Origin of the sequence: Nocardia spongicola (assembly GCF_047200775.1) — a bacterium.
Classification (GTDB): Bacteria; Actinomycetota; Actinomycetes; order Mycobacteriales; family Mycobacteriaceae; genus Nocardia.
This window is the reverse complement of sequence record NZ_JBJZOO010000001.1, coordinates 57,672-519,044: the sequence shown is the minus strand read 5'-3', so window position 1 is coordinate 519,044 and position 461,373 is coordinate 57,672. Positions and strand designations below refer to the sequence as shown.

Below are 461,373 nucleotides of genomic sequence, written 5' to 3'. Positions count from 1 at the left end.
GTGAACAACGTTCCGCGGATCAACTGTCGGGCTGCGTGCAGCGTGTGCCGGTATGCCGGCGCGGGCATGCTCGCCGCCAGGTCGGTCAAGCCCCGTAACAAGGCATAGATAGCGTCGATAACACCGTCGGTGTCACAACCGTCAGGCAGCGCCTCTTCACAGTGCGCATCGGCGATGATGTCGGCGATCAGGTGGCGTAATGGCTCCAACTCGGCGCCGGCGGCCCACCGGGGCAGCACCACAGCGGCCGACTCAGCGCGGATCGCGCGCTCGAACGCGGCCAGATACGGATACTCACACATCAATTGACCCGATTCGTCGAACACCGCGACGAGCCGGTCGACGATGCTGCCGCCGCGCTGACCGGCGGCCCGCAGACGCGGCAGTGCCACACTTTCGACCTCGGCCACCGCCGCACTCAGCAGCTCTGCCTTGGTCGGAAAATAGTTGTACAGGGCGGCGCTGCTCACGTCGGCGGAGCGGGCGATCTCGCGGATGGACGCTTTCGAATAACCGACTTCTGCCACGCACCGCATGGTCGCAATGACTATGCGGTACCGCGTCTCCTCACCATTGGCGCCGACCGGCCGACCCAACTGGGTCGTTGCCGGTGTTATCGCGGCCCCATTGGCTGTCGGAACCATACTCGGCGCCGCCTTCCATATTTAAATGATCGATCGGTTATTTCATGAGGTTAGTGTCACAGTGTGGCGTCGTCAATGGTGGTCCGTGCCGCCAAGGTGGGTAGCGCTTCCGCAACGGGTAACCGCAGGCTTGTCGATCCAGCTTCCAGTGGTAGGCCGCCGACAAGCGGGTTCATCGAGACTTCCTCGCGCCAGGAACTGATCTGACCGATGACGTCACCAGGGGTGAATCGCCCTGAGATATGTAGAGGCTCTGATGTTCCCCGGGTTTCTCGGAGTCGGTTTGGTTGACTTTTTGGTCACGACACCGTCGAAGGAGACTCGTTCGTGCCAAGGCGCTATCCCGAAGAGTTCCGCCGCAAGGTACTGGACCTTGTCGCTGCCGGTCGCCCAGTCGCGCAGGCAGCAGCCGATCTGGGCATCAACGACCAGACGATCTACGGCTGGCATAAGCAGCATCGTTTCTGTCACGGTTCCAGTCCGGTGGGCGGTGTTCGGTCAGGTATCAGCGTCCCGTCCGAGTTCCGCGCCGAAGTCGCGTTCGAAGGCTCCTCGCTGCTGCATGCCGCGCGCCAGCAACTCCGTCAGTCTCGCCATCCCGCCAGGTGAGGCGGCGGCTGCCCGCAGCGCCTGACCGGACTCGACGATGTCCTCCCCACTGGTACGGGTTGCCCGGCGGTTGACGATTTCCTTCGCGGTGACCAGTGCGGATCGGTCGAAGCGCGCGATCCGGGACGCGATCCGGTCGACGAAGACGTCGAGTTCGGCATCAGGAACAGCCCGGTTCACCCACCCGTACCGTTCCGCCGTCACCGCGTCGAAGTCCTCGGAGCCCAGGATGATCTCCAGGGCACGGGACCGGCCGACGAGAGCGGGCAGGGTTTCCATGGCTCCGCCGCCTGGCACCACTCCCGAGCCCACCTCAGGCTGCCCGAGTACTGCCTTTTCCATGCTGGCGAAACGCAGATCGCACGCGAGCGCGAACTCGCTACCCACACCGCGAGCCCGGCCGCGTAGCGCGACGATGCTGACGAACGGCGCCCTCGCCAGCCGCACGACGATGTCAGGCCATGGCGGCAGACCGGTGGGGCCGGGGTCGACGGGCATCTCGGCCGCGCGGACGGCATCGTAGTGGGCGAGGAAGTACTCCTCGTCGGCGCTGTCGAAGACGATGACCTGGACCTTATCGTCGTCTTCCAGGTCGGTCAGGAGTTCCCGTAGCGCGGTCATGAACTCTGGGTCGAGCAGGTTCAGGGGTGGATTGTCGAAAGTCGCCCTCCAGTACGCGTCGGAGTGGCGGTGGACTTTGATCGGGGAAGTAGTCATGGTGTGCTCCGATGAGGCCGATGACTCGAGGGTTGTGGTGTTCTCGTCGTTCCAACGATCCGGGCCTGCGTTTGATTTCGGGTCGCCCGGGCACGCGGTTGCCATAACGTTCCAGGAACTGGGGTGACCGGAGGACGACATGGTGTATCCGCCCGGCGGGCAAACGCCAGATGATCGACCGCAGCATCCACAGCAACCGCCCACCGACCACCCGCTACCAGCCGGGTATCCGAGAGAGCCCGGAGCTGCCCCTACCCTGAGGTTATGCATCGGCGCGATGCTGGGCGACCTTCGCAGGCCCGACCGCGGGGCCGAGTTGCTGCTCGCGGGCGACCTCACCGCCGAAGCCTCCGAGAACGACACCGGCGCGGTAAGCGCGCAGCTCGACCGATGGGGGACGTTCGGCAAGGAGTGTCCGGTCGTACGCGGCAATCACGACCGGAACGGCGGGGTCGTTCGCGCATGTCGACGCGGTATGTTCCTCAGCTGAGCCGCATCAGTACGGCTTCATTCGAAGTAGTCCTCGTCGACCTCGACCACGGTGAAGGTCTGCCGCGTCCGGATGGCGACACCGTAGCGGATCGTCAGCTCGGCGAGGCGCTACTTCCAGCACCGGGGTAAGAAAGCCTGACCACACCGGCATCGCTGACACTGGGTTGGGGGTGGTCACGACTTGCCTCGGAAGGCGCGGGATTGGAGGGGTATGAAGAGGGCGTCGAGTTGGGCGCGGGCGGCGCGGTGTTCGTCCTCGAGCACTTCAGTAGTCTAGATATTGCGGGTCATGAGGTTGTCGACGCCCGTGTGGGGGTGAGTTGAAGGGGGGGCGGGTCTTTCGACGGTTCAACGCGGCGGTCAATGTCCTCGCAGCTGGGCGGGCCGAGAGGTTGAATGCCTGCGGAGGGGCTGTCGCTCTCCACGTCTAGTGGAGATCAGGGCCCGGTGAAACAGGAACCCACCGAAACCGCCCCGTGTGGACGCTGGTAGGAATCCTTGGTCCTTCAGGCCGAGGAGGACGTGCGCCACCATCCTCCTCCGGTGCCCCGCCTACCGCCGGAATTGGGACAGAGCTGTTGTATTCACAGTCCCCGACGCGGGTGTCGTGCGCCTCGGGCTTATCCCACTCTCGACCACGGACAACCGAGTGAAGGGTGCTGTACCGCAGCTCAATTGCGTGCGGGCAGCTCACATTCGTCCGGACCGCAGACCTCGGCGCTGCCGATTGTCGCGATAACCGGTTCGCGATCCGCCCAGGCCTTATCCAGCACTTGGGTGAACACCTCGGACGGCTGGGCACCCGAGACACCGTATGTGCGATCGAAGACGAAGAACGGAACGCCGGTCGCCCCGAGTTGTGCAGCGTCCCGTTCGTCGGCGCGTACCGCATCGGCGTAGGCATCAGGGTCGGCGAGCACGGCCCGCACTGCCGATTCGTCGAATCCGGCCGCGACGGCGATCCGTACCAGGCGCTCGTGATCGGCGAACAGCGACTGCTCTTCGGCGAAATTCGCACGGTAGAGGGCATCGAGCAGCTCGTCCTGCCTGCCCTCGGCCAGCGCGAAGTGCAGGAGCCGATGCATATCGAAGGAGTTGCCGTAGTCGCGGCCTTCGGTCAGATAGGGCAGTCCGATCGCGGCGGCCTGCGCGCCGATACTGCGCTCATTGGCTGCCGCCTGCGCCTCGCTGACGCCGTATTTGCGGGCGATCTTCGCGATGACCGGACCGGATTCGTCGGCGGGTAGGTTCGGATCCAATTCGAACGAGCGGTGCACCACCTCGACCTCGGCACGGTGCGGGAAATCTGCCAATGCCTGCTCGAACCGCTGCTTGCCCAGGTAGCAGAAGGGGCAATTGATATCGGTCCAGATCTCGACTCGCACGGTCGTCCTCGCTCTCGTTCGAACTCTCTCCGGGTTGGCAACAATGTGGCTATGGGATCTGTTCCCGGCCGGTCCTCATCGTGGTGAGCCGTCCGCACAGCGCTCGACCGTGATGTTCGATGAGGCGGGTGTCTGATCAGGTGGCGTCGAGGAGATCGCAGAGGAATGGGGCGTCCTCGCGCATATCGCTGTCGAGGACTCCGGTGCGGTAGGTGTCCCAGTCGGCCGACTCGGGTGCGCCGCGCTCGGCAGCGATAGTCAGGCCACGGTGACCGATTCGCCTGCGGTCAGGGCGTCACGGATCCGGCGGTACATCTCGGGATGTAATAGCTTTGTGCGGCATTCATCGTTGATACGAGTGTCTGTTGGTCCACGCCGGCTTCGATGGCGGTGAGCTGCGCCATGGTGTTCTTGGGCCGCAAAGGATTCCTTACATATGACCAGTGCGGCCGGGAATCCCCGACCGCACTGGTCATGGCGTACCTGGTGTGGCGATCAGCCGAAGGAGCCGGTGCCGGGCTTGGGGTTCGGGGGGTTCGGGGTGTCGGTCACAGTTACTGCTTGGGTGGTGGTGGAGCCGGCTACGCCGGTGCGGCCGGAGAAGGTGGCTGCGATGTCGTAGGTGCCTGCGGCGCCTGGGGTCCAGACGATCGAGGCGGTGCCGTTCGCGCCGACGGGGATATCACCGAGGACCTGGTCGCCCGCCTTGAACTGGATGGTGCCGCCCGCTGCCGCCGGGGAGACAGTTGCCCGCAGGGTGACGGGATTGTCGACCTGGGCGCCGCTCACCGGGGCGAGTGTGGTGGTCGATACGACATCGCTGGACACGGTGATGGCCGGGCCCTTGTTGGAGTAGTTGCCTGCGCCGAGGGAGCCGGTGTAGCTCATGGAGGTCGGCAGCGGGGTTTCGCGGGCGCAGTTGACACCTACGGTGTACTGCACTTCGAAGGTCTGGGACTTCGGTGAGATGTTCGGGTACACCGGATATTTGGTGATACCGAAGGAGGCGCTGACCGAGTCGGGGGCCGAGGTGTCGAGTGTGACCTGGTCGCCGCCCATCCTGCCCGAGCTGGCGACCGGGGTCAGGCAGGTGGGGTGTGAGTCCTTGACCGAGTAGATGTACTCGACCGGGATGCCGGTCCGCTCGAATACCGTCTTGACGGTGATGGTTTCGCCGACGATCGGGTTGGTGTTCGAGATCGTCCGGGTGAACTTGCTGTTCCCGTCGGTCCAGGTGACCATTCCCGGTGCGGCCGAGGCCGTGCCGGGAATCGCCGCCACTACGAAACCGGCCGCCACCGCGAACGCGGCCACCGAACCAGCTGAGCGCCGCATACTGCTGTCCATCATTGTTTCTCCCACAGGCATCGGGTGTCCCTCGGCGTGGTCGTCGGGGGGTTGTCGCACCCGAGTTGGGCAGCATTAGATCACGGTGGATTGGTGAATGGACCGATTTCTGAAAATCTAATACTTCAGTTTTGGTGGGTGTGGGCCCACAGCTGCCGGTAGCCCCGCACCCGCCGCCGGATATCGTCGCTTGCGTCCAGCCGTGCCCTGGCTGGCGGCGAACACAGCACCTTCGGTACCGGTTCACGCTCCGAGATCAGTGGTAGCGCGGAAATCGCTGGGGCGGATACCCCGATATCGCTTGAACGCCGCACTGAAACCGAAAGCGTCCGCATAACCGACGGCCTTCGCCACCTGCGCCACGGTGAGACTCCGATCGGCCAGTAGTTCCTCCGCCTCATCCATCCGGCATTCGGTGAGATACGCCAGGGGCGATTGCCCCATGACCTCGGAGAATCGCCGTGCGAACAGCGCACGCGATACCCCCGCCTCGGCGGCCAGCGACGCGACTGTCCAACCGGCGGAAGGCATTCCGTGCATGGCCTCCAATGCCGGCCCGACCACAGGGTCGGCGGGCCCGCGATACCACCCCGGCGCATCGGCGTCCTGTTCCTCGAACCAGTCGCGTAGCGTGCACACCAGCGCCCAGTCGAGCAGCCGGTCCATCATTGCCTGCGCTCCGGCCGGGCGCCGGGCCGCATCCACGGCGATCGACTCCATCCACGCACACACCTCCACATCATCGGTCACGACCAGGACGGGTGGTAAAGCGCGAAGCAGCCGTTCGTGGCGCCGGCCGGATGTCCGGTAGGCGCCGACGATCAGAGTGGTCTCACCAGTGGGCCCGCTCCCCCAGCGACCTCCGTCCAGCGCGGGATCGCATTTCGCGTCCGGCATGAAGCAGGTGACCTCGTATTCCTCATGTGGAAGGGCGATAGTATCCGCGTGGTCGACGAGGACGAACGTTTCCGGGCCGCGCACGATCGCGGTGTCCCCTACTGTGATCCGATATTCGAGACCGCCTGTTAGCAACAGTGTTCCCCCACCGCGCAGCACAGTGACCACGGTCAGCGGTGCCTCATCGGCGAACCGGATGCTCCACGGTGCTTCCAAGACCGCGGTGGTGAGCACAGCTCCCTCGGCACGGATACCGCCCAGCAGTTTGCTCAATGGATCCACACCATCAAGGGTAGACGAACTCCTATCAAATGTAGATCTTTACCCATAGATCGTCCATTGTCTGGGGTGTGGAATGGAATCCGGACCGCATAACCGATCGTCCGGAACTCCGGACCACACAGGAGGCCCCCGTGCAGCACAACCCGACCGTGACAACCGCGAGCACCCGCACCGCGCTGGTCGTCATCGCCCACCCACGGCCTGATTCTCTGACCGCCCATATCGCCGAGCTGTCCACCAGGCGGCTCACCGCGGCCGGATACCGGATCGACCTGCTGGACCTGCACGCTGAGAACTTCGATCCCCGGATGACCGCCGCCGACCTCCCGGCATGGGGCAACCGGGAGAAGACCTACTCCCCCGAAGTCGAGAACCATATGCGGCGTATCCTCGCTGCCGACGTGATCGTCGCGGTGTTCCCGGTGTACTGGATGCAGGTCCCGGCGATTCTGAAGGGCTGGATCGATCGGGTGTGGAACTACGGATTCGCCTACGGTCGCAGCAAACCCCGGCTCGCGGGTAAGCGGATGCTGTGGTTGGGTCTGGCGGGTGTGGCAGACGACGACGCGGGCGTCGAACTCCTACAGGGTGCGCTGAGCGCACAACTCAACGACGGTATCGCCTACTACTGCGGCCTCACAGACTCGTCGGTGGGGCTGCTGCCTGGTGCGGAAGAAAAGCGGCAGCGCGTGGATGCCGCGGGCAATCTGCTGTTCGACGAAGCCCTCACCGGCGCGATCCGCGAAGCCCACTATGCGGGCTTCGAAGGCCGGGCGCTGGGCTTCGTCGACGATTTCCTCGCTGCCGACCGGGTTCCGGCCTGACCACTGAAGGGTTACTGCCTCATACCGTCAGCCGCCAACCCTTCGCTCTTTCTCGTTCGCGCCAGAAGTCCTGGTAGCGGCCGTCGGTGTGGATCAGTTCGTCGTGGGTGCCGACTTGCACGATTCGGCCCTCGTCAAGTACCAGGATCTGATCCGCCGAGGCGACAGTGTGCAACCGGTGGGCGACGACGAGTAGGGTCCTGCGTTCGGTGAGCACGCGCAGGGCGGCCGCGACCGCTGCTTCGTTGTCCGGGTCCAGAGCTGCCGTCGCTTCGTCGAGTAGCACGATCGGCGCCTGTTTGACCAGTGCTCTGGCGATCGATACCCGTTGTCGCTCACCACCGGACAGGCTGACGCCGCCTTCGCCGACTCGCGTCTCCCACCCGTCGGGCAGTCGGTCGACGATTTCGTCGACCCTGGCCAGCCGGGCAGCCTCACGGATCTCCTCGACGGTGGCATCGGGACGACCGAGTCGAATGTTGGCCTCGATCGTGTCGTCGAACAGGTACACATCCTGGAAGACCATCGCCAGCTGCCCGGTCAGCGCCTCGGTGGTCAACTCGCGGACGTCGACACCACCGACGCGGACTGTGCCTGCGTCGATGTCCCAGAACCGCGCGGCCAACCGCAGCAGCGTCGATTTGCCCGAGCCGGAACGGCCGACGATGGCGGTCATGGTGCCAGGGCGCGCTTCGAAACTGACATCACGTAAGACCGGGTAATCATCGTATCCGAAGGCCACATGGTGGAAACCGATCGTGCCGGGCTGGGGGGTGTGCTCCGTTGCGCCCTCAGGCAGTGGTGCGACCGCGAGCACTTCACCGATCCGGTCGATGTCTTCCGAGGCCATCCGCAACGCCGCCGCGTGATCGACGATCTCGATCAGTGGTCCGACGAAGCGGGCGACGAGCACCAGCAGCGCGATCAGTTCCACCGCGTCCAGCGTGCCGCCCAGAGCGAGCGCGACACCGACGGCGATCAATGCCACGAAAGCCGCCTGCACGACGACCGAGAAGGCCAGCAGCGCGGACACCGCGTTGCGGTTCATCTCGTCGTAGGCGCGGCGCTGCCCGCGCAGTGCGTTGTCGAGCAGTGGATGGTCGGCGCCGTGCCTGCCTAATGCGCGCAACACCGGTTGACATTGCGCGAATTCGACCACGCGGCTCGCAGCTTCGACCGCGGCCTGGTCGATGGCCCCGAAACTGCGCGCGATGGCAGCCTGCGCCCAGTTGTGGGTGGCGAGCAGAACCAGTCCAGCGACGAACAGTGCGGCCGCGAGTCGCCAGTCGAACAGGAAGGTGCCGAGGGCCACCACGGCGGGCGTCACGGCGGCACTGATGACGGGCTGCATCAGATGTGCGGGCACCCCGATGATATTCGCGGTCCCCTGCGACATCGACTGGGTGAGACGGCCGGTGCGGTCGGTGCCGAACCAGCTCAGCGGTAATCGGGCCAGGTGGTCGCCGACCCGATGGTGCATTCCGAGCAGCAGATCGTCGGCAATCTGCTGGCCGTACATCGCCTGGCTGTAGAACACCACGCAAGTAGCCACCGTGACCAGGGCGAGCGCGGACAGCCACGACACAGCGGCATCGCGGTCACCGTCGAACAGGGGACGCAACACGGGAACGATCAGCAGAATGCAGATCCCCTGCAGCACCGAGTAGGCGACAATCAGCCCGATCCACCGTAGGAACCGCGGCCGATCCTGTGGATCGACAATGCGAAAAAGTTTGCGAATCATGCCGATTCTCCCCGAGTCACCGATTGTGCGTTCCACAGCTGCTGGTACTGGCCGCCCGCGGCCATCAATTCGTCGTGGTGTCCCGTTTCGACGATCCTGCCGTTCGCGAGCAGCACGATGCGGTCGGCACCGCGGATCGTGTGCAAGCGGTGTGCGATCACCAGCAGGGTCCGGCCCGCCGTCAATTGCGACAGCGCGTCCTGCACAGCCGCTTCGGATTCCGGATCGGCGAACGCTGTGGCCTCGTCGAGTACCAGGATCGGCGTATCAGCGAGGATGGCGCGCGCGATCGAGATCCGTTGCGCCTCACCACCAGATAGGTGCGCGTCCACGCCGATCTCGCTGTCATAGCCGCGGGGCAACGCGAGGACACGGTCGTGAATCTGCGCCGCAAGCGCCGCAGCCTCGATCTCGGCGAAGTCGGCATCGGGCCTGCCCAGCGCGATGTTGTCACGAATGCTGGTACGCAGCAGCAAGGTCTCCTGGAAGACGAAACCCACATGCCGATAGAGGTCTCGTTCCGAGATATCGCGGACATCCACGCTGCCGATACGCACAGCGCCTGCGCTGACATCCCAGAAACGGGGAAGCAACCGCGCCAGAGTCGATTTGCCCGATCCGGACGGTCCGACCAGCGCGGTCACCGTGCCGGGCTCCAACACCAGATCGATGTCATCGAGCACCGATGTTCGGCCGTCGTAGGAGAAGTGGACGGACTCGAACACGACCCGTGCTCCCTTCGGCGTCAACGATTCGGTGGCACGAGGCAGTTCGGTGGTCGCGAGCAACTCGGCGACCCGGCCCGCGGCATCCTTGGCAACCTGCATCGCCGCAGCCCCGAAGCCAAGGGCGAGCACCGGTGCGCCGAGACCAACCGCGAGCATGATGAACGCGATGATCTCGGCAGGATCGACATCGAGGAGAACACCGCCACCGAGTGCAACGAACAACATCACCGGCGCCGAGATGAGTAGCGAGGCGATCGCATCCAGCCGCCGCATCGGACCGGCCCATTCGGCGAGAAAGCGGGCGAGGTCCTCGCTCGCCTTGCGATAGCGGTCCTGCGCGCGGCCCGTCTGACCGAATGCCTTGACCACCGCGATACCATCGACGAACTCGACGACAGCGGCATTGACCTTGTCCAGCTCGATGCTCCAGCGGGCGGTCCGCGCGGCTTCATCGCGCATCATGTAGGCCACCAAACCAAACCAGACCAGCAAGGGCAGCAGGCACAGCAGCGCCAACCGCCAGTCCAACCAGAACAGGTAGACCAGCGCGACGACCGGTGTCACCACCGCGGCCACCAGGTCGTTGACCACGTGCGCCACCGCGTGATGTACCGAGCCGACGTCATCGACGAGTGCCCGTTTCACTCGGCCCGAACTGCGCTCGGTAAACCAGCCGAGCGGTACTCGCCCTAGCCGCTCAGCCATGCGACGACGGATCTGCAAACCGACATCGGCATCGGCGACATGACTGATGGTGTAGGCCACGGCCGTGAGTGCCATGTGGATGAGGAAGCCCGCTGCGGCGACCGCGACCCAGGTCCATACCCGACCCCCGTCCACGTGGTCGCCCGTGAGAAGAACACGTGCGATCTCGACCATCGCGATATACGGTGCCAACCCGGCCAGTGCCCCGATGAGCTGCAATACCGCCGCGACCGCCAACCGGGTACGGACCGGTGTGAGCAGCACACCGAGCCTGCCCGGTTTCTCGAGCTGCTCGTCCTCTGTTGCTACCGAATTCAGAACCGCTGTCGTACCCATGGTCCCCCTACGGACAGATTGGATCACTGTTCTAATTGGGATTCTAACCACTCGGTCATCGACCGCAACAGCAATCGTGCGCTCTCGTCTCCGCAGCCAACTGCTGCCCCAGCTGCTTCTCGGTCACTTTTCCGGCAGCCGTGCGCAGCGTCGCATCGGTGACCTCGAACGGCTCGATGCATGTTTCATGCAGGGGTTCCGAACAGTTGCCGAGCAACCGATATGGGCATAAAAGCCGCATGTGGGCAGTTGGCCACCGACTGCGGAAATCTGTATGCGCTCGTGCGACGTGTTACTGCGGAGCGATCGGTCCGCTCGTCAACTGGTCGAGTCGCAGTTGCAGTCCGTCGAGAACTCGGTCGAGCGCATACAGGCAGTACTCGCGCCGAGTGGCAGCACGCTCGGCGCCGTCCGCGGTGAACCGCTCGACCATCTGCCGCATCTGCTCGGCACCGGGCCCCACCGACGGGTCCGAATCGAGTAGGGCCAGCAAGCCGGGCAATCCCGGATCGGTACCGCTGACCTCTTGGTCGCCGAGGGCGATCAATCCGAGGCAGGTGTTGAAGGCCACTGAGTAGGCAACGGCCGATTCCGCACCCCAGCCCGCATCCGACATCAGTGAAACACCCGCGTCGAGCACGGGCAACAGTGCCTCGGTCTGTGGGCCGTTGCGCAGCAACCACGTGGCGACGCCGGGATACTCGGCCAGGTGATCGATCATCGACGACAGCACTCTGTGTAGTAGCTGTCGCCAATTCGTGGTGTCCATCCGCAGGTCCATCTCGGCGTAGACCCGGTCGACGACGGCAGCGCACACCGCTCCCCGATCACCGACGTGGTGATAGATCACCGACAGCGAGGTGTCGAGACGCGCCGCGACATCGCGCATGCTCCAGCCGTCGAGACCGCGCTCGGCCGTGAGTGCCTGCGCCGCATCGACGATCAGGTCACGTGACAGTCCGGTGCGGTAGGCGCGCCTGGAGCCAGTGGACATCGAACGACCCTAACTACCCGAGAAGAGGTGTAGAACATCACCCCAGGAATAGGCGGGTTCGCCGGACATCCGACCTTGCCGCGCTCACCGACACCCCACCATTGCAACGGCAGGCGACAGGCCAGCGACCGGCACGATCCTCGCCGATACCAGCAGCATGCGGGAGGCCGACTATCCCCTCTGTTGTGGGCAGTCCGGCTCTTTTCACCACCGACGAACTGTCCGAGTTACCGTTGCCGCGCCTGCTGGCCGAACTGGACAGTTCCACATAAGGTTCGACCGCGGATGAAGCGCTGCGACGGTTACGCCACTGCGGTGCCAACGAGATCACCGAGTGGCACCGCAATCCGGCGCTGGTGACATGTCGGTGGCGCTGACCGTGGCCCGCGGTGGAGGAACTCGGCGGCGTCGATGTGTTGTATCCGGATCAGATGGCGACATCGAAACTACTTGCCCGGCAATGCATTGTGGAGTCCACCGACATCGGTGATCTTCCAGTCGGCGTTGCGATCGATGGTCAGCGAGTACGTGACCGTGGTCTGTGCGCCGGCCGGGGACTGCGCGCTGGTGGATGTCACGTTCAGGTAGGTGTTCACCTTGTAGACACCGCCCGACTCGGACATGACCGAGGAGGACAGTGGAACCGCCTTCGAAGTCCACTGCAGCGGCAGGAGGATTTGTTCCAGTTGCGGTCCGGTGGCGTCGAACTTCGCTGCCAGTTGGGGCGTTGTGTTTGTCTGCAGTCGACTCAGCCACGCTGTGGTGTCCCTGTAGTCGATCGTCGACGCCCCCACCGCGTAGTCCGACGCCACCTGCTCGGCGTGCCGAGCGTCGGCTGCCTTCGAATCGCGTTCTTCGAGATCAGTTTTCGCGGACCAGTACAGGGCACCCAGCAGGATGCTCGTGATAGCGAGTATCCCTATGACAGCACCGGTCAGCACCGTCGACAGCCGTAACGACACTGTGCGGGTGAGAGGTTTCCGGAGCGCGGGTGGCTGTGCGGGTTCGTTGTCGATGGGTTCCTCGGCGGCCTCGTCGGTGTGCGTCGCCATATCCGTCCTTTCTCGAGATGAATTGCCGCTCCGGCGATGGCCTGCTATTTGACGCCGATCCGAAAACGTACGGTGCCGTCGGCGTCGACGGCTTGTAGCCCCTGTGCGATGAGGGCACTGATATCGATCGCCGGTGTGCGGTATACGGCGCCGGTGACTATCGGCTCGAGAACTGGTCCGAGTTGCGCGACGGTCGGACCGATCTGCTCGACAGAGGTCGTCAGATCGCGTAGGAACGGGACCAGACCGTCGCCGGTGAAATAGCTGTCGACGGGTCTGCTCTCGGCAAGCGCCGCCCCGGCCTCGACGATTTTGTTGAGGGTGGCGCCGAAGGCCCCGAACTCCGGCCCGGCGGCGGCGAGCGATGGCCCCATCCAGTCGATATCGCCGCCGAGTTCCTGCATATCGCTGAAGAGCTGACGGATTGTCTTGGTCCGGCTGAGCAGCATGGCCGCCAGCAGCGATGTCGAGCGCTGCAAGGTCTGTATGGCCGGATCGGTACCGGCAAGGGCGTGATCGAAGGTACTCACCAAGCCTGCGACCACTCCGGGTTCGATCTGTGCGAGCAGGTCGACCACTTTGCCGGACAGTTCGGTGATGGTCATCGGCTTCCTGATCCGCTGCGCAGGCACTATCTGCCCGTCCTCGAGAAACGGCCCACCGGCCTGCTGCGGTGAGAACTGTATATAGGGCTCGCCGAGCGCCGACAGTTGCTCGATGCGGACATCACTGGACAGTGGTATGCGGTAGCGCTTGTCGATCCGCAGGCGGACCAGTACGCCGGCCGGCTGTCGGGTGACCGACTCCGTTCGCCCGACCCGCACACCGGCCAGCAGCACCGGGGCGTTGGCGACCAGGCCCCCGGAATTGTCCAGACGCATCTCGGTGGTGATGTAGGACCGCCGCGGATCCAGGTGCAGCACCCCGAACGTCATATACGCGATACCGAAGACCAAAACCATAGCTATTGCCGAAAGCGAGGACGCTGCACGCGTATTCACCGGACTACTCCGATCATCCGCAGGGTGTCGAGTATGCGGGCGGTCTGCTGATCCTGAGGCATCGCCGAGGGGGGCGCCGAGCCGACCGATATATCGACCACATTCACTTCGGGGCCGTGCTCGACAAACGGAATGATCTTGTTCTGGATGAGATCCACGGCCTTGTTCAGATTCGACGGTGAGCCGATGTCCAGCGGATGACTGCCGAACAGCATCGGCACCACGGCCCGCGCGGTGTCGTCGAGTGACTGAACCACTGGTGCCAGCCACTGGAGGCTCGGTGCCAGCGGGCCCAACGCTGTGAGCACGAAAATGACTCCGATCTCAGCGTTGATCGTGTCGATGGTGTGCTGAGCGCCGTACGGTGTCAGCAGTTCATCGAGCGTGGGCAAGTTGTCACCGATACCGTGCTCCACGGTTGCCCGGATGCCGTCGAGCAAGGTATCCACGGTGTGGAGGTTGGCGCCGAGATCGGCGATATCCGCTCCGAACGTGGCGGCGATGCGCGCCGTATCGCGGGGGTCCTCGGGCAGAATTGCGTTCGCCTTGTCGATGATGCTCTGCACGTCGCTGATCGCACTGCTGCCGATGAAGGTGGACAGGCCGGCGAGGATATCCTCGATAGGTTGTGACCCACTGGTCTGAGCCAGCGGAATGGTCGCGTCTGCGCCCAGCGTCGGCCCGCTTGCGGTCTCTGGCACACGCAACGCTATATGGACGTCGCCAAGGGGCGTTTCCTGTCGCAACGCCGCGGTGGTCTCCGTCGGCAAGTGCACCGAAGCGCGAATATCGACCTCGGCGACCACGTACCCCCGTCGGGCTGGTACCCCCCTAGAGGCGGCGACAGGATCGACAAGCGTGAGATCGGTCAGTTGTCCCACCCGCACTCCGTCGGCGAAAACCTTCGCTCCAGGAGGGAGATTGAGTACGTCGGCGAACTCGATATTCAGGCGGTACGTGGGTCCGTCCACGCCTGAGCCGGGTACGGTCAGTTCAGCGGGCTGGAAGTCACACCCGAGGACTCCGAATACCACCGCCGAGGCCAGCGACATGTACCTGCCCATCCGGCGCCATCGTCCCGTGGATCGAGTCATCGGGCACTCACCGCCGACAACAGGAACGGCAATACCGGCACCGCCACCACCCCGTTCTCCGATTTCTGACATCGTTGCCCGGTGATCGCCTGCACCGCGGCGCAAATCTGGTCGTTATCCGGTTGTGCTAGTGCGAGTTTCGGTGCCGCGTAACCGATACTCAATTGCCCCGACGCCGAGTCGACGGCGGAACTGAATCCGGCCGCGATGGCAGGCACCATGCCGATGATCTCGGCGAGCGAGCCGACTCCGGCCGACAGCAGACGGGACAGGTTCGGGGCCGAGTTCAGTGATCGCAGCGCAGGTGAGCCCAGCATGATGATGACGTCGTTGAGCTGTGGCAGCAGTTCGCTCAACGCGTCCACCAGTTCGATGATCGGGGGGAAGGCGATGACGTTGATGTCGTTGAAGGCCTGCGGCAGTTCGGTGACGATGTCGTGCACCTGCCCCCAGTTGTCGCGAGCCCTATGCGCCAGTTCACCGATCGCGTCCAGAAGTTGTCCGAGGTGGCCGATGGCAGTGTCCGGTGCGGCGAGCGCGGTGCTGAGCTGATTGATGATGGTGTTGATCTGATCCCCTGAGCCGTTGGTCGCAGCGTCGAGTGCGGCGAGGCCATCGCCCAGAGCAGTGCGTTGGACTGGATCGTCCGTGGAGTTGAGCTGATCGGAGAGGTATGCCAGGGCGGCGAAGGTCTCGGTCAGACTCTTGGGTGTCACGGTTTTGGTAATGCATCGACCGGGATTCCAGGCGGCCCCCGACGGTTCCGCCCCGATCAGTGCGAGTTCGCGGTCCGCGACCACGGTGTCACTGACGGTCGTGGCACCGACATCGAGAGGCAGTGCGCGATCGGCACGCACGGTGAACCGCACCCGGGCCGCGGTGTCGTGGAGTTCGATGCCGGTCACCTCCCCCACCGGAACTCCCATGATCGTCACCGCGCTGCCGGTGAAAAGACCTACCGCATCGGGCATATCGGCACAGTAGGTCTGAGTCGCTGGGTAGGGACGACTGATTCGCAGCCCGACCGCCGCGGCCACGATGAGGATGAGGATCACGCCTGCCGACATCACGGCCCGGGAACCCGCGATTCGCGTGAGCATCAGCAGCCTCCTCCTGGCACGGGGACGCAGACAGCCGGCACGGGCAGGGATATGGCGGACTGGTCGACAGTGATTCCGCCACCTGGAGGCAGTAACGGCAGCAGCCGCTGTCCCAGCCCGTGCAGCGCGTCGAGTAGTTCACCTAGACGCGCATCGAGCTGTTGTAGCTGCGGAATCGCGTCGGCCATCGGCTCAGCCCAGTCACTGAGCCCGTTATCCCAGGCGCGGCCGAAAGGCGTGAGATCCTGTAGTACGACCGCAAGATCGTTGAGCGCCTGCCCCACTTGGGTTTTGTTGTTCTTGATGAGGTTCTCCAAGGTGCGGAGGGTGACCAGCAAGGTGGCCAGCACATCGGAGTTACGGCGCAATGCCGTGAGGTACTCTTCGCTGAACGAGAGCGTGCGCGAGATATCGGCGTTCTGCTCGTTCATAATCGTGACCAGGTCCGAGGCTGCTTGTACGACGGCGCGAATCGAGTTCGGGCTCTTGTCCACCGATGTGGACAACGCCGCCGAGTTCTGACGCAGCACGTCACCATCGATCTGCCGTACCGGCTGTGCGGCATCCTGGAATACCTGAGTGAGGTTGTAAGGCAATATGACCCGCTCCGCAGGGATGACACCGTCGCCGAGCGGGGTGGTTCCCGAAGGTTCGACGGCGACGTAGTATCCGCCGACTACGGTCAGCATCCGAATGCCGAGGACGGTCTGGTCGCCGACGAAGGCGTCGGCTCGGACGGTGAACTCCATACGCACGTGATCGGACCCCAGTGCCAGCGACTTCACCTTTCCGACCGGTATCCCGGCGATTCGAACGTCGTCGCCGGGACGAATCGCTCCGGCGTGCGTCACATCGGCGCGATAGACCTGCTCGGGTGTAGTACCGGCCAGATATACGACACCGATGGCGACGATCAGCACCACTACCGCGCCCAATCCGGCCAGTCCCCAACGCAGGTCGGTGTGCCGCGAATGTCGCAGTTCCATGTGCACCCGCGAGCCACGTCGGCGCTTCAGGGTTTGCATAGGACGATCCTTTGTCCGGCAATCAGGATGCGAAGCGGTTCCGGGACATCCGCGCTTCCGTGGGAACAGGCGGGTAATGTCTGGGCTCCGGTCTGCGGGACCATGGCGGTAACCGCCTGGATCAGACCGGGTACACGGTCGAACACCGCGACAGCGTCATACGGATCCGGAAATGCCTGTTCGAGCAGTGCGTCGAGGTCGCTGTCCGGTTCACTGGTCAGTCCGAGCACGGTCAGCATGCTGCGCAGCGGCTGCAGAACCGGGGGGATCGTATTGGCGAAGTCGATGAACCCGGGCAGCTTATCGGTGATGACCACGAACAGCTCGGTCAAACTGACCAGCAATTTCATCGCGTTCCCCGAGTCGCCACTGATGTGGTCCGAGATCCGTGACAGATTGCCCACCAGTGTCGACAAGACCGCCTGGCGGTCGGAGACGTAGCGGCTCAGTTTCTCGATGGCGGTCAGTGCGGGCCCGAGCCCGGTGCCGTCGCCGTCGATAACGGCCAGCACGCTGGTGGTGAACTGGTTGAGGTCCTCGGGTGACAGTTCCCGCAGCACCGGCTGCAGCCCATTGAACAGAGTGGTGATATCGAAGGCCGATACGGTCTGGTCGACACCGAAAACCGCTGTTGCCGCACGACGTTTTCCGGGTGAATCGGGTTGGCGTATTTCGAGGAATCGGAAGCCGGTCAGATTCTGGTAGCGCACCGCGATTGTGGTATCAGTGAACAGTGGCCGATCGCTCTGCACCGTGAACCGCACCCGCGCTTGCGCGCCCGCGAGTTCGACGGCTCGGACTTTTCCGACCTGCACTCCGTACAAACGCACGTCATCACCTGGCCGTAGGCCGTTCGCGTCGGTGAAAACGGCTGTATACGTATCGGTTCGGCCGGTTACCGGCCGATCGATGACGCGGAAGATACCGACCAAGACCAGCAGCATCAGAACCGCCGCTGTGGCGACACGCACGAGCAGTGCTCCTGTTTTCATCGGTCACCTCCCGCAACGGGATTCGTGCCGACGACCCCGGCGAGCGGGATCGTCGAGCCGGGAACGAGGTCGAGTTCTACTCGCGTATGCAGGACCGGCCCGCTGGGGCCGTCGCGGAACGCGGCATCGAGGCGGTCGAGCAGATCGCGCAACTGACCGTTGGACCCCATCAGGTCGCTGACAGATCCGGAAATCCGGTCCAGCACCACGGTCGCAATGGGCAGCAGTTCGGAGAAATACGGCTCGGCGGTGCCGAAGAGCTGAGTGAGCGCGGGCAACAACTGATTCTGCACATTGGGCCACAGCTGCGCGAACTTCTGGATATGCGCGTCTTCCCGTAGGTAGCCGTTGTCGTAGCTGGCGTAGAGCAACGTCAGCGCCCCGGTCAGCATCGGCGGAATCCCGCTCAGGGCAGTGCCGAAGCTGTCGAACAACTGCGACGGCGGCATCTGCCGGGTTTCGGTATAGGCGCGGACGGTGGTCCCGATGGCTTGCAGTAGTGGTGTGAAGGCATCGAGGTCACGGGCCGATGTGTTCAACAACTGTGCCAGTTGCGGTGTCAGTACCTGCGCGGTGAGGTCACCGGTGGAGTTCACCAGTGAAGCGAGTGTGGCATCGCGGACCCTGCTGGAATTCTGCCCGGTGAGGTCGATGGTCGCCCCGTCGACGAGAGTATCGCCGCCCGTGTCGGGATGCAGCTCGAGCGCGCTGACTCCGAACAGGTTACCGGGGACATAGTCGACCTTCAGACCTGTTGTGAGTCCGAATAACTGGGACCGGTCCAGGCTCAGGGTCAGTCTCCGCCGGTCGCGCCCGGCGAAATCGATGGTATCGACGGTGCCCACTCGGACACCGTCGAGCCGGATCTCGGTCCCGGGGCCGATTCCCTCTCCGACATAGCTGACTACGAGTGCGATACCGATGCGTTCTGCCGCAGCGGAATCGGGGACGAACCGCCAGATTACTGCGATCAGAATCGCCACGACGAGAACGCCGGTGCCGAGTATGCGTGCCCGGCGGGGGCCGACTTCGGTTCCTGGGAGTGTGTAGGCGGGCATGCGGCTACCCCGTGAACGTGATCGGAGAGTGGAAGCCCCACAGCATGATCGTGGTGACCATATCGAGTCCGATGATCGCTACCAGACTCGCGCGGATCGCACGCCCCGACCCGATGCCGACACCTTCCGGACCACCCGTCGCGAAAAACCCTTGATAACAATGGATAAGCACCACGGCAATCGCGAAAACCACGACTTTGACCGTCGCCGCGAAAACATCCCATGGCGTGATGAATTGGTCGAAATAGTGCTTGTAGGTGCCGGATGGTGTGCCGTGTACTACGGTCACGATCAGCTCGCAGGAGAAATAGCTCAATATCAGAGCGACGACGAATGCCGGTGCGACCGCGATGATTCCAGCGATGACTCGGGTGGTGACGACAAACGGCACGGAACGGATTCCCAAGGATTCGAGGGCATCTATTTCCTCCGAGATTCGCATCGACCCGATCTCCGCCGTCATTCGGCAGCCCGCCTGCGCTGCGAAACCGACTCCCGCCGCGATCGGCGCGAGTTCCCGAGTGATCCCGAAGGCGGAGATAAGTCCGCTGAGCTGCCCCAAGGACAGCAGGTTCAAGGCACTGAACGCCTCGATTCCGATCGACGCACCCATCGCCGCACCGAGCAGCAGCATCAGCGGCACCACACCGCCGCCGATGATGACCGAGCCACGACCCCATGTCATATCGGTGATCACAGTGATTGTCTGGCGCCGGTAGCGTCGCATGGTATACGGCACGGAAGACGCTACCTGCCAGCAGAATCCGAGCACGAAGCCCACCGAGTCGACCGCTTGTATCGGACGCACTCCCCGCGGCAACCGACCTACCCGACGCAGACCCGCCGGGCGATACGGCGCGGCCGCCATCACGCGATCCTTATCGGAAGAAACATGGTTACCACCTGCGTGATCGCGGTGTTGAACACGACGACGGCCGCGATCGACATCACGACCGCCGCGTTCACCCCGTCGGCGACACCACGCGGTCCCCCCTTGGCCTCCAGCCCACGCTGACACGCGATCACCACGACCAGAAACCCGAAGAGGATGGACTTGCCCAGTGATACCCAGACATCCACAGGGGTGGTGAAGGAGCCGAACGATTGCCAGTAGCTGCCAGGGGTGACATCGAGCGCGGTCACCGCGACCGCGAACCCGGAGGCGATACCGACGAAGATGATCAAGATATTGAGCAGCGGGGCCACCAGCATCATCGCCGCGATCCGCGGCACAACCAGGCGCTGTATCGGATCGACTCCCATCACACGCATAGCGTCGACTTCCTCGCGGACGGTCCTGGCACCGAGATCCGCGGCGATCGCTGCCGCGCCCGCACCCCCGAGCAACATGGCGGTCGCCATAGGCGCACCCTGTTTGATCACTCCGAGTCCGCCCGCGGCACCGATCATCGAATCGGCTCCCAGTTGGGAGACGATATTTCCGACCTGCGCGGAAACGATGACACCGAACGGCACCGCCATCAGGATGCTCGGGACCCCTGTCACTCTGATGAGAAACCATGCCTGAATCAAGGTTTCGCGCATTTGGAAACGCAGGCCGATAACGTCCGTTACTCCGATCCGGATGGCATCGGCGCCGATCCGAAGCGCTCGTCCCAGTGTCGCCACACTCGACAGAACGGTGTCGGCGAAGTTGCGGCGGAGCGCGTCGGCCGTGGTCGCCTGCTCCACCGTGGGAGGACTTACTTCCTTCTCGGACATCGAGATCCCCCGTTCGACCGAACCGTCATCTCCATGTACGCGTGTGGCGGGTTCGGGGTCGAATGACTCCGATCAGGTGACTCGGTGACTACCCCGAATCGGGAAAGAGCGTCATCGCACTTCGTCATGAGGTTCTCGCGTCGTTTCACTTCACAGGAAATCACTCATCGACCGGATCGAATGAGTAGAACCGAATCCATTCCAAGGGAACGGTTTCGGGGCCGTCGACTTCGATAGCTGGATTCGGTGAGCGCACTCTTCCCCCTCCGAATCGATCGGCTCCACCGTTATGCGGCCGACACTACCATATGAGATGGATCACATTACAGACATTGTTCCAGATGGGTGAACAGAATCTGTTCAGGAACGATGCGCGGCAGCTGTGTGCGAGCTGACCAGTGAAAAGCTAACGGTCTCGACGAAAGGGGCAGTGACGACCCACTACCGCGACCCGCGAAGTCGAATCTCGAATGGGTCACAGCACATCACCGGCACCGGATTCCATGCGGCGCATCACAACACATCGGCATATAACACGTCTGGACCTTCCAGGGGATGGATTCCCCCGCCTTGCCTACGCCTGTGGACTTCCTGCCGGTGCACGGGCTTCCCTCCGACAAGGCCTACGCAACCTTATCGTCGGCGGAGCTCGAAGACGGAGCTCTGACGACCTGCCTCTCATCCCGCAAGACGCAACCTAGGGTTGACCGCATGGACCCGTCCGCTTATGACGCCGCTTGCGTTCGACATCGCACCCGCCGAGGAAGGCGAACATGTGAAATCAAGCCGGTCGCTTTCACCGCCGGCTTTCACCAGCCCCTCTAGCGCCTCGACGAGCTGCCCGAGGGCACCCGAGCCGGCGACCCGCCCCGCGCGTTCCTGACCGACCGACCCGCGCGGGGCAGCTCAGCCGGTCTCGGCCCGAACCGCCAGACGCGCCGCACCCCGTGCGCAGGCCCTGCTTTCCTCCTCCTCGATCGGAGTATCCGCTTGTCCACTCCTCGCGTGGTCGCCCGCATGGAACACCACCAGGTCGCGATCTACCTCGCGGCACTGGCGGCCGGTGCGGTGGTCGGATCGGCCGCGCCGAGTGCGGGGTCTTGGCTGGAGCATCTGATCAACCCGGTACTGGCCGCGCTGCTGTATGTGACGTTTTTGCAGGTCCCTATCGCGCAGCTCGGTCGGTCGCTGCGCGCGGGCCGGTTCCTCGGCGCGGCTCTGGCAGTGAATTTCGTGGTTGTCCCGCTGGTGGTCGCCGCGATGTGGGTGTTTTTGCCCGCCGATACCGCGATCCGGCTCGGTGTGCTGCTGGTACTGCTGACACCGTGCGTGGACTACGTGATCGTGTTCAGTGGACTGGCCGGTGGCGCCAACACGCGACTGCTGGCGGCCACCCCGCTGCTGCTGATCGCCCAGATGGCGCTGCTGCCAGTGTTTCTGCTGCTGTTCCTCGGTGCGGATCTGGCAGAGATCGTTGAGGTCGGCCCGTTCCTGAGAGCGTTCGTGGTGTTGATCGTCATCCCGCTCGGGTTGGCCTGGCTCACCCAGGCCTGGGCCGCCCGAGCCGAGACCGGGCAGAGAGTATCGGCGGCGGTGAGCATGGCGATGGTGCCATTGATGGCCGCGGTACTGGTCACCGTGGTGGCATCGCAGGTGCCCAAGCTCGATGCCGATCTGGGCCAGGTCGTGGCGGTGGTGCCGTTCTATGTGGTGTTCCTGGTGGTGATGGCCCTCGCCGGTGCCGCGGTGGCGCGGCTGTTCGGGCTCGATATCGCCGACAGTCGCGCCATCGTGTTCTCCGGCGCGACCCGCAACTCCCTGGTTGTACTGCCGCTGGCGCTGTCGCTACCGGATGCTCTCGCGGTGGCAGCGGTCGTTGTGGTCGCCCAGACTCTGGTCGAGGTGATCGGAATGGTCGTCTACGTCCGCCTCATCCCGCGCCTGCTACCGACTCGCCCATCGGCGTGCTGACAGGTCGGACCGAGCTCGAGCATCGAAGCCGCTCTCGCCTTCCGCCTATTCGTCGGCTGAGAAGTTGCGCGGTCCGGCCTCGCGAAAACAATCACGGTGAGAATACTGCACTGGAACTGCCCCTATTTCATTGACGCGTATCGAGAAAAATCCGTCTTCCGTACAAATCCGCATATCGATATCTGGTCACGAAGACAAAATAGCCTGCTCTCCTCCACATATCGGCGGATACGGCGATAGGCTCTGCAAGTGTCGACCTCGGTTTCCCGTCCATTGTCCGCGACAGATCTTCCGGGCCCGAGCGGATGGCCACTGCTGGGGAATCTGCCGCAGCTGCTGCCATCGCGCTTGCATCGCCGCTTCGACCGATGGGCCGACGAATTCGGTCCCATGTATCGGGTGAACATGGCGGGTAAGACTCTCGTCGTTGTCAGTGATCCAGGGCTCAATCGCGATATTCTCCGCGACCGCCCCGGCAGCTACCGACGGCAGTCCTCGATCGAATCGATCATGGACGAGATGGGTTCCAACGGCTTGTTCTCGCTGGAAGGCGAGGCATGGCGACGGCGGCGCAAGCTCGCCATGCCCGCGTTCAACGCCACACATCTGCGCGGCTTCCATCCCACTCTGCAGACGATCACCGATCGGCTCCGGCAGCGCTGGGAGCGTGGCGTGCCCGACGATATCCGCGCCGACCTCACCCGCTATACCGTCGATGTCACGGCGAAACTCACCTTCGACTACGACATCAACACCATCGAACAATCCGGAGACGTGATCCAACGCCATCTGGAACTCATCTTCCCGATTCTCAACCGGCGGCTGGCTACACCATTCCCGTACTGGCGCTATGTGAAACTGCCCGACGATCGCGCATTGGATCGCGCCCTGGCAGCCCTGCGCGAAGATCTGAACAACGTTATCGCCCGCGCTCGCGTCGAGCTGCACGAGAAGCCAACCAATTTCATCGAGGCTCTGCTGTTGGCGCAGGATGGCGATGAGACATTCACCGATGAAGAACTTTTCGCCGAAGCGCTCACGATCCTTATCGCGGGTCAGGATACGACCAGTAATGCCACCGCCTGGCTGCTCTATCATCTCGCGCACAATCCCGGCGTACAGCAGCGCATTCGGGAGGAGGTCGCCGACACCCCCTCGGTGCTCGACCGGCAACCGTATCTGGAGGCGGTGGCCGCGGAATCGATGCGGCTACGCCCGACCACTCCGCTCATCGGGCTGGAGGCGGTCGAGGACACCGCGATCGACGGGGTACGTATTCCTGCGGGTACCTGGGTGGTCGTCAATGTGCAGCACGCGGGAGTGCAGCCGGAGAACTTCAGCGACCCGTTGGTCTTCGACCCCGACCGCTGGCTGCGCGAGAACACCGGCAATCACCGTCCTGAGGCATCGATCCCGTTCGGTTCCGGACCGCGGTTCTGCCCCGGCCGCGGACTCGCTCTGCTGGAGATCAAGAGCGTCGCCGCGATGGCGTGCAGCACCTTCGATCTGCGCTTGCCGGACGGGGCCGCACCTCCCGATGACCGGTTTCACTTCGCTGTCATCCCGATCGGCATGAAACTCGACCTGATACAACGAAAGACAGCCTGAAACAACGAAACCCCGTCATTCCGGTATTCGCCGGAATGACGGGGTCGACCGGAACTCGGTGCTAACCAGCCGAGCGCATCGTCTGTTCCCGCTCGGACAGCAGCAGATCCGTCAGCTCGTCCAGCGCCGCATCCATGGCATCGGTCACATAGCGTATGGGTGGAAGCTTGTCGCTCGCACCGAGAACACCGAAATGGATGGCATCCGTATAACCGAGACAGGTGACGTTGAAAGGGTTTCCGTGCATCAGCAGCGAGATCGGGTACAAGGCTTCCAAACGAGCGCCATTCCAGTACAACGGCTTCTGTGGGCCGGGCACATTGGAAATACCCATCGGGTGTGAGGAGGGTGTGTTTCCGAAACCCAGGGTGAGCCCGAGGATCCACGGCAGTGTCACCGCCAGGCCGTAGCCGATGACGGTGTTCGCAGGCATTGTCGTCATCTGCCGCTTCGCGGCATCGATGTACTCCTTGACAGCAGTGAGCCTTTCGAGCGGATCGGCGATATCTGTGCCGAGCGAGGTGAACATCATGCCCGCGCGGGTGCCGACCCGGTCGTCGTTCCCCTCGCGCAGGTCTATCGGAACGCCTGCGGTCAGCGAGCGCTCCGGTAGTTCCGCGTGCTCGGTGAGGTATGTGCGTAGCGCCGTGCTCACCAGATAGAGCACAAGATCATTGATGGTGCAATCACCGGCCTTGGCCAACCGTTTGAGCAAGGCCAGATCATAGCGGCGCAGCGACAGCTCGCGAGCCCCGGTGATCGGACCGTTCAGGATAGACGGTGGCTGCTGATATGCCTTCTGCGCCAATGTCTCGTCACCGCGCAGGCGCCGGAGAGCATCCCGTCCTGCCCGGCCGATGCCGCCGAGCAGGTGGAACAGCCCACGCAGTGCGACGACCAGTGCCTGGATCGACCCCTTCTGCACACCGGAGCTCCGCTCCGTTCCGTCGGAACGTCCCACCGTGAAAAGATCCGCAACGCCACGATCTTCGGCGTTCTCGGTAAAAGTTTCGGTGAACAGCCGCATCAGCGATACCCCGTCGAACAGGCTGTGATGCACCTTGACGATTACGGCGAACCGGTCTTCCGCCAATCCCTCGATGAGGTGGATCTCCCACGGCGGCCGCCGGAAATCGAGTTGTTCGCCATGGATTCGCGTCGCGAGATCAATCAGCTCCTTCCGGTCACCCGGTCGCGAAAGTCGCCAGCTCCGGATGTGTTCGGCCGGATCGATCTCCTCGGTCTCCCGCATCAACGACAGCCGGGTCAGTGGTCCCCGGATCGGTACCAGATTCCAGGGTCGTGGCACGGATACAGGTGCGGCGAGCCGGGCGCGCCAGCGGCGCACGAAGTGGGCCGCGCTGCCCTCCGGCATCGTGAACTCCAGCAGGAAGGCGATATGCATCGGCATATCCGGCGATTCCAGCGATAGCCAGATACCGTCGGTCGCGGACAAACGTGTGATCGGCATGGTCATCCTTATCCACGGAGGTTCAGGCGAGCAGGGCGGGCAGACCACCTATCGATTCCACCCATTCCACATATCGGTCCATTCCTTCCTGGAGTGAAACCGTTGGGGAATAACCGAAATCGCGCTGCGCGGCGGTGGTGTCGTAGGTATTGGAGACGGTGAGCGCGGCGACCGTCCAGCTCGACAGTGGTGGTGCCACCCGTTCCTGTAGCCCGGGAATCTTCCAGATGGTGTCGAAGACGGTGAGCGCGGCGTCCAGCACCGGTTTCGGTATCGTCCGCGTAGGTGGGGTGAGGTCGAAGGCGGTGGCCAGATCACGGGCGAATCCCCACAGATCGACATCCTCGGCATCTGCCAGGAAGTACGCCTTGCCGGCGACATTGTCCGAGCGGGCGGCCTGCACACACGCGGTAGCGGCGTGGTCGCAGTAGGTGATGGACACAAGCACCTGCTTGCCGCCGGACAGGTCGGGGAGCCGACCGGAACGAATCTTACGCAGCAACAACGTCATCCAGCCGCCCGATCGCGGACCCCAGATCATGCGTGGCCGCAGCGCGCAGGTAGTGAAATCGGGACCATTGGCCGCGAGAACCTCGCGCTCCGCGATCGCTTTGGTCTCCACGTAGTAGCTCTTCGGATTGCGCACATACGGTTCGGATTCGTCGATGCCGAACCGGTCCTCGTCGTATTCGGTCGCCACGCTCGGGCTGCTGACGTAGACGAAGCGGCCCGCACCTGCGGCGCGAGCGGCATCGACGAGCCGCCGAGTACCTGCGACATTCGCCTCCCAGAACTGGCTGCGACTGCCGGTCTCCTCCACCCGTCCCGCACTGTGGTGCACCACGTCGACGCCTTTGCAGGCCGCGGCCAGTGATTGCGCGTCCCCGAGGTCACCGTGCACGATCTCGACATCCTGGAGCGAGTTCAGGTAGCCGAGATCGCTGGTTGGCCTGGCCAGCACCCGCACCTCGTCACCAGCGGCGAGGCTCTGATCGACGATATGACTTCCGAGGAATCCGGTCGCACCGGTGACGAGGACCTTCATTGTTGTTTCCCTTCATGGTCGTAGCCGAGTTGTCCGGCCGCCCAGACCGCGAGCTCCTCGCGGCCGATCTTCGCGTTATGCCGAATGTCGACAGGGAAACCGCTGTGGTGCAAGAAGACCCGGATCGGCTTGGTGATCTCGTATTCGGTAGCGAGCTGCCACAGCTCACGATCGATGCGTGTGGTCTCGGCCGGATCGACGCCATCGCGTAGCTCGTAGCACAGCACCGGAACCTGCGCACCGGGCCTGCCGACACCGACCAGCGCCGTACGGCGCACCTGTGGATGAGTGTTGAACACCTGCTCACACTGCACAGTGAACAGATCGCCCGCCATAGTGCGTACGCGTTGCGAGATGCGGCCGCAGAACCACAGCCGCGCGCTGTCGTCGCGCCATGCCAGATCGCCGACGCGGTGCCAGCGGCGCACGGTACCGTCCGGCAGCCGCTCATCGATCTTGGCGCGCGCCTCCGCGGCGGGATTGCGATGATAGTTCTTGCTCACCTGGGCGCCGGTCGCGACGATCTCCCCGACTTCGCCGGGCTGAACCTCTAGATCGTCTTTCCACCAGGGAATCTCGTCATCCGTGATGCGGATTATCCGAATCCGTGTGTCACTGTCGGACTCCGGCAGTGCCCGTCCGACACAGGTGCCTGCACCGGCGAGGGTCTGTGCCCGCGTCTGCGCCAGCTCACTCCACTCCAGGGTGGTGAGCGGAAGCGCCTCGGTCGCACCGTATGTCGTGAATACTCGCGCGTCGCTGCCGAGCGCTTCCCGGATAGCGTCGAGCGTGTCCAGGTCGGCCGGGGCACCCATCGAGATGACCGTGGTGAGCGTAGGCAGTTCCGTGCCGGTGCGCCGCAGGTGTTCTCCGAGCGGTCGGAGCAGTGCCGGGGAGGCGGTGAGATCGGTGACCGCGAATGTCGCGGCGACATCGGCCAGCAGCGCCGGATCGGCATCGGACACCCGCACCGGATCCACAGGCCCGAGCACCAGATGCGCCCCTTGCAACAGATCGAACAGGCCGAACAGCGGTACCGTGACCAGCGAGGTGAATCCGTCCGCACGCCCGTGCAGATCGGTTACCACGCGCAGCGAGGCCGCGAAGCCCGCACGGGTGAACTCCACTCCCTTCGCCGGACCGGTACTTCCCGTGGTGAACGCGATCATCAGCAGATCGCCGGGCAGATGCTCGACCACGGCGGGCGCCGCGCGGCGCCCGCGCGCCGCGAGATCCGTCAGCGTGTACCCACCCCAGTAGGACCGGCCTGCGGTGACGTGCACACGGACCTGCCGGAAGGTGCGCCGTGCCGCCAACCGGACCAGATGCGCTATCGGCACCCCGATGAACGCTTCCGCGCCCACACTGCGGAAACAGTGCAGCATGCGCCGCACACCCATACCAGGATCGACCACTACCGGTACGGCACCGACCCGGAACAGCGCGAAAATCACCGCGAACAGGTCCGGATCCGGCCGTACCATCACGATGGTCTTGACACCTTCGGTGATTCCCACCTCCGCGAAGGCCGTCGCGTAGGCGTCGATCCGCTCGCCGAGTTCGCGGAAGGTCAGTGCCCGGAAAGCGAGTGCGTCCGCGGTGCCAACCCGGTTCCTTGCGCGCGCCGTCGGGTAACTCACCGCGGGTAGATCCGCCGACTTCGCCAGCTGCCGCGCCAGCAGCAGATCGAGATCCTCCGGCTCGGTGCGCACCGGTACCGCGCTCACGCGGCCTCTTCCACCCGGTAGCTCACACACGCCGCCATCGGCCCCGAGCCTGCCGCCAGCAGAACCAATTCGGTGCCCGGTGCCAGCTCACCCTGTTCCCGCAACTGGTGGAAGGCGATCGCCAGACCCGAGCTGCCCGCATCGCGGTCACCGGTCATCGCCTGATAACCGCGCGCGAAGCCGAACTGCTCCGCGAGCCCGGTGGCGAACCCCGCCACGGGGTTATTGGTCACCAGAATCGTTCGGTCCGAGACGATGTCCGGCCTGCGGTCGAGATAATACCGCAGAGTATCCGCCGCGGTCTCCGTGAGCACCGCGCTGTAGTCCTCGGCCGCCTCGACCGTGATCGTCTGCTGCCCAAGGGTTCCCATCGATGTCAGATCCAGGTACCCGTGCACGCCGGGATGCGTCTGCGGTGCGCGACCGCGCGGCGGCGGGATGTGGATCGCACCGAAACCCACCTCCGGATCCACGTTTTTGCTCAGTAGCCACGCCGCACCGGCAGTCGCGTAACGGAAATCCTCCGGCGCATGAGCGAGCCCACCCGGATGCGCGTCGCTACCGACGATCAGCACCCGTTCCACCGTGCCGTTCGTCAGCAGCGCGGTTGCCGCGTGCACGGCGTCGAGCACCCCGCAGGCACCGTTGCGGAGATCGAACGAGAATGTGGAGCGGCCGGACCCGGCCTGGTAGTCCAGATGCATACCGAGGCCCTGCTGGATGAGCGCGGAGTTGGCCGGCTCCACCACATTTCCATCCCGGTAGACACCGACATTCACCAGCACATCGATATCGTCGGCAGCGACGCCTGCGCGATCGAGGCACTGCCGCGCGGCGGCGACAGCATGGTCGATGGAGCCCGCGTCGGCGGGAGCCGCGCTGATCGCGGACTGTTCGATGATGACAGACATTTTCACCCTACCAATGAATCGATCGTCGCCGACATAACACCGAAAATCATGCCCGAAGCGGTCGGCACCAGACAGATCTTCGAGCCCTTCGGCAACTCACCACGCGATATATAGTCATACAGTGCCAGAAAATGCGTGCTGGCACCGGTATTAGCATATTTGTGCACAGTTGCCAGTCGCGGCGGCATTTCCGTCTCGTGAATTTTGCTGCCGGATTCCGCGAGTTTCTCGGTGAAAGCCACACCGAGCTGATGGAAGACGATGTAATCGAACTTCTCGTCGGCGAAGGTCGTGCCTCTTTTTTCCAGAATATCTCGGTGCAGTTTCGCCCAGGTTTCACGGCGCGGGGCGGCCTGCATGGTCATGTTGTCGGTCAGCATGATCATGTTCTGCGTGGCGTCGCTGGGTTTGGCGATACACAACGGTGAGAATTCCGCACAGGTGATCATGTCGACGTAGTGGATACGATCGTGATCATCCTCGGCCTGGTCCACGATGACCGCGATCGCGGCGTCGGCGAGCGTGAGCGCGGGGAACTGGAGATCCTTGGGATCCTTCGCCTCGGCGAGGGCGCCCTCGGTGACCGGGGAGATGATTTCCGCCGTCACCACCATGCCGGTGCGCACCAGTCCGGCACGGATCATGTTTTCCAGCAGGTAGATTCCGGTCATCGTGCCACCGCAGGCATTGACGACGTCGTAGCCCATGGCGTGGTCGGCGCCGATCTCCCTGGCGATCCGATGCGCCGCCGCGGGCTCCATGACCATATGGAATCCGTCGTGCACGGTAGTGCCTGCGCTGATGATCACATCCAGGTCGGCGGCCTCGTATTTCGATCGCCGCAGGCAGTCACGGGCGGCTCGAGCGCCGAGAGTCAGTGTGTCCTCGTCGGCGGTCCGGTCGACCATACGCCGGGTCCGGATTCCGGTAATTCTTTCGACATCGAATGTTCCACCGCTGGACATCCGCTGGAGTACTTCGTCGGTGGTGTATTCATGCTGGGGTAGAGCAGCTCCCAGCGCGCTGAGGCGTGCGGCACTCACAATGGTCTCCCGATATCGATGGGATGGGGACGGAACGGGCGAATGCGCCGCCCGAAGTAAAGGGTCTGGATGAACAACGGCTCGGTTCGATATTTCTTCGGACGCTAAAGTCGCGAACCGACCGGTGTCAAGAAAACGAAGGTGTGGCAGAGATAGATGTCACCCCGGTAGCTGTTACACATCAGCGCAGTATGCTCGTTCTACGAATTACTTTGCCCTGACTTTGGTTTCAGAGACAAGAGGATTCACGTGGACGCTGCTGCGCTACCACGTGGTAATCTGATGTGGCTCGGCTCGGTTATCGCTGAAAGAACGCGAGCCGAAAGGCTTTCCACAATTCCCCTGATTCCGTACGCCGCCGATTCTTCCCGGACGGCGGCGTACGTCCGAGACAGCGAAGTGTCTGTCTCCGTCTGTCGTGCAGTAGATATGGAGTACCTCGTGATGACATCGACTGCCGGTACCACCGTTGCGACCACAGGGCGCCCAGCTCCCACCGCACCTGGTGCCCTGCCGTTGCTCGGACATTGGCCGCGATTCGGGCGTAGGCCCTACCGGTTCCTGTCCACCCTCGCCGCGCAGGGGCCAGTTGTGCGCGTGCGGATCCCGGGTTACGACACCTATGTCGTCACCGAGCCCGATCTGGTGCGCGAGGCATTCGTCACCCTGTCCGATCAGGGCATGATGATCGAACGCGCACAAGACCTCCTCGGCGAGGGGGTAACCGTACTGCAGGGACAGCGGCACCGGCGCGAGCGCCGGATGATCGCGCCCGCCTTCGCGAAAACCCGCATCGCCGACTACGCGGCGGTGATGACCCGGCTCGGCGCCGAACGCGCCGCCTCGTGGCGCGACGGTGAGGTGCTCGCGGTCAACGAGCAGATGCACGATCTGGCCCTGCGCACGGTCGCGGGCAGTCTGTTCAGCGGCGAACTCGGCGCGGAGACGGCCGAACAGATCCACCGGTTGCTACCGCCGGTGATGACGCTGCTTTCGCGGCGGGTGACCCGCCCGGCCTGGATCGATCGCCTGCCGCTGCCGAGTAACCGGCGCTTCGACGCACTGGTCGCCGAGATGAAAGCAGTGACAGCCACCATCATCTCGGCCTACCGTGCGGAGCTGGACGCCGATCCGGACCTCGACCACGGCGATCTGCTCGGCACCCTGCTCAAAGCACGTGACGACGATTCCGGCGCAATGCTCACCGATTCCCAGGTGCACGACGAGCTGATCAACTTCCTGGTCGGCGGTACCGAGGCGATCGGAGCCACGCTGGCCTGGGTGTTCCATGAGCTGGGACAGAACCCCGAGGTCGAGGCTGCGCTACACACCGAGGTGGACGCGGTGCTCGATAACGCCCGCCCCGCCGAATTCGCCGATCTCGCACAGCTCGAAGTCACCAAACGGATCGTGCTGGAGACTCTGCGTAAGTACTCGCCATGGCTCACGGTGCGGCACGTACCGGAGCCCTACGTGCTCGGCGGCACCGAGATTCCCGGCGGAAGCATGCTTTTCGTCTGCCCGGTCGCGGTGCACCGTGATCCCGCCGTGCACGCGGATCCGATGCGGTTCGATCCGAACCGGTGGTTACCGGACCGTATGGCCACCCTGTCCAAAGGCGCCCACATTCCGTTCGGCATGGGTGCCAGGCAATGCCCGGGAAATATCTTCGCACTCACCGAGGTCGTATTGCAGACGGCCACCATCGCGGCACAGTGGCGGTTGCGGCCGGTTCCGGGAGTACCGGTACGTGAGATCGTGATCGGTGCGTTGGTGCATCCGCAGCGGCTACCGATGCGGGCCGAGGCGCGGTAACGCGAGCTACTCGACCGGCCTGGAGAGTTACGAACACACGACCCGGCGCGCCGTCAGCGGATATTCGCTGGCGGTAACCCGCCTGGACACAGGATCATTGCTCACCTGCATCGCTCGTTGATTCGAGACGAGAGGGGAAGCATGAGTTCACGCGCAACGGCGGTCAAGCTGGTGCTGCGTTTCTATGGTCGGGAAATGGCCTCGCGCAAGGCCATGACGATTCCGGCGCTGCTGATGCCCGCGCTCGGCAATATCTGCAACTTGTATATCGCGCCGCTGATCGTCGCCATGGTGGTCGGCCGGGTCGCGGAGACCGGGGATACGAGTGTCGGGGTTCTGGCTCCGTATGTCCTTGCCTTCGGTGGCACCCTGTTGCTCGCGGAGATACTGTGGCGCATCGGGATTCACTTCCTGATTCGAGTCGATGCCTACGGTATCGAGCACCTGTACGTGTTCGCCATGGATGAGCTGCTCACCAAGGACGCGACGTTCTTCCACAACAACTTCGCCGGTTCGCTGACGAAGCGGTCGCTCAGCTTCGCCTCTCGGTTCGAAGAGTTCGTGGACACCCTCGCCTTCGAGGTCTTGGCGGCACTGGTGCCGCTGGTATTCGCCTCAGTGGTGTTGTGGCGCTACAACCCCATGCTCGTCGTCGTGTTGATGGGGATGATCGTGGTGACCGCGCTGGTCATCACGCCCTTGATCCAGCGCCGCCAGAAGCTCGTCGACGCCCGGGAGGCCGCCGTGGCGTGGGTTTCCGGACATGTGGCCGACACCCTGAGCAATACGCAGGTGGTGCGCGCCTTCGCTGCCGAACCGCGGGAGGCGGCCGAGCATCGGCGGCGGGTCGCCTCGTTACGGCGAAAGTCGCTGCGCTCCTGGGATTACGCGAACCTCCGGATAGATACGCTGGTAACACCGCTGTTGGTGCTCACCAACGTGATGGGCCTGCTGATCGCGTTGAGTCTGAGTGGCGGGAATGCGGGGGTGGAGGCCATTGTGGTGGCATTCACCTACTACTTCAACGCCACCGAGATCATGTTCCGGTTCAACCAGATCTACCGGCGCTTGGAGACCGTGATCACCGAGGCGGCGCAGTTCACCGAACTGCTGCTCGACGAACCGAAGGTGCTCGATATCAAAAATCCGGAACCACTGCTGCCCAAGGATTTCGATGTGCGGTTCGAGGAAGTGAAATTCACGCACGAAGGCGCACGGCAGCTGTTCCACGGATTGGATCTGCACGTGTCCAGCGGTGCCAAGGTAGGTCTGGTCGGACGATCCGGTGGTGGTAAGACCACCATCACCCAACTGCTGCTGCGGTTGATGGATATCCAATCCGGAACCATACGTATCGGCGGACAGGATATCGCCCGGCTGCGGCAGGCGGATCTGCGCAGCCTGATCGCCTACGTGCCACAGGATCCGGCCATGTTCCATCGGACGTTGAGCGAGAACATCAGGTTCGCGCGCCCGGACGCCACGGACGAGGAGATCCTGCGGGCCGCCGAGGCCGCGCACGTCACCGAGTTCGTGGATGCGCTGCCACAGGGGATGGAAACGCTCCTCGGCGAGCGCGGCGTGAAACTGTCCGGAGGCCAGCGTCAACGGGTCGCGCTGGCCAGGGCCATCCTGCGGGACGCGCCTATCCTGCTCATGGACGAAGCCACCAGTGCCCTCGACTCGGAAAGCGAGATGCTCGTGCAGCAAACGCTCTGGGAGTTGATGGAAGGACGTACGACGCTGGTCGTCGCGCACCGGTTGAGCACTGTGGCCGGGATGGACCGGCTGGTGGTGCTCGACCACGGACGAATCGTCGAGCAGGGGACGCACGAGGAGCTGCTATGCGCGCATGGAACATACGCGCAGCTGTGGCGACACCAATCGGGTGGATTCATCGGTGAGGACGTGGTCGCTCGTTGAACTGAAGACGACGCCACTGACATCATCCTGATCCGGCAGCCCGGTCAGGCTGATCGACGTGCGGTGACCAAGAGGTACTCCCACTCCATCCGCCCGTTACCCAGATCGTGGCGAGAAGCGAGCTCCGCCAGTTCCCGGTCCAGCCGCGCGACCTTCTCGGGTTCCGCGGCAATGGCCTTGTACACCGCGATCGCCGGTCCGTAGTAGGTCTTGAAGAAATCACGGAACTCGACGCCATCGGCGAAACGATCGATGACCGCGTTTTCGCACCGTAACTCCAGGTCGGCAACACGGTCACCCAAGAGTGACCGAATATGCGCCTCGTCGCCCCACAGCGGGGGTGGCGACGCACCGGGCGGAGGCGGCGGTGCGAACGGCTTCATCGTGGCGAACATCTGCCCGATGAATCCGGTGGGAGTCCAGTTGATCAAACCGATCGCACCTCCAGGCTTGGTGACACGCACCATTTCAGCTGCGGCCGACCGGTGGAACGGCGCGAACATGACGCCCAAGCACGAGATCACGGCGTCGAACTCGGCATCGGCGTAGGGCAGTGCCTCTGCGTCGGCTTCCTGCCACCGGACCTCGACGCCACGTTCGGCAGCGATACGACGGCCCGCTTCGAACAACTCCGGCGTGAGGTCGCTCGCCACAACGTCCGCACCGGCCTCTGCTGCCGGTATCGCGGCGTTCCCGGCTCCGGCTGCGATATCCAGCACATGCTGACCTGGACCGATGCGGCAAGCGTCGACAAGACGCCTGCCGATTTCCGGGATGACTTCGATGGCGACAGTCGGGTAGTCGCCTGATGCCCACATCGCGCGATGTTGTGTCTTGAGCTCAGCGGGGCCGGGTTCGGTCATCCGGTAACTCCTCTGCAGTCGGGTCGGAGATGCTGCTGAAGATGGTTATCGGGAGCTGTCGAGCAGATGTTTACCCGACATAATGCCTGAGCCTCCTGGCTTGTCGGGGCGGTTCCGAGTCAACAGATGGAGGTGTGCTGAACCACCACCGCCATCCGGAAAATCTTCGATGAGGCACCGACCAGGTTCGTGCCGACGACATGGCGCGGCTCCAGCTGAACCCCCTCACCAGCGGGTGCGGCTCCGGTCGCATCGTGCCCGGATTTCACGCGCAAGTTCGGCCTGGTCACAGGGGACAACTGTGGTGTCAGGGAACAGCTGTGGTGTCGTGATCGATGTGGACGAGGTAGCGGCCATCGGCGTTCTCGGTGTCAGTGATGTCTAGCCGATACAACCACTGCGACGTCGACCTGTCTCGCAGGTCGGGTCGCGGATCTATCCGGATTTCACCTTGCCTTGATCGCGGTGCGCTCAACAGCAGACCGCGGATTTGCTGTTCGGCAGACGAGCCGGCCGCCGACTCGAAATAGCTGACCTGCTCACCAGTACGAATACGCTCGGTGAAGCCGACCATTTCCGGTAGCCGCCCGGCAGCGGTATCCGGCAGGGTCGCCGCGATGGTCTGAACCGTCCTGGGCCGTCCCGGCAGGAAAGCCGGGACGGTTCATGTCGACTCATCGAGAATGTCCGCGTGCTCTCCATCAGCTGGGCTGAACCCACCATCGAAGTAACAAACGTAAACGGTTGAGCGACTTAGGTCTTGCCGGTGCTGTCCGAGCACGGCAGGTTCGATGATCATCGTCAGAATCAGCTACTAAATACCAGGAGCCGTCTTGCTCAACAGAAGCAGAATCTCCACTTTGGTCATGTCACCGTTTGCCGCAGTTCTTGTGTCGGCTGCACTGAGCACAGGCGGCGCCGCGCCCGCGGCCGCCGATCCGGCGCCACCGCAGTCGACCGTCATGACCTGCGGGAGTAACAATCCCCTGCCGTGGGCACCGGCCTTTACCTGGACTATCGGTGCGGGCTCCGGCGCGAGCCGTCCCGATGGCGCCTCTACGCTGCAACCGTCGATACTCCTCCGTGGCGGCAACGAGTTGCCTGCTCCGCCACCCGGACTCATCCCGGCTTTCGGCATCAACTGGTACGGAACGAGAGTCGTAGTCGACTGGCACAACCAGACCACTGGTGCCTCAGGCACCAGCGTCAGTGACACGGAGTTTCTCCAACAGAAGCCGGGCATCCCGATCAACAGGACTTTGACTGGAGTCGGGACCGTGTCCTTCACCGTGAAAGTCGATACCGGTATGGGTTGGTGGTTCATCAACTCGCAGACCGCGGTGTGCCGAGGCACGATCTCGGTGCTTCCCGTCTGACCCCTGGCCAGGGACCGGCTGAGAGGATTCGAGCCGTCACGGGCTGGGGGACCGTCTCCTTCTGGAAGGGGATGGCCCCCAACCCGTCACAGTACAGATCTGCCTGCAAATAGGTCGTTGGTTCTGTAGGCATTTCGTCGTAACGCTGGATCGTCGGAGTGATCGTAGTGCTCATCGAAGGCTGTGGTGACCGGGATGGGGTCGGTCGGTATGCGCACGACCGATTCCCTTCTCACCGAGTGTTACCCGGTTGCGGTCTTCGGGGGACCAGTCGAATGCCGAATCGTAGTCGAGGTAGATAGCCTGGAATTGCGGATCGTCGATGGTGTCGAGCTTGTCGGTGATCCAATCCGAGGCCTGTTCCGGGGCGACCGATTGCAGCAGGATCCAGAGGTCGCGTTCCATCCGGACCACCCGCTCGCTGACCCCGAACTGTTGCAGGCGGTCGAGGTACTCAGTGACGTCGGTGGACACGAACAGGCTGTCGCCGCAGTTCAATTCCGCGATCTGCTCGCGGGCTCGGCGGATTTCCTCGGCGCGTTCGGCGAGCATGCGGTCGATCTCGGCGATCGCCGCCGCGAACTCGTCGGGGTTCGCGGCGAGCAATTCCTTGACCCGCGCCAGGGGTACACCGGCTCGTGCCGGTGTCTTGATCTTGACCAGATTGATGGCGTCTTCGGCGCGGTAGCGGCGATAGCCGGAGAAGTCGCGCACCGGCTCGGGCAACAGGCCACGCCCGTGGTAGACGCGCACGGCCTTGATCGTCACGCCCGCATACCGCGCTAACTGCCCGATCGTGAGCATACGCGTCTCCCTTCGGTGAGGTGTCATTCACCCGTGGCCGTCATCGCACCAGGGCTAACAACCGGCCAGCGAGATCGATCCCGGTCACGGCGCCGGATTCGTCCCGGGCGAAGAACCCGCGTTGTCCTTGCAGACCGCCGGCGGTGACGATGTACTCATCCGTGTCGCCCGGCAGCAGGCCGAGGGTAATGGTTGCCACACCATCCACCGTGCGCGGGAACCAGCAGATGCCGAACGCGTCACCTAGTGTGCTGCCGTGTAGTTCTACCGTCTGCTCCCGCATCCGGTGCAGCAGTTCGGTGGGCAGAATGCGTTCGCCGGTCTCGATCCGGCCGTCGCCGAGATGGAACCGTGCCCACCGCAGCAAATCGCTCGCGGATGTCACTACGCCCCCGCCGGGGTTGTCGGCGCGGTTGTCTTTCCATTGCCTGGCGACCGCGAGCACACCGTTCGTATCGGTGTTGTGGCCAACCGCGAATCGTCGGGTGATGACGTCGTTGACTGCGTAGCGGCTGTGTGCCAGCCCAAGCGGTTCGGACAACAGCGACGTGACGGCCTGTTCGAAGGTCGTTCCGGTGACGTTTTCGATAATCCGACCGGCCAGGTTGAACCCCGCCTGGCTATAGGACGCCCGCGCTCCCGGTTCCGCGATCAGCGGCGACTCGGCAAGTTTCACCGCATACCGCGCCAACGCATCATCTCCTTGCCAGTGTCGACGCTGAGGCGCCATTCCAACCCGGTCTTATCGTTGGAGCAGACGCAGCACGGTGACCTCGTCCGTGACCGCATCGGTGGAGGCGAATTCCGGGACATACCGCCGGACCGGGGCATCCAACGCTACCCGCCCCTCGCCGACCGCAGAGCAGATCGGGCTGATCAAGGACTTACCGAGCGATGAGTATCGGCCGGTATCCGAGTCAATACCTGCAAGACAGTCCGACGTGAGGAGCATCAGATGACAACCTCCGAGTTCGCCAAGCCGCCCGTGGTCGACCAGCTGACGTGGCGCACCGCGCTCGATGAACTGCGCAAGAGAGAAAAGGCCGCCACCCGTGAACTCGATGCGATCGCCGCGCAACGACGCCGGTTACCCATGGTGGAAATGCCTGATTACATCCTGATCGGCGAGGACGGACCTGTCCGACTGGCCGCCGTGTTCGACGGCCGATCCCAGTTGATCGTCTACAACCACATGTGGTCGGACGGCGCGGTGTGGCAGTGCGGCGGGTGCACCGGCTTCACGTCGCAGTTCACCCGACTGGACTTTCTCGACTCCTATGACGCGCGATTCGTCATCGTCACCAATGGACCGATCGAGGAGGCTCTGGCCTATAAAGCCAAGGTCGGCAACAGGATGGACTGGTACTCGTCATCGGAGAGCTCTTTCGCCGCTGACGTCGACGCGGCCCCGGGTGAAGGGTTCGCGGTGAACGTGTTCATGCGCCATGGCGACATCGTGTACCGCACCTGGCATACGAACGGTCGCGGCACCGAGCAGCTCAGCCACACTTTCCCGCTCATCGACTTGCTGCCGTGGGGCCGCCAGGAGAAGTGGCAGGACTCCCCCGCCGGATGGCCATCCCGGCCGACCTACTCAGGCTGGTTGGACTCGCCCGATATCGCAAAGCTCTACGGCGAAGGTACCCGCTGACCAGAAATCCATCGCCGGTCACCCCCGGCGTGGCGATGCCCGTATCCAGAGCACTGGACTTCCACTGGAAGTGAGCCGGAGCCCGTTGGTCGGCCACTCCCGAACGGACTGGTCGGGAGTGGCCGTACCGGTGCTAACGATTCACCTTGTATTCCATGCTGTAGGCGAGTTTGCCGGGTTCGGCATCGGAGTACGGCTTCGACAGCTTGGTGTACTCGGAATTGCCGAAGGCCGGCAGCTTGCCCAGCTCGGCGGCCGTGCGACCGTCACTCACGATCGCGGTGTCAGGGAAGGCGACCATGGCTTCGGACAAGATGCAGGTAGGAGTCGAGGTCATAGTTGTCGAGATTCAATGCCGGGGTGGCGTTGGTACGCGGCCAGCGACCCCAGTAGAACTCCTGGAACATGGCATCGGCGGCGTCCTGGCTGTAGCCGATATCGCGGGCGAAATACAGTGCGGCGCGGTAGCGGTCGACGCCGCACGCCTATTCCGCTAACCTCGGCGACCGTGCCGACGTCTTTTCCCCCGATCGACCCGTACGCCGACGGTCTGCTCGAGGTCGGTGAGGGAAACCAGGTGTACTGGTGCACCAGTGGTAATCCTGCGGGGCGGCCGGCGCTGGTGGTGCACGGCGGACCGGGTAGTGGGAGCAGCCCGGGGCCTCGGAAATCGTTTGATCCGAACGTATTCCGGATCGTTCAGTTCGATCAGCGCGGTTGTGGACGGAGCATTCCGAGCGCCGCGGACCCGGACACCGACATGACGGTGAACACTACCGAACACCTGATCGCGGATATGGAGCGGCTGCGCACCCACCTCGGTATCGACCGTTGGTTGCTGTACGGCGGGTCCTGGGGGTCGACACTCATCCTCGCCTACGCCGAGCGGTACCCGGAGCGGGTCACCGGGATCGTGCTGGTCGGCGTCACCAGCACCCGCCGCCGCGAGATCGACTGGTTGTACCGGGGTGTCGCCCGGCTGCTGCCCGCCGAGTGGGAGCGGTTCCGGGCTGCGCTGCCCAACGACGGCGACTTGGTCGAGGGTTACCGACGGCTGCTGGAACACCCGGATCCGGTGGTACGCCGCAGCGCCGCGATCGAGTGGTGTCGCTGGGAGGACGCGGTGATCGCGCACGAATCCCTTGGCAGACCAGGGCAGTACAGCGCCATGCCGGATACCGCCATACTCGCCTTCGTCCGGATCTGCACGCACTACTTCGCACACGCGGCGTGGCTGGACGAAGGTGTGCTGCTGCGTGAAGCCGGGCGGCTGGCCGGGATCCCCGGTGAACTGATCCACGGCCGCCTCGATCTCAGCGCACCACTCGAAACCGCTTGGGAACTCGCAAAAGCCTGGCCGGACGCCAGCCTGCACGTCATCGATGACTCCGGCCACACCGGCAGCCCCGCCATGGGCGAGGCACTCGCCCGTGCCATCGCCCGCTTCGCATAGTCCGATGCCGATCGGATCGGCTGGTCCGAGTCGTGAGAGGTGTCCTTCGAGCCGCCTGCCTGCGCGAAGGATACTTCAGCGGGGCGTGACCGCTATCCCTGAGTTGGGATGACCGTGCGTGGCATTTCCGCCCCGGCGGAGTCGTTCGGCAAACAGGCGCCCGGAATATCAATCGATCGGGGAGACGCGGATGAGGTTGCCGTCGGGATCGGCGATCACGAAGGTACGTCCGAAGACCTCGTCATGGGGCTCTTCGACGACAGTGACACCTTTCGCGGCCCATTCGGCGTAGAGGTTGTCCACGGATGCTGCCGAGCCCGGCAGCATCAGCCCGACCTCGAAAAAACGCGGCGCATCGGGCGTGATGGTCTCACTGCGTCCGTTCCACAACGCGAACAGTACGCCGGGCGCGACCTCGAACGGCACGTAGCGGGGCGTGCGGGTGACCGGCTCGATCCCGAACAGATCGGAGTAGAAGTGGGTCGCCCTCTCGATGTCGGTGACATAGACAAGAAACAGGTTCGGTGCGCTCATGTGAGAGCCTCCTTCACATCCGAATTGACCAGTGCACGACTACACTCGCACTAATAGATGACAACCCATGTCATCTATTAGGAGGTGGAATCGTGCAGCGCCCGCAACGTCTGCTCGCGCTGCTGGTCGCATTGCAGGCGAATCGGCAGATGACCGCCGAGCAGCTGGCCGAGCAATTCACGGTGTCCAAGCGCACCATCCTGCGCGACGTCGACGCGCTCATCGCCGCGGACGTGCCCATAGTGGCCGAGCGGGGCCGCTACGGTGGGATCAGTCTGCTGCCCGGCGCCGCGGTGGATGTGGGGCGGCTGACCGACAGCGAGGCCGAGGTGCTGGAAGTGATCGGTGTCGATCTGTCACGCGCTCGCAGGCTCGGGATCGAGGTCGCGGCGCGCAGCGCCGCGCAAAAACTCGCCGCTCGCCGCCCACGGCCACAACCCCGGCGGCAGGAGGAGCTGTTGCCATTGGGTGAGGTCGTCACGATCGACGACACGGCGTGGTTCGCGGCATCGGACACCCCTGGTATCGCGGCGCTGACCCACGACATCCGCCTCGGTCGCAGGTTGCGGATCGAGTACCGCTCCAGCGGCGAACGCCGTGCCACTGCACGGATAGTAGATCCTTACGGGCTGTTCTCCCGCGCCGGACGCTGGTACCTGATCGCCGACAGTGATGGTCACCCGAGGATGTTCGCTACCGTCAGGCTGGTGTCGTGGACGGTGCTGGACGACAAGCGCCACCTTCGTCCCGGTATCACTTTGGCCGATATCGTTCACGAACTCACCGCAGCCCTCGAACAACGTCGGGACGTGATCGTCACCGCCCTCCTTGACGCGGATCGCGAGGACATCGCCCGCCGCATCCTTGGCAGCAGACTGCTGTCCGTGGCACCCGTGGATCACACCGGACAGGTGCGAATCAGTGTCGGCTATGACCAACTCGACGGTGTGCGCCAACTCCTGCAATTCAGTGACCACATCGAGATCATCGACCCGCCGGAAGCGCGCGATCTCATCGCACATCTCGCGAACATCATCGCCGAGCGACATCGCAGGAATTCTGCTTGAAATCGAAAGATGTTGTGGTAATTAATTTTCGAGATTACAGAGGTCAGCTTCGGCCGCGAACGCGTTGCGCGGCCTTTCGCACGGCTTCGAGTCGATCCCGTGCCATGACCTCACGGCCCTCCGTCACCCATCGGGAAGGCGCGGTACGCGGATCGCCCGAGCCGAAAGGAGGGTGGGGCGCATACTCGATCGCCAGCTCGATCCACGCACCGTGCCGAGGGCCGAAAATCTCTCCGGCAACTCCCAGCGCCATATCGATTCCGGCACTGACGCCGGCCGAGGTGACCACAGGGCGGTCGACCACCACTCGCTCGTCGACGGGGAGGCACCCGAACTCGGCCAGCATTGCGTGTGAAGCCCAATGCGTAGTCGCTCGCCTGCCGCGTAGTAACCCCGCGGCTCCGAGGATGAACGAACCTGTGCAGACAGAGCATGTCCACGAGGCAGCAGCGGATTGCGTTTCCACGAAGGTGAGCAGTTCGGGATCGGACAGCGTATCGATCGCTCCCGGACCTCCAGGGACTACCAGTACCGAGGCTTGTGGCGCCGCCTCCAACGAGCATGTCGGCAGCACCTCGGCACCTTGGTCGGTGCTTACTTTCGGCTTTCGAGCAGCCAGGTGGATCTCGGTTCCGGGGCAGCGGCCGAAGACTTCGACGGGCCCGACGTAGTCTAGCTGGGTGACGCCGTCGAAGAGGACGACCACAACATCGAACACCGTCGGTTGCCGTTGGTTCGTCGATTCCACGTCGCTCACCTCGGTTCCCCTGCTGTGCCGCAGCCGACTCCGTATCGTCGAAGGCGTGCCCCGCCGGAGTCGCGCATCCGATTCCGCTATCGGAGTTGACGGCAACCCTATCAAGCAGGAGAAGCGCAGGTATCGACCTGCGAATACGATACCCGCATCAGATATTGGGACGCGCCGACGGCGTCCGGCGAAAGCAGTTCGGCGATGACGCTGGTTTCGATCGGTCGATCGAGCTCGGCAGCATATGTGTACCTGCGCATGATCCGGTGCTACATGGGCAGGCCCGGGTCTGCTGTTGGCTAAGGTCTGCATGTATGCAGCGGCCCGTGCTTGACTCGTATATCGGCGGGAAATGTACCGGTAGAAGGAGAGATCGTGACCAATATCCAGGATCAGCCCGCCGCTGAAGAGCCTCGAGGTGACTCCCCCGACACTGGAATCGAACGTATGCGCCGACGGATAGAGCGGCTGATCGGTATCGCCGCGACCGAGGGCAATGCGCTGGTGGCACTCCGCAACGGGGATGAGATCTTTCCGGCCATGCTAGAGGCCATCGGCTCGGCCGAGCACACGGTCGACATGATGACCTTCGTGTATTGGCGAGGTGATATCGCTCGGCAGTTCGCCGCCGCGCTCGCGGAGCGGGCCGAAGAGGGGATCCGTGTGCGGCTGTTGCTGGACGGTTTCGGCAGCAGGCCGATCGAGCAGGACCTGCTGACGATGATGGACCGGGCCGGTGTCCAGATCGCCTGGTTCCGTAAGCCGTTGTATCTGTCGCCGCTCAAACAGAACCATCGCTGTCACCGCAAGGTACTGGTCATCGACGAGTCGACAGCGTTCACCGGCGGTGTGGGGATCGCGCAGGAGTGGTGCGGAGACGCACGCAACGAACACGAGTGGCGCGATACCCATGTCCGGGTCCGAGGGCCTGCCGTGGACGGGATCGCCGCGGGGTTCGCCCAGAACTGGGCCGAATGCCACGACGAACTCTATGATCACCGCGACCGCTTCACACCACAGCACCGCCATGGTGACGCGATCGTCCAAGTGGTTCGCGGTTCGGCCAGCTTCGGCTGGCAGGATATGCAGACCCTGTTACGGGTAGTCATCGAATCGGCGGAACAGCGCCTCCGGCTGGCCACAGCCTATTTCGCACCGGACGCGTATTTCATCGAACTCCTCTGCGCGGCCGCCGGGCGGGGGGTACGAGTCGAGATCCTGCTACCAGGCCCGCATACCGATAAGCGTGTTTGTCAGCTGGCCGGTCAGCACTTCTACGGCAAGCTCCTGGACAGCGGCGTACGGATTCTGCAATATCAGCCGACCATGATGCACGCCAAAGTCATCACTGTCGACGGTAGCGTGGCGTTGATCGGCTCGACCAACTTCAATCGCCGCTCCCTCGATCACGACGAGGAACTCATGCTCGCGGTACTCGACAAACAGTTCACCGCAACCCTCGATGAACATTTCGATGACGACGTAGCGGTCAGCGAGGATATCGAACCAGAACGCTGGCACCGCCGCCCGATACTTCAGCGGATGCGGGAGATCGCGGTCCGACCCATCCGCCGATATCTCTGACCTGATCTCGATTCCTCCCTCCAGGACTTCTCATCACTGAACGCTTTGATGTAGGTCAATCGTGGGTAGCTATCGATACACGGCGGGAGCCGCAGCTTATGGGTTCTCATGAGACCGAAATTCGCTTGACGCGACCTGAAGACTTCGGATCGAGGAAGCGAGTTCATCGGGATTATCTATGTGCAGGCTGATCGCGCCGACTCGGACTACTCGGCGCTGCTTCTTCAATAGCCCAGGGGTTGTCACCGTGAGCTCTCGATCGAGTTCGATATCGATATTCGTTCCGTCTTGGGAAGGCAGATACATCCGTCCGGATACTTCACCTGGCGTTGTTCGGGAGAACCGCTTGGAAACACGTACTGCGGTGATGTTCTCGATCGGGATGGTCGCGACGAGGTGCGGACCTTCGCGCAACCGCAGTTCGTGTCGTGTGAGCAGGTGCGGGTGGACCACCCGGCTCGACGCGAAGGAGAGCAGGAGCAGGATTCCGTAGAGGGAACCGATCAGAAGAGCTATCCTCAACCATTGCCACGGGACGAGTAGATGCACTGCGATGATCTCGATGAACGTTACTATCCCGAATGCTATCGGAATTCCGAATGTCCCCTTCGCGTATCCGAAAGGTTGTACCCCTGGAGCCACACCTGATTTTTTGTTTCGCAACCACAGCAAAAGTGTTTTGTAGGTGTAGATCTCGGTCCTGATCGCTTTGGTCACGAAACTGCCTGCGACTGCTTCGAATGCGGCAACCGGAGAAGATCCGGCCTTCCTGATCGATCTGTAGCGCGCAAAGCTGATCGCGATCGCGATAGCGGCGATCGGTAGCTCGGCAGCGAGGAATAAGCTGATAGCTGTTTTGGGTTCGATGATCCCCAGAGCGACCAGGATGGAGTTCGTCGCAACGATCACTATCGTCAGGATAAGTGCGGCTCGCTGAACGATCTTTATCCTGAGGCCGGCCCTCGATGGATGGGTGGTCACGACTCTCCCCCTCGTGTATTTTCCTGCCGATTCTACCGAATCTACTGTGGCGCATAGGTTATGGCCGACCGACCACTGGATACGATCAGTTGCCGGTCGGCGCCCGCGGTCACTGAGCACCTACCCGATATCGACTACTCGGGCCCATGCCGGCGGCGGGTCCGGGATGTAGTCCGGATCGGATGCGCGCCACGAACTGGTGTACGGCCGACGGAACAGACCCACCACGGTGCGGCAGGGTGGTCGCCTGATGGGCCAAGGGGTCTGGCCGTCGGTCAGGATCACGAGGGCGTCGGGACCCGGTTGGGTTCGCAGCGCCTTGGCGATACCTGTGCGCAGGTCCGTTCCGCCACCGCCGATCAGCGGTATTCCTTCGGCACGGCACAGCGGGTGCGCGATCCTGGCTGCCGCGTCACATGACAGTACGGTGACCAGATCGCGGCGGCCGCCTACGGCACGGACGATAGCGGCTACTTCGAGCAGCGCGCTGCCCAGTTCGGTGTCACTGACCGAACCGGATGTGTCGATGAGCACCGCGACCTGGGGTGGCGTTCGCCGCAGACTCGGCAGCACCACACCGGGCACCCCGGCCGAGCGCCGGGCCGGTCGGCCATAGGTGTAATCCTCGCCGGCACCGGCGCCGCAGACCGCTGAGCGGATGGCGGCACCGAGCAGATCACGCCATGGCTGTGGTGGGTGGAACACCTCTTCCGCCCAACGCTTCCATCCTTCGGGAGCATCCCCCGGACGGCCGATGATGCCCTGTGCCACGTGGAATCGGACGGCGTCGCGTTCCTGTTCGCTGAGTCCGTTCGCGTCGTCGGGGCCAAGCTCCCATTCGCGGTGTGATCCGTCGGCGCCGCTGCCACAGTCGAGCCAGGCTATGTCTTGCGTATGCGGGCCGAGCCGGAACTGGCGCAGGTAATCCTCCATGAGCTCGCCTTCGGGTAACCCCAGCGACTCGGGTGTGACAGCCCCGGCGGGCTGGGCCAATCCGTCACCGAATATATCGTCGTTGATTTCGCAGTCGGCGGCGATGTTCATCCGCAACCGTTCCACCGGGTCGATCAGGCCGTGTCGCCGGGCGAATCGGTCACTGCGACTGTGATGGTCGCGCAGCAGATGCGATACCTCGTGCACCCATACTCCGGCCAGATCCTCCACTGGTGTCCGGTCCACGAAAGCAGGCGAAACATAGCACCGCCAGTATCGGTCGACACCCATCGTCGGTACTCGACGTGATTCGACGACGCACAGGGCGAACAGCGCGGTCGCCAGATAGGGCCGGACCCTGGCTGCGTGTAATCGCGCGGCGAAGAGCTTGTCGCGGTCCAAGGTCCCGGGTGTGTGCGTGCTCATCGGCTCACCTTCGCGGCGGCCCGGTCGGCTATCCGGTCGGCTTCCTTGGACACCGATATCACTTCGGCGAGTTCTTCGATCGATACCGGCACATCCCAGTCGTCTCGGCGCAGTGTAGCGAGAGTTGTTGCGGGAACAACGATCACATCCGGTGTTCCGGTTTCCATGGCCTTGACCAGAAGTGCCCATGCCGCATCCCAGCGGGATTTCTCCGGGTTCTTGCGGACTGCCGCCACAACGCCGTCGAGTACGGCCTGGCGCAGATCCCCGCGTTCGGGCAAGGCGGCGCCTTCCGGATCGGCGAGCAGCACCTCCGGATCAGGGAGGTCCATCCGGTCCAGACTGGCGAGCAGTTCGAAGCCGGGCCCATCACCTACAGCACCCCGGACCAACAGGGAAAGCACATCGCGGGATGAACCGGCCGCGGTGGCGAAGGCGATCAGCCGCAGCGCCATCTCCCAGCTTCGCGGCGACGGCCATGGACCACCTCGGCGTGTTTCGGTGCTCGGCAGTCGATGAACGAGAGCGGGACGGGCCGCGAGGAGCACACACACTGCCCGGCGCGCGAAAGCTACTGCCTCGCTCAGTTTCTCCGGAGCCAGCCGTGGCAGTGTCGCATGCGGCCAGGTTCCGCCGAGGCCGCGAACGACGACATCGTGATCGTGAGTCCATTGCAGATGTACGAACCGGTTGGCCAGCGGTGGGCTCAGCTCCCAGCCATCGGCGGCCGAGGACGGCGGGTTGGCCGCGGCCACGATCCGGACGCCTGGTGGCAGTTGGATAGCACCGATTCGCCGTTCCAGAACCAGACGCAGCAGGGCGGCCTGTACTGCGGGCGGCGCGGTGGACAGCTCGTCGAGGAACAGCAGTCCGCGGCCTGCCCGGACGAGTCGTACGGCCCAGTCCGGTGGCGCCATCGGCACTCCGTGTTCCGCGGGATCATCTCCGATGATGGGCAGGCCGGAGAAGTCCGACGGCTCATGCACACTCGCGATGACCGTAGTCAGTGGAAGATCGAGGTCGGCGGCGAGCTGGGTCAGGGCCGCGGTTTTCCCGATCCCCGGTTCACCCCACAGCAGCACCGGCAGATCGGCAGCCACGGCCAGAGCCAGAGCCTCCAGCTGGATGTCGGGGCGTGGTTCGGTGGTGACCTCGCGCAACAGAGTCAGCAACTCGCCCGCGGTATCGAGTTGGGACGGGTGGGCCGGGTCGGCGGACGTGCGGACAGCAGTAAGCATGAATGATCACCTCGAGGGGGTTGGTGGGGGTGAATAAATGTGCGACGACGAGCGTCGGGTCAGCGCGCGGTCGCGTGGCGTGGATGCCCGCGATGATCGCGGGAACGAGGCATCGGAGGGAAGCGGCCGACTCCTGGATCGGACAGGCCTGCTCGGAACAGTCCATAGATGATTCGCTGTCGCGTAGACGCGACGAGTTCGTCACGCAGAGCACCGTCACGCAGCGATGCGTCGGGGCCGAGCAGATCTTTTACGATGGCTAGTGCGCCCGCGGTGTCGCCATGGTTCAAACGTTCTCTGACACCGGTAAGGCAGTCCGGATGGCGGTGCGCCTCATCGATAGCTCGCAGGCACGGCAATGGCGTGCCGGTCAGGGCGGCCAGCATTTCCTCCCGCCGGATTTCGGCCTGCTCGTGGTCCAGCGCGACCAGAACCCCGTCGCCCACACCGATCCGATGCTGCTCTCCCCTGCACTGCACGAGATGCGGTTGACCCGCACGGTCCGGGATGCGGGACATATCGGTCGGCGAGTGGTCGGGTACCAGGGCCGAGGCGACCAGGGGATGCAGTCGATCGGCCGTTATCGCGCCTGCGCGGAGCAGTTCCAGATCGGGCAGCGTCCAGGTCGCCGCGTCGGGCAGAATCGGCAGTGCGGAGATGCCGCCGACCGGGTATCCCGACGCGATCCGCACCATGGGCGGCCCGACATCGTTACCGTCCAGGTCCAGAACCAACCGTCGCCCTGCCCCTGGCCGTATGACAAACGCACCGCTACGTCGTGCCTCGGCATGGCGAAGTATCTCCGCCTCGGCCGCCCATCGGTCGACAGCGCAACCTTGTGGCACCGTGGCGAGCAGTTCAGGGTCCAGTTGTGGGCGGCTCGCTGTTGGTTGCTCGGCACCGCACCGCATCCCCAGCTCATCGGCCCTGCGTGCGTCCCACAGGTGGCGGTGGAGATCGAGGCGGAAACGCCGGTTGGGGCGAGGATGCGGATGGGGGCCCGCTCCGGTGGCGGCTCCGTCCCACAGTGCGAGGCTGACCCGCTGACCGGCGTCCGCCCACGCAGGCGCGGTCCGGACGACAAGGTGCACGGGACGTGCGTCGCCACGCTCGTCCGGCGACCTGTCGTACCGCGCCAAAGCGATGGTCAGCCCTGGCCGCAACAATCCGTCGGGAGCAACCCTCGGCAGATGCCAGCGCAGCAGGTCGGGAGCCAGATAGCGGAGATCGGCCCTGATCCGGGCCGCGAGTTCGTGCCCGTGGCTGCGTGCCACCGACCGCATACTGAAATCGACGTCGAAACCTGCCGCGGCGCACGCGCCTGCCCAGTCCCCCACACGACGGCGGGCAGTAGCAGTTTCGATCATGGAAGGCGGCACGGCGAATTCACGCACACGCAGCCAGAAGGAAAGGCGGGAGTCGTCCCGATTCGCGATGTGAGTGAGCATCAGCACTCACCTTGCACGAATCGAACCCCCAATCTTTGAACAGAATGAGTTGACATCGCGATGAGCATAGCGGCCCGCGCAGACATCGGCCAACCGGGCGAGTTCGGTAGGGGTTTCGCCGAGCCACCCACTCGTCACACCTTTCGGCTGATCGGCATCGCGTCGAAGCCGGTTACCAGCGCAGAACAGGTTTGATGATACGTCCGGCGGCGGCTGCGGCCAGGGCGGTGTTGATGTCGGTATACGGGTAGGCCCGGACCAGCCGTTCCAGAGGCAAGTACCCAGCAGCGTGCAGGCGAAGCAGCTCGGGGATGAACCGCCGTGGTTCGGCATCGCCTTCGAGGCAGCCGCGAATCGTCTTTCCCGCCAAGACGATATCCCGAAGATCGATCGGCGGGACACCCGTGCCGAGCCCCACCGCGGCGACTGTGCCGCCGACAGCGAGCGCGGCCACCGCGGCAGCGAGCACCTCCGGCTTACCGGTCGTATCGAGAGCGTGGGTGGCTCCGGTTTCGGTGCGGGCCCAGATCTCCGCCACGGTGTCGCCCTCGGCGGGATCCAGCACGTGTGCCGCGCCGAGTTCGGTCGCGAAAGCTCGCCGGTGTGGGGAGGTCTCGACAACGATCACCGCTGTATCGTCCAGGGTGCGGGCGGCGAGCAGCGCGGCCATACCGACCGCACCCGCCCCGAAGATCACCAAGTGCGACCCCGGTTCCGGGCGCAGCACCTCGAGGACCGCACCCGCGCCGGTCTGGAATCCACAGCCCAGCGGGGCGGCCACTTCCAGATCCGTCCACGGTGGTACGACGACGGTGTTGTCCACCGAGGCAAGGGCGTACCCGGCGAAACTGGACTGACCGAAGAATCCGTCCCGCACCACGGTGTCGCCGATCATCACCCGCGGTGTCCCATCCTGGCGCGGCCCGAACTGATTCAGTCGCGTCGCGTGGGCACAGTACGACAGCCGGCCGAGACGACAGTTGCGGCAGTCACCGCAGTGTCGGTAGGTGAGCACAACGTGATCACCCTGGCGCACATCGTAAACGTCGGGACCGACGGCTGCCACGATGCCCGCGCCCTCGTGGCCGAGCAGGATCGGACGGTCGGCGGCGCCGATACCGCGGGAGACCAGGTCGGTGTGACAGATGCCCGCGGCGACGATGCGGACCAGAATCTCCTGGCCGCGCGGCTCGTCGATGTGTACCGGCTCGATCGTGAATTCCGCCTGGGGATCTCGTGAGATCGCGGCGAGCGTACTCGGCATAGCTCAGACCCGCTCGAGGAAGAAGTAGAAGTGTTCGCCGTTGGCCAGCACCAGTTCCGGGCGACCGTTCATGATGCCCATCAGCGTCGTATCGCCCAGTCGCTTGAAGTGGTCGAACACCGGGCGCCCGTCGTAGACCATGGTCGCGGTGACTTCGCCGCGGAACTCGATGTTCCACAACGAGGCCTCCCCGCCGCCGAGTTCGGTGTCGGAGAACAGGGTTCCGTCCTCCGCACGGCAGATCAACGGCTTGGCGTCGAACACGGACACGAATGTCTTTCCATACCAGCGACTGCGATCCAGCGCCCGGCACAGCGGATGCCCGGTACGGAAGGCCCCGCCCTTCCACTCGCCCAGGATCTCCTCGGAACGCACTGTCTCCAGGCTCTGCCACAACCGATCGAGTTCAGTGGGGTCGACCCTTGAAGGTAAAGCGGTCAGCTCGCGCCAGCGCTGGATCGTCTCGGACATCGCACACTACCTTTCCCGAACCGTATGGTTCAGGAAAGGTACACCCGAACCATACGGTTCGGGAAGATAGGATCCTGGGATGCGCGCAGCCGGACATGCCACCAGAGAGCGAATCCTCACCGCTGCCAAAGCGGAATTCGCCCAGTACGGAATCGCAGGCGCACGAATCAACCGGATCGCCGCAACGGCCAACGCCAGCAAGGACCGCCTCTACACCTACTTCACCGGCAAGGACGAGCTGTATGCCGCAGTGACCGAGCAATGGGCCACCGAGACCACCTCGGAGACCGCACTCGACGCCGCCGATGTACCCGCCTACGTCGGCAGACTGTTCGATCACTATCTCCACAACCCCGACAACGCCCGCCTGCAGGCCTGGGCGGAGATCGAACGCACCCACATCGCGTCCGCCGATGCGGCCGTTCGCGCCGCCGTAGTACCCAAACTCGCCGAGATCCGGCGCGGCCAGCAGGAGGGGCTGATCACTACCATCTTCCAGCCCTTCACCCTGCTCACTCTGCTGACCGACCTCGCGCGCACCGCGGCCGTGCACACCCTGCACAACGACTGCGCCGATACCGACGACCGGCGCGCGGCCACTGTTCTCGCCGCCCGCCGCCTGGCCGCGCCGTGACCAACTGCATGTGACCGATCACTGCGCGGCAGCGCATCGGATGCTGCATTCGAGTCGCCACTGCTCCCGACCATGATCCCGGCGAGTGGATCGAGCACATCCCGACCCCGCCCTTATCGCTGAGAATCCGACCGTGGCGCTGGTGCAGTCGTGGCGAATGCTCAAGCGCCATCATGTCCGCCACCGTGACCCGATCGACTCTTGGTAAGTGATCACACCAGGTTTGTGCGACCACCGGCAGGCTTAGAGCTGTCCATGCGGTCGGAATATCGACTATGCGGTGGATGCGCTGGACGGGTATAGATCTGGGTAAGGGAGGGTGTGTTGACTGTGGATGCGGTTTCGGAGCGCACAGCGTCGGGCCGGGTCGCGCGGCGGCGTGACCGGCGGAAGGCCGAAATTGTCAGGACCGCTACAGAGCTTCTCTCGGTCTCGGGTTATCAGGGCATGAGCCTGGAAGAGGTCGCCGAGCGCACCGATATCGCCAAGGCCACGCTCTACCACTACTTCTCCTCCAAGGACGAGCTCGTCGCCGCGGCGCTGGAGTCCCTCACCCAGGAAGTGCTGCGGCGGCTCTCCGAGCGTCAGGAGACGGCCGGACCGGATGCTTCCCCGGAGGAGCTGCTGAGGGCGCTGGTGGATGAGCAGATCCTTATCCTGACCGAGACGGCGCCTGAGGTCGCCACGGTTTTCTCCTGGCCTCGTACCTGGCCAAAGGTGTTCGAGGTGCCGATGAAAGGCATGCGTCGTCGTCACGACGCAGTGTTCCGGCGCGTCATCGAGCGTGGGATCGCCGAGGGGGCCTTCGACTGTGCCGATATCGACGTCGCACTGCAGTGCCTGCACGGCATTCTCAATCAGTCGTCGGTCTGGTTGAGACCCGATGCGGGCCGGAAGACCAGGGCCGCGATCGTCGACTGCGCGTTGCGACTGTTCGCCTAGGCTGGGTCCCGGTAGCACTATCGAATTTTCGGTCGGATATGGCTGCGATCTGCGGTGATGTCGAGGTGTGGGTGCTGGTTCGTAGGCTGGTGATCGCTGCCGCTACGTTCTGATCCGGTTTATACGGGTCGAGCGCTGGGGTGGTTGGTGTCAGAGAAGATGTTCTCCGAGGAGCAGGTGATCCGATAACGCTGCCGCGGGAACGTGGTTTGTGACGGATCTTGTGAGCCATCGCCGCATTTCAGCGGCACACCTGCGCTGTTCTGCCAGTGGTGAACACCGGCCCGACCGAGCTCGATGATCACTACAGTCCAGTCTCATGACGACGGTTACAACGTGCACGGTCGAGTACCCGGCCGACGGCCTAACGATGATCGGGCACCTTGCGCTCCCGGCCGGTGTCGACCGCCGGCCCGCGGTCCTGGTCGGGCCCGAGGGGCCAGGGCTGAACGACTTCCAGCGCCGTCGGGCCGACATCCTGGCTGAGCTGGGCTACGTGGCGCTGGCCTTCGACCTCCACGGCGGGCGCTATTTGGGCGACCCCGAGGAGATGCTGGCACGTTGCACGCCGCTACTCGCCGACCCCGACCGGATGCGGGGCATCGGCCACGCGGCGCTCGACGTGTTGCGCGCCGAACCGCGGACCGACCCCGACCGGATCGCCGCCGTCGGCTACGGCACCGGGGGCGCAATCGTGCTGGAACTCGGGCGCGACGGCGTCAACCTGCGCGCGATCGGGACAGTCAACGCACTGACCACAGGCCGACCGGGCGAGGCGGCGCGCATTCGCTGCCCAGTGTGGGCGGGGGTCGGGTCGGAAGACCCGATCATGCCGCCCGCGCAACGGGACGCGTTCACCGCCGAGATGCAGGCCGCGGGCGTCGACTGGCGCCTCGTGGTCTACGGTGGCGCCTTGCATGCCTTCCACCACCCGACGGTCGACCACACCGTGCTCCCCGGCGTCGGCTACCACCCACGGCACGCGCAGCGAGCCTGGCGCGACGTCGTCGACCTGCTCGCCGAGTGCCTGCCCGTGACGGAGTGATCTGGTCGGCAACCGCGATTCCGGGCCGCGAACCAGGCCGGTCGAGGGCCACCGGCTCCGGTTTGCGGGAGTTCGCCGAGTCGCGGGAACTGGCGTATGTGATGGCGATCGGCTGCAACCGGCACGTCACCACCGTGACCGGGCGCACCGCGCGCGCCGACACGATCATCGCCGGCCTGCCCAAACGGAAATGGCACACGCTGTCCGCGGGTGACGGCGCGAAAGGACAGCGACTCTACCGGTGGGCGTTCGTGGCGTTGGCCGACGCCGAGGGCGCCGCACCGGGTCACCGGTGGCTGCTGGCCCGCCGCGACCGGTGACCCGGTGAGCTGGCCTATTACCGGTGTTTCTCCACCATGCTGCCCCGGTTGGGCCTGCTGGCCCGGATCGCGGGCCGCCGCTGGTCGATCGAGACGAATTTCCAGCATGCGAACGGCATCGCCGTACGGCGCCACCCCACGGAGTGGATGTTCCCCAACCTCGACTTCACCGTCCACCTCCATCGTCAGCCTCGGGGCCCCTGGACAGGCCTCGACACCACCGTCACCTTCGGCCCCAACGGGCAAGGTCTCACCAGTACCACCCTGCACGACCTCAATGGCCCCCTCGGCGCAGCACAACAGACCCTCACCGTCCGCCCACTCCACTGATAATGCAAAAGGACGCGTTACCGGGGTATGGGCCGGCGCTCCGCCCTTCGGGGCGGTGAGTGAGGTTCACACGGGAGGGGCACCAGGCCTGAACGTGCTCCGGATCGGCGAAACGGACGGATCCATGTGCAGTCATGCTTCTCGGCTGTCATCGGGGTTCTCCTATCAATCATGTACTGCGGCCGAGGCTTCGGACTTCGGCTCCGAGACCGGAACCGGACCGGTACGCAATAAGGCGACGGTCAGCACGGCACCGGTCGCGGCTAGTGCGGCGGCGACCGCGAATGCGACGTTCAAGCCGGTCCGGTAGGCATCGGCTGCTGTGGATTGCCGGGCCACCATATCGGCGAGCAGTAGAACGACCGTGACTCCGATACCCGATCCGACGCGCTGTGCGGTGTTGACGATGCCTGCCGCGATCCCGGTGTCGGCCTTGTCTACCGAGGTGACCGCGGGGACCGTAACGCCGACGAACGCGGCAGGCAGACCGATGCCTAGCAGTACCGCGCCGGGTAGCACATCTATCATGTAACTGCCGTGTTCGGGCAGGCGGGCGAACCAGGCCATGGCCAGCGCCTGCAGTCCGAGGCCGACGGCCAGTACCCGCCAGGCACCCAACCGATCCAGCGCATACGGGATCAGGGAACGGGAGACGATGATGTTCACCGCGGCTACTGGCAGTACCGCAAGGCCGGATGAAGTCGGACTGTAGTGTTGGGTGTTCTGCAGGTACAGCGCCAGTAGGGCGAAGGTGGGCACATGCGCCGCACCGACCAGGGCGTTCACCGCGGCCGACCCACTCACCTGGCGAATGGTGAACAGCCGCAATGGCATCAATGGATGTGTACTACGTGCTTCGAGGAGTACGAAGCCGGCGAGCAGCGCCAGCCCGGTCACCAACAGGATCCCCGCCAGGGGGCGAGTCGACTCGTCGCCGAGGGCGCCGATGGCATAACCGATGATCAACAGGGCCGCCGTGCCGGTGATCGCACCTGGCACGTCGAGTCGACGCACGGCCAGGAAAGACTGCGTCGGATCCGGTGGAAGTACTCGGACGAAGGCCAGCGCCAGCACGCCCACGGGCAGGTTGATCAGGAATATCGACGGCCAGCCGAACAGATCGGTGAGTGGTCCACCGACCGCGGTGCCGATAGCCGCGCCCGCTGCCCCCATCGCGCTCCACACCCCGAAGGCGCGGTTTCGTGCGGCGGGTTCGGTGAACGTCGTGGCGAGTAGTGCCAGCTGGGCGGGAATCACCACGGCCGCGCCGAGGCCCTGCAACGCCCTGGCTGTGATGAGGATTGCCGGGGTCGTGGCGAATCCGGCCAGCGCGGACGCCACCGTGAACACGGTGAGGCCGGCCGCGAATACCCGACGTGGTCCGAGCATATCCGCGGTGCGTCCGCCGAGCAGCATGAATCCGCCGAAGGCGAGCAGATAGGCGTTGGTCACCCACCCCAATCCCGATTCATCGAGCCCGAGGTCTGAGCCGATGCTGGGCAACGCCACGTTGAGCACGGTCGTGTCCAGGAAAACCACTAGTTCGACCATCGTGATCAACAGCAGGACCAGCCGATCTCTCGCCCCGAGTCCACCTTTGCTCGCCATGAGCACATCCTTTCACTAGAGCATGACTACAGCCAGATTTCACTAGTGCATCGCTCTAGTCAAGTAGTATCGAGGCATGACAGGGAAAAGCACCGGGGTGCGGGCGGCCAAGACAACAGCCAACCGCGCCAAAATGTTGGCAGCGGCACGAGAACTGTTCACTACCCGCGGTTACACGTCGACAACGATGAAGGCCATCGCCGATACGGCGGGCATGGCCGTGCAGACGCTGTATTTCACCTTCGCCACCAAGCGCGCGATCCTGTCCGAACTGCTCGACATCGAGATCGCCGGTGACACCGAACCGGTCGCCACCATGGACCGCCCCTGGTTCGCGACGGCGCTGGCGGCTCCGCCCGCCGAGCAGATCCGGCGGCAAGTCGCCGCGGCGGCAACAATTTACGCCAGGGTCAGTCCGCTGCTCGAGGTGATCCGATCAGCCGCGACGACCGACTCCGAGCTCGCCGAGCTCTGGGAAACCAACATCACTCAACGTCATCTGGTCCAGTTACGTCTGGCCGAGGCCCTCGCCGCCAAGACACCGTTACGCGCGGGCATCACTGCCGCTCGCGCCGCCGACATCATGCTCGCCACGCTGGCCCCCGAGACTTACCGGCTGCTCGTCCACGAACGCGGCTGGACCGATGTCGAGTGGGAATCCTGGGCCACCGACGCGCTCATCCTGCAATTGCTTCCCTCGGCACGATCCCACGCAGATGCCATGGAAACACTTGCGGCGGAGGAGGCTCGATGAGCGTACTGGTACTGGGCGGATACGGAGCTGTCGGAGCTCACCTGGTCCAGCTGCGGTATATCGCGGTGCTGGAGAGGCTGATAGCCCGCTTGCTGCTCATTCGTGACGGAGCCGTTGGTCCATAGCGGCACGGTAGAAGTCGAGATGTGCTTGTGCTGCTCTCCCCCAGCTGAATCCGGCGGCGAGAGTCCGGCCGCGCTCGGCCCGAACAGAATCGGACCGTAGTGCGTCTGCCATCGCCGCGGCCATGGCATCGGGGGTGGACGCATAGCTGACGGTGTCGCCGAACACCTCCCGCAGTACCGGTAGATCCCTGGCGACAACGGGTATCCCGGCCGCGAGGGCTTCCATCGCGGCCAATCCGAACCCTTCTTTGGTGGAGAAGAAGGGCACCATCGTCGCACTTGCCAGCAACGCGGGTAACTCGGTGTGGTCGACGGTGCCCAGCACGGTGGGACGAATACCGAGTTCAGCGGCGCGGATATCGAACCGCTCCCGATAGTCGCGGTAGTCGAACAGTGTTTCACCACCCGCGAATACGAGATTCAGCTCGGGATTCCTACGCGATAGCACCGCGAAGGCATCGAGTAGATCGATACTGCCTTTGCGCGGTTCGATACCGCCGACCGCAAGAACGTATCGCCCGAGCTTCCGCTGCCATGCGGTTCTGCTGGCAGCGGGGACGGGATGGTCGCTCGCCGCGGTGGCGAAACGGTCGTATTCCACTCCGTTGGGGATGACGGTAGCGGTCAATCGCCATCCGGCGTAGACCTCGTCGGCGACTGCGGCCGAAACACAGATGCGCGCATAGGGTTCGACGACGGCGCGTTCGTGACAGCGTGCGAGTTCCGGGGTGGTGAACTGGTCGAGATGGTGGATGGTGCGGATGCAGTGGCCGACGGCGTTGGCGCTGATGCAGTCCTGCGCGTGCACGATGTCGTACTCGCCGGAGGGGAAGGCATCGCGTAATACCGCTATGGAGCGGATGATTCGCCTGCCGACTGTTTCGGAGCTGTCTGGCGGGAAGGGGACGACCCTGACCTGGACGGCCGGGTCGACAGGGCGGAAGAATCCGTCGTCGCCGCCGCGACCGAGTGTCCACACCGTCACGTCGGCGCCGGTATGGGCCAGTGCCTCGGCGAGATTGAGGGTGTGGACGACTCCGCCGCGGGGTTTGGTGGAGTAAGTGAGTAACGCTATTCGCATCGGTGTCCGGATCTACTGTCGAGCAAGTTGGTGTAGGTGTCGACGCGGCGTTCCGCGAGGTGGCTCAGTACTCGGCGGGCGCGTTCGACCTCGGCGTCGATATCGATATCGGCGACCGCGAGTCCGCCTTTGGTCCAGGTTTTGGCGAGAATGTCACCGCCGGGGCCGACCACTTTGGCCTGCCCGAGAAACCGTAGGTCGCCGGTGATCCCGGTCTGGTTGGACGAGGCGAGCACGATCTGGTTCTCGGCGGCACGGGCTTGGTCGTAGAGGTCGAAGAGGCGGGCTTGGCGGTCGTTGGGCATTCTGGAGGCGCGGTCGGTGACGCTGGCAGGCCATGCCGAGAGGGCGGCGATCGTGCGGGCGCCGTCGAGGGCCAGTGTGCGGGCGGATTCGGGAAAGGTCTTGTCGTAGTCGATGAGCATTCCCATGCGGCCGACCGGGCTATCGAACGCGGTGAATCGTCCGCCCGCGGCATAAGCGAGATGCTCTCCGGCGGGTTGATGCACTTTACGGTGGCGACCGAGCACACCGTCGCCGGTGAGGCAGACGGCGGCGTTGTACCGCACGCCGTCGCTGTGCTCGGCATAACCGATGCATATGGTCATATCCCCTGCTAGTTGCCGCAGCAGACGGATTTCGGGGCCATCCGGATCGATGGCCTCGGGACCGGCGGCGGGGTCGGGATCGCGCAGGGTGCCGATATAGCCACCGAGGGTGGCATCGGGGAGCACGAGCAGGTCGACACCGTCGTTGGTGAGCCGTTCGACGATACCGGCGACCTTGTCGAGGGCACGGGCGATGTCGGAGCCGAAATGCGCCGCTACCGCTGCTATTCGGGTGACTGCCACGAATTCACCTCATGCTGCCTCTGTCGTGCGGGTGCTGCGGGCGATCTGATCGGCGAGGTATTCGGCGTCGCGAGCGATCGCGGCGAAACGACCAGAGCCCCAGGTGTGCAACCACGGCAGTCCGAGGAAATACAGCCCGGGCGTGCCGGTGACCCCGCGGTTATGACAAGGGTGGCCTTCACCATCGAATACGCCGGCACGCAGCCAGCGGTAATCGGTACGGAATCCGACCGACCACACCACCGACGTGATATCGAGGGCCGCCAGATCGAGCTCGGTGGTCTCGTGTTCGGGTCGCCATACCGGGACATAGCGAGCTTCTTCTGGTGCGTCGATCGCTTCCCTGGCGATATACGCATCGATGGAGTCCTTGATGCTCTCGGCCACGGCATCGGCGGCATCGAGCGATTTCTCCAGTGACGGTTCGAAATACGCTGTTCCGTCGAGCACATCGGTCATCCGGCCGTAGAGCGCCATGCCTTCCACGGCGAATTGCCGCAGATCGATATCGCGGCCGCCGTCGCGTCCGGTGACATAGTGATTGGTGTTCTCGCGTTTGCCGAGGCCGCCGGGTTGGTCTTCGATGGGGATGTCGTAATGGCCCATGTCCTGCAGCCATGCCACACAGTCGCGGCCGCGATAGAAACGTGCCACGCGCGGCGCGCTGCCCACCGCCAGATGCACTTTCCGCCCGGACAGGTGCAGGTCTTCGGCGATCTGGGCGCCGGATTGGCCGGTGCCGACGACCAGGACCGCGCCATCGGGAAGGTCGGAAGCACTCCGATACTGTGCGGAATGCACCTGCGTGATGGAGCCGGGAAGCCTTTCGGCGAAACGCGGGATGATCGGGGTGTGGTAGCCGCCGACGGCGATCACGACATCATCGGAATGCAGCGGGCCGGATGTGGTTTCGATGTCGAAGCCACCGCCCGCTGCGAGCGTTACCGCGGTGACCTCGACATGTTCGCGTACCGGCGGAGCGAAGGTATCGGCATAGCCACGCACCCAGGCGTAGACCTCGTCGCGTGTCATGAATCCGTCCGGTTCCTGGCCGTCATAGCGATAACCGGGCAGGACACACTGCCAATTCGGGGTGACGAGGGTGAAATTGTCCCATCGGGTGTCGCGCCATTCGTGGGCGATGGTGTCGCGTTCGAGCACGATGTGGTCTATGCCGCGTTGGGTCAGGTGCCTGCTGATGGCGAGCCCGGCTTGGCCCGCCCCGATCACGGCTACCGCGAAGTGCTGCGCCTCAGGCGTCGGACTGGCATGCGATGTCATGATCTTCCTCGGGTGATGGTGGATGGCGACATCGACAGCACTCGGACGGTGCGTGATGTCGTAGGCAGGCCGGGAACCTGCGCCGCGGTGGACTCGATGGCGTCGAGAGTTTGACGGGCCGAACTGCAGGCGTACCCGAACTTGGCCGCGACCCGGTCCGATGCGATGTGCAGTGCTGTCGATACCCGGGTGAGGAAGTCATCGATGGCGTAATCGCGGCCGGTCTCGAGATAGTCGTGGATGACCAGCGACGGTGAGTAGCAGGACTGCACGTGCCCGTCCGGCCATTGGATATCGAAGGTCATCTCAGGCATGAGCCGCCTCCAGTTCTTCCGGTAGATCCGGTTGCCCGACAACGCCGTGACACTGCACGATGCTGTGATAGAGCTCTGGTCTCCGATCGCGCAGGTTGTACATCCCGCCACCACGGGCGAGCTCCAATGCGTGGCCGACATTCACGGTGGTGGTGGCCAAGCCGGGTTCGGTGCCGGTTGTGGCGAGGATGTCGCCGCCTGGTCCGACGATCTTCGCGTTGCAGACGAATCGAAGCGATCCGAAGGTGCCTGCTTGGTTGGAGGCGACCCACACCACCTGGTTCTCCACGGCGCGGGCGCGGTCGAAGATATCGAAGCGCTGGGTCCAGCGGTCGTCCTGGAGTCGTTCGGTGGTCGCGGTGCGCGCGGTCGGCCATGCCGACAGTGAGGCGATGATCTCCGCGCCGTCGAGGGCGAGAGCGCGGGCGGCTTCGGGGAATGCCTTGTCGTAGCAGATCTGCATGCCCATCCGCCCGATCGGGGTGTCGAACGATCCGTATTCTGAGCCTGCCGAGTAGCAGAGATCCTCACCGAGGGGTTGGTGCACCTTGCGGTAGGAGCCGAGGATTCCGTCGCCGGTGAGGGTAACTGCCGCGTTGTAGCGTGCCCCGTCGCCTGCCTCACAGAAACCGAGGGTGACCACGAGGTCGCCTGCCATCGCAGCGACCCGGCGTAGTTCCGGGCCGTCGAGCTCGAGCGCGGGCGGCAAGCTGCGCAGGCGGCGTTGTCTGGCCTGCTCGCTCTCGTCGCCACCGCCGAGACTGGGCAGGTATCCGCCCAGGCAGGCTTCCGGCAACACGAGCAGTCTGCTGCCGCGCGCACGGGCCTGTTCGATCAGTGCGCCGATAGTGCGGTAGCACGCTTCCAGGTCTCGGCCGAACTCCGCCGCGGCGACGGAGATGGTGATATCGGTCATGATCTTCCCAATCCAGTGACGGTGCCGTGCACCGCGTATGTGGTTATTCCGTCCGGCCAGCGCAGCCGGACGCCGGGTGCCGCGGTGAGCACACCGCACGACTCCGTTGTGGCCGGGCTCGCGGGGCCGCTATCGCTCCCGGGACGATCAGCGGTGAGCATCGCGAATCCGGGGAAGCAGGTAATCCAGTCGGCCAGTGCCGCACCCTGCGGCCGAGGTATGCGGGCGACCTCGAGTTCGACGCCGGTACCGGCGGCCTCCGCCAGCATTCCGGCGGTGCCCGCGATACCTGCCATGCTCACGTCCTTGGCGGCCGCGGGGGCGGTATCCGCGACGAACCGGCCTAGTGCCCGCAACTGTGAACCGGAACGCCGAGAAGACGAATCCCATTGACGCCCTTGATAACCAGGCCGCCATCCACCGCCGAGATCGGCGGTGAGGCGCACTTCGTCACCGACCTTCCCGCCCCCGCCGGGAACCGGCCGTTCGGCACGGCCGAGCGCGGTCACCGACAACGCCGCGGGAACCCCGAGCTGAGTATGGCCACCCAACACCGGTACATCCCAGGTCTTGGCGGCCTGCGCCACCCCGCGTAGCATCCTGGTCAACAGTGAGCGGGTGGGGGCAGCGACCGCATCGAGTATGCCGACCGGTTCGGCTCCCATCGCGGCCAGGTCGTTGAGATTCACCAGGACCCCACACCAGCCTGCCCATTCCGGGTCTCGTTCCACCATCGAGGGAAGGATCGCGTCGCAGGCGGCGATCAGGTCGCTGTCGGGTACCGGGGCGCCATCGTCGCCACGGAAACCACTGCCGCCCAATCCCATCGACTGACCGAGCAATGGTGTCAGCGCCGGGCCGAGCATCGCCTTGGTCGACTGGACCAGTCGCTGTATCCGGTCGATCGGCCAGCGCATCCACGCATGGGGAACTCCACCGACATACTTCTCGCCCAGTCGAATCCAGCCGAGGCGGGTGAACATCGGCTCATGTCTGGTCTGCACGGTCGCCTCGAAGCGGAGCACATTGTTGTTCTCCGCATAGGCGCAGGCCGCCCGCACCAGGGCTTGCCCGACCCCTCGGGTGCGGCGGCGGCAGTCCACCACCAGTCTGCTGCCGGTCCACCAGCCGATATCCGTCGCGGTCGCCGGTGCGATGCGCACGCCGCCGAGCAGCGCCCCGTCCGGAGCCAGGGCGACCAGCACCTGCGTTCGCGGATCATCATCGATATCGTCGGCATCGCTTCCGGAGAACAAACTTTGGTCGACGACGAAGCTCTCGCGACGCAGCGTGTGATAGGCGGCGAGCCCGCGGCTGTCGGCAGGCCGGATCACGAATCCGGTGTCCGGTGCCGTCGGGTACGAATACCCGGACAGGACACAGAAATCCGGTGCCGGGGTGGGTGCGCCTGCGAATTCGTCCCATGCCCGGATCGGCAGCACTGTGCGTATGGTGCTCATGTCAACCTCCCGCGCTGTGCAGCGCACTACACGCCCCGCAGGCGGCGCAGCCCGCTTTCTGCGCCGATCCGAGCATCCCGGCGCGGCGTAGTTCGGCGGCCACCCGCTGGGTCACGTCTTCGAGCAGTTGCGCCGGCGGCGCGACAGCACCGTCCACATCGACGGCGAGCGTGCCTGCCAGCGGACGGAACGGCACGACGAACGGATAGACGCCCATCTCGATGAGTTCCGTCGCTCCCGCGACCAATTCGTCCGGATCTTCACCGAGACCGACCAACAGATAGGTGGACACCTGATTGCGGCCGAACACCCGCACAGCCTCCCGCCACGCCGCCCGGTACTCCGACAACGGCACCGCGGACTTACCCGGCATCCAGCGGGCTCGGACCCGGTCGTCGAGCGACTCGACGTGAATGCCGATCGAATCCGCACCCGCGTCGCGCAACTCGGTCAGCCTTGCCAGGTCACCGGGGGGTTCGCACTGCACCTGGATCGGAAGCTGCGGAACGACGTCTTTGACAGCGCGCACGCAGCGGGCCAGATGCCTGGCGCCGCGGTCCTTCCCCGCGGAGGTACCAGTGGTCAGCACCAGCTGCCGCACACCGTCGAGCCGGACGGCCGCCGCGGCGACTTCGGCCAGCTGGTCCGGTCGCTTCACCGCGATCGTGCTGTCGGTCGCCAACGATGCCTCGATAGCGCAGAATCGGCACCGCTGATCCTCGCCGTAACGGATGCAGGTCTGCACCACAGTGGTGGCGAGCACATCGGACCCGTGCAGTTTGGCGATCTGCTCGTAGGGCACGCCTTCGGCGGTGCGCAAATCGTAGAACTGTGGCCTGCGCACCGGTTCGACAGTCATCCCCAGATCGGCACCGTCGAGCAGTAACCGATTGCCGCTGAGGGTGTACGGGCTGTCGTTCCGGACGGGGATCGCGGCACCGGCGCCACCGAACAACACATGGCCGTCGTCGCTGGGCCCGGCTCCGGAACGGCGCTGGACCGGCACGTCGACACGGATGCCGAGTAGCGCGAGATTCACGCGGGTGGATACTTCGGTCATAACCACAGGCCTACAGTTGGTAGGTGGAGTTGATGATGGCGCCTTTGCGGGCGTAATGGATCAGCGCGTCCTGGACATCCAGCGGATGCGCCGGGATCACGCCCTCGATGAGGTCCTCCTCACGGGCGCCGTGCAGAGCCAGGCCGAACCTGCAGGCGAACACCTTGCCGCCCTCCTTGATGAAGGTCGCCAGTGCCTCGTTGATGTTCTGCTCACCGGGGAATCCGTTGTCCCCGGTTGTCGGGAAGCCGCGGGTGGCAATGCAGTTGATGGCACCGGGGCCGTAGAAGTAGATCGCCGACTCGAAGCCCTTGCGCAACGCTCGGGTGGCCTGCAGGATCGCCACGAAACTCACCGACGACTCGTGTGCGATGCCGTGTACCAGGGTGAAGTACGTTTCGCCTGCTTGTGCCTTGTAGTCCGGGAAGATCTTGGTCTTGCCATAGATATCGGTGCCCTTGGCCAGGGCCGGATGGGGGATCTCCGCCAGCGATTTCGCGATGTTCTCCTCGATCGCCTTATCGATCTCCGTCATCGACTCGGTGGGTGCGGCCATGACTCATCTCCTGGGGACGGTTGTGGTGAATTCGGTAGGCGACCGCTCGCCCGGCTACTCCGGAAGCGTTCGCCGATGAATCAAGTTCACGCCTGGCATGTTTCGGATTGGTCTCATCCGGAAGAATTGGATATTGCCGGATCATCACCGGCAAAAGATCGCCTATGTATCGTTAACTTGTTGTCCTTCAATGGAATTGGAAGGACTTTGGCACATGTCAGTGAGGACTGGTGTGGATATGGATTGCTGCGGTGTAATCGTTTCTCTGAGGTTTTACCTGGTTGGTTAACATTCCGTGCGAACAGAGGCGAATTGCCGGTAATATCGCCGAAACATCGGACCGTGTCTCGCATCAACCGCCCTATCCAGACGAGAGGGCTTCGCCTTGGTAGTCGGCGACGACTCATCCCCGGTTGACGACGGGTCCGGCGTGGTGATCGGTGGTGAACCACGCGAACGGCGATCCTGCAGCCTGCGAGCCGTAGCCGGGACGGTCGATGTCACTGTCGCCGTTTTGCTGGACGGCGCGAGCAATGCGCTGCCCTACACCTACGACAGCACCGGCCTGCTGTTCTTCACCAATGGGAACGCCTCCCCCTCGGGCCGGGTGTATTCGGTACCGCAAACCGGCGGCATACCGACTCAGCTGGCGTCCGGCCTGAACGATCCCCGAGGTCTCATCCGGATCGGTAACCTCCTCTATATCTACAAGTCTGCGGCCGGTCGGGTGTCGACGGTGCCGATTACCGGGGCGCACCGACCCCTCTGGTGACGGGTCTGTTGGGCCCTCAGAACATCACTGCCGCCGGTAGCACCCTGTTCATCACGAACTTCGGTACCAGTCAGGTGGTTTCGGCGCCGATCACCGGCACCGCGGCCCCCACCTCGATCACCTCCGGCGTCAATGTATTAGGGATCACGACGTGATTATCGGCCCGGCCGTTGCACTGTGTGGTGCGGTCGAAGTCCTTGTCGACTGCCACCGGACAGCTCCGGTGGGGAGAAATTGTCAATTGCTCTGGAACGCGGGTGATTCAGGTTGCTCGTAGCCATTGATCGAGGGCTGCGAAGTCGCCGTCGCCGAGCCCGCGGAAGGGCTCGATGTGGCGTAGGAACGCGTGACCGGGATGACGTGCGTGAACCCAGTTGCGGTCGGCGTCGGTGATCTCGTCGTCGATCCATGCGAACGGGCGGCCTGCCGCCCAGTCCACCAATGTCCGGGTTTTCCAGCACAGCCCGAACCATCGATCCTCGCGTTCGTGTTCGGCAGAGGAATCGGGCCAGCGCACGACCGGCAGCCGTGGCAGTCCGATCCGGGGCGCGATCTCGGCGTTCGCTTCGTCTTCCCATGTGGTGGCCCAGACCAGCTCGCACGGCAGCGTTGCCAGCCGGTGCCCCAGTTCAGGGTCCAGCCGTGACAGGTGCGAGTCCGGCACGACATCGCGTGGTTGGCGTCGGGGGTCCTCACCGAATGGGAGAAGCGGCCCATCGACATCGAGGAACAGCAGCGGGCGTTGCGATCGGCTGGTCATACTGCGTCGGCCTGCTCACGTTCGACGAGAATGCCGCGGTCGGAACGCGCTCCGGCGCGGACGAGAGCGACCAGGTGCGGTGCGTTGACCGCGCGCCACCGGTTCTGAGCGAACTCGAGCAGTGTGAACGCCATCGCAGGCCCGGCCACGCGTGGGCCGGGTTCTTTGATGACAAGGGTTATCAAACACACTGTGACGAAAGATGATTCGATGTGGTTCGTGGTGCGCAAGTGGATCCAGGGCTCGGCCGGGTAGTGGTAGAACTCGAGCAGCACATCGGTGTGGTCGATGCGGTCGGCGTCGGCACGCCAGGCTTGATCAGATCCAGGATTCGAAGATCATCCGGGAACGTACTCCTTTCCCGGTCATCCACGAGTTCTGATCATTGCTCCGACGGTGATTACCCAGGACCGAGGAGGTCCCAGCGGTTGCCCGCAATGTCGAGGAAGACGGCGACCCGACCGTAGGGTTCCGTGCGTGGCTGGGTCAAGAACTCGACATTCGCCGCGGTCATTCGACCGTATGCCTGGTCGAAGTCGTCGACTCGCAGGAAGAAGCCGACGCGGCCTGCCGTCTGGTTACCGACGGAAGCGAGTTGATGGGTGCCGTCGGCGCGCGCGAGCAAGATCCCGGTCTGCGCATTGGGCGGCCGAACGACGACCCACCGTTTCGGCCGCCCGTCGTCGGTCGTCGACGGGACATCCTCGACGAGGTCGAAGCCGAGAGTGTTCACGAAAAAGTCAATGGCGGGGTCGTACTCTTCGACGACAATGGCGATCAGTTGCAAGTGCACCCACCGAGGATAGGGCCGGTGGGGCGGCCGGTCATCACCAGAGAAGGTCCAGCATTCGTAGGCAGAACTGGACCGCACTGGCACCAGAGGCGCTACCAGAACATAGTCACCCCATGCACACGCACACTTCCGAAGAACCTCTTGCTGATATCGCTACCACCGTAGTTGTAGCTGTTCATGATGTCGGCCAGTTCATCGATCAGCGCCCGTAGTGCTGGACTGATGGTCTCCAGGCCATCCTCGTCTACCCATCCCCAGTCTCGGGGTACATCGTCGACGCTGATGACAATGCTGCCGTCGAACGGCGAGTCCACCGAGTACACGATCCCTGTCGGAGCGTCCCGGATCGGATTGGGCACAGCTGGCGCGGCGGGCAACCCCGGCGGTGAAAAGACCCGTGCGAACATGATGTCCTCGTAGATCGCTTCTACCACCGCTGTCAGGCCTGCATGCCGCCCCACTCGGTCGTGCCGTGCACCGTATGCCCGATCGCCGATCGACTGGCCATCCGCCTCGGACCGGAGCACAATCCGATCGAGCATGTGCTGTGCCACTGCCCGTTCGTTCTCCCCAGTACCGGGATGATCGATCAACGTCCGTAACCGAGAGATCCGAGACCCGAGACCGTTTGCCACCAGCCGCCGCCCTTTCCGTAGCCTGAAGTGCGCCCTTCGCAGCAACGATATGTCGCGCACCGCTGATATGGAGACGCTGTCAGGGGTGCATCCGCGCTCCTTTGAGCACCTTGTCGACTACATTCCGGCCTGCGTGCAGCGCCATACCGACGAGGTCGAGGTCGTCGCGTCCGATCTTGCGGACGGCGGCTCTGTTGTCGCGGTCGTTGCCGGTGGAGAAGAGGTCCGAAGTGAAGATGGAGATCGGGAGGTTTCGGCTGAGTGCACGCGAGTGTGCGGTGCGCAGGGTCTCCTTCGAGCCTGCGAACACGAGCACCGGCTGGCGGAACATTGCCAGATAGCCGGTGTCGTCCGCGTCGGTATACGGCTCACCGATGAGCTCGGGGTTTGCTGTGGCGATGCCACTGATCAGAAATGCCGATACGTTGAGCCGTTGCCAGCTCTCTAGGTCGTCTCGGAGCAGGATGGCGATCTTAGTGTCGAAGCGGATGTGTGCAGTGTCGGTATCCACAGCGATGATCCTGGCCGATGGCCCCCCGAGCTGTCTTGTACGTTCTTGATGTGGTCGATAGCTCGAAGGTCGCTGCGTGGCGACCGCACGTCAGAGGGATCGAAGAGGTCTTTCACGCGTATTTCACCGATCATGCCTACCCACGGCACACTCACGACACGTGGACGTTGCTCATCGTGGATTCCGGGACCATCAGCTACGAGTTGAACGGTCATGAGCACGGATCGATGGAACAGCTGGTGACTCTGCTGCCGCCGCATGTTTCGCACAATGGCCGCGCGGCAGGCCCGGCCGGATTCCACAAGCGAGTGCTCTATATCGACGGCACGATGCTGACCGGGATCGGTCCGGCCGTTGACACGCCGAGTATCCGCGATCCGTTGCTGCGTAACCGGATACACCATCTGCACGGGGCGCTGCTGCGTCGGGGCGACGAACTGGAGGCACAGAGTCGCCTGGTATTCGTGCTGGAACGCCTGCAAAGGCATCTGCACCGCAGAGTCACCGCTCCGTCATCGTATCGGGATCCGTCGTTGGCTCGGCTGCTGCGCGATCTTATCGACGCACGCGTCGTCGCAGGCCTCACTCTGGATGAGGCATCCAACACGCTTTATGCGGATCCGGCGCATCTGGTTCGCTCGTTCTCCCGCGAGTTCGGCATCGCACCGCACCAGTACCTGATCGGTCGCAGAATCGATCTGGCCCGGCGTCTACTGCTGTCCGGCCTGCGACCATCCGATGTGGCCACCGCAGTCGGTTTCCACGATCAATCACATCTGAACCGGCATTTCAAGCGGATGATCGGAACGACACCGAAACGGTTCGCCACCGATCGCCTGGTTATCGCCCCTGAGCTCGACGAGCTGACGTGAGCGCATTCCCGGAGCCTGGCCCCGTCTCGTGCGGCATATCGACGATCCGGCTGATCCTCTCGCTGCTCTATGCCTTCGGGTGAACCGACTGGCCAGGGTTCGCGGATGGCCACCGATTCCGGTGGCGATTCGACCTCGAGAATTCAGCTCTGTCGGCCTGGAATGAATTCTTGGGCTTTTGTTTTCATACCTTGCGCAATCAGATGCCAGCCGTCCGGATCGCCGCGCAGCACCGCCTCGGCGGTGGATTTCATCTGTTCCCAGGTGGCGTGCGGTGGGATGGGTGGCACTTCAGGATCGCAGCGGATATCGAGGAGTGTCGGCCGGTCGGCGGTCAGCGCCCGATCCCAAGCCGAGCCGAGGTTGTCCGGATCATCCACTGCGATGGCGTCGAGACCGGCTATGCGAGCGATATCCGCATAGGACACATCCGGAAGCGATTGGGATTCCTCGAATTTCGGTGCGCCACCCATCGAGCGCAGTTCCCAGGTGACCTGGTTGAGGTCGTTGTTGTGGAATACGCACACCACCAGTCGTTGATCCGCCCACTGCGCACGGTAGCGCGTGATGGTCGACAACTCGGCCGCGCCGTTCATCTGCATTGCGCCGTCACCGACGAGCGCGATCACCGGCCGGTCCGGGTGCGCGAACTTCGCGCCGATCGCATAAGGCACCGCGGGGCCCATAGTGGCCAGGGTGCCCGATAAAGAGCCGCGCATCCGGCCGCGGAACCGCAGGCAACGGGCATACCAGTTAGTGGACGATCCCGAATCGGCGGTGACGATCGCGTCGTCCGGAATACGCTGCGACAACTCCCACACCACCCGCATCGGGTTGACCGGCTTCGCATCCAGCATGGCTTGGCGTTCGATGGTGGACCACCAGCGCGCGACGTTGGCTTCGATCGTCTCGCGCCAGCTGCGATCGTTCTTGCGTCGCAATAGCGGAAGTATGTGGGTGAGTGTTTCTTTGGCATCGCCGACCAGATTGACCTCGGTCGGATACCGCATACCGATCATGGTGCCGTCGATGTCGATCTGCACTGCCCGCGCCTGGCCGAATTCCGGAAGGAACTGCGAATAGGGGAAGCTGGATCCGATGATCAGCAGTGTGTCGCAGTCGCGCATCAATTCATAGCTGGGCCGCGTACCCAATAGGCCGATCGCTCCGGTGACATAGGGCAGATCATCCGGGAGCACATCCTTGCCGAGGAGCGCCTTCGCCACACCGGCGCCGGTGAGTTCGGCAAGGTCCATAACCTGCTCGGCAGCCCCACGAGCACCCTGACCTACCAGAATCGCCACCCGGGACCCGGCCTCGAGAAGCTCGGCGGCCTGTTCGATATCGGCGCGGGCGGGCGTGATCGTGGATCGCGATACCGCGGGTGGGCTGGAGGGGACCTGTTTGAATGCGTGCTCGGGCGGTTGGTAGTGCTCTTCTTGCAGGTCGGACGGAATGATCAGTGCTGTGGGGGCGCGCCGAGTATGCGCGATCCGGAACGCGCGGTCCAACGCATTGGGCAACTGATCGGAGACATTCACCTCGACCAGATAGTCCGAAGCGACATCCTTGAACAGGCTCTGCAGATCGACTTCTTGCTGATAGCTGCCACCCATCGCACTGCGCGCGGTCTGACCCACTATCGCCACAACCGGCACATGATCGAGTTTCGCGTCATAGAGCCCGTTCAGCAGATGAATCGCGCCGGGCCCCGAGGTGGCGGTGCAGACGCCGATCGCACCGCTGAACTTCGCGTAACCGACGGCTTCGAACGCAGCCATCTCCTCATGCCGTGCCTGGATGAACGCGGGTCGATTATCGGCTCGGCCGAAGGCCGCGATCAAACCGTTGATACCGTCGCCCGGATAGCCGAATACCTGCCGCACGCCCCAGGCACGTAATCGTCGCAGGATGTAGTCGGCGACCTGAGCAGCCATGTTTCCTCCTGTCCACCGTCGAGCTGTCGTCTCCGCGGGGTGGGTACCCGGGCAATGTGGCCCCAATCCGGGGATACCCTGCCGAGGCAGCTCGGGGCTGTGATGAATGATCACCCCTGCGGACGGTCGCGCGCTGCCGCGTCGGGTTGTAGCTTGGAAAGGTATGAGCTGATCTCGTGCGCGGCGTCGATGTCGAGTGGGCCGCGGTAGGAGCGACCGAGCCGACCATTCAGGAGTGCCATCCGATGCGGTCGTTGATTTTCGATAGCACCGATCTCGGCGCCACCGAGCAATTCCTCAGCGAGGCATATGCCGGTATGCGGATCAGCAGCGCGGGTCCGAAACCCGTCGACACCCATATCTCGCGCGATATGCTCGGCGAAGTCAGTCTCGACCGGATCGATCTCGGTTTCGATATGCGCTACGACGCCGACCCCCTCGAGCAGGTCTGCTTGTGCGTCGTCGAATCCGGTTCGATCGAGGAGCACTATCACGACACCGGTACCGATATTTTCGGCCCCGGCGACGTAGGGCTGCTCGCGCCACCCGATCTGGCCTACTCCGGTGTCATCCATGCGGCCCGATACACGATCACCATGTTCGATCCGGGCCTGCTCGACCGGGTAGCGGCCAGCGTCTCGAACATCACGACACCGGTGCGCTTCACCGGGCACCGGCCGGTGACCGCGTCCGCGGCCCGGCAGCTCGGCTCGGTTATCGACCATCTGCGGCAACTCGCGGGCGACCCCCAGCTCTGCGAAGAACCGCTGATCGTCTCCACTGCGACGCAATACTTGGTCGCCAGCGTGCTACACGCGCTGCCCTGCACCGCCTACGGGCCCAGCGCTGTCGACCACGATGACGTCCGGCCGGAGACTCTGCGGCGCGCTCTGGGCTACCTGGAATCCCACGTTCACGACGATATCGGTGTCGCTGACATCGCTGCCGCCGCCTCTGTCACCGTGCGTGCACTGCAGCTGGCATTCCGCCGCCATCTCGACACCACCCCCACGAGATATCTGCGGAGGCTCCGCCTACGTGGAGCCCACGAACAACTACGTCACGCCAGCAGTACCGATGGAGATACCGTCACCGCTGTTGCCGCGCACTGGGGATTCCCGCACCCCGGCCGTTTTGCCACCGTATACCGCGAGATGTACGGGGAAATGCCGCATACGACACTGTACCGGTGAGATATCCGCATCCCGCTCGCTCCGTGCACTCATCGTCACCTGTTGTGGAACAAGGAATTCAGAATATGGATATGCTACAGGCCGTCGATGTTCACATCGACGGCCTGTAGCATGCCTGTGCGTTATTCGTTCTGCTATGCGTTATTTATCCTGATGCGCGGACTGGCGCGCTTCATCCAAATCCGCCTCGGCGCGAGCCTTTTCGGCTGCCGCCTCTTTCTCGGCCGCAGCGCGCTGCGAATCGGCCTTGTCCTGCTGTGCACGACCTTCCTTTTCGAGCTCCTCGTTTCCGGTAACCGTGCCTGCGACCTCTTTGGCCTTACCTTTGACCTGTTCTGCTACGCCTTCCACGCCTTCTCGGATACCGCCGGTGTGCTCGGGCATATCTTCCTCCCTCGTAGTACAACGCGGACACTACCTACCTACCCACGATACGGGATATGAATCCGGATGTATTACTACTTCGTTTTCTGGATAAGTAGCGCCTACCGGCTTCGCTATCTGTGCTGACATCGAGTGCCAGGCCCGGCAGGCTGGACACGGGAGTGTTTCGGCTCAACACAGGGTAGAAATTATGCATAGGGCGTACGACGCCTTACCCGTAGGTGGGGAGCAAACAGCGCGGCTACTGGGTGATATTCGATGGAATCAGCGATCTTGCGTGACGAAAAAGCAACTCGGCACCGAATCGTGGGGTGGTCGAATACCTATGATGATATAGAACCGTTGCTGGAGAAATTGGTACGGATGCCTGCCGATGATCCGTGTCGCGGGCCGCTGCGTGAATCGATCGTGCGGCGATGCCTGCCGTTGGCCGATCATATCGCCCGCCGCTTCACCGGACGCGGTGAGTCCTACGACGATCTCTATCAGATCGCCTCATTGGCGGTCGTGCTCGCAGTGGACCGGTTCGATTCGGCCAAAGGCACTTCGTTTCTCGCGTTCGCCATCCCTACGATAATGGGTGAGGTTCGCAAACACTTCCGCGACCACACCTGGGCCGTCCGGGTGCCCCGGCGCATCCAGGAGATGCAGTTGGATATCGGTCCCGCAATCGAGGTAATCGCACAGCGCGAGGGTCGGATGCCGACCGCAACCGATATCGCCGTCGAATTGAACGCCGATATCGAAGAGGTGATCCAAGGCTTGATAGCGGGAAATGCGTATCGGACGAGTTCGCTCGAAAACCCGCTCGAATACCCCGACCCGGACACCTCGGCCACAGCGGATGTCCTCGAAGTCCTCGGTGACGAGGATTCCGGCTACGAATTGACCGACAACGCACTATCTGTCAGCCCATTGCTGACCGAACTGACCGACTTCGAACGCGCTGTACTGCGATTGCGGTTCTTCGCGGGACAGAGTCAAGCCAGTATCGCCGAACAACTCGGGGTATCGCAGATGCATATATCGCGCATACTCAGCCGAGTCCTGGACCGGTTACGGACGAAGGCACTATCGGACTGAGGCGATACGGCAAAACGGATTTGCCGCCAACTCCGCCGACACACCCGCAGTGCCTTGTTCGACTCGACGGAATGCGCCATTGTATAGCTATGTCCAGCACCGATTTGTGCTATGCCTCGCTTTCCGACCTTGCTCGGAACTTCGCCAGCCGGGCACTTTCGCCGAAGGAGGTGACCCGAGCACACCTGGAGCGTATCGATCGGCTCAACCCTCTACTCGGGGCCTATACGACTGTCCTGGCAGAAAGTGCGCTCGCGGACGCCGAACGTGCCGAGGAGGAGATCGGTCGTGGCGAGTACCGCGGCCCCCTGCACGGTATTCCGATTGCCGTGAAGGACCTGTGTTACACGGAAGGCACCGCGACCACCGCCGGTATGGCGATCTACCGGGACTTCCACCCCACCTATGACGCGACGGTGGTTTCACGCTTACGCCGCGCCGGAGCAGTGCTGTTGGGGAAACTGCACATGTGCGAGGCCGGGGGCGCCGAATATCATCCCAGCTTTCCGGCGGTGGTGAACCCGTGGAGCCCGCATCACTGGGCCGGAGCGTCCTCCAGTGGCTCAGGTGTCGCCACCACGGCCGGGTTGTGTGTGGCGAGTCTCGGCACCGACACCGGGGGCTCGATCCGTACCCCGTCCAGTATGAACGCGGTGACCGGCCTGAAGCCGACATGGGGACGTGTCAGTGTCCACGGTATGTTCGCCATGGCGCCGTCGCTGGACACGATCGGCCCGATGGCGCGAAGCGCCGAGGACACCGGTCATATGCTGCAAGCCCTTGCCGGTCCCGATGCGAACGATCCGACGGCAGTCCGGGCCGAGGTCCCCGATTACACCGCGCGTCCGCCGGAAGTGCGGGCAGTGCGGATCGGAGTGGATCCCGAAATCGCGGTCGGGTCGGTCGAGTCCGATGTGGCGCAGGTTATCCGCGATGCGATTCGCACGTTAGAGGATCTCGGCGCAGATGTCCGTGAGGTGTCGTTACCGCCGACAGCGGCCTTGGGGGCCGTATGGGGCACCTACATGGGAGCCGAAGCCGCAGTCGTGCACGAAAAGACGTTTCCGTCCCGATCCGCAGAGTACGGCCAGTTCATGCGACAAGTCCTGGACGAAGGGCACACGGTATCCGGTATGGATATCGCCAGAATCGAAAGTGAACGACGAATCTTCACCGGAAAGCTCGCGGCACTCTTCGACGACATCGACCTGCTCCTCGTCCCAGTTCTGCGCTATGCGGATCTGACACTGGAGCGCTTCTCCGCGCTGCTGTTCGATCCCGACGAACTGCCGAATGTGTTGCGCTTCCTCGTCCCGTTCAACTTTTCGGGCAGCCCGACGATCACCTTGCCTGGCGGTTTCGACAAGTCCGGCGTGCCGATCGGTTTTCAACTCGTTGCGCGCCACCTCGATGAGCAACTCCTGGTCAGAGTCGGCCGGGCTTATCAAAGTGCGACCGATTGGCATCTTCGGCGCCCTCCCTGTTGAACCGTTCACCGGCACCGTCCCGCCCATGGCGGTCCGGCTGCCGGCTCATGCGAATGAGAACAGGTTGCCTACTTGCTCTGCAGTTTTCCCAGCGGGTCGGGATCTGCCTCCAGCGCGGTGGCCGCGCTCTGCCAGCTGGTGTTCCCGGCGTAGAGCGAGCTGCGCAGGAAGGCTGTGGTGAGGTGCTGGATCAGGGCGACGCGCGCGGGACTCTCGTCCGTTGTCTCGTCGACCTGGTATCCGGGGATGCCGCCGAGTGAGTGTTCTGCACCAAACAGTGTGAGCAGGCTTTTGGCTCCCTGGCTGTGCGTGTAGGAGTCGGTGAACCAGTCCGGTCCGCGCGTGGACAGGTGCGAATGATCATTGTCCCCGGCGACGATCAGGGCCGGTGTGGTCATGGTGTCGAAAGACGGTCGCATAAAGGGAAAATGCTCGGCGGCGAACGGGGTCAGCTGGTCACCCAGACCGGTCAGAGCGAGCAGCACCCCCGCCTTGACGCGGGGGTCGGACATATCCTCTCCCCTAGCTCCGTCGGTATCGAGGACACGCGCGCCAAGCAGCGCACTCGCCGTCTGCGCTCCCCACGAATGGCCGGCTACGGCGATCCGGTCACGGTCGATGCGCCCGGCGAGACCTGGTACAGCGACTTCCAGGATGTCGAATCCGTCCAGTACCCGGGTGAGGTCTTCGATGCGGAAGCGCCGGTACGCGATATCGCCGCCGAGGCAGGCGTCGGAATGGGCACGATCTACCGCCACTTCCCCACGCGGGCAGACCTCATCATCGCCGTCTACCGCCACCAGGTCGAAGCATGCGCCGAGGTTGGGCCCGCTCTGCTCACGGCCGGTCCGACCCCCCATGCTGCCCTCGCGCAGTGGGCCGACTTGTTCGTCGACTTCCTGGTCACCAAGCACGGCCTCGCGGCAGCGCTGCAGACCGACAGCGCGGGCTTCGAGGCACTGCACACCTATTTCCTCGACCGCCTCCTGCCGGTGTGCACCCAACTCCTCGATGCTGCCACCGCTTCCGGTGAGATCCGCTCCGGCCTCGACGCCTACCAGCTCATGCGCGGCATCGGAAACCTCTGTATCGGCGCCGAAAACGACACCCGCTACGATCCGCGCCGACTGGTCACGCTCCTGGTCGCAGGACTATGTCAACCGGACTGACCGTTGAACCGCATCCGTAACCTGGACGGGGCGAAACCAACCATGCGATGAGGGGGACGTGTTGCACGACTACGGCAGCTTTGCGACACAGCCATTGCCGATCCGACGACTACCGCGCGCCACCGTCGATGCGGTCAAGTTGAAAGGAATTGGCGGCGAAGGGCGTACGGATGCCGCAGGCCTCGCTCGAGCAGGCGGGCATATGGCTCTAGCCGGCGTCGTCAGTCGGGTTTCGGGGTTCGCTCGAACGATAGTGGTGGCCGCGGTGCTCGGGACCGCGGCGGTCGGTGACGCCTACAACGGTGCGAACAATCTGCCGAACATGTTCTACGAACTGCTGCTCGGCGGCGTCCTGGCCAGCGCTGTCGTCCCCTTTCTGACCAGGGCTAGACGCCAGGGTCGCAAGCGGTCCCGCGAGTTCACTCAGCGGGTGATGGTCGCCGCGGTGCTCGGGTCGGCCGTGGTCACCGCGCTCACCGTAGCGTGCGCTCCGCTGATCGTTCGGGTGTTCGTGACCGACCCAGAACAACGCCACCTTGCCACCTGGTTGGCATATCTACTGTTGCCACAGATCTTCTTCTACGGGGTGTCGGTCGTCGTCAGCGCAGTGCTCAATGTCCGCGACAGCTTCGCCACCGCGGCATGGGCGCCGGTGGTCAACAATGTGATCGTGCTGGCCACGTTCGGGCTGTTCGCTCTGCTTCCGGGACCGGTAACCCTGACGCCGACCTCCATGACTACCGCACAGGTGCTGACCATCGGGATCGGTACGACCGCGGGGATCGTGGGGCAAGCCGCCTGGATTGTCGTGGCATTGCGGCGCAACGGTTTCGCGTGGAGTTGGCGAGTGCGACCACTGCCGTACACATGGCATCCGGTCCGCTCCGGACTGCCGATCATGGGGTGGTTGCTGGTGTATGCCATGATCAGCCAGATCGGTGTCGCGGTAACCATGCGGGTCGCTTTCGACCACGGTGGCGTCTCCATCCACACCTACGCCGAACTGCTGTTCCAGGTCCCCTACGGCATTCTCGCCGCCTCCGTACTGACGGTGCTGATGCCACGCATCTCCCGCGCCGCCGCTATCGGCGATCATGCCGCGGTGATCACCGATCTCTCCCGCGGTGCCCGCTACCTGTCTGTGGCGTTGATCCCGGTCACCATGGCAATGAGCCTACTGGGTCCGGGATTCGCCGCGGTGGCGTTCACCGGTCGGGTGGATGCCGACGCCGCCGGGCTGATCGGTACGGCAGTGGCGTGTTCGGCATTCGGGCTCGCGCCGTTCGCGCTGGTCATGCTGCAAATGCGAGTGTTCTACGCCTATAACGACACTCGCACTCCCACAGTGATCAACATAGTCATGGTGGTGACCAAAGTGGCTATCCTCGCGCTGGCAGCGACTGTCCTGACCAGCGACGTTGTGATCGTGATGCTCAGCGTCGCGAGCTCGCTTTCCTATGTGGCCGGTGCGGTGACCGGGCACATACTGCTGCGTCGCCGGTACGGGTTGCTCGGGTTCTCCGCCGTTGCCACCACAGTCCACCGCGTCATGTGGGCGACCGTCCTCGCCGGTGCAGGCGGACTGGCCGCGATCGTACTCACCCACCGGACAATCGGCGCACCGACCATCGAACAGCTCATCACCCTCACCGCAGGAGCCACCGTCGGCACAGCGGTATTCCTGCTCGCCGCACGGGTGATCGGAATTCCGGAGATTCGTGCAGCGCGAACCATGCTGGCCCGTTCGTGACGCCGCTCGATCAATACCGACTCCGGCGCCGCTTCCGGCGGGCCGGGTTACCGGCATGGTCTGGACCATGACCGAGACACACCGCTATCCGGAAATGTTCGATGTTCACCGGCCGCAGGAAATGTGGCCGGTGGACCCTGGTTCAGTGATACACCGACAGCCGTTTCACAACTCCTGAACAGTGGTTCGGCTGAAGGTAAGCAGCGCCTGGAAAGCTTCCTGAATCTCATCACGTCGCGCCTGGGTCGCCACTTCGCCATCGGGGCCGATATCGGCTCGGCCGATGGGGATGTGGCGGCAGGCTTCTTCCACGATATTCGCGCCGGTGTAGGTCAGCACAGTGCGGAGCATGGCGTGGGCGCCGGCGGCTTTGGTGGCGTTGCCCGACGCGTTGATCCAGGCGGTCGGCTTGCCGGCGACCTCGTTGCCTCCTATGGTCCAGTCGAGCAGGTTCTTGAACGTTCCCGGCAAGCTTCCCGCATACTCAGGGGTGCAGATGAGCATTGCGCTGCTGGCATCGATGGCGCGACGCAACTCGTTGACGATCTCGGGCGGCTGAACTGCTTCTACATCCGGATCGAAATGCGGCAGGGCCCCGAGTTCGGTATAGACGTGCGCCTTCGCGTCGGCACCGACCAGCGCAGCGGCAGTCCGAATGACTGCGCTGTTCGTGGAGGCAGCCCGTAGTGAACCGGAGATGAGGAGGACGGTCTCGGCGGTCATGGATGGTCTCCTTCGATTGCAGCCCTGCAGCTTCGGCGAGGTTCTTTCCGCACGATAACCCGCGACCCAGGGCCCGCCATCTTCCATGGCCGCAAGGTTGAGATCACCCGCAACTACCTGGACGGGATGGAGAACCAACTCTCGGCGCTGGGCATGATTTCGAATATCGTCGTGCTGCTGACACTGCCATGAGCCACCGACATCCATGGCCGGACCCGGATTCTCGAAACCCTCGATTGTCGCGAGCGGACCATCCCGGCGCGCGATGCCGACGCGGCGTCGGCGATGCTGTGGGCATGGAGTACGTGTCCAGAGTGCCGCGACCGCCGCTGGACGGGCTGATCGACGACCTTTACTACCTGGAGGGCACGTCGCCGTACGCCCGGTTGACGCTGCCGCCGATGCCCGCGGCGTTGCTCATCGTCAACCTCGGGGCGCCGTTTCGCATCCGCGCAGGCACTGACATCGAGACGGCCGAGTACGCCGATGGCTGCGTGGTCACCATGCCCACCCGCGCGTTGGAGTTCGGCTACCCACTCCGGACCCGATCCGTCGGCGTGCACTTCAAGCCGTGGGGGCCGGCGCCGTTCCTGCCGATGCCCGCGGCCGAGCTGTGTGACCGGCCGGTGACGGTAGAACAGGTTTGGGGCAGGCCCGCCATTGCTGAGCTGCGAGACCGGCTGGCCGCGGCGGACGGACCGCACGAGATGCTGACGCTGCTCGAGGAGGAGCTGATGCGACGGCTGCGCGAGACCGCCGGCCTGAGGCTGGTCCGCCATACGAGCAGCGTCATCGCGGCGACCAGCGGGGCTGCGGCAATCGGTGGCCTGAGTGTGGCAGCCGGTGTCAGCAGCACTCATCTGGCACAGCGGTTCAAGGAACTCATCGGCGTCACGCCGAAGCGGCTGGCCCGCACCTACCGCTTCACCGCCACCGTGCTCGCGATCAACCCCGCCGAACCGATCGACTGGGGCGACCTCGCCGCTGGCGCAGGCTACTTCGACCAGGCCCACTTCGGCCACGAGTTCCGGGCGTTCACCGGGTTCACGCCGACCCGGTACATCGAAGTCCGGCGGCGGTTCCTGCGCGAACATCCCGGCCACGCGCTGGACGGCTGGCCGCTGCCTGCCGATTGATTTCTTACAAGAACGACAGCTCACGACACGCTAATTTGGGGGCACCCCAAAGCAAAGGAGAGCCCCGTGGGCAAGGTGGTCATGTACAGCTCGGTGTCGGTGGACGGCTTCGTCGCGGACGAGAATGACCAGCCCGGGCCGCTGTTCGACTGGTTGTCCAGCGGTGACGTCCCGTTGGACGAGAGCGGCGAGGTGAAGGTGTCGCAGACCTCCTACGATTACACCCGGGCGTACTGGGACCAGATCGGGGTGACAATCGCAGGCCGCCACGTCTTCGACCTGACGGACGGCTGGGACGGGAAGCCTCCGAGCGGGATCGACCACGTGGTCGTCGTGACACACCGGCCGGAGCCCGAGGGCTGGGACCTCGAGGCGCCGTTTCACTTCGTCGACGGCGTCGAGGCAGCCGTGGCCAAGGCGCAGGAGCTTGCGGGTGACCGTATGGTCGAGGTCGCCGCTGGCGACGTCGGTGGCCAGATACTTGCCGCAGGTCTGGTCGACGAGGTGCGCATGGACGTCGTACCCGTCGTGTTCGGGTCCGGCAAGCGCTACTTCGGGTCGGTCCACGCGCAGCACCTGTTGGAGGATCCTGACGTGGTGATTCAGGGTAACGGGGTGCTTCACCTGCGCTATCGGGTGCGCCGTTGACCGATCCGAGCGGGTACGCGAAGAAAGTCCACTGCGGACGGTGACACAAGATCGGGCCTCCAGCTGCGTTTGCGCATCGCTGCCCCTGGTCGAGCAGCCGACGCCGATCCACCTCAGCACCTCACCTGCGGCAAGTTCAACTCGAGATCACTGGTTGCCGGTTTCCGGCGTATCTTGGCCGACCCCACGGGAACAGCCCAGGATCACTGATCATTCGAATAGCCTCTTGCAGTTTTAAAACCGCAGCATGCAACCTGCGGTTCCGGAATGCGTCAGAAGGGGGTAACGGCGGTCGGACACAGTACGAATCACCTTCATTGAGAACATGATTCGCTGAGCACCAGATTTCTCAGATATGGACCCAACGTGCCTACCCCGGATGGTCGGCGGGGCCGAACCAGTCATGTACCGTCAAAAATATTTTGACGGTGGAGTATGCTCGGGGCATGCCCGATCCCGAACGGCCGGAGGCGGCGATGCTCGACGAGTGGTTGCAAGCCACATCGTCATCGCCGAACGAAGCACCCCGTGACGACCCTGCGGCGATCGTGCGCGGAGTACTGAACCGATTGGATAACGACGGAGTAGAGCTACCGCACCACGTGGTCTACGCCTGCGTCATATTGCTGTCGGTCGCGCGGACCGATCTGGATCGGCTGGAACTGGGTCTGATGCGGGCAGCCAGCGAACACGGCAACAGTTGGAGTTGGATCGCCGAGGCATTCGGCCATCGCTCCAAGCAAGCCGCGCACGCTCGGGCCAGTGCACTGCACCGACGCCTGGAACATCGAACTCCCGACGAGGAGGAAACCCGATGAAACTCCGTGTAGACCGCGACCGTCTCGTTGCTGCGGTGTCCGTGGTCGGGCCAACAGTACCTCGGCGCCCGTCGATCCCCGTGCTCGCGGGCATTCGGCTACGAGCGGAACTGGACTCGGTATCGGTCGCCAGTTTCGACTACGAGATCTCCTCGCACGCCACGATCACCGGTGCAGTGGTGGACGAGCCTGGTGCTGCACTGGTATCGGGGCGACTGCTCACTGATATCGCGAAAGCCCTCCCCCCACGGCCGGTCGAATTGTCCGACAACGGGGATCGCCTCGAGATCGTCTGCGGTCCGTCGCGATTCGCCTTGCCGCTGATGGCTGTCGAGGACTACCCAGACCTCCCGCCCTCACCTGCAGCGGTCGGCGCTGTCGATCATTCAGACCTGCGCGATGCCGTGGCGCAGGTGGTCGTGGCCGCTGGACGCGACGACACGTTGCCCATGCTGACCGGGATCAACATCGAATTCCATCCCTCGTTCCTGCGGCTGGTGAGCACCGACCGGTTCCGCATCGCGATCCGAGAGCTCGGCTGGGAGCCTGTGACCACGATGGGCAACTCGAGACCAACCAGCATGCTCGTGCCTGCCCGCGCGCTGGCAGAGACGAGCAAGACGCTCGCGGGACCGAGAATCGAAATCGCCAGTGTTCCAGGGCAAACAATCCTGGGGCTCGCGACCGACGACCAGCACCACACTATGCGCACGCTCGACATGCCCTACGCGCCATACCAGCGCTACCTCGAAACCACCCACACCGCATCCGCCCGCATACGTTCCGCCCCGCTGATCGACGCGATCAAACGGGTGTCACTACTCTCGCTCAGAGGAACGCAGGTTCGTTTGACCTTCGCCGCAACCACGGCCCGTTTGTCCGCCGGGGGCGACAACGAAGGCAGCGCAGAGGAGTCCATCGGTTGCGAGTTCGACGGCGAACCGTTGACCATCGCCTTCAACCCCCGCTACCTACTCGAGGGACTGACCGCCGCTCATGCCGAGATCGTAGAGATCGCCCTGAACGGACCGACCAGAGCAGCGATTCTGCGTGCGGCCGATCGCGAACCCGACGTTGAGCGCCACGAGGGTCTGATCTATGTACTGATGCCGGTTCGCCTACCCGACTGAGCCATCACCCGACGAGAACTCGACTCGAATCCCGCCCCGGAGTTCAGCCGCTGCCGGGGCATGCGCACACGACTTCGAACATCGACAGGCATCGCGCCTGTTCGATTCCGCGTCTACCGCAGATGAGGATGCTTCTCGACCTCGAAAGGCTCTGGCGCAAATCTCGTAACAGCGGATTACTGACCGTAGGAAGAGCGGAGGCCGGAGAACAACAGTTCGGCGATCCGGTATCGAAGGTGCCTGGTCATGCCTTCATCCGGTGCCGGCTCCTCCGCCAGCACCGTGAACTGTAGGAGCGTGCTCGACTTTCGGGCTTCCAGATCGAAACGCACTCGATCGTGGGGCCGGTTCGGCCACAAGGAGGACCACAGCACCATCGCAGGCTCCACGGCCGCCAAGACCGTGGGCTCCACCTCGTCCTCGAGTAGGGCCAGCCACTGTCGAGCATTCGGTTGTTTCGGCTCCACCAGCGACTTCCAGACAATGTGGGCAGGTGCGGGCAAATCTTTCGCCTTGGACCCGATCATGATCACTCGATCAGTCTAGAGCGCGCAGTCCCCCTGTACTCCATGCCTTTTCCGCTTCCGCCGGAACCCTTGTACGAGGAAACGCTCCGCCCGCCTGCGTTGCCGGACAAACCATTCCCTGAAGCTCCCGCGCCGCACCGCACTCAGGTGCGGGCATTCCGGTCGCATACACTCACTCGCCGATGCGGGCTATCGTCTCCGCCACCCGCTCCAGGTGTTCGGTCATCGCGCGGCGCGCGTCCTCCGGTGCGCCCGCTTCGATGGCTCGGACGATGGCTTCGTGTTCCCGATCGGAATCGGCGCGGCGGTGTTGGGTCAGATTGAGGAATTCCGATTGCGGGTCGAGCGCGCGGCGGGTATCGGCAACCATGACGGTCAACATTTTGTTTCCGCTGGCCTCCGCGATCGCGATATGCAGTTCGCCGTCGTAGCGAACCCACTCGTGGGCATCGGTGGCCAGTGCGAGCTTGCCGAGTATCTCGGTGAGGTTCCGTAGATCGGCTTCGGTGCGGCGTTGCGCCGCGAACCCCGCGGTGGGGACCTCGACGAGCTGACGTGCCTCGATGAGGTCTCCCGCACGGACACCGGCGAAGGTGAGCTGCGCGTTCTCTTTCTCGGCGATGACGAAAGTTCCCCGACCCGTGCGCGTCTCGGTGAGACCCAGGATCGCGCAAGCGTGCAGTGCTTCGCGGACCACCGGACGGCTGACGCCGAATTGCTGGGCCAAGGCGAGCTCAGCGGGCAGGCGGTCGCCTATCGCGTATTCACCGCTTCGGATCAGATCCTTCAGCCGGCGAAAGACCGCTTCTGTGGCGCCGACGCGCTGCACCCGGCCTTCTTCGACTGTCACGTACCTAAGTATGGAGATCTGCCGCTGGGGCGTCAAAACGCTCGTTCCAGCGAGTATCCGGATCGGGTTACCCAGCCTTGACATGCCGATGTGACCCGGATTACTGTCTGGCTGTCTTACAGCCTGACCGCATAACAGCTTTGTGGTATTCACTCGGACGAGTGGTGCTGCCCTGGCGGCTGCGTGCGGCTCGAGGAAGGTCTTCATGACGCACCGCAACGATCTCTCGGCCCACTCGGCCCACTCGGCCACCCGGACATCGGCGACGACGCTCGATATGGGTGATGTCGGCTATCAGAAACAGCTGAGCAAGCGCCATATGCAGATGATCGCGATCGGCGGCTCCATCGGCACCGGACTTTTCCTCGGTGCCAGTGGCAGGATGGCGCTGGCCGGGCCGTCGCTGGCCATCGTCTACATCGTGTGCGGCATCTTCACGTTCATGGTGGTGCGTGCGCTCGGTGAGCTGGTGATGCACCGGCCCTCGTCCGGTGCGTTCGTCTCCTATGCCAGGGAATTCCTCGGCGAGCGCGGGGCCTATACGGTCGGCTGGCTGTACTTCCTGAATTGGTCGACCACACTGGTCGCCGATATCACCGCTGTGGCGCTGTACGCGCATTTCTGGTCGATGTTCGTCTCCATACCCCAATGGGTCCTCGCGCTCATTGCCTTGGCGGTGGTGCTCGGGCTCAATGTCGTATCGGTGCGGTTGTTCGGCGAGATGGAGTTCTGGTTCGCGCTGATCAAGGTGGGCACCATCATCGCCTTCATGGTGGTGGCCCTGGTGTTCATCATCACCGGCACCCCGATCGAGGGGAATGTCCCCGGTATCGCCACGATCACCGATAACGGCGGCTTGTTCCCCCAGGGACTCGCACCGATGCTTGCTATCGCGCTCGGAGTGGTCTTCGCATTCGGCGGAACGGAGATGATCGGCGTCGCGGCAGGTGAATCCGATGACCCGGCGGCCGTGGTGCCGAAGGCGGTCAACTCCATCATGTGGCGGATCATCCTGTTCTATGCCGGCTCGGTGATCTTGTTCACGCTGTTGTTGCCCTGGACGGCGTATTCCCCCACCGAGAGTCCATTCGTCACCGTGATGAGTTCGATCGGAATCCCACACGCGGGCAATGTCATGAACCTGGTCGTGCTTACCGCCGCGATGTCGAGTCTCAACGCGGGTCTGTACGCCACCGGCCGCACATTGCGGTCGATGGCCGTGGCCGGGACGGCGCCCCGCTTCGCCGCCAGAATGAATCGGAACGGCGTTCCATACGGTGGAATCCTGATCACCAGTTCCGTCGGCATCGCCGGTGTCGTGCTGAATCTGGTCATGCCACAGAAAGCGTTCGAGATCGTGCTGAATCTGGCCGGGCTCGGCATCGTCGGCACCTGGGCCTCGATCATGATCTGTCACTGGATATTCGTGCGGAAATCCGAGCAGGGCGAATACCGCCGACCGGACTTCCGATTGCCGTTCGCGCCGGTACTCAACATCATGACCCTCGGCTTCCTGGTGGGTGTAGTCCTGCTGATGTTCTTCGACGACGAAATCGGCCGGATCACGCTCGCGGTGTTCTGCGTCGTCGCCGCGGCCATGGTCGCGGGATGGTTCCGGGTGCGGGGACGGCTCGGCCCGGCTGTGCTCACCGTGATGGACCCGACCGAAGCGGAAGCACGGGACGTATGATCGAGACGACGCTTCCCCGCACAGTGCTACGCGCCGCGATCCTCTACACCGGAGGAACTTTCGGCATGACCGACCGGGGTGCGGGTATGGAACCTCGAGCGGGAATCGATGCGGATATCGCATCCTCGGTCGTGTTATTCGAGGAGTCGGAGAACCTGTCGGTCGAGTTCCACTACACCGAATCCGAGCGCGTCATCGACAGTGCCACCGCCGATTCCGGCACCGCCTGCCGGATCGCCGAATGGGTGCGATCCAGCACCGGATCAGCGCCCCTGGACGGTGTGATCGTCATTCACGGCACCGACACCATGGCCTATATCGGCGCCCGCATAGCATTCGAAGTGCGTGATCTCGCTATTCCCGTGGTGCTGACCGGTGCCCAGATCCCCTTCGGCAGGCCGGGCAGTGACGCCCAATCCAATCTGCACCTGGCATTGGATGTGCTTGCCCTGCACCCGGCTCCTGGGACCTACCTCGCATTCGGCTCGGCGGTGCATCCCGCCGTACGAGCCAGCAAACGCGATTGCGCGGACTACGCCGGCTTCACCAGCGCGAGGAAATGCACTCCGCCCGCCGCTCCCCCAGTAGTGCTGCCGCGGCGAACAGGCACCATACCCCGGCTGCCGGTCGGTTTGCTGACGGTATTTCCCGGCCTGCACGCCGATCTGCTCGCCGCCGCGATCCGGCAGTACCCCGGCGGTCTCGTCCTGGAATGCTACGGCTCCGGCACGATGCCGCACGGCGACGAAATAATCGAGACGATCCGGGCGGCGACCCGACGCGGCACACCGATCGTCGTGATCAGCCAATGCGACCGTGGCTCGGTCGATCTGGAGCGGTATCAGCCCGGACGTGCCCTCCTGGACGCGGGTGTGATCGGCGGGGGTGATCTGACCAGAGAAGCGGCCCTCGCCAAACTGGCCCATCTCGTCGAACTAGGGCTCTCCGGTCGGCAACTGCGGGACTGGATGACGACCAATCTGCTCGGTGAACTATCCGATCCCACCCCACCGTTTTCGGCCCCCGCCCACAAACCCGCCTCGAATGCCCGGAGCCTGTGATGACCGACAACACGCGAACCGAACGAGACTCGCTCGGCACCCGCACGGTGCCCGGTAATGTTTACTGGGGTATCCACACCGCACGCGCGCTGGACAATTTCGCCATCACCGGCGACAGTATCGGGCGTTACCCCGCGCTCATCACCGCACTCGCCGCGGTAAAACAAGCCGCCTGCCGTGCCAACCGCGAACTCGGCATCCTCGACGCGCGCCGCGCCGACGCGATCGACGCGGCCTGCGCGGAGATCAGATCCGGTGCGCTGCACGACCAATTCCCGATCGACCCGCTCCAAGGTGGCGCGGGCACCTCGACGAATATGAACGTGAACGAGGTCATCGCCAACCGCGCGCTCGAACTGCTCGGCTACGCGCGCGGGAACTACACCGAGCTCGACCCGCTCGACCATGTCAACCTCGGTCAGTCCACCAACGATATCTATCCGACCGCTGTCCGGCTCGCCGTCGTGCGGCATATCAGGGAACTCGTCGCCGCGCTGCTGCGGCTCGCGAATGCCTTCAGTGTCAAAGCAGCCGAATTCGCCGACGTCATCAAAATGGGCCGCACCCAGCTGCAAGACGCCGTCCCTATGACACTCGGCCAAGAGTTCGGCACTTTCGCTGTCATGGTCAGGGAGGACTGCGCCCGGCTGGAAGAGGGTATCGCCCTGCTGTGCGAGAGCAATCTCGGTGGCACCGCTATCGGCACCGGGATCAACGGCCATCCGCGCTATCCGGTGCTGGCCTGTGCCCAGCTGGCCGAGCTCACCGGCGAATTCGTCACTCCTGCGGCCAACATGATCGAGGCAACGCAGGATTGCGGCGCCTTCGTCCAGGTCTCCGGGATTCTCAAACGAGTGGCGGTCAAATTATCCAAGACCTGCAATGACCTCAGGTTGATGTCCTCTGGCCCCACAACAGGTTTCGGCGAGATCAACCTGCCGCCGGTGCAGGCAGGGTCGTCGATCATGCCGGGGAAGGTCAACCCGGTGATTCCGGAGATCGTCAACCAAGTCGCGTTCGAGGCCATCGGCACCGACTTGACCGTGACCATGGCAGCCGAGGCAGGGCAACTACAGCTCAATGCCTTCGAACCCATCATCGCCTACGGCATGCTGCGCACCACCGCACATCTGACCGCCGCGGCCGACACTTTGGCGACGAAGTGCGTCACGGGGATCACCGCTAATCGGGAGCATCTCGCGCAGGGTGTCCGCCGCTCGGTCGGTATCGTGACAGCCCTTACCCCACACATCGGTTACGCGGCCAGCGCACGGATCGCAGAACAGGCCCTGCGGACCGGGCGCTCCGTCGCTGACGTCGCCATCGAACTCGGCGTACTCACCAGGGAGATGATCGAGGAAACTCTCGGTCCCCATGGCCTTATCGGCCTCACTGGTCTCGCCGCTCCCCTGGTGTCGCAGGTCGAGGGAGTGCTCACCACGAGTCCGGCCGGTTGCGCGAATCCGGAGCAAGGCAGGCCCTTCGCCCGAGGGGTGGCCCCGAGAAACGCTATGGATCTGATGGATATAGACGCCTCGCACGATGAATAGATCGCGCTCCTCGCGCAGTGCTTCATAGCCGACCGAGGTCGAAATCGCGTCGAAGTGCAGATCCTCGACTCCCGCCGGGTGAGTGAAGACCAGATCGTGTCTGGTCAGGAAGTCGTCGCCGTAATAATACGGTCGATCAGGACTGCTCGTCGGATACCTGGAGCAGCCGTGCTTGCAGTGCCAGATACAGCAATGCCGTATCGGCAGGCACGGCGAACGCGGCACCGGTGAGCTGCTCGATCCGCTTGAGACGGTGCAACACAGTATTGCGGTGCAGGTGCAAGCGCTCGCCGACCGCCGAGGTCGAACCGCCGAGCTCATACCAGGCCAAGGCGGTCTGGACGAGGGCATCGGCATCGTGTGGGCGGAGCCGGTCGAATGCGGTGAGCGTTTCCGAGAGGACGTCCGCGGCGAGTTCGGGATGGGCCGCGATCAAGGCCCGCATCGGCGATGCGGCGTAGGTGTGGATTCCGCTGTCCGTCGGGGTCAGGCACCGCAACGCGAGGCGTGCCTGGTGCAGGGCTGCGGGAGCGGAGGCGAGATCGGTGAACGGTCTACTGGCACCGGCTCGTGTCCGCACGGCGCGCAGAGCGCGATCGAGCGCGGCCTGAGATCCGGCAGCCAAGGTTACCTGGTCGTCGGCGAGCGAAGTCCGGACAGTGGTCACTCCGACCGCGGCGAGACGAACATCGCCGACCAGGAGGACGAACGGGCCCCGGGCAGGCAGCCGCAACCTGCCGCACAAGTACTCGCGCTGTGTGTGGGGCAGTTCGGCATCGAGCAGTACTCGCAACAACCGCTGCTCGGACTGCTCGTCCCCGGCGCCGACTACGCTCCGATAGGCATCGGCCGCGGCGACGGAGTATTCGTCGACAGTGGCCCATACCCGAGTGGACAGCTGAGGCAGGGCGGGATGGTCGTCCTGTTCGGCACGATCGACGATGATTTCCCAGAATGTCAATCCCGCGACGCGATAAGCATGCAACAGGCTGTCCAGTGGGATCCCGCGTTCAGCCTTGAGCCTTCCAGCTCTGCGAGCAGGTTCGAGTGAGTATGGGGTGCCTGCGATGGCGTCCAGTAATGCCGCGAGGTTGTCGGCCACGAGTGTGGTCAACTCGGTATGACCGAGCGCGGCATCACCGTAGTCCTGCTCATCACGCTCGATTCTGGTAGCCACCATTTCGGAGATCGCAGTCAACCCCACCTGCAACTTCCGCAGGAGATGGGGGCGCTCGAAATGTGTGTCTGGAGTCACTACCATCAACCTAGCGTCCATTGTGCCCGGGCACAATGATGGTCTTCGAAGTGGCGGCATGTGCCCGTCGCCACAACCGGCCACCTCCGGTGACACTGAAATTATCCGTTCGCACCGATTTTCTGATCCGCGCAGAGGGAGTACCCATGACTACAGCCCCACAGCTCACCGGCTCCGACGAGGTCTTATCCGATGCCGAGATCGCCGGGCTGGATCGCGCGATCGAGCAATTGCAGCGTGGTGCCGAGCAGTGGTCGCGCCGCACGCTCCCCGACCGCGCCGCTTTGATCGAACGCACACATGCCTCGATCAAGGCCAATGCCACCCGCTGGGCGCAGGCTGCTGCCGCCGCCAAACATCTGCCCGCCGGGTCGTGGGAGGGCGAGGAATGGATGTCCGGCCCCTACGTCACCATGGCGAACTTCAATGCGGTAGCCCGCACACTCACCCTGATCGCCGCGGGCAGATCGACTGTGGACGAGCTGAGAACCGGAACAGCGCCCGGTGGGCGGACCACACTGAAAGTTCTCCCCGCCGATGCGAAAGAGGCACTGCTGCTGCACGGCTTCTCCGCCGAGATCTGGATGCCGCCTGGGGTCACCCCGGAGCAGGTTCGCGCCGAGGCCGGACTCGGTGCGAAACAGGCCGAGCAGAGCGCGGAGGTCGGCCTGGTTCTCGGTGCGGGCAATGTCAGCTCCATCGGGCCGCTGGACGTGTTATACGAATTGGTGGCGTACAACCGGGTCAGCATCCTCAAACTCAATCCGACCTTCGCGACCCTGCTCCCGGTACTGCAGGAGGCGTTCGCGCCACTCATCGAATTCGGTGCCCTGCGCATCGTCAATGGTGGGGCGGCGGTCGGCGGCTACCTGACGCGACACCGCGCGATCACGCATGTGCACATCACCGGCAGTGGCGTCACCCATGATGCGATCGTCTGGGGCGTCGGGGCGGACGCGCAGGCTCGGCGGGCCGCGGGCACACCACTGCTGACCAAGGAGATCACCAGTGAACTCGGCGGGGTTTCACCGATCATCGTGGTTCCCGGCCGGTGGTCGAAAGCAGATCTGCGCTACCAGGCCGAACATGTCGCGACCCAGCGGCTGCACAACGCGGGCCACAACTGCATCGCGGGTCAGGCGTTGATCCTCAGCAGCGACTGGGAGCAGCGCGCGGAATTCCTCGATGAACTTCGCGCTGTGCTCAGCACGCTCCCCGATCGCACTCCGTGGTACCCGGGCAGCGAACGCAAGATGGGGCTGGCCGAGCAGGCCTATCCAGCCGCCGAACGTCATGCGGGACGGTTGCTGGTCGAGGTCGACGAATCCACCTCGCAGGAGTTGCTCACCACCGAGTACTTCGCTCCGGTGCTCGGACACACCACCGTACCCGGCACCGGTGCCGACTTCCTGCGCGCTGCGGTAGCTTTCGCGAACGAACAGCTCGACGGCACTCTCGGCGCGAGTCTCATCGTCGCGCCCGCCGACCGCGCGGCCATGGGCGGAGATTTCGACGAGGCGATCGCGGATCTCCGTTACGGGACGATCGGCATCAATGTCTGGAGCGCCATGGGATTCCTGATCCCAGGTCTTCCGTGGGGTGCCTACCCCGGCCACACGCTCGAGGCTGTCGGCAGCGGTATCGGTTCGGTGCACAACACTCATCTGATCGACAGCCCCGAACGTGCCGTGCTCAGCGGGCCGTTCCGACCCTTCCCGCGTTCGGTGGTCAACGGCGAGTTCGCGCTCTCACCGAAGCCGGCCTGGTTCGTCACCGCCAAGAGTGCTACGCGGACCTCGCAGAAGCTGACCGGCTATGCGGGCAAGCCGAGTTGGCTCCGGCTGCCAGGCATCATCGCCTCCGCGTTCCGCGCCTGACAGCCGGAAAGTTCACTCCATCGCGTGCCTGCGCCATGGAGAACGAGAGCGATTACGCGGGCTGCTGACATCATGATGCCGTGTTCAGCCCGGTGCCGACCGGTGTGTGCGGTGCCGGCTGGACCTGGCCCGCGTTCGGCGGGCTGCTGATTCCCTATCACCTCGAAGTGGTGCGCGCGAGCGCTGCTGGGGTATGGCAGCCGACGATCGCGGGGGCTTGCTGGATGAGGTCGTCGTCGGTCAGGGCGTTCACCATGAACAGGGCGAAGTCGATTCGCCGGGTCAGGTTGTCGGCCAGGGCGGGATCACCCACATGTTCCCGCCAGATCGGCAATCCCTGGCTGGGACCTTCTTCGAGATCACTGCCGCGGACGACGGTCCAGCGGGTATCGCTGGCGAAGATCCGGCGGCAAGCCTCGACCTGGTCGTCCACATCGACCATGCGCACAGCGCGCCCGGCCCATCCGAAGATCTTCACCATCGCGCGGAAAGTGCGGGTGTACTGGTCCTGTCCGTCGCGGGTGATGTGCCAGCCGCAGGAGAAGATCAGCCGCGCGTCCGGGCGGGCGTGATCGAGCACTGCCTGAGCCGTGCCCGACGAGTAGTGCCGCATACCCCAGGGGACGAGCACGGTGAGTACACCGTCGCAGCCATCGACCGCCCTGGCAATGACCTCGGGATCGTTGGTCTGCCCCGGCACGATGCGTATCCGGTCGGCGAACCGGTCCAGTTTGCCGACGCTGCGCTCGCGGCATACGCCGACGACCTCGTAGCCGCGGTCGAGGGCGTGTTCGATCATGTATTGCCCGAGTTTCCCCGAGGCGCCGACGATACAGACCCGATAGGGCTGTGCGCCGTTACGTGGCTGGATGTACTGGTCAGAGGTCATGAGCGGATCACTCTCACATTCAGACTTATGCCATAAGGCAACCTTATTCAGTAAGGTAAGCTTATGGAGTAAGGTTGTCAAGGAGTTCAGCCGGTGCGAGAAGACGCGGAAAGGTGAGATGACGGACACGAGCGCGGGATATCGGATTCCGGTCACCAAACAGCGTGTGCTGGCCGCCGCGGTCGCCGTGGCGGACGAGCAAGGGGTGGAAGCGCTGACCATGCGTAAAGTCGCCGATCGGCTCGGAGTCGAGGCGATGTCGCTGTATCACCACGTCAGCAACAAGGCCGAGATCCTCGACGGTATGGTCGACGCAGTCTTCGAGGAGATCGCCAGACCGGAACCCGGCGCCGAGTGGCGTGCGGCGCTACAGGAACGCGCGGTGTCGGTGCGTGCCGCGCTCCAACGACACCCATGGGCGGTCGGGCTGATGGAGTCGCGAGCCAATCCCGGTCCGGCGACGTTGCGCCATCACGACTCGGCGATCGGCGCACTGCGGGAAGCCGGGTTCTCCATCGCGATGTCCGCACACGCCCTGTCGGTGCTGGACAGTTATGTCTACGGGTTCGTTCTGCAGGAGATCAACTTGCCATTCAAAACCTCGGCAGAACTCGAAACGGTGGCGGGCGACATCCAGCGCACTATGCCTAACGGCGAATATCCGAACCTGACGGCGATGATCACCGAGCACGCACTCCAGCCGGGTTACTCTTATACCGAAGAATTCGGCTACGGACTCGACCTGATCCTCGACGGCCTCGCCGCGCGGTCTGCGCAACCCCCGTCACCGGACAGCCGGTGAGCATGACAGCGGTTGCGCAGAAGAGCGGGGTCACATCAGTCCGGACTCGGTCAACTTCGACACAGGCCCTAGCTCGGTCTATGCCCACGGTTTCCGGTATGAGTTGATGCTTATCCACCAGGCGATAATTCGCCTGTACAGAATCACGATCGACCGATCCTTCGACCTGGTTCGTGCGATCGTAGAGGGCGCACGCGCCGATCTCGAGTCCCTCGTAGAGGTTCGGGTAAGCGACGGCAGTGCCCGAGCTCGCCAGGCTGACAATTGCCACCGGTGAGCCTCCCCAGGTGGCGACTCGAGATAGATTCTTCCCCTTGATATTCAGGCACGCGCAACCTGCTGGAGAACGCCACACGACCCGAAGCGGCTGACGAGACCGTCGAGGTGCGCACTTCCGATCCTGCCGAATGCAGTCCGTCGGCCGAGGCCGGGGGCTGATCGGCGCCGATACCGAGCAGTGCATCACTGTACGGACCGCGAAACCGGTTGGATCATGCGCGATCATTTCGGATCACGGCTCCTCTCCCGCAAACTTGATGCCCTGGACAGCGAGCCGAACTGCACGCACCATCAAATAGCAAGGCAATCAACAACTCTCGATTCGATACCGACGATTGGGGCGGCATGGTGCACACGGAAGCCGCGAGCACGATCAGACACGCGAACGATGATTTCTTCACCGATCCGCAGGTGTACTACCGGCGTTGGCGTGAATACGGGCCGGTCCATCGGGTGCAGTTCTCCCGCGGTGCGCCCTGTTGGGTGGTGATCGGGTATGCCGAAGGACGGACCGCGCTCACCGATCCACGGCTGCGCAAAGGCTTCCAGGGAATGCGAGAGGTTTTCCAACGAAAGAATCCAGAAGTGCTGTCGGATCCGAACTTCCAGGATCTCACCGCGCATATGCTCGCCAGTGATCCGCCGGACCACACTCGGCTGCGCAAACTGGTGAGCAAAGTATTCACCTCGCGCCGAGTCGCGGTGCTGCGACCACGTATCGAAGAGATCGCCACCGAACTCGCCGACAGCCTGGCCGAACAGGACGAGGCCGACTTGATCCGCGAGTTCGCCCAACCTCTTCCGGTCACTGTGATCTGTGAACTGCTCGGCGTGCCGTTCACCGACCGCGAGGCATTCCAGGCATGGACCAAGGTGCTCGTCAGTGACTGGGTCGAGAATGACCAACGGGATAGGGCTTCCGCGGAAATGACCGAGTATCTGCAGGATCTGTTAGCGGAGAAGCGCACTCACCCCAGCGATGATCTGCTTTCCGGTCTGGTGCACGCCCGCGACAATGGGGATGAACTCTCCGAGCGAGAGCTCGTCGCGATGGTATTCCTGCTGCTGGTCGCCGGACACGAGACCACGGTCAACCTCATCGGCAACGGCACCTATGCCATGTTGCGCAACAAATCCCAATTCCACGCCCTGCGCAACGATCTATCGGCCGTACCTGCCGCGGTCGAAGAATTCCTGCGCTACGAGGGGCCGGTCGGCTGGGCCACCGTCCGCTACACCGACGAACCGGTACGTATCGCCGGAATCGATATCCCTGCGGGGGAATTGGTCTATGTCGCGCTGGCCGCAACCAATCACGATCCGGACCGCTACCACAACCCGGACACTCTCGACATCACCACAGATGCCTCCGGCCACCTGGCGTTCGGTTACGGAATCCACTTCTGCATCGGCGCTCCGCTGGCGCGGCTAGAGGCTGTCGTTGCCTTTACCACACTGCTGCAACGTTTCCCGAAACTCGAGCTGGCCGATGCGGCGTTCATTCCGAGCTGGCAGCGCAGCACGCTTATCCGCGGTATCACCGAACTGCCGGTCCGCCTCCGGTAATCGCTGGAACACGAAACATACGGTTATGAGCGGGAACTGTCGGTGTTGCGGTCGTCCTTGCCGTTGTCGGCGCTCTCGGTGCGGAGATAGCCGTGACGGGCGTCACTACCTCGGCAGAACTCGAAACGGTGACCGGCGATATCCAGCGCACTATGCCTACCGACGAATATCCGAACCTGACGGCAATGATCACCGAACACGCACTCCAGCCGGGCTACTCCTATACCGAAGAATTCGGCTACGGACTCGACCTGATCCTCGACGGCCTCACCGCGCAGTCTGCGCAACCCCCGTCACCGGACAGCCGGTAAGCCGGGAACATGACAGCGGTCACGTGCGTGGGCACCTCGAGCAACACCGTGCTGTCATCACCCGCTATGACAAGCTCGCCGTCTGCTACCCCGCCACCATCCGATCGCTGTGATCGGCCAATGGTTCAGAAACCGGTGGTCGTGGGCTAGCTCGGTGTGGTGCAGACGGTGAGACGGGGCTTGTTCCAGACGACAGCGTCGGTGTTCTGGTCGTGGCAGAGGGTAGCGTCCGACACTCCTTCGTAAACCGCTGTGAGGAGGCTTGTTTGAGGTTCACGCGCGATGCAGGCTACACGATGTCTTTCCTCGACATCAGTGAAGTTCCAGCAGTCACCGACCCGGAAGTTGTTGGCGAAGCAGTAGAGAGCCGAGCGGACGCCGTCATCGGTGCGATGGTGGTAGGAGAGCGCTACCATCGGATCACCGCATTCCATGTCCGCGGTTTCCGGCACGAGCCGATACTTCTCCACCAGAAGATAATTCGCCTGCACAGAATCGCAATCGACTGGTCGGCCGACCTGGTTCGCACGATCGTAGAGAGCGCACTCGCCGACCTCGAGTCCCTCGTAGATGTTCGGGTAAGCCACGGCGGTGCCAGAGCCGGCCAGACCGACAATCGTCGCTGCGATACCAACGGCGAATCGCTCTAGGTGAAGACGCATACTGGATTATCCCCTTGATATTTCGAAAGATCGGAGATGAGGCCACTCGGTCACGGCGATACGGGACCAACCGGATCATATCGACTTCTGCACCGAGCTGCCGAGATCCGGTGTCGTGATCTCGGCAGGGGATTTGTCGATGTGGATACCCTGCCGGCCGGGACGACACAGCCCTTCGAAGGTAGCTTCCCGGTAGTCGATACCGTTCCTGCTTTGCACTTCATGACGGCTTCTGGAGTTCGGGGTCTTTTCGTCGTGCAGTGAGCGCCGCGGCGGGCACGACCGCCAGGGCGAGCACACCACAGACGAGTGCCAGCATGGGGTAGCTGGTGGCGGCGACCATGAGCCCGGAGCCCATGCCGCCGGTAGCACCGGCGATGGCGATGGAGACGTCCACTGCCCCTTGGGTTTTTGCTCGCGTGGCCAGAGGCGCGGTGTTGGTGATGATAGCGGTGCCCGTGACGAGACCGAAGTTCCAGCCCAGTCCGAGCAGCGCCAGCGCCAGCGCGAGTAGGACGATGGAGTCACCGGGCGCGAGGCCTGCGAGCATTCCCGCGGCCAGCAGCGTCACCCCGGAGGCGGCGGCGACGGGCAGGCAACCATAGCGGTCGACAAGCCAGCCGGTCAGCGGTGAGGGCAGGTACATGGCACCGACGTGGACGGCGATCACCAGCCCGGCAGCGGCGGTACCGTGCCCGTGGTCGAATATGTGGATCGGTGTCATGGTCATGATCGCCGCCATGACCAGATGTGTCAGCGCCATCACGAAACCGCCGACGGCGACGCCCGTGCTGGAACCCTCAGCCGCCGGAAGCTCGGTTGCGGCCGAGGCGGTGACGGGATCGGCTGTGCCCAGCTCGCGCGCCAGTAGCAGCGGGTCCGGGCGCAGCCACACCGCCAGCACCACTGCGGCCAGGGCGTAGGCCACTGCGGCGAGTAGGAACGGTCCGGCCAGATATGGGATGCCCATGGCACGGGCGAGGCTGCCGGTGGGCGCGGCGAGATTGGGGCCGACGACACCGCCGAGGGTGGTGGCCACCAGGACGGTGGACACAGCGCGGCCGCGGTGGGAGGTGCTGGCCAGATCGGCTCCGGCATAACGCGCTTGCAGGTTGGTCGCGGTGCCCGCGCCGTAGACGAACAGTGCGAAGAACAGCAGGATCGGGTTGTCCGCGACGGCCGCGGCGATGACGCCGAGGCTGCCGACCGCGCCGGTCAGATAACCGGCGGCCAGTCCGGGGCGGCGACCTCGAGACTGTGACAGTCGGCCCACGATGATGGCGGCGAGCGCGGAGCCCGCGGTGAACAGCCCGCTGGGCAGCCCGGCCAAGCCGGTGGAGTCGAGCATGTCCTGAGCCAGCAGCGCACCGACGGTGACCCCGGCGGCCAGTCCCGCGCCGCTGAGGATCTGCGCGGACACCAATACGGTCAGGACACGACGCTGCGCCTGGGCGATATCCGGGAAGTGGGGGGCTTCGGTGGTACGGATGGTTCTGTGGGACACGAGCGTTCTTCCTGGCAGTGGGGAACCTGGGCGCACCCGTCGTGGGGGCGGTGGATTATGAGCGAATGTTCCAGCGGGCTAACCAGTCTCGCTCCTTCTTCGGGTGATATGCGCACGATGGTTCACGCAGGCTCACTTGCGGTGCGGGCGGGGCAGGAAGTCGCCTTACCGCGTGCCCGGCGTCGAGATCTGCCGCCGCCCAACGGATGCCGTTGCAGGTGCGTTCGGTGCCGTAGGGCGGGTCGTGCAGGACGAAGAGGTAGTTCACGCGTTCTCTCCCCCTTGCCAGGTACCGCCGATTCGGCTGGGCAAGCGGGTATCGAATACGATCGCCACATCTGATGTTTTTCTATGGAACTTTGGAATAAGCTATTCCAAAGAGCATTGGAGAAGCAAACGTGAGTGAACCGACCTGCCGTAAGGCAGCCCTGTTCGACGAAATCGCTCGTGTTGGTAAGGCACTGGGCAACGGGCGCAGGTTGCAGATCCTCGACGTGCTCGCTCAGGGCGAGCACACCGTCGAGGCGATCGCCACTGCGACCGGCATGAACCTCACCACCGCGTCAGCGAACCTGCAATCGCTCAAGGCCGGCGGCCTGGTGAAAGCGCGCCGCGAGGGCACCCGCCAGCACTACCGGTTGGCCGGAACCGACGTCGCTCGCTTGTTCGCGCTCGTGCAAACCGTCGCCGAGGCCCACTTGGCCGACGTCGCCGTGGCCGCAGCGGTCGTGCTCGGCGCACCTGAGGACGCCGTCACCCGCGATGAACTCATCCGCCGCCGCGACGCCGGGGAGATCACTCTCATCGACGTGCGACCCCACGAGGAATACCAGGCCGGGCACATTCCCGGTGCCATAAGCATTCCGGTCACCGAACTGGCTGCCCGGCTCGCCGAGCTGCCCGGCGACCGCGACATCGTCGCCTACTGTCGGGGCGCCTACTGCGTGATGGCGCCCGACGCGATCCACATCGCCCAGCAGGCGGGGCGAGAGGTCAAACGCTTCGACGAAGGCATGCTGGAATGGGAATTGGCCGGTCTGCCTGTGGAGCGGGACTAGCCACACGGCGCTCCTCCTCGCCGCTCCATGAGCCCAGTGGGCGGAATAGGGTCAGTCGCCGATTCCCCGCCGTGTCGGTCGGTCCGGCGACATGCCTTCGAGGGGAACTCGACCGGTGGCCGTGATCGACTCGGCCTCCGAGCGCCAGGCGAACCCATGAGCACCGCGAAACATACGGTTATGAGCGGGAGCTGTCTGTGTTGCGGTCGTCCTTGCCGCTGTCGGTGCTTTCGGTGCGGAGATGGCCGCGACGGGCGTCGCTGTCGAAGATCGACAGGATCTCGCAGGGGCCGCCAGCGGTTCCGATGGCATGGGGCAGCATTGTCGGGAATTCCGCAGCCTGATTGGTTTCGACACGGAAGCGGCGGTGCCCCAGCATGAGGCTCGCAGCGCCGGATAATACGACAAACCATTCGCGACCGGGGTGTGCGCGCATCCGGGCGGGATTATCGGGAGGCGGTTCGGTCAAGCGCTGGCGCACTACGACTGTTCCAGGGTCACCTTTGATGGGCCAGCGCATGAGTCCACGGGCCGCGTCGATCACCGGACCGACGACGACGTCTTCGGCATCGGTCTCGACGAGTTGGTCCAAGGTCGTGTCCAGGGCGCGCGCGAGGACGACGAGGCTGTCCAACGCCAGGCGACGCTGACCGTTCTCTATACGGCTGAGCGTGGATTGACTCAGCCGAGCACGGTGCGCCAACTCCTCGAGGGACAAGCCCTGCGCCACCCGCAGAGCGCGGATGCGTTTGCGTACCAGGCCGTCCAAATCGTCGTCTTCTTGCGTCATGGACATAATGATATGCCTTTTTCGCAAATAATGGTTACCGTTGCGTACGGACACGGGCCGGTGCTGTCGGAGTCGACACACGAAGAACACGAAGAAAAGGACAACGAAATATGTCTACGAAGTCCGCCACAACCGCGACCGAGCTACTGCCGGATGAAACCGTCGATGTCGTGGTGGTCGGTGGTGGCGCCGCCGGTCTCAACGGTGCGCTGATGCTGGTCAGGTCGCGCCGCTCGGTTGTGGTGATCGATAGCGGCACCCCACGCAACGCGCCGGCCGAGGGGGTGCATGGCCTGCTCGGTGCGGATGGCACCCCACCCGGCGAGCTTCTCGCACGCGGGCGCGACGAGGTGCGCCGCTACGGCGGCCGGGTCGTCTCCGGTGAGGTCACCTCCGTCACGGCGGCAGCCGCGGCTGTTCATGGTGACCCGCGCTTCACCGTCACCCTCGCCGGCGGGCACACCCTTACCGCTCGGCGCCTGCTGGTGGCCACCGGCCTACATGACGTACTGCCCGACATCCCCGGTCTGGCGCAACACTGGGGGCACGGCATTGTGCACTGCCCGTACTGCCACGGCTGGGAAGTGCGTGATGAGCCCATCGGCGTCCTCGCTGTCGGTCCCGCCTCCATCCATCACGCGCTGTTGTTCCGCCAGCTGACCGACGACCTGGTCTACTTCACCCGCGGCACCGAACTCGATGCCGACACCAGGGCACGCTTCGCCGCCCGCGATATCCGGATCGTCGACACCGCTATCGAGGAAGTCGTGGCCGGCGACGACGGCGCTATCACCGGTGTGCGGCTGACCGACGGCACGGTGGTGGCCCGCCGCGTCCTCGCGGTCGCCACCACGATGCAGGCCCGCACCACCGGCCTCGACGGTCTCGGCCTGCCGATGGAGGACCTACCAGACGGCATGGGCCGCCGCTTCGTCTCCGGCGCAGCAGGCAGCACCGACGTACCAGGGGTGTGGGTGGCGGGCAACGTCACCGATCCGATGGCCCAGGTCGGTGCTTCTGCCGCGGCGGGTGCTTTGGCAGGCGCTCATATCAACGCCCACCTGGCCACCGCCGACACCGATGCCGCTCTCGCCGCGGCGCGGCAGACTGTCTGACGTGGTTTTCGTGGCTCTTCCGAATCGCCTCTGATCAGGAAGAGCCATGAACCATCTGGTCATCAGCGACCCGGGCACGAGGGCGGTCAGGGCTGTTTCTCGCGGTTATCCCGTGGCAGCGTGCATACCGAACGACGATACTGCCTCTACATACCCATGTGGACGTAGGAAGGCCGGTGGCTTGTACGTTTAGGCGGCGCTGTCAGTCCGCCGAGTCCAGATTGCGGTATTGATCCACCAGGTGCTGGTAGAAGCTGTTCTCCGGGTCCGCTAAGGAGATGGGCCGAAGGCCGACGGTGACATTTCGGCCGGCCGCAGTCGAGTATCCGGTCTTGTCCATACCGAGATCTTCCACGACGAGTTGCACCAGTTGGTCCAGTTCATCGTCGGTCACGTACACGGTGAGACTGCATTCGACCGGGACATCTTCCGGATCGTAACCATCACCCCATGCGCGCTGGGCAAACTCGTCGCGTGCGGTAACAGGTCCGAATGCGGTGAAACAGGGAATCCGGTTGACTCCGTGGATCTTGTGCGCGCTGTCTTCGAGTGCCAGTGCAATCGGGTGGATACCCTCGCCGGCGAGGGAACCGGGTCCTGCGGGATCGGGCAGGCCGAGATCTACTGCGAGCTCCCACACCTGGTGTTCGTCGTCGTCCATCAGAACCTTACTTGTCAGCATTTCCATTTCTTCTCGATCCGGCAATGCTTCCCTTTCTTTCCTTGCGGAACGGCTACCTGCGCCTTGTTTCATGCTTCCTTCTCCGCCGCTTTTCATTCTTCCCTTTTCCTGTGAACATGAATGACCCTGCGGCATCGGCCCTGTCCAGGTTTTCGAAGTAGCACGATAGCGTCACGTAATGTGTAGCGGTGAACTCGAACTGCCACTCTCCGGAGAGTGTTGTCTGAACAGGCACCGCCTCCGCTGCGGATGGCGCAGCCCCCGCAACCCCCGCTGCGCCGGTGGTTCACGCTGCAGTCAGAGCGATCGTGGCGATAAAGCGGCGACCTGGTGTGGAACTCTTCATTTGCACCATCCGTATGAGATCGTTCCTTCAGCTACATTGGATGCATTTGCCCCACAACCGGTTCCATCGATTCGCAATGGCTTACATCACACCCCGACCGTCACTCAGGGCTCCGACATTGTCGGTTTATCTCGGCTGAACTGTGCTGATACGCCTCGGTGACACGTCAACCCAGATGCGATCGGATACGGGTACTTTCAGGTATCAATGAAGGTTCCCATGCCAAGATCGAACTGGAGTGCCTGCACCCGCAGTAACAGCATCGTCGATATCGGTTCCCGATACACTCGATCGCCACGACATCACCGGGATGCCCGATGCTGCGCACCCCGGTTTGCTGGAAGCGCTCGGAACAGTGTCCGACCCGTGCGACTCTCGCGGACTGCGCTATCCGATGGGCCCGCTGGAGGGGGGCGACTCGGGCAAACCTATTCACCGATGACGTGATGTGAATCACCTACAGTTCAACTGCTTGATACATTCTATGCGACGTACACTTGCTGACGAAAAGCGCTCGGGGGGAAGGTACCTGAGTTCACGGTAATGCCTCGCCTTCGGGGGGAATCATGCTCGTCAGTCATTGTTCTGCAGGAACCGGAAATGTACTTCTGGACGGATTGAACGACAATATTCGTGACAACGGCGATCACATCGCGGTGGTCGATTACAGTTCGGGTGGCCGGTATTCCTTTGTCGACGTGGGCCGTTCCGTACACCGTGCCGCCCTGCACTTACAGCAGTGTGGAGTTCGATCGGGTCGACACGTCGTTGTCACACTGCCTTTGGGTATCGACCTGGTGGCTTATTGCCACGGCGCCCTTCTCCTCGGTGCCGTACCGTCGTTCCTGGACCCGAACCAGCCCGCGGAGGCGTTGGCCCAGTGCCTGGCAACGCTCGACCCCAGCGTCTGGGTCTGCAGGTCGCGTCAGGTGCCCGAGAATGTCTACGGCGGCACGCTCTGTGTGCCGGGTGCGGTAACGCGGGATATTCCCGTAGGAATCGCGGATATTCCTGGTAGGCAATGGAATACCACCGATACCGTGCTGCTGCTGTATACGAGCGGAACCACCGGCGTGCCCAAGGGCGTGCCGTGGACCTCCAGGGAACTCGCTTCTCAGATCCGCTACTACCGTTGTGAGGAGATTACTTCCGAGCTCTGCCTGTTCCCGCATCTGGCCCTGGTCGCTTTGGCGATGGGGCGCCGCGTCGTCCTGCCTGATCTGGCTACCCTGGCACCGGCGCATCTCGATATCGCGACCCTGTACCAGCAACTCACAGAGTCGGGCAGTGACTATGTTTTCGCCTCACCACTCGTATGGCATCGGCTCATCGAGCATATGAGTCACCACGGCCTTGCCCCTCCCCGGCTCCGACGAGTCGCTACGGCAGGATCGGCAATCGGTTCACGCTTGATCGAGACAATGCAGCGCGCCCTCGCACCCACAGATGTGGTCATCCCCTACGCCAGCACCGAAGCGCTGATGCCCATTACTCTCATCGGCGCCGATGATCACATTCACTACTCCGAGTCGGGAACGTGGTCGGGGAAAGGTACCCCGCTGGGGCGGGCAGCCCCCGAAACGCAGGTCGCGATCATCGAGCCCGATCTGGACATCACGAGTTTCGATGTCGCCGTCCACAGTTTGCCACCTGAGAGCCCCGGCGAGATCATCGTCACAGGTACCCGCGTCACCCATACCTATTTCCACCGTCCTGAAGCTGAAAGGGAATCCAAGCTCACCGATACCTGTACCGGTGAGATCTGGCACCGTACCGGCGATTACGGATACATGGATGTCGAGGGACGACTGTGGTATCTATGCCGTAAGAAGAATGTGATCGACTCACACCACGGACCACTATATCCCGATGCCCTCGAGCAGATGTGGAACCTCGTCACCGGATTCCCGCTCAGCGGTGTCGTCTATCTCGAGGATCTGGACCGGATTTTCTACGCGTTCCCCGACGAACAGGACCCCGCCGCGATCGACCTCGAAACCATGGCGATCCTGGCCGATCGCTTGCGCATCCCGCACCCGACCCCACTGCAGTTGTACGGTCCACTTCCCACCGATCCACGGCACAACAGCAAAATCGATCGCGCCGAACTGCAAACGATGGTGACGAAACTGGTCGACTCCGAGGAGCTGTGACTGCGCGGCCTCGGTACTAGAACCCACCGCCCTCGGCACCGGTCCGGCGGCTTTCTCCATCTCGCAGATGTTCCTCCAGTACCCGGGCGATGAGCGGAAGTACGTGCGGCGCGGTCAGTTCGTCATGAGTGACCGCGATATCGTGGTTGATGATGTTCCCGGCCACATAAGGCTGCCAGCCGACCGGGCCGCAACTGTCGGCGGTGTCGACGGTCGCGCTGAAATACACCATGTCGCCGTCGAATACCGGACGCCGGTATCCAGATCTGTATCGGGCCATCGTGTTGTACGACCGGGTCATCCGCTCGATGGTGTTCCCGTTGATCAGTGACACCTCACCCAGCTGTGCCCGGATCAGCTCGGCGGCTTCCTTGGCGGAGGCTTCGGTGGGCACCTCGCCGACACCTAGAGTCGAGCTGAAGGCATTGACGAAGCCACCCGCGGTGAGCTGCTCGACGCCTGCATCGTCGATATCGGCGGAATCGGTGTCGAGCAGTGCCAGCATACCGACGGTATCGCCTGCTTCGGCGAGCTTCGCGGCGATCGCATGCGCGATGAGTCCGCCGAACGACCATCCGAGCAGGTGATACGGCCCGGCAGGCTGCACCGTGCGCATCTCGCGGAGGTACTGATCGGCGAGATCCTCGATCGAGTGCGCTGATGGCTCATGGCCGCTCAGCTCCGGTGCCTGCAGGCCGTAGATCGGCCTTCCCGGGGCCAGTGCCTCCGCGAAACCCGCATAGGTCCAAGCTATTCCGGCCGACGGGTGGATGCAGAACAGCGCGGGCTCGGAACCGCCGAGCCGGATCGGCAACAGGATGTCGAACTCGGGTCCGTCGGGTGCCGTACCGGTGGCCGCGGCCAATTCGGCCACGGTGCGGTACCGGAATACCTGCTGCGGGGTGCGGTGGATACCGCGTTGCGCCGCCCTGGATACGAGCTGTAGTGCGGTGATGCTGTCGCCACCGAGAGCGAAGAAACAATCGTCGGCGCCGACCTCGTCGCGGCCGAGAAGTTCCGCGTAGACGGCGGCGAGAGTTTCTTCGGCCGGTGTCTCCGGCGCTCGGTAGGGCGGCCGCTCCGCGGTGAATTCCGGTGTCGGCAAGGCTGCCCGGTCGAGTTTGCCGACCGCATTGAGCGGGATCGTATCCAACACCACGAAGGCGGCCGGGACCATATATGCGGGCAGCGCGGCGGCGGCGACGGCGCGCAGGTGCGCGATATCGAGCTCGGCCCCCTCGGCGGGCCGGATATACGACACCAGCATGGTCGTCCCCGTCGGGCCTGTGCGACCGATCGTCACCGCGTAGCCGACGTCTTCTTCGCGGCTCAGCACGGTGTCGATCTCGCCGAGTTCGATCCGCATACCGCGGATCTTGACCTGGAAGTCGCTGCGGTTCAGGTATTCCAGTTCGCAGGCACCGTCGCGGCCGGTGACCCAGCGCACCATGTCACCAGTGCGATACATCCGCTCCCCGGGCTCGCCGTAGGGGGCGGCGACGAATCGTCCCGCGGTCATCCCGGACTGGTTGCGGTAGCCACGGGCGAGTGCGGGACCGGCCAGATACAGTTCGCCGGTGACGCCGACAGGTACCGGGCGCAGCCAGGGGTCGAGCACCATACATACCGTGCCTCGGATCGGCCTGCCGATGGTGATCGGTTCGCCCGCGCGGAAATCCTCGCGGCTGGTCGCCCAGGTGCTGAACTCGGTCGGACCGTACAGGTTCGCTATTCGTCGCCCGGGCGACCACCGTTGGATCAGATCCGCTGTCGTGGCCTCCCCGCCCACCGCGAGCACCCGGAGATGGTCGAGGCCGGTGGGCTCCATCGTGGCCAGCACCGATGGCGTGACCGCCGCATGGGTGATCCGCGCGGTGCGCAGCAGCCGATGCAGGTCGGCTCCCCCGTAGACCTCCGGTGGTGCGATCACCAGGCAGCTGCCCGTGCCGTGCGCGGCCAGCAGTTCGAATACCGACGCATCGAAGCTCGGCGCGGCCACATGCAGTATTCTCGCCGTCGGGTCAAGCACTAATGATTCCTGCTGGGCCGTCACCAGATTCGCCAGTCCGCGATGGCTGAGCAGCACCGCTTTCGGCATGCCGGTGGAACCGGAGGTATACATCAGATAGGCGGCTTGGTCGATATGGACAGGGCCGTCGCGTTCCGTATCGGTGATCGGCGCATCGGTGGCCGACATGACCTCGTGGACCGTATCGGTGTCGTCGAGCAGCAACCAGTCCAGGGTGTCCGGCAGCATCGCACGATTCACGGCCATCGTCACACCGATCCGCGCTTTCGAATCGGTGAGGATGTACTCGAGTCTGCCGATAGGGAAATGAGTATCCAGTGGCATGAAGGCCGCACCCGTCTTGGCCAGCGCCCACACCGTCACCACCGCTTCCGGTGAGCGCGGTAGGGCGAGCCCGACACACATCTCCCGCCCGGCACCACGGCGCAGCAGAACCCGGGCGAGCCGGTTGGACCACGCGTCGAGTTCGCGGTAGGACATCCTCCGCTCCCCCGCACTCACTGCGATCGCGTCGGGATCGATCCGTGCTCCGGCGCCGAGGAGTTCGGGCAGTAGGCGCGGCGGCACCGGATCAGGTCCGCGTACCGGCAACAGGGCGGCGCGTTCCACGGCATCGCAATACTGCAGCTGAGACACCCGAGCGTGTGGGTCGGCCGCGAGCTGCGCCAACAGTCGATGGAAACGGTCGAGCAGCGGGCGCGCCGCGGTGGGCGCGAACTGGCCGGTCCGGAATTTGAGGGTGAGCCGCAGCGTGTTGTGCCCAGTGCTGTCCCGGAGTGGCACAACCATGAGGTTCAGTGGATACGGCGTCGCGTCGATGCCTGCGATATCGAGCACCTGCAGGCCCGCGATGTCCAGTGCCTGCGTCAAAGCCTCCCGATCGATCGGATACGACTCGAAAACGGTGAGGGTGTCGAATAATTCGGTGCGGCCGACCGCCTTGTGGATGGCGGTGAGCCCGATATGCTGATGGTCCATCAGCCGCGCGTGCGCACTGTGCAGACGGGCCAGCAGATCGGCTACCTGTTCGGCGGGGTCGAACCGCACCCGCACCGGCAGCGTGTTGATGAACAGTCCGACCATATCTTCGACATCGGCGAGTTCCGGGGGTCTGCCGGATACCGTTGTACCGAACACCACATCGGTTCGGCCGGTGAGCAGCGCTACCACCATCGCCCAACCCGCCTGCACCATGGTGTTCACCGTGATACCGAAATCGCGTGCGGTTGTTTCCATCCGGTCGGTTGTTTCCCACGGCAGATCGATGGACACCGTCCCGGTCTCGATCGGCCCTGCTCCGGTCGCGGCCGGGCACACCAGGGTCGGGCTCTCGATACCGTCCAGGTAGCCGGCCCATACAGCGGTCGAAGCAGCCTGATCCTGCCCGCGCAGCCAGGAAAGGAACTCGCGGTAGGAGTGTGCGGGCGGGAGCACGGAGACGTCTCCCGCGCTGACGTACAGTGCCAGCAGCTCACGCATCAGCAGCGGGGTCGACCAACCGTCCAGGACGAGGTGGTGATTGGTCAGCACGAACCGGTACCGGTCGGCGGCGGTGCGCACGAGCGTACAGCGCATCAGCGGTGGCCGAGTCAGATCGAATCGGGTGCAGGCCTCCGCAGCGGTCACCCGGTCGAGCTCCCGCTGCCGCTGCTCGGCCTCGGCGATCTCGGTCAGGTCGATCTCCTGCCATGCGATATCGACATCGGTCAGAACCAGTTGTCTTGGCCCGTCGCCGGTTTCGACGAAAGCGACCCGCAGGTTGTCGTGTCGTGCCAGCAGAGTCTGTGCGGCAGTGCGTAACCGTGCCGCGTCGACCGTGCCCGCCAGAGTGAACATCGACTGTTCCGTATAGCCGTCGGCGGCGCCGGGGTCGTAGCGCGCGTGGAAGAACAGGCCGTACTGCAGCGGTGTGAGCGGCCAGACATCGAGGAGATTCGGATAGTCGCGCTCCCAGATATCGATCTGCGGCTGGGTCACCGTGACGAGTTCGAAATCGCACGGTGTGTACCCGCCCGCATCCGGGGTTCCGGCGTGGTCGGCCAGAGCGCGCAGTGCGGCGGCCCAGAGGGCGGCGAGCTCGTCGACCTCGGCCGCGTCGAGCAGCCGCGAGGCGTAGGTCCAGGTCACTTCCAGGCCGGTCGCGGTACGCACAGCGTTGATATCGAGCACCGCGGGCAATGGTGCGCGAGTGTCCTGTATTGCCGCGAAGCGTTGCGGCAGCCAGGGTTCGGTTGTGTCACCGGTCGGTGCCCGGCCCAGATAGTTGAAGCTGAGCTGTGGGGCCTGCGCATCCGCGAACACCGCGCCGGTCTCCGGATTCAGATAACGCAGCATGCCGAAGCCGATGCCTTTGTCCGGTATTGCGCGCAGCTGTTGTTCGGTGGCCTCCAGCGCGGCGCCCGCCGAGGGGCCACCGGCGAAGGCGTCGTCGAGATCGATACCTGTCAGATCGACGGCCACCGGATACACACTGGTGAACCAGCCCACCGTACGCGCGATATCGGCGCCGGGCAGAATCGCCTCCGACCGCCCGTGGCCCTCCAGCGCGCACAGACACGTCCTTCGGTGACGCCAACGGCATACCGCCATGGCGAGCCCGGTCAGTAACACCTCGTCGGCACCGCAATGGAAACGGTCCGGCACGGTGGTGAGTATTGTGTCCGCGACATCCGGGGCGATGGTGCGCTGCCGGACCGCCCCGGTGGCGACGGTATCGATGTCCGGATCCAGGGTTGTCATGCCGATCGGCGGATCGGGTACGGCCAGGATGTGTTGCCAGACCGGAAGTTCACCGATGCGTCCGGCCGCATGCTCGAACTGCCCATCCGCCCACCGCCGGAAGGAGGTGCCGACCGGAGCGAGAACACCACCCGTAGCCGCGGTCGCCAAGTCCGGCAACAGGATCCGCCACGAAATACCATCGGTCACCAGATGGTGCAGCACGAGCAGGCACAACGGCCCGGAATCGGCGCGTTCGATCAGCACGACGCGTACGACGACCCCGGCTTCGGGGTCGAGCAGGTCCGCGGCACGCTGCAATTCGTATTCGCTGGTTCGGTTCGCGTCCGGACCCGAGGGCACAACGTCGACCAAGGTATCCGCTGCGACCGAACCCGGCTCCGCGACAACCCATACCCACCCGCGCTCGGTGCGCCGCAACGAACAACGCAGCAGGTCGTGGTGATCGAGGAGCGCCTGGACCGCCGCGACCAGCCGGGCGCGGTCGATACCGGGCGGAAGCCCGAGCACAACAGCCTGACCGAACCGGCGCCAGGTGTCCCCCTGGTCCAGCATGGTATGCACGATCGGCGTGAGCGCGACGGTACCGACTCCCCCGCCGGGCAATTCGGGTACCAGAGTATGTACCTCGGTAGCTACCGCGGCGAGTGCGGCGACGGTCTTACGTTCGAATACATCCCTGGCGCGGAGGCCGATCCCGGCGGCCCTCGCCCGCGAGACCAGCTGGATGGACAGAATGCTGTCACCGCCGAGGGCGAAAAAACTCTCGTCGACACCGACCGAGGCCAGCCCGAGCACCTCGGCGAACAACGCGACCAATGTCTCCTCATGGGGCCTAGAGGGTGGTCTGCTGTTGCGCGCGCCGGTACCGAAGACGGGTTCGGGTAGTGCCTTACGGTCGACCTTGCCCAGCGGTGTCAGCGGAATGCTGTCCAATACGACGATCGCGGCGGGCACCATATAGGCCGGAAGCGTCGCACCGGCCACTGCTTCGAGGGCTTCCGGATGTACTGTGGCGCCAGGTCTCGGCAGCACATAGGACGCCAGCACGGTCGCGCCGGAAGCGGTCCGGACGCCGCGGGTGACCGCGAAATCGATGTCCGGATGGCGTTGCAGGACTGTATCGATCTCGCCGAGCTCGATACGGAATCCGCGCACCTTCACCTGGAAATCGCTGCGGCCGAGGAATTCCAATACCAACCTGCCGGAGCTCACGGTCCAGCGCACCAGATCTCCGGTACGGTACATTCGCGCGCCATCCGCGTACGGGTTCGCGACGAATCGGCTCGCGGTGAGGCCGGGGCGCCGATGGTAACCGCGGGCCAGGCAGACACCGGCAAGGTAGAGCTCACCGATGGCGCCAGGAGCGACGGGACGCAACCAGGAATCGAGTACAACCGCGCGGACACCACGGATGGGGCTGCCGATGGTGACCGGCGCGTCAGGGGACAGTGCATCGCTCAATGTCGCGGTAACGGTGGTTTCGGTGGGCCCGTATCCGTTCAGGAGAGCGCGGCCGGACCACAGGGTAGCCAATTCGGCTGGGCAGATATCGCCTCCGACGACGACTGTGCGCAAATCGGGCAGGGTCGCCGGATCGAGCGAGCGCACCACCGCGGGCGTGGCATCCAGATGGGTGGCATGGTGCGCGCGCAGAGCTTCGGCCAGCTCCTCCCCCGCGTACGTTGCCGGTGGTATGACAGCGAGCGTCGCACCGGCGGCGACAGTGACCACGATATCCCCGACCGAGATATCGAAACTCGGTGAAACAGCGTGCGCCAAGACCGAATCGGTGTCGAGACCGAAGGAATGGACGGAACTCGCGACCATATTCGTCAATCCCCGATGGGTGACCGACACACCTTTGGGCGGTCCAGTAGATCCCGATGTGTAGATGAGGTAAGCCACCTGATCCAGGCGCACCGTGGCCCGCCGCGCGGTATCGTCGATCGGGGCCGCGCTCTGCTCGGCGACACTCCGTTCGGTCGCCTCCTCATCGAGGACCAGCCAATGCACATGATCCGGCAACGCTTTCCGCGCGGCTGCCACGGTGATGCCGAGCTCGGCCCCGCTGTCGTCGACCAGGTACTCGATCCGGTCGGCCGGATAGGCTGGATCGATCGGTACGAAAGCGGCCCCGGTCTTGGCCACAGCGAGTAGTGCGAGCTGCGATTGTGCCGACCGCGGAATCGATATCGCCACACGGTGTTCCGGACCGGCACCGGAGGCGATCAACAGTCGTGCCAGCCGATTGGTGTATTCGCCGGACCAGCGGTAGCTCAGGCCGGTGGCACCACTGCGGACAGCGATCGCCTCTGGGTCGAGATCGGCTCCGGTAGTGAGGATTTCGGGTAGCGTACGCGGTGCGACATCCGCTGCTCCGCGCGCAGGCACCAGCTCGGCCAGTTCCGCGTCGGACACCACGGGTATCCTGGCCAGTGCCGTATCCGTTCCGGCAGCGAGGAACCGGTGCAGGAACCGCAGGAACCGGTTGTGATGTGCGGTCAGCTCGGTATCGCTGTACAGGTTCGCGTTGCCCTGGAAATCGATGTGGGTATGCCGCACGGCACCCGGTTCGGAATACAGATTGACGTAGAGGTCTTCGATCGGCCCAGCGGTCAGCACATGTGCTCGTCCTGTAGCCGCGCCGAGCCGCACCCCGGTGTCCACCAGCAGCAGGTTCACCGAAGGACCGAACGATGTGAACTCGTCCATCGGCTTGCCGAGGTCGCGCAGGATGTCCTCCTGCCGATAGCGCTGGCGGCGCAGCGCACCGGTCAGTTCACTCCGCGCGGCACTGATCATCGCACCGACGGTGCCTGCCGGGTCAAGGGTGAGCCGCAGCGGGACGACATTGGCGACCATGCCACCGGAACGCCGCATAGCCGCCGTTGTCCGCGCGGAGACCGGCAGGCTCAAGACCACTTCCGTGGCACCGGTCATCGCGGCGAGATAAGCGCCGAACGCGGCGACCACCGTGGGCGCCACCCCGAACGAGGTGGCTTTCGCGACGGTCGTCAGCAACTCCGCTGTATCCCGCGTCAGGATGCCTTCGACCCGGCTCGGGTGCGCGTCGACCTCAGCGGAGCGGCCCGCGAGACTCACCGGGTCGGCCATTCCCGCCAGGTGCCGCAGCCAGTACTCCCGATCGGCCAGGAAACGATCGGAACTGCGATACGCCAGATCGGCGTCGACGATTCTCCTGAGGTCCTCGGCGTGTCCGGCCGGGGGCTGCCGTCCCTCTAGCGCAGCGGTGTAGAGCTCACCCGCACGCCGCGCCATGGTCAATACCCCTGTGCCGTCCAGGGCGATGTGATGAATTCGCCAATACCAGAACCAGCGATCGTCGGCGATCCGCAACAGGACCACGCAGATCAGTCGATCGCGCATCAGGTCGAGGGGTGCGCTGTATTCGGCGCGCATCCAGGCATGCGCGGCAGCCTCCGGGTCCAGCTCATCACGGAGGTCGACGATCGGCACACTGTCGTCCAGGGTGGTGTCGACGCATTGGTAAGGGGGACCATCAGTTTCGATCAGGCGCAGATAACCGGTACCGAACTCGCGCCCGGCCCGGCGCGCTGCCGGTGCCAGCAGGTCGAGGTCGATCGGGCCGGTCAGGTCGATGTACTGCGCGATGGATATGGGGATATCACCCGCGATGTGCTGGGCGAACCAGATTCCGCGCTGCGCTGCCGACAGGGGGAACGCTGCCCTCGGCAGGCCGGTACCGATATCGGCGGATGGCACAAAGGGCTGTTGCATGACGAGACCTTCATCCTGACCGCGCCCTAGCCGACCGGGCCGGTTATCACCAGCAGGCTATGGCGGTTGTGGTAGGGCGGAAGTTCCGTTGTGCCAGGCTATGGTGCGCGCGGACGGTGCACGATCGGCTCTGTGTGCGGAGTGATCGCGCGGATGCTCCGGCGCTTCGGGTCCGCATCGATCCGGTATGGGGCATGCACCAGGTGAACTGCCCATTGCCCCGCCACGGTGGCGGTGTGCTCGGAATCCGCCGCAGTGGACACCATTACCGCGCCGGGATCGACCGCCAGGATAGGTCGCGCAAGCAGCGGTATGCGGAAGTTATCGACGAACAATTCGGTCGGTCCGTGCATGTCGTGCTCCCCGAAGCCTTGGCCGAGCGGCGGCGCATGCGTCTCTCGATCTCGTCTTCCCGCGGGAACCTCAACGATAACTCTCCGGCGCACATCGGTGCTACGCCTTGCAGAGCAAGATCAGATGACGTTACAGACGGCCTGCCAGTCGTGGCTGCGGGACGAGGGGATCCTCTAGAACTGACCATCTGCGGTGTCGAGCGCTTCGGCCACAGCCGCGGAGGAGACACCCGATAGATTCGTCGGGCGGATGTCTCCTTCCGCGTCGCTGCTCCTGCCTGGTGCGCTGCCTGCCGCACTGTGGGACGGCAAGGCACGTATCCGGTCGGTCAGCGCGCGCTGTAGGTGAGGCAACGTGCGGTGTGCTCTCCCTCGCCTGGACCGACTCGGATCCCATTGGCGGTACATTCGAGGTCACGGTTGTGGGCGCAGTCGGCGCGCTGACACGCCCCGACCATGCTGGTGACCGTGTCCAGTCCGCCCTTCATCGACAACGGGATGAACGTCCCGCAATCGGCGCTGCCATTACGGCCGGCGACGTTGATCGCGTACGCGTGACAGCCGTCATGGTTGTAGGAACAGTTGCTGACTGTGCACTCGGTAACGTGCGGCATCTCTACAGCGGTCATGGCACTCCTCCAGGATTCGAAGCCTTCGGTCTAGTGCAGCGCTCATGCTAAACCCACATCGAAGGATTGAAAAGCCAGCTCAGGCTATCCTTCATGCCTTAGTCACACCTGCCGCATCGAGCGTTCCGGGCGGCAGCCGATCGGGTGGCCGGCTGCGGGTGCGCTGCGATCGACTCATGATTGCTGTCAATTTGCTATCTGAGATGGATGGTGGCTACGCCGTCGATGCGGACGATCTTGTGTTCAGGTGCGTTCACCGCGCACCTCAGGACATACTCGCTGCCGCGGCCAACCGCGCCATCACCTGCTCATCGGGATGGAATTCCACCCCGTAGCGCACCGGGAACAGGCCGGGTACCGGCTCGAGGGCGATCTCACGAGCCAGAACATCCCAGGGCACATCGACGATGACACCGGTGTCGAGATCGACCATGCCGACCTGGTGTACGCGGGGCAGCAACGTCGGAACGCCGTCGGTCCAAGCGGTAGCGGTCATCTCGGTGCCGTCTTCCGCACGTAGGTGCAGCAGTTCGGCCACGAAGTAGTCGATACGTCCTTCTTCGGAGTCGGCGTGCAGTCCCTCGTATTGCCGACCGTATACCTCTGCCGCCAAGCTGGATTCGGCCACCCGAATAGTTTCCCAAGCCGGATGGTCTCGGGGCACGGTGAACGGGACCAGCCTGCCTTCGGCATCGAGGGTGTACGGGATGGGTGAGACCTGGCGTGGCGCCTCGTCGTACATCCGCAATGCCACCCCCACGAGTTGAGCCACCCGTTCCGGTGAGGTGGCCAGGCCCATGAAGACACCTGTACTGCCCGGAACGAAAACGAGGGGCCGCGCACCGGATTTGCTGCCGAGGCTGGAGAGCCAGCCGGATACCAGCGGTAGGGCGCCTGCGTAGAGTTCACCGTCTTCATCGGGCAGGTACAGCAGCTCCTCCTGCGCCGGATCGAAGTCCGATACGGTGGCGTAGGCGAGTTCGGCCATATTGTTACGGGCGGTCGCGAATACCGTCTCGGCGTCGACACCCCATTCGGCCAAGTCTTGCGGGGTTACGGTCTTCATGGCCGTCGGGGAGTCGATGACGACCCGTTCCATCAAGCACGGCAGCACCGGTCGCCATAGCGTGTTCTCGGCGACGGACATCCCCTCGACCCGCACGGCGAGTTCGCCGGCCTGCCGGATCACCGGCCGCAATCGTGGTGCGACAGTCGACCACTCGGATTCGTCCCGGCCAGGAGCCGCGATCATATTGAGCAGATAACGCTCGAGCATCTCGTTCGCCACTGCCTCCGGCGCCCCCTCGGCACGGCGGAGGGGTGTGATCAGACCGATTCGATACACGGCACCGTCGTGAGTGCCGCAGATGATCACGAACTCGTCCGCGTCGAATTCCGCGCCTGCGATACTCGGCTGCGCCCGCACAATGGCCAATGCCCGCAGCCCGAACGCCGCGTAGGCGTCTCCACCCGATTTGCGCCTGCCGAACAAACCCCTACCGAACCTCATACCACTGCCTCACTCGCACTCTGTCCGGCACCGGTCGCGGCCGAACCGAGGGACACTACCGGTACGACACCGGATATGCACACCGGGCAGAGTTTTTCGAGAAAAGCCTGTTTCCTCCGCACCGGAGACAAGGCAGCGGAAACGAGGGCTACTCCCCCTCCCCTCTCAAGATATAGCGCACTGGGGGGCTTGCGGCAAGACCCGGGTTATGCCGCAAAATTCCCTGCCGAAGCCGGAACCTGCGGAAATCAGGAATTCGCGAGGTATGTGTGCGGGCGCGCGCCGCCGGACCACGCGGAGCGACCGGCCGGAATTCGACCCCGAGGAACGGATATCTCATGTTCGATGTGATCATCGCAGGCGGTGGACCGACCGGCTTGTTCCTTGCAGGTGAGCTGCGACTGCACGGTGTGCGCACACTTGTGGTGGAGAAGTCGGCCGAGCCGACCGAGCAGTACCGCGGACTCGGTGTGCATGTGCGCAGTGTCGAGCTGCTGGACCAGCGCGGCCTGCTGGACCGGTTCCGCGCGGTCAGTGCGGAGTTCCGGGTCGGCGGTTTTTTCGCAGGCATCGTCAAACCGTGGCCGGGAGGGTTGGACACCGCGCACCCCTACGGTCTCGCCACACCGCAGCCGGTCACCGAACGATTGCTCAACGAATGGGCGCTCGAACTCGGTGCCGAGATCCGACGCGGCTGCGAACTGGTCGGGCTGTACCAGGACGAGCACGGAGTGAGCGTCGAGCAGGCGGATGGTACCCGGCTGCGCTCGCGCTACCTCGTCGGGTGCGATGGCGGCCGCAGCACGGTACGTAAGCTGCTCGGGGTCGGTTTCCCCGGCGAACCCACCAGAGTCGAGACGCTGCTCGGCGTTATGCGGGTGACCGAGGAGCCTGCGACGATCGCCGCCATCGTCGAGGAAGTCCGCAAGACCCACCTGCGGTTCGGTGCCATGAGTGTGGACGATGAGGACCGGGTTTACCGCATCGTGGTGCCCGCCGCCGGCGTGTCCGAAAACCGATCCAGTGCAACGACTCTCGTGGAGTTCACCCAGCAACTTCGGGCGATCGCAGGCACCGATTTCGGCGCGCACTCACCGCACTGGCTGTCCCGCTTCGGCGACGCCACCCGGCAGGCAGAGCGCTACCGGGTCGGCCGAGTACTGCTGGCAGGCGATGCGGCGCATATCCATCCGCCGACCGGCGGACAGGGACTCAACCTCGGCATCCAGGACGCGTTCAACCTCGGCTGGAAACTGGCCGCCGAAGTCGACGGCTGGGCACCGGAGGGACTGCTGGACAGCTACCACGCCGAACGGCATCCGGTAGGCGCTCGCGTCCTGGAGAACACCCGCGCGCAGATCACCCTGATGGGAACCGATCCCGGTGCGACCGCATTGCGAGAGCTGTTCGCGAAGCTGATGGACTTCGAGGAGGCGAACCAGTACATCACCGAAATCATCACCGCGGTCGGGGTCCGCTACGACTTCGGCGAGGGGCATGAGCTGCTCGGTCGTCGGATGCGAGATGTGCAGCTGCGACGGGGCCGGCTCTACGAACTGATGCACGGCGGTCGCGGGCTGCTGCTCGACCGAACCGGGCAGCTCTCGATTGCGGGGTGGACGGATCGGGTCGACCACATCGTGGACGCCGGCGCGGAGTTGGACGTGCCCGCCGTACTGTTACGGCCGGACGGTCACGTGGCGTGGGCCGGTGCCGAGCAGCAGGATCTGCTCACCCAGCTGCCTCGGTGGTTCGGCGCCGCTGTCGGCTGAGGACGCAGGTACGGCTGGGCAGTGCCACCACTCAGGCCTTGGTGGCCCTACTACACGGGTCATCACCACCACCTTGAAGGGCTGCTAGATGGCCCGCACTCGGTAGTGTTCCGTTGGCGGCGGTCTGCGCTCGACGCTGAAGTGCCGGGCCGAGACGAAAATCGCAGCGGTGCTTCCCGCCGCCGATACCGGAAACCGCTAGCGCGTCAAAAGTAATGGCGCCGACCCAAAACCGGCCGACCAGCCCTACCGAGCAATTCGAGCACGGCTCCCACCACGACCAGAATGATACCGATAGTCCACAGGATGGAAATCCCGGCCAAAAAACCGACGACCAACAGAATCAGTCCGAGGATTATCATGACAGACCTACCCTTTCCATGATCAATGGGCTCTACCATCGCCCTGACGATTGCCTGCGGGCCAACCGATCCGTACCACAGCGGGCAAGCAGACCACCATCCACGGATCGGCCATACCGGCGATCGTCTAGCGGGGGTAATACCCTGCGCGCATTCGACGAAACTTTCGAAAACCTCGACGACTCCAGTGGGGTGAGTGCACTACCTACCCGGGCAATAGGACACCGACCTTCTCGGCGCCGGTTCAGGCAAGATTCTTCTCACCCCCTGTGTAGGGTGTGCCTTCGGAGCGATTCTCGATGTCCGATTCCAACTGCGTGAGGACCTGAAATGCCGCGGGGGCTGACCGATCTTCCGTTCACGTCTTATCTGGAGCCCGCTGAGACTGTGTGCGCGGAGGGTGAGTACGACTGTGCCCAGTTCGACGGGATCACGTTCACCGATCCCGATGCCCGTAATGCCCGGTTCACCGAGTGTGTGTTCCGGTCGGTACGTTTCGATCAAGGGATGATGCAGAGCGCCCGGTTCGGCGCCGTGTGGATGCACGGAGTCCGGCTGACCGGCACAGACCTGTCCGATACGGTGTGGCTGGACGCCGAGGTGATCGAGGGCGCCTTCTCGGGTGTCGAGGCCGCAGGCGCGGAGTTGCGTCGGGTTGTCTTTCACGGATGCAAGTTGGATTCGGTCAATCTGCGTGGCGCCGAGCTGGCGAGTGTTTCGTTTGTCGACTGCGTGGTGCGGCATCTGGATATCGGTGACGCGAATGTGAGTAAGGTGAGCTTTCCCGGCTCGGAGATCGCGGGGCTTTCGCTGCGGCATGCGCGGTTGACGAAGGTGGATTTCCGGGGAGCGCGCAGCATCACCGTCGCTGACGGGGTGGAAGCGTTGAAGGGTGCGATCGTCACCTCGGGGCAGGTGATGGAGCTGGCGCCCGCGTTCGCGGCCTCGATCGGCCTCACCGTCGAGGACGAGTGAAGAATCGAGAAGGCCCGGTAGTGACCAGCAGCGAACCGGCAGAACACCGACCCTGCCGGCGACCGGCCTGAGCACTGCCGAAGGTCTCACCGGGATCGGTAACCTCCTCTACATCTGCGAAACCACGGCCGGTCGGGTATCGACACTGCCGGGTATCTGGTTGCCTGATCATCCGCACCCCGATACCCGCTTCCTGACAAGCACTCTCACATCATCCGCTCCACCGATCGGAGATTCGGAGCCGGGACGGAAAACGTCCGGGTAATTCGTTGCGCAACCGCGACCAGGGATTCGTTGCGGAGCTATCACTCCTGGTGGGTTACTGGATACATCGGTATCACGATCATGCCGACATCTGTTGCGAGACAGCATTCTTTCCTCATTCGGAGGCCCCGATGGCGCCAGTACTCACCTCGATCGACCCCAGTTCCGGTCCTCCGGCAGGTGGTAACACGGTGCAGATCATCGGGAGCGGGTTTTCCGGAGCCGGTCCGTTGACTGTGCGGTTCGGTACGGCGGCAACCACGTTCACCATCCTCTCCGATACCCAGATCAACGCTATCGCCCCACCGGGCACCGGCACCGTCGATATCACTGTCGCCGCCCTGCTCGACGGCACCAGCAATGCACTGCCCTATACCTACGGTGGCTCCGGCCTGCTGTTCTTCACCGATCTCGGAAACCCCGGCAATGTGTATTCGGTGCCGCAGACCGGTGGCACACCGACCCTGCTGGCAACCGACCTGAACGGCCCCGCAGGTCTGGTCCGGGTCGGCAACCTCCTCTACATCTGCGAATTCTCGGCTGGGCGGGTGTCGACGGTGCCGGTCATCGGTGGCACGCCGAGCTCCTTGGTGACCGGTCTGTCGATCCCCAGGGATATCACTGTTTCCGGGAATACCCTGTTCATCACCAACGGGGGCACCAGTCAGGTGGTGTCGGCGCCGATCACCGGCACCACGACGCCTACCGTGGTCGCCACCAGCCCCACCGGCGTCTTCGGGATCACCGATGGAGTGCCGACCCAACCGGGGAGCGCGCCGTTGGCGGCTGTCCTCCTGGCGGCACCGGTACTCACGTCACTGAACCCGAATTTCGGTTCTCCGACCGGTGGCGACACAGTGCAGATCGTCGGGAGCGGGTTCGCAGGCGTCGGTCCGTTGACCGTGCACTTCGGCGCGATAGTGACCACCTTCACCATCGTCTCCGATACCCAGATCAATGCCATCGCCCCACCAGGTACCGGCACCGTCGGCGTCACCGTCACCGCCCTGCTACACGGCACCAGCAACGCACTGCCCTACACCTACGGCGGCCTGCTGTTCTTCACCGATAGTGGCAGCCGTGTGTATTCGGTGCCGCAAACCGGCGGCACACCAACCCAGTTGGCAACCGACCTGAACAGCCCTATAGGCCTCGTCCGGGTCGGCAACCTCCTCTACATCTGCGAGCAAGGGACCGGGCAGGTGTCGACGGTGTCGATCACCGGTGGCACACTGACCCCCCTGGTGACCGACCTGTCGAACCCTGTGGATATCACCGCTTCCGGTGGCACCCTGTTCATTGTCGATCGGGGCACCGGTCAGGTGTTTTCGGCGCCGATCACCGGCACCGCCACCCCCACCGTGCTCGCCACCAGCCCCACCAACGTATTCGGGATCACGACCTGAGTGTCGGTCCTGACCGCCGATCAGTTCTTCCGTTCCAGGCCCGACACATACTGCTGCGCCCGAGCGCGTGGCTCGGAGCGAGCGAACCGGGCACCGACCCGAGACATCAACGAATCCAAATGCCGGTTGGTTTATCGCCTATAGAGCATCATCGCCTGGCGCTGCAGCAACCCGAACGTCCTCAGCACCTCATGACATCAGCTGTTGGGCAACGCCGGATGGGATTTCGACCGTGCGACACAGTCCAGCGGTCGGGCCGATGTTCAATTCGTGATACCGAACACGCCGGTGGGGCTGGTGGCGAGCACGGTGGGGGTGGCGGTGCCGGTGATCGGCGCCGATACCACTCGAGCGGTACCCGCGTCGGTGATGAACAGGGTGCTGCCAGAGGCGGTGATAAACGCAGGGAACGACAGACCGGTCACCAAGGGGGTGGGCGTGCCACCGGTGACCGGCACCGTCGACACCCGAGCAGCCGTGACTTCACAGATGTAGAGGAGGTTACCGACCCGGACCAGACCTGCCGGAGAACCCAGTCCGGACGCCAGCAGGGTGGGTGTGCCACCGGTTTGCGACACCGAATACACATTGCCGGATAAGAGGAAATCGGTGAAGAACAGCAGGCCGCCGTAGGTGTAGGGCAGTGCGTTGCTGGTACCGATCGAGGAGGTGACCGTGACGCCGACGGTGCCGGTGCCCGGTGGGGCGATGGCATTGATCTGGGTATCGGAGACGATGGTGAAGGTGGTTGCCGTCAACCCGAATCGCACGGTCAATGGGCCGACGCCGGTGAATCCGCTGCCGAATATTTCCACCGTGTTGCCACCAGAGGTGGGACCGAAGCTGGGGTTGAGTGCGGTGAGCGCGGGTGCGGCCAGGAGGACAGCTACGGTCGTCGCGATTCCCGGTTGTGTCGGCACCCCATCGGTGATCCCGAAGACGCCGGTGGGGCTGGTGGCGACCACGGTAGGCGTCGTGGTGCCGGTGATCGGCGCCGACACCACCTGACTGGTGCCCCCGTTGGTGATGAACAGGGTGCTGCCGGAGGCGGTGATATCCCTAGGAACCATCAGACCGGTCACCAGGGAAGTTGGTATGCCGCCGCCTACCGGCACCGTCGACACCCGCCCGGCCCCGGTCTCGCAAATGTTGAGGAGGCTACCTACCCGGACGAGACCTGCGGGGATATCCAGTCCGGTCGCCAACAGGGTCGGTGCGCCGCCGGTTTGCGGCACCGAATACACATTCCCGGCAGCAGGGATGGCATCAGTGACGTACAGCAGGCCGGAGCCGCCGTAGGTGTAGGGCAGCGGGTTGCTGGTGCCATCCAGCAGAGCGGCGACGGTGACCTCGACGGTACCGGTGCCTGGTGGGGCGATAGCGTTGATCTGGGTGTCGGAGAGGATGGTGAACGTGGTCGCCGTCGCACCGAACCGCACACCCAACGGACCGACGCCGGAAAACCCACTTCCGATGATCTGCACCGTGTTACCACCTGCCGGGGGACCGGAACTGGGATCGATCGAGGTGAGCACAGGCGCCATCGGGGGGCCTCCGAACGGTGAGAATAGGTTGTCTTGCAACGGATATCGGCGTGGTCGCGATATCGCTGTCTCCAGTAATCCACTGGTAGTGGCAGTTCCGCAACCAATCCCTAATTACTTTTTCGTCCGTTTTTCGTCCCGGACCCGACACGGTGAACCACACGAACACCCCCGGCGTCCAGGGCTCGGTCCAGCATCGCGATCACCCGCCGTGATTTCGTGACGGACCCGACCTCATCGGCGATACCTGCCACCCGGCAACACTCACGCTCACCGGTGGTGCGTCGCCCCCTGGTGAGCGGTCTGGCGGACCCCAGGGCATCACCGCCGCCGATGACGCCCTGTTCATCACCAACTCAGGTACCAGTCAGGTGGTATCGGCGCCGATCACCGGCACCGCGACCCCCACTGTGCTCGCCACCGGCCCCACTGACGTATGAGGTATCACGACATGAGTTTTGGCCCTGACCGCCGCACTGGTGACATAGCCGTCGGATCACCGCCGAACAGTCCTCTGTGCCACAGCCCAGGTACGTGGAAGGGCCGGAATGCCATTCGGCCCGCTTGCACAGCGGCTACGCGAACTTCATCAGGTGATAGCCGCCGATGCCAGGGCGCGGAGGAAGTCGTGCACGCTCGCCAGGGTGTGCGCGGACAACATGATGTCGCAGAACGGCAGGGCGGCCGCCATCGCGCCGGTGGCAGGCCGAAATCCGGGTTCGCCCGCACGGGGATTGAGCCAGATGACATACCATGCCCGGCTGCGGATCCTGGCCATCGCACGGGCCAGGACATCAGGGGGATCGCTGTCCCAACCGTCCGATGCGATGACCACGACAGCGCCACGCACTGCGTTGCCGGATGGAGTCACCAATAACGTGCCGAGGCATCGGCCGATGGTGGTGCCGCCGTAGCGGTCGAATACCTTTTCATTGACCCTGGTCAGAGCGGTATCCGGGCTGTGGTGCGCCAGCGCCGAAGTCAGCCTGGTCAGCGAGGTGGAAAAGGCGAAAACCTCGGGACGTTCGGACCGGCTGCGCTGTATCGCCGCCCGCATCAGGTGCAGGTAGATCATCGAGTAAGGCTGCATCGAGCGGCTGACATCGCAGATCATGACGAGGCGGCGCGGACGGCGCCTGGGACGCGTGCGGACCAGTACCGCCGATTCCCAGCCGGTACGGCGGGAGCGGTTCATCGTCGCCCGGAAGTCGATTCGTTTGCCGTGCGGATGGTTCTCCTGGCGCCTGCTGCTGCGCTGCGGCCAGTCCATCGACGCCTGTTCCAGCCAGCTACCGATCGTCCGTAGCTCCTCCGGATCGAAGTGGGTGAACGGTTCCTGGGTTCGAGCCGCCAATCGGCTCGGCAACACATCCGGCAGGGTCACCTCCTCACTGGCCTGTCGATCGGTATCCGCCCTCGCGGGCAGTGTCGCCCAGGGGACTTCGCCTCCTCGCCCGGACTCGCCCTGAGCGCTTGTACCCGTGCTCAGCGCACGTTCGGCGGGCAGTTCGTTGGTTCGGCTCGGTGGGTCCATACCCGTTACCGCATCGGCGAAGACTGCCGCGAAGACCGCGTCGAAGGCGGCGAGATCTTCCCTGCGGTCGACAAGTGTGAGCCGCATGGCCCAGTAGAGTTCGGTGCGTGAGCGCGGCGCTGTGCTGCGTAGGGCCTGCACGAACAGCGCGGGTCCACTCGGTGCCACCGCGACGCCACCACCACGCAGGCGGGCGACCACCGCGACAGCGAATGCGGCCAGATCGACACCACGCAGCAGTACCGCTCTGGTCATCACTTTCCACGCAGTTGCCTGCGGACCACGACCGCGGCGAGCGCGGCTGCCAGGACGAACGCGATCGCAGGCGCGTACTTCTTGAGCATCTCCAATCCGACGAGATCGACCAGATCCAGTGGTTCGGGCTCGGAGCGGGTTAGCGGTTGCGACTGCGCCGCACGGATGCCGGGCCCGGCCGCAGGCTCTGCGACAGCCGCATCGCCTGCCGCGAGTTTCGCTTCCAGAGACGCGACGAATTGACCGATCAGTTTCTCGGACACCTGCTGCAACATCCCCTTGCCGAATTGGGCGAGCTTACCGACGATCTTGAGGTCGGTGTCCACGGTGACGCGGGTCTTGTCGCCGTCTTCGTGTAGTTGTGTGGTGATGGTCGCCGCAGCGTTTCCGGAGCCGCGGGAATCGCGGCCACTGCCATTGATAACGGCGCGATGGTCGTGTTCGTCGCGCTCGACGAAGGTTGCCTTCCCGGTGAATTCGCTGGTCACCGGTCCGACTTTGATCTTCAATCTGCCGAGGAAATCATCGCCCTCCCAGCCTGCCAGTTGTGCGCCTGGGATGAGCGGGACCACCTGCTCCAGATCGGTCAGCACCTCCCATGCCTGCTCGACGGGTGCGTTGACGGTGAACTCGTTGGCGATCTTCATCGGAGTCTCCCTCTCATCCGGTAGCCGGATCTCGGATATATTCGGCGAAGGCCACGTGCACAGCGGCGCGGTCATCGGGTGTTTTCGCCAGTGCGCTCAGCGCGGCAATGGCCTCAGGTGCGGTGAGGTCGGCGACATCGAGCGTCGCCAAAGCCGCGATCCAGTCGATCGTCTCGGCGACTCCGGGCGGCTTGTCGAGATCGAGGTCGCGGGCGCGGGCGACGAAACGGGTGGCATGGGTGATCAGTGCATCGGTTGCCCCTGGCACAGTGCGGCGCACGATCGCCACCGCGCGGGCCGGTTCCGGATAGTCGATCCAGTGGTAGAGGCAGCGCCGCCGCAATGCGTCGTGCAGATCACGGCTGCGGTTGGAGGTCAGCACTGCGATCGGCGGATGTTCGGCGACAAAGGTCCCGAGTTCGGGGACGGTCACTGCGGACTCACCAAGGAATTCCAGCAATAGTGCTTCGAATTCGTCATCGGCACGGTCGATTTCGTCGATCAGCAGCACCGGCTGGGTCGGACCGCGATAGCGCACGCAACGCAGTATCGGGCGGTCGACCAGGAAGGCCTCGGTGTACAGGTCGGATTCGGTGAGATCGGCGCCGCGGGCCTCGGCGAGCCGAATGCTGAGCAACTGGCGCTGGTAATTCCAGTCGTACAGCGCTTCGCTCACGGTGAGGCCCTCATAACACTGCAGGCGGATCAGCGGTGCGCCGAGCACGGTGGCCAGGGTCTTCGCCGCGGTCGTCTTGCCGACGCCAGGTTCGCCTTCCAGCAGCAGCGGCCGCCCCAGGGTGCCTGCCAGATAGAAGGCGGCGGCGGAGCCCGCGTCGAGCAGGTAATCCTCGGCGTCGAAGCGCCGCACCACATCCTCGATACTGTCGAACGGCGATCTCATGGCGGCGGCGCAGCGCACAGGCGCTCGTAGTCGTCCCAGGTGTCCACGTCCAGCGGGACCGGTGTATCGACATCGAGCCGGGACACCGCGATCCGGCCGGAGTCGATGATCTTCCATACCGCCTTGTCGCCGGGGAGCCGGGTCAGCTCATCGAATACCGTGCGGCTCAACCAGAACGGATGCCCGACACCATCGCGATAACGGCAGATCATGATCGGGGCAGACGTTCCTTCGGCAAGCAGCCGGTCCACGGTCGCCACCGACAGACCTGGTTGGTCACCGAGCATCAACACGATTCCTTCGGCTCGGGGATCGACCGCACGCAGAGCCGAACGCACTGAGGCCGAACAACCCGACCCGAAGTCCTCGGCCATCACCACGTCCAGTCCGGTGAGATCGACCTTCCGGCGCACTGCCGCCGCCGCACCGCCGAGAGTGACGATGAGCTGATCGAAAGCGCAAGAGCGCACTGCGTCGAGAGTGGCGCCGAGAATCGTGGTATTCCGGTACGGCAGAATCTGTTTCGGAGTTCCCAACCGCCGTGAGCTCCCTGCGGCGAGCACGACTCCGGTACGGAAACCGCTTGTCATGAGCTCCCCTTCGCGGCAACGAAGGAGGTGCGGCAGCCGGAGCCGCAGAACCAGTAGTCGATATCGTCGACGCGCAGATGTGGTGTCTCAGGACCGATCGGCACGCTCATCCCGCATACCGGATCGAGCACTGCATCGAGGTCGTTCACCGAGGGGGCCGCGATGGTCGATCTGCCCTGTCGAATCTCCTGGATCATCTGCGCGACAATCGAGACGGCGATCTCCGCGGAGGTCTTGGCACCTATCGGCAACCCGACCGGGGTGTGGATGCGTGCCCGTTCCGCGTCGGTCAACCCGAGGGTGTCGAGAATCGACGCACCCCGGATTCGGCTGGCCACCAAACCGATGTACCCCACACCGGCATCGAGTGCGGCGCGAATGATCTCGGCTTCCGGGCCACCGTGACCGGCGAGCACCATCGCCGTCGTATCGGAGGACGCGGCAGGCAAGGCGGCACCGGCAGTACTGCGCCGCACTCCGAACCCGACCAGCGCGCACATTTCGGCCAGAGCATCCGCGATGGGTGTCGCGCCGCAGATATGCACCAGCGGCGCCGGGACCTGCGGTTCGAGGAAGATCTCCAACGCTCCGCCGGACAGGCAAGGGTTCACCACCACCGCCGCGCCCGGCGCCTCAGGGAACTGCAGATCCCCATCCGGTAGCACGCGCAGCAGCACACTCTCGTTCGCCTGCAGGGCTCCCAATGCCGCCTTACGGACCGAGTTCTGGGCGCACTGACCACCGACGAATCCCTCGATCGTCCCATCCGGCAAGAGGATCGCCTCGTCCCCGGCATGCGCCGAGGTCGGCTGCTGCGCCCGCACCACGGTCGCGTGCACGAACGAGGTCCTGGTGCGGACCAGCTGCTGGACCCGCTCGGTCATCTTCATCGATGCTCCCTTCTCTCGTCCGTGCTCAGCTCGTCCCTGCTCAGATAGGCGGTGCGGCCCGGCCTTGCATCGCTTCCCACACCCGCGACGGAGTCAGCGGCATATCGGCATGCCGGACTCCGAACGGCGCCAAGGCATCCACCACCGCGTTGACCACCGCCGCGGGCGATCCGACCGTGGCCGATTCGCCGATGCCTTTCGCGCCGATCGGATGGTGTGGCGACGGGGTGACCGTATGTCCGGTTTCCAGATGTGGAACCTCGAGCGCGGTGGGAATGAGGTAATCCATCAGGGAGCCGCCGAGACAGTTGCCGTCCTCGTCGAAGGCGATGATCTCCATCAACGCCATGCCGATGCCGTCGGTGATACCGCCGTGTACCTGACCCTCGATGATCATCGGATTGATCCGGGTGCCACAGTCGTCGACCGCGAGGAAGCGGCGGACCCGCACCACAGCCGTACCAGGGTCGATATCGACGACACAGAAGTACGCACCGTACGGGTAGGTGAGATTCTCCGGGTTGTAGCAGATCTGCGCGTCGAGCCCGCCCTCGATGCCCTCGGGCAGGTCACCGGCGCCGTGTGCGCGCATCGCGATCTGCTGGATGGTCACGGCCGCGGACGGATCGCCCTTGACGTGGAAGACACCCTTCTCCCATTCGAGATCGGCGACGGAGACCTCTAACATGCCGGAGGCGATGATCCGCGCCTTATCGCGCACCTTCCGCGCCACCAGTGCGGCGGCAGCGCCGGAGACCGGTGTCGAGCGGCTGCCGTAGGTGCCAAGGCCGAACGGCGTCTGGTCGGTATCGCCGTGCACCACATCGATATCGTCCGGCGGTATGCCGAGTTCCTCGGCGATGATCTGGGCGAACGTCGTCTCGTGCCCTTGCCCTTGCGTCTGCACCGACAACCGCACCACCGCTTTGCCGGTCGGATGCACCCGCAACTCGCAGCCGTCGGCCATGCCGAGCCCGAGGATGTCCATATCCTTACGCGGGCCCGCGCCGACGGCCTCGGTGAAGAAGGACATGCCGATCCCCATCAACTCGCTGCGGGCGCGTTTGTCCTGCTGTTCTTTGCGCAGGGCGGTGTAGCCGATCATGTCCATCGCCAGGCGCATGGTCTTCTCGTAGTCACCGGAGTCGTAGACCCAGCCAGTCTTGCTGGTGTACGGGAACTGTTCGGGACGAAGGAGATTGCGCAGTCGCAGTTCGGCCGGGTCCATCTTCAGTTCGTAGGCAAGACAATCGACCAATCGCTCGACCAAGTAGACGGCCTCGGTGATTCGGAAGGAGCAGGCGTAGGCGACGCCACCAGGGGCCTTGTTCGTGTAGACCGCGGTCATCGCGCAGTATGCGGCCTCGATATCGTAGCTACCGGTGAAGACGCCGAAGAAACCGGCGGGATACTTCAACGGGGCAGCAGTACCGTTGAAGGCGCCGTGATCGGCGAGCACCTTCGACCGGATGGCCAGGATCTTGCCGTCGGTGGTGGCGGCGATCTCGCCGAGCATGATGTAGTCGCGGGCGAACCCGGTGCTGGTGAGATTCTCGCTGCGGTCCTCCACCCACTTCACCGGCTTGCCCAGTACGAGCGATGCCACGATGGCACAGACATACCCTGGGTAGATAGGCACCTTGTTACCGAACCCACCACCGATATCGGGTGAGATGACCCGGATCTTGTGTTCGGGCAGTCCGGCCACCAAGGCATAGAGTGTGCGGTGGGCATGCGGCGCCTGGCTCGTCGACCACAAGGTGAGCTTTCCGGTCACCGGATCGAGATCCGCGACCGCTCCGCAGGTTTCCATCGGGGCCGGATGCACCCGCGGGTAGACGATCTCCTGTTCGACGACGATATCGGCGCGGGCGAACACCGCCTCGGTCGCGGCGGCATCACCGGTCTCCCAGTCGAAGCAGTGGTTATCGCGCTTACCTTCCAGATCGTCACGAATCACCGGCGCCTCAGGGGCCAGTGCGGCCCTGGCGTCGATCACCGGATCGAGCATCTCGTATTCGACATCGATGAGCTCCAGCGCATCACGTGCGCTGTAGTGATCCTCGGCGACCACGAAAGCCACCTCCTGGCCCTGGAATCGGACTTTGTCCGTCGCCAGTACCGCCTGCACATCATTGGACAGCGTCGGCATCCAGGCCAGCCCTTTCGCGGCCAGATCCGCGCCGGTGACCACCGCATGGACCTTCGGATGCGCTTGCGCCGCAGAGGTATCGATGCGCACGATCCGCGCATGCGCGAACGGGGACCGCAGGATCGCCATATGCAGCATGCCCGGCAACGTCACATCGTCGATATAGGTGCCGCGTCCGCGAATGAATCGTGGATCCTCCTTGCGGAGCATCGTGCCGTGACCGCACGGCTTGTGGTCGTTGTCGACCTGATCTTCGGGACGGAATTCGACGGCGGTCATGATGTGCTCCCCATCGGTGCTGTCGGGGTGGTTGGTTCGGGTTGCGCTGCAACACTGCGCTGCTTCGCAGCGGCCCACTGGATCGAGCGAACGATGGTGGTATATCCGGTGCACCGGCAGATCTGGCCCGAGATCGCCTCCCGGATGGTCTGTTCGTCCGGATCCGGGTCACGATCGAGCAGGGCACGGGCGGTGATCATCATCCCCGGCGTGCAGAATCCGCACTGCAGCCCATGGCACTGCATGAAGCCCTCCTGGACTGGATCGAGGTGTCCGTCCACCTCCAGTCCCTCGACGGTGCGCACCGCGTGCCCGTCGGCCATGACGGCCAGCATCGTGCACGACTTCACCGGTGCGCCGTCGAGCTCCACCACGCAGGTGCCGCAGTTGCTGGTATCGCAGCCCCAGTGGGTTCCGGTGAGCCGCAAGTGCTCGCGGAGGAAATGCACGAGCAGGGTACGCGGTTCGACCTCCGCGGTCACCGGCTCGCCGTTGACGGTCATGGTCACCTTCATGGCTTTCCCTTCTCCGGCGCTGAATCATTCGATATCCGCTCGACCGCGGTGCGCAGCACCCGAACCGTCAGTTCGGCTGCGAGATGGCGTTTGTAGTCCGCACTGCCTCGGGCATCGCCGACCGGTGCGCATGCCGCGCTCGCCCGGCGACCTGCTTCGGCGAGCACCGCTTCGTCGGGCGGCGCACCGAGCAGGGCATCCGCCGCGGCAGCGAGTCCGGCGGGATCGGGGTCGACCGCGGTCAGGCCGATCCGCGCGGCCGCGATGGTCCCGTCGCGCAGGGTCACCGCGGCACCTGCCGCCACGATCGCCCAGTCACCGACCCGGCGCTCCACTTTCGCGTAGGCGCTCGATGTCCGATGCCGTACCGGAATCCGGATCTCGATCAGCATTTCGTTATGCGATAAAGCGGTTTCATACGGTCCGAGCAGGAACTCGTCCATCGCGATCTCCCGGTCACCGGACGGTCCGCGCACCAGGCAGGTGGCGCCGAGCACTGTGCACACCGTGGTGAGATCTTCGGCGGGATCGGCCTGGCACAGCGAACCACCGATCGTGCCGCGGTTGCGTACGAGCGGATCGGCGATCACGCGCTCGGCATCCCGGAAGATCGGGCATACCGCGGCCAGTTCGTCGGATTCGAGTACATGCCGATGCCGGACCATCGCGCCGATGCGCACCAGCGTCGGATCGGTGACGATATATCCCAGCTCGGCAGCCAGGTCGTTGATGTCGATGAGATATTCCGGAGCGGCCAGGCGTAGCTTCATCATCGGCAGCAGGCTGTGCCCTCCTGCGATGAGGCGCGCCTCCTCCCCCAGTCGATCCAGTAATCCGATGGCGTGATCCACGCCGGTCGCACGCTCGTATTCGAAAAGCCCAGGAACTTGCATGTGATCCACCTCACATAAGCGGTAGGAAGTTCAGCCTCACTCCCACCCATGCACGCGTCAAGACCGAGTTAAGGAATCACTTAATTCGCCGTTCGTGACCTGCTCATGGTGAATACGACCGGTGGTGTGCGTCAGTGGGCGGCCTTGTCCACCCCAGCGGCGCGCGATGATCTCGGCCGCGATCGACACCGCTGTCTCCTCTGGTGTCCGCCCACCCAGATCCAGCCCGATCGGGCTGGCGAGCCGAGCGAGTTGTTCCTCGGTGAGGCCTGCCTGGCGCAACTGGGACAGGCGCTGATCATGTGTCCGGCGTGACCCCATGGCACCGATATAACCGAGCTCCGGTGCGCGCAATGCCACCTCGAGCAGCGGAACATCGAATTTGGGGTCGTGGGTCAGCACGCAGACGACCGTCCTCGTATCGACCGCGCCTGCTGTGATCTGCGCGGCCAGGTATCGATGTGGCCAGTCGACGACGACCTCGTCGGCGGTCGGGAACCGGGCGGGGGTAGCGAAAACCGGCCGCGCGTCGCACACCGTAACCCGGTAGCCGAGGAACGAGCCCTGGTTGGCGATGGCGGCGGCGAAATCGATCGCCCCGAACACCAGCATCCGTGGCTGCCTGGCATAACTGGCGACGAAGACCGTCATCCCCGTACCGCGACGTTGTCCGTCCGGGCCATAGGACAGTACTTCGCTGCGCCCCGCCGCGAGCAGCCCACGGGCATCGTCGATCACCGCATCGTCAGCGCGTACCGATTCCAGGGTGCCGTGCGCCGTATCCGGCCGGATCAGCAGACGTCGCCCTACCCGTGTGGTGTCGACGTGCTCGATAACGGTCGCGACGGCGACCGGCCGGTCGGCGGCGATATCCGCGGCGACCGCGCCGAGTTCGGGGAAGCTCTCCCGCGAGATCGCCTCGACGAAAACATCGATGACACCGCCACAGGTGAGACCGACGGCAAAGGCGTCGTCATCGGAGAAGCCGTACCGCTGCAGCATCGGACGACCGGTCCGGACGACATCGGTGGCGAGCTCGTAGACCGCCCCTTCGACACAGCCGCCGGAGACCGAACCACTGACCGTTCCGTCCGGGGCCACGACCATAGCGGCACCCGGCGGCCGCGGTGCCGAGCGGAAGGCCCGCACCACCGTCGCGACCCCGGCGACGCCCCCGGCATTCCAAGTTGTCATCACATCCGTGAGCACGTCCCGCATGATGCGTCCTCCCGGCACGACGCTACATCAGACGCCGCGTCTACCACCAAAGTAGACTTCGAATGTGACGCCCGCCCAGCTTCGGGCCTACTCGACTGTCGTGCGGCTCGGCTCCGTCCACGCGGCGGCCAGAGAGCTGGGGATGTCCGATGCCGGTGTCTCCACGCATATCGCCCAACTGCGCAAAGAGCTCGACGACCCCTTGTTCACTCGCGTGGCGGCAGGTCTGAGCTTCACACCGGGTGGGTTGCGGCTGGCGGGCCGGGCAATCGAGATTCTCGGGCTGCAGCGGCAGACCGCTCTCGAAGTGAGTGCGGCGGCACACGGCAGGCGGCTACTGCATATCGCGGCCTCCAGCGCGTTCGCCGAACATGCCGCACCCGGCCTCATCGATCTGTTCGCGGCGCGGGCGCGGGATCTTTCTGTCGAGTTGAGTGTGCACCCGACCAGCCAGTTCCGTGACTTGCTGGAAAGCCGGGTGGTGGATATCGCGCTGGGACCGGGACTGGACGACATCGGCACCACTGTCACCGCACGGCCATTCCTGAAATACCAGATCATCGCGGTCACGCGCCCGGAAAGCCCGCTGGCGGACACCGCGGCGCCTCCGGCGCTGCTGCGCGAACAACAGTGGATGCTCGGCCCCAGCGCGGGCAGTGTCGACGGGCGCATCGCGACAATGCTGCGCGAACTGGCCATTCCCGAATCGCAACAGCGGATCTTCCAGAGCGACGCCGCCGCTCTCGAAGAGGTCCGCCGAGGTGGGGGCATTACCCTGACCATCGGCTTCGCCGTTGCCTCCGACCTCATGGCCGGTCGCTTGCTCCACCTCAAAGGCCCCGGTCTGCAGATAGCCGACGAATGGTGCGCGACTACCCTGCCACCCGAAACCCGCCAACCCTCGGTCGCGGAGCTGCTGCGGTTCATCACCACCCCGCGCTGTATTCAGGCGATGATTCGCGGGACCGGTGTCGGTGTCACCCGGTTCCGCCCGAAAGTTCATGTGACGCTGTGGAGCTGAGCATGGACAGCACATGGCCCCGCGTGGTGTGCCGCTCACCTCCCGGTAGTGCACCCGAGGTGATCGCCGCCGGTATCAGGCCAGCGCGAGGAACAGCTTCTCCATCTTCTTCGTGTCGACACTGTCCGGGCCGCCGTTGCTGAGGCAGTGTTGGAGCCCGGTGGCCACGAGCGCATAACCACTGCGACTGAGCGCCTTGTTGACCGCGGCGAGTTGCATGAGCACGTCCTCGCACTCCGAGCCCTCCTCCATCATGCGGATGACAGTGGCGAGGTGTCCGTGCGCCCGCTTCATGCGCATAGTCACCGCCTTCACATTCTCGGGTTCCAGCCGCATCCTCTGCTCCTCTACCGCACCGGTTGTGGCCGGTATCGGCGTCGATCGTGTGTGCTACGCGACGATTGTATATCCCCCTGGGGGGATGCTACCGTCGTCGCCATCCCCCCGGGGGGATCCAAGACTGTCGACGCGATCCAAAGGAACACTCGATGTCATCACCTACCGAACACCTGCACACCAACGGCCACGGCAGAGCAGTACTTCGCGAACTCGCCCCGCTACACCGCGAACTCCGTCGCGCCATCCCCGATGTCTACAAGGGCTTCGGTGAGCTCAGTAAGGCCGCTTTCACACCGGGCGCACTCGACCGCAAAACCAAGGAGCTGATCGCGATGGCCATCGGTGTGGTCGAAGGCTGCGACGGTTGCATCGCCTCACACGGGCAGGCCGCCGCGCAGGCCGGAGCCACCCGTCAGGAAGCGGCCGAGGCTATCGGCGTCACCTTCCTCATGCACGGCGGACCTGCCACCATCTACGGTGCCCGCGCTTACGATGCCTTCTGCGAATTCGCCGATGCCGTCGAAGCGGTCGACGGCCCGGCCTGAGCACTCCGAGGAGAGAAGCAGCATGTGTCACCCCGTCCCCTGTAAGTCCTGCGGTAAGACCACCTGGTCCGGCTGCGGCCAGCACATCGCACAGGTGAAAGCTGTTGTTCCCGTAGACCAATGGTGCGAAGGCCATACCGAAGACACCAGCAGACTGCGCCGAATCTTCAAACGGTAGGCGCCGAAACGGCTGATGGTCTCCCGCAGCCGGGTGCCGCGCAATCCTCGCCCACGGATTCGGGTTTAGTGTGGTGCACCATGACCGGGCCCTCGTCCTACCTGAGTACCGTCACAGCGGCGTACGACTCCGTAGCAGTACGTTACGCCGAGTTCGTTCGAGACGGGCTGGCCGGTCTTCCGTTGGATCGCGGTGTGCTTGCCGCATTCGCCGAGTACGTGCGTGCGGCAGGCGCCGGCCACGTCGCCGAGTTGGGTTGTGGCCCCGGCTATGTGGCGGCATATCTGCGGGATCTCGGACTGGATGTCTTCGGGGTCGACCTCTCGCCTGCGATGATCGATCTGGCCCGCCAGGCGTATCCCGGCCTACGTTTCGAGGTGGGCTCGATGGCGAATCTGGACATTGCCGATAACGCATTGAGCGGCATCGTGTCCTGGTATTCGGTCATACACACCCCGCCGGAGGAGCTACCGTCGTACTTCACCGAGTTCCGTCGAGCACTCTCCCCCGGCGGCCATCTGCTGATCGCCTTCTTCGAGTCCGAGGGCGGTCCGACAACACCGTTCGACCACAAGGTGACCACGGCATTCCGCTGGCCGATCGACGAGCTCGCCGGCCTCCTCGGCCGGGCAGGGTTCGCCGAAGTGGGCCGGATGCTGCGTGAACCGGGTGAGCAAGAACGTTACCGTCGTGGCCATCTGCTGATGCGCAGACTGTGAAGTTCTGTGCTTCATGCGCATGCCACCCGACGGCGACAGCGTGCCTACGACACGATCTGTGCCACTCGACGGGTGTAGCCCGCACACGGCGATCATCCCGCTGCACCACATATACGGATACGGCCGGATTACAGTGACGGCATGGGGTTTACAGAGTTCGCGCCAGGCGATGTCGTCTCTTTTTCGGAGGGGCCGTTCCGTGGCATCTGCGGGGTGGTGCGGGAAGTCGATCCTCGCAGCGGCACGTTACGTATCGAGTTCAACGAAGGTCTCACCCACCGTGAAGGAGGCGTGTTACGGGGACGGTGGCACAGCCTGACCGCCGGATTCGACGAGGTCGAGCTGGCCTGACCCGACGAGGTGGCCACGCCGCCGTCCTGGCCCGCCGTAGGTGCCACGACGGTCTCGTTCACCGACGTCAGGTTATCCGGGCGACCACTTGTTCGAAATACTGATTATAGGCAAGGAACTCCGCCCGCTTCCCGGTCCGGTGCAGGAATTCCCGAAATGCCTTGAACTCGTGTTCCTCGGCTCCCAGATAATTATAGAGTTCATCGAACACGATCACGCTGCCCGGTACGATGTTATCGCCCAGCTGGTCGAAGACCTCTTTTGTGGACGAATAGATATCACAATCTATATGCAGGAAGGCGATGGGGGTGGATTTCAGGACTTGACGTTTGAACTCCGGGAGGGTTTCTTGGAACAGCCCCTGCACCAGAGTTGTATTGTGGAGAACCGGTGGCAGCCATCCGTCTGCGATGATGCCGAAAGTTCCCCGAGGAACCGGGATATCGCCACGAGTCCATTGTTCGGGGAGTCCTTCGAAGGAGTCGAACCCCCATATGCGTTGCTCCGGGTTGAGCGCGGCGATGAAATTTATAGTTCTTCCTGTGCATACGCCCATCTCCAAGAATGCCCCGCGAAGAGTAACGTGATCGGAGCCGTACTTGAGGACGGCGGCATCAGTGTCCAGAACTTTCGCCTCACGAAAGTATTTCTCCACCATCGCGCGCGCTGCCGGCGAATCCCGATAATCCTTGTCTCTCGGGAAGAAGTTCAGGACCTGACGCCCTTCGTACCACTCGCTGTCCATGCGAGGAAGGTTTATCAATTGTTCCCATTGGAATCGGGTGCTATTCGTAGAATTCAATTCCATGAACGATCCCTTCTCGCATTGATCAGACTTTCCATAAGTAGTTCGATTGGCAGTATCCAGGCTGAGGTGCTCGAAGAGAACCGCACGCCGCAACGCGCTCTCCGCAATTATAGAATGCACATCCAAAGAGCACCTCAATTCCCTCGGATCGGACCATGAGTAACCTCACCGGCCCTATCGGCCAGAGGAAACCACCGGCCGAGTTCCAGTGCCAGGGCAACAGCCAGGCGCCGCTCGGCGGGCGGGTATCCCAGTAAGGTCGTGGCACGCTCGATGCGCTTGAGAATCGTGTTGCGGTGGGTGTGCAGCCGCTGCGCGGTACGCGGTGCGTTGTCGGCTTCCGCTAAATACACTCGCAGCGTTTCCCGTAGTCGGCGCGCAACCGGAGTATCCGCGGCGAGCGGGCCGAGGGTGGACTCGACGAACTGCTCGGCACGCCTGCTGTCGACGCCCGCCAGCGCGGCGACCTCGAGGTCTTGATACATCGCGAACCTGCCCGCGTCCGGCTTTCCGACGAGCAGCCGGTAGACAGCCAGTGCGTCATGATGACTGCTGCGGAAGCCTTCGATGCCGTCACGGGTCGGTCCGATCGCTATCCGCACCGAGGGATCGATATCGGCGCATACGTCCGCCATCGCCCTCGGGTCGGCCGGGCCGGAGGTGGCGATCCACACCCACGACACCGAGGTGCCCGCACTGACGGTCAGCGGCTGTGGCGCGTGGATTGCGCGGGCCAGGCTCATCGCGGCCATATCGAGGTCTCGTTGCGAACCGTGCTCGGTCCACACGATGGCCGCGGTATGCCTGGCCCGAATGTCATAGCGCAGCCGTCGGGCGATCACACCGTCATTAGGGGGTGCGCCTTCGAGAATGAGACGGACGATTTCGCCACGCCGGGCGATGTCTCCGGTGAGGATCGCTTCGCGTTCACGCTGAATCTCTGCAAGCACCCGCCCGAGCAGATGATTGATATAGCTGTGCTGCACCTGCAGGGAACGGTCGAGCACGGTGATCAACTCTTGCCTCGGTCCGACGATCTGCGCGGTGATTTCCATCCAGCGCTGCCAGGTGATCCGCTGCGCCACCCGATACACCTGGATAGCGACTTCGATATCGATGCCGCGATGCACCAGCGCCCGCGCGTTGTCCAGAACCTCCGGTGGCACGTCCGGCATCGGCAGGTCGTCGTGATGCCGCACCGCGACCAGAAACCGGCGCAGACTCGCCGACATCCCTATTCGCATACCGGTCGCGAGTATCGGGTCTGCCGTCATACTCGGTGCTTCTGCCCGCAGCGCCTGGTAGATCTCCTGTTCTATGTCGGTCAACTGAGCTTCGAACTGGTCGGCCACTGCCTCCAGCAGCTGTGTTGTCGGCAGATCACGCACAGTCCGAGTGTGCCACCGCCCATACAGGAAGGTCGAGATCATGGCCGGTGCCGCGCTCACCGACAGTGCGTGCGGACAGTGTGCAGCGACCGGTCGGTCGCGGGCCACGCGGATATCCGCAGTGGTTGGGATTCGACTGCAACGACCGAGCAGTTCGGGGGCACTGGACGAGTCGGAGCCCGCGGAAGAGGGCAAAGTACGCGCTGGTGTGCGACCGCACAGTGCCGAGCCACAGAAATGTGCGCGCGACCATAGAACCGGACGCGGGTACGTACATAGTCTCGTTCCCACCTTATGAGAAAGGGCTGTCCCATTCCATTTCCAATTCCCGCTACAAGCCATCGAGTAATGGATGTATCCATATCGGACGGCGCATTCGGCCGGGGCACGACATTCGGTTTTCCTATGCGTGCGGAGTGCATAGCGGCGCACCGGAACCGGAGGTGAAACCTATGAGTGATCGCTACAAACTCTATGTCTCCGATGTGTCGTACTTCAGCGGCAAATTCGAGGCTTATCTGCGCTATAAAGGCATCCCGCACGAGCGGATCCAGGTCAACATCGAGACCACTCGAAATGTCCTGCTACCGGCAACAGGCTTCATGAAGATACCGGCGATGCAATGCCCCGACGGCAGCTGGCTCAAGGATACGACACCGATGATCCAGTGGCTGGATCGCAAGCATCCGGTCTACCCCGTCTATCCGGAAGACCCTGCGGCGCGTTTCCTCGCGCTACTCGTCGAAGATTACGCTGATGAGTGGATGTGGCGGCCTGCGATGTATTACCGCTGGCGATTCGCCGATTCGGCCCGGCTGCTGCGTGCCAGGATAGGACGTGAATTCTCGCGTGGCACTCGCCATCTCGCGCCGATAGTAAGCGCATATTTCCACTGTCGGCAATACCTGGTCTTCGTATACGGCGACGGCGTCCGCCGCCACAATGAAGCGGCGGTGCAAGATGTCTACCTGCGCACCCTGCGGCAACTTTCCGATGTACTCGCGTCACGACGTTTTCTGCTCGGCGCCCGGCCCAGCATCGTCGATTTCGCGTTCTTCGGTTCGATGTTCCGGCACTTCGCGCTCGATCCGGTGTCCGCGGAGATCATGATCGACACCGCACCCGCGGTGTATGCCTGGACAGCGCGTCTGTGGAATGCGCGGGGTGAGCGCGACGGCGACGGCGAGCTGGACGACTTCTCCTCAGCCGAATGGGACAGCGTCTTCGCCTCCATCGCAGAAGAGTATCTGCCGTACCTCGACCGCAATGCCGAAGCCTATACGCGGGGTGAACGGCACTTCGATCTGCGACTCGGTGCGGCGCGCTACCCGCGTATGCGGGTCGTGCGTTATCGCGTCGCATGCCGTGAGCAATTGCTGAAACAGTACGCCGCGCTCGATGAATCGACTAAAGATATTGTGCGGCAAAGGCTTTCATGCAGTGATATCGCACACTGGCTGGACACGTCCGGGATCGTCGACTCCGGTCTGAGCAAAGAGTTCGAGATGCCGCTCGCGCATCGCTATCCCGCTCCGCGTGGGCTCTACTGGCTGAAGACGAATCTAGGCACGCCCTGGGATATGCCGAAACCACCGATCACATGAGAACCATCCGCCCCTACGATTTCGTCTTCATCATCGATCCACTCGAGACACTCGTTCCCGCCCACGACACCTCGGTCGCTTTGATGGAGGCCGCCCAATCGGCCGGTCACCGGGTGCTGGTCACCACCATCGCCGATCTGGCCCTCACCGCCGGGCAGGCTACTGCCCGTTGCCGCGAAATCCGGCTCCGGCTCGCTGTGGTATTCGAGGATGCCCAGGTCACCGATACCGACTGGTATATCGCATCGCCACCGCGGCGAATCCCGCTGAACACCGCCGCCGCGGTATTCATGCGCACCGACCCGCCGGTAGAGGCCCGCTATCTGCGCGCCACATTCATCCTCGACTTCGTCGACCCGGCCACCACACTGCTGATCAACTCTCCGGCCGGGCTGCGGGCGGCGAACGAGAAGATCTTCGCGCTACGCCTACCCGAATTCGTCCCCGAAACCGTGGTTTCCGCTGACCGGGAGGAGATCGTCCAGCTCGTCCGCCGATGGGGCAACGCTGTCCTCAAACCCACCGACGGAATGGCCGGACGTGGCGTTCTGCTGCTGCGTAGTGACGATCCCAACCTACGCTCGCTACTGGACACCGCTACTGTGCGCGGCCGGGACCACGTCATCGTGCAGAAATACCTCCCTGCCGCAGCCGAGAGCGGAGATCGGCGGGTCATCGTGCTCGATGGTGCACCCATCGGGGCACTGCGACGACTCGCAGGCGCGGAAGACTTCCGGTGCAATATGGCCGCAGGCGCGCGGGTGCGAGCGGACACCGTCCGCGACCGAGACCGTGCGATCTGCCGCCGACTCGGCCCCGAATTGGTTTCGCGTGGATTGTATTTCGCGGGCATCGACATCATCGGGGACATGCTCATCGAGGTCAACGTCACCAGCCCCACCGGGATTCGGGAAATCGACGCCCTCTCGGGTACTCGCCTCGCTGCCGAGGTCATAGATTGGGTCGGCAGGCAGTGCGCCGCCCGGGAACGGGCCCGATCGACCCCATCGACCTGAACTGCCTCAGCCTCTTCAGCGAAGACGGAAAGCAGCGCCTGCTCTGGGGAGAACCCGGTGTCGATGAAAATCCGTTCGCTCGGAACGCCGAGTGCAAGCAGTTGGTCGGTTTGGATCTCGGCGTCTTGTTCGTCTGTGGAGCAACGGCAGTATCCGATGCGGGACGGTGCGCGGAACACCTCTACGTAACACCGGTGAGCTGGGTCGGACTGCTGTGGCCATGGTGTTCCGTTGGTGGTTCGGCAAACGGAACACCACGAAGCGTTTCACCGGGCAATCGAATGCTGCCTCGGATTCGGTAACCAGTTCCCATTGGTACTCCGGCCCGACCGGCTGTGGTCGAGCCGAAGTTGGGTCAGTGCGCGGTGATTGCGCTTGCGGCCGGTCGGGTGCGGCGTAGGTAGGGGTTTCGGGCGTGAGGATGACGGGGGTCAGGGGATCGAGGTGCGGCCGGATCGGCGGGCATGGCAGGCTGCATGATTGTGTCCCACCAAGGGCGCAGGGGGCTGGGTTCGGGCCAGTACACCACGGAGGAGTCGTCGGAATCGGTTGCGGCAGAAGATATCCGGTGTGCCGGTGTGCGAGAGTGCCGGTGGCCGGTGGCCTGGGTCGGGTGTGTGGAAGTCATGGCGATCACCAGAGTCGGGATGTGTTGGGGAGGAGCCGTGATGCGGTTGCGTCTGCTCCTGCTACGGGTTGGTTGTCTGTGCTGACGGGGTCGGCCACCGCCGTTGGTGTCCGGCTCATGCGGCGCGCGTACGGTAGCGGGACCGATACGGCCGACCAGGTCGGGTTCGTTGGCGCGGTCGGCCGGTGCCCGGCGTGGGTATGGGCAGGGCGCTGGTGGTGCGCGTGTAGGGCACGACGCGGGTGGCTTCGGGGCCGCGCGGGGTGTCGGTGGTAGTGAACACTACCGGTTGCCCGGCGGTGAGGGTTTTGAGTCCGGGGACGTCGATCACCTGGTAGTCCACGAACACCGCTGGACCGGTATCGGGTGTCAGGAACCCGAAACCCTTCTCGGTGTTGAACCAGGCGACGTGGCCGTGCTGCCAGCGCGGCAGCTGCTGTGCGTCGTGGGTGTGGGGCTCGCACCGGGAGGTGGCGAGGATTGGGCTGTCAGTCGGCACTGTGGTGGTCGTCATCGTAGTCCAGTGGGGTGATCCAGGCTTGGTCGATACGGTCGGTGAGTGCGGCGTGCTCGAACGCGCCGCGCACAGTTTCCGGCGGCGGTGCCAGCGCGGTCGGATCCAGTCCGGCCTCGCCGTCACTGTCGCGGACGAGAAGGTTCTGTTCGGCACGGTCGAAGTCGCTGCCTGCTTGGGCGAAGGTCGCGATGCTGCTCATTGCTCTCCCTTCCTCTTGTGTCGATCGTGGTCGATGAAGTGAAGGGCCGGGTGAGCCCGGAAGGACCACAGCCGACCGGGCTCACCCGTTGACGGTAAGGAGTCTGAACAGGACTTCGCTGTGAGGTGGGTGTTCTCACGTGGGCCGACGAACCCGTGCCCTGCCTGCCGGGTGCCACTCGCGGTGGCTGTGCACGCGCGGACCGAAAGTATTCGGTGAGGCGCTGGTGCCGGTGCGCGGTCCGGGAAACGGCCGTCGGCCCTTGATCGCGAGAACATTTGTGTAGGAGAACATTTCGTATGGTCTGCGTTGTTCATCGATGTGTCTGACAGGCATCACCTCGCTCTAACTGTTCGTCGAATACCGCGTCGAGCCGGGTTTGGACGCGCTGCGGGCGGGCCGCGTCCTCGACCCTGCGTGAGGCAGGGCCGGTGACCGTGGTGCCACATGGTCGACCACCGGCAGTCCGGCTGTGGCCGGGGTGTGCGAGGTTCGCGTCGCGGCGGGCAGTCCCAGCGGTTGCGGGCCCGGCACAGGATGTCATCGATCTCGGCGAACAATTCCTCGAGATCAGGATCCAAGCCCAACAGCCGGGAATCCAGCCACGACAACTCCTCGACAGTCTCGCTCGGCGCGAGACCGGTCGCGTCATTCGTCACGAAGATCATCACAGGGCCTTCCCGTGATGCCGCCGAGCTCAGGCGTTGATGGCCTGGCGCTCGCCGTTGTGGTGGACGATCTCGATCTTGCGGGGTTTGGCCTTCTCCGCTACCGGGATCAACAGGCGCAGCACCCCGTCGCGGTAGTCCGCGCGGATAGCGTCGGTGTCGAGGTTCTCCCCCAGGAACAGCTGGCGGGAGAACACCCCCCGGGTGCGTTCCGCGGCGATCATCGACCGGTCCTGGTCCAGCTGCGGGCGTGACGCCTTGACGGTCACCACGTTGCGTTCGATATCCAAGTCCAGGGATTCTGGGTCGATGCCGGGCAGGTCGAGTTCGACGTAGAAGTCATCGCCCTCGCGCCAAGCGTCCATCGGCATGACTGCCGGGCGGGCCGATGTGCCGAACATCTGCTGGGTCAGGCGATCCAGATCCCGGAACGGATCGGTGCGCATCAGCATGGTCGCCACCTCCACTCACTCCATTCTCTTTCAAAGGGTCTCAGATAATCTATGCCATCTGACTTAGATTTGTTTTAGCATTCTAGAGAGCAAAGCGCAAGTGTCATGCTGAGGTAATCTAGTGGTATTGAGAAAAGGAGCAGGATGCTGGATCGGCACGACCCCCTACCCGGCCCAACCAGTGATCACCGGCCGGCCCCAGAGCAGGCGGTGTACGGGATCTCGGTAGCCGCCGAGCTGGCCGGGATAGGGACGCATTCGCTGCGCCTGTACGAGCAGCACGGCCTGATCACCCCGGCCCGCAGCGCCGGAGGGACCCGCCGCTACAGCGACGACGACCTGGCCCGGTTGACACGCATCGCCGCGCTGGCCGACCAAGGGATCAACCTCGCCGCGATCGCGCGGATCCTCGACCTCGAAGACACCAACACCGCACTACGCCACTCCAACGCCGCGCTCACCGCCGAACGCGACCGGCTCCGCGACACATCATGACCACCACATCCGAGCGGATCGACCCAGTGGTGCACGACATCGCCCATGACCTGGCCACCCTGCGGCCGGCTCGAACACATCCAGCGCCGGCGCCAGTTCACACTCGCCCGCACCGAGGCCATCGACACCGACCCGCGCGCCGAGATCACTACGTTGGCCCACCTTTGTGGGCGTAGCTGGCGCGGCGCATTGCTCCGTACTCCTCGAACGTCGCCGACGCGTTCTGACGAGCCTACTCCGACAGCTTGCCGAACAGCAGCGACGCGGTCGCGTTCCCGAACTCAGCCGCAACAGATCGGCGGAGCGCCTGCCCCCCGCACGAACACATCCCCGGTCCGCAGCCCGTCCCATAACCCAGATCTGACGCGCGACAGGTGCAGCTGTCGGCGTCGCGTTCGGGCCGTGAAACCATAGAAAAACAGACGGTATTCGTTGTGGAATCGCTATCGGGGATGTGTTGCGGTGCCACCGCCTGTGGTGGGTTACTGGAGAGAGCGATGCCGCCACTGTGTCGACATCCGTTGCGGAACAATCTCTTTCCTGGTCCGGAGGCCCTCGATGGCACCTGTGCTCACCTCACTCGACCCCAGTTTCGGCCCTCCTGCTGGTTTGAACACGGTGGTGCTCAGCGGGAGTGGGTTCGCCGGTGCCGGTCCGCTGACCGTGCGATTCGGGGCGACGGCAACCACATTCACCATTGTTTCCGATACCCAGATCAACGCCATCGCCCCGCCGGGTACCGGCACGGTCGAGGTCACCGTCGCCGCGGCACTGGACGGTACGAGTAATCCGCTGCCCTACACCTACGGCGGTTCCGGCCTGCTGTTCTTCACCGATAGCACTGCGAGTGTGTATTCGGTGCCGCAAACCGGTGGCACCCCAACCCTGCTGGCGACCGGCCTGAGCATTCCCCGAGGTCTTATCCGGGTCGGTGGGCTCCTCTACATCTGCGAGTTCGGGGCCGGGCGGGTATCGACGGTGCCGGTCGCCGGGGGTACACCGACCCCTCTGGTGACCGGACTGTCAATCCCCGTGGATATCACCGTCTCCGGTAGCACCTTGTTCATCACCGACTTCGGCACCGATCAGGTGCTGTCGGCGCCGATCACCGGTACCGCGACCCCCACCGTGATCACCACCAGCCCTCCCGCCGTGTTCGGGATCACTGACGGGGTGTCGACGCCATCGGTGTTCGCGCCGTTCGCGCCCGCTGTGGCGGCGCCGGTGCTGACTTCGCTCACTCCGAGTTTCGGCCCGCCTACCGGGGGCAATACGGTGGAAATCGTCGGAAGCGGATTCGCCGGTGCCGGTCCGCTGACCGTGCGGTTCGGGGCGACGGCGACGACGTTCACCATTGTTTCCGATACCCAGATCAATGCTATCGCCCCGCCGGGTACCGGTACGGTCGGTGTCACCGTCGCCGCGGCACTGGACGGTACGAGTAATGCGCTGCCCTACACCTACGGTGGCTCCGATCGACTGTTCTTCACCAATTTCTTGGCCTTCCCCGACGGCCGGGTGTCGGCGGTATCGCAGACCGGAGGCACCCCAACCCTGCTGACGACCGGACTGAGCGCTCCCCTGGGTCTCGTCCGGATCGGGGAACTCCTTTACATCTGTGAGTTCGGGTCCGGGCGGGTGTCGACAGTCCCGGTCACCGGGGGCGCACCGACCTCTCTGGTAACCGGACTGTTGCTCCCTACGGATATCATTGTTTCCGGTGGCACCTTGTTCATCACCAACCAAGGCACCAGTCAGGTGTTGTCGGCGCCGATCACCGGTACCGCGACCCCCACCGTGGTCGCCATCAACCCGAGCGGTGTATTCGGGATCGCGACATGAGTGGCGGCCCGGTGGCTGAACTGTACGGCACGGCCGAAATGCTCTTGGACCGTTGTCGAATGGTCTGGTTGGGTCGCCCGTTGAGACAACAGGGCGAGTAACCAGTGTGGTCATGGTGGATCAGCTGAGGAACAGCCGCTCGTGCTTCAGCGACCCGAATCCTCTTTCGTGGAAACCGTTCCGGCCCGGGCTGGGCACCCTGGTGCGGACGTGGGTCAGTTCCGGGTGGGTGGCGATGAATGCCTCGAACCGGAACGAGCGGAACGGACCGCCGTTGTCGGTCACGATTGTCACCGTGGGCACGGGGTTACCATGAACGATCAGACTCCTTCACAGATCAGACCCGCAAGCAACGGGTCCTGCCACATAGTCTGACGTGCGACAGGCGCAGCCAAGCCGAGCACCTACCGCGCCCGCCCGTAGCCCGAACAACGCACAACGCCATCACCACTGGTCCAGCCATATGTGTTGTTCTCCGCGCGATTACTACCGAACCCCCGGATACCCCGGGCACGCCGCATCATCCGGACCGGGAGTTCCCCTGCCGGACAAAAGTTTCACATCCGAGCGTTCCGGCAAGCCCACCGCGGCGGGCGAACCGGAGTTCGCCCGATAACAATCCGGCTGCTTCATGGTGAGCGGATGGATACGAATGTTCGGTTCGGTAAGCAAAAGGGGAATTCAAGCCATAGAGGACTTCCACCCGCGAGGACTCGAGGAGAACGACATGGACGAGCTGGTGTGCATCGATTGCTGGCGCCGTGACAATCTCAGCTTCGCGCAGCGATTGGATCCCGCATTCATCACTCCCGGTCCGGTGCACCGGTGCCCGATGCACCTGGCCCTCCGGGACGACCTGCTCGGCAGACCCGCACAGGCTCCGGAGGCCGCCTAACTGTGCCCTGCTACCAGATTCGTGGCTGCAGGCCTGCCGTATCAGCCGACCGAGCGAATCCGCAATGGCTGCGCGGGTTCTAGCGTGATGTCGAGTTCCAATGGGCCGAGTTCGTCCGCAATCCGGAAGAGTTCGTTGACCAGTCGGTTGATTCGACTCGAGCGACGCACAAGTGCCCAGTGCATCGTCGGTCGCTCATCGATAGGGAGATAAACAACATCGGCGCGTTCAAGATACTTGATACCTTGCGCGCATGAGAAAGCGACCCCCTCCCCTGCCGCCACAGTCCACAAAACCTCTTCTCGGGTTCGCGGGGCAGGCGTGAGCTCGGAATCCGTCACCGGAACCGGTGTCATCGCCGACTCCCAATACTCGGGAATCGGCAAGCCGGTCGGCAAGACGGTGTGCGTGGACAACTCGGTCAGGGATACCGATGACCGAGTGGCCAATGGGTGCGCGCCACCGGCGGTAAGCACGATCGGTTCGGTGAATACCCTGGGCCCGACGATGAGATCCGGCTCCTCGATCGGCAGGCAGAGCAGGGCGACGTCGACCTCTGCCGCCCGGAGCAACCCGTACGGATCGGTGATCTGTATGTCGCGCATCCGTAGCGCGACATCCGGATGCCTGCTTCGGAACGTCGCGGTGAGCGGAGCGATTTCCTGCCACATCGGACCGAGCACGCCGAGCGTCAACACCTCCGGCCCGCCGCGAGCGGACTCCCTTGCTGACTCGACACCCTCGATGATCCGGCGATAGCCGACCTGCAGGTCATCGCGAAGCTGCTGACCGAGCGGTGTCAAAGTGACCTTGCGGCTAGTTCGCGCGAACAGTGGCGCGCCGATGCGCCGTTCCTGCTTGGCGATCGATTGGCTCACCCGTGGCGGTGAGATGTGCAACCGCTCAGCAGTACGACCGAAGTGCAGCTCCTCTGCCAAGGTCAGGAAGATCTCGATGTCACGCAGCTCCACGTCGTCATCGTCGCGAATCGTTAACCCCAAACGCAACTCACTGTTCGCGAATGCCCATTGTTCGCCGGTTTCCGTGACGGCAGGCTGTGAGTTGCCCGGGCAACCGGCTATCAACGATCCCGGTTGAGAGACAAGGTGGTACAACGATGGCAGTGGTACGAGCACAAGGTACACCGTGGAGACCGGTGAACTCGTGCAATTGCTCGAGCAGCGCACGCGGCTGATCCGGAGCATTCGGTCGGCGATCCCGGAACTCGCCCATGCCACCCTGATCCTGCAGAGCGACGGGTCCTATCTCGACCTCTGGCGGTGGGAATCGGCCGAAGCGATGACGGGGTCGAAAAGCTTCCCGCCGATCACGGCGACCGCGACCCCGACCACTCACCACACCGTGGTGGACGGACAGGTCCTCGACGAACGGTAGTCCGAACAAACGATGACGGCTGTGGCCGACGCACCCGGACACAGCCGTCATTCATCAACCGAAAAGAACGTATGCCCGAACCTCGTCCGCCGCGATCAGGGAATGGCATTCAGATCGACTTACTGGAGGTGGACAGTGGCACAGAGCCAGCAGAACGGCGAGCGCAGCGGTCGTAAGCCCGGTACGCCAGGGGCGTTCTCCCGATGGATGCAGCGGAAAATGAATGCTCGGACAAACCGCAAGATCCGTCGCGGCCGCGGCTCGTTCATGGGGATGGACCTTTTGATCCTGCACACGGTGGGGCGCCACAGCGGGCAGCTGCGGGAAACACCGGTGACGTGGTTCGCCGACGGTGACGACACCTGGCTGATCATCGCATCAGGCGGCGGAAGCCTGCACCCGGACTGGTATGTCAATCTGATGGCACACCCTGACCACGCGTCGATCGAATTCCCCAGTCGCGAGCCCATATCTGTGACACCGCACCGGCTCGTCGGTGCCGATCGCGAGCAGGCCTGGCAGCACATCACCGCCGCCCAACCCCGCTATGCGAAGTATCAGAGCAAATCCGATAAGGAGTACCCGCTGGTCCGGCTCACCCCGCGGTAACCGGATGCGCTCGTGGTCGAGGATCGTTGGCGCGGGCCGCCACGCCGTCGGCGGAACCGTCGTACGGCGCGAGTCGGCCGAGCCACTCGACCGCGAGGTGACGTACAGCGACGAAAAGAACCGGAAGGTCCGCTCGAGGCTGGTTGACTCGAGGGCATACCTGCGGAGTCCGCGAAGGCGGTTCCGCCCGCGTAACAGGAAGAGACGGGATGAGCATCGCGACAACTACCGTGCCGAAGCCGGCCGAACAGCACATTGCCGACAGCCACGATCTGATCCGTGTGCACGGCGCGCGGGTGCACAATCTTCGGGATGTCAGCATCGAGATCCCCAAGCGCAGGCTCACGGTATTCACCGGTGTTTCCGGTTCTGGTAAGAGTTCGCTGGTGTTCGGCACGATCGCCGCGGAGTCGCAACGGCTGATCAACGAGACCTACAGTGCTTTCGTGCAGGGCTTCATGCCGACGCAGGCGCGGCCCGATGTCGATGTCCTCGAGGGGCTGACCACCGCGATCATCGTCGACCAGCAGCGCATGGGTGCCGACCCGCGTTCCACGGTCGGTACCGCTACCGACGCCAACGCCATGTTGCGCATCCTGTTCAGCAAGCTCGGGCAGCCGTATATCGGCTCACCCCAGGCATTCTCCTTCAATGTCGCCTCGATCAGCGGGGCGGGCGCTGTCACGGTGGAACGCGCCGGAAAGGAGGTGAAGGAGCGGCGCAGCTTCAGCATTACCGGCGGTATGTGCCCACGCTGTGAGGGACGGGGTACGTGCACCGATATCGACCTCGCTCAACTCTATGATGAGTCCGCCGCGCTGGCCGAGGGGGCCGTCAGCATCCCCGGTTATGGTGCGGACAGCTGGAATATGCGGCTCTACAAGGAGTCCGGTTTCCTCGACCCGGATAAGCCGATCGGCAAGTACACCGATAAGGAGCTGCACGACTTCCTCTACCGCGAGCCGACCAAGATAAAGATCAGCGGTATCAACCTGACCTACGAGGGGCTGGTCCCGCGGATACAGAAGTCGATGCTGACCAAGGACCCCGATGCGCTGCAACCGCATATCCGGGCGTTCGTCGAGCGGGCGGTCACCTTCGCTGCCTGTCCCGACTGCGGGGGTACCCGGCTCAATGAGGGGGCCCGCTCCGCGCGAATCAACGGTATGAATATCGCCGAGGTGTGCGCACTGCAGATCAGCGATCTGGCCGAATGGGTTCGCGACCTGGATGAACCGTCGGTCGAGCCACTGCTGGTCACGCTGCGGCGGACTCTGGATTCGTTCGTGGAGATCGGGCTGGGCTATCTCTCGCTCGACCGGTCGGCGGGCACACTGTCCGGTGGTGAGGCACAGCGGGTCAAGATGATCCGTCATCTCGGCTCCTCGCTCACCGATGTCACCTACGTCTTCGACGAGCCGACCGTCGGCCTGCACCCCCATGACATCCAGCGGATGAACAACCTGCTACTGCGGTTACGGGATAAGGGCAATACGGTGCTGGTGGTAGAACACAAGCCGGAGACGATCGTGATCGCCGACCATATCGTCGATCTCGGTCCCGGCGCGGGGACGGGCGGCGGCACCGTCTGCTTCGAAGGGACAGTCGCGGGGCTACGGGCCAGCGGCACCAGCACCGGACGCCATTTCGACGACCGGGCCACGCTCAAGGAACAGGTACGGAAGCCTGAGGGTAGCTTGGCGATTCGTGGCGCGAACGCGCATAATCTGCGGGATGTCGATGTCGATATCCCGCTCGGGGTGCTCTGCGTTGTCACCGGTGTCGCAGGTTCCGGTAAGAGCTCGCTGATCCACGGGTCCATCCCCGCCGCCGCAGGTGTGGTGGCTGTCGATCAGGCGCCCATCCGTGGTTCCAGGCGCAGCAACCCGGCAACCTATACCGGGCTGCTCGACCCGATCCGCAAGGCCTTCGCGAAAGCCAATAGCGTGAAGCCCGCGCTGTTCAGCGCGAATTCCGAGGGCGCCTGCCCCACCTGCAACGGCGCCGGGGTCGTCTACACCGACCTGGCGATGATGGCGAGTGTCGAGACCGTCTGTGAGGAATGCGAGGGGAAGCGATTCCAGGCCGCGGTACTGGATTACACGCTCGGTGACCGCAATATCAGTGAGGTACTGGCGATGTCGGTGGCCGAGGCACGGGAGTTCTTCGGTGCGGGCGAGGCACGCATACCGGCCGCGCACGCTATCCTCTGCCGACTCGACGATGTCGGGCTCGGCTATCTCCGTATCGGCCAACCGCTCACCACCCTGTCCGGGGGCGAGCGGCAACGGTTGAAGCTGGCCACCCATATGGGTGACAAGGGCGGTGTCTACATCCTCGACGAGCCGACCACCGGCCTGCACCTCGCCGATGTCCAGCAGCTGCTCGGCCTGCTCGACCGGCTCGTCGACGCGGGAAAATCGGTTATCGTCATCGAGCATCATCAGGCGGTCATGGCACACGCCGACTGGATCATCGACCTCGGCCCCGGCGCGGGACACGACGGCGGCCGGATCGTCTTCGAAGGCACCCCCGCCGATCTGGTCGCTGCCCGCTCCACCCTCACCGGCGAGCATCTCGCCGCCTACACCGGAATCTGACCGTAGATTTCATGGATACGACTGATTTATCATCGGCGATCTGTCCGCACGCTATAACGCAAGGGGCCGGTGCCGAGTCTCCATGCTGTCCTAGGCGAAAGCCAGCGCGAAAATGATACAGAAAACACCGAAAGATTTTGCGGCGGAGTAGGTATCCAACTCCTTCTGGTGACGGCGGTTGTGGAGAAGTAGCACACCGCCGTCACCAGCACGGCCCGAGTGTGGTTCAGCGATTGCCGGAGCGTGCGGCAGGCATCATGGCGAGAACCAGTATGCCGAGCACAATTCCGTAGAGCAGGTGCTCGACGAGGAAGGTGGGATATCCGACCATGCTCGCCATATCGCGGATAGGGTCACCGCCATCGAACAGTGCAGCCGCGAGCGGCAGCCCGATCCAGGCACTGAATACGAAAACTATTGCTCCCCAAACTGTTCCCGCTGCGATAACAGCGGCGCCGCGCAGTTTCGCGAACTGGACGATGACGCCGAAGATCGCCCCGTACGCGGCACCGACCATCATGTGTACGACCGCACCGAGCATCGCGGGGCCGACCGAGAAATAGAAGGTACTGCCCTCGGCGGCACGCTGCATGGAGGTCATCATCGTGTCGGGGGCGATGAAGGTGGTCGCGATATGGTACAGCGGGGTGAAGAACCCGCTGTGCTGATAGGTCGCCGCGGCGATCATGGCATAGATCGCCATCGCCAACGAGGCCGCGACACCAGCGAGCGCTCCCCGGGCCACGATAGCGCCGACGGCGCGGCCCGAGATGGCACCCGGAGATAACGAACTGCTGGAAGCGGAAGTAGCCATAGCCGATTCCTTTCGGTGGGGCGGTATTTCCTCCTCGCCAGCTCACCCCATCGCCGCAGATCGATGGGAATAATTGTCAGCGTGCTGACACGATGGATCCACTGATCAGGGAGGCTGGAGATGGACCGGACACGGGGGCCGTTCGCGCATCTGATGCGAGCGCTGGGTGGTGAATCGTTCAGCGAGGATCAACTACGCCAGGCCGCTTGGATCGCCCGCTGCGTCGGCCGTGGTGCCGCCGCGCCGTTACGAGCCGACGATCTGATCGCCTTGGCCGATCTACTGGAGGTGCGGCCGGTGCCGACGGGAGCGGTGGTGTTCGCGGCCGGACACCCGCCCGGCGGGGTGTGGATCGTGCGGGCGGGACAGCTGGAGTTGACGGTCGGCTCAGGACGTCGCCGTGCCGTGGTGGATATATTACGGCCAGGCGATGTCGACGGTGATATTCCGCTACTGCTGGATATGCCGTTGATGTACACCGCACGAGCGTTGACGGATTCGACCTGCCTGTTCCTATCGCAGGCCGCGTTCGAGAAGTTGCTGGCCGGACATCCGGCGATCGCGCGCCGCTGGCTGTCGAGCGCCGCGCAGCGCACGGTCGCCACACAGACCAGGTTGATCAGTATCCTTGGCCGCTCGTTACAGGCGCAGGTCGCTCAGTTGCTGCTGGACGAGGCGATCGATGGCACCGTGCTGCTGGCCCAGCGCACACTGGCCGCGATGCTGGGGGTGCAGCGCCCGTCACTGAACAAGATCCTCAAAGACTTCGAGCGGGACGGACTCATCACGACCGGATACGCCGCCATCGACATCGCGGACCCGGATCGGCTGCGCGCACTCGGACAGCAGGGCTGATGTGTCAGCATGATGACACAATCCTGGTCGGTACCCCGCACAGTGTGATGGACTGATAGCCATGGCACATCTGGATATCGGTGCACGCGTAGCACCCCAGCAGCTGACAACGATCGACGGTGACACCGTCGCGGTGCCCGACCCCGATCGACTGATCCATCTGCAGTTCCGCCGTTACGCGGGCTGCCCGATCTGCCATCTGCATCTGCGGTCGATCATGCGGAGATACGACGAGCTCACTGCCGCGGGAGTGACCGAGGTCGTGGTGTTCCACTCCGCCCCCGAAGCCTTGCGCCGATACCAGGCTGATCTACCGTTCGCCGTTGTCGCGGATCCACAGCGAAAGCTGTATACCGAGTTCGGTGTCGGAGCCGCCGCGACCGCCGTCACGCATCCGCGGGCCTGGCTCGCCGCGGCGCGCGGCGCGGTCGGGCAGCGGACGATCAGCGGTGCCATCGGCCGCGGGGAGGACCATTTCGGGAAACCCGCCGATTTCCTCATCGCTTCCGACGGCCGCGTCCTGGCCCGTAAGTACGGCGTGCACGCCGACGATCAATGGCCGGTCGATGAGATCCTGACCCGGGCCGGGCAATTCCACTCGGCCTGATCAGCTGATAGGGGCATCCCGAACCGGGTGGGAAGTACCAGGGGATCGTTCATGGCGACGACCCCGGTTGAGTCGGCGCGTGTCGGGCCGACAGCCAACCGATACTGGCGACGAGGAACGGGATGAGGTAGTTGACCGCGACCCGCAGCCACGTGACCGGTGTCGCGTCGCCACCGAGAACGGTATCCCCCTGATTCACCAGCGACAGCACAGTGCCGACTGTGAGCGCGGTGGGGGCCGCGGTGCGAACAGTCGCTCCGCGTAACAGCAACCACACTGCCTCGGTCGGCGAGCGCCATCGCTGGTCGGCCGGATCAGGCAAAGTTGCCCAGCCAGGTCGTCACGGCGTACAGGACCAGATACGTACCGACCGCGATCACCACCGCAGCCGCCAGCCGCCACTTCACTGTCCGAACTCCGGCGATGCTGCACTGATCGCGGCGCCGCAACGACCACAACACCAGCCCGATCAGAACGGCCGCCCCAGTGAGCCGGAACCACCAGGTGTAGTTGTCGTAGAGATTGTTCGCCCAGGCCAGGGCGGTGGCACCGCTGACAACACCGAGCAACGCCAGCACTGTCGGACCGACACAGCAGGCGATGCCCGTTACACCACTGGCGATGCCGATCCGCCACACCGGCAGCCGACCCGTTACCACCCGACGCATCCGAGTGTGCTGCCTACCGGCCGCTGCGGGTTGCACTGCACCACCGCTCACCGCCCCGCACCCCGCCCGGTCAACCACCCGAATCTGCGCGGTCGCACATGGGTGGTTTCTTCGCTTACCGCGCTGCGTTCTGTGTGTTCTCCTCGTTGTTCTTCGGGTTCTCCTTCGACCTCGATACCATGCCAGAAGGCGACATAGTTCTTGATCCGGCGAGCCAGTGGGCTGGGTTTCGGGTAGTACCAGGCCGCATCCGGATTGGTCTGGTCTCCGACAGTGATGTGGTAATAACAGGCGAGCCCCTTCCAGGGGCACACCGTCTTGGTGCGGCTGTCGGCGAAGTACTCACCGCGCAGTGACTCCGGTGGAAAGTAGTGGTTGCCCTCCACCTGGATCGTTGCCGGGGCTTCTGCGATCACCGTACCGTTCCAGATCGCGCGCATCATCCTCTTCGACACCTCCTCTGCGAGTATTCACCTCCATACAACCGATCATCGGCACGCCCGGTCACACCGAATGTCAGCATGCTGACATGTCCGAGGCGGACACTGTCAGCAAAGCAACAGTCTTGCTGCCTGCCCACGATGAAGTAAGACATACACCCTGGCAGACCGCTTACCGGAACAGGGGGAGGCTGTGTGGCAACCGTTCGGACCGATCGTGACGAGGTGTTCGTCGAATACACCAAGAGCGTCTGCCCGGTATGCAAGGTCGTGGTGGACGCGCCGGTCGATGACCGACTGGCCGCACTGCAGCGGACTCATGATTCGTTCCCAGCTAGTTTCGTCCTGCGGTCATGTAGTAGTACATCGGGTCGACGATATTGAGAAGGTGCTCGACCTCGCTGTCGGTGAAGCGGTTTCGGCGGCTGACCGCGATCAGCACGAGGTCGTTGATCGCCCGGGCGATGGCGGTGCTGTCGAATTCGTTGCTCGCTGGTGTGGTTACGTTGTCTGCCAACAGGTTCGATCGTGCCAGCTCGGCACCTGCGGTGACTGCCAGCGACCTGAGGATCCCGGTGGAGCCGCGGGGGCTTGCGGTACTGGCGGCGTGCTCGTAGAACTGGATGGCGCCCTGAAGCAGTGCGGCCGGATCTGGGCGAATCAACGAGTCTTGCGGTCGCTCTGCCGCGATGGTTGCGCTGGGATCATCGGGCATGGCGGCGGAGTGGCTGAGAGCATGGGCTTTGGCGGTGAGAAAGCGCGCCACCAGAATGTCGCGAATGGTGCCGTACTCGGCGGTGCGGAGCAGATCGCTGGACGCTTGGCCGTAATCCTGGATAGCTGACGCGATGTGATCGGCGTCAGCGGCTGAGTCCTGTTGATCGAGATGGCGGGTGAGATCGACCAGGCGAAGCAGCGCTCGGATATTGCCCTCGTGGCGGAGGCGTTCGCTGATGGCGGCGGGGAAGCACGCCAGCAGATTTCGTGTAGTGGTAGCTATGTCGTCACCGAAGGTCGTGGTGTATATCCCCTGGTGATCGGGGTGGGTGGCATAGGCCATGTCGATTCGGCACAATCCGACGATGATATCGGCCAACTCCGCAGCCCGCAGGACGTCCTGCGGCTCGCGAGTAGAGGGCGGATCGGCCGCGTATATGCCGGTCAGTGTGTCGGCGATGGTGGCGTACGCACGCATTTCCCGTTCGGGATCTTCTTCGCCGAGGGCGCGGGCGTGCTCGGCGTGGAATCTGGCGAGTTCGCGGTGCAGGTCCCAGCCGAGGGCGTCGGCCAATGCGGCTTCGGTCTCCTTGAGCGATCTGATCCGGCTCAGTGCCGTTGCTTCGTAGTCGGCCCGCCTGGCCAGCGCCGCCTCGGCGGCGGTCGCCGCGCGGGTGCACCGGATACCCATCATGGCGTCCAGGCGCGAGTCGGGATCGACCAGACCGAGACCACGGCGGGCCCAATCTCGGGCACTGCTGAGTGACTGCCGGTCCCCGCGGCGATGGCGTTGCAGGTGGCGTTCGGCCAACTCGGCCGACCAGAACACCATGTCGGAGCGGTTATCGCGCACCAGCGCCGCCTCGTATTGGCCTTCCAAGCCGGGGATATCGAAATGCCGGGCAGAGAACCGTGCCTCCAGCCGTTTCACATCGTGGTTCTCGGAACGAGTGTCGGCACGTCTGTCACGGGCAGCCAACGTCGCGATCTCAGCGGGAACCGTCCGGTCCTCGGCGGTCATGTTTTCCACGACCGCGGCCGCCAGGGCTTCGATCGTCTTGAAGTGTTTCCACATGGTCGCCTTGGGGATCGGCCCTTCGGTGCCATCACGGCGCACGTAGCCCTGTGCACCGGCACATACCTGGGCGATCGTCAGGCGATCGAGGGCACCATCCGGCGTAGCGATTCCGGCCGTCATCAGCCGCTGTGCCGCGGCGATGATCATCGCCCGCGTGTGCTCTTCGACGGTGCGACCGGTTCGTGCCTGGTAGCTGGGGATACCGCGGGACATTGCTGTAGACGACACTCCGTTGAGTCTATTGCAGTGCATATCGTTGTGTACTTGTCCACTGCGATTTACGGTCGGAGCTACGAACAAGGACCGGCGTACCCTGCGCCGCCGCGAAGGAGGACGCCTCGGTGGAAACGACTGCCGATAAACTCGCCACACTGCGCAAGTATCTGGCAGTCGCCGAGGAACCGGCCGGGGAAGCAGGGATCGCCAAACGCGCGGCGAAGGGTATTCCCAGCGCCCGTGAACGCATCGCGATGCTGCTGGATGCGGGCAGTTTTCTCGAGTTCGACGCATTGGTGAAAGAGCCGGGCAGCCCTGGTGCACTCTACAGCGACGGCGTGGTCACCGGCCGCGGGACGGTCGATGGCCGTCCGGTCGTGGTCATCTCTCACGACCAGACGGTTTTCGGCGGATCGCTCGGAGAGATGTTCGGACGTAAGGTCGCCAAAGCGATGGATTTCGCTGCCGATATCGGCTGCCCGTTCATCGCGATCAACGACTCCGGCGGCGCACGGGTGCAGGATGCGGTGACCTCGCTCGCGTGGTACGGGGCGTTGGGGCGACGGCAGTTGCGACTGTCCGGCGTCGTACCGCAGGTTTCGCTGATGCTGGGCAAATGCGCTGCAGGCGCGGTCTATTCACCGATCAATACCGATGTGCTTGTCGCCACGGAGTCGGCGTACATGTTCGTGACCGGTCCCGACATCATCCGGGAGACCACAGGCGAAGAAGTCACCCTCGACCAACTCGGCGGTGCTTTCACCCAAGCCGAGAACGGCAACATCCATCACGTCGCCTCCGACGAACAAGCAGCCTTCGACTGGGCGCGAAACTATTTGAGCTACATGCCGTCCAACTGCTTCGACCAGCCACCCGTAGTCAATCCTGGCCTCGAACCGGAAATCACCGACAGCGACCGGACACTCAACACGATCATCCCCGACTCCGATCGCGCCGGCTACGACATGTACGACATCCTGCTCCTGATATTCGACGACGGCGAGTTCCACGAGATGGGCGATGCGGCAGCCCGTAACATGATCACCGGATTCGCTCGCGTCGACGGCCGTCCCGTCGGTGTCGTCGCCAACCAGCCCCTGGTCTCCAGCGGATCCATCGACGCCCGCGGCTCGGACAAAGCAGCCCATTTCATCCGGCTCTGTGACGCGTTCGGGCTACCACTGATCTTCGTCGTCGACACCCCCGGTGTGCTGCCCGGCCTGGAGGAAGAGAAACTCGGGGTCATCAAACGCGGCGGCCGCTTCTTATACGCCGTCGTCGAGGCCACGGTGCCGATCGTCACCATCAACGTCCGTAAAGCCTACGGCGGCGGCTACGCGGTCATGGGCTCCAAATCGCTCGGCGCGGATATCAACCTGGCCTGGCCCACCGCGCGCATCGCGGTTGTCGGTGCTGAAGCCGCCGTCGGCCTCACTCAACGGCGAACACTTGCCTCAGTCCCTGAAGCCGACCGTCCCGCCCTGCGTAGACAACTGATCGACTACTACAACACCACTGCCGCTACCCCATGGACCGCCGCCGAACGTGGCTATATCGACGCGGTCATCGAACCCGCCCACACTCGGCTCGAAATCCGCAAGGCACTGCGACTCCTGCGAGACAAGACAGTCGAGCACGACCCGTGCAAACACAACCTCATGCCGCTGTAGCAGCACGCATGTGTGATCCCACAACCAATGCTCGCTGCACAGGAAAGCGGCAGTACCAAGGAGGTAGCCACCGTGGTGGACGCGAAAGTAGCGCATGCCAGGCAGGAACGTCGGCGTGTGATCGTGGCGGCTGCGACGGGATTGTTCGCCGCAGTCGGGTATCGGGCGGCGAACATGGACGAAATCGCCTGCCGAGCCGAAATAAGCAAACCTGTTTTGTACAAATCGTTTTCGAGCAAGCTGGAACTGTATCTGGCGGTCTTGCGTGAGGCGGTACAAGTGTTGGGCGACACGCTCACAGCCGAACTCGGTCGTGCTGAGGACATGGGATCGGTCGTGACGGCGACGGTGGCCGCGATTTTCGACTTCGCCGACATCCATCCGCGCAGTGCCGCCCTACTCGCCGGGGCCGCGGTCGCGGAGGAGCCATCAGCACAGCGCATGGCACACCAGGCCGCGACTATGTGCACCGACGCAGTCTCACGAGCGTTGGCACCTTATCCGTTACCTCAGGCCGAGCGAAGATGGCTGATCAACGCCGAGTTGGTCGCGATAGCCCAGTCGTGCGCACGTGACTGGGTGGTCACTGCCAAACCTTTGCCCAAACACGATGCCATTGCGATGACCGCAGGCCTGTGTTGGACCGGCCTCGCAGGCATCCAGTCGAGTCGAAACCGGATGGCCTACACCGATAACCAAGTCCGCACATCCGATACCGCGGCAACCTGATCAACATACCTGCCGAAAAACTTCACCGCGTTCTCCGCTCCACCAGTGAAACCTGAACACAGAATCGCGAATGTGCTGAGCTGCACCATGAGAAGGGACAGGCAATGCGGTGCAGCCACTGGTCGCCGACGAACTCGGTCCGGTCATCCCCCACTTCTGCACGCCGAGAGCAGCCGGCACTCAGGTACCCACGGCAATTCGTCGGTCGATGACCGATAGGGCGAACTCCGCCCATCGGATGTTCTCCTGCTCGAAGGCGATTCCGCGCAGCAACGTCAAATAGGGGCCCACACGCTCGGCTTCCCCCAGATATGCCTGCTCACTGCGCCCATCGAGGAGCCGCACGCGCAGCCGTTCATAACGGGCCAGTTTCGCCTTCGACCACTCCAATCGCTCGGCTACCGCCGAACGAACGGCTGGAGCGTCTTCGGCGTCCATCCCCTGCACTTTGACCATCATCTCGTCGCGGATGGCCGTAGGTTTGGCGGGTTCTTCGATGAACTGACGCAGAGCTTCGCGTCCTGCGGGAGTGATGGCGTGCAGGCGTTTGTTGGGTCGGCGCTCCTGCTGCACGACGCGGGTCTCGATCACTCCCTCCGCTGCCATGCGGTCGAGTTCCCGGTACAGCTGCTGCGGCGTTGCCATCCAGAAGTTCGCGGTCGAGGCGTCGAAGCCCTTGGCCAGATCGTATCCGGATGCCTCGCCCTCCAGTAATGCCGCGAGTACCGCGTTCCGTAGCGCCATCAACACAGGTTACCACCAGTAGTGATTATTCAATTTTTTGATCAAAAATCTCTAGACAGAACTACTCTTTCAGCTCTATTCTTCAAGAGACCTAGTCAAATAATTGAGTACGGAGGTAGGGATGCATCCCTTCCGGGCAGCAGTCGAAGCACGCGACGAAGCCGCCATCGAAGCCATGTTGGCCGACAACGTGGTGTTCACCAGTCCAGTGGCCTTCAAGCCCTATCCGGGCAAGGCCATCACCGCGGCCATCTTGCGCGCGGTGATCCGGGTTTTCGAGGACTTCCACTACGTGCGTGAAATCGGCGATGCGAACGGGAGCGATCACGCGTTCATCTTCGAGGCCACTGTAGACGGCAAACAGATCACCGGCTGCGACTTCCTGCATTTCGATGCCGAGGGAAAGATCGACGACTTCATGGTCATGGTGCGCCCGCTGTCGGCGGCCACCGCATTGGCCGCGCGTATGGGCGAACAGTTCGAGCGCATCAAGCAGGAAGCCACCGCACAGCTCGAACGAGAGGCAGCCGGCGCGTGAGCGGTCAAGCCTGGAGGCGGCAGCGCAGCGTAGCCACGCAGGGCTCCGCTCAGGCGCGAAAAGGAGACAGAGCATGAGTGTGAGTGATTACGATGCCATTGTCATCGGCGCGGGCAATGCGGGCCTTACCGCCGCCGCGACCCTGCAGCGCGCAGGTGTGCGCACCCTGCTCCTGGAACGGCACAATGTTCCCGGTGGCTGCGGAACCTCGTTCCGCCGGGGCCGTTTCGAGTTCGAGGTCGCGCTGCACCAGCTCTCCGGTGTCGGTGTGGAAGGTCAGCCGATCTCTTTGCGCGAGGGCCTTTTCCAGCAGCTCGGCATTGCCGACAAGCTCGAATTCGTTCAGGAGCATGATCTCTACCGCGCGGTGATCCCCGGGCAACTGGACCTGATCCTGCCCGCCGACTGGGACGGCGCGATCGATGCCATCGAGGGCACGTTCCCCGGCAATCGCGATCGAGCTGCGAAATTCTTCGAACTGCTCAAGCAAGTGACGTTCTGGCAGATCGCAGCCATGCGGGGAATGCCTGTCGAGCGAATCGACCCGATGCTGTTCAAGTACGGGCTGCGGTCGCTGAAAGATGTTCTCGACGAATACTTCGACGACGATCGTCTCAAGGCCGCGCTCGGCATGTACTGGACTTATCTCGGTCAGCCACCCTCGAAACTGCCGTTCCAGGATCTGGCGTTGACGCTGTTCGCCTACTTCGAATTCAAGCCATGGCATGTGCGTGGCGGTTCGCAGGCCATGTCCGCCGCCATCCTCGACAGCTTCCGCGCGGCAGGTGGCGAGGTGCGGTTCAACACCGGTGTCGAAGGCATCCTCACCGAAGACGGCAAGGTGCTGGGTGTGCGGCTGGAAGACGGCTCCGAAGTGACCGCACCCGATGTGGTGTCCAATGCTTCCCTGCCAACCACTTACGGCATGCTCGATGGCATCGACGTGCCTACCGAAGTACGTGAAGACCTGGCCACCAGGCATATCGGTGTCTCAGGGTTCGTCTTGCACATGGGATTGGACGCCTCCCCCGCCGAGCTTGGCTTCACCACCAGCACCACCTTCGTCAACATGGACACCGACGACGACCGCACCTATAACGCCTGGAAGTCGTTCGCCCCCGCCCGTGGTATCTGCGTGAGCTCCTACGACGTCTCACCGATCGGCTTCGCGCCCACAGGCGCCACTCACGTCAGCCTGATGACGTTGCAGTATGCCGATATCTGGAAGAACGTGACTCCCTCGGAGTACGCGCGCACCAAGTTCGCCTATGCCGAGACCCTGCTCGATCTGTGCGAAACCGTGACTCCTGGTATCCGTGATGCCATCGAAGAGGTCGATGTCGCGACGCCTCTGACCATGATGCGCTATCTCGGCCACCCCGGCGGCGCCATCTACGGCTACAACCAGGACGCCACCGAGGGTTGGCTGTTCCGCAACAGCGAACGCCGAACCCATGTCCCCGGACTGCATCTGGCCGGCTCCTGGGTCGGGATGGGCGGATTCCAGCCCACTCTCGAAGCCGGTGTCCGCGTCGCCCGCCGCTTGCTGCGCACCAAAGCCGCCTGAACGGAGTAGATCGTGCCACATCCCCTCGCAGAAAGATTCGACGGCTCGGCCGAGGTCCTCGACGAAATCGACGCCCGCACTCCGGACACCCGCGACTACCTCGCCGAAACCCGCACCATCGTCGACACTTACCATCCCAAGCGGTTGGAGTTGGTCGTCACCGAAATCATCGACGAAACCGCGACCACCAAGACCTTCCGACTGCGGAGCCTGGACCACGCCCCGCTGCCGCCATTCCTGGCCGGCCAGTACGTCAATGTCTTCATCGACGGCACCAGCCGCCCCTATGCCATCTCCTCCAGCCCCGCGCACCTGGATCACTACGACCTCACGGTGCGCCGTGTCCCGGGTGGCCGTATCAGCAACCTGCTCATCGATACCGGAAAGGTCGGTCTGCAGCTCTCCACCACCGGCCCGATGGGCACTTTCCATCACAACCCGCTGTTCCACGGCTCCGATGTGGTGTTCCTTGCCGGTGGTTCCGGTGTCGCACCCGCGATGAGCATGCTCCGTGAGATCGCCGATCTCGGCCTGGATCGCAGATTCCATCTGATCTACGGTTCCCGCGATGCCGCCGACGTGATCTTCCGCGAAGAACTCGACGAGCTCGCCGCAACACATCCGAATATCACCGTCGACCATGTCATCGCGGACCCCGCTCCGGACTGGACCGGCGCCACCGGCTTCCTCACCGCCGCCACCATCACGGCGTGTGTCGGGGCCCTCGACAACCGCATGGTCTATGTGTGCGGTCCGCAAGCGCTCTACCCCTACGCACTCGATCAGCTGACCGCGCTGGGCCATCCCCGGCGTCGTATCCGCTTCGAAGCCAACGGTGCGCCCAGCGACCCTACCGCACAGCCGCATTGGCCTACCGAGGTCGATCCCGCCACCGAGGTCACCGTCACCGTCGGCGGTACCTCTTTCCGCACTCCTTGTAATCGACCACTTCTGGATGCGTTGGAAGACAACGGTATTCGACCAGAGGCGGCATGCCGCTCCGGTGTGTGCAGTATGTGCCGGGTACGGGTGGTCAAGGGTGATGTGCACACCGCAGAGGAAGCCGAGCTCCGTCTCTCCGATGCGCAGTTCGGCTACACCCATTCCTGTGTCGCCTACCCGATCAGCGATGTGGAGCTCGAGCTGTAAGCTCGCGCAACCCAAGGGCAGACCACTGCGGTGATAGTGCCCGGCGACCTCGAATACTCACTGTTCGAGGTCGCCGGGATCGGCGGATTCCCATAGGAGTTTTCGCCCCAACAGCTCGGCTTCACTATGGTCAGGGACTCTCAACCGCCGCGATAGCGCGTATACATGGCGGCGGCCGTGGCCGCGAACCGAGCGCGCAGCTGCGGTGGCTCCAGTACTTCGACGAACTCGCCGAGCGCGAGAATGCTGTGCGTGAGCACCTCGTAGGATTCCGAAGGCACGACCACCTCGACCCATCCTTCCGCATCGGGTGCCCCAGCAGAGGCCAGCGCTTCCGCGACGGCAGCGGGATCGTTCAGCAGCCGTAACAGGCCGAGATGGGTGGCGGCGATCCGGCAGCGTGCCCGGACGCGAAGCATCGAGCGCGCGAAGTCGTCGGCGCTATCGGCCCAGTATGCCCGCAAGTCGAAGTCCTCGGGGCGAACGAAGGTCTCGCCAGTTGGCTCGGCAGCGAGGATGCGGCCCACCCGATAGGAGCGCAATGCCGATCCGCTGCGGGCGACCAGATACCAGGTGCCCGCTTTGAGGACCAGGCCGAGTGGGTCGAGCAGTCGTTCGACCGTTGTGTCTTTACGCTCGTACCGCACACGCAGTCTGCTGTCGCGCCAGAGTGCGTCGACGATGAAAGCCAAGGCAGGCGTCTCGTCCGGCCGGTGGAACCAACCCGGCGCATCCACGTGCACCCGCTCGGCAACGCGCGTGGCGCGGCCGCGCAGTTCGGGCGGCAGCGCGGCGAGCACCTTGAGCTGGGCGGTAGCCAGTACCGTACCGAGACCGAGATCGCCTGCTGCGCTAGGCAATCCGGCTAAAAGTACCGCATCGGCCTCTTCGACGGTCATGCCGGTCAGCCGCGTCCGATAGCCATCGACCAATCGCACCCCGCCTGCCCGGCCGAGTTCGGTGTACACCGGGACACCGGCCGCCGAGAGCGCTTCGATATCGCGGTGCACGGTGCGCACCGATACCTCCAGCTCACGGGCCAGTTCCGGCGCGGTCAGTCTGCCGCGCGTCTGTAACAGCAACAGCAGTCGTACCAGTCGACTCGCCCGCATATCTGCGAGACTAGTCGGAAACCATGACAGAAGATGGCAGGTATTCGCCGTAGCGTCGTCGTCATGACCATTTGGAGCCGATTCACCGAAGAAGCACCCCATATCTCCCAGATCTTCCTGCGCAGGCATCGTGCCGCAGGCAACCTCTGTATGCTCGGCACCCTCCGCTCCGACGGTTATCCACGGATCAGCCCGGTCGAGCCGCGAATCTTCGAGGAGTCCCTCGTGATCGTCGGGATGCCGGGGACAAGCAAGTTCCGCGACTTGGCTCGTGACCCGCGCTTCTGCCTGCACACCGCCACTGTCGACACCCAGGTCACCGACGGCGATGCCAAACTGTTCGGCACCGTCGTCGACCTCCCCGATCGAGACGTGCACACCCGTTTCGCCCAGCACCTGTTCGACGAGAGTGGTTTCGATATCCGCGGCCACGAGTTCGACCATTTCTATGTCACCGACCTCACCGGTGCCTCGACGGTCGAGATTGTCGACGGCCATCTCGAGATCACCATCTGGAAGCCAGGTGAGGGCGAGCGCGTGGTCCAGAAACATTGACCGGGCAGACAGACCATCCCCAGAGGAAGGGGGCGGAGAGGCTAGCTAGTGCCCGGAACGATGCGCCTGGTCAACCGCCCCTCATCCGCGTGCGAGAAACCGGAAGCTCCGCAGGTCGTTCTCGCTCGATACAGCAGCGATTCCGAGAACTTCGCGGATAGCGATGAGTTCTCGGACGGCGCTCCGTCCTATCCGTTGAACGCACTACCGACCAGAAGGACCGGAAATGACCACCGCCAACTCCTCCGACGACGTCACCTACCGTCCCGGTAGGGTCCGCAACCGCGTCCTGTGGACCCTGCAGATCCTGCTCGGCCTGTTCTTCATCATCGCCTCTGGCGGGCCGAAGCTCGTTATACCGAACACCCTGATGGACAACGCCCCCGAGAATCTGACCATCCCCTTCGGACTGCTCATCTTCATCGGAGTTGCGGAGGTCGCCGGCGGTATAGGCCTGATGGTGCCACGGCTCAGCGCCCTGGCTGCCGCGGGTCTGTCCGTTCTCACCGTACTCGCCGCCGGAACACAGGCTTTCATCGCAGGAAAACCTCTGATGGCGATCTTCCCGCTGGTGCTTGCCGCGATCTTCGCCTGGATCGCCTACGAACGCTGGGCCACCATCACCGACCTGCGTAACTCGTTCTCGCACTGACACATCGACCGGAAATCCGCGCAGGAGCATCTGGACGGGAACCAGGAAGAGCCACTTCGTATTTCCTGGCAACTTCAGGATTTCTGGGCTGCGAGTGTGCGACCGGTCGAAGTCGAGGCTTATTCCCCGCAACTCTAGAGGTGGCGGTCGGTATCCATTCGCTGGTGCAGGATGCGCATGATCTCGACAACGCCGCTGATGGTGATCCGATAGTAGACCATATGGGATCCGGTGGGCGGTCGGAAGTAGCCGGGGCGGATATCGTCGCAGGACCGACCGCTACGGGGATTGGCGGCGACACGGTCGAAGGCGCGCAACAGTTCGCGCACGTAGTACTCGGCCTGGTCGATGTCCCAGCGATCCAGGGTGTAGTCGTAGATCTGTTCGAGATCGGTGTGGGCGACGGGATTGAGCAGGTATCGGCTCACCGGCGCCCGGACTCGGCCCGTTTACGTGCCAGGAACTCCTCGCCGTCGAACGGCAGAGCTGGGCCGGCGTTCTCGGCCTCGATGAGGGCCGCACGTACCGCGCGGAACTTGGTCTCGCGGTCTTCGAGCAGCCGTAGTGCGGCACGAACAACATCACTGGCCGATCCGTAGCGGCCTGAACCGACCTCGGTTTCGATGAACTCGGTGTAGTGATCGCTGAGGCTGACGGACGTGTTCTTGGCCATGACCACATGATACCAATATTTGGTATACGGCCCGACTTCAGTGATCTCACTCCTGGGTGGCCCCGAGTTCCTGACTCACCACTGAAGAGCATGTCGTGGACACGCAGCGACCCGATCTGCGGTTTTCTGTTGCTGTGGACGGGTATGCCCTGAGTATGCGCCCGCAGGAGTATCGAGACGAGCAGCGGTCCGGTCGTAGTGAGACACACTGATGGCTCGCATCGATATCGCGATCACCCATGCGGACCGGGTGCTGTTCCCCGATGACGGAATCACCAAGGGCGACCTCATCGACTATTACGATGCGGTGGCTCCGGTGATGCTGCCGCACCTGAAAGGGCGTCCACTGATGCTGCAGCGCTACCCGCGCGGTATCGGGGAGCAGGGCTTCGTGCAGAAAGACTTCGCCGATGCGCTACCGGACTGGATGGACCGGGTGGAAGTCGCCAAAACCGATGGCACGCTAGTGCACCTGCTCGCCGAACGCCGCGAGGCCCTCGAATGGCTGGCGAACCAGGACTGCATCACCCCGCATACCTGGTTGTCGCGGAAAGAACGACTGGACACACCCGACCGAATCATCTTCGACCTGGATCCTTCCGACCAGGATTTCACCACCGTGCGGGCTACCGCCCACACTCTCCGCGATGTACTGAACGATCTCGCCCTGGTCCCCTATGTCCAGACAACCGGATCACGTGGGCTGCATGTCATGGTGCCGCTCAGGGGTGACGCCGATTTCGACACGGCCCGAGGCTTCGCCCGTGACGTCGCCGAACTGGTCGTCATCGACGACCCTGTGCGCCGCACCCTGGAAATGCGCAAGGACAAACGTGGTGATCGGCTCTACCTCGACATCATGCGCAACGCCTACGCGCAGACCGCCGTCGCGCCCTATGCCGTGCGGGCTCGTCGTGGTGCGCCGGTGGCGACACCCCTGGAATGGGATGAACTGGACAGTCGAGATATGCGGCCGGACCGGTTCAACATCCGAGATATACCTAAAAGACTTGCTGGACAGCATGACCCGTGGTCTCGCTCAGGCAGGCACGGCCGCTCACTGACCCGCCCGATGCATCGACTCGCACGACTGCGCGACCGCCTTGGATGAACTGGCACCGGCGAGAACAGCCCTTGATGCGGTCGTGTTCTATACGGGCTGTTCCGCCGCTGGCAGCGCGCTGAGGTATAGCAACTGAGCTATCCGTTACCCGGCTGCCGTATGCACTGTCGGCATCATCCTGCGGAGTACCGGCTCCCACGAGGTTCTCTCATCGGGAAAGTACCGTGTGAGCAGGTCGACCATGATTGCCGGAGCTGTGGACGCGCCAGGAGATGCGCCCAGCAGTCCCGCGATCGTGCCATCGGCTCCCGTTACCAGCTCGGTGCCGAAGGTAAGGACGCCGACCTTGTGAGGATCCGGTTTGACCAACTGCGCGCGCTGCCCGGCCTGGACCAGATACCAGTCGGCAGGGTTGGCAGTCGGGTAGAACCGTTGTAGCTGTGCGAATTTCCGTCGACGTGTGGAAAGCAGTTGACCGATCAGGTAACGAACCAGTGCCAAGTTATGGATGCCTGCCGCCGACAATACCGCGATGTTGCGCAGGCGCAGCGTGGTGAACAAATCGATGAGCCTGCCATGTTTGAGCAACCGGGTACTGAACGTGGCGTAGGGGCCGAACAACAGTGATTCGTGACCGTCGACCACGCGCTTGTCCATATGCGGCACCGACATCGGTGGAGCACCGAGGGATGCTCTGCTGTAGACCTTCGCGTCATGCTGCCGGACCACATCGGGATTGTCGGTCCGCAGGAACTGCGCGCCGAACGGAAAGACCGCGTAGCCGCGAACCTCAGGGATGCGGGCTCGTTGCAGCAGTCGGAGGGCATAGCCGCCCGCGCCGACGAACACGAACTTCGCTCGAACGGTGAACCGCCGTCCGGTATTGCGGTCGCGACCTGTGATCGTCCAGATCCCGTCCGGGCCGCGGCGCAGCCGGGTCACCTCATGTCCGACCCGCACCTGGGCGTCGGCCTTGATCATCACATCGATCAGCGCGCTGGTGAGAGCACCGAAATCGATATCGGTGCCGTCCTCGTATCGAGTGGCGGCTATCGGCTCGGCATAGTCACGGTCCGCCATCATCAGCGGAGCCCACTCGGCGATCACCTCGGGATCCTCGGTGTATCGCATCGCCGAGAACAGCGGCAACGACCGCATCGTCGCATAGCGGCGCCGTAGGTAGGCCACATCACGGTCGCCGAATACAACAGCCATATGCGGTGTGGGGTTGATGAACGACGCAGGCCGGGTGTTGTCGCCTTCCTCGAGCAGCGTGGCCCAGAACTCCCGCGACAACTGGAACAGTTCACCGATCTGCTCGGCCTTCACCGGATCGTCCGGGTCGGGCATATAGTTCAACTCGCATAATCCTGAATGCCCGGTCCCAGCGTTATTCCATGCGTTCGAACTCTCGGCCGCGATCTCCGTGAGGCGTTCGAACATAACCACGGACCAGTCCGGTCGAACCTCGGCGATCATTGCGCCGAGCGTCGCGGACATGATGCCGCCGCCGATCAACGCTACGTCGAAAATCTCTTTCTGGACAACATGTTTCGTGGCTGTAATGCGTGCTGCTGCCATAGCGATGCCTCCCTGATGCGGTGTCGATGACATCGTCACGCCTGGAAATTCATCCGTCTACAACCAAGATTTGGTACTTATCATCCGAATATGGATGAATCAACATCGTCTCAGGTGGAAGCATTGGTACCGCTACTGGCAGCGTTCGAGGTCGCGGCGAATGAGGGGCACATCACCCGCGCATCGCAGTTACTCGGGGTGCCACAGTCCTCACTGAGCCGACGACTGAAAGCTGTCGAAAAGAATGTCGGAGTGCAGTTGTTCCAATCGGCCGGGCGAGGTATCGCTCTCACACCGGCAGGGCGGGAGCTGTTCGAACGCACTCGCGGACTCGTTCGCGCGCTCGACGACGCTGTCAGCGTGGTACGCAGTAATGCCGATCCGGACAGTGGACTCGTCAGGTTCGGATTCCCGCTTAGCCTTGGACCGGTCAGTGTGCCCGCGCTACTCGCAGACTTCCACGCCGACGCACCCCGAATCCGGCTCCACCTCGTACAGGCCCATGGTGAAGCGCTCACCGACCTGATCCGCACCGGACAACTCGATCTCGCCGTTATGATTCCCTCACCCACCGACCTACCGGCGATAATGCTCGGACATCAGCGCATTCACCTCTATGTCGCACGACAGCACCGCCTCGCCGGGCGCGAAACCGTTGACATCGCCGAACTCTCCGAGGAAGTCTTCATCGCCAATCCGCCGACCTACCATGTGCGCAGTTTGCTCGACTCCTGTTGCGCCGAAGCCGGATTCACACCGCACGTCGCATTCGAGATCACCGAATTCGAAACCCTGCGCTCCCTCGTCGCGCACGGCCTCGGCATCGCGCTACTTCCCGAGCCAGAAACGCCGCATCCCGATCTATGCCGTGTCCCCCTCACTGTCCCGCGCGACCGGACAATCGGCCTCGTCTCCGGCAACCACCGACCCACCCGGGCAGTTGCGCGTCTCCGCGATTACATCGCCCACCATGCGATGACCCATATCGGCAGATCGCGTTACCAGAAGTGCCCGCAATGATCCGAACAACGTCCGACTGCGCGTGGTCGGCCGGACCCACCAGGAGGTGAGGAAGGCATTCAACGCACCCACCTCACCCCTGCATAGACAAAAAATTTACTAGGTAGGTAATTTGTAGCAATGCTTGCCGATCATCAGCATGGAAGCTCGCGTGTCACGCCCGGCGACACCTACTCACGATATGTCGCTCTCGGTGACAGCCAGACCGAGGGCGTCGGCGACGGCGACGACCTGATCGGATTGCGCGGCTTGGCCGATCGTTTCGCGGAGCTCCTCGCAGTGACCAACCCGCAACTGCAGTACGCCAACCTTGCCGTACGCGGCAAGCTCGCTCGGCATGTCCATGAGGAGCAACTCACGGACGCACTGCGGCTGCGCCCGGATCTCGTCACGGTGATCGCAGGCGTCAACGATGTCTTACGCCCTGGATTCGACGCCGACGAAGTCGCAGGCCATCTCGAGGCTATGTTTGCCGAACTCACCACCCACGGTGCGGTCGTGGTGACCCTCACCTTCCCCGACCCCGCGCGAATCACCCCGCTCGCCCGTATGGTCAGTGGCCGGGTCGCCGTGCTCAACCAGCGTATCCGCGCAGCTGCCCAACAATATGGTGTCATCGTCGCCGAAACCGCCGACCATGCCGCAGTCACCGATCCGCGGCTGTGGGGTGCGGATCGGCTGCACGCCAGCCCGCTGGGCCATCAACGTATCGCCGAGGCGCTCGCCTCCGCCTTACAGCTGCCCGGCAGCGACGACAGCTGGACCCGGCCCGTGCTGCCACCGCTACCGAAACGCGGTGCTTTGTCTACTGCTACCAACGAAATGCTCTGGGCAGCAAAATTTTTAGGACCATGGTTGGGACGGCGGCTTACCGGTCGATCTTCCGCCGACGGCCGCACCGCCAAACGTCCCGACCTATTGCCGGTGCGTGCCGACGAAGACTCTCCGCAATGCGATGGCAGGACAGCCTGCCCATAGGGGTGCGGACTGGGAGGAATCGCTGTTCGATCAATCAGCACTCAGTTTGCTAGTTGATATCTACTACCGATTGTCGTCGACAGGGGCATAGCAGTTCCGGGGATTCGTTGCGGAACCGCGATCATGGGGTCGTTGCGGAATCACCACCGTCGGTGGGTTACTGGATGCAACGGTGTCGCGACCGTACCGACATCTGTTGCGGAACAACCCCTTCCCTGTTCGGAGGCCCCGATGGCACCCGTGCTCACCTCGATCGACCCCAGTTCCGGTCCTCCGGCAGGCTTCAACACAGTGGAGATCGTCGGCAGCGGATTCACCGGCGCCGGCCCGTTGTCCGTGCGATTCGGTGCGACGGCAACCACGTTCACCATCGTCTCCGACACCCTGATCAATGCCATCGCCCCACCAGGCACCGGCACCGTCGAGGTCACTGTCGCCGCCTTGCTCGACGGCACCAGCAATCCACTGCCCTACACCTACGACGGCTCCGGTCTGCTGTTCTTCACCGATAGTGCCAATCCAGGCAGTGTGTATTCGGTGCCGCAAACCGGTGGTACACCAACCGTTTTGGCGTCCAGCCTGAGCCCTCTCCTAGGTTTGGTCCGGGTCGGTGACCTCCTCTACGTCTGCGAGGTTGTGGCCAGTCAGGTGGTGACGGTGCCGACGACTGGTGGTGCACCGATCCCCTTGGTGACCGGGCTGTTCTTCCCTGCGGGTATCACCGTCTCTGGTAGCACCCTGTTCATCACCAATCAGAGCACCGCTCAGGCGGTATCGGCACCGATCACCGGCACCACGACCCCCACCCTCCTCACTACCAGCCCCACTGGCATATTCGGGATCACCGATGGGGTACCGGCACAATCAGGGGCCGCACCGTTCGTGGCTGCTCTCCTGGCCGCACCGGTACTCACCTCGCTCAACCCGAGTTTCGGTCCTCCGGCCGGGGGTAACACGGTGGAGATCGTCGGTAGCGGATTCACCGGTGCCGGTCCGTTGAGTGTGCGATTCGGTGCGACAGCGACCACGTTCACCATCGTCTCCGACACCCGGATCAACGCCATCGCCCCACCAGGCACCGGCACCGTCGATGTCACCGTCACCGCCCTGCTGCACGGCACCAGCAACCCACTGCCCTACACCTACGGTGGCCTGCTGTTCTTCACCGATGGCGTCAGTCGCGTGTATTCGGTGCCGCAGACCGGCGGCACACCGACCCTGCTGGCGTCCGGCCTGAGCGGCCCCGCGGGTTTGGTCCGGGTCGGTGGCCTCCTCTACATCTGTGAGGCCGGGGCCGCTCGGGTGTCGACGGTGCCGGTAACCGGTGGCACACCGACCCCCTTGGTGACCGGTCTGTTGTCCCCTGCGGATATCACCGCCTCAGGGAGCACCCTGTTCATCGCCAACCAGGGCACCGCTCAGGTGGTGTCGGCGCCGATCACCGGCACCGCGACCCCCACCGCCATCGCCACCAGCCCCACCGGTGTATCCGGGATCACGACTTGAGCGTCGGCTCCGACCACTCGATCGCCTGAGTAGTAGTCGTGGAGATCTACCCCGATGATGGCGGCGCAATGGAATTCCGCTGGCGGAACCGGCAATTGCCGGACTCACGTGGCTGATGCGCGTATCTTGGCGAGCTCGTATTCGGTGTGATTGAAATCGAAGTAGAAACGGTGCGGAGAGCAAGCGATGCCATGATGGGTTCGCTTGATCAGGGTGAAGGCTTTCGATGAGTGTGCCTGCGTGCGATCCGGTCGCCGGTGAAGTCAGCGGTCCACAGCGGTTGCAGCATATGCCAGTCGGCCGGGTGCGCGGCGATATCCGCGGCGAACCGGTCAGCCAGTGCCTGGGTTGTGTGTTGCACTCCGCGCGCGGTGTCGATCGGCTCGCCGACCTGAAATCCCCAGCCGTCGGGAGTGAACCAGCAGTGTACCGGCAGCAATGGCGCACCGGTTTCGATCGCAAGCCTGGCCGGACCGGCAGGCATGCGAGCCGGCTCCCCGAAGAATGTGACCGGCACGCCGGCCCCGGTCAAGTCTCGTTCACCGAGCAGACCGACCATCCGTCCCTGCCGAAGTCGCGCCACCAGCTGCTCGAACGGTGGTGTGGTGCCGCCGGTGAGCGGGATGATTTCGAAACCGAGGTGTTCCCGGAACCGGACGAAGCGCCGAAACAGCGATTCCGGTTCCAGCCGTTCGGCCACGACGGTCGGCGCGCCGACGCGCCGCACCAGCCAGACCCCCGCCACATCCCAGTTGCCGCTGTGTGGCAAGGCCAGCACCGCTCCGCGACCACGCTCGGCCGCCTCGTGGATATGTTCGAGACCGGTGGCCGAGGACTCGACACGCTCGGTCAGCCACACCGGATCCATCGACGGCAGCCGGAAGGCTTCACACCAGTACCGGGCGTAGGAGCGCAAACTCGCACGCACCAGCTCATCGGGAACCTGCGCCGGCGCGATGGACAGCACCCGCGCCAGATTGCGTCGCAACTGGACCGGTCCACCGCCCCTGGCCGCGCGATCGGCCGCGATACCGAACAGCCCCAGTGCCCACCGTCGCGGCAAGGCACGTACCAACCGCCAACCGGCCGCATACCCGAGATCCAAGACACGAGCCTTCGGATCCACCACTCACCGCCTATCGGTGCAGCGATATCTGCGATTCATCCCTAGAGTGTCCTCCCGAAACCGCGGAAATGAGTCGAGCAGGTGTACCCGTCATCTATAGAAGGCTCGAACCACCGAAAACAATGCAACACGCCCTGCCGGACCGCAGCTTTCCGAGCTTTCGGACACACACGACTACAGTAGTCAAAACCTTGGAGTCTTAATGATCCTCGCGGTGACGACGGCCGTCAGCGCTCCGAGTAGCCATATGACCGAAAGAGGATTCCCGACGTGCCGGAGCCAGTCACCCCGACCTCTCGTTCTCAAACCACCTCGTCACGGCCCATGCCCGCGACAGCCGGCCGGGAATTGGAGGAGGAACTGCGGCGGCAGATCGCGGCGGGCGAGCTACCGCCCGGTCATCAGCTCCCGACGGAGCGAGAACTGTCCACCCATTACGGAGTCAGCCGCAATACCGCGCGCGAGGCGCTTCGCGCGCTGGCCAGCCAAGGCTTACTCGAGATCAAACGGGGCGTTACCGGCGGGACCTTCGTGGCGACCCCGACGGCGGCAGAGGTGAGCGGCTCGCTGCAGACCTCCCTGACCATGCTGGTCAACTATTCCGATCTGACGGTCGCCGATCTACTCCAGGTACGCGAGATCCTCGAGGTTCCCGCAGCGGAAATCGCCGCATTGCACCGAACCGATGACGAGCTCGACGCGATCAGGGGGTCACTGTTCGGATCGAACCGGCCCGATCCGGCGACGGTATTCACCGAGACCAGCGGTTTCCATCTGGGGATCATCAGGGCTACCCACAACCCACTGCTGGAAATTGTGGCCGATCCGGTCTTCCGGATCCTCGATGAACGGTTCACGCGCGAGAAAACTTCCCCGGCGAACTGGGAGATGGTCGAGCACGAACACCGCGAGATCCTCGGCTACCTCGACGCGCGCGACCAGGCGGGCGCCCGCGAGGCCATGCGCGCACACCTACGCGGGCTACGTGGCCTCTACGAGGAGATGAAGCGTTGACTCGGCGTACACCGTCGGCATCCACTATTGACATCCAAAACCTTGGAGTTTTACCCTGATGAGGGTAGCTATCCAATAGCTCGGTAATCGGCCAGCTCGGTGAATCGGCACCGATGCGCTGCTGGCGAGCCTGTAGCGCAGGCCCCTCGAGATCCGGCGTACGCACGTAGCGATCATACCGTTTCCGGCTGTCCCCTCCGGAAAACGAGCAGTGCGCGCAATAACGCCGAGTGCCGCCATCAGGGATAGATGAAAGGTGTGGCTATGCCACCGAAAACTGGTTGGAGCGGACGATTCTTCGGAGATTTCCGGATCGGGGACGTCTACGAGCACCCCCTGGGAAGAACCATCACCGAGGTCGATAACACGTGGTTCACGTTGCTTACCATGAATACCGCCGAGATGCATTTCAATGCCGAGGTCGGCGCGGCTTCGGAATTCGGTGGCTCGCTGGTCAACTCGACCCTGACACTGGCTATCACCGCAGGCCAGAGCGTTATCGATACATCATACAACGCGATCGCCAATCTCGGCTGGGACGAGATCCGGCTCGTGAAACCGGTTTTTGCCGGTGACACACTCTGGTCGGAATCGATTGTGCTGGACAAGCGGGAATCGAAAAGCCGCCCTTATGCCGGCATAGTCACAGTCAAGACACGCGCTGTCAATCAGCGCGGCGAGGATGTACTCACCTACAAACGAACATTCATGGTCTACAAAACCGACGCCGGTGAACGTCCACAGGGAAACCGGCCACGACCGATACGTCCGATCACCGATTCGACCGGCACTGAGGCATCGTCGTGACTCCTCTAGCGGACCTCAGGATCATCGCCCTGGAGCAATACGGGGCAGGTCCTTTCGGCTCGCTGCAATTGGCCGACCTCGGCGCCGACGTCATCAAGATCGAAGACCCCGCAGTGGGCGGTGATGTGGCTCGGTACATTCCACCGTATACCGAAGGGGAGGATTCGTTGTTCTTCGAATCCCTCAACCGAAATAAGCGCAGTATCAACCTCGATATCAGATCTCGTGATGGCCGGGCGGTGTTCGAGGACCTCGTCCGCCATGCCGATGCGGTCTACGCCAATCTGCGCGGGGATGTGCCGGAGAAACTCGGCATCCGATACGACGACCTCAAACACATCAATCCGCGCATCGTATGCTGCGCGCTGTCCGGATTCGGCAGCACCGGCCCACGGGCGCACGAACCCGGCTACGACTATGTCCTGCAGGGATATACGGGATGGATGGCGTTGACCGGGGAACCCGGTGCGCCGCCACAGAAGTCGGGACTGTCGCTGGTGGATTTCAGCGGTGGTCTGGTAGCAGTGTTATCCCTGTTGGCAGGGGTACACGCGGCCCGGAGGGACGGCGTGGGCGCCGATTGTGATGTGAGCTTGTTCGATACCGCGATCAGCATGCTGTCCTATCTCGCGACATGGCATCTCACCGAAGGATACGAGCCGGAACGGACCCGGAGATCAGCGCATCCATCGCTGGTACCTTTCCAGATCTTTGCCGCGGCAGACGGCTGGCTTGTCATCAGCTGTGCGAAGGAGAAATTCTGGAAGCGGCTCACCGAGGTCATCGGCCGCCCCGATCTGGCAGACGACCCCCGATTCGCCACTTTCACCGACAGGCTGGCCCACCGTGACGAGCTGGAGAGCATTATCGACCACGCATTCGGTACAGCGACTGTGGACACCTGGCTGGCCGCCATGCGGGAGGTCTCCATCCCCTGTGCCCCGATCAACACCGTAGCCCAGGCGTTGGCCGACCCGCAGGTCATCGCCCGAAACATGCTGATCGCCACCGAGCATCCACAATTCGGGCACACCACGCATGTCAACTCCCCCGTCCGTGTCGGCCCGCCGCGCACACGGCATCACCACGCGCCCTGCCGCGGTGCGGACACCGACAGCGTTCTCACCACGGTGCTCGGGTACACACCCGAGCAAATTACCGCCCTCCACCGAGCGGGAGTTCTCGGATGATCAGATGTATTAGCTCAGCGATTGCTCCTCGAGCACTACCCCGAGCAGGAAACGATCGGCTCGATGCTCCTGGCTCCCCGCGCACCACTGCGCCCCGGCCGATACTTCAGCGTGTATCACTCTCACCAGAAACCCATGGAACTCTCAGGGATTTCTTCGATTTGCATTGCCAGATCGTTCCACGTGTGTTTCAGTATGTGCATTCGCACCAATAATGTGGCGATAACCACACCACCGTGAGCACGGAAAGCATCGAGTAGCGAGTCCAACGCTCGCTCCCGGAGCCCCGCATCCTGGGATCGGACCTGGATCCCAGGATGTTTGCTGTGTCGAGCGGCCCGACACCCGGGTTTACTCGATGCTGTAGTCCCGCGATCGGTTACGCAGTATGAGGAATATCGATGCGCTTCTCCCCCATCGCCCTGGCTGTCATCGCCGGCGCGGCAATCGCCTCCACGACGAGCGCCGCAAGTGCTGAACCACCTACCCAGGCACCGGTCAGCTATCACTCCACTATCGACGGGCTCTCGGTAACCACCACACTCGATAACGGGACCTTCGCCGCCACTGCCCGGCCGGGATCGATCGCCGTACAGGATGCGGTCGGTACCGAACTCGATACGATCCCTTTGACATTCGCGCTCGACGGTCAGCAGCTTCCGATCGATTACCAGCTCTCGGCCGATCGTCGAACCGTCACCCTGACACCCGATATCACCGAGCTGCGCCGCACGGAGCTGCATCCTGTCGCTTCGCCGCTGGAAAACCAGCTGGCTATGAATGATCTGATCAATGCGGTCAGTATCGGCACCTCGATCGGAAGCCTCATCGGTACAGCCATCGGGGCCGTGGCAGGGGTCGGTATCGGTTTCGCACTGGCAGGTGCATCATGCCTGGTGATCAACCTCGGTTGTGTCGTCGCGGTCCTGCCGTTGGTCACCCTCGTCGGGGCGGTCGGCGGCGTGACCGGTCTGGTACTCGCCGGTGGCGGGTCCACCGCCTACGCGCTGTTCGATTATGTGACCACACTGCAGGCTCCTCCCGGGCAGAGCAAATACGCCCAGCACCTGCCGGCATCGACCGCGCCCGGCCGCTGACCGCGAACGCATAGGAACCCTGTGATGCTCATCCGCACAACAACCCTCGCGCTCGCGGCGGCTACGGCAACCGTGCTGGCCGCGACCCCGGCAACCGCCCAGCCCGCGGCCGCACCCAACTATCACGCGACAATCGCAGGCAATTCCGTGGTAGTCACCTTGGACGGCGCCACCTTCAGCACAGCGACCGACGGTCGAGCAGTGCTGATCCACAACGCCGATGGGGCGACGCTGGCCACACTGCCGAAAAACTTCACCTTCGACGGTCTGCCGGGAACACTGACCAGCGAGATAACCGATCACGCTACAACTCTCACCCTGACTCCCGACCGTGCAGGCCTCGCCGCGCACCCGCAGCTCCACTCGGTGGCATCGCCGCTGGAAGATCAGCTCGCCCTCAACGACCTCGCCGGCAAGCTGTCCACCGGACCATTGGTCGGCGGAATAGTGGGCACCGTGGTCGGAGCCCTCGTCGGCGCTGTCATCGGACTCGGATCATGCCTGGTCGTCGGCCCGGCCTGCTTGGCAACCGTCCCCACGGCCATCGCCGCCTTCGCCGGAGCAGGCGGGGTGGCGGGCACGCTGCTGGCAGGCGGCGCGGTACTGGCCGACGGCTTGTGGAAATATCTCAGCACCATACAGGCACCCCCAGGGCAAAGCCCGTACGCCAACGAAGGCGGCCTGCTCGACCGGGAAGGCGCTGGCGTGCCCAACCCCAAACTCCGGCTTCCCAAACTTCCGAGCGGTTCGGCCAGCGGATCCTCGGCTGAATGAACAACAGGGTTCCGGTAGTAATGCGGTATTGCCGCGCCCTCGGCTCACCGAGGGCGCGGCAAGCATTCCAGATAGATGCCAGTCTCGCTATTCATATCGGGAACGGTGAAGTCCTGAAACAGGGTCCAGCAAACCGATCAACGGTAACTAGACGAAGGACATAGCCAGGTGAACACCCCCTACGCGCGCAGCTCACAGCGGTGTAGCGCCGCGTGGGGTGTGAGCCTGGGCGGCTTGATCGCATTCTTTGTGCTCATCCCTTTGGCGTTCAGCCTCCAGGACATGATGGATGTTCCCGAGATCAATGCAACGCCGTCGCATCTTCGGGCGCGGCCTGTCGAAGTCGCATCTTCCTACTGGCTGTCGTGGGTGATTGCCTTCGCCGTTCTTCTCGCACCAACGCTCACGCTGGCAGTATTCCCGCGTACCCGGCGGGTAGCCGTCGGGTACGCACTCGCGACGTCGGTGGTCGGGGGTGGGCTCACCGCGGTCGTGATCAGCTTCGAACTGGGTGGGTTCGCACCCAGCTGAGCAAGCCATGCCCCGATACCCGCACCTGCCGGTCTGGTACATCAGGCATGTAGATGGATCCTGGGAGGGCCAGGGCGATATCGAACTGCGGGAAAAGTGGGTAGTCGCATGTCATGCATGCGATGCGCTATCTCCGCCGTGAACGACGGCGCCTGCACGCTACGAATCTTGGTCACAGTTGAAGCGGATCTGGTGGTCATCGTCGAGGCGAGTGTGCTGCGGCACCGAGACCGAGCGGAAGGCCGTTGCGTCGACGGGGTGAGTGAGTTCACCGGATGTTCGCTTGCCTTCCGAATTAGACATCGGTCAATATCGATATGTGTCTAATTCGGAGTTGCCGTTACCCATGACCGACCCGGCATGCGCGGCCACACCCCAAGCCCGGCCGCCATTGACCGCTGTCGAGGCGGTGGAGCTGGCGGGAATGTTCAAGGCGTTGTCGGATCCGGTGCGGTTACGGGTGCTGTCGGCAGTGGCCACACGAGCCGGAGGTGAGGCGTGTGTCTGTGAGGTCTCAGAAGGGATCGATGTCACCCAGCCGACCATCTCTCACCATCTGAAGGTGCTGCGCGAGGCGGGGCTGCTGACCAGTGAGCGCCGTGCCTCGTGGGTGTATTACCGGGTGGTCCCCGAAACGCTGCACCGGCTTTCGGAGCTACTGGCGGCGGAGGCCGGACTGGCGGTGACCGGATGACCACGACTTCCGAACATCCCGCTGTTGTCGGCAAGCTGTCCACGCTGGACCGGTTCCTGCCGGTGTGGATCGGCGCGGCCATGGCCGCGGGTCTGCTTCTCGGACGGCTGATTCCCGGTCTCGGTGACTCCTTGGCCGCTGTCGAAGTGGACGGGATTTCGCTGCCGATCGCGATCGGGTTGCTGATCATGATGTATCCGGTGCTGGCGAAGGTGCGCTACGACCGGCTCGATTCGGTTACCGGCGACCGGCGGCTGCTGTTGGGGTCGCTGGTGCTGAACTGGGTGTTCGGCCCGGCGCTGATGTTCGCCCTGGCGTGGCTGCTGTTGCCGGATCTTCCCGAGTACCGAACCGGGTTGATCATCGTCGGCTTGGCCCGCTGTATCGCGATGGTGATCATCTGGAACGACCTCGCCTGTGGCGACCGCGAGGCCGCCGCGGTGCTGGTCGCGCTCAATTCGGTGTTCCAGGTAGTGATGTTCGCGGTGCTGGGCTGGTTCTACCTGTCGGTGCTGCCCGGCTGGCTCGGTCTCGCGCAGACCGAGATCCACACCTCGCCGTGGGAGATCGCGAAATCGGTGTTGATCTTCCTCGGCATTCCCCTGCTCGCGGGCTATCTCACCCGCCGTATCGGGGAACGAGCGAAAGGTCGCGCCTGGTACGAGTCCACGCTGCTGCCCCGGTTGGGGCCGTGGGCGCTGTACGGGCTGCTGTTCACCATCGTGATCCTGTTCGCCCTGCAAGGCGATCAGATCACCTCCCGCCCCGGCGATGTGGTCCGTATCGCGGTACCGCTGCTGATCTATTTCGCGCTGATGTGGGGTGGCGGTTACCTGCTCGGTGCGCTGCTCGGCCTGGGGTACGCACGCACCACGACCATGGCGTTCACCGCTGCCGGCAACAACTTCGAACTGGCTATCGCCGTCGCCATCGCCACCTACGGCGCTTCCTCCGGACAAGCCCTCGCCGGCGTGGTCGGACCGCTCATCGAGGTGCCGGTGCTGGTCGGGCTGGTGTATGTATCGCTGGCCTTGCGGGCCCGCTTCGCACCGACGATCACCGTGAACGAGGCGGCGCGGTGAGCGCAGCGTCGGTGCTGTTCGTATGCGTACGCAACAGCGGAAAATCCCAGATGGCGGCTGCGCTCATGCGCGCAGCCACCGGGAGCAGGGTCAGCGTACACTCCGCGGGCACCGACCCAGGCAGCGAACTCAATGCCTTGTCGATGCGGGCACTCGGCGAACTCGACATCGGAGTCGGTGCCGAGCACCCCAAACCTCTCGATCCGCAGCTACTACGCACCGTCGATATCGTCGTGGTCCTCGGCCGTGAGGCACAGCTGGACCCGATCGAAGATGTGCGGGTCCTCTGCTGGGATACCGACGAGCCCTCCCACCGCGGTATCGACGGCATCGAGCGCATGCGCCTGATCCGCGACGATATCGCCGCCCGCGTGCGCGCCCTGGCCACCGATCTCGGCGTCAGCAACCAGAACTCCCATATCTCTTAGAGCTGATCTACGAAAGGTGTTGCCTGTCATGGCATCAACGCCCAGTGTTCTGTTCGTATGCGTCCACAACGCCGGACGCTCCCAGATGGCCCAAGGCTTCCTGACCCACCTCGCAGGCAACGCCATCGAAGTCCGCTCCGCCGGGACCGCACCCGCTGCGCAGATCAACTCCGCCGCGGTCGAGGCCATGGCCGAGGTCGATATCGACATCACTGCCCAGACCCCGAAGATCCTCACTCCCGACACCGTGCAGACCTCCGATGTCGTGATCACCATGGGCTGCGGCGATACCTGCCCGTATTTCCCCGGTGTGGACTACCGGGACTGGAAACTCGACGACCCCGCCGGCCTCGGTGTGGACGCGGTACGACCGATCCGTGACGAGATCCGCGGGCTTATCGAAGAACTGGTCGCCGAACTGCTACCGGACCGCGCCTGAACGCCTGTCGATACGGGCCTTCGCCCCCCGTTATCTCGTCATCGCCTGTTCTCCGGGCGATGACGACGGTGGCGGCTCGGCGTACGAGAACTGTTCTGTCCGGCTATCTACTGCACCGGAGGTTCGGTCGGCGCGTTGATCGCATCACGGACGCTGGATTCTTCGTCGCCGAGGTGTGTCGGATCCGGGCGGGTGATCATCTCGAAAACGGCCTTGGTAGCGGCGAGTTGATCACGCAGCCAGCATTTGCGGTAGATGAAGTTGTGCGGCTGACTGGAATCGCTGACACCGGTGGTCTCGATCCCCGCGCTCCGGCACAGCGCGATGACGCGGGGCATGCTGAAATCCTGGGTGACCACGATGGCTTGGCGGACACCGAAGATCCGGTAGGCTCGCACGCAGGACTCGTAGGTGCTGAAACCGGCGTAGTCCAAAGCGATCTTGGCCGCGGGCACCCCTTTGCTCAGCAGATAGCGGCGCATGGCGGTGGGTTCGTCGTAGGTGGATCTGCCGTTGTCGCCGGTGAGCAAAAGGGCTTTCACCTTGCCGGATTCGAGTAAGCGGCGACCGATATCGAGCCGGGCAGCCAGATAAGGCGACGGTTCACCGCTGGCGTAGACCTCAGCACCCGGAATGATCGCGACCTCGGCCGCCGGAACGGTGGCAGCGGAATATTCGCCGTCGGCGGCCTGCAAGCGGATCCACCCGATCGAGCCGCCCGCTACCACAGCGACCGCCACCACTGCCGATACCGCCAGGAGAAATACGGTGCGGGGCCGAAGCAAGGACCGGAACTTCCCCCGAGTATGTGTCATGCGTTGACTTCCTCCATACGATGCGTTATCTCCGCCGTGAACGACAGAGCCCGCACGCTACGAATCTTGGTCACTGAATCCCACCCGATGAAGTCTGCCAGGCAAATCCTCCGCCTGCCAATGCCACGACAGTGAACCGTCTCGACTTCTGCTTGCCGCTCAACAACTGTCGCGCCGCTTCCACATGTTCCGGCACCAAAGGTCGGCTGTCCTGGATTTCCCAGAGGGAACTCTGCGATACCCGTCCCAGCGTCTATGCCTTCGCCTGCTCCCGATCGAGTTCGAGGTATCGGTCATCGCGTCGAACCGCGATCTCCACCGCCGGAGGAACTCCTGCACATATGCGGGCAGCGCGGCGATCGGTGCTGCGAAGCGTGCGCTGCTCGAGCGGGCCGGGCGCAAAGTGGTGGAGCCGAGTGCGCCACAGGCTACCTGGCGCACTTCGAGCACAGCCTGATCGATCAGCCGACTTGGTGCGATCACCTCATTGTCGGCCAGCGGAATCAGGGGATGTCAAGGATTTCCCGCAGCCGGATGACAAACGTGGCCGGATCGTCGAGGAATCCGGTGTGACCACCAGGGAACCGAGTGGGAGTCACCTCGATAGCAGCGGCGAGTGCGCGGGAAGTGCGATCGCAGAATTGCCCGGCAGAGTCGGCGCCGATGCCGATGACGAGCCGGGCGGGTATATCGCGCAAGGCGACGATATCCGGTTCCCATGTGGTGGTGCCGCGGATCTCGTGGGCGAACCAGTAACGTTCGTCGGCCAGCTGCTGTGGTTCACGATCTGGTCCGAACATCTGCACGAGCACCGGCTCTGGCATCGGAATATTCGCGGTAGTGAAAAATTTTCGCCACGCACCGAGCACATCGCCCGCGGCATAGGTCGCGACAAGATCCTCGGTCGCGGCGCGGTGGGTATCGCGGTCAGCGATCAGCGCGTTGATCGGCGGCTCGTGCGCAATGACGGTCGAAACCGTATCGGGATGGGACTGCGCCAGCGCCAGAGCGGTCACCGCGCCGCCACTGGAGCCGAAGACCACGGCGGGGCCGCTATCGACGCGAGTGATCAGCCGAGCGAGGTCATCGGCGCGCAGTTCTGGGGTGGAGTCCTGGTGCGGGTTGTCCAGCGTGCTGTTCCGGTGTCCGCGCGGGTCAGTGGTGAGCACCGTGTGGTCGGTGGCGAGTAGATCCGCAGCCGGTGCGAATGATTCGGCGTCCATCGGCGCACCAACGAGTACGATCAACGGTCCCGCACCGCGCAATTCGTAATAGAGGTTGGCGTCAGGGACCTCGAGAGTCCTCGCGATGACACCGGACTGGGTTCGGCTCATAGGTTCTCCTGGCAGAGTGGCTTACAGGTCCACATATAGGGACGATGCACACGAACGAAAGTCATCGCCATCCGCTGCGGCAATGTGAAAACCCGGAGTCGAGCCCGTCGGATCGGCCTCCTTATGCCGAATCGAGGACTCCTGCCACTACTTCTGCCATCCGGGCACGGAACACCTCCGCGCTGAACGATTCGACGTAGATCCGGATAATTCCGGGATCGTAGGGTCGAGTCTGCTCGCGAAGGGCGGCGAGCGGGAACCCGTTGGCCATCGCCTTACCCCAAGTAGGACAGATCCGGCACCACACCGTACACCTGCTGGGTGCCGCCATCTGCTCATCCGCCCTGGCATCACCGGTTTATGGCAGGTCAGCGGCCGTTCCGACTTGTCGCCGGAGGAGTCGGTCGACCTCGATATCTCCTATGTGGAGAACTGGTCCATGCTGCTCGACCTCTGGATCATCGCGAAAACCGTGCGCCCGGTCGCCATGGGTGACGGGGCGTATTGATCCATTCCTCTTCCACCTCCTGGTCGGCAACCAGGGTGTGGCCAGATCCGATCACCTTTTCCGGCCGACGACGTATGTCGAACCGGTGTCAGGCGCCCCTCTCCGCTCGGGGTAGTCGAGACGAGTCCGGGTATCTATTCTGAGGATGGACTCGCGTGCGGCGGCGGTCCGGGATCTTCCGCCGCCGCTGCCCGCGCTCAGCTACGCGCCGACAAGGAGTGATGTGGCATGAGTGCCTTCGATCTCACCTATCCGCGGAACATGGTCGGTTACGGGCCGAATCCTCCGCATCCACGATGGCCCGGTGATGCGAATATCGCAGTGCAATTCGTACTCAATTACGAGGAGGGCGCTGAGAACTGTGTGCTCGACGGAGACCAGATGTCGGAGACACATCTCTCGGATCTCGTTCCGGCGGAAGCTTTTCCCGACCGGAGCATGGGTATGGAATCGATGTTCGAGTACGGATCGCGGGTCGGGGTATGGCGGGTGCTACGAGCGTTCGAGAGCCGCGATATCCCGCTGACGATCTTCGGAGTCTCCCGTGCCTTGGAGCGTAATCCCTTGGTGGTGGCGGAATTCAAGCGGCTCGGCTGTGAGATCGCCTGCCATGCGCTGCGCTGGATCGACTACCAGACAATGGACCCACAGACCGAACGACAGCATGTCGACGAGGCGGTACAGATCATCACGAAACTGTTCGGCGAGCCGCCACGCGGCTGGTTCACCGGACGATGCTCGCCGCAGACCCGCGAACTGGTGGTCGAACACGGTGGCTTCACCTACGACTCCGACTCGTTCGCCGACGACCTACCGTACTGGGTGAAGGTAGGTGATCAAGACCACTTGGTAGTGCCGTACACCCTGGAAGCCAACGATATGCGGTTCTCCTCCCCCGCGGGTTTCGCCAACGGCGAGGAGTTCTTCACCTATCTGAAGGACGCCTTCGACGTGCTCTACGCCGAGGGGGTGGCCGGCGCCCCGAAAATGCTCTCGGTGGGTTTGCACTGTCGCATCTCCGGCCGACCCGCCCGCATCGCAGCACTGCACCGCTTCCTCGACTATGTCCGGTTACATGACAAGGTCTGGCTTGCCCGCCGAATCGATATCGCCGACCACTGGGCGAAAGTGCATCCGCCGAACTGAGCCTCGATTCCCGCCGACCCGAAATACGCCGCGGCGATGGGAACACCGGCCCGGTTCGCCGAGGCGGCACCTTTCGCATTGTCCGGCAGAGCGATCCGCGACCATCAGTATGCTGAGGTCGTGATTACGCTCAGGAAAGAAGACGGCGCAGCAGACCTCGCTGGTATCACCGAGCTGCAGGTGGGAGTGAGCTGGGACCCTTCCTCCGGTACGAGCGGTGGCGCACTCGGTTGGGCACGTCGCAAACGCGGTGTGGATCTCGACCTGATCGCCATCCTCATGCAGGGAAATGATCCGGTGCGCTTCGCGGGCCTGGATTCGCTGGATCCGATGGGCAACGGCTCGGTCGCGCACAGCGGCGATGAACAGACCGGTGCCGCCACCGGTGACGATGAAACTGTTCGTGTCGTCTTCGCCAATGTCCCGCCCTCCATCGACGCCATCATCTTCGTCGCCGCAGCCTTCAAGAAGGGCAGCTCCTTCGAGAAGGCGAACAACGTCTCCATCAAGATCTACGACGCCACCGGCGGAAGCAATCAGCAAGTCGCCGACATCTGGCCTTCACTACTCGGCGCCGACAACGCCAATGCCGTCGCTCGCGCGTTCCGCAACGGCAATCAGTGGCAACTGGAAGTGCTCAACCGACAAGGCAAAATCAAGCAGGGCGACATGCAGGCACTGCTGAACTTCGCATTGCAGTAGCGGTAGCCGTCCACCGAGTACCGGCTCGTGACAGTTCATGTCACGAGCCGGTACGCACCGGAACCGCTTTCCGTTGTCTGCGCGCCATGGCGATGCGCCGCCCGATAACGCCCTGTTGCGGGGCGAACAAATACGCGGCGGCGAAGGCTATGCCCTGCACCACCACAACCATGCCGCCCGGTGCCGTATCGAGGTGGTAGCTCAGATATAGGCCGGTAACGGCACAGGCCACCGAAACGGTGGGGGCGATGATCAACATCCGGCCGAACCGATCGGTGAGCAGATACGCGGTTGCGCCAGGGATGATCAACATGGCCACGACGAGGACGACGCCGACCGCTTGGAGGGCGACCACAGCGGTCAGGGCCAGCAGACCGAGCAGGGCTGTGCCGAGCAGCCGGGGGTTGAGACCGATGGCGTGCGCGTGCGTGGGATCGAAGGCGTACAGCGTGAAATCACGCCGTTTGAGGATCAGCGCGGCGAGGGTGATCGCCGCGAGAATCATGATCTGCACCAGTTCCGCGCGGCCGACGCCGAGCAGGTTGCCGAACACGATGTGGTTGAGGTCGGTCTGGCTCGGTGTCACGGAGACCAGCACCAGGCCGAACGCGAACAGTGTCGTGAACACGATGCCGATGGCAGCGTCCTCTTTGATCCGGCTGGTATCCCGCACCACCCCGATCAACGCGACCGCGAGAAAGCCGAACACGATCGCACCCACCGCGAACGGCAGCCCGATGATGTAGGCCAGCACCACACCGGGCAGTACCGCGTGGGAGACCGCGTCTCCCATCAGCGACCAGCCGATGAGCACCAGCCAACAGGACAGCACCGCGCATACCAGCGCCGCTGTCACAGTGGTCGCCAGTGCGCGCACCATGAACTCGTATCGAAGGGGGTCAAGGAATATCTCTGTCAGGCTCATTCGTCCGTCTATCTCGTATTCGACCGGGTTCACACCCGGTTCATCACATCCAAGCCGAACGCCATGGCGAGGTTCTCCGGCTGCAGTACCGTCTCCGGATCGCCCTTGGCGAGCACCGTCCGCATCAGCAGCACTGCCTCGTCGGCGAGGCCGGGTAGCGCGTGCAGATCATGCGTCGAGACCAGGATGGTGGCGCCTGCGGCGGCAAGCTCACGCAGCAGCCTGGTGATCGTGGCCTCCGAGCGTTTGTCCACCCCCGCGAACGGCTCGTCGAGCAGCAGGATGGTCGCCCCCTGCGCCAGACCACGCGCCACGAAGGCACGCTTCTTCTGCCCACCGGACAACTGACCTATCTGCCGGTCGGCGAGATCGGTCAGCTCCACGCGCTCCAGCGCGTGCGCGACGGCCTCACGGTCGGCCCTGCGCGGCCTGCGGGTGAACCCGAGATGGCCGTACCGGCCGGTCATCACCACGTCGTATACCGAAAGCGGGAAGCTCCAGTCGACATCCTCGCTCTGCGGCACATAACCGAGTACACCGGCCCTCCGGGCCGCTACCGGTGCCGTGCCGCCGACTCGGACCGTCCCTCGGTCGGGCCGCACCAGCCCCATGATGGTCTTGAACAACGTCGACTTACCGGATCCGTTCATCCCGATCAGACCGCAGACCCGGCCCGGGTCAAGGGTGAGGTCGACTCCGTCGAGTGCGGATACCTCGCCATAACGGACGGTGACATCGCGCACCTCGATCGCGGGTGTGCTCATGAGCGTCCTCCGGTCAATGCGGAGCCGATCGTCTGCGCATCGTGGCGGATCAACTCCAGATAGGTCGGTACAGGGCCGTCGGCCTCCGAGAGCGAATCGACGTACAGCACACCCCCGAACACGGCGTCGGTAGCCTCGACCACCCGCTGCATCGGCGCGTCCGACACGGTGGACTCGCAGAATACGGCGGGCACCCGTTGCTCCCGGACGAAATCGATAGCCGAGGCGATCTGCTGCGGCGTAGCCTGCTGTTCGGCATTGACCGCCCAGATGTACTTCTCGGTGAGTCCGGCATCTCTGGCCAGATAGGAGAATGCGCCTTCACAGGTCACCAGGGCACGCTCATTCGATGGCAGCGTGTTCAGCGTGCTGACGAGTTCGTCCTGTACCGCGCGTAATTCGGCCTTGTACTCGTCGCCGTTGGTCTGGAAAGCATCCGCGTGCTCCGGTGCGAGATCGCTGAAGGCGCGCACCATATTGTCGACGTAGATCTGCGCGTTCTGTGGTGACATCCACGCGTGCGGATTCGGCATCCCCTGGTAGGCGTCCTCGCTGATCCCGATCGGCGTGATGCCATCGCTGACGACGACATGCGGCACGCGCACATCGGAGACGAACTGGGCGAACCATGCTTCCAGGTTCAAGCCGTTGTCCAAGATCAGATCGGCCCGCACCGCCTTCTTGATATCGCCAGGTGTCGGCTCGTAACCGTGGATCTCGGCGCCGACCTTGGTGATCGACTCGACGGTCAGGTGCTCACCCGCCACATTGCGCGCGATATCGGCCAGCACGGTGAACGTGGTGAGCACTACCGGCCGATCGTTATCATCATCCGCGCTCCCGCCACAGGCGGTGAGGGCGATGGCCGCGGCACTCACCGCGACCGACACAACTGCCCGGCGCGCGAGCCGGGAACGTAAACGGGGGAGCCGAACCTTCATACCCCGAGACGATAATATTCGCCTTACCGAACTTACAAGTTCGTGTTGCAGAAGTGTGATTTATCCGGTAACACACACTACCTTCCGGCTCCCCTATCTCATCGCATCACACCAGGGGAACCGTCGACTCAGGGAAGACGACGGGTAAGGCGGTCAATGCGCGATGAAACGGACCGGGTCGCCAGGTCAGCTCGCTCGTCGGTACGGCAAGGCGTATCTCGGGCAAGGCATCGAGCAATTGGTCGATCGCATCCTGAGCGATCAGATAGGACAACGAATTGGCCGGGCACATATGCGGCCCGCCACCGAAGGACAGATGAGCGCGGTTGCCCAGGTATTGCTCCGTGCTGATCGCTGGATCGGTGCTGCAGGCGGCCATGCTGATCACGACCGGCTGGTGCGCGGGCAGCCAGACATCGTCGATCAGGATCGGCTGCTTGGGGAATCTGATACAGAGGTTCGAAACCGGCGGATCATTGAACAACACCTCGTCGAGGGCATCCCGGGTCGACAGGCTGCCACCGAGCACACTGCCACCGAACCGTTCGTCGCTGAGGATCAGCAATAAGGTATTGACGATCAAATTCTGCTGCGGTTCAATGCCGGCCCCGTACAGCGTGGCCAGCTGATGCACCAGCTCCGTCTCGCTCAACTCGACAGGATGTCGCAACAGCCGGGTCGCCACATCGTCGCCGGGTTCGGCGCGCTTGAGCTCGATGAGCTCGGTCAGCGACTCCATCAACATCGCGTTCCCGCGGTCGGCGTCGACGCCCTCGAAGATCGCGGCCATCCCGGTCGCGGCGCGCTGCGCCAGCTCTGCCGGACAACCGAGTATGGCATTCAACACTTCGAACGAAAGCGGGAACGCGTACTGGCGGATCAGATCCGCCGACCCGTCCGCAGAGAACGAGTTGATCAGCGGCATCGCGACGCGCGCCACGGTCTCGTGCAAACTGTAGTGATCGACCCCGTTCAGACCCGCCACATTCGCCTGCCGGTAGCGGGCGTGCGCGGCGCCGTCGCTGCGCCGCGCATTCGGTCGCCACTGCATCATCGGCAGTATCGGGCAATCGGTGGGAACATCCTGCTGCCAGGTGCGTGGATCGGCCGGAAAATGGTCCGGATCGTTGAAGATGCGCACTGCGGCGTAGTACCCGATCACCAAGGTCGCCGACACCCCGGGCGCCAGCTCTACCGGCACCAACGAACCGTAGCGTCGACGCATCTCGCGATAAGCACCATGCGGATCTGCCGCGAATTCCGTTGTGTACAGCGGAATTCTCGGACCGTCGGTGTCGATCGGCGAACCGTGCGACGCACGGCCGGATCGGCTGTGCGCTGAGGACGGGGACATCGTCATCGGGAAAGCTCCACATAGTCGGACTACAAGCCCAGGTGAGCCTAGGCAGCTTCGCGGTCGAATGCACTGGAAATGAGTCAACAAGTATGTAATTCACTCACATCCCGCCGCATCCATCGACTACTCTCGACGGTGATGACAACCGGGATGGCGCGACGCCACACACAGATGGGTGACCCGGTGCTCGTCTGAGTACCTGCCGAGCCGGTGCGGGCTCGCTCCAACAACTATCGCGGACGCCGTATCCGACTGCGCGGGCGCCGCCTCCGCCGTGATCGATCACGAGCCCGAAAGATCAATCACGACAGGAGAATTCATGACCACGCGTTTCAACCATACGATCATCGCCGCACAGGACAGCGACGAGTCCGCCGCCTTCTTCCGCGATATCCTCGAACTGACCGACGCCCCGTCGTGGGGTGTGTTCACCAACCTCCTCTGCGCGGACGGGGTGCTGCTCCAGTTCGCGCAACCACCGGTCGAGATCCAGCCACAGCACTATGCGTTCCTCGTCGACGACGAGTTGTTCGACCGGGCGTATGCGCGCCTGCGCCACCGCGATATCGAACACTGGGCCGATCCGCACTTCCAGCAACCAGGAAGGATCAACACAGGCCACGGCGGCCGAGGCGTCTACTTCCTGGATCCGGCCGGACATTTCATCGAGATGATCACCCGGCCATATCTGTAACAGCCAGAGCGGCGTCGCACTCCGTATCGGTGTGCCACACCGTCCCGTACCGGACACGCTGCCCGGCAATGGAGGTTTCCTTCCGTTACCGGGCAGCTCTGCTGGTCAGCGTCGGAGCCGAAAGCGCACCGGACCGCAAGATGATTACCGATATCGATAAGGACATGCCGATGACCCACACCCCCGATGTCGTCATACGACAGGCCGAGGACCGTGACATCCAAGCGCTGGCGCAGTTGCGCCGCCGGTGGTCGGAAGAGCAAGCGGGCCGATCACTGGAGGACAACGGATTCGACGAACAATTCGCCCAGTGGTACGCAGCCGAATCGGAACACCGGACCATATTTCTAGCCGAGATCGACAGCAACACGGTCGGCATGGTGAACCTCACCATCTTCGAGCGTATGCCACGGCCCGGCCAACCTGCCTCACGATGGGGCTATCTCGGCAACGCCTTCGTGCTCGTCGAGCACCGCTGTCAAGGGATCGGTGCCGCACTGCTCAACGCCTTGATCGCATACGCGAGGAGCCGCGAATGCATCCGAATTGTGCTGTCTCCCACTGACCGATCAGTGCCCTTCTATCGCCGGGCAGAATTCGGCCCAGCCACGATGCTCCTCGCGCGCACCTTCCGAAACTGACGACTCGCACGCGGCCGACCGATCGGTAGACGCCGACCGACAGCGAAATACCAGGAAAAACTTTGTGCCAGAACACTTTTGCTGTGTGCGCGGCCGAAGACCGCGCACACCCCGCTGAATAACCTCCTTCATCGATACCCCCAAGTGACTGCACCCTTACGTATCTCGAACAGCGTGTCGTGGCGAGCTTGCCAGTGCCGGCCGGAGCGGGCAACAGGGAACGCCACCGCTCCGCATCCCCACCGCACTGGATTCATCTCCCCGCTGATCGGGGCACTGAATCCGCGCAAGCGCCCGGACGCGATCGCTAATGGTAGATAACCTCAGGAATGCATGGACCGAGCTTGGCGGAAGTTTTCGGAAATTTTCCGCCTCTTTTCTGTGGACTGACAGTGAAGTGCGCACCTTCTTTGACTACGTCCACCGCAACGCAGGCCGAAGGGATGCCGGCGATTTTTGCAAATTCTTTCCCGAGCACCTCTTCTGAGCTCATCTTCAATTTTTGCGAGTAGTTGCTCACACCATTTTCGTTTGTAATCGGCTTTTCGGTGAGATACTTGATATTCCAGAATGCTTCTACGTAGACCAAGATCCCGGAAACCACTTCGAATCGGTCACGTAGGACCTTTTTCGCCTCCTCCTCCGCCTCTTGTCCGGTCAGATTCGTCTCGAATTTCGGGATCGGGCGGGATACGACCGGCGTATTATATTCTTCCAGATCTTCCTCGAGTTGAGCCATTACATTTGTCGAATTAAGGCCCCAGTGATTATCGCGAGGATGCAAGCTGAAGTGTGCTCCCAGTAGCGAGCCATCAGAAAGCTGGTAAGTAACCGTAAGACAGCTCGTAATTCCGTATGAGATAGATGTCGAACTCCTTCCGATATCGCCTTCATCCAGTGTTATCGCTTTATCTTGCTTTACAACCATTTCAGACTCCTCGGATTCCGATTCGTTTCTTCGAGATTCCCTTTCTTTGCTCTCGATCCTCAGGCTCGACCTGTCGTCACAATGAGGTCGTATACGAGCGAGTCTAGCTGTGAGACAAGAACTTTGGCGGGTTTTCCCCAGAGACAACCGGTCGGTTCGTCTGGTCGCCGCCGGTCTGCGCATCGGCGTGACATAATATCTTCAGGAGTGAATCCTGTTGTGGTTCCGACCGATCCACTGCCACTGACAGAGGAACCAGCCGCGCAGCTGATCTGGCTGTGACCAGGCTCGATGCGATAGAGTCCTAGCATCAGGTTGTGGTCACGGGCAAGGGCGCCGAGATCGTTATGCCGAAATCCGAAGTCGCGGAGTCGAAGTGGCGGCCGGGCATGAACTCGCAGAACTCGTCGAAATGTTCTGTCCCGGGTTTTTCGGAGCCGGGATGTTGTATTCTTGTGCCACTCTGACGATGAGGAGGAGTGGTATGGGACGGCGTGTGTATCCACCGGAGTTCCGGCGTAAGGTAACTGATCTGGTCGAGGCCGGCCGTAAAGTGGCTCTTCCTGGTCAGCAGGGCTCGATCGGCCTGGTCCTGGATGACACCGGCCGTGATCGGCGGATGTAATCCCACCGTACCGGCGGCGTTGGTTGTCTGGATTTCCGGATCCGATGGCGATGCGGCCGGTGTGTTTATCGAGACCCGGTCATTCTGAAGCGATCCGGTGATCGTAGGTTCTCTTCCGCGGGGTCGACTCGTGCAGGATATGGTCCGCGATCGGAATATCTACTGTCTCGACAAGAAGAAGTAACTCTCTCATCGAGTGAGATCGTGGAGCGGTTCACCATTCACATGGGGATCGCTCGAGCGGTATGGCTCGGCATCGGGGCCGGTAGCGAATCCGCGTAGCACCGTGGCGATGGTCCCGTGGATCGCACGCTCACGTTCATCGTTGTCCGCGGCCGCCAGCGGGCCGTCGACGATCAGCGATGCCAGTCCGTGCACAGCCGACCACGCCGCGAATTCGGCATCCGCGCGTTGTCGTTGATCCATGAAACCCACCGCGACGAGCCCGTCGAGCGCCACCGAGATCAGATCGAAGATCGGGTCCTCGTGCTTCTCGTCCAGGCCGACGTCATTGTGGCAAAAGGCCGTGCGGAACAACCCCCGCTCACGTTCGGCGAACTCGATGTAGCCGCGCCCGGCGGTGTACAGCCGGGCGATCGCCATGGCCACGGGTTCGTCCTGAATCGGAACAGCTGCCATCGCCCCACTGAGCGCGTCGAACAAGCTTTGTTGCGCACGTTCTCGCACTGCGGCCAAGAGTTCGTCGTGGTTGGCGAAGTGTCGGTAGGCGGCGGTTGCCGTGACTCCGACTGTGCGGGCCGCCGCGCGAACGGTTACGGCCGAGGGGCCACCGGCTTCGGCCAGTTCGGCGGAAGCGCTCACCAGCGCGTTGCGGAGGTCTCCATGGTGGTAAGAGCCCGTGCGCCCTGATCGTGGTGCCCCATTTCCGGTGATGTCCACCTCAGCAATGTTGACACCAGCACAGATCGACTGGCAAGTTAACACCCGTAAAGTTCACACCCGTAAAGTTTGTGCATGTCAACATTCTGTGCACGCACTCCCCCACGGCCTTGCTCTTGTGACGGAATCGACCGTCGTCACGCTACCGAGAGGACATGACTATGAGAGGTGCGCTGGAACGGCTCGGCGATCTCGCTTTCCGATATCGCCGAGCGGTTGTCGCCATCTGGGGGGTTGTCCTTGCCCTCCTGATCGGCGGCGTTGCCATGTTCGGCCAGGAGCTGGACGAGCGTTTCACGGTCCCAGGCGCCGAATCGCAGCAGGCGCTCGATACGCTGACCGAGACGGCTCCCGGTCTTGCTGGCGCTACAGCGCAGATCGTTTTCACCGCCCCACCCGGACGCGACATCACCGAGCCCGGCTATCGCGCCGCGATCCAGCGCACCCTGGACAAAGCTTCGCAGGCGCCGCAGGCCACCGGAATCACCACTCCGGAGCAGGCAGGCACCATTTCCGCGGATAAGCGGACCGCGGTGGGCGTGGTCAATTTCCCCGGTAGCCAGTCCGAGGTGAAGCAAGCGGCACGCGATGCCATCGATGCGGCGGCGCAGTCCGCGCAGGAATCCGGTCTGCAGGTGGCGGTCGGCGGAACCGTCTATAACGTCAGCCAACTGGAACCGAGCATCATGGAGCTCATCGGCCTCGGTGTCGCTGTGCTGGTGCTGATCATCACTTTCGGCTCGCTGCTGGCGGCGGGTATGCCGCTGCTGTCCGCGCTGTTCGGTGTCGCTGTCGCGCTCGCCGGTCTGCTGACCGCGACCTCTGTGGTTACGGTCTCCTCCACCGCGATGACCCTGGCCTTGATGCTCGGCTTGGCCGTCGGTATCGACTATTCGCTGTTCATCCTCTCGCGACATCGTGCGCAACTCGCCAAAGGGATGGCACCACACGAATCCGCGGTCGCTGCCAATGTCACCGCAGGCGGTGCGGTGGTGTTCGCGGGCATGACCGTGATCATCGCGCTGGCGGCCATGAGCGTGATCGGAATCCCGTACCTGACCGTGATGGGCCTCGCCGCGGCGATGTCGGTTTTCGTCGCTGTCGCTGTCGCTGTTACCTTCCTTCCCGCGCTCGCCGGTTTCGCTGGGGCTCGGTTGACCCCTCGCCCCGGATCACGCTCGCATCAGCGTGCCACCGGTGATGCGGTCGAGAGCACCACGATGGGTGGCCGCTGGGCTCGTATGGTGACAGCGCGACCGCTGGTGACAACTCTCGTGGTTGTCGGGGCCATGGCCGTGCTGGCCGTTCCCGCCGCATCGCTGCGAATGGCCCTGCCCGATAACGGTTCCGCCGCGGCGGACAGCGGCAAACGGCAGGCCTACGACACAATCAGCGAGAAGTTCGGTCCCGGCTTCAACGGCCCACTGGTGCTGCTGGTCGACGGACCGGCCGGCACAGGAACCAGTGCGGCCGGCAGTGTCGCCACCACGGTCCGCGACCTGCCGAATGTCGCGTTCGTCGCCCCACCACAGGCCACAGGAACCCCTGATCAATCGGTTGTCATGATCGTGCCTTCGACAGGCCCACAAGACGAGCAGACCGCCGATCTGGTGAACACCATCCGGGATACCGTCCGGGATTACCCGGCGCGCAACGGCACCACGGTGACGGTCACCGGCAACACCGCGGTCAACATCGATGTCTCCGAACGGCTGGCCGACTCCCTACTGCCGTTCTTGATGATCGTCGTCGGCCTCAGCCTGCTGCTGTTGATCGTCGTGTTCCGCTCGATCGCCGTCCCGGTGAAGGCCACCGTCAGCTTCCTGCTTTCGATCGCCGCATCACTTGGTATGACTGTCGCCGTCTTCCAATGGGGCTGGGGTGCTGACCTCTTCGGTGTCTCGCGAGTCGGGCCTGTGGTCAGCTTCCTGCCGATCATCCTGGTCGGTGTGCTCTTCGGCCTGGCGATGGACTACGAGGTCTTCCTCGTCTCCGGCATCAAGGAGGAATGGAACCGTACGCATAAGTCATCGGCGGCCATCATCGACGGAACGCGACACAACGCTCGGGTGGTCACCGCCGCCGCCACAATCATGGTTGTGGTGTTCGCCTCGTTCATCCCCACCGATGACGCGATGATCAAACCGATGGCATTCGCCTTGGCGACCGGTGTGTTGGTTGACGCCTTCGTCATCCGCTTGACTCTCGTTCCCGCGATCCTCGAGCTACTCGGCCGCCACGCGTGGTGGCTACCGCGGCCACTCGATCGGATACTGCCCACTGTGGACCTGGAAGGTCACCGGAACGAGCCCAACGAACCCGAGCACGTTCTCACGCCGACTGCCTGAAAACACATCCGATGAGGGTGAATCGCAGTTCCGGGGCCGCCGGTGGAAGACAGGCTGCCCCGGAACTGTGTCTCACATGCTTCTGTTCCTCAGCGCACAGTCCGGTACCGCAACATCATTTCGTTGTCTTCGTGATCGAGGATGTGGCAGTGCCAGACATAGCCCTGCAGATCGCCGGAGTTCGCCGAAGTCTGGGCCGGAGCCAGGGTATCGAGCGGCGCCGAGCTGGGCAGTCGAGAGAAGGGGGCGTCGGGGTCGAAGCCCAGTTCTTCCTCGGTCGGGAAGCGAACGATGATCCTGGTGACCGTGCCTCCCTTGACCTGCACGGTGTCCTTCCACCCGGATTCCCATGCGGCGGGCGGAGATTGCGCCCCACCCAGGAATGCCTCCGCCGACGGCGTCCACTTCACCCCCAAGGGTGGTTGTCGATTGGCCAGCCGATACGCGACGGTCCGTAGTGGAGTGCGTCCCATGGTGCGGAAAGAGACCAAGTGCAGATGAATGGGATGCGGTTCGGAAGTGACGTTGATGAAGTTCCACTGCTCGACGGTGCCTTGGCGCGGCATCTCGATATCGGGATCATCGAAAGTCAGGTTGTTCAGTGCCATGATCGCAGGCGGGATGCGTAACTCGAGAGGTTGGCTCAACGTCAGATTCCGGAATACGGTCGGCGTCTCCAGCGGGGGCAAGGCCGGAGGCAGACCGGGAGCGCCACGTAATCGGCGCGGAACGCTCCCGGTGAACCCTCGGCGGCTGTCGGCGCGGAAACGACAGAACAACGGCATGGTGACTATGCCGAGCGTGGACGCCTGCAAGGGCGGAGGCAGATCGTTACGCAACTCGACCGTCTCCCCCGGTGCCAGACCGGAGAAATCGACCAGCAGATCGACGCGTTCCCCTGGTCCGAGCATCAGGCTCTCCGTCACGACCGGGGCGTCGAGCAACCCCTGGTCGTTGCCGATCGCCCAGAACCGCATGCGATTGCTGAAGAAGAGATTCAATGAGCTGAACGAGGCCGCGTTGAGGACCCGGAAGCGGTAGAGCCCCCGTGCGACGTCCAGCCGCGGCCACGCTATACCGTTGACCACTCCGACATCGCCACCGCCGCCGCCCTCCCACGATCCTTGCGGAATCACCCTGATGATCCTGGCGCTCTGCATCCCTTCCTGAGTGAAAACCTTCTCCTGCAGTACCAAGGGCATTTCGAATTCACCGGTGGGCAGCCCGAGAGGGTTGCCAGGCTCACCGGTATCGAACTCGTCACGCAGCAGCACCATGCCCGCGAGCCCGGCGTACACGTTCAGCCGGGTGATCCCCATGGCGTGATCGTGGTACCACAGGTTCCCCGCGTCCTGGCGCAACGGATAATGATGCCGGGCGCTCTGCCCGGGAAACACCAGATGCAGGGGATTTCCATCGCTGTCCGGCGGAGTGACGCCACCGTGCAGGTGTAATACGGTCGGCGGTATCGTCCGGAAACTCTGGTCGACGCCATACAACGTGGTATCGATGTCCGCGGCGAAGGGGTGGGTGGCCACTCGATTCCGGAACTGGAGATGCAGGGGTTCGTCGACGCGGCGCTCGATAGTGGGCCCGAGGTAGCTCATCCCGCCATAGCCGAGCGCCGGTGAATCGGCGAGATCCCGGTGGAATCGGTGTGTCGTCGTGGTGGCCGCCAGGTCCAGTCGATCGCCACGCAGGAACGGTAACCGCGGTAGTTCATCGACGAACGGCTCGATCTCGGGGGAATGGAAGATCAGCGGGCTTTCGATACCGTCAGGCCATAACGGTTGCCCACCGGCACGGCTTCCCGGCCACGACATTGCGGCTGCGGTGGCGGCGGCGCTCATGCCACGAAGAAAGCCACGACGGTCGACGGCTGGACACATCCTCTGACGCCTCCTCTAGCTCCTCGTCGCGCATGGGGACACCGCGCTGGACGGTACCCGGCGGTAGCGGTTCAATGCGTCAACCGATCGACTCGGGGGCGTCATGTCATCCGCAGAGTCCTCATGGCATCCGCCATAGGGATCGGGGACCTTCGTCCCTCGCCGGGGTAGCCGCTGTTCGACCACACTCGACAACGGACGGATCCACCCCGACCGAACAGAGGCCTCGATGACTCCTGGCGACACCGCGGTGATCGACCGCGCTGCTCTGAATCGTCTGGTGGATGTACTGCGTGCGCATGGGTACCGAGTGATCGGCCCGCAGGTGCGCAACGGCGCGATCGTCCTGGACGAACTGGATTCGGGCGCGCAGCTACCCGATGGGTGGGGTGTGGAGACCGCGCCGGGCCGGTATCGGCTGCATCGCCGCGATGATGAGTCGGTGTTCGCGCATTCGGCCGGACCAGGATCGTGGAAACAGTTTCTGCATCCACCACGCCGCAAGGTCCTGACAGTCGGACCGGATCTGGTCGAGGAACCCGTTGCGGATGCGCCGGTCCGCTCCGCGTTTCTCGGTGTCCGCGGCTGTGATCTCGCTTCGATCGCGATCCTCGGGCGCGTGCTCGGTGGTGGAACATATCCCGATCCCTCGTTCACCGCCCGCAAGAAAGACCTTTTCGTCGTCGCGGTGAACTGCACCGAGCCGGGCGGTGTCTGCTTCTGCGCATCCATGGGCACCGGACCAGGAGTATCCACCGGATACGACCTCGCCCTCACCGAGCGCACCGTGGAGGCGCGGCAGCAATTCCTGGTCGAGGCAGGCAGCGAGGAGGGCGCGAGTATTCTCGCCGAACTCGCCGCTCGTCCGGCCGAACCGGCCGAGGTCGCTCAGGCAGGCGCAGCAGTGTCCGCGGCGGCTGGCCGGATGGGCCGTGCGATGCCCGATGTCGATATCCGCGCCCTGGTCCACGACTCGAGGCAGTCGCAGCACTGGCAGGATGTCGCGAGCCGCTGCCTCACCTGCGCCAACTGCACCATGGTGTGCCCCACCTGTTTCTGCACCAGCACAGAAGACGTCACCGACCTCACCGGTGATCACGCCGAGCGCTGGCAGCGGTGGGCCTCATGCTTCGAAATGGACTTCTCCTATATGCACGGCGGTACTGTGCGGCATTCCGGAGAGAGCAGGTACCGGCAATGGCTGAGCCACAAGCTCGGCACCTGGCACGATCAATTCGGTAGCTCGGGATGCGTCGGATGCGGGAGGTGTATCGCTTGGTGCCCCGCCGGGATCGACCTGACCGCGGAGGTGACCCGGCTCGCCGAACTGGCCGAGGAAGCCACCGATGCCAACGGTTGACGAACTGGCCGGGTTCGCTTGTCTGGCCGCTCTCGGTAGGGACGAGCTGAGCATCCTGGCGCGGGCCGGTCGTGATGTGTCGTTCCCCGCCGGACATCGCGTGATAGCGGAAAACCAGCCCGCGGAACGGTGTTGGCTGATCCGGCGCGGCCGGATCCTGCTGCAGGCTCAGGTGCCGGGACAGGGCGAGGTAGTCGTGCAAACCTTGGGTGACGGCGATCTGCTCGGCTGGTCCTGGCTGGTGCCGCCCTACCGATGGCATTTCGGAGCGGTGACCGCCGAACCGGTGGACGCCATCGAGTTCGATTCGGCGACACTCACCGAATTCGCGGACTCGGACCCTCGATTCGGCCATGCGCTGACCCGGATGCTGTTCGAAGCGATGCTGGAACGGTTGCAGGCCACCAGGGCCAGGTTGCTCGATCTCTATCGCAACCCCGCCGAAACATGTACCCCGTATCACGGCTGGGCGAGGTGAAGAATGAGTGTCGCGGCACCGGAACACGCGATGTCACCCGGCGATACGATGTTGCCCTACCGGGTCGCTGGCCGCACGGTACAAACCCGCGATACGGTGACACTGCTGCTCGAACCGATACGCGTTGCGGCACCGCGGTTCCTTGCCGGGCAGTTCATGATGCTCTACAGCTTCGGTGTGGGCGAGATCGCGATATCGATCAGTGGTAACCCCGCGGCTCGCACCGATCTGCTGGAGCACACGATCAGGGCGGTCGGTGCGGTCAGCGGCGCGCTGCACAATACCGGCATCGGCGGTGTCATCGGCGTGCGCGGGCCTTTCGGCACCGGGTGGGATCTGGCCTCCGCGGCCGGAAACGATCTGGTCATCGTCGGCGGTGGTGTCGGGCTGGCACCGCTACGGCCGGTGGTGCTCGGCGCGCTCGCGGCCAGAGAAAGCTACCGCCGGATGATCGTGATCACCGGAGCCCGCACGCCCGCGGATATCCTTTTCCGCCACGACCAAGAGCAGTGGCAGACAGCCGATTCGATCGAATTCCGGCAGACTGTCGACCATCCGGCCCCGGAATGGACCGGCCGGGTCGGCTTCGTCACCGAGCCGCTGGCCCAGATACGACTGGACCCCGGCCGCACAACGGCATTTCTCTGCGGTCCGGAACCGATGATGCGATTCTGCGCGCATACGCTGGAAAGCAAGGGAATTCCGGATACCGACATCCGAGTATCGCTGGAACGCACTATGCAGTGTGGTGTCGCACGCTGCGGGCACTGCCAGCTCGGACCACTGTTGCTCTGCCGCGACGGTCCGGTTGTCGACTACTCGGTGGCCGAACCACTTCTGGGGGTGCCGGAACTGTGACAGCGATACCGACACTCGCGGTGTGGAAGTTCACCTCCTGCGACGGCTGTCAGCTCACCTTGCTCGACTGCGAGGACGAGCTGCTCCCCCTCGCGGGCCGGGTGCGCATCGCGCATTTCACGGAAGCTTCCAGCGCGACCGAACCAGGACCGTATGACATATCGCTGGTAGAGGGTTCGATCACCACACCGGATGATCAGCGCCGGATTCTCGATATCCGCGAGCAATCCCGGATTCTGGTGGTGATCGGGGCATGCGCCACCCACGGTGGTATCCAAGCGTTGCGCAATTTCGCCGATATCACCGAGTTCACCTCGATGGTGTATGCCAGTCCGCAGCACATCACCACGCTGGCCACGTCCACCCCGATCTCGGCGCATGTGCCGGTGGATTTCGAATTGCGGGGCTGCCCGATCGACCGCCATCAGCTACTCGACACTCTTGGCGCGCTCTTGGCGGGCCGTTCTCCTGATATCCCGAACACCAGCGTCTGCACCGAATGCAAGCGCCGCGGCACCACCTGCGTGACTGTCGCCGAGGGAATTCCGTGCCTCGGCCCGGTCACCCAGGCGGGCTGCGGCGCCCTGTGCCCGGCATACCACCGTGGTTGCTATGGATGCTTCGGCCCGATGGCGAACCCCAATATCGGTGCACTGCTACCCATTCTTCGGGTCAACGGCATGTCTACCGGTGATATCGACCGCGTTTTCGCGACCTATGCCGCGGCGGAACCGGACTTCACGGAGCGGCCACGATGAGTCGGCACAGACAATTACGGGTCGAGGCACTGGCTCGTGTGGAGGGTGAGGGCGCGCTGCGCATTGTCGTCGCGGAGGGCAGGGTCGAACGCGCGGAACTCAACATCTATGAGCCACCGCGCTTCTTCGAGGCCTTCCTGCGTGGTCGCGGCTATACCGAACCACCTGATATCACCTCCCGTATCTGCGGTATCTGTCCGGTGGCCTACCAGACCAGCGCGTGTAACGCACTCGAACAGGCCTGTGGCATAACGTTGGATCAGCCACTGGCCGAGCTGCGACGGCTGCTGTACTGCGCTGAATGGATCTCCAGCCACTGTCTGCACATATATCTGCTGCACATTCCCGACTTCCTCGGCTACCCCGACGCGATAGCGCTCGCCGCCGACCACCGCGAGCGCGTCGAACAGGGCTTGGCGGTGAAGAAGGCGGGCAATACGCTTTTCGAGCTCATCGGCGGCAGAGCGATCCATCCGATCAATATCCGCGTCGGCGGCTTCTACTCCGTCCCAGAACCCACCGACTTCGGGCCGGTCACCGAACTACTGCGCCGGGCCTTGGATGACGCGGTACAGACCGCCCGATGGGCAGCAGGCTTCGACTTCCCCGATCTGGAACTCGACTACGCTTTCCTTGCCGCGACCGAATCGGACCGATACGCCATCACGACTGGTGATGTGCACACCAGCACCGGGCTACGTTTTCCCGCGGCCGAATTCCCCCACCACGTGGTCGAGCAGCAGGTACCGCATTCGACCGCCCTGCACGCGACACTCGACGGCGAACGCTACCTGACCGGACCACTGGCCCGATACACACTGAACTACCAGCAACTGTCACCGTTCGCCCGGCAGGTCGCGGCCGAGATCGGGCTCGGCACCGAATGCCGCAACCCGTTCCGCAGCATCCTGGTGCGGGCGGTGGAAGTCGTCTACGCCATCGAGCAGTCGCTTACACTCATCGCCGACTACCAACGCCCCGCCAGGGCCGCGGTTCCCACCGAGCCACGCAATGCGACCGGCCACGGCGTGAGCGAAGCGCCACGCGGTCTGCTCTACCATCGCTATGCCATCGATGACGACGGCCTCGTGCGCTCGGCCACGATCGTTCCACCGACCTCCCAGAACCAGGCCGCGATCGAAGACGATCTGCGTTCGGTGGCCTCGAACAACCTCGAACTGGACGACGCCGCGCTCACCACACTGTGTGAACGCGTCATCCGCAACTACGATCCGTGTATCTCCTGCGCGACCCACTTCCTGTCCATCGACAGAGTGCATCGATGACCGGAGCACGGGCAGTTGTCATCGGCGTCGGCAACGAGTACCGCCACGACGACGGAATCGGCCCATTCATAGCACTGTGTATCGAAAAATATTGTTTGCCAGATGTTTTCGTCACCATATCCGATGGTGAGCCAACCGGTCTCATCGACAACTGGTCCGACGCCTCTCTCGCTGTCGTGATCGACGCCGCGCTCTGCGAACCGTCTACGCCAGGTCGGGTTCGACGCAATGACATCGAGCTACTCACCCACAGTTCCGCCACGAGCACACACGCCTCCGGCATCCCGGACGCATGGTCGCTGGGATGCGCACTGGGCCGTATCCCGGACAAACTTGTCGTCTTCTCGGTAGAAGCATCCTGCTTCGATTACGGTGTGGGCCTGTCCGCTCAGGTTGCGGCCGCAGTGCCACAGACGATCGAAGCGGTACTGGCAGAGCTGAAATCGGCGCAGCCATAGCCAACACCGCCGGCCTCCACGCAGAATCGTGACCATGACCGGTTCGGAACCGATACATGTGGGATGCGAGGAGCCATGAGCGATTATGTGCGCTGGGTCCGGGAACGAGTGGGACACCAACCCATCCAGCTTACTTTCGCCGCTGCCTGCATCCTCGATGCGGGGCGGGTGCTGTTGCAATGTCGCGGTGACGACACGATGTGGTGTTTCCCTGGCGGGGCCGTCGAACTCGGCGAATCCATCGAGGACGCGGTGCGCCGGGAGGTCATCGAGGAGACCGGATTCGATATCGAAGTCGATGCGGTACAAGGCATCTACAGCCGCTACTGGCACACTTATCCGAATGGGGACATCGCCCAGCCCATCACGACATTCTTACGTTGCAGCATCATCGGCGGGGCGCTCTCGGCGCATGATCCGGAAACCATCGACCTGCGATTCTGTCGGCTCGACACGCTTCCTGGTCCGATGATGAACCAGCAGCATTGCGACGCGCTCACCGATCTGCAGGCCGGACGACTGGGCGTCCTGCGCTGAGCAACGTGATCTGCCCTCCGCTCGGCACAGGTGTCCGCGACAAGAGCCCGTCGGAGCATCGGCCGAGACACGGTTGTCCCTCTCAGCGATACCGCCGTGGCTGCGCCGAGTGCCGCCCTCCGAACACACTGGAATATAATCCATTGTGCAGCAATGTATTTGACCAATCGAAGTCACTCAACCTTATAGCAGTCCCGGTGACTGCTGCGGCTGTGTGTCTTTCCGATGCTCTGCACCGTAGTCGTTCGATTCGCTGGATGATGCGCGGATCCGCGACTGCTCACCGACACCAGCTGAAATCACTTCGCCACAAGACAACACGCAGTGCCGGGAGCGCAACGTGTCATCACCTCGAGACAACAATCTGAAAACGGACAAAAACAGACTATGAGATCCCTTGCCCGGCAACGGTTACGGGGGCGTTAATGGAGGAGCCGGGCCAACAACACACGTCGGGCACCCCCCGGTGAACCGTACCCATCACCACACAGCACTCGAAGGGGTAATGGTATGCCTACCATCACCGCCATCTTCCCGACCTTCGGACCACCCTCCGGCGGGAACTCCGTCATCATCACCGGTACCGGGTTCACCGGCCCCACCTCGGTGTACTTCGGTGGCACCGCGACCACCTTCACCCTTGACAACCCCACCCAGATCACCGCCCTGGCCCCACCAGGATCCGGCACCGTGCAAGTCACCGTGGTCAACGCCGGCGGCGTCAGCAACGGCGTCGCCTACACCTACGGCGCACCCCCACTGCCGACCCTGACCGCGATCGTACCCACCTCCGGCCCCGCCACGGGCGGCACCGTCGTCGTACTCACCGGTACCAACCTCACCGGCACCACCGCCGTCACCTTCGGCGCCACCCCCGCGACCTCGTTCACCGTCAACTCCGCCACCCAGATCACCGCCATCGCCCCCGCCGGGGCCGGGACCGTCGCAGTCACCGTCACCACCGCCGCGGGCACCAGCAACGCGCTCGGCTACACCTACATCGCAGTACCGACCATCCTCGCCCTCAGCCCCGCCACCGGCCCGGCCACCGGCGGCAACGCCGTGATCATCACCGGCACCGGCTTCACCGGCGCCACCGCCGTCACCTTCGGCGCCACCCCCGCCGCCGGATTCACCGTCGACTCCGCCACTCAGATCACCGCCATCGCCCCCGCAGGCGGACCCGGCGCGGTCGGGGTCACCGTCACCACCCCAGGAGGAACCAGCGGCGCCGCCCTCTACACCTACCTCGCCGCCCCCACCATCACCACCCTCCTCCCCGCGGTCGGACCAGAGGCAGGCGGCAACGCCGTGGTGATCCTCGGCAGCGGCTTCACCGGCGCCACCGCCGTCACCTTCGGCGCCACCCCCGCAGCATTCATCGTCGACTCCCCCACCCAGATCACCGTCACCGCACCCCCAGGAGTCGGCCTGGTCGGGGTCACCGTCACCACCCCAGGAGGCACCGGCGGCCCTGCCCTCTACACCTACCTCGCCGTCCCCGCCATCACCACCCTCTTCCCGATCAGCGGACCAGAAGCAGGCGGCACCGTGGTGATCATCACCGGCACCGGCTTCACCGGCGCCACCGCCGTCACCTTCGGCGCCACCCCCGCCGCCGGATTCACCGTCGACTCCGCCACCCAGATCACCGCCACCGCACCCCCAGGAGTGGGCGCGGTCGGGGTCACCGTCACCACCCCAGGAGGAACCAGCGGCCCAGTCGTATACACCTACATCCCGGTACCGGTCATCGCCACCATCCTCCCGCCCAGCGGACCAGAAGCAGGCGGCAATGTCGTGGCGATCGGTGGCACCGGCTTCACCGGCGCCACCGCGATCACCTTCGGTCTCACGCCGGCAGCAGCATTCACCGTCGTCTCCGACATCCTTATCACCGCCACTGTCCCCGCCGGGGTTGGCACGGTCGGGGTCACCGTCACCACAGTAGGAGGCATCAGTCTCCCGGCGCTCTACACCTATCTCGCGCTTCCGACCGTCCTCGGGCTCAGCCCGATCTCGGGCCCGGAAGGGGGTGGGACCGCCGTGATCATCACCGGCAGCGGCTTCACCGGCGCCACCGCGGTCACCTTCGGCATCACCCCCGCAGCCGGATTCACCGTCGACTCCGACACCCAGATCACCGCCACCTCACCTGCCGGGGTCGGCGTGGTCGGGGTCACCGTCACCACAGCAGGAGGCATCAGCATCCCGGCGCTCTACACCTACGTCCCGGTACCGGTGATCGCCGTGATCGCCCCGCCCGCCGGCCCTGCAGCAGGCGGTACCCCTGTGGTGATCTCCGGCACCGGCTTCACCGGCGCCAGTTCGGTCACCTTCGGCGGTCTCGCAGCGGCATTCATCGTCACCTCCGACAGCAGTATCACCGCAACGACTCCCGCGCACCCCGCAGGAGCCGTTGCGGTCGGCGTCACCACCGTGGGAGGCACTGATTCCTTGCCCGCCAGTTTCACCTATGTATAACAACCACCGGTCCTACCGGACGACCACCGAACCAACTGAGTCTTCTTCGGCACCACATCCGGTAGGACCCAACCGTTAAGAACAGAACAACACCCACTCCAACGGCGGCCGCACTTCCCTCCCAGGGATCACGCGGCCGCCGTCTCACTTTTTGTATCGACAACCGCCGCCAGAGGTTGCCGATCCCCGGCGTGATCAGCACGCCCTGCGCGACGAAGGCCTGCGCCGATCAGCCGGCGGAAACTTCGCTGCGGTCGCCGCTCCAGAGCGTGTGGAATTTGCCCTCGGCGTCGATGCGTTCGTAGGTGTGCGCCCCGAAGAAATCGCGTTGCGCCTGGGTGAGCGCGGCCGGGAGACGCTCGGCCCGCAGGGCATCGTAATACGACAGGGACGAGGCGAACGCGGGCACCGGAATGCCGAGCATGGTCGCGGTGGCGACAACACGCCGCCAGCTATCGATAGCAGTCTCGATCGCTTCACGGAAGTACGGTGCGAGAATCAAGCTCGGCAGCGCCGGGTTCTCGTCATAGGCTTCCTTGATCCGGTTCAGGAACCTGGCCCGGATGATGCATCCGCCGCGCCAGATCGTAGCGAGGTCCCCTGGACGCAGGCTCCAGCCGTATTCGGCGCTTCCCGCGGCGATCTGGTCGAAACCCTGGGCGTATGCGACGACCTTCGATGCGTAGAGTGCCTGCCGGATGTCCTCGGTGAACTGCTCGATATCGGTGGGCTGCTGCGCCAACCGGCCCGAAGCCAGACCGGACGCGGCTTTGCGCTGTGCACGAGAACCCGACAGGGCCCGCGCGAAAACGGCTTCGGCGATGCCCGTCACCGGCACCCCGAGGTCGAGCGCCGACTTCACCGTCCAGCGTCCGGTGCCCTTCTGCTCAGCGGCATCGACGATGACATCGACAAGCGGGCGACCGGTTTTCGCGTCGACCTGTTCGAGGACTTCGGCCGTGATCTCGACGAGGTAGCTTTCCAAGTCCCCGGAATTCCACTGGGTGAACACGTCGGCGATCTGCTTCGCGTCGAAACCGAGCGCGTCCCGGAACAGGTGGTAAGCCTCGCCGATCAGCTGCATGTCGGCGTATTCGATACCGTTGTGCACCATCTTGACGAAGTGCCCCGAACCATCGGGGCCGATATGGGTGCAGCAGGGCGTTCCGTCGACTTTCGCCGAGATCGACTCCAGCAGCGGCCCCAGCGACTCATAGGATTCCGCGGGACCGCCCGGCATGATCGCGGGGCCGTTGAGCGCCCCTTCCTCACCACCGGAGATACCGGCGCCGACGAAATTCAGCCCACGCTCCCGCAGCGCGGCCTCCCGCCGAATGGTATCGGTGTAGAGGGCGTTACCACCGTCGATGATGATGTCGCCCGGCTCCATCACCGCGGCGAGTTCCTCGATGACGGCATCCGTCGGGTCGCCTGCCTTCACCATGATCAGAACCCGGCGCGGCTGCTCCAACGCGGCGACGAACTCCTCGATGGTTTCGGTCCGCACGAAGTCGCCGTCGCCGCCATATGCCTCGAGCAATGCGTCGGTCTTGGCGATGCTGCGGTTGTGCAACGCCACCGTGTAGCCGTTCCTGGCGAAATTACGGGCGATATTGCTGCCCATGACGGCCAGGCCGGTGACCCCGATTTGTGCACGCGCGGTAGAGGTCGGCATCAATCAGCTCTCTTCATTCGTTCGATATAGGTAATGGCAGGTCCGCGCGAAGCTGGTCGGCGGTAACCTCGCGGAGCCTGCTCCACGATTCTTCAGACCTTACCTACCCTGTCTCTGTCGAACCGCGATCGCCCGTCCCGCTGGGACGGTGCGTCCACCACCCGCGCCGCCGCTGACCAACTGTGGCGGCGCGGATGGCCACGACCTCGATATCAGTGCTCCGGTTCGATGCGAGGCTCCTCGGCTCGGCCGGAGAATGGCGTACTTCATTCACTGACAGTCCCCGATGTGTCGACTAGCATTCGACCTGTGCCGTCGCAGTAGCGAACGGCTGAAGAGCACCGGGGCGCTCGCGTGGCGCTCATTATCTTCCTCGGCGGTATCGAGACGGACCTTGCCGTTGTAGCGGACCCGCCGACAGCGCGGATTTCATCAGGATTCGGAACGAATAGTTCGAGCACCGCACAGCACTCGATCATCTCGCTGACGAAACGGTCGCGAACATCGCCGACCGGACAGTAAGGCCGATAGGAGCGAGCACCCACATATCGCCCAGTGCGGTACGCATCGGGCCGCAGGACGGAGGACCGAGCAGATGGCACTCGAGGAGTATCGGCAAGGAACCGCATTCCCCGGCATCATCGGGCGGACGACCGACGTCTCGACCCCGGCATGGCCGCAACCGGTGCGTGCGGTACCGGGGGCGCCGAACCTGCTGTTCATCGTGCTCGACGACACCGGTTTCGGGCAACTCGGCTGTTATGGCAGTCCCATAGCCACACCGCGTATCGACGAGCTCGCGGCAGGCGGCCTGCTGTACAACAACATGCATACGACAGCACTGTGCTCCCCCTCGCGTTCCTGCCTGATCACCGGACGCAATCACCACGCCAACGCGATGGCGGGCATCACGGAAATAGCCACCGGGTATCCGGGCTACAACGGAAATATCCCGTTCGAGAACGGATTCCTCTCCGAAATACTGCTGCGGCACGGATACAACACCTATATGGTCGGCAAATGGCATCTGACGCCCGCGGAGCAGGAATCGGCCGCGGGGCCTTATGATCGCTGGCCGCTCGGCCGTGGCTTCGAACGGTTCTATGGCTTCCTCGGCGGTGATACCAGCCAGTGGTATCCGGATCTGGTCTACGACAACCACCAGATCGAGCCGCCCACCACACCGTACGAGGGCTACCACCTGACCGCGGATCTGGTCGACAAAGCGATCTCCTTCATCGCCAGCGCGAAACAGGTCGCTCCGGACAAGCCGTTCTTCTTGGACTTCTGCACCGGGGCGACGCATGCCCCGCACCATGTGCCACCGGAGTGGCCGGAGCGCTATCGAGGCCGGTTCGACGAGGGCTGGGAGGCTTACCGCGAATACACCTTCGACCGGCAACGGACCCGTGGCATCGTCCCGCCCGACGCGCAACTGTCCCGCCATGACCCGGATGTGCCGGAATGGGGTTCGTTGTCACCGGACGCGCGCCGCCTCGCCGCGCGCATGATGGAGGTTTATGCCGGGTTCCTCTCCCATACCGACCACCACATCGGTCGGCTACTGGACTTTCTCCGGCAGATCGGCGAATTCGACAACACCATGATCATGTTGGTCTCCGACAATGGCGCCAGTCCCGAAGGTGGGGTCACCGGGACCACGAACGAACTGCAGTTCTTCAACAACGCCCCCGAACCACTCGAAGACAGCCTCCGGGCGATCGACGAGCTGGGCGGCCCGACCACGTTCAATCACTACCCGTGGGGCTGGACCTGGGCAGGCAACACCCCTTTCCGACGGTGGAAGCGCGAGACCTACCGCGGCGGGGTCAGCGACCCCTTCCTGGTCCACTGGCCGAGGGGTATCGAGGCGCGGGGCGAGGTCCGTACTCAATACGCCCATCTGATCGACATCGTCCCCACCGTGCTCGACGCGTTCGATATCGATTCCCCGGCCAGTATCCGAGGAGTAGCCCAGTCCCCGCTGCACGGAATCAGTTTCGCGCACACTTTCGACGATCCGGCGGCACCGACCCGGCGCCATACACAGTACTTCGAGATGCTCGGCCACCGCGCGATCGACCATGACGGTTGGCGCGCGGTGTGCCCATGGCCAGGGCCCTCGTTCAGTGAGGCGGAAAGGCCCTTCGGTGCTCCCCTCACCGCCGCGGATCTCGGCGCACTCGATGCCGAGCATTGGGAGCTCTACCACCTCACCGAGGATTTCGCCGAGAACCACGACGTCGCGGCCGAGCACCGGGACAAGCTCGCCGAAATGATCGCACTGTGGTACGTGGAGGCGGGCAGGTACAACGTCCTGCCCATCGACGGCAGCGCGTTGCAACGGATGATGGCGGAGCGCCCGCAGATCACGAGAGAACAGACCCGTTACACACTCCGCCCCGGCACCGAGACCCTGCCCGTCGCCGTCGCACCTCGGGTGCTCAACCGCCCACACAGCATCACCGCCGATGTCGAGATCCCGCCCGGCGGAGCCGAAGGCGTGCTGCTGTGTCAGGGCACCAATATCGGTGGCTGGACCTTCTATATCGCAGCCGGCCGACTGCACTACGCCCACAACTACGTCCGGCGGGCCACGCACCGAGTCTCTTCCACACAGCCCCTGCCCGAAGGCCGCCATGAGCTGCGCTTCGAATTCGAGCCCACCGGCGAGCCCGACTTCTTCCAGGGCAAAGGCACACCGGGAAGCGCCCGGCTCTACCTCGACCAGAACCTGGTCGGCACAGCCGATTTCCCGTTCACCACGCCGATAGCGTTCAATCCCGGTGGTATGACCTGCGGCGCCAACCCGGGGTCGGCGGTGATACCCGACTACGAACCGCCATTCCCTTTCACCGGGCCGCTGCACACCGTGATCGTCGACCTGTCCGGCGATTCGATCACCGACACCGGCAGCGAGCTACGTATGCACATGGCCAGGCAGTAGGGCAACCGTTACTTCTTCTCGAGTAGTCGTTTGGGGTGCAGACCGTCGACCGAGCCGATGAACGGCGGGTGGACACTGTAGCCGAGCATGCGCCGGAGGTCTTCGGAGGCATCGCGGACGGTGTCGAGGCTGGTGGACAGCAGGAATGCCTCCTGGGTGCGCAGCCAGGGCTCGCAGTATTGCGCGGTCAGGGCCAAGCGGGGGTCCGGCGAGCGGTTGGCGCCGCCGCCGTGCCACAGGGTGCCGACGAAGAACACGCACGACCCCGGTGACATTTCCACGATGAGACGGTCATCGGATGGCTGGGGGTTGCGATCCTCGCCCCAGCGATGGCTGCCTGGCAGGACGACGGTGGCGCCGTTGGTGTCGGTGAACGGGTCGATGGCCCAGATCGTGGCAGCGCTCAGCGGCGGGCGGGGCCTGGGAATCGGGTAGAAGCCGTCGTCCATGTGCAGCAGCTGCGGTGTTTCCTCGGGGAGGATGTTGATGACCTGCAGTTGGGAGAGCAGGTAATTGGGTAGGAACAGCCGGTCGAGCAGAGCGAGAACTCGCGGGTGGTCGATAAGCCGGTCGCACTCGCGGGTCTTGTCGAGCACACTGTAGACACGTTGCGTTCGTGCGCCTTCGAAGGTATTACGACCGGTATGGTCGAGCAGCGGGGTGACCGCAGCGCGAATCCGCTCGCAATCCTGCGGTGTGATCAGGTTTTCCAGAATCACGTATCCGTCGCGTTCGATCGCGGCCATATCGGCGTCTACCACGGCCGGATCGACGGTGGCGCCGCTACTGCTGGTCCGCCTGTGCCGCCGCGCCAGATCGTTGCTCAATTCTTTGACATCGGCGATCGGCTGAATGCCATCGACGAGATGATCGGAGTTCATATCGTGCTGCTTTCTTTATCGAGGAGACCAACTGCTCCGGAGACAACCGCCCAGAGCTCATCGATGACCGTCTGTGGTGCTGGACGTGGGGTTCGGGCGAGCGCGACCGACACCACGGCTTGAGTGCCGCCAAGGGTCGCCGCGGCCAGGAATTCGGGGTCGCGGCCCGAGGCGAGTTCGCCGTGCCGTTGGGCTTGGGCGATATTGCGGGCGCCGAGTTCGATGAGCAGGTTGAGCCGTGTGGTGTTGGCCGCGGCCAGTTCCCCGTCGCCAACCAGACCTCCGAGTACGATCGCCGCCAACGGCTCGGCGTAGAGGAACGCGACCCAGTCGCGGATGCGGTGTCGCTCCCGGCCCGCCCAGGTCGGCTCGTCGTAGAGGCGCACAGCCACCGCCTCGTCGAGCCGGTCGTAGTACGCGTCGAGGACCGCGACCAGCAGACCCGTCCTGGTGCCGAAGTACCGGTAAGGAAGCCCGACGCTGACCCCTGCCCGCCGCGCCACCGCCGCGACCTCCAGCTCTCCCGTCTCACGCAGCTCCTGTTCGGCCGCCTCCAGTAATTTCCGGCGGGCGGCGCTGCCACGTGAGGTCTCGGTAGTGCCCATGCAATAACTATAAGTTGAGTTCAACTCAATACGCAAGAGATCTCCACGGATACCGCACACAAGACTTCGCCGCAGCGGCCGATTCGATAGTTCAGGTGACATCGGTGGCGGTTCTCCCCTACATCTAGCGGCACCTCACCAGCGCCTATCTCAAGCCATGCGCCTACCGCGTCGCATGCCCTGATCGCCGGTAGACTGCACGCACACAGAGAAGGGGACCGCGCACCATGAGCAACACGCCGCTGGAAGTTCGGGTGACCCACCTGGAAACCATTGTCGCGTCGCACACGATGAAGCTGGTCGAGCACGATAGCCACGCAGCCGCGCTCGATGAGCACTTCAACGTCGTCTATGGACGTCTCGACCGTGTCGAAGGGGGACTGAATCAGGTCAAGTCGGAGCTGAATCAGGTCAAGACAGAGCTGAACCAGATCAAGGAACGGCAGGACGAGCACACCGTGCTCCTAGAAGCCATCCTGAAGAAACTCGACGGGTAACAGCAGCCCGACCGGAAACCCCCTGGACCGAAGTCCAGGGGGTTTCCGGTTATAGCAGCAAAAAATCAAGCAGCCTCGGGCCGGACCGCGTACCTCTCGGTCCCTGTCGAATTGGGGTTCCGCCTGGTCTGACGAAACCACCGAGAGCTACGCGATCTCAGCTGTACGGATTACAGACGTCGACCGGGCACAGCATGATCGGCAACTTTTCGCCGAGACCCAACTCCTGAGCCAGTTCGAGAAATACGTCGAACGCATGATGGTCCTCGAAGGCGAAACCTGTCGAGTCGAATACGGTCAGCTGGTCATGGCAATGATCGGCATAGTGCGGGTTGGCTGACAACACGTCCAACGTGACACCGATCTCGTGTCGGCCGAGCTTCTGCGACTCTCCTTGAGCCAGCGCTTGCTCGAGGTGGTCTACACAGACAAATGCGCGCTGCAGCAGCGACAACGGAATTTCGATCTTGCCGACTTCGTCGGCGCCAACTGCATTGATATGAAGATGGGGCCGATGAGGAACGTCCGGTATCACCGGTCCGTCTTGCGGCCGAACAGATGTTGCTGTACAGATCACATCCGCACGACGCACTATCTCCGCAGGATCGGTCATCACAAAGTTCGCGTCCAAGAACGGCGTACGCGACGGCAGGCTTTCGGCCATGGTCGATTTCGTATCGAATACGAGAACTTCGCGTATATCGAAAACGCGGCTCAGCGCATGCAGCTGAGTAACCGATTGTGCTCCCGCGCCCACAATTCCAAAAGTGGTGGAGTCTCGGTTTGCCAGCAGAGAACTGGCAATAGACGAGGCCGCGCCGGTTCGTATTGCTGTGATCAAGGTAGCGTCTGCTATGGCCGTAAGCATGCCGCTTTCCTCTTCGAAGCGTGTTACCGCACCGAGAACGGTTGGCAGATTGAATTTTCTGCCGTTATGCGGGCTATATGCGATAGTTTTTATCGTGAGGCTGTCACCGTGTGCGTAGTGCGGCATGTTCTCGACGACGCCGGGCTGGTCTCCCATAAGCGTGAATCCGGTGCGGGCGGGCGAATTCACACAATCACCGCGCCCCAAATCCGCGAGTCGCCGTCGAAGGCAATCTATGACTCGATCCATGATCTCGTCGGCCCCCACGATATCGAGAATGCGGCGGAGATCTTCGCGTCCGAGCACCAACGTATCCACTCTGTCTATTCCCTTTCATCATGTTCGGCACATACGGATAGGCTGTTGCTACAGCAGCATCAAGCAACCTTTGGCAAGCAATCCAGCAGCTGGATCTCGGAACCGACGGCGGAGCCGAAGTCACGGACGGGGCCGGTGTACTGGCGATACCTCCGAGTAACCGTTGGTGTGGTCGAGCCAGCACCGACACCGCGTACGCCACGGGAACAGCCGGTAATCGACAACAGCGACACCACCGCAGACGGCGGCCGTATGCCCTTTGCCACGGTCACACGGCCGCCGTCTTGCCCTACGCCGACAGGGCTGTTTCCCAAGCGTTTACAGATGAGTCCACAATTGTGGCAGGCAGTTGTTTCGACTGCCCCTACGGATATCCGGATGAACAGGTCAGACGATCTCAGGAACGGACGGCATACACTTCATGCAGTTCGGTCCCGCTCAAGCTGGGGTCCTGCCGGGTCTGCGGGGAAAACCCGTGCAGGCGCAACACATCGCAGAACTGCGTCAACCGGTTGTCCTGGTCGTGAACCTCTGCGACCACGGCACGGATGCGGGGCCAGTCCGCTTCGGCGATACCGCGCACAACGTCCAGTTCCGCCCGCTCGACATCGATCTTCAACAACCCGATCTCGGCGTCGGAGCCGTGCTGGTCCAGCAGCGCCGAAACTGTGGTGACCTCGACGTCTATCTGCTCACCATCATGTAGGTCGGCAGTGATGAGCGCGATGGCCTCGTCGTTCAGGCCACTGTTACGTAAGTAGATCTCGGTGGCTTCGTCGTCTGCTTCGCGGTCGGCGTAGAGACCGGAATTCGCCGATGCTCGCGGATACCAGGTGAACGACGCACTGCCCGGCGCTGCTCCGGCGGCGACTCGGCAGCGGATGCTATTGGGCACATGAGCGATCAGATTGTGCTCCAGACAATCGAACGTCATCGGAGCAGGCTCAGCGGCGATCACCTGGATTCCGGGGCAGACATCGGCGAACATCATCGCGCTGAGTCCGATGTTCGCACCGATATCGAGTGCGATATCACCTGGACGGAGATGGGCGGCGGCACGCCGGTAGAACCCGTCGGTGGACATCTCACCCCACAGCATTCGTGCCTCGGCCGGGCTGGTGCAGGCGACCGTCCTACCGTCCTCGAGTTTCAGTTGCTGGAGCTTCTGGGGGTTCGTCAGCATTCGTCCATGCACCTTTCGAGAATCGGGCCGATGAAGGCCAGTGCGTCCGGATGGGTCAACTCGAGATGGCGTGCGGCGACGACCGTATTGTTGGTAGCGCCGGTGATGTGGGGCCGCCATGATGCCACGGCGGCATCATGATCTACGCGATCCTTTCCCGCGGTGAAGAAGACCAGGTCGCCGTCGTAGCTTCCCGGCCGATAGTCCTGGGCGATATCGCCCGCGGTCACGAAGCTTTCCATCACCCGATCGACCTGTTCGGCGGTGAAGATTCCTGTTGCCGTGACCTGGTCCCGGATAACAGCCCATGCTTGCTCGTGGGTGGCCGCTCGTACCTCGTCACCGAGATCGAACAACTCCCGCCAGCCACCGAGCAGGTCCGCCATCAGCCGGCCCGGGGTGGGTTCGTCTACCGTGCCGACCTCCGACGATCCCAACGACTCGGCGGAGCCAACCATACTGTCCATCATGGCCAGCATGCCGACCCGCTGCCCCTGCTGTTGCAATCGCACCGCCATCGCGTGCGCGATCTCACCGCCCAGCGACCAGCCCAGCAGATGATACGGACCGCTCGGCTGCACTCGGCGGATCTCGGCGACATAGCGTTCGGCCAGTTCTTCCACGGAGGTCGCGGCCGGCTCCCCCGCCACGACATGCGGATCCTGCAAGCCGTACACCGGCCGATCCTGATGCAGGTGCTCGACGAGACCACCGTAGAACCACGCCAACCCGCCCGCGGGATGCACCGCGAATATCGCGGGCTTGCTGCCGTTCGCCCGCAACGGAAGCAACACTTGCAGACCGGAGCCTCCCTCTGCACCGTCTGCCCTGGCCGCGAGTGCTTTCGGTGTCGCGTCGTCGAACATCCACGGCAACGCGATCGTCACCCCACGAGTCCGCAGCTCGGTTACCACCATCGTGGCCAACAGCGAATTTCCGCCCAGATCGAAGAACCCGTCGGTGACTCCGACACGTTCAGCTCCCAGTATCCGCGCGTAGACCTCGCTGATGACTTTTTCCGTATGTGTCCTCGGCGCGAGGAAATCCTGTGCCGCTTCGCCGAAATCAGGAGCAGGCAACGCCTTTCGATCGAGCTTGCCGTTGACGGTCAACGGCAGCGCGGGAAGCACCATGATCACCGAAGGCACCATGTAGCTCGTCAGTATCTGGGCAGCGGTCTGCCTGATCTCCCCGGGATCGATCCGCTGTCCTTCGGCACACACGACATAACCGATCAATTGATCCACGCCCCGATCGTGGCGGTGCACCGTGACCGCGGCCTGGGTGACCTGCGGATGCCGCAGCAACGCTGACTCCACCTCACCCAGCTCGATCCGGAAACCGCGCACCTGCACCTGGGCATCGGCCCGGCCCTCGTACACCAACTCCAGCCCGTTCGTGGTTCTCCGCCACCGGCCCACATCTCCCGTCCGATACAGTCGAGCGCCGTTCGGGTCGAACGGATTCGCCACGAATCGGCTCGCGGTCGACGCGGGCGCTCCGCGATAGCCACGAGAGAGCTGGCCACCGGCCACGTAGATCTCTCCCACCGCTCCGATCGATACCGGGCGCAGCCGATCGTCGAGCACGTACACCCGCAACCCCGGTAGCGGTGACCCGATTCCGGCGATACCGGGCTCAGTGACCTCGGAAGATGTCACGTGCACAGTTGTTTCGGTGATCCCGTACATATTCACCAACCGCGGTGATCCCGGCTCATGCGCGGCGAACCATCCGGTCAATCGCGACGCGTCCAATGCCTCGCCACCGAAGACGACATAACGCAACGCGAGAGCTCCGGCCGGACAACCCGATTCGCGATAGCGGTGCTCAGCATCGGCGAATCCGTAGAACGCGGAAGGAGTCTGGCTCAACACTGTCACTCGCTCCCGCGCCACCATGTCCACGAATGTCTCCGGCGACCTGGAGGTGTCGTAGTCGACAACGACCACCTTGCCACCGGACAACAGCGCACCCCAGATTTCCCATACAGCGAAGTCGAAAGCGTAGGAATGGAACATCGTCCACACGTCATCGGGTCCGATGTCGAACCGCTGAGCCGCGTTGGCGAACAAGGTGACCGCTTCCCGGTGGCTGACCGTCACCCCCTTCGGACGCCCCGTCGACCCTGAGGTGTAGATCACGTATGCGACGTTGTCCGGGCGCACACCCGACACCACTGCGGGATAAGAAATATGTGTGACGGTATCCACGCAATCCTCGACCAGCACGAGCGGTACCGCACACTCCGGGACCGCCGCAGTCATATCCGTCGTGGTCAGTACCGCCGCCGGACCCGCGTCCTCGATCATGAACCGCAATCGCTCCGGCGGATAGGCCACATCCAACGGCAGGTATCCCGCCCCCGCGCGCACGACGCCGAGCAGGCCGACGACCAATTCGACAGACCGCGGCAATGCCACGGCCACCAGCGATTCCGGACCCACGCCACGCTCGGTGAGCTGGACAGCCACCGCGGCGGCGCGCCGGTCCAGCTCCCTGTAGGTCAGCTGCGACGCACCATCGGTGACCGCGATCGCATCCGGTTGTGCGATGGCCCTGGCGGCGAACAGCTCCGCGAGTGTCGTATCGGCGACAACACCGTCATCCCCGGAGGCTGCGAGCAATTCACGCCGCTGTGCCGCACCGACGATATCGATATCACCGAGCGCGACGGCCGGGTTCGTGGTCACCTCTTCCAGAATCCGTCCGTACGCCTGAGCGAACCTGGCCATCGTCTCTTCGACAAAGAGGTCGGTGGCGTAGGTCAGCCGCCCCATGATGCCGTCCGGACGGCCGTGCTCACCGAACCGCTCGACAAGCTTCAGATTCAGGTCGGCCTGCGCCGGCTCGAACCCGCTCTCGACCGGCTCTATGGTGAGCCCAGGCAATTCCGCTGCGGACATGCTCAGGTTCTGCACATCGATCGTCACCTGGTACAGCGGGAGATGCGCAGTGGACCGGACCGGATTCAGTGCCTCCACAACCTGCTCGAAGGGCACCTCCGCATGCGCCAACGCCTCTAGGTCCGTCTCCCGTACGTCGGTGAGCAGCTCGGCGAACGATTGTCGCCGCGTTACCCGAGATCGCAGCACGAGTGTATTGACGAACATGCCGATCAGATCGTCGAGTGCGCGTTCCCCACGCCCTGCTACCGGGGTACCCACCGCGACATCGTCGACGTCGGCCAGCCTGGACAACAAGACCACCAGCGCGGCGTGCAGGACCATGAAGACCGTCGCGTTCGACTCGCGCGCGAGCGCACCGACCCGGGCCTGCACTGAAGCGGGGAGCTCGAAATCCAGCGTCCGGCCGCGCAATGAAGCCACCGGCGGCCGGGGCAGATCGGTCGGCAATTCCAGTAGTTCGGGCAGCCCGCTGAGGGTTTCTGTCCAGAAACGCAACTGCTGGGACATGACCGAACCGGGATCGTGCACGTCGCCGAGCACCTCATGCTGCCACAGCGTGTAGTCCGCGTACTGGACCGGAAGGACCGGCCACACCGGTTGCCTGCCTTGTCTGCTTGCTTGATAGGCCACTGCCACGTCCCGCGCCAGCGGAATCATGGACTGCCCATCGGCGCAGATGTGGTGCACGGCGATGATCAGAACGTGTTCCTTTGAGCCGAGCCGGAGCAGCTCGATGCGCAACGGCGGCGCCTGCGTCACATCGAAACTCGCCGAGACCGCGGCGGCCGCTCGTTCCAGCAGATGCGTTTCCTCGACCTCGACCGCGGTCAAGGCTGGTACGACTTCCTCGACGCCGACCACGACCTGATGCGGTGTCGCGCCGGTCATCGGGAACTTGGTGCGCAGCGACTCGTGCCGTTCGATGACCAATTCGCACGCGCGCTGCAGCGCATCGATATCGAGGGCGCCCTTCAGCCGGATCACCAGCGGGACGTTGTACGCGCCGAGCGAGGTGTCGAGCTGATTGAGGAACCACATCCGCTGCTGCGGCAGGGACAGCGGCACCAGAGCGGGACGGGGTCGCGCGACCAGTGGTACTAGGACACTCCGCTCCAGGGTGGCCAGACGCGCGGCGAGCTCGGCGACTGTCGGTGCCTCGAACACATCTCGGACACCGATGCGCACGCCGAGCATCGTGCTCAACTGCGCGGTCACCCGCGTCGCGGACAGCGAGTCGCCACCCAGATCGAAGAAGTCGTCACTCGCCCCTACCCGGTCGATGCCCAAGACGGCGCCGAACACCTCCGCGACCCGGCGCTCGGTGCCGGTGCCCGGGGCGATCCACTCTCCGCTCGTCGAGAATTCCGGTGCGGGAAGCGCCAGACGATCGAGCTTTCCGGTCCTGGTGAGCGGGAGTTCGGCGAGTACCACACACACCTGCGGCACCATATGTGCAGGCAATCGCAACCGTGCGGCGGCTTTGACCTCACCAGGATCCACATCCGCGGCACCGACGAGATAACCGATGAGCCGATCGATGCCGCGCTCGTCCTTGCGCAGCACGACAACCGCGTGCTCCACTCCTGGGCACCCGGCCAGGATGGCTTCGATCTCGCCGAGTTCGATCCGTTGACCACGGATCTTGACTTGGAAATCGCTGCGCCCGAGGTACTCCAGGGTGTGTTCGGGTGTCCAGCGCGCCAAGTCGCCGGTGCGGTACATCCGTGCACCTGCGCTGTCGAACGGATTCGCCACGAACGCATTCGCCGTCGCCACGGGCCGGTTCACATACCCGCGGGCCAGTTGTACACCCGCGAGATACAGCTCCCCGACGACGCCGACCGGCACCGGTCGCAACCGCGCATCCAATACGACGGCTTCGACGCCACGGATCGGACCGCCGATCGTCACGTCATCACCGGGATGCAGCGCGGCACTGATCCCCGCGAAGATGGTGGTTTCGGTCGGTCCGTACCCGTTCAGCAGCTTCCGGCCCGGCGCCCACACCGCGACCGTATCCGGCGTCACCGCTTCTCCACCGGCCGAAAGCACGCGCAACGAATCCAGTCCCTCGGGTGACATCGTCGCCAGCACACTCGGTGTCAGGAACGCATGCGACACCCGTTGCACTCGAATGAGTTCCGCCAACTGCGGACCGCCGAACACCTCCGGTGGTGTCGTTACCAGCACGGCGCCGGTCGTATGGGCCAGCAACAGTTCGAGCACCACCGCGTCGAAGCCGGGCGCGGCCACCTGCAGCACACGCGACCGGCTGTCCGCCTCGAACCGATCACGCAGTACAGCCGCGATATTCGCCAGCCCCTCATGCGTGACTGCGACACCCTTCGGGGTGCCCGTCGAACCCGATGTATAGAGGACGTAGGCCGTGTCCCGGATATGTGGTGTCCGCCGCAAATCCGCTTCGGCTATCGCGGCCGATGATCGTGCCGTGATCGCGGCATGGGTATCCGGATCATCGATAGTCAACAGCCGGACCGCCTCCGGAAGCAGATTCGGCAATGCCTCGACGGTGACCGCGACCCGTATCCCGCAGTCAGCGACCATATGCGCGATGCGCTCGGCCGGATTCCGCGGATCGATCGGCACGAATGCGGCCCCCGTTTTGGTTACCGCCCACAGCGCGACCACGAACTCCACCGAGCGGGCCATCGCCACCGCGATCTGATCGCCCGGTCCCGCGCCCCATTCGATCAACTGGCGGGCGACCCGATTCGACCAAGCGTCCAACTCGGCGTAAGAAATCGTACGCTCTGCCGAAATCACTGCTTCCGCATCGAGATGCGGTGCAGCACCTGCCGATAACAACTCCGCCAGTACGCGCGGTGCCTCGGCAGGCCCTCCCGAGGCAGGCACCAGATCTCGGCGTTCATTGACGGACAGCAGATCCACCGCGTCGATCCGTGTCTGTGGAGCGGACACGATGGCACGCAACACGGTTTCGAGGCGGGCGGCAAGACCGGACGCCGTCCCAGCGTCGATGCGGGCCTGCTGGTACCGGACTCTGACGTGCAACTCGTCGGTCTGATGTGCTTGGACGGTGATCGGGTAGTGCGCGGCATCGCTTCCGTCCGCGGAGAGCACCCGCATACCGTCGATATCGGTGTCACCAAGACCTGTGCTGTCGACCGGATACGACTCGAAGACGACCAAGGTGTCGAACAGCTGGGCAGTGCCAGTGGCCGACATGATCTGGGACAGTTCGACGTCGTGGTGGTCGAGCAACCGGGTGTTATCCGCCTGCAGGCGGCGCAGCGCGTACTCGATGGTCCAGTCTGCGCACACGTGCACCGCGACCGGGATCGTGTTGATGAACAAACCGATCATCGATTCCACACCAGGAAGGTCGGCAGGCCTTCCCGAAACCGTGCCACCGAAGACGACACGCTCGGCACCGAGCTGATTGCTCAGCACCACCGCCCAGGCGAGTTGCAGGATCGTCGCCATGGTCACCGCGTGAGCCCTGGCGAACTCCACCATCTCGGCTGTGACTGCGCGATCGAGCACTACCGTCAGGTCGACCGGTATGTTCGCGGTAGTCTCCCGGTACGCGTCGGCGATCAACGTCGGCTCGGTGAAATCGCGCAGCACCGCACGCCACACCTCGATACCGGCAGACGACTCGCGCCGAGCCAGCCATTCCAGGTAGGTGCGGTACGACGTTGCCGCAGGCAGCAGCTCCGCCCGTGCATCCACCGCGTAGAGACCGATCAACTCCCGCCACAGCAAAGGCAATGACCAGCCGTCCAGCAGCAGGTGGTGCGCGGTCAGCACCAGCCGGAATTCGTGTGGTGCCACAGTCACGAACAACCATCGCAGCAACGGAGGGTCGGCGGGATCGAATGGGATCGTCCGCTCGGCGGCGACCAGCGCCTCCGCGGTCTCCGCGCTGTCGGTCAGATCGATGCTGCGCCAGCGTACTGCGGTCGCGGTGGGAATAACCTGCGCCGGAACGCCGTCGGCGGTTCGGACGAAGGCAGCTCGCAGATTGGGATGCCGCGCGAGCAAGGCTGTCGCCGACCGCTCCAGCCGGTCCGCATCGACCGTGCCGGTCAGGGTGAGCACCGATTGCGCGGTGTAGACGTCGAGCTCTCCGGCGGCGAATTCGACATGGAACAGCAGCCCGGATTGCAGTGGTGCCGGCGACCATACCTCGTCGAGAGTTCCGTATCGGTCGGCGAAGGTATCCAGATCCGATTGTCCGACTTCGACGAGCGGAACATCGGCACACGAAAGCCCCCAGTTGTCATCTGAGCTGGCCGTGGTGGCGATCTCGGTGACCGCGGCGACCCATTCGTCCATGAGTTCGACCACCTCGCCGTGATCGAGCAACCGCGACGCATACCCCACCGAAGCCCTCAGCTGCGGCCCGCTCGCGGTATCGGCGATATGCGCGTCGATCGTGATGACCGCGACTGCTGGCATCTCCGGATCGGTGGCGGAGCGCCGGTCGAACTGCTCGTCGGTGGGGATCCAGGCCAGATCCGACAGGGTGGTGAGATCGACGCCCGCGCGACCGAGATTGTTGAAGCTGATCTGCGGCTCCGGGGCGGCGGCGAGCGGATCGGCGGTACCGGGGTGCAGATAGCGCAGCAGCCCGTAGCCGATACCCTTGTCTGGGATATCGCGCAACTGGTCTTTGACGGATTTCACCGCCGCACGCACATCCGTTGCCGCGAGTGCGCTCAGCTCCAGCGCTACCGGATAGATCGTGGTGAACCACCCCACGGTACGGGAGAGGTCCGCGCCCTCAGCGATCTGCTCTGTGCGCCCATGCCCCTCCAACAGGATTTTCATCCCCGAGTGGGTGATACCACGTCGACTACGCCAGCGAGTCAGCGCCATGGTCAGACCCGCAAGCAGCGCATCGTCGACGCTGCCGCGGACCGCGCGGGGCAGCACGTCGAGCAATGTCGAGGTCACCTCCACCGGAAGCGACACCGTCACCTGCCGTACGGTCGACTGGGTGTCGACGGCGGGGTCGAGTGCCGCGCGACCGAGCAGCGGATCGGCCGCCGCGCTCATCCGCTGCCACAGCGTGAACTCCCCGACACGCTCGGGGGCGGCATCGGCCAACGCGTGCGCCCAGCGCCGCATCGATGTGCCCTGCGCGGGCAACTCGACCGCGCGGCCCTGGGTGAGCTGTTGCCAGGCGGCCGCGAAGTCGGGAATCAGGATCCGCCACGATACCCCGTCGACAGCCAGGTGATGGATCACGATGAGAGCACGCGCATCGGCAGCCACACCGGCTTCTGGCAGCAGACATACGACCCGCAGCATCCGGCCCGCTGCGGGATCGAGGCCGTCGGATGCCTCGACGAGCGCCGCTTCCACCACAGTGGTGAACCCGGCACTGCCAGGGGCTTCGTCCGCACCGAAAGTGCGGGTCAGTACCGCGTTCTCTGCTACGACGGCACCTTCGGGCAGTACCTCCAGCCGTTGTTCCCGCAGCCGCGAGCGCAGCATGTGGTGCTGGTCGAGTACGGCCCGCACGGTGGCGGTCACCTCATCGACGCGCGCGTCCCTGGGCAGGCGCACCAGCATCGACTGCGCGAATCGTGGTGTCGCTGCGAGCCGTTCGGTGAACCAGGAAACCACTGGGGTGAACGGGATCTCACCCACACCGCCCCCGGGGAGTTCTTCGAGCGAGACCTGTTCCGCGGCCGCGGCGACCTGCGCCAAGGCGCGAACAGTTTTGCGTTCGAAGATATCCCGTGCGGTGAGGACGATCCCTGCCGATTTCAGGCGTGATGCCAGTTGGATCGTCAGGATGGAATCACCACCGAGGGTGAAGAACGAGGTCGTCACATCTACCGCCGTCATCCCGAGCACATCGGCGAAGGCCGCCGCGATGGTGCGCTCCAGCTCGGTCGATGCGGCGACCGCCCGCTCCTCACCGACCGGCCCGAAGACCGGTTCCGGCAGCGCTTTCCGATCCACTTTCCCGGTCGAGGTGATCGGCATACGATCCAGCACCGTGATCGCCGCGGGCACCATATGGGCGGGCAACACTGTCGCGAGATGATCGAGTACGACACCGGGTTCGACCACCGTCCCCGGTTCCGGCACGACGTAGGCGGCCAGCAGCGGCTGCCCACCGGGGCCACGGCGGCTGATCGTCACCGCGGTAGCCACCTGCGGATGCGCTACCAGCGCTGCCTCGATCTCGCCGAGCTCGATGCGCTGACCGCGAATTTTGATCTGGAAGTCGATGCGGCCGACGTATTCCAGCGCGTACTGCGCGGTCCAGCGGACGATATCGCCGGTGCGGTACATCCGCGCACCAGGCTCCCCGAAGGGGTTCGCCACAAACGCACCCGCTGTGGCCGCTGGACGATTCAGGTATCCCCGTGCCAGACAAGGACCCGACAGGTACAGCTCCCCCGCGACCCCGACCGGTACCGGACGCAACCGCGCATCCAATACCAGGGCGGCCACACCACGGATCGGACCACCGATCGTGATCGGGTCACCGGGTTGCACCGGGTCGCTCATCGTGGTGACGATCGTGGTTTCCGTCGGACCGTAGATATTGTGGAACTGACGTCCCGGCGCCCAGGCAGCGATCAACTCCGCGGGCATCATCTCCCCACCGACGGTCAGCATCCGCACCGAGGCCAGGGCGGCATGCGACAGCGTCGCCAGCACACTCGGGGTCAGGAACGCGTGCGTCACCTGGTGTGTCCGGATCAGCTCGGCCAGCTCCTGGCCGCCGAACACCTCCGGCGGCGAGATCACCAGTGCCGCACCGGCCTCGGTCGCCATCAACGCCTCCAACAAGACAGCATCGAACGCGGGTGCCGCTACTTGCAATACACGCGCCGTGCCGTCCACCCGATACCGCTCACGCTGCTCGGCCGCGAACTGCGCCAGACCCTCGTGCGTGACCACAACACCCTTCGGTGTCCCCGTCGAACCGGAGGTGTAGATCAGATACGCCGCATCCGCGAGCCGCAGTGGACGTCCGCGGTCGGTAGCCGTGACCGTCCGCTCGGGATACGCCACGATAGCGGCTGTCGTCTCCGGATCGTCGAGCGCAAGCCAGCGGACTGCGTCCGGCAGCACGGTCCGCGCGCCCGCGAGCGTGATCCCGACCTCGACCCCGGAATCGGCCACCATATGCGCGATCCGGTCGACGGGATACCGCAGATCCACCGGAACGAATGTGGCGCCGGTCTTCGCTATCGCCCACATGGCGACGTGATAGTCGACCGAGCGCGGCACCGCCAGCGCGATGAACACCCCCGGCCCAGCGCCAACGCCGAGCAAGTACCTGGCGAGCTGGTTCGCCCTCCGGTCGAGCTCTCCATAGGTGAGCGTCCCGGTCGACCCGACCAAAGCAACCGCAGCGGGATCAACGGCCACGGCCTGTGCCAGCAGATCGGGCAGCGCGCAGGGCTGCGGGGCCGCGGGACCGCGCGCCGGGACCAGACGTTCGGTCTCCTCGGCGCTCAACAGATCGACATCCCCGATCGGCCTGGTCGATTCGGTGACGAGAGCATCGAGGACGCGGAGGAACCTCTGAGCAAGTGCTCTCGCGGTCGATTCCACGAAAAGATCGGTGGCGTAGATGATCTCACCATCGATACCGCCCGGCGCGCTGCCGTCGAGACGTTCGGTCACCAAAACCGTGAGGTCGGCTTTGGCCTGCGCGATGCCGAGGTCGAGGAGTTCGACACCGATACCTGGCAACTCGAACCGAGCCATCGGCATGTTCTGCAGTCCGAACAGCACTTGGTAGAGCGGTGTGTACGCCGTCGAACGTGGCCGATCGAGGACATCGACCAGCCGTTCGTAGGGCAGATCGGCGTGTGCAAGCGCTTCCAGGTCGATATCACGCACCTCGGACAACAACTCCAGGAACGACCGATCGTCATCGATCCTGGTACGCAGCACCACCGTATTGACGAACATGCCGACCAGTTCGTCCAATTCCGGCCTGCCACGGTCCGCGACGGGAGTACCGACCGAAATGTCGTCGCTGTGCGCGGCGCGGGACAACAGGATCGCCAATGCCGCGTGCAGCACGACGAACACGGTGACACCCTCGCGGTGGGCCAGCCGCACGATGTCGTCGTGCAACTGCGGGGATACTTCGAAGCGGACCCTGCCGCCCGACATCGACATCACAGCGGGCCGAGGCCGATCCGTGGGCAAACCGAGCAGTTCCGGGACGCCGTCGAGGGCCTCGGTCCAGTACGCGATCTGCCGCGAGATCAGCGACGTCGGATCATCCTCCGCACCGAGGAGCTCCCGCTGCCACAACGCGTAGTCGGCATACTGGATCTCCAGTGGCTCCCACTGCGGCACCCGGTCCTTCGCTCTGGCCTGATACGCGGCGAACACATCCCGCGCGAGTGGAGCCATCGACGAGCCGTCGGCCGCGATGTGGTGCACTACGAGCACCAGAACGTGCTCATCGGCCGCGATGCGATACACCCGTGCCCGTACCGGCACTGCTTCCGTGACATCGAATCCTGTCCCGGCGATGTCACGGATACGATCGATCAGATCCGTCTCATCAGCGACCAGTTCCGGGTCGAACACCACATCCGCGGTTGTCGTCGCGCCATCCTGCACGACCTGGCACGGTTCGCCGTCGACCATGGGGTACACCGTGCGCAGGGGTTCATGCCGGGTCACCACGTCGAGGAAGGCCGACCGCAACGCTGCCATATCCAGCGGACCGGTCAATCGAGCCGCGAAACAGATGTTATATGCCGCCGAGGCCGTATCGAGCTGGTTGAGCATCCACATCCGCCGTTGCGCCGCAGCCAACGGAACCGTGGCCGGGCGTGACCGCGGGACGAGCGGTGCAACCGAAGTCCGGGTTCGCGTTGCGATCCGCTCGGCCAGAACGGCGATCGTCGGCGCCTCGAAGATATCCCGGATGCCGACATCGACACCGAGAGCTGTCTGGGCCCGCGCCGCGATCCGGGCAGCAGAGAGCGAGTTGATACCGATCTCGAAGATATTCGCGGTGACACTCACCCGGTCGACCCCGGTGAGTTCTGCGACTACGCGCGCGAGCACTGCCTCGTGATCGGTTCGCGGCGAGACGAATGTCTCGTTGCTGTCGAACACCGGCTGCGGCAACGCTGCCCGGTCGAGCTTCCCATTCGCATTGAGCGGCAAGGCGTCGAGAACCTGTACGCCATCCGGAACCAAGTAAGCAGGCAGTGTTCGAGTGAGCTGATCGCGAATCGCCCGGCCATCGAGCACCGCGCCAGGCACCGGCGTCGCGTATGCGACGATCCGTTCCGCCGTCACAACAACCACAGCCCGCGCTACCTGCGGAATCGCGCGCAACGCAGCTTCGATGTCACCTGGCTCCACTCGCTGGCCGCGCACCTTCACCTGGAAGTCACTGCGGCCCACATACTCCAGATCCCCAGTCTTGCGCCACCGGACGAGGTCACCGGTGCGATAGACCCGCTCACCCGGCGCGCCGAACGGATGCGCGACAAAGGCACCACAGGTGAGGTCGGCACGCGCGTGGTAGCCGCGCGCTATCTGCACGCCCGAGACGTACAGTTCGCCGACGACGCCGACCGGCACTGGCCGCAGGCGGGCATCCAACACATAGACCCGCATGCCTGCCGGTGGTACGCCGATCGGCGCCATCGCCGTGTTCGCCGCACCTGGCAGGCAGCGCGCAGCGGTGACGACCTCCGCTTCCGCCGGTCCGTACCAGTTCACCAGATCCGCGTTCACGAACACCGGCGCCGCGGAGTCGACTGTGCGTTGCGCCAAGGCCTCACCCGCGATGAACACTCGCCGGATCGAGGGGAACCGGCCCGCGTCGGTGGATTCGAGCAGAACATCGAGCATCGACGGGACGAAGTGCACCGTGGTGACCTGATAGCGCTCGATCATCTCGGCCAGGTACGCGGGGTCGCGGTGTCCATCGGGATCGGCGATGACGATGTGCGCACCGGTCTGCAGCGGCCAGAACAACTCCCACATGGCGACGTCGAACGTGATCGGAGTCTTGTACAGCACTACATCCGATGCGTCATGTGGCCACTGCTGCTGTGCCCAGGCCATTTGGCTCGTGGTCGCGGCATGGGTCGAAGCGACCCCTTTGGGGACACCGGTGGAGCCGGAAGTGAACAGAACGTGGGCGATGTTGTCCGGCCGCAACGGGGCACGCCGCTGCGCATCCGTGATCGGGGCCGCGGACAGATCGGCTGTGTCCAGATGATCTATCCGAGCGGCCACGAACCCGTCGGGCAGATTGCCGTCGTCCGCAGATGTCGTGAGTACCAGCAGCGGCTGTGCCACGCTCAGCACCCGCGCGGTCCTCGCGCTCGGCTGATTCGGATCGAGCGGCAGGTACGCGGCGCCCGCCTTGACCACCGCGTACAGTGCCGTGACGAGCTCGACCGACCGGCGAATAGCCACCGCTACCACCGTTTCCGGCCCAGCGCCACATGCGATGAGCCAGCGAGCCAACCGATTGACGCGAGCGTCGAAATCCCGGTAGGTGATCGTATCCCCGCCGGGGATGCGGATCGCCGGACTATCCGGGGTGCGCGCGACCTGATCGTCGAAGGCATCGACGAGGGTCCGGCCCGGCGCGGCGGAGCCACCGGTGTCGTTCCACCGCTCCAGCACCTGGCGGCGCTGCGCCTCATCGAACAGCTCGAGCGCGCCGACCGTCGAATCGGCATCGGTCGCCGCGGCGTCGAGCACCCGGATGAACTGTTCGGTGAAACGCCGGACCGAGTCCTCGTCGAAGATGCCGGTGGCGTAGGTCACGCGCAGCGTCATGCCGGTCGGCTCGTTATGCGTGCCGTGGCTCTCCGTCATCATGAGCAGCAGGTCGTAGATCGCGGCGCTGTCACCCGGATCCAGATTCTCGACGGTGAGCCCAGGAAGTTCTACGCGAGCCCGCGCCATGTTCTGGTAGGCCAGCATCACCTGGAACAACGGTGCGTACGCGGTCGATCGAGCCGGCTTCAACACATCAACCAACTGCTCGAACGGCACGGTGGCATGGTCGAAAGCATCGAGATCGGTGCGCCGTACCTGATCCAGCAGGCTCAGCACAGTCTGATCCGGCGTGACCCTGGTACGCATCACCAAGGTGTTCACGAACATCCCGACCAAGTTGTCCAGTGATCTATCACCACGTCCCGCGTGTGGCACACCGATGGTGATGTCGTCGCTGCCGGACAGTCTCGACAACAGCACCGCCAAAGCCGTGTGCACCACCATGAACGGCGTGGCCCCGGCGCGGCGGGCCAGCGACTCCACCCGGCCCTGCAGCTCACCGGAGATATCGACGGTGAGTACCGCGCCGTGCTGAGACTGCTCGACCGGCCGCGGTCGATCCAGCGGCAGCTCGAGCAGATCGGGTATGCCCGCGAGCTGGGTTCGCCAATAGGCGATATCGCGGGCCACAGGTGAATCCGGATTGTCTGCTGAGCCGAGTACTTCGTATTGCCAGAGTGCGTAGTCGGCGAACTGCACAGTAAGCGGAGCCCAGTCGGGCATTCTTCCATTCGACCGTGCCCGATAGGCTGTCATCAGATCGGCGGCGAGCGGCGCTACCGAATAGCCGTCGCAACTGATGTGATGCGCGGCCAACACGACTGTCCAGGCCGCGTCCGACAGCTCATACAACGCCGCGCGCAGTGGCACGCTCTTCGCCACATCGAATCCGGTACTGGAGAACTCGGCCAGCAAGTGTGGCAGTTCCCGCTCGCTGATCGGCTGCGGCGTGAGATCGAATGTCGCCACGACATCGGCCGTATCCAACACCACCTGTGCGGGCATGCCGTCGATCGCCGGATAGACAGTCCGCAAGCTTTCGTGTCGCTCGATGACATCACCGACGGCGGTTGCCAGCGCTCCGAGGTCGAGGACACCCTCGAGGCGAATCGCCAACGGCACAATGTATCCGGGCAAATCGGGATCGAACTGGTTGAGGAACCACATCCTGGTTTGCGCATGCGACAGCGGAATGCGATCCGGCCTGTTTCTCACCGTCGGCGCGGGAAGGCTCGGCACCGCACGCAACTGCGCGACACGCTCGGCCAAACCGGCTACGGTAGGCGCCTCGAATATCGCCCGGACCGGGATGGCGACGTCGACGACGTCACCGATACGGCTCAACGCACGCGTCGCGATAAGCGAATTTCCGCCCAGGTCGAAGAAATTGTCTTCCGCACCGATCCCCGGCCGGTCGAAAAGCTCGCCGAAGACCGCGGCGATGGTCTGTTCGACCAGCCCCTGCGGCGCTCGATACTCGGGTTGCTCAGTACTCGCTGCCGGTACCGGCAGCGCTCGGTAGTCGACCTTGCCGTTCGCGGTGAGCGGGATCGAGTCGATCGGGATTACCGAGGACGGCACCATATACGCGGGCAGCCGCTCCAGCAGAAAACCACGGACCTGCTTGGTATCCACTGTTTCTCCGGCTACCACATAGGCTGCCAAGCGCTGCGTGCCGCCGTCGGTGCGCACCTGCGCGACGGCCGCGTCCACCTGTTCGTGCGCGACCAGCGCGGCCTCGATATCGCCGAGTTCGATCCGCAGACCACGAATCTTCACCTGGGTGTCCGCGCGGCCGACATAGCGCAGGTTGCCGCCCGTATCCCAGCGAACGAGGTCACCGGTCCGGTACAGCCTGGCACCACCGAAGGGATCGGCGACGAATGTCGCCGCCGTCGCACCGGGACGTGCGTGGTAGCCGCGAGCCAGCTGCACCCCACCCAGATACAACTCACCGGTCACGCCGACCGGTACCGGACGCAGTCGCGAGTCGAGGACATAGACGACCACGTTCGCCTCGGGGATACCGATCGGTACCGCTGTACCGTCGATCGCATCGATGTGGTGGGCGGTGACACTGACCGCTGCCTCGGTCGGCCCGTACAAGTTGTCGATGCGCGCATCGCTGAACTCTCGGAAACGACGAACAGTCTCAGCAGGGAGCGCTTCGCCGATGCACAATACGAGCCGCAGATCCTTGAACTCGTACGCGGGTGCCGCCTCGAGGAAAGCCGCGAGCAGCGAAGGGACGAAATCCACTGTGGTCACGTGGTGTTCGGCGATCAACCGGGCCACGTCACCAGGATCACGGTGCGCGTCGGGGCCTGCGACAACCAGCGCTGCGCCACAGGTCAACGCGGAAAACAGCTCCCAGACCGACAGGTCGAAGGTTACCGGTGTCCGCAGCAGCATGACGTCGTCACCGCCGAGCCGATAATGCTCGCGCAGCCAGCGGAGCTGATTCACCACCGCGGCATGCGGTACTGCCACTCCCTTCGGAACACCGGTCGAGCCAGAGGTATAGATGACATAAGCGAGATCGTCCGGATACAGCGGCCGGATTCGATCGGCATCGGTAACTACCGACGAATCCGCCTGCTCCGCGTCGAGTTCCGGCAGCGTCCACACCGGGATGTCATCAGGCAGTTCCAGGGTGTCGGCCGGCCGGATCAAGACTGCGTCCGGCTGAGCGGCAGTGAGAACGGTACGCAGCCGATCAACGGGATGGTCCGGGTCAAGGGGCAGATAGGCCGCACCTGCCGTATGGATGGCATACAGCGTGGTCAGCAGATCCACCGAACGGCGCATCCCGACGGCCACTACGGTGTCGGGTCCTATTCCGCGCCCGATCAGTGCTCGCGCCAGCGAATTCACCCGCTCCGCGAACTCCAGGTACCTCAGCAGACCACCGCCCACACTGTCGAGCACCGCCGGGTTTTCCGGGGTCGCCGCCGCCTGCGCGGCGAACAGGTCCACGATCGTCGCGGGCGGTGTCGGCGTCGGCACCCCGGTCGACCACGCGGCCAACTCCCCGGCTTCGAGTACGGACAGCAACTCGATATCGCCGACGGCCCGCGCCGGATCGGCGACCGCACCGCGCAGCAGCAGCAGATAGCGGTCGAATATCGAGAGAACCGTGGACTCATCGAAAATATCTGTCGCATAACTGAATTCCACTGCCATATCGCCCGGTTCCCCATCGGGCTCCAGGGCATCGACGAGGTTCAGATGCAGGTCGTATTTGGCCACGCTCGGATCGAGCAGCTGTGCCGAGACCGTCAGGCCCTCGAACTCCACCACGGGGATCTCGATGTTCTGGAACGAGAATCCCACCTGCGTCAGTGGTGCGTGTGCCGTCGTGCGCAGCGGATTCAATACCTCGACGAGGCGCTCGAAGGGAATATCGGCGTTCTCGAAAGCAGCCAGATCGGTAGCCCGGACCTGGTCCAGGATCTGGCTGAACGAGGCGCCCGAATCGATGTGTGTCCGCAGTACCAGGGTGTTGACGAACATTCCGACCAGACCGTCGAGTCCGGGCTCACCTCGGCCGGCGACCGGGGTACCGACCGCGATATCACCGGTCCCCGACAGCCGGGCCAACAGCGCCGCGTACGCCGCGTGCATCACCATGAAGACGGTCGAGCCGTGCCTGCGAGCCAGCGCGACCACCGCACGATGCAGTTCGGCGGGCAGGGTCGCCGATACTGTCGCGCCACGGAACGACTGCGCGGCAGGCCGCGGCCGATCGGTGGGCAGATCGAGTACCTCGGGGAGGTCGGCGAGCGACGTCAGCCAATACTCGGTCTGGGCGACGGTCGGACTGTCCTTGTCCTCCTCGGTACCGAGCAAGGCGCGTTGCCACAGCGCGTAATCCGCGTACTGCACGGGCAACGGGGCCCAGTCCGGGGTCTGCTGCCTGATGCGGGCGCTATAAGCCCGCATCAGGTCCGTGGCGAGTGGTGCGAGCGACGACCCGTCGAAGCTGATGTGATGGACGACCAGAACCAAGGCGTGTTCGTCGGGTGTGCTGCGCAGCAGTGCGACCCGGAAGGGAACCTGTGCGGCGACATCGAACCCGGCCGCCACCTCCGCCCCGATCCGCTCTTCCAGATCGCACGCGGACACCTGGACCGGCACCAGCGCGGGCAACGCCGCCTCGGCCGACACGATCACCTGATGCGGTCCGCTGTCGCTGTCCGGGTAGATCGTCCGGAGTGATTCGTGCCGCTGCAGCACATCCGCGATCGTCGCGTGCATAGCGGCCACATCGAGAGCACCCGACATCCGCACGACCAGTGGAATGTTGTACACCGCCGAGGCGGTGTCGAATTGGTTGAGAAACCACATGCGGGCCTGGGCCGGTGACAGTGGGATCCGCTCCGGACGCTCTTGCGGGACAAGTGGCTGCCGTCGCGCGGTGCTCGCGGTGCGCAGATGCTCCGCCAATGCCTCGATGGTCGGCATCTCGAAGAGCACGCGCAGCGGAACCTCGACATCGAATGCACCGCTCAGTTGCGCTGCCGCCCTGGTAGCCGACAGCGAGTTGCCACCGAGATCGAAGAAGTTGTCGAGCAGACCGACGCGCCTGGCGCCGAGCACCCCGGCACAGATATCGGCGACGACCTGTTCGGTGGGGGTGCGGGGTGCGACGAATTCGGTGGCGGGAGCGAACTCCGGCTCCGGCAGGGCGGCGCGATCGACCTTACCCACCGACGACAGCGGGAGCGCATCGAGCACCATCACGGTGTCCGGGACCATATGCGCAGGCAAACGTTGCGCAGCGTGCCGCAACAATTCCGCGGTATCCACCGAATCCGCCGCGGGCACCACATATGCGGCGAGTCGCGCTCCGCCGTCCGTGGCCGTGCCGACTGCCACCGCTGCCGCCACTCCGGGATGACCCGCGAGAACTGCTTCGATTTCGCCCAGTTCGATCCGTTGGCCACGGATCTTGACCTGGAAGTCGGTGCGACCGAGGTACTCCAGAGTGTGCTCGGCAGTCCATCGGACCAGGTCGCCGGTCCCGTACATCCTGGTGCCCGCCGAACCATAGGGATTGGCGACGAACCGGACAGCTGTCGCGGCAGGCCGGTTGAGATAGCCACGGGACAGTTGCGCCCCGGTGACGTACAACTGACCGGTCGCTCCTACCGGTACCGGACGCAACCGGGTATCGAGCACCACGGCGTCGATGCCGCGGATCGGTCCGCCGATCGTGACCGGCTCCTCGGTACTCAGCGGATCACTGATCGCCACCATGATCGTGGTTTCGGTGGGGCCGTATCCGTTGTGCAGCCGCCTGCCTGGCGCCCATACCGCCACTGTTTCGGCCGATACCGCTTCACCACCCGCCACCAGCACCTGCAGCGAATCGAGCCCCACCGGCGACATGGTCGCCAGCACACTCGGTGTCAGGAAGGCATGCGACACCTGGTGCGCGCGGATCAGCTGCGCCAACTCCGCGCCCGCGGACACCTCCGGAGGAGAGATCACCAGCACCGCGCCGTTCGCATGCGCCATCAGTAATTCCAGCATCACGGCGTCGAACCCGGGGGCCGCTACCTGCAATACCCGTGACCGGTGATCGACCCGGTAGCGGACTCGCTGCTCGACCGCGAAATTCGCCAAGCCCTCGTTGGTGACCTCCACCCCCTTCGGTGTGCCCGTCGATCCCGATGTGTACAACACGTACGCCGTATCCGCGATCTGACAGGGGCGGATACGATCCGCATCGCGCACAGGGGCCGAGGGCTGTGCCGCGATGAACGCCTCGGTGTCGGGGGCGTCGAGCACCAACTGCCGGACCTCGGCAGGAAGCAGATGCTGGGCGACCGCGACGGTAAGCGCGATCTCCACCTCGGAATCGGCGACCATATGCGCGATCCGCTCGCTGGGATAACGCGGATCGACCGGCACGAACGCGGCGCCTGTTCTGGCCACCGCCCATACCCCGACCACGAACTCCACCGAGCGGCCCATCGCCAACGCCACTCGGGTGCCTGGCCCCGCTCCCCAGTCCATCAACACCCGCGCGATGCGATTCGACCACGCGTCCAGCTCCCCGTACGACAGCACACGCTCCCCCGACACCACTGCGGTAGCGCGCCGATCCGGCACCGTGAACACCTCGGCCAGTACCCTCGGTTCCTCTGCAGGACCACCTGAGGCCGGGACCAGAGCCAACCGCTCGACTCCCGACAACAGATCCACATCATCGACCCGCGTGCGCGGGTTCACGGTGAATGCGGCGAGGACCCGATTCAATCGAGCGGCGAGTTCTTCTACGGTCTCGCGATCGAACAGATCGGTCGCGTAATTGATCCGCAGGCCTACATCACCACCGCCTGCGGTGTTCTCGGCAACCGTGACGATGATGTCCACTTTCGCCGGTTCGGCCCCAGGGTCCATGAGTTCGACGGTGAGCTCGGACAGCTCCAGGACGGCCTGGTCCATATTCTCGAAGGCGAGATACACCTGGCACAGCGGTGCGTATGCGGTCGACCGTTTCGGCTGGAGCTCGTCGACGAGACGTTCATAAGGCACATCGCTATTGGCGAAGGCATCCACATCGACGTCCTTGACGCGTGCCAGGAACGCGGTGAACGGCTCGTCGAAACGCACCTCGGTACGCAAGGGCACGGTGTTGACGAACATGCCGATGAGCGGCTCGAGTGCTCGCTCACCCCGACCCGCGACGGGGGTGCCGATGGTGATGTCCGAAGTGTCCGACAACCGGGCGAGCAGGACCGCCAGCGCGGCATGGACCACCATGAAGGTGGTGACATCGGTCGCCCGGGCCAGCTGCGCGATGCCTGCGAAGACCTCGGCCGGGATCACCGTGTCCACCACATCGCCGATCAGCGACTGCCGGGCCTGCCGTGGACGATCCGCGGGAAGCTCCAGCACCGGAGGCATCCCCGCCAAGTGCTCTGCCCAGTAACGTACCTGCCGAGCCAGCAGTGAATCCGGATCGTTCGCATCACCGAGCAGACTCCGATGCCAGATGCTGTAGTCGGCGTACTGCACGCTCAGCGGCGGCCAATCCAGCGTCTTGTCCATAGCTCTCGCCTCGTAGGCGATTGCGACATCGGCCGCGAGTGGTCGCAGCGACGCTCCGTCGCAGCAGATATGGTGCAGGACGACGACAAGCACATGCTCTCGGTGGTCCTCGTCAGCCGCAAGCAACGCGGCTCGGATCGGCGGGCGTTCGCGCACATCGGCACCGCTCATCGCCAGCTCACGAATCCGCTGTGCGAGGTCCTGCGGTTCGGTCGGCCGCGGAGTCAGATCGAGTTCAGCGGCAACCTGCTCCGCGGGCAGGATGAGCTGCGTGCCCACACCGTCCACGGCGGGATATACGGTACGCAGGGATTCGTGCCGGTCGAGCACATCGATCAACGCCGCACGCAATGCGGCGATATCCAGACGCCCGGACAAGCGCACCACCAGCGGGATGTTGTACGCCGCTGAGGTGGGATCGGCCTGATTGACCAGCCACATCCTGGTCTGCGCCGGAGCCAGCGGGATCGGGTCGGGCCGGGACACCGCCCGCAGCGCTGGCCTGCCGGAGCGGTGCCGCCCCTCGAGCTGAGCCGCGAGCGCGGCGACTGTCGGTTGGACGAACAGGTCGCGAACCGATACGTCGCATCGGGTGACCTCGGCGATCCGCACGGCGGCGCTGGTCGCGGTGATCGAGTTGCCACCGAGTTGGAAGAAGCTGTCCAGCACGCCCACTCGATCAGTGCCGAGCACCTCGGCGAAGACATCCGCGATCGATTCTTCGACGCGGGTGCGTGGTGCTACGTATTCCGCGGTCGAATCCAATACCGGCTCGGGCAGCGCCCGATAGTTCACTTTGCCGTTGACGGTCAGCGGCACCGCCGCTATTTCGACGATGCTCGCCGGCACCATATATTCCGGAAGTATGGCGCCGATATGTGCGCGCAGGTCTTCGGCCACACAGGTGGCTGTGGCTACCGGAACGACATATCCGACGATGCGGGCTGCCTCCGTGCCGGGCAGATGCACGACGACGACCGCGGCAGAGACGGTGTCGTGGGTCAGTAACGCGTTGCGGACCTCGTCCAATTCGATCCGGAATCCCCGCAACTGGACCTGGTGATCGGCCCGGCCACGATATTCCAGTTCCCCGTGGTGATTCCACCGTGCGACATCTCCGCTGCGGTAGAGACGCCCACCCGGTGTGCCGAACGGATCGGCGACGAAGCGGCCCGCGCTGAGGGCGGGCCGTTCGAGGTAGCCGCGGGCCAACTGGGCTCCCGCGACATAGATCTCGCCCCAAGCGCCGAGCGGACACGGGCGCAGCCGCTGATCCAGGACATAGGTGCGTAAGCCAGGCAACGCCCGGCCAACCATGCTCGGCGCACCGGGTACGGCGATATCCGGGGTCAAACGCAGATACGTGACGAAGACGGTGGTTTCGGTGATCCCGTAACTGTTGGCCAACACGGGCAGATTCGGGTTGTGCGCGTACCAATCGGCCAGCCCCGCCGGATGGAGCGCTTCCCCGGAGAGGATGACCAGCCGAAGCGACAGCTTCCCCTCCGGCTCACCGGCATGCTCGTATCGCTGTCGCGCGGCCGCGAACTGGTGGAACGCCGACGGTGTCTGATTGAAGACCGTGACCTTCTCACGTGCGGCGAGGCGTACGACCTCGTCCGGAGCGCGCGTGGTGAGACTGTCTACGACAACGACTCGCCCACCGCTGGTCAGGGCGCCGAATATCTCCCATACCGAGAAGTCGAAGGCGAACGAGTGGAAAAGAGTCCAGACGTCTGTGGCTTCGATACCGATCTCCGCACATGAATTCACCAGGTAGGTGGCGACGGCACGATGAGTGATCGCCACCCCCTTCGGCCGACCGGTGGATCCGGAGGTGTAGATCACGTAGGCGATATGCTCGGAACGCAGCGGGTAGGTTCGATCGGCATCGGTGACCGGACTCGCATCCCCCGTGACGGGAACATCATCGAAAAGCACCAGACGAGCGGGATCGCCCGGTACGTGTTCCCGCATGTCCCCGGTCGTCACGACAGCGATCGGATCGGCATCGTTCAGCACGTATTCGAGCCGCTCCGGCGGATGCGCCACATCCAGCGGGAGATAGCCCGCGCCGGATTTCAGTACGCCGATGGTGGCGACGATCAGATCGGCATCGCGGGCCATCGCGATGGCCACCAGCGATTCCGGCCCCGCGCCGAGGGCGATGAGCCTGCGGGCGAACCGGGTGGACCGCTCGTCCAGCTCGCGATAGCTGAGAGCGGTCGAACCCGAGGTGACCGCCACCGCGTCCGGTGTACTGCCTGCCTGCCGCGATAACAGATCCACCAGTGTCGCGGCAGGAGATTCGCCGACGCGACCGGCGAGCTCGCCGACAACGCGCTGCTCCTCGGCAGGGGCGAGGAGCTGAAGGTCGGCGATCGGTGTATCCAGTGGCGACTCCATCCAACGACTCAGGAAGTCGATGAACCGGTGGGCGTGCCCCTCTAGCTCCTCCTGCCCATACAGATTCGCATTACCGTGCAGCTCGATGAGCAGTGGTGCGTCGGCTCCGGGGCGGTACAGATTCAGTTGCAGATCATCGAGCGCACCCGAGGTCAGCGCGCAATAGCGGCCGGTGGCCGATCCGAGACGAATCTCGGTATCGAAGAACAGGATGTTGACGATCGGACCGAAGGAGGTCGCGGCAGCGTCGAGCGCATCAGAGTCACGGCGCAGATCCTCGAATCGGTACAGCTGGTGCCGCATCGCCGAGACGAGTTCGGACACCGAGGCGCGGACTACCTCTTCCACGGTGGTCGTGGTATCTATGGCGAATCGGATCGGCACCATGTTCGCCAACATCGCTCCGGCATTGCGCAGCCGCTTCGTCACTCGCGCACTCACCGGCAACGACAACACCACATCATCGGTACCTGTCATCCGGGCCAGGAACGCGGCGAACGCGGCGATCACCACCTGCGCGGCCGAGGCTTCCATCTCCTCGGCGAAACGATCGAGCAGGTCGGATAACCGCGCCGGAAGCTCCAGACCGGCGACCGTGTCGACTTTACTCGAGCGGGCGGTGCGACCCGACAAACTCACCGGTGTCGGCAGACCGGTGACTTTGTCCAGCCAATACGCTTTATCCTTCTCGAATCGTGAGCTGGTGCGATAAGCGCTCTCCGCTTCGACGATGTCACGCGGGCTCGCCGCGTCTACTCGACTCGGCGCTCTCCCCTCCAGCAGCGCGTTGTAGTGCTCGGCGATTCGAGTCACACCGTTGAAGGCGCCGTATCCGTCCATGATGAGGTGATGGGCGCGCGCGTACCAGAAGTACCGCTCCGCGCCGATCTTGATGAGCCGCGTCCGTATGAGCCGGTCCCGGCTCAGATCGACCGCCTTGGCGTTGTAGTCACGGCGCATCCATTCCATCGCCGTCGCCACCGGATCATCCGCACCACTGACGTCGAGCACATCCTCGTCGTAGGCGGTGATGGATTCGTCGACGAATTGATACGGGACACCGTCGATTTCGATCACCCGCATCACATAGGAATCGTTTTCGCGTCCGGCCTCGGTCACTGCCTCGACGAACGCGTCGACATCGACCGGGCCCTCGATGTCGACATACTGTGCGATGTTGACGGCCGGCCCACCTGGCATCTGATCCGCGAGCCACATGCCGTACTGCGCCCGCGAAAGCGGAATCAGCTCCAGATCACCATAGGCAGTTCCGTCCGACTTCAGATTCATCGCATGACCCCTCACTCATACCCGGACGCACTGAAGCGCGACGGAAGCACACCGGCTTACCACGTCCGAAATCTGCCTTTTATACGAATTTTGTCCAGCCAGCAGCGGCATCGCCCCTGCTTTTCGATATGCCGATCAGGTACCGCGTATAGCTCGATTCGCCTACGCTCACATCCGAACCGAATCCGGATCGCGCGCCGACGCGACTTCTACAGCGACTCCCACACCTCCCGTTTGCCGGCTTTCCCGAGCGTCCAGAAAATTGAAAACAGGATCTTTGAGATCTTTGGAACATCCACAATCACGTGGTACGAGCTAGCTGATAGCAGTCTGACGCAGAGTAGTCATACCAAATCTTGCTCACGGAAGGAAATTTCGGGGACGGACGGCGTGGCTACGACAAGCCCCCGGGGCCGACACGCATCCCCGTATCCGACAGATCGGCAAAATCTCCTGCCACCAGCGGGATCCAGCGAGTCGCGCCCTTGCTGGGGCGGGAATATCCCAGCCCGGCGTTGATGTGGGCGAGCGGAACCGTCACGAGCAGGATGATTGGCGTACAACCGCTTCCATATCGGGACCACCGCAACGGAGGCAGCCCGGCCGCAACCGGGTGCCGTTCGAGATCGACGCGCATCACAATATTTCGGCAACTGCCCGATCCGCTACTCGAATCAAGTATTCGAATTATTTTCCATACACTTCGAGGTGGTTCATTTCATCACCAATTCCATCCGATCGATAAGGTAAATATTCGATCGGATCGAATTAATCGATCGAACGACTCCCTGCCCGTATTGTGTGACCGGATACACAGTACACATGCAGTACTGCCGCAGTCGCGCTCGGCAGGAATCCGATCGGTCGGCCATAGTTCGGTACGGAGAAGAGCTCGGTCCGAGGAATCGAATACGGGTACGAAGCTGCTGGTGTCACCCGGAAAAATTCCGTATCATGTTCTGTCCGCAGGACTTTCGACGACCACAGCCAGTCCGCCCGGCCATGGTGCGTCCGGTTACGGAAAGATCCGTTCCGCGACAGAACCCGATCATCGCTCGAACACGCGGACTGTCGCGAGCATATCTGCGAGGAATTTACGGGACAGCAGACCGGCAAATCCGGGGATCGGCGGGATCCGACAGCGGAGCGTACTTGCGCCGGGGCCCATACGGCCGCGCCGCTCATTACGGCACTACGACGCTTCCCGAAGCCGAAAGCACGAACAACACTGCGAGAAATAAGCGCATTTCGCGATAACAGCACCCGCAAACCGGGTACCCGATCCGGCCACACCACCCGCGAGAAAGACCGTGGCGGACGGGGCGAAGGTCCTCCGGTGAGGGTCGGTTCGGCTCTGTCGCCTCATCTCTTGCCGCCGTAATGTCGAAGTCCTTTCCACGGTGCGCGGCGCAGCGGAGACAGAGGAGAGGCTATGCGGGCACGGGTTGTCTACGAATCGATGTTCGGCAACACGGCGGCCGTTGCCGAGGCTATCGCGACAGGGCTGCGTGAGCATGCCGAGGTGGAAGTACTGAACGTGGTGTGCGCCGCCGAACTGCCCGCGCAGCCGGTGAATCTGCTCATTGTCGGTGGGCCGACCCACGCATTCGGGCTCAGCAGGCCGAGGACACGCCGTACTGCCGCCGAACAGAGCGACCGGCCGATCGCGACCGATATCGGCGTGCGGGAATGGCTCGATGCGGCGCTACCGGTGTCGCCGGGCCGCCGCGCCGCGGCTTTCGGCACCACAATGGCCAAGCCGACCTGGTTACCCGGATCGGCCGCGCGCGGTATCGGGAAACGGCTGCGGCGCCTGGGATACTCTCTCGCGGATCAACCGGTGGACTTTGTCGTCGAAGACACGACCGGCCCGCTCGGCTCGGGTGAACTGGAACGCGCCCGGGTCTGGGCTGCCCGGCTCGCGCACACCGAACTCGACCGCATCATGCACAAAGCCTGACTGTTCTGCCACAGCGTTCGTGGCGTCCGCCACACGGAATCACGGTCGGCCGCGGCCGCGGCACCACCGCCCGGTGCGCCGTGGCCGAAGGACCTTATTGTTCGGGACCAACGCCAGGGGTACATAGTGATGGCATGGCTCTTACTCTTCTGAATGTCGAACTCGTCTGAATATCGAAGCACCGCTCTCCGAAGGGACACCACGTATGTCCGCCCCGCTCACCGACAACCCACACGACTCGGTATCCGCGGCAGTGGTCGTCGGCATCGACGGTTCCGCAGGCGCCGAGCTCGCCGTACGCTGGGCCGCCGAGATCGCCGCACAACGTAACCGCAGGCTGCTGATCGTGTACGGCTTGAACCTCGCCGCCACCAAAGCCATCTTCGGCATGTACGACCTGATGGTTCCCGCGATCACCCAGACCTTGGAAGAGGAAGGCGCCGCCCGGCTGGCCGCCGCGGCCAGGCTGGCCCATCGAGTCGCCCCTGAACTGCAGGTCGACACCGAGCTGTCACCGACTCATCCGGCCACCCTGCTCATCGAACGCTCCGCTTCCGCGCATCTGGTGGCCCTCGGCGCCGGGCACGGTGGCGAACTCGCGCATATCGGCTCCACCCTGCTCGCCGTGACCGCGCACGGTCACGGCGATATCGTGGTGGTCCGCACCGCCGAGGGCGAACAACAGATCCGCCGGTCCGGACCGGTCGTGGTCGGCGTCGATGGCAGCCGAGCGTGTGAGGCTGCGGTCGCCTCGGCGTTCGCGGAGGCGAGTCTGCGCGATACGACGCTGGTCGCGGTGCACGCCGCCAGTGATATGACTTTCCACCCGCACAGCGGAGTCAGTACTCTGCTCCCCACCCGCGAGCTCGAAACAGCCGCACAACAGGTACTCGCCGAACAGCTCGCGGGCTGGCAAGAGAAATTCCCCGACGTCCAGGTGACTCGCCAGGTCGGCGCCACGGCGCCGCGCAATCTGCTCACCGCGTGGTCGAAGTCCGCGCAGCTGCTCGTGGTCAGCAGCCGGGGCCGAGGGGGGTTCCGTGGCCTGCTGCTGGGGTCCACTAGTAATTTCCTTGTCCAGCATGCCGATTGTCCGGTCATGGTTGCCCACGACGTATAGGAAGAAACAAAACACATGTCTGACAGCAGCACTCTGCCTGTTCTCGTCGGAATCGACGGCTCGCAGTCCGCACTCGCTGCCGTACGGTGGGCCGCCATCGAGGCGGCACACCATCATGCCCCGCTGCACGTGGTCTACGCGATCGGCGACCCGCTCGATTTCGGGCCTGATACCCCGATCCCGCAGTGGGAGCAGGACTACCAGCAGGAAGGACTCGACGCGCTGGAGGTCGCGCGCAAAACAGCGGTAGCGGCATCCGCCTCGATCGAGGAACTCGACATCACGACCGATCTGGTTCAGGCGCCGCCGATCCCAACGCTACGTGATCGGTCCGAGGCAGCGCGCCTGCTGGTGATCGGCACCCGTGGGCTCGGCTTCTTGGGCCGAGGTCTGCTCGGTTCGGTGAGCACCGCGCTGGCCAGGCACGCCGACTGTCCGGTCGCCGTGATCCCGGACAACACGGCACCGGCGGACCACGGCGCAGGCCCGGTGGTGGTCGGCGTGGACGGTTCGGAGCGCAGCGCGCAAGCCATCGAGATCGCCTTCGAGTACGCCGCACAGCACGGCGCGGAGCTGGTCGCGGTGCACACCTGGTCGGAGTTCTTCCGCTATGACGCACGCGCCACCATGCAGGAAAAGGGCGAGGAATTGCTCTCGCAGAGCCTGGCAGGCTATGGCGAGACCTATCCTGAGGTGTCGGTACAGCGCATCGTGGTCGAAGGCAACCCAGCCAAGCGACTGCTCGACGCGGGCGAACATGCCCAGCTGATCGTCGTCGGTAGCCACGGACGCGGCGGTTTCGCCGGAATGACACTCGGCTCGGTCAGCCAAGCGGTCCTGCATGCGGCGCAAGTGCCTGTCGTCATCGCCAGATCGGTGAGCTGACCGTTCCCTTACCGAAATCAGCCATACTCATGCGCACGGTCCGGCCGCTGAATCCATCGGCAGCCGGACCGTGTTCCCTGCGGCGAGTCGCACGGTCCGGTCCCGGCAGATGATCTCGATCGGCGGCGATATGCCCGGATCCGCACTGATCTCGACCCCACCGTCGCTGATACGCACCATCAGCCGATGGCCACGATAGATCATCGGGAACGACAGGGCGCCGAGCGCGGCAGGCCATTGCGGGCAGAAGATGAGGCGATCACGGCGGATCTCCAATCCGGTGAAGCACCGCTGCAGCAGATCGATGCTCCCCGCCATCGCCCCGAGATGGATCCCCTCCGCAGTGGTGCCACCTTGGATATCTGCGATATCGGACTCGAGCACGAGATCGAAGAACTCCACGGCCCGGTCACGGTTGGCCCGAGCCAGTACCCAGGCGTGCACCAGAGCGCTCAATGTCGAGCCGTGTGAGGTGCGGGACAGATAGTAGTCGATGGTGCGTGGAATCATCTCGCCAGGCAACTCGTATCCCAAGTGTTCCAGTATTTCGCGGAGCTCATCGGCCGACAGCAGGTAGAACAGCATCAGCACATCGGCTTGTTTAGCCGCCCGATAGCGAGTGATGGTGTCGCCCTCGGCCTCCAGGATCCGGTCCAGCCGCTGGATATCGCCGTAGCGCTTCCGATAGTGGTCCCAATCCAATTCGGCCAGTTGCGCATAGCCCTCGAACTGGCTGATGACTCCATCGTGGAACGGCACATACATACGGCAGGCGACATCCCGCCAGTGCTCCGGTTCCGACGGATGCACCGAAAGCGTCTCTAGCAATTCCGACCGGGCGCGCGGTGCCAGGAGGTCGAGGGCATCGAGTGCCCGCAGGATCACCCAGACGGCCATGACATTCGTGTAGGCGTTGTTGTCGATACCCGCGTCGGGCGCTTCCGGATAACCGGAGTGGAACTCGTCGGGACCGATAACCCCACGGAGGGTGTAGCGCCGGCGCTGCGCGTCGCACTCGGCCAGACTCGACCAGAAACGCGCGATATCCACCAGCAGTTCGGCACCGCACTCGGCGAGGAAATCGAAATCGCCGGTCACCTGATAGTACTGCCATACGTTGTAGGCGATCGCGATTCCGATGTGGTGCGCGCGCCAGCTGGGATCCCGATTCCAGCGGCCCGACAACGGATTCAGATGCAGTCGCTGGCTTTCCTCCCTGCCATCGCTACCGGACTGCCACGGGAACATCGCGCCGCTGAGACCGGTTTCCTCGGCGGCCCTCCTTGCCTCGGGGAGGCGGCGATAGCGATACCGTAGCAACGAGCGAGTCAGGGCGGGGAAGCGCAGGTTCAGTACCGGAAAGACGAACAGCTCGTCCCAGAACACATGACCGCGATATGCCTCACCGTGCAACCCGCGGGCCGGCACGCCTACATCGAGATCCACGGTGTTCGGTGACAAGGTCTGGACCAGGTGCAGCAGGTGCAGGCGCACGATGCGGGCGGCGGATTCGCTGCCCTGCAGATCGATGCGCAGCCGGGCCCACAGATGCTCCCAAGCCACCGTGTGCCCCGCGAACAGCTCTGCGTATCCGGCTGCGGCATCGAGCCTGCGAGCGGCTTGCTCGTCCGGCCCAGCGGTCGCGTGGTCGCGTCCGGTGGAGACGCTGACGATCTTCTCCAGGGTTATCGCGTCCCCGGTGACCATATCGACGCTGAAATCGTGTCCGATCAGTCCGTCTCGATCGATGAGTTTTGATGTTGCGTCCACCGGATCGGCACCGCGCCGCACCGTGCTGCGAGTCGCCACCGCCACCACCACCGCCGATTCGGTGGTCCGCACCGCGAGCAGCACCGAATTCCCGGACAACGGCACGGCACGCTCCGTCACCAGGTGCGTGTCCGACAGCTGGCGATAGCGCCCCACCAGGCGATTACGCACGGCTCCATCGACAGCCGAACGAATCCCCAGCCGCCCCGACCAGTTCTCGGCCGTGATCATCGTCGCCAGCGCACCCAAATGCGGCTGATGCATAGCGATGAACCGGCGCTGGGTCACCGAGGTGATTCGCCCCGCGGTGTCGCGGAAGCGGAACTTCCGGACGAGTTCGGCCCGGCGCAGATCTACCCGCTGCTGGTAACACAGCAGTTCGGTGGCATCGATATCGAACCAGTCGCCGTCATCGATCCGGAAGGTCACCGGCAGCCAGTTCGGCAAATTCACCAGACTCTCGTTGTCGATATCATGCCCTTCGACCTCGTCGTAGCGGCGGTTGTACACCCCAGCGATATAGGTGCCTGGGTAGTGCAATGCCCCGGCGGGACATTCCGGTGCCGTGCCGCGGGTAGCGAAGTAGCCATTGCCGACCACACACAGCGCCTCACGGAGCTTCTCCTGTGCCGGTTCGTAACCGTCGAAGGAGAGCATCCACGATTCCGGCACTTCCGCAACGGTTCCGGTACGCAATAGTGCGGTCAATCGCTCGAGAAAGCCACATACCTGGCGTGGACCACCGACCGCGAACCGGGCGGCGGTGTATCTGTCGCCGGTCTCGTCGTGCCGCACCACGAGGGCGAGCCCATCGGCTTCGACCGCGTCGAAGGCGTCTTCGTCGGTCAGATCGTCACCGAGATAGATGGGGAGCACCGGAACGGTGAGATGCTCGATGATCCAGCGCACCGCGGTGCCTTTGTCCCAGTCCACATCCGGACGCAATTCGGTGACCTGTCTGCCCTGGGTCACCCGCAACCCGGCCGAGCGTCCGGTGTCGTGTACTGCGGCAACCACCCGGCCGATATGCTCGGCAGCCACTTTGCGGTGATGCACGGCAACAGCGAATCGCTTGTGCTCGATCAGAACTCCCGCGATATCCCGCAGCTGATGCTGTAGTGTCTCGGCGGCCGAGGCGATCGCTTCCTCGGCGCCCGGTCCGATATCGGGCACATGCCGGGTGCCGTCCGGAGCCATCAGATCGAAGCCGTGACTACCCGCGTACCAGATACCACGGACATCCACCCGCTCGCGCAGATCGGTCAGATCCCGTCCGCTGATGATCGCCACCGGGCATTCCTCGGCCAGTTCCGTCAACGTGGTCACCGCGCCGTCGACCGGTTGCGCGGCGGGCGGATCGGCGACGATATCGGCCAGGGTGCCGTCGAAATCCAGCAGTACCGCGGTCTTCTCGGTACCGAGGAGATCCACGATATGAGGCCAGTGCTCGACCACATCCGCGACCTCCGACATCCGCCGTAAGCCCCCGGTCACCTGTACCCGCGCGAGGTCATCGACGACCGTGTCGGCGCCCTGCGCACGTAACCGAGCGGCGTTCGCGTTCCGGTCCACCCCGATAACCAGCGCGAAACCACCATTTCGGCCTGCGGCCACCCCTGCCTCGGCATCCTCGACGACCACTGTGCGGCCGGGTTCGGCATTCAGTCTGCGAGTTGCCTCGACCAACATCGCCGGATCGGGTTTTCCCGCCAGCCCCAGCTCCGCGGCGATGACACCGTCCACCCGCACGGCGAACAGGTCGGCGACTCCCGCGGCAGTGAGCACCTGCGCGCAGCTTCTGCTGGCGGAGAACACCCCGGTGCGGATGCCTGCGGTGTTCAGTCGCCGGATCAGCATGACAGTCGATTCGAATGCCCGCACCCCCGCATGCGCGATCCGATCCAGGAACAGATGATCCTTCCGGTTGCCGAGGCCGCATACGGTATCGGATTCCGCCGGATCGGTGGAATGCCCCCAAGGCAGTGCGATACCTCGGGCCGCCAGGAAATCCGCGACACCTCGATAGCGCGGCTTGCCATCCACATAACGCAGGTAATCGGTTTCGGTGAATGGTGAGCGGTTTTGTCCGGCAGCGGCCGGTGCTCGGCTGAGGAAGGCATCGAACATCTCTGCCCAAGCCGCGGCATGGATCGACGCGCTGTCGGTCACCACCCCATCCATATCGAAGATCACCGCGTCGTGATAGCGCGCGTCGATCCGCGGTGCCACCGGTGCCCTGTTCCCCACTCCTCCAGCCTGAACAGCTCGATTCCTCCCGTCCAGGGGCGAAGGTCCGCAGCGGCCGCTCAGCAGGCAGGGCCACCGGCGGTCCGATCCGGGACCTATGACTCATGTCAGACTGCCGTGGAATATCTACCGTCAGCGGTATGACCCAGTTACCGACCGGGAATACCATCGAGAAGGCCGTGCTGCTCGCAGGCCGGGCACCGTCGCTGCACAACAGTCAACCCTGGCATTGGGAATTCGACGGCCGGGCCCTCCGTCTGTTCTCCGTGCCGGAACGGATGCTCCCCGCAACGGATACTTCCGGTCAGCAGCTGCTGATCAGCTGCGGGATCGCCCTGGACCACCTGCGCGTGGCCATGGCAGCGGCGGGCTGGCATACCCATGTCGACCGTTTCCCCAATCCCAACCGCCGCGATCACCTTGCCACCCTCACGTTCCATCCGTCCGAGGCCGTGACCGACGGCGATCGCGATCGTGCCGACGCCATCATGCGCAGACGCACCGACCGGCTGCCGTTCACCGCACCCACCGGCTGGTCCGATTTCGAATCCATCCTGCGGGCCACTGTGAATCCGGCTGATGTCGCTCTCGACGTCTTACCGGAAGGCAGCCGTCCCACGCTTGCCCGTGCCGCGGAGATGGCCGCGGCCCTGCGCCGCTACGACTCCGAATATCATGCCGAATTGCAATGGTGGACAGGACATACCATCGCCAGTGCCGGTGTCCCCAAAGAAGCTCTGATCTCTCCGGAGGAAGGGCGGCAAGTCGCTATAAACCGCCAGTTCCCCGCGGCCAAAGATATCCCGCCGCGTAGCGAGAGCACCACCGATCACGCGGTGATCCTCGTCCTGTCCACCGATAGCGACACCCCGGGCGACCTGGTGTCTTGCGGTGAAGCGCTCTCCACAGTGCTGCTCGAATGCACCCTCGCGGAGTTCGCGACATGCACCCTGACCCATCTGATCGAAGTACCGCGCAGCCGTGCTGTCATCCGGGAGCTGACCGAGCACTCCGGCCTGCCCCAGGTTATGGTCCGGGTCGGTATCACGTCCGCCGCAGACCAGGACACTCCGCCGACGCCGCGCAGGCCGCTCGCCGAAATACTCGATATGTCCGCACCCGCCGAACACGCGCAATGAGACAAACGATATCCGCACCACCCCCGGCGAGGACCGAATTCCTCGACTACCGGGAGGAATGCCCGTATCCGTTGACCTGCCTACAGAGAAAAATCGAGATATGACCGCCGACGACGAGAAAGGTGCCGTACCGGTTCCCGATCACCCGACAATGCTGGCAGCACTGCAGCTCGCTACCCGTGCGCCGTCGGTACACAACACCCAGCCGTGGCGCTGGGTGTTCGACGGCGTTCGCCTCCACCTCTACACCGATACCGATCGGCTGCTGTCCGCGACCGATCCACTCGGCAGGCAACTGGTGATCAGCTGCGGTGCGATGCTGCACCATGCACGCACCGCTTTCGCCGACCGCGGCTGGCATACCGACACCACCCGAGTCCCCGATCTCGACCGCCCCGATCGTCTGGCGGTCATCGCATTCCGGACCTGGCCGGATCCGCCCGCCGGTATCCACTCCCGCGCACTCGCTATCGACCAGCGCCACACCGATCGGCTGCCGTTGTCCGAACCGGAAGGCTTCGCCGATCTCCTGCCTCGAATACGCATGCTCGCCTCGCCGCACGAGGTCGAGCTCGATGTGCTCGATGACAACGCTCGGGCACGGCTTACCTCCGCATCGGAGCAGACCAAGGCCGCGCGCCGCGAAGATCTGTTCTATCAGACCGAATTACAGTGGTGGACAGGACGTTCCGAAAATTCCGTTGCTGCTGAAGGGGTACCGCAGTCCACGTTGGTTTCAGACGCGGAATTCGCGCGGGTCGGGGTCGGACGAGCCTACCCCCCTTCCCCGCATTCGATGCGCCGCGCCCAGTTGGAGGATCGCGCTCGTCTGCTCGTACTCAGCACCGGCGCCGACTCGGTGCTCCACTGGCTGCGGGCTGGTGAGGCGCTGTCGGCCGTGCTCCTTGAATGCACCGCAGTCGGGCTGGCAACCTGCGCGTTCACCCATATCACCGAGCTGGAGGCGAGTCGCGAATTGCTCACGAACCTGCTCCCCCAGCCGAGCAAGCCGCAGGTGGTGATCCGAGCCGGGACCGCGCCCGCCGATGCCGATCCCATCCCGGCCACCCCCCGCCGAGGGCTGTCGGACATCTTCACGATCGTCGAATCACACTGACCCGATCGGCATGCGCACCGGGCCACCCAGCGGGTACGGCCATAACCGCATCCACGTCAGTAGCCGGCATCGCGGCGGCGGAAGCCCGCGAACCCGGCCGCGAATCCGGCCACAGCCACCACGGTGAGCACGATGATCGGTGCGGCAGTGACGGTTTCCAGTGGCGCCTTCGGAATGTGGGTGAACGGAGAGGCGTCATCGAACCAGTCGGGCAGATCGAATGCCGCGGTGAAGAGCACCGCGACAGCGCAATAGCCGAATACTACCCACGCCACAGGGACCACAGCTCGTGGCACCCAGCCGAATCCGAGCACTGTGACTGCGACGATCAGCCAGAGGGCGGGCAGATACACCAGTGCCACCCCGATCATGCGCAGTGGCCGACCGGCATCGGCAATCGCCACCCCATGCGTCAAGCCGATGCCGAAACCCCCGGCGGCCAGTACGAACGCCCCGCCACCAACGGCAACGGTGAGATGCCCGGCCAACCAGGCATACCTGCTGATCGGCGCGGCCAGAACTGGCTCGGCCCGGCCCGAACTCTCTTCACTCCGGGCGCGCAGCACGCCGACAATACCGAATGCGCAGGCAAGCAGGGCAACGACCATGACAGTAAGAGACAGATACGAATCCACGGCATCGTCCGCACCACCGGGCAGATAGGCAGCGATCTCCGGATTGTCGGCGAGAAAATCCTCGATACTATCGGCGAACGAGCCATACGCCGATCCCAATGCGAAAACGCCTATGGTCCAACCGAACAGCGAACCGCGCTGCAGCCGCCAAGCCAGCCCCAATGGTGAACCGAGTGCCCATGACGCAGTCGCGCGCCCGGTCCCATAAGTGAGCAATCCCGCACCGAAATCGCGCCGATCGAGCAGGGCGAACGCCACAATGGCACATACGAGGCTCACGGCGGTGAACAGCAGCACCGTCCACCAACGGTCACCCGCGTAGGGGTAGCTGCGCTGTCCCCATCCTATGGGCGACGCCCAGGACGCGGCGCCGTTACCGACATCGCCGACGGCACGTGCCACATAGGCGGCCACGAGAGCCGAGCCGACAGCACCGTAGACACTGCGCGGATTCTCGAATACCTGCGCTGCGACCGCGGTGATACAGGCAAAGGTGATACCGACACCACCGGTGACGATGCCCAGCAGCAGAGAACCTTCCACCGGCAGACCGGTGCCGACCGCGGCGGCGAAGACAACCAGCGCGACCGCGATATCGGCCAGCCCGGCCAGCGCGAGTGCGGCGACAGCAGGGGCCCGACGCCCCACCCGCGCCGAACGGAGCAGTTCAGCCCGCCCTGTCTCCTCGTCGGAGCGAGTGTGCCGCCCGATAAGGAACATATTCATCACCGCGACCACGACCGCCAGGTAGGCGAAGATCTCGAACACGATCTCACCGCCGATAGTCTCCAGCAGCCGAGTCGGCCCACCCATCGCGATAGTGGCCGCGCTGGCGCTGATCGTCTCGCGAAGCTGCGCCAGTTTCTGTGGTGTGTCATAGAAGCGCTGGCTGCCAACGGATTGGAATGCGACCAGCGCGCCTGCGCCGAGCAGCCAGAACGGCAGCGTGAATCGCTCACGCCACAGCCCGAACCGCAGCAGTGTGCCCACTCCTGCGGTGGTCTCGCGCAGCGGCGTCCCCGGAATCGGCATAGTGCTCATGTCCCCTCCGCGGCCACAGACGCAGACGTTGTCGCGTAGTGCCGCAGAAAGATGTCCTCCAAGGTGGGCGGGGAGCTGGTGAGGCTGCGCACCCCGAGATCGACCAGTACCCGCAGCACGGTGTCGAGATGAACGACATCGACGTCGAATCTGGCCTGCGTGCCGTCGAGGACCACGTCGTGTACACCCGGGATCGTGTCCAGCCCCAGCGGGGGGCGAATGGTCTCGACCGTGATCGCGGTACGGGTCAGATGCCGCAGTTCGGTCAGGGTACCGCTTTCCACGGTGCGACCGTGCCGGATGATACTCACCCGGTCGCACAGCGCTTCCACCTCGGCGAGAATATGACTGGACAGCAGGACAGTCCGGCCCTCGTCTTTCCATTCCGCGATACAGTGCTGGAATTCCGCCTCTTTCAACGGGTCGAGACCGATGGTCGGCTCGTCGAGCAACAGCAGCTCCACATCCGAGGCCAGCGCCGCGACGAGCGCCACTTTCTGTCGGTTGCCCTTCGAATAGGCGCGGGCCTTCTGCCGCGGATCGAGATCGAATCTCTCCAGCAATTCATCACGGCGCTGTCGGTTGAGGCCGCCACGCAGCCGTGCCATCAAGTCGATGACCTCGCCCCCTGTGATCCCCGGCCACAGCATGACCTCACCGGGCACGTATGCCAGCCGAGCATGCAATGCGACCGCGGCGGACCACGGATTATCGCCGAGCATGCGCACTGTCCCCGAGTCGGCGCGAAGCAAGCCGAGCAGGATGCGGATGGTCGTTGTCTTACCAGAACCGTTCGGACCGAGAAATCCGTGTATCTCCCCGGTACGCACCAGCAGCTCCAGGCCGTCGAGTGCCTTGACCGGGCCGAAGGATTTCGTCAGGCCGGTAATCGAGATCGCGAACTCGCTCATCCCGGCGTCCTGTCTTTATCCGCACCAGCCGCTGCCTCGATCCGCACGAGTTCTCGGTACAGTTCGTCGATATGCTCGGGCCGTCCCGGGCCGGTGCCTACGGTGGCCAGCGCCGCGGTCGCGGCGGCTATGCCGAGGCGCACCGCGTCGGCCAGTGAATACCCTCGGACCAGTCCCACCGTGGTACCACCGACCATGGCGTCACCCGCGCCGATTCCACTGCGTACCCGAGCCGGGATCGGGGGGAACCACTCATGCTGGTTCCGTGTCACCACAAGCGCTCCGGCCGCACCGAGTGACAGCAGCACGATTTCGGTCATCCCGGAGGTGATCAGCGTGCGCGCAGCCGATAGTTGCTCGGCGCGCTCGGTCAACGGGTGGCCGACATAGTCGCCGAGTTCGCGCACACTCGGCTTGATCAGGTACACGCCGTGGCGCATGGTGCGCAACGCGGGGCCCGATGTGTCCAGCACCACGCGCACTCCCGACTCGGCGACGAGATCGGTGAGAGTCTGATAGAAGTCCGGGGAGGCTCCCGGCGGTAGAGTTCCGCTGGCAACGAGGTAGCGCACGCCGCGCACCGCTCGTTCCACTTCGGCCAGGCAACGGTGCTGTTCTGGGGCGGTGATCCGGGGGCCGCGAAAGACGAACCGGTACTGTTCGCCGGTCGCGGTGTCGGTGACCGCGACGTTCTCCCTGGTCGGCTCGGCCACCGATACCGACCGCACCGGGACCCCGGCCTCGCGTACCAACTGCTCGAGCAGCCGGCCGTGCAGCCCACCCGAGGGAAACACCGCGGTGACCTCGACCCCGAGCCCGGCCGCCGTGCGCGCGACATTGATCCCACCACCGCCCGGATCGAAACGCGGTGTCGTACAACGCATCTTGTCTATCGGCATGACCTTGTCGACGCACGTCGCCAGATCGACTGCCGGGTTCATTGTCAATGTCACGATCCGGCCCACCGAAAACCTCCTCGGTCCGGCTTTCCGGACTACAGCGCTGCCCGGTTTCCCGTCGATGCCTTCCTCCCGCGCACCGGCGGGCACGGTGACCGTACGAGTCGGTATCCCGGTGTCACCCGGCACTCCTCAGTTTCCGGCGGATTCGGCGACGTGTCTGTCCCGTCGATAGGGTCTGGAAGAGAAGTAATCCGCCGCGATCTCTTCCTGCGCACGCAGCTCACCGCTGGTTACCACATGCGCGTCCGGACCAGGAAAAGTGAGTGCCCGATGTCCCGTATCGGTCCAATGCACCAGGTAGGGAGGCATCCCGTCCTTACCGTGTACCTCCTCGATGAGACCGTGCCGGACCACACCACCGACACTGCGCCCTTCTACGATCAGCCAATCCCCTGCCTTCGCGTGCATACGACGCCGACCTCCTCCGCTCCCCTTCACCACCATGGTCGCGACGGGCCGCGAACCGGCGATAGGGCCATTGGTCGCCGAGTAGACGACCACGCCCCGCCATAGCCGGTTCCACCACACTGCGAATCGACAACGACCAGGGCCGATGATCACCTCTGGTATGGGCCGATCGACCGATCCGGCCCGAGGACATCAGGCCCTAGGCTCAGGGCGGTTGCCAGGACGACGCTGAAATCATGGCCTACAAAAACGATCCCCTGGCTGCATCTACGAACTCCGCGCGTCAATGGTTTATCGCGGTCGCCGAAAAACTCGATACCGATGACCTCGGTTTCGTATGCCGGGTAGTGCGTGCCTGGCTGCACGCCGTACGCGACCGCATCGGTGTCGTCAGCTCGGCGCACTTCACCGCACAGCTGCCCGAATTCCTGCGCGGCATCTACTACGAGGGATGGGTGCCGAGTCACACCCCTGTCGGGCATCGCGCCGGGCCGTTCCTGACCCAGTTCGCGCAGGAAGCCGGAGTTGCCCGCGATGAGGTACCCCGGTTGGCCGGTGCGGTCACCGACGCGCTTACCACCCAGTTCTCCCCGGGGCAGCTCGATCACATTTTCGCCGTACTGCCGGTACGCCTGCGGCAGGTTCTCCGCGGGGAGACCATAGATGAGACCACTGCCTCACACGCCACTCACGAAACCGACACCAACCGGATCGACGAACTCGAACAACGGCTGCGGCTGCTCGGTGACGCCATCGCAGTGCTCGCCCGTGGTCTGGAACAGCTGCCGACCGGCGATACCGGTGACAAACGCCGGGCCGCCGCCGCGCAGCAAGCCCATCGCATCCTCATCGCAGAGCATCTCACCACGGCATCCACCGAATACTGACCCCACGATGACCTACATTCACGAACCATTCGCGCAACTGCGCGAAACACACAGCGGTCTGGTCATGTTGTGCGGGGACCGCGCCTACAAAATGAAGAAACCGATTGTCACCGACTTCCTCGATTTCAGTACCCCGGAGAAACGGGCGTTGGCATGTGCCAGGGAGATCGAGCTGAATCAGCGCCTTGCCCCCGATATCTATCTCGGCCTGGCACAGTTGACGGATCCCGAAGGCGGCGCCGATGAGCCGATCATCGTCATGCGCAGGATCCCGGACTCACAGCGCCTGTCCACCCTGCTCAGCAACAACCGAACGCACGAACGACAGGCGCACGAACCAACCGAACTGGCCACATTGGCACGTACTCTTGCCCGCTTTCACGTATCGGCCCGGCGTGGGCCCGGCATCGATCGCGCCGGAACACCAGCACAGCTGCTCCGGCGCTGGCACGCCCTGCTTCGCCCCTTACGGGAACACCCGCACCCGGCTGTCGATCCGAATGCTCTGGCTCGAACCGAATACTTGGCCACCAGGTATATCGACGGTCGCGCAAGATTACTGACGGAGCGGATCGAGAGCGGCCGTATAGTCGACGGTCACGGCGATCTGCTCGCAGAGGACATCTTCGTCCTGCCCGACGGCTTCCGGATTCTGGACTGCCTCGATTTCGACGACGAATTACGCTTCGTCGACAGCCTTGACGATGCCGCTTTTCTGGCGATGGACCTCGAATTCCTTGGTCACCCGGAGGAATCCGGTTCGTTTTTACGCGCGTATCTGTGTGCGGCAGACGATGCGGCACCGATGTCCTTACAACACCACTACATCGCTTATCGGGCAATGGTTCGCGCGAAGACCGACCACATCTGCGCAGCACAGGGTGATCCGGAGGCATCCGGGCATGCCGAGCGGCATATCGAACTCGCGCTGCGGCACCTCGAACAGGGCGCGGTTCGTCTCATGCTCATCGGCGGTCTACCCGGCACAGGAAAATCCACTGTCGCGACCCATGTGGCGGCCGCGACCGGAGCCGATCTGCTTTCCAGTGACAGTGTGCGCGCCTCGCTGCGCGCCACCGGGACGATCACGGGAGCCGCAGGGTCATTCGGCGCAGGCGCCTATCAGCCTGCCGCTAAGGCATTGGTGTATTCGCACATGCTGGCTCAGGCCAGGGATCGGCTCGAGCACGGGGTATCGGTGATCCTCGACGCCAGCTGGACCGATACGGAGGAACGCGCCAGAGCCACTGCCGTGGCCGAGCAGAGCAGCGCGGACCTCGTATCACTGTGCTGCGTTTGTCCCGCTGCCCTCGCCGACGAGCGAATCGGCGCCAGACCGAAGGGGGATTCGGAAGCGACACCCGCGATCGCGGCAGCGCTGGCTACCACGGCCTCGTCTTGGCCGGAATCCATAGCGCTCGACACAACACGGCCGATCACAGAATCGGTTGCCACAGCGCTGGGCGCCTGGTACGAGCGGATGCCCCGAACCAGGGCAGACGAAGCGGCGTTATGACCGAGTACCGGTTACTCGGCCGCTCTCGATATCGAGCGCCGCAGCGGGTGCCAGCTTGTGCATAAACCAGTCGCCGGCGAGTTCCGCGACCTTTTCCAAAGCGCCCGTCTCCGCGAACAAGTGTGTCGCGCCTGGTACCACCGTCAGCCTGGTATCGCCCGAAATCTCCTGTGCTGCAAGCTGGTTCAGCTCCAGCACGATATGGTCGCGACTGCCAACGATCAACAAGGTCGGCGCACGCACTGCGGTCAGCGTGGGACCGGCGAGATCTACCCGGCCGCCACGCGATACCACTGCGGCGATCTCCGTGCCGAGATGAGCTGCGGCCAAGAGTGCCGCGGCGGCTCCCGTGCTGGCCCCGAAGTATCCGATCCGCATACCGGCGACCTCGGTGCGCTCGGTCAGCCAACCGGTGGCCGCGACCAATCGCCGCGACAGCAACTCGATGTCGAACACCCGCGCACGGTCGATCTCTTCATCCGGTGTGAGTAAATCGAAAAGCAGCGTGCCGAGCCCGGACCGATTCAGCACCTCGGCCACATAGCGGTTACGCGGGCTGTGGCGGCTACTGCCGCTGCCGTGCGCGAACAACACTATCCCGATGGGGTTGTCCGGAATGGTGAAATGCCCGGCCAGACCGACCGTACCGGCCTGGATCAATACCTCCTCATCACACAGTGGTAGATCGCCCGCCCGGCCCGCCTGAGGCTCCGGCCGCGTTCCCGCGGCCCGGCGCAGCAACTCGGTGACCTCTGCGTCGGATACCTGGTCGAAACGGCGATACCAGCAGCCGACAGCACCGAACCATGAGGGCACCTCGAGGCAGACCACCTCATCGGCTTCGTCCTTCAATACGGCCAGCGCATCATCCGGTGCCACCGGAACAGCCAGCACCACCCGCCGCGCGCCCTGCGCCCACGCGACCTGGCAGGCAGCGCGAGCGGTCGCACCAGTGGCGATGCCGTCATCGACGATGACCACGGTGCGGCCCGATAACGGAATACGCGAGTGCGTGCGCCGCAGCCGTTCGGCCCGACGACTCAGTTCGCCACGTTCGCGACGCTCGACTGTCGTCATATCCGCACTGGTGAGCCCGGCTCGCGCGACGACGATGTCATTGATGACCAGCACACCGTCCTCACCGATCGCTCCGAACGCGAGTTCCGGCTGATACGGAACGCCGAGTTTGCGCACCACTATCACGTCCAATGGCGCATCCAGCGCCTGCGCGATCTCGTAGGCGACCGGCACACCGCCGCGCGGCAAGCCGACCACAAGGACATCCTCACTGCGGAGATGATCCAACCGCTGTGCCAACTGGCATCCGGCGTCGCGACGATCGTCGAACAACATCGCAAACCTCCTCGTGGATCTTTCCATCGTGGGCTTCGACGAGACATAGCGACAGATCCGATCGTTGCCCTGACGAGGGCCGTTGGTCCCGGATACGCGCGCTGACACCAACGGTCCCGGCCTGGCCCCGCCGCAGGTGCCGGTGACCAAAGTCCACTCACTACACCGCCAAGGGATATAGCGGCTCTTAGGCTTCCCGACTTGGCTGGAGTACAGACAACACGCACGGATGCCGAGACGGAGAAAGGAGCGGTCATGTCCCATAAGACAGCGGCCACACAGACACGCGAATCCGGTATCGAACCATCCGAGGCACTGTCCCCGGAATCTGAACCCGAGACAGCATCTCCAGCAACCGAATCGGAGCCGGAGACCACCGATCGCGATGGATTGCATGTCCCGATACCGACCATCGGAGTACGGACGACGCGAGTTCCGCTGCCACCCGGACCACACACGGTGGCGACCGGTGTTACGTCGGCCACGGAAGCGGTGCGCCACCGGGCGCAGAATCATGAATCGCTGCTGTACTACGGTGGCCTCGGCGCGGCAGCGGCCACCGGGCTGGTGTCGTGGCCGGTCGCCACAGCGATCGGTGTCGGCGTCTGGATGGCGAGCCGGGTCCGTCGCCGCAATGCGGATATCAGCTGACAGCTACCGGATGACCGCGCCGGTATCGGTCACGCTTGGCATACGTCCGCTGTGCTCGGACCAGCCCGTAACCACTACGGCTGTGCGCCGGCATCCTCCCGACCACCGCATCCATGGGGTGATATCGATGCATGCACGCGACGTTCTGAGCCGACCTGTAGTGACAGTGCGGCCGGAAACACCACTGCGCGAGACGATCACGTTGCTGACCACGCATGGTTTCGCCGCGCTCCCGGTCGTCGACGCAACGGAAAGGTCACCATCCGCTGGGTCTTCGCCGATCCTGGTGAACAGCGAATTGTCGCCGCTCCGGCTCGTACTGCGGACGGTGTGCGCCACGCGGAGGCAGTGGACGACGCCGAGGCTGTGCCCGATCGCTGACCGGCTGCCCTGCCACGGGATCCGCACCGAGGGAACCACTCGAGCGGCTGCCCATGCGAATCGGCGTACCCCGGCCGAGGAATTGTCCCTTGCCTCGGCTGCGACGAAGCACCGTACCAGCTGGACATAGCCGCCGAGGCCAGGACGGCGGTAGTACCCATCACGGCGGGACCTTAGCCCCTGTGCAGCAACAACTGGTGCGGCGCATGCTCATCGCACGAGGAACCGAGGAGGCTTTGATGGAGTATCGAGTGGCCCTGGTCGAATCGGCGCCGGAAACGGTGCTGCGTGTGCCACGCGAGATCCGTCCGAACCCGCATCTGCTCGGCGAGGACGTCGTCGCGGGAATGCAGGAACTGACCAGGATCGCGCAGCACGCCGGATTGACTGCCAGCGGCGCACCGACGATCACGTTCAACCGAGAGCTGCCCGCCGATGAAGTGATCTCGGTGGATTTCGGCGTGCCAGTGGAACCCGCACCCAATCTCGGACCGAGTTCCGGTGCCCAGGTAGTCGTGATGCCGGGAACTCTCGTCGCGCGTACCTCCCACCGCGGCAGCTACCGTGACCTCGGCGCGGCCTATCTCGCACTACGGGAATGGTTGCGCGAGGCAGGCTATCAACCGATCGGCCCGCCGACCGAGGCGTACTTGATCGGTCCCGACGAAGTAAGCGATCCTGATCGGCTGCTCACCGAGATCAGGGTGCCGGTCGCCCCGGTACCGGCCATCACGGTTCACCTGGACATCCCCTTCACCGACGCCGCCGAGCACACCCGGGCAGCACTGCAGTCCCAGGGACTGAGCGTGATCACTGAGATCGATATCCGGGCCATCCTGCGCGAGAAGATCGGCGAGCATATAGAGGACTACCTGATCTTCAACGTCTGCGATCCCCAGCTGGCCCGTAGCGCATTGACCACCGACCGCCGAGCCGGGCTGCTACTGCTGCCGTGTAGCGTCGTAGTGCGCTCGGTCGACACCGGCACCCTCGTCGAGGCCACTGATCCCAATGCGCTGATCCGCGTCACCACCCAGCCCGCATTGCGCACGGTCGCCGACGCCACGCGTCGGCTGCTCGCCACCGCATTGAACAGCCTGCGTGATTCGGCCCCCACGTCAATGTGAACGACCCCGCCGGCGCTGCGCCCGGCCGTCGAATAGATCCCACCGAGCGGATCGATCTGCTGCTGCGCGATCTGCGTAGCTCCCGTGCCGGACTGACCGCTCGCGAGGCCGAGCGGCGGCTGATTCACTACGGACCGAACATACTGCAGCGCCGAGGCGGCCAGACCTGGCTTCGAGAGTTGATACGCCAGTTCACCCACCCGCTCGCGTTGTTGTTGTGGGCAGCGGCAGGACTGGCGGCAGCTGTCGACATTATCGCGGTGGCTGTGGCGATCGTGGTCGTGATCATGATCAACGCGGTGTTCGCGTTCGCGCAGGAACGACATGCCGAACACGCGGTGGAGACATTGGCCGGTTATCTGCCGATGCGGGCGAAGGTGGTACGAGACGGTCGGGTCGCCGAGATCGAGACAACGGCCGTAGTACCCGGAGAAATTCTCGTGATCGCGGAGGGCGACCGGATCTGTGCGGATGCCCGGCTGTTCGATGGCGGTATCGAGGTGGATCTGTCCGAACTGACCGGGGAATCGCTGCCGGTCTACCGCAGCGCCGACCTGGTCGATACCGATGTACCGCTGGCGCAGGCACGCGACTTGGTCTTCAGCGGCACATCCTGCACCGAGGGCGAGGCCCGGGCGATCGTTTTCGCTACCGGCATGCATACCGAACTCGGCCGGATCGCGGCACTATCGGAGCGGGTCGAGCGAGACGAGAGCCCCCTCGAGCACCAGATACGCCGGGTAGCCTGGCTGATCGCGCTGATTTCCGCACTGCTCGCGGCCGCGTTCATCCCGCTGGCGATGTTCGGGGCAGGGCTGTCTCCGATCAATTCCGTGATTTTCGCCGTGAGCCTGCTGGTGAGCAATGTTCCGGAAGGGCTGCTTCCGGTGATCACCCTGGCGCTGGCGATCGGGGTGCGTGAACTGGCCCGTCGCGGCGCGGTGGTCAAACGCCTCAGCGCGGTGGAGACTCTCGGCGCCACCGATGTGATCTGTACGGACAAGACCGGCACCCTCACCGAGAATCGCATGCGAGTCGTCGCGATCCATACCGCGACCGGGCAGCACGACCCGAATGCTCCGCCTGTGCAGCCCGACCCGACTTTGATCCGCGCGGCGAAGACGATGAGCTTCTGCAACAATGCCAGGATCGCCGACACCGGACCCGCTGTCGGCGATCCGACCGAGCTGGCGTTACTCACCGCGGCCGCCGCGCTAGGCAATCGAATCCGCCCCGAGCAGCGAGAACGCTTACGGCATCGCTTGTTCCATTTCGATCCGGTGCACAAGCGGATGTCGACTGTCGATACGGACGAAAACGACAGGCTGCACGTGCACACCAAAGGCGCACCCGAGTCGGTGCTGCCGCTGTGTACCACCGAACTCAGCGCCGATGGTAGCGTCCGGCCGCTGACCGCACACCGTCGCGCACAGCTCGCCGACCAGGTCGATTCCCTGGCTCGGCAGGGCCTGCGAGTATTGGCGGTCGCCGACCGGGATCTCGCAGACACCACAGAGCCGGACCGCAGGGAAGAGGCGGAACAGGATCTGATCCTGATCGGTTTGGCAGGCATGGCGGACCCGCCCCGCCCCGAAGTCGCCGACGCTGTGCGACTATGCCACGAGGCGGGTATCCGGATCATCATCATCACTGGGGATCACGGACTGACCGCGGCGGCGATAGCCGCCCGAACCGGTATCATCCGCGGCACGCCGACCGTGATCACCGGCGCGGAACTGGAGCGGATGAGCGAGGACGAACTCGACGAACTGCTGGCGGGACCGGCCGAGCCCGTCTTCGCCCGCTCCTCCCCCGAAGCCAAACTGCGTATCGCCGACGCACTGCGCAGTACCGGACATGTGGTGGCCATGACCGGGGACGGAGTCAATGACGCACCCGCGCTACGGCGCGCCGATATCGGTGTTTCGATGGGACGTTCCGGCACCGACGTGGCCCGTGAGGCCTCCACCATGGTGCTGACCGACGACAATTTCGCCACCATCGCCACGGCCATCCAGGCCGGCCGACGGGTCTACGACAACATCCGTAAATTCATCTGTTACATCTTCGCCCATGCCACCCCGGAAGTGACTCCGCTGCTGGTGTTCGCGTTGTCCGGTGGGGCCGTCCCCTTGCCGCTGACCGTATTACAGCTGCTTGCCTTCGACATCGGCACCGAGACACTGCCCGCGCTCGCGCTCGGACGGGAAGCGGCCGAGCCCGGTCTGATGCAACGACCACCCCGCAAACGTAATGAGCCGGTGATCCGCGCACCGCTGCTCCTACGCGCCTGGTTGTTCCTCGGAGTCATCGCGGCAGTCCTGGCGATGGCGGGATTCTTTTTCGTACTGCTGCGTGGTGGCTGGCGCCCGGGTGATCCCACCGGGCCGGGCACACCACTGCATCACACCTATCAGCAGGCGACCACGATGACGTTCTGTGGCCTGGTCGCCGGTCAGATCGGCACCGCGTTCGCGGTACGCACCGACCGCGTCTCGCTGCACTCGATCGGTGTGCTGTCCAATCCCCTGCTGCTCTGGGGGATCGCTTTCGAGATCGCCCTCACCGGGGTGATCATCTATTTCCCACCGATGCAGCATCTGATCGGGACGGCCGCGCTCACCCCGACCATGCTCGCGTTCACCCTCCCGTTCCCATTCCTGGTATGGGGTGCCGATGAGATCCGGCGGTGGTTGCTGCGCCGCCGCACACAGTCACCGGACCACGATCACCCTTCGGTCTCGGCCCACGGTATGGCCTGATTCGGTCCGAGATCCGCGGCGGTGGTGGAGCCGTTCAGCAGAACTAGCGGTGACCATGGTCCCGCCGGTCCGGGCATGAGTGCTCTCACTGAGCAAACCCATGGACGTGCAGTCTTTTCGCTATGAAACATGAGAAACCTCACATCGCAGTTGTCTACGCGAACGAGCAGGGAGCGACTCGCGATATCGCCGAATTCATCTATACCGAGCTGGCCGCGCACGGCGCGGCTGTCGAACTCGCCGATATCGACCATGCCCCCGACCTGTCGCGTTTCGACACTCTGGTCCTCGGCAGCGCGGTACGCGACGGAGATTTCCCGCCCGCTGTCGTCCGCTACGCGCAGGCTCACCAGAATGAGCTGGTCGACCACGATGTCTGGTTGTTCGGCGTCGGACTCAATTCAGCCCTGCGTGGGCCGATCGGCCGTCGGGTGAGCCAGATGGTGCCGAAGCGGGTCGCCGCGCTCCGTGACCGGATTGTCGCGCACGACTATCGAGCATTCGCCGGATACTACGATCGAACGGGCATCTCACCGCGCTCCAGGCTTGTCTACCGGCTCCTGGGCGGGAGGGGCTACGGCGATCTCCGGGATTGGGTCGCGATCCGCGCCTGGACCGAAGCCATCGCCTGCAGCCTACGTCTACCCCAAGCGCGCTGTATCACGATCCATCCGTGAAGGGCGCATGCAGATGAGCTATCACCGAGACCCGCTGGCTCCTGCGGTCCACACCGCGCGCGAATGGCTGCGTGCCGTCGCCGAAGGACTCGGCACCGAGGACCGTGCCTTCGCCCACCGGGCCCTGCGCGCGTGGCTGCACACAATCCGGGACCGGATCGGGGTCAACTCGGCCGCGCATCTGAGCGCCCAGCTACCCGAACTCCTCCGCGGGATCTTCTACGAGGGCTGGGTGCCCAGCCACGTTCCCGTCTCGCACGATGTATCCGGATTCATCGCACAGTTCGCACGGGAAGCAGGCGTCTCGCCCGACGAGGCAGTCGCGCTCGCAGGGTCGGTCACCGACACGCTCGCCACGCTGTTCTCCCCCGGTCAGCTCGACCACGTATTCGCGCTGCTTCCGGTCGAGCTGCGGCGTATTCTGCTCGGCGCCGACCTCGCAGGCACGTTCACGATATCCACCGGCATCCCGCGACCGGACGCGGCTCGTTTCGACGAATTCGATAATCGGCTGCGTGTCCTTTCCGATGCCATAGCTGTGCTCGTTCACGGCCTAGAGCACTCCCACGGCAGCGAGTCGCGCGATTCCGCGCAGGCGTTCGCCGCGCAGCAAGCCCATCGGATTCTGCTTTCCGAAGGGCTCTCCGGCGTCGAACCCGGCGCGGACCGGCAACCACTGGGATAGAGTTGCGCGACCATCCGGTACCTGATGCGGGCGCCTGCTGATCAGCCCGCATCATCCATATCTCCGTGCTCGGTCGGGCGGCGTCGTGACCGAGCACCATCATCGTCAGGTCGTATCCGGACGCGGCGGCTGCCACATCGTGATGCGTTCACGCAGACGCTGGACCTCCTGCTCGATGCCATCGGCGAGTACCGCGATATCGGGTGCGCTGTCGTAGTCTCCGGTGATTCCGAAGGTCAGACGATCGGTGTAGCTGAGGACCGCGACCGCGGTGCGCAATCGCATGGCGATAGGCACCACAGGTAGTAAGTCGAGCACCGGGCGTCCACACACTGCCAATTCGTGCCGCGGCCCCGGCACATTTGTCGCGAGTGTAGCGACGCTGCGCTGGGGGAAACGCGCCAGCAGCCAGAGAATCCACGCCACTGGTGCGAACGGCAGCCGACCGGCCAGTGCGAACATCGAGTTCTCCGCCCGCGCCGCACCGCTGGACTTGTGCTCCGACAACCGCGCATGAATCGTGCTCAGCCGCTCGACCGGATCGGACACATCGATCGGCAAGAATGGCAACATCGCCGAGAACCGGTTGTCGAGAACATATTTCGCCTGCGTGGTCCGCATCGAAACCGGAACGAGAACGCGCAACTTATCGGAGCTCGGCAGCTCATGTCTGCCGAGCAACAGGTCGCGGTACGCGGCCGCGACAACAGACAAGACGACATCGTTGACGGTAACCCCGAACACCTCGCTGATCTCGCGGACCTCCGATAACCTGGCCCTGGCGACAACGTAGCGGCGTTGTCGTCCGATGGGTCCGTTGAGCGAGGTCTCCGCGGCCGGTGTGATCGCCGCAGCGGCCACGGGCGCCACACCACGCATCACACCGAGCACCCACCGCGGTACTGCTACAGGCAGCCGGGCTCCCTCGCGAACCAAGCTGAACAACCGCGCCGCGGGCCGGCCACCCGGCTCTGCTTCGGCGCGACGCACCGGTGTCGCAGGCATCCCGTCACAGAGATGCTCGAACAGTGAAACCCCTGATACCCCGTCGACCAGACTGTGATGTGCTTTGACGATCAGCGCCCAGCGGCCCTGCTCGAGATGCTCGACGACAACGCACTGCCACAGTGGGTGGTCGCGATCGAGCCGCTCCTCCAGCTCCGCTGCGATCAGTTCACAGAGGGTCCGCTCATCGCCCGGTTCCGGAAGTGCGGCCCAACGAAGATGGTGGGCGAGATCGAAATGCGGGTCGTTCTCCCAGACCGGGGTGATCAGATCCAAGGGCACCCGGCGCACCTTCTGCCTGAGCCGGACGTTGCGTTCCACCGCTCTGGCGAGCAGGGCGGTGAACTCGTTCCGGCTCGGCGGCGCACCGGAAATGATCGCTACCGCACCGATACCGAGGCTGATATGCCGATCAGCGTCCTCCAGTTCCATGAAGCCCGAGTCGAGGATGCGCAGTTCTGTTGTCGGCTGGGGAGCTGACGTCGCCACCCATGCCATCCTGCCGACCGAGGCACCGCACGGTGAGATGCGAAGGTAACGGCCGCGCATGACTGTCGTCACATGAGCGTGGCTACGGCGGCGCGGCCTACGTGGCCAAGGAAAGGACCTTCGGCCGTGGCGAGTGCCGCCGTACTCGGCGAGGCTGACAGCACACCATGCGCAACGTGTGACCGATCGGAGACATCATGGGCGACTACGTGGTCGACCTCGGTGCACTGCGGCTGGCCGATGCCGACCGTGCCGGGGGCAAAGGGGCGAATCTCGGTGAATTGGTGGCCGCGCACCTGCCGGTACCGCCCGGCTACGTGATCCTCAAATCATGTTACGAGGAAGTGGTGAGCCACGGTCCACACGGTACGGAACTCGACGCGCTGCATACCGAGGCACTCGATGTCGCCTCGGACAGCGCGGGCCCCAGCGCGCAGCGACTGGATGAACTGTGTGCGCACATGCGGAAACTCGTTCATCGAGCACCACTGACCGCTGGGGTACGCGACGCCGTGGTAGCGGCCTACCACCACTTGGGTGACAGTGTCACGGTCGCGGTTCGATCCTCCGCGATCGGAGAGGACAGCGCGACCGCCTCGTTCGCGGGAATGAATCTGTCCCGCACCAATATCCGTGGCGATGACCGGCTGCTCGATGCCGTCGTCGACTGCTGGGCATCGCTGTTCACGCCTCGTGTGCTCACCTACCGTGCCCGCCGCGGCATGCACGAGCGCCCGGATATCGCTGTGGTGGTGCAGCGCATGGTCACGGCCCGTCGGTCAGGTGTGGCATTCACCGCCGACCCGGCGACCGGACGCCGGGACCGGGTGATCATCGAGGCGGCCCGCGGCCAAGGCGAAGTTGTGGTATCCGGGGCTACCGAACCGGACACGTACATGCTCGATGCCAAGGGGCCGACGCTGATCGCCGCCCGCACCGGACAGCAGAGCTTCGCCATCATCTCCGGGCCGGACGGTGATCAGCGGATCGAGCTGTCCGAGGAGGAGACAGCCACTCAGGTGCTCAGCACCGATGAGGCCATGCTGGTGGCGCGGACCGCGCTGCAGGTGCAGCAGCTGCACGACGGCAAACCGCAGGATGTCGAGTGGGCTTTCGACGATACGCGGTTGTGGCTGGTACAAGCCCGGCCGATCACCACGCTTTCCGGCCACGCCGAGATGAAGCCGCCGTGGCCCGCGCCAGCCCACGTCCTGCTCCGCGGGCTGGCCGCGGCCCCGGGGCAGGCGAGCGGAGCGGTGCGTATCCTGAGCTCCCCGGCGGAGGGTTCTACATTGCGGGCGGGTGAGGTGCTCGTCGCCACGATGACCAATCCCGATTGGCTGCCGACCATCTCCAGGGCCGCGGCGCTTGTCACCGACAGCGGCGGTATGACCTGCCACGCGGCCATCGTCGCTCGCGAACTCGGTGTGCCGTGTGTCGTAGGCACCCGCACCGCGACCACCACACTGACCGAAGGAGCTGTCGTCACCGTCGACGGCTCCACCGGCCAAGTCCGCGCAGGCCGGACGGAAGCAGTGCACACCGAACCACGGCAGGTCGCGCCGATCGCCACCGCGGTGCCGACGGCCACCCGCGTCTATGTCAATCTGGCGCTACCCGAGATCGCCGAGCGGGTCGCGGCCACCGATGTCGACGGAGTCGGATTACTGCGCGCGGAAACGCTGATCACGCAGGCGCTCGACGGCCACCATCCCCGGGATCTGATCGCTCGCGGGGACGGGGACCTCTTCGTGGAGCGGTTGTCGAAATCACTGCAACGGATCACTACAGCCTTCGCGCCACGGCCGGTCGTCTACCGGGCAACCGACCTGCGCAGTAACGAATTCCGCGATTTGGCAGGCGGAACGCGGTACGAACCGGAGGAACGCAATCCGATGATCGGCTACCGCGGCTGCTACCGCTATATCCGTGAGCCCGAGGTATTCACCTTGGAGCTCACCGCACTGGCCCTGGTCCGGGAACGAACACCGAATCTGCACTTGATGATTCCGTTCGTACGTACCCGGTGGGAATTGGAAGAATGCCTGAAACTGGTCGACGCGGGCCCGCTCGGCAACCAGCGCGGACTGCACCGCTGGGTGATGGCCGAGGTACCCTCGGTAGTGCACTGGCTGCCCCAGTACATCGGCCTCGGTATCGACGGTGTCTCCATCGGCAGCAACGATCTCACCCAGCTGATCCTCGGCGTCGACCGCGACTCCACCACCTGCGCTGAACTGTTCGATGAATCCGATGCCGCCGTACTGGATGCCATCGGACGGATTGTCGACACAGCGCGCAGCCACCGGATCACTTCCTCGTTATGCGGGCAGGCCCCCTCGGTGCGACCCGATTTCACCGAACACCTGGTGCGGATGGGAATCACATCGATTTCGGTGACACCGGATGCGGTACCTGCCGCACGACGAGCTGTCGCCGCGGCTGAGCAGCGAGTATTGCTCGAACAGGCATTGTCCGCGCACAACGCCATCCGTTGACACCGCACAACGTCCACCGGTACCGGCTGCGTCATGGCAGCCGGTACGGTTCAGCGCGCCCGCACGACGATCAATGGGCATTCCACCGAATGCAGCAGCGCGGCACTGGTAGAACCGAGCAGCATTCCGGTGAATCCACCTCGACCGTGGCTGCCGACCACGAGTAGCTGAGCATTCTCCGATTCCTCCAGCAGGGAGCGAACCGGCCTGTCCCGCACCAGCACGCGCCGCACCGACACATCCGGATACCGCTCCCCGAAGCCGGCGAGATTCTCCGCCAGGAGAATGTCTTCCTGCTCCTGCACGATATCCCAGTCGAGCAGCGGAAGGTCGATTCCCGTCATATCGCTCCACGCGTGCAGCGCGATCAGCCCGACTTTGCGCCGCGAAGCCTCCTCGAAAGCAACTTCTATGGCGGACACGCTGTTGTCAGTGCCATCGACCCCGACCAAGACCGGTTTGCTCGACGAGACAGCATCGGTGGCCGACGTGGAGTGCACAACCGCGACAGGACAATGCGCGTGCCGGGTGAGCGCCGCCCCCACCGAGCCGAGCAGTTCGCGGCGGAACGCTCCGAGCCCCCTACTGCCAACAGCCAGCGTTCTGGCCTGCCGGGAATGATCGATCAGGTGCGGAACGATCGGTTCGAGGATCAACTCGGTGCTGATCGCCAGCGCCTCACCGGCCGTCGCCGTTCTGGCCACCCTGGCTGCCTCGGTGAGCGCCCGCTCACCGTCCTCGCGCATCCACTCCATATCGTCTTCGCCCGGTTCCCGCCCGAAGACGAAACCGGGCCGGATCGCGATAGAGGTCACTATGTGCAGCCGGCAGCGGTGTACCGCGGCATCTACGGCAGCCCATGCGACCGCGTGGTACGAGGTGGCCGAACCGTCCACGGCCACCACAATCGGCAGATCCCCCTGTCTTGCCTGTGCGGTGGTGCTATCGACCATCTGGTCCTCCTCGAATTCTGGCGCTGTCAGCTGCCGCTACTCCGAATCCCGGCCGCCGCGGCGGATCCAGCCGAGCGGCAAGCCGGTGGACGGGTACCTCGTATCACGAATCCGCCGGATCCAGCGGATGCATAACCTCGGTGAGAGAACGACGTGGTGTGGCCGGAATCGGGTCGGCACTCGTTGCCGCCCAACCGATCCGGACGATGATCTGCGGGTATCCGGTGTTCTCCAGAACATTCATCCGGATCTGGTTCCTGGTGTCGGTCAACTCCATGGGCTCGGACAACGGACAGGTCGCCAGTCCGAGCGTCGCGGCGGTCAGCAGTATCGCACTCATGGCTTCGCCTGCTCGCAACTGAGATATCCGGTCATCACTACTGGTACTCAGCAGCATCATCCGATCGGCGGCCTCGATATCACGGACAACCGCCTGCGGCAGGCTCGGATTCGAGAACGGCCGTACAGTTGGATCGGTGGCGAGTGATACCGCGTTGCGCGCGGGTACCCCCTGTGAGGCGGCGTGCCTGCCACTCCACTGTGCCAGTTCGGCGCCGTAGGAGAAATCCCTGGCGTGTTCCCACGCCGCCTGTTCGAATGCCCGCAACAGCTGAGTTCTGGCAGGTTCGGCATCGACATCGCATACGAGCACCCCGTGCGCGACACCAGCGGCGACGATGTTCTGGATATAAGCAGGGGGCACTTCCCAGGAGGTGTAACGCCTGCGATCGGTGCGGCGCGTGCTGATCGCGCCCGCCATCCGGACATCCTCTGGAGTAAATGCGGCAGGCTGGAACTCGATAGCCGCGAGATGCTCCGGCTTCGCCGGATCCGGCAGTCGATGGACCTGTGTCTCCCAGCCGAGCGCCTTGGCCGCGATCCGGAAATGGTGCAGTGCCGCACCACAACTCAGCAACAGATCGCGACAGTCCGGGTCCGTATACGGTAACCATCGACTCTCATCCGCATACAAGTGCACAGAATTGTCACCGAGCCGCCATGACCACGGTTGGGTATTGTGCACCGATGGCGCCCGCACCGCCAACGCGAGCGCGGATCGCACTGTTTCGAAGTCGGGGTGTGTTCTCGGCATCGCTTGCCCCTTATCAGAATTCTCCCGGCAGGCTCGACGCCCGACCGGAGGTGGCGCCACCGTCCAGTGCGAACCTCCACCGCCACGGCCGCTGGGTTCGTTAATCAGCATCGCGCGATCCAGCGGTGGAGATGACGGCCGAAAGTCACCGAATGCCGGGTCCTCCGACCATGATCGGCCGCTCCGAGCGGATAAACGCACGACACCGGCAAGTGCACGACACCAACGACATCATGGCCGCGCTCCGCACCGGTGCCACACTTGCGGGGAGTATCGGGTTGCGTAGTCTCGACCACACCACTTCCCCTGGATTGGATACCACCATGATCACGGTGTTTCTAGTGGACGACCATGAAATAGTCCGCCGCGGGCTGGTCGATCTGCTCTCGACCGACCCGGCGCTCTCTGTTATCGGTGAAGCCGGCGATGTCGCGCAGGCGCTCGCCCGCATCCCCGCACTTCAGCCGGACGTCGCTGTCCTCGATGTGCGCCTGCCCGATGGCAACGGCATCGAACTCTGTCGTGAGCTCCTGTCGAAACTCGACAATCTGCGCTGCCTGATCCTCACGTCGTTCACCGATGAGCAGGCCATGCTCGACGCCATCCTCGCCGGGGCGAGCGGCTACGTCGTGAAAGACATCAAAGGGATGGAGCTGGCCAAGGCCATCAAAGAAGTCGGCGCCGGACGTTCCCTGCTCGACAATCGCGCCGCCGCGGCCCTCATGCAGCGACTTCGCGCGAGCACTCAGCAGGACGGCCCAGTGGCCGGACTCACCGAGCAAGAACGCAAATTACTGGACCTACTCGGGGAAGGACTGACGAACCGGCAAATCGCCGAACGCATGTTCCTGGCCGAGAAGACAGTGAAGAATTACGTGTCCCGGCTGCTGGCCAAACTCGGCCTGGAACGACGGACCCAAGCAGCCGTGTACGCGTCCAAACTCCGGTCGCAGTCGTCCAGACCTCCCGCAGGCTTCTGAGCGGTGCCGCGGCTGCTGTGGCTCCGAGCGGCTCCGGTCGCAGACAAACCGGGTGCGTTCCTGAGCAGTGCCTGCCACCCGGTGGATCGAGCAGGCAGGCTCGGTGAGCAGGCAGGTTGCGCCCGAATCGCCGAACGCGGCGCACAGGTGAAATACTCTTGCACCATGGCCACCTGCCGTGGACACGCCGGGATTCGGGAGCAGTCGACATGACCGACGATATGCCGACCGACACCTACTCGGTGCGCGATACGCTTTCGCAGCTACGGCTACGGGAACTGCTCACCGAGGTCAAGGATCGCATCGAGCAGATCATCGACGCGCGCGACCGGATGGACGGCCTGATCGAGGCCATGCTGACCGTCACCTCCGGATTGGACCTGGATCGCACCCTGCATACGATCGTGCACGCCGCCACCTCACTCGTCGACGCCCGCTACGGGGCACTCGGCATCCGTGGCCACGACCAGCAGCTGACCCGGTTCGTCTACGAAGGCATCGACGAGCACACCCGGCAGCTGATCGGCGGACTCCCCCAAGGCCACGGTGTCCTCGGGCTGCTGTTCAACCAGCCGAAACCGATCCGTCTGGACGACCTCGCCGATCACCCGTCCTCGGTCGGGTTCCCCGCTCATCATCCGCCGATGCGCACCTTCCTCGGCGTCCCGATCCGCATCCGTGACCAGATATTCGGAAACCTCTACCTCACCGAGAAGTCCAACGGCCTGCCGTTCACCGAAGACGACGAGGTCATCGTGCGGGCTTTGGCCGCGGCGGCCGGTATCGCGATCGATAATGCGCGGCTCTACGAATCCGCTCGTACCCGGCAGGCCTGGATCGAGGCCACCCGCGACATCACCACCGAATTCCTCGCCGGGACCAAACCGGATCATGTCCTGGCCCACGTCGTCGACCATGCCCGTCGGCTCACCGGCTCGGAGCGGGCGTTCCTCGCGGTCCTACCGGAGGTGGACAGCGGGCTGGAGGAAGACACCGAACTCGTGATCACCCACACCGCGGGTACCGAGGGCAGGCAGCGCCCCGGCACGATCCCCGGTACGGACCCCACCATCGGCAAAGCCTTCCGGCTCCGTGCCCCGCAGCGGCTCGACGACTCCCGCCGTACCGATCTCGGCAAGATCTTCCCGGACGCCGGACCCGCCTTGGTCCTGCCGATGCAAACCCCCGATTACACCGTCGGAGTACTGGTCGTACTGCGTGCCGCCGAATCAGCACCCTACGACGACGAGATCCTCGGACTGACCGCGGCCTTCATGGATCAGGCGACGCTGGCGATGCGCCTGGCCGACGCCCAACGCCGGATGCGCGAGCTGGACATCCTTTCCGATCGCGATCGGATCGCCAGGGATCTGCACGATCACGTCATCCAACGGCTGTTCGCTGTCGGCCTGAACCTGCAGGGGACAGTGCCGCGCACGCACGTACCAGAAGTACGCGAACGGATCACCGAAGCGATCGATGACCTACAGGAAGTCGTCCAGGAGATCCGCACCTCGATCTTCGATCTGCACGGTGGCGGCGGCCAGGGCACACGACTGCGGCAACGTATCGAGGACGCGGTCCGGCAACAGACCGCCGCCAGCAGGATCCGTACCTCCGTGCGCATCGCCGGGCCGCTGTCGGTGATCGAACCCGAACTGGCCGACCACGCCGAAGCCGTTGTCAGGGAGGCGATCAGCAACGCCGTCCGGCATTCCGGTGCCGAATCGATATCGGTGGAGATCGCGGTGGCCGACGACTTGACCATCATCGTCGAAGACGACGGATGCGGAATGCCGGAGGATGTCACACCGAGCGGTCTACGAAATCTGCATCGGCGGGCCGAGGAAGCTTCGGGGAAGCTCACCATCACAGCAGGTACCGGTCCGGATGGGAACATCGCCGGAACCAGACTGTGCTGGCGAGTACCACTGCACTGAGTGCTTCGCCGAATCACGCGCGTAGCGCGGATAAACCACCTCTAGCAATTGACCATGAAGTAATTTACCATCTAGTCAATTAGCTGAATCGAAGGAAGTTTCGACATGACGACGAAGTCGTGGTGGGGGTGGGGCACCGTCCACAATGCGGTGACCGGCGCCGAGCGAGCAGCGCTGACCAACCGCGTGGCGGCATTACTGCCCGAGGCAGATCTGACCGTGCACGAAGCGCCCGATCCGACCTCATTGAACGTGCCCGCCCCCCGGAATCGGGTGCCGGATTCACTAGCGCATCTGGCCTCGGACGATCTCGGTGATCGCCTCCGACACAGCCATGGGCAGGCATTCCGTGACGTGGTCCGCAATCTGCTCGGTCGCATCGACCATGTGCCCGATCAGGTGGTGCGGCCTCGAACCGAACAGGATGTGATCGACATCTTGGACTGGTGCACGAGCGCCCACGTGGCCGCCGTGCCGTTCGGCGGCGGAACATCGGTGGTCGGCGGGATCGAGCCACGCTGTGCCGCTGCCTACGCCGGGGCGATCACCCTGGATATGAGTTGTATGGATCAACTGCTCGAACTCGACCGCACCAGCAGGGCGGCGCGAATACAAGCGGGCATATTCGGCCCGGCACTGGAAGCCGCCCTGCGGCCGGAAGGTTTGACGCTGCGGCACTTTCCACAATCGTTCGAGTTCTCCACCCTCGGTGGCTGGCTGGCCACCCGAGCAGGCGGCCACTACGCGACGATCTATACCCATATCGATGACCTGGTCGAATCGATGCGAGTGGTATCGCCCGCCGGGATCAGCGCCTCACGCAGATTGCCTGCCTCGGGCGCAGGCCCGTCCCCTGACCGGCTGTTCCTCGGATCCGAAGGCATTCTGGGAGTGATCACCGAGGCGTGGGTACGTGTGCAGCATCGTCCGCGCTGGCGAGCCGGAGCGTCGGTAGTGTTCGACAACTACGACAAAGCTGTCGCCGCGACCAGAACGATCGCCCAATCCGGGCTATTCCCAGCGAACTGCCGTCTACTCGATCCGATGGAAGCATTCCTCAACGCCGGGACCGACACCGCTGGTGGGGTACTCGTCCTCGGATTCGAATCCGCCGACCATCCGGTCGATGAACCGATGCGGCGGGCGGTGCAGATCTGCCGTGACCATGGCGGCCGAGTGCCTGACGGCCTCCGTATCACCGACTCGGCCGATGACGACGCGCGTCCAGGGGCGGCGGATACCTGGCGATCGTCGTTTCTACGCATGCCCTACCAGCGCGATGCGCTTGCCGCGCAGTCGATGATCGTGGAAACTTTCGAAACCGCCTGCACCTGGGATCGTTTCGACGCATTGCGGAATGCGGTGCTTACCGCGGCGAATACCGCCTTCCGAGCCGTCGGCGTCACCGGCGTCGTCACCTGCCGATTCACCCATGTCTATCCGGACGGACTCGCCCCCTATTTCGGCATCTACGCCGCAGGTCGCTGGGGGCGGACCGTCGAACAGTGGGACGAGATCAAGATCGCGGTCTCGGAAGCGCTCGCGGCACACAGCGCTACCATCACGCACCATCATGCCGTCGGCCGCGACCACCGCCGCTGGTATGACCGGCAGCGCCCGGAACCATTCGCCGCCGCACTCCGTGCGGCCAAATCGACGCTCGATCCAGCAGGAATTCTCAACCCCGGTGTCCTGATCGACCCGGCTACATCGACAGCGAGGAAAACCCGATGATCCGCAGCCTCAACGGTCATACCCCCGATATCGGCCCCGATACCTGGATCGCCCCCACCGCCACCGTGATCGGACAGGTACGGATCGCCGCACATGTCGGCGTCTTCTACAGCGCCGTGGTCCGTGCCGACCTGGAATCCATCGAAATCGGTATGACGACCAATATCCAGGATGGCTGTGTACTGCACGCCGATCCCGGCTTCCCGCTGATCATCGGCTCCGGGGTATCGGTAGGGCACAACGCAGTCCTGCACGGGTGCACCATCGGTGACCACGTCCTGATCGGGATGGGCGCGACAGTGCTGAACGGCGCCCGCATCGGCGCGGGTAGCCTGATCGCAGCCAACGCACTGATCCCAGAGGGGGCGGACATACCAGCGGGATCGCTGGTCGCAGGCGTCCCAGGTAAGGTCCGACGAGAGCTGACCGACCAGGAGCGTTCGAACATCGAACACAACGCGAACATCTACCGGGCACTCAAGGAATTACATGCCCATGCCCCCGGTGATGCCCCGTGAGCAGGGCGGGCACCAAAGGGGTGCCGCGAGAGCAGCGCGAAGAGCAGATTCTCGACGTCGCCACCATCGAATTCGGCGATCACGGCTACGCCAAGGCCTCGATCGCCACCATCGCCTCGGCCGCGGGAGTTTCCAAACCACTCGTCTACGCCTACTTCGGCTCCCGCGACGGACTGCACGCGGCCTGCGTCCACCGTGCCGGTAAAAGCCTGGTCGATGCCGTTGCCGCGGCCCGGTCCACATACGGCGCACCGCACAAGGCACTGGCGACGTTGGCCGGTATCTTCCATGCGCTCGACGGGCGCACCCAGAACTGGAAGATCATCTACGACACCACGCTGCCCCGGCCCGGCGCGGCATACGCAGTCGCCCGTGCGTATCAGGACGCCTTGAACGGCATGGGTTCGGAAGGCGTGGCACAGGTGCTCGCGGAAGCGGGAACCGGAGACTCGGACGACCACGCACTGCTGTTGGCGATCTGGTTCAGCATCGTGTCCACCACCATCTCCTGGTGGAGTCAGCATCCTCACTACACCCCCGAGGAGATGACCGAACGCTGCGTGCGCCTGTTCACTGCGATCAGGCGCCCCGCAGACCATAACGCCCCAACGACATAGCACGCCACCCTGGATCCAGGGATCCGGATATTGCCGCAGCGCACCCAGATCATTTGCTGAACAGAAGCCATGGCATCCGAGTATCCGGCGATACTTTCAGCGTTTCGTTGATATCACGCACGGGTCACCGGCTATGGTCGCGCTATGCCGACAACGACGTCGATCGATACCGGAGCCGAACATCTCGCTTGCTGGATCACCGCCGTCGGACAACGGCTACACCGGTTGCCGACAACAGATCCTGCCATTTTGTTCGCCCATGCGATGAGCGGTTTTCTCGCGATCGGGCGAGCAAGCCTGGCACTACTGACCACCTCCGCGAATCCTGCCGATATCCGTGATCACGACCTCGTCTTCGAAATCACCGCCGATGCCGAGCGGTGGCTCACCGACGCCGCAACGGAACCCGTGGTCAACCAAATCACCGACCGCGGTGAGCACATCCAGCGCTACCTCAGCCCCGCCGCGCTCGATACCGTGGCCAAGGAGCGCCTGCGGCACTGTGCGCAGACAACGGCGATCCATACCCGCGATGTGCTGATGGGGGTCGACAACGATTCCGCGGTGCCTCCCGAGATGCGCGATCTCGCCCATGATCTCGCTGCTCGCGCGAATGTCATCGCCACGGTGTACGCCGATGACCCGCAACAGTTGCTCTCGATATCCGACCGTTGTCCCGCACTCTCCCGTGGCGCCGAGCAGAAGGAACTCGACCCGGCATAACGTGTGCGGGTGCAGGTCGGTCTCCGATCGCGGACAGGACACCCGAGATGACCGACAATAGAAGATATGACGACGGTGCTGCTGGGCGGCGACGTCATGCTCGGCCGGGGAGTAGACCGAATTCTGCCCCACCCCGGCAACCCGGCACTGCGCGAGCAATACGCCGACGATGCGCAGATATATGTGGAATTGGCCGAACGCGCATACGGTCCTTTCGCTCGTCCGGTCGATTTCCGATGGCCGTGGGGTGATGTCCTGCCACTGCTCGCTCGGATCCGCCCCGAGGTGCGATTGCTCAACCTGGAGACTTCGATCACCGCCGATGGTGCGTTCGCTCCTGGCAAAGGCGTCCACTATCGGATGAATCCAGCGAATCTACCCGTGCTGACCGCCATCGCTCCGGTCAGCTGCGCATTGGCCAACAATCACGTGCTCGATTTCGGTATCCCAGGGCTGATCGACACCCTCGAAGCACTCGATACCGCGGATATCGGCCACGCCGGAGCAGGCAGGAATCTGGACGAAGCGAAAACACCCGTGACCGTGGAACTCGAGAACGGGCGCCGCGTGGTGATCGTCTCGGTCGCAGTCGGTTCGAGTGGAGTTCCGGAGGCGTGGGCGGCCCGCCGAGATCGACCTGGGCTGTGGCGAGTAGGTGATACACCGACGGCAAGCGCTGCCGCCGAGGTGGCGGCGCACCTGTTGACGTACACCCACCGCGACGATGTAGCCATCGTTTCTGTGCATTGGGGACCGAACTGGGGTTACGGGGTGGCCCGGAGCGAAATACAGTTCGCGCATGGGCTGATCGATGCCGGAGTAGATCTGGTGCACGGGCACTCCGCACACCATCCGCGACCGATCGAGATCTACCGAGGCAAACCGATTCTGTACGGCTGTGGCGACGTCATCGATGATTACGAAGGCATTCGCGGCCATGAGCGTTATCGCACCGATCTCCATCTGCTGTATCTGGTATCCGTGGATCTCGGTGTGGTACAGGTACGGCTGGTACCACTGCGGATACGGCATATGTGCCTGGAATGGGCTTCCCCCAGCGAATCCCGCTGGCTGTGCGACACAATCGAGTACATCAGCCGCGGCTTCGGAACCCGCGTCATGCTTCGGCCGGAGGATCTACCGATGATAATCGCTCCCACGCGAGGATGAGGTGGCGACATCCGCTCGCGGCCCCGAGAGGATGCCACGGCCGTATATGCCACACAGCACAAGAGCCGCGAGGCATGATTCGAGGCCTGGTCGGGCAACGTACAATGTGACACTCGACTGAGCAGGTTCGGTCTCCGTTGCACAACGATCCCGCTGGACCAGCCGATCGGTCACGGGGATTGCCGGGAGAATAAAAGTCCTGCGGTATTTTTTCCGCAATATTCGATGCCAGAGGCACGAAAAACACGCCTGTAGTGATCTTCCCGTTATGTCATACGCGGAAACTTGATATTCCTATGCCTGGCGTTCGTTGCCCTATGGGTGAACCATGAGACCATAAGTCAGAGGAAGAATTCACTCGATTCGAAGGATGCGCAATGTCCACCAAAATCACGACAATCCTCGCCTCGACCGCCATGGCCCTTTCCCTTGGTTTCGCCGCAGCTCCCGCAGCTTCCGCCAGCACGGCACCCCCTCCCGGCCCGCCCGCCAGCCCGTCCGAGGCGGCCACACCGGCCTATGGCTCGGTTATCCTGTGCCTCCCGCTCGGAAGTGTCGTTTTCTGCATCTGAGCCGGCTGCTGCGCAGACGGTGCGAGCGGCATACGGTCCGTATCCATCGATTTCAAGTGGCTGAGGATAGTGCAACAGCTCTCGCTATGACGTAAAGGAGGCGCAGCCAGGCAGTTGCCGCCGATGGCATCGGCCGATGCGGCGGCGCTGCCGATCCAGATCGCAGCGAATCCCCCTCCGCGACCATCCACACACCGACGGGCGTAGCGATTTCATCACGCTTTCGCCGAATTCGAGGACATATCAAGACATCTGCATGTAGAGCACTCGCCGATCCCGGCTCTTCGAGCTTCGGCGTGCAAAGGTGTTGCCTCGATACGGTATTCGCGTGTCACACAGTCGCTGTCTCGCCTGCCCACCAGACGCACGACTGACGCAAGCAGTGATGCGAATACGGCCGTCGGTGTGCCCGGACAGAGAAACGGCGAGCCGGTACGCACGCCGACGCCGCGTGATCGTGGTGTGGTACAGATCAGCTGATCAGCGAATTCATTATTGCGCCTGCGCCGGTGGTGACGATCCCGCCGAGCAGTCCACCCGCAATTGTCTTTGCCGATGCGAATGGGCCGCCATTCCATTTCTCCCAGGCAAATCTTCCTCCCGCATAGGCGATACCGGCCGGCCCGGAAATAATCGCGAGCCAGGTGAAATATCGAACCAAAAGCAGGATTTTTCCCGAACCGGGTGGAGCTTCGGGAGCAAACGTATCTCCCCGCACCATCAGAAATCCATCGACTGCGGTATGGATCATCATCGATCTATCTCCGTCGCGTTTCCGCTGGAAGAGTTATACGCAATCGCATGACTATCGTCAGTATCGCGGCCTGCGCTGGGTGCGTCAACCCGCAGCGGCTTCCGCCCCATCGGGCACACGGCCCACGCTGGGCATCCCCGGCCAGGGGTTATCAGCGGCCTGCCATCGCAACGGGCCGACGCGGCTGCTACCGCCGTTGTGCGACAGCGAAGACCCGCCGGAACGGCAGCCAAGTGACACCATCCGGGCGTCGCGGATAGGCGCTACGCAGTATGGGAGCGAGCTGGGCGGTGAATTCCCGCCACTGCGCATCATCGAGGACGCCGCGGACCGGGCGTAACGCAGTGCCGGTGACCCAGTCCAAGACCGGGTCACCGCCGGTCAAACGCTGTAGGTAGGTCGCTTCCCAGGCATCCACAACATCGCAGGAAGCCGCGAGCACCTCGGCGTATCCAGCGGGGTCGAGCACTGCCCCCGGCTGCGGGACAGCTACCCCACGCAGCAGTTCCCGCCACTCGGCGCGGGCGGCTACCTGCCTGATCGACTGGTGGGACGGTGCGTCGAAGTTCCCGGGGACCTGGATGGCCAGCCAACCGCCCGTTGGTAGTCCACGCGACCACTCCGCTATAAGTGCGGGGTGGCCAGGCACCCACTGCAGGACAGCGTTGCAGACGACGACATCGGTATCCGCGGTCGACCGCCAGTCCTGCACCGCACCGAGCCTCGCATCGATACCGCGCTCCCGCGCGGCGGCAACCATATCGGGTGATGAGTCGAGTGCTTCGATGATCGCATCCGGCCAGCGTTGTCCGAGTGCCACGGTGAGGTGCCCCGGCCCGCAGCCGAGATCGACCACCCGCCGGGGACGGGTCGCGGTGACTCTGGTCAGCAGATCGAAGAACGGCCGAGAACGATGGTCGCCGAAGGCGAGATAGCGCTGGGGATCCCACATGAGCCACTCCGAGGACGAACCGTCCGGTAAGCATAACCCCCGCCCGCTATGTCCTGTTCGCCGATACTGATGGGGTCTACCCACGTATCGACCTCACTCGGAGGCACACATGCTGTCGTTGCAGGAGATTTCGGATCGGCTCGAGATCCAGGATCTGATGGTGCGCTATTCACATGCGGTCGATACCCAGCAGTGGGACCTACTGGACGAGGTGTTCACTCAGGACGCGCACATCGACTACTCGGCCATGGGCGGCTCGGTGGGCGATCTCGCGGCCACGAAGACCTTCCTGGCCACGGTGCTGCCGAATTTCCTCGCATTCCAGCACCTGATCGGTAACTCGTCCATCACCGTCGACGGAGACACCGCCACCGGGCGGACGATGTGTCACAACCCCATGCTGATGTCGGGCGGCGACGGCGCACCGACCATGATGCTGTGCGGGCTCTGGTACCTGGACACCTTCCTGCGGGTCGACGGACAGTGGCGCATCACGAAACGGATCGAGGAGAAGAGCTTCCTCTTCGTCGCTCCCGCCGCATCTGGACTGGGCTGAGACAGTCCGCGCCTGGCAGCAATGACCTTACGATGCAAGGACTGTGGTCGTATCCTGGCGCGGCTGCTTCCCACGCCACGGCACAGCGCCACTCCTGCTACTGACCAGATACAACACGACCAAACCCACGCTGTACCAGACGTAGGTATTGCCGATGACGTGCTGCCACGGTGTCCAGGCGGATTCGCGTCGCTCACCGTCTGGGAGCCAATTCTGCGGACCGATCACGAACACCGCCGTGGTGACCGCGCAAGTAACCCACCAGCCGATCGCCTGCCTACGGGGAAGACCGACCGCACAACCGATGACAGCGAACAACGCGGGGGCGATCCAGACCCAATGATGTGACCAAGAGATCGGTGAGACCAGCAGCGTGAATACGGCATTGATGGCCAGTGCGAGCGCGGGAAGCTCAGCGGCCCGGCGCATCGCGACGACGACCAGTGCCAGCACCAGGGCCCCCAGTATCAGCCAGGCGATGGTGAACGCGGGCTCGGGCACCTCGAGCCGGGCTAGTACCGCTTGAATCGACTGATTGGTATGGAATGCGGACCCGCTGAGCCCGGAGGCATTGCCGAGCCCCCCGAACCAATATTCGATGGATTCTTTCGGCAATACCGCGAAGGCGAGGGCCGTAGCTGCCGCACCGGTGATCGCGGCGGTCACGGCGGAACGGTAGTCCCGGCGCACCAGGAAATAGAGCACGAACGCGGCGGGGGTCAGCTTGATCGCGGCGGCGATACCGATCAGCATGCCCCGGCGCCAGCGTGGCTTATGGGCCAGGCAATCGGCGGCGACAAGCGCCATCAGCAGCAGGTTGACCTGACCGAAGTCCAGTGTCGAATGAATCGGCTCCAACAGCAGGCTGAGCGGTGTCGCGCAGGCCGTAGCCCATACCGCCAACCTGCGCTGCTGCTCACCCGGCCAGATCCGTCGGGCAACCACATACAGTGTGCAGGCGACCGCGGCCACCGAAGAGAGGAAGAAGCTCAGCGCGGCCACATCCCATGGCACCATCGCGAACGGCCCCAGCGCGAGCGCGGCGAACGGCGGATAGATGAACGGCAGCCCTGCGCCGACAGTGGTCTGCGGCAGCTGCCCGTACATATCGGCGCCATCACGCATGGCGTCGACCCCGAGCCGATACACCTGCAAATCGATGAACCCGCCGGTGATCCGGTGCAACGGCCAGACCGGTGCCAAGAGAACGAATGCGGAGAACGCAGCCGAGAGTACCGGTGCCAGCCACACAACACGCCCGAGTCGGCGGTTATGGGATATCGGCGTTTCGGCGTTGGCGCTGACACTACTCATCCGCGGCGACTATACCGACCGAGCGTTGCTCACCCACCACACGGGAGCTCCGGCCGCGTGCGTAGAGCCCGGCCGCGGAGAACGGTCGAGCTACCGGCGATGGGCGGCACAGGTGCCCGGCGGCGCATCGGCGACAGGCATGGCCCGGACCTGCACGTGATAAGAATGGGCAGGTGAGCGCTGAGGAGATTGATCCGGAACTGATCGAACTGGCCGGTAAGGTCTTCGACCTCGCTCGCCGCGGCGATGCGGTGGGTCTGGCCACCTTCGTTGACGCGGGTGTGCCGGTCGACCTCACCAACGACGCGGGCGACACGCTGCTCATGCTCGCCGCCTACCACGGCCATCAGGAGGCCGTCTCGGCGCTGCTGGAGCGCTCGGCCGACCCGAATCGCGCCAATGACAGAGGCCAGACTCCTTTGGCCGGAGCTGTTTTCAAAGGTGAGGTGGAGATCGCCCGCCAACTCGCGATGGCGGGCGCCGACCCGGACGCGGGGACTCCATCGGCCCGTGATGCCGCCGTCATGTTCGACAAGACCGAGCTAATCGAGCTGTTCGGTGCCTGAGTCCGGCATCATCCGCGCTCCCGGACAGCGGTAACCGCTCGACGGGCCGCCACCAGCACCGGATCCCACACCGGCGAGAACGGCGGGGCATAGCCGAGGTCGAGTGTGTTCAGCTGTTCCACGGTCATCCCAGCGGTCAGCGCGACCGCGGCGATATCCACGCGCTTACCCGCACCCTCACGCCCGACGATCTGCACACCGAGCAGCCGGCCGGTATGGCGCTCGGCGAGCATTTTCACCGTCATCGGCGCCGAGTCCGGATAGTAACCCGCGCGGCTGGTCGATTCGATGGTGACCGTCACGTACTGCAGCCCTACCGCATGGGCGTCCTTCTCTCGCAGACCCGTTCGCGCCACCTCCAGCTCACACACCTTGCTGACCGCGGTACCGACAACACCGGGAAAGGTCGCGTATCCCCCGCCGATTCCGGTGCCGATGATCTGCCCGTGCTTATTGGCGTGAGTGCCGAGCGGAATATGACGTTCCCGCCCGGAGACCAGGTCCCTTACCTCGACGCAATCACCGCCGGCCCAGATGTTGTCGTATCCGCGGACCCGCATGGCGAGATCGGTGCGCAACCCGTGGTGCTCGCCGAGAGGCAGGCCCGCGGCACGGGCCAGCGCCGTCTCCGGCCGTACACCGATGCCGAGTACTACGACGTCCGCCGGGTATTCCGCGGTGCCGGTCACCACGGCGGTAGCCCGGCCGTCGGTTCCGGTCCGGATCTCGGATACCTCCGCATTACCTACGACCTTGATACCCATTCCGCACATCGCGTCGCGCACCAAAGCACCCATATCCGGATCGAGCGTCGACATCGGCTCCGCGGCGCGGTCGACCACGGTGACCTCGTAGCCGCGCCGGAGCAGCGCCTCCGCCATTTCGACGCCGATATAGCCCGCGCCAACCACCACAGCGCGACGACCGTTCACCCGGTCCAGTGTCTCCAGTAACGCTTGGCCGTCGTCCAGCGTCTGCACGCCGTGCACTCCCTCGGCATCGATGCCCGGTAGCGGTGGCCGGATCGGGCGTGCCCCCATGGCACACACCAGCTGGTCGTATTCCAGCCAGGCTTCGGCTCCGGTTTCGCTGTCCCGGAAGCGCACACGGCACCCACCGACATCGATCTCGGTCGCCTCGGTGCGCATCCGCAGGTCGATTCCACGGGAGCGGTGTTCCTCGAAGGTCCGAGCGATGAGCGCGTCACGTTCGCGAACCTGCCCACCGACCCAGTACGGAATCCCACATGCCGAATAGGAGGCGAACCCACTGCGTTCGAGAACGACGATCTCCAGGACGCTTTCCTCCAGCATCCGGCGAGCCTGCGAAGCCGCCGACATCCCCGCCGCGTCACCACCGATGACCACCAATCGCTTACGCATGAACTCACGCTACGTCGAGGGGCACCGAAATGGAGGCGACAGCGGGGAACCGAGATGGAGGTGACAGGGGATCGGAGAGTTCGTTGGACCGGCCCCGGAGGCCTGCGGTCTGTGATTGGATGGCATTCCGGCATCGAGATCGAACAGGAACCTCGTGACGAATTTCGGCGATTTCCAGTACGAGATCTACTTCCAGGGCCTCGGGGGCGTGCTCCCCGATCTGCCCATGACCTATGCCGAGCTGGAGGCCAAAGCCAAGGCGGCGCTGCCGCCCGGCGTCTGGTCATATGTGGCGGGCGGTGCGGGCGATGAATTCACCCAGCGCGCCAATGCGGCGGCATTCGAGAAACTCGGCCTGGTCCCCCGTATGCTGCGGGCGAGCAAGACCCGAGACCTGTCGATCGAACTGTTCGGTATGGCGCTGCCGACGCCGATCTTCCTGGCCCCGGTCGGGGTGGTCGGGCTGTGCGCCCAGGACGGGCACGGCGATATCGCGACCGCGCGCGCAGCGGCACGTACCGGCGTACCGATGGTGGCCTCCACGCTCACCGTCGATCCCTTGGAAGAGGTCGCCGCCGAGTTCGGTGACACCCCCGGGATGTTCCAGCTCTATCCACCTACCGATCGAGATCTGGCGCAGAGTCTGATCAGCCGGGCCGAGGCCGCAGGCTTCAAGGCCATCGTGGTCACTCTGGATACCTGGGTACTCGGCTGGCGACCACGCGACCTGTCGCTCGCCAACTTCCCGCAGTTGCGCGGGCACTGTCTGGCCAATTACTTCAGCGACCCGGTCTTCCGCGGCCTGCTGTCCACACCCCCGGAACAAGACCCGAAAACCGCGACCTTGACCTGGATCTCCCAGTTCAGCAACACGTTGACCTGGGACGACCTGGCCTGGCTACGGTCGTCGACCGATCTGCCGCTGGTACTCAAAGGCATCTGCCATCCCGATGACGCGCGCCGGGCCAAAGACCACGGAGTGGATGGCATCTACTGCTCGAACCACGGCGGCAGACAGGCCAACGGCGGTATCCCGGCGATCGAGCACTTGCCGGATGTGGTGGCGGCAGCCGACGGTCTGCCCGTGCTGTTCGACTCCGGCATCCGCACCGGCACCGATGTCGTCAAAGCGCTGGCGCTTGGAGCCACTGCCGTCGGCATCGGCCGCCCCTATCCGTATGGTCTTGCCCTCGGCGGCGTCGACGGTATCGTGCATGTACTGCGTTCCCTGCTGGCCGAGGCGGATCTGCTCATGGCGATCGACGGCTACCCCTCGATCGCCGACCTCACCCCGGAGGCGATCCGGCGTCTTCCATGACTCGGCGTGCGGCTTTCCATCCTGGTCAGTGCCGATACGTTCGCGTTCGATGAGATTACGGAGCATATCCATGAGCGGGGCCCTACGTAGTCACACCACGTGGGGCCCCGCTCATGTCATATTCACTTGTGGTCTGATCAGATCCTGATGCTCACGCCGAGATCGGCGTGAAATCGCGGCTACCGATGTATTCCGGCCGCCGCGCGGGCGCGGCGAACGGCTCGACCAACGTATTCTCCACGCTGTTGAACACGATGAAGATGTTCGAGCGTGGGAACGGCGTGATGTTGTTCGACGATCCATGCATCAGATTGGAGTCGAACAACAACGCCGAACCCGCCCGGCCGGTGAACTGGGTGATCCCGTGCCGATCCGCCAGCGCGGCGATGTCATCAGGCGACGGCACGCCGATCTCCTGCTCCTGCAGCGACTCCCGGTAGTGCTCGGCGGGAGTGCTCCCCAGGCACGGCACGAAGGTGCGGTGTGATCCCGGCATCAGCATCAGGCTGCCGTTGATCGGATAGTTGTCGGTCAATGCGATCGACAGACTCACCGCACGCGGTGCCGGCATACCGTCTTCGGCGTGCCAGGTCTCGAAATCCGAATGCCAGTAGAAACCACCACCGCGGAATCCCGGCATGTAGTTGACCCTGCTCTGGTGCACATACACTTCCGACCCGAGCACCTGCTGGGCCAACTCGAGTACCTGAGGCCGACGCACAAGCTCCGCGACCATCGCACTGAGCTTGTGCACCTCGAAGACCGACCGAACCCGATTCGAGGATTTCTCCACGATGAGCCGGTCGTCATCGCGCAGCGCGGGATCTGCCGCGAGGCGGCTGATCTCGCCACTGAACTCGGCCACCTCGGCGGGGGTGATCATCTCGTCGATGATGACGAACCCGTCGGAGTCGAAGGACCCGAGCTCCGGGCGTTCGATCGTGCCCCACACCGTCGCATCGGCCCGCTCCAGATGCGGAGCAGGCGTAGCGAGACGGGTCGGATAACGATCGTAGCTATCGGCCTCGAACCGAGTATCGGTGTGCTGCAGAACCATCAGTGTCCTTAACCTCCGATCGTCGCGGCTACCAGTGGATAGACGCCGTTACTATCGTGAACCTCCTGCCCCGTGACCGGCGGGTTGAACACGCACATCATCCGCATCTGGGTACGCACCTCGATGCGGTGGCGCTCATGCCCGTCGAGCAGGTACATCGAGCCCGGGGCGAGCTCGTAGGTGACATCGTTGTCCAAATCGGTCAACGTACCCTCACCTTCGATGAGCCATACGGCTTCCACATGGTTCAGGTAGTGGAACTCGTGCGTCGTGCCCGCCTCGATGGTGGTCTCATGGAAAGAGAAACCGGCACCGTCGCCGCCGAGGACGATACGCTTGCTGCGCCAGCCCTTACCCGCGACATCACGCTCGGTATCGGTGATCTCCGCCGTGGTACGCACGATCATGCGATTGCTCCGATCTCGCCGCAGACCGACTCCACGGCGTCAGTGAGAATATTCAGGCCATGATCTAGCTCCTGCTCGGTGACCGTCAATGGCGGCAGCAGTTTCACCACCTCGTCGGTGGAACCGGAGGTCTCCACCAGCAGACCGCGCTCGAAGGCGATCTGGCAGACCTTGCCCGCCTGCGAAGGTTCCTCGAACACGATGCCCTGCACCAGGCCGCGACCGCGGGTGGAAACACCGGGGAGGTTCTCGGTCAGCTCGCCGAGGGTGCGTTCGATCCGCTCGCCCTTGGCCTTGGTCGCGGTCGCGAGCGCATCGTCGGACCAGTAGTGACGCAATGCGGCCGTCGCGGTGACGAACGCGGGGTTGTTACCACGGAAAGTGCCGTTGTGCTCACCCGGCGACCACTGATCCAGTTCCGGCTTGAACAGCACCAGGGCCATCGGCAAACCGTAGCCACCGATCGACTTCGACAGCGTGACGATATCGGGCTTGATACCCGCGATCTCGAAGGAGAAGAACGGCCCTGTACGCCCGCAGCCCATCTGCACATCGTCGACGATCAGCAGGATCTCCCTGGCTGTGCACAACTCGGCGAGATGACGCAGCCACTCCGCCCGCGCGATATTGACGCCGCCTTCACCCTGGACGGTCTCCACGATCACCGCCGCGGGGCGATCGAAGCCGGAGGAGGTGTCGTCGAGCACCTTCTCCATCCACTGGAAGTCGGTGGTGGTGCCGTCGAAGTAGCCGTCGTAGGGCATGTGCGCGGCGTGCACCAACGGCACGCCGGCGCCCGCGCGCTTGGCCGCGTTACCGGTGACCGACAGTGCGCCGAGAGTCATGCCGTGGAAGGCGTTGGTGAAGCTGACGATCGTCTCGCGACCGGTAACCTTGCGAGCGAGCTTGAGCGCGGCCTCGACGGCATTGGCACCGGTCGGACCAGGGAATTGAACCTTGTAGTCCAAGTTGCGCGGGACGAAGAGGGTTTCCTGCAATGTCGTCAGCAGTTCCCGCTTGGCCGTGGTCGACATGTCCAGACCATGGGTGATGCCATCACTGGCGATGTAGTCCAGCAGCGGGCGCTTGAGCACATCGTTGTTGTGGCCGTAGTTCAGCGCGCCCGCGCCGGCGAAGAAGTCCAGGTAATCCCGGCCTTCCTCATTGTGCAACCAACTGCCCTTGGCGGTGGTGAACACCGTGGGCCAGGAGCGGCAGTAGCCGCGCACATTGGACTCGAGACTCTCGAAAACAGTGGTATCGCTATTAATCATCGATCCTCCTCGATGGTGCGGACGGTCGGCGCGATGTGGTACAGCTCTTCAGGCTCGTGACCGTCCGGGAAATCGCCGGCTTCGAACAGGGGGCGCTTGGAAAGCTTGGCCTCCCTCGCTTCCGCTACCGACGTGAACAGGGCAATAGATGCGGCGTTATCGGGCGAGATCGTCGTCTCGAGCACCGAAACACCTTGGGCAGCAACGCTATTGAGTAAAGTATGCAGCAGCTGGGCGGCCACGCCGCGGCCACGCTGGGACTGATCCACCGCGATCTGCCACACGAAGACCGTGTCGGGCGCCTGCGGGCGGATGAATCCGATCACGAATCCCACAACACGGCCGTCCACCTCGGCAACCACCGAGGTTCCGGCGAAATCACGGCACCACAGCAGATACGCGTAGCTCGAATTGACATCGAGCACTGCGGAATCCTTGGCGATTCTCCACATCGGAGCACCGTCGTCCTCGCGGGGCGTGCGCAGAACTACAGCCGGTCCGGCGTCATTCCGGGTCGGGGTGCCCCCCGGGGCGGCCGCGGCATTCTCTGCACGCGAGCGCTCGAGCTGCGCTGGGGACAGGGTTGGTAATGACATGCAACTCCCTCGTCGGGTCAGCAGTACTAATCCAGGTTTCCGAAGCGACTTTGAGGTCAACCTGTCGGCTTCTTTACGTTCGTGTTACAGCTATATTTCCTCCCATCGGGGTAGACGCATGACGAACCGCGCGCCACCACCAGGGCGCTCGGTACATTCGACCCGGCCGCGATGCGTGGCGACGGTTTCGGCGACCAGCGCGAGACCGATCCCCGTACCTGTCGGCGAGCGACGCCCGCTGCGGGCGGTGGCGAATCGTTCGAAGATGCGTGCCCGGTCCGCGAGCGGTACGCCTGGACCCGCATCATCGACGGTGATCACCGCTTCGCCGTTGTCACCGTGTACACCGACCTCGACAACGCCGCCACCGTGCCGGTCCGCGTTGTGCAGCAGATTGACCACCGCGCGTTCCAGCTCCAGCTTGCGGCCGCGCACCGTGACATCCTGCTCGACTCGGAGCAGCTCTGCCGGGTAACGGCGGTCGGCCAGGGTGTGGGTGAGCAGATCACGCACCGACAGTGGCTCGACATCACCGTTGTGCATACCCGCCTCCACCCGGGCCAACGCGAGCAGATCATCCAGTAGCTTGCGTAGATGATCGACCTCGGCGGTGACCAGGCCCAGCGCACGCTGGGAACGTTCCGGTAGTTCGTCCCGGTGCCGGTTGAGCACGTCCACACTGGCCATCAGGGTGGTCAACGGGGTCCGTAGCTCATGGCTGACGTCACCGAAGAGTCGATGCTCACGCTCGATCCGACGCTGCAGCGAGTCCACCATAGTGTTGAACGATTCGACCGTGACGGCGAGGTCCTGATCACTGGTGGTAGACAAGCGCAGGTCGAGATCGCCGGAGGCGATCCGCGCCGCGGTTCGGGCGAGCTGATGCAACGGGGTCAGCACTCGCCTGCTCGCCCACCAACCGATGGCCGCGCCGATCAGGGTTACCACCACAGCGCAGCCGATCAGCACATTGCGCAGCAGCTCCAGATTGGCGTCGAGGTCAGCGGACGGCTCGGTACTCGCCCGTTGCCGCTGCGTCTCCAAGTAGCCGCGGCTGATGACGAACACCGAGACCACCAGCACCGATGACATCAGCGCCGCGATGGCGGCGAAGGCAGCGGTCACCCGGCCACGCAGACTCCAAGCGTTCGGGCTCCAGCGTTTGGCTTCTCCGTTGTACTCAGCGTTGAACATCGAGTCGATAGCCGAGGCCGCGCACCGTCACCACGATGCGCGGATCGGACGGATCCCGTTCGATCTTGGTACGCAACCGGCGCATATGCACGTCGACGATGCGCTCGTCACCGAAGAACCCCCGGTCCCAGACGCGTTCGAGCAGTACTGTGCGGCTGAGTACCCGACCTGGTGATTCCGCCAGCTCGCACAGCAGCCGGAATTCGGTGAGCGTGAGCCGGATCTCCTCCTCGCCACGGCGCACGACACCGCTGTCCTGCGCGAGCACCAATGGCGCGACCTCATCGGCGTCAAGCACCATTTCCGGGGGTGCCTCCCGCTCTGCGGTCAGCCGGGCACGGCGACGCACCGCGCGCATCCTGGCGGTGATCTCCTTGATCTCGAACGGTTTGGTGACGAAGTCGTCGGCACCCGCTTCCAAGGCGGCCACCACGTCATGAGTATCGTCACGAGCGCTCACCACGATGATCGGGACGTCGTGGTCGCGACGGATCTCCCTGATGCATTCGAATCCGTCCATCCCCCCGAGCATGAGGTCGACGATCATCACATCGGGAACGCCGTTGCTGCGCAGATGAGTGAGCGCGTCCTCGGCTTCCTCCGCCTCGTCTACGTCGTATCCCTCGTCCTCCATGGCGAGGCGTAATGCACCCCGAACACGGTCGTCGTCTTCCACAATCATCAGGTTTGCGCTCAAGACCTTATCCCTTGCAGACATGCGGAAGCACGCCATGATGCGGACAACCGCATCCGCGATGCCGACGCGACCTTCCGCTTTCGAGCAACCTTGCTCGATTTCGGATACCCGGGATCCCAGCCGGTAAACGTCCGGCAGACCAGCGTCACAATCAGCCGCCCAACACCAGATGTGATCCACTGCACAGGATCGACGATGTCCGGATCATTCACTCTCCCGCACCGTCGGCCACCGGATAAAATTCGAAATTCACCGCCCTATCGCCGAATTATTTTCGGCCACAAGGCCCTTTACCTGTATAGGATATCACGTCGACTCAGGGGCAAGCACCGCGGGCGGACGGCGCGCACGCGGCCGCCGCATGCAATACCACACCCGTTCGGAGCACTTCCGCACCCCTCGGTAACCGCATCCGGTGACAAGGCTCACGACGATTTCAGAGACCCATGGGCTATCGAGGCACTTCCAGGAGATCGGCGTTATCGGGCGAGCAGACGATTGACGTTACTGGGCGAACCGTCCGCGCCACGCTCCTGATACCAGAAGTGCAGCTTCCTGGCATCGAAAGTGGCGAACCATTCCTCCCATTCCACCCGGCGCAGCACCGCGCCCCCGTAGCCGGGGAAGTCGAATCTCAGCACTCCGATCCGCCCGTCGTACTCGCTGCCCGGCAGGGTCGCGGGACGGGCGCCACGCTGCTCGGCCCAACGTCGGATGACCTCGTGGCTCCGCGTAACGGAAAAACCCTCAGCTGGGGACGGCGACCTGGAAGCACCCGGCCCCGTATACGGATTCCGGGTGCCTGGTCGGTGCTGGTCTGTCATGACAAGCTCCTCGAACCATCGGCATCTGTTGTCCGGCTCTTATCTGACTACCCGGCGGAGATCCCCGATAAACTGACCGACCGGCCACGATGACCGGCAGCTACCATCAATTCATCCGATGATCGGTAGGTAACCGATCACCCGCCCGCCGCGGCGCCGCGCACCCAACCGAAGTCGATCATCGTCGGATAGCCGCCGAGCTCACTGTCGTAGGGGTTCTGCGCGATGATCATCGAACCGGTCAGGGCCCGCACGATATGCCAACCGAAGCCGGGCTGCCCTGCCACCGGCTCCGAAGTGGCGAGAGATGACACATGCACGACCATCTCGTCGGCGTCGTAGGTGAACTCACAGTCGATCATCGAGCAGGGGACCGCGTCCAGGATCAGCGAAGTCGCCACCTCGTCCAGCACGAGCCGGATATCGGTCACCTCATCCAAGGCGAAATCCCCGATGAGGGCGACGGTCTCGGTGAGGGCGCGCAGCATGGTCAGTTGCTCCCATTGCGCGGGCACGCGCACTCCGACGGTCGTCGTATCGGTAGCGGATCGGGAAGTCCACTCCCCCATTACCATCACCACCTTGTTCTCGCGGCCACTACGCGGCACTCCGGATGCCGATGCGTGTCCTTGCCGAGCCGCAGCTCGGCGCACACCACGGAAGCGATACCGGAATCAGGCGCGTATACGGGCCGGGAGGTACCCGTCGGCAGCGGATCGAAACCAGCGGGTCCGCTTGCACCGATCCGCTGGTGAGTGGTGAACGGTAGCTGGTCGGACTCGGCACGCAACCCGTAGTCACGCATCGAGGGCTACCCCTACCCCGCGACGATCACCCGGTCCAGCGCGAAGCGATCACCGGGCTGGATCGGACCCACTCGCACGCACGCTGAAGTATTCGTCCCAAGCACCCGGAGCGGAAAAGAACCGAATCCGCCACACCATGGCACAGCCTCCACTTCGGTGCTCAGCTCATGAGTCCGAGTTCATGAATCCAGAGCCGTTCGCATCGATGGGTAGCATGCGAACAGCGACCGTACCCCGGTGACCTCTAGTGCCCGCTCGACTCCTGATCCACCCGCGACAATCCGTAGATCGGGACCATCGCAATAGTCCGTTCGCCGCGCACCGAGACCAACGGCCGCCCGTAAACTCAAGAATCTCGTCGCCCGCAGATCGATCACCACAGCACCGCATGACGATTGCAGTGCCCGGTCGACCGTGTCGAAGAACTCGGCCGAGACTGCTGCGTCCAACTCGCCTTCGACTCGGACCACCACACATTCTTGTCGGCGATCCACCTGCTGCGCCCACGGCAGGCTGCCGCGACGATGTCCCGGTCCCGAACCCTCGAGATGCCCGCCCTCGGCGTGCCCTCGTAGCAGAGAAATGGCAGACAAGTCGAACCTCCCATGTAAGGGGGATTCCAGTTCTCCGCGACGGCTGGTCGGGAGGCGAGTCGGTTGTCACGCCGCCCCATCGACCGGCTACGCCGAATGCGTCGAACCGGGGTCGGCTGTGCTCTCAACCTTTCTATAGTGTGGCATGGCCGACCCGTTCCCGACAGCGTTCGGCCGCTGTTGCGGAATCGGGTCGCGGGCGAGACGGGCAGTGCCGGCGGATCGCGGATATCACAGCGGTCCCGGCGCGGCGCCCTCAGCGCGAGGGCACGCCCCTCTTCCCGGTGAGGTAGCGATGCATTGCCCAGTTCAGGCCGCGCATCGCGAGGGTGTAGGCGGGCGGGAAGTAGCGCTGGGCCCAGAAACCCACACGGATGTCACCTGAGGTGAAGATCAGGTATCGGTTGCGCTCGACACCACGAATAACCGATCGGGCCGCCGCCTCCGGCGCCACAGCATGCCGCATGAACAGCGACATCCCCCGCTGTACCGCTTCGGCCGTACGGTCGACACCTGCGATATCGACGCTGTCGACCATGGGGGTGGCCAGCGCGCCAGGACACACCAAGCTCACTTCGATGCCATGGCGAGCCAGGTCGAAACGCAATACCTCGGATACTCCACGCAGGCCGAACTTGCCCGCACTGTACGGCGCATGCCACGGCAACCCGAACAGGCCCGCGGCTGACGACACGTTCACCACGTGGCCACCGCGGCCTGCCGCGATCATCGGCGGAACGAACGCCTCGATCACATGGATCGGGCCCATCAGATCGATATCGATGGTGCGCCGCCACTGCGTATGGGTCAGTTGATCGACGGTGCCCCAGGTGGCGATTCCGGCCACATTCATGACGATGTCGACACTGCCGACCTCGGCGTGTACCGCGGTGGCCAATGCGACGACCTGGTCGTAGTCACTGACGTCGGCGGTGGTGGCCACGGGCACGGCAGCACCGGCAGCACGCGCCGCGGCGGCGGTCTGCTCGAGCCCTTCCGCGGCGATATCGGTAAGAACGAGTGTCGCCCCCTCGGCCGCGGCCGCGAGGGCGATACTGCGACCGAGTCCGCTGGCCGCGCCGGTGATCAAACAGGTCTTGCCGCCGAACTTCGTCATAGGCGAAGAACATACGTAACCACGAACACCACTGTCTACGGAACTGGGAGACCGTACTCCCGAGAGCACGCGGCCGGGATCGCCCTCACCGAACTTCGTCCTTGCGTGGCCGCCAGGGCACGGGCGCTACTGCTGTGGTGATGTTGTCACCACCACCACATCGCAAGGCGAACTCGGCCAGGGCGGTGGCCGCTGCCGCGGGAGCCGCCCCTTGCACCTGTCCGGATAGGGCGGAGAGCGTGGGCAGATAGTTCCACAGCCCATCCGAGCACAGCAACAGCATGCCCGGCCCCGTGGTGCGCATCGTCCGCACACAATCGTCTGCCCACGGCTTCGGCGGGCTGTCCGCGCCGAGCCAGCGGATCAGCGTATGCGCCCGCGGATCGGTCATGGCTTTTCCTTCGTCGAGCACACCGGCATCGACCAGTGCCTGCGCCAAGGAATCGTCGACGGTCAGTCGCTGTGCGGGGATATTGCCAGGACCGTCCACCGATTCCCGGCGCAGCCAATACGCTCGGCTATCGCCGATATTGGCGACGGTGATCTCGGTATCGGTGCCGTTGTGCACCACGATGGCCGATACATAGGTGCACGAAGGAGCCAGATCGCCGGAAACGTCGACCGCGCTGACAGCCTGTGCCGCGGCCTCCAACCCGGCCATGACGGCATCGGTCGCAGGCTGTCCGGCGGTGAGCGCGGCAGCGCCGGCTCCGACCCCGGCCCGGACTGCCGTACCGGAAGCCACCTGTGGCCGCACCGAGCTCGATACCCCGTCACTCACCGCGATAACGACAGCTGTCGGCACCCCGGGAACCATATCGTCGAGTACTCCCACGGCGACGGCATCCTCATTACGCGCATGGACGAGCCCCCGGTCGGTGAGCACGGCGACCGCGCCGAGGTCGGCCTCCAGGCGGTCCGGCACCGTCTCGGGCCTGCCACAGCGCGCGCACTGTCCATCCGCACCGAATCGAATACCGCCGCAGTCCGGGCATGGCGTCCGGTCGTGGTCGGGTAAGGCTATATACCGGTAGCCGAGCTCACGACCGCAGGACACGCAATAGCGGCTGTCGAGACCGACGGTCGCGCATCCCGCGCAGCGTAGCCCGACGCCGGCATCACTCATCGGCGGGTCACACGGTCGGTCAGCGGCGCTGTAACGGCCCTATCCGCGGTATCGCCGGGAAGTTTTCTACCCGGCAGTAACCACAGTGGTCTGTTACCGATGCGAACTTCCATACCGTCCTCCTTCGTACCCCTGGCCGGTCGACTCCGTTCGCGATAGTACGGGAGGGCTTCGCGTATCGGATCCGTATACCGGTTCAGCGTGACTCCCGTCCGCCATCACAGTGAGCTGACGGTATGCCGCACTGTCGCGATGAGCGGTAGCAAGCCAACCGCGCAATGCGTCGACAAACACCTGTCTTTTCGGTGTAGGAGCGCGGGCAACCCACTCGATACCAATTCGGCAGCGGACCGCAAACATACTGCGAAAGCGCTTGTCCAGCAACCATTGCCAGCGCTTAAATGGAAACATCCTGGCCGACAACATAAATCGGGCACCCTCCCCGGGAACAGCAGCCAGCACCACAGCCGCACCGAAGGGGGCATGTCATGCCTGCTATCACCGCTATCCACCCTGCTTCGGGGTCGCCGTCCGGTGGGAACTTCGTCATCATCACCGGCAGCGGGTTCATCGGTCCTACCACTGTGTATTTCGGGGGGACCGCAACCACATTCATCCAGGATTCACCCGTGCAGATCACCGCTGTCTCTCCGCCTGGGGCGGGGACCATGCTGATCACAGTGCACAATTCCGGTGGCGTCAGCAACGGGGTTCCCTATACATACGGTTCGGGCGGTAGCCGCGCTCCTGCGATTTTCGGTCCGGGAACATCGATCATGTCCGACGGTGGACCACCGTTCGGAAGCTGGGGCACCGTCGCGGCTGTCGGATATGACGCACTCGGCAATCCGGTAGCGCTCACAGCCGGGCACCTCATGACCAGGAACACCGGAACTCAGGAGGTATTCCTCACCGGGAACCCCGGTCTCGGCCCGATCGGGTACTACGCCACGTGGACCACCAATTGGCCGGGGTTTCCGTCGACGCAGTTTCCGTTCGATTCGTCGAAAGACTACGCGGTCATCAAGTTGGACACCGCGAAGATCACACCGGTCAACAGGATGCCGAACGGAGCCGTGATCAACCGGATCGGCGTGAATCCTGTTCCGTTCAGGGACATTCTGTGTAAATACGGCCAGGTATCCGGTACCACATACGGGCTGGTGATCGAATACAAGAATAATGTCATCCGTTCGTGGACCCCGCTCATTCCCGGCGATAGCGGTGGCCCGGCGACCACACCGAGCGGCTTCGTCGGGATCTCCTCCGCGATCAATCCACTCATTCCGTGGGCACCGTTCCAATTCTCCGGTATCCATGGGATTCTCGCCGATATCGCCGCACAAGGACCGAACACGATCGGAATAGGATTCACACCACTACCGTGATCGAATCCGAATCACCGGGCTGTTCGTGCGTGCGTTGCCGAGATATACGAGGTCCGGCAATGTCATACTTCGGCTGCGCTCAGGCGCTCCGCGCCCCCTCCAAGGATACGCGTCCGGCAGGCGTCTGCCCGGCCCGGTTGAACGTGAGCACGCCGTCTTCGAGCGTATTCGAGCGCAGCATCTTGCTATCACGGTAGTAGTCGTTGACCACCTTCCAGGGGCCGTTGGTGCCTTGTCGCGGTAGTAAGGCGTCACCGCGCCGCACATAACCGGAGTTCAGTGAGCCACCCAATGCCGATTCCAGACCACGGTCGCCGGCACGGGCGACGGCTTCGACTCGGGTGAAACCCTTGGCCTTCATATGTTCGAGTACCCGGCAGAAGTACTCGGCCGAAAGGTCGGCGCGCAGCGTCCACGACGCGTTGGTGTAGCCGAGCACCATCATCATATTCGGCACACCGTCGAGCATCGCTCCTTTGTAGATCACTCGGTCACGGATGACCACTGGTTCGCCGTCCACCTCTAGACTCGCTCCACCGAACGTCTGGATACTCAGGCCGGTCGCACTGATGACCAGGTCGGCGGGTAGTTCCTGGCCGGATTCCAGGCGGATACCGGTTTCGGTGAATGTCTCGATGCGGTCGGTGACGACGGATGCTCTGCCCCTGCGCAATACCTTGAACAGATCGCCATTGGGCACTACGCACAGACGTTGGTCCCACGGGTTGTAGCTCGGGGTGAAATGGCGCATATCGATATCCGGACCGATCTGCTTGCGCACCGCAGCGAGCAACAGTTTCTTGGCGATCTCCGGATTTCTCCGGGAGAGCAGGAAGGAAGCGCGCTGCAGCGCGATATTACGGGCCCGCCCGAGCCGGTAGATGATCTCGGTGGGCAGCTTGGCCAGCTTCATGCCTGCCGCGAGCGGATCTTCGGCAGGCAACGCGGTGATGTAGGTCGGTGAGCGCTGCAGCATGGTGACATGCGCCGCCGCCTCGGCCATGGCTGGGACCAAGGTGATCGCGGTGGCACCGGAGCCGATCACCACCACACGCAGGCCGGTGTAGTCGAGGTCCTCGGGCCAATGCTGTGGATGCACGATCTGTCCGCCGAAATTCTCCTCACCAGGGAATCGGGGACGGTAGCCGTTGTCGTAGTCGTAGTAACCGGTACAGCCGACCAGGAAGTCGCTGGTATAGACCTCCACCTCGCCGGTTCGTTCATCGAGCGCCTCGATGGTCCAGGTAGCGGTCGCGCTGGACCAGCGCGCCACAGTTACCTTACGACCGAACCGGATGTGCTCGGTGACGCCGTATTCCTCGGCTGCCTGCTCGATATACCGCCGGATATGCGGCCCATCGGCGAGCACCTTCGTACCGTGCCAGGGACGGAAACTGTAGCCGAGGGTGTACATATCCGAATCGGAGCGGACACCGGGGTAGCGGAACAGATCCCAGGTGCCGCCGATAGCGGTTCTACGCTCCAGAATCATGTAGCTACGTCCGGTCCGCTGCCTGGCGAGATGGCAGGCCGTGCCGATTCCCGACAGCCCAGCGCCGATGATCATTACGTCGACATGCCGCGTCATTGAGGTACTCGTTTCGTCTGTTGGCTGTGCACAGTGCCGGGTGCGTGCCAATACAAGGTTACGTGTTATTCGTGGTTACGTCTAGCTCCGGGCGGTAGCGAGAGCGCTTCCATACCACATCCATTCACCACACCGGGAATCCATAAGGCAATAGATCCCAGCCGCGCCAACCGATCTCTCCAGACGAAATAGCCGGTCCGCGCTAATATATCGTAGTACGATATCGATATACGATATCAACTACGGATGGCTGATATACAGGAAGGCCGGCGAACAGCCGCGATGCTGAGCAGACGTGATTTCTTCAAAGTGACCGGAGCCGCGGGCGCGCTGGGGACAGTGGGATGCTCAGCGGACACGCAGCCGGCACGCAGGGCGGATCACACCCTGCGGATCAGCCGAGGTCTGGTGGAATTGGCGCCGGATCGAGTCGTATCGACCACGCTGTACAACGGACAGTTCCCAGGACCGTTGTTACGGTTCACCGAAGGAAAACCGACGCTCGTCGATGTATACAACGACACCGACATCCCGGAGCAACTACATTGGCACGGGCAGACCCTGCCTGCCGAGGTCGACGGAGCAGCAGAAGAAGGCACACCGTTCATTCCCGCCCGAGGAATGCGCCGGATCGCCTTCACGCCAGGTCCTGCGGGCTTTCGCTTCTATCACACCCATCTGGCCGCCGGTGCCGATCTCGGCCTCGGCCAGTACACCGGTCAAGTCGGTCCGGTCTATATCGAACCGAAGCGCGATCCCGGCGCCTACGACCAAGAGGTATTCGTGACATTGAAGGAGTTCGAGCCCGCGTTCAGCAGGAAACCGGATATGCCACACGATTTCCTGGCAGGCGAGGTGGTCTCGGAGTTGCTTGGCCAGACGACGAGAACACAGTCATCGGTCCACGGCTACGAGGTCGGCTACCGGGCGTGCGCAGTGAACGGGCGGATGCTCGGTCATGGTGAACCGATCCGGGTGAAAACGGGCGAACGAGTGCTGTTGCACATCCTCAACGGCAGCGCTACCGAGAATCACGGCCTCGCCCTCCCAGGACATACTTTTACCGTCATCGCGCTCGACGGCAATCCGGTCCCGAAACCCGTTGCGGTACCGGTGTTGTGGCTGGGCACCGCCGAACGTATCTCGGCGATCGTCGAGATGACCACCCCTGGCGTCTGGGTACTCGGCGATCTGTCCGATACCGCCCGTGACCGCGGCATGGGCATCGTGGTCGAGTATTCCGGGCACAGCGGATCTCCGCGATGGGTCACTCCACCGGCATTTCATTGGGACTACCGGCTGTTCACCGCCTCTGACCGGAGCTGGGTGGCACCGGAACGCGGTTTCGAGATGCTGATCGAGAAACACCATGTCACCGACGACGGGTTCACCGTGTGGACGATCAACCGCAGGCATTTCTCGATGGATGCCGAGCCGATACTCGAACTCGACCACGGCAAGCGGTACCGATTGCGGCTGCGCAATGCCAGCGGAGATATCCATCCGATGCACTTACACCGGCACTCCTTCGAAATCACCGCCATCGCAGGCACACCGACTGCCGGCCTGCACAAGGATGTCGTGATGCTCGGTAGCCACCAAGTGATGGAGATCGATTTCGTCGCCGATCAAACCGGCCTGTCCCTGTTGCACTGCCATATGCAGTTACATATGGACTACGGGCTCATGGCACTGTTGCACTGCCGCTGACCACCCACGAAAGATATGCGCTCACCATGCCGATCCCCCACGCCGACGGTCCACGCCTACAGCGTCGGCTGGGAGTATTCGACGCGGTACTGATCGGATTGGGCGCCATGATCGGCGCCGGAATCTTCACCGCGCCACGGCCTGCTGCCGGGGCGGCCGGGTCCGGTCTACTCATCGGCCTTGCGGTGGCGGCGGTGGTGGCTTACTGCAACGCCACCTCCTCGGCACGGCTGGCCGCATGTTATCCGACCTCGGGCGGCACCTACGTCTACGGTCGCGAACGGCTCGGCGAGTTCTGGGGATATCTGGCCGGATGGGGCTTCGTCGTCGGCAAGACCGCTTCGTGCGCGGCGATGGCACTGACTGTCGGTTCCTACGTATGGCCGCAGCGTCCCCAGGTGGTCGCGGTCGCCGCGGTGCTCATCCTGACCGCGATCAGCTTTCGGGGAGTGCAGAAGTCCGCCCTGCTGAACCGGGTGATCGTCACTGTCGTCCTGATGGTGCTTGCTGGGGTGGTGATCGCCGCCATCACGTCACCGGCGGCCGATGCCGACCGGCTGCGCATCGGGGCGGATACCTCGATCTATGGAATATTGCAGTCCGCCGGACTGCTGTTCTTCGCCTTCGCCGGATACGCGCGTATCGCTACGCTGGGCGAGGAAGTTCGCGACCCGGCTCGTACCATTCCACGGGCTGTCCCGCTGGCCCTGGCGATCACCCTGCTCGTCTATACCGCTGTCACGATCGCGGTCCTGGCCGTACTCGGTGCGTCCGGATTGAGCAGCGCCGTAGCACCGCTGGCCGACACCATGCAGGCCGCGGGATTTCCCGCCGGGGTGCCGGTGGTGCGGATCGCCGCCGTGGTCGCGGCGCTCGGAGCACTGCTCGCGCTGCTCCTCGGTGTCTCCCGCACCGCCTTCGCCATGGCACGAGATCGTCATCTGCCACCCGCGCTGGCAGTGATCCATTCCCGCTTCGACGTGCCGCACCGCGCGATAATCATCGTTGGTCTGGTCGTGGCGGCACTCGCGGCCACCGTCGACCTGCGTGGCGCGATCGGATTCTCCTCCTTCGGTGTGCTGGCCTACTACGCGATCGCCAATATCGCCGCCTCGACCCTCACCCCCGCCGAAGGCCGCCCCGCCCGCATCGTGCCCGTCCTCGGTACCCTCGGTTGTCTCATACTCGGTGTCGCCCTACCGGCCGAATCCATTGTCACCGGTGTGTTCGCGCTCGCTCTCGGCGCAGCGGCCTACGGCATCCGCCGCGCACTCGGTGCCCGCCGGTGAGCGGGCACCTCAACGCCACTGTTCACCGAGCACTTCACGCGCCAGCTCCGCCAGTGCTTGCCGGTCCTCGGCCAGGGCTTTCTTCCCCGCTCGCGTGGCCCGATAGACCCGGCGCGCGCGGCCGTCGACGACTTGCTGCTGCGAAGTCAGCAACCCTTCGTCCTCGAGCCGGTGCAGCGTCGGATACAGGGTGCCCGGACTGATGTCGTATCCGTGCCGAGACAGTTCCGTGGTGATCCACGCGCCGTGCACCGGTTCCTGCGCCGCGTGATGCAGAATGTGCAATCGCACCGCACCTCGCTGAAACTCGCGCACCGGACATCACCTCCAGCCTCGTACGACGAAACCGATATCGGTAACCGATCCTAGCCGTGGATGGCCGGACAGCGGTCGAGCCACACATTCCGCCCCCTGCCCTACAGTAGATGCCAAAGGTTTGCTGCCCCACTCTTCCCCCACCGATCAGAGAGGGATGCCACGGATGACCGCACAGCTCGATCCGACGGTGCAGGAATTCGTCGACGCACTCAATGCCAACGACCAGGACCGGTTCTACGCTGTGCTCACCGATGACGCGACCATGTCCAACGACGGAGTAGAACGTAACCTCACCCAGTGGACCCGCACAGAGGTCTTCGACAGCAATGCGCGGATGCAGATCCACTCCGTCGGCGATGACGGCACCGAACTCGTCGCCGATTACACTAATTCCCGGTGGGGTTCGATGCGCACCAACTGGCGATTCATCCTCCGCGACGGCAAGGTGAGCCGCTTCGAGACCGGCCAGGCATGAATACCCTTGTCATCCCGCTGCCGATGTCGACATTCTGATGCTCGTGTTCGACGCTCCCCGTTATGGCACGGATTCTCTGGCCGATCTATTTCCTTCCATCCTCGCCGGACTCGGCGTTCCCGACGCAGACGACCGCCTCGGGCTCGCACTCGAGGCCGATCGGGTCTGCGTCCTATTGGTGGACGGGCTCGGCTACGAGGCGCTCACCACCGATCCTGCCGCCGCGCCGTTTCTGTCCGGTCTCGCACCCCGCGCACTGACGGCAGGCTTTCCGACGACCACAACCACCAGCCTGAGTTCACTCGGTATCGGTGTCCCGCCCGGTGAGCACGGGCTGGTCGGCTATCTGTTCGAAGTCCCCGGCTACGACCGGTTGCTCAACCCGTTGGCCTGGCGACTGCACGGCGTCCATGCCGAGACCGATCTGCGGACCGAACTCGTCCCCGAGCGATTCCAGCCCATTCCAACGGTTTTCGAACGCGCCGCCGCCGACGGAGTAGCCGTTACCCGGGTATCACCTCATGATCAGGCCGGGTCGGGACTGACCAGAGCCGTCCTGCGCGGTGGCGAATTCCGTCCTCGGCTGTCCTTCGGTGATCTCATCGCCGGGGTGGCCGAAGCCTTGCGTGCCGGACCACGCGCACTGGTCTACGCCTACCACGGTGATCTCGATCTGACCGGACACGTCAGGGGGCCTTCGTCCCGCTCTTGGCGCATGGAGCTGGCCGCTGTCGACCGGCTCGCGGCTGCCATCGCCGAACAACTCCCACCCGACGCCGTGCTGCTCGTCACCGCCGACCACGGCATGGTGGAGCTGGAAAACCGTATCGATTTCGATACCACCGACGCACTACGAGAAGGGGTCCGAGCGCTCGGTGGTGAGGTCCGCGCCAGGCACGTCTATACCGTGGCCGGTGCGGCGAACGATGTGGCCGCCGCCTGGCAGAGCGCACTCGGCACCGATTTCGATGTGCTCACCAGGGAAGACGTCGTGACCCGCGGGTGGTTCGGCCCGACAGTCACCCCCGAAAACGCGATCCGGATCGGCGATCTGGTCGTGGTCGCTCGTGGCCGCGGCGGTGTCATCCGCAGCGGTGTCGAACCGTTGCAGTCGTCGTTGCTCGGCCATCACGGTTCCCTCACCCCGGCGGAGCTGAATGTCCCGCTGTGTCTATTTCGCGCGGACGGACCGACTCCGTAGGCGGCCGGACACACCATGGCCTTAGGGTGTACGACAATCGTGATACACCTCAGGAGGAGCCCATGAACACCGTATTGGCACTTACCGGACGAACCGGCCTCGGCGTCGCGACGATTGCCATGGTGCTCGCGGGTTGCACCGATATCGAGCGCGCACTCAACCGTGGCGGCGACACCCCGTGCAGCGAGTACATCGAACAAGACCAGGACACCAAACGAATGACGATCACCAAGTTCATCAAGGAGCGGAACGGAACAGATAACGAACCCGCAGGCACCGTAGTCGACGCGACGATGGTATCGGTCAACGTGCTGTGCGGCACTCAGGTCAATGCCGAAACCCCCATCAGGAACGCCGACGTCGCAGGCATATTCATGCACAAGTGAGGCTCATGGACAGGCGGCTGACCGGCCACGCGCGGCCGGAGCCCGGGCTCAGCGCAACAGGCCCGCGTGCACCAGATCGTCGAACAGCAGCTGGTCGACCGGGGGAACGAGAGCCCGGTCGGCGTAGCGGAACCAGCCGATCTCATCGATCTCGCTGCTCGCCACGAGTGTTCCACGGTAATCGGCGGTGTAGCAGCTCATCCGCACCACCGCGGCATCCCCTGTCCCATGTCCTGGCTGCACTGCTTCATAGGTGCCGACATGCGAGAGAGTATCCAACCGCAGCTCGACGGTGAGCTCTTCTTCGATTTCCCGCACCAGGGTCTGCGCATCGGTTTCGCTGCCCTCCCGCTTACCACCTGGGATGTAGAAAACGTCCTTACCACGCGGTCGGGCGCAGAGAATGCGCCCGGCTTCGATGCGTACCCACGCCACCGTATCGATCAACTGTCGCACTCGCCCATCCGCCATCGCGGCAGCGTAACGCTTTGTCCTGGGAGTCCGGTAACTACCGACCGCCGGGCTCATGGCGCCTCGGAGGCCTTACGCACCGCCAGTCCGCGTAGCGCGGCCCGCAGTCCGGCCGACTCATCGGCGCTGATCCGATCCACGAAGTGGCTGAGCACCAGATCCGGGCGCCCGCCGGAACCGAGCGCCTCCACCATGAGCCGGGCGCTGTGTTCCTCCCTGGTGAGCGTGGGCCGATACCGATAGGCTTTGCCCGCCCGATGCCGTACCAGCCAACCTTTGCGGTGCAGGTTGTCCATGGTCGACATGACCGTGGTGTAGGCGATGTCCCGCTGCGTCGACAGTTCGTCGAAGATCTCACGTACCGTCGTGTCCTCTGCGTCTCGATCCCAGACGTGATCCATGATCACCGCCTCCAGAACCCCGAATCCACGCACCGTACCGACTCCTCATCACGCCGCAACTCGCCGTCCGAACACGGTACCGGGCGAAGCCGGGGGTTCCTGAGGTGAATCGGCGGATTCGACAGCCGGACCTCATGAACGGGCTCGAGGTGTCGACGGTGGGTACCGCCCGGAAGCCGACATGAGTACGGGGAAACTGTGGGCAGATAGGGCCGGAGAATATGGCTGACATCTTCCGCCATCCGCTGCAGAATCGTGTCGATCAAGGCCACTCCGGCGGAACGATGGAACCGAAATAATGAATGCCGACCTGGCCGAATTGCTTGTCGATACCATATAGAATAATCTTCCTGCTCGTACTACGAGGTGAATATACAGAAAGTATCTTTGATGGATCGACATAACAAATAGACACGATCGGAAAACTGATAACTGCAGGGTTCTTATTATAAGGATATGAATCCCGTAAAAAGCGAACGGCAACCCCAGGGGATCTGGACCAAAGCCAATGCATCGATAATTGTCGCAACTGCGCTCGGTCCCTTTATGGTGTTCCTCGATACGCTGGTTGCGAACGTGGCACTGCCTGAGATCCAAGCGGATTTCGGTGTGGGTGAGGACGGTCTCGAGTGGCTGGTAGCCGCATTCTCCATCGGTATGGCGGTGTCCATCATGGCTTGGGCCACCGTAGCCGACAGATTCGGACGCCGTCTTGTCTATATGGTGAGTACTGGTGTGTTCGCTGTCTCGTCCGCGGCGGTCGGCATGGCTCCGGACGCAGTGACTATGACGATCGCGCGCGCGGTCCAGGGTGTCGCGGGCGCTGCGGTCATCGTGGCCGCGCTCGCGTTGGTGAGCGCCGCTTTTCCCGATTCCGATGAGCGCGCCAAAGCCATCGGTCTGTGGACAGGAGTCTCAACCGTCGCTTTGGCCCTTGGGCCGACTGTCGGAGGCATTCTCACCGAGAGCATGGGCTGGCGCTCCGCCTTCCTGGTCAATGTCCCCATCAGCCTGCTGGTACTCGTCCTGGCCTTCAAGTACGTCGCCGAGTCCCGCGAAGAGCGTTTCCCCGGATTCGACTGGGGTGGTCAGATACTGTTCGTCATAGCCATCGGCGCCTTGATCTACGGGGTCATCGAAGGCCCGAAAGCGGGTTGGTCGTCACCGCTGGTGGTGACCCCGCTTGCCGTCGGCGCGGCAACACTCGCCGCGTTCGCCTGGTACGAGTATCGTCACCCGGACCCGATGATGGATGTCCACCTGTTCGGTAACGCCACCTACACCCTGGCCATCATCACGATCCTCACCGGCCTCTTCGGCGTATACGGCATGTTGTTCGTCCTCACCCAGCACTTCCAGAACGTCGAGAGCTACTCACCGGTACGGGCAGGCATGCTGCTCTTGCCCTATGCGATCACCATCGCGTTGCTGTCGCCGATCGCAGGCAGGCTTGCTGCCAGGTTCGGCTCCCTGCCGATCGCTCGGATCGGGCAGACTCTGCTAGCCGCCGCATTAGCTGTCGTCGCGGTGGGAATGGCGATCTCGCTACATGTCATCGTGGTGGGTCTGTTCCTCGTCGGCGTCGCGATTTCCCTGGTCCTCACACCGGTCACCGCTTTGGCCATGGGAGCGGTTCCGGTCGACAAGTCAGGGATGTCTTCCGGGATGCTCAATGCCCAGCGGGGAATCGGGTCGGCATTCGGCTACGCGGTTCTCGGTAGCATCCTCGCCTTCTGGCTCAGTGGCACCCTCGAGGACGAATTGCGCACTGTAGTAACAGAGCCCACCGCTCGTCAGGAGATCGCCGAGCGCATTATCAATGAGGCGACACCGTATGCGTACCGGGCCGAGATCGGCCCAGGAAGACCACTGCCGGAACTCATGCCTGGACAGCGCGAGGCCATCATCGCGGTGGCGAGAGACGATTTCATCCGAGGAAGTCAAGTAGGTTTAGCCGCGGCCAGCACAATCTGCGTGATCAGCGCGGTGATGCTCTGGAGACACAGGAGCAGTGAGAGTCGATGACCGGTGCAACGGAATTTTCAACTCGGCGGCGGTGCGGAAACATCAATACGAGCGTTTCGGGCGCTTGTCCATCAACCGCAGAATCAGCGGGGTGAAGATCAGTTGCATCGCCAGTTCCATCTTCCCGCCGGGCACCACGATGCAGTTGGTCCGCGACATGAACGAATCGTGCAGCATGGACAGCAGGTAGGGGAAGTCGATGACCTTCGGGTCCGCGAACCGGATCACCACGAAACTCTCGTCCGCCGTGGGGATGCTGCGCGCGATGAACGGATTCGAGGTGTCCACGGTGGGCACCCGCTGGAAGTTGACGTAGGTGCGGGAGAACTGCGGGCAGATGTAGGTGACGTAGTCCGGCATCCGCCGCAGGATCGTATCTATCACGGCCTCACTGGAATAGCCGCGTTCGGTCTTGTCCCGGAACACCTTCTGAATCCACTCCAGATTGATGATCGGCACTACGCCGACCAGGAGATCGGCATAGCGGGCGATATCCACTGTCGGGGTGACCGCCGCACCGTGCAGCCCTTCGTAGAACAGCAGGTCACTACCCGGTGTCAGCTCCTCCCATGAGGTGAACGTTCCCGGTGGCTGACCATACGGCTTGGCCTCGTCCTCGTCGTGCAGATACCGGCGCACCATCCCGACTCCGGTCTCACCGTAATCCCGGAACAGGGTTTCCAATTCCGGCAGCAGGTTGGCCTCCTCACCGAAGTGTGAGAACCGCAGATTCCGGTTCTGCTCGGCCTCGGCCATGGCCAACCGCATCTCGTTGCGGTCATAGCGGTGGAACGAATCGCCTTCGACAATGGCCGCGTTGATCCCTTCCCGGCGGAATACCTCCTGGAATGTCCGCGTCACACTGGTCGTCCCGGCACCGGAGGACCCTGTGATCGCGACGACGGGATGCTTGACCGACATGAATTCTCCTCTTCAGCGGTGTACTGGTCTTCAGCGGCGTGCAGGCCGGAACAGTGACCGAGTCCCGAACAGTGCGGCATCGAAACCCGGGCCTTCCTCGGGTTCACGGTGATAACGCTCGATACGCTCGACTTCATTGCGGGAACCGAAGATCAAAGGCACCCGCTGATGGATGTGTTCCGGCACCACATCCAGCACTCGCGCACTGCCGGTGGATGCCGCGCCTCCGGCCTGCTCGACGATGAATGCGATCGGATCGGCGCCGTAGAGCAAAGCGACTCGGCCTGCCCGCGCAGGCGGCCGGGTATCACGTGGGTACAGGTAGACCCCGCCGCGCGTGAGGATATGGAAGGTATCGGCGACGAGCGAGGCCACCCATCGCATATTGAAATCCCGTCCCCGCGGCCCGTCCACCCCGTCCAGGCACTCGTGGACATAGCGGCGTACCGGGCGTTCCCAGAACCGCTCATTGGCCGCGTTGATCGCGAAACCCGAGGTGTCCTCGGGAATACGCATTCCGGGATGGGTGAGCACGAACGCGCCGATCTCACGATCCAATGTGAACCCGTCCACCCCGTTACCGGTGGTCAGCACCAGCATGGTCGCTGGCCCGTACAGGGTGAATCCCGCACATACCTGTTCGGCTCCCGGTCGCAGGAAATCGGCGTCGGTCAGCGGATGCGCCGATCCTTCGCCGCGAATCCGCTCCGGTGCGCGCAGCACACTGAAGATCGTGCCTACCGGCAGATTCACGTCGATATTCGACGAACCGTCCAGCGGATCGAACACCAGCAGGTACTTTCCCCGCCGATGCAACTCGGGCACCGGGTGGATCTCGGTGAGCTGTTCCGACAGCAGGCCCGACAGATGACCGGTCCATTGGGTTTCGGCGATCATGATGTCGTTGGCGATCACATCCGGGGTGCGCGGCACCGGCAAAGCCGGCTCGCCGGGACTCTCGGGTGGGAGTAGGGCGGGGTCGGACACTGCTGGGAGTAGGGCGGGGTCGGACACTGCTGGGAGTAGGGCGGGATTGTGCACGGCACTGTGTGAGCCGACGATCGATCCCCTGGTGACTTGATTCGCGATGATCTTCGTCGCTGTGGCGATCACATTCACCAGCGCGGAGAACTCGCCGGAGGATCCGGGATGCCGGTGTTCCTGCTCGATGGTGTAGCGGGTGAGGGTCTTCAGTCCTTCTGGCATTGCGATTCGATCTCGTTACATGGGGTGCGGCACGGCAGACTCGTCCGGTGGTCCGAGGGCGGTGAACACACTGCTGCCGTAGACATCCGTTTCGGTCAAAGTGATCAAGTCGGCCTTGGTGAGCGGCCGGTCCAGCTCCACGAGGCGCTTGGCTTGCCGCAACCGGCAGCGGTCGAGCGCATTGCGCACACTGCGGGCATTGGAGAAACGCGGCCTGGCCATCCGGTGTCGCAGATATTCGCCGAATGCCAGGCGTGCCGCGTCGTCGAAACGGAAGTTCGCCTCGGCCACCATGAGTTCGGCGATATCCAGCAGTTCGGCGTGGGTGTAGTCGGTGAACTCCAGGTGATGTGCCACCCGTGAGGACAATCCCGGATTGGCTGAGAAGAAGCGATCCATCCGATCCCGGTATCCCGCGAAGATCACCACAAGGCCCGCGCGATCGTTCTCCATCGCCTGTAGCAGGATCTCGATCACTTCCTGTCCGTAGTCACGTTCGTTCTCCGGCCGGAACAGGTAGTAGGCCTCATCGATGAACAACACTCCACCCGCCGCTCTGGCCAGCGCCTCCTTGGTCTTCGGCGCGGTGTGCCCGATGAACTGGCCGACGAGTTCATCGCGAGTGACGGTGTGCACCGTCGGTTTCCTGACGTAGCCCAGTACGTGCAGCACCTGCGCCATCCGTAACGCCACCGTCGTCTTACCGGTACCAGGCCCGCCGGTGAAACTCATGTGCATGGTCGGCGGCGAGGCGGTGAGGCCGAACCGCTGCCGAGCGCGGTCGATCAACAGCAGCGCCGCGATCTCCCGTACTCGCCGCTTCACCGTGGTCAAGCCGATCAGCTCGGCGTCCAGTGTGCGCAGCGTCTGTTCGACGTCGTGGCGTGCGATATCGGCTGCCAGATCCAGGACCGCGTCCTCACCGAGGAGCGGCGGTGCCTCGGGAGGCGCGGGCACCGGCCGCACCGTGCCAGGGACGTCCGTCCCCGGTCGGTGCAGCCGGAATCCGGAGCCGTTGCGCTCAGCCGCCATACCGGTGTCCAGGACGGGCGGTGGTGGCATACGAGTGCAGGCCGTATCGCTGCTGCCGATCCGGTCCTTCGGTGCGGGTCAGCGCGAAACCGGGCTCGTCGGGTGGACGCTGCACGAGGAAACTCAATGCCGTCGTCTGCCTGGTGTAGCGGGCATCGTAGGCCAGCACCCGCACGTAATGCCGGGGAAATGTCGCCCGGCACGCGGCGATCTCGGCGAGTACCCCATCCGGTTCGTCCAGGTCGAACAGCGGCAGCCCCCACATTTCCCAGTAGGCGTTACGCGGATGCGGATCATCGGTGTACTCGATGGATACCGGCCAGTTGTTGAGCAATGCGTAGCGCACCTGGGCGGCGATCTGCTCATCGGTCAGCGGCGGTAAGTAGGAAAACGTCCCGTGACGCAAGTACATGGCTTTGTCCTTCGAGGTCTCAGCGGCTGGCCGTCGGTACGGCGTCCGGTGCGTCGGTGGAGGTGTAGTCGAAGGTGACCTCGCCCCAGGTCGCCAGCGCGACATCGAGCGGGCGACAGCTCCTCGCGGCCGTGCGCAGTACCTCCGGCCCTTCCTTCAACAGATCGCGGCCCTCGTTACGGGCCTGCACGACCGCCTCCAGCGCCACCCGGTTCGCTTCCGCTCCCGCGGCGATACCGAGCGGATGGCCGATGGTGCCACCACCGAACTGCAACACCACATCGTCGCCGAACAGGTCGAGCAGTTGGTGCATCTGGCCTGCGTGGATACCACCGGAGGCCACCGGCATCACCCCGGGCAGGCTCGCCCAGTGCTGGTCGAAGAAGATCCCGTTGGCCGGTTCGGTACGAATGAGGTTCTCCCGCAGGGTGTCGTAGAACCCCTTGGTGGTCGCCGGATCGCCTTCGAGCTTGCCGACGACGGTGCCCGCGTGTAGATGGTCGACACCGATCAGCCTGCACCACTTGGCCAACACCCGGAAGCTGACTCCGTGTGTCTTCTGCCTGGTGTAGGTGGAGTGCCCCGCGCGGTGCAGGTGCAGCAGCACACCATTGCGGCGGGCCCAATGCGACATCGATTGCATCGCGGTGAATCCGACAGTGAGGTCCATCATGATGACGATGCTGCCCAGCTCTCTGGCGAATTCGGCCCGCTCGTACATCTCCTCCATGGTCGCCGCGGTCACATTCAGGTAGTGTCCCTTGATTTCGCCGGTCTCGGCCATCGCCCGGTTCACCCCCTCCATGGCGAACAGATAGCGGTCACGCCAGCGCATGAACGGCTGGGAGTTGATGTTCTCATCGTCCTTGGTGAAATCCAGTCCGCCTTTGCACGCTTCGTAGATCACCCGGCCGTAATTTCGGGCGGACAGGCCGAGTTTCGGTTTCACGGTGGCACCGAGCAGTGGTCTGCCGTATTTGTTGAGATATTCGCGTTCCATCACTGTGCCGTGTGGTGGCCCCTGGAACGTTTTCACATAAGCGACCGGAATGCGCATATCCTCAAGCCGCAGCGCCAGCAGCGGTTTGAACCCGAAGACATTGCCGATGATCGACGAGGTCAGGTTGGTGATCGACCCTTCCTCGAAAAGGTCGAGATCGTAGGCGATATAGGCGAAGTACTCCCCCGGCCTGCCGAATACCTCCTCGATGCGGTAGCACTTGGCCTGATAGCGCGAGTGTGCGGTCAGCCGGTCGGTCCACACCACTGTCCATGTGGCGGTGGAGGATTCACCTGCCACGGCGGCCGCCGCCTCGATCGGATCGACGCCATGCTGCGGGGTCACCCGGAACACGGCGAGCACGTCGGTCTCCGACGGCTGGTAGTCGGGCGCGTAATAGCCCATCGACGCATAGGATTGGACACCCGGTTCCCAGCGATCGCGTTCGGTTTCTTCGGCCATCGTTCCTCCTGCTGTGCCACTGCGGAACATCCGCACCCGGTCGACCGGGCGTGCCTCGAGATTTCCAGGATGACGGGCCGGGAAACGGCAAACAATGTGATTGTTTCTCGCGATACTCAACGAATTCGTTGAGTTTGTTACCGTCATTCGATGGGCATGGTGAGTGCGGCACGGATGCAAACCTTCCTTGCCGTGGCCCGCCAGGGCAGCATCCGCAGGGCTGCCGCCGAACTGCACATCACCGAAGCCGCCGTCTCCGCCGCTGTCGCACATATCGAGAAGCAACTGAGCACTGAGCTCATCGCGAAAGCAGGTCGCGGCATCGCGCTCACCGAGGCCGGACGTATCTACGCCGAATACTGTCGAGGCATCCTCGGGCTGATGCAGGAAGCGCAGGCCGCCGTGCGCCGGGCCGAAACCGGACGATTACGGATCGGTGTGGTGGCCACCGCGGGCGAATACGTTTTGTTGCGCCCACTCGCGTCGTTCCGCCGCCGGTTCCCCGGGATCGAGCTCAGTCTATCGGTACAACCACGTGACGTGCTGTTTCTCGAATTGCAGCATCACGAAACAGATCTCGTCATCGCGGGGCGGCCACCGCGGGACACCGGGCTTGTGGTGCGGGCCCGGCGGCCGAGCAGCCTCGTTGTGGTCGGCCTGCCCGGCCTCGACCCGCGGCAGACCACCTGGCTGCTGCGCGGCCGCGGCTCCGGAACCCGTGAGGCCACACTCAGCCTGCTCGACCGGCTCCAGCTCGAACCGCCCACCCTCACCCTCGGATCGCACGGCGCGGTCCTGGCAGCCGCCCGAGAGGGGCTCGGCGTCACGCTGATCCACAGTGACGCGATCTCCAAGGACATCGACAACGGTGCGCTACGTATCCTCCCACTCGAGGGCACCCCGCTGGACCGTCCGTGGCACGCCATCACCAGCCGCACCCCGACCCCGGCCACTCGTCTCTTCCTCACCCACCTGCTCGACCCCGGCGAGGTCGGCCCGGACGTCTTCGACTCCCATTGACCCGGGTATCCCGTCCACCCGGCGCGCACACCGACCGACCGGGCCAGGTACCGCCGCCCCCGACACCGCTATGCGACACGCGGGGTTATCTTCGTCAAGCTGCCACGCGGGCCACACCAACGGACGTACCATGCCGTTCGTGGCCGATTCCGCTCGTTCCACCCCACTGCGGGTTCTCGTATACAGCAGCGACGCCGACACTCGACATCAGGTGATCTCGGGCCTGGGCACGCACCCGCATCCGGAACTACCCGCATTCGAATACCTCGAGGTGGCTACCGCCGCGGTAGTGATCGCGCAGCTCGATGCGGGCGGTATCGATCTGGCCATCCTCGACGGCGAAGCCGCCCCGGCGGGCGGTCTCGGGATCGCCAAACAGCTGAAAGACGAAATACATCCTTGCCCGCCACTTCTCGTACTCACCGGTCGTGCGGACGATGCGTGGCTGACCAGCTGGTCGCGGGCCGAGGCAGCGATTTCGCATCCGATCGACCCGATCCGTCTCACCGAAACCGTGGCCGGTCTACTACGTAGCCGCTCCGATGCCTGATCGTCGCCGATCAGGGCGCGACCCGATACTCGGATTCATATCTCGTGAGGATGGGCAGATCATCCCATCGAAGTACGACGAGGCGACCAAGGCCAGGGCTTCCCGCAGGTCGGGGGCCTGCGCCGCGAGGGAGGTTACGCCTTCGCCGTGATAGCGGTCCGCGGTGGCACGGCTGATGTCGAATCCCGCCCCGAGCACCGCGATATCTTCCTGCTTACGCAACCACATCACCAGGAACAATGGCTGCTTCCAGCAGGTCAGTGCCTGGCTGCCGCGGCAGGTGCCACGCACTCGGCGTTCGGCGGCCAGTAGCCGCGACACGTACTCCACCAGTTCACCGGAGACGTCGAGCATGGCAGGATATGCGATTACGTGGAGTCCTTTTCAGTGGAGCAGGAACTGTGATGAGATCCCGTCTATCGGGGATTCCACGTCCGTATCCAGTATCAGATCGGCGTGTCGGCCAAAATTTTCGTCATCGTACTCGAAATCTGCTGCCTACCTTGATGTGATCGCCTCACTCACGCGAACAGACACCTGGACAATGGAGGAAACGCCATGAAACAGTCCATGGGCCTCGAACGAAGAGTCCGATGTTGGTTGCGATGGTCCGCCCTTCACGGCCTGACCCGCACCGCGATAACCCTTGAAGCCCGCCGCAAACAACCGTTGGCCCTGTTACTCGCCGGCGCTGACCGGGCAAGCGATCACTACGACCTCATAGAGCAGATTCGAATCGCGGACCGCGAGGCTCCAACGAACGTATCCGGCATCGTTACAGCCGACCTGGTGTTCGCACGAGAAATACTGCGGGACAATCGCTTTGTTGCGATGACTCCAGCCAGCATTCCTTATCCGGCGCCGCTGCGCTGGATAATCGAACGGACCGAACTGGGATTGCCCAACCCCATCGAGCCGCCGGCCATGCTCGCGGTCGACCCGCCGCACCATACGAGGTTTCGGAAACTCGTCTCACGTGCGTTCACTCCGAAGGCAGTCAGCAGGCTCGAAGGCACTCTCCACCAGGTGACCACAGAGCTGCTCGGGACCATGGAGAGAAAACAGAGAGTCGACCTCATCTCCGATTACGCATCGCAGGTCCCGGTTTCCATCATTGCCGAAATGCTCGACATGCCACGATCCGATACCCCCATGCTGCTCGAGTGGGGTGACCACGTCGCAGCACTGCTCGATTTCGGTATGCCGTGGCAGGTCTACCGCGAAGCCAACGAAGCGCTGGCGCATATCGACAGCTATTTCGATAACCACCTGGCGCGGCTGCGCCGACAGCTCCGAGACAACCCCGACCTCGACGGAATCATGGCCAATGTCATCCGCGAGGGCGACCTCACCGATTTCGAGCTCAAAGCCACTATGGCGCTACTGCTCGCCGCCGGGTTCGACACGACGACCAATCTCATCGGCAATGGAATAGTGGCGCTGTTGGGCAACCCGGATCAGCTTGCCTACCTACAGAAGAACCCCGATCAGTGGAATAACGCGGTAGAGGAGATCCTGCGTTACGACCCGCCGGTCCAGATGGTCGGCCGAGTAGCGACCGAGACGGTGAACATCAACGGCCGCTCGCTACAGCGTGGCGAGATCGCGGCTCTGCTGATCGGCGGCGCCAACAGAGATCCCGAGGTTTTCGATCAGCCCGCGAAGTTCGACGTTGCCCGCGACAACGCGCGCCAGCACATCTCTTTCAGCGGTGGAGTGCACAGTTGCCTGGGTGCGAACCTGGCACGAATGGAAGGCGTCGTCGCCCTACGCGCACTGTTCGAGAACTTCCCTGACCTCGCCTTGGCAGATGATCCGACTCCGGGCAAGCACATCAATCTGCGAGGGTACCGACACTTGCCAGTCGACATCACCGGCAAAGTTCCCACTGTACTGACCACGGACGTTGGCAACGGCGTGGTGAGCTGACAAAACGAAGACCTCCGAGTGGAGTGCGAGCTGTCTGGGAACGCATTCACCTACCGGAGGTCTTCGTACTCCACCGTAACGCGCCGTTGTCGGAATTGAGCCGGTTGCGGCTCGCCAGCAAGAAGCTGGGCAACACCGACGGAGGCGGACTCGAGCACACCGACGCCGCGCGGGCAACCGCACCCGGGCCCCAGCAGAACCCTCGATGGTCACTGCCGCAGCTCGTCCCTATACGCCACATGGCGGCACAGGTCGATTACCGCCGTTTCGGTCATAAATCGTTGTACTGAATTCGATCAAACGCCGGGGCGAAACACGCTTCGACCCGACAACCCGGTTGTAGGCTGTGCCTTATCTCACATAGGAACGGATCAGGTAATGACCCGTCCGGGTGAAGCCGAGAGGCGAGCCCGATCGTGGCGGACGACGACGGCGGCCCGCTACGGACACTGTTGGCACACAGCAGCAGCTCGTCACTCAGCAGCAGCTCGCAAGGAGGGGAAGTGCAGTCGTGAATATCGAGGTGCCGATTCTCGTCCTCGGCGCGATCGCTGCCGCGTTCGCGCTGTTCTCTGTCGGCATGGCGGCCTTGGTCGGCCCGAAGCGCTACAACCGGGCCAAGCTGGAAGCCTATGAATGCGGCATCGAACCCACACCACACGCCGTCGCGGGCGGGCCTGGAAATGCTTCCGGACAACGTTTTCCGGTGAAGTACTACCTCACCGCCATGCTGTTCATCATCTTCGACATCGAGATCGTGTTCCTGTACCCCTGGGCAGTCCACTTCGAGGCACTCGGACTCTTCGGCCTCGTGGCGATGGCGCTGTTCATCTTCAACGTCTCGGTGGCATACGCCTACGAATGGCGCCGCGGTGGACTCAGCTGGGACTGATTGCCGAACAGCGGCATTCGTAGCAGACAAGGGGAAGTGAGCCAGGAGAACATGGGTCTCGAAGAAAAACTGCCCAGCGGTTTTCTGCTGAGCACAGTCCAGGATTTCGCCGGATACCTGCGCAAGGGCTCGGTATGGCCCGCCACCTTCGGCCTGGCCTGCTGCGCCATCGAGATGATGGCCACCGGCGCGGGCCGATTCGATATCGCCCGCTTCGGTATGGAGGCCTTCCGGGCCTCACCACGGCAAGCCGATCTGATGATCGTCGCCGGCCGGGTGAGCCAGAAGATGGCCCCGGTGCTGCGCCAGGTCTACGACCAGATGACCGAACCGAAATGGGTGCTGGCGATGGGTGTCTGCGCCTCCTCCGGCGGGATGTTCAACAACTACGCCGTCGTACAGGGCGTCGACCACATCGTTCCGGTCGACATCTATCTGCCGGGATGCCCGCCCCGGCCGGAGATGCTGCTGCACGCGATCCTGGCACTGCACGAGAAGATTCAGCAGATGCCGCTCGGCGTCAACCGCGAGGAAGCCATCCGCGCCGCCGAACAAGCCGCGCTGGCCACGACACCGACCATCCGGATGGAGGGTCTGCTGCGATGACTTCCGAACACACCGGCCGCTCCACCGCCCACGACCCGATCGACGCCGCCGCTACCGCAGGTCCAGAAGGCACACCCCCTGAGGCTGATCCGACACCGGCTGATGCCGAGGTCATCGGCGTACGGCATGGCATGTTCGGTGTCACAGGCACCGGCGACACCTCCGGCTACGGCCGTCTGGTCCGTCCGGTCACCGTGCCGAACAGCACCCAACCCCCTTACGGTGGCTACTTCGACGAAGTGGTCGAGGCGTTACGCGCCGCGCTCGCCGCGACCGGGGCCCGCTCGGACGAGGTGCTGGAGAAAGTGATCGTCTTCCGTGACGAACTCACCCTGCACGTACGCCGCGAACACCTACTCGCCGTCGCAAGCGCGTTACGCGACAACCCCGCACTGCGTTTCGAACTCTGCCTCGGGGTGAACGGCGTGCACTATCCGGAGGACTCCGGCCGCGAACTCCACGCGGTCTACCACCTCATGTCGATCACGCATAACCGCCGCCTGCGCGTCGAAGTGTCCGCACCGGACGCTGACCCGCATATCCCCTCGCTCTACGCGGTGTACCCGACCGTCGACTGGCATGAGCGCGAGGCCTACGACTTCTTCGGCATCCGGTTCGACGGGCACCCCTCGCTCACCCGGATCACCATGCCGGACGACTGGCGCGGCCATCCCCAGCGCAAGGACTACCCGCTCGGCGGGATCCCGGTCGAATACAAGGGCGCGCGTATCCCGCCGCCCGACGAGCGGAGGGCATACCACTGATGAACGACACCGACACCAGGCCCGAGGCCGCCGAGGGCATCGGACCGGAACCAACCACTGTCACCGTCGCGGGTCAGGACTGGGACCAGGTCGCCGAGACACTGGCGGGCGCAGGCGAGGAACGCATCGTGGTGAACATGGGCCCACAGCACCCGTCCACACACGGTGTGCTGCGGCTGATCCTGGAGATCGAAGGCGAGACGGTCACCGAGGCCCGCTGCGGAATCGGCTATCTGCACACCGGAATCGAGAAGAACCTCGAATTCCGCACCTGGGCGCAGGGCGTCACCTTCGTCACCCGGATGGACTACCTGTCACCGTTCTTCAACGAAGTGGCGTACTGCCTCGGGGTGGAGAAACTGCTCGATATCACCGAACAGATCCCGGAGCGCGCCACGATCATCCGGGTCCTGCTCATGGAGCTCAACCGCATCTCCTCCCACCTGGTCGCCCTGGCCACCGGGGGGATGGAGCTCGGTGCGCTCACCACAATGCTGTTCGGGTTCCGTGAGCGCGAACTGATTCTCGATGTATTCGAGACGATCACCGGGTTGCGGATGAACCACGCTTACATCCGTCCCGGCGGGCTGGCCCAAGACCTGCCCGGCGACGGGGTGACCAAGGTCCGTGAACTGCTCGCGCTGCTGCCCGAGCGGCTGCGCGATATGGAGCATCTGCTCACCTCGAACCCGATCTGGAAGGCCCGTACCCAAGATATCGGCTACCTCGACCTGCAAGGATGCATGGCCTTGGGCATCACCGGCCCGGTGCTGCGCGCCACCGGACTTCCGCACGATATCCGCAGATCCCAGCCCTACTGCGGTTATGAGAACTACGAATTCGACATCCCCACCAGCACCGGATGCGACTGCTACGGCCGCTACGCCATTCGGGTGGCGGAGATGAGGGAGTCGCTGAAGATCGTCGAGCAATGCCTGGACCGGCTACGCCCCGGCCCGGTCATGGTGGATGACAGGAAGATCGCCTGGCCCGCGGATCTGCAGCTCGGCCCGGACGGCCTCGGCAACTCATCCGAGCACATCGGCACGATCATGGGCACGTCCATGGAGGGGCTGATTCACCACTTCAAACTGGTCACCGAGGGAATGCGAGTTCCGGCGGGTCAGGTGTACGCGGCAGTGGAATCACCCCGCGGCGAACTGGGCGTACATCTGGTCAGCGACGGCGGCACCCGGCCCTATCGAGTGCACTATCGCGACCCCTCGTTCACCAATCTGCAAGCGGTCGCGGCGATGTGCGAGGGCGGCATGGTCGCCGACGTCATCGCCTCGGTCGCCAGCATCGACCCGGTCATGGGCGGAGTGGACCGATGACCGACGCGGCGCACGGCGATTCGACGAAGGGAAACGGCCAGGTGCCGAACGGGCGGGAAATCCTGTTGCAGCTCGGTCGCAGGCCCGAGCCGTACCAACCCTTCGTCCACGAACGGTTGGAGGCCGACGCCAAGGAGATCATCGCACGCTATCCGCATCCGCGGTCGGCGCTGCTTCCGCTGCTGCATCTGGTGCAATCCGAGGAGGGATACGTCACCGGTACCGGCATCGAATTCTGCGCCGAACAGGTGGGCCTGACCGGGGCCGAGGTCACCGCGGTCGCGACCTTCTACTCGATGTTCCGGCGTACTCCGACCGGCGACTATCACGTCGGCGTGTGCACCAATACCCTGTGCGCGGTGCTCGGCGGCGATGCCGTCTTCGCCGCGCTGCAGCACCACCTCGGTCTCGCACACGGCGAGACCACGGCGGACGCAGCGATCACTCTCGAGCGTATCGAGTGCAATGCGGCATGCGATTTCGCGCCGGTGGTCATGGTCAACTGGGAATTCTTCGATAATCAGACCCCTGAATCGGCATGTGCCCTGGTAGACGCACTCCGCGCCGGAGAGCAGGTCACACCGACGCGGGGCGCGCCGCTGTGCACGTTCAAGCAGACCGCACGCATCCTCGCCGGCTTCCCCGACGACCGCGAAGGCGTGCTCGACGGCGCAGCGGGCGATCCGACGCTCGCCGGGCTGCGGATCGCGCGCGAACAAGGTATGCGGGCCCCCGCGCCACACGAGGAGCCGGAGGACATCCGATGACCCTCACCCCGGTGCTGAGCACGTATTGGGACGATCCACAGTCCTGGACATTGGACACCTATCTGCGTCATGACGGCTATCAAGCGCTGCGCACCACCCTGCGCATGGACCCGGACCTGGTGATCCAGACCGTCAAAGACGCGGGCCTACGCGGCCGCGGCGGCGCGGGCTTCCCCACCGGCATGAAATGGAGTTTCATCCCCCAAGGCTCCGGTACCGACAGTGTCACCAAACCGCACTATCTGGTGGTGAACGCCGACGAGTCGGAGCCAGGTACCTGCAAGGACATTCCACTCCTGCTCGCCACCCCGCACGCGTTGATCGAAGGCATCGTCATCGCCGCGTACGCCATCCGCGCGGCCAACGCGTTCATCTATGTCCGCGGCGAAGTGATCCCGGTCATCCGCCGGCTACAAGCCGCGGTGGCACAGGCCTACGCGGCGGGCTATCTCGGCCACAACATCCTCGGCTCCGGCTACAACCTCGAGCTGGTAGTGCACGCCGGGGCGGGCGCGTATATCTGCGGTGAGGAGACCGCGCTACTGGATTCCCTGGAAGGCCGCCGCGGACAGCCCCGGCTACGCCCGCCGTTCCCCGCCGTCGCGGGCCTCTACGCCTGCCCGACCGTGGTGAACAATGTGGAATCCATCGCCAGCGTGCCGCCCATTATCCGCAACGGCACCTCCTGGTTCCGCTCGATGGGCAGCGAGAGATCCCCCGGCTTCACCCTCTATTCGCTGTCGGGACACGTGACCAGGCCCGGACAGTACGAGGCGCCGCTGGGAATCACGCTGCGCGAACTGCTCGGATACGCGGGCGGGGTGCGCGAAGGCCATCGGGTCAAGTTCTGGACCCCCGGCGGCTCGTCCACCCCACTGTTCACCGAAGAACACCTCGACGTTCCACTCGACTACGAGGGCGTCGCGAGCGCCGGGTCCATGCTCGGCACCAAGGCACTGCAAATCTTCGACGACACCACCTGCGTGGTGCGCGCAGTCCTGCGCTGGACCGAGTTCTACGCGCACGAATCCTGCGGTAAATGCACGCCGTGCCGGGAAGGCACCTACTGGCTGGTTCAGCTGCTCGAACAGCTGGAGGCAGGACAAGGCACCGAAACGGACCTGGACAAACTGCTCGACATCAGCGACACCATCAACGGCAAGTCGTTCTGCGCCCTCGGCGACGGCGCGGCGAGCCCGATCATCTCCTCGCTGCGGTACTTCCGCGAGGAGTACGTCGAACATCTGTGGTTCGGCGGCTGCCCGTTCGACCCGGCGCGCTCCACCGCATGGGCCGAATCAGGAGAAGGGGTGCGATGACTGCCATCGTGAGTAGCAACACCAGCGGATTGGCTCCTGCCGACCTGGTGACCGTGACCATCGACGACACAACCATCAGCGTGCCCCCCGGCACCCTGGTGATCCGGGCGGCCGAGATGATCGGCCTGCAGATCCCCCGTTTCTGTGATCATCCGCTGCTCGATCCGGTCGGCGCCTGCCGCCAATGCCTGGTCGAAGTGGAGGGCCAGCGCAAACCGGTCGCCTCCTGCACCGTGCCGGTTACCGAGGGCATGGTCGTACGTACCCAGCTCACCTCCCCCGTCGCCGATAAGGCACAGGAGGGCGTGATGGAGCTGTTGCTGATCAACCATCCGCTCGACTGCCCGGTCTGCGATAAAGGCGGCGAGTGCCCCCTGCAGAACCAGGCGATGTCCACCGGCCGTGCCGAATCCCGGTTCGACGGACGTAAACGCACCTACCCCAAACCGATTCCGTTGTCCACGGCGGTACTGCTGGACCGCGAGCGCTGTGTGCTGTGCGCCCGCTGCACCCGCTTCACACAGCAAATCGCAGGCGATCCATTCATCGAATTGCTGGATCGCGGCGCATTGCAGCAGGTCGGCACCGCGCAGGCCGAACCACTCGACTCCTACTTCTCCGGCAACACCGTGCAGATCTGCCCGGTCGGCGCACTCACCGGCACCACCTATCGGTTCCGGGCGCGCCCGTTCGACCTGGTGTCCAGCCCGAACGTATGCGAGCACTGCGCCTGCGGCTGCGCCCAACGCACCGACCACCGGCGCGGCACTGTGCTGCGCAGGCTGGCCGGTGATGATCCGCAGGTCAACGAGGAATGGAACTGCGACAAGGGGCGCTGGGCCTTCACCTACGCCACCCAGCCCGACCGGCTCACCACCCCGCTCGTACGCGGCTGGGACGGCGTCCTCGCCCCCGCTTCCTGGTCGGAGGCGCTGACCGCCGCCGCCGAAGGCCTCGCCGCGGCCTTCGGTAACGCCGGCGTCCTCGTCGGCGGCCGGGTCACCGAAGAAGACGCCTACGCCTACGCGAAATTCGCACGCCTCGCCCTCGGCACCAACGACATCGATTTCCGGTCCCGTGTGCATTCCGCGGAAGAGGCCGACTTCCTCGCCGCCAGGGTCGCGGGCCAGGACACCGCGGTGACCTACGACAGCATGGAAGCCGCTCCGGTGGTCCTGCTGGTCGGATTAGAACCGGAAGAAGAAGCGCCGATCGTCTATCTGCGGCTGCGTAAGGCCGCCAGGAAACGCGGCCTGCCGATCTACTCGCTGGCGCCGTACGCCTCACGTGGGCTGGAGCGCATGTCCGGCCGCCTGATGCGGACCGTGCCCGGAGCCGAACCCCAGTTGCTCGACGCCATCCGAGCCGAAGAGATCACCACGTCGGATACGGAGAGCGCGCAGCAGGCCGACCTGGCCCGGCTCCTGCGCGTACCCGGCGCGGTGATCCTGGTCGGCGAACGGATGGCGGGTATCCCCGGCGCGTTGTCGGCCACCGTCCGCCTCGCCGACGAGACCGGAGCCGCCCTCGCCTGGGTACCCCGCCGTGCGGGTGAACGCGGCGCGGTCGAGGCCGGTACGTTACCCGGTCTGCTCCCCGGTGGACGTCCGGTCGCCGATCCAATGGCCCGCCAACAAGTTCGGGAACTCTGGCAGATGGCGGAACTGCCGACCGCCGCAGGCCGCGATACCACCGCCATCCTGGCCGCCGCATCGAGTCTCGGCGCTCTGGTAATCGGCGGCGTCGACGTCACCGATCTGCCCGATCCATCCGCCGCACTTGCCGCCATCGATGCGGCCCGGTTCGTGGTCAGCCTGGAGTTGCGGCACAGCCAGGTCACCGAGCGCGCCGATGTGGTTTTCCCGGTGGCCTCCGCGATGGAGAAGTCCGGTACCTTCCGTACCTGGGAGGGCAGGCGGCGGCCGTTCGCCGCCGCGCTCGGCGCCGACCTGGTACGCCGTCGGGCCGCACCACTGCCGGATCTGCGTGTGCTGCATGCCATCGCAAGCCAGATGTCGGTGGATCTGGGGCTGCCCGATACCGAATCCGTCCGTACCGAACTCGCCGAACTCGGCGCCTGGGACGGCGCACCGGGCGCCGCGCCCGCATACCGGCCCGCACCGCTGCCGCAAACCCAGGCGGGCACCGCGGTACTGGCCTGCTGGCGCATGCTCCTCGACGAGGGACGCATGCAGGACGGCGAGCCGAACCTGGCAGGCATCGCCAGGACGCCGGTGCTACGCCTGTCCGCCGCTACCGCCGCGGAAATCGGTGTGACCAGCGACGATATGGTCACCGTCGGCACCGGCCACGGCGCCATCACACTGCCGCTACGGATCAGTGATCTGCCCGATCGGGTGGTGTGGTTGCCCCAGCACTCGCCCGGCTGCTCCGTTACCGAGCAGCTCGCCGTACCGCCCGGCGCCCTTGTCCAGCTGCGGCGCGCGGACGAGAGGATGAAGGAGCACCGTCATGAGTGATCCAGCTCTGTTCCTCACCTCGACGTTGCTCACGTCGAGCACCGGCCCTGTGGTGACGCACGCCGCGTCCTACGAACCCGGCGCACTCCCCGGTTTCGGAAACGACCCGCTGTGGCTCGTGGTCGGGAAAGCGCTCGCCGTCTTCGTCTATCTGATGCTCATTCCGCTGGTCGCGGTGTTGGCGGAACGAAAGATCGTCGCGCGCATGCAGATGCGGATCGGCCCGAACCGGACCGGGCCGTTCGGCGCACTGCAGAGCGTCGCCGACGGCGTGAAAATGGCGTTGAAAGAAGACATCGTCCCGGCGATCGTAGACAAGCCGATCTATATTCTGGCGCCGATCATCTCGGCGGTCCCCGCCTTCCTCGCGTTCGCGGTCATCCCGTTCGGGCCGGAAGTCTCGGTCTTCGGCGTCACCACCACACTGCAGCTCACCGACCTTCCGGTCGCGGTGTTGTACATCCTGGCGATCACCTCCATCGGCGTCTACGGCATCGTGCTGGCCGGATGGTCCTCCGGCTCGACCTATCCGCTGCTCGGTGGCTTGCGTTCGACCGCACAGGTCATCTCCTATGAGATCGCGATGGCGCTGTGCTTCGCCGCCGTGTTCCTGCTCGGTGGAACCATGGCCACCTCAGGCATCGTGTCCGCGCAGGAAGGAACCTGGTATGTCTTCCTGCTGCTGCCGTCGTTCCTGATCTACTGCGTTTCGATGGTCGGCGAGACCAACCGGGCGCCCTTCGACCTGCCGGAGGCCGAGGGGGAGCTGGTCGGTGGCTTCCACACCGAGTACTCCTCGCTCAAGTTCGCCATGTTCATGCTGGCCGAGTACGTCAATATGGCCACGGTGTCCGCGCTGGCGACCACCCTGTTCTTGGGCGGCTGGCGAGCACCGTGGCCGCTGAACATGTGGGATGGCGCGAACTCCGGCTGGTGGCCGGTGTTGTGGTTCACCGTCAAGGTGTGGACGTTCCTGTTCGTGTTCATCTGGCTGCGGGGCACCCTGCCGCGACTGCGCTACGACCAGTTCATGAATCTCGGTTGGAAACTGTTGATCCCGGCCTCGCTCAGCTGGGTCATGGTGGTCGCCACCGCACGGGTCCTGCAGATCGAGGGCTACTCCGTGCAGACTCCCATCCTGGTGATCGGTGGCCTGGTGATCACCGCGCTGCTGGTGCTGCAGTTCCTGCGGGCCGGGCGGGCAAAGGGAACCCCGGCACCGATCGAACCACCCCCGGCCGCAGGCGCCCCGGTCTTCCTCGGTTTCCCGGTGCCGCCGCTACCCGCCGACGCCCAGTCCCGCGATATCACCCGTGCCAAAGCCGGACTGCTCGAACCACTGTCCGGATTCGCGGTCACCGCGGGGACCATGCTCAAGAAACCGAACACCGAGTTCTATCCCGAGCACAAGACACCGACCGCACCGCGCTATCACGGCAGACATCAGCTCAACCGGCATCCCGACGGCCTGGAGAAGTGCATCGGTTGCGAGCTGTGTGCCTGGGCCTGCCCGGCGGACGCGATCTACGTGGAAGGCGCGGACAACACCGAGTCCGAACGGTATTCGCCGGGTGAACGGTACGGCCGGGTCTACCAGATCAACTACCTGCGTTGTATCGGGTGCGGGCTGTGTATCGAGGCCTGTCCGACCAGAGCACTCACGATGACCAACGACTACGAGATGGCCGACGACAACCGAGCCGACCTGATCTACGAGAAAGACAGGTTGCTGGCCCCACTGCAACCGGGGATGACCGCACCACCACATGCCATGCGTCCCGGCACCGATGAGGCCGACTACTACCTCGGCCGGGTATCGGGTAGCCCACCGGGCACCGACACCGGCGGTGGTCCGGCCGATCCGGCGAAACGCCCTGCCACCACGGGCGCCGAAGGAGCGGCACGATGACCGACCTGATCCTGGCCGCAGAACCACTGACCCGTACCTCCACCGGCGAAGCCGTCCAATTCTGGATCCTCGCCCCCCTCGCGGTTCTCGGCGCGCTCGGCATGGTGTTCGCCCCCAAGGCAGTGCACTCCGCGCTGTGCCTCGCCGCGACGATGATCGCGCTGGCCATCTTCTATATCGCCGAGGACGCGTTATTCCTCGGTGTCGTGCAAATCGTGGTCTACACCGGCGCGGTCATGATGCTGTTCTTGTTCGTGTTGATGCTCGTCGGTGTCGATTCCGCCGAATCGCTGAAAGAAACCATCCGCGGTCAGCGCCTCGCCGCTGTCGGTGTGGGGCTCGGCTTCGGACTGTTGTTCAGCAGCGGCATCTCCCGCGGTGTCCGTGAGACCGGGCTCACCTTTCCCGCTTCCGGTTTCGCCGGGCGCGATGTGATCGGTGAGCTGGCCGAGCTGATCTTCCTGCGCTTCGTATGGGCCTTCGAGCTCACCGGCGCCCTGCTGATCACGGCAACCATCGGTGCGATGGTGCTGGCCCACCGCGAACAGCTGGGGCCACGCCTCGGCCAGCGTGAACTGTCACGCCGCCGCTTCCGGGAGCAGGGACACCGTGCGACCCCGCTACCCACCCCCGGCGTCTATGCCAGGCACAACGCGGTGGACATCCCCGCTCGGCTGCCCGACGGCTCCTTCGAGGAATTGTCGGTCAGCACTATCCTGCGCCATCGCCGTACCAGGGCGCTCACCGAAGCAGCTGTCCTCTCGGTCGGCACCACCTCCGCAGCGGAGGAGACCGACAACCCCAGCGACGAGGAAGGCAACCGGTGAATCCCGAGAACTACCTGTTCCTGTCCGCCCTGCTGTTCACCATCGGTGCGGCCGGTGTGCTGTTGCGCCGCAACGCCATCGTGGTGTTCATGTGCATCGAACTGATGCTCAACGCGGTGAATCTCGCCTTCGTCACTTTCGCCAGAATGCACGCCAACCTGGAGGGGCAAGTGTTCGCGTTCTTCACCATGGTGGTCGCCGCCGCCGAAGTGGTCGTCGGCCTGGCGATCATCATGACCATCTTCCGCACCCGCCGCTCGACCTCGGTCGACGACGCCAACCTGCTGAAGTTCTGACGTGGACACCGCCGTAACGCTCTGGCTGCTGCCCGCCCTGCCACTGGCAGGCGCGATCATCCTGTTGTCGGTCGGCCGCCACGGCGACAAACCAGGTCCGGTGCTCGGCACCCTGATGGCGCTGGCTTCGTTCGCCGTCGCGATGATCGCGTTCGTCGATATGCTCGGGCGCGACACCGCGGCCCGCACGATACATACGGACCTGTTCAGCTGGGTTCCGGTGGCAGGCCTGCGGATCGACTTCGCCCTCCAGCTGGATCAGCTCTCGATCTGTTTCGCGCTGCTGATCACCGGCGTCGGCTCGCTGATCCACATCTACTCGATCGGCTATATGCGCCACGACCCGGCCCGGCGACGATTCTTCGCCTACCTCAACCTGTTCCTCGCGGCGATGCTGCTGCTGGTACTGGCGAACAACTATCTCGTGCTCTATCTCGGCTGGGAGGGCGTCGGGCTGGCCTCCTACCTGTTGATCGGGTTCTGGTACCACAAGCCTTCGGCGGCGACAGCGGCCAAGAAGGCCTTCGTGGTCAACCGGGTCGGCGATATGGGCCTGGCGATCGCCATGATGGTGATGTTCGCGACGTTCGGCTCGATCGACTTCGACACTGTGTTCGGCGCCGCGGACGCCGCGGGCGAGGGCACACTCACCGCCATCGGCCTGTTGCTGCTGCTGGCCGCCTGCGGCAAATCCGCGCAGGTGCCATTGCAATCCTGGCTCGGCGACGCCATGGAAGGCCCCACCCCGGTCTCGGCACTCATTCACGCGGCCACCATGGTCACCGCCGGGGTCTATCTGATCGCACGCTCCAACCCGATCTTCGACCTGGCGCCGAACGCGCGGTTGGGTGTGGTGCTGGTCGGTGCGGTCACGCTGCTGTTCGGCGCGATCGTCGGCTGTGCCAAGGACGACATCAAGAAAGCACTCGCCGCCTCGACCATGAGCCAGATCGGCTATATGGTGCTGGCCGCAGGCCTCGGCCCGATCGGATACGCCGCCGCCATCATGCATCTGCTCACCCACGGCTTCTTCAAAGCCGGTCTGTTCCTCGGTGCGGGCTCGGTGATGCACGCGATGAACGACGAAACCGATATGCGCCGTTACGGCGGCCTGCGCCGCCTACTGCCGATCACCTATATCACCTTCGGCCTCGGCTATCTGGCCATCATCGGAGTACCGCCGTTCGCCGGGTTCTTCTCCAAGGACCGGATCATCGAGGCCGCGTTCAACCAGGGCGGTGTGAACGGACTGGCACTTGGCACCGTGGCGCTGCTCGGCGCCGGATTGACCGCGTTCTACATGACCAGGGTCGTACTGATGACGTTCTTCGGCGAACGCCGCTGGAAACCGGACACCCACCCACACGAATCGCCCGCGGTGATGACCGGCCCGATGATCCTGCTCGCACTCGGCTCGATCGGCGCGGGCGCGGTACTCGCCTACGGCTCCTCGCTACAGAACTGGCTCGAACCCGTGGTCGGCGCCGAACACGGCACCGAAACCCTCCCCGCGGCAGTGATCACGGTGCTCGCGCTGAGTGTGGTCGGTATCGGTGTCGCGGTCGCCTATGCCCAGTACGCACAGCGCGAAATCCCGGAGACCGCACCCGAATCCGTCTCCGCGGTGACCATCGCGGCCCGCAGGGATCTCTACGGTGACGCGGTCAACGAGACCGTGTTCATGCGTCCGGGACAGCATGCGACCCGGGCGTTGGTCTTCCTCGACAACCGCGGTATCGACGGGATCGTCAACGGCACCGCGGCGCTGATCGGCGGGTTGTCCGCACGGATCCGGCGAGTTCAATCCGGGTTCGTGCGCTCGTATGCCCTGTCCATGTTCACCGGCGCGGCTCTGGTGGCCGCAGCCCTGCTGGCGGTGAGGTTGTGGTGAGCGAGTTTCCCTGGTTGACGACACTGTGGCTGGTTCCGGTCCTCGGCGCGGTCCTCGTGCTCGCACTGCCCGCCGCGCGACGCACCCTGGCCCGCGGGGTGGCTTTAGGCTGCTCGCTGCTCGTCCTGGTCATCGGTATCGCACTGGCCGTACGCTTCGATCCCGGCGGCGCGCAATACCAATTCGTCGAAGCGCGCCAGTGGATTCCGGCGTTCGGCGCCGGCTACACTCTCGGCCTCGACGGCATCGCATTGGTACTGGTCCTGCTGACCGCGGCCCTGGTTCCGCTGCTGATTCTGGCGGGCTGGCACGATGAGCGAGAAGCAGGCGGCGGCAAGCGTGTCGCGCACACCTACGTCGCGCTCATCCTGCTCGTCGAAGCGATGGTGCTGGTCTCCTTCATCGCACTGGACATTCTGCTGTTCTATGTGTTCTTCGAGGCGATGCTCATCCCGATGTATTTCCTCATCGGTGGATTCGGGCCACGCACCGGCGAGGAACGGGTCCGCAGGCAGCGCGCAAGGGCGGCCGTGAAGTTCCTGCTGTACAACCTGTTCGGCGGGTTGATCATGCTGGCGGCGGTCATCGGACTGTACGTACTCACCGCCAGGGAGGCGCTGGGCGAAGGATCCTCGGGCACATTCGATTTCCGTACCGTCGCCGCCGCAGCCAACGCGGGCCAGCTCGGCGCGGGGCCCGCCGTGCTCAATGCCCTGTTCCTCGGCTTCATGTTCGCCTTCGCGGTCAAGGCGCCACTGTGGCCGCTGCATACCTGGCTGCCGGATGCCGCCGTCGCGGCCACACCCGCCAGCGCGGTACTGATGATGGCGGTGGTGGACAAGGTGGGCACCTTCGCCATGCTGCGCTACTGTCTGCTGCTGTTCCCCGACGCATCGAAAACCTATGCACCGTTGGTGATCACGCTCGCGGTGATCGGTATCGTCTACGGTGCCCTGCTTGCCATCGGACAGACCGATGTGATGCGTTTGATCGCCTACACATCGATCTCTCACTTCGGTTTCATCATTCTCGGCGTCTTCGCGATGACCAGCCAGGCCCAGACCGGTGCGACACTGTATATGGTCAACCACGGCATCTCCACCGCCGCACTGTTCCTGGTGGCCGGATTCCTGGTCTCGCGGCGAGGAACCCGTCTCATCGCCGAGTTCGGCGGCGTCCAGAAAGTGGCGCCGGTACTGGCAGGCACATTCTTCGTCGCCGGTCTTGCCACCCTGTCATTACCCGGTCTCGCCCCGTTCATCAGTGAATTCCTGGTGCTGGTCGGCACCTTCACCCGCTATCAATTCGCCGCGGTGGTCGCTGCCAGTGCGTTGGTACTCGCCGCACTGTATGTGCTGTGGCTCTACCAGCGGATGATGACCGGCCCGGTGAAACAGGGCAACGAAAGGATCCACGACCTCGCCCCCCGCGAACTCGCCGTAGTCGCCCCGCTACTGGCCATGCTGGTGTTCTTCGGTGTTTATCCGAAACCCCTGACCGACTTCATCAACCCCGCGGTGGATCAGACACTCACCACCATCGGTACCAGCGACCCTCCGCCCTCGATACCCACACTGCCCGAGGCGGGGTCGGCACCGCAGCCCGAAGGCGCCCACAAATGAGCCGATCGATTGCGTACGACTGTCATGCTCCCAGGAACATCGGCGGAGGGCGACTCGCTGATCCCGCGAACACCCGCCGAACAACCACAGGACGGCCTCAGTGAACGACTTCGACTTTGCTGTGCCACTCGCCGCGGCGGCCCCCGCGCCGAGTATCGCCTACGGCTCGCTGTCCCCCATGCTCATCGTCTTCGGTGCCGCTGTGCTCGGTGTGCTCGCCGAGGCATTCCTCGCCCGCCACCTCCGCTATCCGGCGCATCTGGTGTTGAGCCTGGGCGGGTTGACCGCGGCGCTGCTCGCGGTGGTGCTGCTGGCGGGCACCGAATCCACCACTGTCGCAGGGGCCGTGGCGATCGACGGAGTCACTCTGTTCCTCCAGGGGGCGATTCTGGTGGTGTCGATCCTCGGGGTCTTGTTCATCGCCGAACGCGGCGCCGAACCGCAGCAGCAGCGCTCTGGCCCTGGCACCTGGAGTCGAGCCGCCGCCACGCTCGGCCGCGGTGTGGATGCCTTCACCCCGCAGGCTTCGGCGGTGCCTGGCAGCGCGACCGAGGCCGCGGCGATCCGCGCGGGGTTCGCGACCACCGAGGTGTTCCCGCTGACCTTGCTTGCCGTCGGCGGGCTCCTGCTGTTCCCGGCGTCCAATGACCTGCTCACGATGTTCGTCGCGCTCGAGGTGCTGTCCCTTCCGCTGTATCTGTTGTGCGGGTTGGCGCGTCGCAAGCGGTTGCTCTCCCAGGAGGCCGCGCTGAAGTACTTCTTGCTCGGCGCGTTCTCCTCGGCGTTCTTCCTCTACGGCGTCGCGCTGCTGTACGGGCAAGCGGGCACGGTAGGGTTCGCCGGGATCGCCGACGCCATCGCGCAGCAGCCGGACGATACGACGTTGGCGCTGCTCGGGGTCGCGATGCTGGCGGTCGGCCTACTGTTCAAGATCGGCGCGGTACCATTCCAATCCTGGGTACCGGATGTGTACCAGGGCGCGCCGACCGCGATTACCGGTTTCATGGCGGCCGCGACCAAGATCGCGGCGGTCGGCGCATTGGTGCGCGTGCTCCAGGTCGCCGTTTTCGGCCTGCGCGATGAGTGGCGGCCGATCATCGCGGCCGTCGCGATCGCCACCATGGTGGTCGGCGCGGTCATGGCGATCACCCAGACCGACGTCAAACGCATGCTCGCGTATTCCGCGGTGGCCCATGCCGGCTTCCTGCTCACCGGGCCGGTGGCGGCCGATGATCGGGGTGTCGCTGCGGTCTTGTTCTATCTGCCCGCCTACGGCATCGGCACCCTCGGTGCGTTCGCCGTGGTCAGTCTGGTTCGCGAAACAACAGGCGACGAAGCCACCGGCCTGGCCAGATGGGCCGGGCTCGGCCGCCGCTCACCGTGGCTGGCCACAGTTTTCGCGCTGTTCCTGCTCTCCTTCGCCGGTCTCCCGCTCACCAGCGGATTTGTCAGCAAATTCGTCGTCTTCGAAGCCGCGGCTTCCGCAGGCGCGGCACCGCTGGTGATCGTGGGCGTGCTCTGCAGCGCCATCGCGGCATTCTTCTACCTGCGCGTCATCGTCCTGATGTTCTTCACCGATCCACCCGCCGCGGCCCCCGTGCTCGTCGTCCCCCGGCTGACCACCGCTGTCATCGCGATCAGCGCCGCCGTCACACTCGTACTCGGCGTCTTCCCGCAACCGGTACTCGATTTGGCCGAACAGGCCGCGACATTCGTCCGCTGACCGGTGGACGCGGCACCGCTGCCGGACCGCGGTGGTATAGCGCGTCCGGAGCAACGCAGCACGCCCGGCCCGGCATTGCCCGCGCATCGAAAAATCATTTGTCGTCACGGGCCGCGCATCCCCACAATGGACAACCACAGTTCATGAGGGGAGGTCGGGGAAGTGAAATTAGCAGAGGCATTGGCATTGCGCGCGGACTCCGCACGGCGGATCGAACAGCTGCGCACTCGTATCATGAGCAACGCCCGCCATCAAGAAGGCGAAGAGCCGGCTGAAGACGCATCGGCACTGCTGAACGAGGTCGGAGCGGTGATCGGCGAGTTCGAGACGCTCCTCCGACGGATCAATCGCACGAATACCGCCGCGCATATCGGCCCGCAGGAAGGCACCATTACCGACGCTCTGGCTCGCCGTGATGCGTTGCGTCTGCGGCACTCCGTTGTCACTGCTGCCGCAGACGCCGCCGCAGGCGGGAACCAGGGTGGGTACGCGCGCCAACTGCGTTCCGAGCTCAAGATGTTTTCCGCTCTGCCCGTCGCCGAATTACGCGCCCGAGCCGATGAGCTCGCACGAGAGCTCCGTGAACTCGACGTGCGAATCCAACGGGCGAACTGGGAGGTGGACCTGCTGGAGTGATCCCGAGCGGTGGAGTAGGTAGTCGTCGCGGAAGCGTGCACGAACCCGCTGAGCCGACGGGTAATCGGTTCACTCAGGCGCACGGTGGGCAGTGCGCGGGTTCAATTCCCGCTTCACATCGCAGCCCAGCATCGCGCACACGTGATAGTGCACCGCGCACAACACACAACCATGTGCAGATCCATGACGACGAGGGCGGGTCAGGGGACCTCCACCGCGTGTAATCAGATGCCCTCGCATAGGAGGTCGAGGAGCATCAGGGAGAAAAGTCACGTCAAACGGGCAGGCTGAACTATATTTTTGTGCTGGGAGTTGCCTGACCGGCACCGACACCATTCCGACGGCCAGAAAGGCACGCTCTCCGGACAGTGGAAGCCGACGGCCGACCCGCTGACCGGGCCGACCCGTCACAGTCACGCGACCGGAACGGTCGCGTGACTGACGAATCGTAATCCGGTCAGGCCGGGCCGCCGGCCGCATGAAATTCTGGGCTAGGCGTCACCCTGCTGTTCCAGCCATTTCAAAATCGCTCGGTTTGTTTCTTCCGGCTTTTCTTGCTCGATCCAATGACCACAATCCAGATCGACCACTTCCACATTGGGCACGAACTCTGCCAGTTTTTCAGACCTCGCGACCATGTCCCTGGTGCCATAGACCATGAGTGTGGGCTGTTGGATGATCGGGTTCACCTCCGCCAACAAGTGCCAGTTGCGATCGAGGTTTCTGTACCAATTTATACTGCCCGTGAACCCTGTTGATTCGAAGGCGGAGACGTAAACGGCCAGTTCACTGTCGCTCATCACGGGCTCGCCGAGTGGTGTTTCCGCTCTGGCGAGATCGATCATCATCATACCTGGCTGAGGCTCCCTGGGGGGCTCGTTCTTCCGGTACAGGTTACGAAGGAACCGGAATGTATTTTCTTCGAGTACAGCGTCTGCAACACCTGGCTGTCGATTGAAATGAACAAAATAGAAGTTACTGCCGAACACTTCTTCCATGAACTCGATCCAGGGTTTCTCTCCGCGCTCCTGATAGGGCAAGCTCAGGTTTATCACTTTGTTTACCCGGTTCGGATGCAATAGGGTCAGCCCCCAAACGACAGCTGCGCCCCAATCATGGCCGATAAAGGTGGCATCCTCGTATCCGTAGTGATCGAGAAGTGCGACGAGATCACCCGACAGATGTTCGATGTCATAGTCTGTTACTTCGGTCGGACGGGATGAATTGCCATATCCCCGCTGGTTGGGGACGATGACATGGTAGCCCGCTTCGGCAAGCGCAGGCATCTGGTAGCGCCACGAAAAGGCCAGCTCGGGCCAGCCGTGACAGAGCACAATGGGTTTTCCCGCATTGTGTCGGCCTGCTTCGAAAACTTCGAGTTCCACACCATTGACTGCAATAAGAGTGGGCTCGGGAAAATCGGTCGGATCAAACATTGCATTTCCTCTCTATCTTTTCGGGGTGATCAGGAGACGAAGGTGCCCGAAGGTGGTGGCGGCGCACCCCCGATAGGCCCTGGTTCGTGGGTCGTGGGTCTCGTCGGTGAAGTCATATCGCTATCTTGACGACCGAAACCGGTCACCTCATGACCGGTTTATGTGAAAAAGTTGTGAGGGTGAGAACAGACCGGCTGGTGGCTATCCTCCTGCTGCTGCAACGGCGCGAGCAGGTGACAGCAGCAGAAGTCGCCCGAGAGCTGGAGGTTTCCGAGCGCACCGCCCGCCGCGACCTCGACGCCCTGGCCATGGCCGGGGTTCCCCTGTATTCCATGCAGGGCCGAGGCGGCGGCTGGCGTCTCGTTGGCGGTGCCCGCACCGACCTGTCCGGGTTGACCGCGAGTGAGGCCCGCGCCCTGTTCCTGGTCGCGGGCCCGGCCTCGGCTGCGACGCCGACCGTGAAAGCAGCGCTGCGCAAGCTCGTCCACGCCCTGCCGGAGCCCTTCCGGGTGCAAGCCGAGGCAGCAGCGTCGTCGTTGGTCAAGGACCCGCATCGATGGGGGTCGAGTCGGATCGAGCACCGACCACCTCGCTTCCTCGACGAACTCCAAGACGCGGTGATCCGCGGCGTTCAGGTGCGGCTCGGCTACGTCGACCGCGCAGGCACCGAAACCGAGAGAACCGTCCACCCGCTGGGCATCGTCGCCAAAGGTCCGTCGTGGTACCTCGTCGCCAATACCGAGGCAGGCAGGCGGACCTTCCGGATCGACCGCGTATCGTCCGCCGAACCGACCGACGATCCCGTGCACCGACCCGAGGACTTCGACCTCGCCGAGAGCTGGCGCGAGATCGCCGACGAGATCGACCGCAAGCGAACGCCCCTCGAGGTCCAGGCGGTATGCGTGCCTCACGGGATAGACATGCTCCGGATGGCGTTCGGTGACCGGCTCGAGGTGGGAGGTTCCACGACCGACGGCCGCATCGAGGTCGTGATCCGTGGCCACAGCGAGTACACGCTCGCCGGCGAGCTTGCCTGGCTGGTCGAATCGCTAGAGGTGACCGGCCCTCCGGGCGTGCGAGAGCACCTGGCCTCGATCGGCAACGCGCTCGTCGAGCGATACGGCTGAGACCGTCCCCCAGTGCCGAAGTCCGAGGTTCTCCGCCCGGGCTGATAGTCGTGAACAGGTGACATGCACAGGAGGGTGAACTATCCCATGGTCTGGGCTCGTGTGTGCACTACGGCCGATTCGTTCCGTACTCCTGTGCACGACAGTGAAGGTTTGGGCGTGGTCGATGAGCCGAGGCACTAGCGGGTCGCTAGTGCCTCGGCCTGAAAGGTTGGCTGGGTAATCCGGTTGGCCCACGCGGCGGGTTGATCGTTGGCGTTGAGCTGGCGATCATGCCCGGTGGAGGTGGTGCAGATGGCACGTAGACCCGGTGTGTTCGTTCGGCCGGTGACCCCGGAAGAGGGGCGGAGATTGCAGCAGATCGCGCGCACGAGCAAGCAGCCGGTGCGGATGCGGCGCGCGATCGTGGTGATGGCGTCGGCGCAAGGTCAACCGGTGCCGTTGATCGGAAAGCTGATGCAGGTCACCGAAGGTTATGTGCGCCAAGTGATCCACGACTTCAACGAGCATGGATTCGCGGCCCTGGACCCAAAATGGAGCGGGGGCAGGCCGAGCAAGACCGACAAGAAGACGCGTGAGCGTACTGATGCCGACCTGTGACCTTGGGATGATGAATGGCGCAGACCCTTCAGTGCTTGTCGGCCGTGTGGGCAGCCTCGCTCGACGTGGGCTGCAGCAGCATGTCGTAGAGCCGCTGCGCCCTCGGCAGATCAGTTATGTGGCTGTCGGTGAGATCGAGAAAGTAGTCGCACTGCCATTCCCGAGACCGCATCGCTTGACTGTTCGCCGTCGCGGACCACGGCGGATACACACGAAACCCGCGCTTCCCGCCTCGGCCGGCCACAGAAACGATACCGTGCTCGACCAACGCGGCGTTCGGGAACACGAACTGACCGAAGCACCGCCCCTCCCGAACAGTGATCACCAGCAAATCGACGCCGTCCTCGCCGGCGAACGGCTCCGTCGACCCATCAGCCGCCCGTCGCCACACCGCAACGAACAGACCGACTTTCGCCGGTGTCAGCTTGCCCACCCGGAACCGGACAGACCCGCGGCCCACCACAGAAACGAACGCCCCGTACTCGGCATTCGTCGTCTCGGGAACCGCGGCCGAACATTCCAAACCCAGACCGGTCAAAACCCGCCGCGCCTCGGCCACGTCATGAGGCACAACCGCAGACGCCAAACCCGACTCCTCCCGACCACAACCCACTGCCTGCCTGCGGACCTTCGAAGGTCCGCAGGCTTGACCTAATTACCAGGCTAACCTTTCGAGCAGAGGCACTAGCAGAGTAGGCGGCCTGAACAGCTACTTTGCTTTATAAGAAATGACATGTTCCGCTTATTCCGATATACGCAATCGGAATAAGCCAGTCGCGACCTCAACACCGCTACCGGGTGCGGGCCAGTGCGCCGCCGGTCAGGGCGGTGGTGAAGGCCCGCGTGGGAGGGCCGCCAAGGCCCGAGCGTGCCCTGAACGGGGCCGTTGAGTTGCCCGATGTCCTGGCACGCTATTGGACGCAACCGTGAAACGGTACGCGCATCAGGGGTGCCGCACCTAGGATCGGGATCATGCAGTTGCGGTACACCTTCCGCGTCTACCCCACCCCCGGCCAGCAGAACGCGCTGGCGCGGGCGTTCGGATGCGCGCGGGTGGTGTACAACGACGCCCTGCGCACCCGCCGGACCGCCCACACCAGCGGGCTGCCGTACCCGACGGACGCGGTGTTGTCGCACCAGTTGACGATGGCGAAGAAAACCCCGGAACGCGCCTGGCTGACCGAAGTATCGGCAGTGGTGCTGCAACAAGCGTTGGCTGATCTGCACACCGCCTACCGCAACTTCTTCGCCTCGGCCACCGGCACACGCACAGGCGCGAAGGTCGCGCCCCCGCGGTTTCGGTCCCGCAAAGACACGCGCCAGGCGATCCGGTTCACCCGCAACGCCCGCTTCGCGATCACCCCGGGCGGCAAGTTGCGTTTGCCGAAGATCGGGGATATCGCGGTGCGGTGGTCGCGGGAGTTGCCATCGGAGCCATCGAGTGTGACGGTGATCCAGGACGCGGGCGGCCGGTATTTCGCGTCGTTCGTCGTCGCTGTCGATGAGCAACCGTTGCCGCCGGTCGAGGCGGAGGTGGGGATCGATCTGGGGTTGGCGGTGTTCGCGGTGTTGTCGGACGGTCGCACGATCGAGAACCCTCGGTTTCTGCGGCGGACCGAACGCCGCCTGCGGAAGGCGCAACAAGGGTTGTCGCGCAAACAGCAGGGTTCGGCCAATCGGGCCAAGGCTCGTCTGCGGGTGGCGAAAGCGCACGCGCGGGTGGCCGATACCCGCCGAGACTGGGCGCACAAGCAGTCCACGAGGATCATCCGTGAGAGCCAAGCGGTGTTCGTGGAGGACTTGTGTGTCAAGGGGTTGGCGCGGACGAGGTTGGCGAAGTCGGTGCATGATGCCGGGTGGGGGATGTTCACCCGGATGCTGGAGGAGAAAGCCGCCCGGTACGGGCGGAGTTTCCATAAGGTGGACCGGTGGTTGCCCTCGACCCGCAGGTGTTCGGTGTGTGGTGTGGTCGGGGACCGCAAACCCTTGCCTGTGCGTATCTGGACATGCGGGTGCGGTGTGACGCATGACCGTGATCTGAATGCGGCGGTCAATATCCTCGTGGCCGGGCGGGCCGAGAGGTTAAATGCCTGCGGAGGGGCTGTGAGTCTTTCCGCCTAGCGGAGAGCGGGCCTCGGTGAAACAGGAACCCACCGAGAGCGTCCGGTGTGGACGCTGGGAGGAATCCTTGGTCCTTCAGGCCAAGGAGGACGTCAACCATAGAGAAGACCGGAGCGACCGTCGCTCTTCCTGGCCCGACCGACCTGCTGAACTCCACGCGGGCCGACGACACGATCGTGGCCATACACCCTGGATCGGCTGGGCCGGAATCCGCGCGAGGCGCCGAACGGCCCCGAACTAGGTACGAGGAGAACTGCCTCGACCTGACCCAGACCACGTTCCTCGCTGTGCTGGACAAGCAGAACGCTGATCTGTGGCAGCCCGGCACATCGTCGACGCCGCCCGATAACGCGGCGGGGCCGCTCAACTCGGTTACCCAACCTTCCCAGACAACTTGCCGATATGGAAAGCCGTCTGCTACTTTCCATATCGACAAGTCGTTGTTCCGGGCATCCCGCCCGGAACCGATAAGGGGAGGCACAGCATGGGGCAGCCGGATGTGAGCGGCGCCGACCAGGCGATGCGCGATATCGCCAACCGGCGCGATCAGGTGACCGCCGAGGCCGCGCGGCAGCCGATGCCATGGTCGTACGTGCTCGGCAGCGCCGCAGCGACCTGGCTCGTGGTCGCCGCCGCGGACTACGAGAACATGATCCTGCTGATGGTGGCCGGTCTCACCGCGCTGGTGCTGATCACCGCCGCGGCCAAGAGTTCGCAGCGCGTCCAGCCGTACCGGTTCGGTCAAGCCGGTCCGGTCCGCAACGCGCAGGCCACCGTCGCGCTCGCGGCACTTGGGGTCTACCTGGTGGCCGCGATCGGTCTGCGCTCGGCCGATGTAGCGCACCCGCACACTATCGCCGGTGCGGCGATGGTGTTGCTCTTCGTCGCCTCGACCCCCTGGCTGCGGCGGGTCATCCGGGTCTCGCTGACCGCTAGGCCGTCGTGACCATGGTGGCCCCCAGGTTCAATGAGATAATCCATCGACAGCCCCGGTTGTCCATCATGGCCATTCTGGCCGCGGCCGATTGGGCGGAGTTCGGCTTCGTCCGCGACAGCATCGGCATCAGCGACTCGGTGCTCTCCAAACATGTCTCCCACCTGGAGAACGCCGGGTTCGTCACCATCCGCAAGACCAGCAACGGCCGGGTCCGCCACACCCACCTGCAGTTGAGCGCCCTCGGGCGGGAGGCGTTCGAGGCACATGCCGCCGCCCTGACGGAGATCATCTCGACCGCCAACCCAGCAGCATCGTCCGACCCATCAGCGACAACGCAGCACCAGACACCCCACGCGGTACCGAGGAGAGATTCGAGATGACCGCCACGATCCGCGACATCGCGGACGTCTCCAAGCGGTACGACGACGTGGATGCGCTCGAGCACTCGGAGCCATTCCCGTGCGATCTCTCCGTCCTCGACAGTGATCGAATGGCCAACCGGCAATACATGATGGGTCACCGATACTCCAGCACGACATAGCCGTTCGACCAGTCGCAGACCATCCCCGGATGATCTGCGACTGTCTTTCGCACCGTCGATTATCAGCACTGGCGTACCGTCCAGAAGGTAACGGTGATCGTGAGTGAACGGGGATAGTGGCCGGAACAGGATCGCCCCCGCCAGCAGGCCAGGACGGGTCGTCAACAGGGCTGCGGCCATGATCGCCCCATTGGAGAAACCGACTGCTATAGGTCGTCTGGTGAGGTCGTATCCGGCGCAGGACCTCTCGATGAACCCCGCCGATACGGGCACCCTGGCCGCGGGGTCCGCCTCATCCAGCCGGCGATCCGGCAAACGATGAAAAGGCGCATCCCCGCCCCATGGCAACTGTTCCACGGATGCCGAGCTTCGTCGCCCCTGGGGACAGTTCGTCGGCCACGGTTAGTCGGCGCCGGTCAGCACCATCCCCGCACCGACTCCGATAATCATCAACCCGCCGGTGCTGCCCACAGTTTCGAGGCGACGTGGAGAACGAACGAACCACGACCGCGCCGTTGCTGCCAGCAGCGCCCAACTACCGTCCGAAAGCGCTTGGATGGCAAGGAAGATCGCGCCCAGGATCAGCAACTGCACGGGCAGGGCTCCCTGCGTCGGTACTGCGAATTGCGGAAGGACCGCACCGAAGAACACGATCGTCTTCGGATTGGTAGCACCGACGATGAATCCCTGCCTGAACACGCGGACTCCGCTGCCGCTAGGGACTTTCGATCGCAAGGCCTCCACCAGCTTCTTCCGCTGCCGGATCGTCGCGATGCCCAAGTAGATCAGATACGCGGCTCCGGCAACTTTCACGATCAGGAACAACAGCGATGAAGCCAGTAATACCGCCCCAAGGCCGAATGACACAGCGACCAAAGGTACGAACGATCCGGCGACGGTGCCTGCGACCGAGAGGACCGCGGACCGGCGTCCCAGAGTCAACGCTCGGCCGATGGCGAACAACACGTTGGGGCCCGGAATGACGATGATGATCAAGGCTGCGACGGCGAAAGCCACGGCATGTGAAAGTGGGAACACCTGTCGGAGCGTAACTGCTGCCGACCACACTCAGTACCGAAAATAACGGCGAGGCAGGGAGCTGATCACCGCTTCCGACAACTGATCCAGAACTCCTGGAACCCCGACAGGATCGGTGCGATGTAGCTTTCGTTCTTGATCAGGATGAGCTGATCGACAATGAACCGGTTTCAAGGTATCGATGACCTGCTCGTCGGTGACCGGCCCACTCATCCAGGCGCCGATGAATTCCTTGCGGCCCCGGAACAGGTCTTCCCGAGCGGCTTGGGCGGGCCTGCGAGAGGGTGGCGTTGGTTACCGAGGATCGAGTCCCGGAACTGGGCTGCGGACAGGGTGTTGCACCAGTCGAAGAACGCGAACGTTCCGAAGATCGGCAGCATACGCTGCACGGGTGTATCGACACGGTTGGTCATTCGGTCTCCGGGTCCGTGACCGGATCGGCGTGCGGCCGCGAGCGATGTCGCCGATGAGCAGCCGACTCAGCGCAGACCACCGGCCCAGCAGCTCACCGCAGCGGCGGGTAGCACACCGCTCACGAGCAGACGGGTAGAGCAGCGCGCGGATCGTGAATGACATTGCAGCTCTGAGTTTTTCACACACGAGAGTGCAGTGGTTGTGTCCTTGGACACACCGGTATGGCCCAGAAGGTTCGGCGGCCAAGCGTCCGACCTACGCGGCGCAGCAAGCGCAAGTAGGTGCCATTCGGCGCATTGCTACCAGCGCTGTAGTCGCCAACTGACCCGGCAGTTACCTGCGAGCACCGTTGTCGGCGAGTGGGCCACTGCCCGTGTATCGAGGCGCAGACGTTCCGAACTGGCCAGAAATGCCTCTATTTCGGTGTGGCGGGCCGTTGCGGAGAGTCGTACGCTTCGGAAAGGATCGCCGATCGGCTGCGGTTGTCGACCCAATGGGTAGGTCTTTCGAATTGGCGTTTGATCGTGCTCGATGAAGGGGGATCCAATGTGCCGTTAGATGCATATTCCGTTGTCGATCTGTGCGTGACAAAATCCGAAAACTTGCTCGCCCCAGTGCAGTAGCGCTTCGCTGGCCGGCGAGGTGTCCGCTCTGCCAGGGGCGGATCTATGGATACATTCAGGGAATTGTCCGACGCTGCACAAATGCCCTGCGGTGACCGCCACTCCTGGAGATATTCATGGAGAGGTGAGGTGTGGACCATACAACGGGCGTACTACTCCTCGACAACCGGGAACTGATGCGCATCGGATTGAAGAAGGCACTCGAGGCCGCCCATGGGTTGGCGGTGGCCGGGGAGGCGGGCTCGTGCCGGACAGCGGTACGTCAGATCGCCGAACTCGAGCCTGCCGTTGTCGTGGTCGGATCGACCGATGACCAGCCCGATCCCCAGCATGCGATCCGTGCGCTGATCAATTCCCCTGTCGGCGTATCGAACTGCCGGTATCTTGGCATGGTCGAGACCACCACAGCTCACAGCAACCCGATCGGCGGCGGGTCCGCGCCGGGGCAGGCAGGGGGGATGGTGTTGTCTCGGGCTCATCCGCAGGAGGTGGTCTCGGCCATTCGGATGCTCGCCGGCGGCTACACGTTCTATCCGAGCACTGGTCCGACACACGATCACTCGGTACCGGCCGAGCCCGATTCGACCCCGACGACGATAACCGACAGGGAGCGAGATGTGCTGCGCCTGTTGGCGAAAGGGTACTCCAATACCGATATCTCTCTGCGTATGCGTTTGCGGGAGAGCACGGTGAAATCGCACGTGCAGAATCTGCTGATGAAACTGGGCGTGAAGAATCGGGTCAGTGTGGTGATTTACGCCTACGAGCTGGGGCTGGTCAAGGTAGGCGACAACATCAGCGAACTGCCGCAACGCTACGACCGGGCGGCGGGTCCGCGCCGGGGCAGGCACATCTCAGGCATTTGAGTCAGGATTTCGGCCGAGCACCGTAGTGCTGATGGAGGAGGAAACAGAGTGACGACGGAGTCGACCGGGATCATCGCCGCGGCCACGGCTACGTTCTGTGTGGGAACCTCGGCGGCGGTGGCGCCGCTGCTACACCATTACCCAGTCTATGGTGGCCAGGCGCTGCGTTACGCCGGAGGTGCGATCGCTCTCCTGGTGATCATGAGCGCTGCTCGGCTGCCCCACTTACGTCTGAGTGCGCGGGATGTGCTGTTGATCGTCGCGCTGGCCGGGACCGGCCTTGCCGCCTTCAACATTTTCATCGTCGAGGCGACCCGGCACGCCGATCCGGCCATGGTGGGCACAATCGTTGCCGCAGTGCCGGTCCTGCTTGCCTTGAGCACCCCGCTGATGCAGCGGCAGCCGCCCCGAGCACGTCTGGTTTTCGCCGCTGTGATCGTCACTGCGGGCGCAGTATTGCTGGCAGGGCTGGGCCGGACGTCGGCGCTGGGCTTGGGGCTGGCTGTGGGGGCGCTGGTGTGTGAAGCAGCATTCTCATTGTTGGCGGTCCCATTGCTGCCCCGTTTGGGCGCGGTCCGGGTATCGACGTATTCGGCGGTGGCCGCAGTTCCGCTGTTGTTGGTCACGGGGCTACTCGTCCAGGGCAGGGCCAGTCTGCGGGTTCCGACCATGGCCGAAGCGGGGGCGCTGCTGTACTTGGCGACGGTGGTGACAGCCTTCGCGTTCTTCTGCTGGTACTCCTCGCTGCCCAAGCTGGGTGCGGAGAAGGCAGGCTTGTTCTCCGGGTTCATCCCGGTCGGTGCGTTGGCGTCGTCGATGCTGCTCGGGACCGGCGATCCCGGGCTCGCCGAGATCGGCGGCATCGCGGTGGTTGTGGCGGGTCTGCTGGTGGGGATGTGGCCGACTAGGCGGACCGCCCGAACACAAGCCGTCACAACAGGCTGAACCACGGCACGGTGAGCGAGGTGTCACGGTTTTCACCTGACGGCGGTGATCGACAGCGCACAGCCCAGGAACAGCTGGAAAACAATAGGACTGGCGTGCGGTCCCGACCATCCGGGGTAGAGCCATATCGCCAACAGCGCCCCGCCGAAAAACGTTCCGGCGAGGGAGGCTTGGGCCAGAGCCCCGGCGACGTAGCGGTCACGGCTGCACCATCTCGCCGAGTCGGCGACGGTCGGTCTTGCCGGTACTCGTGCGGGGTAGGCTGTCGAGCGCCCGCACCTCGTCGATGATCATGTAGGGCGGCAGGTGCCGGGCGCAATGTGTCTTGATCTCGAGCAGGGTCGGTCCAGGTGCGGTGTCGGCGACGACGAAGGCGATGAGCCTTGCTTGCAGGCCGGCGCCGGCGACGATGGCAGCGGCGGCGGCGATACCCGGGCAGGTATGCAGGACAGTATCGATTTCGCCGAGTTCGACCCGGTGTCCGCGGATTTTTACCATCGAATCCTTGCGTCCCCGGTAGTGGTACACGCCATCGCGATGCACGACCAGATCACCGGTGGCGTATGGCTTGCCCGCCAGTGGTCTGCGCCCCCAGTATCCGAGCATCACCGATGGCCCCTCGACGACGAGTTCGCCGACCTCACCGGGTTCGGCGAGGGTGCCGTCCGGGCACACGACAGAGACCTTGTCGCCCGAGCAGGGAACACCGATGGGAAGAGGTTGGGTGCCCACGGCGCCGACCTCATGGAACAGGCAGACGTTTGTCTCGGTGGGACCGTAGAGGTTCAGCATCCGGACCAGAGGCAGATGTGCGCGCAGGGCCCGCGCGTGCGGCAGGGGATATGGTTCACCTGCGAACAGCACGGCCCGTAGGTGCTCCGGGCGGGTGGTGAGCAGTCCGCCATACTGGGCCATCAGTACCAGCGCCGAGGGCACTGAGTACCAGACAGTGATCCGACGCTCGGACAGGAATCTTACCAGTGCCGGGGCCGAGTAGGCGGCGCCTTCGCTGATCAGATGCACCGAGGCCCCGGTGGCGAAGGCGACGTAGAGATCGAGCACCGACAGGTCGAAATGGAAGGGGGCGTGATTCGAGAATCGATCCTGCTCGGTTGCGGCCAGTTCTGCCGCCGCCCAGTCGATGAATGCCAACGCGTTGCGGTGCGACAGGCACACCCCTTTGGGAGTACCAGTGGAGCCGGAGGTGTAGAGAATATAAGCCAGGTCGTCGAGTTCGGGCTCGACCCGGACTTCGCGCCCCTCATCGCGACCGGCCCAGGGCACCAATGCGTCAGGTGCGACGGCAGCGAGGGATTCGGCAGTGCGCACCGGAACGTCCAGTTCGGTGTTAGTCAACATCGTCGCGTGCGCGGCATCGGTGAGAACGAGGCGGGGTCGGCAGTCGGCGATCACTATTCGGGCGCGTTCGAGTGGGCCGGTCGGATCCAGGGGCACATACGCTGCACCTGAACGGAGTACGCCTTGCATCAGCGCGACGGTCTCCGTGCTCTTGACCATCCACAGTGCGACCCGATCACCGCGGCGGACACCGAGCGCGTGCAACCGGGCAGCGTAATGCTCAGCGCGGGTGTGGAGTTCACGGTATGTCAGCTCACCGTCGGGCCCGGCAACGGCTAGGGCCTGCGGAGTACGAGCGGCGTGATCGCTCACCAGGTGCTGCAGTGTCATAGCCCCAGCTCCACGGCGATCTGTTCCAGCTGCATCTCAGAGGTTCCGGAAAAGGTCGTGCAGGGCAGTGCATCGCGCAACGCCTGCTCGATTCCTGTGCCGGCGAGGATCCCCGAGCCGCCGAACAGTTGCAGCGCTTCCAGCGCGGTCTGCACGGCGTTCTCACTGACCGCCAGCTTGGCCATGGCGATCTCGCTGGTGGCTCGGTATCCCTCGTCGAGTGCGCGGCAGGCCTGTTGCAGCAGTAGTCGTGCGGCTTCGGTGCGCAGCCTCATCCGGGCCAGACGGTGCGAGATCGCTTGGTTGTCGCCTATCGGGCGGCCGAACTGTTCGCGACGGCGCGCGTGGTCGACACACCGATGCAGCAGCCGCTCGGACTGCCCGAGGTAGGCGGCGAACAGGCAGGTTCTCTCCCAGCGCATGGAGGACTGGAAGATCGCCATGCCCTGTCCGGGGCTGCCCAGCAGTCGTTCGGAAGGGACGAAGCAGCGGTCGAATCGCACCCAGGAGGCGGGGCATCGCTGCAGCCCGGCTTTGCTCAGCGGCGCCCCGATGGTCAGCCCCTGACTGTGGCGATCGACGACGAAGGCACTGATGCCAAGATGCCGGCAATCGGGGTCGGTGCTGGCGTAGACGAGGAAGATGTCGGCCGCTGGCGCATTGCTGACGAAGGACTTGTGCCCGGTCAGTAGGTAGCCGCCGGCCACTCGCTCGGCGGTAGTAGTCAGAGCCGCGACGTCGCTTCCAGCCTCGTCTTCGGTGATCGCGTTGGCCCCGACCAGGCGCCCGTTCGCCAACCCTGGCAGAATCTGTTCACGAAGGGCCGACGATCCGTGTTCGTATAGCGGCATCGCGCATGCGAATAGGTGTGCCGCCACCGAGAACACCAGTCCCATGTCCGGGCACTGGCGACCGAACGCTCGTATGAGCTCGCTGGTCTCGGTGAAGCCGAAACCGCGGCCGCCGTACTTCTCCGCGACACTGAGCCCGGTAAGACCCAGCCTGGCGCACTGCTCCCACTCCTCCGGGGTGAAGAAGTCCGCGGTCGTGTCGGCCATGTGTTCACCTTGGGCGGTGATCGCCTCCAAGAGGGTGGCGTGCCCCGAATACTGATCCAGCTGCATGGCACGACAGTAGGTTCGCGGTCGCACGGTAGCCACCTTCGACCGACGGACACTAGAACCGTAATACGAACGGGTGCTACATATTTCGGAGGATACGAGCTCGAGCGGCGGTAGCCGTTCTACTGACGACGACGCCGGGCCGATGCTCCTAGTGTTGGTCGGCGTACCGACACTATTCAGGGGAGTTTCACCTATGGCCGATCCTGAGATCATCCGCACTGTCCAGGAGTTCATCCAATCTCGAATACTGCACGACCCCGAGTTCGCTCTCGAAGAGAGCACCCAGCTTCTCAAGCTCGGAATCCTCACCTCGCTGTCGACGATGCGACTGGTGTCATTCATCCACGAAAAGTTCGGCGTCGACGTTCCCGTCGACGAGATGCTCGCCGAGAACTTCGCCGATCTCACCGCGATCGGCGCTTTGATAACCCGGTTGGAACTGCAGAAGGGGGATTCCCGTGTCTGACGTCGACTTCGATATCGGCATCATCGGCGGAGGCCCGGCAGGCTCGACAATCGCCTCCTACCTCGCCCAGGCAGGCCTGTCGTGCGTGGTCTTGGAAAGCGAGCTCTTCCCCCGGCCCCACGTCGGAGAATCACTTATCCCGGCCACCACACCTGTGCTGGCCGACATCGGTGCGCTCAACAAGATGGAGCAGGAGAACTTTCCCCGCAAGTACGGTGCCGCGTGGACCTCCGCGGCCGCAGCTGATATCGCCGACATGGGGTTTCAGCTTTCGCACGGATTCCGCGCCGCCGAGGTGGAATTCAAAGAACGTGACCAGGCCGGAGTCGACCAGGAGTACACCTACCACGTCGATCGCGGCAAGTTCGACCTGATGCTACTGCAACACTGCCATTCCCTGGGGACCGCGGTCTACGAGGGCGTGCGCGTGCGACACGTCGACCTCGACCAGCCACAACCAATCATCAACTTCGCGATGGGCCGACGCAGCTCACAGCTACGTGTCGGGATGGTCGTCGATGCCAGCGGACGGCACACCCTGCTCGGGCGTCAGCTCAAGGTCAAGGTCCCCGACCCGGTGTTCGACCAGTACGCTGTGCACGCCTGGTTCGAAGATCTCGACCGGTCCGCGCTTGCCGTCGACGGCCGCCGAGCCGACTTCATCTTCATCCATTTCCTGCCGATCACCGACACCTGGGTCTGGCAGATCCCGATCACCGACACCATCACCAGTATCGGCGTGGTGACCCAGAAAAAGCACTTCAACGCAGCCCGGCAGGACCTGGAAGGCTTCTTCTGGCAGGCAGTTGACAGCCGACCCGACCTGGCCGCAGCCCTGCGGCGCAGTGAGCAGGTACGCCCCTTCAAAGCCGAAGGCGACTACAGCTATGCCATGAGCGAGATCTGCGGTGACGGCTGGATGATGATCGGAGACGCGGCCCGCTTCGTCGACCCCATCTTCTCCAGCGGGGTGAGTGTCGCGATGAACAGCGCCCGCATCGCCTCCTACGACATCATCGCCGCCGCCGAGAACGGGGGGTTCACCAAGGCCGCCTTCTCGCCGTATGAGACCAAACTGCGCCGCGCGGTCCGCAACTGGTACGAGTTCATCTCCATCTACTACCGGCTCAACATCTTGTTTACCGCCTTCGTCGCCGACCCCCGCTACCGCACCGACGTGCTCGAGATGCTGCAGGGCGATGTCTACGACGACGGCGAGCCGGCGGCGCTGACCGCGATGCGTGAGATCACACGCACGGTCGAGGAGAACCCTGACCACCTGTGGCACCCCCACCTGGGCACCCTGCGCGCCCCCAGCGCAGCGCCCCAGTTCTGAGCAGGAAGTGATGCGATGAAGAAGATTCTGCTTACCGAGGACCAGATGCCACAGCAGTGGTACAACGTTCTGCCCGACCTGCCGACTCCGCTCGCGCCATACCTTCACCCGGAAACACTGCAGCCGCTCAAACCCGAGGATCTGGCCCCGATGCTGCCGCAGGCGATCATCGACCAGGAATTCTCCTCGCAGCGCTGGATCGACATCCCCGACCCGGTCCGCGATCTCTACCGCATGTGGCGCCCATCCCCGCTCTACCGCGCCGACCGTCTCGAGCGTGCCCTGGACACCCCGGCACGCATCTACTTCAAGTACGAAGGCGTCTCACCGGCAGGCTCGCACAAACCCAACACCGCAATCCCGCAGGCGTTCTACAACGCCGAGGAGGGCATTCGGCGCCTGACCACCGAAACCGGTGCCGGACAGTGGGGCTCGGCATTGTCGTTCGCCGGCTCACTGTTCGGCCTCGACGTGGTGGTCTACATGGTCAAAACCTCCTACGAAGCGAAGCCCTACCGGCGGTTGTTGATGCAGACATGGGGCGCCGAGGTGCATCCCTCGCCGACCTCGTTGACCGACGCCGGACGCAAGATCCTCGCCGAGAACCCCGAATCCCCTGGCAGCCTGGGTATCGCGATCTCCGAGGCGATCGAGGACGCACTCGCACGCGAGGACACCAACTTCGCGCTCGGCTCAGCGATGAACCATGTCGTCCTGCATCAGACCGTGATCGGCCTCGAAGCCCGCAAGCAGCTCGAACTCGTCGACGACTACCCCGACGTTGTGGTGGGCTGTGTCGGTGGCGGTTCCAACTTCGCCGGACTGACCTTCCCATTCATGCCCGACCGGCTCAGCGGCGCCCGGCCCACCCGTTTCGTCGCCGCCGAGCCGGCTGCCTGCCCGACTCTCACTCGAGGCACCTACGGCTACGACTACCCCGACACCGCAAAACTGGGTCCGCTGCTACCAATGCGCACCGTGGGACACGGATTCGTGCCCGCGCCGATCCATGCCGGCGGGCTGCGCTTCCACGGAGACGCACCGACGCTATGTCTGTTGCACGATCAGGGCTACGTCGAAGCCCGCGCATATCAACAGAACGAGGTATTCGCTGAAGCGATCCGCTTCGCTCGCAGCGAAGGGTTTGTGATGGCACCCGAATCCTCGCACGCGCTGCGCGGCGCGGTCGAGGAGGCGCTGGCGGCCCGAGAATCCGGTACCCCGCAGGTCATCCTGTTCGGTCTGTCCGGGCACGGCCATTTCGACCTCGCCGCATTCGATGCCTTCCTCGCCGGCGAACTCGAGGACTTCGACACCAACGCGGAGGAAATCGAACGCGCTCTCGCAGAACTCCCACGCGTGCCGTTGTGACGGTGCCACCGGGCGCGGGTAGATCATTCGCCACGATCTTCCGCGCCCGGAGCGCAAGCACTATGCAAGCCGGGCCGGGTCACCGAGGGTGCTGCCGTCCCAAACCTGCCGGGCTCGCAGTACTCACCTCCCACAGGAAGGACCCGAGTTCGATGAGCCTTATCGACACCCACCACCACTGCTATTTCCCGCAGTTGACATCACGGCTGCGAACGCTGGGGGTGACCGAGATGGCTCCGGGAGTGCCGTTACCACGCTGGTCACCGCAAGACTCGCTCGCGATGCTCGACGCCATCGGCATCGAGCACGCGGTGACCTCGGTAATCCTGCCCGCAGCCGCAGCAGCGGTGCCGGGGCTCGACCGGGCAGTAAACGAGTGGACTGCGGAACTGATCCGCGACCATCCTCGCCGGTTCGGCGGTTTGTGTTCGCTGCCCTGGCACGACCCGGACGCCGCTGTCCGCGAGATCGCCTACGGCCTGGACGAATTGGGCCTCGACGGTGTGGTGTTGCCAACCGTGGCTGCCGGTCGATCGATCGCGGACCCGGCGTTCGAGCCAGTGTTCGCGACCCTGCACGATCGGCGAGTCACAGCGTTTCTGCATCCGACTCCTGGTTCTACGTGCGGGTGCATGTCCTCGGCGGTCCCGCCGGTGGTCGTCGACTTCGTCATGGACACCACCCGCACCGTCGCGGACTTGATCTTCCGGGGGACCTTGGGCCGCTATCCCGGAATGACTTTGATCGTCGCTCATGCCGGCGGGGCGATCCCGTATCTGAGAGCCCGGCTCGAGCTGGCGAGTGCGTGGAATTTCCCGGGCGGACACAGTGTCACCGCCGCGGAGATCCGGGAGCAGATCGGCAGCTTGTACTACGAAGTCGCACAGTCGATATCGGCGCCGACACTGGCCTGTCTGAAGGAAGTCACTACCGACGATCACATCCTGTTCGGCACTGATTTTCCGTTCATCAACGCCGAGAGGTTGGCTCAGAATCAGATTCGGCCGTCGAATCCGGATGCTGCGCAACAGCTATTCACTCGATGGGGGGAGCATCGTGCGGTATCTCCATGACCTGCGCGGAGGGGATCGCTACGACCTCGGTACGGTCACTGTCAGCGGTGAGCAGTCGATCGAGTTCGCGCGGCACTACGATCCGCAAGCGATCCATCTCGACGGCGAGATCGTCAGTGGATGGCATGTCGCCTCGCTGTTCATGCGACTCTATGTCGACCGATTCCTGTCCAGCACCGCGTCCGACGTCTCCCCTGGACTCGATGAGCTGCGATGGCTGCTACCGGTCCGCCCGGGTGATGTACTGGCGGGTGCAGTCACCATCGGTGAGATCTCGGCATCGCTGTCAAAGCCGGCCTGTGGGATCGTGCGCCAATACGGTCAGTTGACCGATATTTCGGACCGGCCGGTCATGAGCATCGTGTTCTACGGGTTGATCTACAGACGTTAGGGTTGCCCCATGACCGCAACCGACGCTACGCCGGAAGCAATCCTGCACAAAGCAGGCGCCTCGTTCGAGGTATTCGACCATCCTCCTATCCGCACCTACGACGACATTCGCAACAACCTCGACCTTCCTGCCGAATGTCTGCTGAAAACGATGGCGTTCCGAACCGAGACCGGGTTCGCTCTGGCTTCGCTCCCCATTCTGTCCAAAGTGGCGTACGGCGCCTTGGCCAAGCACTTGGCTACCTCGCGTTCACGACTGCGTCCCGCTGACGCCGAGGACCTGGCCGAACTGCAGATGGAGGTCGGTGGGGTGAGCCCATTGACCTCCACGGCGGACACCACTGTCGTTTTCGATTCCGCGGTTACCTCCATGACCCAGGTATACTGCGGCAGCGGCCGCGCCGACCGCACAATCGCCATCGCCGTCGACGAACTCATCCGCGTCGTCGACCCGGCCTTCGCAGCGATCGCGGTCGGCTGACTGCGCACGTTCAGCTCGGTGGTACCGATATCCGGTGACCCGGGAGCACCGCTCAGGCAAGCCGGCAGGCGCCGCCCGGTCAGGGAATCGCGCCACTGCTTATCGGGTTGCGGTGGTGCGGGTTTCGTCGGCGCCGAGTGCATGATGGACGAGCTGTTGCAGGATCTCGATCCCATCGGTGGTCAGAACCGACTCGGGATGGAACTGCACGGAGGCGAAGCCGGGCCCACGCAGCGCGTACACCTCCTGGTTCCCGGTGTCGCAGTCACTTCGAACACTCCTGACGTACGCCCGGCAACAGTAGGCGAAACAATCCGAGCACTAAGCTGCTTTAGTACTCGGTCCGGCTTCAGGATTCCTGGGTCGTCTCGGTACGAGGTGGCTTGCGCCGCGTTTCGGCGAGGAGTTCATCGAGTTGAGCTTCGGCACGTTCGGCACGGGCAAGGGTTTGTGTCCGCGCTTCATCGACTGCCGCGAGGTGCTGAGCAGTCTCGGCACGAACCTTGTCGACAGCCGCGGCCGCCTCGGCACGGACCGCGGCGAGCTCGTCAGCAGCGGCACGGCGAGTTTCGGCGAGCTCGGCACGAACAGCATCGAGTTCGGCACGCACCCTGCGCACTTCGGCCCGTGCCTCCTCAACTGCCTCGGCTCGTTCGGCGCTGAGCTGTTCGGCGCGCTCGGTCGCGCGTTCAGCGTCGGCTACCCGCTGCACAGCGAGATCGCGTTCAGAGTGTGCCGCGTCGACCTGTGCGGCCGCCGCACGGCGCGTACGTTCGATCTCGGTGTCGGCACGGTGTTGCGCCTGCTGGATCTGCTCAGCGGCATCCTGCGCGGCACGTTCGATTTCGGCGTCGGTCTCCCGTCGCACAGTGCGAATCTCGTCTTCGGCGGCGCTACGCGCGGCGAACACCTCATCGGCCGCCTGTGTGGTGACACGTTCGACTTCACGAAGGGCGTCATCGCGTGCCGAGTGCGCCTCCGCGATCAGCCCCTCCGCTTGTTCGGCGACATTCGCCGCGTCGTCGGCTGCCGACTCGGCGAGAACTCTCGCCTCGTACGCTTCCCTGCGGGCTTGCTCAGCAGCTACCGCGGCCCCCTCCGCCTCGGCCACCCGACGAGCCGCATCCGCCTGCACCGCTTGGACCTGCGCCTCGGCAACCGATGGATCAGCCAATGTGGACATTTCCGCAACAGCGGCATGCACCGTAGCACTCACCTGTTCGGCAAGCCCACGGAACTGAGTCAGCAACTCATCGGCCCGTAATCGGGCTGCTGTCACCGGCCGCTGTTGCGTCACAGTGACGGTATCCGTCGGCCCTTCCGTGCCCTGAGCTTCCTGCTGCAGCCGTTGCCGCTCCCGCCACGCCCGCCACCTCGTGTGATCCGGAAGGTCGCAGTACTCCGATGGCCGGCCAGGACCGCCGTCCCGTTTGATGAGCCGTGAACAGCCCGGATAGTTACACACATTCGACACTCCAGAATCGTAGCGTTGGATACGTGTGAAACAAACGAATCAATGCGAAACGAAATCGAGACTGTCGCCGATGAGCGGGTTTTGTCGCCTCAGCCGCTGACCGCCGATAAGTGAACCTTATCGGCGGTCAGGGTGGTCACCATTCCAGTCCGATCCATTCACGATCATTACGTTTCGTAGCGTTTGCATTACGAAACGTAATTACAGGAAGGGCCGTCGAAAACTGGGCACCCCAGATCTGACGGATAGCCAGAGTGACGGGAGAAGCGCGGCCGAGCTACGACAAGAACGCGTTCGAGTCAACAGCGAGACGGAAAGCGGGAAACAGCGTTGATCGGTCGAGGCGGTCACCGCATCCGGATCCATGCCGTACGGCGAGGTAAGCGTGCAAAATTCGGCGATCCGTTCACCCGTACATCACGAGCACAGCCAGGTCGAATTCACCGCTCGAGTCGCAGGGGGTCAGCCGGATCGGCGGATCATCAGTGGATACAGAACCCCTGCACGCACTCACGTTCCGCCGATACTCTGAACCCCGCCGCCACCGTGTATCACCCGCGATCGACCAACAAATCGACAAGACCAGCAGGGGGAAACCGTGCAGCAACCACCGCCACCCGAACCACAACAGGTGCCCGAGCAGTCGAATCCACTGGGGCAGGGTCGTCAGATCAATATCGGTCGGGGTCGTCGGATCGGCGCTGTCGAAGCATTGCTCATCAGCGTTACTGGCCTCTTCCTCATAAGCCTGATCCCTGAAGAGCATCTCACGGGCGCGATGATTCCTCCTGTTGGTCGTCGGTGTCCCTGTCGGGTTGACGATTGTGGTGATTCGAGCTCTGATCCGCGTGGGAGACAAGCAGCCTCCTCCCGTTGTCGTCGCACTACCTCCCATGACTGCGCTCCCCCCGCCCGGCTGGTATCCGGACAGCCAAGGCATAGTGCGATGGTTCGACGGGCAGCGGTGGACAGAGTTCACACAGCCGCCCGAGCCGGGATCGGGATCGATGTGACCTGGTTAATTCCGGTGAATGTGTCGGTCGGTCGTGAACCGGAATTCGAGGAGAACACGTTGGTCGGTCAGGTCGATTACCGTGTCGAGGACCGATCCGTGTGGCGCGGTGAGTGCGCGGAATTCGGCGATTCGGCGCTCATCGGTCAGTAAGAACCGAGTGCCCGCCATCACCCCGGCGGCTAACGCTGCGTCCGTGTCGACCGCGTCCACCACCCTGGCCTGAGCTTTTATACCGACGGGAACCTGGTGACTCGGGTGACCTGATCGACCCCGGTGTTCAGTGAATGCGCGAACCAGCGGACCCCACCCATATGTCACAGAACCGCCCGATGCCCGATCCACTCGAGGCTCTGTCCGTGGGCGCCAGCGTATCTCAGTGGAGTCCCTTCCAGCGCGACGACAAATCGCCCAGGAGTGTCCCGCCCCTGCACTGGAAGCCGCTCAGCCGCCGACCCGATGACGCCACAACCTTCGTTCGACAACAAGTGACAGGGCAACGCCCGAAGAGGACAGCGACGCGTACTTCTACGCCTGGTTCGGACACCTGCGTTGCCAGTTCAGCGCCCCGCAGATCCGGCGTCTACTGTTGTAGTCGACAACTGTCGATCATTGCGGCCGGGCCGAGGAGGAATTGTTGGCAGAGCGGATTCGGCGGCGGACACCGCGTGGGACTTTGAGCAGGCCGATGATTCTCGAAGGGGCGTCGGCGGTGATCGCGGAGAAGGGGGCTCAGGCGGTGACGATGCGGGCTGTGGCGACCGGGCTCGGTGTGGATCCGATGGCGCTGTACCGGTATTTCGACAACAAGGCCGATCTGTTGACGGCGTTGGTCGAGGATGCCTACGAGCGGATGCCGGTGCCGGAGGGCGATGGGCTGGATGCGTTCGAGCAGATCGTACGCGGGTTGTACCAGGCGTTCGTGATCGATCGGCCGGGGCTGCTGGACCCGACGCTGGGGGTATCGACCGGACGGAGCCTGGAGTTCATGGATCGGATGCTGAGTTCCCTTGCCGAGGCCGGGTTGCCGGTCCGGTCCGCGGTGGCGCTGGTCGGCAACGCCAACCGGTTCCTGATCGGCTGCGCGGCAGTGCAGAGGCAGCCCGATGGGTGGGAGGGCAGCGCCGAGTTCTGGGAGCAAGGCCGACGGCTGCTCGCCGGGAACCAGGACCGATACCCAGCGCTATCGGCGGCGATCGGACAGGCGCCGGTGTTCAGTCAGCAGGACGTACTGGAAAGCTGGTTGGAGATGACGCTTGCCGGATTCCGCTGATCGGACCATCTTGTCGCTGAATTCCCTTCTTTTGCAAGGTGATACGTCGACAAGGGAAGAATCAGTTCTTGCGAGTCCGGCACAGTGCGTGATCGATGAGTGTCGCCGCGGCCTTCTCCTGGGCGAGTTGATGATCCTCGGTGTCCTGTAACAGTGTCGACATCGACACCACGACGCTGTGAGTGCCATCGTCGGTGACCCCGTCGCGGGTCTTATAGCCGGTGATGTCGCCGCCGTGCATCCAATACCGACCACCACAGGACAATTCGACCGAGAACACGCCGAGTCCGTAGCGCGCGCCGGGGAAGATCGACCGGATCACCGGATCGGTGTCGACGGTCCGCTTCATCTCGGCCAGTTGCTCGGGCCGCAGCAGTTTGCCGCCGAACAGTGCCAGGAAGAAGGTGTTGAGGTCGGCGGTGGTGGTGATCAACCCGCCCGCTGCCCCGGCGAGCTCACCGATCCTGCTCTCGGTGGTATCGACCAGTCTGCCCGTCGACCACTGCGTGTATCCGGTGGCGTGCGGGATCGGTACGGTGATCGCGGTTGCGGGGTAGCTGGTGTCTTCGAGGTCGAGCGGCTCGATGATTCGGCTGTTCACTTCCTCGTACCACTGATGACCGGTGACCTTGTCGATGATCATGCCCAGTAGTAGGTAGCCGGTGTTGCTGTAACTCCAGCCGGTTCCAGGAGCGAAGTTCGGGTTGCGCCCGGCGGCGTCGGCCACCTGCTGTTCGGGACTCGGCGGGGCACTGTTCGCGTACTGCTGGTAGTCGGTCGGCGAGGACAGCTGGATCCTGGGTACGTACACCACTCCGCTGGTGTGGTTGAGCAGTTGGCGCACAGTGATTTTCGAGCTGTCGTTGCCGTTGTCTCGCAGCAGGCCCGGCAGCCACTTGTCGACGGTGTCGTCCAGGGCGAGCCTGCCCTCACCGACGAGCTGGAGTACCACGGTAGCGGTGAAAGTCTTCGTGGCACTCGCCATCCGGAAATGCCCGTCCGCCGGAACCTGGCTCTTGCTCACAATATCGGCGACACCGCTGGTCACCACCGTGCTACCGCCGTCAGCGGCCACCAGCCGGACTTGTACACCCGTGACGCCGACATCGCGGATCGCATCCGCGTCGCGCTGCAGTTCGGCGGCATCACCCGGGGCGGATTTCGTCGCGCTCGGCATGGCCTCGGCCATGTCCTCAGTGGTGCAAGCGGCGGTGGTCAACACAGATCCGGCCACTGCCGCGGCAAGCAGCGAACGAGCCGTGGTCCAAGGGTTGGGCAGGGGATTCACAAAGGTGCTCCGATCAGTAGCGGGGAAGTGCAATCAATAGTCTACGTCTGTAGGCTACATATGTAGACTACATGATGTAGAGATCGCACCCTGCAGCGCGAGAGCACAGAGAAGACCCCTATGAAACAGGAACCCACCGAGAGCGTCCCGTGTAGACGTTGGGAGGAATCCTTGGTCCTTCAGGCTGGGGAGGACGTCAACCCAGTTGCTCGGACAGAGAGTGCCGAACCCGATAGCGGCCGGGTGAGTGGCCGTGGATTCGGGCGAAGGCGCGGTTGAAGGCGTGTTCGCTGGTGTAGCCGACCGAGTGGGCGATGGGTGCGATCGGGTCGGTGGTGGTACGTAATCGGTGGGCGGCCAGTTCCATGCGCCAACGGGTGAGGTAGTTGTTCGGGGTGTCACCGACGAGCGCGGTGAAGCGACGGGCCAGGGTGGCGCGCGAGACGGAGATATGGGCGGCCAGTTGCTGGACAGTCCACGCGCGGGCTGGGTCGGTGTGCAGCGCGGAGAGGGCGGCAGTCATGGTGGGGTCGCGCAACGCTGTCAACCATGACGGGGGCGTGTGATGCGGGTCCGCGGATGACAGCCAAGTCCGCAGGATGTGGATGAGGATCAGATCGAGCAGTCGGTTGAGCGCGGCGGTGACGGCTGGTCGAGGTTGCTGGATCTCGTGGCCGAGTAGCCGCACCAGATCCCCGAGTGCGCTCGTTGGATCGGGTGGAGACAGGATCGACTCCGGGAGCAGTGTCAGTAGCGGCGTGGTGGCGGCTGGATCGAGATGGTAAGAGGCGCACAGGAACCGAGTTCGGTACGGTTGCGCACCCGCGTGCAGGATGCCGCCGTTGGCGAGTGCTGCGCGGGCGGCGGCGTGGTCGAAAGGGCGGCAGGGCTGGTGTGGATCGCTGGCCAACCGGTGGCGTGTGCCGGTCGGCAGGAGCACGACGTCGCCGGGAACGAGTTGGCGAGGCGGTTGCCCTTCCATCATCAGCCAGGCGGTGCCGGAGTTGACGGCATGGAAGGCCGCGCCGGGGATGTCGTAGATGTCCAGGCCCCAGCGCGTGCCTGCGTACACCGTGGCGGCGACAGTACCGCGCGCCCCGGTCACCTCGAGTACGTCCGCTAGTGGATCCATGAGTACCAACAATCTATCCGATGAGAGTTTCAGTCAACTAGTTGAGCTTTTCAGGCATCGTGTGTCGCAGTGGTGAGCGGATAGGTTCTTTATGTCCCTCTGAAAACCTGTCTACAAGGAGTTGTACGTGCGAATCTCAGGATCCACCGCTCTGGTCACCGGCGCGAACCGCGGTCTGGGCGCCCGGCTGGTCGCCGAGCTGCTCGCTCGTGACGCGGCGACTGTCTACGTCGGAGCCCGCGACCCCGAGTCCGTCGCCGAGAACATCCGCCGCGACCCCAGGGTGCGGGTGCTGGCGCTCGATGTCACCGATCCCGCCAGCGTCTCCGCCGCTGTCGAGGCGACCAGAGATGTCAACCTGTTGATCAACAATGCCGGTGTGCTGGGATTCGGTGATGTGCTGACCGGCGACCTGTCGCTGTTCGAACGCGATCTGCAGATCAATTACTTCGGCGTGTTGCGGGTAACCCGGGAGTTGTTGCCGTCACTGCGCGCGAGCGGCGCACGCGGCGCGGCGGTGGTCAATGTGCTCACCCTCATCTCGTTGGCGCCGATGACGACGATAGCGGGCTACTGCGCCTCCAAAGCCGCCGCGCATTCGATGACCCAGGCGCTGCGGGCCTCGGTGCGCGGCGAGGGCATCGAGGTGATCGGCGCTTACCCCGGCGGCATCGACACCGACATGCTCGCGGGCGTGGACATGGACAAAGCAGATCCTGCCGAGGTCGCCGCACGCATCCTGACGGGCGTGGAAACCGGGCAGGAGATCATCTGGCCCGACGATGCGTCCGCCGCCGCGGGCAAGGTCTACCTGAACGATCCCGTCCAGCTCGAAACCATGCTGACATCCTGAAATACGACTGCCCGCGCCGACGATGGCCCGCGACCGAACGCACTGGTGCGGCGGCCGACGGCCATCGTCGGGCAGGCCGATGATGAGATAGGTTCTCCAGCGACGTATTTCCGGGCCACTTCTTCTCTGTCCGACAATGCTTCACTTTGCGGAACTGCCCTGTGGCATCGGCCCTGTCCAGCCGAGCCCAGGAACGAGGACTCGAGCAGCCCCACGGCCATCAATGGTCGGTGGGGTTACTTCTGGCGCAGATGCCCGTACCAGTGTTCGAGGTAGTCCCGGTCGGTATCGTCGATGGCGGTGGTGAAACTTGCCGACCACGGAATCGGGCAAGGACCTGGATGCTGATCGTCGGGACACAGCAGACCGGTGAGAGCTTCGAGTAGCGGCCCGACTTCGTGTTCTTCCGCAATGACCCCGGCCCGGAGTTCGTACACGGATCGTTCGCCGGGGTCGAGGCCGGGGTTTTCGATATGCCATTGCTGTGGCAAATCATCGTGCACTCCCCCGACAGTCTCCAATCCAGTATCGGGGTCGTCGGACTGGTCAGCCCATTCGAATGGCTTGTCAGTGGCGAAAACGGATACAGCCGACTTCGCCACCTTGTTTTCGAGCAGACTCCGAGCCCGGTGCAGCAGACGCTGCGTGTCCTCTTCAGTGGCATAGACGCTCACCCGTAATTCCTGTAAGTCCGGGCCAGGGGCCATCACACACTCCTCAGTCGTTGTCCGCCAATAGTGTTTGACGGGGGTGGTGGCGGAACGGTTCCGCAGGACAGCCGATCTATGACGTAGTTCACTACGTTTGCGGGATATGCTCACTGATCGTGTTGCTGCGGCCCGGATCCGGTCGGTGGTGGCCAGGAACCCGGGCAGCAGCCCTGCGCAGAGGGCAACCGAATGAAATCCGGCAGGTGGGAAGAACCCCCCAGAAGGCACGGATCTTTCGACGACCAGTGGCAGGGCAATGCCCGAACTGTCTGTTCGAAACGGATCCGCTCGTCGACACTCAGGCACACCAGCACAGGTGGTTCGGTGTAGCGGATGCCCTGAAAGACCGCGACAGACCGGACACGAAGCAACTCTCGCTGAGTGGCGACATCATCACCCCTATCCCGGAGGAGGCTGCTGCGCCTGACCCGATCACCACCGAACTCATCGAGTCTGTTGTCCAGGCTGGACAGGATTGGACACTGGGCATCAGCCAGGCCGACCAAGGGCATTTGCGCGTCATCTCGCGTGGTGACCGCAGACTGGAACGCCCGATCGAGATCCTCTTCACCGCAAAGGAACTCCATACCTATTACCGCCGAATCGCTGACGAAGCAGAACGCGGGGTGGCCCCGGAACCGCCCTTGGAGTGGTGGATGACACTGATGTCAACCCACTTGATGGAGGCCGTACACGGAGCAGACCGCCACAATGAGCCGTGCGTAATCACGGTTACAGCGACCGGTTTCGCAGCGACCCCAGCAACGCAAGCCCACGTTTGATCGTCAACTCAGTTTCGCGCCCAGTGCAGCGCCACGGCGAGATAGGCGACCGACTGTCAGGCTGATTTCCTCCTCCCCACCCGGGCAGATCAGATCAGACGACACCTGCCTGTGCGGTAGTCCCGTTCTTGCGCCGGTTGGCATTGAAGCGCGCCTTCTTCTGGCGATTCCCGCACGTATTCATGTCACACCATCTGCGGCTGCGACTTCGGCTCGTATCGAAGAAGGCGGCTCGGCAGGTTGGTGATGCACACAAGGCCAATTTTCCGTCTCGTTCGCCTGCGATGATGCTGATCGCGTCGGCGGCGATCACGCTCATGGCATCTTCTACGCAGGAAGCCGAGCTGAGTCGCCATTGACGATTGCCATCGGGCGTCAGAATAGCCGCGGCCCGACCCTGGATGCTGCAGGCATTGATGATTTGGATGGCAGGTACAGGGAGAGCGTCTCGGGTTGCGGCCGCTGTCGCGGCGGCGTGAATTGATTCCCTCAGTTCCCGAGCGAGTTCGAGCTGGGCGGTGGTGCAGGACTCCACCGCCAGACCGTTCACTGTCAGCCAGTCGACGAGTCGCTGCGGTGTGGGAATGCGCTCCACAGCGTTTCCACACCGCTCCGTCAGTGTCGCCGTGAAGCTGGTCGCTAGCACGTTACCGAGACGAAAGTCAGGGAACCGAGCGCTCATGGAACCACCATAGCTGGTTGCACGTTGATATCGGACATGTTAGAACCGTCATAGCTGGTTCTTATCAGGTTCAGTCGACTCCGCGATGGCCAGGAGGTCTCATGCCCGCATATTGGTTTGTCACCGACGCTGTGGCTGGCATTGATCGTGATGTTGTCACCGCGGCAGCTCACGTCGGCGGCAACATCTCATGAACCGTCCAACCAGCGATGTGCAAGCATTCGAAACCCATGCAACTGACGCTGAACTCGACGATCTGCGCGCGCGATTAGCTGCAGCGCGGCTGCCGGAGGCCGAGACGGTCTATCGCGCCACGCCCCACCCTCGCCGATGGGAACAGGGCGTTCCTCTCGCCGACCTCGTCGATGTCGTGAACTACTGGCGCACCGGGTACAACTGGCGGTCGTTCGAAGAGCGCCTCAACCGTATCGGCCAGTTCCGCACGACCATTGATGATCTGGGAATCCACTTCCTGCACCGCCGATCCGTGCGCGCAGATGCCACTCCTCTGATCATGACGCACGGGTGGCCAGGCAGCATTGCCGAGTTCATCGATGTAGTAGACGATCTGGCAGATCCGAAAGATGCAGATGCGCTGGCGTTCCACGTCGTGGTTCCATCGTTACCAGGCTTCGGTTACAGCGATAAACCGGCCACCACCGGGTGGGGAACCGAAAAGATCGCGGCCGCATGGGTGGAACTGATGGGAAGGCTCGGCTACAGCAAGTTCGCAGCCCACGGTGGCGACTGGGGCGGTAATATCACCACGGTTCTCGCCGGCAGGTTCCCAGCGCACGTTCTCGGCATCCACACAACGTTCGCGGAGGGACCGCCAGGGTTGACAGCGGATGGGCTGACGGCGGTCGAGCGCAAGTGGACCGAGGAAACTCGCAATTTCTGGCGCCACCGCGCGGCGTACGCGAAACAGCAGGCGACCCGACCGCAGACCATCGGCTACTCGCTCGTCGACTCACCGGTCGGGCTTCTAGCCTGGATCCTTGACAAATTCGCTGAGTGGAGCGATACCGAAGACAGCCCGTTCGAGACGATTTCCAGAGACACCATTCTCGACGACGTCACCCTGTATTGGCTGACGCGGACCGGCGCATCATCGGCCCGCATCTACTACGAAAGCCACAACTCCCTGGACCCCGAACTTCGGGTCGATGTCCCGTCAGCAATCACTATGTATCCCCGCGACATCGAGAAGTGTCCACACGCCTGGGCGCAGGAGCGGTACCGGCAGATCGTCCGATGGAGGTCGCCCGAAATCGGGGGACATTTCCCGTCACTGGAGGTTCCCGAATATTTCGTCAAGGACCTGCGAGAAGGCCTTGCGGCAGTGCTGGCCGCTGACCAGGGAACACAGCTGAGTGCCGGTACTCGGAATTAGTCCGATATCCACGCTTGATGTGGCGCGCACATCGCCCGATGTCCGATCCACTCGAGGCTCTGCCCATGGGCGCCGGCATATCCCAGCGGAGTCCCATCCAGCGCGACGACAAATCGCCCAGGGGTATCCCCCGCCGGCACCGGAAGCTGTTCCGCCACCGACTCGATGACGCCACAGCCTTCGTTCGACAACCAGTGACAGGGCAATGCCCGAACCGTCTGTTCGAAACGGATCCGCTCGTCGACGCTCAGGTACGCAAGCACAGCGCTATGGAAAACCACTACCGTCGCTCCGTCCGGCGCGGCAGCAACCAGCTCGGCCACCGTCGCGTTCAGATCACCTGACACCACACTCACCGGGCGGGACCGGGCGACGGCCACCGCTGCGCGTAGCCGCTGCAACCGTTGAGGCTGACCCGGCCAGACCAGACACTCGAGCCACCGCATCTGATCGGCGTCGTTGACATCCAACGGGTTCAGATCGACACCGGCACGCCACACCACTTCGGGCAACCGAATCGGAATCGGTGGCTCACCGGTGGTGACGCATCGGAGCGTCACACCGGAGGTGCCTCCGACAGGATGTAGCACAGCACGATCGTCATAGCGATAGCTGAACAAATCCGGATAAAGGCACAAGCCCGCGGACGCACCCACTTCGATCAACGCCAAAGGCCCGGTGAGCTGGGCCAACACAGGCAGGAACGCTGCGGCCCTTCCGACCTCGTTGGTTTGCGTCGTTCTGGTCATCACCACCTGCGCGAGGGCATCCCAATGCCGCACCACCCAGTCCTTGAACTCGGGAAACAACACCTCGCCGACCCCGAGGAACCGTGCTGCCGCGAACACCAGGTTCGGCTGCCTCTTCTGTTCCGGAAGCCGATCGATCAACGAAAGCAACTGCGGATCCGACGCAATCCCCCATGCCCACGACTCATAACAGGACGAACTGCCCCGGGCCTCGAACTCGGCGAACCGCCGATACCGACGACTGGCCATCTCGAGATCCACACCGCCCCCTTTCCGCTGATCACCCCGAGACCGATCACCCTGCCCGGCCGGAGATGCCGCCGGCATCAGAACCCAACCGCAGGATTTGCTCGATATCCTAGAGATGGGTGGTATCCGTCGTGAGCATTGCCTCTCGTCACGTCGGCGGCAGTCTGCTCGTCGAAGGTCGGATACCGCAGGACGACATCCGACGCAAACGCCGCTGTGATCGACTCGGTCCACTCATCTCTTCGCCTCGCTCGGCAGAAGGGCAGCGTTGATCTCGCGCGCGGCCCGATGCCCGGATTCGACCGCGCCGTCGATGTACCCGGGCCAGCGGGTAGCGGTTTCGGTACCCGCCCAGTGCAGTGGCCCGATCGGTCGGCGCAGGGCATGACCGAAGCGGGTGAGGGCGCCGGGCGTGGTGAACGCGCCGTAGCCGCCACGACTGTATTCCTCAGCGGTCCAATCCCGTTCGATGTAGTCGATAGGGTTGTGGGCTTGCGGACCGAAGTAGCCGGCAAGGTCCTCGATGACCCTGGCGCGACGGTCGGCGAGGTCCAATCGCGCGCCGACGTCGGCGTGGCGGCCTTCGAGGAATCCGACGAGCACACCGGGTGAACCGCCGACCGGAGTGTTGTCGAAGACGGTGCCGAGCGACCGCCGGTCGCTGTTGGCCTGGCCGCTGAGCCCGGCGGCTCGCCAGAACGGCTCGTTGTAGACGACATTGATCTTGATCACCCGGCCCATCGGCATCCGCTGGACAAGCTGCATCCGGTCGCCCGGCATGCCCGGGGCGTAGCGGATCTGCGCCGCTAGCGGCGGCGGCACCGCGATCACCGCCCGACGCGCCCGCACGAGCGTGCCGTTGGTGTGCACACTCACGCCTTCCTCATCCCAGTCGATCTGGGTGACAGGGCTGTTCAGTACGACCCGGTCACCTAGCTGTTCGGCCATGGTCAGCGCGATGGTCTGCGTGCCGCCGAGGACACGGTCTTGCTGGGCGCCGCCGCTGGTTGCGATCAGGGCGTCGACCCCACCGGCAGCACCGATGTAGAAGGCGGCCCACAGCGCGGACATGTCCGCAGGCTCGGCGGAGAACACGGCCTCGGTGACGAGCCGGAAGAACGCCCGGCCTTCGGCGGTGCGGGCGGTGCGCCGCAACCAGGTCTCGAAGGTCTGCGAATCCAGAGTCTCCGCGCGCTCGGCCCGCCACGGCTCGGTCTGCGTGACCCGACGGGCCAGCCGGTCCAGCCGCCATTGGGTCTGGGCGATATCGGCCAGCGTCAAAGGGTTGAGCCTCGGAATGCGGCCGGTGTATTCCGAACGCGAGCCGCCCATCTCGACGATGTGACGGCCGGAGGCGTGCGTGGGATAGGTGCTCAGGCCCAGCTCCCCAATCAGCGCGAGCACCTGATGCTGGGTCGGCCCGACCCACTGGCCGCCGACCTCGATCGGTGCGCCGCCGGGCAGTTCGGCGTTGAGCAGTCGCCCACCTACGCGGTCACGTGCCTCCAGTACCAGCACCTCGGATCCACCGCGAACCAGGTCACGGGCAGCGACGAGGCCCGCGATGCCGGCGCCGACGGTAACGACATCCACTGATCTACTCATTCCCACTCCATATCATGCATCATGCATCTCACATACATTATGCATGTGATAAACACGGTGCATGGAGTCGTTGCGTGACAAGTACGCCGAGAACACCCGCCAGACGCTGCTCGACACCGCAGCTCGCCTGTTCGCCGAACGCGACTACGCCGACCTGTCGGCCGAGGAACTGGTACGGGCTGCCGGCCTGACCCGCGGCGCGCTGTATCACCACTTCGACGGTAAGAAGGGCCTGTTCGAGGCCGTCGTCGACGACCTGGAACAACGCGCGGCACAACGCATCAAGGCCGCCATGGACTCGGCCACGGACCCTATCGGCCGCGTCGACCGCGGCCTGGTGGCATTTCTCGATGTCTGCACCGAACCCGACTACTTGCACATCGTGCTATCACAAGGGCCGATCGCCTTGGGCTGGCGACGCTGGCGCGAACTGGACCAGCACCACCTCATCGGCCTGGTCATCGACGCAGTCCGAAACCTGCTCGACGCCGACCTGATTCGGCCCCACCCGCCCGAACTCATCGCCAGCGCCTTCTACGGCGCCCTCACCGAAATGTCACTGACCATCGCCGAAACCAACGACCTGCAACAAGGCCGCGCCAAAGCCGCAGCCCTGGCATACGAACTCCTCAACGGACTCACTGTCAGCGCCCCACGCGAATGAACACCTGCTGTCGAGCGCCTCAACCGCAGCGGGCTCCTCGGTATCGTCCTCGCGGTCGGCCGCACCGGCCAGATCGAACGCCTCGAGGAGATTGTCCGTCTTCTGTCGGGAAGCCGTGCGCGAGTATCTGAGCAGTCTCGACAGCAGGATCAGGTTCCGCCTGCCGGTGAGGTCCTCATCGATGGAAGTGAGTGGAATTCACTTATCGACTCCCCACTGAATAGTGACCTATGCAGTGGACATGGCTTCGACCGTCCCGAAAAGTGACCTGCGCTGGCGTGGACAATTTTCGGATCGATTGAAATATCCACCGGATAGGTGGAGCTCGTCGCTCCGATCAGGAGGTCAATCGAGTTCCTCCCCGGCCGCATATAGACATCACAAAAAGGTAACATATGCCGCCTGAGCTGCGTATATATACATATAATAGCGGCTTATATCCAGCTCATACTCACTGTAGGACTATTCGATAGCTAGTATCGCGCCCCATCCGGAGGCTGCCACATTTGCCCGATGTTCGGCCGTCAGCCGCTCCAGCAGCGGGACCAACTCGCCAGGTGTCGGCTCGGCCGACATTTCTTGACGAATACGTTCCGCGCTTTCCGAGAACGACGGCTCGTCCATGCTCAGATCGAGTACACGGTTACCGGAGGCTTCTATGCGCCGGGAATGCCTGCTGTTTCCAGCTTCAGCATGATGAAGTCTACGATTTCGCGACTGTGCTCGCCGAGATAGAAGTGTCCGCCATCGAAAAGGCGAACATCGAACCTGCCAGCGGTGCACTTCTTCCATTCCCGGATCTGTTCCGGACTCGTCGTCGGATCCCATCGTCCGAGCAGCGCGAAGATGTCACAGCGGAGCCGATCGCCTGCTTGGATATCTGTACGCCGCCGGTGCCTGCCGTGAATGCTTCGGTGGCGCTGCCATCCGATCCGCTCACCGCGCTGTGGCAGCAGATCACGGTGCTACATGCACGGTGTGCGCGCCGACACGCCATGGCGCCCGTGGAACACGGAGGTGCGCCTTGTTTCTTCGGCGAGATGACGGAACAAAGCGCAGCCGAGGAACTTTCAGCGTAGATCGCGGAAGAACGCGCGGACGTCATCGGTGAGCAGCTCCGGTTCCTCCAGCGCGGCGAAGTGCCCGCCGCGGTCGACGTCGGTCCAGCGGGTGATGGTGTTCTCCCGCTCGTCGTAGCGCCGGATCGCGACGTCGTGGGCGAACACGATGACACCGGTCGGCACACCGGAGTTCACCTTCGAGGCGCCCCACGGCGCGTCCTGTGCGTAGCCCACGTACGCCGCAGACCCCGCGGTGCCGGTGAGCCAGTACAGCATCGCGTTGGTCAGCAGGCGATCCCGGTCGATGATCTTGTCCGGTTCCACCGCGCGCGGGTGCGTCCACTCCCGGAATTTGTCCATGATCCACGCCAATTGGCCGACAGGTGAATCGGTGAGTCCATAGGCGAGCGTCTGCGGGCGGGTGGACTGGATCGCGATGTAACCGAACTCCTCGTTCATGAACGCCTCGATCCGACGGATCCGGTCTCGCTCCACGTCGGTCAGCTCGGCGAGCTCCTCCTCCGACAGCGGCAGTTCAGGGAACCCGCCCACCCCGCCGTTGGTGTGCACACCGATCACCCGGTCCGGCGCGACCCGTCCGATCTCGGGGCTGACCGCCGCGCCGATGTCACCGCCCTGCACGCCGTAGCGCTCGTAGCCGAGCCGCCGCATCAATTCCGCCCAGGCCCTGGCGATACGTTCGATCGTCCAACCGGATTCGCGCACCGGACCGGAGAATCCGAATCCCGGCAGCGCGGGAACGACGACATGGAATGCGTCGGCGGGATCGCCGCCGTGTGCCCTCGGGTCGGTCAGCGGGCCGATGAGGTCGAGGAATTCGACCACCGAGCCGGGCCAGCCGTGCGTGAGCAGCAGCGGAAGCGCGTCCGGCTCGGGCGAGCGGACGTGCAGGAAGTAGATGGTCTGCCCGTCGATTTCGGTGCGGAACTGCGGATGCGCGTTGAGTTCGCGCTCGGCGGCGCGCCAGTCGTAGCCGGTGCGCCAGTACTCGACCATCGAACGCAGCCACGCGGTGGGCACGCCGGTGTCCCAGTTGTCGCCGGGTAGCGGCTCGGGCCAGCGCACCTCGGCGAGCTGTCGATGCAGGTCGTCGAGGTGCTGCTGCGGGATATCGATGCGGAATTCGTTGATCTCGAAGGTCATGAGAACGACGATATGCGGCACCTAGGACAGTTTCAGCCCTAGGTCTAGGGCAAAATTCTCGGCATGTTGGAAACCTCCGCCCGCCTGCTGCGCCTGCTCTCTTTGCTGCAAACTCCGCGCGACTGGAGCGGAGCCGAATTGGCCGAGCGTCTCGAGGTGGACGTGCGCACCGTCCGCCGCGACATCGACAAGCTGCGCGCGCTCGGTTATCCGGTGCGGGCCAGCGCTGGGGTCGCCGGTTATCGGCTCGGGGCGGGCGCGAAACTGCCGCCACTGCTGCTGGACGACGACGAGGCGGTGGCCATCGCAATCGGTCTGCGCACCGCGGCGGGCGGCACGGTCGCGGGTATCGAGGACAGCTCGCTGCGCGCGCTCACCAAGCTCGAGCAGGTGCTGCCTTCTCGGTTGCGTCACCGAGTGCAGCTACTGCACTCGGTGACGGTCACCGTTCCCGCGGCGGACGCGACGGTCGATCCCGACGTGCTCACTGCCGTCGCCGCCGCCATCCGCGACCAGCACCGCCTGCGCTTCGACTACCGAAAGCACCAGAGCGACATCACTGTACGTACCACTGAGCCGCACCGGCTCGCACACACCGGCCGCCGCTGGTACCTGATCGGCTGGGACGTCGACCGCGGCGACTGGCGTACCTACCGCGTCGACCGAATGCACCCACGCATCCCCACCGGACCGAAGTTCGCACCGCGCGAAGCGCCCGATATGGACCTCTCCGGCTACCTCTCACGAGGCGTGACGACCTCCCCCTACCGCTACGCCGCCCGCATCACGCTGCACGCGCCCGCGGCGCTGGCAGCCGACCGCATCGCGCCGACAGTGGGCGTCATCGAACCGATCGATACCGAAAGTTGCCTGCTGCGAACTGGTTCGAACTCGCTGGATGAACTCGCCATCTACGTGGCGCTGTTCGACTTTCCGTTCCGGGTACACGAACCGCCCGAACTGATCGAGCGCGTCCGCACGCTCGCCGAGCGCTTCGCGGACGCGGTGTCGTGAATCCTCTACCTGCACGCCACCGTGCTCCTCGATCCCGATCACAGTCTGCGCATGTCCGACCAGATGAGCGACCACGGCTGCTTCGGACCGCCGCATTCCCAGATCGTGATGTCTCTGGTGATGCCAGGAATTCCGAGCGGGTTATCCATCCGGCCCACTGGGACGACAGAGGTGAACCAGCAGCTCAGCTCAGGCTCATCGCTGCCGACGTAAGTGACGGTTTCGGCCGTGTCCAGCGGGGCACCGAAATAGCCGAAGCCTCGATTCGGACTGAAAACCGGCGGCAGACCCGCAGCTGAGCGGCCATGATCCGGTGCAGCAGCGCGATTGGGGGTGGGGGTGTACTGCGACGCGGACCGCCGACGAACCACAATGAGCCGGCGAAACCGCCCGTCTGGCCGCGAACCACCGACCTCATGCCCACATACGGCCACCCATGTCGGGCCTGCCAGATCAGCCCCGGTGCCGCCGCCAGCAGCACAATGCCCCCGCTCCACCACAGCGCCGGCCGCCGCAGCAACGCCCTTGACCCCAGCCATCCAACGACAACGATCACCGCGATCCAGAAAAGCGGGATCAGCCGTTCGACCTGTACCGCCACTGCGGTCACCAGGCCGGCCGTCAACAGCAGCGCATCATTCCGGGTCCGAACCCAGCGCACCGGCAGCCACGTCAGCACTGCCCACAGCAGGGTGTCGATACCGTTGGTCGACAACGTCTGTGCCTGGCCCAGCACGAACGCCGAGGTCGTGCAGGCTATCGCTGTCAGCACCTGCGCCCTGCGGTCACCGCCCAGTTCGCGGGCGATGACCGCGCTCAACGCCACCACTGCTACAGATGTCGAAACGGCCGGAATGCGCAACGCCACAAAATCGAACAAGGATGCCGTCTCAATGAAACTGACCGATCGACTATGTCAGTCGATCTTGCTCGTTCCCACGTCTCTCGCAGTACAGTTTGCTCGATTGCCGGGTTCGAAAGTGTGGCAGGCGAACTCGCCAGGATCTGGTCCTGCCTCGGCCAGCAACTCACCTGTCGCCGACCAGATGCCCGAATGTCCGGAGGTCTGCGCGAACCCACCGCCAGTCGAGCCGGCGAACGCCGCGGTGGCTGCCCACACGCCGTACTCGGTCGCCACATCGCGGGCGCGCTCGCCGTGGAGTGCTGCTTCCTCTTTGCTGTGCACTACACAGGCCACATAGCCGTCGATATCGAGCGCGGCAGTCCGCCGCGCATGCTCGGCGATCCCGGTGTCTCGGCAGATGGCCAGACCTAAACGCCAACCATCGACTTCCAGTGCGGCAGGCTCACCGGAACGGAAACGGTCGGACTCGCTTCCGTGCAGGTACACCTTCCGGTAGATGACCGACGCTCCGCGGTGATCGACGGCAAGAATACCGATCGACGGACCCGGCGTCGGTGCGCCGACCAACGCGATCGTTCCAACCTCCGCGCACGCGGCAACGATAGGATCCAGTCGAGTATCCTGCGGCGCAACAACATCGGCATCCAACTCATAGCCGGTCAGCGACATCTCCGGGAATACCATCACCCGCGCCCTCGCAGCCCGGATCAACTCGACATGTGCCTCGACGTTGGCGGCTACGGCATGTAATACGCACCGAGGTTGCGCAACAGCGATCCGCAGAGCTTTCCGCATCGCCCCCTGAACCCTTCTGCACGAGACTGCTCACCCTGCAGACCATCAACCAGCGCCGCGGCATCGGCACCGACCACGAAGACTACACCGGCGCAGCGAAATATCCCGACGGATCACCCTCGTTCCAGAGATCGCCTGCACACGCGAAAACGAGCAGGATCTCATCTCACGCGCCTCGCCGTCGGCCAGCCCGGCCCGACACCTACTGCCGGACAACCACTGCCACCTCCCGTGACCACCGATCGCAGATCCAGTGTCGCAACGGAGAGCAGACGAAAACAGACCGCGGTTTCGTTGCAGAACTGCTACCGGGGATTCGTTGCGGAACCGTCACGACCAGTGTGTTACTGGATACAAGGTGTCACGACCACGTCGACATCCGTTGCAAGACAACCTCCTTTCACCGTTCGGAGGCCCCTGATGGCGCCCGTGCTCACCTCGCTCAACCCCAGTTTCGGTCCGCCGGCAGGCGCCAACACGGTGCAGATCGTCGGCAGCGGGTTCGCCGGTGCCGGTCCGTTGAGCGTGCGGTTCGGCGCGACGGCAACCACCTTCACCATCGTCTCCGACACCCAGATCAACGCCATCGCCCCACCCGGCACCGGCACTGTCGGCGTCACCGTTCAGGCGCTGCTGGACGGCACCAGCAATGCGCTGCCCTACACCTACGACGGCTCCGGCCTGCTGTTCTTCACCGATCCCTCAGCAGGCTTTGCCGGTAGGGTGTACTCGGTGCCACAAACCGGTGGCGCACCAAACCAGTTGGCGACCGGCCTGATCACCGCCTCTGGGCTCGTGCGGGTCGGTGACCTCCTCTACATCTGCGAGCAAATATTCAGCCAGGTATCCACAGTGCCGGTCGCCGGTGGCACGCCGACCCCCCTGGTGACCGGTCTGCCATCCCCTTCGGATATCACCTACTCCGGCAGCACCCTATTCATCTGCAACGACCCCGGCGGTCAGCTGATGTCGGCGCCGATCACCGGCACAGCTACCCCCACCGTGATCGCCACCAGCCCCGTCGGAGGCATAAGAGGGGTTACCAATGGGGCGCCGACGCAAACGGTTTCACCGTTCGTGAATGCCCTCCTGGCGACACCAGCTCTCACGTCACTCAACCCCAGTTTCGGTCCCACGGCCGGGGGAAACACAGTAGAGATCTTCGGCAGCGGGTTCGCCGGTGCCGGTCCGTTGACCGTGCGATTCGGCGCGACAGCAACCACGTACACCATCGTCTCCGATACCCAGATCAACGCCATCGCCCCACCCGGCACCGGCACGGTCGAGGTCACCGTTCAGGCACTGCTGGACGGCACCAGCAACCCACTGCCCTACACCTACGGCGGCCTGTTGTTCTTCACCAGCGGCACCGACGTGTATTCGGTGCCGCAAACCGGTGGCACACCAACCCAGCTGGCGACCGGCCTGACCAACCCCGAAGGGATCGTCCGGGTCGGTGATCTCCTCTACATCTGCGAGAGATTCGCCAATCAGGTGTCCACAGTGCCGGTCACCGGTGGCACGCCAACCACCCTGGTGACCGGCCTGTCGAACCCTACGTTTCTCACTGCTTCCGGTAACACCCTGTTCATCGTCAACGCATTCAGCCAGGTGGTGTCGGCGCCGATCACCGGCACTGCCACCCCCACCGTGATCGCCACAAGCCCGACTTTCGCATTCGGCATAACGAATTGAGCATCTGTCCGACCCCGCTGACCCCTGTGGCCCCGACCGCTGAACATATGGCACGGTCGAAATCCCATCGGACCGGCGCCGAACAGTCCCGGCGGGGCCACACAGTGACTGGGGGGTATATCGCCCTGATCGGACCGCCGACACCATCGTCGCCGTTCGGCGACCGTACTGGTATCCAGACGGTCAGGGCATGGTGTGATGGTTCGCCGGGCAACGGTGGACAGAGTTCGCACAGCCACCCGAGCCGGGACCGGGATCGACGGGGCCTGGGCGATTTCGGTGCATGTGTCAGTCGGCCGTGAGCCGGAATTCGAGGAGAACGCGTTGGTCGGTCAGGTCGGTTATCGTGTCGAGGACCAAACCGTGTGGCGCGGTGAGCGCGCGGAATTCGGCGATCCGGCGCTCACGGCCACCGAAGATCACGAGCATAGCCAGGTCGAACTCGCTGGTGGCTCGAACCCCGCCGACCGGTTCGATGACCAGCACACGTCCGGTTGGGTGGGCGGCCTCGACGCATCGGTTCACGATGCTGTGGGCGTGTTCGTCGTCCCAGTCGTGGAGGATGTCGACCAATAGGTAAGCATCAGCTCCTGCCGGGAGCGAATCGAAGAAACTACCCGCGGTGATCTGGGTCCGGCCGTCGAGGCCGTGCGTACTGAAGACGTGCCGGGCTCGGGTGGCGGTCGGTTCGAGATCGACCAGGTGACCGTGTATCCGAGGATGAGCGGCCAAGATCGCGGCAAGCACACTGCCCTGACCACCACCCACGTCGACGATGGTGGAGAATCGCGACCAATCGAAGCCGGCGACGATCTGCGGTATCTGTTCGCGGATTCGGTGGGTCATCTGCCGGTCGAACGACTCACGCAAGTGTGAATAGTCGGCCAGGTCGGACCAGAATTCCTGCCCGTAGCGGTGCGGGTAGGCCGCTCGACCGGTAGTGATGCTGTGGGCCAGTTCGACGAACGCCAGTTCGGCGCGACCGCCCGCGGTATCCAGATGCAACAGGTCGACCAGACCATTGTCGGCGTCAGCGCAGAGGTTCGCTCCGTACTCCGTCGTCCGGTAGCCGGTGGGGGTCGGCTCGACGACCCCGAGGGTCGCGAGGTGACTCAGGAGAAGCTCGAGCGCGACCGGGGCGACGGCGAGCTCAGCGGCGAGTTCTCCGGCGGAAGCGTTGTCGTCGCGAAGCCGATCGGGCAGGCCGAGAGTCACTGCGACTCGCAGCGCCATCGGGGTCGCCAGCCCCGACATGCGACGGATCGAGTCCATATCGTCGTTGCGTCCCACAACGATCCACTGTGCCTTGCCGACAACGGATTCCGCATCCAGATATTCTTCCGTGTCACGTGATACAGGTCTGGGCGGTTCTTTCGCGGAACTGAGCCTTGTTCAGCCGGCCTGGGTGGTCGTAATAAACTGCCGCCCCCCGATGTGATCGTCGGACCCGCCAACGACGACGGCACCCTACCAAAGGGCGCCACCCTCGGCTGGCTGACCGAGACCATCGACAGCTTGCAGGCTCCGCGACCAGGTCGCGGAGCTCGCACAGACCTGCATCGCGCCGAACCGGACTCGTAAATCCCTGTGGGCGGGCTCGCCGTAGTGACGACGATCGGCACTAGGCGGGAGGCGCGGTATAAGCCTGGCGGAGCAGGCGTTTGTAGATTTTGCCCGAGTCGTCGCGGGGAAGTTCGTCGACCAAGCGCAGCTCGGTGGGGATCTTGTAGCCGGCGAGCTGCCCGCGTAGACCCGCACGGAGCGTGTCCGCGGTGAGTTCGGCACCTGGACGGGCGGCCACGAACGCGGTGACGGTTTCGCCGAGGTCGCCGGTGTCGGGTAGCCCGAGCACAGCTACGTCCTCTACCCCATCCACACCCATGATGGCGTTTTCGATCTCCGCGGGGTAGATGTTCACCCCGCCTCGGTTGATCACCTCACTGCTGCGGCCGGTCAGGTAGAGGTATCCCTCGGCGTCGACGCGCCCGAGGTCACCGACCCACAGCATGTTCTCTACCGGGCTGTCGGGCATGCCTCGGTTGAGGTAGGTGAACTTCGGCCAGTAGTCGGCGCCACGCACATAGACACGGCCGACCTCACCCACCGGAAGTGGTTCGCCGTTCTCGTCGGCGATCGACACAGCAGATCCGTCGGCCGGGCGACCGACGCTGCCTGGGTGCTCGAGCCATTCCGCTGCGCTGATCCAGGTAACGGTCCCGGCCTCGGTGCAACCGTAGAACTCCCACAGTGCATCGCCGAACCATTCGATCGCGGCTCGTTTGACGGTGGGTGGGCAGGGCGCGGCGGAGTGGATGAGATGGGTCAGGCTCGACACGTCATAGCGGGCCCGCACATCGGCGGGCAGGCTCAACAGGCGGCTCAGCATTGTCGGCACCACCTTGGCCTGCTGAATCTGCCGCTCGGCGACATGCTGGAGGAATCGCTCGCTGTCCCACCGAGGCATGATCGTGATGTTGGTGCCCATCCGCAGCGCGAGAACGGCCACCACGTTCGGGCTGGTGTGATAGAGCGGGCCGGCGACGAGCATCTGCCCGCCGGGTGTGAGCCCCATCCGTTGCACAGTGCCACCTGCTATGGAAAGCAGCTGTTGCGGTGTCATCCGTTCCCGGAGCACTCCTTTCGGGGTGCCGGTGGTGCCGGAGGTGTAGATGAGACCCATGGAGTCGGCGATCGCGCCCTCGAGATGGCCGACAGGATCGGTATGCGCAGCGATCCATTGCTCGAGCGTCGGGTGCCGTCCCGTGGTCTGTGCCCGCGCCTCGGACAAGCCTGCTTCCGCGAGCAACTCCTCGGGCATCGCCACCTCGACCACTACCGAATGTGCGCCGGCCTGCGCCTGGGCGGCCTCGACGACGGGCACGAATTCGGTGTGCGCGAAGACCACCCGCACACTGCTGTCGGCGAGCACATGGGCGACCTCGGGTGCTTGCCACCGGGTGTTGATCGGCACGGGGTTTCCCCCAGCGGAGGCGATCGCCAGCGAGATCTCGAGGAACTCGATGTCATTGCGGGCCATGACCGCTACCCGGTCACCACGGTCTACACCGGCGGCGATCAGGGCGGCCGCGAGCCGCCCGGCACGCTGGTGAGCTTCTGGCTGAGAGCGTACCCGAGCACCACAGGCGATAGTGGGCGTCGCCGAATCTGTTGCCATGCGCCGCAGTCTGTCATGCCCTCATCGTCCGCTGCCCACCGAGTCCGATCGACAGCGAGCGCGATCGGGTGGCGTCCGTTTATCCAGTTTCCGCTTCGGCTTGCGCCGCGATGACCAGATCGCGAGGTTCCACACGGAGCACCATGCAGACGCGATAGAGCTCGCGCACGGTGATGGGGCGCGCGCCTGATTCCATCTGCGCGATGGCTTTCTTGCTGGAGCGGGTCTGCTCGGCCAGCCGTTTCCGGCTCCATCCACGGCGGCTGCGTTGTGCGTGGATCTGAGCGCCGAGGGCCTTGTCGATTGCATTCATGCGGTTAAGGGTGTCCTGGTTGTGTTGCTCGTTATTTGCGGGTGCGGTATCCATATGCCCTGTTCTGGATGTTCGGGCATGTTATGGCATGGTTCGTCATGATACGTGAATGTGGCGATGCTCATGGACGCAGCCAGGCGGCGGTTGAATTCCGGAACAACCCGCTCGACCAACGGTATTGGCGCAAGTGCTGATTTTCTTCAGTCTCCATGCAGCGAACTCGGCGGCGATCACCGCCTCCGAGTCCTGAGCTTCGGCGTGATGACCTGCGCGATCTCACGACCGCGCTCGTCGAGATAGAAGTGGCCGCCATCGAACAGAAAAACCTCGAATCGGCCGGTGGTGTGGTGGCACCATTCCCTGATCTGCTCCGGAGTCGTCGTCGGATCAGAACGCCCGAGTAGTGCGAAGACATCGCACTGCAGCGGCGCACCCGCCTGGTGCCGATAGGTTTCGACGGCCTGGTAGTCGTTGCGGACCGCGGGCAGCACGATCTCGGCGAGTTCGGGCTCATCACGCAGAATCCGGACCGAGGCGGGATCGTTGGCGAGTCGCTCGAGTTCGGTGATCAGGTCACTGTCGGATGCGTGGCGCAATGTCCCAGTATCGACGAAGGCCAGATCCGGACGCCCGGATACGAACAATGCCGCCACCGGTTGCCCATGCCGTTCGATCCGACGAGCGGTCTCGAAGGCGACCGTCGCCCCCATGCTGTGGCCGAAGAGCATCAGGTTCTCGCCGAAAAGAGGAGTCATGGCGTCGCCGATGCGTTCGGCGAGTTCCATGATGGAGGGGATCGGCTTGTCACCGAGCCGATCCTGCCGCCCTGGATACTGCACGGCATACACGGTGGGATCGGGCCCGAGGCTCTCGGCGAGGTTGGTGTAGCTGGTAGCCGACCCACCGCCAGGAGGGAAACAGACCAGCGTTTGCTGCCTGTCACGTCCGGTTCGGAGCTTGCGCAACCAGATCGAGAATTCTTCACCGAGGTGCACTCGATATCTCCGCTTCTGCTCTGCCGGATAGGTTCCGAAATTTATCCGCACGAAGGATGTTCCCTCGGCACCGCAGGAACTTCCGCGAAACAACAGGAACTACCAGCGTCCGGGCGGCATGCTCACCGTTCGGGAATCCTATCGGTTCGTCCGCCGGTTTTACCGCGCGACTTCTTGTCTCTAGTGGATTTCTTCGAGTTGTTCGGTCGAACACCGGGTTTCGGTGCGGCGGATGGGGTGCTATCGGCCGCGGGGCTTTGCTCGACCATTTCCTGTCGATCCATTCGAGCGAAGATGAGGTGCTGTTGGGCGTAGGTCCAGAGGTTGTTGCTGACCCAGTACAGCAGGATCGCGATCATCAGGAACGGTCCACCGACCAGAACACCCAGTGGGAACACCCACAGCATCAGTTTGTTCATCATCGCCGTCTGCGGGTTCGTGGCAGCCTCTCGGCTTTGTCCGGTCAGCGCGACGCGGGCGTTGAAGTGTGTGGCGAGGCCCGCGATCAACATCAGTGGGATGGCGACCGCGGCGATAGCGGCGACCGTCGGGACACCACCGTAGGGCGCGAACGAGGCCAGCAGACTGTCGGAGGAGGCGATCGCCGCCGAGATCGGTGCACCGAACAGGCGTGCGGTGAGGAAGGATTGGACATCGGCGGCACTGAAGACGTAGTTGGGGGTAGCGGCGTTGGCTTCCGGGGTCATTCCGAGTTGCCCCCACCCGCTCCCGGTGCGGTTGAACGAACGCAGAACGTGGTAGAGACCTAAGAAAACCGGTGCCTGCACCAGAATGGGCAGGCAGCCGAGCAAGGGATTGAAACCGTGTTCGCGCTGCAGTTTCTGCATTTCGAGCGCCTGGCGCTGCCGGTCGCCTGCGTACTTCTTCTGCAGAGCCCCGATCTGGGGTTGTAGTTGCTGCATCTGCCGGGTAGTCCGGATCTGCTGGATCGCCGGTCTCAGAAGTAGCAGGCGCAGGGTGAACACCAGGAACACCACGGCAAGCGCCCACGCGAACCCGTTGTCGGGACCGAGGATCGCGCCGAAGGCTTTGTACCAGAACCATAGGATCGCGGAGATCGGATAGTAGATGAAGTCGAGCATCGAGCACCTCGTCACTGCACGAGCGCAGCATGCGTTCTCGTGCGGAAGGGGACGACGCCGGTCGGGAAGGGACCGCGTCGGAATGGACAGGGTTGGGACCGAAGTCCGCGCAGCGTCTGCTACGCGGCAGCCGGAACCTGTCCAGGTGCTCGGGGCCTACGGGGGCGGCCAGGGGTGTGCGGGGCGCTCTGCCGACGGAACGCGCCGCGAAGACGCCGTTCATCGCGGCGGGGACCGAACTTCGACCCTGCGGGCAGGCGTGACAATACGCGAGAACGATGCCCGGTGATGGCCAGCAGCAGAACCAATGCGACCGCTGCCCCGATGACCGCGGTGGGACCATCGGCGAACACCGACACTGCGACCACAAGGGTCAGCACAGCCACCCAGGTGAGCTGAGCAAGGGACAGCCCCCTCGACAGAGCCGCCCAGAGGTGTGTCATGCGAGGAAGCATACCGGGATACGGACTCCGCCGACGGCACCGCGGTGGACTTTGCCCTGTCGAGAAGTCGTGGCCGGTTCCGTCCTCGGTATGACGGCGGCACAATGGCTGCCACGGAAATACGAGGAGTGACGATGCCGAAGTACCTTCTGCGAAACAGGAACCCACCGAGAGCGTCCCGTGCGGACGCTGGGAGGAATCCTTGGTCCTTCAGGCCAAGGAGGACGTCAAAACCAGGAGCTGATCCACCCGAGTGCGCGCTCGACCGCGGGTTTATAGCTATCCGGAACGTGCGGTAGGCGTTCGGCGATCACGACTGGGGCGACGAGCCCGGATTCCAGTAGCGCAGCCACGAAGTTCTGATCCTTCTCACGAAACGCACACAGCTTCGCAACGCACAAGTCCTCCTTGTCGAGGCACCACCCAGTGAACTGCGGTTCACCCGACGGCGCGGCCGTATTGGCGTTCTGTACCTTGATCATTCGGCTTCGCCAGCCATCCGGGAGTGCGGATGTCTCCATATCGACGCCATCGATGCTGAAACCGTGCAAGTCCTCGAAGGGTGAGAACTCGCCTGCCACGCCCTCGATAAGGTCCGCCAGTCGCACGGTCTCGACATTGTCATCGGCAATCGGGAGGATATCGATCTCCAGTGACATCGTGGCATCGGCGGGAAGCTGGGCTTCATCGAAGCTACCGAGGATCGATTGGGAACCGACCACGATCACCTCGGACCGGCCGATGATCTGACACGCCGTCCGGATGGCGTGCTCCAACTGGTCGCGACGCATCAACCCGCCAAGCGCAGCACATCGGCGCGCTCACCTTGCGGGAGAAGCCCACCCATTGGGGATACCTCACGCATCTCGATCGAGTCCCGGTCGAGACCAGTCAATGCACGGTGGAGCCCCGGCACATCGCCGCGCTCTATCAGCGACTTCCAACGATCGAGATTGCGCATGTGTGGCTGGCCGGACACCCCGCTCCGCAGCCGGTCTAGATTGCGTTCGATACGCGGCCGCCACTCCTCGAGGCTTGATCGGGTCAAATGTGTCGAGAGCCGACGGTGTAACTGCCACGAGCGCCGCTCGGATCGGGTCAACTCGGCGACGACAGGGCGCCGCACGACTTCGAGTCGGTATCCCATGCACGACAACAGCCGTTCGAGCTGCTCATCACTCAGATTCAACTTACCGGACAAGGCCTGGCTGATACTGGACTGGTGGACGCCGCTCACCCGTGATAGCTCGGACTGGGTGGTGCCCGTTTCACGCATCACCTCGCACAGCACATCGCTCTGAGTGGACATACGCCAACTATAGCGTCCAGCGCTATAGGGCACCCGATCGTTCCATGCTGGACCGCATGTCCGACGTACCACCGGCGGCCGCGCCGGTCAGCCAGACGACGAGGTTGGCCAGAACAGCGGCGCCGATCGCCCCGAAGACGGCAAGGGGACAATTCAATGCGGGGATGCGGGCGGCGAAACGGGCGGTAGTGGATCGGAAGGCGTGGCGACCCTCGATCAGGTCAGCTTCACCCGCGCGGCCAGGAAACGAACGACAGCGGGCGCCAATCGCTCGAAGTGGTACTGCAGGTGGGCCTCCGGTGTCACCGGCACGATACTGCGGTCGCGTTCCATCGCGTGTACGATCCGCTCGGCCACCTTCTCCGGGCCGTAACGCCGCATCCGGTACAGATTGTCGTAACGCTCCTGCTTACGCTTCTCCTCCCCCGCGCTGACGCCCGAGAACCGGGTGCGTGCCACGATATTGGTGTGCACGATGCCGGGACAGATCGTGTGCACCGAGATCCCGCGCCCCGCCAGCTCGGCGCGAAGACAGTCGGAGAACATGAACACCGCCGACTTGCTGGTGGCGTAGGCGCTGAACCCCTGCTGCGGGCTGTAGGCCGCCATGCTGGAGAGGTTCACGATATGCCCGCCGAGCCCGCGTTCGGCCATGGCGGGGCCGAACGCGCGGCAACCATTGATCACGCCGCCGAGGTTGATCCGCAGTACCCGGTCGAAGTCGGCGGAGGACGTCTCGAAGAAATCGCCTGCCTGTCCGATGCCAGCGTTGTTGATCAGGATATCGGGGACACCGTGGGTCTCCAACACGGTCGTAGCGTGCGTCCGCATATCGGACTCGTCGGCGACGTCGAGTCGATACACGTGCGCCACACCGTGTTCGGCGGCGATCAGCTCGGCGGTCGCTTTCGCCGCCGCGAGATCGATATCGGAGAGTACGATTTCGGCGCCGCGGCGGGCCAGGGCGAGTGCGGTCTCCCGCCCTATACCGCTGCCCGCGCCTGTGATCACCACCAACTGGTCTTCGAAGGGCCGTCCGGCGCGGCCCGCTTCGGCACGGCGCAGCGTCCGGGGAGCCGACGCGCCGTTGACGGTGTCGATCAGCTCGGTGGTCGCGGTGGCCAGCAGCTCCGGATGCGAGAACGGCATCCAGTGCCCGGCGGGCACATCCCGGCGCCACAACCGCTCGGTCCACTTGTGTTCGTCGTCGTATCCGGCGGGGCGGACGGCGACGTCACGTCCTGCGACGATCAGCTGCACCGGCACCTCGGTTCGCCGCTCACGCGGGGCGAGCACACGCTGCGCGATGTTCGCGCGATAGATCAGCAGACCGTCCACGATGTCGGTGCGAAAGGTCGGGCCGAGGCGCACGGTCGACGGCGCGGTCTCGTTCATGAGCGCGACGAACTGCCGCCATACGCGTTCGGTCCCGATCAGTCCGAAGGCGGCGCGCGGCAGCCCAGGGGTCATGAAGAAGAAGGTGTATGCCGACGACAGCAACTGGGTGAACGGCTGCCATACATTGCGCGGTGTCGGGCGCGACAGCCGGTCCCGGATCCATGTGCCGAGGTGGTCCAGATTCGGGCCGGATACGGAGGTGAACGATGCGACCCTGGTGGCGGCACGAGGCTCGCACACCGCTTCCCACACCTGCACCGAACCCCAGTCATGGGCGAGCACATGCACGGGACGGTCGGGGCTGACCGCGGCGGCGACCGCGTAGAAGTCCGCGGCCAGGCGATCGAGCCGGAAGTCGACCGTGCGCCGGGTGCGAGTGGAGCGGCCGTGCCCGCGGGTGTCGTAGGCCACCACATGGAACCGGCGGGCCAACAGCGGCACAACCGCATCCCACAAGTGATGGGTATCAGGCCATCCGTGTACGAGCACAACGGTTTCCGCGGTCGGGTCACCGTATTCGTAGACGGCGAGGTCGAATTCGCCGCTGCGGACGGTGCGTTCGATCGCCGGGTCGATCTCGGTGATGGTCATCGGTTTTCTCCCTTGACTAACCCCAGTTCGGGTCACAGATCGAGTACGAGTCGTCCACCTTCGGCGCGCGAGACGCAGACGAGCATCTGCCCCGCCTCACGCTCGGCGGCGGTGAGCGCACTGTCGTGGTGGTCGGGTTCTCCTGCCAACACCTGGACCTTGCAGGTGCGGCAGAAACCTTGTCTACAGGAATACGGGTGGTCGGGCCGGGATTCGAGGATCGTATCGAGGGCGGTGCGGTCCGCGCCGACTTCGACGACATCCCCGGTGGAGGCGAATCGGATCTCGAACGGTGTGCCGTTCACGATGGGCGGAGGCGAGAATCGCTCGGAATGCATTTCTATGGAGGGTATTTCGCTTACCGCGCGGGTGATCACGGCGATCATCGGGACCGGCCCGCAACAGTAGACCGCGGTGCCGGGCCCGATACCGGGCAGCAGAGCGGTCGCGTCCGGCAGACCGTGCTCGTCATCGGTGCGCACGACGGCACGATCGCCGAATCCCGCGATCTCGTCGAGGAACGGCAGGGTGTCCCGGTTGCGCCCGGTGTACACCATCGTCCACTCGACGCCGAGCCGGTGCGCCAGCCCGATCATGGGCAGGATCGGTGTGATACCGATGCCCCCTGCGACGAAATGTATTCGGGTGGCGGGGGATCCGTAGCCTGGTACGGCGAAGGGGAACGCGTTGCGCGGACCGCGTACCACGAGTGGCGACCCCACCGGGAGTGCGTCGTGCACCTCTACCGAACCGCCCCCTCCTTCGGGGATCCGGCGCACCGCTACGCGATAGGCGCGGGTGTCCGCGGGGTCGCCGCACAGCGAGTACTGCCGCAGCAGGCCCGATGGAAGCTCGAGGTCGAGGTGAGCACCGGGACGCCATGGCGGTAGCGCGCGCCCGTCGGCGGCGGCCAGGCGCAAACTCACCACGTCCTGGTCACGCGCCTCGATCCGCCGCTCGGTGACCACCAGCGCGAACCGCCGGTCGTTCACTTCGAGACGCGGATCGCGCCGGTTGACCAACGTGGTCCAGCGCAGCCGAGCGGAGGCCACCGCATCGAGCACGCGCACGGTCCTGTCGTGCGCACGTCTGCCGAACAGGTCCGCGGGCAGCCGGTCTGGTATCGGCGAACTCACAATGCGGCCGCTTGTGCTGCCGGGGATTTGGCCAGGTACGCCACCGCCTGCGCGGTCGAGCCGACCGCCTCCGGGTTGTATCCGGGTTCGAGGGTGCTCAGCGCGCTCCGCAGGAGCGAGGGGACGCCGGGCAACGCACCGCGCCACATCGCACCGAAAACCCGCGTCAGCAACCGCGGATAGCCGAGGTCTGGTAGTTCCTGGTCCTGATGGACAAGGAACTTGGTGCCGCGCAACACCAGTGTGAGGAAAATCGGGAAGACCAGCAGCATCAGCCCTGCGCGCCGCAGGTATCCGACACCGAAGTACACCGCCACATCATGCGCGACATGCCGGTGCTCGACCTCCTCCGCGCCGTGCCAGCGGAACAGGTCCACCATCCGCGGATCGGCACCGAACCGTTCCAGATCCGCGTTCAGCACCCAGTCGCCGAGATAGGCGAAGAAGTGCTCCAGGCACGCGATGAACGCCAGCCGCTCGACCAGTAGCTGTCGCTGCGCCACACCTTCCGCGTTCCTGAGCCCGAGCGTCCGGCGGAAGAGGTATTCGGCCTGCCGCAGATAGGGCTCCGGGTCGATGCCGTGTACGGCGAGCACCTCGCGCAGCACCTTGTCGTGCGTTTCGGCGTGCATCGATTCTTGACCGATGAAGCCGAGCATCGCCTCGCGCAGTTTTTCGTCCCGCACATACGGCAGCGCCTCGGTGTACGCGGCACAGAACATGCGCTCCCCTTCGGGCAGGAGCAGGTTCAGCGAACTGATCAGGTGCGAGGCGATCGGCTCCTCGGGCATCCAGCGCAACGGGGTGTCCGTCCAGTCGAATCGCACGTTGCGGGCGTGCAGCGCCACGGAGCCCGGGGCACTGTCAGGCCTTCGCCCGGCCCTGCGAAGTAGCTTCATCGGTACTCCTCGATTCCCATCACAGGCACACAATTCCTACGCGTCCCTGATAAAGATCCTACACATACATAGAACCTTCGGTAACATACAAAATGTGTCACCATCTACCGGACGGTGACACAACATGACGGCAGTCGTCACCATCACCACCTCATCTGTGCATGTGTCACCCTTCGAGCAACCTGCGGCGCAGACCCTCGGTGGCCACGACTATGGCGGGGACCAATGTCAGGTGCGTGATCGACAGCGCGATCGTGGACGCGGTGTCGAAGTCGGCACTCACGGTCAAGCCGATGGTGGCGACAGCGAGCACCGAACCGATCACCGCAGCGACCCGCAACACACCGATCCACCTGTAGGACAACAATGCCGCCGCACCGAGCCCGATCAGCATCGGGATCACGGTCAATACGATGATCCCGCCGGGGGCAACACTCTGCTTTCGGCCCGCATCGGACATTTCGAACGTGCCACCGGCGGCCGCTCCGATCAGCCAGACGACGAGGTTGGCCAGAACAGCGGCGCCGATCGCACCGAAGACGGCGACGGGACGATTCAATGCGGGGACGCGGGCGGCGGAACGAGCGGTAGTGGACGTGGTGCTCATGATGATCTCCTCGAGATGAAGCTGGGAAACGCACGTGAGACCATCCTCAAACCTCAATAAATATTGAGGTAAATGGCACTTGGCCGCATAATGGTGCAGATCACATCCAGCATCAACCGCGGGGCAACGAAAATACTCGAGATCACGATGATTGACACTGCCTGCCTACCCAGCGCCGCATGCAGCCCGGATACGGCAGGCTTCAGCTGCGCACGCATTTGCGGGTCGGCCTTACGGAAGATCAATCGGTCGACGAGGTCACGCCGCCCCGGGTGCCGACATCGGGGGGTGTACACCCGATCGAAATCAGGGCCGCTGTCACGGTGCTACGCAATGTCCCGGCCTCGGCTCCCGCGCGGGAGCGCAGATTGATCGCGTAGACAAGCATGACCAGCACGTCGGCGGCAGCATCCGGATCGACGGCGGGATCCAACTGGTCCCTGGCGTGTGCGGCGACGAGCGCCGCGCGCAACATGTTTCGGAGTTTCTCGTGGTGCCGGTCGAGTATGGAGCGAATTTCCGGATCATCGTTCTCCATGCCCGCATGCGCATTGGTGACCATGCAGCCCCACTGCGCGTAGCGGCCGGAGCATCGCAGGTCGATCAGCCCGGTGAAGAACTCGGCGATCACCGGCAGGCCGCGCCCGTCCTCGGTGAGTCCGCTGAAGACCGGCTCAGACCATTTGTCGATATAGCGGCACAGTGCGGCGCGGTACAGATCCTGCTTGCTACCGAAGGTGGAGTACAAGCTGGAGCGGTTGAGTCCGGTAGCCGACACGATGTCCCGGATTCCGGTCGAGGCCATCCCCTGGCGCCAGAACAAGTGGACGACCGTCTCCAGGGCCACGTCCGGATCGAAATGCTTGATGTCGGCCATATCCCTCGCGTCTGCAATCTTGGAACGAGGGTTCCAGTATAGCGCGCATCATGCTAACTTGAATCGGTCGTTCCAAGTTATGGCATCGCTGCTGCACCGTCGCCAAAAGGGAGTACTCATGCGAACGGATCTCGACGCACTGCTCGACACCCATCGGAGAGCAGGCCACTTCATCGATGTCGGCGGAATACGGACCTTCGTCCGCGAGGAGGGACACGGCAGTGTGCCCGTCGTCTGCATCCACGGCGTACCCGTCTCGAGCTTCTTGTGGCGACGACTGCTGCCGGAACTGGCCGATCGCGGACTCCGTGGCGTGGCACCCGATCTGCCCGGACTCGGATTATCTGATCGTCCAGCGGATTTCGACTATTCCTGGACCGGACTGGGACTACACGTGGAACGCACGCTGGACGCAATGGGCATCGATCAGTGTCATCTCGTCGTGCACGATATCGGCGGGCCTGTGGGTTTCGAGATCGCTGCTCGCACTCCGGAACGCATCGCCTCTCTGACGATTCTGAACACCATGATCGAGGCCCATACCTTCCGTAAACCGTGGCCGATGCGGCCATTCCAATACCCGGTGCTCGACCGGCTGTGGCTCGCGGGCAGCCGAGGCCCGGTCTATCGCACGCTGATGCGCCGCATCGGCCTGGCGCAGGGATCGACCGTAACGGACACCGAAATCGATCTGCACAGCATGTTGGTGACCTATACCGACGGTGGCCGAGCCTTCTTGCGGATCATGCATTCGTTCGAGACCACACGAGCCAAGACCGCGTTGTACACGGCCGCGGTATCCGACACCCCGTACCCGGTCCAGGTGCTGTGGGCAGCCGACGACCCGGCGCTGACCCTACAGAAGTACGGTCGTATCGCCGCCCGCATCGTCGGCATCGACGAACCCGTACTTTTGCCCGGCAGGCACTTCTTCCCAGAAGACAGCGCACCAGCGATCGCCGACCACATCCGCAGCCTCATCGAACGCAACTCGCCTCGGACACACTGATCGGAAGGCGCGACGGAGCAGAAGATTCCGGCCACTGCGTTCTATGCGGATTCACCGGATACCGACTCTTCGCCCTGATCGGTGCCGAAAGAGCTCCTTGCCTCCGTGGACGGACGTCAGCGTTGACGATCGAGGCCGAGCTGATCGACAATCAGCAGCGCCACTTCGATTTCGAGCCGGTTGACCGACAGCGGGTGGCCGAGTACGTCTTCGGCTCGGTGTATCCGGTAGTGGACGGTGTTCTTGTGGACGTGCATGCGGGCCGCGGCATCGGTGAGACTGCCGCGAGTATCCAGATATGTCCGCACCGTTTCGCGAAGCCGCGCGGTCGTCTCGTCGTCACGTAATAGGTTGCCGAGAACCCGGTGCACCCATGCCTTGGTTTCGGGCAAATGATCGACCAGCAAGCTGGCCAAGGCGACTCGGGAGTGCAGCGTCAGCCTGCGTGCGGGATCTGCCACCAGAGTGAGGTTGCGGGCACGCAGGGCATCGCGAAAAGTCTGACGAAATCCGGTCAGCCCGGTGCCTGGATCGCCGATCGCGAGGTGAATCCCTGGTCTACGGCGCAGGTCTCGTTCGAGATTGTCGACATCGAGCGCAGGTTCTCCGCTGGATGATATCCAGGCCCAGCAATTCTGTTCATCGATCAACACGGTCAGCGGTTCTTTCCCGGTCGCACCTGCGAGCATCGCCGCCCCGGCGCGCAGCAATGCGGTCGACGAGGCCACGGGTTTGCCCAGCCAGATGACGGCGGCGATATGCCATCCCCGCAGCGATGCGGCGAGCATCTGCTCTGCGGACGCGAGGTCGAGGTCTTCGGTGTCGAGCACCGCGCGGATCTGTGCCGCACGGGTACTGTCCGAGCGCGCGTCCCAGCGACGGCGCTCGTTCTCGTAGATGTCGGTGACGCCTTCGATGACCTGGTCGATGTAGGTGTCGGCCGCCCGAGCGATCCGGCTGGTGGTCTCCAGCGCGATATCGGCGGAGACGTCGGAGTCTTGAAGCAGGGAGATCGCCCGCTGCACGAGCATGTGCTCACCGAGGCGATAGGCGCGCAACAGAGCAACCAAGGACATCCCGTGCTGAGCGAATCGGCGCGCATATTCGGCGGCAGCCGGTGGCACGGTGATGTCGTCATGGGAGATGCTCAGCGTCAGTATGTCGATGAGCGCGGCGAGGTTGGACGCGGTGCTGGCGATCATCAGTCGCCGCACTTCGTCGTCGTGGTGGAACTCCGGGATGACCTCGATGAACATCGAGGTCATCCCGGAAGTCAGATCTACGAGTTCGGCTTTGATACGTCCGGCGACATCACGGACGGCCTCGTCCACGTCAGCGCTCATGTCCGGACGGTACCGGAACCAGGGCGACGACTCCGACACATTCCCACCCTTGTTGTGCCACGAGCACAAAGCGGGTCGGAAATTCTGGGACGCGGGCCCGTAGCACAACACTCTTTTCATACCTACGTTGGCAATGTAATTCACATCACACCGCGTTAGGTGAGGAAATCGTGCAGCAGGTTGTTGATCTACCACAAATCCGCGCCACCCGAAATCCGTTCGGCTCAGCTATCGCCGACGACCGTGAGCAGCTCGACAACCGGACTTTCGCACAACGTGTGCGTGCGACAGCGGCCGTTTTGTACGAGCACGGGGTTCGCGAGGGCGACGTCGTCGCACTGGTACTTCCCAACCGGATCGAATTCATCGTGATCCTGTTCGCGGCGTGGCGGCTCGGTGCCGCGGTCACACCGGTCAAACCGGAATCCACCAGCGAGGAGGTGCGCTACCAGGTCACCGACTGCTCGGCCAAGGTGGTGGTGACCGAGCAGGATGGAGCACCGGGAACGTTGGATATGTCCGAGGTGGCCGGGACCGGATCCGACGCCGCCACCCCCGAAGCGGTAGCAGTCGATCCGGCCGCACCCGCGCTGATCATCTACACCAGCGGCACCACAGGACAGCCGAAAGGCGTCGTCCTCGACCACAGCAATGTGGCCGCGATGTGCGAAATGATCATCGGGGCCATGGCATTGGACGATACCGACCACTGTCTGCTGATCCTGCCGTTGTTCCACGTCAATGGGATCGTGGTAAGCGTGCTGTCACCGCTGCTCGCCGGTGGCCGGACAACAATAGCCGGGCGATTCTCGGCCTCGACGTTCTTCGATGTGGTCGAAAAGGTCAGACCGACATACTTTTCGGCTGTCCCGGCCATCTACGCCATGCTGGTCGCGCAACCGACGAGCCTGACACCGGATACGTCGTCGCTGCGACGCGTGATCTGTGGGGCCGCCCCCATGCCTGCGGAACTGATCACCCGGTTCGAAACACGTTTCGGCGTGCCGGTCGTCGAAGGCTACGGACTGTCGGAAGGTACGTGCGCATCGACCCTGAATCCGCCGGGCGGACCGCGAAAGCCAGGGACGGTCGGGCTGCCGCTGCCAGGGCAAACGGTAGCGATCATGAATGCGGAGGGTGCACTCCTCGACGACGGCACAGCTGGGGAGGTGGTGATCCGTGGCGCCAATGTGATGCGCGGCTACCTCGGCAGGCCCGAGGCGACGGCGCAGACGGTGGTCGACGGCTGGCTGCACACCGGCGACATCGGCTACTTCGATCCGGACGGATACCTCGTGCTGGTCGATCGGATCAAGGACATGATCATTCGCGGCGGCGAGAACATCTACCCCAAAGAGATCGAGAACGTGTTGCACACACACCCGTCGGTACTGGAGGCCGCGGTGATCGGCGCTCCCGATCCGGTCCTCGGCGAAGTCCCGGTAGCTCGTGTGGTACGGATGCCCGGCACCCGAGTCGACGCCGCCGAACTCACCGAGCACTGCCAAAAGTCCCTGACGCGAATAAAAGTGCCGGTGTCGATCGAACTGGTCGAAGCCCTCCCGAGGAATCCGATCGGGAAGATCGACAAAAGAAAACTCCGCGCACTCGTCACCGACACGGTCACCACCGCGTAGCACATTCGTTCGAAGGTGAACGAAACTCTGTCATCCGAGTCCGATATCTGCGGGTCCTCGCATGGGTTCGATTCATTGAATAAGAAAGGTCCGAGCAATGGGGTTCAAAACGGGAGATTTCCCACCCGTAGATGTGGAGACATTCCTCGACAAACCGTTACGCGAGCGGATGAAAACGCTCGCCCTGCATTGGGTGGAATACGGCTTCGGAACACCGAAGCTCATTCATACGATCTATCTGCTCAAGGTGCTGTTCGTCGTGGTGCTTGCCGGCGTGGCGCTGGCGACGTGGAGTTCGGGTGTAGGCCCGTTCTGGGACGTCGCGGCGTGGTGGAACCAGCCCGTGGTCTACCAGAAGTTGGTGATGTGGATCATCTTGCTCGAGGCGATGGGCATTGCCGGATCATGGGGGCCGCTCGCGGGCAAGTTCAAGCCGATGACCGGCGGGATCCTGTTCTACACCCGAGTCGGCACGATCCGGCTGCGGCCGTGGCGGCGGGTACCGTTCACCGACGGCGACTCCCGCACAGTTATCGATGTCCTTCTCTACCTGGCATTCCTGGCATCGCTACTGACCGCGATCGCGCTGCCAGGTGTGTCGAGCGCTTCGCTGAGCGCGGCGCTGCCCGACAATACTTCCGGCCTGGTGAATCCAGCGCTGCTCATCGCTCCGATCGTGCTGTACGTGCTCTGTGGTCTGCGGGACAAGACGATCTTTCTCGCCGCGCGCGGCGAACAGTACCTGCCCGCTCTCGTATTCTTCGCGGTGCTGCCGTTTGTCGACATGATCATCGCAGGCAAGCTGCTGATCTGCATCGTGTGGATCGGAGCAGGCGTGTCGAAGTTCGGGCGGCATTTCACCAACGTCATACCGCCGATGATCTCCAACAGCCCGGCCATACCAGCCAAGTGGGTCAAGCGATGGCACTACCGCGACTTCCCACGGGATATCCGCCCGTCGAAAGCCGCTTCGTTCATCGCCCATGTCGGAGGCACCGCCGTCGAAATCGTTACGCCACTGATCTTGCTGTTCTCCACCGATCACCGGGTGACACTGGCCGGCGTGGTGCTGATGGTGGTGTTCCACGCCTTCATCGCCTCCACCTTCCCGCTGGCGGTGCCGTTGGAGTGGAACGTCCTGTTCGCCTATCTGACCGTGTTCCTGTTCCTCGGCTACCCCAACGAGAGTGGCTATGGACTCGGTGACATCTCCTCGCCGTGGCTGACCGTGGCGATCATCGCAGCTCTGGTGTTCTTCCCGATTCTCGGCAATCTGCGCCCGGACAAGGTGTCGTTCCTGCCATCGATGCGGCAGTACGCGGGAAACTGGGCGTCGGCCCTCTGGGCCTTCGCGCCCGGCGCGGAGGAGAAGCTGAACACGCTGCGGCACCGCCCCACGGTGAACCAAGTCGACCAACTGCAAGCCATGGGCTACGAGCCCGTGGTCGCGGAGATCACCCTGCAGCAGACCATTGCCTGGCGCTCGATGCACAGCCAGGGACGCGGACTGTTCTCCCTGCTGTACAGACACCTTCCCGATATCGACCGTTGGACCGTGCGGGAAGCGGAGTTCGGCTGTAATTCGCTGATCGGCTTCAACTTCGGCGATGGCCACCTGCATAATATCGACCTGATCAATGCGGTGCAGTCCCGCGTCGGATTCGCGCCGGGCGAATGGATCGTGGTGTGGGTGGAGTCGCAGCCGATCCACCGAGGTATCCAGCACTATCAGGTCATCGACGCGGCGCTCGGTGTCGTAGAACGGGGTACCTGGTTGGTACGCGATGCGGTGCAGGCGCAGCCGTGGCTGCCCGACGGGCCGATCCCGCACGAGGTGACCTGGCGGCGTACGGGGTACAGCGTGCCGACTCCGCCCGACGAACACGACCGAGTCCCCACGCCGCAGACTGTGCACTGAGACCAGCGCGAAGACAGGAGAGTGACATGAGCGCCGCAGTGGTGGTCGGCAGCGGCCCCAACGGTTTGGCCGCAGCGATCACCTTGGCACGAGCCGGACTGAAGGTGACCGTGTTGGAGGGCGCCGACCAGATCGGCGGCGGTACCCGCACCAGCGAGATGATCGTGCCCGGGCTACTCCACGACCATTGCTCGGCTATCCACCCGATGGCGGTCGGTTCTCCATTCTTGCGCGGCCTCGACCTGGAGCGGTACGGATTGTCCTGGGTGTGGCCGGAAATCGACTGCGCGCATCCACTCGACGACGGCAGCGCAGGCGTCCTGTTTCGCTCGGTTGCCAGGACCGCTGCCGGTCTCGGCAGCGACGACCGGATATGGCGGCTGCTGTTCGAGCGGACAACAGCCGGCTACCACCGGATGAGCGCCGACATCATGCGGCCGCTGCTGCGTCCACCTCGCCATCCGCTGCAGTTGGCCCGCTTCGGGGTGCCTGCTTTGGCCCCGGCCACATTACTCGCCGGGTTGTTCCGCACCGAGCAGGCCAGAGGACTCTTCGGTGGTGTCGCCGCCCACGCTTTCCATCCGCTGCATCGACCACTCAGTGCGAGCATCGGCCTCGGCATTCTCACCGCGGGCCACGCCTATGGTTGGGCGGTCGCCGCAGGTGGGTCACAGCGAATCACCGACGCCATGGCGTCGTTACTCGGCGACCTCGGCGGGAAGATCGAAACCGGGAGATACGTGCGGTCCATGGCCGATCTGCCGCAGGCAGAGGTGACGATGTGGGACGTGGCACCGCATGCCATCGCCGAGATCCTCGGCGAGCGGCTGCCCTTTCGAATCCAGAAGGCGTATCGCGCGTTTCGCTATGGACCCGGGGCATTCAAGGTCGACTTCGCGGTCCACGGTGGCGTGCCGTGGACCGCGGAGGCCGCACGGCGAGCCGGGACAGTGCACCTCGGCGGTTCATTCGCCGAGATCGCCGCCGCCGAACGCGATGTGCATCGTGGCCGAATGCCCGAACGCCCCTTTGTGCTGGTCGGCCAGCAGTATCTCGCCGACCCGCGACGCTCGGTAGGCGATATCCATCCGATCTGGGCGTACGCCCACGTTCCACACGCCTACCGTGGCGACGCGACGGCGGCGATCACTGCCCAGATAGAACGCTTCGCCCCCGGGTTCCGCGACCGCATAGTGGGAGCCGAGATATGCAGCACATCGGAATTCGCCGAGTACAACCCCAACTATGTCGGCGGCAACATCATGACCGGAGCGAAAGACATCCCACAGTTGGTGTTCGGACCTCGAAAGACACTGCATCCCTATGATGTCGGCGTACCTGGCCACTACATGTGCTCGGCAGCTACCCCACCTGGTCCAGGAGCACATGGCATGTGCGGCGCGAACGCCGCACAGCGAGCGCTCCGTCGGTTGGGCTACGACGACGTGCCACTCACAGGGAATCTCACCTGAACTCGGTGCGATCCTTCATGGCCTGTGTCACAGAAAACCTCGGCGCACATGTCGGCAGAGGTAGTCGGCTGGGCAGGTGTACCACGAACTCCAGGAGAGACGAGCATCACTGGGCCGAACAGTACCTTTCCCGATAAACCTTGTAGTCCGGGGCGCCGCTGCCTACCATGCACTGACCCGATTTTGAACATTCGAATGTTCAAAACCGAGTCGCCATGCCCATATAGTCCCGGGTGAAGCGCGCCTGGTCGGCTATATCGACCAGGGTGTAGGTGTCGTGATGGTCGGGCAGGATCGCCCACAGCGCTGTGGGCAGCGGCTTGTTCGACTACGGCGGTTCTACCTTCGAGAGGAATTCCATGCCCCCCTCCACTCCCGCACCTCGCCGCCGACGAGTGTGGCGAAGCGCGATCGTGGCCGTGCTGGCGACCGTACTTTCCGGAACATTCGGCTACGGGAGCCATGCGGCAAACGCGACGCCAGGTCTGCAGGAGGTGCTGCTGGTCGGCAACAACTGGGAGGGCACCGCCGATATCATCCACTCCACCGGTGATTTCGCCAAGATCGGCCGGATCAACCTCATCCCGGACAAGGGCGAACGGTTGCGTGAGATCTACCACGACCCGCTGCGACTGGCCTACTTCTTCGGTATCCGCCATACCGTCGGCGAAGGCCACGACCAATACGTGGACGATATGTACACCACCCCCGACGGGGCGGCGATCGTGGTCTCCCGTCCCAGCTTCGCCGATGTCGCATCGATCGACACCGCCACCGGCGAGCTGAACTGGCGCTTCCCCGTCTCCGGAAACCGCTCCGACCATATGGCGGTGTCACCCGACGGCAACCGGGTCGCGGTATCCGCCTCGACCAGCAACACCGTCCATGTACTCGATATCAATACCGGCCACGAGGTGGGCAGGTTCCCTACCGGTGACAAGCCACACGAGAACGTCTTCACCAGGGACGGCAAGATCTGGAATATGGCCATCGGTGAGGTCGACACCAGCTTCGACAGCCCGCTCCTCGACTTCACCAAGGGTGACCGCAGGATCACCGTTGTCGACGCGAACACCTTCGAACAGGTCGAGATCATCGATATGCGGGAACGCCTGGATGCGTTCGGCCGCAAGGATCTTTCGGACGCGGTACGTCCGGTGGCGTTCAGTCCGGACGAGTCCAGGTTGTACTTCCAGGTGTCCTTCTTCAACGGGATCCTGGAATACGACGTGGTAGGCGACCGGATCCTCCGCGTCGAGGAGCTGCCGGAGAACTCCGCCACCAGTGACGATCGCACCACCTTCGTCAACGATTCCCGGCACCACGGTATGTCGATGGACCCCTCTGGCACCAAACTGTGCGTCGCCGGGACGATGGACGATTACGCCACCATCGTCGATCTGACCGACTTACAGCCGGGGCCGTTGGTGTCGGCCGCCAAGCCGTACTGGGCGACGGTCAGCGGCGACGGAAAGGCTTGTGTCATTTCCGAAAGCGGTGCCGATCAGGTGACCGCTATCGATTTCGCTACCGGCACCGAGATCACCTCGATCCCGGTGGGTGACCATCCGCAACGGATCCGGATCGGCGGACTGCCCGCAGGCTGGCAGGCTCCCGCCGCAGTATGACCGATCCGGTGGGCAATACACCTGCTCTGCGGTAGCTTGTTCAGACCTCAGCGCAGGGATGGATCGGTGAGAGCCCGGACGGCGACATCAGGGACGTAGGACGCCAGTGCGGTGACAAGAGCTCGGATATCGCGGCGCGCTTCGGAGGTGAGCCGGGCGGTGCGGGCGATGTCCAGCTCATTGGCAATGGTGAGAAGAGCGAAGTCGGCGAGGTCGGCGGCAGCCAGAGCGACGAGCTCACCGGTGAAGCGGTCGGTGAGCAGAAGTGGTGTCGCACCGAGCCGGGCGTAGGTCTGGTTCCGGTCACAGGCGGCATAGCGATAGACGAGGGCCTCCGCCTCGTCGCCGATTGCCGCCTGCAGCCGGGTTCGCCGGTCGAGCGGCAATAGCGGGTGCGGGAAGCCGTCGGTACCGTAGCAGGCATGGCAGAGCGCGGCGAGACGTACACGTCTGCCCCCGCCCAAGCTCGCTACCAGATCACGCACCCGCTGAAGGTGGTCGAAGAGATTCCCGCCCGGATGGGCGAGCTGTCCGGTGTCGAGCGCACGCAGCAATGCCAGCGCAGGCCACTCGGAGGCAACGGCGGTGATGGTCTCGGCCAACCGCTCCGGTTGATCCCTGGCGACGAGGTGACCGGCGCCGCGGATAGGGATCACCGTGGCGTGTGGGACCAGACGGAGTAGCCGGTCGACATCATCGCCGAGGAGAGGCGACGCGGTGCCGCGGACGAGCAGAACCGGCATATCGAGCTCCGTGGCGATCTGTCGTAACCGGGGAAGCTGGGCGAGGATATCGTCGACGATCTCGCTGTGAGCGTCGAGCATGCCACCGGCGGCGAGGAAACGGCGAACACGGTGGGGCTCGGGGTCGGGAACGACATCCACCAACACGAGGCCGGCCACCCGTGCCCGTACCGCCGGATCCCCCAGTGCGGCAATGGTGGCGAGCCCGCCCAGCGAGGCGCCGACGACCACACATCCCGGAGACTCGGCACGCAGCATGGCAGCGACGTCGTCCGCGCAAGGCGCGAGCGCCCGCAGCGAACCGTCGCTGTCACCGTGACCGCGTTGATCGAAAGCCACGCACCGGAACCCGGCATCGACGAGGACGTCGATAACCGGTGTCCACACCTGACGGCGTTCCCCACCGGCGTGCAGCAACAAGACGGTCGGCCCGACACCGTCCTCCTCCCCGCGCAGGACTGCATCGGGGCGGGCGATTCGCCGTGCCTCAGGGGTGATGCGGTCGATCATCGCGGTGGCACCTCCTACCTTGTGATGTCAAGGTAGAACCGTAAGGTCAATTACCTTGGCATGTCAATGTAGTGTTGCCGGAGTGACACGTTCGCGAGTGCGCCGCCAGCCCGACGAAGCACGGCGCCTGATCCTGGATGCTGCTGAGAAGCTCCTGCTCGAGGGCGGTGTAGCCGCCGTACAGGTACGAGCCGTCGCCTCCCGCATCGGCATGACCGATGCGGGAGTCAACCACCACTTCGGTACCCGCGACCGCCTCCTGGAAGCTCTGCTGCGCCACGGCGGCCGGAAGATCCGGGCCGGGGTGAGCGAGGTGCTGAACTCCTGGCTCGACCGTGACCCTGATCTCTGCGAGCTGGTCGATGCCTTGGCGGTGTTCTACCGCCAAGGTTATGGCGAGCTGGCCATAGCACTCCACGCCGCCGGATGGCGGGACGAAGGGTCGGGGATGCTCGACCCGGTGGTCGACACGCTCCACGCCCTGCGCCCCGATGCCGCGACCATCCCCATCGCAGACACCCGGCTCGCGGTCGCCGCGCTCCACCAGGCCCTCGCTACCGAGCCGCTGTATGGCCAGGCCTTCCGCCGCAGCGCGGGCCTCACCGGCCGGACGGCCACCACCCCAACCCCCCAACTCCATTGGTGGACCACCCACCTGAGCCGCTCCCTCGGCCTCCGGTAGCGCGCTCATATCCGCGAGTTCCCGGGAGAAAGCTCGGCCGGAGTCGGCGTGCAGTGGCAGCGCGATCATGCAGATGACCTAGGGTGAATTCGCGCGCCGAATCTTCTTGGCGCGAACAGTCAGCCGCCGAAATGAACACGGGAGACGAGCCATGGATGATCGATCTCCCGTCGTCGCGGTTCCCGATTCGGTGCGCACGGAACTACGCCGCGGTGTCCGCAGCGTACTGGTGGACGCCACCGCGCTACGGCTGGTGCGCGAACGCTTCGACGACGATCAAGCAGGCTCGCTGCGCCGGTACCTCGAAGCTTCCCAGTCGGCTAACACCTTGCGGGCCTATCGCGCGGACTGGATCGCGTGGTCTGCCTGGTGCGCCACCGAAGGCAGGCAGGCCCTGCCAGCCGACGCTCTCGATGTCGCGGTGTATCTGGCCGCGGCCGCCGACACCCGCCGCGACACCGGCGCCTGGGCTTTCAGTCCGGCAACGCTGGAACGCAAGTCCGCCGCTATCGCCGCGGTGCACGCCGCGAATGGACTCCCATCCCCCACCCGCTCGGATGTCGTGCGGCTCACCCTGCGCGGCATCCGCCGCACCCGCCGCACCCGGCCCACCCGCAAACGCCCCATCCTGCTGCACACACTCGACCAGCTCTTGACCGGACTGCCCGCATCCGGCTGGCCCACCGAACCGGCCCGCCGCCGGGACGCACTCGTCCTGCTCATCGGTTTCGCAGGCGCATTGCGTCGCAGCGAACTCGCCGGACTCCGCATCGCTGATATCGAGGTGAGCACGGACCACACCATCGGCGAACCCATCCTGCTGATCCGGCTGCCCGCCACCAAAACCGATCCGACCGGCACTGCGGAACAACGCGTGGCCCTCCCCCGCGGCCGACGCCCTGCCACCTGCCCGGTCTGCGCCTTCGCCGACTGGCTGCGCCTGCGCGAAACACATTTCGCGACCGGAACATCCGGTGTGCGCAGCTGGCTGAACGATCAGCCTGCCCGCGCGGCTTCGCACCATCGCTGCCATGGCTTCACCGGCACCACGCTCACCGGCACGGACCTCCCCCTCTTCCCCGCCATCACCCGGCACGGCAACATCGCAGACCACGCCATGTCCGGCCGTGCCGTCGCCGAGCTGGTCAAACGGTATGCCGCCAGGGCCGGGCTCGACCCCGAGCTCTTCTCCGGACACTCACTACGCGCCGGATTCGCTACGCAGGCCGCACTCAGCGGCGCCACCGACCGCGAAATCATGCGCCAGGGACGCTGGTCCAACCCACGCACTGTGCACGGCTATATCCGCACAGCCAATCCACTCGAAGACAACGCGGTCACCAAACTCGGTTTATGACGTATCTATGGTGGCCTTCGCATCGTGGATGCTGCCGGGCAGCACTTTCGATCCCCGTACCCGTTGTGGGGCAACCACTGTCATCTCCCGTGACCACCAAGTCGCAGATCCAGGGGCGGGGCAGAAACGGACGAAAACGGAGTAGGGGTTCGTTGCGGAACTGTGCCCAGGGATTCGTTGCGGAACCGCTACCGCTGGTGCGTTACTGGGAACAGCGATGTCGCTACCACGGTGATATCTCTTGCAGGACAAACTCTTATCTTCATTCGGAGATCTCTGATGGCACCCGTCCTCACGTCACTCAACCCGAGTTCCGGTCCCGAATCCGGCGGCAATACGGTAGGAATCTTCGGTAGCGGGTTCGCCGGCGCCGGTCCGTTGAGCGTGATGTTCGGTGCGACGGCAACCACTTTCACTATCGTCTCCGACACTCGGATCAACGCCATCGCCCCACCCGGCACCGGCACCGTCGACGTCATCGTCACCGCCCTACTGCACGGCGCGAGCAATCCGCTACCGTATACCTACGGCGGCTCCGGCCTGCTGTTCTTCACCGATGGCCTCGTGGTAGCCGGTAATGTGTATGCAGTGCCACAAACCGGTGGCGCACCAAGCCTGTTGGCGACCGGCCTGGACACTCCCCGAGGAATCGTCAGGAGCGGTAACCTCCTCTACATTTGCGAGGGCGGGGCCGCTCGGGTGTCGACGGTGCCGGTCACCGGTGGCACGCCAACACCTCTGGTGACTGGTCTGGCGAACCCTGTCTACATCACCACCTCGGGTGACACCCTGTTCATCACCAACCAGGGCACCAATCAGGTGGTGTCGGCGCCGATCACCGGCACCGCGACCCCCACCACGATCGCCACCAGCCCCACCAGCGTCTTCGGGATCACCGATGGATTGTCGACACAACCTGCGGTTACCCCGCTTGCGGCTGCCCTGCTTGCGACGCCTGCTCTCACGTCGCTCAACCCGAGTTCCGGTCCCGAATCCGGCGGCAATACGGTAGGAATCTTCGGTAGCGGGTTCGCCGGCGCCGGTCCGTTGAGCGTGATGTTCGGTGCGACGGCAACCACTTTCACTATCGTCTCCGACACTCGGATCAACGCCATCGCCCCACCCGGCACCGGCACCGTCGACGTCATCGTCACCGCCCTACTGCACGGCGCGAGCAATCCACTGCCCTATACCTACGGCGGCCTGTTGTTCTTCACCGATGCCCTCGCCGGCAATGTGTATTCGGTGCCACAAAGCGGTGGCGCACCGACCCTGTTGGCGACCGGCCTGAACATTTCTGCAGGTCTCATCCGGGTCGGTAACCTCCTCTACATCTGCGAGGGCGGGGCCGCTCGGGTGTCGACGGTGCCGGTCACCGGTGGCACGTCGATACCCCTGGTGACGGGACTGGCGAACCCTCGAGATATCACTGCCGCCGGTGGCATCCTGTTCATCACCAACCAGGGCACCAATCAGGTGGTGTCGGCGCCGATCACCGGCACCGCGACCCCCACCGCGATCGCCACCAGCCCGACCGACGTATTCGGTATCACGACTTGAACGCCAGCCCGACGCTGAACTCCATGGTTGTCGAAGTCACATTCACACCAGCGTTGGAGACACTTTCGGTGAGAACTTCGCACACGTTCGCTATAGAGTCTGCGGCTGTTTGCGCCAGCCATCATCGAAACAGCATTCGGCAACGCCGAAATTAATTCCGAGCGCAATGGCTGGAAATCAGATACGTCGGAAACAACCCAACCAAGCACCGATCTCGACGTATCCCGGGCCGGGTGGCAGCATCGTGCGCATCACTGTTTTTTCGAGCGACTCCAGCCGCCAATCCTCGGCGAATCCGATGCGTAACTCCTCGGCATGTTTTCTCGGTATCGCGGCAGCCAGCCGATCAGCGGCCGCGTCCGGACGACCCGACTTGGTCATCGCGTCCGTGAAGCGAGTAGTCATCACTTCCTGCCCGGCATCGTTGATGGCCAGTAGATACACCCGCGCATCGGGCCGGCACGCCAGATGTAGCGAGGCGGCGTATCGACGCAGCGTAGGAACGTCGAATATATGTGCAAGCGCGGAGTCGACAACGGTATCGAAGCTGTCCGCGTAACGCTCCAGTTCCAAGGCGTTGGCAACCTCGAACGTAACCTCGACGCCCCGCTCCGCTGCCTTGTTCCGCGCTTTCTCGATAGCGGTCGGTGCCGCATCCAATCCGGTTACCGAATAACCTCGGTCAGCCAGATACAATGCATTTTCACCAGTGCCACACCCCGAATCGAGCACTATGCCTGTAATTCCACCCAATTGCTCTGTCAACACGAACGCAGGCTGCGGATCGGCGATATCCCATGGCGCCGGGAAAGGCCCCTCACCGCGATACACCGCGTCGAAATCCATCTCAGGAAAATAAGTTGATGTGTTACCCATAACTCCACTATCCGTGCGCCTGCCGGTCCACCTCAAGAAGGAGGGCCTGCTACCGGATCGAATTAACGAAAAACTATCGGAAGCCGATCGATCGGGCCCGGACGAACGCGCGACAACTTCCGGCCACACGTGTTACCGGCCACGAGATCGTATGGCAGCAAGATCTTGTGACATATGGTACGTGGACGTACCATACTAGTGGTACACTGGAGTACCACACGAGGAGGTGGGCGTATGCCCACGGTAAGGCTGCCCGATGGCCCAGCAACTCCACCGATTGCGCAAAGCCTGGAGATCCTGGCCGGGCGCACCAGGACTTGGCGGCGGATGCACGCCCGCTTCGGCTCGGCATTCACCATCCATATGCCCAGATTCGGACGGTCGGTAGTACTGGCAGACCCCACCGAGATCAAAGCCTTGTTCACCGCGAGCACCGACATCGTCGACAACATCGATGCCAACCTCGGCGAGTTCCTCGGGCCTGGCTCGTTGTTTGCCCTAGAGGGCGAACAACACCGCAAGCAGCGCAAATTACTCACTCCGCCCTTCCATGGCAGGCGACTCACCGCATACGAAGCACTGGTCGAAGAAGAGGCTGTCCACGAGATGGCATCGTGGCCTTCGGGAACCGAGTTCAGCACGATGGACTCTATGATGCGGATCACACTGAATGTGATCCTGCGTGCGGTATTCGGCGCCGAAGGCGATGAGTTCAAGGAACTGCGCGAACTGCTTCCCAAATTGGTTCTGGTCGCATCGGCGCTGTCCGCGGTTTCGGTGCCGAAGCGGCTATTCGGCAGGCTCGGCCCTTGGGCCCGGTTCACGTCATATCGCCGCCGCTATGACGAGATCGTCGACCAGCTTATCGACTACGCCACCGCAGACGAACGGATCGAAGATCGCGACGACGTCCTGGCGATGATGCTGCAAGCCCGGTACGACGACGGCTCACCCATGAGCCGCAGCGATATCGCGGATGAACTGCTGACTTTGCTCACCGCCGGTCACGAAACCACCGCCACGACCCTGGCGTGGACGATCGAACGGCTGCGAAGGCACCCGGAGGTGCTGCGACGATTGGTCGCCGAAGCCGATGCCGGTGGTTCGGAACTCCGGGCAGCTACCCTGCTGGAGGTACAACGCGTCCGGCCCGTTATCGACTTCACAGTGCGCAAGGTCCTCGCAGAGTCCATGCAGCTGGGCCGATGGACCCTGCCGAAAGACCAGAACGTCGTGGTCAGCATCCGCTTGCTGCACGACAACGAGGAACTTTTCCCCAATGCCCGCACCTTCGACCCCGATCGCTTCGTCGGGGTACGACCGGGCACCTTCAGCTGGATTCCGTTCGGCGGTGGCCACCGGCGCTGCATCGGCGCGGCATTCGCCACGATGGAAATGAACGTGGTGCTCCGAACACTACTGCGCGATTTCACACTCGAACCGACCGATGCCAGGGATGAGCGGACACATTTCCGCGGTATCGCACTGGTTCCGGCCGAGAAAGGCCGTGCTGTAGTACATCGACGCTCCGCCCTGCACCCCATACCCATCGATGACCGCACCACCGAGGTGACCGTTTAGCGGTTCTCCGGATGGGCGGAACCGACGCCAGGCCCCGCGTGACTCGCTATTCACCCCTCCTACCGGATACGGGCCCCGCGGTGTACGCGGGGCCACGTGAGTCGGCGGGGAGTAGCTAACCTGATCTCGTGATACGCGCTGAACCCATACCGCCCGTTGCTGCCGACCCCGGTACGGAATCGGGGTTCCGTCGTCGGCTGCTCGACGGCATGGCCAGCACCATCCGCGAACGTGGTTACCGGGACTCCACCGTCGCCGATGTGGTCCGGCATGCTCGCACTTCCCGGCGAACATTTTATGAGCATTTCACCAGCAAACAAGATTGCTTCATCGTTCTGCTGACCGAGCGGAACAACGAAACGATTCGCCGGATCGATACCGCCGTCGATCCGGACGCACCGTGGCGCACACAAATCCGCCAAGCTGTCGAGGCGTGGATCCGGTCCTCACAAGAAGATCCTTCGGTCACGCTCAGCTGGATCCGAGTAGTTCCCGCTCTCGGCGAGGATGCGCGGCAGCTGCAGCGCGAGACCGGTGAGGCGTTCATAGATCTCATCCAGAAACTCACCAGCACCCGGGAATTCACCACCGCCGGCCTACGCCCACCCACTCGTCAGGTGGCAACGATCCTCCTCGGCGGGTTCCGCGAACTCATCGCGACAACCGTCGAGGACGGCAACGATATCGCCGGCATCATCGACGTGGCCTCCGAAGCCGCGATGGCTCTCATCGGCGCGCACCGCTAGTCCTCGGCTCCAGCGCATTACCCCAGATCATCCGATGTGGTCGAACTCGATACAGCACCGAGTCTTTCAAGTAGCCGAGCGCCGCAACCGGAAGACGCGGAACTCACGGCCACCGGAGCGCTCGTACTCCATCTCGTACCCGGGCCAGAACTCGACCGCGAGATCCCAGACACGTTTGCGATCGACGCCGGTGATCTCGCAGACGTCGACTCGGAACAATTCGCCTTTATGCCGGACCATGGCGGTGTCCGCAGCACGCAGGTTCGCCGACCACGAAGGATGTTCACGACTACCCCAATTCGAACCGATAGCAATGAAATCCCCATCCATGGGGACATAAAGCAGTGAGGTGGTGCGGGGAATCCCGGTCTTACGTCCAGCGACAGTGATCTCGATCGACGGCAACCCGACCAAATCGAGTACACCCATTCGCTCGCTGCTCACCCGCCGGATCAACCGTTCCATCCGCAGCACAATCGGTGCGCAACGCATTACCCAATGCTGCTGAGCGAGCTGTCTGGCCAACGGCGACAACGGATTTGATTCCATACTCGAATCCTGGCATGTATCCGGCATTGTGATAACCGGACGGGCCGGACAGAGGGCTATCTCACATCGCCTACGGACGGACTCCTCACACCTCCCGGATACAATGCCCCCTCCCTCTATGCGTTGTTTTGAGGTTGGTGTTATGTCTGGTTGTGTTTTGATATGTAGATATATAGTTAGATGCGAATATCTACGTATCTACATGAAAAATATCTGTTCGCCGCTCCATCATCGAGCGCTCCGCAAATCCGGCACCCCTTGCTCGCCCCTACCACCAGACCTCGGTAGTGCGAATGAATACGCCGCGATCCCTGCCCGGCACCGCAATCGCTACCCTGTCGAACTACCTACGAGATCGAACCATCCACTCCCCCACCTATGCGGTTCAATGGCACCTCAGCCGTGGTATCCCAGCATGTCCAACAGCGCGTCGAGGTGGAGTTCGAACAATTCGTTACGGTCGGCGAAGGTATCGACACCGTACATATCGAAGACGTCGGCGCTCACCGCACCGAACAGGCCGACCCAGAACGTTACGCTGCGGGCGATCAGCCAATCGGGCAGATCGAGCTGGAATTCGTCACGAATCCGCGCGAAACTCTGCGCCAGCGGGGCAGTTACCCGCACCTCCCGTGCCGGGGGGATGAGCAGATCCGCCTGATACGCGCGGGCGAACAGCTTTTGCAGGGCCACGATCACCCGGGTGCCCGGAGCCGTGGTCTCCGCAGCGGGCGCACTGTAGCCCGGAACCGGTGTGCCGAACAACAACCCATAGTGCGCGGGTTCGGCCAGCGCCCAGTGCCGCACGGTGCGGCCGAGGAGGCGCAGGCTGTCGATCGGATCATCCGAGGCATCCCGCAGTGCGGCGTCGACCGTATCACCGAGCGCGTTGTACCCATCGACCACGAGTAGAGTGAGCAGTTCGTCACGGCTGCGCACGTACCGGTAGACGGCCGAGGAAACCACTCCCAGATCGCGGGCCACCGCACGCAGGGAGAGCGCGGAGGCGCCATTGCTCGCCAAATGTTCTCGCCCGATCCTGACGATATCGTTCATGGTTCGGGCCCTGGCCCTGGCGCGAGGGGTCGTCGGCATATCACCCACCCTGCGCACCTATGAGAGCGATGTCAACCATTGCGAGCAATGCTCTTGCACGACTGTCGCCGCGATCCCGTTTCCGCACTGCGTCGATCAGCTCTCGCCGAGTGTCGATCAGCTCTCACTGGGTTGTGAACTGTCACTCACTCTGCGAGTAGGGTAATTCAAGTCACTGATGACACGATCGAGGAGTTCCACATGGACCAGCGGACGACGGATTTCGACGTGCTGATCGTCGGTTCAGGGTTCGGCGGCAGCGTCACCGCGCTTCGGCTGGTAGAGAAGGGATACAAGGTCGGTGTACTGGAAGCGGGCCGACGCTTCGCCGACAACGAGCTGCCCAAGACCAGCTGGGAGCTGAAGAAGTTCCTCTGGGCCCCCGCGCTCGGCTGCTACGGTATCCAGCGCATCCATCCGCTGCGCAATGTCCTCATCCTCGGCGGCGCCGGCGTCGGCGGTGGCTCGCTGAACTACGCGAACACGCTGTATGTCCCACCGGAGCCGTTCTTCAAGGACGCTCAATGGCGCGATATCACCGATTGGCGCCAAGAGCTGACTCCCTACTACGAGCGGGCTCAGCAGATGCTCGGCGTAGTGCGCAACCCACATATGACACCCGCCGATGAGGTCTTCAAGGCCGTCGCCGACGATATGGGAGTCGGCGACACCTTCGTACAGACACCTGTCGGGGTGTTCTTCGGTGAGCCGGGAAAGACCGTGCCGGACCCGTACTTCGGCGGTGCCGGTCCCGAACGCACCGGCTGTGTCGAATGCGGTGATTGCATGGTGGGGTGCAAGTACGGCGCGAAGAACACGCTCGTGAAGAACTACCTGTACCTCGCGGAAAAGGCCGGTGCCGAGATCATTCCGATGACAACCGTCGAGGCGATCCGGCCGTATCCCGACGGGACCTGGGATGTGTCCACCGTACGCACCGGCGCGTGGCTACGGAAGGAGCCGAAGACGCTCACCGCAGCGCATGTTGTGCTCGCCGCGGGTACCCGTGGTACCCAGAAACTGCTGTTCGCTATGCGGGACCAAGGCGTATTGCCCGATCTTTCGGATCGGCTCGGTGTACTGACCCGAACCAACTCGGAATCGATTGTCGGTGCGGCGACCAGGAAGCTTCCCCGGGATGTCGATTTCACCCGTGGAGTCGCCATCACTTCCTCGATCCACCCCACACCGGATACCCATATCGAGCCGGTCCGTTACGGCAAGGGCTCCAACTCGATGAGCTTGCTACAGACCATCATGGTCGACGGTGGCGGCCGTATCCCCCGCTGGCTGCGTTTCCTCGGCGCTGTGCTGCTCCACCCGGGAGACATGCTCACCGCTTTGACCGTCAAGAACTGGAGTGAGCGGTCCATCATCTCGTTGGTCATGCAGCACTTGGACAATTCGATCACCACGTACACCAAACGTGGATTGTTCGGTCGCAAGCTCACCAGCAAGCAGGGGCACGGCGAGCCCAATCCCACCTGGATCCCCGTGGGTAACGAGTTCACCAGACGGGTCGCGAAGAAGCTCGGCGGCAGCGCGGGTGGCAGCTGGGGTGAGATCGTCAATATCCCACTCACCGCGCACTTCCTCGGCGGCGCTGCGATCGGCGCCGACGCCGAGCACGGCGTGATCGACGGCTATCACCGGGTATACGGCTATCCGACACTCAGTGTGGTGGACGGCGCGGCGGTCTCGGCCAATCTGGGGGTGAATCCCTCCCTGACCATCACCGCGCAAGCCGAACGCGCGGCGGCGTACTGGCCGAACAAAGGCGAGGTGGATAACCGGCCTCCGGTAGGCACCGGATACCGGAGGATCGAACCGATCGCCCCGAATGCCCCGGCGGTACCGGCGAGTTCTCCTGCGGCACTGGTGCTTCCGATCGTGGAGATCCGGAAGACACCAGCCGCCGGATAGCGACGCGGCGGCGACAGGCTACGGCCGGTCACCTACTCGATAGCCGGCACGACACCGGTCGCTGATCGGCTCCGACCGAGCAGATCGATGGGCAGCTCGTCAGCTTTGCGCGGCGCGCACGCCTGCCTCCACCCGATCGCCCAGATTCTTGTCGATGTTCCGCCAGTACTGGAATGCCCGTTCCAGTACTGGCTCGGTGACACCGTCCAGCAGATGGCCGACGATATTGTCGACCAGCCGCCCGCGCGCCGCGTCATCGAGCACATCGCGAACCATGGTTCCCGCCTGCCCCCAGTCGTCGTCGTCCTTGCGGAGGGTGTAGGCCTGGCGCACCATATCGCCATCGGTGTACCAGCCCGCCACCGGCCCGGCGACAGCGGGATCTGCGTGCGGGCCACCCTTCGAGTTCGGTACGTACACCGGGTCGCCCGGGTTGTGGTGTCGCATCGCACCATCCTTACTGTACGAACGGACGGTGGCGGCATGTGCCGTATTAACCGGCAGCTCTTTGTAATTGGCGCCGATGCGATACCGATGGGCGTCAGGATAGGAGAACCATCTGGCCAGCAGCATCTTGTCCGGACTCGGCCCGGTGCCTGGCACCGAACTGCTCGGTTCGAATGCCGCCTGTTCGATCTCGGTGTGATAGTTCGCCGGGTTGCGGTTCAGCGTCATCCGGCCGACCTCGACCAGTGGATAGTCGCTGTGTGGCCACACCTTGGTCAGATCGAAGGGGTTGAACCGATAGGTCTTCGCCTCTTCGAACGGCATGATCTGCATCTTCAGCGTCCAGCTCGGATAGTCGCCACCCGCGATCGCCTCCCACAGATCACGAACGTGGTAATCGGTGTCACGCGCAGCCATCTGATCGGCTTCTTCTTGGGTGAAGAACTCGATACCCTGATCGGTCTTGAAGTGATACTTGACCCAGAACCGTTCCCCGGCGGCATTGATCCACAGATAGGTGTGGCTGGAGTAGCCGTTCATATGCCGCCAGGTGCGCGGGACACCTCGATCACCCATCAGCCAGGTCACCTGATGAGCGGATTCCGGTGACAGCGTCCAGAAGTCCCATTGCATGTCGTGATCACGCAGATTGTTGTCCGCGCGGCGTTTCTGGGAACGGATGAAGTCCTGGAACTTCATCGGATCGCGGACGAAGAAGATCGGGGTGTTGTTGCCGACCATATCGAAATTGCCCTGCTCGGTGTAGAACTTCAGGGCGAATCCCCGCGGATCCCGCCAGGTGTCCGGGCTACCCCGCTCACCGGCTACCGTGGAAAAACGGGCCACCATCTCCGTCTTCTTCCCCGGCTGGAACACCTCGGCCATCGTGTAGGCGCTCACATCCTCAGTGACTTCGAATACGCCGAAAGCCCCGCCACCCTTCGCATGCGGCTGTCGTTCGGGCACCCGTTCCCGATTGAACGCCGCCATCTTCTCGATCAGATAGGCATCGTTCAGCAGAATCGGGCCGTCGGGCCCGACGGTCAGCGAGTGCTCGTCGCTGGGGACCGGAATACCGGCATCATCGGTGGTGTAGTTCGGATCAGACATCTCTCTACTCCTCTCCTACCTCCCGAGTTCCCACTCCTCAAACTACCGTTGACCGGGCCTTTCGGCGAGAAGAGCACAACAGCTGAGAAAGTTGCTCCGGCAATACCCCGGTCATACCGGTACAGCCTGGTATGTGGGGCAGTGTCGGGTTCTTCGACCCGATCGCCGAGAGCCGAAGCCGCCCACGCCGAGACACCAGGCGGGCGAATCGCCGGAAATCAGCATGTTTGTTCGGCAGACTCCTGGGCATGTTGGAGACGGAAGCGCGCGTTTGCCGGGAAAAGCCAACGCGAGTTCGCTGCCGCATAGAGCGGGCATTCAGGCCGGCTCACATCCGAAAGGACCGGTATCTGTCGTGGTTGTGCTTCTCGCTGCGATCGGCTCGGCCTCCCTGGCCGTCATCGCGGCCCATGCCACGCTCGTCGCACGCAGCTTGGCGGAACTCCGAGCCGCGCACCATATCGGCGCACTCCACCATGCCGAGCAGACTGCCACACAACTCACGCGCACAACGGTCTGATTGCCCGCGGAGCATTCCCCCGGACGCCCTTTCCACAGGTCGATATCGCCAGATCCCGGTCAGGTCTGTGATCGGATACGATCATGGCTGTCTCGCGGTCCAGCAAGTGGCCGTCGAGACAGTCGGCGTGCGCTGGTGCCGCCCTATGGTGAACGGAGGCCACGTTGTCGGTGCCTGCCGACGACGGCAGCAGTGGCGGTGCTGCCATCCCTTCTGCAACAACTGCATGCGTAGCGACTGCTCCAATGGCAACCGCACCCATGGGCGGTGGCGTCCATGCAGCATGACGGAGCGAAACAAAACCCTGAGGTGACCGCGAACGGGAACCACCCGTGGGCACCGCCGTCCGTACTGCTGATCGAGGACGACCCCGGCGACGCCCTGCTCGTCGAGGAGCTTGTCGTCGACGGTGCGCCCGGACTGCGGCTGGACTGGGTCAAGTCATTGGCCGAGGCGGGCGATTACCTGGCTGTTTCCCGGCCCGACTGTGTACTGCTGGATCTGCATCTGCCCGATGCCAACGGGCTGGAAGCGCTGGAGCGGATCCGGGCGCACACTGATCAAGTCGCGATCGTCGTGATGACAGGTCTCGACCAAGAGCAGACCGGTTTGGCCGCAGTAGCGGCAGGAGCCCAGGACTACTTGGTCAAAGGCCGGGTTGAGCCCGAATTGTTCGGGCGCGCCGTACGCTACGCGATCCAGCGCAAGCAGGCCGAGCGCACCAGCGCGGCGCTGCAGGCCAGCCATATGCGCGCGCAGGAGAACGCCCGCCTCGAACGCGGTCTGTTGCCGACTCCCCTGCTGCACGACCACACGATCGTCGACATCGTCGCACGGTATCGCCCCGGCCGGGCACACTCCCTGCTCGGCGGGGACTTCTACGATGTCGTTCAGGACACCGACGGTACCGTGCACGCCGTTATCGGTGATGTATCCGGGCACGGACCGGATGCGGCGGCGACCGGCGTGGCACTGCGGTTGGCCTGGCGCACGCTCATCCTCAGTGGAGTCACCGGCACACCGCAGCTGCGGCTGCTCGAACAGGTACTGCTGGCGGAACGTTCCAGCGCACATACCTTCGCCACCGTCACCAGTCTGGTGCTGCTTCCCGGTCAGCGGCGCGCGCAGGTACTCCGGGCCGGGCACCCTGGTATGCTGCGCTGCTCAGCGACCGGGTTGAGCTGGGTCGAGGTTCCCGCCGGGCCCGCGCTCGGCTTCTTGCCCGGTCGTGCCGAATGGCCGGTACACGAGTTGGAGCTACCGCTGGACTGCGGGCTGATGGTCTTCACCGACGGGCTCTTCGAGGGCCGGGTCGGTACGAACCAGCAGCGACTCGGTGAGCAGGGTCTGATGGAGATCGCCCGCGCCGCGTACACCGAACATCCCGAATCGTTCGTCGACGAGCTCATCGGCCGCGTGGAAGCCCTGGCCGACATGACCGGCGGTTTGGACGATGATGTCGCGATTCTGTATCTGGGGTGGAGTCGAGACGGTCTAGGACAGGATGACACGCGATGACAACGACAATCGAGCCTGCGCGGATAAGCGCTCGCTTGACTGCGCAGGCCTGGTTTCAGCTGGTGCTGGCCGCGATGGTGCTGCTGGTACTCCTCGGTGCCGCGGCAGGCACCCAGGTGATCACGCAAACCGACCGGGTCACCGACCGGCTGCTCGATCAGTCTCTCCCCGCTGCGGCCGAGGCCTACCGGTTACAGAGTGCCCTGGTCGATCAGGAAACCGGCCTGCGTGGCTATGCCATTACCGCCGACCCACAGTTCCTGAAACCGTACAACGACGGCACACAGGACGAGGCACAGTCGGCAGCCCGGATGCGGGAGCTGTTGTCCGACCGGCAATCGCTGCTCGACGAACTCGACGCGCTGGAACTGTCCGCACAGCAGTGGCGCAGCGGATACGCCGAACCGCTGATTGCCGTCGTCACCTCGCATACAGCAGCGCTGCACACGATCAATGGCGTCGATCCTGCTGTCGCCGAACGCGGTAAGGCGCTGTTCGATGCGTTGCGCGTCGGCTTCGATACGCAGAACAGCAATCTCGCGGCGGCGATCGAACAGGACAAGGACGAACTCGCGCAGGCACGTACCGTCCGGAACGTGGTACTGGCCGGACTGATCACCACATTTCTGCTCACCGGCGTGCTGCTGACTGTCCTGATCCGGCGGCTGGTCGTCCGGCCGCTGAATGACCTGACGGATGCTTCGCTACGGGTCGCGAGCGGCGACTTCGACCATCACATCGATGCGCACGGCCCAGCCGACCTCACGGCAGTCTCGAATGCGGTCGAAAGCATGCGCAGGCGCATCGTCACCGAACTCGCTACCTCCCGCACTACCGAAGCAGTACTTGCCGCGCAGAAGACCGATCTGGACCTGCAAGCCGAGGAGCTGCGTCGTTCCAACAGCGAGCTGGAACAGTTCGCCTACGTCGCCTCGCACGACCTCCAGGAACCGTTGCGCAAGGTGGCCTCGTTCTGTCAGCTGCTGGAAAAGCGATACAGCGATCAGCTCGACGAGCGCGGCAAGCAGTACATCGACTTCGCCGTCGACGGCGCCAAACGGATGCAAGTGCTGATCAACGACCTGCTCACCTTTTCCCGGGTCGGCCGGATCAGCGATCGCAACGAACCCGTTCGCCTCGACCAGTCCCTTGACAAGGCACTGACCAATCTCTCCTCCTCGATCGAGGACACCGGCACGCAGATCAAACGCCCGGACGAACTACCGGAGATACTCGGTGATCCGACCCTGCTGACCATGCTCTGGCAGAACTTGATCGCCAACGCCATCAAGTTCCGCCGACCGAGTGCGGCGCCGGAACTCACCATCACCTGCGCACCGACCGACGACACCGAGAGCTGGCTGCTGTCGGTATCCGATAACGGCATCGGGATCGCGCCCGAGTTCGCCGAGAAGGTCTTCGTCATCTTCCAACGGCTACACACTCGCGACGAATACAGCGGAACCGGTATCGGGCTGGCCATCTGCAAGAAGATCGTGGAGTACCACGGTGGCCGGATCTGGATCGACACCGACTACACCACTGGCACTCGTTTCTGTTTCACCGTGCGCACCACCGAATCCGCCACCACTCCCCGTGCCGCTGACGCCGCATCTCTCGCAGGAGCCACCGTATGACCACCCCAAGCAGACCCATCGATATCCTGCTCGTCGAAGACGATCCCGGCGACGAGCTGATGACGCGTGAGGCCTTCGAGGACAACAAGATCGGCAATACGCTGCACGTCACCAGAGACGGGGAAGAAGCACTCGATTTCCTCTACCGGCAAGGCACGCACGCGAACGCACCGCGACCCGATCTCATCCTGCTCGATCTCAACCTGCCCAAATACGACGGTAGGCAGGTGCTGGAGAAGATCAAGGCCGACCCCGACCTCTCCCATATTCCGGTGGTGGTCCTGACCACTTCGGCGGCAGAAGAGGACATCCTGCGCAGCTACCGATTGCATGCGAACGCGTATGTCACCAAACCGGTCGATCTCGATCAGTTCGTCGCCGCGATCAAGCAGATCGATGATTTTTTCGTCCAGGTCGTCCGGCTACCGCGTCAGCAGCCGTAATGAGCACGGTTCCGCCGCGGTGCGGCCGGGCCCGGCCGCACCGCGCTGAGTCCCCGGAGGCACAGCCTCGCGCTCAGGCCAGCTTCCGCAGCAGTTCATCGGCCACACCTGCCGAAGAAGCCGGATTCTGGCCCGTGATCAGGGTGCGGTCCACCACCACATTCGGTGTCCACGGATCGGCCTCGCGGAAATCGGCACCGATCCCGACCAAGCGATCCTGCAACAGCCATTTGGCCTTATCCGCTAAACCAGCCTGCGTTTCTTCGGCATTGGTGAAACCGGTCAGGGTATAGCCGGCGAAAGCGTTGGTTCCGTCGTCTGTGTTCGCGGCAAGCAGTGCTGCCGGAGCATGGCATACCACGGCCAGGGGTTTGCCTGAGGCAAGGACGGCGGTGAGCAGTCGTCCGGAGGTGCTATCGACCGCGAGGTCTTCCATCGGTCCGTGCCCGCCCGGGTAGAACACCGCCACGTAATCAGCCGGATCCACCCCGGCCAATTCGATGGGGTTGTTCAGTTCGGCGCTCGTGGCGATCACCTGTGCCCGGTACTCTGCAGTTTCCTGACCACCGTTGACCTCCGCGGCGAGGCTCCCCTTGTCCACACTCGGTACCACGCCACCCGGGGTGGCGACCACGATCTCATACCCAGCGGCCTTCAATTTCTCGAAAGGCACCACGAACTCTTCGGCCCAGAAGCCGGTCGGATGCTTGCTCCCATCGGCCAATGTCCAGTAATCGACACCGGTCATCACGAAAAGGATTTTCGACATGGTCTGTCACCTCCATCATCCGGAACCTGCCCGCAGGTTCGATCATCGATTCATATCGCGCCGATCCCAGCATTCCCTCCGCGGCTGAGCTGCTCCCGCGCCGGAAGGCACGGCGGCTATAGAGCGGCAAGCATCTAACCATTTTCACCCCGGCCTCCCTCATCCGAGTACCCCGGTGGCCTATTGTCCAGAGAGTTCGATCTTCCCGGAGAGCATCGGTTGCGTTCGTTCCCTCGGTACGAAGGAGAGTTCGTCGATGAACCGTTCTTGGATTACGCGGAGCGCCGTCGCAGGCGCCGGGGCCGCAATGCTTGTCGCTGCCGCGGCCGCTCCCGCGTGTGCCCATGTCACCGTATCCGCTCCGAATGCCTCTCGCGGTGGCTCGGCAGTGTTGGTCTATCGGGTGCCGAACGAATCGGCAACGGACAGCCCCACGGTGGAGTTCCGAGTGCGGATTCCCGGGGTGACCACCGCCGATACCGAGGCGATGCCGGGTTGGACGGCAGCGGTGCGCAAGAACACGGATGACGACGCCCTCTACATCACCTGGACCGCGGATCCGGGTAGCGGGATCGCCCCCGGGCAATTCGGTCAGTTCGCAGTACTCGCCAACGGACTGCCCGATACCGGGAATATCGTCATGCCCGCGGTCCAGACCTACGAGGACGGCCAGGTCGTACGGTGGGAACAGGAGCCGGAGTCCGGAGAAGAGGAACTCGCATTCCCGGCGCCGGTACTGACCCTGATGACCAAGCAATCCGATGGCACCGCCGATCACGGTGATATCCGGTCCGCGACCGCGGAAGATTCCGCCGACGACACCGCCGCCCGATGGCTGGGCGGTATCGGCGTCGCGCTCGGGGCCGTCGCTCTGATCACCGCGATCGGCTTCGGGGTCCGCCGCAGGCCCTGACCCTCAGCGCTACCAGTGATCGATAACGGCACGACAGCGGCCCACTGTGCCGACGCTTCGGCGGATCCGGCAATCGCACCGGCTCCGCCGAACGAGGCAGGCGGGCCATACTGTATCTGTGACAAATACGGGACAGCGCGAGCAGGACATCGAGCGTACGGTACTCGGCGACTGCCCCAACATCGGCAGTTTTCGGTTCTGGTTCACCGATCAGCGGTGGGAATGGTCAGCGGATACCGCCGCGATGCACGGATACTCCCCCGAGGAGGTCGAGCCATCCACTGAACTGCTGCTGAACCATCAGCATCCGGACGACCGTGACGATGTCGCCGCGACGCTCGCCGACGCCATCGAGAACGGCACGCCGTTCTGCAGCCGCCACCGGGTCATCGACACCTCGGGCGATACGCACCAAGTGATCGTGATCGGTGAACAGCTGCTCGACGAACACGACGTAGTGATCGGCACCACCGGCTACTACATCGATGTCACCGAAACACTCGAGGACCACCATCAGGAAGCCCTCGACGACCTGCTGCCCGACCTGATCGACGCTCGGGCCGTGATCGAACAGGCCAAAGGCATCGTCATGTTCGTGTACGGAATCAATGCCGATCAGGCGTTCCGGGTGCTGCGCTGGCGCTCGCAGGAAACCAACACCAAGATCCGCGTCCTGGCCGAACAACTCGTCGCCGATATCGTCGCGATGGGTGGGGCGGCGACCCAGCAACGCACCAGGTTCGACCATATTCTGCTGACCGTCCACCACCGGGTGACCGCCACCGACTGACCACGAAATCCGGTCGCCTGCCCCTCCGGAAGAGCACTCGCCGGTAGACCCGTCAGGAACGCATCCAGTTCGCCACGTAACGGTCCCGGCCTGGGAGTACTGGCGATGTTACGTTGACTTCTTCTCCCGCCTGAACGCGGTAGATTCCCGAGTCACGCATACGATGCGTTGTCTCCGCCGTGAACGACGGAGTCTGCACGCTACGAATCTTGCTCACTCATTCACTCATTCGTGGAGGAACATTGACGAGTTCGTTCAACCGAAGGGGATTTCTGAGCAGCGCGGCCGCTTCCGCAACAGCCGCCGCGACGGTCTCGGCCGGGGCAGCTCCCGGCAAGGCACGCGCGGATACCGATCCGAACAAGCCCAACATCCTGGTGATCGTCGTGGATGAGATGCGCGCGCCGATGTGGTTTCCCGATCAGGCCACCTTGGACAGTGTGTTGCCGAATGTCGCCAGGATTCGCCGCGGGAGTGTGTCACTGGACAACCACTACACCGCGGCCAACGACTGCACCGCCGCTCGCGGCTGCCTGCTGACCGGCCTGTACTCCCATCAGACCGGGGTCATGATCGTCTCCGGTTCGACCTTGTCGCCGAAGTTCCCCACCTGGGGATCGATGCTGCGCGAGCACGGCTACGACACCACCTGGTGGGGTAAATGGCATCTCGGCAGCTATCCGGACCGCACGCCGGGCGCACTGGAGGCCTACGGCTTCCACGGCGGCACCTATCCCTCCCCCAACGGCGCGCCGGGGCAAGGGCTGCAAGCCGATCCGAAGATCGCCGACCAGTTCGTCGACTGGTTCCACAATGCCTCGGGGAACGCGCCGTGGTGCACCACCGTCTCGCTGGTCAATCCGCACGATATCCAGTGGTGGCCGCGCTGGACCCGCCGCGACCAGTACAACACCGATATCCCACGCTGGATGAACGAGCTGCCACCGAACTTCGAATCACTGGAACAGTTGTCGCGGAAACCGCGGCTGCAGATGGCGCTGGTCGAGGTCTCGATCGCGGCGTTCGGGCTCGCCCCCTACGGCACTCCTGAGGCCATGCAGGCCTGGATCGAGATGCGCAACCTGTATCTGTGGCTGCAACAGCAAGTCGACATCCAGATCGGGCGCGTGCTCGACACCTTGTACTCCCAGCCCGAGGTCGCGGCCAACACCGTCATCATCTTCACCTCCGATCACGGCGACTACGCCGGCTCGCACGGCCTGCACGGCAAGGGCGGCGGCGCCTACGACGAGGCCATCCGTGTACCGTTCTATGTGCACGATCCGCGCGGCTATCTCAGTCCGGTCGATGGCACAAGTACTCGCAGCCAGCTCACCTCCAGCGTTGATCTCACTCCGCTGTTGCTCACCATCGGCACCGGTGGCAACGGCTGGCGCGGTGACGGCCGCTATGAACACCTCCGCGGGCGCTACGACCTCGCCGAACTGTGCCGTAACTCCGGCGCCGCGGGCAGACCGTGGGTCGCGCACACCACCGATGAAGCCTCGATCGAAGAAGCAGCCATGCTGTTCAACCAGAACGCGCCAGGCCATGTGGCGATGGTGCGCACCGCCGAGGCGAAATTCACGTCCTATTCGCACTGGGTGAAAAACCAGATCCGGATCGATGCGGCCCAGCCGCAGGAGTTCGAACTCTACGATTACAGCACCGACGGCGGCCGGCTGGAGCTCGATAATCAGAACGAGACCGGTAATCCGTTGCGCGGCACAATGGAACCGCTGCTGGACAATGTCATTCGGAACGAGATCCAGCAGCCGCTGCCACCCTATCTGAAGGCCGCTCAGGAAGAAGGGATCAGCGACTACTTCGCGGCGCGATCCGATCTGCTGGCCCAAGCGGAACGTTTCGGCCAGGATTTCGTGCCACGACCGGGCTGAGCCGATATCCCAGGCCCCAGTGATGGAGAAGCCTTCCACGCCACATCACGAAGCGTGGCCGCAGCACTGATACCCGGCGCCCGGCCATACGCTCACAGTAGGCCGAGCGCTTTCAGGTCGGTGGCGTACTTTTCGATGAGTTCTCGGGATATCCGTGGAATATCCTGGTCGACACCGATTTTCGCAGCCCGGACCGCCGAGCGGAATTTCTCCGTCGGAAGCACGGAGCCGCGCACTGCGGGGAGCGGATGGCGGAAGCCATGCAGTAAAGGCAGCAAGGATGCTCGGCGTTGCTCGAGGGGTAGCGCCCGCAGTGCGGTCTCGAAACGAGCGAACCACTGGTCGTAATCGGTGATTCGTTCGATCTGATACCCCGCGGCGATCAGCCAGTCGACGAACTCGTCGAGGGAGCGGCCGTCGTCGTGTGGGTTGAGCACGTCGAAACTCTGGTAGCTCGCGGACTTCGTCGAGTTCGCCGCGGCGGCGCCAACGGTGGTGATCGCCGCCGCGGTGAAATCGACGGGCAGGCCGTCGTAGTGGGCGCGCACCCGGTTACCATCGGCGTCGGTGGGATAGAAAGAGAACGGCGCGATTCCGGTGGCGAGCAGGCTCAGCAGCAACCGGGTGAACATATCCGGCACATTGAGCTGACCGGTGTAACGGCTGTCAGCGAGAATCATGTCCGAACGGAACACCGCTACTGGCAGCCCACACAGCTCATTTGCCTCGCGCAACAGCACCTCGCCTGCCCATTTGCTGTTTCCGTAGCCATTGGCATAACTGTCGTCTATGGCGCGCACCGGGCTGATCTCACGAATATCCCCGTCTTCGGTGAAAACGCTCGGATCAACTCCTGCGGCCACCCCGACGGTCGACAAATAGACGAACGGCTTCAGCCGGGTGGTAACGGCCAGCCGGATCAGCTCCGCGGTGCCGACCACATTCGGCCCGAACAGCTGCCGATACGGCAGGACATGATTGACCAATGCCGCCGGATGCACGATCATATCCACGCGCTCGGCCAGCCGATCCCATACCGCCTCGTCCAGTCCGAGCTCCTGCTCCTCGATATCGCCGGATATCACCTCGAGGTGCTCAGCGGCCAGCTTCTGGAATCGCTGGATCAGCATGGGGTCGCCACTGTCGAAAACGGCCGCGAGCCGCTGCCGCGCTACGGTCGCGTCGGTGCCCCGGATCAGGCAGATGAGCGTCCCACCGGTCTCATGCAGCCGCTGTAACCACTCCAGGCACAAGAAGCGGCCGAGATAACCGTTCGCCCCGGTGAGCAGTACCGTCCGTGCGGTAGTAGCGCTCGGCAGCGTAGGTGCCGCGGCGAGGAGGGATGCGTCGAGGAACTTGTCCAGGGTGAGATCAGTGGCACGGATCTGTGCGCTGTCGTCGTGCACGGCGGTGAATGTCGCCCGCTGTCTACCCGACGTACGTTCGGCCGCAATGTAATCCGCCACATCACGCAGATTGTTCGCCGGGCTGATCAGCACCGAGACCGGGACCTCGACATCGAAGAGCTCGTGCAGCAGATTCGATAATGACAGCGCCGAAAGGGAATCACCACCGAGATCGGTGAAATGTACCTCGGGGCGCAGCTCGGTACCTGGGTGCCCGAGCAGGGAGGTGGCGGCCCGGCTCACCGTCTCCAGTACCGGCCGATCGGCCGCGATACGGTGCAAATGGCGTAGCTCGTTCACCTGCTCGGCCGCCAGTTCGGCATACAGCTGTTGCAGGCGCGGCTCATAACGCTCTTTGAGTTTGGGCCGCAGTAATTTGCCGATGCCGCTCAACAATCCATTGCCGGTGCTGAACGGCTCCGTCTCGATCAGGAAGTCGCGCGGGATCTCATAGGGACGCAGGCCTGCCTCCTCGGCCAGCTGGTGCAGCGACTCGCTCAGCGCTGCTTTCACTTCGGTGGAAGTTCTACCGGCCCACGCGGCGGCGGTGGGTACGATCACGGCGAGTAGATAGGCGCGCTCGCTGCTGCCGTAGACGAAGATCTGCCGGACCAGTGGGCTGGTCGCGTACATGGCCTCCAGCTGGGCGACCGCGACGAACTCGCCTTGGGAGAGCTTCAGCACGTTATTGCGCCGATCGACATAGACCAGCCGATCCGGTTCGAGTTCAGCGACGATATCGCCGGTGCGATAGAAACCGTCCGGATCGAAGACCTCGGCGGTGGCCTCGGGTCGCTTGTAGTAGCCGGGAAAAATCCTGGTGCTCTTCACCAGCAGCTCACCACGTGGATGCGGCCGATCGGTCCGGAAGTAACCCAGTTCGGGGACATCGACGAGCTTGTAGTCGAGCACCGGTGGTCGCTTCAACTGGTTGTCGACCATAATTCCCCCGCCCGCCTCGGTAGAACCGTAACCATCATGGAGCTCCAGCTCGAGCACCGACTCCATGAAGGACTTCATCTCCGCCGACAATGGAGCGCTGCCGCACAACACGGTGGCACAACGCCCGCCGAGGAAATGTTCGCGCAGTTCGGTTCGCACATCCGTTTCCAGCGTGACCTGATCCACCCCCGGCCCGCTACGCCGGCTCATCTCGCTCTGGAAACGTTGAAAGACCATATCGCACACCCGTGGAACAAGGAGCAGTTCGGTCGGCCGGACCAGCGCGATATCCTCGAAAAGCGTCGACATATCGCTTTTCGCCGCTAAATACATGGTGCCGCCGCGGGCGAGCGCACTGGTCAACGACATCCGACCGGCGATATGACTCATCGGCAAGTAGCCGAGACAAATCGCGGGAACCTCCGGCTGATTCAGCCATTCCACGAGACCCGACTGCCAACCCGCGGTAACCAATCGCTCGGGGTGCATCGCTCCCTTGGGCTTTCCCGTGCTTCCCGAGGTGTAGATCAGCAATGCCAGGGGGTCCTCGTCCGGCTCGGCGATATACAGCGGGGCAGGCGGCAGCCCGCTGCCCCGCGCGAGTAGTTCGTCGAATGTTTCGACGAGCACCGGGCTGCCCGCGGCGGCCAGGCGTTCCCTCGCCGCGTCGAACGCTGCGCGTTGATCGTCGTCATCAGGGTGATAGTCGAAGACCAGCAGCCGCCGTACGGGAACGGACAGGACACACTCCACAGCCGCGTCGAGCAGCTCGGGCGTGGCTGCGAGCAGCTGCGGTGTTGTCTCGGCGACGATCGCGTTCAGCTGCGCACGCGGAGCACTGGATTGCAGCGGAACCGACACCAACCCCAACGAAGCACACGCCAGATCGAGAGTGACGTAATCACTGCTGATAAAGCCGAGCATGGCTACGAAATCGCCAGTGCGCAGCGGATTATCCGCAGCACCGTGCCATGCTGCCGCCACTGTGCGTACCCGCTCCCACAACTGGCCGTAGGTGATGGTGTGATACTTCGGCAGCGGCGTCAGGCGGGCACGGCCGGTCTTTTCGTCGATACGCAGCTCGGTCGCACGTTGCCCGAGAGCAGGACGATCGGCATAGCCGATCATAGCCGTCTCGATGACCTGCGCCAGTCGCAAATCCGGTTGGTGGATCTGCTCGACAATTTCCGCGCGCGGCGCGGCTTTGCGGATGTCGTCGTATTCCGCGTATAATTCCGCAATACGGTCCACGAGATGCTCGGTCCGTGTCTCCGTCTGCACAGCAGGCCTCCTTGCTGCGAAAATTCGCCTCTTGCCGATACCTCCATTTGTTCGAGCACTGCAGAAAAATAGGCGCGAAAAATATCTAGGGCACTGAGTGCTCAATACACATCTTATACATCGAATTTTTCGCACCGGCTGCTATCACCAGAGAGGGCGGGCGATAGCAGCATTCCGTGATCAGAGAATGGCTTCGATCCATCCGCCCGATCTTCCCGGCCTACCCGCTGTACCGGCTACCGCTCAGGAATCCTCGACGATCGACAACGCCTGAGTCGGGCAATAGCGAACTGCGCGCTGTACATCGGCTCGCACCTCTGGATCACCAGCAGCGGGAAGAACCTCGGCCTGACCGTGCTTGGGCACGTGGAAAGCGGCAGGCGCCTCGTCCTGGCACACCGCATGCCCTTGGCACAGATCCGCATCGACCAGTATTTTCATTGCCTGCTCCCGTATTACTCATGGGATACGTACTCCATATCGGATGGTGCCTATCGAATATCGGATGCGGCAGCGTCCGCAGCCGGACGCACCGGCGCCTCCGGCTGTACCTCGACCAGGGTCAGATGCGCCCCCCGCGGCGTCGATACCACCGCGACCACAGCGGCGGCCAAATCGCTCGGCCGCAACAAATTCGAATGCCTGGCGAATCCCCAGACCTTCCAGTCCGCCAACATCGGACCGATGCTCTCTGGTGTGGCGTTCATGCCCATCCCGGTCAGTGTCGGGCCTGGCCGGACCAGCGAGGTACGAATACCGGTGCCCTCCAATGCCATCCGCATATCCGCTGCCATCGCCTCCAGACCCGCCTTGGCGGCGCTGTAAGCGCCGGTATGCGGGCGGGGCGCCGGGGCACAGTCCGAACTGATCAGCACGATATCGCCACGCTGCCTGCGCAACATACCGGGCAGCACCCGGTGCGCGAGACGATGCGCACCGAGCAGATGGACCTGCACCTGCTGCAGAAATCGTTCCGGATCCATTGTGTGCACCTGGCCGAACTCGATATCCCCCGCACTGGACACCACGATCTCGGTGGGGCCTATGGCATCCTCCGCGGCGGCGACGAATTCCTCGATCGAATCCGGTTCGGTGACATCGAGCCGGTGTGCGAATGCCTCGCCACCATCGGCGCGGATCTTGTCCGCCAACTCGGCACACTGCTCGATACGACGCGCGCCGAGCGCGACCGGCCTGCCGAGTTCGGCCAGCGCCACCGCAGTGGCCGCACCGATCCCGGAGGACGCACCGGATACGATCGCGGGCCTACGGTCCGGATGCGGAGCGAATATGGACATCAGCTGTTCTCCACGGTGATGAGTAGTCGCGCGAAGCCGCGCACATTCGTCGAATGCACCCGTTCGATACCGTCGGGCACGATGTCGTAGGAAGGGACGCGGGAGACGAACTCACCCAACGCCACACCGGCCTCCAGCCGCGCCAGATGCGCTCCGAGGCAGAAATGCACACCGGCGCCGAAGCTCGCGAGCCCGGCGGTGCCCGCCCGATCGATACAGAAGCTATCGGCATCGGCGAATACCGCCGGATCGCGGTTGGCCGAGCCGATCAGCAAGAGCACCTTCGATCCCGCCGGGATCATTCCCCCGTGGTACGCCAGATCCGCTGTCGCCGTGCGTGCCACCATCTGGCTCGAGGTGTCATACCGCAGTGTCTCCTCCACCCAGCTGGAAACCAGCCCAGGATCGGCACGGACCTTCGCGTATTCCCCCGGATCACCCGCGGCCCAGTACAGCGCGTTGCCCAGCAGCTTGGTTGTGGTCTCGTTCCCGGCGACCACCATCAAGAACAGGAATCCGATGATCTCCTCATCCGTCAGGCGGTCCCCGTCGACATCGGCTTCCACCAGCGCCGAGGTCAAATCCTCCCGTCCGGCCCGCCTGCGCTCTGCCACCATCTCGGCGTAATAGCCGAGCAGCTGGATCGACGCCCGCACCGCGGCAGGCGGGACATCGAGCACCCCGTCCTCACGGTGTACCACCAGATCGGCCAATCCGCGGATTTCCGCGCGGTCGGCCGCGGGTACCCCGATCAATTCGGAGATCACATCCATCGGCAAGGTACCCGCGACCTGTTCGATCCAGTCGAATACTCCCCTATCGAGCGCAGGCTCCAGATACGACAGGGTCAGCTCCCTGATCCGGCTCTCCAGCTGCGCCACCCGCTTCGGGGTGAACCCCTTGAACACCAACCGCCGCAACCGCGCGTGTTGCGGATCATCCATCGCCAGAAATGACATCACCCGGTGCGCGTGCCTGCCCCAGGCCGCCGGATCCAGTGACACGCCATTCGCACTCGACAGCCGAGCGCTGTCGCGGAACCCTCCGGTCACATCCGCATACCGCGACAGCGCCCAGAACCCCCTCTCGGGGTTGTGGTACAGCGGCGCCTCCTCCCGTAGGCGCCGATACGTCGGATACGGGTCCTCATGGAATCCGTAGTCATACGGATCGAACAACACCGGCTGCACCGCGGCTGTCATCGGCCTCACTCCAGGTTCGATAACAAGTTCTCAACAGAAGCAAGCCCATCGGCCACTCCGAGAGACAGATAGCTGGACATGTGTCCGGACAGTACCAGGGCCACCTCTGCTCGACAATCCCCCAGCAGGTGGTAAGCAACAAAATCCACATGACGGACCACAGCGACAAGAGAGGGGTGACAGCACGTCACCCTGGTCGAATTTCCGGCAATCATGACAGAATTGAAACCTGTTATTGCGGCAATGCCTCGTGTGGGACTATATTCCGAACACCTGTCCAGACATCAGCCGCCGGATCGGAGGGCGCTATGCGCAGCCTGCTGTCCACCGGGGTATCCCGCTTGCTCATCGACGGCAAGCTGGTCGAGGGCGCAGACGGAGTCTTCGCGACGGTGAACCCCGCGACCGAGGATGTCCTCGGCTACGCCGCGAATGCGAACGCGGCCGATCTCGAAGCGGCGGTCGAGGCCGCGCGCACCGCATTCGATCGGACCGGCTGGTCACGTGAGCCCACCTTCCGCGCCCGTTGCCTCGAGCAGCTACGCACCGCCCTGCAGGCACATATCGAGGAGTTGCGCGCGCTGACCATCGCCGAGGTCGGCGCACCAGCCATGCTCACCAGTGGCCCGCAACTGGAAGGCCCGATCGCCGACCTCGGTTATGCGGCCGGACTCGCCGAGACCTACCACTGGGAAACCGATCTCGGCATCGCCGAGCCGATGGGTATCAAGACACACCGAGTGCTACGCCGGGAACCGATCGGGGTCGTCGGGGCGATCACCCCTTGGAATTTCCCGCACCAGATCAACTTGGCGAAACTGGGTTCCGCCCTCGCGGCGGGAAACACTGTCGTCCTCAAACCTGCCCCGGACACCCCATGGTGCGCCGCCGCGGTCGCCGCGATCATCGCCGAAGAGACCGATATCCCCGCAGGCGTGGTGAACATCGTGACCTCTGCCGACCATGAACTCGGCGCGCTACTCACCACGGACCAACGGGTCGACATGATCAGCTTCACCGGCTCCACAACCACCGGCCGCTCCGTACTGACCGGAGCCGCCACCAACCTGAAGAAAGCGTTTCTGGAACTGGGCGGTAAATCGGCGTTCATCGTGCTCGACGACGCCGATATCGCCGCGGCCTGCTCGGTGGCAGCGTTCTCGGTATGTGTGCACGCCGGACAGGGCTGCGCGCTCACCACCCGGCTACTGGTCCCACGCGCCGCCTATGACCAGGCCGTACAGGCCACCGCGGCCACCATGGGCACGATCGTGCCGGGTGACCCCACCGATCCGCGTACCGTCTGCGGGCCGCTCATCTCCCAGCGGCAACGCGCCAGAGTCGAACGCTACCTCGATATCGCCCGTACCGAAGGCGGCCGGATCGTCATCGGCGGTGGCAGGCCCGCCGAGCACGAACGCGGGTTCTTCGTGGAACCGACCTTGATCGCGGATATCGCCGATACCGCGACCGTCGCTCGGGAGGAGATCTTCGGCCCGGTACTGGTGATCATCCCGTACGACAGCGACGACGACGCCGTCCGCATTGCCAACGATTCCCCCTATGGCCTCTCCGGCGCGGTATGGGGAACCGATACCGACCGCATCCGGCGCGTCACCGACGGGGTACGTACCGGGACCCTCAGCGTCAACGGCGGTGTCTGGTACTGCGCCGATGCCCCATTCGGCGGCTACAAACAATCCGGCATCGGCCGTGAGATGGGTGTCCTCGGATTCGAGGAATATCTCGAAACCAAACTCGTCGCCACCGCCGGATAACACAGAGGAGCTGAACTGTATGGCTCGCTTCACCGGAAGATCCGCCATCGTCACCGGCGCCGCCAGAGGCATCGGCGCGGCCTATGCGCAGGCGCTGGCCGCCGAAGGCGCCGCCGTCGTCGTCGCGGACAAGAACGCCGAAGGCGGTACCGCGGTCGTCGAGAAGATCATCGCCGACGGCGGTAGCGCGGTATTCGGTCAGGTCGACGTATCCGATCCCGAATCCGCCACCGCACTGGCCGATTTCGCCGCCGCCGAATTCGGCGGTATCGACCACCTGGTCAACAACGCCGCGATCTACGGCGAGATGAAGATGAACTTGCTGCTGACCGTACCGTGGGACTACTACAAGAAGTTCATGAGCGTGAACATGGATGGTGCGCTGACCATGACCCGCGCCGTCTGGCCGCATATGTCCGAGCGCGGGCGCGGATCCATCGTCAACCAATCGTCCACCGCCGCATGGCTGTATTCCAGCTTCTATGGGCTGGCCAAGGTCGGTGTCAACGGCCTGACCCAGCAGCTGGCCTTCGAGCTCGGCGCCTCCGGTATCCGCGTCAACGCCATCGCACCCGGACCGATCGATACCGAGGCCACCAAGTCCGTCACGCCAGGCGTCATCATCGACGGCATCGTCGAACGCCTGCCGCTCAAACGCATGGGCACACCGGACGATCTCGTCGGGGCCTGCCTGTATCTGCTGTCGGACGAGGCGAGCTGGGTCACCGGGCAGATATTCAATATCGATGGCGGACAGATCATCCGGTCATGAACGAGCGGATCGGTTTCCTCGGCCTCGGCGCCATGGGTGCGCCGATGGCCGAACGCCTGCGGCAATGGCCCGGCGGGCTCACGGTATGCGATATCCGGACCGAGGTAGTCGAACCGTTCCGTAGCTCCGGAGCCGCCGCGGTCGCCTCCGGAGCCGCATTGGCCGAACACGCCACGATCATCTCGGTCGCCGTCGTGCACGATGAACAGGTTCGCGAAGTGATCACCGGACCGGACGGACTGCTCCGGAGCGCCGCGCCGGGAACCGTGATCGCCGTACACTCGACGATCAGCGACCGAACTGCCGTCGAACTCGCGGCAATCTGCGGCAGATACGGTGTGGATCTGGTGGACGCGCCGGTCAGCGGTGGCGCGCCCGGCGCGAAACGCGGTGCGCTCGCGGTCATGATCGGCGGAAGTACGGCGGCGTTCGAGCGGGTGCGCGCACCCTTCGGCTGCTTTGCCGATCTGATCGTGCACGCCGGGGCTGTCGGTGCGGGAACGCGCATGAAGCTGGCACGCAACCTGGTGCACTTCGTCTCCTTCGCCGCTGCTGCCGAGGCCCAGCGCCTCGCCGAGGCCGCAGGCCTCGACATCACCACTCTCGGGAAGGTGGTACGGCATTCCGACGCGGTCACCGGCGGCCCAGGCGCCATCATGCTGCGCGACCACACCGCACCGATCGAAGACGGGGATTTCTGGCTGCCGATCCTGCGGCACGTACGTGATCTCGGCGAAAAGGATCTCGGCCTCGCCATGGCACTCGGCAAACGTCTCGACATCCCGCTGCCACTGACCGAACTCGCCCTCGACCGGCTCGGCCCTGGGCTCGGTGTCGGGCCTGGCACACCCCCGCAGCGGAAAGGTAGCCCTCATGAGCGACACCGATGATGCAGGCACCGTACGGCAGCGCGGCTTGGCCAAGATGGCCGAGGTATACGGCACGGAATTCCAGGACTACCCCGGCGCCCACTTCGCCGTCACCGCCGATCATCTCTTCGCCGACATCTGGTCGCGGCCCGGGCTCACCATCCGCGACCGCAGGCTACTGCTGCTCGGTGCGCTCACCGCACAGGGCGCCATCGATACGGCGGGTATCCAGATCGGGGCGGCGTTGCGCAACAGCGAGCTCACCGAGGACCAGCTGCACGAGATCGCGGTGTTCCTGTGCCACTACGTGGGGTGGCCGAACGGCACCAAACTCGACTTGCTGGTCGGCACGATCGTGGCCCAGCAGAAGAAGGCCGCACGCACCAAGTCCGCTCCCACCGAGCAGTGAAGGATTCCGCGCAGTGAAGGATTCAGATATGGCCGAGGCCAGTACCGTTCGCCCGCTCCGCGCCGATAAGGTCACATCCTGGGATCACCGGGCCGATGTGGTGGTCGCGGGCTACGGTATCGCCGGGGTGTGCGCCGCCATCGAGGCCGCACGCGCCGACGCCGATGTGCTGATCCTCGAACGCACCGGTGGCTGGGGCGGTGCGGCCGCGATATCGGGCGGATTCATCTACCTGGGTGGCGGTACGCCCTTACAACAGGCTCTCGGTTTCGCGGATACGCCGGAGAACATGGAAACATTCCTGCTCGCCGCACTCGGGCCCGGTGTGGACAAAACCAAGATCGCCGACTACTGCCGCGGCAGCGTCGAGCATTACAACTGGCTGGTCGCCTGTGGTGTGCCCTTCCGCGCCGCGTTCTGGGGCGAGCCGGGCTGGGAGCCACCGCACGACGAGGGGCTGATGTACTCCGGCGGCGAGAACGCCGCGCCCTTCAATACGATCGCCACACCCGCACCGCGCGGACACGTTCCGCAGCTGGCCGATAAGCGCATCGGCCAGAAGAGCGGCGGTTACATGTTGATGAAACCACTGGCCGATACCGCGGCGGAGCTCGGCGTCCGCGTCAAATACGACATGCGGATCGGGCGACTGATCGTCGACGAGGACGATCGCGTGGTCGGCGTGCTCGCTCGCCGCTATGGGAAACCGGTCGCGGTGCGCGCCGAACGAGGAGTCGTGCTGGCCACCGGCAGCTTCGCCTACCACAAGGGGATGGTCGAGAAGTACGCGCCGCGGTTGCTCGGCAGACCCGCCGCGGCGATCGAGGAACACGACGGGATCGGCATCAGGATGGCTCAATCGCTCGGCGCGGAGCTGGCGCATATGGACGCGACCGAGGTGGCGTTCTTCGGCGACCCGCAAGTGCTGGTGCGCGGCATTCTGGTCAACGGGCGCGGCCAACGGTATATCCCGGAGGATACCTATCCCGGCCGGATCGGCCAGGCGACGCTGATCCAGCAGGACAATCAGGCTTATCTGGTGATCGACGAAGCCGCCAACGAGGCAGCGCTCACCACTGAAACCTCGACGCCGTTCTTCCGCCGGCCACCGACCTGGGTCGCGGAGACAGCAGCGGAACTGGAAGCCGAGATGGGTCTTCCTGACCAGGCCTTACAGACGACCGTATCGAGTTACAACCTGCACGCCGCAGCAGGCGAGGATCCACTGCTCGGCAAGAAACCGGAATGGGTGCGCCCCCTGAGCGGACCGCTGGCGGCATTCGATATGCGCGGTCTGACCGCGGGGTTCACCCTCGGCGGGCTGTGCACCGACCTCGATTCCCGAGTGCTGCACGTCACCGGCGCGCCGATCGCGGGACTGTTCGCCGCGGGCCGGTGCACCTCCGGGTTGTGCGCGAGCGGGTACGTCAGCGGCGCATCCCTCGGCGACGGCAGCTTCTATGGGCGCAGGGCGGGTATCGCGGCAGCCAAGAACTGACCCGCCCGACCCGCGGAGTAGCATCCAGACACATGTCCGAAACCGATTCCGTCATTCTGGAGGCCACCCGGCGCAGGCTCTCCGATAAACAGGCGAGCACCGTGGACAAACTCACCCGCTCAGCGGTGCACGTGCTCGCGCGGGAGGGCTTCGCGGGTATGACCATCCGGATGGTCGCCGCCGAGGCAGGTGTCGGAACGGCCACGGCGTACACGTACTTCTCCTCCAAGGAGCACTTGGTCGCCGAGATCTTCTGGCGGCGGCTGGTTTCCGCACCGTCACCGGTCAGCGATGATCAAGATCCGACGGTCCGAGTGGTCGCCGAACTGCGGAGTATCGCCATGCTTGTGGCCGACGAGCCGGAATTCTCCGGCGCGGTGACCAGCGCCTTACTCGGCCGTGACCCCGATGTCGAGCATCTGCGTGGACGCATCGGGGCCGAAATCCGCAAGCGGATCATCCGTGCCCTCGGCCCGGACCCTGACCCTGACGTGGTCGAATCGCTGGAATTGCTCTACGCGGGTGCGATGGTGCGGGTCGGGATGGGATACGGGTCCTACGCCGAGATCGGCGACCGCATCGAGAGATCCGCATTGCTGCTCCTGAGATGAACACGGCCCGCGCCGACAGGGCCGGTCCACGTATCGCCGGATAGCCTCTGGAATTCATCCGTTTTCCCGAAAGCGGCCCCCGCTTCGCGCACACACTCGTAATCTGTGCCTTAGCCTGCGCAGATCGGAGCGGACAGTGCGATCAGATGGACTTACCGCGGACTACGTCATCGTCGGATCAGGATCGGCGGGCTCGGTGGTCGCCAATCGGCTCAGCGCCGATCCTGGGACCACGGTGGCACTGCTCGAGGCCGGTCCACCGGATCGGAACAGATTCACGCATATCCCCGCCGGGTTCTCGAAACTCTTCCGTTCCGAGATGGATTGGGACTATTTCACCGAGCCGCAGCCGGAACTGAAGAACCGTCAGCTCTACTGGCCGCGCGGCAAGATGTTCGGCGGCTCGTCCTCGATGAACGCCATGATGTGGGTGCGTGGGTTCCGCGCGGACTACGACGAGTGGGAACTACTGGCCGGTGCCGAATGGGGTTTCGCCGCCGCGGTCGAGCGGTTCCGGCGCATCGAGAACGTGGAGGGCTCGCAGTATCCCGACGAAGGTGTCGGCGGTCCATTACACATCTCCCATCAACGCAGCCCACGCGCATCCACCGCCGCCTATCTCGCCGCGGCCGAGGAAGCGGGCTATCGGGTGGAACCGCCGAACCGCCCACATCCGGAGGGGTTCAGCCAGACCATGGTGAACCAGCGTGGTGGCAGGCGCTGGAGCACTGCCGATGCCTACCTGCGGCCCGCCATACGCCGCTCGAACCTCACAGTGCGCACCGCCGCGCAGGCAACGCGGGTGCTCTTCGACGGTATACGCGCCGTCGGCGTCGAATACCTGCAGGACGGCAACATCCGCACGGTGACAGCGCGACGGGAGGTCGTATTGTGCGGTGGCGCGATCAACAGCCCGCAACTGCTGATGCTCTCGGGTATCGGCGACCGCGATGAGCTGACCCGCCACGGCATCCAGGTGCGCCATCACGCACCTGATGTGGGCGCCAATCTGCAGGACCATCTGGCCGCGAGTATCGGTTACAGCGTGCCGGGAGATTCGTTGTTCACCGCCGAGGAGCCGCGCCAGCTGCTCGCCTACCTGATCCGCCACCGCGGCATGCTCACCTCGAACCTCGGTGAGGCCTACGGGTTCGTCCGCAGCAGGCCCGATCTGGACCTACCCGACCTCGAACTCCTCTACGCGCCCGCACCGTTCTATTACGAAGGGCTACAAGAAGCGACCGAACACGGCGTGACCCTGGCCGCCGTACTACTGCGGCCACACAGCCGGGGACGGATCACCCTGTCTTCCGCGGACCCGTCCGCCAAGCCCGTGATCGATCCGCGCTACCTGTCCGATAGCGCAGGCGCCGACCGCACCGCTATCATGGCCGGGCTACGTCTCTGCGCGGGCATCGCGGCCGAACCATCGATGAAGACGGTACTCGGCCCGTTGATCTACCCGCCGCGAGCACCCGCCGACCCAGAAGCCACCCTGGAGCTGGCGCTCAACTCCTACGCGCAAACGCTCTACCATCCGGTCGGCACCTGCCGTATGGGCTCCGACGCCACCAGCGTCGTCACTCCGCGGCTGGAAGTACGTGGTGTACAGGGACTTCGAGTCGCCGATACCTCGGTGATGCCACTGATCATCCGCGGCCACACCCACGCGCCCGCGGTATTCATCGGCGAACAGGCGGCCGAGTTCATCCGCGCCGGATAATCGGCGGATCCGCCTCCTACCCCGCACACCGCATTTGGGCTACGGCGCGGGCACTCTGGCGAAGCCGAGAGGCGGCGTCGGAGTCCGTCCGGTGTGCAGCACGGGACGGAAATCGGGGAGCACCGGTAACACATCCGCGTTGCGCGCGGCGTAGCACCGCACCGCGGGCAGCGATCGGACCACCTCGGCCCGTTCCACCGGTTCATGATCGATGAAACCTATGGTATCCAGGCTGAGATCGAGCCTGCGCGCGATGCGCGCGATCGCTGCGGACTTGGGCCCCCAGCCGATCTCGATGACCGAGAACATCTCGTACACACCGTGCCGGTACAGCTTGTCCAGAGTCCACTCCCGCTCACCCCGGCTCGCGACAGCATGCTGGATACCACGCGCATTGAGCGTATGCACGGTACGCAATGCGGCAGGCCGCAACGCACCACTGGTCGCTTCGCATACGATGCCGTCCCACAAGGTGTTGTCCAGTTCCCAGACAAGACATCTCAGAGCCGGTCGCACCGCCCTGCTCCTATCGTCGCGCTACCACTGCCCACCTGCCGTGACCCAGTCGACAGGGCAGCACCGCACATCATGCTGGACACAACAGGCGCTGGACAAAGCCTTGACTACCAGGCTGTGTCCAGCGCCAGCGATCCTACCGGGATCTCCGCCTGGGCCAGTACGTGGCACATCCACAGTGAGTGCGGAAACCGTTTTGCCGCACCGACACTCACAGTAGGAAGTATCGACGATAGTGAGTGCGCGATCCACCTCGACCCGCTCCGCCGGCTCGTCGACAGCGACTCGCCATCTCGCGGTGACCTTTCCGGCTACCCTGCGCCTTCTTCGGGTACCGGGGTGATCAGGCGAGGGCGAGGAACAATTTTTCCAGTTCCTCTATGGTCATCGGGTTGGAGTCCTCGGCATCGGATCCGGCGAGGCAATCGCGCAGGCCACTGGCAACGATCTTGAAACCGGCGCGGTCCAACGCCCGCGATACAGCCGCGAGCTGAGTGACGACGTCTTTACAATCGCGGCCTTGTTCGATCATGGCGATCACACCGGCGAGTTGACCGTGCGCACGGCGCAGCCTGTTGAGGACTGATGCGATGCTGTCTTCGTCGCCGACCATGGCGCTGTTCCTTTCTCACGTACTGTCCCCAGCATACCCGTCCGGGTATGCCGGGGACAGTATTGTTTCCCGCCATCATGGCCGAGCACTGGCTCGGCAGCGGATAATGCTCCCGAATCGATGTCAGTCCGGTCAGTGGCAGGTCACGTCAACGCGCAGGGCGTCGATGGCGGCTCGCAATTTCGCGGTGGCCTCCACCGCGATGGGCCGCAACGCCGGCTCGCCGGTGACTTCGACCATCAGCTGTGGATTCATCGCCTCGACGAGAACCGTGTCGTCGGATTGCGCGGAGCGACGGACGACGACATTACACGGCAGCAGCAACCCGATCTGGCGGTCGGCGTCGAGTGCTCGATACGCCAAGGGCGGGTTGCACGCACCCAAGATGCGGTAATCCTCGATGTCCGCATCGAGTCGGGTTTTCATGGTCTCGCGGATATCGATATCGGTGAGAACACCGAATCCTTGCTCCGCAAGGGCTGCCCTGGTTCGTTCGACAGCATCGTCGAAGGTGGTACGCAGTGTCACGGACAATTCCGAACTCATAGCGGCATCATGCCTTTCGGTGCGGGAAGGTGGGCGGAAGCAGATGTCGCCGAACGTGTGCCCAGGTCTGCGGCAGTATGCGCGGGGACACCCAGACGCTGTAACAGCAGGGTGACCGGACACCACCCCACAGCGCTGTAGAGCAACAGGTTCGCGCCGACGAGCGTTGTCAGGATCAGCCACCAGGGTGACGATGTCACGGTAAGTACCGTGCTGATCAGTACGAACGTGCCCGCGAGCAGCGGTACCAGACGTCCTATCGACCAGCCGTTGTATCGCACTGATTCAGACATGGCAGCGGTGTCCTTTCTCCGGGTGCCAACTGGCTTGCGTAGGTATCGGCGAGATCGGTACAGAGCATTCCGAGACTCGGTTTTTCGACGGCATGGGTACTCAGTGGTGCGCGAAGTCGATGGTGGGCAAGATCTTGCGCAGCCAGTTCGGTGACCACCAGCCGCTGCGCCCGGTGAGTCGCAGCATGACCGGCAGCAAGACCAACCGGACAACGACCGCGTCGAGCAGCACCGCCACTCCGAGGATGATCCCCATCTCCTTGGGCGGCAGCGGATCGGCGAGGGCGAAGGTGAAGAACACCGCCACCATGACCGCCGCGGCGGCGAAGATCACCCGGCCGGAGTGGGCAAGGCCATCGATATGCGCGACACCCGCATCCCCCGACCGCTCATAGTGTTCCTTGGTGGTGGCCAATAAGAACACGGTGTAATCCATAGCGATGGCGAAGATCATCGCGAAGAAGAACACCGGTCCCCAACCATCGAGGAATCCCTGCGGGGTGAACCCGAGCAGAGCGGCGCCATGCCCATCCTGGAAGATCAGTTTCGCCACCCCGAACGCGGCCGCGGTCGACAGCAGGCTGACCACGGTGCCCAGCGCCGCGATCAGCGGAGCCTGCAATGCGATCAGCAACAAGAGGAATCCGAGGATCAGGATCACCCCGACGATCACCGGCAGATACTCGTCGAGGGCATGTTGTAGATCGAGGTTTTCCGCGGGCGCTCCGCCGACGAGGGCGTCGCCGGGAAGACTGCGCCGCAATTGATCCAGGATGTCCGCCATTCGCTCATCGGATGGGTCGACAGCGGGGAGTACCCGGATCATCGCCAGCCCGGAGTCGTCGGAGGCGAGTTGCGGCGGGGTGACCATGGCGACTGCCTCGGTCGCAGCGGCGGCCCGCGCCGCCTGCCCGGCTTCGGCAGCGGGCACGATGATCTGTAGCGCTCCCGGCGCACCCATGCCCATCTGCCGCTGGACGAGTTCGTACCCCTGACGCACCGGCGCATCGGCGGGCACGACCTGAATCGAAGGCATCGCGACTTTCAGCCCGAGTGCCGGGATCGACAGCGCGATCAGCAGCGCCAACCCGCCGATCGCGAACGGCCACGGCCGCTCGTGCAGCATTCGGCCCCACCGGGCGAAGCTCGGCGATCGGTGCTGTTGTCGCTTGGCATAGGGCAGAGCACCGGCATTGATCTTGTCCCCGAGCGCGCCGAGCGCCGCAGGCAACAGCGTCAAGGTGGCAGCCAACACGAACAGCACCGCGAGCATGATCCCGACCGCCATCGTGCGCACCGCGGGCGCCGGAACCAACAACACCGCCGACAAGCTGACCAGCACCGTCAATCCGGACAGCACGACAGCCTTGCCCGCCGTGTTCATCGTCTCGGCGACCGCCTGGCCGGAATCGGCCGCCTTGCTGAGCGCGTCCCGGAAACGAGCGACGAGGAACAGTGCGTAGTCGATACCGAGCGCGAGTGCGAACATCATCGCGAAGTTCATCGCCCACACCGAGATCGGGGTGATCTGGTTCAGCAATACCAGCCCACCCGCGGAAGCCACCAAACCCGCGATCGTGAGCAACAACGGCAGCCCGGCCGCGACCAGCGATCCGAACGCCAACACCATGATCGCCAGTGTCACCGGCCAGGAGAACAACTCGGCCTTGATCATCGCGTCGTGGTTGGCTTTGTTGAAGTCGCTCCACAACGCGGACGCTCCGGTCGGATAGACCTCGACTCCCGCACCGGACAATGCGGTCAGGGCCTGCTTGTGCTCATCGACCGCTGCGACCATCTCGTCGGTGGAGGCAGCCGCGCCGACGATCATGATGCCGGTGTGCCCGTCCCGGCTGATCGTCATCCCTGGTTGTGGCCGGATCACACTCCCGAACCGCTGGTCATCCACCAGCTCCGCAGCGATCCGATCCATCGTCTGCTGCACCTGCGGACTGTCGACAGTCAAGGTATCGGAATGCACCACAACCTGGACCGCTGCCGAGGAATCGCCACCGAAATGCTGCTGCGCCAGCTCACGTACCCGGACCGATTCCGAACCGTTGGCCTGCCACCCGGCACCGGCCAGTGAGGTGAACACGCTCGGCGCCGCAGCACCGAACGCGATCAGCACCACCAGCCACACCCCGAACACGATGCGGGCATGTCCAGCCATCGCGGACCCGAGAGCGGCCAACCAGCCCCGTTTATGCGCTCGCGCATCGTCCGGACGTACGGCAAGCGTCGTTTCGCTCATCGCAACACCTCCGCGTCGGCTGTCACATACCAGTTCGGCATCGCCACCTCCTATATACCCCCCTGGGTATTAAAGACAGCCCGACTATACCCCAGGAGGTATATGAAGCGCAGTTATGTCTTGCATCACAAACACGGTCGGTATGCGACATCCCCCAGCGGAAACCCTCGGACCACCCCGGCCTCGTTCCCACAAGAGGGCTCCGCGATCTGTGAGTTAGCTCATGGATCTGCCGAACATCTGTGCAGCAGGTCGCAACACCGTTATCATCGGGCGCCGCGTGCCGCAGGGTAACGCGATGAGTTCGAAGGGCTACACCACATATGAGCGGTACGCGAGAAAAGCTGGATGAGTTACGGGACATCCTGGAGCTGGCAGAGGAACCCGCGGGCGAATCCGGCATCGCGAAACGCAAGAGCAGAGGTATTCCGAGCGCGCGGGAACGGGTGCGCGCACTGCTGGACCAGGACAGTTTCGTAGAGATCGGAGCCTTGGTACGTCAGCCGGGCACACCCGGTGCCATGTACGGCGACGGTGTGGTCACCGGCCGCGGCCGGATCGACGGCAGACCGGTGGTGGTGATCGCGCACGATCAGACCGTCTTCGGCGGTTCGGTCGGCGAGATGTTCGGCCGCAAAGTCGCCAAAGCGATGGATTTCGCCACAGCCAACGCCTGCCCTGTGATAACGATCAACGACTCCGGTGGCGCCAGGATCCAGGACGCGGTGACCTCTCTGGCCTGGTACGCACTGATGTGCCGTCGCCAAGAACAGCTGTCGGGCTTCGTACCGCAGGTATCGATCATGCTCGGCAAATGCGCGGCAGGCTCGGTCTACGGACCGGTCAATACCGATATCCTGATCGCGACCGAGAAATCGTACATGTTCGTCACCGGCCCCGAAGTGATCAAAGAGGTCACCGGTGAGGAAGTGACCGCGGAGGAACTCGGCGGTGCGCAGGTGCAGGCAGCCAATGGCACCATCCACCATGTGGCGGCTACCGAGCAGGACGCGTTCGACTGGGCCAGAACGTATCTGAGCTACCTGCCCACCAGCTGCCTGGAGCGCGGACCGATCGTCAACCCCGGACTCGAACCCGAGCTCAGCCGGCACGACCTGGAGCTGAACTCGATCATTCCGGACTCCGACCGCCAGGGCTACGATATGTACGACGTCCTGCTGCGGCTGTTCGACGACGGGGATTTCCACGAGATCAGCGCGGCCACCGCACAGAACATGATCACCGGTTTCGCCAGGGTGGACGGGCGCAGTGTCGGCGTGATCGCGAACCAGCCCATGGTCCTCGGCGGCGCCATCGACGCCAAATGCTCCGATAAGGCGACACATTTCATCCGGCTGTGCAACGCCTTCGGATTACCGCTGATCTTCGTCGTCGACACCCCAGGGGTATTGCCCGGCGTCGAGGAGGAGCGCAGCGGGGTGATCAAGCGCGGCGGGCGATTCTTCCGCGCGGTGATCGAGGCGACCGTCCCGATCGTGACAGTCGTGGTGCGCAAGGCATACGGCGGCGGCTACGCGGTGATGGGCTGCAAGCAGCTCGGCGCGGATATCAGCTTGGCCTGGCCTACCGCGCGCATCGCCGTGATGGGCGCGGAAAGCGCGGTGAGCATCGTCGGCAAGCGCCAGCTCGCCCAAGTGCCATCCGAGCAGCGGGCAACCGTCAGGGACACCATGATCGACCACTACAACGCGACTGTCGCCACCCCATGGATCGCCGCCGAGCGCGGCTACATCGACGCGGTGATCGAACCCTCGCACACCAGGCTGGAGATTCGCCACGCCTTGCGGCTGCTGCGTGAGAAAGAGGCGAGTACCGAGCCCAACCCGCGCAAGCACAGCCTCTTCCCGGTCTGACCCATCCCGGCCACGGCCGGGAATCAGGCGATGCCACTCCCGCGATGCCCGTGACACGGCACTGCGGGCGGCCATACCTGCCCTGCCCCGCGGGAACTGCGCGCACAAGAAAACCGGAACGCCGAGCGGTACTACTGTGAGTGGTCGACGAGATGACCCCGCCTGCGATCCGGGGCCGTGCCCCGGATTCAGGCGAGACTCGTCGGTTGATCCATGGTCTCCGGCTGGCGGCGGCGTAACGCGGCGATGAGTTCCTGGGTGTATTCAGGAGGTGCGGCGTGCACCGAAAGCAGATTCGCGACCGCACGATAGGCGGCGAGGTCGGTATCTTTGTCCAGATACAGCGCTCCGGTGAGTTGTTGCAGGTAGACGATATCTGGCAGGTCCGGTTCCGCGAAACGCAACATGGTGAACGCGCCATCGGCGATGGCGGGCCCGCCGACATGGTCGGCGAGCATCTGCACGGTGATATTCGGCGCGTCAACGGCCTGTAGCAGGTGCTCCAGCTGAGCGAGCCACACCTGCGATCCACCGACCCGGCGGCGTAGCGCCGCCTCCTCGACGATCAGCCACAGCTGAGGTGGATCGCGCCTGGTCAAGATCTCCTGGCGGCGCATCCGTAAGGCAACACGCCGGTCGATCGAATCCGCCGTCTCCTGAGGATGGGCAAGAACGAGCAGCGCACGCGCATAATCGGGGGTTTGTAGCAACTCAGGTACCACGCGCGGCTCATAACAGCGGATCAGCTGCGCCGCCTGCTCCAGTCCGAGATAGGTATCGAACCACTTCGGCAACCAGTCCGAGTCGTGATGCCACCACCCCGAAGTATTCGCCTGTGCGGCCAGTCGCTTGAACTCTGCGCACTCATCCGGATCGGTGACCCCGTACAGCGCGAGCAGATCAACCAGGTCCCGCTGCCGGAAACCGGTCCGCCCCAGTTCCAGCCTGCTGATCTTCGAATGTGAGCCTCGGATCGCCGCACCGGCTTCCTCGAGCGAGATACCGCACGCCTCGCGCAGCCTGCGCATCCGTCCACCGAGAATCATCCGTAAAACTGTCGGACCGCCCTCGATGGCCGGAGTCGTTCCGGGAGTAGCGGATTCATTTTTCAGCCGCTTTACCGAAGCATGCATATACCGAGTTTCGCATGGGTACTGTCCGCACTCCAGCACCGATACCGACCTGACCGAGGGGCACTCGCATCCACGAGATCATCATGGCGGCCCACACGACACGCGCTACTCCGCGGCGGCATCCATGATCTCGGCATAGCCCTGAAACAGCACAGGTACGGCGGCATCGGCGCTATCGCGCAGCCGCGACCAGCACTCCGCGAAAGCCGCCCGCGCAGGTGCGCCTGCCCAGTCACCGGGCAGCAGTTCCCGTGGCAGCAAGGGATCGGGCTGCATCGCATCGGTGAATTCCGCCGCCAGCTCGAGCGCAGTGCTCAGATAGATGATGCGCGGCAGCTTCCGAGGTACGCCGAGTAGCCGGTCACGATGCCTGGTCACAGTAGCAAGCAGCTGCTGGTGGCGCCGCGCGATATCGTCCAGCGGCCATAGCTGCCGCGCGATCAGTACCGGGGAATCGATATCACCGATGCGTAGATCCGCGGTGGTCATCATCGAAAGATGTCGCATGACGTCGAATCCGGAGGCCACATCGATGACATGCGGTTCCCACGCATTGGGTGATACATACAGCCCACCCTGCAGTGCGGCGCCACCGAGCCCGACAATCCGCGCCCGGAAGCCGTCTCTGGCCCGGCGCATGGCTTCCGGTATCGCGAAGGCCACCATATGCCAGTACCCGTCCCACGGAGCGAGACCGCGATCCTGGCGGTAGGCGAACTGCACGAACCCGGCATCGAGCGCGAGTGACTGCCGCATGGTATCGGTGGCCAGCAACTCCGCGCGGCGACCACGCCCGTGCTGGATGATCCGTCCCTCCGCGACGGCACGTCGGATGCCCAAGCGGATCTGCTGGTCGGACATCCCCAAGGCAGTGCCGACGCCATACAACTCGGCAGCGTCGATGGTTCCGTCGCCGCGCACCATGCTCTCCAGCAGCACCCGGGTCGGGATCTTTCCGGCGATCGTCTCAGTTGAATCGTTCATTTGTGTACGATCGTAGCGTGTTCGATAGATTGAAGCCGGGGCGCCGGACCCTGCGTGTGGCACTCGCGGTACTGCTGGTGCTCGTCGGCACGGGCGGCTGGATAGCACACCAGAACAGCTACGCACTCCGGGAAGAGCCGGTGATCATCACCGGCGCAGCGACACCTCTGCACGGCGTACTCGCCCTGCCACCGCACGGTGACGGCCCTTTCGGACTCGTAGTGTTCGTGCATGGCGACGGTCCTGTCGACGCCACCTACGACACCTTCTACCGCCCGATCTGGGAATCTCTGGCACAGGCCGGCTACGGATCCTTGTCGTGGAACAAACCCGGCGTCGACGGCGCGCCAGGGGATTGGCTGGACCAGACCATGTCAGACCGCGCCGAGGAGACCACCCACGCCATAGCCTGGGCCCGCGACCGTCCGGAAATCGACCCCGACCGGATCGGGTTGTGGGGGGCGAGCCAGGCCGGTTGGGTGCTACCCGAAGTCGTCGCGCACGATCCGCGGCTGCGATTCATGATCGCGGTCTCACCTGCGATCAACTGGTTACAACAGGGCCGCTACAACTTGATCGCCGAGCTCACCGAGTCCGGCGCCACACAGGAGGAAGTGGCGGCCGCGCTGGCACAGCGTGAGAAGGACCTGAGGTACCTGCGAGCCGGTGCGAGCTATGCGCGGGCACGAGCGGCCGGAGCCGCAACAGATATCTCGGAGCAGCGCTGGCGCTTCGCCCAGCGCAACTACACCGCTGACGCGTCAGCCGATCTGACCCGGGTACGCATTCCGGTGCTCCTCCAGCTGGGTGGGCACGATCTGAACGTCGACATCGCCGACACCGAAGCAGGCTACCGGCGCAACCTACCCGACCAGAGCCTGCTCGACATCGTTCACCACCAAGAAGCCACGCACGCAATGGTGCGCGCCGACATCGCGGACAGCACGGTCAAGAGCACGCTGGTCGCACTCTTCGCACCACGCAATCTGTACGCACCTGGCGTACTACACACCCAACGCGACTTCGTCGCGAAGGTAGCGCCCTTGCCCTGATCGGGCGCATCACGCGGACAACGGCCCGCGAACCCGCGGCTCGATTCAGTGCAGTAACACCTCCGCGGTCGCACGGCCGAACAGTTTGCGACCCGCACAAGTCGCCGTCAACGCGATGGTGGCGGCGCGACGAGCGGGATCCAGCTCCTTGACCCGGCCGTGGAATTCGATCGCGCTCGCCTCCGTTGCCTGCACCGGGGCGAAGCCGGCGAACCGAACCGCGTACTTGGTCACAGCGGCCGGATTGCCAAGCCATGAGGTGAGGTATCCGGCTCCGAGCCCCATCGTCAGCAACCCGTGTGTGACCACATCGGGAAGGCCCGCACTGCGCGCGACGACATCACTGAAATGAATCGGATTCGAATCGCCGGATACCCCGGCGTAGTTCACCAGATCACCACGCGAGAGCAGCACCGTCCGCGGAGCGAGTTCCATCCCGACGGATAACTCCGTGAAAGCGGGAACAGTCCACGGTCTCGGCAATCCCTCGGGCAGGTTGTACTGTGCCGGCTCCTCGAAGCACTCGACCACTCCGGTGTCCGCCTCGGTTGTCCGCAGGGTGGCCGTGTCCAATCGGTCGGCGGCCGACTGCCCGGTCATGATCACCCCCTCGACCACGCCACGCAGATCGGCGGCGAGATCCGACCCGGTCTGCGCCACCGCGGTGCTGTGGGCCGTCTGCAACATCTCCTTGTGCTGATTGCTGAGCACGTTTTTGATGACAAGGAAATCCTTGTCACCGAACTGCCGGAACGACTCGAAATAGCAATCGCACCGCACCTGGTCACCGGCGATGATCGGGCGGTGCACTTCGATGGCCTGTTCGGCCTGCAGTACTTGTCCGAGGTCGTAGCCGGTGAGCGTGGATTCGAACATTCTGCGCTGCATCACCATGAGCACGATCGAGGAGAAGGTCAACGGCGCGACCAGCCCGGCGAAGCCCAACTCCGCGGCAGCGCCTTCGTCCCAGTGCGCCGGATGACCGTCCTGTAGCGCTCGCGCGAACTCCCTGATCTTCTCCCGGCCCACCTCGTAGTGGTCGATCAAGCGATAGTGCCGTCCCACCGACGCCATTGCCTGTTCGGACGCAGTATGCATGATGTTGGTCATATGCCTCTTTCGCGAATTCGGCGTCACCCTCCCCCAGACCGACCCGCCCTGTCGAAGCCTCACGGACGCCGGACGGCAACTCACCGGATCTGGGCATACGAACAACGGACCGAAAGGGATACGGTCGCGGCCATGATCACGACTCCAGACACACCGCGTTACCGGATACCTCCCGGCGCCGTCACATGATCAGCACTGGCCGGGCGCTCGAACTCGATGCGACTATTCGTCCGGCCGGTCGATCGTCCTATCGATAGCCGAACATCGCCACGGTAATGCTCACCGAGCGCCTACGCTACACCGCGGCCCCACAGACACACCGAACGACACCACGGCACCACAGACACACCGAACGATACGGCTTCCGATAACCCGCTCCGGCCGAACCAGGCATCTATCCAGGGGCTCTCGCGGGGGCTGCGCAGGCTCGCTAGGCTCAGGAGAGTATGTCTGAAAGCGATGCCGAGGAGAGCGCAGGAGGTTCGACCGTGGCGCAACGGCATCGGAATCACCTCGATACCTGGCGACGCGCCGCTACGCTGCTTCCTGCCTGCCTGTTGTCGCTGGCGGTGGCCTGTGGTTGCGCCGAGCCCGACACCGAGTCGGCGGCAGACGCCACAGCGATAAGCACCACAGCGGCCAGAGACAGCATCATCCCCGGTCGGCCAACCGCCGAGGGCGCGCTCCCGTCGAGCACCGCGCCTGCTGTCGACCCTTATGCCGACCTGCCACTGATCGATCACGTCACCTGGGTCGATACCATCGACGGACCGAGACTGCTGGTGTTTCCCACTCCGGCCGGACGGCAGACCACGTTCCCCGGCGCGGCGGAACGGGCGTGGCAGGAGATCCGGGCCGAGTCGACGAACGCGGACACACCCGGCATGCGTGACCAGTTCATCTGCCACTGGGCATGGGCGCGGCTGGTCCAGCCGAACAAGCCGAGCTGGAATTTGGAGCCGTGGCGGCCCGCGGTCGGCTACCCGGCCACAGTAGAAGCAGGTTGTAATCCCGGCGGCCCCGAGCGCTGAGCACGAGCGCCGCCTCTGCCGAAAGGAATGATCCATGCGTGTCGTCATCGCGGGCGGACATGGCAAGATCGCATTGCTGCTCGCCCGGCTTCTCACCACAGAAGGCCATGAGGTCGCCTCGCTCATCCGCAATCCAGAACACACCGTCGCCGTACGCGATGCCGGGGCCGAGCCGGTGCTGTGCGATTTGACCGAGGTCGGCGACAATGAACTAGCAGATGCGGTAAAAGGTTGCCAGGCAGCGTTTTTCGCCGCAGGAGCTGGTCCGAATAGCGGTGTGGACCGCAAATACACTGTGGATCTGGGCGGCTCGGTGCGACTGGCCGAGGCCGCAGAGCGGGCCGGGCTGCGCCGCTTCCTGCAGATTTCCACCATGGGCGCCGGCCTGCCTCCCGCGCCGGATATGGGCGAGCAGTGGGCGGCCTATATCGACGCGAAGACCAAGGCGGAAAACGATCTCCGAGAACGGGATCTGGATTGGACAATCCTACGACCGGGCAGGCTGACCGACTCTCCCGGCACCGGATTGGTGACACTCGGCCCGCCATCGGTCGGCCGTGCCGAGGTCCCGAGGGCCGATGTGGCAGCTGTTCTCGCCGGATTACTGCTCGCCGCGCCCACCTCGGGGATGACGCTCGAACTCATTTCGGGAGGAACTCCGGTCGACCAGGCGATCGCGCAACTGACCGGCTGAATCCGAGCCGTCTCGCCCCTCGCCGATCGACGTCAGTAGTCACGATGGGAGAATATCCGTGTTCAGCCGTATCGTTTCGATGAAGATCCGCCCCGGCTCCCGGGCAGCGTTTCTCGCGGCGGTGTCCCGCAGCGCCGATGCTTCCATACGTACCGAACCGGGCTGTCTACGCTTCGATGTCTGCGCCGATCGGGTCGATCCGCACCGATTCTTCCTCTACCAGCTCTACACCGATGACGAAGCGGCGGAAGCGCACCGTTTCACCGAGCACTTCCTTGCCTGGCGGGCCGCGGCGGATCAATTCGTCGAGCCGGGCACCCAGATCGACTACAGCACAGATGTACTCTTCGGCCGAGAATGAACCGCTGCCGCGGGTATTGCGTTCGCGAACGTGCGTACGCGAAATGCAGACTGCGCAAATGCAATCGGTTGTGCAGATGTGCTTGCATATGAAAGGTACAACGGCCTAAACTCGATCCCGCAGCGCTACACAGCGAACAATCACAGGAGGCCGCGTGGGTGAGCCGAGGCCGAATTCGCCATAAGCTTGCCACCGCCACAGAGCAGGGGTGTTCGAATGGAACAACCACATGCCGGCGGCCGGTTCGGAGTAACCGACGCCCACTGGCCCATCAGCCAGCGAACGGTAGAAATATGAGCACATTGTCAGCCCAGAGCGGCCACATGAGTAGCATCTTCTCCCGAGAAACCGCAGTCGCCTATGTCATCCATGCCGTGGAATCCACCGGTGCGGCGACACGGCACGACTTCGATATAGAACGAATTGTTACCACCGCGCATGCGATGGCTGATGATTGGGACCTCGAGGCATTGCATCCCGCGACCTTCTGGCGAATTGCCTCCAGTTTTATCCGGCAGTAGAACAGGTCGGGCACCCGATAGTCGGCAAACAGCTGGAACGCCGATGTGCCATACGCACCGCTACCCTTGATACACGCCACTTCACGCGGACCACGGTGATCACTGCCGAATCAGTCGATTTCAGGCGCCGTTGTCCTACCCACTCGGAAACCGAAGCGCCAGGCGTTGCTACGGCAGGGCAACATCTGAACGCCTGGCGGCTGGTATCAACGCCCGACGGCGTATTCCTGCATGATCTCGATCGACTTCTCCGGACGCTCGGCCTGCACACTGAGCCGATCCATCACCGACAGATACAGCGCCAGATCTTGCCGCCGTTCGAGATACAGGGCACTGGTCAGGTGTTCCAGATAGACGATATCCGGCAATTCCTGCTCCGCGAAACGGAGAATGCTGAAGGAGCTCCCTGCTGCCGCATGTCCACCCGCGGCATAAGGCAGCACCTGAATCGTCACGTTCGGCAATTCGGCGAGCGCCATCAGATGAAGAATCTGCTCCCGATGCACCCGCTCGCCACCGACCGGACGGTGCAATACTGCCTCATCGATCACCGCCCAGACCACCGGCGGATCCGATCGGAACAGGATCTCCTGCCTGCGTTTGCGTACCGCGACCCGCCGATCCGTATCCTCGTCCTCGTACCCGAGCGAGACAACCGCCCTTGCGTATTCGGGCGTTTGCAACAGACCGGGAACAAGATGCCCCTCATAGGTGCGAATCTTGCTCGCGGCCTGTTCCAACCCCAGGTAGGTACCGAACCACTGTGGCAGCAGATCGTTATAGCGGTGCCACCATCCCGGCTCATTGGCCTGCCTGGCCAGCTCGAGGAACGACTCGCGCTCCTCTGGGTCGTGGACGCCGTACAGGGTCAGCAGGTCGCGGATATCGCGTTCCTTGAAACCGGTACGCCCCAACTCGAGACGGCTGATCTTGGCGTGCGAGCCGCGGATAGCGTCACCCGCCGCTTCGCGGGTGATACCCCGCTTTTCGCGAAGCTTGCGCAGCTGGCCACCCAGTGCGATACGCAGCACGGTCGGACCACGTTCCGCGACAACGGATTGCACGCGACCATTGTTGTCGGGCTCAGCGATCATCGAGTTCGTCTCCGATACTCCGGGGATACCCACAGTGTGTCACAACTACCTATCGCAAGACACACCGCATCAACCGCCAATACTACCGTTCAGCTGGTCAGGTAGTCGAACTCTCCAGCCTTCGCACCGCGAACGAACGCGTCGATCTCCGGGCGTGTATAGAACAGGACGCCTCCCTCAGGATCACGCGAATTCCGCACTGCCACATTATTATTCGACGCTTCAGCCATCTCGACACAGTTACCGCTCGGATTGCTGAAGGAACTCTTGCGCCATGCCCCGACAACCTTGTCGGTGGATGTATCCGACATCTTCCCACTCCTCGCTTACCGCAGTTCGGCGAATCGGCTTGTGCAGATGCACGTTCAAACGTTCTTGCATTTGCACCAACACGGGACGATAGCACGAAGTTCGCCCTTGTGCGCCTGATACTTCGAACCAGTGGTCCGACAGTGCGAGAGCATGGTTGCGAAGCAACAGGAGAACACACTACGAAGCAACAGGAGAAGCCCCTGTGAAGCCTCGTGAATACCGTGCGATCAGCCGATCGCTCCCGTTTACCCGACGAGTCCGAATCTTGTACTGTCACAGGGCACTATCCGATAAAACAGTCATGTGCGAGACCCGCATCGCCTCCCGCACGGCAGCACCACGGACATTGTCACCGAGGAGTTCAAGGAGTCCAGCCATGCCCGACGACAACAGCCCGCTCATCCGGACGGACATCCCGCACTCCGCGCGGATCTGGAACTATTGGATGGGCGGCAAGGACTATTACGAGGTCGACCGCGTAGCAGGTGACGCGGGTATCCGAGTCGACCCCGACATCACCACCATGGCGGTACAGTCGCGCCAGTTCCTCATCCGCGCGGTGCGCTACCTCGCGGGCGAGCGGGGGATTCGCCAGTTCCTCGACATCGGGACCGGTCTGCCCACCATGCAGAACACCCATGAGGTCGCCCAAAGTGTCGCGCCCGAGTGCAAGATCGTCTACGTGGACAACGACCCGCTGGTGCTCACGCACGCGCGGGCACTGCTGACCAGCACGACACCAGAAGGTGTTACCACCTATATCGACGCCGACTATCACGATCCCGAGCGAATCATCGCCGATGCCAAGAACTTCCTGAACTTCGATGAGCCGATCGGCGTGATGTTCATGGGTGTGCTCGGCCATGCCAAGACCTACGACGATCTCCTGCGAGTCGTGCGGACCGTACTGGACTCGGTCCCCTCGGGCAGCTTCCTGGTGATGTGGGACGGCACCGACGATAGTCAGGCGTATGTCACCTTGTGCGAGAACTACACCGGCACCGGCGGCACTCCTTATATACCCCGCCCCCAAGCGCAGATCGAAGCCGTCTTCGACGGGTTGGAGATGGTACCCCCTGGCTTCGTATCCATCACACAGTGGCAGCCGGAGGAAACCGAGGTAGGCGAGATCCGGCCGATCTCCGCCTATGGCGCGGTCGCCCGCAAGCCATGAACCGATGAATACCGAAGCGGAAGCGGCGCAGCGCTAGCCGTCGCAGTCGCGGCAGGCAGCCTGCGCTGCTCCCCTCTTCCAAAAGTTCGTGCAAATGTACTTGCATCTGCAAGCGACAAAGACATAGAATCCTCGAAATCAAGCAGGTACGCGGCGATTTCACGCCAACGCACCAGCACATGAGCATCTCCGTCGCACGCTAGACGCAAGGGCAGTCGAATGATCCAGCCATTCCGAACTCCCAGCCGGGTTACCGTCAGAGACAATGCCGATGCCACACCCTGGCATCAGCATCCGGCTCCCGGCTTCTGCCTGTCCGATTGCGCGGTGGAACCACACGGACTCACCTACCGCCAAGCCCGCGACATCCTCTACACCCACGAAGTACACGGCCCGCAATGCAGGCAGTGGCTGGCGGCCGCCGCGTACCTCTCGGCAGGACTCGACGACGAGTGATCCGAAGCATCCTGTGCCATGGCTATGACGAAATTCCCTTAATTCATAAGAAATCTCGCTGATCGCTCGCCACGCTATGCACCCTTTCGTATAGTGAGCCGATCAACTCGGGCGGCATTACTCGCGCCTGATGTGGCATTGGAGCGAACTCGTCATGACCTACTCCGCCGTGGATCTTTCTACCGGCTCGTCGGACTCGGTACTGGAAATCGGCGGACAGCCTGTGTCGATGTCACCGCAAGATACCGAGTATGTGGCCGCCCGGATAACCGGGTACTTCGAGCATTGCGCATCCCCCTCCCCTGCTGTGCCCGGTAAGCGATTACGCCGGGATACCACCGACCTCGCTCATGCCTTCCTCGAGCTCATGGCCGGGGTATTGGACCAGCGCACTGTGCCGGATAGCGAAAAGTTCGACCTGGTACGCACCATCGCGAGCCGGTGGGCACGCGATGGTGTTGCGCTGAGTGCCATCCTGCGTACCTGCCATAAAGGGTTGCGCATCGTCTTCGGCCTGATCATCGAGCCCGCTACAGCCGAAGATGTCGATGCGATCCTGATCACCGCCGATCTCGTCCACGAGCTGCTGGAGATGATCACCGCGGTGGTGACGGATGCTTACCTCGAGCAGCGGCGACTGGTCGTCACAGAGCAACAGACCGCAGCACAGACGCTCGCCTCGGCGCTGCTGAGCGGTCACGGCAGCTCGGCGCTGGCCCGGCAGACAGGCATTCCGATCGCGGAGTCCTATCAGGTGGTCGCACTGGCTATTCCAGCGCACCCGGAAGAAAAAGACCCACAGATCGACAGCGATATCGTCGCCCGCCGTACACTACATAAGCTGCAATCCGAGCTGACCACCGTGTTCACCGCACAGGCGCTGGCTCTGCTCAGCACCAAAGGCGGCACCGTGCTCATCCCGCTGGATGAGCACGGTGGAACCGATTTCGGCACAGCGGCGCTGGAGCTGCTGGCCGACGCGGCAGAGGTACCGCTCACCGCGACGGTGGTCCCCAGCGGCACCGACCGGATACCAGAAGCGGCCGATCAGGCCCATGAACTGCTCAACCTGGCCAGGGCCTGTGCCCGGCCACCCGGCCTCTACCGGATGTCGGACCTGGCCATCGAATATCAGCTCACGCACAGTGGCACCGCGACCCAGCGGATAGCCACCATTCTCGATCCGCTGGATTCCCATCCCGAACTGTTCGACACGGTGCGCGTCTACCTCCGCAACGATATGAACCGGCAGCTCACCGCACGCCAGCTCTATGTACACCCGAACACCGTGGATTACCGGCTCCGCCGCGTCGCCCAGCTGACTTCGATCGATCTGGCTACCTCGGCAGGCATCTCCTATGCCACGGTCGCGCTGCTCGCGCGCGACCTCGATGGCAACATCACCCGGCGTCCCTGAGATATCGTGACATCTCTGAAATATCGATGCCTCTGAAATATCGAGGCCTCCACGGTGCGGATACCGTGATCCACACGCCGCCCGTAACGGATTCGTGCTGGTCACCGAGTCGTGAACTTGAGATCCTGGTAATGCCGCGACGTCTGGATGGTGAAGTATGCAGATTTCCGAGATCCTGCGCAGAAAGGGCAACGCCGTAGTCACGGTCGCGCCGGACACAACAGTACATATGCTGATCGCCGCACTGATCGAGCGAAATATCGGCGCGGTGGTCGTCTCGCCGGACGGCGATACCATCGCGGGCATCGTCTCCGAACGCGACGTGGTGCGTTGCCTGCATACCCGTGGCGCCGGTCTGCTCGATATGCCGGTTTCGGCGATCATGACCTCCGATGTGCGCACCTGCGCCCTCGACGACCAGGTCGACAGCCTACGCCGCACCATGACCGAACACCGCGTCCGGCACCTGCCCGTGATGCACGAAGGCAGGCTGGTCGGCATCGTCAGCATCGGCGACGTGGTGAAGAGCGCGATCTCCGAACTGGCGACCGAACACGAGCACCTCGTCGAGTATCTGCAGGGTAAGTACTAGAACGCGCTGGGGTCACCCAGATCGGCCGAGAGCCAGTGCTCCGGTCGTAGGTAGACCGCGACCTGGTCACCGAAGGCCTCGGCCGTCCTCGAATAGCCGTCGACCGATCCGGCGGGCAGATACCGTGCGGCCATCTCTCGATGCATCTCGTCGGACGTCTGGGCGATCCGGGTAACCGGGCCCTCTACACTCACGTACCGAACAGTCGGTTCGAGCTGCTGCACCATCAGGGTCAACCGCCCGGCTTCCCGAATACGACGCATCTTCCGTGACTTCGGTCCGGTCGATATCCACACCTCCCCTCCTGGACGGTACCGATACCAGATCGGGACGGTCAGCGGACCACGACCAGCGCCCGCAGACACCGAGAGTGCCGCGATATGCGGCTGAGCGAGAAACTCTTGACGCTCTTGCGGGGACATCGGCATAGCTTCCACGCTGATCACGAAAGACGTTGTCCACAAATACATTGTGCGTGTCAAAGCTTCGAAGTTCATATCGAAAATGCGTATCGTGGATAACGTCCGAACAGCGGAGGAAGGGAGCGTCACGATGCGATCCCCTGCCTCGAGATCACCGGACACGCAGGCGGAGAAACTCTGGTCACCGGCACCACAGCACACCACGGCACGCGCACTGTTCCCGGCGCTCACCGATACTACCGAGGTCTACCTGGACAGCGCAGCGACCACGCAGAAACCGCTGCCGGTCATCGAGACGATCCACCGCTATCACAGTGCGGACACCGCCAATGTGGGCCGCGGTACCTATCCATGGGCCACCGGCCTCACCGCGCGCATCGCCCGGGTCCGGGAACAGTTCGCCGCCTTCATCGGGGCCGAACATCCAGACGAGGTGGTCTTCACCGGCGGCGCCACTGCCGCGGTGAACGCCGTCGCGCTGTCCTGGGGGCTGGCCACGCTCGCCGATGGCGAGGAAATCCTCTACAACGCCAGCGATCACGCCTCGAATGTGTATCCGTGGCTTCATCTGCGCGGGCTGCTCGCCGGTGCCGGTCGCCACATAGAGCTGATCCCCTATCGGGTAACCGACACAGGCGAGGCGGACACCGACGATATTCTGGCCAAGGTCACGCCACGAACCCGGCTGATCACCACCAGTCACCTGCACCATGTTTTCGGCGGGCTCAGCACCCTGGCTGGATTGCGCGGACGTATCGACCCAACCGTCCTGCTGTGCTTCGACTGCTCGCAGAGCGGCGGACACCTTCCGGTCGATATAGCCGCGCTCGCCGCGGATTTCGCGATCTTCGCCGCACACAAGATGTTCGGCGCTCCTGGCACCGGCATACTCTACTGCCACCGGCGAGTGCACGATCGGCTCATACCTTTCCTGCCCGGTGGCAACTCAGCGGTGCGGCCGGACGCGACCGGGCTGGCCGCGGGGAAGATGCCCGGCCTGCTGGAAGGTGGAACCCCCAATATCCCCGGCATTCTCGCGCTCGGCAGCGCACTGGAGGTATTGGAGTCTTTCGGCGTCGGTGCTATCGCAACGCACAATCGCGCCCTTACCGCGCGCCTGATCGAGGGTCTACGGCCCATTCCGGGTCTCACGTTCCTGCCAGGGCCCGCCTATGCGGCGGATGCGGCGGGGTACGGCATCGCCTCTTTCACCTTGGAAGGGATCTCGGCAACCGACTTGGGATTCGTGTTGAGCCGATCGGGCTTCCTGGTACGCACCGGTACACAGTGCCTTCCGGCCGGGGGTGACGATACGGGTTCGGTGCGGGTCAGCACGCACATCTACAACACACCCGACGAGATAGACGGCTTCGTCGCATGCGTGCGGTCTATCGCCGAGGAGATCACGTGAGTATCGACATACCGAGCTATGGACACACCTCGAGCTATGACCGCCGAACCGCCTCCATGGTGCTGGCCGAGCTGGCGTATCCCGAGCTGTTCACCGTACCGATATCGCCGCCGCCGCCACGTCGCTTCGAATTCGTGAGCACCGCGTTGCGTCACGAGCAGGGCAGCCATCTCACCTATTCGCAGCGACTGTATCTGGAGCGCTTCATGCGGCCGTGCCGCGCCGATGAGGTGACCAGTGCTACGCATCGGATCGTCTGGACCGACAGCGATGGCACTCCGAATACCGGGTACTTCCACACCGATGGTCTCGGTCCCCTTGTGCCGATCGCGATGCGGGAGACCGTCCTCGCGCTATGGCTGGCGCTGGATGCCGACCTCGGCTTCGCCGAGCGTGTCTCACGACTAGGACCATGGGAACGCACGGTGCTGGCCGGGACGACGACCGATCACGATCCGCGCGATATCTTCCGGGTCGGTATCGAAGCCACCGGACGTACGCTGGCCCAGCACGCACTGCTCGCCGGACAGACCCCCTATCGTGATGCCACCGAATTCGCCACGGGACTACAGGCTTCCGGCCTGTTCACCGCGGTGGCCACCCAGTGGTATTGGGAATTACAGGCGGCTACCTATCGACGTGGGATGATTCCGGTGACCCTCGTTCCACAGCCCGACGGTACGGTCCGCTACTCGGCGCACACCGTGCGGACACTGCGCGCGATGAAGGACGCGACCATCGCCGAAGCGCATACCGTAATGCACCGAGCCACCACTACCGAGGGCCGCACCGTGGCGGAGGCCATCGCCGAGTACCACGAGGAACTCGATCTGATCTCCCGGCAGTACGCGTTACTCCCCTCCGGTACCCGCCCTGCGTGCCTGGCCGCTATGCCGCATCGATTCGACAGCGGGTACTACAGCATTCTCCCGGTCGTAGTCGATCGGTTCGTCGCGACTTTCACCGAGATCGCCGACCGCTGTGTGCTCGCCGAAGTCGGCGTGGAACACAGCGAGACAGCCGTGGACCACGCCACTACCGACCAGGTGTTCTATATCCCGGATATGACCTGCAAACATTGTGTTCGCACAATCGGCGGGGTATTGGAATCGATGGGAGTCCACGTAGCCGATATCGATCTGGACAGCAAACGAGTGGTCGCCGAGTTCCGCAGTCCGCGCAACCGGGCCAGGGCATTCGAGGCGATCCGGGACGGTGGCTACAACCCGGTGGCACAGCAGCCGGACAACGCGACGCGGGCAACGTCGGCCTCGGCACCGGAAACCGCGCTGTGACAGGGATGCCGCCGACACTGCCCGCGAAGTTGCCTCCGTTGGTGGCGGACTTCCTCGATACCCCTGGCCTGGTCACGGGAACCCTGGCGGAGTTCGGCTCGCCGGCACATCTGATATTCCCGAAGGTCTACACGGATAATCTCACCGAACTGCGGAAAGTACTGGATGGACGACTGTCGCGGCACCGGATCTGCTATGCGCACAAGGTGAACCAGTCCCACGCTTTGGTCCGCACTGCGGCGCACTCGGGCATCGCGATCGACGTCGCCTCACGGCAAGAACTGACCAGCGCTATCGACGCCGGTTTCGATCCGGCCCATATCGAGGTGACCGGGCCGAAAGGGGAAGCGTTTCTGCGCGAGCTGATCGACCGCGAGGTGACCATCAATGTCGACAACCTCTGGGAACTGGGCCGAATCGCCGAACTCGCCGGGAAACGCACCCGGATTCCGGTACTGCTGCGGGTCGGTGGATTCGATATCGGGCAGGTGACCAGGTTCGGCATCCCGCCTGCGCAGCTGGAACAGGCATTCGACCTGCTGTCGACATATCGCGGACAACTGGCCTTCCTCGGTGTGGCCTTCCACCTCGACTCCGGTGACCTCGGCGAACGAGTCCGGGCCATCGATGTATGTCTCCGTGCGATCGAGCAGGCCCATCATCGCGGCCTGACACCGTGGGTACTGGATATCGGTGGCGGATTCCGGCAAGTGTTCACGGCCGACGCCGCGCAATTCGATGCCTATGTGCTCGCGCTGCGCGAGTCATTGCTCGGTCGTGGTGCACCGATGAGCTGGGGCAACAACACTTTCGGCTATTACGTCACCGACGGTGCGGTGCACGGCACACCGGTATTCCACAAATACGCCAACACCATCCCCGCGGCAGACATGCTCGACGATCTGCTGACCGCACCGCTGGAACACCAAGGTGGGCGCACCGTGGCGCAGGTGGCACGGGACAACGTACTCGAGGTGTGGTTGGAACCGGGCAAGGCGCTGGTCGACCACGCGGGCATTACTGTGGCCACTGTCGAGTTCGTCAAGGAGGCCGCCGACGGCAGTGTGCTGGTGCACGTCGATCTCAGTCGTGACACGGTGACACCAGCCGACCAGGAAGTCATGGTCGATCCGATCCTGCTCCCCCGCAGGCCCGCTACGAGAGCCGAGCTCGATCCGGTCGGGGTATATCTCGCAGGTCGGTTGTGCCTGGAACGAGATCTGATCACCAATCACAAGGTGTGGTTGCCTTCCCGCCCCCGGCCAGGCGATCCGATCGTATTCCCGAATACCGCCGCCTACCACATGGACTTATCCGCGTCGACAGCCTCGATGCATCCACTGCCCGCGAAACTCGCCGTCACTCGTGACCCGGAAGGCTTCCGGATCGTCCGCGACGCGGACTACGAACCGGATGGCCACACCGAACCCGTGTCGCCGCACCGCGGTATGTCACATGCTGCCGACGGGGTCACCACGCCGAACCGTTCCGCCGGGGCCCGCTGATGCGCTACGACCACATCACCGAACTCATCGGAAACACCCCCTTGCTCCGGCTCGATCCCGCGGTACACGGGTTGAGGAACATCCAGCTCTACGCGAAATTGGAATCACACAACCCGTTCGGTTCGGTCAAGGACCGGGCGGCCTGGGGCATGATCCGCGATGATGTGGGCGCGATCCGCGCCGACGGGCGGACTCTTATCGAGGCGTCCAGCGGGAATACGGCCAAGGCGTTGCGCTGTCTCGGCGCGGTATACGGCATAGGCCTGCGAGCGGTGACCAATCGGATCAAAGTGACCGAGGTCCGCGAACTCCTCCAGCTGCTGGAGGCCGAGATCGTGGAACTTCCCGGACTGTCCGAATGCCCGGATCCGACCACACCGAACGATGTCTACTCGGTGATCGAGTCGACCATGGCCAAGCACCCCGGTGCCTATCACCATCTATCCCAATACACCAATGACAAGAACGTCGAGACCCACTATCACGGCACCGGTCGGGAGATCCACGAGGACCTCGCGGCCGATGGCATCGCCAGAATCGACTATATGATCGGTGGACTCGGTACCACAGGGTCCACCCGTGGCGCCGCCACCTACCTGCGTAGGTACAACCCCGCATTACAGACCATCGCAGTGGTATCCGAACGATCGGACTTCATTCCCGGTATCCGATCGGAAAACGAAATGTGGGATGTCGGACTGTTCCAGCCCGATTTCTACGACCGCATCGTGACCATGGCTGCGAGTGATGCCGTGGCCGCGACTGTACGCCTGGCCACTGGCTATGGCATCCTCGCCGGCCCCACGAGCGGCGCGAGTTATGCCGCCGCACTGCGAGTACTCGGTGCACTCGACCCAGCGACAACAGATCCGGAAGATCCCGTTGTCGCGGTGATCATCGTCTGTGATCGCCTCGAGCCATATCTGTCATATATCAAAAAGCGCCGACCGGACCTGTTCGGCCGCGCTGGACGGGGCACCGAGCCGAGCACGGCCGAATTAGCCGCGACACCATCCCTCTCCCCGGAGCAGCTCGCCGAACTGGACCGGACCGACCGGCCGACCATCGTAGACACCAGAGGCGCGATGGCATACCGCATCGGCCATGTGCCCGGCGCGCTGAATATTCGAGACGACCAGCTCGAGGATATGTTCGACCACGGCATCCCCTTTCCGCGATCACGACCGGTGGTCTTCGTCTGCCCTGTCGGTGAGCTGGCGCTACGATTCGCCGCGCGCGCCAGGCAAGCAGGATACGATGCCACCGGCCTCGCCGGCGGCATCGTCGCCTGGCGCGACGCGGGATTTCCCCTGGAAAGCGGCTGACCTCTGGCAGGCATTCCGGCCACCGCATTCTGCCACCGTGGCTCGGCAAGTGGCTATAACCGAAGACCTGTGAGCGGCCCGTGATATCCGCCGGCGAACAACTGCACAATGGAGGTGAACAGTTCGACGAAGGCCACTGCCGTGTGGCGTTCGAACCGGTCGGTCGGATAGATGAGCGCCCCATCGATGCCCACGGGCGCGCCTGCCTCGTCGTAGTGCTCCAGTAAACCGAATTCGAGATCGTGCTTGGCGCGGATCACACCGGTGTCGATCTCGGTGATGGTCAGTCCGGCCTCAGGGTCGGCCTCGGCAGGCCTGCCCGTCGCACCGCGCTGGAGGATGAGCGTCGCCTGGAACAACGGACCGGCCGTATCTTCCGGCAAGCATCGTTTCAGCCGCTGGTCCGGCGTGTCCGGATGAGCGAACGCGGCCAACGCCACTCGGCGTACCTGCTCGAGCAACTCATCCACATCGCCTGCCCGGTCGAGCCGCACGCGCATCAGTACATCATTGGCGAAGTTACCGACCAGGTCGTCCAGCAAGTGATGGTCCCGGCCCGCCACCGTGGTGGCCACGGTGACATCGGCGCTGCCGGAGAATGCCCCCACCGCCACCGCGAACGCAGCCTGCAACACCATGAACAGGCTGGCCTGCGCCGCATCCGCCCGGTCGAGCAACGCACGGTGTACACCGGGATCGAATGCGACCGGAGCCATCTCCCCCGCCGCGCTGCGCGCACCAGCCGGACGCGCACGCGTATAAGGGAATTCGAGCACTGCGGTCCGGCCTGCCAAGGTATTGGCCCAGTAGCACAGCTGTTGCGTGGCGCGGCTCCACTCATCCGAATAGTCACCGAGCTGAGCGTGTTTCCACAGGGTGTAGTCGACATAGTCGACCGGCAGCGGTGTCCAGGTCGGCTCGGCCCCTGCCTGCCTGGCGGAATACGCCATGACGAGATCGCGCAGCAGCGGTGCGATAGAACGACCGTCGAGCGAGATATGGTGCACCACGAGCACCAGCACGATGTCCTGCGGACCGAGTACGAACAGACCGGCTCGCAGCGGAAGGTCGACGGCCAAATCGAATTCACTCGCCGCGAGTTCCGCGATGCGGTGCGGCAATTCGGCTTCGTCGACGGTGACGAGCGCGGGCCGTACCCTGGCCTCGCTCGCCGGTAGGACTACTTGGGCCGGTCCGAGCGCGGTCGCCGGATAGCGAGTGCGCAACGGCTCATGCCTGGCGACTACATCATCGATCGCCGCGGCGAGCGCCTCCGGTCGTAGCTCGGGCCCGGACAACCGCACCGCTTTGGCAACATTCCAATCACTCGATTTCCCGGATCGCGCGGCATGCCACATCCGCTCCTGCGCAGGTGCGAGCGGTATGTACGCAGGACGTCGCCTACGAGCCAGCGGCAAAGTTCGACGCGGCGGCGGTGTTGGGATATACTGACCTGTTCGACGCACACCAGGAATTGCTTTGCGCCCAGGTCCGGGTCCGTCGGCCACCGCTTTCACCGAGGGCACCGTATTCGCTGCGAGCACAGTATTCGCCGAGAGCGCTACAGCGGAGTCGTTCATGCGTGTCTGCCTCCACTTGAAGTCATCGACGGATCCGGGGAGGGTAACAGGTACAGGTAAATCAGTAGTTACGAGCCTACAACCGTGCAAGACTCATTTCACAAGACTCGAGGTACGGTACCGAGGACCGGGCGAGGCCATCGCCAGGCACTATCGTTGGGCCGTGCGCACAGATCGAGAATCAGCCGACGGGAGCCCGCGAATCTGGGGCGGAACAACGCTCACCGAACGCAGAGAAACGCGCCGGGCAGCACTACTGGAAGCTGCCCTCGATCTGATCGGTGAAGCAGGCGCGAGCGGGGTCACCATGCGCGCGGTGTGTCGCCATGCCAACCTCACCGACCGCTATTTCTACGAGAGCTTCGCCAGCCGCGACGAGCTGCTCGACGTACTCTACCGCCAGGTCGCCGACGAATTCCTGGCGCCGATGACGGCTTTCACCGCCGCGGACGACCCATCGAGGGACCGTGCGCTATCGGAAATCCTGGTGGACAAAGTTCTCGCCGACCCACGCAAATCACGGCTGTTTCTGGTCGAACCGTATTCCAGCACCGGCCTCGGCCAGACCACCTTCGCGGTGATGCCGGTGTTCACCCGGATCATGCAGGACCATTTGTTCGGTCATATCGACGATCCGGTCCGGCGCAGGCTTGCCGCGGTGACCATGGCCAGTGGTAACGCGGGCATGTTCTCGGCATGGTTGAACGGATCACTGCGCGCGACCAGGGAACAGATCATCGAGCACTGCGTCGCGACGCTCACCGCGTACCGCGCCATGTACCGCTCCTGAACGCACACCCGCCGCTCACGGACCCGGCCCTGCCGAAGAAGAGCGAATCATTTCCGGAGGAGCGATCAGGAGGTGTCCGGCTAGTCCCCGGTCCGGCCGCGCCAATAGGCCAAGGTTTCCTTGGTTCGGACAGTGGCGGTGTGTCGGGGACCAAGGGCCCGCAATTCCGCGGCGAGCAACACCTCGAGATCGATGACCGCGCGACGCAGGTCACCATTGCGGGCGCGACAGGTGGCGAGATCGTTGCGGGTGCCCAGAGTATCCGGGTGATCGGGACCGAGCACCCGCAGCCGGTCGGCGAGGAGTTCTTCCAGATCATCGATCGCACCGGGGAGGTCGCCGCTTTCCGCGCGGTAGGTAGCCAACTGTCCGCGAGTCAGCAGAGTATCGAGGTGGTCGGGGCCGAGGACACGTAAGCGATCACCGAGCAGCCGGGTGAATTCCTCCCGCGCCCCCGCCAGATCACCGCTGCGGGCGCGAAATGCCGCGAGGTTGTTACGCGCACCGAGCGTCTCGGGGTGGTCGGCCCCGAAAACCCGCAACGAGTCGGCCACCAGTTGTTCGAATTCGGTACGCGCGCCGATGAGATCACCACTGTCGGCACGCCAGTACGCCAAGCTGTTGCGAGCGCTCAAGGTATCCGGATGATCCGGCCCCTGCACCTGGGCACGGTCATCACGCAGGCGCTCGAATTGAGCGATGGCACCGGCGAAATTGCCGAGATCACCATGATTGGAGGCCAGATTGTTCCTGGTACGCAGGGTTTCGAGGGCGCAGGGACCGAGTAGGCGTACTTGGTCGGCGAGTAACTGCTCCAGTTCCTCGCCCGCGCCCGTGTAGTCACCACAACGGGCACGGTAACTGGCCAGCCGGTGCCGGGTGCGCAACGTATTCGAGTCATCGGAGCCGAAGATCCGCAGTCGATCGGCGAGTAATCGTTCGACATCGGCGATGGCACCGAGCAGATCGCCGCTTTCGGCACGGTGGTGGGCATATCGGTCCCGCGTGATGAAAGTGTCGGGATGTTCAGGTCCCATGGTCTCGAGGAAGTCGGGTAGCCATGCGGCCCACAAGTCACGATCATCGGCCGATCTCCCGGTTTCCAGCTTCGACAGGAAGTCGATCGCCAGGGCCGAATCGCCGTAGGCCAGACAGTGGCGCACAGCCGCACCGCGCGCGTAGTCGGCGACGCGGGCACCGGAACTGGACTGGATCGCCGCGATGAGGGCACGGTGGGCATCCACCAGCGGCATGGCGAGCCGGTCACCTTCGGCATGCAGCGCGGACAACAGCGCACTGTGGGTCACACCGATCGACTCGTGCACGGTACCGGGGTGACTACGCGTGATCAGCGCCCCGAAGTTCACCGCGATATCACGGATCCGGGCAGTGCTGAGATCCACCCCCAGAGACAGCAGTGCCGCTTCCAGCAGCTCGAGCGGCAGGACCGGGCCGACACCTGCCGCCAGCAAGACCACGAGCAAAACACCGGTCGCCGCGGCGGTTTCGGGATCGACCGCACGCAACGCCGTCTGCACCCGCAGCGCGACAACCCGATCGAGTCCGATTCCCTCTGCGACGGCTCTGTCGGTCAGCCCTGCGGCGATCTCCAGCAGAATGCGTGCCAGCAACCAACCGCCCGACACCACCCTGGAGCCGCTCTTGTCTGTCGGGGTCTCGGCGAGTAACTGCTGGATCCAGCCGGTCCAGTCGACCGGACCGGACGACACCGTTTCCCGCGCCGACCGCACCACCATGGCGATATCATCGGCGGCGGGCTCGGTGACCGCGATCCGATGCATATGCACCAACGCCGGGTCGGCATCGACACCGTAGCCGGGCCGGAAACCGACGATCACCCGCACATGCTGCAGATCCTCGCACCGGGTCAGGTCGGCGATCGCGGATACCAGCAGACGCCGCGCTCCCTCCGGAGGCTGGTTGAGCCCGTCGAATACCAGGGTGACCCGACGACCCGCGGCGGACATACATGCCAGAGGATTCCGGACCAAGGTGTCGAAGATGTCGACTTCGTCTCTGATCCGATGCGCGCGGGCAGCACGCGCCGCCTCGGTGAAACCGGGCAGCCGGGCGTCGAGCTGCGCGGACAACTCCTCGGCGACCGACTCCACCGAGCTGTTCACCGTCAGAAACACCGCGGCGGTGATGTATTCGGGGGTGAGCGCGAGCCCATCGACCAGGCTGGGACGGATCAACATGGCCAACAACGTCGACTTGCCCGCACCCGCCGGACCCACCAAGGCGCGAAGCCGATAATTACCCGCGTCGACGATCGTGTCGAGCCGCATACGCACCGTAGGGGTTACCAGCAAGCTCCGGGTCAGCTGATCGAGGAGCCCGGCGGCCGAACGCCCACTCACCGCATCTCGGTGCCGCGCGATATTCGGCACCAACCACAGCCCCGGATCGGCGCCCTGCACCGTCGATACCGCACCGGAATTGAAGGAAAGGTGCTGCGGCTGCTGATATACGCAGTGTGTCGCGACCGGGTCGACCAGATCCGAAGGCAGCAGATTCTCCCCACGCATCGGCAAGCCGATATCGAAGGTGGTGAGCATGGTCTTGGTGAAACACCCCGAGTACGCGGGTCCGTCACCGGAAGCGACCAATAACTCCATCCGCCCGCCTGATCGGGCCAATAGATCGGTCCACCGCCGCGCGGCACCGCGGACTCCCTGTCCTGCTTCGCAGGCGTCGACGAGCACCACGAGCCCGTCCAGCGCGGTACGGCCGAGCCGCTCCCTGATCTCCTGGGTCAGATGAAACGCGGTATGCGAGTTCGGCACTTCCGGTGAATCGTAGCCGAGCAGGAAGAAATCCTCCGCACTGGTCGCCACACCGTGCCCGATGAAACCGAGCAGCAGGGTGGCCTGTTGTTCCGAGGCCGCCGCGAACGCCGCATCGACAGCGGTGAACAGTTGCGCGATAGTAGGATTCAGCACCGGACCGTCGGTACCTGGCACCGGCCGCCAACCGCCCCGCCCGGTCAGACTCGTATACAACTCACCCGCGAGTTCTTCGATGAACCCCAATCTCCCCAGTGCCGTGCACTCCGAACCCACTACCAGGGCGAGCCGTCCTCCCATGCAAGAAACATACCCGCGCGGCCGAATCCGGCTCACCCGGGCAGTGGACTCGTCCCGGACCCCGGGATATCGAAAGGCGCTCCAGACAGCGACTGGCTGTTTTCAACTCGTTACAAAAGGCGCTTTCCTCCGATAGCGGCCGGAGCGAGGACTAGAGTGGCTACGTAGCCACGGCAATGAGGAGCGGGTGTTGGTGTCCATCGGGAAATTGGTGTCGTTCGACGGCTCTCGGGGGTTCGGATTCATTCGACCGGAGGATGGTGGACCGGACGTATTCGTCCATGTCAACGACATCGGTCTGGACGAGGACGAGTTGCGCCAGGGTCGAGTGTTCGAATTCGAAGTCACCGAAGGTGATCGCGGACCCAAGGCGGTCAATCTCACTGTGGTCGGTGGACAGCCCGCACCACTTCCCCGGCACAAAGGTAAGGACAAGCCGGTGGCGGGACAACTCACTGTCTCCGAGCACAAACGGCTGATCACCGAGTTGCTCCTGGACGCGAGCCCCGCTCTCACCGCTGGCGAGATCCTCACCATCCGCGACCGGCTCACCACATTCGCCGATCAGCAGGGTTGGCTGGAGAACTGAGCGACGAAGTCAGTGCAGGCGGCCGCGCGGGTTCACCGGCTGCGGTCCACTTTCGGCAACGATTCGGTGACCAGGGTCAGCAGTATGTCGCATAGCAGTTCGTGGACCTGCGCGCGAGTGAGGGTACCCCGGGTGATCCATTCCCGGCCCGCGACCTTGACCAGTCCACCATAAGCACGGATCATCGCGCACAGTTCGGTACTGTGCGCCGAATCGGCGAGCCCCATCATCAGCAACAAACGTTCGGCGGCTGCGTCGTCGGCGGCGTCGAGGATCTGCTGCACCTCGGGGTCGTCACCGACACCCTCGTGGCTGGTCACCTTGACCCAGGTACTGCCGTGCTCGGCGATGGTGTCGAGCAACCAGCGCACACTGGCCTCGACACGTTCCCGCTCGGTGCCCGTCGGCACGATCATGTCGTCGAGTCTCGGTAGCGTCACCATCCGCCGCACCACTGCGAGATAGAGATCGCGCTTATTGCCGAAATAGTGGTTGATCAGCCCACGAGCCACACCGGCCCGCTGCGCCAGCTCAGCGGTGGACACAGCCGCGTAGGGCCGCTCACCGAACATATCGATCGCGCAATCGAGGATCTGCGCCCGCCGCTCGTCGGGTTCGAGCCGCCGGCGGCGCGGTAGCACCGGGTCGACGCTACCGTCCGCGATCACGCTCTTGGTATCAGAGAGACCGGGCAATGAGATCCTTCATCACCTCGTTGGTGCCCGCGAGGATACGCAGGATGCGGGCGCCGGTGTAGAGCTGGGAAATCGGATACTCCGTCATATAGCCGTAGCCGCCGAACAGTTGCAGGCAGCGGTCAACCACAATACCCAGCTGATCGGTCAGCCAATACTTCGACATGGCCGCAGTGGCGATATCGAGTTCGCCGCGCAAGTGCTTGCTGATGCAATCGTCGAGAAAAACGCGGGAGACCTTGGCGATGGTCGCGCACTCGGCGAGCTCGAATTTGGTGTTCTGCATGGCGAACAGTGGCTTGCCGAACGCCTCACGGCCCTTGGTGTAATCGACGGTGAGCTGTACCGCGTTCTCCATCATTACGACCGCGAGGATCGCGGTGACCAGGCGCTCCTGCGCGAGCATCTGCATCATCTGGTAGAAGCCCTGCCCCTCTACTCCGCCGAGTAAATTGGTCGCGGGCACGCGCAGACCGTCGAAGAACAGCTCGGCAGTGTCCTGGGCCTTGCCGCCGATCTTGTTCAGAATGCGCCCACGGGTGAAACCCGGTACGTCGTCGCCGACTTCGGCGAACAACAGGGATACCCCCGACGCTCCCTTGGAGGAATCGGTTTTGGCGGCGATGAGGATGCCATCACAGAGCCAGCCGTTGGTGATGAAGATCTTCGACCCGGTGATCACATACTCGTCCCCCTCCCGCACCGCGCGCGTCTTGAGAGCCTGCAGATCCGATCCGGTACCCGGTTCGGTCATGCCGATCGCCAACAACAGCTCACCGCTGGCGGCCCTGGGCAGCACCCGCTGTTTGAGCTCTTCGGAACCGAAATGGGCGAGATAGGGTGCGATGACCGCGTTGTGCACCGGAATACCCATCGCACCGTCGCCTGCGCGCGCCTGCTCCTCGAGAATCACGGCCTCATGTGCGAAGGTGCCGCCTCCGCCGCCGTACTCGACCGGAACCGCAGGGCACAGCAATCCGAGTTCGCCTGCGCGGTTGTAGAGCGCGCGGTCGGGATGCCCCTGTGCAACAAATTTCTCCTCGTTCGGGACAACCTCCTTCTCGAAGAAGGTCTTCGCCAGGTCGCGTAATGCCTCGGCCTCGTCGTCACTCCACGCCGCACGTGCCATCGCTCGATCCTTTGCTCGTCGCACGCCGACTTTGTCGGCATTCCACTCCCAGATTCCCGAACTATTGGCAAGATGTCAACAACTCTGTGTCGACAAAACCGCAGGGTGAGCCGTTATCGCCGAGACACGTCGAGACGCGCCGACTCCCGGGACACCGATCCCGGTACCGCACCGCGTGAGATACGACATACTCCGCGTTATGCGTTCCGTGTTTTGCCGCTGCTCTTCCCGGTCAATTCTTCGTACTGTCCGGATCGGAATCACCGATATCGCCCACGACAGCGACGCGCCAGCGGATCGGTAGCAGGAGCGAATGAGGCAGGCCATGACCGAACTGCTCGACACCACCGAAGCACCCCGCCCGGACCGCGTCTGGACGGTCGACCGAGCAGACGCCGAGCTCGCCGTCTTCGAATGGGGCGAACCGACCGCCGAACCCCTGGTGCTGGTACACGGCCTCACCGATACCCACCACGTATGGGCCACAGTGGCGGCACTGCTGACCGACGGCTTCCGAGTGATCACCTACGACGTTCGCGGGCACGGTCGTTCGAGCGCCCCTGAGGATTCGTCCGAGTACCGTCTCGACCGGCTGGCCGAGGATTTCTTCGCGGTGATCGCGGCCGCCGGCCCGCGCGAACCGGTGCACACCTGCGGGCACGGCTGGGGCGCGGTACAGCTGTGGGAGGCCGTATGCGACGAACGCGCCAACACCCGCATCGCCTCGTTCACCGCCATCTCCGGACCCAACCTGGACCATCTGGGAATGTGGTTGCGCATGCTCATGCCGCGCTCCCCCCACGAGCTGACCACCCTCGACTGGTGGTGGCGCGGAGCACGCTTGGTACTCACACCGGGCCCGGTCGCCCACCGGCTCTACCCGCCGCGGGTACGCGGCCTCGTGGCACGACAGCTCGGTGGTATCGCGCCGGTGCCCGCCCGTATCGCGCGTACCTGGCGTACCGACCTGCTCGCCGGCGGACGCATCGCCCGGGCGAACCTATTACCTCACCTCGGCAGACCGCGGGTGCGTCGCACTGCCGTACCGGTGCAGTTGCTCGTCGACACCACCGATCCTTTCATTCCCGCCGCGGTCTACGACGCCTCCACCCGCTGGGTCGACCGGCTGTGGCGCCGGGCCGTGCCAGCCGATCACTGGCTGCCGATCACCGAACCATTGCTGGTCGCCGAGGCGATCGCCAACTTCGTCGACGATCTACGCGCCGACCGGGCGGCGATCACCCGACGCAGCAGCTGATCCGGACAGCCGAGCCGGGAGCACCGGCAACCGGACAGGCACCCGGCAAGCGGGTTTGCGACAATGGGCCGGTCGATTGCCCAGCTCACTGAAGGATGTCCGTAGCCGCGATGGCCGAAAGCATGATCGATCCCGAGGACCTCGCGACCTGTCTACGGGTCCTGGCACAAGCCGGAACGCTGGACAAAGACCACCCCGACTCGGTGACGGTACAGCGAGCTGTCGGGTCCATGTTCAAACAACTCAAGCAACGGCGCAGGTCCGCGGCGCGCGAAGCAGTGGCGGCCGCCGACAGGGCGGTGGTCTCGGCCACCGCCACCGGTTCACCGAACCGGATCGACGACGAGACCGCGGGTATCCCGATCAGCTCGGCCTCGACCGGCGCCAGCGCGGGCACGTTGCTTCGGCCTCGTCCCTGCTACATCTGTAAACAGCGCTACACCCGGGTCGACGCCTTCTACCACCAACTGTGCCCGGACTGCGCGGCGAGCAGCCATGCCAAAAGGGATGCCAGTACCGATCTGACCGGACGCCGAGCACTGCTCACCGGCGGCCGCGCCAAGATCGGGATGTACATTGCGCTGCGGCTGTTACGCGATGGCGCGCACACCACCATCACCACCCGCTTCCCCAATGACGCGGTCCGGCGTTTCGCCGCCATGGAAGACAGCGCACAGTGGTTGCACCGGCTGCGTATCGTCGGCATCGACTTGCGTGACCCGGCCCAAGTGGTCGCCTTGGCCGACGATGTCGCTGCGCAGGGCCCGCTGGACATCCTGATCAACAACGCCGCGCAGACGGTGCGCCGCTCCGCGGGTGCCTACAGCGCGCTGGTCGAAGCCGAGGCAGGGCCCCTGCCCGCGGGCACGCTGCCGGATGTGGTGAGCTTCGGCAAAACCATGCAGGCACACCCCACCGCGCTGACCGCCTCGCTCACTCCCGCACTGTCCGCCACCGATGTCGCCGAACTGGCACTGCTCGCGGGATCGGCGACTCCGGAGCGCATCTCCCGCGGAATAGCCATCGACGCGGGTGGCTTGGTGCCCGACCTCACCCATACCAACAGCTGGGTGCAGACCGTGGCCGAAGTCGATCCCACCGAACTGCTCGAGGTGCAACTGTGCAACTCGGTCGCGCCGTTCATTCTGGTATCCCGCCTGCGCCCGGCCATGGCCGCCGCCGCGGCGCGCCGTAAGTACGTGGTGAACGTCTCCGCCATGGAGGGGCAGTTCTCCCGCGCCTACAAAGGGCCTGGACATCCGCACACCAATATGGCCAAGGCCGCGCTGAACATGCTGACCCGCACCAGCGCCCGCGAGCTGTTCGAACAGGACGGCATCCTGATGACCGCCGTCGACACCGGGTGGATCACCGACGAACGTCCGCACTACACCAAGCTCCGCCTCGCCGAAGAGGGATTCCACGCACCGTTGGACCTGGTCGACGGGGCGGCACGGGTCTACGACCCGATTGTGCAGGGCGAGAACGGTACCGATCTGTTCGGGTGTTTCCTCAAGGATTACCAGCCCTCCCCCTGGTAGAGCAGGTGACGCCCGGTTAACGCACCCGGATCAGCTGCCCGATGACGAGTTAGGCTGGAGGCGTGCTGTACCGGCTGCTGGCCGAGGCCACCGCCATCGCGCATTTCGCCTTCATAGCCTACGTGGTGAGCGGTGGATTCCTGGCGTGGCGACTGCCCCGCACGATCTGGCTGCACCTTGGCGCGGTCTGCTGGGGGGCAGGATCGGTTGTTTTCGGGTTCGACTGCCCGCTGACGTATGTGGAGAACTCGGCGCGGGAGCGCGCGGGCGAGGCACGGCTGCCGTCGAGTGGATTCATCGACCACTACCTCACCGGAGTGATCTACCCAGAGGATGCCCTCGGTCTGGTCCGAGCGCTGGTTGCCCTGGTGGTGGCGGCGTCATGGGTCGGCTACCTACTAGTGCGGCGGCAGGTCACTACGCCCGTCCGGCTGGACGCACCGCACTGACAGCAGACCGGTTTCGCGGGTCGCGGGCGTGAACCGATCAGTTCTTCGTCAGCGGCCGGATGCGGCACGCTGTGGCCGACCTCTGCCCGGCGGAAAACACAGCGTGCGGTAGAGGCTGCCGCCGAGGAGCACAAGGCCGGCAACCACGCCGATCCTGGCGCACGACAGCGGTATCCGTTCTGGTGCTTCGTCATCGCCCAGAGTGAGCCACCGCACTCTGCCGAACTGCGAATCCGCCAGCGCAGCAACTACGCTGAAGCGAGTGAACACGCACGCACGGCTCGTCCACGACTACGAGACCGGTATCGGTGTCACCGGCTCGCCCGTCGCCTCAGGTCCCGATCCAGGAAGCTGTCTCGCTGCGACACTACCGGTCTGGGAATTGGCCGCCGGTTCGGTCGCAGCGTCGGCTGCGGCGGCGAATCGCATACGCGCCGTACACGGTCTTGCCGCGATAACGCACCGTATCGACCCCTCTCGCATCACAGCGGCCTTCTCCAGTGACCGGCTGTTACGCATCGCGGACCGCGCACCGACACAGTTCGCCGATTTATCCGGCTTCTTCCCCACCTTCGACGGATGGGTGCGTACCCACGCCAACTATCCACACCATCGCACTCGGCTGCTCGCCGCACTCGGCTTGCCCGCCTCCACACCGACCGATATCGCCGTTGCCCACATGGCCATGCACCGCGCCTGCGATCTGGAAGATCTCGCCGCGGCCAACGATGCCATCGCGGTCCGGGTCCGGACCGAGACGGAATGGGCCGCCGACCCAGCGGGGCAAGCCGCCGCCTCGGGCCCCTTGGTGGCGATCGAGCCACGCCCCGATCGCGGCGAACCCGGGTTACCTCCTGGTGCGGCGCCACTGCAGCCACTGCGCGGAATTCGCGTGCTCGACCTGACCAGGGTGATCGCGGGCCCGGTCGCGACCAGGACGCTGGCGCTGCTCGGCGCCGAGGTATTGCGGGTCGACCCGCCGCAATTACCCGAAATCCCCTGGCAGTATGCCGATACCTGCCAAGGCAAACGCTCCACGCTGATAGACCTGCGTACCCACGGGATCGACGATCTGC

At 64.0% G+C, this 461,373-nt stretch carries 416 protein-coding genes and 4 pseudogenes (2 of these 420 running past the window's edge); 214 read left to right on the top strand and 206 right to left on the bottom strand.

Annotated elements, in window-relative coordinates; all coding sequences use genetic code 11:
* A protein-coding gene (locus ACL02S_RS02345; protein ID WP_412800573.1) for a TetR/AcrR family transcriptional regulator crosses the window boundary here: on the bottom strand, window positions 1-644 show its 5' portion. Its footprint begins 31 nt before the window's first position; 644 of the gene's 675 nt are visible here — the first part of the coding sequence; its start codon is at window positions 642-644; its stop codon lies off the left edge, out of view.
* A 327-nt stretch (window positions 645-971) separates the two neighbouring features.
* On the opposite strand from ACL02S_RS02345, the gene ACL02S_RS02340 reads away from it, so the two are divergent.
* Complete coding sequence (locus ACL02S_RS02340) at window positions 972-1,253, top strand: transposase (RefSeq protein ID WP_412800572.1); 282 nt, start codon at window positions 972-974, stop codon at window positions 1,251-1,253.
* Here ACL02S_RS02340 and ACL02S_RS02335 read toward each other — a convergent pair.
* Complete coding sequence (locus ACL02S_RS02335; RefSeq protein ID WP_412800571.1) at window positions 1,143-1,970, bottom strand: enoyl-CoA hydratase/isomerase family protein; 828 nt, start codon at window positions 1,968-1,970, stop codon at window positions 1,143-1,145. The two genes, ACL02S_RS02340 and ACL02S_RS02335, sit on opposite strands and share 111 nt — an antisense overlap.
* Window positions 1,971-2,247: 277 nt before the next feature.
* Between ACL02S_RS02335 and ACL02S_RS02330 the strand changes: the two genes are divergently transcribed.
* Window positions 2,248-2,460: a hypothetical protein gene (locus tag ACL02S_RS02330; protein ID WP_412800570.1), complete on the top strand. Its 213-nt coding sequence runs from the start codon at window positions 2,248-2,250 to the stop codon at window positions 2,458-2,460.
* 673 nt (window positions 2,461-3,133) lie between these two features.
* Here the strand turns inward: ACL02S_RS02330 and ACL02S_RS02325 are convergent.
* The 3 genes from ACL02S_RS02325 to ACL02S_RS02315 form a co-directional block, all read right to left on the bottom strand.
* The gene (locus tag ACL02S_RS02325) at window positions 3,134-3,847 is read right to left on the bottom strand and encodes a DsbA family oxidoreductase (protein WP_412800569.1); all 714 of its coding nucleotides are present in this window, start codon (window positions 3,845-3,847) and stop codon (window positions 3,134-3,136) included.
* A gap of 495 nt (window positions 3,848-4,342) precedes the next feature.
* Complete coding sequence (locus tag ACL02S_RS02320) at window positions 4,343-5,197, bottom strand: Ig-like domain repeat protein (protein WP_412800568.1); 855 nt, start codon at window positions 5,195-5,197, stop codon at window positions 4,343-4,345.
* Between the two features lie 240 nt (window positions 5,198-5,437).
* Window positions 5,438-6,373 (bottom strand): AraC family transcriptional regulator, encoded by a 936-nt coding sequence (locus ACL02S_RS02315; protein WP_412800567.1) that lies wholly within the window; start codon window positions 6,371-6,373, stop codon window positions 5,438-5,440.
* A gap of 131 nt (window positions 6,374-6,504) precedes the next feature.
* Here ACL02S_RS02315 and ACL02S_RS02310 point away from each other — a divergent pair, with 131 nt between their 5' ends.
* Window positions 6,505-7,197 carry an NAD(P)H oxidoreductase gene (locus tag ACL02S_RS02310; RefSeq protein ID WP_412800566.1) on the top strand — a complete coding sequence of 231 codons (693 nt, stop codon included), beginning with the start codon at window positions 6,505-6,507 and terminating at the stop codon, window positions 7,195-7,197.
* A gap of 19 nt (window positions 7,198-7,216) precedes the next feature.
* Here the strand turns inward: ACL02S_RS02310 and ACL02S_RS02305 are convergent, their stop codons facing one another.
* The 12 genes from ACL02S_RS02305 to ACL02S_RS02250 form a co-directional block, all read right to left on the bottom strand.
* Entirely contained in the window at window positions 7,217-8,941 is a 1,725-nt protein-coding gene (locus ACL02S_RS02305; RefSeq protein WP_412800565.1) for an ABC transporter ATP-binding protein, read from the bottom strand.
* Window positions 8,938-10,710: an ABC transporter ATP-binding protein gene (locus ACL02S_RS02300; RefSeq protein WP_412800564.1), complete on the bottom strand. Its 1,773-nt coding sequence runs from the start codon at window positions 10,708-10,710 to the stop codon at window positions 8,938-8,940. The genes ACL02S_RS02305 and ACL02S_RS02300 overlap by 4 nt, the downstream gene beginning before the upstream one ends.
* Window positions 10,711-11,002: 292 nt before the next feature.
* A complete protein-coding gene (locus ACL02S_RS02295) occupies window positions 11,003-11,704 on the bottom strand; it encodes a TetR/AcrR family transcriptional regulator (protein ID WP_412800563.1) in 702 nt (233 codons plus the stop codon).
* 446 nt (window positions 11,705-12,150) lie between these two features.
* A complete protein-coding gene (locus ACL02S_RS02290) occupies window positions 12,151-12,756 on the bottom strand; it encodes a hypothetical protein (RefSeq protein ID WP_412800562.1) in 606 nt (201 codons plus the stop codon).
* A 44-nt stretch (window positions 12,757-12,800) separates the two neighbouring features.
* Window positions 12,801-13,718, bottom strand: coding sequence for an MlaD family protein (locus ACL02S_RS02285; protein ID WP_412800561.1), 918 nt, complete (start codon window positions 13,716-13,718; stop codon window positions 12,801-12,803).
* Between the two features lie 35 nt (window positions 13,719-13,753).
* Entirely contained in the window at window positions 13,754-14,851 is a 1,098-nt protein-coding gene (locus ACL02S_RS02280; protein WP_412800560.1) for an MlaD family protein, read from the bottom strand.
* Window positions 14,848-15,951, bottom strand: a complete 1,104-nt coding sequence (locus tag ACL02S_RS02275) for an MlaD family protein (RefSeq protein ID WP_412800559.1) — start codon at window positions 15,949-15,951, stop codon at window positions 14,848-14,850. The genes ACL02S_RS02280 and ACL02S_RS02275 overlap by 4 nt, the downstream gene beginning before the upstream one ends.
* Complete coding sequence (locus tag ACL02S_RS02270) at window positions 15,951-16,976, bottom strand: MlaD family protein (RefSeq protein ID WP_412800558.1); 1,026 nt, start codon at window positions 16,974-16,976, stop codon at window positions 15,951-15,953. The genes ACL02S_RS02275 and ACL02S_RS02270 overlap by 1 nt, the downstream gene beginning before the upstream one ends.
* Window positions 16,964-17,968, bottom strand: a complete 1,005-nt coding sequence (locus tag ACL02S_RS02265; protein WP_412800557.1) for an MlaD family protein — start codon at window positions 17,966-17,968, stop codon at window positions 16,964-16,966. Before ACL02S_RS02265 ends, ACL02S_RS02270 begins: the two co-directional genes overlap by 13 nt.
* Window positions 17,965-19,026: an MlaD family protein gene (locus tag ACL02S_RS02260; RefSeq protein ID WP_412800556.1), complete on the bottom strand. Its 1,062-nt coding sequence runs from the start codon at window positions 19,024-19,026 to the stop codon at window positions 17,965-17,967. Before ACL02S_RS02260 ends, ACL02S_RS02265 begins: the two co-directional genes overlap by 4 nt.
* Before the next feature lie 4 nt (window positions 19,027-19,030).
* On the bottom strand, window positions 19,031-19,894 hold the full coding sequence (locus tag ACL02S_RS02255) for an ABC transporter permease (RefSeq protein WP_412800555.1): 864 nt from the start codon (window positions 19,892-19,894) through the stop codon (window positions 19,031-19,033).
* Complete coding sequence (locus ACL02S_RS02250) at window positions 19,894-20,748, bottom strand: MlaE family ABC transporter permease (RefSeq protein WP_412800554.1); 855 nt, start codon at window positions 20,746-20,748, stop codon at window positions 19,894-19,896. Before ACL02S_RS02250 ends, ACL02S_RS02255 begins: the two co-directional genes overlap by 1 nt.
* Before the next feature lie 1,017 nt (window positions 20,749-21,765).
* On the opposite strand from ACL02S_RS02250, the gene ACL02S_RS02245 reads away from it, so the two are divergent.
* Both ACL02S_RS02245 and ACL02S_RS02240 read left to right on the top strand, forming a co-directional pair.
* Complete coding sequence (locus ACL02S_RS02245) at window positions 21,766-22,719, top strand: arsenic resistance protein (protein WP_412801079.1); 954 nt, start codon at window positions 21,766-21,768, stop codon at window positions 22,717-22,719.
* A 249-nt stretch (window positions 22,720-22,968) separates the two neighbouring features.
* Window positions 22,969-24,327 carry a cytochrome P450 gene (locus ACL02S_RS02240; protein WP_412800553.1) on the top strand — a complete coding sequence of 453 codons (1,359 nt, stop codon included), beginning with the start codon at window positions 22,969-22,971 and terminating at the stop codon, window positions 24,325-24,327.
* Between the two features lie 61 nt (window positions 24,328-24,388).
* Here the strand turns inward: ACL02S_RS02240 and ACL02S_RS02235 are convergent, their stop codons facing one another.
* Genes ACL02S_RS02235 through ACL02S_RS02215 form a run of 5 tightly spaced genes read right to left on the bottom strand, consistent with a single transcriptional unit; the run spans window position 24,389 to window position 30,524 of the window.
* A complete protein-coding gene (locus tag ACL02S_RS02235) occupies window positions 24,389-25,798 on the bottom strand; it encodes a wax ester/triacylglycerol synthase family O-acyltransferase (protein ID WP_412800552.1) in 1,410 nt (469 codons plus the stop codon).
* A 22-nt stretch (window positions 25,799-25,820) separates the two neighbouring features.
* Window positions 25,821-26,843, bottom strand: a complete 1,023-nt coding sequence (locus ACL02S_RS02230; RefSeq protein ID WP_412800551.1) for an NAD-dependent epimerase/dehydratase family protein — start codon at window positions 26,841-26,843, stop codon at window positions 25,821-25,823.
* Window positions 26,840-28,570 (bottom strand): fatty acid CoA ligase family protein, encoded by a 1,731-nt coding sequence (locus ACL02S_RS02225; protein WP_412800550.1) that lies wholly within the window; start codon window positions 28,568-28,570, stop codon window positions 26,840-26,842. The genes ACL02S_RS02230 and ACL02S_RS02225 overlap by 4 nt, the downstream gene beginning before the upstream one ends.
* Window positions 28,567-29,481, bottom strand: coding sequence for a hypothetical protein (locus ACL02S_RS02220; protein ID WP_412800549.1), 915 nt, complete (start codon window positions 29,479-29,481; stop codon window positions 28,567-28,569). The genes ACL02S_RS02225 and ACL02S_RS02220 overlap by 4 nt, the downstream gene beginning before the upstream one ends.
* Window positions 29,482-29,483: 2 nt before the next feature.
* Window positions 29,484-30,524 (bottom strand): 3-oxoacyl-ACP synthase III family protein, encoded by a 1,041-nt coding sequence (locus ACL02S_RS02215; protein WP_412800548.1) that lies wholly within the window; start codon window positions 30,522-30,524, stop codon window positions 29,484-29,486.
* Between the two features lie 444 nt (window positions 30,525-30,968).
* On the opposite strand from ACL02S_RS02215, the gene ACL02S_RS02210 reads away from it, so the two are divergent.
* Together ACL02S_RS02210 and ACL02S_RS02205 are read left to right on the top strand one after the other, a co-directional pair.
* The gene (locus tag ACL02S_RS02210; protein ID WP_412800547.1) at window positions 30,969-32,339 is read left to right on the top strand and encodes a cytochrome P450; all 1,371 of its coding nucleotides are present in this window, start codon (window positions 30,969-30,971) and stop codon (window positions 32,337-32,339) included.
* A gap of 141 nt (window positions 32,340-32,480) precedes the next feature.
* Entirely contained in the window at window positions 32,481-34,262 is a 1,782-nt protein-coding gene (locus ACL02S_RS02205) for an ABC transporter ATP-binding protein (RefSeq protein WP_412800546.1), read from the top strand.
* Window positions 34,263-34,306: 44 nt separating this feature from the next.
* Here ACL02S_RS02205 and ACL02S_RS02200 read toward each other — a convergent pair whose 3' ends face one another.
* Both ACL02S_RS02200 and ACL02S_RS02195 read right to left on the bottom strand, forming a co-directional pair.
* Window positions 34,307-35,125, bottom strand: a complete 819-nt coding sequence (locus ACL02S_RS02200) for a class I SAM-dependent methyltransferase (RefSeq protein ID WP_412800545.1) — start codon at window positions 35,123-35,125, stop codon at window positions 34,307-34,309.
* Between the two features lie 119 nt (window positions 35,126-35,244).
* Window positions 35,245-35,415: a hypothetical protein gene (locus ACL02S_RS02195; protein ID WP_412800544.1), complete on the bottom strand. Its 171-nt coding sequence runs from the start codon at window positions 35,413-35,415 to the stop codon at window positions 35,245-35,247.
* A 576-nt stretch (window positions 35,416-35,991) separates the two neighbouring features.
* On the opposite strand from ACL02S_RS02195, the gene ACL02S_RS02190 reads away from it, so the two are divergent.
* The gene (locus ACL02S_RS02190) at window positions 35,992-36,501 is read left to right on the top strand and encodes a hypothetical protein (RefSeq protein WP_412800543.1); all 510 of its coding nucleotides are present in this window, start codon (window positions 35,992-35,994) and stop codon (window positions 36,499-36,501) included.
* A gap of 171 nt (window positions 36,502-36,672) precedes the next feature.
* On the opposite strand, the gene ACL02S_RS02185 is transcribed toward ACL02S_RS02190, so the two are convergent.
* Genes ACL02S_RS02185 through ACL02S_RS02175 form a run of 3 tightly spaced genes read right to left on the bottom strand, consistent with a single transcriptional unit; the run spans window position 36,673 to window position 38,257 of the window.
* Complete coding sequence (locus tag ACL02S_RS02185) at window positions 36,673-37,305, bottom strand: helix-turn-helix domain-containing protein (protein ID WP_412800542.1); 633 nt, start codon at window positions 37,303-37,305, stop codon at window positions 36,673-36,675.
* Between the two features lie 40 nt (window positions 37,306-37,345).
* Window positions 37,346-37,996 carry a serine hydrolase domain-containing protein gene (locus ACL02S_RS02180; protein ID WP_412800541.1) on the bottom strand — a complete coding sequence of 217 codons (651 nt, stop codon included), beginning with the start codon at window positions 37,994-37,996 and terminating at the stop codon, window positions 37,346-37,348.
* Between the two features lie 51 nt (window positions 37,997-38,047).
* Entirely contained in the window at window positions 38,048-38,257 is a 210-nt protein-coding gene (locus ACL02S_RS02175) for a hypothetical protein (protein ID WP_412800540.1), read from the bottom strand.
* Between the two features lie 3 nt (window positions 38,258-38,260).
* Here ACL02S_RS02175 and ACL02S_RS02170 point away from each other — a divergent pair, with 3 nt between their 5' ends.
* Window positions 38,261-38,956 carry a DUF899 domain-containing protein gene (locus ACL02S_RS02170; RefSeq protein WP_412800539.1) on the top strand — a complete coding sequence of 232 codons (696 nt, stop codon included), beginning with the start codon at window positions 38,261-38,263 and terminating at the stop codon, window positions 38,954-38,956.
* Between the two features lie 133 nt (window positions 38,957-39,089).
* Here ACL02S_RS02170 and ACL02S_RS02165 read toward each other — a convergent pair whose 3' ends face one another.
* Window positions 39,090-39,293 (bottom strand): hypothetical protein, encoded by a 204-nt coding sequence (locus ACL02S_RS02165; RefSeq protein ID WP_412800538.1) that lies wholly within the window; start codon window positions 39,291-39,293, stop codon window positions 39,090-39,092.
* 171 nt (window positions 39,294-39,464) lie between these two features.
* Between ACL02S_RS02165 and pip the strand changes: the two genes are divergently transcribed.
* Window positions 39,465-40,409 carry a prolyl aminopeptidase gene (pip, locus tag ACL02S_RS02160; protein ID WP_412800537.1) on the top strand — a complete coding sequence of 315 codons (945 nt, stop codon included), beginning with the start codon at window positions 39,465-39,467 and terminating at the stop codon, window positions 40,407-40,409.
* Between the two features lie 168 nt (window positions 40,410-40,577).
* Here pip and ACL02S_RS02155 read toward each other — a convergent pair whose 3' ends face one another.
* Window positions 40,578-40,943 carry a VOC family protein gene (locus ACL02S_RS02155; protein ID WP_412800536.1) on the bottom strand — a complete coding sequence of 122 codons (366 nt, stop codon included), beginning with the start codon at window positions 40,941-40,943 and terminating at the stop codon, window positions 40,578-40,580.
* A gap of 92 nt (window positions 40,944-41,035) precedes the next feature.
* On the opposite strand from ACL02S_RS02155, the gene ACL02S_RS02150 reads away from it, so the two are divergent.
* Window positions 41,036-42,010, top strand: a complete 975-nt coding sequence (locus ACL02S_RS02150; RefSeq protein WP_412800535.1) for a helix-turn-helix transcriptional regulator — start codon at window positions 41,036-41,038, stop codon at window positions 42,008-42,010.
* Between the two features lie 43 nt (window positions 42,011-42,053).
* On the opposite strand, the gene ACL02S_RS02145 is transcribed toward ACL02S_RS02150, so the two are convergent.
* A complete protein-coding gene (locus ACL02S_RS02145; protein WP_412800534.1) occupies window positions 42,054-42,758 on the bottom strand; it encodes a DJ-1/PfpI family protein in 705 nt (234 codons plus the stop codon).
* Window positions 42,759-42,868: 110 nt separating this feature from the next.
* Window positions 42,869-43,018 (bottom strand): hypothetical protein, encoded by a 150-nt coding sequence (locus tag ACL02S_RS02140; protein ID WP_412800533.1) that lies wholly within the window; start codon window positions 43,016-43,018, stop codon window positions 42,869-42,871.
* Window positions 43,019-43,133: 115 nt separating this feature from the next.
* On the opposite strand from ACL02S_RS02140, the gene ACL02S_RS02135 reads away from it, so the two are divergent.
* Window positions 43,134-44,342, top strand: coding sequence for a phospholipase D-like domain-containing protein (locus tag ACL02S_RS02135; protein WP_412800532.1), 1,209 nt, complete (start codon window positions 43,134-43,136; stop codon window positions 44,340-44,342).
* Window positions 44,343-44,438: 96 nt separating this feature from the next.
* On the opposite strand, the gene ACL02S_RS02130 is transcribed toward ACL02S_RS02135, so the two are convergent.
* From ACL02S_RS02130 to ACL02S_RS02105, 6 genes are all read right to left on the bottom strand, one after another.
* Window positions 44,439-45,323, bottom strand: a complete 885-nt coding sequence (locus tag ACL02S_RS02130; protein WP_412800531.1) for a hypothetical protein — start codon at window positions 45,321-45,323, stop codon at window positions 44,439-44,441.
* 120 nt (window positions 45,324-45,443) lie between these two features.
* Window positions 45,444-46,682: a vWA domain-containing protein gene (locus ACL02S_RS02125; protein ID WP_412800530.1), complete on the bottom strand. Its 1,239-nt coding sequence runs from the start codon at window positions 46,680-46,682 to the stop codon at window positions 45,444-45,446.
* Entirely contained in the window at window positions 46,679-47,920 is a 1,242-nt protein-coding gene (locus tag ACL02S_RS02120; RefSeq protein WP_412800529.1) for an AAA family ATPase, read from the bottom strand. The genes ACL02S_RS02125 and ACL02S_RS02120 overlap by 4 nt, the downstream gene beginning before the upstream one ends.
* Before the next feature lie 59 nt (window positions 47,921-47,979).
* The gene (locus tag ACL02S_RS02115; RefSeq protein ID WP_412800528.1) at window positions 47,980-49,368 is read right to left on the bottom strand and encodes a hypothetical protein; all 1,389 of its coding nucleotides are present in this window, start codon (window positions 49,366-49,368) and stop codon (window positions 47,980-47,982) included.
* 172 nt (window positions 49,369-49,540) lie between these two features.
* Window positions 49,541-50,632 (bottom strand): NAD(P)-dependent alcohol dehydrogenase, encoded by a 1,092-nt coding sequence (locus ACL02S_RS02110; RefSeq protein ID WP_412800527.1) that lies wholly within the window; start codon window positions 50,630-50,632, stop codon window positions 49,541-49,543.
* Window positions 50,633-50,635: 3 nt separating this feature from the next.
* Entirely contained in the window at window positions 50,636-51,103 is a 468-nt protein-coding gene (locus ACL02S_RS02105; RefSeq protein WP_412800526.1) for a DUF4334 domain-containing protein, read from the bottom strand.
* A gap of 79 nt (window positions 51,104-51,182) precedes the next feature.
* Between ACL02S_RS02105 and ACL02S_RS02100 the strand changes: the two genes are divergently transcribed.
* From ACL02S_RS02100 to ACL02S_RS02080, 5 genes are all read left to right on the top strand, one after another.
* A complete protein-coding gene (locus ACL02S_RS02100; protein ID WP_412800525.1) occupies window positions 51,183-51,737 on the top strand; it encodes a TetR/AcrR family transcriptional regulator in 555 nt (184 codons plus the stop codon).
* Between the two features lie 330 nt (window positions 51,738-52,067).
* The gene (locus tag ACL02S_RS02095; RefSeq protein WP_412801078.1) at window positions 52,068-52,679 is read left to right on the top strand and encodes a TetR/AcrR family transcriptional regulator; all 612 of its coding nucleotides are present in this window, start codon (window positions 52,068-52,070) and stop codon (window positions 52,677-52,679) included.
* Window positions 52,680-52,998: 319 nt separating this feature from the next.
* A complete protein-coding gene (locus tag ACL02S_RS02090) occupies window positions 52,999-53,724 on the top strand; it encodes a dienelactone hydrolase family protein (RefSeq protein ID WP_412800524.1) in 726 nt (241 codons plus the stop codon).
* A complete protein-coding gene (locus ACL02S_RS02085) occupies window positions 53,703-54,044 on the top strand; it encodes a hypothetical protein (protein WP_412800523.1) in 342 nt (113 codons plus the stop codon). The genes ACL02S_RS02090 and ACL02S_RS02085 overlap by 22 nt, the downstream gene beginning before the upstream one ends.
* A gap of 36 nt (window positions 54,045-54,080) precedes the next feature.
* A complete protein-coding gene (locus tag ACL02S_RS02080; protein WP_412800522.1) occupies window positions 54,081-54,374 on the top strand; it encodes a thioesterase family protein in 294 nt (97 codons plus the stop codon).
* Window positions 54,375-54,539: 165 nt separating this feature from the next.
* Here the strand turns inward: ACL02S_RS02080 and ACL02S_RS02075 are convergent, their stop codons facing one another.
* Entirely contained in the window at window positions 54,540-55,982 is a 1,443-nt protein-coding gene (locus ACL02S_RS02075) for an MFS transporter (protein WP_412800521.1), read from the bottom strand.
* 76 nt (window positions 55,983-56,058) lie between these two features.
* On the opposite strand from ACL02S_RS02075, the gene ACL02S_RS02070 reads away from it, so the two are divergent.
* Window positions 56,059-56,736: a TetR/AcrR family transcriptional regulator gene (locus ACL02S_RS02070; RefSeq protein WP_412800520.1), complete on the top strand. Its 678-nt coding sequence runs from the start codon at window positions 56,059-56,061 to the stop codon at window positions 56,734-56,736.
* Window positions 56,737-56,832: 96 nt separating this feature from the next.
* On the opposite strand, the gene ACL02S_RS02065 is transcribed toward ACL02S_RS02070, so the two are convergent.
* Genes ACL02S_RS02065 through ACL02S_RS02030 form a run of 8 tightly spaced genes read right to left on the bottom strand, consistent with a single transcriptional unit; the run spans window position 56,833 to window position 64,359 of the window.
* The gene (locus ACL02S_RS02065; RefSeq protein WP_412800519.1) at window positions 56,833-57,942 is read right to left on the bottom strand and encodes an MSMEG_0565 family glycosyltransferase; all 1,110 of its coding nucleotides are present in this window, start codon (window positions 57,940-57,942) and stop codon (window positions 56,833-56,835) included.
* Window positions 57,933-58,793: a carbon-nitrogen hydrolase family protein gene (locus ACL02S_RS02060; RefSeq protein ID WP_412800518.1), complete on the bottom strand. Its 861-nt coding sequence runs from the start codon at window positions 58,791-58,793 to the stop codon at window positions 57,933-57,935. The genes ACL02S_RS02065 and ACL02S_RS02060 overlap by 10 nt, the downstream gene beginning before the upstream one ends.
* A gap of 9 nt (window positions 58,794-58,802) precedes the next feature.
* The gene (locus tag ACL02S_RS02055) at window positions 58,803-60,074 is read right to left on the bottom strand and encodes an MSMEG_0569 family flavin-dependent oxidoreductase (protein ID WP_412800517.1); all 1,272 of its coding nucleotides are present in this window, start codon (window positions 60,072-60,074) and stop codon (window positions 58,803-58,805) included.
* Window positions 60,071-60,388: an MSMEG_0570 family nitrogen starvation response protein gene (locus ACL02S_RS02050; RefSeq protein WP_412800516.1), complete on the bottom strand. Its 318-nt coding sequence runs from the start codon at window positions 60,386-60,388 to the stop codon at window positions 60,071-60,073. Before ACL02S_RS02050 ends, ACL02S_RS02055 begins: the two co-directional genes overlap by 4 nt.
* Window positions 60,381-61,304: a carbon-nitrogen hydrolase family protein gene (locus ACL02S_RS02045; RefSeq protein WP_412800515.1), complete on the bottom strand. Its 924-nt coding sequence runs from the start codon at window positions 61,302-61,304 to the stop codon at window positions 60,381-60,383. The genes ACL02S_RS02050 and ACL02S_RS02045 overlap by 8 nt, the downstream gene beginning before the upstream one ends.
* A complete protein-coding gene (locus ACL02S_RS02040; protein WP_412800514.1) occupies window positions 61,301-62,764 on the bottom strand; it encodes an MSMEG_0567/sll0787 family protein in 1,464 nt (487 codons plus the stop codon). Before ACL02S_RS02040 ends, ACL02S_RS02045 begins: the two co-directional genes overlap by 4 nt.
* A gap of 1 nt (window position 62,765) precedes the next feature.
* On the bottom strand, window positions 62,766-63,824 hold the full coding sequence (locus tag ACL02S_RS02035; protein WP_412800513.1) for an MSMEG_0568 family radical SAM protein: 1,059 nt from the start codon (window positions 63,822-63,824) through the stop codon (window positions 62,766-62,768).
* Window positions 63,825-63,834: 10 nt separating this feature from the next.
* Window positions 63,835-64,359, bottom strand: coding sequence for an MSMEG_0572/Sll0783 family nitrogen starvation response protein (locus ACL02S_RS02030; RefSeq protein WP_412801077.1), 525 nt, complete (start codon window positions 64,357-64,359; stop codon window positions 63,835-63,837).
* Window positions 64,360-64,765: 406 nt separating this feature from the next.
* Here ACL02S_RS02030 and ACL02S_RS02025 point away from each other — a divergent pair, with 406 nt between their 5' ends.
* Complete coding sequence (locus tag ACL02S_RS02025; RefSeq protein WP_412800512.1) at window positions 64,766-65,152, top strand: hypothetical protein; 387 nt, start codon at window positions 64,766-64,768, stop codon at window positions 65,150-65,152.
* Window positions 65,153-65,222: 70 nt separating this feature from the next.
* Here ACL02S_RS02025 and ACL02S_RS02020 read toward each other — a convergent pair whose 3' ends face one another.
* From ACL02S_RS02020 to ACL02S_RS01995, 6 genes and pseudogenes are all read right to left on the bottom strand, one after another.
* Entirely contained in the window at window positions 65,223-65,363 is a 141-nt protein-coding gene (locus ACL02S_RS02020; RefSeq protein ID WP_412800511.1) for a hypothetical protein, read from the bottom strand.
* 51 nt (window positions 65,364-65,414) lie between these two features.
* Window positions 65,415-65,912 (bottom strand): HAD domain-containing protein, encoded by a 498-nt coding sequence (locus ACL02S_RS02015; RefSeq protein WP_412800510.1) that lies wholly within the window; start codon window positions 65,910-65,912, stop codon window positions 65,415-65,417.
* Window positions 65,909-66,220 (bottom strand): annotated as a pseudogene (locus tag ACL02S_RS02010) (IS256 family transposase); the annotation flags it as partial. The pseudogene ACL02S_RS02010 and the gene ACL02S_RS02015, both read right to left, overlap by 4 nt.
* A 92-nt stretch (window positions 66,221-66,312) precedes the next feature.
* Window positions 66,313-66,705, bottom strand: coding sequence for a VOC family protein (locus ACL02S_RS02005; RefSeq protein ID WP_412800509.1), 393 nt, complete (start codon window positions 66,703-66,705; stop codon window positions 66,313-66,315).
* A gap of 92 nt (window positions 66,706-66,797) precedes the next feature.
* Complete coding sequence (locus tag ACL02S_RS02000; protein ID WP_412800508.1) at window positions 66,798-67,340, bottom strand: hypothetical protein; 543 nt, start codon at window positions 67,338-67,340, stop codon at window positions 66,798-66,800.
* A 79-nt stretch (window positions 67,341-67,419) separates the two neighbouring features.
* Window positions 67,420-67,851 (bottom strand): DUF2000 family protein, encoded by a 432-nt coding sequence (locus tag ACL02S_RS01995; RefSeq protein ID WP_412800507.1) that lies wholly within the window; start codon window positions 67,849-67,851, stop codon window positions 67,420-67,422.
* 50 nt (window positions 67,852-67,901) lie between these two features.
* Here ACL02S_RS01995 and ACL02S_RS01990 point away from each other — a divergent pair, with 50 nt between their 5' ends.
* Window positions 67,902-68,723: a helix-turn-helix transcriptional regulator gene (locus ACL02S_RS01990; protein ID WP_412800506.1), complete on the top strand. Its 822-nt coding sequence runs from the start codon at window positions 67,902-67,904 to the stop codon at window positions 68,721-68,723.
* 143 nt (window positions 68,724-68,866) lie between these two features.
* On the opposite strand, the gene ACL02S_RS01985 is transcribed toward ACL02S_RS01990, so the two are convergent.
* Complete coding sequence (locus tag ACL02S_RS01985) at window positions 68,867-70,660, bottom strand: thiamine pyrophosphate-requiring protein (RefSeq protein WP_412800505.1); 1,794 nt, start codon at window positions 70,658-70,660, stop codon at window positions 68,867-68,869.
* Window positions 70,661-70,836: 176 nt separating this feature from the next.
* On the opposite strand from ACL02S_RS01985, the gene ACL02S_RS01980 reads away from it, so the two are divergent.
* A complete protein-coding gene (locus ACL02S_RS01980) occupies window positions 70,837-71,853 on the top strand; it encodes a helix-turn-helix transcriptional regulator (protein ID WP_412800504.1) in 1,017 nt (338 codons plus the stop codon).
* A gap of 141 nt (window positions 71,854-71,994) precedes the next feature.
* Here the strand turns inward: ACL02S_RS01980 and mbp1 are convergent, their stop codons facing one another.
* Complete coding sequence (mbp1, locus tag ACL02S_RS01975; protein ID WP_412800503.1) at window positions 71,995-72,237, bottom strand: microaggregate-binding protein 1; 243 nt, start codon at window positions 72,235-72,237, stop codon at window positions 71,995-71,997.
* Window positions 72,238-72,495: 258 nt separating this feature from the next.
* Between mbp1 and ACL02S_RS01970 the strand changes: the two genes are divergently transcribed.
* The gene (locus tag ACL02S_RS01970; RefSeq protein WP_412800502.1) at window positions 72,496-73,320 is read left to right on the top strand and encodes a SigB/SigF/SigG family RNA polymerase sigma factor; all 825 of its coding nucleotides are present in this window, start codon (window positions 72,496-72,498) and stop codon (window positions 73,318-73,320) included.
* A gap of 89 nt (window positions 73,321-73,409) precedes the next feature.
* Window positions 73,410-74,807 carry an amidase gene (locus tag ACL02S_RS01965; protein ID WP_412800501.1) on the top strand — a complete coding sequence of 466 codons (1,398 nt, stop codon included), beginning with the start codon at window positions 73,410-73,412 and terminating at the stop codon, window positions 74,805-74,807.
* A 68-nt stretch (window positions 74,808-74,875) separates the two neighbouring features.
* Here the strand turns inward: ACL02S_RS01965 and ACL02S_RS01960 are convergent, their stop codons facing one another.
* Window positions 74,876-75,319: an alpha/beta hydrolase gene (locus tag ACL02S_RS01960; protein WP_412800500.1), complete on the bottom strand. Its 444-nt coding sequence runs from the start codon at window positions 75,317-75,319 to the stop codon at window positions 74,876-74,878.
* A gap of 75 nt (window positions 75,320-75,394) precedes the next feature.
* Here ACL02S_RS01960 and ACL02S_RS01955 point away from each other — a divergent pair, with 75 nt between their 5' ends.
* On the top strand, window positions 75,395-75,976 hold the full coding sequence (locus ACL02S_RS01955; RefSeq protein WP_412800499.1) for a TetR/AcrR family transcriptional regulator: 582 nt from the start codon (window positions 75,395-75,397) through the stop codon (window positions 75,974-75,976).
* Window positions 75,977-76,070: 94 nt separating this feature from the next.
* Entirely contained in the window at window positions 76,071-77,726 is a 1,656-nt protein-coding gene (gene murJ, locus ACL02S_RS01950) for a murein biosynthesis integral membrane protein MurJ (RefSeq protein ID WP_412801076.1), read from the top strand.
* 165 nt (window positions 77,727-77,891) lie between these two features.
* On the opposite strand, the gene ACL02S_RS01945 is transcribed toward murJ, so the two are convergent.
* Window positions 77,892-78,449 (bottom strand): NADPH-dependent FMN reductase, encoded by a 558-nt coding sequence (locus tag ACL02S_RS01945; protein WP_412800498.1) that lies wholly within the window; start codon window positions 78,447-78,449, stop codon window positions 77,892-77,894.
* A gap of 296 nt (window positions 78,450-78,745) precedes the next feature.
* Between ACL02S_RS01945 and ACL02S_RS01940 the strand changes: the two genes are divergently transcribed.
* The 4 genes from ACL02S_RS01940 to dnaN all read left to right on the top strand — a co-directional run bounded on the left by ACL02S_RS01940 (window position 78,746) and on the right by dnaN (window position 82,181).
* A complete protein-coding gene (locus ACL02S_RS01940; protein WP_412800497.1) occupies window positions 78,746-79,585 on the top strand; it encodes a helix-turn-helix domain-containing protein in 840 nt (279 codons plus the stop codon).
* 66 nt (window positions 79,586-79,651) lie between these two features.
* Window positions 79,652-80,233 (top strand): dihydrofolate reductase family protein, encoded by a 582-nt coding sequence (locus ACL02S_RS01935; protein WP_412800496.1) that lies wholly within the window; start codon window positions 79,652-79,654, stop codon window positions 80,231-80,233.
* A gap of 446 nt (window positions 80,234-80,679) precedes the next feature.
* Entirely contained in the window at window positions 80,680-81,051 is a 372-nt protein-coding gene (locus ACL02S_RS01930; protein WP_412800495.1) for a hypothetical protein, read from the top strand.
* Complete coding sequence (gene dnaN, locus ACL02S_RS01925; RefSeq protein ID WP_412800494.1) at window positions 81,048-82,181, top strand: DNA polymerase III subunit beta; 1,134 nt, start codon at window positions 81,048-81,050, stop codon at window positions 82,179-82,181. Before ACL02S_RS01930 ends, dnaN begins: the two co-directional genes overlap by 4 nt.
* 176 nt (window positions 82,182-82,357) lie before the next feature.
* Here dnaN and ACL02S_RS01920 read toward each other — a convergent pair whose 3' ends face one another.
* A complete protein-coding gene (locus ACL02S_RS01920) occupies window positions 82,358-82,708 on the bottom strand; it encodes a hypothetical protein (protein ID WP_412801075.1) in 351 nt (116 codons plus the stop codon).
* Between the two features lie 172 nt (window positions 82,709-82,880).
* The gene (locus ACL02S_RS01915; RefSeq protein ID WP_412800493.1) at window positions 82,881-83,558 is read right to left on the bottom strand and encodes a FadR/GntR family transcriptional regulator; all 678 of its coding nucleotides are present in this window, start codon (window positions 83,556-83,558) and stop codon (window positions 82,881-82,883) included.
* Window positions 83,559-83,763: 205 nt separating this feature from the next.
* Between ACL02S_RS01915 and ACL02S_RS01910 the strand changes: the two genes are divergently transcribed.
* From ACL02S_RS01910 to ACL02S_RS01900, 3 genes are read left to right on the top strand one after another with little or no spacing between them, the layout of a single operon-like run.
* Entirely contained in the window at window positions 83,764-85,248 is a 1,485-nt protein-coding gene (locus ACL02S_RS01910; protein WP_412800492.1) for an amino acid permease, read from the top strand.
* On the top strand, window positions 85,245-86,309 hold the full coding sequence (locus ACL02S_RS01905) for an asparaginase domain-containing protein (RefSeq protein ID WP_412800491.1): 1,065 nt from the start codon (window positions 85,245-85,247) through the stop codon (window positions 86,307-86,309). Before ACL02S_RS01910 ends, ACL02S_RS01905 begins: the two co-directional genes overlap by 4 nt.
* Window positions 86,309-87,859, top strand: coding sequence for an aspartate ammonia-lyase (locus ACL02S_RS01900; protein WP_412800490.1), 1,551 nt, complete (start codon window positions 86,309-86,311; stop codon window positions 87,857-87,859). Before ACL02S_RS01905 ends, ACL02S_RS01900 begins: the two co-directional genes overlap by 1 nt.
* 136 nt (window positions 87,860-87,995) lie before the next feature.
* Here ACL02S_RS01900 and ACL02S_RS01895 read toward each other — a convergent pair whose 3' ends face one another.
* Window positions 87,996-89,063, bottom strand: coding sequence for a PucR family transcriptional regulator (locus ACL02S_RS01895; RefSeq protein ID WP_412800489.1), 1,068 nt, complete (start codon window positions 89,061-89,063; stop codon window positions 87,996-87,998).
* 197 nt (window positions 89,064-89,260) lie between these two features.
* Between ACL02S_RS01895 and ACL02S_RS01890 the strand changes: the two genes are divergently transcribed.
* The gene (locus ACL02S_RS01890) at window positions 89,261-90,991 is read left to right on the top strand and encodes an aldehyde dehydrogenase family protein (protein WP_412800488.1); all 1,731 of its coding nucleotides are present in this window, start codon (window positions 89,261-89,263) and stop codon (window positions 90,989-90,991) included.
* A gap of 157 nt (window positions 90,992-91,148) precedes the next feature.
* Here ACL02S_RS01890 and ACL02S_RS01885 read toward each other — a convergent pair whose 3' ends face one another.
* Complete coding sequence (locus ACL02S_RS01885) at window positions 91,149-91,880, bottom strand: NAD(P)-dependent oxidoreductase (protein ID WP_412800487.1); 732 nt, start codon at window positions 91,878-91,880, stop codon at window positions 91,149-91,151.
* A gap of 118 nt (window positions 91,881-91,998) precedes the next feature.
* On the opposite strand from ACL02S_RS01885, the gene ACL02S_RS01880 reads away from it, so the two are divergent.
* From ACL02S_RS01880 to ACL02S_RS01865, 4 genes are all read left to right on the top strand, one after another.
* On the top strand, window positions 91,999-92,682 hold the full coding sequence (locus ACL02S_RS01880) for a TetR/AcrR family transcriptional regulator (RefSeq protein ID WP_412800486.1): 684 nt from the start codon (window positions 91,999-92,001) through the stop codon (window positions 92,680-92,682).
* A 624-nt stretch (window positions 92,683-93,306) separates the two neighbouring features.
* Entirely contained in the window at window positions 93,307-94,527 is a 1,221-nt protein-coding gene (locus tag ACL02S_RS01875; protein ID WP_412800485.1) for a cytochrome P450 family protein, read from the top strand.
* Window positions 94,528-94,619: 92 nt separating this feature from the next.
* Window positions 94,620-94,838 carry a hypothetical protein gene (locus ACL02S_RS01870; RefSeq protein ID WP_412800484.1) on the top strand — a complete coding sequence of 73 codons (219 nt, stop codon included), beginning with the start codon at window positions 94,620-94,622 and terminating at the stop codon, window positions 94,836-94,838.
* A 266-nt stretch (window positions 94,839-95,104) separates the two neighbouring features.
* Window positions 95,105-95,488 carry a hypothetical protein gene (locus ACL02S_RS01865; protein WP_412800483.1) on the top strand — a complete coding sequence of 128 codons (384 nt, stop codon included), beginning with the start codon at window positions 95,105-95,107 and terminating at the stop codon, window positions 95,486-95,488.
* Window positions 95,489-95,720: 232 nt separating this feature from the next.
* On the opposite strand, the gene ACL02S_RS01860 is transcribed toward ACL02S_RS01865, so the two are convergent.
* Complete coding sequence (locus ACL02S_RS01860) at window positions 95,721-97,004, bottom strand: MFS transporter (RefSeq protein ID WP_412800482.1); 1,284 nt, start codon at window positions 97,002-97,004, stop codon at window positions 95,721-95,723.
* A gap of 55 nt (window positions 97,005-97,059) precedes the next feature.
* Complete coding sequence (locus ACL02S_RS01855; RefSeq protein WP_412800481.1) at window positions 97,060-97,272, bottom strand: hypothetical protein; 213 nt, start codon at window positions 97,270-97,272, stop codon at window positions 97,060-97,062.
* A gap of 130 nt (window positions 97,273-97,402) precedes the next feature.
* On the opposite strand from ACL02S_RS01855, the gene ACL02S_RS01850 reads away from it, so the two are divergent.
* Window positions 97,403-98,062 (top strand): ArsR/SmtB family transcription factor, encoded by a 660-nt coding sequence (locus ACL02S_RS01850; protein WP_412800480.1) that lies wholly within the window; start codon window positions 97,403-97,405, stop codon window positions 98,060-98,062.
* A 178-nt stretch (window positions 98,063-98,240) separates the two neighbouring features.
* On the opposite strand, the gene ACL02S_RS01845 is transcribed toward ACL02S_RS01850, so the two are convergent.
* Window positions 98,241-98,852, bottom strand: coding sequence for a helix-turn-helix domain-containing protein (locus ACL02S_RS01845; RefSeq protein ID WP_412800479.1), 612 nt, complete (start codon window positions 98,850-98,852; stop codon window positions 98,241-98,243).
* 110 nt (window positions 98,853-98,962) lie between these two features.
* Between ACL02S_RS01845 and ACL02S_RS01840 the strand changes: the two genes are divergently transcribed.
* Window positions 98,963-99,967, top strand: coding sequence for an NAD(P)/FAD-dependent oxidoreductase (locus ACL02S_RS01840; protein ID WP_412800478.1), 1,005 nt, complete (start codon window positions 98,963-98,965; stop codon window positions 99,965-99,967).
* A 202-nt stretch (window positions 99,968-100,169) separates the two neighbouring features.
* Here ACL02S_RS01840 and ACL02S_RS01835 read toward each other — a convergent pair whose 3' ends face one another.
* A complete protein-coding gene (locus tag ACL02S_RS01835) occupies window positions 100,170-100,784 on the bottom strand; it encodes a hypothetical protein (protein WP_412800477.1) in 615 nt (204 codons plus the stop codon).
* A gap of 828 nt (window positions 100,785-101,612) precedes the next feature.
* Here ACL02S_RS01835 and ACL02S_RS01830 point away from each other — a divergent pair.
* On the top strand, window positions 101,613-103,148 hold the full coding sequence (locus ACL02S_RS01830) for an AMP-binding protein (protein WP_412800476.1): 1,536 nt from the start codon (window positions 101,613-101,615) through the stop codon (window positions 103,146-103,148).
* 16 nt (window positions 103,149-103,164) lie between these two features.
* Here ACL02S_RS01830 and ACL02S_RS01825 read toward each other — a convergent pair whose 3' ends face one another.
* From ACL02S_RS01825 to ACL02S_RS01810, 4 genes are all read right to left on the bottom strand, one after another.
* A complete protein-coding gene (locus ACL02S_RS01825; RefSeq protein ID WP_412800475.1) occupies window positions 103,165-111,678 on the bottom strand; it encodes a non-ribosomal peptide synthetase in 8,514 nt (2,837 codons plus the stop codon).
* A 98-nt stretch (window positions 111,679-111,776) separates the two neighbouring features.
* Entirely contained in the window at window positions 111,777-112,031 is a 255-nt protein-coding gene (locus ACL02S_RS01820; RefSeq protein WP_412800474.1) for a hypothetical protein, read from the bottom strand.
* A 329-nt stretch (window positions 112,032-112,360) separates the two neighbouring features.
* The gene (locus ACL02S_RS01815) at window positions 112,361-112,660 is read right to left on the bottom strand and encodes a DUF1540 domain-containing protein (RefSeq protein ID WP_412800473.1); all 300 of its coding nucleotides are present in this window, start codon (window positions 112,658-112,660) and stop codon (window positions 112,361-112,363) included.
* 265 nt (window positions 112,661-112,925) lie between these two features.
* The gene (locus tag ACL02S_RS01810; RefSeq protein WP_412800472.1) at window positions 112,926-114,170 is read right to left on the bottom strand and encodes a DUF1444 domain-containing protein; all 1,245 of its coding nucleotides are present in this window, start codon (window positions 114,168-114,170) and stop codon (window positions 112,926-112,928) included.
* Between the two features lie 338 nt (window positions 114,171-114,508).
* Between ACL02S_RS01810 and rox the strand changes: the two genes are divergently transcribed.
* A complete protein-coding gene (gene rox / locus ACL02S_RS01805; RefSeq protein WP_412800471.1) occupies window positions 114,509-115,942 on the top strand; it encodes a rifampin monooxygenase in 1,434 nt (477 codons plus the stop codon).
* A 206-nt stretch (window positions 115,943-116,148) separates the two neighbouring features.
* Here rox and ACL02S_RS01800 read toward each other — a convergent pair whose 3' ends face one another.
* Window positions 116,149-116,304: a DUF6131 family protein gene (locus tag ACL02S_RS01800; protein ID WP_412800470.1), complete on the bottom strand. Its 156-nt coding sequence runs from the start codon at window positions 116,302-116,304 to the stop codon at window positions 116,149-116,151.
* A gap of 330 nt (window positions 116,305-116,634) precedes the next feature.
* Here ACL02S_RS01800 and ACL02S_RS01795 point away from each other — a divergent pair, with 330 nt between their 5' ends.
* Window positions 116,635-117,279: a pentapeptide repeat-containing protein gene (locus ACL02S_RS01795; protein ID WP_412800469.1), complete on the top strand. Its 645-nt coding sequence runs from the start codon at window positions 116,635-116,637 to the stop codon at window positions 117,277-117,279.
* A gap of 395 nt (window positions 117,280-117,674) precedes the next feature.
* A complete protein-coding gene (locus ACL02S_RS01790; RefSeq protein WP_412800468.1) occupies window positions 117,675-118,949 on the top strand; it encodes an IPT/TIG domain-containing protein in 1,275 nt (424 codons plus the stop codon).
* Window positions 118,950-119,212: 263 nt separating this feature from the next.
* Here ACL02S_RS01790 and ACL02S_RS01785 read toward each other — a convergent pair whose 3' ends face one another.
* From ACL02S_RS01785 to ACL02S_RS01740, 10 genes are all read right to left on the bottom strand, one after another.
* Window positions 119,213-120,493 (bottom strand): IPT/TIG domain-containing protein, encoded by a 1,281-nt coding sequence (locus ACL02S_RS01785; protein WP_412800467.1) that lies wholly within the window; start codon window positions 120,491-120,493, stop codon window positions 119,213-119,215.
* Window positions 120,494-121,082: 589 nt separating this feature from the next.
* Window positions 121,083-122,282 carry a vWA domain-containing protein gene (locus ACL02S_RS01780; protein ID WP_412800466.1) on the bottom strand — a complete coding sequence of 400 codons (1,200 nt, stop codon included), beginning with the start codon at window positions 122,280-122,282 and terminating at the stop codon, window positions 121,083-121,085.
* Entirely contained in the window at window positions 122,282-122,929 is a 648-nt protein-coding gene (locus ACL02S_RS01775; RefSeq protein WP_412800465.1) for an SRPBCC family protein, read from the bottom strand. The genes ACL02S_RS01780 and ACL02S_RS01775 overlap by 1 nt, the downstream gene beginning before the upstream one ends.
* 13 nt (window positions 122,930-122,942) lie before the next feature.
* Complete coding sequence (locus tag ACL02S_RS01770; RefSeq protein WP_412800464.1) at window positions 122,943-123,830, bottom strand: AAA family ATPase; 888 nt, start codon at window positions 123,828-123,830, stop codon at window positions 122,943-122,945.
* Window positions 123,827-124,420, bottom strand: coding sequence for a nucleotidyltransferase family protein (locus ACL02S_RS01765; protein WP_412800463.1), 594 nt, complete (start codon window positions 124,418-124,420; stop codon window positions 123,827-123,829). The genes ACL02S_RS01770 and ACL02S_RS01765 overlap by 4 nt, the downstream gene beginning before the upstream one ends.
* The gene (locus ACL02S_RS01760) at window positions 124,417-125,310 is read right to left on the bottom strand and encodes an XdhC family protein (RefSeq protein WP_412800462.1); all 894 of its coding nucleotides are present in this window, start codon (window positions 125,308-125,310) and stop codon (window positions 124,417-124,419) included. The genes ACL02S_RS01765 and ACL02S_RS01760 overlap by 4 nt, the downstream gene beginning before the upstream one ends.
* 40 nt (window positions 125,311-125,350) lie before the next feature.
* Entirely contained in the window at window positions 125,351-127,741 is a 2,391-nt protein-coding gene (locus ACL02S_RS01755) for an aerobic carbon-monoxide dehydrogenase large subunit (protein ID WP_412800461.1), read from the bottom strand.
* On the bottom strand, window positions 127,738-128,256 hold the full coding sequence (locus ACL02S_RS01750; protein WP_412800460.1) for a (2Fe-2S)-binding protein: 519 nt from the start codon (window positions 128,254-128,256) through the stop codon (window positions 127,738-127,740). The genes ACL02S_RS01755 and ACL02S_RS01750 overlap by 4 nt, the downstream gene beginning before the upstream one ends.
* Window positions 128,253-129,149, bottom strand: coding sequence for an FAD binding domain-containing protein (locus ACL02S_RS01745; protein WP_412800459.1), 897 nt, complete (start codon window positions 129,147-129,149; stop codon window positions 128,253-128,255). The genes ACL02S_RS01750 and ACL02S_RS01745 overlap by 4 nt, the downstream gene beginning before the upstream one ends.
* Before the next feature lie 57 nt (window positions 129,150-129,206).
* Window positions 129,207-130,367 carry an XdhC family protein gene (locus tag ACL02S_RS01740; protein WP_412800458.1) on the bottom strand — a complete coding sequence of 387 codons (1,161 nt, stop codon included), beginning with the start codon at window positions 130,365-130,367 and terminating at the stop codon, window positions 129,207-129,209.
* A gap of 64 nt (window positions 130,368-130,431) precedes the next feature.
* On the opposite strand from ACL02S_RS01740, the gene ACL02S_RS01735 reads away from it, so the two are divergent.
* The gene (locus tag ACL02S_RS01735) at window positions 130,432-131,388 is read left to right on the top strand and encodes a LysR family transcriptional regulator (RefSeq protein WP_412800457.1); all 957 of its coding nucleotides are present in this window, start codon (window positions 130,432-130,434) and stop codon (window positions 131,386-131,388) included.
* A 75-nt stretch (window positions 131,389-131,463) separates the two neighbouring features.
* Here ACL02S_RS01735 and ACL02S_RS01730 read toward each other — a convergent pair whose 3' ends face one another.
* Window positions 131,464-131,724 carry a metal-sensitive transcriptional regulator gene (locus ACL02S_RS01730; protein WP_412800456.1) on the bottom strand — a complete coding sequence of 87 codons (261 nt, stop codon included), beginning with the start codon at window positions 131,722-131,724 and terminating at the stop codon, window positions 131,464-131,466.
* A gap of 152 nt (window positions 131,725-131,876) precedes the next feature.
* Between ACL02S_RS01730 and ACL02S_RS01725 the strand changes: the two genes are divergently transcribed.
* From ACL02S_RS01725 to ACL02S_RS01715, 4 genes are all read left to right on the top strand, one after another.
* Window positions 131,877-132,272 (top strand): carboxymuconolactone decarboxylase family protein, encoded by a 396-nt coding sequence (locus ACL02S_RS01725; RefSeq protein WP_412800455.1) that lies wholly within the window; start codon window positions 131,877-131,879, stop codon window positions 132,270-132,272.
* Window positions 132,220-132,450, top strand: coding sequence for a DUF8730 family Cys-rich protein (locus ACL02S_RS24375; RefSeq protein WP_503129040.1), 231 nt, complete (start codon window positions 132,220-132,222; stop codon window positions 132,448-132,450). Before ACL02S_RS01725 ends, ACL02S_RS24375 begins: the two co-directional genes overlap by 53 nt.
* Window positions 132,451-132,530: 80 nt before the next feature.
* Window positions 132,531-133,169, top strand: a complete 639-nt coding sequence (locus ACL02S_RS01720; protein ID WP_412800454.1) for a class I SAM-dependent DNA methyltransferase — start codon at window positions 132,531-132,533, stop codon at window positions 133,167-133,169.
* A 141-nt stretch (window positions 133,170-133,310) separates the two neighbouring features.
* Window positions 133,311-133,520 carry a KOW domain-containing RNA-binding protein gene (locus ACL02S_RS01715; RefSeq protein ID WP_412800453.1) on the top strand — a complete coding sequence of 70 codons (210 nt, stop codon included), beginning with the start codon at window positions 133,311-133,313 and terminating at the stop codon, window positions 133,518-133,520.
* Window positions 133,521-133,587: 67 nt separating this feature from the next.
* Here the strand turns inward: ACL02S_RS01715 and ACL02S_RS01710 are convergent, their stop codons facing one another.
* A complete protein-coding gene (locus ACL02S_RS01710) occupies window positions 133,588-134,265 on the bottom strand; it encodes a TylF/MycF/NovP-related O-methyltransferase (protein ID WP_412800452.1) in 678 nt (225 codons plus the stop codon).
* A gap of 197 nt (window positions 134,266-134,462) precedes the next feature.
* The gene (locus ACL02S_RS01705) at window positions 134,463-135,716 is read right to left on the bottom strand and encodes a PucR family transcriptional regulator (RefSeq protein WP_412800451.1); all 1,254 of its coding nucleotides are present in this window, start codon (window positions 135,714-135,716) and stop codon (window positions 134,463-134,465) included.
* Window positions 135,717-136,168: 452 nt separating this feature from the next.
* Between ACL02S_RS01705 and ACL02S_RS01700 the strand changes: the two genes are divergently transcribed.
* The gene (locus tag ACL02S_RS01700; protein ID WP_412800450.1) at window positions 136,169-137,320 is read left to right on the top strand and encodes a glutathione S-transferase family protein; all 1,152 of its coding nucleotides are present in this window, start codon (window positions 136,169-136,171) and stop codon (window positions 137,318-137,320) included.
* Window positions 137,317-138,336 carry a glutathione synthase gene (gene gshB / locus ACL02S_RS01695; protein ID WP_412800449.1) on the top strand — a complete coding sequence of 340 codons (1,020 nt, stop codon included), beginning with the start codon at window positions 137,317-137,319 and terminating at the stop codon, window positions 138,334-138,336. Before ACL02S_RS01700 ends, gshB begins: the two co-directional genes overlap by 4 nt.
* Window positions 138,337-138,386: 50 nt before the next feature.
* On the opposite strand, the pseudogene ACL02S_RS24370 reads toward gshB, so the two are convergent.
* The 4 genes and pseudogenes from ACL02S_RS24370 to ACL02S_RS01680 form a co-directional block, all read right to left on the bottom strand.
* Window positions 138,387-138,515, bottom strand: a pseudogene (locus ACL02S_RS24370) (recombinase family protein); the annotation flags it as partial.
* Window positions 138,516-139,079: 564 nt separating this feature from the next.
* Entirely contained in the window at window positions 139,080-139,478 is a 399-nt protein-coding gene (locus ACL02S_RS01690) for a cold-shock protein (protein WP_412800448.1), read from the bottom strand.
* Window positions 139,453-139,680 carry an Rv3202a family protein gene (locus ACL02S_RS01685; protein WP_412800447.1) on the bottom strand — a complete coding sequence of 76 codons (228 nt, stop codon included), beginning with the start codon at window positions 139,678-139,680 and terminating at the stop codon, window positions 139,453-139,455. The genes ACL02S_RS01690 and ACL02S_RS01685 overlap by 26 nt, the downstream gene beginning before the upstream one ends.
* A gap of 697 nt (window positions 139,681-140,377) precedes the next feature.
* The gene (locus ACL02S_RS01680; RefSeq protein WP_412800446.1) at window positions 140,378-140,800 is read right to left on the bottom strand and encodes an Hsp20/alpha crystallin family protein; all 423 of its coding nucleotides are present in this window, start codon (window positions 140,798-140,800) and stop codon (window positions 140,378-140,380) included.
* A gap of 144 nt (window positions 140,801-140,944) precedes the next feature.
* Here ACL02S_RS01680 and ACL02S_RS01675 point away from each other — a divergent pair, with 144 nt between their 5' ends.
* Both ACL02S_RS01675 and ACL02S_RS01670 read left to right on the top strand, forming a co-directional pair.
* Window positions 140,945-141,295: a MerR family transcriptional regulator gene (locus tag ACL02S_RS01675; RefSeq protein WP_412800445.1), complete on the top strand. Its 351-nt coding sequence runs from the start codon at window positions 140,945-140,947 to the stop codon at window positions 141,293-141,295.
* 558 nt (window positions 141,296-141,853) lie between these two features.
* Window positions 141,854-143,137 carry an IPT/TIG domain-containing protein gene (locus tag ACL02S_RS01670; RefSeq protein WP_412800444.1) on the top strand — a complete coding sequence of 428 codons (1,284 nt, stop codon included), beginning with the start codon at window positions 141,854-141,856 and terminating at the stop codon, window positions 143,135-143,137.
* A 120-nt stretch (window positions 143,138-143,257) separates the two neighbouring features.
* On the opposite strand, the gene ACL02S_RS01665 is transcribed toward ACL02S_RS01670, so the two are convergent.
* Window positions 143,258-143,440, bottom strand: a complete 183-nt coding sequence (locus tag ACL02S_RS01665; protein WP_412800443.1) for a hypothetical protein — start codon at window positions 143,438-143,440, stop codon at window positions 143,258-143,260.
* A 424-nt stretch (window positions 143,441-143,864) separates the two neighbouring features.
* Between ACL02S_RS01665 and ACL02S_RS01660 the strand changes: the two genes are divergently transcribed.
* Window positions 143,865-144,032 (top strand): hypothetical protein, encoded by a 168-nt coding sequence (locus tag ACL02S_RS01660; protein ID WP_412800442.1) that lies wholly within the window; start codon window positions 143,865-143,867, stop codon window positions 144,030-144,032.
* Between the two features lie 41 nt (window positions 144,033-144,073).
* Here the strand turns inward: ACL02S_RS01660 and ACL02S_RS01655 are convergent, their stop codons facing one another.
* Window positions 144,074-145,033: a LysR family transcriptional regulator gene (locus ACL02S_RS01655; protein WP_412800441.1), complete on the bottom strand. Its 960-nt coding sequence runs from the start codon at window positions 145,031-145,033 to the stop codon at window positions 144,074-144,076.
* Window positions 145,034-145,178: 145 nt separating this feature from the next.
* Between ACL02S_RS01655 and ACL02S_RS01650 the strand changes: the two genes are divergently transcribed.
* The 3 genes from ACL02S_RS01650 to ACL02S_RS01640 all read left to right on the top strand — a co-directional run bounded on the left by ACL02S_RS01650 (window position 145,179) and on the right by ACL02S_RS01640 (window position 148,636).
* Entirely contained in the window at window positions 145,179-145,427 is a 249-nt protein-coding gene (locus tag ACL02S_RS01650) for a hypothetical protein (RefSeq protein ID WP_412800440.1), read from the top strand.
* 207 nt (window positions 145,428-145,634) lie between these two features.
* Window positions 145,635-146,036, top strand: a complete 402-nt coding sequence (locus ACL02S_RS01645; protein ID WP_412801074.1) for a nitroreductase family deazaflavin-dependent oxidoreductase — start codon at window positions 145,635-145,637, stop codon at window positions 146,034-146,036.
* A gap of 209 nt (window positions 146,037-146,245) precedes the next feature.
* Entirely contained in the window at window positions 146,246-148,636 is a 2,391-nt protein-coding gene (locus tag ACL02S_RS01640) for an ATP-binding cassette domain-containing protein (protein ID WP_412800439.1), read from the top strand.
* 226 nt (window positions 148,637-148,862) lie between these two features.
* Here ACL02S_RS01640 and ACL02S_RS01635 read toward each other — a convergent pair whose 3' ends face one another.
* Window positions 148,863-149,450, bottom strand: a complete 588-nt coding sequence (locus ACL02S_RS01635; protein ID WP_412800438.1) for a hypothetical protein — start codon at window positions 149,448-149,450, stop codon at window positions 148,863-148,865.
* 120 nt (window positions 149,451-149,570) lie between these two features.
* Here ACL02S_RS01635 and ACL02S_RS01630 point away from each other — a divergent pair, with 120 nt between their 5' ends.
* Together ACL02S_RS01630 and ACL02S_RS01625 are read left to right on the top strand one after the other, a co-directional pair.
* A complete protein-coding gene (locus tag ACL02S_RS01630) occupies window positions 149,571-150,305 on the top strand; it encodes a Crp/Fnr family transcriptional regulator (RefSeq protein ID WP_412800437.1) in 735 nt (244 codons plus the stop codon).
* A gap of 61 nt (window positions 150,306-150,366) precedes the next feature.
* Entirely contained in the window at window positions 150,367-150,912 is a 546-nt protein-coding gene (locus ACL02S_RS01625; RefSeq protein WP_412800436.1) for a peroxiredoxin-like family protein, read from the top strand.
* Window positions 150,913-150,961: 49 nt separating this feature from the next.
* Here the strand turns inward: ACL02S_RS01625 and nrtS are convergent, their stop codons facing one another.
* The 4 genes from nrtS to ACL02S_RS01605 form a co-directional block, all read right to left on the bottom strand.
* The gene (gene nrtS / locus ACL02S_RS01620) at window positions 150,962-151,234 is read right to left on the bottom strand and encodes a nitrate/nitrite transporter NrtS (RefSeq protein ID WP_412800435.1); all 273 of its coding nucleotides are present in this window, start codon (window positions 151,232-151,234) and stop codon (window positions 150,962-150,964) included.
* Window positions 151,227-151,580 carry a hypothetical protein gene (locus tag ACL02S_RS01615; protein WP_412801073.1) on the bottom strand — a complete coding sequence of 118 codons (354 nt, stop codon included), beginning with the start codon at window positions 151,578-151,580 and terminating at the stop codon, window positions 151,227-151,229. The genes nrtS and ACL02S_RS01615 overlap by 8 nt, the downstream gene beginning before the upstream one ends.
* A gap of 47 nt (window positions 151,581-151,627) precedes the next feature.
* Window positions 151,628-152,023: a DUF427 domain-containing protein gene (locus ACL02S_RS01610; protein ID WP_412801072.1), complete on the bottom strand. Its 396-nt coding sequence runs from the start codon at window positions 152,021-152,023 to the stop codon at window positions 151,628-151,630.
* A 331-nt stretch (window positions 152,024-152,354) separates the two neighbouring features.
* The gene (locus tag ACL02S_RS01605; protein WP_412800434.1) at window positions 152,355-154,043 is read right to left on the bottom strand and encodes a hypothetical protein; all 1,689 of its coding nucleotides are present in this window, start codon (window positions 154,041-154,043) and stop codon (window positions 152,355-152,357) included.
* 113 nt (window positions 154,044-154,156) lie between these two features.
* Here ACL02S_RS01605 and ACL02S_RS01600 point away from each other — a divergent pair, with 113 nt between their 5' ends.
* Together ACL02S_RS01600 and ACL02S_RS01595 are read left to right on the top strand one after the other, a co-directional pair.
* The gene (locus ACL02S_RS01600) at window positions 154,157-155,701 is read left to right on the top strand and encodes an acyl-CoA carboxylase subunit beta (protein ID WP_412800433.1); all 1,545 of its coding nucleotides are present in this window, start codon (window positions 154,157-154,159) and stop codon (window positions 155,699-155,701) included.
* A gap of 27 nt (window positions 155,702-155,728) precedes the next feature.
* Window positions 155,729-156,430: a TetR/AcrR family transcriptional regulator gene (locus ACL02S_RS01595; RefSeq protein ID WP_412800432.1), complete on the top strand. Its 702-nt coding sequence runs from the start codon at window positions 155,729-155,731 to the stop codon at window positions 156,428-156,430.
* 180 nt (window positions 156,431-156,610) lie between these two features.
* Here the strand turns inward: ACL02S_RS01595 and ACL02S_RS01590 are convergent, their stop codons facing one another.
* Complete coding sequence (locus tag ACL02S_RS01590) at window positions 156,611-157,174, bottom strand: PadR family transcriptional regulator (RefSeq protein WP_412800431.1); 564 nt, start codon at window positions 157,172-157,174, stop codon at window positions 156,611-156,613.
* A 121-nt stretch (window positions 157,175-157,295) separates the two neighbouring features.
* On the opposite strand from ACL02S_RS01590, the gene ACL02S_RS01585 reads away from it, so the two are divergent.
* The 3 genes from ACL02S_RS01585 (at window position 157,296) to ACL02S_RS01575 (ending at window position 160,428) form a co-directional block, all read left to right on the top strand.
* Window positions 157,296-157,712, top strand: a complete 417-nt coding sequence (locus ACL02S_RS01585; protein WP_412800430.1) for a nuclear transport factor 2 family protein — start codon at window positions 157,296-157,298, stop codon at window positions 157,710-157,712.
* A gap of 73 nt (window positions 157,713-157,785) precedes the next feature.
* Window positions 157,786-159,279, top strand: coding sequence for a phytoene desaturase family protein (locus ACL02S_RS01580; RefSeq protein ID WP_412800429.1), 1,494 nt, complete (start codon window positions 157,786-157,788; stop codon window positions 159,277-159,279).
* Between the two features lie 12 nt (window positions 159,280-159,291).
* Window positions 159,292-160,428: a 2Fe-2S iron-sulfur cluster-binding protein gene (locus ACL02S_RS01575; protein ID WP_412800428.1), complete on the top strand. Its 1,137-nt coding sequence runs from the start codon at window positions 159,292-159,294 to the stop codon at window positions 160,426-160,428.
* Window positions 160,429-160,568: 140 nt separating this feature from the next.
* Here ACL02S_RS01575 and ACL02S_RS01570 read toward each other — a convergent pair whose 3' ends face one another.
* On the bottom strand, window positions 160,569-161,540 hold the full coding sequence (locus tag ACL02S_RS01570) for a helix-turn-helix transcriptional regulator (protein ID WP_412800427.1): 972 nt from the start codon (window positions 161,538-161,540) through the stop codon (window positions 160,569-160,571).
* 63 nt (window positions 161,541-161,603) lie between these two features.
* Here ACL02S_RS01570 and ACL02S_RS01565 point away from each other — a divergent pair, with 63 nt between their 5' ends.
* Together ACL02S_RS01565 and ACL02S_RS01560 are read left to right on the top strand one after the other, a co-directional pair.
* Window positions 161,604-162,095, top strand: coding sequence for a pyridoxamine 5'-phosphate oxidase family protein (locus ACL02S_RS01565; protein ID WP_412800426.1), 492 nt, complete (start codon window positions 161,604-161,606; stop codon window positions 162,093-162,095).
* A 226-nt stretch (window positions 162,096-162,321) separates the two neighbouring features.
* Complete coding sequence (locus ACL02S_RS01560; RefSeq protein ID WP_412800425.1) at window positions 162,322-162,747, top strand: DoxX family protein; 426 nt, start codon at window positions 162,322-162,324, stop codon at window positions 162,745-162,747.
* Window positions 162,748-162,881: 134 nt separating this feature from the next.
* On the opposite strand, the gene ACL02S_RS01555 is transcribed toward ACL02S_RS01560, so the two are convergent.
* Together ACL02S_RS01555 and ACL02S_RS01550 are read right to left on the bottom strand one after the other, a co-directional pair.
* Window positions 162,882-163,175: a type II toxin-antitoxin system RelE/ParE family toxin gene (locus ACL02S_RS01555; RefSeq protein WP_412800424.1), complete on the bottom strand. Its 294-nt coding sequence runs from the start codon at window positions 163,173-163,175 to the stop codon at window positions 162,882-162,884.
* Complete coding sequence (locus ACL02S_RS01550; protein ID WP_412800423.1) at window positions 163,172-163,420, bottom strand: type II toxin-antitoxin system ParD family antitoxin; 249 nt, start codon at window positions 163,418-163,420, stop codon at window positions 163,172-163,174. The genes ACL02S_RS01555 and ACL02S_RS01550 overlap by 4 nt, the downstream gene beginning before the upstream one ends.
* A gap of 211 nt (window positions 163,421-163,631) precedes the next feature.
* Between ACL02S_RS01550 and ligD the strand changes: the two genes are divergently transcribed.
* Entirely contained in the window at window positions 163,632-164,531 is a 900-nt protein-coding gene (gene ligD / locus ACL02S_RS01545) for a non-homologous end-joining DNA ligase (RefSeq protein ID WP_412800422.1), read from the top strand.
* A gap of 96 nt (window positions 164,532-164,627) precedes the next feature.
* Here the strand turns inward: ligD and mqo are convergent, their stop codons facing one another.
* Complete coding sequence (gene mqo / locus ACL02S_RS01540; RefSeq protein ID WP_412800421.1) at window positions 164,628-166,064, bottom strand: malate dehydrogenase (quinone); 1,437 nt, start codon at window positions 166,062-166,064, stop codon at window positions 164,628-164,630.
* A 90-nt stretch (window positions 166,065-166,154) separates the two neighbouring features.
* On the opposite strand from mqo, the gene ACL02S_RS01535 reads away from it, so the two are divergent.
* From ACL02S_RS01535 to ACL02S_RS01525, 3 genes are all read left to right on the top strand, one after another.
* Window positions 166,155-167,084: a LysR family transcriptional regulator gene (locus tag ACL02S_RS01535; RefSeq protein WP_412800420.1), complete on the top strand. Its 930-nt coding sequence runs from the start codon at window positions 166,155-166,157 to the stop codon at window positions 167,082-167,084.
* A 120-nt stretch (window positions 167,085-167,204) separates the two neighbouring features.
* Window positions 167,205-168,062, top strand: coding sequence for an SGNH/GDSL hydrolase family protein (locus ACL02S_RS01530; protein WP_412800419.1), 858 nt, complete (start codon window positions 167,205-167,207; stop codon window positions 168,060-168,062).
* A gap of 231 nt (window positions 168,063-168,293) precedes the next feature.
* A complete protein-coding gene (locus ACL02S_RS01525; RefSeq protein WP_412800418.1) occupies window positions 168,294-169,568 on the top strand; it encodes an IPT/TIG domain-containing protein in 1,275 nt (424 codons plus the stop codon).
* 208 nt (window positions 169,569-169,776) lie between these two features.
* Here the strand turns inward: ACL02S_RS01525 and ACL02S_RS01520 are convergent, their stop codons facing one another.
* Entirely contained in the window at window positions 169,777-170,694 is a 918-nt protein-coding gene (locus tag ACL02S_RS01520) for a phosphatidylinositol mannoside acyltransferase (protein ID WP_412800417.1), read from the bottom strand.
* A 324-nt stretch (window positions 170,695-171,018) separates the two neighbouring features.
* Here ACL02S_RS01520 and ACL02S_RS01515 point away from each other — a divergent pair, with 324 nt between their 5' ends.
* The 10 genes from ACL02S_RS01515 (at window position 171,019) to ACL02S_RS01470 (ending at window position 178,750) form a co-directional block, all read left to right on the top strand.
* On the top strand, window positions 171,019-171,708 hold the full coding sequence (locus ACL02S_RS01515; protein ID WP_412800416.1) for a FadR/GntR family transcriptional regulator: 690 nt from the start codon (window positions 171,019-171,021) through the stop codon (window positions 171,706-171,708).
* Between the two features lie 264 nt (window positions 171,709-171,972).
* A complete protein-coding gene (locus tag ACL02S_RS01510; RefSeq protein WP_412800415.1) occupies window positions 171,973-172,515 on the top strand; it encodes a MaoC family dehydratase in 543 nt (180 codons plus the stop codon).
* Entirely contained in the window at window positions 172,512-173,705 is a 1,194-nt protein-coding gene (locus tag ACL02S_RS01505; RefSeq protein WP_412800414.1) for a CaiB/BaiF CoA transferase family protein, read from the top strand. Before ACL02S_RS01510 ends, ACL02S_RS01505 begins: the two co-directional genes overlap by 4 nt.
* A 401-nt stretch (window positions 173,706-174,106) precedes the next feature.
* Window positions 174,107-174,802 (top strand): DUF8020 domain-containing protein, encoded by a 696-nt coding sequence (locus ACL02S_RS01500; RefSeq protein ID WP_412800413.1) that lies wholly within the window; start codon window positions 174,107-174,109, stop codon window positions 174,800-174,802.
* Window positions 174,803-174,826: 24 nt separating this feature from the next.
* A complete protein-coding gene (locus ACL02S_RS01495; RefSeq protein WP_412800412.1) occupies window positions 174,827-175,576 on the top strand; it encodes a DUF8020 domain-containing protein in 750 nt (249 codons plus the stop codon).
* Between the two features lie 168 nt (window positions 175,577-175,744).
* Entirely contained in the window at window positions 175,745-176,107 is a 363-nt protein-coding gene (locus ACL02S_RS01490) for a hypothetical protein (RefSeq protein ID WP_412800411.1), read from the top strand.
* Window positions 176,108-176,453: 346 nt separating this feature from the next.
* The gene (locus tag ACL02S_RS01485; protein WP_412801071.1) at window positions 176,454-176,801 is read left to right on the top strand and encodes an ArsR/SmtB family transcription factor; all 348 of its coding nucleotides are present in this window, start codon (window positions 176,454-176,456) and stop codon (window positions 176,799-176,801) included.
* A complete protein-coding gene (arsB, locus tag ACL02S_RS01480) occupies window positions 176,798-177,883 on the top strand; it encodes an ACR3 family arsenite efflux transporter (RefSeq protein ID WP_412800410.1) in 1,086 nt (361 codons plus the stop codon). Before ACL02S_RS01485 ends, arsB begins: the two co-directional genes overlap by 4 nt.
* Window positions 177,880-178,311 (top strand): arsenate-mycothiol transferase ArsC, encoded by a 432-nt coding sequence (locus tag ACL02S_RS01475; RefSeq protein ID WP_412800409.1) that lies wholly within the window; start codon window positions 177,880-177,882, stop codon window positions 178,309-178,311. Before arsB ends, ACL02S_RS01475 begins: the two co-directional genes overlap by 4 nt.
* A gap of 28 nt (window positions 178,312-178,339) precedes the next feature.
* Window positions 178,340-178,750, top strand: coding sequence for an arsenate reductase ArsC (locus ACL02S_RS01470; protein ID WP_412800408.1), 411 nt, complete (start codon window positions 178,340-178,342; stop codon window positions 178,748-178,750).
* 107 nt (window positions 178,751-178,857) lie between these two features.
* Here ACL02S_RS01470 and ACL02S_RS01465 read toward each other — a convergent pair whose 3' ends face one another.
* The 3 genes from ACL02S_RS01465 to ACL02S_RS01455 form a co-directional block, all read right to left on the bottom strand.
* A complete protein-coding gene (locus ACL02S_RS01465; protein WP_412800407.1) occupies window positions 178,858-179,565 on the bottom strand; it encodes a SanA/YdcF family protein in 708 nt (235 codons plus the stop codon).
* A 503-nt stretch (window positions 179,566-180,068) separates the two neighbouring features.
* On the bottom strand, window positions 180,069-180,899 hold the full coding sequence (locus ACL02S_RS01460; protein WP_412800406.1) for an alpha/beta fold hydrolase: 831 nt from the start codon (window positions 180,897-180,899) through the stop codon (window positions 180,069-180,071).
* Window positions 180,900-181,020: 121 nt separating this feature from the next.
* Window positions 181,021-181,230, bottom strand: a complete 210-nt coding sequence (locus tag ACL02S_RS01455; RefSeq protein ID WP_412800405.1) for a hypothetical protein — start codon at window positions 181,228-181,230, stop codon at window positions 181,021-181,023.
* On the opposite strand from ACL02S_RS01455, the pseudogene ACL02S_RS01450 reads away from it, so the two are divergent.
* The 3 genes and pseudogenes from ACL02S_RS01450 to ACL02S_RS01440 all read left to right on the top strand — a co-directional run.
* A pseudogene (locus ACL02S_RS01450) lies at window positions 181,225-181,407 on the top strand (sugar transferase); the annotation flags it as partial. The gene ACL02S_RS01455 and the pseudogene ACL02S_RS01450 sit on opposite strands and share 6 nt — an antisense overlap.
* A gap of 228 nt (window positions 181,408-181,635) precedes the next feature.
* A complete protein-coding gene (puuE, locus tag ACL02S_RS01445; RefSeq protein WP_412800404.1) occupies window positions 181,636-182,553 on the top strand; it encodes an allantoinase PuuE in 918 nt (305 codons plus the stop codon).
* 120 nt (window positions 182,554-182,673) lie between these two features.
* Entirely contained in the window at window positions 182,674-183,255 is a 582-nt protein-coding gene (locus tag ACL02S_RS01440) for a TerD family protein (protein ID WP_412800403.1), read from the top strand.
* A gap of 40 nt (window positions 183,256-183,295) precedes the next feature.
* Here the strand turns inward: ACL02S_RS01440 and ACL02S_RS01435 are convergent, their stop codons facing one another.
* The 4 genes from ACL02S_RS01435 to ACL02S_RS01420 all read right to left on the bottom strand — a co-directional run bounded on the left by ACL02S_RS01435 (window position 183,296) and on the right by ACL02S_RS01420 (window position 187,245).
* A complete protein-coding gene (locus ACL02S_RS01435; RefSeq protein WP_412800402.1) occupies window positions 183,296-184,180 on the bottom strand; it encodes a metal ABC transporter permease in 885 nt (294 codons plus the stop codon).
* A 29-nt stretch (window positions 184,181-184,209) separates the two neighbouring features.
* On the bottom strand, window positions 184,210-184,944 hold the full coding sequence (locus ACL02S_RS01430) for a metal ABC transporter ATP-binding protein (protein WP_412800401.1): 735 nt from the start codon (window positions 184,942-184,944) through the stop codon (window positions 184,210-184,212).
* On the bottom strand, window positions 184,941-185,885 hold the full coding sequence (locus tag ACL02S_RS01425) for a metal ABC transporter substrate-binding protein (protein ID WP_412800400.1): 945 nt from the start codon (window positions 185,883-185,885) through the stop codon (window positions 184,941-184,943). Before ACL02S_RS01425 ends, ACL02S_RS01430 begins: the two co-directional genes overlap by 4 nt.
* Before the next feature lie 106 nt (window positions 185,886-185,991).
* Window positions 185,992-187,245 (bottom strand): cytochrome P450 family protein, encoded by a 1,254-nt coding sequence (locus ACL02S_RS01420; RefSeq protein ID WP_412800399.1) that lies wholly within the window; start codon window positions 187,243-187,245, stop codon window positions 185,992-185,994.
* 316 nt (window positions 187,246-187,561) lie between these two features.
* On the opposite strand from ACL02S_RS01420, the gene ACL02S_RS01415 reads away from it, so the two are divergent.
* Entirely contained in the window at window positions 187,562-187,936 is a 375-nt protein-coding gene (locus ACL02S_RS01415) for a VOC family protein (protein ID WP_412800398.1), read from the top strand.
* Window positions 187,937-188,004: 68 nt separating this feature from the next.
* Complete coding sequence (locus ACL02S_RS01410) at window positions 188,005-188,577, top strand: GNAT family N-acetyltransferase (protein ID WP_412800397.1); 573 nt, start codon at window positions 188,005-188,007, stop codon at window positions 188,575-188,577.
* 307 nt (window positions 188,578-188,884) lie between these two features.
* Here the strand turns inward: ACL02S_RS01410 and ACL02S_RS01405 are convergent, their stop codons facing one another.
* On the bottom strand, window positions 188,885-189,505 hold the full coding sequence (locus ACL02S_RS01405; protein WP_412800396.1) for a hypothetical protein: 621 nt from the start codon (window positions 189,503-189,505) through the stop codon (window positions 188,885-188,887).
* A gap of 484 nt (window positions 189,506-189,989) precedes the next feature.
* On the opposite strand from ACL02S_RS01405, the gene ACL02S_RS01400 reads away from it, so the two are divergent.
* Window positions 189,990-190,130, top strand: a complete 141-nt coding sequence (locus ACL02S_RS01400) for a hypothetical protein (RefSeq protein ID WP_412800395.1) — start codon at window positions 189,990-189,992, stop codon at window positions 190,128-190,130.
* A 189-nt stretch (window positions 190,131-190,319) separates the two neighbouring features.
* Here ACL02S_RS01400 and ACL02S_RS01395 read toward each other — a convergent pair whose 3' ends face one another.
* Window positions 190,320-190,952: a TetR/AcrR family transcriptional regulator gene (locus ACL02S_RS01395; protein WP_412800394.1), complete on the bottom strand. Its 633-nt coding sequence runs from the start codon at window positions 190,950-190,952 to the stop codon at window positions 190,320-190,322.
* Between the two features lie 233 nt (window positions 190,953-191,185).
* On the opposite strand from ACL02S_RS01395, the gene ACL02S_RS01390 reads away from it, so the two are divergent.
* Window positions 191,186-193,378 carry an MMPL family transporter gene (locus ACL02S_RS01390; protein WP_412800393.1) on the top strand — a complete coding sequence of 731 codons (2,193 nt, stop codon included), beginning with the start codon at window positions 191,186-191,188 and terminating at the stop codon, window positions 193,376-193,378.
* A gap of 89 nt (window positions 193,379-193,467) precedes the next feature.
* On the opposite strand, the gene ACL02S_RS01385 is transcribed toward ACL02S_RS01390, so the two are convergent.
* Window positions 193,468-195,228, bottom strand: a complete 1,761-nt coding sequence (locus ACL02S_RS01385) for a multicopper oxidase family protein (protein ID WP_412800392.1) — start codon at window positions 195,226-195,228, stop codon at window positions 193,468-193,470.
* 268 nt (window positions 195,229-195,496) lie between these two features.
* Between ACL02S_RS01385 and ACL02S_RS01380 the strand changes: the two genes are divergently transcribed.
* The 8 genes from ACL02S_RS01380 (at window position 195,497) to ACL02S_RS01345 (ending at window position 203,486) form a co-directional block, all read left to right on the top strand.
* Window positions 195,497-196,627: a 4Fe-4S dicluster domain-containing protein gene (locus tag ACL02S_RS01380; RefSeq protein ID WP_412800391.1), complete on the top strand. Its 1,131-nt coding sequence runs from the start codon at window positions 195,497-195,499 to the stop codon at window positions 196,625-196,627.
* A complete protein-coding gene (locus tag ACL02S_RS01375; protein ID WP_412800390.1) occupies window positions 196,614-197,105 on the top strand; it encodes a Crp/Fnr family transcriptional regulator in 492 nt (163 codons plus the stop codon). The genes ACL02S_RS01380 and ACL02S_RS01375 overlap by 14 nt, the downstream gene beginning before the upstream one ends.
* 3 nt (window positions 197,106-197,108) lie before the next feature.
* Window positions 197,109-197,963, top strand: a complete 855-nt coding sequence (locus ACL02S_RS01370; protein WP_412800389.1) for an FAD/NAD(P)-binding protein — start codon at window positions 197,109-197,111, stop codon at window positions 197,961-197,963.
* Window positions 197,960-198,721, top strand: coding sequence for an NADH-quinone oxidoreductase subunit B family protein (locus tag ACL02S_RS01365; protein WP_412800388.1), 762 nt, complete (start codon window positions 197,960-197,962; stop codon window positions 198,719-198,721). The genes ACL02S_RS01370 and ACL02S_RS01365 overlap by 4 nt, the downstream gene beginning before the upstream one ends.
* Window positions 198,718-200,007 (top strand): Ni/Fe hydrogenase subunit alpha, encoded by a 1,290-nt coding sequence (locus ACL02S_RS01360; protein WP_412800387.1) that lies wholly within the window; start codon window positions 198,718-198,720, stop codon window positions 200,005-200,007. Before ACL02S_RS01365 ends, ACL02S_RS01360 begins: the two co-directional genes overlap by 4 nt.
* Complete coding sequence (locus ACL02S_RS01355; protein ID WP_412800386.1) at window positions 200,004-200,465, top strand: hydrogenase maturation protease; 462 nt, start codon at window positions 200,004-200,006, stop codon at window positions 200,463-200,465. Before ACL02S_RS01360 ends, ACL02S_RS01355 begins: the two co-directional genes overlap by 4 nt.
* Window positions 200,466-200,540: 75 nt before the next feature.
* Complete coding sequence (locus ACL02S_RS01350; RefSeq protein ID WP_412800385.1) at window positions 200,541-201,002, top strand: NUDIX domain-containing protein; 462 nt, start codon at window positions 200,541-200,543, stop codon at window positions 201,000-201,002.
* A 510-nt stretch (window positions 201,003-201,512) separates the two neighbouring features.
* Window positions 201,513-203,486, top strand: a complete 1,974-nt coding sequence (locus tag ACL02S_RS01345; protein WP_412800384.1) for a beta strand repeat-containing protein — start codon at window positions 201,513-201,515, stop codon at window positions 203,484-203,486.
* A gap of 229 nt (window positions 203,487-203,715) precedes the next feature.
* On the opposite strand, the gene gnd is transcribed toward ACL02S_RS01345, so the two are convergent.
* Complete coding sequence (gene gnd / locus ACL02S_RS01340) at window positions 203,716-205,161, bottom strand: NADP-dependent phosphogluconate dehydrogenase (RefSeq protein WP_412800383.1); 1,446 nt, start codon at window positions 205,159-205,161, stop codon at window positions 203,716-203,718.
* A 595-nt stretch (window positions 205,162-205,756) separates the two neighbouring features.
* Between gnd and ACL02S_RS01335 the strand changes: the two genes are divergently transcribed.
* Window positions 205,757-208,108 (top strand): arylsulfatase, encoded by a 2,352-nt coding sequence (locus ACL02S_RS01335; protein WP_412800382.1) that lies wholly within the window; start codon window positions 205,757-205,759, stop codon window positions 208,106-208,108.
* A gap of 8 nt (window positions 208,109-208,116) precedes the next feature.
* Here ACL02S_RS01335 and ACL02S_RS01330 read toward each other — a convergent pair whose 3' ends face one another.
* Window positions 208,117-208,989, bottom strand: coding sequence for a phytanoyl-CoA dioxygenase family protein (locus ACL02S_RS01330; protein ID WP_412800381.1), 873 nt, complete (start codon window positions 208,987-208,989; stop codon window positions 208,117-208,119).
* Window positions 208,986-209,594 carry a TetR/AcrR family transcriptional regulator gene (locus ACL02S_RS01325; RefSeq protein ID WP_412800380.1) on the bottom strand — a complete coding sequence of 203 codons (609 nt, stop codon included), beginning with the start codon at window positions 209,592-209,594 and terminating at the stop codon, window positions 208,986-208,988. Before ACL02S_RS01325 ends, ACL02S_RS01330 begins: the two co-directional genes overlap by 4 nt.
* A 227-nt stretch (window positions 209,595-209,821) precedes the next feature.
* Here ACL02S_RS01325 and ACL02S_RS01320 point away from each other — a divergent pair, with 227 nt between their 5' ends.
* Window positions 209,822-210,091, top strand: a complete 270-nt coding sequence (locus ACL02S_RS01320; RefSeq protein ID WP_412800379.1) for a hypothetical protein — start codon at window positions 209,822-209,824, stop codon at window positions 210,089-210,091.
* Between the two features lie 157 nt (window positions 210,092-210,248).
* On the opposite strand, the gene ACL02S_RS01315 is transcribed toward ACL02S_RS01320, so the two are convergent.
* The 4 genes from ACL02S_RS01315 to ACL02S_RS01300 form a co-directional block, all read right to left on the bottom strand.
* A complete protein-coding gene (locus tag ACL02S_RS01315) occupies window positions 210,249-211,277 on the bottom strand; it encodes an ornithine cyclodeaminase family protein (protein WP_412800378.1) in 1,029 nt (342 codons plus the stop codon).
* Between the two features lie 397 nt (window positions 211,278-211,674).
* Window positions 211,675-212,460 carry an FkbM family methyltransferase gene (locus ACL02S_RS01310; RefSeq protein ID WP_412800377.1) on the bottom strand — a complete coding sequence of 262 codons (786 nt, stop codon included), beginning with the start codon at window positions 212,458-212,460 and terminating at the stop codon, window positions 211,675-211,677.
* On the bottom strand, window positions 212,454-236,918 hold the full coding sequence (locus ACL02S_RS01305; RefSeq protein WP_412800376.1) for a non-ribosomal peptide synthetase: 24,465 nt from the start codon (window positions 236,916-236,918) through the stop codon (window positions 212,454-212,456). Before ACL02S_RS01305 ends, ACL02S_RS01310 begins: the two co-directional genes overlap by 7 nt.
* Before the next feature lie 394 nt (window positions 236,919-237,312).
* Window positions 237,313-237,459, bottom strand: a complete 147-nt coding sequence (locus tag ACL02S_RS01300; protein WP_412800375.1) for a hypothetical protein — start codon at window positions 237,457-237,459, stop codon at window positions 237,313-237,315.
* An 891-nt stretch (window positions 237,460-238,350) separates the two neighbouring features.
* Here ACL02S_RS01300 and ACL02S_RS01295 point away from each other — a divergent pair.
* From ACL02S_RS01295 to ACL02S_RS01285, 3 genes are all read left to right on the top strand, one after another.
* Entirely contained in the window at window positions 238,351-238,878 is a 528-nt protein-coding gene (locus ACL02S_RS01295; RefSeq protein WP_412800374.1) for a flavodoxin family protein, read from the top strand.
* Between the two features lie 205 nt (window positions 238,879-239,083).
* Window positions 239,084-239,998: a universal stress protein gene (locus ACL02S_RS01290; RefSeq protein ID WP_412800373.1), complete on the top strand. Its 915-nt coding sequence runs from the start codon at window positions 239,084-239,086 to the stop codon at window positions 239,996-239,998.
* 15 nt (window positions 239,999-240,013) lie between these two features.
* Window positions 240,014-240,883 (top strand): universal stress protein, encoded by an 870-nt coding sequence (locus ACL02S_RS01285; RefSeq protein WP_412800372.1) that lies wholly within the window; start codon window positions 240,014-240,016, stop codon window positions 240,881-240,883.
* Between the two features lie 27 nt (window positions 240,884-240,910).
* On the opposite strand, the gene otsB is transcribed toward ACL02S_RS01285, so the two are convergent.
* Window positions 240,911-244,882, bottom strand: a complete 3,972-nt coding sequence (otsB, locus tag ACL02S_RS01280) for a trehalose-phosphatase (protein WP_412800371.1) — start codon at window positions 244,880-244,882, stop codon at window positions 240,911-240,913.
* 158 nt (window positions 244,883-245,040) lie between these two features.
* Between otsB and ACL02S_RS01275 the strand changes: the two genes are divergently transcribed.
* Window positions 245,041-246,039 carry an Acg family FMN-binding oxidoreductase gene (locus tag ACL02S_RS01275; protein ID WP_412800370.1) on the top strand — a complete coding sequence of 333 codons (999 nt, stop codon included), beginning with the start codon at window positions 245,041-245,043 and terminating at the stop codon, window positions 246,037-246,039.
* A gap of 100 nt (window positions 246,040-246,139) precedes the next feature.
* On the top strand, window positions 246,140-247,156 hold the full coding sequence (locus ACL02S_RS01270; protein ID WP_412800369.1) for an Acg family FMN-binding oxidoreductase: 1,017 nt from the start codon (window positions 246,140-246,142) through the stop codon (window positions 247,154-247,156).
* A 56-nt stretch (window positions 247,157-247,212) separates the two neighbouring features.
* On the opposite strand, the gene ACL02S_RS01265 is transcribed toward ACL02S_RS01270, so the two are convergent.
* The 4 genes from ACL02S_RS01265 to ACL02S_RS01250 all read right to left on the bottom strand — a co-directional run bounded on the left by ACL02S_RS01265 (window position 247,213) and on the right by ACL02S_RS01250 (window position 251,113).
* On the bottom strand, window positions 247,213-248,832 hold the full coding sequence (locus ACL02S_RS01265) for an ABC transporter permease (protein WP_412800368.1): 1,620 nt from the start codon (window positions 248,830-248,832) through the stop codon (window positions 247,213-247,215).
* Entirely contained in the window at window positions 248,829-249,743 is a 915-nt protein-coding gene (locus tag ACL02S_RS01260; RefSeq protein WP_412800367.1) for an ABC transporter ATP-binding protein, read from the bottom strand. Before ACL02S_RS01260 ends, ACL02S_RS01265 begins: the two co-directional genes overlap by 4 nt.
* Complete coding sequence (locus ACL02S_RS01255) at window positions 249,740-250,696, bottom strand: 1-phosphofructokinase family hexose kinase (protein WP_412800366.1); 957 nt, start codon at window positions 250,694-250,696, stop codon at window positions 249,740-249,742. The genes ACL02S_RS01260 and ACL02S_RS01255 overlap by 4 nt, the downstream gene beginning before the upstream one ends.
* A gap of 138 nt (window positions 250,697-250,834) precedes the next feature.
* Window positions 250,835-251,113, bottom strand: a complete 279-nt coding sequence (locus tag ACL02S_RS01250; RefSeq protein WP_412800365.1) for a DUF1918 domain-containing protein — start codon at window positions 251,111-251,113, stop codon at window positions 250,835-250,837.
* Between the two features lie 236 nt (window positions 251,114-251,349).
* Between ACL02S_RS01250 and ACL02S_RS01245 the strand changes: the two genes are divergently transcribed.
* Window positions 251,350-252,000 carry a DUF2267 domain-containing protein gene (locus ACL02S_RS01245; RefSeq protein WP_412800364.1) on the top strand — a complete coding sequence of 217 codons (651 nt, stop codon included), beginning with the start codon at window positions 251,350-251,352 and terminating at the stop codon, window positions 251,998-252,000.
* Between the two features lie 7 nt (window positions 252,001-252,007).
* Window positions 252,008-253,516 (top strand): bifunctional aminoglycoside phosphotransferase/ATP-binding protein, encoded by a 1,509-nt coding sequence (locus ACL02S_RS01240; RefSeq protein ID WP_412800363.1) that lies wholly within the window; start codon window positions 252,008-252,010, stop codon window positions 253,514-253,516.
* Here ACL02S_RS01240 and ACL02S_RS01235 read toward each other — a convergent pair.
* Window positions 253,511-254,869 carry a phosphoribosyltransferase family protein gene (locus tag ACL02S_RS01235; RefSeq protein ID WP_412800362.1) on the bottom strand — a complete coding sequence of 453 codons (1,359 nt, stop codon included), beginning with the start codon at window positions 254,867-254,869 and terminating at the stop codon, window positions 253,511-253,513. The two genes, ACL02S_RS01240 and ACL02S_RS01235, sit on opposite strands and share 6 nt — an antisense overlap.
* A 255-nt stretch (window positions 254,870-255,124) precedes the next feature.
* On the opposite strand from ACL02S_RS01235, the gene ACL02S_RS01230 reads away from it, so the two are divergent.
* From ACL02S_RS01230 to ACL02S_RS01205, 6 genes are all read left to right on the top strand, one after another.
* Entirely contained in the window at window positions 255,125-255,520 is a 396-nt protein-coding gene (locus ACL02S_RS01230; protein ID WP_412800361.1) for a hypothetical protein, read from the top strand.
* On the top strand, window positions 255,504-256,031 hold the full coding sequence (locus ACL02S_RS01225; protein ID WP_412800360.1) for a CBS domain-containing protein: 528 nt from the start codon (window positions 255,504-255,506) through the stop codon (window positions 256,029-256,031). The genes ACL02S_RS01230 and ACL02S_RS01225 overlap by 17 nt, the downstream gene beginning before the upstream one ends.
* 109 nt (window positions 256,032-256,140) lie before the next feature.
* Complete coding sequence (locus ACL02S_RS01220) at window positions 256,141-257,028, top strand: DUF302 domain-containing protein (protein ID WP_412800359.1); 888 nt, start codon at window positions 256,141-256,143, stop codon at window positions 257,026-257,028.
* Window positions 257,025-259,790, top strand: a complete 2,766-nt coding sequence (locus ACL02S_RS01215) for a cation-translocating P-type ATPase (protein WP_412800358.1) — start codon at window positions 257,025-257,027, stop codon at window positions 259,788-259,790. The genes ACL02S_RS01220 and ACL02S_RS01215 overlap by 4 nt, the downstream gene beginning before the upstream one ends.
* Window positions 259,791-259,912: 122 nt before the next feature.
* Window positions 259,913-260,467 (top strand): flavodoxin domain-containing protein, encoded by a 555-nt coding sequence (locus tag ACL02S_RS01210; protein WP_412800357.1) that lies wholly within the window; start codon window positions 259,913-259,915, stop codon window positions 260,465-260,467.
* Between the two features lie 13 nt (window positions 260,468-260,480).
* Window positions 260,481-261,152, top strand: coding sequence for a DUF2267 domain-containing protein (locus ACL02S_RS01205; RefSeq protein WP_412800356.1), 672 nt, complete (start codon window positions 260,481-260,483; stop codon window positions 261,150-261,152).
* Between the two features lie 105 nt (window positions 261,153-261,257).
* On the opposite strand, the gene ACL02S_RS01200 is transcribed toward ACL02S_RS01205, so the two are convergent.
* Window positions 261,258-262,646 carry a wax ester/triacylglycerol synthase family O-acyltransferase gene (locus tag ACL02S_RS01200; RefSeq protein WP_412800355.1) on the bottom strand — a complete coding sequence of 463 codons (1,389 nt, stop codon included), beginning with the start codon at window positions 262,644-262,646 and terminating at the stop codon, window positions 261,258-261,260.
* A gap of 197 nt (window positions 262,647-262,843) precedes the next feature.
* Between ACL02S_RS01200 and ppsA the strand changes: the two genes are divergently transcribed.
* Window positions 262,844-265,144 carry a phosphoenolpyruvate synthase gene (ppsA, locus tag ACL02S_RS01195; RefSeq protein WP_412800354.1) on the top strand — a complete coding sequence of 767 codons (2,301 nt, stop codon included), beginning with the start codon at window positions 262,844-262,846 and terminating at the stop codon, window positions 265,142-265,144.
* A 50-nt stretch (window positions 265,145-265,194) separates the two neighbouring features.
* Here the strand turns inward: ppsA and ACL02S_RS01190 are convergent, their stop codons facing one another.
* Entirely contained in the window at window positions 265,195-266,097 is a 903-nt protein-coding gene (locus ACL02S_RS01190; protein ID WP_412800353.1) for a universal stress protein, read from the bottom strand.
* A gap of 103 nt (window positions 266,098-266,200) precedes the next feature.
* On the bottom strand, window positions 266,201-267,190 hold the full coding sequence (locus ACL02S_RS01185; protein ID WP_412800352.1) for an Acg family FMN-binding oxidoreductase: 990 nt from the start codon (window positions 267,188-267,190) through the stop codon (window positions 266,201-266,203).
* A gap of 323 nt (window positions 267,191-267,513) precedes the next feature.
* Here ACL02S_RS01185 and ACL02S_RS01180 point away from each other — a divergent pair, with 323 nt between their 5' ends.
* The 7 genes from ACL02S_RS01180 (at window position 267,514) to ACL02S_RS01150 (ending at window position 274,872) form a co-directional block, all read left to right on the top strand.
* Entirely contained in the window at window positions 267,514-268,170 is a 657-nt protein-coding gene (locus ACL02S_RS01180) for a response regulator (RefSeq protein ID WP_412801070.1), read from the top strand.
* 209 nt (window positions 268,171-268,379) lie between these two features.
* On the top strand, window positions 268,380-270,110 hold the full coding sequence (locus tag ACL02S_RS01175; RefSeq protein ID WP_412800351.1) for a GAF domain-containing sensor histidine kinase: 1,731 nt from the start codon (window positions 268,380-268,382) through the stop codon (window positions 270,108-270,110).
* A gap of 105 nt (window positions 270,111-270,215) precedes the next feature.
* The gene (locus ACL02S_RS01170; protein WP_412800350.1) at window positions 270,216-271,844 is read left to right on the top strand and encodes an FAD-binding oxidoreductase; all 1,629 of its coding nucleotides are present in this window, start codon (window positions 270,216-270,218) and stop codon (window positions 271,842-271,844) included.
* Complete coding sequence (locus ACL02S_RS01165; protein ID WP_412800349.1) at window positions 271,841-272,362, top strand: gamma carbonic anhydrase family protein; 522 nt, start codon at window positions 271,841-271,843, stop codon at window positions 272,360-272,362. The genes ACL02S_RS01170 and ACL02S_RS01165 overlap by 4 nt, the downstream gene beginning before the upstream one ends.
* Complete coding sequence (locus ACL02S_RS01160; protein WP_412800348.1) at window positions 272,359-272,979, top strand: TetR/AcrR family transcriptional regulator; 621 nt, start codon at window positions 272,359-272,361, stop codon at window positions 272,977-272,979. The genes ACL02S_RS01165 and ACL02S_RS01160 overlap by 4 nt, the downstream gene beginning before the upstream one ends.
* 144 nt (window positions 272,980-273,123) lie before the next feature.
* Window positions 273,124-273,702 carry a hypothetical protein gene (locus ACL02S_RS01155; RefSeq protein WP_412800347.1) on the top strand — a complete coding sequence of 193 codons (579 nt, stop codon included), beginning with the start codon at window positions 273,124-273,126 and terminating at the stop codon, window positions 273,700-273,702.
* Window positions 273,703-273,768: 66 nt separating this feature from the next.
* A complete protein-coding gene (locus tag ACL02S_RS01150; protein WP_412800346.1) occupies window positions 273,769-274,872 on the top strand; it encodes a CapA family protein in 1,104 nt (367 codons plus the stop codon).
* Between the two features lie 1,044 nt (window positions 274,873-275,916).
* Here the strand turns inward: ACL02S_RS01150 and ACL02S_RS01145 are convergent.
* Window positions 275,917-276,195 (bottom strand): hypothetical protein, encoded by a 279-nt coding sequence (locus tag ACL02S_RS01145; RefSeq protein ID WP_412801069.1) that lies wholly within the window; start codon window positions 276,193-276,195, stop codon window positions 275,917-275,919.
* 190 nt (window positions 276,196-276,385) lie between these two features.
* A complete protein-coding gene (locus ACL02S_RS01140; RefSeq protein ID WP_412800345.1) occupies window positions 276,386-277,150 on the bottom strand; it encodes a trans-aconitate 2-methyltransferase in 765 nt (254 codons plus the stop codon).
* 109 nt (window positions 277,151-277,259) lie between these two features.
* Here ACL02S_RS01140 and ACL02S_RS01135 point away from each other — a divergent pair, with 109 nt between their 5' ends.
* On the top strand, window positions 277,260-277,706 hold the full coding sequence (locus tag ACL02S_RS01135; RefSeq protein ID WP_412800344.1) for a nuclear transport factor 2 family protein: 447 nt from the start codon (window positions 277,260-277,262) through the stop codon (window positions 277,704-277,706).
* A 27-nt stretch (window positions 277,707-277,733) separates the two neighbouring features.
* Here ACL02S_RS01135 and ACL02S_RS01130 read toward each other — a convergent pair whose 3' ends face one another.
* Window positions 277,734-279,020 carry a glycosyltransferase 87 family protein gene (locus ACL02S_RS01130; protein ID WP_412800343.1) on the bottom strand — a complete coding sequence of 429 codons (1,287 nt, stop codon included), beginning with the start codon at window positions 279,018-279,020 and terminating at the stop codon, window positions 277,734-277,736.
* A gap of 173 nt (window positions 279,021-279,193) precedes the next feature.
* Here ACL02S_RS01130 and ACL02S_RS01125 point away from each other — a divergent pair, with 173 nt between their 5' ends.
* Complete coding sequence (locus ACL02S_RS01125) at window positions 279,194-279,586, top strand: ankyrin repeat domain-containing protein (protein ID WP_412800342.1); 393 nt, start codon at window positions 279,194-279,196, stop codon at window positions 279,584-279,586.
* Window positions 279,587-279,594: 8 nt separating this feature from the next.
* Here ACL02S_RS01125 and ACL02S_RS01120 read toward each other — a convergent pair whose 3' ends face one another.
* Complete coding sequence (locus tag ACL02S_RS01120) at window positions 279,595-280,968, bottom strand: FAD-dependent oxidoreductase (RefSeq protein ID WP_412800341.1); 1,374 nt, start codon at window positions 280,966-280,968, stop codon at window positions 279,595-279,597.
* Window positions 280,969-281,122: 154 nt separating this feature from the next.
* Here ACL02S_RS01120 and ACL02S_RS01115 point away from each other — a divergent pair, with 154 nt between their 5' ends.
* Window positions 281,123-282,286, top strand: a complete 1,164-nt coding sequence (locus ACL02S_RS01115) for an alpha-hydroxy-acid oxidizing protein (RefSeq protein ID WP_412800340.1) — start codon at window positions 281,123-281,125, stop codon at window positions 282,284-282,286.
* A 151-nt stretch (window positions 282,287-282,437) separates the two neighbouring features.
* Here the strand turns inward: ACL02S_RS01115 and thpD are convergent, their stop codons facing one another.
* From thpD to ACL02S_RS01055, 12 genes are all read right to left on the bottom strand, one after another.
* Entirely contained in the window at window positions 282,438-283,343 is a 906-nt protein-coding gene (thpD, locus tag ACL02S_RS01110; RefSeq protein ID WP_412800339.1) for an ectoine hydroxylase, read from the bottom strand.
* An 8-nt stretch (window positions 283,344-283,351) separates the two neighbouring features.
* Window positions 283,352-283,750 (bottom strand): ectoine synthase, encoded by a 399-nt coding sequence (locus ACL02S_RS01105; protein ID WP_412800338.1) that lies wholly within the window; start codon window positions 283,748-283,750, stop codon window positions 283,352-283,354.
* Entirely contained in the window at window positions 283,747-285,024 is a 1,278-nt protein-coding gene (gene ectB / locus ACL02S_RS01100; protein ID WP_412800337.1) for a diaminobutyrate--2-oxoglutarate transaminase, read from the bottom strand. The genes ACL02S_RS01105 and ectB overlap by 4 nt, the downstream gene beginning before the upstream one ends.
* The gene (ectA, locus tag ACL02S_RS01095; RefSeq protein WP_503129043.1) at window positions 285,021-285,476 is read right to left on the bottom strand and encodes a diaminobutyrate acetyltransferase; all 456 of its coding nucleotides are present in this window, start codon (window positions 285,474-285,476) and stop codon (window positions 285,021-285,023) included. Before ectA ends, ectB begins: the two co-directional genes overlap by 4 nt.
* A gap of 234 nt (window positions 285,477-285,710) precedes the next feature.
* Complete coding sequence (locus ACL02S_RS01090; protein ID WP_412800336.1) at window positions 285,711-286,814, bottom strand: ATP-binding protein; 1,104 nt, start codon at window positions 286,812-286,814, stop codon at window positions 285,711-285,713.
* The gene (locus ACL02S_RS01085; RefSeq protein ID WP_412800335.1) at window positions 286,801-287,511 is read right to left on the bottom strand and encodes a response regulator transcription factor; all 711 of its coding nucleotides are present in this window, start codon (window positions 287,509-287,511) and stop codon (window positions 286,801-286,803) included. The genes ACL02S_RS01090 and ACL02S_RS01085 overlap by 14 nt, the downstream gene beginning before the upstream one ends.
* 479 nt (window positions 287,512-287,990) lie before the next feature.
* On the bottom strand, window positions 287,991-288,335 hold the full coding sequence (locus ACL02S_RS01080) for a hypothetical protein (RefSeq protein ID WP_412800334.1): 345 nt from the start codon (window positions 288,333-288,335) through the stop codon (window positions 287,991-287,993).
* 137 nt (window positions 288,336-288,472) lie between these two features.
* Window positions 288,473-288,904, bottom strand: coding sequence for an anti-sigma factor (locus ACL02S_RS01075; protein WP_412800333.1), 432 nt, complete (start codon window positions 288,902-288,904; stop codon window positions 288,473-288,475).
* A gap of 5 nt (window positions 288,905-288,909) precedes the next feature.
* Entirely contained in the window at window positions 288,910-289,140 is a 231-nt protein-coding gene (locus tag ACL02S_RS01070; protein WP_412800332.1) for a hypothetical protein, read from the bottom strand.
* Between the two features lie 180 nt (window positions 289,141-289,320).
* Window positions 289,321-289,734: an STAS domain-containing protein gene (locus tag ACL02S_RS01065; RefSeq protein ID WP_412800331.1), complete on the bottom strand. Its 414-nt coding sequence runs from the start codon at window positions 289,732-289,734 to the stop codon at window positions 289,321-289,323.
* Between the two features lie 256 nt (window positions 289,735-289,990).
* On the bottom strand, window positions 289,991-290,851 hold the full coding sequence (locus tag ACL02S_RS01060; RefSeq protein ID WP_412800330.1) for an SDR family oxidoreductase: 861 nt from the start codon (window positions 290,849-290,851) through the stop codon (window positions 289,991-289,993).
* An 85-nt stretch (window positions 290,852-290,936) separates the two neighbouring features.
* Window positions 290,937-291,977, bottom strand: coding sequence for a phosphatase (locus ACL02S_RS01055; RefSeq protein WP_412800329.1), 1,041 nt, complete (start codon window positions 291,975-291,977; stop codon window positions 290,937-290,939).
* A gap of 488 nt (window positions 291,978-292,465) precedes the next feature.
* Here ACL02S_RS01055 and ACL02S_RS01050 point away from each other — a divergent pair, with 488 nt between their 5' ends.
* Window positions 292,466-293,365 (top strand): IPT/TIG domain-containing protein, encoded by a 900-nt coding sequence (locus ACL02S_RS01050; protein ID WP_412800328.1) that lies wholly within the window; start codon window positions 292,466-292,468, stop codon window positions 293,363-293,365.
* Window positions 293,366-293,444: 79 nt separating this feature from the next.
* Here ACL02S_RS01050 and ACL02S_RS01045 read toward each other — a convergent pair whose 3' ends face one another.
* Window positions 293,445-294,953 (bottom strand): flavin-containing monooxygenase, encoded by a 1,509-nt coding sequence (locus ACL02S_RS01045; RefSeq protein ID WP_412800327.1) that lies wholly within the window; start codon window positions 294,951-294,953, stop codon window positions 293,445-293,447.
* Window positions 294,954-295,199: 246 nt separating this feature from the next.
* Between ACL02S_RS01045 and ACL02S_RS01040 the strand changes: the two genes are divergently transcribed.
* Together ACL02S_RS01040 and ACL02S_RS01035 are read left to right on the top strand one after the other, a co-directional pair.
* On the top strand, window positions 295,200-296,663 hold the full coding sequence (locus ACL02S_RS01040; protein WP_412800326.1) for a multicopper oxidase domain-containing protein: 1,464 nt from the start codon (window positions 295,200-295,202) through the stop codon (window positions 296,661-296,663).
* Between the two features lie 26 nt (window positions 296,664-296,689).
* Window positions 296,690-297,952 carry an APC family permease gene (locus tag ACL02S_RS01035; protein WP_412800325.1) on the top strand — a complete coding sequence of 421 codons (1,263 nt, stop codon included), beginning with the start codon at window positions 296,690-296,692 and terminating at the stop codon, window positions 297,950-297,952.
* Window positions 297,953-297,961: 9 nt separating this feature from the next.
* On the opposite strand, the gene ACL02S_RS01030 is transcribed toward ACL02S_RS01035, so the two are convergent.
* A complete protein-coding gene (locus ACL02S_RS01030; protein ID WP_412800324.1) occupies window positions 297,962-298,267 on the bottom strand; it encodes an Rv3488 family transcriptional regulator in 306 nt (101 codons plus the stop codon).
* A gap of 166 nt (window positions 298,268-298,433) precedes the next feature.
* On the opposite strand from ACL02S_RS01030, the gene ACL02S_RS01025 reads away from it, so the two are divergent.
* The 3 genes from ACL02S_RS01025 (at window position 298,434) to ACL02S_RS01015 (ending at window position 300,332) form a co-directional block, all read left to right on the top strand.
* Window positions 298,434-298,745 carry a nuclear transport factor 2 family protein gene (locus ACL02S_RS01025; protein ID WP_412800323.1) on the top strand — a complete coding sequence of 104 codons (312 nt, stop codon included), beginning with the start codon at window positions 298,434-298,436 and terminating at the stop codon, window positions 298,743-298,745.
* Window positions 298,746-298,788: 43 nt separating this feature from the next.
* Window positions 298,789-299,946 carry an alkaline phosphatase family protein gene (locus ACL02S_RS01020; protein WP_412800322.1) on the top strand — a complete coding sequence of 386 codons (1,158 nt, stop codon included), beginning with the start codon at window positions 298,789-298,791 and terminating at the stop codon, window positions 299,944-299,946.
* A gap of 62 nt (window positions 299,947-300,008) precedes the next feature.
* Window positions 300,009-300,332, top strand: a complete 324-nt coding sequence (locus ACL02S_RS01015) for a hypothetical protein (RefSeq protein WP_412800321.1) — start codon at window positions 300,009-300,011, stop codon at window positions 300,330-300,332.
* 48 nt (window positions 300,333-300,380) lie between these two features.
* Here the strand turns inward: ACL02S_RS01015 and ACL02S_RS01010 are convergent, their stop codons facing one another.
* Window positions 300,381-300,803 (bottom strand): NUDIX hydrolase, encoded by a 423-nt coding sequence (locus ACL02S_RS01010; protein ID WP_412800320.1) that lies wholly within the window; start codon window positions 300,801-300,803, stop codon window positions 300,381-300,383.
* Between the two features lie 53 nt (window positions 300,804-300,856).
* On the bottom strand, window positions 300,857-301,237 hold the full coding sequence (locus ACL02S_RS01005) for a BlaI/MecI/CopY family transcriptional regulator (RefSeq protein WP_412800319.1): 381 nt from the start codon (window positions 301,235-301,237) through the stop codon (window positions 300,857-300,859).
* A gap of 423 nt (window positions 301,238-301,660) precedes the next feature.
* Between ACL02S_RS01005 and ACL02S_RS01000 the strand changes: the two genes are divergently transcribed.
* Window positions 301,661-303,229, top strand: a complete 1,569-nt coding sequence (locus ACL02S_RS01000; RefSeq protein WP_412800318.1) for a DHA2 family efflux MFS transporter permease subunit — start codon at window positions 301,661-301,663, stop codon at window positions 303,227-303,229.
* A 42-nt stretch (window positions 303,230-303,271) separates the two neighbouring features.
* Here the strand turns inward: ACL02S_RS01000 and ACL02S_RS00995 are convergent, their stop codons facing one another.
* Genes ACL02S_RS00995 through ACL02S_RS00975 form a run of 5 tightly spaced genes read right to left on the bottom strand, consistent with a single transcriptional unit; the run spans window position 303,272 to window position 308,262 of the window.
* Window positions 303,272-304,150: a phosphoribulokinase gene (locus ACL02S_RS00995; protein WP_412800317.1), complete on the bottom strand. Its 879-nt coding sequence runs from the start codon at window positions 304,148-304,150 to the stop codon at window positions 303,272-303,274.
* A gap of 30 nt (window positions 304,151-304,180) precedes the next feature.
* Window positions 304,181-305,356, bottom strand: coding sequence for a class 1 fructose-bisphosphatase (locus tag ACL02S_RS00990; protein ID WP_412800316.1), 1,176 nt, complete (start codon window positions 305,354-305,356; stop codon window positions 304,181-304,183).
* 15 nt (window positions 305,357-305,371) lie between these two features.
* On the bottom strand, window positions 305,372-306,418 hold the full coding sequence (locus tag ACL02S_RS00985; RefSeq protein ID WP_412800315.1) for an AAA family ATPase: 1,047 nt from the start codon (window positions 306,416-306,418) through the stop codon (window positions 305,372-305,374).
* Window positions 306,378-306,800: a ribulose bisphosphate carboxylase small subunit gene (locus tag ACL02S_RS00980; RefSeq protein WP_412800314.1), complete on the bottom strand. Its 423-nt coding sequence runs from the start codon at window positions 306,798-306,800 to the stop codon at window positions 306,378-306,380. Before ACL02S_RS00980 ends, ACL02S_RS00985 begins: the two co-directional genes overlap by 41 nt.
* A 19-nt stretch (window positions 306,801-306,819) precedes the next feature.
* Window positions 306,820-308,262, bottom strand: a complete 1,443-nt coding sequence (locus ACL02S_RS00975) for a form I ribulose bisphosphate carboxylase large subunit (RefSeq protein WP_412800313.1) — start codon at window positions 308,260-308,262, stop codon at window positions 306,820-306,822.
* Between the two features lie 150 nt (window positions 308,263-308,412).
* Between ACL02S_RS00975 and ACL02S_RS00970 the strand changes: the two genes are divergently transcribed.
* Together ACL02S_RS00970 and ACL02S_RS00965 are read left to right on the top strand one after the other, a co-directional pair.
* Window positions 308,413-309,282: a LysR family transcriptional regulator gene (locus ACL02S_RS00970; protein ID WP_412800312.1), complete on the top strand. Its 870-nt coding sequence runs from the start codon at window positions 308,413-308,415 to the stop codon at window positions 309,280-309,282.
* A gap of 130 nt (window positions 309,283-309,412) precedes the next feature.
* Window positions 309,413-309,832, top strand: a complete 420-nt coding sequence (locus tag ACL02S_RS00965; RefSeq protein ID WP_412800311.1) for an Rv3143 family two-component system response regulator — start codon at window positions 309,413-309,415, stop codon at window positions 309,830-309,832.
* Here ACL02S_RS00965 and ACL02S_RS00960 read toward each other — a convergent pair.
* Window positions 309,809-310,186, bottom strand: coding sequence for a hypothetical protein (locus ACL02S_RS00960; protein ID WP_412800310.1), 378 nt, complete (start codon window positions 310,184-310,186; stop codon window positions 309,809-309,811). The genes ACL02S_RS00965 and ACL02S_RS00960 overlap by 24 nt on opposite strands.
* A gap of 216 nt (window positions 310,187-310,402) precedes the next feature.
* Here ACL02S_RS00960 and ACL02S_RS00955 point away from each other — a divergent pair, with 216 nt between their 5' ends.
* The 16 genes from ACL02S_RS00955 (at window position 310,403) to ACL02S_RS00880 (ending at window position 328,827) form a co-directional block, all read left to right on the top strand.
* Window positions 310,403-311,761 (top strand): cytochrome P450, encoded by a 1,359-nt coding sequence (locus tag ACL02S_RS00955; RefSeq protein WP_412801067.1) that lies wholly within the window; start codon window positions 310,403-310,405, stop codon window positions 311,759-311,761.
* A 23-nt stretch (window positions 311,762-311,784) separates the two neighbouring features.
* Window positions 311,785-312,051: a hypothetical protein gene (locus ACL02S_RS00950; RefSeq protein ID WP_412800309.1), complete on the top strand. Its 267-nt coding sequence runs from the start codon at window positions 311,785-311,787 to the stop codon at window positions 312,049-312,051.
* 221 nt (window positions 312,052-312,272) lie between these two features.
* A complete protein-coding gene (locus ACL02S_RS00945) occupies window positions 312,273-312,653 on the top strand; it encodes an NADH-quinone oxidoreductase subunit A (protein WP_412800308.1) in 381 nt (126 codons plus the stop codon).
* 51 nt (window positions 312,654-312,704) lie between these two features.
* Window positions 312,705-313,259, top strand: coding sequence for a NuoB/complex I 20 kDa subunit family protein (locus ACL02S_RS00940; protein WP_412801066.1), 555 nt, complete (start codon window positions 312,705-312,707; stop codon window positions 313,257-313,259).
* Entirely contained in the window at window positions 313,256-314,023 is a 768-nt protein-coding gene (locus ACL02S_RS00935) for an NADH-quinone oxidoreductase subunit C (protein ID WP_412800307.1), read from the top strand. The genes ACL02S_RS00940 and ACL02S_RS00935 overlap by 4 nt, the downstream gene beginning before the upstream one ends.
* Window positions 314,023-315,357, top strand: a complete 1,335-nt coding sequence (locus ACL02S_RS00930) for an NADH-quinone oxidoreductase subunit D (RefSeq protein WP_412800306.1) — start codon at window positions 314,023-314,025, stop codon at window positions 315,355-315,357. Before ACL02S_RS00935 ends, ACL02S_RS00930 begins: the two co-directional genes overlap by 1 nt.
* Entirely contained in the window at window positions 315,354-316,124 is a 771-nt protein-coding gene (gene nuoE / locus ACL02S_RS00925; RefSeq protein WP_412800305.1) for an NADH-quinone oxidoreductase subunit NuoE, read from the top strand. Before ACL02S_RS00930 ends, nuoE begins: the two co-directional genes overlap by 4 nt.
* A complete protein-coding gene (gene nuoF, locus ACL02S_RS00920) occupies window positions 316,121-317,443 on the top strand; it encodes an NADH-quinone oxidoreductase subunit NuoF (RefSeq protein ID WP_412800304.1) in 1,323 nt (440 codons plus the stop codon). The genes nuoE and nuoF overlap by 4 nt, the downstream gene beginning before the upstream one ends.
* Window positions 317,440-319,923, top strand: a complete 2,484-nt coding sequence (locus ACL02S_RS00915) for an NADH-quinone oxidoreductase subunit G (RefSeq protein ID WP_412800303.1) — start codon at window positions 317,440-317,442, stop codon at window positions 319,921-319,923. The genes nuoF and ACL02S_RS00915 overlap by 4 nt, the downstream gene beginning before the upstream one ends.
* Window positions 319,916-321,832 (top strand): NADH-quinone oxidoreductase subunit NuoH, encoded by a 1,917-nt coding sequence (gene nuoH / locus ACL02S_RS00910; RefSeq protein WP_412800302.1) that lies wholly within the window; start codon window positions 319,916-319,918, stop codon window positions 321,830-321,832. The genes ACL02S_RS00915 and nuoH overlap by 8 nt, the downstream gene beginning before the upstream one ends.
* A complete protein-coding gene (locus ACL02S_RS00905) occupies window positions 321,829-322,659 on the top strand; it encodes an NADH-quinone oxidoreductase subunit J (RefSeq protein ID WP_412800301.1) in 831 nt (276 codons plus the stop codon). Before nuoH ends, ACL02S_RS00905 begins: the two co-directional genes overlap by 4 nt.
* Entirely contained in the window at window positions 322,656-322,955 is a 300-nt protein-coding gene (gene nuoK / locus ACL02S_RS00900; protein ID WP_412800300.1) for an NADH-quinone oxidoreductase subunit NuoK, read from the top strand. The genes ACL02S_RS00905 and nuoK overlap by 4 nt, the downstream gene beginning before the upstream one ends.
* Window position 322,956: 1 nt before the next feature.
* Complete coding sequence (gene nuoL, locus ACL02S_RS00895; protein ID WP_412800299.1) at window positions 322,957-324,846, top strand: NADH-quinone oxidoreductase subunit L; 1,890 nt, start codon at window positions 322,957-322,959, stop codon at window positions 324,844-324,846.
* Entirely contained in the window at window positions 324,843-326,468 is a 1,626-nt protein-coding gene (locus ACL02S_RS00890; protein ID WP_412800298.1) for an NADH-quinone oxidoreductase subunit M, read from the top strand. Before nuoL ends, ACL02S_RS00890 begins: the two co-directional genes overlap by 4 nt.
* Window positions 326,469-326,568: 100 nt before the next feature.
* Complete coding sequence (nuoN, locus tag ACL02S_RS00885; protein ID WP_412800297.1) at window positions 326,569-328,191, top strand: NADH-quinone oxidoreductase subunit NuoN; 1,623 nt, start codon at window positions 326,569-326,571, stop codon at window positions 328,189-328,191.
* Between the two features lie 162 nt (window positions 328,192-328,353).
* Complete coding sequence (locus ACL02S_RS00880; RefSeq protein ID WP_412800296.1) at window positions 328,354-328,827, top strand: DIP1984 family protein; 474 nt, start codon at window positions 328,354-328,356, stop codon at window positions 328,825-328,827.
* A gap of 491 nt (window positions 328,828-329,318) precedes the next feature.
* On the opposite strand, the gene ACL02S_RS00875 is transcribed toward ACL02S_RS00880, so the two are convergent.
* On the bottom strand, window positions 329,319-330,263 hold the full coding sequence (locus ACL02S_RS00875) for an alpha/beta fold hydrolase (protein ID WP_412800295.1): 945 nt from the start codon (window positions 330,261-330,263) through the stop codon (window positions 329,319-329,321).
* A gap of 179 nt (window positions 330,264-330,442) precedes the next feature.
* On the opposite strand from ACL02S_RS00875, the gene ACL02S_RS00870 reads away from it, so the two are divergent.
* Both ACL02S_RS00870 and ACL02S_RS00865 read left to right on the top strand, forming a co-directional pair.
* On the top strand, window positions 330,443-331,390 hold the full coding sequence (locus tag ACL02S_RS00870; RefSeq protein ID WP_412800294.1) for a helix-turn-helix transcriptional regulator: 948 nt from the start codon (window positions 330,443-330,445) through the stop codon (window positions 331,388-331,390).
* Window positions 331,391-331,684: 294 nt separating this feature from the next.
* Complete coding sequence (locus ACL02S_RS00865) at window positions 331,685-331,990, top strand: helix-turn-helix domain-containing protein (RefSeq protein ID WP_412800293.1); 306 nt, start codon at window positions 331,685-331,687, stop codon at window positions 331,988-331,990.
* A 28-nt stretch (window positions 331,991-332,018) separates the two neighbouring features.
* Here ACL02S_RS00865 and ACL02S_RS00860 read toward each other — a convergent pair whose 3' ends face one another.
* Window positions 332,019-332,576: a MepB family protein gene (locus ACL02S_RS00860; RefSeq protein WP_412800292.1), complete on the bottom strand. Its 558-nt coding sequence runs from the start codon at window positions 332,574-332,576 to the stop codon at window positions 332,019-332,021.
* 386 nt (window positions 332,577-332,962) lie between these two features.
* Between ACL02S_RS00860 and ACL02S_RS00855 the strand changes: the two genes are divergently transcribed.
* From ACL02S_RS00855 to ACL02S_RS00840, 4 genes are all read left to right on the top strand, one after another.
* A complete protein-coding gene (locus ACL02S_RS00855) occupies window positions 332,963-334,111 on the top strand; it encodes an RNA-guided endonuclease InsQ/TnpB family protein (protein ID WP_412800291.1) in 1,149 nt (382 codons plus the stop codon).
* A 484-nt stretch (window positions 334,112-334,595) separates the two neighbouring features.
* Window positions 334,596-335,057, top strand: a complete 462-nt coding sequence (locus ACL02S_RS00850) for a hypothetical protein (RefSeq protein ID WP_412800290.1) — start codon at window positions 334,596-334,598, stop codon at window positions 335,055-335,057.
* Between the two features lie 56 nt (window positions 335,058-335,113).
* Window positions 335,114-335,428 carry a transcriptional regulator gene (locus tag ACL02S_RS00845; RefSeq protein WP_412800289.1) on the top strand — a complete coding sequence of 105 codons (315 nt, stop codon included), beginning with the start codon at window positions 335,114-335,116 and terminating at the stop codon, window positions 335,426-335,428.
* The gene (locus ACL02S_RS00840; RefSeq protein ID WP_412800288.1) at window positions 335,425-335,589 is read left to right on the top strand and encodes a hypothetical protein; all 165 of its coding nucleotides are present in this window, start codon (window positions 335,425-335,427) and stop codon (window positions 335,587-335,589) included. The genes ACL02S_RS00845 and ACL02S_RS00840 overlap by 4 nt, the downstream gene beginning before the upstream one ends.
* 402 nt (window positions 335,590-335,991) lie before the next feature.
* Here ACL02S_RS00840 and ACL02S_RS00835 read toward each other — a convergent pair whose 3' ends face one another.
* The gene (locus ACL02S_RS00835) at window positions 335,992-336,627 is read right to left on the bottom strand and encodes a LysE family translocator (RefSeq protein WP_412800287.1); all 636 of its coding nucleotides are present in this window, start codon (window positions 336,625-336,627) and stop codon (window positions 335,992-335,994) included.
* A 1,168-nt stretch (window positions 336,628-337,795) separates the two neighbouring features.
* On the opposite strand from ACL02S_RS00835, the gene ACL02S_RS00830 reads away from it, so the two are divergent.
* Together ACL02S_RS00830 and ACL02S_RS00825 are read left to right on the top strand one after the other, a co-directional pair.
* A complete protein-coding gene (locus ACL02S_RS00830) occupies window positions 337,796-338,530 on the top strand; it encodes a response regulator transcription factor (protein WP_412800286.1) in 735 nt (244 codons plus the stop codon).
* A gap of 48 nt (window positions 338,531-338,578) precedes the next feature.
* Window positions 338,579-339,475: a DMT family transporter gene (locus ACL02S_RS00825; RefSeq protein ID WP_412800285.1), complete on the top strand. Its 897-nt coding sequence runs from the start codon at window positions 338,579-338,581 to the stop codon at window positions 339,473-339,475.
* A gap of 198 nt (window positions 339,476-339,673) precedes the next feature.
* Here ACL02S_RS00825 and ACL02S_RS00820 read toward each other — a convergent pair whose 3' ends face one another.
* Both ACL02S_RS00820 and ACL02S_RS00815 read right to left on the bottom strand, forming a co-directional pair.
* The gene (locus ACL02S_RS00820; protein ID WP_412800284.1) at window positions 339,674-341,164 is read right to left on the bottom strand and encodes an amino acid adenylation domain-containing protein; all 1,491 of its coding nucleotides are present in this window, start codon (window positions 341,162-341,164) and stop codon (window positions 339,674-339,676) included.
* Window positions 341,161-342,288 (bottom strand): acyl-CoA dehydrogenase family protein, encoded by a 1,128-nt coding sequence (locus tag ACL02S_RS00815; RefSeq protein ID WP_412800283.1) that lies wholly within the window; start codon window positions 342,286-342,288, stop codon window positions 341,161-341,163. Before ACL02S_RS00815 ends, ACL02S_RS00820 begins: the two co-directional genes overlap by 4 nt.
* A 193-nt stretch (window positions 342,289-342,481) precedes the next feature.
* Between ACL02S_RS00815 and ACL02S_RS00810 the strand changes: the two genes are divergently transcribed.
* From ACL02S_RS00810 to ACL02S_RS00785, 6 genes are all read left to right on the top strand, one after another.
* Window positions 342,482-342,754, top strand: coding sequence for a phosphopantetheine-binding protein (locus tag ACL02S_RS00810; RefSeq protein WP_412800282.1), 273 nt, complete (start codon window positions 342,482-342,484; stop codon window positions 342,752-342,754).
* Window positions 342,747-344,090 carry an NAD(P)/FAD-dependent oxidoreductase gene (locus ACL02S_RS00805; protein ID WP_412800281.1) on the top strand — a complete coding sequence of 448 codons (1,344 nt, stop codon included), beginning with the start codon at window positions 342,747-342,749 and terminating at the stop codon, window positions 344,088-344,090. Before ACL02S_RS00810 ends, ACL02S_RS00805 begins: the two co-directional genes overlap by 8 nt.
* 15 nt (window positions 344,091-344,105) lie before the next feature.
* Complete coding sequence (locus ACL02S_RS00800; RefSeq protein WP_412800280.1) at window positions 344,106-345,461, top strand: TrpB-like pyridoxal phosphate-dependent enzyme; 1,356 nt, start codon at window positions 344,106-344,108, stop codon at window positions 345,459-345,461.
* Window positions 345,462-345,613: 152 nt separating this feature from the next.
* Entirely contained in the window at window positions 345,614-346,534 is a 921-nt protein-coding gene (locus ACL02S_RS00795; RefSeq protein ID WP_412800279.1) for an amidohydrolase family protein, read from the top strand.
* The gene (locus tag ACL02S_RS00790) at window positions 346,518-346,925 is read left to right on the top strand and encodes a hotdog family protein (protein ID WP_412800278.1); all 408 of its coding nucleotides are present in this window, start codon (window positions 346,518-346,520) and stop codon (window positions 346,923-346,925) included. Before ACL02S_RS00795 ends, ACL02S_RS00790 begins: the two co-directional genes overlap by 17 nt.
* Before the next feature lie 9 nt (window positions 346,926-346,934).
* On the top strand, window positions 346,935-347,405 hold the full coding sequence (locus ACL02S_RS00785) for an aminoacyl-tRNA deacylase (protein WP_412800277.1): 471 nt from the start codon (window positions 346,935-346,937) through the stop codon (window positions 347,403-347,405).
* Window positions 347,406-347,504: 99 nt separating this feature from the next.
* Here the strand turns inward: ACL02S_RS00785 and ACL02S_RS00780 are convergent.
* Together ACL02S_RS00780 and ACL02S_RS00775 are read right to left on the bottom strand one after the other, a co-directional pair.
* Window positions 347,505-347,654: pseudogene (locus ACL02S_RS00780) on the bottom strand (glutamine amidotransferase-related protein); the annotation flags it as partial.
* Between the two features lie 100 nt (window positions 347,655-347,754).
* Complete coding sequence (locus ACL02S_RS00775) at window positions 347,755-348,702, bottom strand: coiled-coil domain-containing protein (RefSeq protein ID WP_412800276.1); 948 nt, start codon at window positions 348,700-348,702, stop codon at window positions 347,755-347,757.
* A 1,070-nt stretch (window positions 348,703-349,772) separates the two neighbouring features.
* Here ACL02S_RS00775 and ACL02S_RS00770 point away from each other — a divergent pair.
* The 3 genes from ACL02S_RS00770 to ACL02S_RS00760 all read left to right on the top strand — a co-directional run bounded on the left by ACL02S_RS00770 (window position 349,773) and on the right by ACL02S_RS00760 (window position 351,164).
* Window positions 349,773-349,892, top strand: coding sequence for a DUF2510 domain-containing protein (locus tag ACL02S_RS00770; RefSeq protein WP_412800275.1), 120 nt, complete (start codon window positions 349,773-349,775; stop codon window positions 349,890-349,892).
* Window positions 349,889-350,044, top strand: a complete 156-nt coding sequence (locus ACL02S_RS00765) for a hypothetical protein (RefSeq protein ID WP_412800274.1) — start codon at window positions 349,889-349,891, stop codon at window positions 350,042-350,044. Before ACL02S_RS00770 ends, ACL02S_RS00765 begins: the two co-directional genes overlap by 4 nt.
* A 484-nt stretch (window positions 350,045-350,528) precedes the next feature.
* Complete coding sequence (locus tag ACL02S_RS00760; RefSeq protein ID WP_412800273.1) at window positions 350,529-351,164, top strand: TetR/AcrR family transcriptional regulator; 636 nt, start codon at window positions 350,529-350,531, stop codon at window positions 351,162-351,164.
* Between the two features lie 61 nt (window positions 351,165-351,225).
* Here ACL02S_RS00760 and ACL02S_RS00755 read toward each other — a convergent pair whose 3' ends face one another.
* Both ACL02S_RS00755 and ACL02S_RS00750 read right to left on the bottom strand, forming a co-directional pair.
* Window positions 351,226-352,452, bottom strand: coding sequence for a serine hydrolase domain-containing protein (locus ACL02S_RS00755; protein WP_412800272.1), 1,227 nt, complete (start codon window positions 352,450-352,452; stop codon window positions 351,226-351,228).
* Between the two features lie 196 nt (window positions 352,453-352,648).
* Window positions 352,649-353,584, bottom strand: coding sequence for an AraC family transcriptional regulator (locus ACL02S_RS00750; protein ID WP_412800271.1), 936 nt, complete (start codon window positions 353,582-353,584; stop codon window positions 352,649-352,651).
* Between the two features lie 127 nt (window positions 353,585-353,711).
* Between ACL02S_RS00750 and ACL02S_RS00745 the strand changes: the two genes are divergently transcribed.
* The gene (locus tag ACL02S_RS00745) at window positions 353,712-354,437 is read left to right on the top strand and encodes an SDR family NAD(P)-dependent oxidoreductase (protein ID WP_412800270.1); all 726 of its coding nucleotides are present in this window, start codon (window positions 353,712-353,714) and stop codon (window positions 354,435-354,437) included.
* Between the two features lie 236 nt (window positions 354,438-354,673).
* Here the strand turns inward: ACL02S_RS00745 and ACL02S_RS00740 are convergent, their stop codons facing one another.
* Window positions 354,674-355,144, bottom strand: a complete 471-nt coding sequence (locus ACL02S_RS00740; RefSeq protein WP_412800269.1) for a hypothetical protein — start codon at window positions 355,142-355,144, stop codon at window positions 354,674-354,676.
* Between the two features lie 206 nt (window positions 355,145-355,350).
* Here ACL02S_RS00740 and ACL02S_RS00735 point away from each other — a divergent pair, with 206 nt between their 5' ends.
* Window positions 355,351-355,929 (top strand): hypothetical protein, encoded by a 579-nt coding sequence (locus tag ACL02S_RS00735; protein ID WP_412800268.1) that lies wholly within the window; start codon window positions 355,351-355,353, stop codon window positions 355,927-355,929.
* A 94-nt stretch (window positions 355,930-356,023) separates the two neighbouring features.
* Here ACL02S_RS00735 and ACL02S_RS00730 read toward each other — a convergent pair whose 3' ends face one another.
* Window positions 356,024-356,611 carry a CGNR zinc finger domain-containing protein gene (locus ACL02S_RS00730; RefSeq protein ID WP_412800267.1) on the bottom strand — a complete coding sequence of 196 codons (588 nt, stop codon included), beginning with the start codon at window positions 356,609-356,611 and terminating at the stop codon, window positions 356,024-356,026.
* Window positions 356,612-356,801: 190 nt separating this feature from the next.
* Here ACL02S_RS00730 and ACL02S_RS00725 point away from each other — a divergent pair, with 190 nt between their 5' ends.
* Entirely contained in the window at window positions 356,802-358,004 is a 1,203-nt protein-coding gene (locus ACL02S_RS00725) for an epoxide hydrolase family protein (RefSeq protein ID WP_412800266.1), read from the top strand.
* On the opposite strand, the gene ACL02S_RS00720 is transcribed toward ACL02S_RS00725, so the two are convergent.
* A complete protein-coding gene (locus ACL02S_RS00720) occupies window positions 358,001-359,014 on the bottom strand; it encodes a DUF2332 domain-containing protein (protein ID WP_412800265.1) in 1,014 nt (337 codons plus the stop codon). The genes ACL02S_RS00725 and ACL02S_RS00720 overlap by 4 nt on opposite strands.
* A 222-nt stretch (window positions 359,015-359,236) precedes the next feature.
* Window positions 359,237-360,607 carry a flavin monoamine oxidase family protein gene (locus ACL02S_RS00715; protein WP_412800264.1) on the bottom strand — a complete coding sequence of 457 codons (1,371 nt, stop codon included), beginning with the start codon at window positions 360,605-360,607 and terminating at the stop codon, window positions 359,237-359,239.
* A 61-nt stretch (window positions 360,608-360,668) separates the two neighbouring features.
* On the opposite strand from ACL02S_RS00715, the gene ACL02S_RS00710 reads away from it, so the two are divergent.
* A complete protein-coding gene (locus ACL02S_RS00710; RefSeq protein ID WP_412800263.1) occupies window positions 360,669-361,271 on the top strand; it encodes a TetR/AcrR family transcriptional regulator in 603 nt (200 codons plus the stop codon).
* Between the two features lie 1,070 nt (window positions 361,272-362,341).
* Here the strand turns inward: ACL02S_RS00710 and ACL02S_RS00705 are convergent.
* Complete coding sequence (locus ACL02S_RS00705) at window positions 362,342-363,496, bottom strand: epoxide hydrolase family protein (RefSeq protein WP_412800262.1); 1,155 nt, start codon at window positions 363,494-363,496, stop codon at window positions 362,342-362,344.
* Window positions 363,497-363,559: 63 nt separating this feature from the next.
* On the opposite strand from ACL02S_RS00705, the gene ACL02S_RS00700 reads away from it, so the two are divergent.
* Window positions 363,560-364,510, top strand: a complete 951-nt coding sequence (locus ACL02S_RS00700; protein ID WP_412800261.1) for a helix-turn-helix transcriptional regulator — start codon at window positions 363,560-363,562, stop codon at window positions 364,508-364,510.
* A 184-nt stretch (window positions 364,511-364,694) separates the two neighbouring features.
* On the opposite strand, the gene ACL02S_RS00695 is transcribed toward ACL02S_RS00700, so the two are convergent.
* Both ACL02S_RS00695 and ACL02S_RS00690 read right to left on the bottom strand, forming a co-directional pair.
* Window positions 364,695-365,378: an ArnT family glycosyltransferase gene (locus ACL02S_RS00695; RefSeq protein ID WP_412800260.1), complete on the bottom strand. Its 684-nt coding sequence runs from the start codon at window positions 365,376-365,378 to the stop codon at window positions 364,695-364,697.
* A 48-nt stretch (window positions 365,379-365,426) separates the two neighbouring features.
* Window positions 365,427-366,170 carry a carbon-nitrogen hydrolase family protein gene (locus ACL02S_RS00690; protein WP_412800259.1) on the bottom strand — a complete coding sequence of 248 codons (744 nt, stop codon included), beginning with the start codon at window positions 366,168-366,170 and terminating at the stop codon, window positions 365,427-365,429.
* Between the two features lie 420 nt (window positions 366,171-366,590).
* Between ACL02S_RS00690 and ACL02S_RS00685 the strand changes: the two genes are divergently transcribed.
* Window positions 366,591-367,865: an IPT/TIG domain-containing protein gene (locus ACL02S_RS00685; protein ID WP_412800258.1), complete on the top strand. Its 1,275-nt coding sequence runs from the start codon at window positions 366,591-366,593 to the stop codon at window positions 367,863-367,865.
* Window positions 367,866-368,153: 288 nt separating this feature from the next.
* On the opposite strand, the gene ACL02S_RS00680 is transcribed toward ACL02S_RS00685, so the two are convergent.
* Complete coding sequence (locus ACL02S_RS00680; protein ID WP_412800257.1) at window positions 368,154-369,155, bottom strand: methyltransferase; 1,002 nt, start codon at window positions 369,153-369,155, stop codon at window positions 368,154-368,156.
* A 144-nt stretch (window positions 369,156-369,299) separates the two neighbouring features.
* On the opposite strand from ACL02S_RS00680, the gene ACL02S_RS00675 reads away from it, so the two are divergent.
* Complete coding sequence (locus ACL02S_RS00675; protein ID WP_412800256.1) at window positions 369,300-369,446, top strand: hypothetical protein; 147 nt, start codon at window positions 369,300-369,302, stop codon at window positions 369,444-369,446.
* A 40-nt stretch (window positions 369,447-369,486) separates the two neighbouring features.
* Here the strand turns inward: ACL02S_RS00675 and ACL02S_RS00670 are convergent, their stop codons facing one another.
* The 12 genes from ACL02S_RS00670 to ACL02S_RS00615 all read right to left on the bottom strand — a co-directional run bounded on the left by ACL02S_RS00670 (window position 369,487) and on the right by ACL02S_RS00615 (window position 380,711).
* On the bottom strand, window positions 369,487-371,040 hold the full coding sequence (locus ACL02S_RS00670; protein WP_412800255.1) for an AMP-binding protein: 1,554 nt from the start codon (window positions 371,038-371,040) through the stop codon (window positions 369,487-369,489).
* A 79-nt stretch (window positions 371,041-371,119) separates the two neighbouring features.
* Entirely contained in the window at window positions 371,120-371,407 is a 288-nt protein-coding gene (locus ACL02S_RS00665; RefSeq protein WP_412800254.1) for a helix-turn-helix domain-containing protein, read from the bottom strand.
* Between the two features lie 176 nt (window positions 371,408-371,583).
* A complete protein-coding gene (locus ACL02S_RS00660; protein ID WP_412800253.1) occupies window positions 371,584-372,348 on the bottom strand; it encodes a thioesterase II family protein in 765 nt (254 codons plus the stop codon).
* Between the two features lie 122 nt (window positions 372,349-372,470).
* A complete protein-coding gene (gene yidC / locus ACL02S_RS00655) occupies window positions 372,471-373,451 on the bottom strand; it encodes a membrane protein insertase YidC (protein ID WP_412800252.1) in 981 nt (326 codons plus the stop codon).
* A 119-nt stretch (window positions 373,452-373,570) separates the two neighbouring features.
* The gene (locus ACL02S_RS00650) at window positions 373,571-373,894 is read right to left on the bottom strand and encodes a hypothetical protein (protein WP_412800251.1); all 324 of its coding nucleotides are present in this window, start codon (window positions 373,892-373,894) and stop codon (window positions 373,571-373,573) included.
* Between the two features lie 227 nt (window positions 373,895-374,121).
* On the bottom strand, window positions 374,122-374,685 hold the full coding sequence (locus ACL02S_RS00645) for a DUF6036 family nucleotidyltransferase (protein WP_412800250.1): 564 nt from the start codon (window positions 374,683-374,685) through the stop codon (window positions 374,122-374,124).
* Window positions 374,685-375,203 carry a helix-turn-helix domain-containing protein gene (locus tag ACL02S_RS00640; RefSeq protein WP_412800249.1) on the bottom strand — a complete coding sequence of 173 codons (519 nt, stop codon included), beginning with the start codon at window positions 375,201-375,203 and terminating at the stop codon, window positions 374,685-374,687. Before ACL02S_RS00640 ends, ACL02S_RS00645 begins: the two co-directional genes overlap by 1 nt.
* A gap of 216 nt (window positions 375,204-375,419) precedes the next feature.
* A complete protein-coding gene (locus ACL02S_RS00635) occupies window positions 375,420-377,192 on the bottom strand; it encodes an SDR family oxidoreductase (protein WP_412800248.1) in 1,773 nt (590 codons plus the stop codon).
* 32 nt (window positions 377,193-377,224) lie between these two features.
* Window positions 377,225-378,262, bottom strand: coding sequence for a PDR/VanB family oxidoreductase (locus ACL02S_RS00630; RefSeq protein WP_412801065.1), 1,038 nt, complete (start codon window positions 378,260-378,262; stop codon window positions 377,225-377,227).
* A gap of 62 nt (window positions 378,263-378,324) precedes the next feature.
* Window positions 378,325-379,227 carry a metal-dependent hydrolase gene (locus ACL02S_RS00625; RefSeq protein ID WP_412800247.1) on the bottom strand — a complete coding sequence of 301 codons (903 nt, stop codon included), beginning with the start codon at window positions 379,225-379,227 and terminating at the stop codon, window positions 378,325-378,327.
* Window positions 379,228-379,393: 166 nt separating this feature from the next.
* Window positions 379,394-379,834, bottom strand: coding sequence for a DUF6069 family protein (locus ACL02S_RS00620; RefSeq protein ID WP_412800246.1), 441 nt, complete (start codon window positions 379,832-379,834; stop codon window positions 379,394-379,396).
* Window positions 379,835-380,075: 241 nt separating this feature from the next.
* Window positions 380,076-380,711 (bottom strand): TetR/AcrR family transcriptional regulator, encoded by a 636-nt coding sequence (locus tag ACL02S_RS00615; RefSeq protein ID WP_412800245.1) that lies wholly within the window; start codon window positions 380,709-380,711, stop codon window positions 380,076-380,078.
* A 118-nt stretch (window positions 380,712-380,829) separates the two neighbouring features.
* Between ACL02S_RS00615 and ACL02S_RS00610 the strand changes: the two genes are divergently transcribed.
* Window positions 380,830-381,720: an alpha/beta fold hydrolase gene (locus ACL02S_RS00610; RefSeq protein ID WP_412800244.1), complete on the top strand. Its 891-nt coding sequence runs from the start codon at window positions 380,830-380,832 to the stop codon at window positions 381,718-381,720.
* Window positions 381,721-381,836: 116 nt separating this feature from the next.
* Here ACL02S_RS00610 and ACL02S_RS00605 read toward each other — a convergent pair whose 3' ends face one another.
* Window positions 381,837-383,063, bottom strand: coding sequence for a PucR family transcriptional regulator (locus tag ACL02S_RS00605; RefSeq protein WP_412800243.1), 1,227 nt, complete (start codon window positions 383,061-383,063; stop codon window positions 381,837-381,839).
* A gap of 170 nt (window positions 383,064-383,233) precedes the next feature.
* Between ACL02S_RS00605 and ACL02S_RS00600 the strand changes: the two genes are divergently transcribed.
* From ACL02S_RS00600 to ACL02S_RS00585, 4 genes are all read left to right on the top strand, one after another.
* Window positions 383,234-384,700, top strand: a complete 1,467-nt coding sequence (locus ACL02S_RS00600) for a class I adenylate-forming enzyme family protein (RefSeq protein ID WP_412800242.1) — start codon at window positions 383,234-383,236, stop codon at window positions 384,698-384,700.
* Between the two features lie 97 nt (window positions 384,701-384,797).
* On the top strand, window positions 384,798-386,618 hold the full coding sequence (locus tag ACL02S_RS00595; protein WP_412800241.1) for a DUF3556 domain-containing protein: 1,821 nt from the start codon (window positions 384,798-384,800) through the stop codon (window positions 386,616-386,618).
* Between the two features lie 26 nt (window positions 386,619-386,644).
* A complete protein-coding gene (locus ACL02S_RS00590; RefSeq protein WP_412800240.1) occupies window positions 386,645-388,090 on the top strand; it encodes a phytoene desaturase family protein in 1,446 nt (481 codons plus the stop codon).
* A gap of 359 nt (window positions 388,091-388,449) precedes the next feature.
* Window positions 388,450-389,718 (top strand): YncE family protein, encoded by a 1,269-nt coding sequence (locus ACL02S_RS00585; RefSeq protein WP_412800239.1) that lies wholly within the window; start codon window positions 388,450-388,452, stop codon window positions 389,716-389,718.
* A 47-nt stretch (window positions 389,719-389,765) separates the two neighbouring features.
* On the opposite strand, the gene ACL02S_RS00580 is transcribed toward ACL02S_RS00585, so the two are convergent.
* The gene (locus ACL02S_RS00580) at window positions 389,766-390,971 is read right to left on the bottom strand and encodes an alpha/beta fold hydrolase (protein ID WP_412800238.1); all 1,206 of its coding nucleotides are present in this window, start codon (window positions 390,969-390,971) and stop codon (window positions 389,766-389,768) included.
* 82 nt (window positions 390,972-391,053) lie between these two features.
* Between ACL02S_RS00580 and ACL02S_RS00575 the strand changes: the two genes are divergently transcribed.
* From ACL02S_RS00575 to ACL02S_RS00565, 3 genes are all read left to right on the top strand, one after another.
* Window positions 391,054-391,653, top strand: coding sequence for a TetR/AcrR family transcriptional regulator (locus ACL02S_RS00575; protein WP_412800237.1), 600 nt, complete (start codon window positions 391,054-391,056; stop codon window positions 391,651-391,653).
* A 151-nt stretch (window positions 391,654-391,804) separates the two neighbouring features.
* Entirely contained in the window at window positions 391,805-393,010 is a 1,206-nt protein-coding gene (locus ACL02S_RS00570; RefSeq protein WP_412800236.1) for a site-specific integrase, read from the top strand.
* A 279-nt stretch (window positions 393,011-393,289) separates the two neighbouring features.
* Window positions 393,290-394,570 (top strand): IPT/TIG domain-containing protein, encoded by a 1,281-nt coding sequence (locus tag ACL02S_RS00565; protein ID WP_412800235.1) that lies wholly within the window; start codon window positions 393,290-393,292, stop codon window positions 394,568-394,570.
* A 177-nt stretch (window positions 394,571-394,747) separates the two neighbouring features.
* Here the strand turns inward: ACL02S_RS00565 and ACL02S_RS00560 are convergent, their stop codons facing one another.
* Complete coding sequence (locus ACL02S_RS00560; protein ID WP_412800234.1) at window positions 394,748-395,446, bottom strand: class I SAM-dependent methyltransferase; 699 nt, start codon at window positions 395,444-395,446, stop codon at window positions 394,748-394,750.
* Window positions 395,447-395,680: 234 nt separating this feature from the next.
* Between ACL02S_RS00560 and ACL02S_RS00555 the strand changes: the two genes are divergently transcribed.
* Complete coding sequence (locus tag ACL02S_RS00555) at window positions 395,681-397,027, top strand: cytochrome P450 (RefSeq protein ID WP_412800233.1); 1,347 nt, start codon at window positions 395,681-395,683, stop codon at window positions 397,025-397,027.
* A 128-nt stretch (window positions 397,028-397,155) separates the two neighbouring features.
* Window positions 397,156-397,773 carry a TetR/AcrR family transcriptional regulator gene (locus ACL02S_RS00550; protein WP_412800232.1) on the top strand — a complete coding sequence of 206 codons (618 nt, stop codon included), beginning with the start codon at window positions 397,156-397,158 and terminating at the stop codon, window positions 397,771-397,773.
* Window positions 397,774-397,839: 66 nt separating this feature from the next.
* On the opposite strand, the gene ACL02S_RS00545 is transcribed toward ACL02S_RS00550, so the two are convergent.
* Both ACL02S_RS00545 and ACL02S_RS00540 read right to left on the bottom strand, forming a co-directional pair.
* On the bottom strand, window positions 397,840-398,322 hold the full coding sequence (locus tag ACL02S_RS00545; protein WP_412800231.1) for a nitroreductase family deazaflavin-dependent oxidoreductase: 483 nt from the start codon (window positions 398,320-398,322) through the stop codon (window positions 397,840-397,842).
* A 396-nt stretch (window positions 398,323-398,718) separates the two neighbouring features.
* Complete coding sequence (locus ACL02S_RS00540; RefSeq protein ID WP_412800230.1) at window positions 398,719-399,417, bottom strand: TetR/AcrR family transcriptional regulator; 699 nt, start codon at window positions 399,415-399,417, stop codon at window positions 398,719-398,721.
* A 201-nt stretch (window positions 399,418-399,618) separates the two neighbouring features.
* Here ACL02S_RS00540 and ACL02S_RS00535 point away from each other — a divergent pair, with 201 nt between their 5' ends.
* Window positions 399,619-401,340 carry a GMC oxidoreductase gene (locus ACL02S_RS00535; RefSeq protein WP_412800229.1) on the top strand — a complete coding sequence of 574 codons (1,722 nt, stop codon included), beginning with the start codon at window positions 399,619-399,621 and terminating at the stop codon, window positions 401,338-401,340.
* Window positions 401,341-401,439: 99 nt separating this feature from the next.
* On the opposite strand, the gene ACL02S_RS00530 is transcribed toward ACL02S_RS00535, so the two are convergent.
* Entirely contained in the window at window positions 401,440-402,897 is a 1,458-nt protein-coding gene (locus ACL02S_RS00530) for a catalase (protein WP_412800228.1), read from the bottom strand.
* A gap of 355 nt (window positions 402,898-403,252) precedes the next feature.
* Here ACL02S_RS00530 and ACL02S_RS00525 point away from each other — a divergent pair, with 355 nt between their 5' ends.
* From ACL02S_RS00525 to ACL02S_RS00510, 4 genes are all read left to right on the top strand, one after another.
* Entirely contained in the window at window positions 403,253-403,417 is a 165-nt protein-coding gene (locus ACL02S_RS00525; RefSeq protein WP_412800227.1) for a hypothetical protein, read from the top strand.
* Window positions 403,418-403,726: 309 nt separating this feature from the next.
* Window positions 403,727-404,935 (top strand): PP2C family protein-serine/threonine phosphatase, encoded by a 1,209-nt coding sequence (locus tag ACL02S_RS00520; protein ID WP_412800226.1) that lies wholly within the window; start codon window positions 403,727-403,729, stop codon window positions 404,933-404,935.
* Window positions 404,932-406,572: a sensor histidine kinase gene (locus ACL02S_RS00515; protein WP_412800225.1), complete on the top strand. Its 1,641-nt coding sequence runs from the start codon at window positions 404,932-404,934 to the stop codon at window positions 406,570-406,572. Before ACL02S_RS00520 ends, ACL02S_RS00515 begins: the two co-directional genes overlap by 4 nt.
* On the top strand, window positions 406,569-407,015 hold the full coding sequence (locus ACL02S_RS00510; protein ID WP_412800224.1) for a response regulator: 447 nt from the start codon (window positions 406,569-406,571) through the stop codon (window positions 407,013-407,015). The genes ACL02S_RS00515 and ACL02S_RS00510 overlap by 4 nt, the downstream gene beginning before the upstream one ends.
* A gap of 73 nt (window positions 407,016-407,088) precedes the next feature.
* Here the strand turns inward: ACL02S_RS00510 and ACL02S_RS00505 are convergent, their stop codons facing one another.
* Window positions 407,089-407,784, bottom strand: a complete 696-nt coding sequence (locus ACL02S_RS00505) for a type 1 glutamine amidotransferase domain-containing protein (RefSeq protein ID WP_412800223.1) — start codon at window positions 407,782-407,784, stop codon at window positions 407,089-407,091.
* Between the two features lie 256 nt (window positions 407,785-408,040).
* Here ACL02S_RS00505 and ACL02S_RS00500 point away from each other — a divergent pair, with 256 nt between their 5' ends.
* The 3 genes from ACL02S_RS00500 (at window position 408,041) to ACL02S_RS00490 (ending at window position 411,385) form a co-directional block, all read left to right on the top strand.
* Window positions 408,041-408,697, top strand: coding sequence for a YcnI family protein (locus ACL02S_RS00500; protein WP_412800222.1), 657 nt, complete (start codon window positions 408,041-408,043; stop codon window positions 408,695-408,697).
* A gap of 118 nt (window positions 408,698-408,815) precedes the next feature.
* Complete coding sequence (locus tag ACL02S_RS00495) at window positions 408,816-409,487, top strand: PAS and ANTAR domain-containing protein (RefSeq protein WP_412800221.1); 672 nt, start codon at window positions 408,816-408,818, stop codon at window positions 409,485-409,487.
* Between the two features lie 242 nt (window positions 409,488-409,729).
* Window positions 409,730-411,385 carry a sulfatase-like hydrolase/transferase gene (locus ACL02S_RS00490; RefSeq protein ID WP_412800220.1) on the top strand — a complete coding sequence of 552 codons (1,656 nt, stop codon included), beginning with the start codon at window positions 409,730-409,732 and terminating at the stop codon, window positions 411,383-411,385.
* Window positions 411,386-411,477: 92 nt separating this feature from the next.
* Here ACL02S_RS00490 and car read toward each other — a convergent pair whose 3' ends face one another.
* From car to ACL02S_RS00470, 4 genes are all read right to left on the bottom strand, one after another.
* Window positions 411,478-415,014 carry a carboxylic acid reductase gene (gene car / locus ACL02S_RS00485; protein WP_412800219.1) on the bottom strand — a complete coding sequence of 1,179 codons (3,537 nt, stop codon included), beginning with the start codon at window positions 415,012-415,014 and terminating at the stop codon, window positions 411,478-411,480.
* A 243-nt stretch (window positions 415,015-415,257) separates the two neighbouring features.
* Complete coding sequence (locus ACL02S_RS00480; protein WP_412800218.1) at window positions 415,258-415,455, bottom strand: ferredoxin; 198 nt, start codon at window positions 415,453-415,455, stop codon at window positions 415,258-415,260.
* A 50-nt stretch (window positions 415,456-415,505) separates the two neighbouring features.
* Complete coding sequence (locus tag ACL02S_RS00475) at window positions 415,506-416,312, bottom strand: SDR family oxidoreductase (protein ID WP_412800217.1); 807 nt, start codon at window positions 416,310-416,312, stop codon at window positions 415,506-415,508.
* A complete protein-coding gene (locus ACL02S_RS00470) occupies window positions 416,312-417,514 on the bottom strand; it encodes a cytochrome P450 (protein ID WP_412800216.1) in 1,203 nt (400 codons plus the stop codon). The genes ACL02S_RS00475 and ACL02S_RS00470 overlap by 1 nt, the downstream gene beginning before the upstream one ends.
* A gap of 308 nt (window positions 417,515-417,822) precedes the next feature.
* Here ACL02S_RS00470 and ACL02S_RS00465 point away from each other — a divergent pair, with 308 nt between their 5' ends.
* The 7 genes from ACL02S_RS00465 (at window position 417,823) to ACL02S_RS00435 (ending at window position 425,174) form a co-directional block, all read left to right on the top strand.
* Complete coding sequence (locus tag ACL02S_RS00465) at window positions 417,823-419,292, top strand: aldehyde dehydrogenase (RefSeq protein WP_412800215.1); 1,470 nt, start codon at window positions 417,823-417,825, stop codon at window positions 419,290-419,292.
* A gap of 19 nt (window positions 419,293-419,311) precedes the next feature.
* Window positions 419,312-420,064, top strand: a complete 753-nt coding sequence (locus tag ACL02S_RS00460) for an SDR family oxidoreductase (RefSeq protein ID WP_412800214.1) — start codon at window positions 419,312-419,314, stop codon at window positions 420,062-420,064.
* Window positions 420,061-420,954 (top strand): NAD(P)-dependent oxidoreductase, encoded by an 894-nt coding sequence (locus tag ACL02S_RS00455; RefSeq protein WP_412800213.1) that lies wholly within the window; start codon window positions 420,061-420,063, stop codon window positions 420,952-420,954. Before ACL02S_RS00460 ends, ACL02S_RS00455 begins: the two co-directional genes overlap by 4 nt.
* The gene (locus ACL02S_RS00450; protein ID WP_412800212.1) at window positions 420,938-421,342 is read left to right on the top strand and encodes a carboxymuconolactone decarboxylase family protein; all 405 of its coding nucleotides are present in this window, start codon (window positions 420,938-420,940) and stop codon (window positions 421,340-421,342) included. Before ACL02S_RS00455 ends, ACL02S_RS00450 begins: the two co-directional genes overlap by 17 nt.
* Before the next feature lie 28 nt (window positions 421,343-421,370).
* Complete coding sequence (locus tag ACL02S_RS00445; protein WP_412800211.1) at window positions 421,371-422,840, top strand: FAD-dependent oxidoreductase; 1,470 nt, start codon at window positions 421,371-421,373, stop codon at window positions 422,838-422,840.
* A 32-nt stretch (window positions 422,841-422,872) separates the two neighbouring features.
* A complete protein-coding gene (locus ACL02S_RS00440) occupies window positions 422,873-423,451 on the top strand; it encodes a TetR/AcrR family transcriptional regulator (RefSeq protein WP_412800210.1) in 579 nt (192 codons plus the stop codon).
* A 136-nt stretch (window positions 423,452-423,587) separates the two neighbouring features.
* Entirely contained in the window at window positions 423,588-425,174 is a 1,587-nt protein-coding gene (locus ACL02S_RS00435) for a GMC family oxidoreductase (RefSeq protein WP_412800209.1), read from the top strand.
* 39 nt (window positions 425,175-425,213) lie between these two features.
* On the opposite strand, the gene ACL02S_RS00430 is transcribed toward ACL02S_RS00435, so the two are convergent.
* The 5 genes from ACL02S_RS00430 to ACL02S_RS00410 all read right to left on the bottom strand — a co-directional run bounded on the left by ACL02S_RS00430 (window position 425,214) and on the right by ACL02S_RS00410 (window position 429,315).
* Window positions 425,214-425,690 carry an HAD-IIIC family phosphatase gene (locus ACL02S_RS00430; protein WP_412800208.1) on the bottom strand — a complete coding sequence of 159 codons (477 nt, stop codon included), beginning with the start codon at window positions 425,688-425,690 and terminating at the stop codon, window positions 425,214-425,216.
* 343 nt (window positions 425,691-426,033) lie between these two features.
* On the bottom strand, window positions 426,034-426,303 hold the full coding sequence (locus ACL02S_RS00425) for a metal-sensitive transcriptional regulator (RefSeq protein ID WP_412800207.1): 270 nt from the start codon (window positions 426,301-426,303) through the stop codon (window positions 426,034-426,036).
* Window positions 426,304-426,435: 132 nt separating this feature from the next.
* Window positions 426,436-426,849 (bottom strand): DUF302 domain-containing protein, encoded by a 414-nt coding sequence (locus ACL02S_RS00420; protein WP_412800206.1) that lies wholly within the window; start codon window positions 426,847-426,849, stop codon window positions 426,436-426,438.
* Window positions 426,846-427,142 (bottom strand): YgaP family membrane protein, encoded by a 297-nt coding sequence (locus tag ACL02S_RS00415; protein ID WP_412800205.1) that lies wholly within the window; start codon window positions 427,140-427,142, stop codon window positions 426,846-426,848. The genes ACL02S_RS00420 and ACL02S_RS00415 overlap by 4 nt, the downstream gene beginning before the upstream one ends.
* A gap of 100 nt (window positions 427,143-427,242) precedes the next feature.
* Entirely contained in the window at window positions 427,243-429,315 is a 2,073-nt protein-coding gene (locus ACL02S_RS00410; RefSeq protein WP_412801064.1) for an MMPL family transporter, read from the bottom strand.
* Window positions 429,316-429,719: 404 nt separating this feature from the next.
* Between ACL02S_RS00410 and ACL02S_RS00405 the strand changes: the two genes are divergently transcribed.
* Window positions 429,720-431,270 (top strand): acyl-CoA carboxylase subunit beta, encoded by a 1,551-nt coding sequence (locus tag ACL02S_RS00405; protein WP_412800204.1) that lies wholly within the window; start codon window positions 429,720-429,722, stop codon window positions 431,268-431,270.
* Between the two features lie 188 nt (window positions 431,271-431,458).
* Here the strand turns inward: ACL02S_RS00405 and ACL02S_RS00400 are convergent, their stop codons facing one another.
* Both ACL02S_RS00400 and ACL02S_RS00395 read right to left on the bottom strand, forming a co-directional pair.
* Window positions 431,459-432,403 (bottom strand): Sco1979 family transcriptional regulator, encoded by a 945-nt coding sequence (locus ACL02S_RS00400; protein ID WP_503129039.1) that lies wholly within the window; start codon window positions 432,401-432,403, stop codon window positions 431,459-431,461.
* A 105-nt stretch (window positions 432,404-432,508) separates the two neighbouring features.
* Window positions 432,509-433,387, bottom strand: coding sequence for a PaaX family transcriptional regulator C-terminal domain-containing protein (locus tag ACL02S_RS00395; RefSeq protein WP_412800202.1), 879 nt, complete (start codon window positions 433,385-433,387; stop codon window positions 432,509-432,511).
* Window positions 433,388-433,404: 17 nt separating this feature from the next.
* On the opposite strand from ACL02S_RS00395, the gene ACL02S_RS00390 reads away from it, so the two are divergent.
* Window positions 433,405-434,439 (top strand): alpha/beta hydrolase family protein, encoded by a 1,035-nt coding sequence (locus ACL02S_RS00390; RefSeq protein WP_412800201.1) that lies wholly within the window; start codon window positions 433,405-433,407, stop codon window positions 434,437-434,439.
* A gap of 45 nt (window positions 434,440-434,484) precedes the next feature.
* On the opposite strand, the gene ACL02S_RS00385 is transcribed toward ACL02S_RS00390, so the two are convergent.
* Window positions 434,485-435,537: a fused (3R)-hydroxyacyl-ACP dehydratase subunits HadA/HadB gene (locus ACL02S_RS00385; protein WP_412800200.1), complete on the bottom strand. Its 1,053-nt coding sequence runs from the start codon at window positions 435,535-435,537 to the stop codon at window positions 434,485-434,487.
* Between the two features lie 458 nt (window positions 435,538-435,995).
* Between ACL02S_RS00385 and ACL02S_RS00380 the strand changes: the two genes are divergently transcribed.
* The 4 genes from ACL02S_RS00380 (at window position 435,996) to ACL02S_RS00365 (ending at window position 438,156) form a co-directional block, all read left to right on the top strand.
* On the top strand, window positions 435,996-436,580 hold the full coding sequence (locus tag ACL02S_RS00380; RefSeq protein ID WP_412800199.1) for a DUF2599 domain-containing protein: 585 nt from the start codon (window positions 435,996-435,998) through the stop codon (window positions 436,578-436,580).
* Between the two features lie 34 nt (window positions 436,581-436,614).
* Window positions 436,615-437,274, top strand: a complete 660-nt coding sequence (locus ACL02S_RS00375) for an NAD(P)H-binding protein (protein ID WP_412800198.1) — start codon at window positions 436,615-436,617, stop codon at window positions 437,272-437,274.
* 58 nt (window positions 437,275-437,332) lie between these two features.
* Window positions 437,333-437,635 (top strand): putative quinol monooxygenase, encoded by a 303-nt coding sequence (locus tag ACL02S_RS00370; RefSeq protein ID WP_412800197.1) that lies wholly within the window; start codon window positions 437,333-437,335, stop codon window positions 437,633-437,635.
* Window positions 437,636-437,928: 293 nt separating this feature from the next.
* The gene (locus ACL02S_RS00365) at window positions 437,929-438,156 is read left to right on the top strand and encodes a hypothetical protein (RefSeq protein ID WP_412800196.1); all 228 of its coding nucleotides are present in this window, start codon (window positions 437,929-437,931) and stop codon (window positions 438,154-438,156) included.
* Window positions 438,157-438,362: 206 nt separating this feature from the next.
* Here the strand turns inward: ACL02S_RS00365 and ACL02S_RS00360 are convergent, their stop codons facing one another.
* Window positions 438,363-439,250: a Sco1979 family transcriptional regulator gene (locus ACL02S_RS00360; RefSeq protein WP_412800195.1), complete on the bottom strand. Its 888-nt coding sequence runs from the start codon at window positions 439,248-439,250 to the stop codon at window positions 438,363-438,365.
* 89 nt (window positions 439,251-439,339) lie between these two features.
* The gene (locus tag ACL02S_RS00355; RefSeq protein WP_412800194.1) at window positions 439,340-439,561 is read right to left on the bottom strand and encodes a DUF397 domain-containing protein; all 222 of its coding nucleotides are present in this window, start codon (window positions 439,559-439,561) and stop codon (window positions 439,340-439,342) included.
* A 377-nt stretch (window positions 439,562-439,938) separates the two neighbouring features.
* Here ACL02S_RS00355 and ACL02S_RS00350 point away from each other — a divergent pair, with 377 nt between their 5' ends.
* From ACL02S_RS00350 to ACL02S_RS00335, 4 genes are all read left to right on the top strand, one after another.
* Window positions 439,939-440,736, top strand: a complete 798-nt coding sequence (locus tag ACL02S_RS00350) for an SAM-dependent methyltransferase (protein ID WP_412800193.1) — start codon at window positions 439,939-439,941, stop codon at window positions 440,734-440,736.
* Between the two features lie 219 nt (window positions 440,737-440,955).
* On the top strand, window positions 440,956-441,192 hold the full coding sequence (locus tag ACL02S_RS00345) for a hypothetical protein (protein ID WP_412800192.1): 237 nt from the start codon (window positions 440,956-440,958) through the stop codon (window positions 441,190-441,192).
* Window positions 441,193-441,421: 229 nt separating this feature from the next.
* Window positions 441,422-442,609: a PucR family transcriptional regulator gene (locus ACL02S_RS00340; protein ID WP_412800191.1), complete on the top strand. Its 1,188-nt coding sequence runs from the start codon at window positions 441,422-441,424 to the stop codon at window positions 442,607-442,609.
* Between the two features lie 157 nt (window positions 442,610-442,766).
* A complete protein-coding gene (locus tag ACL02S_RS00335; RefSeq protein WP_412800190.1) occupies window positions 442,767-443,201 on the top strand; it encodes a CBS domain-containing protein in 435 nt (144 codons plus the stop codon).
* Here ACL02S_RS00335 and ACL02S_RS00330 read toward each other — a convergent pair.
* Window positions 443,198-443,629, bottom strand: a complete 432-nt coding sequence (locus tag ACL02S_RS00330) for a pyridoxamine 5'-phosphate oxidase family protein (protein ID WP_412800189.1) — start codon at window positions 443,627-443,629, stop codon at window positions 443,198-443,200. The two genes, ACL02S_RS00335 and ACL02S_RS00330, sit on opposite strands and share 4 nt — an antisense overlap.
* Window positions 443,630-443,753: 124 nt before the next feature.
* On the opposite strand from ACL02S_RS00330, the gene ACL02S_RS00325 reads away from it, so the two are divergent.
* The 4 genes from ACL02S_RS00325 to ACL02S_RS00310 are packed head-to-tail and all read left to right on the top strand — an operon-like array spanning window position 443,754 to window position 449,159.
* Window positions 443,754-445,034 carry an aminotransferase class V-fold PLP-dependent enzyme gene (locus tag ACL02S_RS00325; protein WP_412800188.1) on the top strand — a complete coding sequence of 427 codons (1,281 nt, stop codon included), beginning with the start codon at window positions 443,754-443,756 and terminating at the stop codon, window positions 445,032-445,034.
* Complete coding sequence (locus tag ACL02S_RS00320; protein WP_412800187.1) at window positions 445,031-446,329, top strand: heavy-metal-associated domain-containing protein; 1,299 nt, start codon at window positions 445,031-445,033, stop codon at window positions 446,327-446,329. The genes ACL02S_RS00325 and ACL02S_RS00320 overlap by 4 nt, the downstream gene beginning before the upstream one ends.
* 5 nt (window positions 446,330-446,334) lie before the next feature.
* On the top strand, window positions 446,335-447,834 hold the full coding sequence (locus ACL02S_RS00315; RefSeq protein WP_412801063.1) for an alanine racemase: 1,500 nt from the start codon (window positions 446,335-446,337) through the stop codon (window positions 447,832-447,834).
* Window positions 447,834-449,159 carry a pyridoxal-phosphate dependent enzyme gene (locus ACL02S_RS00310; RefSeq protein ID WP_412800186.1) on the top strand — a complete coding sequence of 442 codons (1,326 nt, stop codon included), beginning with the start codon at window positions 447,834-447,836 and terminating at the stop codon, window positions 449,157-449,159. The genes ACL02S_RS00315 and ACL02S_RS00310 overlap by 1 nt, the downstream gene beginning before the upstream one ends.
* A gap of 53 nt (window positions 449,160-449,212) precedes the next feature.
* On the opposite strand, the gene ACL02S_RS00305 is transcribed toward ACL02S_RS00310, so the two are convergent.
* The gene (locus tag ACL02S_RS00305; RefSeq protein ID WP_412800185.1) at window positions 449,213-450,739 is read right to left on the bottom strand and encodes a condensation domain-containing protein; all 1,527 of its coding nucleotides are present in this window, start codon (window positions 450,737-450,739) and stop codon (window positions 449,213-449,215) included.
* 163 nt (window positions 450,740-450,902) lie between these two features.
* On the opposite strand from ACL02S_RS00305, the gene ACL02S_RS00300 reads away from it, so the two are divergent.
* Window positions 450,903-451,529, top strand: a complete 627-nt coding sequence (locus tag ACL02S_RS00300) for a TetR/AcrR family transcriptional regulator (RefSeq protein ID WP_412800184.1) — start codon at window positions 450,903-450,905, stop codon at window positions 451,527-451,529.
* Between the two features lie 80 nt (window positions 451,530-451,609).
* Here ACL02S_RS00300 and ACL02S_RS00295 read toward each other — a convergent pair whose 3' ends face one another.
* A complete protein-coding gene (locus ACL02S_RS00295) occupies window positions 451,610-454,636 on the bottom strand; it encodes a tetratricopeptide repeat protein (RefSeq protein ID WP_412800183.1) in 3,027 nt (1,008 codons plus the stop codon).
* 187 nt (window positions 454,637-454,823) lie between these two features.
* Here ACL02S_RS00295 and ACL02S_RS00290 point away from each other — a divergent pair, with 187 nt between their 5' ends.
* Entirely contained in the window at window positions 454,824-455,225 is a 402-nt protein-coding gene (locus tag ACL02S_RS00290) for a cold shock domain-containing protein (RefSeq protein WP_412800182.1), read from the top strand.
* Between the two features lie 32 nt (window positions 455,226-455,257).
* On the opposite strand, the gene ACL02S_RS00285 is transcribed toward ACL02S_RS00290, so the two are convergent.
* Window positions 455,258-455,920 carry a TetR/AcrR family transcriptional regulator gene (locus ACL02S_RS00285; protein WP_412800181.1) on the bottom strand — a complete coding sequence of 221 codons (663 nt, stop codon included), beginning with the start codon at window positions 455,918-455,920 and terminating at the stop codon, window positions 455,258-455,260.
* Window positions 455,904-457,049 (bottom strand): acyl-CoA dehydrogenase family protein, encoded by a 1,146-nt coding sequence (locus ACL02S_RS00280; RefSeq protein WP_412800180.1) that lies wholly within the window; start codon window positions 457,047-457,049, stop codon window positions 455,904-455,906. Before ACL02S_RS00280 ends, ACL02S_RS00285 begins: the two co-directional genes overlap by 17 nt.
* 325 nt (window positions 457,050-457,374) lie before the next feature.
* Between ACL02S_RS00280 and ACL02S_RS00275 the strand changes: the two genes are divergently transcribed.
* The 4 genes from ACL02S_RS00275 to ACL02S_RS00260 form a co-directional block, all read left to right on the top strand.
* Window positions 457,375-458,307, top strand: a complete 933-nt coding sequence (locus ACL02S_RS00275) for an alpha/beta fold hydrolase (RefSeq protein WP_412800179.1) — start codon at window positions 457,375-457,377, stop codon at window positions 458,305-458,307.
* A gap of 110 nt (window positions 458,308-458,417) precedes the next feature.
* Window positions 458,418-459,848, top strand: a complete 1,431-nt coding sequence (locus tag ACL02S_RS00270; protein ID WP_412800178.1) for an SDR family NAD(P)-dependent oxidoreductase — start codon at window positions 458,418-458,420, stop codon at window positions 459,846-459,848.
* Window positions 459,849-459,910: 62 nt separating this feature from the next.
* The gene (locus ACL02S_RS00265; RefSeq protein ID WP_412800177.1) at window positions 459,911-460,297 is read left to right on the top strand and encodes a DUF2784 domain-containing protein; all 387 of its coding nucleotides are present in this window, start codon (window positions 459,911-459,913) and stop codon (window positions 460,295-460,297) included.
* 262 nt (window positions 460,298-460,559) lie between these two features.
* On the top strand, window positions 460,560-461,373 hold the 5' portion of the coding sequence (locus tag ACL02S_RS00260; RefSeq protein WP_412800176.1) for a CoA transferase. The gene runs 527 nt beyond the window's last position; only the first 814 of its 1,341 coding nucleotides appear in the window; the start codon lies at window positions 460,560-460,562; the stop codon falls past the right edge of the window.

What these genes read in the sequence shown, in the direction of transcription:
- ACL02S_RS02335 (WP_412800571.1), bottom strand. Translation starts at nt 1,970, where the DNA reads ATGACTACTTCCCCGATCAAAGTCCACCGCCACTCCGACGCGTACTGG.
- ACL02S_RS02330 (WP_412800570.1), top strand. Translation starts at nt 2,248, where the DNA reads ATGCTGGGCGACCTTCGCAGGCCCGACCGCGGGGCCGAGTTGCTGCTC.
- ACL02S_RS02320 (WP_412800568.1), bottom strand. Translation starts at nt 5,197, where the DNA reads ATGATGGACAGCAGTATGCGGCGCTCAGCTGGTTCGGTGGCCGCGTTC.
- ACL02S_RS02305 (WP_412800565.1), bottom strand. Translation starts at nt 8,941, where the DNA reads ATGATTCGCAAACTTTTTCGCATTGTCGATCCACAGGATCGGCCGCGG.
- ACL02S_RS02300 (WP_412800564.1), bottom strand. Translation starts at nt 10,710, where the DNA reads ATGGGTACGACAGCGGTTCTGAATTCGGTAGCAACAGAGGACGAGCAG.
- ACL02S_RS02295 (WP_412800563.1), bottom strand. Translation starts at nt 11,704, where the DNA reads ATGTCCACTGGCTCCAGGCGCGCCTACCGCACCGGACTGTCACGTGAC.
- ACL02S_RS02290 (WP_412800562.1), bottom strand. Translation starts at nt 12,756, where the DNA reads ATGGCGACGCACACCGACGAGGCCGCCGAGGAACCCATCGACAACGAA.
- ACL02S_RS02285 (WP_412800561.1), bottom strand. Translation starts at nt 13,718, where the DNA reads ATGGTTTTGGTCTTCGGTATCGCGTATATGACGTTCGGGGTGCTGCAC.
- ACL02S_RS02280 (WP_412800560.1), bottom strand. Translation starts at nt 14,851, where the DNA reads ATGACTCGATCCACGGGACGATGGCGCCGGATGGGCAGGTACATGTCG.
- ACL02S_RS02275 (WP_412800559.1), bottom strand. Translation starts at nt 15,951, where the DNA reads ATGCTCACGCGAATCGCGGGTTCCCGGGCCGTGATGTCGGCAGGCGTG.
- ACL02S_RS02270 (WP_412800558.1), bottom strand. Translation starts at nt 16,976, where the DNA reads ATGCAAACCCTGAAGCGCCGACGTGGCTCGCGGGTGCACATGGAACTG.
- ACL02S_RS02265 (WP_412800557.1), bottom strand. Translation starts at nt 17,968, where the DNA reads ATGAAAACAGGAGCACTGCTCGTGCGTGTCGCCACAGCGGCGGTTCTG.
- ACL02S_RS02260 (WP_412800556.1), bottom strand. Translation starts at nt 19,026, where the DNA reads ATGCCCGCCTACACACTCCCAGGAACCGAAGTCGGCCCCCGCCGGGCA.
- ACL02S_RS02255 (WP_412800555.1), bottom strand. Translation starts at nt 19,894, where the DNA reads ATGGCGGCCGCGCCGTATCGCCCGGCGGGTCTGCGTCGGGTAGGTCGG.
- ACL02S_RS02250 (WP_412800554.1), bottom strand. Translation starts at nt 20,748, where the DNA reads ATGTCCGAGAAGGAAGTAAGTCCTCCCACGGTGGAGCAGGCGACCACG.
- ACL02S_RS02245 (WP_412801079.1), top strand. Translation starts at nt 21,766, where the DNA reads ATGGAACACCACCAGGTCGCGATCTACCTCGCGGCACTGGCGGCCGGT.
- ACL02S_RS02235 (WP_412800552.1), bottom strand. Translation starts at nt 25,798, where the DNA reads ATGCCGATCACACGTTTGTCCGCGACCGACGGTATCTGGCTATCGCTG.
- ACL02S_RS02230 (WP_412800551.1), bottom strand. Translation starts at nt 26,843, where the DNA reads ATGAAGGTCCTCGTCACCGGTGCGACCGGATTCCTCGGAAGTCATATC.
- ACL02S_RS02220 (WP_412800549.1), bottom strand. Translation starts at nt 29,481, where the DNA reads ATGTCTGTCATCATCGAACAGTCCGCGATCAGCGCGGCTCCCGCCGAC.
- ACL02S_RS02210 (WP_412800547.1), top strand. Translation starts at nt 30,969, where the DNA reads ATGACATCGACTGCCGGTACCACCGTTGCGACCACAGGGCGCCCAGCT.
- ACL02S_RS02205 (WP_412800546.1), top strand. Translation starts at nt 32,481, where the DNA reads ATGAGTTCACGCGCAACGGCGGTCAAGCTGGTGCTGCGTTTCTATGGT.
- ACL02S_RS02200 (WP_412800545.1), bottom strand. Translation starts at nt 35,125, where the DNA reads ATGACCGAACCCGGCCCCGCTGAGCTCAAGACACAACATCGCGCGATG.
- ACL02S_RS02190 (WP_412800543.1), top strand. Translation starts at nt 35,992, where the DNA reads ATGTCACCGTTTGCCGCAGTTCTTGTGTCGGCTGCACTGAGCACAGGC.
- ACL02S_RS02185 (WP_412800542.1), bottom strand. Translation starts at nt 37,305, where the DNA reads ATGCTCACGATCGGGCAGTTAGCGCGGTATGCGGGCGTGACGATCAAG.
- ACL02S_RS02175 (WP_412800540.1), bottom strand. Translation starts at nt 38,257, where the DNA reads ATGCTCCTCACGTCGGACTGTCTTGCAGGTATTGACTCGGATACCGGC.
- ACL02S_RS02170 (WP_412800539.1), top strand. Translation starts at nt 38,261, where the DNA reads ATGACAACCTCCGAGTTCGCCAAGCCGCCCGTGGTCGACCAGCTGACG.
- ACL02S_RS02165 (WP_412800538.1), bottom strand. Translation starts at nt 39,293, where the DNA reads ATGACCTCGACTCCTACCTGCATCTTGTCCGAAGCCATGGTCGCCTTC.
- ACL02S_RS02155 (WP_412800536.1), bottom strand. Translation starts at nt 40,943, where the DNA reads ATGAGCGCACCGAACCTGTTTCTTGTCTATGTCACCGACATCGAGAGG.
- ACL02S_RS02140 (WP_412800533.1), bottom strand. Translation starts at nt 43,018, where the DNA reads ATGCGCAGGTACACATATGCTGCCGAGCTCGATCGACCGATCGAAACC.
- ACL02S_RS02125 (WP_412800530.1), bottom strand. Translation starts at nt 46,682, where the DNA reads ATGAGCACGCACACACCCGGGACCTTGGACCGCGACAAGCTCTTCGCC.
- ACL02S_RS02120 (WP_412800529.1), bottom strand. Translation starts at nt 47,920, where the DNA reads ATGCTTACTGCTGTCCGCACGTCCGCCGACCCGGCCCACCCGTCCCAA.
- ACL02S_RS02115 (WP_412800528.1), bottom strand. Translation starts at nt 49,368, where the DNA reads ATGCTCACTCACATCGCGAATCGGGACGACTCCCGCCTTTCCTTCTGG.
- ACL02S_RS02110 (WP_412800527.1), bottom strand. Translation starts at nt 50,632, where the DNA reads ATGCCGAGTACGCTCGCCGCGATCTCACGAGATCCCCAGGCGGAATTC.
- ACL02S_RS02105 (WP_412800526.1), bottom strand. Translation starts at nt 51,103, where the DNA reads ATGTCCGAGACGATCCAGCGCTGGCGCGAGCTGACCGCTTTACCTTCA.
- ACL02S_RS02100 (WP_412800525.1), top strand. Translation starts at nt 51,183, where the DNA reads ATGCGCGCAGCCGGACATGCCACCAGAGAGCGAATCCTCACCGCTGCC.
- ACL02S_RS02090 (WP_412800524.1), top strand. Translation starts at nt 52,999, where the DNA reads ATGACGACGGTTACAACGTGCACGGTCGAGTACCCGGCCGACGGCCTA.
- ACL02S_RS02080 (WP_412800522.1), top strand. Translation starts at nt 54,081, where the DNA reads ATGCTGCCCCGGTTGGGCCTGCTGGCCCGGATCGCGGGCCGCCGCTGG.
- ACL02S_RS02075 (WP_412800521.1), bottom strand. Translation starts at nt 55,982, where the DNA reads ATGGCGAGCAAAGGTGGACTCGGGGCGAGAGATCGGCTGGTCCTGCTG.
- ACL02S_RS02070 (WP_412800520.1), top strand. Translation starts at nt 56,059, where the DNA reads ATGACAGGGAAAAGCACCGGGGTGCGGGCGGCCAAGACAACAGCCAAC.
- ACL02S_RS02065 (WP_412800519.1), bottom strand. Translation starts at nt 57,942, where the DNA reads ATGCGAATAGCGTTACTCACTTACTCCACCAAACCCCGCGGCGGAGTC.
- ACL02S_RS02055 (WP_412800517.1), bottom strand. Translation starts at nt 60,074, where the DNA reads ATGACATCGCATGCCAGTCCGACGCCTGAGGCGCAGCACTTCGCGGTA.
- ACL02S_RS02050 (WP_412800516.1), bottom strand. Translation starts at nt 60,388, where the DNA reads ATGCCTGAGATGACCTTCGATATCCAATGGCCGGACGGGCACGTGCAG.
- ACL02S_RS02045 (WP_412800515.1), bottom strand. Translation starts at nt 61,304, where the DNA reads ATGACCGATATCACCATCTCCGTCGCCGCGGCGGAGTTCGGCCGAGAC.
- ACL02S_RS02040 (WP_412800514.1), bottom strand. Translation starts at nt 62,764, where the DNA reads ATGAGCACCATACGCACAGTGCTGCCGATCCGGGCATGGGACGAATTC.
- ACL02S_RS02035 (WP_412800513.1), bottom strand. Translation starts at nt 63,824, where the DNA reads ATGACCGAAGTATCCACCCGCGTGAATCTCGCGCTACTCGGCATCCGT.
- ACL02S_RS02030 (WP_412801077.1), bottom strand. Translation starts at nt 64,359, where the DNA reads ATGACGGAGATCGATAAGGCGATCGAGGAGAACATCGCGAAATCGCTG.
- ACL02S_RS02015 (WP_412800510.1), bottom strand. Translation starts at nt 65,912, where the DNA reads ATGACCAGCCGATCGCAACGCCCGCTGCTGTTCCTCGATGTCGATGGG.
- ACL02S_RS01985 (WP_412800505.1), bottom strand. Translation starts at nt 70,660, where the DNA reads ATGGCTGCTCAGGTCGCCGACTACATCCTGCGACGATTACGTGCCTGG.
- mbp1 (WP_412800503.1), bottom strand. Translation starts at nt 72,237, where the DNA reads ATGCCCGAGCACACCGGCGGTATCCGAGAAGGCGTGGAAGGCGTAGCA.
- ACL02S_RS01970 (WP_412800502.1), top strand. Translation starts at nt 72,496, where the DNA reads ATGGAATCAGCGATCTTGCGTGACGAAAAAGCAACTCGGCACCGAATC.
- ACL02S_RS01965 (WP_412800501.1), top strand. Translation starts at nt 73,410, where the DNA reads ATGTCCAGCACCGATTTGTGCTATGCCTCGCTTTCCGACCTTGCTCGG.
- ACL02S_RS01960 (WP_412800500.1), bottom strand. Translation starts at nt 75,319, where the DNA reads ATGTCCGACCCCCGCGTCAAGGCGGGGGTGCTGCTCGCTCTGACCGGT.
- ACL02S_RS01955 (WP_412800499.1), top strand. Translation starts at nt 75,395, where the DNA reads ATGGCCGGCTACGGCGATCCGGTCACGGTCGATGCGCCCGGCGAGACC.
- ACL02S_RS01945 (WP_412800498.1), bottom strand. Translation starts at nt 78,449, where the DNA reads ATGACCGCCGAGACCGTCCTCCTCATCTCCGGTTCACTACGGGCTGCC.
- ACL02S_RS01940 (WP_412800497.1), top strand. Translation starts at nt 78,746, where the DNA reads ATGGAGTACGTGTCCAGAGTGCCGCGACCGCCGCTGGACGGGCTGATC.
- ACL02S_RS01930 (WP_412800495.1), top strand. Translation starts at nt 80,680, where the DNA reads ATGCCCGATCCCGAACGGCCGGAGGCGGCGATGCTCGACGAGTGGTTG.
- dnaN (WP_412800494.1), top strand. Translation starts at nt 81,048, where the DNA reads ATGAAACTCCGTGTAGACCGCGACCGTCTCGTTGCTGCGGTGTCCGTG.
- ACL02S_RS01920 (WP_412801075.1), bottom strand. Translation starts at nt 82,708, where the DNA reads ATGATCGGGTCCAAGGCGAAAGATTTGCCCGCACCTGCCCACATTGTC.
- ACL02S_RS01910 (WP_412800492.1), top strand. Translation starts at nt 83,764, where the DNA reads ATGACGCACCGCAACGATCTCTCGGCCCACTCGGCCCACTCGGCCACC.
- ACL02S_RS01905 (WP_412800491.1), top strand. Translation starts at nt 85,245, where the DNA reads ATGATCGAGACGACGCTTCCCCGCACAGTGCTACGCGCCGCGATCCTC.
- ACL02S_RS01900 (WP_412800490.1), top strand. Translation starts at nt 86,309, where the DNA reads ATGACCGACAACACGCGAACCGAACGAGACTCGCTCGGCACCCGCACG.
- ACL02S_RS01890 (WP_412800488.1), top strand. Translation starts at nt 89,261, where the DNA reads ATGACTACAGCCCCACAGCTCACCGGCTCCGACGAGGTCTTATCCGAT.
- ACL02S_RS01885 (WP_412800487.1), bottom strand. Translation starts at nt 91,880, where the DNA reads ATGACCTCTGACCAGTACATCCAGCCACGTAACGGCGCACAGCCCTAT.
- ACL02S_RS01880 (WP_412800486.1), top strand. Translation starts at nt 91,999, where the DNA reads ATGACGGACACGAGCGCGGGATATCGGATTCCGGTCACCAAACAGCGT.
- ACL02S_RS01875 (WP_412800485.1), top strand. Translation starts at nt 93,307, where the DNA reads ATGGTGCACACGGAAGCCGCGAGCACGATCAGACACGCGAACGATGAT.
- ACL02S_RS01845 (WP_412800479.1), bottom strand. Translation starts at nt 98,852, where the DNA reads ATGACGCAAGAAGACGACGATTTGGACGGCCTGGTACGCAAACGCATC.
- ACL02S_RS01840 (WP_412800478.1), top strand. Translation starts at nt 98,963, where the DNA reads ATGTCTACGAAGTCCGCCACAACCGCGACCGAGCTACTGCCGGATGAA.
- ACL02S_RS01835 (WP_412800477.1), bottom strand. Translation starts at nt 100,784, where the DNA reads ATGCCGCAGGGTCATTCATGTTCACAGGAAAAGGGAAGAATGAAAAGC.
- ACL02S_RS01825 (WP_412800475.1), bottom strand. Translation starts at nt 111,678, where the DNA reads ATGCAACAGCCCTTTGTGCCATCCGCCGATATCGGTACCGGCCTGCCG.
- ACL02S_RS01820 (WP_412800474.1), bottom strand. Translation starts at nt 112,031, where the DNA reads ATGCACGGACCGACCGAATTGTTCGTCGATAACTTCCGCATACCGCTG.
- ACL02S_RS01815 (WP_412800473.1), bottom strand. Translation starts at nt 112,660, where the DNA reads ATGACCGCTGTAGAGATGCCGCACGTTACCGAGTGCACAGTCAGCAAC.
- ACL02S_RS01810 (WP_412800472.1), bottom strand. Translation starts at nt 114,170, where the DNA reads ATGAGGTTCGGTAGGGGTTTGTTCGGCAGGCGCAAATCGGGTGGAGAC.
- rox (WP_412800471.1), top strand. Translation starts at nt 114,509, where the DNA reads ATGTTCGATGTGATCATCGCAGGCGGTGGACCGACCGGCTTGTTCCTT.
- ACL02S_RS01800 (WP_412800470.1), bottom strand. Translation starts at nt 116,304, where the DNA reads ATGATAATCCTCGGACTGATTCTGTTGGTCGTCGGTTTTTTGGCCGGG.
- ACL02S_RS01795 (WP_412800469.1), top strand. Translation starts at nt 116,635, where the DNA reads ATGCCGCGGGGGCTGACCGATCTTCCGTTCACGTCTTATCTGGAGCCC.
- ACL02S_RS01790 (WP_412800468.1), top strand. Translation starts at nt 117,675, where the DNA reads ATGGCGCCAGTACTCACCTCGATCGACCCCAGTTCCGGTCCTCCGGCA.
- ACL02S_RS01785 (WP_412800467.1), bottom strand. Translation starts at nt 120,493, where the DNA reads ATGGCGCCTGTGCTCACCTCGATCGATCCCAGTTCCGGTCCCCCGGCA.
- ACL02S_RS01780 (WP_412800466.1), bottom strand. Translation starts at nt 122,282, where the DNA reads ATGACCAGAGCGGTACTGCTGCGTGGTGTCGATCTGGCCGCATTCGCT.
- ACL02S_RS01775 (WP_412800465.1), bottom strand. Translation starts at nt 122,929, where the DNA reads ATGAAGATCGCCAACGAGTTCACCGTCAACGCACCCGTCGAGCAGGCA.
- ACL02S_RS01770 (WP_412800464.1), bottom strand. Translation starts at nt 123,830, where the DNA reads ATGAGATCGCCGTTCGACAGTATCGAGGATGTGGTGCGGCGCTTCGAC.
- ACL02S_RS01765 (WP_412800463.1), bottom strand. Translation starts at nt 124,420, where the DNA reads ATGACAAGCGGTTTCCGTACCGGAGTCGTGCTCGCCGCAGGGAGCTCA.
- ACL02S_RS01760 (WP_412800462.1), bottom strand. Translation starts at nt 125,310, where the DNA reads ATGAAGATGACCGAGCGGGTCCAGCAGCTGGTCCGCACCAGGACCTCG.
- ACL02S_RS01755 (WP_412800461.1), bottom strand. Translation starts at nt 127,741, where the DNA reads ATGACCGCCGTCGAATTCCGTCCCGAAGATCAGGTCGACAACGACCAC.
- ACL02S_RS01750 (WP_412800460.1), bottom strand. Translation starts at nt 128,256, where the DNA reads ATGAAGGTGACCATGACCGTCAACGGCGAGCCGGTGACCGCGGAGGTC.
- ACL02S_RS01745 (WP_412800459.1), bottom strand. Translation starts at nt 129,149, where the DNA reads ATGCAAGTTCCTGGGCTTTTCGAATACGAGCGTGCGACCGGCGTGGAT.
- ACL02S_RS01740 (WP_412800458.1), bottom strand. Translation starts at nt 130,367, where the DNA reads ATGCGGGACGTGCTCACGGATGTGATGACAACTTGGAATGCCGGGGGC.
- ACL02S_RS01730 (WP_412800456.1), bottom strand. Translation starts at nt 131,724, where the DNA reads ATGCGGCTGGAACCCGAGAATGTGAAGGCGGTGACTATGCGCATGAAG.
- ACL02S_RS01725 (WP_412800455.1), top strand. Translation starts at nt 131,877, where the DNA reads ATGTCATCACCTACCGAACACCTGCACACCAACGGCCACGGCAGAGCA.
- ACL02S_RS24375 (WP_503129040.1), top strand. Translation starts at nt 132,220, where the DNA reads ATGCCTTCTGCGAATTCGCCGATGCCGTCGAAGCGGTCGACGGCCCGG.
- ACL02S_RS01720 (WP_412800454.1), top strand. Translation starts at nt 132,531, where the DNA reads ATGACCGGGCCCTCGTCCTACCTGAGTACCGTCACAGCGGCGTACGAC.
- ACL02S_RS01715 (WP_412800453.1), top strand. Translation starts at nt 133,311, where the DNA reads ATGGGGTTTACAGAGTTCGCGCCAGGCGATGTCGTCTCTTTTTCGGAG.
- ACL02S_RS01710 (WP_412800452.1), bottom strand. Translation starts at nt 134,265, where the DNA reads ATGGACAGCGAGTGGTACGAAGGGCGTCAGGTCCTGAACTTCTTCCCG.
- ACL02S_RS01700 (WP_412800450.1), top strand. Translation starts at nt 136,169, where the DNA reads ATGAGTGATCGCTACAAACTCTATGTCTCCGATGTGTCGTACTTCAGC.
- gshB (WP_412800449.1), top strand. Translation starts at nt 137,317, where the DNA reads ATGAGAACCATCCGCCCCTACGATTTCGTCTTCATCATCGATCCACTC.
- ACL02S_RS01690 (WP_412800448.1), bottom strand. Translation starts at nt 139,478, where the DNA reads ATGACGACCACCACAGTGCCGACTGACAGCCCAATCCTCGCCACCTCC.
- ACL02S_RS01685 (WP_412800447.1), bottom strand. Translation starts at nt 139,680, where the DNA reads ATGAGCAGCATCGCGACCTTCGCCCAAGCAGGCAGCGACTTCGACCGT.
- ACL02S_RS01680 (WP_412800446.1), bottom strand. Translation starts at nt 140,800, where the DNA reads ATGCTGATGCGCACCGATCCGTTCCGGGATCTGGATCGCCTGACCCAG.
- ACL02S_RS01675 (WP_412800445.1), top strand. Translation starts at nt 140,945, where the DNA reads ATGCTGGATCGGCACGACCCCCTACCCGGCCCAACCAGTGATCACCGG.
- ACL02S_RS01670 (WP_412800444.1), top strand. Translation starts at nt 141,854, where the DNA reads ATGGCACCTGTGCTCACCTCACTCGACCCCAGTTTCGGCCCTCCTGCT.
- ACL02S_RS01660 (WP_412800442.1), top strand. Translation starts at nt 143,865, where the DNA reads ATGGACGAGCTGGTGTGCATCGATTGCTGGCGCCGTGACAATCTCAGC.
- ACL02S_RS01645 (WP_412801074.1), top strand. Translation starts at nt 145,635, where the DNA reads ATGCAGCGGAAAATGAATGCTCGGACAAACCGCAAGATCCGTCGCGGC.
- ACL02S_RS01640 (WP_412800439.1), top strand. Translation starts at nt 146,246, where the DNA reads ATGAGCATCGCGACAACTACCGTGCCGAAGCCGGCCGAACAGCACATT.
- ACL02S_RS01635 (WP_412800438.1), bottom strand. Translation starts at nt 149,450, where the DNA reads ATGGCTACTTCCGCTTCCAGCAGTTCGTTATCTCCGGGTGCCATCTCG.
- ACL02S_RS01630 (WP_412800437.1), top strand. Translation starts at nt 149,571, where the DNA reads ATGGACCGGACACGGGGGCCGTTCGCGCATCTGATGCGAGCGCTGGGT.
- ACL02S_RS01625 (WP_412800436.1), top strand. Translation starts at nt 150,367, where the DNA reads ATGGCACATCTGGATATCGGTGCACGCGTAGCACCCCAGCAGCTGACA.
- ACL02S_RS01615 (WP_412801073.1), bottom strand. Translation starts at nt 151,580, where the DNA reads ATGCGTCGGGTGGTAACGGGTCGGCTGCCGGTGTGGCGGATCGGCATC.
- ACL02S_RS01610 (WP_412801072.1), bottom strand. Translation starts at nt 152,023, where the DNA reads ATGATGCGCGCGATCTGGAACGGTACGGTGATCGCAGAAGCCCCGGCA.
- ACL02S_RS01595 (WP_412800432.1), top strand. Translation starts at nt 155,729, where the DNA reads ATGCTCGCTGCACAGGAAAGCGGCAGTACCAAGGAGGTAGCCACCGTG.
- ACL02S_RS01590 (WP_412800431.1), bottom strand. Translation starts at nt 157,174, where the DNA reads ATGGCGCTACGGAACGCGGTACTCGCGGCATTACTGGAGGGCGAGGCA.
- ACL02S_RS01585 (WP_412800430.1), top strand. Translation starts at nt 157,296, where the DNA reads ATGCATCCCTTCCGGGCAGCAGTCGAAGCACGCGACGAAGCCGCCATC.
- ACL02S_RS01580 (WP_412800429.1), top strand. Translation starts at nt 157,786, where the DNA reads ATGAGTGTGAGTGATTACGATGCCATTGTCATCGGCGCGGGCAATGCG.
- ACL02S_RS01570 (WP_412800427.1), bottom strand. Translation starts at nt 161,540, where the DNA reads ATGCGGGCGAGTCGACTGGTACGACTGCTGTTGCTGTTACAGACGCGC.
- ACL02S_RS01565 (WP_412800426.1), top strand. Translation starts at nt 161,604, where the DNA reads ATGACCATTTGGAGCCGATTCACCGAAGAAGCACCCCATATCTCCCAG.
- ACL02S_RS01560 (WP_412800425.1), top strand. Translation starts at nt 162,322, where the DNA reads ATGACCACCGCCAACTCCTCCGACGACGTCACCTACCGTCCCGGTAGG.
- ACL02S_RS01550 (WP_412800423.1), bottom strand. Translation starts at nt 163,420, where the DNA reads ATGGCCAAGAACACGTCCGTCAGCCTCAGCGATCACTACACCGAGTTC.
- ligD (WP_412800422.1), top strand. Translation starts at nt 163,632, where the DNA reads ATGGCTCGCATCGATATCGCGATCACCCATGCGGACCGGGTGCTGTTC.
- mqo (WP_412800421.1), bottom strand. Translation starts at nt 166,064, where the DNA reads ATGGCAGCAGCACGCATTACAGCCACGAAACATGTTGTCCAGAAAGAG.
- ACL02S_RS01535 (WP_412800420.1), top strand. Translation starts at nt 166,155, where the DNA reads ATGGATGAATCAACATCGTCTCAGGTGGAAGCATTGGTACCGCTACTG.
- ACL02S_RS01530 (WP_412800419.1), top strand. Translation starts at nt 167,205, where the DNA reads ATGCTTGCCGATCATCAGCATGGAAGCTCGCGTGTCACGCCCGGCGAC.
- ACL02S_RS01525 (WP_412800418.1), top strand. Translation starts at nt 168,294, where the DNA reads ATGGCACCCGTGCTCACCTCGATCGACCCCAGTTCCGGTCCTCCGGCA.
- ACL02S_RS01515 (WP_412800416.1), top strand. Translation starts at nt 171,019, where the DNA reads ATGCCCGCGACAGCCGGCCGGGAATTGGAGGAGGAACTGCGGCGGCAG.
- ACL02S_RS01510 (WP_412800415.1), top strand. Translation starts at nt 171,973, where the DNA reads ATGCCACCGAAAACTGGTTGGAGCGGACGATTCTTCGGAGATTTCCGG.
- ACL02S_RS01500 (WP_412800413.1), top strand. Translation starts at nt 174,107, where the DNA reads ATGCGCTTCTCCCCCATCGCCCTGGCTGTCATCGCCGGCGCGGCAATC.
- ACL02S_RS01495 (WP_412800412.1), top strand. Translation starts at nt 174,827, where the DNA reads ATGCTCATCCGCACAACAACCCTCGCGCTCGCGGCGGCTACGGCAACC.
- ACL02S_RS01485 (WP_412801071.1), top strand. Translation starts at nt 176,454, where the DNA reads ATGACCGACCCGGCATGCGCGGCCACACCCCAAGCCCGGCCGCCATTG.
- arsB (WP_412800410.1), top strand. Translation starts at nt 176,798, where the DNA reads ATGACCACGACTTCCGAACATCCCGCTGTTGTCGGCAAGCTGTCCACG.
- ACL02S_RS01470 (WP_412800408.1), top strand. Translation starts at nt 178,340, where the DNA reads ATGGCATCAACGCCCAGTGTTCTGTTCGTATGCGTCCACAACGCCGGA.
- ACL02S_RS01465 (WP_412800407.1), bottom strand. Translation starts at nt 179,565, where the DNA reads ATGACACATACTCGGGGGAAGTTCCGGTCCTTGCTTCGGCCCCGCACC.
- ACL02S_RS01460 (WP_412800406.1), bottom strand. Translation starts at nt 180,899, where the DNA reads ATGAGCCGAACCCAGTCCGGTGTCATCGCGAGGACTCTCGAGGTCCCT.
- ACL02S_RS01455 (WP_412800405.1), bottom strand. Translation starts at nt 181,230, where the DNA reads ATGGCGGCACCCAGCAGGTGTACGGTGTGGTGCCGGATCTGTCCTACT.
- puuE (WP_412800404.1), top strand. Translation starts at nt 181,636, where the DNA reads ATGAGTGCCTTCGATCTCACCTATCCGCGGAACATGGTCGGTTACGGG.
- ACL02S_RS01435 (WP_412800402.1), bottom strand. Translation starts at nt 184,180, where the DNA reads ATGAGCCTGACAGAGATATTCCTTGACCCCCTTCGATACGAGTTCATG.
- ACL02S_RS01430 (WP_412800401.1), bottom strand. Translation starts at nt 184,944, where the DNA reads ATGAGCACACCCGCGATCGAGGTGCGCGATGTCACCGTCCGTTATGGC.
- ACL02S_RS01425 (WP_412800400.1), bottom strand. Translation starts at nt 185,885, where the DNA reads ATGAAGGTTCGGCTCCCCCGTTTACGTTCCCGGCTCGCGCGCCGGGCA.
- ACL02S_RS01420 (WP_412800399.1), bottom strand. Translation starts at nt 187,245, where the DNA reads ATGACGATGTCCCCGTCCTCAGCGCACAGCCGATCCGGCCGTGCGTCG.
- ACL02S_RS01415 (WP_412800398.1), top strand. Translation starts at nt 187,562, where the DNA reads ATGACCACGCGTTTCAACCATACGATCATCGCCGCACAGGACAGCGAC.
- ACL02S_RS01410 (WP_412800397.1), top strand. Translation starts at nt 188,005, where the DNA reads ATGGAGGTTTCCTTCCGTTACCGGGCAGCTCTGCTGGTCAGCGTCGGA.
- ACL02S_RS01405 (WP_412800396.1), bottom strand. Translation starts at nt 189,505, where the DNA reads ATGGTTGTAAAGCAAGATAAAGCGATAACACTGGATGAAGGCGATATC.
- ACL02S_RS01400 (WP_412800395.1), top strand. Translation starts at nt 189,990, where the DNA reads ATGGGACGGCGTGTGTATCCACCGGAGTTCCGGCGTAAGGTAACTGAT.
- ACL02S_RS01390 (WP_412800393.1), top strand. Translation starts at nt 191,186, where the DNA reads ATGACTATGAGAGGTGCGCTGGAACGGCTCGGCGATCTCGCTTTCCGA.
- ACL02S_RS01385 (WP_412800392.1), bottom strand. Translation starts at nt 195,228, where the DNA reads ATGAGCGCCGCCGCCACCGCAGCCGCAATGTCGTGGCCGGGAAGCCGT.
- ACL02S_RS01380 (WP_412800391.1), top strand. Translation starts at nt 195,497, where the DNA reads ATGACTCCTGGCGACACCGCGGTGATCGACCGCGCTGCTCTGAATCGT.
- ACL02S_RS01375 (WP_412800390.1), top strand. Translation starts at nt 196,614, where the DNA reads ATGCCAACGGTTGACGAACTGGCCGGGTTCGCTTGTCTGGCCGCTCTC.
- ACL02S_RS01370 (WP_412800389.1), top strand. Translation starts at nt 197,109, where the DNA reads ATGAGTGTCGCGGCACCGGAACACGCGATGTCACCCGGCGATACGATG.
- ACL02S_RS01360 (WP_412800387.1), top strand. Translation starts at nt 198,718, where the DNA reads ATGAGTCGGCACAGACAATTACGGGTCGAGGCACTGGCTCGTGTGGAG.
- ACL02S_RS01355 (WP_412800386.1), top strand. Translation starts at nt 200,004, where the DNA reads ATGACCGGAGCACGGGCAGTTGTCATCGGCGTCGGCAACGAGTACCGC.
- ACL02S_RS01350 (WP_412800385.1), top strand. Translation starts at nt 200,541, where the DNA reads ATGAGCGATTATGTGCGCTGGGTCCGGGAACGAGTGGGACACCAACCC.
- ACL02S_RS01345 (WP_412800384.1), top strand. Translation starts at nt 201,513, where the DNA reads ATGCCTACCATCACCGCCATCTTCCCGACCTTCGGACCACCCTCCGGC.
- gnd (WP_412800383.1), bottom strand. Translation starts at nt 205,161, where the DNA reads ATGCCGACCTCTACCGCGCGTGCACAAATCGGGGTCACCGGCCTGGCC.
- ACL02S_RS01335 (WP_412800382.1), top strand. Translation starts at nt 205,757, where the DNA reads ATGGCACTCGAGGAGTATCGGCAAGGAACCGCATTCCCCGGCATCATC.
- ACL02S_RS01330 (WP_412800381.1), bottom strand. Translation starts at nt 208,989, where the DNA reads ATGAACTCCGATCATCTCGTCGATGGCATTCAGCCGATCGCCGATGTC.
- ACL02S_RS01325 (WP_412800380.1), bottom strand. Translation starts at nt 209,594, where the DNA reads ATGGGCACTACCGAGACCTCACGTGGCAGCGCCGCCCGCCGGAAATTA.
- ACL02S_RS01320 (WP_412800379.1), top strand. Translation starts at nt 209,822, where the DNA reads ATGAGCAACACGCCGCTGGAAGTTCGGGTGACCCACCTGGAAACCATT.
- ACL02S_RS01310 (WP_412800377.1), bottom strand. Translation starts at nt 212,460, where the DNA reads ATGCTGACGAACCCCCAGAAGCTCCAGCAACTGAAACTCGAGGACGGT.
- ACL02S_RS01305 (WP_412800376.1), bottom strand. Translation starts at nt 236,918, where the DNA reads ATGAATCTGAAGTCGGACGGAACTGCCTATGGTGATCTGGAGCTGATT.
- ACL02S_RS01295 (WP_412800374.1), top strand. Translation starts at nt 238,351, where the DNA reads ATGCGGGCACGGGTTGTCTACGAATCGATGTTCGGCAACACGGCGGCC.
- ACL02S_RS01290 (WP_412800373.1), top strand. Translation starts at nt 239,084, where the DNA reads ATGTCCGCCCCGCTCACCGACAACCCACACGACTCGGTATCCGCGGCA.
- ACL02S_RS01285 (WP_412800372.1), top strand. Translation starts at nt 240,014, where the DNA reads ATGTCTGACAGCAGCACTCTGCCTGTTCTCGTCGGAATCGACGGCTCG.
- ACL02S_RS01275 (WP_412800370.1), top strand. Translation starts at nt 245,041, where the DNA reads ATGACCCAGTTACCGACCGGGAATACCATCGAGAAGGCCGTGCTGCTC.
- ACL02S_RS01270 (WP_412800369.1), top strand. Translation starts at nt 246,140, where the DNA reads ATGACCGCCGACGACGAGAAAGGTGCCGTACCGGTTCCCGATCACCCG.
- ACL02S_RS01265 (WP_412800368.1), bottom strand. Translation starts at nt 248,832, where the DNA reads ATGAGCACTATGCCGATTCCGGGGACGCCGCTGCGCGAGACCACCGCA.
- ACL02S_RS01260 (WP_412800367.1), bottom strand. Translation starts at nt 249,743, where the DNA reads ATGAGCGAGTTCGCGATCTCGATTACCGGCCTGACGAAATCCTTCGGC.
- ACL02S_RS01250 (WP_412800365.1), bottom strand. Translation starts at nt 251,113, where the DNA reads ATGCACGCGAAGGCAGGGGATTGGCTGATCGTAGAAGGGCGCAGTGTC.
- ACL02S_RS01245 (WP_412800364.1), top strand. Translation starts at nt 251,350, where the DNA reads ATGGCCTACAAAAACGATCCCCTGGCTGCATCTACGAACTCCGCGCGT.
- ACL02S_RS01240 (WP_412800363.1), top strand. Translation starts at nt 252,008, where the DNA reads ATGACCTACATTCACGAACCATTCGCGCAACTGCGCGAAACACACAGC.
- ACL02S_RS01235 (WP_412800362.1), bottom strand. Translation starts at nt 254,869, where the DNA reads ATGTTGTTCGACGATCGTCGCGACGCCGGATGCCAGTTGGCACAGCGG.
- ACL02S_RS01230 (WP_412800361.1), top strand. Translation starts at nt 255,125, where the DNA reads ATGTCCCATAAGACAGCGGCCACACAGACACGCGAATCCGGTATCGAA.
- ACL02S_RS01225 (WP_412800360.1), top strand. Translation starts at nt 255,504, where the DNA reads ATGCGGATATCAGCTGACAGCTACCGGATGACCGCGCCGGTATCGGTC.
- ACL02S_RS01220 (WP_412800359.1), top strand. Translation starts at nt 256,141, where the DNA reads ATGGAGTATCGAGTGGCCCTGGTCGAATCGGCGCCGGAAACGGTGCTG.
- ACL02S_RS01210 (WP_412800357.1), top strand. Translation starts at nt 259,913, where the DNA reads ATGAAACATGAGAAACCTCACATCGCAGTTGTCTACGCGAACGAGCAG.
- ACL02S_RS01205 (WP_412800356.1), top strand. Translation starts at nt 260,481, where the DNA reads ATGAGCTATCACCGAGACCCGCTGGCTCCTGCGGTCCACACCGCGCGC.
- ppsA (WP_412800354.1), top strand. Translation starts at nt 262,844, where the DNA reads ATGGGCGACTACGTGGTCGACCTCGGTGCACTGCGGCTGGCCGATGCC.
- ACL02S_RS01190 (WP_412800353.1), bottom strand. Translation starts at nt 266,097, where the DNA reads ATGGTCGATAGCACCACCGCACAGGCAAGACAGGGGGATCTGCCGATT.
- ACL02S_RS01185 (WP_412800352.1), bottom strand. Translation starts at nt 267,190, where the DNA reads ATGCCGAGAACACACCCCGACTTCGAAACAGTGCGATCCGCGCTCGCG.
- ACL02S_RS01180 (WP_412801070.1), top strand. Translation starts at nt 267,514, where the DNA reads ATGATCACGGTGTTTCTAGTGGACGACCATGAAATAGTCCGCCGCGGG.
- ACL02S_RS01175 (WP_412800351.1), top strand. Translation starts at nt 268,380, where the DNA reads ATGACCGACGATATGCCGACCGACACCTACTCGGTGCGCGATACGCTT.
- ACL02S_RS01170 (WP_412800350.1), top strand. Translation starts at nt 270,216, where the DNA reads ATGACGACGAAGTCGTGGTGGGGGTGGGGCACCGTCCACAATGCGGTG.
- ACL02S_RS01165 (WP_412800349.1), top strand. Translation starts at nt 271,841, where the DNA reads ATGATCCGCAGCCTCAACGGTCATACCCCCGATATCGGCCCCGATACC.
- ACL02S_RS01155 (WP_412800347.1), top strand. Translation starts at nt 273,124, where the DNA reads ATGCCGACAACGACGTCGATCGATACCGGAGCCGAACATCTCGCTTGC.
- ACL02S_RS01150 (WP_412800346.1), top strand. Translation starts at nt 273,769, where the DNA reads ATGACGACGGTGCTGCTGGGCGGCGACGTCATGCTCGGCCGGGGAGTA.
- ACL02S_RS01145 (WP_412801069.1), bottom strand. Translation starts at nt 276,195, where the DNA reads ATGATCCATACCGCAGTCGATGGATTTCTGATGGTGCGGGGAGATACG.
- ACL02S_RS01140 (WP_412800345.1), bottom strand. Translation starts at nt 277,150, where the DNA reads ATGTGGGATCCCCAGCGCTATCTCGCCTTCGGCGACCATCGTTCTCGG.
- ACL02S_RS01135 (WP_412800344.1), top strand. Translation starts at nt 277,260, where the DNA reads ATGCTGTCGTTGCAGGAGATTTCGGATCGGCTCGAGATCCAGGATCTG.
- ACL02S_RS01130 (WP_412800343.1), bottom strand. Translation starts at nt 279,020, where the DNA reads ATGAGTAGTGTCAGCGCCAACGCCGAAACGCCGATATCCCATAACCGC.
- ACL02S_RS01120 (WP_412800341.1), bottom strand. Translation starts at nt 280,968, where the DNA reads ATGCGTAAGCGATTGGTGGTCATCGGTGGTGACGCGGCGGGGATGTCG.
- thpD (WP_412800339.1), bottom strand. Translation starts at nt 283,343, where the DNA reads ATGGTTCTGCAGCACACCGATACTCGGTTCGAGGCCGATAGCTACGAT.
- ACL02S_RS01105 (WP_412800338.1), bottom strand. Translation starts at nt 283,750, where the DNA reads ATGATCGTGCGTACCACGGCGGAGATCACCGATACCGAGCGTGATGTC.
- ectB (WP_412800337.1), bottom strand. Translation starts at nt 285,024, where the DNA reads ATGATTAATAGCGATACCACTGTTTTCGAGAGTCTCGAGTCCAATGTG.
- ectA (WP_503129043.1), bottom strand. Translation starts at nt 285,476, where the DNA reads ATGTGGAGAATCGCCAAGGATTCCGCAGTGCTCGATGTCAATTCGAGC.
- ACL02S_RS01090 (WP_412800336.1), bottom strand. Translation starts at nt 286,814, where the DNA reads ATGTTCAACGCTGAGTACAACGGAGAAGCCAAACGCTGGAGCCCGAAC.
- ACL02S_RS01080 (WP_412800334.1), bottom strand. Translation starts at nt 288,335, where the DNA reads ATGACAGACCAGCACCGACCAGGCACCCGGAATCCGTATACGGGGCCG.
- ACL02S_RS01075 (WP_412800333.1), bottom strand. Translation starts at nt 288,904, where the DNA reads ATGGGGGAGTGGACTTCCCGATCCGCTACCGATACGACGACCGTCGGA.
- ACL02S_RS01070 (WP_412800332.1), bottom strand. Translation starts at nt 289,140, where the DNA reads ATGCGTGACTACGGGTTGCGTGCCGAGTCCGACCAGCTACCGTTCACC.
- ACL02S_RS01060 (WP_412800330.1), bottom strand. Translation starts at nt 290,851, where the DNA reads ATGACGAAGTTCGGCGGCAAGACCTGTTTGATCACCGGCGCGGCCAGC.
- ACL02S_RS01055 (WP_412800329.1), bottom strand. Translation starts at nt 291,977, where the DNA reads ATGAGTGATGCCGGCGTCGGGCTACGCTGCGCGGGATGCGCGACCGTC.
- ACL02S_RS01050 (WP_412800328.1), top strand. Translation starts at nt 292,466, where the DNA reads ATGCCTGCTATCACCGCTATCCACCCTGCTTCGGGGTCGCCGTCCGGT.
- ACL02S_RS01045 (WP_412800327.1), bottom strand. Translation starts at nt 294,953, where the DNA reads ATGACGCGGCATGTCGACGTAATGATCATCGGCGCTGGGCTGTCGGGA.
- ACL02S_RS01040 (WP_412800326.1), top strand. Translation starts at nt 295,200, where the DNA reads ATGGCTGATATACAGGAAGGCCGGCGAACAGCCGCGATGCTGAGCAGA.
- ACL02S_RS01035 (WP_412800325.1), top strand. Translation starts at nt 296,690, where the DNA reads ATGCCGATCCCCCACGCCGACGGTCCACGCCTACAGCGTCGGCTGGGA.
- ACL02S_RS01025 (WP_412800323.1), top strand. Translation starts at nt 298,434, where the DNA reads ATGACCGCACAGCTCGATCCGACGGTGCAGGAATTCGTCGACGCACTC.
- ACL02S_RS01015 (WP_412800321.1), top strand. Translation starts at nt 300,009, where the DNA reads ATGAACACCGTATTGGCACTTACCGGACGAACCGGCCTCGGCGTCGCG.
- ACL02S_RS01010 (WP_412800320.1), bottom strand. Translation starts at nt 300,803, where the DNA reads ATGGCGGATGGGCGAGTGCGACAGTTGATCGATACGGTGGCGTGGGTA.
- ACL02S_RS01000 (WP_412800318.1), top strand. Translation starts at nt 301,661, where the DNA reads ATGAATCCCGTAAAAAGCGAACGGCAACCCCAGGGGATCTGGACCAAA.
- ACL02S_RS00995 (WP_412800317.1), bottom strand. Translation starts at nt 304,150, where the DNA reads ATGTCGGTCAAGCATCCCGTCGTCGCGATCACAGGGTCCTCCGGTGCC.
- ACL02S_RS00990 (WP_412800316.1), bottom strand. Translation starts at nt 305,356, where the DNA reads ATGCCAGAAGGACTGAAGACCCTCACCCGCTACACCATCGAGCAGGAA.
- ACL02S_RS00985 (WP_412800315.1), bottom strand. Translation starts at nt 306,418, where the DNA reads ATGCCACCACCGCCCGTCCTGGACACCGGTATGGCGGCTGAGCGCAAC.
- ACL02S_RS00980 (WP_412800314.1), bottom strand. Translation starts at nt 306,800, where the DNA reads ATGTACTTGCGTCACGGGACGTTTTCCTACTTACCGCCGCTGACCGAT.
- ACL02S_RS00975 (WP_412800313.1), bottom strand. Translation starts at nt 308,262, where the DNA reads ATGGCCGAAGAAACCGAACGCGATCGCTGGGAACCGGGTGTCCAATCC.
- ACL02S_RS00970 (WP_412800312.1), top strand. Translation starts at nt 308,413, where the DNA reads ATGGGCATGGTGAGTGCGGCACGGATGCAAACCTTCCTTGCCGTGGCC.
- ACL02S_RS00965 (WP_412800311.1), top strand. Translation starts at nt 309,413, where the DNA reads ATGCCGTTCGTGGCCGATTCCGCTCGTTCCACCCCACTGCGGGTTCTC.
- ACL02S_RS00960 (WP_412800310.1), bottom strand. Translation starts at nt 310,186, where the DNA reads ATGCTCGACGTCTCCGGTGAACTGGTGGAGTACGTGTCGCGGCTACTG.
- ACL02S_RS00955 (WP_412801067.1), top strand. Translation starts at nt 310,403, where the DNA reads ATGGGCCTCGAACGAAGAGTCCGATGTTGGTTGCGATGGTCCGCCCTT.
- ACL02S_RS00940 (WP_412801066.1), top strand. Translation starts at nt 312,705, where the DNA reads ATGGGTCTCGAAGAAAAACTGCCCAGCGGTTTTCTGCTGAGCACAGTC.
- ACL02S_RS00935 (WP_412800307.1), top strand. Translation starts at nt 313,256, where the DNA reads ATGACTTCCGAACACACCGGCCGCTCCACCGCCCACGACCCGATCGAC.
- ACL02S_RS00930 (WP_412800306.1), top strand. Translation starts at nt 314,023, where the DNA reads ATGAACGACACCGACACCAGGCCCGAGGCCGCCGAGGGCATCGGACCG.
- nuoE (WP_412800305.1), top strand. Translation starts at nt 315,354, where the DNA reads ATGACCGACGCGGCGCACGGCGATTCGACGAAGGGAAACGGCCAGGTG.
- nuoF (WP_412800304.1), top strand. Translation starts at nt 316,121, where the DNA reads ATGACCCTCACCCCGGTGCTGAGCACGTATTGGGACGATCCACAGTCC.
- ACL02S_RS00915 (WP_412800303.1), top strand. Translation starts at nt 317,440, where the DNA reads ATGACTGCCATCGTGAGTAGCAACACCAGCGGATTGGCTCCTGCCGAC.
- nuoH (WP_412800302.1), top strand. Translation starts at nt 319,916, where the DNA reads ATGAGTGATCCAGCTCTGTTCCTCACCTCGACGTTGCTCACGTCGAGC.
- ACL02S_RS00905 (WP_412800301.1), top strand. Translation starts at nt 321,829, where the DNA reads ATGACCGACCTGATCCTGGCCGCAGAACCACTGACCCGTACCTCCACC.
- ACL02S_RS00875 (WP_412800295.1), bottom strand. Translation starts at nt 330,263, where the DNA reads ATGTTTGATCCGACCGATTTTCCCGAGCCCACTCTTATTGCAGTCAAT.
- ACL02S_RS00865 (WP_412800293.1), top strand. Translation starts at nt 331,685, where the DNA reads ATGGCACGTAGACCCGGTGTGTTCGTTCGGCCGGTGACCCCGGAAGAG.
- ACL02S_RS00855 (WP_412800291.1), top strand. Translation starts at nt 332,963, where the DNA reads ATGCAGTTGCGGTACACCTTCCGCGTCTACCCCACCCCCGGCCAGCAG.
- ACL02S_RS00850 (WP_412800290.1), top strand. Translation starts at nt 334,596, where the DNA reads ATGGGGCAGCCGGATGTGAGCGGCGCCGACCAGGCGATGCGCGATATC.
- ACL02S_RS00845 (WP_412800289.1), top strand. Translation starts at nt 335,114, where the DNA reads ATGGCCATTCTGGCCGCGGCCGATTGGGCGGAGTTCGGCTTCGTCCGC.
- ACL02S_RS00840 (WP_412800288.1), top strand. Translation starts at nt 335,425, where the DNA reads ATGACCGCCACGATCCGCGACATCGCGGACGTCTCCAAGCGGTACGAC.
- ACL02S_RS00820 (WP_412800284.1), bottom strand. Translation starts at nt 341,164, where the DNA reads ATGACACTGCAGCACCTGGTGAGCGATCACGCCGCTCGTACTCCGCAG.
- ACL02S_RS00815 (WP_412800283.1), bottom strand. Translation starts at nt 342,288, where the DNA reads ATGCAGCTGGATCAGTATTCGGGGCACGCCACCCTCTTGGAGGCGATC.
- ACL02S_RS00810 (WP_412800282.1), top strand. Translation starts at nt 342,482, where the DNA reads ATGGCCGATCCTGAGATCATCCGCACTGTCCAGGAGTTCATCCAATCT.
- ACL02S_RS00800 (WP_412800280.1), top strand. Translation starts at nt 344,106, where the DNA reads ATGAAGAAGATTCTGCTTACCGAGGACCAGATGCCACAGCAGTGGTAC.
- ACL02S_RS00795 (WP_412800279.1), top strand. Translation starts at nt 345,614, where the DNA reads ATGAGCCTTATCGACACCCACCACCACTGCTATTTCCCGCAGTTGACA.
- ACL02S_RS00785 (WP_412800277.1), top strand. Translation starts at nt 346,935, where the DNA reads ATGACCGCAACCGACGCTACGCCGGAAGCAATCCTGCACAAAGCAGGC.
- ACL02S_RS00770 (WP_412800275.1), top strand. Translation starts at nt 349,773, where the DNA reads ATGACTGCGCTCCCCCCGCCCGGCTGGTATCCGGACAGCCAAGGCATA.
- ACL02S_RS00750 (WP_412800271.1), bottom strand. Translation starts at nt 353,584, where the DNA reads ATGGATCCACTAGCGGACGTACTCGAGGTGACCGGGGCGCGCGGTACT.
- ACL02S_RS00740 (WP_412800269.1), bottom strand. Translation starts at nt 355,144, where the DNA reads ATGGCCCCTGGCCCGGACTTACAGGAATTACGGGTGAGCGTCTATGCC.
- ACL02S_RS00730 (WP_412800267.1), bottom strand. Translation starts at nt 356,611, where the DNA reads ATGAGCGCTCGGTTCCCTGACTTTCGTCTCGGTAACGTGCTAGCGACC.
- ACL02S_RS00725 (WP_412800266.1), top strand. Translation starts at nt 356,802, where the DNA reads ATGAACCGTCCAACCAGCGATGTGCAAGCATTCGAAACCCATGCAACT.
- ACL02S_RS00715 (WP_412800264.1), bottom strand. Translation starts at nt 360,607, where the DNA reads ATGAGTAGATCAGTGGATGTCGTTACCGTCGGCGCCGGCATCGCGGGC.
- ACL02S_RS00710 (WP_412800263.1), top strand. Translation starts at nt 360,669, where the DNA reads ATGGAGTCGTTGCGTGACAAGTACGCCGAGAACACCCGCCAGACGCTG.
- ACL02S_RS00705 (WP_412800262.1), bottom strand. Translation starts at nt 363,496, where the DNA reads ATGACCTTCGAGATCAACGAATTCCGCATCGATATCCCGCAGCAGCAC.
- ACL02S_RS00700 (WP_412800261.1), top strand. Translation starts at nt 363,560, where the DNA reads ATGTTGGAAACCTCCGCCCGCCTGCTGCGCCTGCTCTCTTTGCTGCAA.
- ACL02S_RS00690 (WP_412800259.1), bottom strand. Translation starts at nt 366,170, where the DNA reads ATGCGGAAAGCTCTGCGGATCGCTGTTGCGCAACCTCGGTGCGTATTA.
- ACL02S_RS00685 (WP_412800258.1), top strand. Translation starts at nt 366,591, where the DNA reads ATGGCGCCCGTGCTCACCTCGCTCAACCCCAGTTTCGGTCCGCCGGCA.
- ACL02S_RS00670 (WP_412800255.1), bottom strand. Translation starts at nt 371,040, where the DNA reads ATGGCAACAGATTCGGCGACGCCCACTATCGCCTGTGGTGCTCGGGTA.
- ACL02S_RS00665 (WP_412800254.1), bottom strand. Translation starts at nt 371,407, where the DNA reads ATGGATACCGCACCCGCAAATAACGAGCAACACAACCAGGACACCCTT.
- yidC (WP_412800252.1), bottom strand. Translation starts at nt 373,451, where the DNA reads ATGCTCGACTTCATCTACTATCCGATCTCCGCGATCCTATGGTTCTGG.
- ACL02S_RS00650 (WP_412800251.1), bottom strand. Translation starts at nt 373,894, where the DNA reads ATGACACACCTCTGGGCGGCTCTGTCGAGGGGGCTGTCCCTTGCTCAG.
- ACL02S_RS00645 (WP_412800250.1), bottom strand. Translation starts at nt 374,685, where the DNA reads ATGCGTCGCGACCAGTTGGAGCACGCCATCCGGACGGCGTGTCAGATC.
- ACL02S_RS00640 (WP_412800249.1), bottom strand. Translation starts at nt 375,203, where the DNA reads ATGTCCACTCAGAGCGATGTGCTGTGCGAGGTGATGCGTGAAACGGGC.
- ACL02S_RS00635 (WP_412800248.1), bottom strand. Translation starts at nt 377,192, where the DNA reads ATGACCATCACCGAGATCGACCCGGCGATCGAACGCACCGTCCGCAGC.
- ACL02S_RS00625 (WP_412800247.1), bottom strand. Translation starts at nt 379,227, where the DNA reads ATGAAGCTACTTCGCAGGGCCGGGCGAAGGCCTGACAGTGCCCCGGGC.
- ACL02S_RS00620 (WP_412800246.1), bottom strand. Translation starts at nt 379,834, where the DNA reads ATGAGCACCACGTCCACTACCGCTCGTTCCGCCGCCCGCGTCCCCGCA.
- ACL02S_RS00615 (WP_412800245.1), bottom strand. Translation starts at nt 380,711, where the DNA reads ATGGCCGACATCAAGCATTTCGATCCGGACGTGGCCCTGGAGACGGTC.
- ACL02S_RS00610 (WP_412800244.1), top strand. Translation starts at nt 380,830, where the DNA reads ATGCGAACGGATCTCGACGCACTGCTCGACACCCATCGGAGAGCAGGC.
- ACL02S_RS00605 (WP_412800243.1), bottom strand. Translation starts at nt 383,063, where the DNA reads ATGAGCGCTGACGTGGACGAGGCCGTCCGTGATGTCGCCGGACGTATC.
- ACL02S_RS00595 (WP_412800241.1), top strand. Translation starts at nt 384,798, where the DNA reads ATGGGGTTCAAAACGGGAGATTTCCCACCCGTAGATGTGGAGACATTC.
- ACL02S_RS00590 (WP_412800240.1), top strand. Translation starts at nt 386,645, where the DNA reads ATGAGCGCCGCAGTGGTGGTCGGCAGCGGCCCCAACGGTTTGGCCGCA.
- ACL02S_RS00585 (WP_412800239.1), top strand. Translation starts at nt 388,450, where the DNA reads ATGCCCCCCTCCACTCCCGCACCTCGCCGCCGACGAGTGTGGCGAAGC.
- ACL02S_RS00580 (WP_412800238.1), bottom strand. Translation starts at nt 390,971, where the DNA reads ATGATCGACCGCATCACCCCTGAGGCACGGCGAATCGCCCGCCCCGAT.
- ACL02S_RS00570 (WP_412800236.1), top strand. Translation starts at nt 391,805, where the DNA reads ATGGATGATCGATCTCCCGTCGTCGCGGTTCCCGATTCGGTGCGCACG.
- ACL02S_RS00565 (WP_412800235.1), top strand. Translation starts at nt 393,290, where the DNA reads ATGGCACCCGTCCTCACGTCACTCAACCCGAGTTCCGGTCCCGAATCC.
- ACL02S_RS00560 (WP_412800234.1), bottom strand. Translation starts at nt 395,446, where the DNA reads ATGGGTAACACATCAACTTATTTTCCTGAGATGGATTTCGACGCGGTG.
- ACL02S_RS00555 (WP_412800233.1), top strand. Translation starts at nt 395,681, where the DNA reads ATGCCCACGGTAAGGCTGCCCGATGGCCCAGCAACTCCACCGATTGCG.
- ACL02S_RS00545 (WP_412800231.1), bottom strand. Translation starts at nt 398,322, where the DNA reads ATGGAATCAAATCCGTTGTCGCCGTTGGCCAGACAGCTCGCTCAGCAG.
- ACL02S_RS00540 (WP_412800230.1), bottom strand. Translation starts at nt 399,417, where the DNA reads ATGCCGACGACCCCTCGCGCCAGGGCCAGGGCCCGAACCATGAACGAT.
- ACL02S_RS00535 (WP_412800229.1), top strand. Translation starts at nt 399,619, where the DNA reads ATGGACCAGCGGACGACGGATTTCGACGTGCTGATCGTCGGTTCAGGG.
- ACL02S_RS00530 (WP_412800228.1), bottom strand. Translation starts at nt 402,897, where the DNA reads ATGTCTGATCCGAACTACACCACCGATGATGCCGGTATTCCGGTCCCC.
- ACL02S_RS00515 (WP_412800225.1), top strand. Translation starts at nt 404,932, where the DNA reads ATGACAACGACAATCGAGCCTGCGCGGATAAGCGCTCGCTTGACTGCG.
- ACL02S_RS00510 (WP_412800224.1), top strand. Translation starts at nt 406,569, where the DNA reads ATGACCACCCCAAGCAGACCCATCGATATCCTGCTCGTCGAAGACGAT.
- ACL02S_RS00505 (WP_412800223.1), bottom strand. Translation starts at nt 407,784, where the DNA reads ATGTCGAAAATCCTTTTCGTGATGACCGGTGTCGATTACTGGACATTG.
- ACL02S_RS00500 (WP_412800222.1), top strand. Translation starts at nt 408,041, where the DNA reads ATGAACCGTTCTTGGATTACGCGGAGCGCCGTCGCAGGCGCCGGGGCC.
- ACL02S_RS00480 (WP_412800218.1), bottom strand. Translation starts at nt 415,455, where the DNA reads ATGAAAATACTGGTCGATGCGGATCTGTGCCAAGGGCATGCGGTGTGC.
- ACL02S_RS00475 (WP_412800217.1), bottom strand. Translation starts at nt 416,312, where the DNA reads ATGTCCATATTCGCTCCGCATCCGGACCGTAGGCCCGCGATCGTATCC.
- ACL02S_RS00470 (WP_412800216.1), bottom strand. Translation starts at nt 417,514, where the DNA reads ATGACAGCCGCGGTGCAGCCGGTGTTGTTCGATCCGTATGACTACGGA.
- ACL02S_RS00465 (WP_412800215.1), top strand. Translation starts at nt 417,823, where the DNA reads ATGCGCAGCCTGCTGTCCACCGGGGTATCCCGCTTGCTCATCGACGGC.
- ACL02S_RS00460 (WP_412800214.1), top strand. Translation starts at nt 419,312, where the DNA reads ATGGCTCGCTTCACCGGAAGATCCGCCATCGTCACCGGCGCCGCCAGA.
- ACL02S_RS00455 (WP_412800213.1), top strand. Translation starts at nt 420,061, where the DNA reads ATGAACGAGCGGATCGGTTTCCTCGGCCTCGGCGCCATGGGTGCGCCG.
- ACL02S_RS00450 (WP_412800212.1), top strand. Translation starts at nt 420,938, where the DNA reads ATGAGCGACACCGATGATGCAGGCACCGTACGGCAGCGCGGCTTGGCC.
- ACL02S_RS00445 (WP_412800211.1), top strand. Translation starts at nt 421,371, where the DNA reads ATGGCCGAGGCCAGTACCGTTCGCCCGCTCCGCGCCGATAAGGTCACA.
- ACL02S_RS00440 (WP_412800210.1), top strand. Translation starts at nt 422,873, where the DNA reads ATGTCCGAAACCGATTCCGTCATTCTGGAGGCCACCCGGCGCAGGCTC.
- ACL02S_RS00425 (WP_412800207.1), bottom strand. Translation starts at nt 426,303, where the DNA reads ATGGTCGGCGACGAAGACAGCATCGCATCAGTCCTCAACAGGCTGCGC.
- ACL02S_RS00420 (WP_412800206.1), bottom strand. Translation starts at nt 426,849, where the DNA reads ATGAGTTCGGAATTGTCCGTGACACTGCGTACCACCTTCGACGATGCT.
- ACL02S_RS00415 (WP_412800205.1), bottom strand. Translation starts at nt 427,142, where the DNA reads ATGTCTGAATCAGTGCGATACAACGGCTGGTCGATAGGACGTCTGGTA.
- ACL02S_RS00410 (WP_412801064.1), bottom strand. Translation starts at nt 429,315, where the DNA reads ATGGCTGGACATGCCCGCATCGTGTTCGGGGTGTGGCTGGTGGTGCTG.
- ACL02S_RS00405 (WP_412800204.1), top strand. Translation starts at nt 429,720, where the DNA reads ATGAGCGGTACGCGAGAAAAGCTGGATGAGTTACGGGACATCCTGGAG.
- ACL02S_RS00400 (WP_503129039.1), bottom strand. Translation starts at nt 432,403, where the DNA reads ATGCATGCTTCGGTAAAGCGGCTGAAAAATGAATCCGCTACTCCCGGA.
- ACL02S_RS00395 (WP_412800202.1), bottom strand. Translation starts at nt 433,387, where the DNA reads ATGAACGATTCAACTGAGACGATCGCCGGAAAGATCCCGACCCGGGTG.
- ACL02S_RS00385 (WP_412800200.1), bottom strand. Translation starts at nt 435,537, where the DNA reads ATGCATACTGCGTCCGAACAGGCAATGGCGTCGGTGGGACGGCACTAT.
- ACL02S_RS00380 (WP_412800199.1), top strand. Translation starts at nt 435,996, where the DNA reads ATGTCTGAAAGCGATGCCGAGGAGAGCGCAGGAGGTTCGACCGTGGCG.
- ACL02S_RS00375 (WP_412800198.1), top strand. Translation starts at nt 436,615, where the DNA reads ATGCGTGTCGTCATCGCGGGCGGACATGGCAAGATCGCATTGCTGCTC.
- ACL02S_RS00365 (WP_412800196.1), top strand. Translation starts at nt 437,929, where the DNA reads ATGAGCACATTGTCAGCCCAGAGCGGCCACATGAGTAGCATCTTCTCC.
- ACL02S_RS00360 (WP_412800195.1), bottom strand. Translation starts at nt 439,250, where the DNA reads ATGATCGCTGAGCCCGACAACAATGGTCGCGTGCAATCCGTTGTCGCG.
- ACL02S_RS00355 (WP_412800194.1), bottom strand. Translation starts at nt 439,561, where the DNA reads ATGTCGGATACATCCACCGACAAGGTTGTCGGGGCATGGCGCAAGAGT.
- ACL02S_RS00350 (WP_412800193.1), top strand. Translation starts at nt 439,939, where the DNA reads ATGCCCGACGACAACAGCCCGCTCATCCGGACGGACATCCCGCACTCC.
- ACL02S_RS00345 (WP_412800192.1), top strand. Translation starts at nt 440,956, where the DNA reads ATGATCCAGCCATTCCGAACTCCCAGCCGGGTTACCGTCAGAGACAAT.
- ACL02S_RS00340 (WP_412800191.1), top strand. Translation starts at nt 441,422, where the DNA reads ATGTCACCGCAAGATACCGAGTATGTGGCCGCCCGGATAACCGGGTAC.
- ACL02S_RS00335 (WP_412800190.1), top strand. Translation starts at nt 442,767, where the DNA reads ATGCAGATTTCCGAGATCCTGCGCAGAAAGGGCAACGCCGTAGTCACG.
- ACL02S_RS00330 (WP_412800189.1), bottom strand. Translation starts at nt 443,629, where the DNA reads ATGCCGATGTCCCCGCAAGAGCGTCAAGAGTTTCTCGCTCAGCCGCAT.
- ACL02S_RS00325 (WP_412800188.1), top strand. Translation starts at nt 443,754, where the DNA reads ATGCGATCCCCTGCCTCGAGATCACCGGACACGCAGGCGGAGAAACTC.
- ACL02S_RS00315 (WP_412801063.1), top strand. Translation starts at nt 446,335, where the DNA reads ATGCCGCCGACACTGCCCGCGAAGTTGCCTCCGTTGGTGGCGGACTTC.
- ACL02S_RS00310 (WP_412800186.1), top strand. Translation starts at nt 447,834, where the DNA reads ATGCGCTACGACCACATCACCGAACTCATCGGAAACACCCCCTTGCTC.
- ACL02S_RS00305 (WP_412800185.1), bottom strand. Translation starts at nt 450,739, where the DNA reads ATGAACGACTCCGCTGTAGCGCTCTCGGCGAATACTGTGCTCGCAGCG.
- ACL02S_RS00295 (WP_412800183.1), bottom strand. Translation starts at nt 454,636, where the DNA reads ATGGGAGGACGGCTCGCCCTGGTAGTGGGTTCGGAGTGCACGGCACTG.
- ACL02S_RS00280 (WP_412800180.1), bottom strand. Translation starts at nt 457,049, where the DNA reads ATGGCACGTGCGGCGTGGAGTGACGACGAGGCCGAGGCATTACGCGAC.
- ACL02S_RS00275 (WP_412800179.1), top strand. Translation starts at nt 457,375, where the DNA reads ATGACCGAACTGCTCGACACCACCGAAGCACCCCGCCCGGACCGCGTC.
- ACL02S_RS00270 (WP_412800178.1), top strand. Translation starts at nt 458,418, where the DNA reads ATGGCCGAAAGCATGATCGATCCCGAGGACCTCGCGACCTGTCTACGG.